Here is a 326,999-nt window from a genome sequence, read left to right as displayed (position 1 = left end):
GTGGCCGTCAGCTCTTCCATGCTCGCCGCCGTCTCTTCCAGGTTGGAGGCCGTCTGCTCCGTGCGCGCCGACAGGTCATGGTTGCCGTTGGCGATCTGGATCGACGCCGACGACACCGAGTCCACCCCCGAGCGCACCTCGCTCACCACGCCGCGAAGGCGGTCTGACATGGCCGACAGGGCCCGCGTGAGCATGCCCAGCTCGTCCTTGCGGTCGTCGTGGATGTTCTGCGTGAGGTCGCCCGCCGAGATGGCCTCGGCCAGGGCCACCGCGCGGTCCAGCGGCGCCGTGATGGAGCGCACCAGCATCGCGGCCAGCAGCATGCCCAGCAGCACCACGGCGACGGCTGCCACGGCACCGATCAGCACCAGGTTGCCGCGCGTGTCGTGCGCCGCACGGACGGCTTCGTCGCGCTGGCTTTGCTGCGCGGCCACGAACTTGTCGATGGCCTCCAGGTAGGCCACGGCCTTGGGGCGGTAGACGTTCGCCAGGTACGCCTGCTTGGCCGCCGCATCGCCCGCATCCGTCAACTCCTTGAGCTTGTCGGTCTGGCCCCGGATATCCGCACGCGTGGCCGCCACCTGCGCGAGCGCCGCCTTGTCCTCTGGCGAGACGGAGGTCTTGTTGATCTTTTCCTGCACCGGCGTGATGCGCGCGGTGAGCGCGGCCACCCGGGTGTCGAAGTCGGCCTTGAGCGCCTGGTCGGTGGTGACGAAACTCGCCATCGACATCGTCACGGCCACCTCGGCCAGGCCGCGCCAGGTCACGGCGGTGGTGATGGCGGCTTCGTATTTTTCCACGGCCTCTTCGGTGGACGCCGTCACCTGCCGGCCGTACCACTGGGTCCAGATGGCCGAGACCAGCATGAGCGCCAGAAGGCCCAGGATGACGCTCCACATCTTGTGGGACACGCGCAGGTCGTTGAATTTCATGGTTGCTCCTTGGAACGCCTACGATGGTCTGAAAGGACTGCCCGGCACATGGCCCCGGCCGAGGTTGCCGGGCCGCCGGACGCAATGCCCCTGACTGCAGTGTTGCTGGGTTCGGCAAGGCACGTTATCGGTACAAGCCCTAAAATGGCCTCGTGACAACCATACTCAACGCCGACCTGCACTGCCATTCCGTGGTATCCGACGGAACCATGACCCCCGAGGACCTGGCCGCGCGGGCCAGGGCAAACGGTGTCGAGCTGTGGGCGTTGACCGACCATGACGAAATCGGCGGCCAGCACCGCGCCCGCGCAGCCGCCCACGCACAGGGCATGGCCTATCTCACGGGTACCGAGATTTCCGTCACCTTCGCCGACACCACCGTCCACATCGTCGGCCTGGGGTTCGACCCCGACGACGCGCAGTTGGCCCAGGGCCTGGCCGCGACCCGGGGCGGGCGCGGCGAACGCGCCAAGGACATGGCGCAGCAGCTGGCCCAGGTGGGCATCCAGGGCGCGTATGAAGGCGCCCTGCAGTTCGTGGGCAACCCGGCGCTGATCTCGCGCACGCATTTCGCTCGCTTCCTGGTGGAAACCGGGGTCTGCAAGGACACCTCCGAGGTATTCCGCAAGTTCCTCACCGAAGGCAAGCCCGGCTACGTGCCGCACCGCTGGGCGTCGCTGGGCGACGCCGTGCGCTGGATCACGGACGCGGGCGGCATGGCGATCATTGCCCATCCGGCGCGCTACAAGTTCAGCGCCAATGAGGAATTCGCGCTGTTTTCCGAGTTCAAGACCCACGGCGGGCGCGGGGTGGAGGTCGTCACCGGCAGCCACAGCGCTGCCGAATACGTCACCTACGCCGGCATGGCGCAGGAATTCGGCCTGGCCGCGTCGCGCGGCAGCGACTTCCACAGCCCCGATGAATCGCACACCGACCTGGGCACCCTGCCGCTGTTGCCCGGCGCGCTGACACCCGTGTGGGAGCTGCTGTCCGACCGCATCCTCCATCCGGCCAACGCCTGAGGCGCACCCGTTCATGGCCCAGTATTTCGAAGTCCATCCCGACAACCCGCAGCCCCGCCTGCTCAAGCAGGCGGCGGCGCTGCTGCAAAAGGGCGGCATCGTGGCCGTGCCCACCGACTCCAGCTATGCCCTCGTCTGCCATCTGGACGACAAGGACGCCGTGGACCGCCTGCGCCGCATCCGCCAGGTGGACGACAGGCACCACCTCACGCTGCTGTGCCGCGACCTGTCGGAGCTGGCCAACTATGCGCGCGTGGACAACCGGCAGTACCGCCTGCTGAAGCTGGGCACGCCCGGCCCCTACACCTTCATCCTCGAAGCCACCAAGGAAGTGCCGCGCCGCGTGAGCCACCCCTCGCGCAAGACCATCGGCCTGCGCGTGCCCGACCGCAAGGGCCTGCAGCTGCTGCTGGAACTGCACGGCGCCCCCTTGCTGGCCACCACGCTGATACCCGCTGGCGAGACGGAACCGCTGAACGACCCGCAGGAAATCCGCGAGCGCTATGAAAAGCTGGTGGATGCCGTGGTGGATGCGGGCGCCTGCCCGCTGGAGCCCACCACGGTGGTGGACCTGACCCCCATGGGCACCGGCGGCGAACCCGAAGTGATGCGCGAAGGCCGGGGCAGCTTGAAGGCTCTGGGGCTGTAAAACTGCAGGCCCGGGGGCCCGCCCGGCGCCCGCGCAGAGCGGTCTTGAGGATCGGTAAAAGCACATTTCAGGCTACCGCGCCCAAAAACCGGCGCTGCCAAAACCAGCGCCACCGTGGAACTGGCTCCGCCAGGCCACCGGTGGCGTCCCCCGGAGGGGGAAGCGGCGCAGCCGCTCAGGGGCTACAGCTTGAACGCACCCACGGCCTGCTCCAGGTCCCGGGCCTGCGCGGTGAGCGAGGTCGCGGTGGACACGGCGCTCTGAACCAGCGCGGCCGTTTCCTGCGTGGAGCCATCCATGTGCGACACCGCCACATTCACGTGGCTGATGGCCTCGCTCTGCTCGCGCAGGGCGATGGAGATTTCCCCCAGCAGCGCGCTCACCTGGCCCACGGCGGTCACGATTTCGGCCATGGTCTTGCCAGCCTTGCCCACCTGGCCGGCGCCGCTCTCCACCTGCTCCACCGACGCGCTGATGAGCGCCTTGATCTCGCGCGCGGCGACCGCGCTGCGCTGGGCCAGGTTGCGCACCTCGCTGGCCACCACCGCGAAGCCCCGGCCCTGCTCGCCCGCGCGGGCGGCCTCCACGGCGGCGTTCAGCGCCAGGATGTTGGTCTGGAAGGCAATGCCTTCGATGACCTGGATGATGTCCACGATCTTGCGCGAGCTGCCGCTGATGGCCTGCATGGTCTGCACCACCTCGCCCACCACGGTGCCGCCGTGCTCGGCGATGGCCGAGGCCTTGACGGCCAGGCCGCTGGCGGAATGGGCGCGCTCGGCGTTCTGGCGCACGGTGGCGGTCAGTTGCTCCATGCTGGCCGCCGTTTCGGTCAGGGAGGACACCTGGTCCTCCGCACGGCGGGACAGGTCGGTGTTCCCATGGTCGATGTTCACCGCGGAGGCGCTGATGGCATCCGCATCCTGCTTGATGCGCGACACCAGGTCGGTCAGCGTGTCTTCCATGGTGCCCAGCGCCCCCAGCAGCCGGCCGAAGTCCCCTTCCAGGTCCGAACTGAATTCCTGGCTCAGGTCGCCCGAGGCCACGGTTTCGGCGATCAGGATGGCCTGGTTGAGCGGGCTGACAATGCCGCTGCGCAGCGTGAGAAAAGCCACCAGCGAGAGCGCGAACACCGCCAGCCCGCCGCCCACGATCCAGCCGCGCGCGCCTTGCAGGTGCTCCTGCGCCTGCGTGGCCTTGGCCGTGCGCTCACCGTCCGCGGCGGCGTTGCTGGCCGTGGACACCGCGCCGCGGTAGGCGTCTTCGGCCCGGCCGATCCTGGACATCGCCATGCCCATGGTCAGCGCCACCAGCAGGGCGATGCCCCCGAACGCAAGAATGAGGCGGGTTCCGATTTTGAGGTGATCCAAGGGCACGGGAATGTCTCCGAAAGGGGTCTGCGTAGTATGAGTGTGGGCCAGAGCGCAAGAAAAGGGCTGGACGCGAGCCCAACAGATGCAATTCGTTACGCCGTGCCACATGCTATCAACGATTTGTCCGCCACTCCCGATCTTGTCGTACCACTGGCCGCCACGCTGCCCGGCCGGCCCCTCCTCCCGCGCGGCCCGGGACCCATGCCACGCGTCTGAGACAATCGACAGGTGGACATCTCCAATCTCATCCAAACCGTTCTGATCTACGCCCTGCCGGTGCTGTTCGCCATCACCGTGCACGAGGCAGCCCATGGCTACGCCGCGCGCCACTTTGGCGACAACACCGCGTACATGATGGGCCGGATCACCCTCAACCCGCTCAAGCACATCGATCCGGTCGGCACCATCCTGATGCCGCTGCTGCTGTACTTCGCGACCTCGGGGGCCTTCCTGTTCGGCTATGCCAAGCCCGTGCCGGTCAACTTCGGCAATCTGCGCAACCCCAAGAAGCACATGGTGTGGGTGGCGCTGGCAGGGCCCGCCTCCAACTTCATCCAGGCCATCGTCTGGGCCGTGCTGCTGGTGTCCCTGGTGGGCTTTGGCGTGGACGAGCGCTTCTTCATCGAAATGGCCCGCGCCGGGGTGCTGGTCAACCTGGTGATGTGGGCGTTCAACCTGTTTCCGCTGCCTCCGCTCGACGGCGGGCGCATCCTGGTGGGCCTGCTGCCCTGGAAACAGGCCCACATGGTCTCGCGCATCGAGCCCTGGGGCTTCTTCATCGTGATGGGCCTCGTGATCGCGGGCGTGGTGGGCACGCTGTGGCTGCGCCCGCTGATGTCGCTGGGCTACGGCGCCATCAACCTGCTGCTCACGCCGCTCACCGCCTTGCTGCGCTGATCGCCTTTTCTCCCCCTTTTTGCTGACACCGTCTCCATGAGCACCACGCGCTTTCTCACCGGCATCACCACCACGGGCACGCCCCACCTGGGCAACTTCGTGGGTTCCATCCGCCCGTCCGTGGCCGCCAGCCTCACGCCCGGCGTGCAGAGCTTCTACTTCCTGGCCGACTACCACGCGCTCATCAAGTGCGAAGACCCGGCGCGCATCCAGCGCTCCACGCTGGAGATCGCGGCGAGCTGGCTGGCCGCAGGGCTGAACCCCGAGAAGGTCACGTTCTACCGCCAGTCCGACATCCCCGAAATTCCCGAGCTGACATGGCTGCTGACCTGCGTGACCGGCAAGGGAGTGCTCAACCGCGCCCACGCCTACAAGGCCAGCGTGGACAAGAACACCGCCGCCGGGCGCGAACAGGACGACGGCGTGACGGCCGGGCTGTTCATGTACCCCGTGCTCATGGGCGCCGACATCCTGATGTTCAAGGCCCACAAGGTGCCCGTGGGCCGCGACCAGATCCAGCACATCGAGATGGCGCGCGACATGGCCGCGAGCTTCAACCACCTGTATGGCGAGCATTTCGTGCTGCCCGAGGCGGCCATCGACGACCATGTGGCCACCCTGCCGGGGCTGGACGGCCGCAAGATGAGCAAGAGCTACGACAACACCATCCCGCTGTTCAGCTCGCGCGAGCAGCTCAAGAAGCTCATCGGCGGCATCCTGACCGATTCGCGCGCGCCCGGCGAGCCCAAGGAGGTCGAAGGCTCCGCGCTGTTCCAGATCTACCAGGCCTTCGCCACGCCCGCGGAGACCGAGACCCTGCGCAAGGCCTACGCCGACGGCATCGCCTGGGGTGATGCCAAGAACACCCTGTTCGAGCGCGTGGACCAGGTGATCGCCCCCATGCGCGCGCAGTACGAGGAACTCATCCACAACCCCGCGCGCATCGAGCAGACCTTGCTGGCCGGTGCCGAACGCGCCCGCGCGCTGGCCACGCCGTTCATCCGCGAGCTGCGCGCCGCTGTGGGCCTGCGCAGTCTGGCCCAGGCCACGGCAGCGCCCAAGCCCGCCAAGGCCGCGAAGACAGCGCTGCCTTCGTTCAAGCAATACCGCGAAGCCGACGGCAAGTTCTACTTCAAGCTCGTGGATGCAGACGGCCGCCTGCTGCTGCAGAGCACCGGCTTCGATGCGCCCAAGGAAGCCGGCCAGGCCATTGCCCAGCTGCAAAAGGACAGCACGGCGCTGCAAACCCTGGCCCCGCGCCTGGCACCAGTGGACGGCGTGCAGGCCGCCGAGGTGGCTGCCGCCCTGCAGGCCCTGGCCGAGGCAGCCGCTGCGGCGTAAGCCGGGCACTCTGGCCGCGCCTGGGCATTGCACAGAAATGCTCTTTTTTTATAGCAATCAAGGGACATGGTGATTGCGCCCGGGGCCTGAATAGGTAAAAAATGGCGCCGTGCGCCGTGTCTTGACGGCTGCGAGCATGCCTGGCATGCGGGCATGTGCGTAAACTGGGTTCCCTGATCTGCTCGGGAGACTTCCATGAAACTGCTGTGTGCCTCGGTGTCAGTGCTGGCCTTGCTCGCCGGCTGCAATGCGACCAACCCCCATGGCCCCTCGGGCCCCATGGCCTCGGGCCGCGACCGCACTTTCAGTGTGCCGGTCTATGGCCCAGACACCTCCCAGGCCTACGCCGCGGCCAGCCGCGAATGCCAGCGCATGGCCCTGCACGCCAAACTGCTGCGCAACGACGGCTCGCGCCTGGTGTTCGAATGCGTGAGTGAGTTGCAGGACAAGCCTTGAGGCCACGCGCCCGCGCCGCCCCATTGCCGGCAGTTCGCCGTGGGCCGCTGATAGTGGTGTTGACTGCGCTGCTGGCCGGCTGCCAGCACCCACCGGCAGCGCAGGACGCGCGCCCCGCCACGGCCCCCTGGATCAACAGCCTGGGCATGGCCTTTGTCCGGGTGCCGGCGGGCAGCTTCTGGATGGGTGGCGTCCCGCCGCTCGAGACCCTGGAAAAAGCCTTCCCGCTGCTGGAGCGCCAGCGCTTGACCGACCTGGCAGACGAGTCCCCGGCCCACGAGGTGCACATCACCCGCGCCTTCTACCTGGGCCAGCACGAGGTCACGGTGGGGCAGTTCCGGCGCTTTGTCCAAGCATCCGGGTACCAGCCCGAGTCCGAGGCGGACGGCACCGGCGGCTATGGCTACAACCCTGCCTACGACCCGGCCACCACGCGGCGCGGCGATGCGTTTGAGGGCCGCGACCCGCGCTATTCGTGGCGCAACCCCGGCTTCGCGCAAGGCCCGGACCACCCGGTCGTCAACGTGACCTGGAACGACGCCCAGGCCCTGGCCCGGTGGCTGAGCCGCACCGAAGGCCACCGCTACCGCCTGCCGACCGAGGCCGAATGGGAGTACGCCTGCCGCGCGGGCACCCGCACCCGCTACCCCCACGGCGATGACCCGCAGGGGCTGCTGCGCACCGCCAATACCTTCGACCAGGAGGCCGCCCCCCTGTGGCCCCGCTGGCGGCAGCACGCGCTGGAGGGCAGCGACGGCCACGCCTTCACCGCGCCCGTGGGCAGCTATGCGCCCAATGCCTTCGGGCTGCACGACATGCTGGGCAATGCCTGGGAATGGGTGTCGGACTGGCACGGGGACACGTACTACGCACAGTCTCCGCACGACGACCCGCAGGGGCCCGACGAAGGCTCGGTGCGCGTGCGCAGGGGAGGCTCGTGGCACACATGGTCGTTCTACGCGCGCTGCGGCTACCGCAACTGGAACAGCCCGCAGACCCGCTACACCCTGGTCGGCATGCGGCTGGTGCGCGAGATTGCTCCAGAGTCCCGCCCCTTGGCCCCCGACCGCTGAACGGCGCCCGCCCCTCCCCGTCCCCGGCGCGCCACAAACCGTCAACAAATGTCAACTTGCTGACGGCACCGCGTGCCCGCCCCCTCGGAGGCGGTGGTTCTCGCAAATAATCCGCAATTGCATTCTCGACGGGGGAAACCATGCGCATAGCCGCGTTGGACGACGATGCGCTCCAGCTGGATCTGATCAAACAGGCCACGGAGGCAATGGGCCATGTCTGCCACACCCATCTCAATGGCGCGGACCTGCTGCGTGAAATGCGCCGCGAAACCTTTGACCTGCTGATCGTGGACTGGCACCTGCCAGACACCACTGGGCCGGAAGTGGTGCGCTGGGTGCGCAAGAACGTGGGCACCCAGTTGCCCATCCTGTTCGTGACGCACCGCCAGGAAGAGCGCGACATCGTCGAAGGCCTGGGCAGCGGCGCGGACGACTTCATGGTCAAGCCCGTGCGCATCGGCGAGCTCAATGCCCGCGTCTCGGCCTTGCTGCGCCGCGCCTATCCGGACAATGCGGGCGGCGTGGTGGAGTTCGGGCGCTACCGCTTCCTGTGCGAGACCCGCTCCATCGAAATCGACGGCGTGCCGGTGGAGCTGAAGAACCGCGAGTACGATCTCGCCCTGTTCCTGTTTCAGAACATGGGCCGGCTGCTGTCGCGCGACCACCTCAAGGACATCATCTGGGGCCAGGTGGCGGATGTGATGTCGCGCTCGCTGGACACCCACATCTCGCGCCTGCGCACCCTGCTGGACCTGCGGCCTTCCAACGGTTTCATCGTCTCGGCGGTCTACGGCGTGGGCTACCGTTTTGAAGCCGTGGAGGCCCAGCGAAGGGCCTGACCCGAACCACCTTCCACGGCCCCCAGAGGGCGCCGTGGCCTGCCCAGCCGCCCGAGGCGGCACAAAGGAGATCTGACTTGGCAACGATGAAAGGGCGCGTCCGCTGGACCCTGGGCGCCACCGCGGCACTCACCCTCGGCTTCCTGGCGAGCCTGGTGCCCCCCCGCGCCGAGGCCCGCTCCGCCACGCCCCAGGGCGACGAGATTCCCCACACCGTGCAGGCAGGGGACACGCTCGAAGGCCTGGCCAGATCCTATCTGGCCGCCCCCCACCAATGGCCGCTGCTGCAGGCCCGCAACAAGGTGGCCAACCCCCGGCGCCTGCAGCCGGGCTCGGTGGTGTGGATTCCGGTGCACCTGCAGCCTTCGGAGCCGGCCACCGTGGAGTTCGTGCACGGCATGGCCACCGGGCAGGCGCGCGCGGATGCCGCGCCGGAGCCCCTTGTGAAGGGCGGCCGGCTCGATGAAGGCGCCGTGGTGCAGGTCGGCCCCGATGCCTTCGTGGCCGTCAAGCTCGCGGATGGCACGGTGGTGCGGGTCCAGGCCCATTCCGAGCTGCAGCTGCGGCAGCTGCGCCGGCGAGGGCGCGCGGGCAGCCTGCAATCGGTGCTGGAGATGCGCAGCGGCGCGGTGGAGTCCTCGGTGCCGCCCAGCGCCGAGGCGTTCCGCCGCTTCGAGCTGCGCACGCCGCTGGCCGTGACCAGCGTGCGCGGTACCCATTTCAGCGTGGCGATGGGCGACGCCGGCCAGACCACCGCCTCGGTGCAAAGCGGCTCCGTGGCGGTGCAGCCGCGCCCGGACGGTGCCACCGCCGCCCCCGCGCCCACCGGCGCCATGCTCGCGCCGGGCCAGGGCCTGGCCGTGGCGGCCGATGGCACCGTCGGCGCCCCCCGGCCCCTGCTGGCGGCGCCCGACACGTCGGGCGTGCCGGCCACGCTGGGGGATGCGGGCCTGCTGGCCATCGACGTGCCCGCGCTGCCCGGCGCGGTCCGCTACGAGGCCCAGGTGGCCCGGGACCCGGATTTCACCCAGGTGCTGCGCCACGGCCGCTTCGCGGACGGCCAGCTGCGCTGGAAAGCCCTGGAAGACGGCAAGTACTACCTGTCCGTGCGCGCACTGGACGATGCGGGCATCCCGGGGCTGCCCGCCGTGCTGCCCTTCGCGATCAAGACGCGCCCCGTGGCGCCGCTGTACCAGCAGCCCGCGCCCGGCGCCGTGGTGGTCAGCGGCACGGGCGAGCTGCTGTGCACCCACGTGCCCGGCGCGCGCTGGTACCGCGTGCAGGTGGCCGGCAGCGCCCAGTTCGCCCAGCCGCTGCTCGATGCGCAGCGGCTGGGCGAGTGCCGCCTGCCCCTGGGTGCCCTGCCCGCGGGCAGCTACTTCTGGCGCGTGGCCAGCCTGCTGGAACTGCCCGATGGCCAGGCCGACCAGGGGCCGTTTGCACCGCCCCAGCCCTTCATGGTGGCGGACCGCCCCGCCACCCTGTCCCTGCAGTCGGTGCAGGCACAGGAAGGCGACACCGACGTGCGCCTGCACTGGCCTGCGCTGCCCGGCCAGCGATTCCGCCTGCAGCTGGCCGGTGCCGGCGACCTCGCATTCGACAAGCTCGTGCTCGACACCCTGCTCGATGCTCCCGAATGGCGGGCCGGCAACCTGCCCGCGGGCAGCTACCTGGTGCGCATCCAGGTGCAGGATTCCACGGGCCTGCAAAGCGACTTCTCGCCGCCACGCCAGATCCGGGTGGGTTCAGGGGTCAGCACGGGCACCGGCCTGCCGGTCTCCACATCGAACGGCCAGCCCGTGGGGCGGCCTTGAGAGCCCGCCCGCGCCCCAGCCCGGCACCGCGCCCGCAGCCCAGGGCACGGAGAGGCTGAGCCGATGCGGACCGCCGGACGGACCCGGGGCCAGCAGCGGCGCCTGGAATGGAGCCTCCTGTCCATCGCCCTGCTGGGGCTGGTGGCGTGGCTCAGCACCGCCGACAGCCTGAGCCGGGTGAACCACCTGGTGCAGGACGCCGGCCTGCGCCTGATCTCCCGCCCCGCGCACCCCGACATCGTGATCGTGGCCATCGACGACCCCAGCATCGCTGCGATCGGCCGCTGGCCCTGGCGGCGGGCGTTGCACGCGGAACTGATCGCACGGGTGTCGGCCCAGCAGCCCCGCGCCATCGGCATGGACGTGCTCTTCAACGAGGAGGACCTGGACTACCCCGGCGACGACGTGCTGCTGGCCGACGCCATGCAGCGCAGCGGGCGCGTGGTGCTGCCGGTGCTGCGGCGCGGCCATGGCCCGGCCGCCGACACGGCAGACCTGCCCTGGCCCGCGTTCGCGGATGCCGCGGCCCGCCTGGGCCACGTGCACGTGGTGCCGGACAACGACGGCGTGGTGCGCAGCCTGTACCTGCAGGAAGGGCCGGCCGCGGCGCCCTGGCCCCACTTCAGCATGGCGCTGCAGTGCGTGGCGGACCCCGCCCTGGCGCACTGCGCCGCCCCGCGCGCCGGGCCGGGGAACGCCGAGCCCGCGCGCATGGCGGCCCCCGGCCCATGGCAGCGCGCCGACCGCACCCTGATTGCCTACGCTGGCGGACCGGGCCACTTCACCACCTACTCGTACATCGCCGTCTTGCGCGGCCAGGTCCCCGCGGATGCGTTTCGCGGCAAGTACGTGCTCGTGGGCGCGGCCGCCGCCGGCCTGGGCGACATGTTTGCCACCCCCATGAGCCAGCAGTCGCGGCTCATGCCCGGCGTGGAGGTGGTGGCCCAGGTGCTGGACGGCCGCCTCTCGGGCGTGCGGATCCAGCCAGCCGCCCCCGCCCTCAACACCTTGTTCAACCTGGCCCCGGTGGCGGGCGCGCTGCTGGCCCTGCTGCTGGTGGGGCCGTTCATCGCGCTGCTCACCAGCGCGGGGCTGGGGGTGGCCACCCTGCTGCTGAGCGTGGCCCTGCCCTGGTGGGTGGGCCTGCAGTTCGCGCCCGCCGCGGCACTGACCGGGCTCGTGCTGGCCTACCCCCTGTGGAGCTGGCGCCGCCTGAGCGCGGCCGCCCACTTCCTGCGGCTGGAAATGGAGCGCCTGCAGCGCGACGGCCTGTCGATGCGGCTGCAGCCCCGCACGGGCGATTCGGGCGATTTCCTGGAAAAACGCATCAACGCCGTGGAGCGCGCATCCCGCCAGCTGCGCGACCTGCACCACTTCGTGAGCGAGAGCCTGCAGCAGCTGCCCTCGCCCACCATCGTCTGCGACCCCCAGGGGCGGATCCTGCTCACCAACGTGGCAGCGCGCCGCCATGTGGGCGGAGACCCGCTGGTGCCGCTGCAGGGGCAGTCCGTGGTCGACCTGCTTCACGACCTGGTGCAGACCGGCACCGGACAGCCGCTCATCACGCAGGACAAGCTGCTCAACCAGTGCATGCCCGAACAAAGCGAAGGCAGCGACGCCCAGGGCCGCAGCCTGCTGGTGCAGTGCAGGCCCTTCACCGACCTGGCCAAGGCGGGCTGGTTGATGACGCTGGTGGACCTCACCGAGATGCGGCGCGCACAGCTGCAGCGCGACCAGGCGATGAATTTCATCTCGCACGACATCCGCACCCCCAATGCCTCCATCCTGACGCTGCTGGAAATGCAGCGTGCCTACCCCGGCCGCATGCCGGGCGACGAGCTGATGCTGCGCATCGAGCGCTATGCGCGCGCGTCCCTGGGCATGGCGGAAAACTTCGTGAAGCTGGCCAGCGCCGAGACGCAGGAATACCGGATGGCCCCCCTGGACCTGGTGGCGGCGCTGGCCGAAACGGTCGACGACATCTGGGCCCTGGCCCGCGACCGCGGCGTGGAGGTCACCATCGCCGCCGCGCCGGAGACCGCCCCCGCCGTGGGCGACCGCGCCATGCTGTGCCGCGCGCTGGCCAACGTTCTGCACAACGCCGTCAAGTTCAGCCCCGAAGAAGGCGTGGTGCAGTGCTCCATCGTGCAGCGGGGCCGCCATTGGGTCGTGTCGGTGCGCGACGAAGGCCCCGGCATCGCCCCGGAACTGCAGGGCCAGCTGTTCGCGCCGTTTCGCCGGCTGCATGACCGCAGCCACCCCGCCATCGGAGGCGTGGGGCTCGGGCTGGCGCTGGTGCACACGGTGATCCAGCGCCACGGGGGGACACTGGAAGTGGACAGCGATGCGGGGCGCGGGGCGGAGTTCAGGCTGGTGCTGCCGCTGCGGGCATGATGACCGATGCAGGCCGGCAACCCGCAGGTTGCCAAGCTCCAATTTGCTGCACATTCAATAGCATGTCGCGCTTGTGCATCAAGCGCCATCGGCACTTTTTGCTCCTGCTTGCCAGCCTCTTCCCCGGCGCATCCGCCACCTGCCAGTTTCTGGGCTGGGCACGCCGCGCCGCGCATGCGGGGCCGCGGGAGGGGCTTTCTTCAGCCCGTGCCCCCCGCATCCTGCGGTGTCGGCGCCTGGGGCAGCGCAAAGCTGAAGGTGGCGCCCGCGTTCAATGCGCCGAGAGCCCACACGCGCCCCCCATGCCGCACCACGATCCGCTGCACAAAAGCCAGGCCCACCCCCGTGCCAGGGAACTCCTCGGCGGTGTGCAGCCGCTGGAACAGTTCAAACAGCCGGTCCACCCTGGCCATGTCGAACCCGATGCCCTGGTCGGCCACCTGGTAGACACATTCACCGCCGTCCCCGCTGCCGGAAATCTGGATGTGCGCGCCCTGCGGGCCGCTGTACTTGACCGCATTGGAGATCAGGTTCACCCACACCTGCCGGAGCAGGGCCCGGTCGCCCCAGCCTTCCGGCAGCGACGCCACCGCGAACGCGGCATCGCGCCCCGGTCCGGTGTGCCGCACGTCCGCGATGACCTGCTCGACCAGGGCATTCATGTCGACGCGGGCAGGGTGCATGGGCTGGCGCCCCAGGCGCGCGAAATCCAGCAGGTCGCGGATCAACTGCCCCATCTTTCGCGCGCTGTCGTCGATCACCTTGAGCATCCGCCGCGTTTCCGCATCCTGGTGGCTGTCGGAACGCTCGAGCAGCATGCCCGCGAACCCCTGAATCACGCGGACGGGCGCCTGCAGATCGTGCGATATGGAATAGGAGAAGGCGTCCAGCTCCCGGTTTTTCTCCACGAGTTCCGCCGCCTGGGTCTGGATCTGCCGCCGCTTTTCTCGCTCCGCCTGGTAGGCCGCCGCCAGCCTTGCGTGGAGCATCGTGTTCTCCACCAGAAGCACCGCCAGCAGCGCCGTGGAGGCCATCAGCCCGTACAGGCGTCCGGCGTAGAAACCCAGGTCGAAGCGTCCGCCGTTGAGCACGGCGGAGAGCGCGATGTCAAACAGCCACGCGCACATGGTGACCACGAGCAAGAGGTCCAGCACCACCAGCGGCCTGCGCCGCAGGAGCAGCAGCAGCGCGACCACGCTGACGCCCCAGACGGTGGTGACGACGGCCAGCATGGTCGGCGTGTACCGGCTGCCCTGCATGATCGGTGGCAGCAGCGACTGCCCCACGGTCGCCAGCGCAGTGAGGGCTGCCACGGCCGCCAGCACGGCGGCCACGCTGATCGCGGTGGAAAAAAGAAAACCCGCTTGCGCGGGCGCGGCTTCGGGCTGGCTGGCCGCCGCCGGCTTGCTCAGCGCGTACCCAATCACCGCCGCCGGGAACCCGGCGTGCCAGAACATGTACAGCCAGGCAGTGCTCTGCGGCCCCGCGCCCAGCCAGCCGCCCTCGGCGACCAGGCCCGGAAACGTGAGCGCGTGCGTGATCGCCACCAGGGCCGTGAACAGGTACCCGCAGGCCAGAACGCGCAGGCCAGCATGCCCCAGGATGCGGTACTGGCCCCACAGCATGACCGCGGTGATCAGATCGCTCAGCACCAGGGCGGATTGATAGGCGGGGATGAACGCGCCCATCTTTGGCAGGGGCAGCTTGGCGAAGGGCATGGCCGCCAGAAACAGCACGGCCGACACGACAACGGCGCCCAGGGCCCAGCGCCGTCCCACGGGGCCCGCGGGTGCCATTGCCAAGAAAATCGGTCGCTCTGGAGTGGTTGCCTCGGTGCCCATGGTGGTTTTTGCACACGTCGAATGCCGCAGAAACGCCAGGAAAATCCCTGCCCGGCGGCGCGGCGCCCCATGCCCGGACAAGGTCCATCATGGCCCAAGGCGCCCAGAGTGCAAAGAAAAAGCGCTCTGTACGGACCCGGGGTTCCGCGCAAGGCCATGCACCGCGCGGGCACGCGCCCGGCGGCGGGCCCGCACAGTTGCTTTTGCGCCCGCTGGGCGGCCTGCAGGGCCATTGCGGTTGACGCGCATCCACGCCAGCAGCAAAATTCGCACACCACAGTTTCAATTTTTTACAAATACGCACCTGCTTGTGACCTGGGCCGCGCCCCACCCGCCTGCCCCCGACTACAGCCCACAAGGCGAGTTTCCCGATGACGCGCAACCTCCAGACAAGCCCTGCGGCCCTGCCCACGCTCGAACCGCAGCGCGCGGCCAGCCCCGCCAGCACATCGCCGCCAGCCCCAGCAGCCACGAAGTGGGCGCGGCCGTACCTGTCGGTGCGGTGGAAATTTGCGTTCGCATTGTTCGCCGGGGTGGTGTGGATGGCTTTTTCCATCTATGCCGCGGATGCCTGGGTGCACGATCTGGCGCGGGTCATCAGCCCGTGGGCGGCCTACCCGGTGATCTACGGCATCGCGGTGGTGCCGGGCTTCATGAACGCATTCCTGGTGGTCAGCCTGTTGCTGGACCGGCGCCCCGCGGCAAGACACTCCAGCGCGCGCCTGCCGGGAATCACCATCCTCGTGGCGGCCTACAACGAGGAGGAAAGCATCGTCTCCACGATCGAGAGCATCTCGCGCCAGGAATACGAGGGGCCGTTGCAGGTCGTGGTGATCAATGATGGCTCGAAGGATTCCACCGCCGAAAAGCTCGCGGGCCTGGACTATCCGTGGCTGCAGGTGCTCAACCTTGAACACAACGTGGGCAAGGCCAACGCGCTCAACGCCGGCCTGGCCCTTGTCCGCCACCACCTGACCATCACCGTCGACGGGGACTCCTACCTTCACCACAGCGCGCTGCACAACCTGGTGCGCCGCTACATGAGCGATCCGCCCAACACCCGTGCCGTGGCAGGCGCGGTACTCGTGCGCAATTCCCGCAAGAACATGGTCACGGCCATTCAGGAATGGGACTACTTCCATGGCATTGCCGCCATCAAGCGCCTGCAGAGCCTGTACCAGGGCACCCTCGTGGCCCAAGGCGCGTTTTCCGTGTACGACACGGCCATCCTTCGCGAACTCGGCGGATGGGCCCATACGGTGGGTGAAGACATCGTGCTCACATGGGCGATCCTGGAGCGCGGACATCGCGTCGGCTTCGCGGAGAACGCCTGCCTTTTCACGAACGCACCCGATACCTGGCTGCAGTTCATCCGCCAGCGCCAGCGCTGGTCGCGAGGGCTCATCGAAGCCTTCAAATCGCACTGGCGCCTGCTGTTCAAGCCGCGCATGACCACCTTGTTCATCTGGTGGAACCTGCTGTTCCCCTACATGGATCTGGTCTATACGTTCGCCTTCGTTCCAGGCCTCGTGCTGGCGCTGTTTGGCGTGTACTGGATCGCGGGGCCCATGACGCTGCTGGTGCTGCCGCTCGCTATGATCGTCAACTACCTCATGTTCACCGTCCAGGCCAAGATGTTCACCGAACAGGGGCTCAAGGTCCGCCGCAACGTGCTGGGGTTTATCTTCTACGCCTTGTTTTACAGCGTGGTTCTGCAGCCCGCATGCGTGCTGGGCTACATCAAGGAACTGGTCAGCCGGTCAAAGAATTGGGGTACGAAATGAAGGGGCGTTTCATTGGCGCGCTGGCGGTGCTCTGTGCCTGCGGCGTGCAGGCACAGTCGGTTTCGGGCTCGTTCTTCGCCAGCCGCGACTCAGACGACTTCCATGAAAGCAGGCAGACGCTGGGCTATGCGAATGCGGCTGGCTGGGGCCTGCGCGCCGGAGCCCTGCGCTACACGGCGCCGGGTTGGGCGGCCAGCGGCAGCCTCGCGGCAGGCACCTACAAGCAAACCAGCAAGGAACGCACCATCGACGCCAGTCTGGGCGCCGCCCGCGTGGCGGGCACCAGCTACCTCGTGGGGGGGCTCGACTACATGGAGCGGCTGACCCCTTCCACGGCGCTGGGGGTGAGCGTGGAAAGAGACCTGGTGAACTCCATCCGAGGCATCGAGAACGGCACGCATTTCACAGCCCTGGCACTGGTTCTCGACCACGCCTTCACCGAGCGATTCAACGTCGGGGTAGCGGCAGGCACGGCGCTGTTCTCCAACGACAACAACCGCCCGATACTGCGCACCCGCTGGAACTACTCGCTGGACGAACGCTATGGGCTCAATGCCTACATAAAAACGCGCAGCTACCACAACACCAACGCCTACCGGCCAGAGTACTTCTCACCAGAGCGGCTGCATGAGGCATCGGCGGGCCTGTCGTCGCGGTTCGAGGTGGCGCAGGTGGTGGTGCTGAGCGCCAGCATCGATGCCGGCCAGCAGCGCGTCGATGGCGCGTCGGAGCCGATATGGCGGGGCGCCATCGGCCTCGCATCACGGCGCAGCAGCCCGGTCCAGTGGTTTGTCGGCATCGAGGCCAGCAACACGGCGCCCTTGTTCTCCGGCCAGGCCGGGTCATACCGGTACACCAGCGCTTCCGGACGGGTGAGCCTGCCCTTCTGATCACCGATGAGGCCGGGCACATGCGAGACTCACTGGCCGTGGGGGCGATGCAACTGCAATCGCAGGCGTGTCGCCACAGGTACGCAGGCAGCGTGGATGCGCTGTGTCAAATGAAACGCTTCTTGGACTGTACGGGATCAAAACCATGATGCTCTTTCGCCGCCGCATCGCAGCTCTCCTCGTTCTGGCCGCCGGAGCTTTTCTGTCCTCGGCCTACGCTCAGGATCTGACTGTCTCGAAGAGCCATGCCGGGAGCTTCTTGCAAGGCCAGGTGGGGGCCACCTATACCGTGTCGGTGTCCAATACCGGGGGTGCGCCCAGTGCGGGTGCAGTCACCGTCTCGGACACGGTGCCTGCCGGACTCACTCCCACAGCGGCAGCGGGTGCTGGCTGGGTCTGCAGCATCGTGGCCCAATCTGTCTCATGCACCCGCAGCGATCCGCTCGCCGCTGGCGCAAGCTATCCACCGATCACCTTGACCGTGAATGTGTCGCCGGCAGCGCCCCCGTCCCTGACGAACACCGTGACGGTTGCAGGGGGCGGGGATATCAACTCCTCGAACAATTCCGCATTGGATGTGACAACCATCGGGGCGGGCCCCGATCTTGTGCTCACCAAAGGCCATACAGGCAATTTCACGCAAGGCCAGATTGGCGCCGCATATACATTGACGGTATCCAATACTGGCGGCTCGCCCACCTCAGGCCTCGTGACGCTGACCGATACTGTGCCTGCAGGATTGACACCGACTACCGCTTCAGGAACCGGCTGGACTTGCAACATTGCGGGCCAAACTGCCACATGCACTCGGTCAGATCCCTTGGCATCAGGCGCGAGTTATCCCGTCGTCACCTTGACCGTGAATGTCGCGGCCAATGCGCCAGCGAGCGTGACCAACACTGCTACGGTGACAGGAGGCAGCGATGTGAATGCAGCCAACAACACGGCTACCGATCCTGCGACAGTCATTCCGTTGCTACCGGATCTGACCGTGGCCATGCCGGCCAATGGCCCGTTCAGCCAGGGGCAGACAGGCGCCACCTACACGATCACTGCATCCAATGGCGGAGTGGGCCCGACGAGCGGCGCAGTCACCGTGACCGATGTCCTTCCTCCTGGGCTGAGTGCAACAGCCTTGGCGGGCGCTGGCTGGACCTGCACGCTCGCGACGCTGACCTGCACCCGAAGCGATCCGCTGAGTGCGGGCGCGAGCTATCCCTCCATCACATTGACTGTGGATATCGCGGCCAATGCACCCGCTTCGGTCACCAATGGCGCCCAGGTTTCTGGTGGTGGGGAGACGAATACCGCCAACAACCTTGCCACAGTGGTGACGGCTGTTGCTGTTGTACCCGTGTCGCCAGCCTCCATCCCCACCCTAACCGAGTGGGCCTTGGTTGGCCTGTCCGCACTGCTGGCCATGTTTGGGCTAGCGAGGATGCGGCGCCGCACTGCCTGATAGCCGCTTCGCTCCAGCACCTACCCAGCAGCCTACCCATCGCTCCAGAGTTCAGAGGCTCCCGTCTGGCCGTGGGCCGCACGCTGGTGGCGGTGCTGGAAAACTACCAGCAGGCGGACGGCAGCGCAACGGTGCCCGAGGTACCGCCCCCCTGGGTAGCACTGCCGCGCGAAGGCCCTGAAAACCTTGCTATAATCGCAGGCTTCGACACACAGGAGAGGTGGCAGAGTGGTCGAATGTACCTGACTCGAAATCAGGCGTAGTGGCAACACTACCGTGGGTTCGAATCCCACCCTCTCCGCCACTGATAAGGCCCTGATGCTATTTAATCAATAGCGCAGGGCCTTTTTCTTTTGGTTTGCCGGCCCCCCCGGCAGCCAGGCAGCCTTTGGGGCATGCAGGACCCGCGCCCTGGACACCCGATCCGCTGCGATCAAGTCGCGGGCGGAGGCGGGCCAGACTGCAGCTCCCCCACCACAACGCACCGCAGCCGCACTGACATCGTTGCGCCAGGCCGCAGGCACCCGTCAGGACGCCAGCCCTGGCGAACACTCCTCCCCAGGCCCCCGCCGCCGCACCAGGTGCCGAGGGCCCAGCTCTCCGCAGCTGGTGGCGCCCAGCATGGCAAGGTTGCGGTCCACCTCGTCGCGCAGCAGCGTGATGGCGTGGTGCACCCCCGCCTCGCCGGCGACGGCGGCTGCATAGTTGAACGGGCGCCCCACCAGGACCATGCGCGCGCCCAGCGCGATGGCCTTGAGCACGTCGGAGCCACGCCGGAAGCCGCCGTCGATGAGCACGGGGTAAGCAGGGCCCACGGCGGCCACCACCGCTTCCAGCACGCGCATGGGCGATGCGGCGCCATCGAGCTGGCGGCCGCCGTGGTTGGACAGCACCACGGCGTCGGCCCCGATGCGCTGCGCCTGCAGGGCATCCTCCACGCTCAGCAGGCCCTTCACGACCAGCGGGCCCTTCCAGCGGCGACGGATGGCTTCGAGGTGCCGCCAGCCAAGGTGGTCGCGCGCCGAGAAATCGCGCAGCACCGTGGACGAGACGATGGGAGCGCCGCGCGTGGCGAACGAGTTCTCGAAATGCGGCATGCCATGGCGCAGCAGCGTGCGCAGGAAGGTGCCCGCCACCCAGCGCGGCCGCACGAGGCCATCCCAGGCCAGGCGCAGGCTGGGCTTGAGCGGCGTCGAGAAGCCCGTGCGGATGTTGTTCTCGCGGTTCGCCGAGATCGGTATGTCGACCGTGACGACCAGCGTGCGAAAGCCCGCGCGCTCCACCCGGTCGACCAGTGCGTCGATGCGCACCTGGTCGCCGGGCAGGTAGGCCTGGAACCAGGTGCCCGGGCTGTCGCGGGCCACGTCCTCCATCGGGATCAGCGAGGTGCCGCTCATCACCGAAACAATGCCCGCGCGCCGCGCCGCGCGTGCCAGCACGAGGTCGCCCCGGTAAGTGGAAAGCGCGTTGATGCCCATGGGCGCGATGCCGAACGGGCTGCTGTAGCGTTCGCCAAACAGCTCCACCGCCTGCGAGCGCCCCGACACGTCGCGCAGCACGCGCGTGACGAAGGCGTGCTCGCCGAACACGCCACGGTTGTCGCGCAGCGAGGCACTGTCCTCGGCCGCGCCAGCGATGTAGCCGAAGATGGGCCGGGGCAGGCGGCGGCGCGCGGCCTCCTCGAAATCCTGCAGCGACAGCATGCGGCGCAGCACGGCCGGCGCGGGGCGCGCGGGGGGCAAGGGGGCGGGCGCCAGGGCGGCGGGGGCCAGATGGGGGAGGGAGGCCATGGGCACGGGGCTTTCATTGCGTTCAGGAACCGCGCCACTGTAGGTTTGCCATTCAATGAATGAAAGCGAAATATTTAGAATGGATTAATTCTCTTTCTGCCAACAAGGACCCCGCCATGCCCAATCCGTCGGTCAAGCAGCTCGAGGCTTTCTGGTGGGCGGCCACCTGCGCCAACTTCGCCACCGCCGCCGGCCGCGTGCACCTGTCCGTGTCCTCGCTGTCCAAGCGCATCACGGAACTGGAGGCCGCGCTGGGGCAGCCGCTGTTTGACCGCAGCGGACACCGCGCCGTGCTCACCGAGGCCGGCACGCGGCTGCTGCCCGCCGCGCTGGATGTGCTCAACGCCGTCGCGGCACTGGACCAGGCACTGGATGCGCGCGCAGATCTCGCGGGCCACTGCCGTTTTGGCGTGGGCGACCTCTCGGCCCTCACCTGGCTGCCCGCGTTCGTGGCAGCGGCGCGCCGCGCGCATCCCCGCCTGTCCCTGGAGCCCTGCGTGGACGTGGGTGGCGTGCTCGAGCGCCGCCTGGACGACGGCGAACTCGACTTCGCGGTGATCGCGGGGCGCTCGTCGCGCAGCACGCTGCGCTCGCAGCCCGTGGGGGCTGCGCGCTTCACCTGGGCTGTGGCCGCCGATCTGCCCGGCGCCGGCCGCCTGGGGGCGAAAGCGCTGCTGCAGCAGCATCCGCTGGTCACCCTCCCCCCGGGTGCGGGCACCACGCGGCTGCTCGATGACTGGCTGCTCGCGCACCGCGTTGCGGTGCGCGAGCGCATCCTGTGCAACAGCTGGGGGGCCGTGGCCGGCATGTTGCGCGCGGGGGTGGGCGTGGGCTTTCTGCCCGCGGCCTGGGTCGGCACGCCGGGCTTGCGCGCGCTGGGCGGGCGCACGGCGCTTGCGCCCCTGCAGTACGCGTTCCAGTGGCGGCGCGGCGATGCGCGGGCGTTGATACCCGCGATGCAGCGCCTGGCGCAGGCCCAGGTGGATTTTTCGGTGCCGCCGGCCTACGGCTGGGGGCCCGAGGCCACGGAGCGATCGCGCAGGTAGGCCAGCACCGCGCCGAACTCCCCCTGAAACTCGATGCGCCCCGCCCGGCTTTCACGCTGGTAGGCGTACATGGGGTCGTAGTAGTCGCGCAGCAATGCCGCGATCCAGCCACGGTGCTGCGAAACATCGCCATGCGCCTTTTGCCGCGCCAGCGCGTGGAGCATCGTTGCGCGCAGCATCTGGTGGCGGTCGCCGCCCAGGCGCCGGGCCAGCTTGTCCAGGCTTTCCAGCAATCGGGCAGAGAACGATTCAAACCCCGCCGCCGGGCCCTGCGCGGCGCAGAACTCGGCGCACTGCCCGACCACGTAGTCCCGCAGGATGCGCTCGACCCGGGCGTCGAAGGCATCCTCGACATGGACCATCGGCGCCTGTTCCAGGCGCAGGCGCAGCTCCAGCGGCACGGCGCAGCGGCCCACATGCCGGCCTTCGTCCTCGACCACGAACAGCCGCTGCCCCGCGGCCCGCTTCTTGAGGATATCGATCGCCAGGCGGTTCTCGAAATCGATCTGGGCCGGCTGGCCGCTGACACGCTGCCCAAAGCTGGACCCCCGGTGGTTGGCGTGCCCTTCCAGATCCAGGCCGTTGGGCAGCTGCGAGATGAGCTCGGTCTTTCCGGTGCCTGTCAGCCCGCCCAGCACGACCAACGGGCATTCGCGCGCCGCCGCCTGGGTGGTCTGCAGCAAAAAGGTACGCAGGGCCTTGTAGCCGCCGGCCACGCGGGGGTAGGCGATCCCGGCATCGGCCTGCAGCCACTGCTGGACGATCTGGGAACGCAAGCCCCCGCGAAAGCAATACAGCACGCCCTGCGGATGGGCCGCCGCGAACTCCGCCCAGGCCTGGGTGCGTGCGCGCCTGATCTCGCCGGACACCAGCGCATGCCCCAGCGCGATGGCCGCCTGCTGGCCCTGGTGCTTGTAGCAGGTGCCCACCTTCTGGCGCTCGCCATCGTCCATCAGGGGCAGGTTGGCCACGCCCGGAAATGCGCCCTGGACGAACTCCACCGGCGCACGCACGTCCATCATGGGCACATCGTTCAGGAAGATGTGCCGGTAGTCGGCCAGGGTGTCCAGCATCAGCGCAGCGTGACAGCGAAGGCCTGCCGGGAAGTGAGATGGCCTATGGGCTCCATCTGCGGCAGCCCGCACTCGGCGGCCACCGCGAGGAATTCACGCTCGCCCTGCGGCGCCACCGCGATCAGCAGGCCTCCGCTGGTCTGCGGATCGCACAGCAGCTGCTTTTGCACTTCGTCCAGCGGACCGATCCTGGCGCCATAGCTGTCGAAGTTCCGCAGGGTACCGCCCGGCACGCAGCCCTCTGCCAGGTAGTGCTCCACGCCACGGATGCGCGGCACGGCGTCGTAGTCGATCACGGCGCTCAGGCCACTGCCCTCGGCCATCTCGACCAGGTGGCCCAGCAGGCCAAAGCCCGTGACATCGGTCATGGCCATGACACCCGGCAATTTGCCAAACCGGCTGCCCGGCTTGTTCAGCGTGCACATCAGGTCGCGCGCGCGGCCCACGTCCTGCGGGCGCAGCCGGGCCTTCTTTTCGGCGGTGGTGAGGATTCCGATGCCCAGCGGCTTGGTGAGGTACAGGCGGCAGCCCGCAGTGGCGGTGTCATTGCGCTTGAGGTGGCGTTTTTCCACCACGCCGGTCACGGCCAGCCCGAAGATGGGCTCCGGCGCATCGATGGAATGCCCGCCGGCCAGCGGGATGCCTGCGGCATCGCAGACCGCACGCCCGCCGCGCACCACGTCGCGCGCCACCTCGGGCGGCAGCACATTCACCGGCCAGCCCAGGATGGCGATGGCCATCAGCGGGTCCGCGCCCATGGCGTAGATGTCGCTGATGGCGTTGGTCGCCGCGATCCGCCCGAAATCATAGGGGTCGTCCACGATGGGCATGAAGAAGTCGGTGGTGGAGACCACGCCGCGTTCGCCATCCAGCGCATAGACGGCGGCGTCATCGCGGGAGGCATTGCCCACCCACAGCCGCGGGTCCAGGTTCTGGGCCCCGCTGCCCGCAAGGATCACGTCCAGGACCTTGGGGCTGATCTTGCAGCCGCAGCCCGCCCCATGGCTGTACTGCGTGAGGCGGATGGGGGGGCTGGCCATGGTGTTGTCAGAGGAAGTCATGCTGGATTCTCCCCCGGCGCGCCGTCCCCATGGCCCGCCCCATCAGGCGGCGGGTGCGAGCACCGCCACGCCGCCCATGTACGGGCGCAGCACCTCTGGCACCTCCACGGAACCGTCGGCGCGCTGGTAGTTCTCGAGCACGGCCACCAGCGTGCGGCCCACGGCCAGGCCGGAGCCATTGAGGGTGTGCAGCAACTCGTTCTTGCCCTGGGCGTTCTTGAAGCGGGCCTGCAGGCGGCGGGCCTGGAAGGCCTCGCAGTTGCTCACCGAGCTGATCTCGCGGTAGGTGTTCTGCGCGGGCAGCCACACTTCCAGGTCATAGGTCTTGGCGGCGCCAAAGCCCATGTCACCCGTGCACAGGCTCATCACGCGGTAGGGCAAGCCGAGCTTTTGCAGCACGGTTTCGGCGTGGCGCGTCATTTCTTCCAGCGCTTCGTAGCTTTTGTCCGGGTGCACGATCTGCACCATCTCGACCTTGTCGAACTGGTGCTGGCGGATCATGCCGCGCGTGTCGCGGCCGTAGCTGCCCGCTTCCGAGCGGAAGCATGGCGTGTGGGCCGTGAGCTTGATGGGCAGCTCGGACTCGGCCACGACCACGTCGCGCACGAAGTTGGTCAGCGGCACTTCGCTGGTGGGAATGAGGTACAGCGCCGCGTTGTCGGGCACGGGCTCGCCGTCCTGGCCGCCCTTCTTGGCCGCGAACAAGTCGCCCTCGAACTTGGGCAGCTGGCCCGTGCCCTTGAGCGAGTCGGCGTTGACGGCATAGGGCACGTAGCACTCGGTGTAGCCATGCTCCTGGGTCTGCACGTCCAGCATGAACTGGGCCAGGGCCCGGTGCAGGCGGGCGATCTGCCCCTTCATCACCGTGAAGCGCGAGCCCGAGAGCTTGACGCCCATGTCGAAATCCAGGCCCAGCGGCGTGCCCACGTCGACGTGGTCCTTGACCTCGAAGGCGAAGCTGGCGGGCGTGCCCCACTGGCGCACTTCGACATTGCCCGACTCGTCCGGACCCACGGGCACGGATTCGTGCGGCATGTTGGGCACGGCGACCAGCATGGCAAGCAGCTCGGCCTGGACCTGTTCCAGGCGGGCGGCCGATTGCTCCAGCTCCACCTTGCCTGCGGCCACCTGGGCCTTGACGGCTTCGGCGCCGTCCTTGTCGCCCCGGCTCATGAGCATGCCGACCTGCTTGGACAGCTGGGTGCGCTGGGCCTGCAGCTCTTCGGTGCGGGTCTGCAGCGTCTTGCGCTCGGACTCCAGGGCCTGGAACGCGGAGACGTCCAGGAAAGCCTGGGGCTTTTTGCGGGTTTCCAGGCGCGCGATGGCGGTGTCGAGGTCTTTGCGGAGGAGAAGGATGTCAAGCATGGCTGGATTTTAAAGGGGTGGTCGGCCCCGGCTCAGGCGAGGCTGGCGGGGTCGAAGTTGGCGCCGCAGAGAATGAGGGCCACGGTTTCCTGCGGCTGGGGCCGGTAGGCACCCGTCTGCAGGGCCGCCAGGCCCAGCGCGGCGGCGGGTTCCACGGCCAGCTTCAGCTCTTTCCACAGCCACAGCTGGGCGGCGCGGATGGCGTCATCCGGCAGCAGCAGGGCATCGTGCACATGGCGCTGGCTGACCTCCCAGCCAATGGCGCCGATGCGGCGGGCGCCCAAGGAATCAGCAGCCACGCCACCCACCTCCACATCCACCGGCTGGCCTGCGGCGCGCGCGGCATGCAGGGTGGGCGCGCGCTCGGGTTCCAGCGCGACCACGTGGGCGCGGCTCTCCACCCACGCGGCCACACCGCCGATGAGGCCGCCACCGCCCACGCTGACCAGCACCGTGTCGGGCAGGCGGCCGCCCTGCTCTTCCATCTCCAGCGCCAGGGTGCCCGCGCCGGCCACCACTTCGGGCTGGTCGTAGGCGTGGGCCTGCAGGGCGCCCGTGGCCTTCTGGCGGGCCACGCACGCCTCGAAGGCTTGGGAATACGCCGCGCCGGTGACGACCACGTCGGCGCCCAGCGAACGCAGCCGGGCGCGCTTGGCCTCGGGCGAGACTTCGGGCACGAAGACCTCGCAGCGCACGCCCAGGGCCTTGGCGGCGGCGGCCACGGCAATGCCGGCGTTGCCGCCGGAGGCGATGATGACCCCGCTCTCGGGCACGGGGTTGGCCAGCAGGCGGTACAGCATGCCGCGCGCCTTGAAGCTGCCGCCCACCTGCAGGTGCTCCAGCTTGAGCCAGACCTCGCCGCAATCCACGCCCAGGGATCGGCCCGGCACGCGCATCAGCGGGGTGGTGCGCAGAAAGTCAGGCTGGGCGGTGGAAATGTGGCGGCGGGCTTCGGCGATGGCGGCGCGATCGATCATGCGGGGAGACTCCAGGGGAAATCGGACAAAGGCAGGCAGTGTAGGGTCTGCCCGCCCGCCCCGCGGCAACACACGGATACACGCTGCCCTCCAATGGCGCCGTGCAAGTGCCGATAACATGGACAGGGTCCGCCGCCTTGGGCGGACACGCCAGCAGGAGGCAAGCATGTTCTTTGTGTTCGGCCCATCGGGGCAGATGTACCGGGGAGGGCCGGAAAACCTCTCGCAGATCTCTGCCGTGCGGCGCGTGCAGCGGCCCCAGGCACTGCGCACGCGCGCGCTGGATGTGCCCGCCGAGCCGTTTCAGTCCCCGGCCCCGCTCCACCCCGCGTTCTCGCCGCCCGCCAACCTGCGCCTGCAGGACGCCGTGAGCGCCTATGCGCAGACCGAGCAGGGCCCCCAGCAGGCACGCCAGCCTCTGACCAAGGTCAGCGATGTCATGACCACGGGCGCCCTGAGCGTGGAGCCCGGGGCGCGCGTGAACGATGCCTGGCAGACCCTGGCCGAGCACAAGGTGGCCCAGGCCCCCGTGGTGGACCCGCTGGGGCGGGTGGTCGGCCTGCTGCTGCGGGCCGACATGGCGCCCCTGGACCTGCTGCCCGAGCCGGGCGCCGTGAAACAGGCGATCGAGCTGGCACGCCGCCCCGTCTCCGAGGTCATGGTGAGCCCCGTGCCCACCGTGGCGGCCGACACCGAGCTGCGCCGGGTGGCCGCCGTGCTGCTCGATACGGGCCTGCCGGGCCTGCCAGTGACGGACGATGCGGGGGTGCTGTCCGGCTTCATCTCGCGCACCGACATCCTGCGCGCGGTGGCGGCCGACCCGCCGCTGGACCTGTGGAGCGGGCCTGCGGTCTCGCTGTAGGCACCGCCGTGGGCCTCGGCCACGGCGGGATTGACTAAAAAACGGCCCCAGCGCTTGCCCATCAAGCGCAAACAGCCATCAATTCAGGAGCATCCGCAGCGGCGCGGCGGCCCCTGCGGATGCCGCGGCCCGCGCGTGCCGGGCTAGTGCCTGGCGGGCCCGGTCTCCGGCGTGCGCTCGGTGAGGGCCAGGCCCGTGGCGCCATCGATCTTGAGCCCCTTGGGCAGCGGAAACTTGATGGTTTCCTCGATGCCCGCCATGGTGCGCACCGACACGGCCCCCAGCGCCTTGATGCGGTCGATGACCTGCTGGACCAGGATCTCCGGGGCCGAGGCGCCGGCGGTGAGGCCCACGCGCGCCACGCCCGCGAACCAGCCCGGCTGCAGTTCGTCGGCGCTGTCCACCATGTAGGCCGGCGTGCCCAGCCGCGCCGCCAGCTCGCGCAGGCGGTTGCTGTTGGAGCTGGTGGGGCTGCCCACCACGATCACCACGTCCACCTGCGGGCTGAGCACCTTGACGGCGTCCTGCCGGTTCTGCGTGGCGTAGCAGATGTCCTGCTGCTTGGGCTCGCGCACGCTGGGGAAGCGCGCGCGCACGGCGGCCGAGATTTCAGCGGCGTCGTCCACGCTCAGCGTGGTCTGCGTGACCACGGCGAGCTTGCCGGTCTGCGCGGGCTGCACGCGGGCCACGTCGGCCACGTCTTCCACCAGGTGGATGCCGTGGTCGAGCTGGCCCATCGTGCCCTCCACCTCGGGGTGGCCCTTGTGGCCGATCATGATGAACTCGTAGCCTTCCTTGGCGAGCTTGGCCACTTCCACGTGCACCTTGGTCACCAGCGGGCAGGTGGCGTCAAAAATGCTGAAGCCGCGCGCCACCGCCTCCTGCTGCACGGCCTTGCTCACGCCATGGGCGCTGAAGACCAGGGTGGCGCCCGGGGGCACATCCGACAGCTCCTCGATGAAGATCGCGCCCTTGGCCTTGAGGTCATTCACCACATAGGTGTTGTGCACGATCTCGTGGCGCACGTAGATCGGCGCGCCGAATTTCTGAATGGCGCGCTCGACGATCTCGATGGCGCGGTCCACGCCCGCGCAAAAGCCGCGCGGCTCGGCCAGCAGGACCTCGACGTCCCCGCCCTCGCCCGCGTGTGGCGCGCCGGGCAGCGGCCCGGCATCGCTCATGCTGCGGCCAGAAATCTCGCTGCTCATAGCACCCCGATCAGTTGCACTTCGAACGTCACCGGCTGGCCCGCCAGCGGGTGGTTGAAGTCGAACAGCACGGCGCCGTCATCGCGCACCTGCACCACGGCGCCCGCGTAGCTGCCCTGGCCGTCCGGCGTGGGGAACTGCACCACATCGCCCACGCTATAGCGCTCTGCCGGGTCGCCCAGTTCGTTGAGCAGCTTCCTGGCCACCCACTGCTGCATCTCGGTGTTGCGCTCGCCAAAGGCCTCGCCCGCCGCCAGCTCGAACGTGGCGCGCGTGCCCTCGGGCAGGCCCAGCAGGCGCTGCTCCACGGCGGGCGACAGCTGGCCTGCGCCCAGCGACAGGGTGGCGGGCTTGTCGGAGAAAGTGTTGATCACATCCCCCGCCGGGCCCGCCAGGCGGTAGTGCAGCGTCAGGAAGGAGCCCGGCTGGACGGTGGGAAGGGGGGTGTCGATAGAGGTCATGAAAGTCCCGATAAACTGGCCTGCATTGTAGAAAATCGGGCAAAGCCCTACGCCCGTCGGCCCCTGACGGGTGTCAAAGACCCTGCGCCATGCCCCTCAAAGACCTGCCCTCCGACGCCCAGCCGCGCGAAAAGCTGCTGGCACGCGGCCCCGCCGCCCTGGCCGATGCCGAGCTGCTGGCCATCCTGCTGCGAACCGGCACCGTGGGCAAGGGCGTGCTGCAGATGGCGCAGGAACTGCTGGACACGCCCGGCGTGGACGCGGCCACGGGGCGCGTCACCGGCGGTTTTGGCGGCATCGCCGGACTGCTGCACACCAGCGCCGCCGACCTCACGCGCATCAAGGGCCTGGGCCCCGCCAAGCGCGCTGAGCTGGTGGCCGTGCTGGAACTGGCGCGCCGCGCCCTGGCCCAGCAACTGCGCGAGCGCGAGACGTTCGACTCGCCCAACGCCGTCAAGCACTACCTTCAACTTCACCTGGCGGCCAAGGGCCACGAGGTGTTCGCGGTGCTCTTCTTCGACAGCCAGAACCGCCTGCTGGCCATGGAGGAGTTGTTTCGCGGCACGCTCACGCAGACCAGCGTGTACCCGCGCGAGGTGGTGCTGCGCGCCCTGCACCACCAGGCCGCCGCCGTGGTGCTGGCCCACAACCACCCCAGCGGCAGCGTGGAGCCCAGCCGCGCCGACGAGGCCCTCACCAAGACGCTGAAGGCCACGCTGGCCCTGGTGGACGTGCGCGTGCTCGACCATGTCATCGTCGCCCCCGGCAAGGCGCTGTCGATGGCGGAACAGGGCTTGCTGTGACGGCGCCCGCGCCCGCCGCGCCCACGGCCCTGCACGCCGCGCTGGCCCGCGCCACGGCCGTGGCGCCCCCGCCCGGCGCACCCGCCCCGCCGCAAGCCGCGCCCCGGGCCACCCGACGCGCCGCCACGGCCGAGCGCAAGGCCGCAGCCCAGGCGGCGCTGCGGCCGCAGCGCCCCACCCCCCCTCCGCCTGCACCCGGCTCCCACGCGCCGGCGGCGCCGGCCCGCCGCCGGGCGCCCCCGCCGCCCCGGCGGGCCAGCGAGCGCATCGCGCACCTGCAGGACCTGGCCAGCATCGCCCGCCGCCTGCGCGAGGAGCACGCGCGCGCCGAGGCCGACGAAAAGGTCCGCCGCGAGGCCGCCGCGCGCCTGGAGGCCGAGCGCCACCTCTTCAGCCGCAGCGTAGGCCCCGTCACGCCGCTGCGCAGCCCCAACGTGGCACGCCTGCGCCGCCACAAGCCGCCACCGCTGCCCGTGCAGCACTGGCTGGACGAAGAGCGCGTGCTGGTCGAATCCATCAGCGACGACTTCGACGTGAGCACCCTGCTCGACACCGACGACCAGCTGAGTTTTCGCCGCCCCGGCATCGGCGTGGAAATCACGCGCCGCCTGCGCTCGGGCCACTGGAGCATCCAGCGCCAGCTGGACCTGCACGGCCTGCGAGTGGACGAGGCGCGCGAGGCACTGGGCGAATTCATCCGCCACGCCCACAAGACCGGCCTGCGCTGCGTGCGCGTGGTGCATGGCAAGGGCCTGGGCTCTCCGGGCAAGAGTCCGGTGCTCAAGAGCCGCGTGCAGCGCTGGCTGGTGCAAAAAAGCGAAGTGCTGGCCTTCGTGCAGGCCCGGCCCATCGACGGCGGCGCGGGCGCGCTGGTGGTGCTGCTGCAGCCCGTGCATCTACGCCAGCGCTAGGCACGCGCAGCGCAGATCGCCCCGCTCCGCCCTGCGCACCTGGAGAGCCGGGCAGCCTGCCGTGTTGCCGACGCCCGCCGCGACGGCCGCTACCACAGCCGCTGCAACGGTTGTGGCGATGCACCCTGCCTCACGCCGTCTTGGTGCGTCCCGCGGGCGCCAGCCCCCGCATCTCCAGCCGCACGCCCAAGCCCTTGAGCTCCTCGCTTTTGCGCAACTGCAAGTGGCCCCCATAGGCCTGCGCGATCTGGCTGGCAATCGCCAGGCCCAGCCCGCTGCCCTGCACGGACTCGTCAAAACGCACACCGCGCTGGCCCGCCGCCTGCAGTTGTGCGGGCGTCATGCCGGGGCCATCGTCTTCGATGTCCAGGCACAGGCTGGCATGTTCTGCGCCACCTTGCACCGACACAGACACCGACAGTGTCAGCCGCACCCGCGAGGCGGCCCACTTGCCCGCGTTGTCCAGCAGGTTGCCCAGCACCTCCTCCAGGTCGGCGCGTTCTCCGCGCCAGTGCAGCGGGCCTTGGGTATCGTCTGCCAGCATCCAGTCCAACCCCTGCGCGGCGTGCAGGCGTTCCATCATGCGCAGCACCTGGGCCACGCAGTCGCGCACGTCCACGGCCTGGCCGGTGCTGCCGGGGTGGGCGTGCAGCGCATCGCTCAAGGTGCGGGCCTGGTAGCGGTCCACCAGCTGGGCCATGGCCTCGACCTGGCGCTGCACCTCGCTGCTGGGCACCTGCGGCTGCGCGCTGGCCTGTGCGCTCAGCAGGGCCAGAGGCTTCTTGAGCGCGTGGTTCAGGTCCACCGCATGGGCCCGCGCGCGGGCCACCACGTGCGCGTTGTGCGCCAGCAGGCCTGCCAGCTCGTTCTGCAGGGGCTGCAGGTCGCGCCCCGTGGGGGCGGCCAGGTGCAGCGCCACATCGGGCCCCGCGCCCTGCGGCGCGCGCAGGGCAGCCAGCATGGCCTCCAGCCGGCGCAGCGGCGCCAGCCCCACCCGCACCTGCAGCCACGCCAGCCCCCCGGTGAGCAGCATCAGCACCAGCCCGGCCACCACCAGCGTGCGGTCGATCTGCCGCATGCTGCTGTGCAACTGCGCGGCCGGGCCGTAGACCGTCAGCGTGACCTGCACGGGAGGCTGGCCCAGGGTGACCGGCTGGGTCAGCGACAGCAAGGGTTCTTGCAGCGGCCCCGTGGCCCGGTGCAGCGTGGCCGAGCCGGTGGTGGGCAGGGCCTCGGTCGGCAGGCTGTCCATGTCCCACAGCGAACGCGAACGCAGCACATCGCTGCCCGCCTGCGCGCGCCAGTACCACCCGGCGTAGATGGCGCTGAACTCATCGGCACCGCCGGTGGACTCCCGCAAGCCGCCCTCGGGCCCCAGGTGCAGCCGCGCGCCCACGCGCTGGGCCTTGTCGCGCAGCACCTGCTCGAAGCTGGCCAGCAGGCTCTGGTGCATCTGCACGCGCAGCCACAGCCCCCCGGCGCCCACCAGCAGCAGCATGGGGACCAGCGCCAGCAGCGCAATGCGCGTGGCCATGGGCCACTGGGCCAGCGCCAGCGCCCACGCGGCGCCGCTGTGTGCCCGGGCCGGTGCAGGCGGCCCAGGCGGTGCGGGCTGCCCAGGCGGCGTGGCGGGGTCGATCCGCATCAGCCCGCCACGTCGGACGCCACGAGGCGAAAGCCCTGGCCGCGCTCGGTCACCAGCTGCGGCGCGCCGTTCAACTTGCGGCGGATGCGGCCGATCAGCACGTCCAGCGTGTTGGAGTCCGGGTCGAGGTCGCGCGCATACACATGCTCGCTGATGTCGGCGCGCGTGAGCAGCTTGCCCGGGTGGTGCATGAAATACGCCAGGATCTTGTGCTCCTGCGCCGTGAGCTGCAGGCTCTGGCCCTGCAGCGAAAAGCGGCCCTGCACCACGTCGTACTCCAGCGGGCCGGCAGCCAGCACGGCGGCGGCCGACCCGGCCGTGCGGCGCAGCATGGCCCGCAGGCGCAGCACCACCTCGTCCATCAGGAAGGGCTTGGTCAAATAGTCGTCGGCCCCGGCATTGAAGCCCGCCACCTTGTCGCTCCAGCGGTTGCGCGCCGTGAGCACCAGCACCGGCCAGCCGCGGCCCGCGTCGCGCCAGTCGCGCAGCACGCTCAGGCCGTCCTTGAGCGGCAGGCCCAGGTCCAGCACGGCGGCGCTGTAGGCCTCGGCACTGCCGGCAAAGGACGCGGCCTCGCCGTCGTGCTCCACATCCACCGCGAATCCCGCCGCCTCCAGCGCCACGCGCAGTTGTTGCGCCAGCGCCACATCGTCTTCCACCACCAGGATGCGCATCAGTCGTCCACCTTCTGCCGCGTGACTTCCAGGCTCACGGCGTCCACTTCGAGCTCCAGCTTGAAACCGTTGGGTTGCTGCAGCTCCACGCTGTAGTAGGGGCGTCGGCGGTGGTCCGTTTCCAGCTCCACCTCCAGCACCAGGCCCGAAAAGCGCGGCCGCAAGGATTCGAGCATCACGGCCATGGACTTGGGCGCCGCGGGCGTGCCCGCCGTTTGCGGCGGGGTCAGCACCTCGCCCGTGTTCACATCCACCAGCAGCTTCATCTCGCCGGCGGGCCGGTCCGAGAGCTTGACCTCGTACACCGCCTTGCCTTGCGCGTCGCGCTCGAACTCGGCGTTCACCACGCGCGATCCGTAGCGCTGCTCCAGCTGCTGGATGTAGCGGGCCATCTGCGCCAGGCCCACAGGCTGCATGGGCCAGTCGCGCTCCTGCGCCACGACACTGCCCGTGGCCGCATCCACCAGCACCTCGTGCTTGGTGCCGCGGGCGTCGATGATCTTGATCTCGTAGCGCAGCTCGCCCTTGCGGCCGTGCTTGGTCTCCACGTCGATGACGCGCCCGCCGTACTGGCGGCTCATGTCCGCAATGATGCTGTTGAGCGGCTTGAGCTGCCCGCTCTGCACGCCGCGCCGCGCCACGTCCTGCTCGGCGGCGGGGGCCTGCGCGCAGGCCAGCGCCACCGCGGCGCAGGCCGCGGCCTGCGTCCAGGTCCGCAAAATTCCATTCTTCATCGCCGGGCCGCCCCAAGATGAAGAGCGCTCCCTCGGGGGGCAGTGACCACACGAAGTGGGGAACGTGGGGGCCATATCTCTCATCGCGCGATTATTGCGGAGGCCATTAAACGGTCCATGAACGGACGCTTCACGGTGGGTTTAGGAACGGTTGCGCACACTGCCTCCCAGTTCTTCACAACCACTGCCACACCGAAAGGAAGCACCATGAAAAAGACCGTTCTGACCCTGGCCTTCGCAACCGCCGCCGCGGCCTCCGCCCTGCCCTCCATGGCCTGGGCCATGGGCGCCCAGGAGGCCGTCAACGTGATGGCCAAGAACCACTTCGTGGCGCCGCACGACCTGCAAAAACAATACGGCTACTGGACCGCCGAGGCCGTCTCCAACGACGGGGTGCGCGCCACCGTGCTGGTCAACGATGCCAACGGCAGCTTCACCGCCGTGCGCAAGGGCGACATCGGCACCGCCCTGCCCAGCGTGGAACGGGTGGCGCAGCAGGTGCGCGCCGCCGGCTACAGCTTCGTGTACGGCGTGGAGCTGGACGACGGCTTCTGGCAGGCCAAGGCCCGCCAGTCCGTGACCAACCGCGAGAAGGTCGAGTTCGTGCTGCACCCCGTGACGCTGGAGGTGCTGAGCCAGGTGGGCCGCAGCGGCGGCACCGTGAACGGCCAGCCCGTGCTCAGCGCCGACCAGGTCGTGACAGCCCTGCAGCAGGCCGGCTACACCCGCGTGCGCGGTGTCGAATACGACGATGGCTACTGGGAAGCCGAGGCGACCAACACAGCCAACCTTGCGGTGGAGCTGCGGGTGGACGCCGTGACCGGGGCCGTGCTGCGCGAACAGCTGGACGATTGAGCGGCCGGCGGCTGCCCTGCGCCAGGGTGCTGAAGCAACCCACAAAAAAAGACACCGGGCCCCGGCATGCCCAAGCAGCCGGTCCAGGTATCTTTTCAGGGCCGTTGGCGGCGGGCACGCCGAGCGTGCCGCGCACCGGCTTTACTTGGACAAATCGACCGCGTACTTCGACGTGCCCTTGCCCGAACCGTCATCCGCTGCCAGCAGCGACACATTGGTCAGGCCTGCCGCCTGCGCCACGGCGAGCGCATTGCCGCCCGAGCTGAACACCACCGGCCCCGCCACGCTGGCCTTGGCAAAGCGCCAGCTCTTGGCCGCGCCGTTGGCACTGCGCGTCACCGCCGGGTTCTTGCGGATGTAGTCGATCACCACGTCCCGGTTGGCGTCGGGCGAGGCCCAGATGGTGCCCGAGCCATCGAGCTTGTCGATGAAGCTCTTGCCGCTGGTGGCGCGGTAGTTGTTGGTGGCGATCACGAACTCCTGCGCCACGTCGATGGCCTTGCCCAGGTAGGTCAGGTTCCTGATGCGGCTGCCCACGGGCTTCGTCACGTCGATCTCGTACTGCACATCGGCCGTGGTGAACATGTCGAAGTTGTAGCCCGGGAAGGTGCTGATGAGCTGCTGCTCGCCGGTCTTGGCGGGGTCGATCTGGTTGAAGCGCTTGGCAGCCGCCTCCAGCCAGTTCTTGATGTCGCCGCCGTTGACCTTCACCGCGTACACCGTGTTGGGGTACAGGTACAGGTCGGCCGCGTTGTTGATGGCCAGCGGGCCCACGGCCACGTCGGTGTAGTCGGCACCGCCCTGGAAGCCGCTCTTGAACGGCGCGCTCACCGACAGCACGGGCAGCTGTGCATACTGCGGCAGGCTGGCCTTGATGTAAGCGGCCACATAGGCCTGCTGCGCCTGGTTCACGATCTGGATCGCGCCGGGGTCGCCCACGTCGGCGAACAGCGTGCTCATGCGGAAGTCGGTCTGGCCGATGGGTGTCTTCACGTACTGGATGGCGGCCTGGTGCTGGGTCTCGACGAGCGGCGCCACGCTGGCGTCCGCATCCACGGTCACTGTGGCGCCCGCGGCGTTCTTGTTCTGGATGTTGCGCAACTCGGACTTGCTGGCCGTCTTGTTGACGACCCACTTGGCGCCGTCCCACTGCAGCGCGAGCTGCACCACACCCAGGGCCTTGCCCCACGAGCTGGCCATCACGGCGGGCACGCCGTTGACGGTGCCGGCCTTGTGGTCGACACCGGCCATGGTGAAGCCGGGCGTGGCCGCGGTGTCGGGGAACACGCCGTGCTGGTGGCCCATCACCATCGCGTCGATGCCGGCCACCTTGGAGAGGTACAGGCCCGGGTTCTCCATGGTGGGCGAATACGCCGCGCTGTCCATGCCGCCGTGCAGCAGCGCGATCACGATGTCGGCGCCCTTGGCGCGCAGCTCGGGCACGTACTTCGTCGCAGCCTCGACCGCGCCTTGCGTGGTGACCTTGCCTTCGAGGTAGCGCTTGTCCCAGTTCATGATGCCCGGCGTGGTGAAGCCGATCACGCCCACCTTGATGGGCAGCTTCACCTCCTTGCCGTCCGCGCCCTTGGCCACCAGCGTGCGCTCGAGCACGGTGTAGGGCTGCACCAGCGGCTTCTGGGTCTTGTTGCTGGTCACGTTGGCCAGCACCATCGGAAAGCCCGCGCCCGCGCACTTCTTGGCGGCGTCCACGCCGTCCACCTCCAGCCCGCCGCCCAGCACCTGGTTCAGGAACGGCAGGCCGTAGTTGAACTCGTGGTTGCCCAGCGTGCCGGCGTCAAAGCCTAACGCGCCCATGGCCTTGTACATGGACAGCTGCTGCGTGCAAGGGATGGGGTTGATGGTGGCTTCGTAGTCGGCCAGCGCCGTGCCCTGGATGGTGTCGCCGTTGTCCACCAGCAGCGTGTTGGCAAACTCCTTGCGCGCCGCACGCACCAGCGTGGCGGTGCGCTCGAAGCCGTAGCTCTTATCTTCGGCCAGCTTGAAGTAGTCGTAGCTGCGCACATTGAAGTGCAGGTCGGTGGTCTCCAGCACGGCCAGCGTGGCGGTGGCGCCCGCGTTGTTGTTGCTGCCGCCGCCATCGCCGCCGCCACAGGCGGAGAGGGACGCGGCCAGGGCCAGCACGCTCAGCGTGGCGGTGCGGCGCGAATAGCAAGAAAACGGAAAGGAATCGGATTGGCTGCGAATGCGTTCAGACATGAACAAGGCCCAGGATGAAACAAAGGACCGAGTGTCTGGCGGTGGTTTGACAACGGTATGACGGCACGCGGCCGCCGCGCGTCCCACGGGGGTGTCAGTCAGCGCGGGGGGCGCCGTCGGCTCAGCAGGCCTTCCACCATCAGCAGCAGCAGCGCTGCGCGCAACTCGTCGTGGGTGTCGGTCACGGTGGTATGGGGGCCTCGCAGCACCCAGATGGCGCGGCCGCTGAAGTTGTAGTCGCTTCCCTGCAGGTGGCGCGCCAGGAGTTCGACCTGTTCGAAATCATCTGCCGAGACCGTGTGCGCAACGGTGATGGTGCTGCCCATGGGAACCCTCACATAACTTGCCTGTCAGCCCGCGCGTTCGTGCGCAACCCTGCCTGGTCCGTGGCCCCTGGTCGTGCGAGGACGCCAGCGCGCACAGGCCGGACCGCCCACGCTCTTGCACCGCGCTCTTGCACCACGCGCCGCAATGCGCCGCTGTGGCGGGGCTGCCGGTGCCTGCGGCGAGGAGGCCCTGCCCAGTGGTCTTCTGTGCAGCCCCAGCGTGCGCCGTTGGGCGCGCGCTGTATGTAGTCGTTTGCCGACAAAGCCTTACGACCTCCTGCGCCGCAGCACCCGGCACAAGGGAAGGAGCCGCAGGGTTCGCGTCAGGCGATGCGGCGCACGTCGCCGTTGTGCGGTGAAGCGCTCTCATGGAACAGGTCTTCGAGAAACTGGGCCAGTTCGTGCTCTTCCACGAAGTCGGGGACCACGAAGCCCGCGGGGGTGCGCTTGCCGTCGCCGCCCACGCGGTAGACCTGCCACAGCGGGCCCTCACGCCGCACTTCAACGATGCGGCCAAAGACATTGAAACGGGGATGGGCGGGGGGTGGTGTGTTTTCCATGGACTGCCTCGTGCCGGGTCTCGCGCCTATTCTCCGGCGATCTGCGGGTAGCCGTCGCAGATCACCACCCACGCGGCCTTGGAGGCCACGTGGATGTGCCTTTGCGGCGGCGCGTCAAAAGGGGTGTCGAGCGTGCCCAGGGGCACGGCCACGCTGTCCGCATGCACGCCTTCGCTGTGCCAGAGCAACGGCGAGCCGCAGGCCAAGCAGAACTGCCGCGTGACCCGCGGCGACGAGCGGTAGGCGCGCAGCAGCGCCTGCCCCTGCACGAAGCGGTGGTGCTCGCGGTGCACCGAGCCGTAGCTGGCGAACGCCGCGCCATGGGCCTTGCGGCACATCGAGCAGTGGCAGTGCGATGCGCTGCGCAGCGGCGCCGTGGTTTCGTAGCGCACGCCGCCGCACAGGCAGCTGCCCCGGTGGTGCACGACGGATTCGGTCATGGCCTGGGTTCTCCTTCGACGGGGTGCCTGGGTGGAGCACGCGGCCGGGTCAGGCGCGCGGCGGCGCCGGCGTGGCCACGGAGGCGATCAGGTCCACCTCCACCGTCGCATTCTTGGGCAGTTGCAGCACCCCCACCGAGGTGCGGGTGTGGGCGCCCGCCTCGCCCAGCACGGCGAACAGGATTTCAGAGGCGCCGTCGGCCACCTCGCTTTGCTGCGTGAACCCGGGCGCCGACTGCACATACACGGTGATGCGCAGCACCGACTGCACGGCGTCCAGAGAGCCCAGCGCACGCTGCAGCAAGGCCAGGGCGCGCAGGGCGCACACCTTGGCCCCCGCCTGCGCCTGGGCCAGGGTGGCGCCGGCGCCGGCCGCCCCCGTGGCCACCACGGTATCGCCCACGCGCGGGATCTGCCCGCTCAGGTAGACGTGGTGGCCGTCGCGCACCAGGGGCACGTAGTTGCCCCCGATCTTGATCTCGCCGTCAAAGCTGTAGCCGAGGGCCTGGGCTTGTTCCTGAAAACGGGCGTCACGGGACATGAAAAAAACCTCGCCGGGTGAAATGCCTCCACTATGCCACCCGGCAGGCAGCCCCTGGCGTTGCCAGGCCAGCGGGCGCGCCGCCCTCCGGGGGAAGGCGGCACAGATGCTTCATATATGCCGCGCGAACGGGTCCACCAGCGAGGCGATCGTCACGCCGGCCGGCTGGCCCACGCCCTGCGGGCGCCCTGCCGGCTCGGGGGCTGCGGTGACCGGCGCCACCTTCAGCGGCGACATGCGCCGGCCGTAGACGCGCTGCACGCGCTCTTGCAGCGTGGGGTGGGAATCGAGCCAGTGCTCCATCCTGCCGCCGCCTTCCACGTCCACCAGCAGCATGTGCTGCACCGAAGGATGGTTCAGGCCGCTGTGGCTGTGCTGTTCATAGCCGCGCGGGGTATCCCGGCGCTGGGCCATGACCTTGCGCAGCACGCCGCCCAGGCCGTCCTTGCTGCGCGTCCATTGCACGGCGCGCGCGTCGGCCAGGTACTCGCGCTGGCGCGACACGGCCGCCTTGAGCATGCGGCCGGTGATCCAGCCCGCGAAGCCCGCCAGCATGATGGCCGAGCCGAACCACCACGACAGGCCCCGGCGCTCGCGCAGCGTGTCGCCGAAGTTGTAGACCAGCTCCAGCCCGAACACCATGCCCGCCAGCTGCATCTTCAGACGGGTGTCGCCTTCGTGCAGGTGCGAGAGCTCGTGGGCGACCATGCCCTGCATCTCCTCGCGGTTCAGGTAGTCGAGCGCGCCCTGCGTCACGGCGATCACGGCATCGCTCTGGTCCCAGCCGGCGGCAAAGGCATTGATCGCGTCGGTGCGCGGCATCACCATGATCTCGGGGCGCGGCATGTGGGCCGCGATGCACAGCTCGTCCACGATGTTGGAAAGCCGCTGCTCGGCATGCGAGAGCGACGGCCTCAGCTCGCGCGCACCCACCCGCCGGGCCAGCTTGACGCCGCCCGCGCGCAGGTTCGAGGTTTCCACCCACCAGCCGCCCAGCACCAGCATCAGCGACACGCCCACGTTGGCCGCCAGAAAGCCCTGCGGAAACGGCAACCGCCCCGGCAGCACCGCGGCCATCAATACCCAGGCCAGCGCCAGGGCCGCGTGCACCGCGACGACCAGCACGGCCACAGCGAGTGCAAAGCCCAGCAGCAGGCGCCGCGTCTCGCTGCGCGCGCTGTCCTGATGGTCCCAGAACTTCATGGCACCCTCTCCAGTTGGTGAGATATCCACTGCGGGCAGAACTGGCCGCAGCCCTGCCGGCGCATGCGTGGATGCGGACGGGCCGTGCCGCCACGTGCGTCCCGCGGAGGGAACAGCGCCGCCAGCGGCCCAGAGGCCCATCGATATGGCTTACGAGAACCGCACCTGCGGCGCGGCGCGCTCTTCTTCGCTGCGTGTGGATTCGAGCATCGGCACGGTGGGAAAGCCCAGCAGGCGCGCCACGACCAGGTCAGGAAACTGCGCTGCAGCGTCGTTGAATTCCAGCGCCTGGTCGTTGTACGCCTGGCGCGCAAAGCCCAGGCGGTTTTCGGTGCTGGTCAGCTCTTCGGACAGCGACTGCATGGTGGCGTCGGCCTTGAGTTCGGGATACGCCTCGGCCACCACCATCAGGCGGCCCAGGCTGCTGCCCAGCACGCCCTCGGCGGCAGCCAGCGCGCCCATGGCGTTGGCGCTGCCAGGCTCTGCCCGTACAGCGGCGGCAGCGCCCTGGGCTTGGCCGCGGGCCTGGATGACGGCTTCAAGCGTGGCGGCCTCGTGGCTGAGGTAGCCCTTGGCGACTTCGACCAGGTTGGGCACCAGGTCGTGGCGGCGCTTGAGCTGCACGTCGATCTGGCCGAACGCGTTGGCAATGCGGTTGCGCAGCTGCACCAGCCGGTTGTAGACACTAACGGCCCACACCGCCAGCACGGCGACCAGGCCCAGAACGATCCAAGCAGTAGCTGACATGTCCCACCCTCCTTGTTGTGAATTGAATGAATGGATGCTGGGCGCATCTTAGTAGCGCGCCTTTCCCAAAGGGGCCATACATTTCAGCGGGTAGGGATTTAAGCGTTCAAACCGCCTGCAGCGCCTACCCATCAAGCGCTATCAGCTATTAACAACATAGCAATCGATGCTATGGGCGCACACCGGGCCCATCCACAGGCTGCGAGGGACACGGCCCAGCCGCTCAGGGGTTGCCACCCCACCCCACAGCCTGCAAAGACAGCAGCCCCGCCAGTGCACCCGTGGATCTGGCCTTGCCAGTCCACCGGGTGCGCCCCCCTTGAGGGGGAGGCGGCGTAGCCGCTCAGGGGGTGCCCCGATTCCTCATCCAGTCGGCCGTGCCCATGAAGCTCTCCTTCAAGCGCGCGCGCAGCGCCTCGGGCACGCCCGTCTCGCCCATGGCCTGGTCCATGCAGGCCACCCATTGGTCGCGCTCCTGGATGCCGATGGAAAACGGCATGTGCCGCATGCGCAGGCGCGGGTGGCCGAAACGGCTCTGGTAGTGGTCGGGGCCGCCCAGCCAGCCGCACAGGAACCAAAACAGCTTTTGCCGCGCGCTGGCCAGGTCGCTGCCATGGGCTGCGCGCAGCTCGGCGTAGCCCGGCTCCAGGTCCATCAGGTCGTAGAAGCGCTCGGTGAGGGCGCGCACGCGCTCTTCGCCACCGATCCAGTCGAAGGGGGTGGTTGCGGTGGCGGCTTCTGCGCCGGCGCCGGTGTCTTTGGGAACGTCGGAATTCATATAAAAAACTGGCCCCAGCGCTTTCCTATAAAGCGCTGGAAGCTATCAAATGAGTAGCAATCGACACGCAGCCTATTCCGCCGAACGGCGCAGCGTGTCCACCACGGGGCGCACCAGCACCTCGCGCAGGCCCCACCAGCCCGCGGCCAGCGCCAGCACCGCACCCGCCACGGCGCCCGCCAGGGGCACCCAGGGCGCGGCCGTCCAGGTGAAGTCGAACACGAAGCGCGCCAGCGCCCAGCCCACGCCCACGGCCACGGCGCTGGCCAGGAAGCCCGCGAGCAGGCCCACGCCCACCAGCTCGGCGCGCTGCACCTGCCGCAGCAGGCTGGCGCGCGCGCCCACGGCGCGCATGATGGCGTACTCGCGGGCGCGCTCCTCGCGCGTGGCGGTGACGGCCGCGAACAGCACCACCAGCCCGGCGGCCAGCGTGAAGGCAAACAGGAATTCCACCGCGCGGATCACCTGGTCCAGCACGCGCTGCACCTGGGTGATGGTGGCGCCCATGTCCACGTTGGTGATGTTGGGAAACTGGCGCACCAGGGCGTTGTCGAAGCCGTTGGTCTCGGGGGCGCGGTACGCCGCCAGGTAGGTGACCGGCACGTCCTTGACGCTGGCCACGGGGTACATCACGAAGAAGTTGGCCCGCATCGACCCCCAGTCCACCTTGCGCAGGCTGGTGATGCGCGCTTCGTTCTGCACGCCGCCCATGTCGAACAGCAGCCGGTCGCCCATCTGCAGGCCCAGGGTCTCGGCAATGCCCTCCTCGACGCTGATGGCACCTTCCTCGCCCTGGCGCCACTGGCCGGCCACGATCTGGTTGTGGGGGGGTGGTTCGGTGGCGTTGGAAAGGTTGAACTCCCGGTCGACGAGGCGCTTGGCGCGGTCGTCGGTATAGCTGTCGGGGCCCACGGGCTTGCCGTTCACGGCCAGCAGGCGGCCACGGATCATGGGATACCAGTCGTACCGGGCCACGCCGCCGTCCTTGAGGGCCTGCTGGAACGCATCGGACTGGTCGGGCATCACGTTGATGACGAAGCGGTTGGGCGCATCGGGGGGCGTGGCCTTGCGCCAGCTGTCCACTAGGTCGGTGCGCAGCAGCACCAGCAGCACCAGCGCCAGCAGGCCCACGGCCAGGCTGCTCACCTGCACCACGGCGTAGGCGGGGCGCGCGGAGATCTGCCGCGTGGCCAGCACCAGCCAGCGCGGGGCGGTGGCCTCGTTCACGCTCTTGCGCAGCAGCTTCACCGCCACCCACGACAGCCCCGCAAACAGGGCCACCGCGCCGGCAAAGCCGCCCACGGCAATCAGCCCCAGCTTGATGTCGCTGCTGACCGTCAGCAGCAAGGCCGCGAAACCGGCGATGCCGATGCCCAGCACCGCCAGCGACGCGGGCTTGAGCCCGCCCACGTCGCGCCGGATCACGCGCAGGGGCGGCACCTGGGCCAGCTGCAGCACGGGCGGCAGGCCGAAGGCGAACAGCAGCGTGAGCCCCATGCCCAGGCCAAATGCCACGGGCCACAGGCTGGGCGGCGGCAGGGCTGACTCGACCAGCCCCGCGAGCAGCAGCACGAAGGCATAGTGCACCAGATAGCCCAGCGCCACGCCCAGCGAACTGGCGAACAGGCCCACAAGAGCGAATTCGGCCGTGTAGGCGCCCGCGATGGTGCGCTGGCTCTGCCCCAGCACCCGCAGCATGGCCGAGGCATCCAGGTGCTCTGCCGCGAAACCGCGCGCGGCCAGCGCCACGGCCACGGCCGACAGCAGCGCCGCGAGCAGCGCCACGAGGCTCAGGAACTTTTGCGCCCGGTCCAGCGTCTGGCGCATCTCGGGGCGGCCGCTTTCGAGGGATTCCACCCGCACCCCGTGCACCTCGGGCTTCTTGGCCTCCGCCACGGCCCATTCGCTGAAGGCCTTGACCGCGGGGCCCGGCCCGATGACGGCGAAGCGGTAGGTGAGGCGGCTGGCCGGCTGCACCAGGCCGGTGGCGGGCAGGTCGGCATCGTTCACCATCACGCGCGGGGCAAAGCTCATGAAGCCCGCGCCCCGGTCGGGCTCGATCACGATGATGCGCGCGATGCGCAGCTGCGCATCGCCCAGCAACAGCATGTCGCCCATGGCCAGGTTCAGCGATTCGAGCAGGGGAGCATCCACCCACGCCTCGCCCCGGGCAGGGATGTCGCGGGTGGGCTGGTCGAGCGCCCCCGGCGCGTCAGCCACCTTGAGGCTGCCGCGCAACGGGTAGCCCGGCGGCACGCTCTTGAGGGCCACCAGCTTGCTGGCACCACCCTGCGCATCGCTGGCCCGGCCCATGGTGGGAAAGCCCACCGTGGTGACCGCCTGCAAGCCCAGGGCCGCGGCCCGCTCGACGAACGCCGCTGGCGTGGGGTTGTCGCTGGCCACCACGGCATCGCCGCCCAGCAGCTGCAGCGCATCGCGCTGCAGGCCGCCCTGAAGGCGGTCGGCGAAAAACCCCACGGACGTGAGCGCCGCCACCGCCAGCGTGACCGCCACGATGAGCAGGCGCAGTTCGCCCGCGCGCAGGTCGCGGGCCAGGGTACGCCAGCCAAGGCGCAGAAAAGACAGGTTCATGGCACGGAACCTTAGCGCAAACGGAGCGCTCTGGCGCTGTTCAGGGCTTTGCGTCGCCGGCCGCCGGCGCCGCGCCACCGGGCACCCCCGCATCCAGGCGCGCTTGCAGCGCCTCCAGCACGGGCTGGATCTGTGTGCCCACGTGGATCTGGGGGTTGGAGAATCCGTCGGTCTTGCCGGCCTCCACCTCGCGCTGCGCGATCAGCGGCACGGCCTTGGCAAAGGCCTCGGTGAATGAATGGGTCTGGCGCAGTTGCTCGTTGAACACCGCGCGGCCGAAGAACGTGAGCTCGGACCGCGTGCCGCAGCCATACGATGTGTGGGTGGCGTCGGCGGCCGTCATGATGAGCGTGCCATCGGTGGCCAGGGGACCGATCCAGCCGCCGGAGTAGCAGGCCGACACCGCGATCACGCGGTGGCGGATGCCGGCTTCATCCAGCGCGGCGCGCAGCATTTCCGGCGTGACGGGCTGCACCTGCAGCGGTCCGTGCGATGCCGCCAGCTCGTGGTTGCGCGCGCCGTGCGAGGTCATGTAGATCACCAGCAGGTCATGGTCGCGGTCCATGCGCGCACCCAGGGCCGAAATGGCGCGCTGCAGGTTCTGCGGCGTCGCCCAGGCGTGGGTGTCGGCGGTCTCGGCATGGTTGAGCAGGTGGATCACGCGGCCGTGCGCGTCGAACCGTTCCTGCAGCAGCGTGCTGACCATGGTGCTTTCGCGCCGGAACACGTTCTCTTCGGCATAGGGAGCGAACACGAGGCCGTAGACATCCACCACCCCGTCCCGCTGGGCCGCCAGCGCTTGCACCTGGCGCTCCCACAGCGCCTGCTGCGCCTCGAACACCGGCTGCGACAAGGTCAGCTGCGCGGGTTCGGGGCCCTCCTCGGCGGCCTGCGCCGCCGCCAGGGCCGCACCGTCCAGCTCCCAGGGCTGGTCCTGGAACTGCCACATGCCCACCCCGATGACCGCCGCCATCGACACCGCGAACACCGCGGTGCGCAGGCGCGAGCGGATGAAGCGCGCGCTCACCACGACCAGCGCCGCCAGAACCCACGCCGTCAGCACGCCGTAGGCAGTCCAGAAAACGATTCCGGCCGTGTTCCCGACCCACAGCGCGGGCCGGTGGACGGTGGCGCCCAGCAGGGCATACAGCAGGAGCAGGGGCACCAGCGGAGCCCACGCCGACAACACATACCAGGCGGCGAGCCCGCCCGATGGCGCACCCTCCGGGGTCGGCGCGCCGGCCGCAAGGCGCTGCGCGGGTGCCATGGCCCACCAGGCCAGCCACAGAAGCGCCAGGCCGCTCCACATCGGCGCGAGCCAGCCCCGCAGGCTGAACTGGGCGGGCCCTGCCACCTGGAACCGCGCCGCCCCCACCAGCAGCGCGCCGCCGAGCAGCACCAGAACGATCAATTGCCACGGGGTGGGAACCGCGGCCCCCGTGCGGGGCGGCAGGAACAGCGTGGCCCGCAGGCCCTCGCGGACCCAGGCTCCCAGGGGCAGGCGAAGAGGGGCAGGCGCCCCGGCCGAGGCCGCCGCCGGCGCAGTGGCGGGCGCACCGGGGGGCAGCCCCTCATCCAGCGGGATTTCGATCTTGGCGGGTTCGGGGGCCCACTGGCTCGGTTGGGTATCGGCCCAGGCGCCCTTGGCGTTCAGGTCTTGCATGCGCGCATCATGCCACCGCGGGATGACGGCCCGGGGGCCGGGGAACATGCGCAGGGGAACCGGGGCGGACCGCCGCGGGATACCCCCGAAAGTGCCTCTCAGGCCGCGCTGGCGGACGCCGCCGGCGCCATGGCAGGCACCCGCGCCAGTTCAGGCTGCAGCACCAGCCGGTGCACCCCGCTGTAGCAGACGAAGCGGCGGTTGGTGGCGCGCCCGATGGCGCACAGGCCCAGCTGCTGGGCCACGGCATGGCCCATCTGCGTCATGCCGCTGCGCGACACCACGATGGGCACGCCCATCTGGGCCGACTTGATGACCATCTCGCTCGTGAGGCGGCCTGTGGTGTAGAACACCTTGTCCGAGCCCGACATCGGCACATGCCCCCCCGCGGAGGACCCGCCTCCGGTGCGGGCCGGCGCCTCGGGGTTCATCCACATCCAGCCCGCGATGGTATCGATGGCATTGTGGCGCCCCACGTCTTCCACGAAAGTGAGCAGTTCCTCCCCCTGGAACAGCGCGCAGCCATGCACGGAGCCCGCGGACTTGTACGTGGTCTCCTTGATGCGGATGGCGTTCACGATGCCATACAGCTGGGCCTGGGTGAGGCACGCCTCGGGCAGCGCGATCCGGTCCACCTCATCCATCAGCCCGCCAAACACGCTGCCCTGCCCGCAGCCGGTGGTCACCACCTTGCTGGCCGTCCGCTCCTCGATGCGCGCGATGCCGTGGCGCGTGCGCACGGCGGCGGCGTGGACCTCCCAGTCGACGGTGACGGATTCGATGTCGAAGACGGACTCCACCAACCGCTGGTTGCGCAGGTAGCCCAGCACCAGGAGCTCGGGCTGGGCGCCCAGCGTCATCAGCGTGACCAGCTCGCGCTTGTCCACATACACGGTGAGCGGCCGCTCGGCGGGAATGGACACCTGCTCCCGTTCACCCAGTTCATTGACCACCTCGACCCCATGGGTGAGCGGTGCCTGGGCCTGCGTGAGGCGCGGCAATGGCGGGGTGGCGAGGTCCGTGGCGGTGCGGGAAGTCATGGCCGGACTATACGCAGGCTCCGTGCGCGCCGCAGCCCGGGGCCGCAATGCCTCATGGTGTGTCCTGCCCGGGGCAGGGGCGCGGAGCCCCCTGGGAAGAGGCTGGGCGCCAGCCGCCGGGCCCGCGTTCAGGACTTGGGGGCCGATGCCGCCGCCGCGGGCGTCGACGTGCTGGGCGGGCTGCTCGCCGTGCCAGGCGGCGAATGGGCGCCAGAGGCCTCCAGGGGCTTGGCCTCCGGCGGCGTGTACGCGAACGGTCCGGGGTCGGTGCATGCGGCGGCACTGGTGGCCGTGGCGGGCTTGGCGGCTGGGCTGGTCTTGCGATAGTGGGCCGCCACGCGGTCCTGGGCCAGGCACAGCTTGTAGTTGTCCACCTTGCCCGCCCAGGCCGTCTTGGCGGCGGCTTCGGCGGCCTTGGCCGCGGCCTCGGGCGATGGCGCGGGAAGCTTGGCCACCGCCAGCATGCAGGAACTGGCCGCGCACACGGCCAGGAGCGAGGAACGGAAAAAATGCGTCATGGTGCGGTACCTCATACCTGTGCGGGTTGGCCTGCCGATGGCGCTGCGGCAGCATCGCCCCCCGGGGTGCTGGCACTGCGCTGGCGGGGAATCTTGCCCGCCTGGACGTCGTCATACCAGAGCTCATGGTGCTCCCGGGCCCAGGCCTCGCTCACGTAGCCCGTCTTCATGGCCTTGTAGGCGCCGCGCATGCCCACCGTGCCCATGTAGATGTGTCCGCAGATCAGCGCCATCATCCAGATGGCCAGCGAGGCATGGACCATGTGGGCGATCTGCATGTCGCCGCGCACGTCGCCAAAGCCGGGGATGAGCTTGTCGAGCACCAGGCCCGTGGCCACCACAAGGATGCCAGGGATGGTGATGCCCCACCAGAACAGGCCCTTCTCGCCCGCGTTGAAGCGGTGGGAGGGAACCTGGTGGTCACCGCCCAGCATGCCGCCGCCCTTGGACAGCCACACGAAGTCCGCGCGGTTGGCAATGTTGTCCTTGACGAAGGTGAGGATGATCACGAGCAGCGACACGGCGAACAACGGGCCCATGAAGTTGTGCACATTCTTGAGCGCATAGGTGATCCATCCGAACAGCGAGGCACCCAGGACCGGCAGGAGGAAGAACTTGCCAAAGGCCATCACGATGCCGGAGAGGGCCAGCGTGCAGAAGGCGAACGCATTGGACCAGTGCGCCGCCCGTTCGAACGGCGTGAAACGCTCGATGCGGCGGGTGCCGGCGCCCTCGGGATGGTCATGCCCCAGCGGGCCCTTGACGAAGTAGAAGATGCCCAGCGCCAGCAGCACGATGGCGAACAGCGCCGCGCCATAGGGAATGATCCAGTGGTTGCGCACCTGCCGCCAGGCCTCACCCGCATTGGTGAAACGCGAGCCGGGATACTGCACGAAGGGCTGGATCAGGTTGCCGGCCTCGGGCGCCTGCGTTTTGGGCAGGCTGCTGTAGCCCGTCACGCCCTGCCCCACCTGGCGCCACATGGGCGCATTGTTGCCAGGCTGCACCTTGGCACGCTCGCCGTTGGTCTGCCCGGCGTACTTGGGGTCCGCGCTGGCATCCGGCTTGACCTCGAAAATGTTCTGGCCCTGGATGCCGCCGGGTGCTTGCGGCGCCACCGCTGCGGCCGTGGCCGGCGCTGCGGCCGTGCCCGCATCGGGCGCCGCTGGCGCCTGGGCACCCGCGGGTCCCCAGGCCACACCCGCCGCCACGACCAAGGCACACACGATGTGTTTCATGGTGAACCTCGCTTCACTTGGTGCGGGTGTATTCGTTCTGGCCGTACTGCTGGCGCGCCTTGAGCTGCGCTTCCCAGCCGGCCTTGTCCCCGGCCTTCCAGCCAGGCTGGGTGAAGTTGCTGCCCGTGCCGGCATATGGCGGCGCATCGGTGCGGATGCCCGCGCCCGTCTGGGGTTTTTCGCCGCAACCGGCGAGGGCCGCGACAGCCCCTGCCGCTGCAAGAACAACAAGAAGGGGAAGCCGCTTCATGACTTGCCCCCCGCAGGCTGGCCGGCCTGCTGCGAACCGTAGGCCGTGCCCCAGCCCCACACTTCGGCGCCCTTGCCACGCTGCACCACGCGGTTGCGGAAGATGTCGGCCACCACATCGCCGTCGCCGGCCAGCAGGGCCTTGGTGGAGCACATCTCCGCGCAGGCCGGGAGCTTGCCCTCGGCCAGGCGGTTGCGGCCGTACTTGTCGAATTCGGCCTGGCTGCCGTGGTCCTCGGGCCCCCCGGCGCAGAAGGTGCACTTGTCCATCTTGCCGCGCACGCCGAAGGTGCCCTGCGACGGGAACTGCGGCGCGCCGAACGGGCAGGCGTAGCTGCAGTAGCCGCAGCCGATGCACACATCCTTGTCGTGCAGCACCACGCCTTCTTCGGTGCGGTAGAAGCAGTTGACGGGGCACACGGCCATGCAGGGTGCGTCGCTGCAGTGCATGCAGGCCACCGAGATGGACTTCTCGCCGGGCACTCCATCGTTGAGCGTGACCACGCGGCGGCGGTTCACGCCCCACGGCACCTCGTGCTCGTTCTTGCAGGCGGTCACGCAGCCGTTGCATTCGATGCAGCGCTCTGCGTCACAGATGAATTTCATTCGTGCCATTGCTGTCTCCAATCAGCGATTCAGGTTTTGCCGCCGGGCCGCCCCAAGGCAAAACGCGGCCCCCTCGGGGGGCAGCGCAGTACACAAAGTGACAAGCGTGGGGGCCATGTCTTCAGGCGCGTTCCACGTTGCAGATCGTGGTCTTGGTTTCCTGCATCATGGTCACGCTGTCGTAGCCATAGGTGGTGGCCGTGTTCACGGCCTCGCCGCGCACCACGGGCGCCGCGCCCTTGGGGTAGTACGCCAGCATGTCGGCGCCCTGCCAGCGGCCCGAGAAGTGAAACGGCATCCATACCGTGTCGGGCGCCACGCGCTCGGTGACGAGCGCCTGCACATTGAGCCGCGCACCCGTGGGGGAACTGAGCCACACGCGCTCGCCGTTGCGGATGCCGCGATCCGCCGCCGTCTTGGGGTTGATCTCGACGAACGATTCCTGCTGCAGCTCCGCCAGCCAGGGATTGGAGCGGGTTTCCTCGCCGCCGCCTTCGTATTCCACGAGTCGGCCCGAGCTCAGGATGAGCGGGAATTTCTCGTGCACCTTGTCGGCCACGTTCTTGTCCTGAAGGCTCTTGTAGAGCGTGGGCATGCGCCAGAAAGCCTTCTTGTCGTCATGGGTGGGGTATTTGGCGACAAGGTCCGGGCGGGTGCCGTACAGCGGCTCGCGGTGCTGCGGAATGGCATCGGGGAAGTTCCACACCACCGCGCGCGCCTTGGCATTGCCAAAGGGATGGCAGCCATGCTTCATCGCCACGCGGATGATCGCGCCCGTCGGGTCGGTCTTCCAGTTCTTGCCCTCGGCCTTGGCTTTCTCGGCGTCGGTGAGGTCGTCCCACCAGCCCAGCTTCTTGAGCAGCACATGGTCGAACTCGGGGTAGCCCGTGGTGATCTCGCTGCCCAGCGAGTGCGAGCCGTCCTCGGCCAGCAGGTTCTGGCCGTCCTTTTCCACACCGAAGTTGGCGCGGAAGTTGCCGCCGCCATCCATCACGTGCTTGGAGGTGTCGTACAGGTTGGCCGAGCCGGGGTGCTTGAGCTCGGGCGTGCCGTAGCAGGGCCAGGGCAGGCCGAAATAGTCGCCCGTGAAGTCGTAGCCGGTGTCCTTGTCCTTGCCTCCCTTGGCCTTCAAGGTCTTCACGTCGAACACGTGCATGTTCTTCATGTGCGCCTTCAGGCGCTCGGGGCTCTGGCCGGTGTAGCCAATGGTCCACACGCTCTTGTTGATCTCGCGCAGGATGTCCTCGGGCACGGGCTCGTCCATGCCCTTGACCTTCTGCATCTTGTAGTTCTTGGAGAGCTCGGTGGCAAAGCCCAGCTTCTCGGCGAACTGGTGCATGATCATGTGGTCGGAGCGGCTCTCCCACAGCGGATCGATCACTTTCTCGCGCCACTGCAGCGAACGGTTCGAGGCCGTGCAGGAGCCGCTGGTCTCGAACTGCGTGGCCGCGGGCAGCAGGTACACGGCGCGGTTGGGGTTGAGGTCCTCGGCCTTGCCGGGCATCGCGGCCATGGCCGCCGTGGCCGAGGGGTACGGGTCCACCACCACCAGCAGGTCCAGCTTGTCCATGGCCCGCTTCATCTCGAGGCCCCGCGTCTGCGAGTTGGGCGCGTGGCCCCAGAAGAACACGCCGCGCAGGTTGGAGTCCTGGTCGATGAGCTCGTTGTTCTCCAGCACGCCATCAATCCAGCGCGACACCGTGATGCCGCTCTTGGTCATCATCGCGGGCGAGGCGTACTGCTTCTTGATCCATTCGAAATCCACGCCCCACACCGCCGCGAAGTGCTTCCAGGAGCCTTCGGCCAGGCCGTAGTAGCCGGGCAGCGAATCGGGGTTGGGGCCCACGTCGGTCGCGCCCTGCACGTTGTCATGGCCCCGGAAGATGTTGGTGCCACCGCCGGTCTTGCCCACATTGCCCAGTGCCAGCTGCAGGATGCACGATGCGCGCACCATCGCATTGCCGATGGAGTGCTGCGTCTGGCCCATGCACCAGACGATGGTGCCCGGGTTGTTCTCGTGCAGCATGGTGGCGACCTTGAGCATCTGCGCCTCGCCCACGCCGCAGGCATCCTGCACCTTGTCGGGCGTCCACTTGGCCAGCACGTCCTCGCGCACCTTGTCCATGCCGTAGACGCGGTCGTTGATGTACTTCTTGTCTTCCCAGCCGTTCTTGAAGATGTGGTACAGCAGGCCGAACAGGAAGGGGATGTCGGTGCCCGAACGGATGCGCACGTATTCGTCGGCCTTGGCGGCCGTGCGGGTGAAACGCGGGTCCACCACGATCATCTTGCAGCCGGTTTCCTTGGCGTGCAGCATGTGCAGCATGCTCACCGGGTGGGCCTCGGCCGCGTTGGATCCGATGTACAGGGCGACCTTGCTGTTCTGCATGTCGTTGTACGAATTGGTCATGGCGCCGTAGCCCCATGTGTTGGCCACGCCGGCCACCGTGGTCGAGTGGCAGATGCGCGCCTGGTGGTCGCAGTTGTTGGTGCCCCAGAAGCTCACGAACTTGCGCAGCAGGTAGGCCTGCTCGTTGTTGTGCTTGGACGAGCCCACGAAGTACACGCTGTCAGGGCCGCTGGCCTTGCGCAGCTCCTGCATCTTGGCGGTGATCTCGTTGAGCGCCGTGTCCCAGCTGATGCGCTCGTACTTGCCGTTCACCAGCTTCATGGGGTAGCGCAGGCGGTACTCGCCGTGGCCGTGCTCGCGCAGCGCGGCACCCTTGGCACAGTGCGCGCCCAGGTTGATGGGCGAGTCGAACACCGGCTCCTGGCGCACCCACACGCCGTTCTCGACCACCGCATCGACCGCGCAGCCCACCGAGCAGTGGGTGCACACGGTGCGGCGCACTTCGATCTTGCTGTCGCCCAGGCCCACCTTGGCGCCTTCGGCGGCACTGGACTTCTTGACCAGGGTCAGCTGCGACGCGGCAATGCCGACGCCGACGCCCAGGCCCGAGCGGCGCAGGAACGAGCGCCGGTCCATGGTGGGCAGGGCCTGCGACAAACCGCGGCGCAGGCTGTGGACAAAGGGAGATGCCGGGGCTGCGCCGGGCGCGGCGTGCGGCGATTTCTTGGTGAGCAACATGGGGCGCCCCGCGTCAGAGTTGGGTGGTCTTGTAGTACTGCTTCACATGGGCGGACAGGTGGTACCCGCCGCCCTTCTCCGGCGCCACGCGGGGGGGCGCGGACACTGCCGCATCGGAAGACGGCGCCACCTGGGGAAGGGCCATCACGGCGGCCGCTGCGGCGCCGACGGTGGCGGCGCCGGCAAAGAAGCTGCGGCGCGAGGATGGGGGTTGGCTGTTCTGCATGCTTGTCTCCAGAATGGCTGGCAGCTATGAAAGGCTGTTCATACAGTCTATGTCACTGAGTGCAACACTGCAATTGAGGCAAATACCTCCCACCAAGTTACTCACCTTTTATAGCGGCCCGGCCAGACGCCGCGAGCGCGCCCCGCTCAATCGAGCATGTCGAAGCCCTGCGCCTCCACGGCCACGAAAGCCCGCGTGAATGCGGCCAGCGCCGCATACAGGCGGGCCTGGGGGTGGGCCGCCAGCGCATCGCACAGCGCCCCGGTCCAGGGCTGCAGGTGCGTTGCAAAAAAGTCGCGCTGGGACGCCAGGTTGCACACGGCCACGTCGTCACCGGCAATCAGGTAGCGCATCACCTCGCACAGGTAGGCGATGTGGTCTTCGGTCTCGGGCATGGCCGCCTCATCACGCGCCAAACCCAGGCGGGCCAGGTCGGCGCGCAGGCGGGCCAGGGGCTTTTCGTTCAGGAAGCCGCTCAGGTAGTGCGATGCGTACAGGTAGACCTCGGGCTTGCCCACGCCGCCGAACAGGCGGTCGAATTCCAGCGCCACGGCCGCATCATCCAGCGCGCGCGCCGCGCCCACCAGTTGCTGCCAGGGCTCCTGCAGAAAGCCGCCAGCGGTGGGCGCCTCCGTCACCGCCACGCGCAGGGCGGACAGCAGTTCGGGGCCGGGCGCCGCGTAGTACAGCTGCGACAGCAGGCCATACAGCTCGGCGCGCGCGGTTTCTTCGTCCAGCGCCGAGCTGCCGGGGGTGGTCATTGAAGGTTGGGCGCTCACAGGTCCGTCACTTTCGCTTCGCTTTGGGAGGAATACAGGTCGATCACGCGGCAGTCGCTGCACATCTTCAGGCGCTCCAGCGCCTCGCCCTGGAACATGGGGTGGCCCGAGAGCTTGCCCAGCATGGCCTCGATGGCCTTGACCGTGCCGAACGGCTTGCTGCAGCGCACACAGGCCCAGGGCTTGGCTTCGTTGAGCACGCGCAGCTGCGCGCGCTCGGGCGTGAGCAGCAGGCGCGGCTGCAGGGTGATCGCGTCCTCGGGACAGGTGGTGGCGCACAGGCCGCACTGCACGCAGTTCTTCTCGATGAAGCGCAACTGGGGCAGTTGCGGGTTGTCCTGCAGGGCGCTGGCGGGGCACGCGCTCACGCAGCTCAGGCACAGCGTGCAGCGGTCCTTGTCCACGGTGATGCTGCCCAGCGGGGAGCCCGCGGCCGGCAGCGCAATGGCATCGGGCCGCACCGTGGCCGGGGCTGGCGCGTGTTCGATGAGATGGTCCAGCGCCATCTCCAGCGTGCTGCGCTTTTCCTGCGCCACGGCGAAGCGCGCGGCCACGGCGGGCGTGGCCTGGCGGGTCTGCCCCAGCGCCTGCAGCGCGGCATCGAGCGCCGTGGGGTGCACGGCCTTCACCAACTGCAGGTGGCTGCCCGTGTAGCCCAGCCCCCGCAAGATGGCCTGCGCCACATCCATCTGCGCCTGCAGGCCTTCGAGGTACTGCGGGGCCTCTTCATCGGTCACCAGCACCACGACCTGCGATGCGCCGTAGGCCACGGCGCTCAGCCACAGGTCCACGCCCAGGCTGGCCGTGTGCCACACCGCCACCGGAATCACCCGCGCCGGCACGCCGTGCGCCACCTTCAGCTGCGCCGCGCGGCCCAATTCCTCCACCAGCGCCTGCCCGCGCTCCTGACTGTGCAGCAGCACCACGGCGTCCTTGCCGCCGGCTGCGGCATAGGTGGACAGCAGCGTCTTGAGCTTCGTGCCCTGGTCCGTGGCGCCGGGGTAGGCATAGGTCAACGCGCCCGTGGGGCACACCGTGGTGCAGGCACCGCAGCCCACGCACAAATGCGGGTTCACCTTGATTTGTTGGCGGCTCTTGTCGCTGGCAATGGCCTCGGCCGAGCAGATGTCCACGCAGGCATTGCAGCCCACGGTTTCATTGCGGCTGTGGGCGCACAGCTTTTGCTTGTAGGCAAAGAACTTGGGTTTCTCGAACTCGCCCACCAGTTCGCGCAGGCGCAGCAGCGTGGCGATGTCGCGGCCGTCCCAGCGGAAGTACCCCTGCGGCAGCGCGTGCTGCACGAAGGTGGGCGTGGCCGTGGCGGCGCGCAGGTCGAGCACGATGTCGAAGCGCTCGGTGTGCGGCGCGGCTTCGCGGGTGAAGTCGATGGCACCCGCCACCTGGCAGACCTTCACGCAAGTGCGGTGCGACTGGCAGGCCGACAGGTCGATCTGGTAGTCCAGCCCGATGGCGTTTTCGGGGCACGCGGCCACGCAGGCATTGCAGCGGGTGCACAGGTCCAGGTCGATGGGGTTGTCGGCCGTCCATTGCAGATCGAACGCGCCCAGCCAGCCCGTGAGGCCTGTGATGCGCCCGCCCAGCACGGGAAAGCGCCGCGCCTGCGCGCCGCCCGCAGCGCCCGGGCCCTGGGTGAACACCGTCACCTCCAGCACGTCGGACACCATGGCCGCCGCACGCTCGGCCGCATCCAGCGGCCCGACGATCAGAAGGCGCCCTGCGCTCCTGAACGTGACCGTGGGCACGGGTGCGGGCTCGGGCAACTGCGCGGCGGCCAGCAGCGCCGCGATCTTGGGGGTGGCCTGGCTCGCATCGCGGCTCCAGCCGCCGGTCTCGCGGATGTTGACGAAGCGGATGGGGGAGATGGCGCCCTCGGTCTGCTGGCCCAGTTCGGCGAACAGGCGCTGCTCCTGCGTGCAGGCCACCACCACGTCCTGGCCGGTCTTGATGGCCTGCTGGAAAGCGCCGGCTTCGCGCCGGCACAGCGTGGAGTGAAGGGTCAGGCCCTGGTCGTCATGCAGTGCCGCGCCCAACGCCTTCGCGTCGAGGGGCATCGTCTGGTTGCAGTCGCAGATGAGCGTCGTGGTCATGGTCGGGTTGGCTGGCTGGCGCGTCGGCCGTCCCGGTGGGGGACGGCGCGGGCGCGCCGGGCTCGCTGGAGGACTCGCTAGGAACAGCGGTGCATACCCCCGACTGTGCCACGCCCGCAGCCTCTTGCGCCTCCGCATCATCCCGATGCTGAGCGGGACCCGGGGGCTTTGCCGCAGCGCCCTCCGCGTCCGGGGAGGGCTTTTCATGGTCGAAAAAGCCCATGGCATGGGCGCTGGCCATTTTGCGCAGCATGCCCTCGGGCAAGGGATCGGGCTGCGTGTAGTCGCCGATGTAGATGTCCAGGCCGTCCATCACGTTGAAGTGCGGGTCGGCGAACAGCTTCTTCATCGCCAGGTTGCGCACCTCGGGCGAAACCGCGCGCTGCACGAAGGGCTTGAAGTCGGACGCGGGCGTGAGGGCTTGGGCATCGGCCAGCGTGGGCGGCGGTGGCGCCGGGTCGACGGGCGGCGGGTTGTCCGCCGCTGGGGGATGGGCGGCCGGCCCCGTCGCCGCCGCCGTGGCGGGCAGGCCCTGCGCCGGCACGGGGGGCAGTGCGGCGGCGGGCGGCGGGTCTGCCACCGGCTTGCCCTCGCGCACCTCCTGCTTGCGGCGCGACCAGCGCCCGAGGAATCCGTCAGCCACGGTCTGCCCTTCCCTGCTCCACGACGTCACCACCACCACGCCCGCCGCCGCCGCGCTGTTTCTCGGTGGAAACGGCCGCAGGGTTGCCAAAACGGTCCTGCAGGGGGCGGAAGCTGTCGGGGCGCTTCCTGCGCTTGGGCTCGGGCTGGTAGTGCTCGGCCACGAAGGCCCGCAGCACCTCCAGCACCTCGGGCGGGGCGGGCACCTGCTCCACGGTTTCCTGCGCGTCCAGCCAGCGGCCGGCGTCGTGGTAGCTCAGGCTCACGGCCACGGGGCGCGCCAGCGGGATCTCGCCCGTGCCGGTGTCCTCATCGCGGCGCCACAGCACGAACCAGCACGGGGCCGGCGAGGTGAGGTTGAGGTGGTAGCCCTCGGCATCGTCGCGGAACAGCTCCACCACGAAGCCGGGGAACAGCCAGCGCTGCTCGCGCTCGTCGCTGAGCAGGCGGCGCGGCGCGGTGCCGAAGGTGGGCTCGTTGATCACCACCTCGGCCAGCGACCAGCGCCAGGGCTGCCAGCGGTTGTCGATGCGCTCGCAGCGCATGATCACGGCAACGTCGGTGTAGGGGCGTTCGGTCATGGGCGCTGACTGTACTCCGCCCTCAGCCGGCGCTCAGGCAAAACCAGGCGGCTTTGCGGGTTCTCAGTACGGCGCAGTGGCCTGCGCCACCTCCAGCCGCTCGACGGCCACCGCGCAGTACTTGAACTCGGGGATCTTGCCGAACGGGTCCAGCGCCGCATTGGTCAGCAGGTTGGCCGCCGCCTCCACGTACGCAAACGGCATGAACACCGTGCCACGCGGCGTGCCGTCGTCGCGGCGCACACGCACCTGCACCCTACCGCGCCGGGAGCGGATGCCCACCAGCGACCCGGGCTCCACCCCCAGCCGCGCCAGTTCGTCGCCGTGCAGCGACGCGGTGGCCATGGGCTCGATGGCGTCCAGCACGGTGCTGCGCCGCGTCATGCTGCCGGTGTGCCAGTGCTCCAGCTGGCGGCCCGTGATGAGCACCAGGGGGTAGTCGGTATCGGGCTTTTCGGCCGCCGGGATCACGCTGGCGGGCACCAGTTGCAGGCGGCCCGTGGGCGTGGGGAATTTTTCGGTGAAGACGATGGGCTGGCCCGGGTCGCCCTCCGTGAGGCAGGGGTAGGTCACGCTGGAGTCGCGCGCGAGGCGCTCCCACGTGATGCCCTCGATGCTGGCATGCATGGCCTGGCGCATTTCGTCGTAGACAGCGGCCACGCCGGACTCTTCGCCTTCGTAGTTCCAGCCAAGCCCCATGCGCGCGGCGATCTGCTGGATGATCCACAGGTCCGGCTGCGCGTCGCCCGGCGGGTTCAAGGCGCGGCGGCCCATCTGCACCATGCGGTCGGTGTTGCTGGCGGTGCCGGTCTTTTCGGGCCAGGCGCTGGCGGGCAGCACCACGTCGGCCAGCCAGGCGGTTTCGGTCAAAAAGATGTCCTGCACCACCAGGTGCGACAGGCTGGCCAGCGCGTGGCGCGCGTGGTTCAGGTCGGGGTCGCTCATGGCGGGGTTTTCGCCCATGATGTACATGCCCCGCACCTTGTGCGGGTCGCTGTCGTCGGCCAGGGTCTTGTGCATGATCTCGACCACGGTGTAGCCCGGCGCCTCATCGAGCTTGGTGCCCCAGAAGTCCTCGAACCAGGCATGCGCCTCCGCGTTGTCCACCCGCTGGTAATTGGGGAACATCATGGGGATCAGCCCCGCGTCGCTCGCGCCCTGCACGTTGTTCTGGCCGCGCAGCGGGTGCAGGCCGGAGCCGGGCTTGCCGATCTGGCCGGTGACGGCGCACAGCGCGATCAGACAGCGCGCGTTGTCGGTGCCGTGCACGTGCTGGCTTACGCCCATGCCCCACAGAATCATCGAGGCTTTGCTTTTTGCAAACGCCCGCGCCACCTCGCGCAGCGTCTCGGCCGGGATGCCGCACACCGGGGCCATGGCCTCGGGGCTGCAGCCCATCACGTTGGCCTTCAAGGCCTCGAAGTTGTTGGCGCGGTCGCGGATGAAGGCTTCATCCACCAGGCCTTCGTCGATCACCGTGTGGATCAGCGCGTTGAGCATGGCCACGTCGGTGTCGGCCTTGAACTGCAGTGTGCGCCAGGCATGGCGGCCGATGTCGGTGATGCGCGGATCGGCCAGCACGATCTTCGCGCCACGCTGCGCGGCGTTCTTCATCCAGGTGGCCGCCACGGGGTGGTTGGCCGTGGGGTTGGAGCCGATCACGAAGATCAGCCCGGCATGCTCCACGTCGTTCACCGGGTTGCTCACCGCGCCCGAGCCCACACCTTCGAGCAACGCGGCCACGCTGGAGGCGTGGCACAGCCGCGTGCAGTGGTCCACGTTGTTGCTGCCAAAGCCGGTGCGCACCAGCTTCTGGAACAGGTAGGCCTCTTCGTTGCTGCCCTTGGCCGATCCAAAGCCCGCCAGCGCCTTGGGGCCGTGCGTGTCGCGCAGCGACCTGAGCGTGCCGGCGGCCAGGCCGAGCGCCTCGTCCCAGGTCGCTTCGCGGAAGGTATCGCGCCAGTCGGCGCCGTAGGGCCGCACCTCCTTGGGCACGCCGGTCTTGCGGATCAGCGGCACCGTCAGGCGGTCGGGGTGGTGGGCGTAGTCGAAGCCGAAGCGCCCTTTCACGCACAGGCGGCCGTGGTTGGCCGGCCCGTCGCGGCCCTCGACGCTGATGATTTTTTCATCGCGCACGTTGTAGGTGATGAGGCAGCCCACGCCGCAGAACGGGCAGACCGAATCGACCTTGCGGTCCACCGCCTGCGGGCCGATGTGCGTCTTGGGGCTGAGCGCGCCCGTGGGGCAGGCCTGCACGCATTCGCCGCAGGCCACGCAGGTGCTCTCGGCCATGGGGTCGTCGAGGTCGAACACGATCTTGCTCTGCGCGCCGCGCAGCGCGTAGCCGATCACGTCGTTGACCTGTTCTTCGCGGCAGGCGCGCACGCAGCGGTTGCACTGGATGCAGGCGTCCAGGTTCACGGCCATGGCCGGGTGGCTCAGGTCGGGCGCGGGCTGCTCGCGGCGCAGGGCCTTGAGCGCCGGGCGCACGGCCACGCCCAGGCGGTCGGCCCACTCGCTCAGTTCACCGTGCTGGCCTACCGTTTCTGAAATATTTGAATCAAATTTGCCGCTAGCGATTGATGGATAAGCGCCACCAGCTATCAATTCAGGAGTATTTGATTGGCCGTCGTTCCAGCGATAGCCCACATCGGGCATGTCCGACAGCAGCATCTCCACCACCATCTGCTGGCTCTTGCGGGCGCGCGGGCTGGCGGCCGACACCTTCATGCCCTCGGTCGGCGCGCGGCAGCAGCTGGGGGCGAGCGTGCGCTCGCCCGCGATCTCGACCACGCAGGCGCGGCAATTGCCGTCGGGGCGCAGGCCGTCGGTGTAGCAAAGGTGGGGAATGTCCACGCCATGGCGCTGCGCGGCTTTGAGGATGGTTTCACCGGCGTGGGCGATGACGGGCTGGCCGTCCAGCTCGAAGGCCACGCCAGGCCGCGCCGCGGTGGATGTCAACACGGCGCTCATGGCTGCAGCCCTCCGGGCAGTTGCTCGGCGAGCGGGCTGTTGCGCGGCCTGGGCAGGTCGCCTGGCCAGGGCGCCTCGCCCACCTCGTGCGCAAAATATTTGTGGATGCAGCGGATGGGGTTGGGCGCCGCCTGGCCCAGGCCGCAGATCGATGCATCGCCCATCACCTGGGCCAGGTCGTCGAGCAGCTCTTCATCCCACTGCGGGGCGCGCATCAACGCCGCAGCCTTGGCCGTGCCCACCCGGCAGGGCGTGCACTGGCCGCAGCTTTCGTGCTCGAAGAAGCGCATCACGTTCAGCGCCGCATCGCGGGCCCGGTCGTGCTGGCTGAGCACGATGACGGCGGCCGAGCCGATGAAGCAGCCGTGGGGCTGCAGCGTATCGAAGTCGAGCGGGATGTTGCTCAGGCTGGCGGGAAGGATGCCGCCCGACGCGCCGCCGGGCAGGTAGGCATACAGCTGGTGGCCGTCGGGCATGCCGCCGCAGTATTCGTCGATGAGTTCCTGCACCGTGATGCCCGCAGGCGCGAGCTTGACGCCGGGATGCTTCACGCGTCCGCTCACGCTGAAACTGCGCAGCCCCTTGCGCCCGTGGCGGCCAAAGCTGGCAAACCATTGCGGCCCGCGCTCGATGATGTCGCGCACCCAGTACAGCGTCTCGAAGTTGTGCTCCAGCGTGGGCCGGCCGAACAGGCCCACCTGCGCGATGTAGGGCGGGCGCATGCGGGGCTCGCCGCGTTTGCCTTCGATGCTCTCGATCATGGCCGACTCTTCGCCGCAGATGTAGGCACCCGCGCCGCGCCGCAGCTCGATGTGCGGCAAGGGGCATGGCGGTTCGGCGCGCAAATCCCGCAGCGCCGCCTGCAGCAGCGCGCGGCAGCCGTGGTACTCGTCGCGCAGGTAGATGTAGATGGCTTCGGTGCCCACTACCTGGGCGGCGATGAGAACGCCTTCCAGAAAGCGGTGCGGGTCGCGTTCGAGGTAGGTGCGGTCCTTGAAGGTGCCGGGCTCGCCCTCGTCGATGTTGACGGCCATCAGCCGTGGCGCGGGCTGGTCGCGCACGATGCGCCATTTGCGTCCCGCCGGAAAGCCTGCGCCGCCCAGGCCGCGCAGGCCCGAGTTCTCCATGGCCGAGAGCACCGCCTCGGCATCCATTTCGCCGTTGACCAGCGCGGCGGCCGTCTGGTAGCCGCCGTGCGCGCGGTAGGTGGCGAGGTCTGTGTGGGCGGGACTGACCGGGTCTGGCTGCGCAGGCACGCTGTGTTCGGCCAGCGCGGCAATATCAAAATTGATAGCTGCCAGCGCTTGTGGATGAAGCGCCAGGGCCCGATTTGGCTTCGAAATGATGGTGTCCAGCACGGCATCCACCGTGGCGTGTGGCACCGGGCACTGGTGCACCACGGCCACGGGCGCCTGCTCGCAGCGGCCCACGCAGGGCACGGCCACCACCTGCACATTGCCCTGCCCTGCACCAAGGTTCATCGCGCGCAGGCGCCCAGGCAGCTCGGCCAGCAGTTCATGTGCGCCGGCCAGGCTGCAGCTCAGGCTGTCGCACACCCGCAGCACCAGGCGCGGGGCCTGGGCATCCTCGCCGCGCACGATGTCGAAGTGGTGGTAGAAGCTGGCCACTTCATACACCTCGGCCATGGGGCGGTTGAGCTGCTTGGCCAGCGCCACCAGGTGGCGGTCGTGCAGCACGCCAAAGTGGTCGTTCAGCCGGTGCAGGTATTCGATGAGCAGATCGCGCCGAAAACCATCGGCCGGGCGCGGCCCCAGCAGCTGCGCCACCTCGGCCAGCGCGGCATCCTCGGGCTGGCGGCCTTTCAGGCGGCTCTTGCGGCGGATGCGCTCGCGCATGTCGTTGACGGACACGGCGGCCACGGTGGGGGCTTCGGGTGCAGGATTCATGGATCGGGATCGTGGGGGCGCGCAGCGGTGGTTATGAAGCCGCCTGCATACCGCAGGCTGGCGAGCGCAGTGTCGACGAGGCCCGCGGGGGCGTCAAATTGCTTACGCACATGGGACGATCACAAAAACAAATGAGCCCGGGCCGTCCCGTGCGCGGCCGCTACGCCTGCGGCGGCGGCGGGCGGCTGCGATGCAGCGCCGACAGGAAGTAGCGCGCGGCCTGGGGCAGGGGGCGGTCCCTGCGCGTGATGGCGCCGAACTCGCCCATCTTGTGCTTGATGTGGCAGGGCAGGATCTTGAGCAGATGGTGCCGCGCATAGATCGTGGCGATCGACAGCGGAATCACGGCCACCATGGTGGTATCCGCGATCAGCTGCATGGTGGTCAGGATGGAGGCCGTCTCGATCAGGCCACGGGGCGGCGGCGCGTGGAGCGAGCGGAACTCCTGGTCCAGCACCTCGCGCATGGGGCTGCCGGAGGGCTGCAGTATCCAGGGGTAGTCCAGCAAGCTGGAGAAGGGAACCTGCCTTTTCTTGGACAGCGGGTGCCCCACTCCCACCACCACGGCCAGCGACTCGTTGGCCAGCGGCTGAAAGCCGAACAGGGCCTTGTGCTCCGGCCGCACGCGCCCGATGGCGATGTCGATCAGGCCGTCCTTGAGCAGTTCGACCAGCCTGTCGCTGGTGTCCAGCGTCACCTGGATGGTGGTCAGCGGATAGGTCTTGTTGAACGCGATGATGGCCTGGTTCAGCAAGGTGGGCAGCGGCGCCATGATGCAGCCCACCGCCAGGCGCCCCGCGCTTCCCAGTTTCAGTTCATCGAGTTCGCGGGCCATGGACTCCATCGAGCCGCGCATGCCCTGGAAGTACCCCAGCACGCGCTCGCCGGCCGGTGTCATCCGCTGCCCCCGCCCCTCGCGTTCGAACAGGCGCTGCCCCAGCGCCGACTCCAGCTCCTGAATCATCTTCGTGGCGGCGGGCTGGCTCATTCCCAGCTCGACCGCCGCCCCCCGCAAGGTGCCATGTTCGGCAAAAGCCAGCATGAGGGCGACCTGCCGCATGCGCAGCCGGTTGAGCAGTTGCGAGACGACAAAAGGACTTGTTTTGTGCATGGAGGAACCGCCTCTGGCTTACGGGAAAACCCAGCGTCAAATCATAACCAGTGATTATTAGTTATGTTCAATTTTTGAATTTACGTTAACTATCCGCCTCCCAATAATCGGCCCACATGCAGCAGGCGACACCACCCAAAACCGAATCCCATCCATGACAAACGCCGCAAAACCGGTCGTGGCCCTGACCCTGGGCGACCCCGCGGGCATCGGTCCTGAGCTCATCGCGAAGTTGCTCAGCCGGCCTGACGTCCACGAGGAGGCCAACGTGGTCGTGGTGGGCGACATCTGGGTGTGGAATGCCGGCCAGCAGACCGCTGGCGTCGCCGTGCCGACACACCCCGTCGCGACGCTGGCCGAAGTGCGCGACCGCCCCCATCAGGACCGACCTGCCTTTGTGCCGGTGGCGTCCATCGATGCCGGCAAGGTCCGCTGCGGCCACGTGGCGGCGGAATGCGGAGCCTCCGTCCTTCAGGTGCTGAACCTCTGCATGGATGCGGCCCAGGCCGCCCATGTGGACGCCATCTGCTTCGCCCCCCTGAACAAACACGCCATGAAGCTGGGCGGGCTCCGCCACGAGGACGAACTGCACCATTTCGCCGCGTACCTGGGAGTGCAGGGCTACTTCTGCGAGTTCAACACCCTGGGCCGCCTGTGGACATCGCGGGTGTCCTCGCACATTCCCCTCAAGGATGCCGCGCGGGCACTGAGCCAGGAACGCATCGTGGCCGCCGCCAGGCTCATCCACCAGTCGCTGCGGGACAGCGGGTTCCCCGATCCCAGGGTGGCCGTGGCGGCTTTCAATCCGCACGCGGGGGACGGCGGTATGTGCGGGCGCGAGGAGATCGACATCATCGCGCCGGCCGTCAGGACGCTCCAGGAAGCCGGAGTGCCGGTGGAAGGCCCCTTCCCCGCGGACACGGTGTTCCTGAAAGCGCGCGACGGCCACTACCAGGCGGTGGTGACCATGTACCACGACCAGGGCCAGATCGCGATCAAGCTGCTGGGATTCAGCCGGGGGGTCACCGTCCAGGGCGGCCTTCCCATCCCCATCACCACGCCCGCCCATGGCACGGCCTTCGACATCGCGGGCAGGGGCGTGGCCGATGTCAATGCCACGCACAACGCATTCCGGATCGCCGCACGCATGGGCTCGAACCAGCTGCGCGCCCGCCAGGGCGACCCGCTGGCCGGTGAATGACAGAAAAAAAGAAATCGCCATGAAAATCAAATCCGTCCGCGCGCGCGTCTACGAATGGAAGGGCAAGACCATCGCGCCCCAGGACAACTTCTGCGCCAACGCCATGGACCTCGTCTACTCCAGGACCGAGACCATGAGCACCTTCCGCTTCCACTCTTGGACCGTGGTGGAGATGGAGACCGATGACGGCATCGTGGGGCTGGGCAACGTGGCGCTGGCGCCGCGCATCGCCAAGGCCATCATCGACGAGTACCTCGCGCCGCTGGTCATCGGACAGGACCCCTGGGACTACGAGTACCTGTGGCAGCGCATGTACCGCGCCACCCATGCCTGGGGCCGCAAGGGCGTGACCATGGCCGCCATCTCGGCTGTGGACCTGGCCATCTGGGACATCCTGGGCAAGAGCGTGAACAAGCCGGTGTTCAAGCTGCTGGGCGGGCGCACCAAGGAAAAGATCCCCTGCTACTACTCCAAGCTCTACCGCACCGACCTGGACGCCATGCAGGCCGAAGCGCAGAAGTTCCTGGACCAGGGCTTCACCGCATTCAAGATGCGCTTCGGCTACGGGCCCGCCCATCTGCAGCAGGGCGTGCAGGAAAACCTCAGGTCCGTCGAGGCCGTGCGCGAGGTCATCGGCTACGACAACGACCTGATGCTCGAGTGCTACATGGGCTGGAGCCTCGAATACGCCAGGCGCATGCTGCCCAAGCTCGAGAAGTTCGAGCCCCGCTGGCTGGAAGAGCCCGTGATCGCCGACGACATCGACGGCTATGCCGAACTCAATGCCATGGGCAGCATCCCCATTTCGGGCGGAGAGCATGAGTTCAGCCTCTACGGCTTCAGGCAACTGCTGGACAAGAAGGCCGTGAGCGTCGTGCAGTACGACACCAACCGCGTGGGCGGCATCACCGCCGCCCACAAGATCAACGCCCTGTGCGAGGCCCACAGCGTGCCGGTGGTGCCGCATGCGGGGCAGATGCACAACTACCACCTGACCATGAGCACGCTGGCCTCGCCCATGGCCGAGTACTTCCCCATCTTCGATGTGGAGGTCGGCAACGAACTGTTCTGGTACCTCTTCGATGGCGAGCCCGTGGCGGAGAACGGTTTCCTGCAGCTCAGGGACGACGCACCGGGCCTGGGCCTCGCGCTCAAGACCGAGTACCTCGACCAGTTCCACATCGTCGGATAAGGGCCGCGGCATGCCTGGACGCTCCACCCCCCGCTACCGTGGCATCTTCCCCGTGGTGCCCACCACCTTCCACGAGAACGGCACGCTCGACCTGGCCAGCCAGAAGCGCTGCCTGGACTTCATGATCGACTCGGGCGTGGACGGCCTGTGCATCTTGGCCAACTTCTCCGAGCAGTTCCTGCTGTCGGACGAAGAACGCGAAACCCTCACCCGCACGGCACTGGAGCATGTGGCGGGCCGCATGCCCGTCATCGTCACCACCACCCACACCAGCACCGCCGTCTGCGCCGCGCGCAGCCGCCGCGCACAGGACATGGGCGCGGCCATGGTGATGGTGATGCCGCCCTACCACGGCGCCACCTTCCGCTTCAGCGAGGCACGCATCCGGAGCTTCTTCCAGGGCGTGTCCGACGCCGTCGGCATCCCCGTCATGGTCCAGGACGCACCGGCCGCGGGCACGCCGCTGTCTGCGGCCTTCCTGGCCCGGATGGCGCAGGAGATCGAACAGGTCTGCTACTTCAAGATGGAAACCGCGGGGGCGGCGAGCAAGCTGCGCGAGCTCATCGCGCTGGGCGGCGAGGCCATCGAAGGCCCCTGGGACGGGGAGGAGGCCATCACCCTGCTGGCGGACCTGGAAGCCGGGGCCACCGGATCGATGACGGGCGGCGGGTTCGCGGACGGCATACGCCCCATCATCGAAGCCCACCGCCAGGGCGACAGGGACCAGGCCTTCGCCGAATACCAGCGCTGGCTGCCGCTGATCAACCACGAGAACCGCCAGGCGGGCTTCCTGGCGGCCAAGACGCTGATGAAGGAAGGCCGCGTGATCGCCTGCGACGCACCGCGCGCGCCCTGGCCGCCCATGCACCCGGAGGTGCGCCGCCAGCTGCTGGCCATCGCACGCCCGCTCGATCCACTGGTGCTGCGCTGGGCGCATTGAAAGCCCTGCCCGCCATGCGCCCCCGCGATCACCTCACCACCCGCAGGCCCCGGGCTGCCGCGTGGGCCAGCGATGACCGCCGCTCCGCCCACCCCACCGCCGCCGCGCCGCGCATCCGCCGCGAGGAAGCCTTTCGCCCCGTGGCCGGCGCGGTCCGCGCCAAGCGGGATGAAGGCACCCAGGACAGGCCCTTCGCCGCCCTGCCCGCGAACTTTGCCGGGCCCCGCCTCCCGCACGCCGCGCGCTTCCAATGCCACAGCCAGGCCGGGATGGCGACAGCCAACCCGCCCACGGCGGGCACCCACTGCCACGTGCCGTCCGCCACGGCCAAGGCACACCACGCCCAGGGATGTCCGTGACCGAATTCCTCGCCCCACCACCCCACATCCTGGATGCGCGCCTGGCCCCTGTCTTCGAAGGCGCGGCGCTGCGGCGGCTGTGCACGGGGGCCGCCTGGAGCGAGGGGCCGGTCTGGCTGCCCCAGGACGATTCGGTGCTGTGGAGCGACATTCCCAACAATCGCATGCTGCGCTGGTCCCCCGCCGACGGCATGAGCGTCTGGCGCGACCAGGTCGATTTCACCAACGGCCACGCGCTCGATGGCGCGGGCAACCTGCTGCATTGCTCCCACGGGCAACGCGCCATCGTGCGCACGCCCCAGGTCGGGGGGCGCCTGCATGCGGACACGCCCGATGAGGTGGTGGTCGGCCACTTCCACGGCAAGCGGCTCAACTCCCCCAACGACGTGGTGGTGCAGAGCAACGGCTGCATCTGGTTCACCGACCCGCCCTACGGCATCCTCGGCGACCGGGAAGGCCACAAGGCGCCCCCCGAGCTGGGCGGCAACTACGTGTTCTGCTACGACCCGTCGGACGGACAGCTGCACAAGGCGTCCGGGTTCCTGCAGGAGCCCAACGGCCTCGCTTTTTCTCCCGACGAAAGCCTGCTGTACGTGAGCGACACCTCGGCCGCGCTGCGCCCGGACGGCACGGGCCACCACCACATCGTGGTCTTCGACGTGCGGGAACATGCGCTGGAGGACCCCCGCGTGTTCGCCCGGGTCTCGCCGGGCGTGCCGGACGGTTTCCGCGTGGACCACCGCGGCCGGATCTACACCAGCAGCGAAGACAGCGTGCAGGTGCTGCACCCCGACGGAACGCTGCTGGGCAAAATTCCCGTGCCCGAGAAGGTGGGCAACGTGACCTTCGGGGGAACGCGCAGGGACACCCTCTTCATCGCCGCCAGCACCTCGCTGTACAGCATCGTTCTCAACACACGCGGAGCCCCCCGGCCATGACCGACGACGTCCTGCTTCTGGTGGAAAAGTGCAGCCACTGCCTGAGCTACTACGACATCGGCAGCGGTGAACGGCTGGCCAGCATTGCGCTGCCCGACTTCCCGCACGAGTTCGTGATCGACTCGCACCAGGCCTATGCCTACATCGGCCACTATGGCGTGGAAACCTCGGGCCATCCGGGCGCTGGGGGCACACAGATCCTTCAGGTGGACATCGCCCGCAGGAAGCTGGTGCGCTGCATCGACATCGCCCCCTTCAACCGGCTGCACGGCATGCAGATGGACGCACAGGATCGCCTGTACGCGCTCAGCGAAGACCGAGCGCAACTCGTGGTCCTGGACCATCCCGCCACGGACACGGCCCCGCGCAGGGCCGTGAGCACCGGGGGCATCAAGAGCCACCTGTTCGCGCTCACCCGCGACGGACAGACGGCCTATGCGATGAACCTGCTGTCCCACACCGTGACCAGGATCCGGCCCCACGATGCCACGGTGGCTCCCGTGGCCTGCGCTCCCGGCGAGAAACCCGAAGGCTATGCGATGAGCGGGGACGAGAAGACGCTGTACGTGAGCTGCCGCTTGAGCAACACGCTTTGCGCGATCGACACCGCGACGATGCAGGTCAAGGACCGGGCGCCCTCGCGCGACGATCCCACGCGCCTGTACCTGTACCGGGACGGCCGGCTGGTGGTCACCAACTACGGCGAACGCAGCCTGTCCGTGGTGGACCCCGCCACGCTGCGGGAGCTGGCCCACGTGCCGATGGAGGCGCGGGCCATCGCCTTGAGCTTCCACCCGTCGCGGCCGCTGGCCTTCGTGAGCCAGGACAACGACCTGCTGGGCTGCCTCAACATGGAGACGCTGCAGTTCGAACGCTGGATCGCGACCCAGCGCGAGCCGGATGTCTCGCGCGTGCTGTCCCGCTTTCCTGCACGGGGCGGTGCATGAACGGCCTCATGCAGTGGCTGCTGACGCCCATCAGCGGAGCGGCGCACCACGAGATCGCGCCGTGGGCTTTCTGGCACGCCCGCCTCATGGTTCTGGCCTGGGCCATCCTGCTGCCGCTGGGTGTGCTGGTTGCGCGCTTCTTCAAGATCATGCCCGGCCAGGACTGGCCGGCGGTGCGCGACAACAAGACCTGGTGGCACGCGCACCGCGTGCTGCAGTACGGCGGCATGGCGCTGATGCTGGCAGGCATCGGGCTGGCCTGGGGCAACGCCCGCGGCGTGAGCCAGGCCGCGGCATGGCACGCCATTCTGGGGTGGGGGGTGCTGGGGCTGGGGCTCATGCAGCTGGCATCGGCGTGGGCCAGGGGCAGCAAGGGCGGCCCCACCGACGTGCGGCTGCGCGGAGACCACTACGACATGACCCCGGGGCGCGTGGCCTTTGAATCCGTGCACAAGGCCGGAGGCTATGCCGCCATTCTTCTGTCGATCGCCACGATCGTCCTGGGCCTGGTGGTGGCCGACGCGCCCCGCTGGATGGGGCTGGCGCTCGCGCTGTGGTGGCTGCTGCTGGCGAGCGCATTCGTGGTCCTGCAGCGCCAGGGGCGGTGCATCGACACCTACCAGGCCATCTGGGGCCCCGGCAGCGGCACGGCCGCCAGCCGCAAGCGGCCCGTGGGCTGGGGCATCAGGCGCTACACGGCGGCCCAGTGGCAGCGGAAATTCGGGCAGCGCCACACGCCCGGCCGCACTCCACAACGATAGATGACGGGAGCACCCATGGCAGGACTGGAGTTACGCAACGTGGTCAAGCGTTTCGGCGAGGTGACCGTCGTCCAGCAGATGGACCTGGCGATCCACGAGGGCGAATTCGTCGTGCTGCTGGGCGAATCGGGCTGCGGGAAAAGCACGACGCTGCGGATGATCGCGGGGCTGGAGGAGGTGACGCAGGGGCAGATCCTGATCGGCGACAGGGATGTGACCCATGCCGCGCCCATGGACCGCGACATCGCCATGGTGTTCCAGAACTATGCGCTGTACCCCCACATGAACGTGGCGGAGAACATGTCCTTTGCGCTGCGCCTGTCCGGCCGGCCTTACGCCGAGATCTTCGAGAAGGTCAGGTCCGCGGCCCGCATCCTGAGCATCGAACACCTGCTGGAACGCAAGCCCAGGGAGCTGTCTGGCGGCCAGCGCCAGCGCGTGGCCATCGGGCGCGCCATCGTGCGGGAACCCAAGGTTTTCCTGTTCGACGAACCGCTGTCCAACCTGGATGCCAAGCTGCGCGGCCACATGCGGGCGGAACTGGCCATCCTGCACGAGCGCCTGGGAAAGACCACGGTGTATGTGACCCACGACCAGGTCGAGGCGATGACGCTCGCCTCGCGCATCGTGATCTTCGACAAGGGGGAGATCCAGCAGATCGGCACCCCCTCCGACGTCTTCACGCGCCCGGCCAGCCTGTTCGTGGCGGGGTTCATCGGCACGCCGACCATGAATTTCTTCCGGGCCCGCTACAGCCAGGAACATGGCCTCAAGCTGCTTCGCGGAGAAGGCTTCGCGTGGATCGCGCCGGACTGGCTGGTGGCACAGGCCCCACGGGCGGACCAGTCGCTCACGCTGGGCCTGCGCCCCCAGGCGCTGCACCCTTCCAACGCGGGCGTGAGCCTGCTCAGCCTGCAGGTGGACGTCGTGGAGTACCTCGGCACCGAAAGCCAGGTGGTGGGACACATGAACACTCCCTCCGGCCAGCGCGTGGCCGCCATGCTGCCGGGCAACGCGCAGGACCGGCTGCGCCAGCGGGTCGACCTGAGCTTCGACCCGCAGGACATGCACGTTTTCGACACCGCCTCGGGGCGCTCCCTGCGCCCCTGACACACCGCGACACCCCCACCCAGGAGACAAGACCATGAAAAGACGCGATTTCGTAACAAAAACCAGTGCCACGGTGTTCGGTGCCAGCCTGCCCTTGAGCGGAATCCGTGCGCAGAGCCGCTATTCCAGGTACGCGGGCCAGACGGTCACCTTCAGCGTGCCGGCCCATCCCCACTACGACGCGATGATGAAGATCCTGCCGGATTTCACCAGGGAAACCGGGATCAAGGTGGAAACCGACCGCCTGGCCATGGGGCGCATGAAGGAAAAGCAGCTGCTGGAGATGGCCAAGCCGCAGGGCGACTACGACCTGGGCTGCTACGTCGTGATGTGGAAGGGCGAGTACGTCGCCAAGAATCTCATCCGGCCGCTCGACCCGTTCCTGCAGAACCCCGCCCTGGCGGACCCCGCCTACGACATCAAGGACATCATTCCGGTCTATCTCGAAAACCTGGGGCTCGTGGGGGGCCCCAAGGGTTACCTGGCGGGGCCGGGCGCCAAGCTCTACGGCCTGCCCTATGGCGCGGAAACCTCGGTGCTGGCCTACCGCAAGGACATCTTTGCCAAGCACGGCCTCAAGGTGCCCGAGAACTATGCGGAGTTCGCGCAGTTGCTGCGCGTGATCAAGGACAAGGAGGGTATCGGCGCGCTGGCGTCCCGGGGCCAGGCGGGCCATCAGGCCGTGCACGCCTGGCTGCTGCACCTGAACCCGCTGGGCGGCAGCGTCTTCGATGATCAATGGCGCGTGCGCTTCAATGACAAGGCGGGCGTGCAGGCGCTCAAGTTCCTGCAGGAAGTGGTGGCCACGGGCCCCGCGGGCATCGCGGGGTATGGCCAGGGGGAAAGCAACACGGCCTTCCTGCAGGGCCAGGCCGCCATGTACCTGGACTCCACCTCCCTCGCCGGGCTGGTGAACGACCCGGCCAAGTCCCGCATCGCCGGCAAGGTCAGCTGGGCCCTGCACCCCATGGGAACGCGCCGCGCCTCCCAGTCCGGCGGGCTGGGCCTGGCCATCGCCAAGAACGCGAAGAACGCCGATGCGGGCTTCCTGCTCATGCAGTGGCTCACCTCCAAGGCCCAGGACAAGGCCGTCACCCGGGCGGGCGGCGCGCCCACCCGCAACTCCACGCTGGCCGACACCGACCTCGTGCGGCAGTACCCGGAGTTCATCACCTTCAAGGATGCGCTCAAGTACTCCAACCCCGACTGGCGGCCCATCATCGCGGTGTGGGACAAGATCAACGTGCAGGCGCTCGGGGTCGGCATCTCCGAGGCCCTGACCGGCAAGAAGACGGCCGAGGCAGCGCTCAATGACCTGGTGGCCCCGGTCATGCAGATCATGCGTGAAGCCGGGTACAAAGTCTGAGGCGCGCCCGCCATGCGCACCCCTTCCTGGGTTCCGCTCCTCTACGTGGGGCCTGCCGCCGCGATCATGGCGGCAGCGTGCCTCTACCCGGTCATCTCGGCCTTCCAGCTGGGGCTCTACGACTGGAGCATGGGCACCCCCTGGAGCGCGGCCCGCTGGGTGGGGCTGGATGCATTCGCCGCGGCGTTCAGCAATCCCCGGGTGTGGTCGTCGCTCTGGACAACCCTGCTGTTCGCCGGCGTCTGCGTCACCGCCGAGATGCTGCTGGGCATCGCGCTGGCACTGGCGCTGGAGCGGCCGGTGCGGGGCACGGCGGTCTTTCGCACCTTGTTCATCCTGCCCATGATGATCGCGCCCATTGCCGTGGGCCTGGCCTGGCGCTACATGTTCGACGCGCAGTTCGGGCTCATCAACGCCGTGCTCGGCCTGCTCAGGATCGCGCCCCTGACCTGGCTGGCGGATCCCACGCTCGCGTTCGCCGCCATCGTGATCGCGGACGTCTGGCAGTGGACGCCCTTCGTCTTCATCATGATGGTGGCCGCCCTGGCGAACGTGGACAGCGCGGTCATCGAGGCCTCGCGGATCGACGGGGCGAACTGGTGGCAGATGACCACCCTCGTCAAGCTGCCCATGATCGCGCACGTGATCGCCATCACGCTGATGATGCGGCTGGTGGATGCCTTCCGGGTTCTCGAAGTGATCTACGTGCTGACATTCGGCGGCCCGGGCGACTCCACCGAAATCCTCGCGCTGCACATCTACAAGACGGCCTTCGTGGGCCAGCAGCTGGGCGTGGCCGCCGCCATCTCCGTGCTGCTGCTCGTGGTGGTGGCCGTGCTGTCATGGATCGCCCTGCGCATCTCGAACCCTCTGGACAACGAGAAGTAACCGGGAACGCGAGATGCCCATGAAACGCTCTCCCCTGCTCGCCACCGCGCACTACGCCATGCTGGTCGGCCTGGCCGTGCTGTGCATCGCCCCCATCGCGGTCATCTTCGCCACCAGCCTGCGCCAGCAGGTGGACATCTTCGCCGAGCCGCTGAACTTCATCTTCACCCCCACACTGGAGAACTACCGGGCCGTCCTGCAGGAAGACAAGTTCGACCGGTATCTATACAACAGCCTTTTTGTCGGGCTCATTTCCACGGCCGCCACCCTGGTGCTGGGCTGCATGGCGGCCTACGGCCTCGCGCGGTTCCGCTTCCCCGGCCGGCGCGCGCTGGCCTACACCACCTTGCTGCTGCGCACCGTGCCGCTGGCCGTCATGGCCATACCGGTCTTCCTGATCTGGAACGAATGGCACCTGGTCAACAGCCTGTGGGGCCTGATCCTGCTGTACGTGGCGGTCAACCTGCCATTCACGATCTGGCTGCTCTATGGCTTCGTGCTGCAGGTCCCCGTGGAGCTGGAAGAGGCAGCCGCTATCGACGGCTGCGGCCCCCTGCGCGTGTTCACCAAGGTGCTGCTTCCGCTCATGGCGCCCGGGCTCGCCGCGGCCTCGATCTTCACCTTCCGCATCGCCTGGAACGAGTTCATCCTGGCGCTGGTGCTCACCGATCGCCACTCGCGCACCCTGCCCGTGGCGGCCTCGCTTTTCGTCACCGACATGGGGGTGGACTGGGGGCGGGTCATGGCCATGGGCAGCCTCATCGCCATTCCCCCGCTGATCTTCACCTTCGTGGCGGCACGCCAGATCATCACCGGGCTCACGGCAGGCGCCGTCAAGGGCTAGGGACGCACCCTGGCCTGCATTCCCCCGCTTACCGCCCCACCCCATGAGATTCGTCCAGACATTGCGCATTTCGCAGAAGCTGCTCCTCTTCGCGCTCCTGCTGGTGGCGTGCTTCTTCCTCGGGGCCTGGCAGGTCGCGCGCTGCCTGCTGGCGATCTCGCATTTCGGCGCGGCGCTGCCAGACGCCGATCCCGTCGTGGAAAGCGCGGCCGCCGCGCTGCGGATACTGGCCCTGACCAGCGCCGTGGTGGCGGGGGGCTGCCTGGCCCTGGCATGGTGGATTGGCCGCGCGCTGCGCACGCGCGTCGCCGTCGCCCGCAAATTCACGGACGATGTGCGCATCGGCAACCTGACGAGCCTGATTCACGACGCGCAGCGCGACGAGTTCTCGCCCTTGATGGCGGCCATGCGCGAAATGCAGGAATCCCTGACCAGGGTCGTCACCAAGGTCAGGGCGGGCGCGCAGGAGGTGGCCCTGGCCAGCGACGAGATATCCCAGGCGAACACCGATCTGTCCGCACGGACGGAACGCCAGGCGCTGTCGCTGAAGGACACCACGGACGCGGTGGAGGCGTTCGCCAGCAGCGCCCTGCTGGTGGGGCAGAAGGCGGATGCGGGCAACGCCATCGCGCAGCAGACCGCCCTGGCGGGAGACCACGGCAACCGTGCCTTCGCGTCCGTGCAGCAGACCATGCAGGAAATTGCGTCGGACTCCGCGCGGGCCTTCGACATCATCGCGCTCATTGACGGGATCGCGTTCCAGACCAACATCCTCGCCCTGAACGCGGCCGTCGAGGCGGCACGCGCCGGCGAGCAGGGCCGGGGCTTTGCCGTGGTCGCCAGCGAGGTGCGCGCGCTGGCGCAGCGCAGCGCCAGCGCGGCCAAGGACATCAAGGCGCTGCTGACCCGCGGCAACGCCCGCATCGAAACCGGCGCGACCCTGGTGCAGACGGCCGCCCAGCAGCTGGGCGGCATGACCGAGGCCATCCAGCGGGTGACGCAGATCATGGCGGAGATCGCCCATTCCAGCCAGATGCAGCGCGAGAGCGTGGGCAAGGTCATCGAGTCCGTGGAGCTGATTGACCAGGCCACGCAACAGAACGCGGCCCTGGTGGAGCAGACAGCCTCCGCCTCGCAGCAACTGCGGGCGCAGGCCGCGCGCCTCGTCGGGTCGGTGAACGTGTTCACGCTCAACGGGAGCCCGTCCGAAGCCGAAGAGCAGGTGCGAAGGGCCGTGGACCTGATCCGCGACATCGGCGCCGAGAAGGCCTACCGCGAATTCACGCACGGCACCTCGTTCAAGGACCGGGACCTGTACATCACGGTCTACGACTTCAACGGCCGCAATCTCGCGCACGGAGCCAATCCCGCCAACGTCGGAAAGGTCCTCATCGACATGCGCGACGCGAATGGCGTGGCGATCGTCAGGAACTCGCGCGACCTGGCCACGCAAAGGGGCTCTGGATGGTCCGCGCCGTACCACATCCTGAATCCGGTCACCCAGAAGATCATGGTCAAGAAGGCGTTTGTCCAGCGTGTGGGAGAGACCTTCGTCTCGTCCGGAATCTACGCCGTGGACCTGGATTGATCGACGCTCCCCCCGAGACAGGAAAAAACCCATGCAACGCAGACTGCTCGTCCAATCGCTGTGCGCCGCCACCATCCCCGCCTTCTTCCCGGGGGCATCGCGCGCCCGGAACAGGTATGCCCCCTACCGGGGCCAGAAGCTCAGGATCAGCATCCCCAGGCACCACCACTACGACGCCGCCACGAAACTGTTCCCCACGTTCACCAGCGAAACCGGCATTCAGGTCGAGTTTGAACAGCTCCCCATCGCGGAGATGAAAAAGAGGCAGCTGGAGGAGATGGCCAAGCCGCAGTGCGACTTCGACCTCGTGTCGTATGTGGTGATGTGGAAAGGCGAGTACGTCAAGAAGCGCCTCATCCGGGATATCGAGCCCTACCTGAACAACCGGCAGCTCACCCCCGAGGACTTCGACCTGCCCGACATCATCGCGGGATTCCGGGAGAACATTGGCCTGGTCGGGGGATGGAAAGGCTACCTGGCCGGCGGGGCCGCCAAGCTCTATGGGCTGCCCTATGGAGCCGAGACCTCGGTGCTGGCCTACCGGCACGACATCTTCGAGAAGTTCAACCTGAAGCCGCCCGAGTCGTACTTCCAGCTGGAACAGCTGCTGCCGCTCCTGCGGGAAAAGACCGCCATGGGGTCGCTGGCCTCGCGCGGCAAGGAAGGCCACCAGTGCGTGCATGCCTGGCTGTTGCACCTGAATCCGCTCAATGGCGGCGTGTTCGAGAACAACTGGCAGCCCCGCCTGCATGATTCGGCCGGAGTCCGCGCCGCCAACCTGCTCAAGAAGATCATCGACACCGGCCCTCCCAACGCGCTGGCGGCGGGCCAGACGGAGATGCTCAATGCGTTCCTGCAAGGGCAGGCCTCCATGTACCTGGACTCGACCCTCATCTTCGGTGCAGTCCGCGACGAGAAGATCTCGAAGATCAATGGCAAGGTAAGTTATGTGCGCCATCCCCGCGGCGCGCGCTATGCGTCCCAGACCGGAGGCCTGGGACTGGCCATCCCCGCCCAGTCGAAGAACCCGGACAGCGCATTCCTGCTGATGCAATGGCTCACCGCCAAGCAGCAGGACAAGTCGGTTTGCCACCTGGGCGGCGTGCCCCACCGGCTGTCCACCCTGGCCGACCCCGACCTGGGGAGGAAATACCCCGAGTTCCAGATGCTCCTGCGCAGCATCGGGGATGCCAACCCCAACTGGCGCCCCATCATTCCGGAGTGGGACACCATCAATACCGACATACTGGGCAAGAGCATCCACGAGGTGATTTCAGGCAAGCAGCCCGCAGAGACGGCGCTGGCGCAGGCCGCGAAGGCGGTGGCCGACCTGATGCGCCGCGAAGGGTACCTCACCACCCCGCCACCGGCCCGCTAGTTCCGCTGGTCCGGCTTGCGGCGCCCCTGCTTCGCCGGGCAGCGCCTCCGGCACCAGGATCGGCGACACCAGCGGCGCCACTCAGCCTGCCGCCCCGCCACTGAAGTGTCCATGGCCGTCCTCGGGCGGCCTCACGCGACGTTCATGGGTTTCACGCTGCTCAAGCTGGCGAAGCGCCGGCTTTCATCACCTGGCATCCCGTGTGGCGGCCGGGGCAGCCACGGTGCAGGCCGTCCCGAGCGCCGCACGGGCTCAGCCGGCAAGGCCCTAGAGTTCTGCGGCTACGCCGCCAGCAATCCGCTGTGCGCGGCGGCGTGGCGCAGCCAGTCGGCATCCTGCGCCAAGGCCAGCGCGGCATCGAGCGCGCGGGTGGGCTGCACCTGGCGGTGCGACATGAAGCCGATGGGCGTGGTGAGCACGGGCGCCAGGAGAGGCAGCGCCTCCAGCCCGTCATGGCCCCGCACCGCATCCACCAGCGCGCCCGGCAGCACGCTGCACAGGTTGCCGGCCACCACGCTCAAGGCCAGCGTGAGGACCGAATCGGTTTCCATGGCGGGCCGCACCGTGGCCCCCGCGCTGCGGAAGGCGCCATCCACCAGGCTGCGGTTGTGCATCTCGGGCGTGAGCAGGCACAGCGGCAGGCGCGCCGCCTCGGCCCAGCCAACGGGCCCGCCCATCTGCAGGCCGTGCCCTTTCGGGCTGCTGGCCCGCCGCAGCAGGAAGTAGTGCTCCACGTACTGCGGCCAGGCCCGCAGTTGGCCGCCGCGCGCGGGCATGCGCTCGGTGTAGCCCAGCGCGAGGTCCAGGGAAATACTTTCCAGCCCCGCCTCCAGCGCCTGCGAGCTCATGGACAGCGCGACGGGCGCGATGCCGGGGTGCCGCGCCTGCAGCTGCGCCGCAAACCGCGCCAGGATGGGCATGGCCGTGGGCACGGCGCCCAGGCGCAAGGTGCCGCGCGGATGGGCGGCATCGCTCAACAGGTCCTGCTGCAGCACCTGGTGTTCATGCAGCATGCGCTGGGCCGAGGCCAGCACACGCTCCCCCTCGGGCGTGAAGCCCTCGAAGCTGCGGCCCCGGCGCACCACCACCACCCCAAACTCTTTTTCCAGCGCCCGCAGCGCGTTCGACAGCGCAGGTTGCGTGATGTGGCAGGCCTGCGCCGCCCGGCCGAAGTGCCGGTGCTCGTGCAGCGCCACGAGGTAGCGCAGGGACGCGAGCAGGTTCATGGCGCAGTGCGGCAGCCCACGGAGATCAGGTGTTCTTGCTGATCGAGATGGTGGGGAACTTGTTGGAGAAGTCCTTGGCCTGCTGGGCGATCTTCACCGCCACGTCGCGCGCCACCTTCTTGTAGATCTTGGCCACGTCCCCGTCGGGGTCGGCCACCACGGTGGGCTTGCCGCTGTCGGCCTGCAGGCGGATGCTCATGTCGAGCGGCAGCGCGCCCAGGTAGTCCATGTGGTAGTCGGCCGCCATCTTCTTGCCGCCGTCGGCGCCAAAGATGTGCTCCACATGGCCGCAGTTGCTGCACACGTGGGCGGCCATGTTCTCGACGATGCCCAGGATGGGCACGCCCACCTTCTCGAACATCTTGATGCCCTTCTTGGCGTCCAGCAGCGCGATGTCCTGCGGCGTGGTGACGATCACGGCGCCGGTCATGGGCACGCGCTGGCTCAGCGTGAGCTGGATGTCGCCGGTACCGGGCGGCATGTCGATGATGAGGTAGTCCAGGTCCTTCCAGTTGGTCTGGCGCAGCAGCTGCTCCAGCGCCTGGGTGGCCATGGGGCCGCGCCAGATCATGGCTTCGTCCTGGTCCACCAGGAAGCCGATGGACATGACCTGTACGCCATAGTTCTCCAGCGGCTCCATGGTCTTGCCATCGTCGCTTTCGGGGCGGCGGTTGATGCCCAGCATCATGGGCTGGCTGGGGCCGTAGATGTCGGCGTCGAGCACGCCCACGCTGGCGCCCTCGGCAGCCAGCGCCAGGGCCAGGTTGGCGGCCGTGGTGCTCTTGCCCACGCCGCCCTTGCCCGACGCCACGGCGATGATGTTCTTGACCTGGGGCAGCAGCTGCACGCCGCGCTGCACGGCGTGCGCGATGACCTTGGTGGTGATGTTGACCGACACGTTCTCCACCCCGGCAATCCCCTTGGCGGCCGCCACGAGGCTGCGGCGCAGCTCGGGCACCAGGCTTTTGGCGGGGTAGCCCAGTTCGACATCAAAAGCCACATCGCCACCGGTGATCTGCACGTTGCGCAGGGCCCGGGTGCTGACGAAATCCTTGCCGGTGTGGGGGTCCAGCACGCTGGAAAGTGCGGCCAAGAGGCCCTGTTCGGTGACTGCCATTCAATAATCTCCAGAAGAGGCAGGTAGTCTATCCAAGCGCCGTGTCCTCCGCGTCTGAAGGACAATGCGCCGCGTTGCCGCCGCCTGCGCCCAAAACCGAAAGAAAAGGACCCCCGTGAAATTCAAGATGGCCGAAAAGTCCCTGTTTGCCATGCTGCTGCGCTCGCCCTGGTGGGTCAGCTTCGTGGTGGTCGGCCTCATTGTCCTGGCGGCGGGCGCCCTCTTGCCCAAGGAGTACTTCGTGGTGGGAGCGCTCGCGGGTTTCCCCATCTTCGTGGTGGGCTGCATTGCGGCCTGGAAGCAGCTGCGCGCCCCCAACCCGGCCCAGGTGGCCGACATGCTGGAGGCCGTGGGCAGCATGCCCTGGCGCAGCTTTGCCGACACCCTGGCATCCGCCTGGACCCGGGCGGGCTACACCGTGGAGCGGATCAACGGCAACAACGCCGGGGCCGACATGCGCCTGACCCTGAGCGGCAAGACCACGCTGGTGAGCGCCAAGCGCTGGAAGGCCGCCACCCATGGCGTGGAGCCCCTGCGCGAACTGCACGCGGCCATGGTGGCCAGCGACGCTCCGGCGGGCGTCTATGTGGCAGCCCTGGGGCAGGTCAGCGACAACGCGCGCCTGTATGCCCGCGACCATGGGATCGCCGTGCTGCAGGGCGATGCAGTGGCGGCCCTGCTGCTGAGCAGCCGGCGCTGATCCACGCCCCGCCGGCCCGCCCCGCAGCCCGCCATGCGGGTTTTCCCAGATGGAGCGACCGGTGGCGGACTCCACACTTGGCACATCACCCACCCCTTCGACGATGCCATCGATCAGCCCCCCCACCGACGCCTGCGCCCCCGCTCCCGCGGCCCCGCCCGCCCGTCCCACCGGCCTGCTGCTGACCGGCGGCGGTGCCCGCGCCGCCTACCAGGTGGGCGTGCTGGAGGCGATCGCCGACATCCGCAATGCCTGTGGCGCGGGCGGCGGGCCCAATCCGTTTCCCATCATCACGGGCACCTCCGCGGGCGCCATCAACGCGGCGGCGCTGGCCTGCGGGGCCGACAACTTCGACCGCGCGGTGCGCCGCATCGCACGCGTGTGGCGCCAGTTCCATGCCAGCCAGGTGTATGGCGCCGATTCGCTGTCCGTGATGCGCAGCGGGGCGCGCTGGCTCACGCTGCTGTCCATGGGCTGGGCGCTGGCGCGGTGGCGCCGCATGCGGCCCCGGTCGCTGCTGGACAACTCGCCCCTGGAGAAACTGCTGGTGAAGATGGTGCCCCTGGTGCGCCTGCCCCGGCTCATCCGCAAGGGGCACCTCACCGCGCTGGCGGTCACGGCATCGAGCTACAGCTCGGGCGAGCACGTCACGTTCTTCGAATCCAACGCGCCGGTGCAGCCCTGGGTGCGCTCGCAGCGCAAGGCCGCGCGCGACCGCATCACGCACGAGCACCTGCTCGCGTCCTCGGCCATTCCGTTCATCTTCCCGGCCAAGGGCATCACGATCGACGACCATACCGAGTACTTCGGCGATGGCTCCATGCGGCAGTCGGCCCCGATCGCGCCCGCCATCCACCTGGGGGCCGAGCGCATCCTGGTGATCGGCGCGGGCCGCATGCACGAGCCCCGGGGCGACGCCGCGGCCAACCCCACGCCCAGCTACCCCACGCTCGCGCAGATCGCGGGGCATGCGCTGTCCAACATCTTTCTGGACGCGCTGGCGGTCGACGTGGAGCGGGTGCAGCGGGTCAACCAGACGCTGTCGCTGATCCCCCCCGACGTGCGCGCGCACAGCGCGCTGCGGCCCATCGAACTGCTGGTGATCGCGCCTTCGCAGCGGCTCGACGCGGTGGCCGCGCGCCACGTGGGCGATCTGCCGGCCCCCGTGCGCGCCATGCTGGCGGCGCTGGGCGTCACGTCCAACATGGCGGATGTGCGCGGCGCGGCGCTGGCCAGCTACCTGCTGTTCGAATCCGGCTACACGCAAGAGCTGATGGCCCTGGGCCGGGCCGACACGCTGGCCATGCGCGCCGAGGTGTGCCGCTTTTTCGGCTGGACCGACAGCGGCGCGGACATTCAGACCCGCGAGCACGCCTGAAGGGCCGCCGGTCCGCCCCGGCGTCCGCTACCGCGCCTTGAGCACGTCCTTGCGCAGCCAGCCCAGGCCGTGCGCGTGCAGGCTCTGCACATACAGCCGGTCCGCCGTCTCGGTGATGGCCGTGGTTTCCGGGTAGGCGCCCGCCGGGTCCTGCAGGTCGGCCACCACCTTGCCGTCGTCGGTGAACGCGATCACGTGGCCGTACGGCTGGGGGATGGGCCACAGCGCACGCGGCAGGCGCAGTGTCAGGCTGCGCAGCCAGGGCTTGCCGGCCATGTTGTCGATGGCCGCGCCGCGCGGCTTGGCAAAGCCCAGCCAGATGCGGCCGTCCATCCCGCGCATCAGGTTGTCGGGGTAGCCGGGCAGGTTGTCGAGCAGCACGCTGGCCTGGGCTCCGGGCAGGCTGATGTCCAGGTCGTTCGCGTCCACCGCGATCTTCCATACCCTGTACTTGCCGGTTTCGTTGACGAACAGGCTCTTTTCGTCCTGGCTGAGCGCCACGCCGTTGGCGAAGCTCAGGCCCCGGGCCACCACGCGCGTGGCGCGAGTCGCGGGGTCGTACTCCAGCACCCGGCCCGTGCTGGCCTGCTCCAGGATGTCGAGCACGCTGGCCTCGAAGGTGCCGCCCCAGTCCTGGGGGGCAAAACGCGTGGAGGCGTCGCTCAGGTACATCTTGCCGCTTTGGGCCACCACCACGCCGTCGGCATAGCGGATGGGATCGCTGCCCACCTTGTCGGCCAGCACGGTGACCTTGCCATCGGGCGCGATGGACAGCAGGCCCTTGACCGCATCGGCCGCGATGAGGTAGCCCGCCGCGTCGAAGTCAAAGCCCAGCACCCGCCCGCCGGTATTGGCAAAGACCTCCTGGCCCGATCCATCGGGGTTCATGCGCAGGATGTTGCCGCTGAGCACCGTGGTGTAGAGCTTGCCGTCCCTGCCCACGGCGATGTGCTCGGGGCCGACCTCGCCGTGGAGGTCGATCACCTGCAGCTGGGCCAGCCGCGTGTTGGGCGCATGCACGCCCTGGTAGCCGGGCGCGGGCGGGGCGCTCCAGGCCACGGGCCGGATGGGCACGGGCCACCATGCCAGGTAGGTCGCCAGCACCAGCACGGCGCCAGCGGCGCTCCATCCCAGTCTCCTCACCAGCTTCTTTGCCATCGGCGTTCCTCCGTTGTGGTCGGTGCCAGGCATTGTGGGCCCGGCGAGCCCCCGCGCACCCTGCCCGGGGCCCGTTCGCTGGCACCTGCGCGACCCGCGCGCGGGGCTGGAGCGCCCGCGGCCGCGAGGCAGGGCGCCAAACGCCTAAAATCGCGGGTTCCGCCTGAGAAAGCCGCTTTTCATGACGTCATCCGCACGCAAACTCTTCGTCACCACCGCTCTGCCCTACGCCAACGGCAACTTCCACATCGGCCACATCATGGAATACATCCAGGCCGACATCTGGGTGCGGTTCCAGCGCATGCAGGGCCACGCGGTGAACTTCGTGGGCGCCGACGACACGCATGGCGCGCCCATCATGATCGCCGCCGAGAAGGCGGGCGTCACGCCACAGCAGTTCGTGGCCAACATCGCCGCGGGCCGCAAGCAGTACCTGGACGGCTTTCACATCAGCTTCGACAACTGGCACAGCACCGACGCGCCAGAGAACCACGAGCTGGCCCGCCAGATCTACCGCGACCTGCGCGACCGCGCCGACGGCTCGCTGATCGAGGTGCGCACCATCGAGCAGTTCTTCGACCCCGAGAAGAACATGTTCCTGCCCGACCGCTACATCAAGGGCGAATGCCCCAAGTGCCATGCCAAGGACCAGTATGGCGACAACTGCGAGGTGTGCGGCACGGTGTACGCGCCCACCGACCTGATCAACCCGTTCTCGGCCTTGTCCGGCGCCAAGCCCGAGCTGAAGAACTCCGAGCATTTCTTTTTCAAGCTCTCGGACCCGCGCTGCGTGGAGTTCCTGGAGAAGTGGACGCAGGACGGCAAGCTGCAGCCCGAGGTGGCCAACAAGATCAAGGAATGGTTCACCGTGCGCACCAATCCGGACGGCACGACCAGCGAAGGCCTGGGCGACTGGGACATCAGCCGCGACGCACCCTACTTCGGCATCGAGATCCCCGACGCGCCGGGCAAATACTTCTACGTGTGGCTCGACGCCCCCGTGGGCTACCTGGCCTCGCTCAAGAACTGGTTCGACAAGGGCGGCCCCAAGGCAAAACACGGCGACACCCGCTCGTTCGACGAATACATGGCCGCTGCCGACACCGAGCAGTACCACTTCATCGGCAAGGACATCGTCACCTTCCACACGCTGTTCTGGCCCGCCATGCTGCACTTCAGCGGCCGCAAGACGCCCGACAACGTGTTCGTGCATGGCTTTCTCACCGTGAACAACGGCGAGAAGATGAGCAAGAGCCGTGGCACCGGCCTGGACCCGCTCAAGTACCTGAGCCTGAACATGAACGCCGAATGGCTGCGCTACTACCTGGCGGCCAAGCTCAGCGCGCGCAACGAAGACATCGACTTCAACGCCGAGGACTTCATGCTGCGCGTGAACAGCGATCTGATCGGCAAGTACGTGAACATTGCCAGCCGCGCTGCGGGATTCCTGACCAAGCGCTTCGACGGCAAGCTCACCAGCGACTTCGGCGCCACGGGCGCGGCCCTGCTGGCCGAGGTGCGCGGTGCCAGCGGCGCCATCGCGCAGATGTACGAAACCCGCGAGTACAGCAAGGCGACGCGCGAGATCATGCAACTGGCCGACAAGGTCAACGCCTATGTGGACCAGAACAAGCCCTGGGACCTGGCCAAGGACGCGGCCAACAACGAGGCGCTGCACCAGGTCTGCTCGGTGCTCATCAACACCTTCGCCGCGCTCACGCGCTACCTGGCGCCCGTGCTGCCGGGCTTGGCCCAGGCCGTGCAAGGCTTTGTGGGTGTGGACATGCGGCAGTGGCACGTGGCGGGCGACGTGCAGGCGATCACCCCCTACCAGCACCTGATGCAGCGCGTGACCCCCGAGCAGCTGGAAGCATTGTTTGAGGCTCCAGCGCAGGCAGAACAAGCGCCAGCAGCTACTGAAACAATAGCATCCCCCGGCGGCGAGGAACTGGCCCCCACCATCACCATCGACGACTTCACCAAGATCGACCTGCGCATCGCGCTGATCGTGAATTGCGAGCCGGTCGAAGGCTCCACCAAGCTGCTGCGCCTGACGCTGGACGTGGGCGAAGGCCGCACGCGCAATGTCTTTTCAGGCATCGCCAGCGCCTACCAGCCCGCCGACCTGATCGGCAAGCACACGGTGATGGTGGCCAACCTCGCGCCGCGCAAGATGAAGTTCGGCGTCTCCGAAGGCATGGTGCTGGCCGCCAGCCATGGCGACGAGAAGGCCAACCCCGGCATCTACGTGCTCAACCCCTGGCCCGGCGCCACGCCCGGCATGCGGGTGCGCTGAAGCACTGCAACGGCCGCGCCGGCCGTTGCCTTCCCGGGCCCCGCCGCTCGTTCGCTCACAGCGATGCCAGCGGCGGCGACCGCTGCGGCCGGCCCGCGCGCAGCGCCTGTCGCCGCAGGTACCACTCGGCGCCCAGCAGGTTGGGCACCCAGCACAGCCAGGCGATGAAGGGGTAGGACACCTGCTCATCCACCCCCAGGGCCATGCTGCCCCCCAGGTAGACGCGCAGCGTGATGGCTGCCGCCGTGAGCGCATAGCTGCGCACCATCCAGCGCCGGTGCTCGGCAAAACGGCGCTGCAGCGCGCGCAGCAAGCCCATGCCGGCCGCCACGATCCAGGCCACGCCCAGCGCCAGGAAACCCAGGACGGCCACGGGACCCGTCATCGCATCCAGTGCCAGGGGCAACGACGAGAGCCAGCCCACCGCAATCGCCGCCACATACCCGCGCCCCACCCAGCGGTGCAGGGCCGGAAACCGGGTGCGCCATGCCGCCATCAATTGCAGCGGGCCCAGCATCAGTGCCAGCGATGCACTGACCGCGTGCACCACGAAAGCCCGGGGCGCCGACTGCAGGCTGGGCAGGTCCATCGGGAAGGGCATGCCGGGCAGCGCATAGCGCAACGAGACAATGCCGACGGCCAGGGCCGACAGCGCGAGCAAACCCCAAGCCAGGGCGGGGGCGAGAGTACGTGGAGACATGGCAACTTTCTGTGAAATGGAAGTCCATCCACTCTAGAAATTGCGTCTGAGCCCCGTGTTAGCAGCGCCTTAGGCGGGTGTTAGCAGCGGCGCGGGCGCGGGCTGGAGTGGGGGCAGATGCACCCGCGCCAGCAGGCCCGCGGCGCCGTCGTCCCGCGCCCGCAGCTCCACCCGCAAGCCCTGGCGCAGCGCTGCCGCGCGGGTGATGGCCAGGCCCAGCCCGCTGCCGTCGGCGTCGTTGCCGGGCACGCGGAAGAAGCGGTCGAAGACCCGCTCCAGCAGCTCTGGCGGAATGCCGGGGCCGTTGTCGACGATGTCCACCACCGCGCCGCTGTCCAGACGGTGCAGCCGCACTTCGACCGCACCGCCCTCGGGCGTGTAGCGCAGGGCGTTGTCCAGCAGGTTGTCGAACACGCTGCGCAGTTCGCTGGCAGCGGCGTGGACCGCCACCTGCCCGTCTCCGGCAAAACCGACCTCGATGCGGCGCTGGTCCGCCAGGGGCATCAGCTGGCCCACGCAGTCGCGCAGCAGGGCCGTGATGTCCACGGGCGCAGTGGGTGCCTGCGCAGACACCGGCGCCTCCTGCCGCGACAGGCGCAGCAACTGGCCGACCAGGTGCCGCGCCCGGCGCATGCCCGCGTCCAGTTGCGCGAACTGCTGCTGCGCATCGCCCGCAGGCACGAAGGGGCGCAGGTTCTCCAGCTGCAGCGCCATCGCGGCCATGGGCGTGCGCAGCTCGTGGGCGGCGTCCTGTACGAAGCGGCGCTGCGCGGCAAAGGCCTCGCCCAGGCGCGCCAGCAGTGCATTGAAGGAACCCACCAGGGGCACGATCTCCTCGGGCACGCGGTCCATGCGGATGGCGCCCAGGCTGCGGTCGTCGCGCTGGGCCACTTCATCGGCCACCATGCGCAGCGAGCGCGATGCGCGCCCCACCACCAGCCACAGCGTGAACAGCAGCGCCGGTACCAGCAGCGCCATGGGCACGATGACGTACAGCGTGCGCACCGCCACTTCTTCCTGCAGGAATTTCTCGCTTTGCAGCACCTGCACGCGGCGCTGGTGCGGCCCGGCCGCTGGCGCGGTGTAGACGCGCCACCCAGGCGCCCAGGCATCGTGGGTGCGCAGCAGACCGTGCCCTGGCGCGGCCTGCAGTGGCACACCGGTGTCGGGCCGCGACGTGGCCAGCAGCCGCCCGTCGGCCGACCACACCTGCACGGCAAAGGCGCCCCAGTCCAGGATGTTGGTATCGCTGAGCAGCGGCAGGGGCTCGACCCCGTGGCCAGCGTCCCGGCCGTCGCCGCCATCGCTGGTGCCCGCCAGCCCCTGCCCGCCGGCTGCATGGGAACGCGCCAACACCTCCATCTGGTATTGCATGAAGGTGTGGATGAGCGCGCTGTAGCTCGCCCAGAACGCGCAGCCCGCCACCACGGCGCCCACCAGGATCCAGGGCGCGAGCCACAGCAGGATCTGCCCGCGCAGGGACCGGGGGCGGTACCAGCGGGCCGCGTGCTCGCGCACCGGCCCCGTCATGGCGCCGCCACCCGCCAGCCCAGGCCGCGCACGTTGCGGATGGCGTCGGGCCCGAGCTTGCGGCGCATGCCGTGGATGAGCACGTCCACCGCGTTGCTGCTGACCTCCTCGCCCCAGCCGTAGATGCGGTTTTCCAGCTGCTCGCGCGACAGGATGGCGCCGGGGCGCTCCAGCAGCGCATGCAGCAGCGCGAATTCGCGGGCGGTGAGGGCCTCGCGGGCGCCGCCCTGCAGCACCTCGCGCGTGGCCAGGTCCAGCTGCAGGGCACCATTGCCCACCAGCGACTGGGCCACACCGCTGCGCCGGCGTACCACGGCGCGCATGCGGGCCAGCAGCTCGGCCACCTCGAAGGGTTTGAGCAGGTAATCGTCGGCACCGATGTCCAGGCCGTGCACGCGGTCCTCGACACCGTCGCGCGCGGTAAGCACCACCACCGGCGTGAGGTCGCCGCGCGCACGGGCGCGGCGCAGCACCTCGGTGCCGTCGAGCCCCGGCAGGCCCAGGTCCAGCAGCACGCAGCTGTAGTCGCCATCGGCGAGGGCGCTGTGGGCCAGTTCGCCGTTGCGCACCCAGTCCACGGACCAGCCCGCCCCCTTGAGCGCATGCGACAGGCTGCGCCCGATCATGTCGTCGTCTTCCACCAGCAGTGCGCGCAACAGGGTTCTCCTTGGGGCCTTCAGGGCGGTGCACAGCGTAGCGCGGAATTCTTAGCCCGCCATGAGCGCGGCGCCCACCCAGGGCGGCGCAGGGCTAACCCGGCGCTAAGAAAGCATTCCTACAGTGCACCGGCCCCCTGCCTGCGGCGTGCGGCCCGCAGGCAGGCCCGGCCTGGCCCGCCCCTTTTCTTTTTTCTTCTTTCTGGAACCCGAACCCATGACGCACTGCCTTCGCCTGCCCTCCCCCACCCACCACACCCTGCCGGGCCGCGCGGCGGTCATCGCGGCCACCCTGGCGGCGCTGGCGCCCGCCGCCGCCTGGGCGCAGCAGGATGCCCCCACCTCCACCTGGGGCGCGGGCCTGGCCGTCAGCGCCGACCGCAAGCCCTACCGCGACTTCGACGACAAGGCGCAGCCGCTGCCCCTGCTCACCTACGAAAACCGATGGGTCCACATTGCCGGCCCAGGCGTGGATGTCAAGCTGCCGCCGGCCGGCCCCGTGGGCCTGCGGCTGCGGTCGCGCTTCGGTTTCGAGGGCTACGAGGCCAAGGACTCGCCTTTTCTGACCGGCATGCAGGAGCGCAAGGGCAGCCTCTGGCTGGGCGCGGCCGCCAGCTGGGACACGGGGCCGGTGCAGCTTTCGGCCGAGCTGCTGGCCGATGCCTCCGGCCACAGCAAGGGGCGCCAGTTCACGCTGAAGGCCGAGCGCCGCTTCCAGCTCGGTGCGTGGGACATCACCCCCCGTGTGTCGGTGCAGCGGCAGGACCGCAAGTATGTGGACTACTACTACGGCGTGGAAGGCGCGGAGGCCCGCGCAGGCCGCCCGGCCCATGAAGGCAGCTCCGCCGTGAACCTGCAGGCCGGCCTGCGCGTGGGCTACGCGCTGGCGCCGCGGCAGTGGATGTTCGTGGACGTAAGCAGCACGCGGCTGGCCAGCGCGATCAAGAACAGCCCGCTGGTCAACAGATCGAGCCAGCCGGCGGTGACGGCGGGCTGGCTTTACCGGTTCTGAGCGCCGCCTTCAATGCCCCACATACCGCCCCGGCCGGTGGCTGATCCACAGGAACCCGCTCATCACCAGCACGGCCAGCACCGAATACGCCACGCGGTCCACCGGCACCACGAAGAGCGCCAGCAGCACCACGGTGCCGTCGATCATCATCTGCACCTTGCCCGCACGCATGCCGTAGCGGGCCTGCAGGTACAGCGACACCACGGTGGCCCCGCCCAGGCTGGAGCGGTGGCGCGCCAGGAACAGGCAGCCCGTGCCCAGCAGCAGCCCGCCCAGCAAGGATGCGAACAGCGGGTTCAGGTAGTCCACGTGCATCACATGGGGGAACAGCTCGGTCAGCAGCGACAGCAGGGCGACGCAGACAAAGGTCTTGACCGTGAACTCGCGCCCCATGCGCGTCCAGGCGAACCAGTAGAACGGCAGGTTGACCGCGAAGAACAGCTTGCCGAACGAGATGCCCGTGACGTAGTGCAGCAGAAACGCCGCGCCCGCCGTGCCGCCCACCAGCAGCCCCGCCTGGTTGAACAGCATGAGCGCCATGGCCACGAACAGCGTGCCGGCGAACAGGGCCTGTACATCCTCGAACGCACCATGGCGCAGGGTGGAGGCGTCGGCATGGGCATCGCCAGCGGCGCTGGAGTCATTGGCGGGGGTGTCGGTCATGGAGGGGATCACGCTGGCGTCACATCAATCCGCGCGGAGCGGGGGCCGGGATGGCCGTGCAAGAACAGCAAGCAATATGCCAGGGAGCGCAGGCTCCACGCCCGATGTCCATCCCTGAGCGGGCAGAATTCGAAGAATTTCCGGCTGCTACCGCTGGTTGTAGTTCAATAGTTTGCTATCAATTTTAAAGTTCCATCCACAACCCGCCCCCCCCGCGCGGCCCCTGGCAACGGGCACATTCGGCACGCAATGTGCTTGGCGACCGCACCGGCTTCGCCCCATTGCGCTGCGCACCCGGCTCACTACACTGAAGTCTGCCCCGCGTTGATGGCGGTGGTGGCTGCATCCCGGCGGTGCCGGGGCCCTGGGCCGCCGCAGAGCCGCCGAAAAGAAAGTGCCCGCCACCATGCAGTTTTCACTCGCCTTCCACCCCCGCCTGCTCGATGCGCTGCGCGGCTACGACAAGGGCCGCTGGCTGGCCGATGTGGGCGCGGGGGTGACGGTGGGCATCGTGGCGCTGCCGCTGGCCATGGCGTTCGCGATCGCCAGCGGCCTCAAGCCCGAGGCGGGGCTGTGGACGGCGATCATCGCGGGCTTCCTGATCTCCGCCCTGGGGGGCACCAACGTGCAGATCGGCGGACCAGCGGGCGCATTCATCGTCATCGTCTACGGCATCGTCGAGCGCTACGGCGTGGCCAACCTGCTCATCTCCACCGCCTGCGCGGGCGTGCTGCTGGTGCTGCTGGGGCTCTTCAGGCTGGGCACGCTGGTGCGTTTCGTGCCGGTGAGCATCGTGATCGGCTTCACCAACGGCATTGCCGTGCTGATCGCGCTGTCGCAGGTCAAGGACTGGCTGGGGCTGTCCATCGACCGCATGCCGGGCAATTTCTTCTCGCAGATCGATGCGCTGGCGCGGCACGCGGACAGCCTCAACCCCTATGCCTTCGGGCTGGGCGCGGCCTGCGTGGCCGGGTTGTTCGTCTGGCCCAGGCTGATGATGAAGGGCTCGCCCGTGATGCAGGTGCTGGAGCGCCACACCGTGCGCAGCTTCGCGCGCGTGCCCGCGCCCGTCGTGGCGCTGGTCACGCTGAGCCTGCTGGCCTGGGCGATGGAGTTTCCGGTGGAGACCATCGGCTCGCGGTTTGGCGGCATTCCGCAGGCGCTGCCGGTGTTTGCGCTGCCCGATTTTTCGTGGGACGCGGTGCGCCTGCTGGTCACGCCCACGCTCACCATCGCGCTGCTGGGCGCCATCGAATCGCTGCTGTGCGCCCGCGTGGCCGACCAGCTGGCCACCGACCCGCACCACAAGAAACACGACCCCAACCAGGAGCTGGTGGCCCAGGGGCTGGCCAATCTGGTGGTGCCGTTCTTCGGCGGCATGCCCGCCACCGGCACCATTGCGCGCACCGTCACCAACATCCGCGCGGGCGCCACCTCGCCCGTGGCGGGCATGGTGCATGCGCTCACGCTGCTAGTGATCGTGCTGGTGGCCGCCCCGCTGGCGCTGCACATTCCGCTGGCGGTGCTGGCGGGCATCCTGTTGTACGTGGCCTGGAACATGGGTGAGTGGCATGAGTTCGTGCGCCTCAAGCACTTCAGCAACCACTACCGGCTGCTGATGCTGGGCACGTTCTTCCTCACCGTGGTGTTCGACCTCACGGTGGCGGTGGAGGTGGGCCTCTTCATGGCCTGCGCGCTGTTCGTGCGGCGCATGAGCGGGCTCTTTCGCGTGGTGCGCCAGCCGGAGGCCGAAGGCAGTTTTCCCCAGGGGCGGCCAGTGGCCACCTGGCGCCTGCATGGCGCGCTGTTCTTCGGCGCCGCCGCCAAGATCGACCCCATCCTCCAGGCCGTGGAGACCGGCCCGCCCGGCATGGACGTGGTGCTGGACGCCAGCGAGCTGGTGGCGCTGGACACCACGGGGCTGGACGCGCTGGCGCAGATCCTCAAGGCCGTGGCCGCGCGCGGCGGGCGGCTGCGCCTGGTGCACCTGCACGAGCAGCCGCGCTCGCTGATCGAGCGCTCGGGCTTTGCCGCCCGGCTGGCGGCGCAGGGGCTGGAGGACCTGCCGGTGTGACCCGCCGCGCGGCTACTTGCCGCCCTTGAACTCCGGCGCCTCCAGGTCGGCCCCCGTCTGGGTGCGCAGCACGAACTGGTCGGGCCCATGGACCACGGTGAACACCTTGGCCTGGTTGGGTGCCTCCAGGTAGCGCCAGTCGGCATGGGTTTCCCGCTTCAGTTCGTAGGGCGTGACCTTGGCGGGCTTGCCCAGCAGGCGGCGCACCTCGTCCATGCGCATGCCGGGCACCACGCGCGCGAAGTTCTCGGGGGTGAGCACCTGGCGCAGCGCCGTCATGCGGCCGTCGGCGCCGATGGTGATCATGTAGTTGACCTGGCCGGCGGGCTGGCGGTTGTATTCGAACGTGCGCGCGCCGCCGGGCTCGTCCCACACGTTCTCGGGGACGCCGAAGCGGTCGCGCACGTCGGCCTCGGTGGAGACGCCCTCCTTGAGTTCGCTGATGCGTTGCGGGTCGCAGGCGGCAAGCGCCAGCAACGAAAAAGTGGCGGCCGCCAGGGCGGCGGCGCGATATATCAAGGGCATGAGTCGGTCCCGGTAAAATCCACGGCAAAGAGGTTAACAGTCCATGTCCATTTTCCGCCGCCCCGATTACCAATCCGATGCCACCCAGTTCATCAACCAGCTCAAGGCCAGCAAGCCCGAGCTGGAAAGCCAGCAGCTGGCCGGCCGCGCGCTGCTGTGGGACAAGCAGGTGGACCGCAAGATCTGGGGGGAGTACCGCGAAGCCCAGGTCGAGCAAAAGCCCTACGTCTACCAGACGAACGCCGACTGAGCCGACCCGGGCATCAAATTGGCCCCCAGCGCTTGATCAATAAGCGCTGATAGCTATATTTTCAATAGCAAATATCCATGACCACCGCGCGCGTGCCCGAGGCGTCCGATGATCCGGCGGGCACGGCCGCGCTGAACGCGGGCGGCATGCCCGACGTGGTCGATCAGGTCGCGCTGGCGCGCCTGTATGGCGAGCCGCTGTTCGCCCTGCCCACGGACCTGTACATCCCGCCCGATGCGCTCGAAGTCTTCCTTGAAGCCTTCGAAGGCCCGCTCGATCTGCTGCTGTACCTGATCCGCAAGCAGAACTTCAACATCCTCGACATCCCCATGGTGGGGGTCACCAAGCAGTACCTGGCGTATGTGGACGAGATCCGCAGCCGCAACCTGGAGCTGGCGGCCGAGTATTTGCTGATGGCGGCGATGCTGATCGAAATCAAGTCGCGCATGCTGCTGCCGCCCAAGAAGCAGGCCGAGGGCGAGGAGCCCGAAGACCCGCGCGCCGAGCTGGTGCGCCGCCTGCTCGAATACGAACAGATGAAGATGGCCGCCGCCCGCCTGGGGCAGTTGCCGCAGTACGGGCGCGACTTCCTCAAGGCGCAGGTCTACATCGAACAAAGCCTGCAGCCGCGCTTTCCCGATGTGCACGTGGTGGAGTTGCAGGACGCCTGGCGCGACATCCTGAAACGCGCCAAGCTCGTGCAGCACCACAGGATCACGCGCGAAGAGCTGAGCGTGCGCGAATACATGAGCATGGTGCTCAAGACGCTGCAGGGCCGCCGCTTCGTGGAGTTTGAAGAACTCTTCGAGCCCGAAAAAGGCAGCACCGTGCTGGTCGTGACCTTCATCGCGCTGCTGGAGCTGGCCAAGGAGACGCTGATCGAGATCACGCAGGCCGAGGCCTTCGCACCCATCTACGTGCGCCTCGCCTATGTACCGGCATGACACCCCCTGAGCGGCTGCGCCGCTTCCCCCTCTCTCGCTGCGCGGGAGGGGGACGCCACCGGTGGCCTGGCAAAGCCGGCTCCACGGTGGCCCCGGCCGGGAGCCGCGCCCACTTCAACGGCAACTGACACCTTCCATGGCATCCCACGACTTCGACGTTCTCATCGTAGGCAGCGGCCTCGCAGGCCTCTCGGCCGCGCTGCACCTGGCCCCCACGCACCGCGTGGCCGTGATCACCAAGCGCACGCTGCAGGATGGATCGAGCGGCTGGGCCCAGGGTGGCATTGCCGCCGTGCTGGCCGATGACGACAGTTTTGCCGCCCACATCGAAGACACGCTGGTGGCCGGCGCAGGCCTGTGCGACCTGGCCACCACGCGCTTCGTGGTGGAAAACGCACCCGCATCGATCGCCTGGCTGCGCCAGCTGGGCGTTCCCTTCACGCTCGAAGGCGACCAGCTGCACCTCACGCGCGAAGGCGGCCACAGCGCGCGCCGCATTGCCCATGTGACCGACGCCACCGGCGCGGCCGTGCAGCGCACGCTGATCGACGTGGTGCGCGCCACGCCCGGCATCACGCTGTTCGAGCAGCACACGCTGGTGGACCTGATCACCACGCGCAAGCTGGGCCTGCCGGGCCACCGGTGCCTCGGCCTGTATGCGCTGGACAGCGACACCGATGAGGTGGTGACCTTCCGCGCGCCGCAGACCATCCTGGCCACGGGCGGCGCGGGCAAGGTGTACCTGTACACCACCAACCCCGACACCGCCACGGGCGACGGCATCGCCGCCGCGTGGCGCGCGGGCTGCCGCGTGGCGAACATGGAGTTCATCCAGTTCCACCCCACGGGGCTGTACCACCCGCACGAAAAGTCCTTCCTCATCAGCGAGGCGGTGCGCGGCGAAGGCGGCAGGCTGCTGCTACCCCCCTCGGCGGGCGGCACGCGCTTCATGCTGGACCATGACCCGCGCGCCGAACTGGCCCCACGCGACGTGGTGGCCCGCGCCATCGACTTCGAGATGAAGAAACACGGCCTCGATTGCGTGCACCTGGACATCTCGCACCAGAGCCCCGCGTTCTTGCAGGAACACTTTCCGAACATCCTGGCCCACTGCGCCGCGCTGGGCATCGACATCACCAAAGAGCCCATCCCCGTGGTGCCCACGGCCCACTTCACTTGCGGCGGAGTGCTGACCGACCTGGCCGGCCGCACCGACCTGCCCGGCCTGTACGCCGTGGGCGAGGTGGCCTGCACCGGCCTGCACGGCGCCAACCGGCTGGCCAGCAACTCGCTGCTCGAATGCATGGTGTTCGCACGAGCTGCCGCCCAGGCCATTGCCACGGCCCCCACCGCCGATCTGCCCGCCGTGCCCGCCTGGGACGACAGCCGCGTGACCGACGCCGACGAGTCCGTCGTCATCTCCCACAACTGGGACGAGCTGCGCCGCTTCATGTGGGACTACGTGGGCATCGTGCGCACCAACAAGCGCCTGGAGCGCGCCGCGCACCGCATCGCCATGCTGCAGGGCGAGATCCAGGAGTTCTACGCGCACTTCCACATCACGCGCGACCTGCTGGAGCTGCGCAACCTGGTGCAGGTGGCCGACCTGATCGTGAAAAGCGCCCAGCTGCGCCGCGAAAGCCGGGGCCTGCATTTCAGCCGCGACTACCCTGAGATCGCAGCCCCAGCCGCCCCTACCATCCTCGTCCCCCCGGTGCCCCGATGACCTACAGCGTCAAGGAAATTTTCTACACCCTGCAAGGTGAAGGCGGCCAGGCAGGCACGCCTGCCGTGTTCTGCCGCTTTGCGGGCTGCAACCTCTGGACGGGCCGCGAGCAGGACCGCGCGCAGGCCATCTGCCAGTTCTGCGACACCGACTTCGTGGGCACCGACGGCACTTTGGGCGGCAAGTTCGACACCGCCACGCTGCTGGCCGACACCATCGCCGCGCAGTGGCCTGCCGGCGCAGGCCACCGGCTGGTGGTGCTGACCGGTGGCGAGCCCCTGCTGCAGGTGGACGCTGAACTCATCGACGCACTGCACGCCCAGCAGTTCCGCATCGCCGTGGAGAGCAACGGCACCGTGAAAGCGCCCGAGGGCATCGACTGGCTGTGCATCAGCCCCAAGGCCGGTGCACCGTGGGTCCAGCGCAGCGGACAGGAGCTGAAACTCGTGTGGCCCCAGCCCGGGTTCGACCTGCGGGCGCTGGAGCAGGACACCCAGTTCACCCACCGCTTCCTGCAGCCCATGGACGGCCTGCTGCAGCGCCAGAACACCGCCGCCTGCATCGACGCCTGCCTGGCGCACCCCGCGTGGCGCCTGAGCCTGCAGACCCACAAGCTCACCGGCATCCGGTAAGCGGACCTTCTTTGTTGTCGTTGTCTATGTTGTTCACCATCTCCCAGCGGTTTTTCTTCGACGCCGCCCACACCCTGCGCCGTGAGATCGAGGCCGAAGGCAGCCGCCGCGTGCACGGCCACACCTACCACGCCGAGGTGTCGCTCAGTGGACCACTGGACCCCGCCACTGGCATGGTGCTGGACCTGGGCCTGCTGCGCCGGGGCCTGGAGGTGGTGCGCGGGCAGCTCGACCACCACATGCTGGACGACGTGCCGGGCCTGGGCACGCCCACGCTCGAGAACCTGTGCGTCTTCATCGCCCAGGCGCTGCCCGCCGAACTGCAGCCGCGCGTGAGCCGCGTGCGCGTGTGGCGCGACGCGCTGGGCGACAGCTGCTTGCTCGACCTGCCCGCGCGCTGACACACCACCTGCCCCGCCGGCAGACCCCGCCCGCGCCGCCACCGACTTCACCCAAGGAAGCCCGATGTTCCGTACCTTGCTCAAATCCAAGATCCACCGCGTCGCCGTGACCCAGTGCGAGCTGCACTACGAAGGCTCCTGCGCCATCGACGAAAACCTGCTGGAAGCAGCCAACATCGCCGAGAACGAGCAGATCCACGTCTGGAACATCAACAACGGCGAGCGTTTCATCACCTACGCCATCAAGGGCCAGCGCGGCAGCGGCATGATCTCGGTGAACGGCTCGGCCGCGCGCCGCGCCGCCGTGGGCGACCTCATCATCATCGCGGCCTTCGCCCAGGTGCATGAGGACCAGGTGCCCACGCACCAGCCGCAACTGGTGTTCGTGGACGAACACAACCGCCAGACCGGACTGCGCCACGCCGTGCCCACACAGGCCCTGTGATGAACATGCAGCCCCTGCACGCCGGCCTGGTGGCCCGCAGCCTCGCCAGCGTCTGGCACCCCTGCACGCAGATGAAGCGGCACGAGGCCCAGCCGCCCGTGGCCATCGCGCGCGCACAGGGGCCTTGGCTCTACGACACGCAAGGCCGGCGCTACCTCGACGGCATCAGCTCCTGGTGGGTCAACCTCTTTGGCCACAGCCACCCGCACATCAAGGCAGCCCTCGCCGACCAGCTGGAGCGGCTCGACCACGTGATGCTCGCCGGCTTCACGCATGCGCCGGTGGTGGAGCTGTCGGAAAGCCTCTCCGCGCTCACGGGCCTGGGCCATGCGTTCTACGGCAGCGACGGCGCGGCGGCCACCGAGATCGCCCTGAAGATGAGCGCGCACTACTGGCGCAACACGGGTCGCCCCGCCAAGAGCCGCTTTGTGGGTCTGGCCGGTGGCTACCACGGCGAGACCGTGGGCGCGCTGGCCGTGACCGACATCGCGATCTTCCGCGAGGCCTACGCGCCGCTGGTGCGCCTGGCCGCCACCGTGCCCAGCCCCGATGCGCGCGGCGCGGCGCCCGGCGAAAGCGCCGAGGACGTGGCGCGTCGCAGTGCCCAGGCGCTCGATGCCTGGCTGGCCGAGCACCACGCGAGCACCGCCGCGCTCATCGTCGAACCGCTGGTGCAGTGCGCCGCCGGCATGGCCATGCACAGCCCCGAGTACCTGCGCCTGGCGCGCGCGCTGTGCGACCGCTACGAGGTGCACCTGGTGGTGGACGAGATCGCCGTGGGCTTTGGCCGCACGGGCACGATGTTCGCCCACCAGCAGGCGGGCATCCGGCCGGACTTCATCTGCCTGTCCAAGGGCCTCACGGGCGGCACGCTGCCGCTGTCGGCCGTGCTCACCACCGACGCGGTGTATGCCGCGTTCTACGACGACGATGTGGCGCGCGGCTTTCTGCACTCGCATTCGTACACCGGCAACCCGCTGGCCTGCCGCGCGGCGCTGGCCACGCTGGAGCTGTTCGGCCAGCTCGACACCCTCAACGCCAACGCGGCCCTGGCCCTGCGCATCGACGCGGCCTGCATGCCGCTCACCCGCCATCCGAGCGTGCGCCACGCGCGGCGCCTGGGAATGATCTGGGCCTGGGACATCGACACCACGCTGCCCGACTTCGCACGCCGCTACCACCAGCACGCCATGGCGCGGGGGCTGGTGCTGCGCCCCATCGGCCACACGCTGTACGCGATGCCACCCTATGTGCTCGACGAAGAGGCCGTGCAGCGCCTCGCCGAGGGCGCGCTGGGCGCACTGAACGCCACCCTGCAGGAGGAGACCCCATGATTGGTTGTTTTGTCACCGGCACCGACACGGGCGTCGGCAAGACGCTGGTGTCCACCGGCCTGCTGCACGCCCTGGCGCCACACCACCGCCGCGTGGTCGGCATGAAGCCGGTGGCCGCGGGCGTGGTGCCCTGGGGCGAGGACTGGGCCAGCGAGGACGCGATCGCGCTGCGTTCGGCCTCCACGCTGGCCGTGGCGCCCGAGCTGGACAACCCCGTGCTGCTGCTCGATCCGCTCTCGCCCCACATCGCCGCCGCGCGCGCCGGGGTGCGGATCGACATCGCGGCCATCGTGCGCAGCTACCAGGCCCTGGCGGCCCAGGCCGATGCGGTGGTGGTCGAAGGCGCGGGCGGCTTCCACGTGCCGCTGTCGGACACCGAGACCGGCGCCGACCTGGCCCAGGCCCTGGCCCTGCCCGTGGTGCTGGTGGTGGGCCTGCGGCTGGGCTGCCTGAACCACGCGCTGCTCACGGCCGAGGCGATCCGCGCGCGCGGCCTCGCGCTGGCCGGCTGGGTGGCCAACCGCGTGGACCCTGGCATGGACGCGGCCGAAGAGAACATCGCCTACCTGCGGGACCGCCTGGGCGCGCCGCTGCTGGCCGAGGTGCCCTACCAGGAACTGCCCGACGCGCGCGGCCTGGTGTTCGAGCTTCCCGGGGAGTGGCTATGACCGCGCCGACCTCCTGCGCGTCCTGGCTGGACGAGATCCCAGGGCAAATCGCCGACCTCGAGCGCGCCCACCTGCTGCGCCGCCGCCGCGTGGTGCAGCCCGCAGGGGGTGCCCACCTGCTGGTGGACGGGCAATCCATGCTGGCCTTCTGCAGCAACGACTACCTGGGCCTGGCCGGCCACCCCGCGCTGGCCGAGGCCGCGCGCGAGGCCACGCACACCTTTGGCGTGGGCTCGGGCGGCTCGCCCCTGGTCAGCGGGCACAGCGCCGCCAACGCGGCGCTGGAGCAGGAACTGGCCGCCTTCGTGCAATTGCCCCGGGCGCTGTACTTCTACGCGGGCTATGCCACCAATACCGGCATCATCCCCGCCCTGGTGGGCGCGGGCGACGCACTGTTTTCCGATGCGCTCAACCATGCCTGCCTGATCGATGGCGCGCGGCTGTCACGCGCCACCATCCACCGCTACCCGCATGCCGACCTGGCGGCACTGCAAGCCGCGCTGGCCGCCAGCCCCGCGCGGCGCAAGCTGGTGGTCAGCGATGCCGTCTTCAGCATGGATGGCGACCTGATCGACATCCCGGCGCTGCTGGCGCTGTGCGAGCGCTACGACGCCCTGCTGCTGCTGGACGACGCCCATGGCTTTGGCGTGCTCGGGCCGCAGGGGCGCGGCAGCCTGGCGCACGCGGGGCTGGCGGGTGCCGCCGCGTCGCGCCGCGTGCTCTACATGGCCACGCTGGGCAAGGCGGCGGGCGTCGCCGGCGCCTTCGTGGCTGGCGACGCGGCACTCATCGAATGGCTGCTGCAGAAGACGCGCACCTACATCTTCGCCACCGCCGCGCCGCCCCTGCTGGCGAGCGCCTTGCGCAAGAGCCTGGAGCTGATGGCGGCCGCCGACGAGCTGCGGGAGGGGCTGCGCCAGCGCATTGCGCAACTGCGCGAAGGCCTGGCCACGCTGCCCCCGGGACTGGGCTGGCAACTGCTGCCATCCCACACGGCGGTGCAGGCACTCGTGATCGGCAGCAACGAAGCCGCCCTGGCCGCGATGGAAAGCCTGCGCCGCGAGGGCCTGTGGGTGCCCGCCATCCGCCCGCCCACCGTGCCCGCGGGCACGGCCCGGCTGCGCATTGCGCTGTCGGCCGCCCACACGGCCCACGATGTGGACCGGTTGCTGGCCGCCCTGGCCGCGCATGCGGCCCACGCGGTCCCGGCGGCCCGCCACGTGGCCGCCCGGCAGCCGCCAGCCACTGGCACCAGCGGCGCGCGCGCGGCCGTCAACAGCTGAAGGCAGGCGCCGCCGGTGCTCCCCGCGCCCCCCTGGAGCGCCGTCCCCCGGGGTGGCCGTCAGGCGCTTTCCCTGACCACGCGCCCGTTGAGCGGCTGCAACGGCCGCGCGTTGGCGTTGTACAGCTGGCGAAACGCCTTGATCTGCTGGGCGCCGAGCTTCACGGGCTCCTTGAGCACCATCCACTGCACGCCTTCGGAACACGGCGGCGTGGTCAGCGAGCCGTCAAAGCTGTAGTAGCCTTTCCTGGCGGGCAACAGGGCGCTGGCGTCCAGGGTGAGCCCCTGCACCGTCACCTGCTCGCCGGTGCGCGGCAGGTGCGCAAAGATGGGAGCCCACGCGGCATTGGTCTTGCCGGGCTGTATCAGCGCGGCCACCACGCCCAGCCCGCCGTCCTCGCCCTTGTGCACGAAGTGCGCCACCATGGCCGCGCGCTTGCCGCCAATGGCTTCCTCGCTGGGGGTGTGGAAGTGGAACTGCAGCAGCTCCATGGCCCTGCCGTTGACCACGAGCCTGCTGCCGGCGGGCATGTTGACCTGCACCGTGTGGCCGTTGTTGACCAGCGTGGGCGCCCCGGGCGTGTATTGGAACTCGAGCGCCGGCAGCGCCTCCTTCACGGTCTTGCGGATGTCCACGGGGCTTTGCGCCGCACCCCGCGCGCAGGCTCCAAAGCCCGCCTCCAGCGCGCCCCAGTGCGTGGCGCCGTGCTTGCCCTTGTACTCCCAGTGCGGTGGCGATTGCGCGCCAGCCCCGGTGGCGGCGCACAGCGCCAGGACGGCGAGAGCGGTGTGTCGGATCATTTTTTGGTATGTCATGGTTTTACTGAACACGGTTGAGGAAAAGCCGCTGCCCACCTGCACGTCCGCCGCATGCGCCACGGTTCGCCACGGGTTGCAGCACCCTGGCAATGTTCCTGGCGGCACGGCAGGAACCTGCGAACCGGCACACGGCGCGGGCCCCGCACAGTGAGCGCGGGGCCGCCCGGATTCTGAGCAGGCGGGCCGCTCCGCGGCAACACAAATCGCGCATGGCCCTGGTGCCGTGTCAACAAGGAGCGGCCGCCCCGCATTCGCCACGGGCCTTCAAGCGCACGCGGACGCCCGCGAGGGCTGGAACGTCGCCCCCGGGCCGGGGCCGGCCTGGGAACCTGACCGGCGCAAGCCCCCGCGCGCCCGGCGGTGAACCCGCGCCCTTAAACTGGCGCGGCGCGCACAGTGCGTGCCCCGCCCAGAACGGAATCACGAATCCCATGCCCCATCTCACCGTCGAATACTCCAGCAACCTGCCCCACTATCCCGAGGCGGACACCCTGGCTGCGCTCAACGCCACCCTGTGCGCCCATCCCGAGGTGCAGGACGAGGCCGATCTGAAGACCCGATTCATCGTGGCCGACAGCTTCGAGATCGGCACCGCACCGGCACAGCGCGCGTTCGTGCACGCGCAGCTGCGTCTGCTCTCGGGCCGCACGCCCGAGGCCAAGAAAGAACTCTCCGGGCGCATCGCCGCCGTGCTGCGTGAACGCACACCCCGCCCCCAGGGCGTGATGGTGCAGCTGAGCGTGGAAGTGGTGGACATGGACCGGGGCTCCTACGCCAAAGAGCGGCTTTGAACCGGCGCTGAATCCTCCGCCAGCCCGGCCCCCATCACCACGCGGGGCGCCGGCGCCGATCAGCCTTCGAGCGTGGCCGGCAGCCAGCCCCGCAGGCTGTTGAGGAAGGCCCAGGCCTGCACCCGGGGCACGTCAGACACGCTCAGCACGGCCTCCACCACGCGCCCCTCGCGCAATGCCACGGCGCGGCCCACGCCGGGCAGCAGGCCGCAGGACAGGGGCGGCGTCACCCACCGCCCATCGATGAGCGCGGCGATGTTGCCGAAGGTGCTTTCGGTGATCTCGCCCGCCGCGTTCCACAGCACCGTGTCGAACACGCCGGGCGTGGTGGGCGCCAACGCCGCATAGTGCGCGCGGCGCGTGGTCTTGTGGCGCACGAATTCGCCGTGCGCCTCCGCCAGCGGGCGCGTGGCCAGCTGCAGGCGCACGGGTGCGGCCGTGGGCTGCAGCGCAAAGGCCTCGGCCCGGGGCGTGCCGGTGGCGTCCAGCAGCAGGCGCGCCCGCCAGGCCCCCGCCGCGTGTGCGGCGGCCAGCGCCCGCAGGCATTGCGACACGGCTTTCGCATCCCAGGGCACGCCAAAGTGCGCGGCGGTCTTCTCCAGGCGCGCCAGGTGGTCGGCCAGGTGCCGGAAGGCGCCGGCCTCCAGCGCCAGGGTTTCAAGCAGGTCAAAGGGCTGGCTGGCACGCTCGGCAAAGGCCCGCTTGTGCTGCCACTCGCTCCACTCGGCATCGGCCAGCGCGCCCGAGGTGATGCCGCTGCCAATGCCGCAGGTGGCGTGGACGGCCGGGCCTTCCTCGCCGTCGCCGCCGCTCCCGCTGCGCAGCACCACGGTGCGGATGGGCACGTTGAACGTGGCGGCCACCGCGTGCCGGCCCTGCGCGTCGGGCGGGCCGGCCGGGCGCACCACGCCCACCGCGCCGCAGTACACGCCGCGCGGCGCGGGCTCCAGCGCGCGGATCATCCGCATGGCGCGCACCTTGGGTGCGCCGGTGACCGAGCCGCACGGGAACAGCGCCGCAAACACATCGGTCAGCGTGGTGCCGGGCCGCGTGCGGGCCGTCACGTCCGAGGTCATCTGCCACACCGTGGGCAGGGCCTGGGTGGCGAACAGCGCGGGCACGCGCACGCTGTGCGGCAGCGCAATGCGCGACACGTCGTTGCGCAGCAGGTCCACGATCATCACGTTCTCAGCCCGCTCCTTGGGCGCCGTGCGCAGGTGCTCGGCCTGGGCCGCGTCCTCTTCGGGGGTGGCTCCGCGCGGGGCCGTGCCCTTCATGGGCCGGGCCAGGAAGGCGCCACCATCGGGGGCATCCCGCCAGTCGAAGAACAGCTCGGGCGACACCGACAGCACCTGCTCGGGCCCCGCGTCGATGTGCGCCGCATACCCGCCGGGCTGGGCGCGCAACAGCGCGGCAAACAGTGCCTGCGCCGACCCCTGAAGCGTGCCATGAAGGGGCGCGGTGTAGTTGACCTGGTACAGCTCGCCCGCCGCGATCGCCTGCTGGATCCGCGCCAGCGCGGCATCGAACGAGGCGCGGTCAGGGCTGCCGGTCCATGCCACCTGAGCAGGAGGCTGCGCCGCGGGGCCCTGCGCGCCTTCGGGCCAGGGCAGCGGCGCGTCGTGCACGGCAAACCAGGCCAGCGGTCCGTCGGCCGCGTGGGTCTGCAAGGCCGCATCGAACGCGGCGGCCGCCTCGTAGCGCACATGGCCCACGCACCAGCGGCCCTGCCGCGCGGCGGCGTGCACGGCGTCGAGCACGCCGCGCACCTGGGGCAGCGCGTGGGCCACGAGCACCTCGCGGGGTGTGCCGAAGGCGTGGCGCAGGCGCGGGGCGCGTGCATCCAGCGGCTGGGTGAAGTCGATGCGGGAAGTGATGGTCAAAACAGGCGCTAGCGCAGGTATTTCATACGCTGACAGCTATCAAAATCAAAGCAGATCAGGCCCTGCGGGTGGTACTGTCAGGCAGCGCCCAGGTGCGGCACCAGGGCGCTGGCCGGCTGCCCGTTCCTGAGCGCGGCGGTGAAGGCCAGCATGCGGTCAATCGGCTGGCGCGCGCGCGGAATCAGGGCGGGGTCCACATGGACCGCGTTGGCACCGGTCTCCAGCACCCGCGCCACGTCGACCAGGCCGTTCATCGCCATCCAGGGGCAGTGCGCGCAGCTCTTGCAGGTGGCGCTGTTGCCTGCGGTGGGCGCCTCAATGAACACCTTGCCGGGGTTGAGCGTGCGCAGCTTGTGCATCATGCCGTTGTCGGTGGCCACGATGAATTCGGTGGCATCCATGTCGCGCGCGGCCTTGAGGATGGCGCTGGTGGAGCCCACCGCATCGGCCAGGGCGATCACGTCCGCGGGGCTCTCCGGGTGGACCAGCACCTTGGCGCGGGGGTGCTCCTTCTTGAGCGCCTCCAGCTCGAAGGCCTTGAACTCGTCGTGCACGATGCAGGCGCCGTTCCAGAACACCATGTCTGCACCGGTCTCGCGCTGGATATAGGCGCCCAGGTGGCGATCGGGCGCCCACAGGATCTTCTGGCCCGCGGCCTTGAGGGCCCCCACGATGTCGAGCGCGCAGCTCGAAGTAACCAGCCAGTCGGCGCGCGCCTTCACGGCCGCGCTGGTGTTGGCGTAGACCACCACGGTGCGGTCGGGATGGGCATCGCAGAACGCACTGAATGCGTCGATGGGGCAGCCCAGGTCGAGCGAACAGGTCGCATCGAGGTCCGGCATGAGCACCGTCTTTTCGGGGCTCAGAATCTTGGCCGTCTCGCCCATGAAGCGCACGCCACTCACCACCAGCGTCTGCGCGGCGTGGTCTCGGCCAAAGCGCGCCATCTCCAGCGAGTCGCTCACCAGGCCACCGGTTTCCTCCGCCAGGTCCTGCAGGTCGGGGTGCACGTAGTAGTGCGACACCATGACCGCGTTCTTCTCCTTGAGCAGGCGGCGGATCCTCTCCTTGAGCGCGGCGCGCTCAGGTGCAGTGGGCTCGGGCGGCACGCGGGCCCAGGCGTGTTTCGTGGAGCAGACGGAGCCCTCCTGGGTACCGAGCGGCTGCTCGTACTCCACATCGATGCGGTTCAGCACGGCGGTGGTGGTGGTCATGACAGCTCCTGCAGGCGCATCGAAAAATCGGTGGCCTTCACGTCCTTGGTCAGCGTGCCGATGGAGATGCGGTCCACGCCAGTCTCTGCCAGCGCGCGCAGGCCATCGAGCGTGACGCCGCCGGAGATTTCCAGAATCGCGCGTCCGGCATTGATGCGCACGGCCTCGCGCAGCGTGGGCAGGGGCATGTTGTCGAGCAGCACCATCCTGGCGCCGGCTTCCAGCGCCTCGGCCAGCTGCGCCAGCGTTTCCACTTCGATCTCGATGAACGTGGCTTGCGCGGCCACAGCCTGCGCGGCTTTCAGCACGGCGGTCACGCCACCGGCGGCGGCGATGTGGTTTTCCTTGATGAGCACCGCGTCGTGCAGGCCGATGCGGTGGTTGGTGCCACCGCCCACGCGCACGGCGTACTTCTGTGCCAGGCGCAGGCCGGGGAGGGTCTTGCGCGTGTCCACGATCTGGGCGCGCGTGCCGGCCACCACGTCCACATAGGTGCGGGTCTTGGTGGCCACGGCCGACAGCAGCTGCAGAAAGTTGAGCGCCGTGCGCTCGGCGCTGAGCAGCGCGCGGGCATTGCCCGTGAGTTCCAGCACCACCTGGTCGGGCGCGCAGCGCTGGCCCTCGGCCACATGCCAGATGATCCCCATGGGGGGGTCGAGCGCGCGCAAGGCGGCTTCGGCCCAGGGCGCGCCGCAGATCACGGCGGACTCGCGCGCCAGGATGCGCGCGCGGGCGCGGCGGGCGGGGTCGATCAGGCCGGCGGTCAGGTCACCTGCGCCCACGTCTTCCGCCAGGGCGCGGGCCACATCGGCCTGGGCCAGGGCCGCCACATCATGGTCCATGGACTGTTGGTTCGAAAGCGTCATGGGGCGGGAGCATACCGGGAACCCAAAGGCCACTGCGCCAGCGCAGCCCGTTTCCCACCGCGCCGGCAACCAATAAGTACACCCATTATTGGTCGCATAGACTCGCGGCAATTTTTGCCCATGCAAGCCCCATGACTGCCACCAGCACCGTTTCCGCCACGCCCTACGGTACCCTGCCGCCCGCATCGCCCCTGCCCCAGCGCCGCCCCGTGAGCCTGCCGCGCCTGGCGCAGATGCGCGCGGCGGGCGAGAAGATCACGATGCTGACCGCCTATGACGCCACCTTCGCGGCCGTGGCCGATGCGGCGGGGGTGGAATGCATCCTGGTGGGCGACTCGCTGGGCATGGTGTGCCAGGGCCTGCCCAGCACGGTGGGCGTGGGCCTGGACACCATGGCCTACCACACGGCCAGCGCGGCGCGCGGCCTGCACCGCGTGCAGGGCACGGCCTGGCTGGTGGCCGACCTGCCGTATGGCACCTATGCCGAGAGCCGCGAGCAGGCCCTGCGCAGCGCCTGCGTGCTGATGCAGGCGGGTGCGCACATGGTCAAGCTCGAAGGCGGGGGCTGGACCGCGCCCACGGTGGAGTTCCTGGTGCAGCGCGGCGTGCCGGTGTGCGCCCACCTGGGCCTCACGCCGCAGACCGTGCATGCCCTGGGCGGCTACCGCGTGCAGGGCAAGACCGACGACGACGCCCGCACGCTGCGCCAAGAAGCACACGAACTGCAGGACGCAGGCGCCGCCATGCTGGTGCTGGAGATGGTGCCCGCCGCGCTGGCCGCGGCCCTCACGGCCGAGCTGCCGCGCTGCCACACCATCGGCATCGGCGCGGGCAACGGCACGGCCGGCCAGGTGCTGGTGTTGCACGACATGCTGGGCATGAACCTCGGAAAGATGCCGAAGTTCGTGCACAACTTCATGTCGGACGCGGGCAGCGTGCGCGGCGCCATGGAGGCGTATGTGCAGGCCGTCAAGCAGGGGCGTTTCCCGGACAACGCGGTACACGCCTGGTAAGCGCCCCCCGGATTTTTCAACAGACGCACTCCCGCCCCATGCTGATCGCCCACTCCATCGCCGACCTGCGCCAGGCCCTCGCCGCCCGCCGCCACCCTGCTTTCGTGCCCACCATGGGCAACCTGCACGACGGGCACATCGCCCTGGTGCGCCAGGCCCGGCCCCTGGGCGACGTGACCGTGGCCAGCATCTTCGTGAACCGCCTGCAGTTCCTGCCGCACGAGGACTTCGACAGCTACCCCCGCACCTGGGAGGCCGACTGCGCGCAGCTGCGGGCCGCGGGCTGCGACGTGCTGTTCGCCCCGCGCGAGGCCGACCTGTACCCCGAGCCCCAGACCTTCAAGGTGCACCCCGATCCCGCATTGGCCGACATGCTCGAAGGCCAGTTCCGCCCCGGCTTCTTCGTGGGCGTGGGCACGGTGGTGATGAAGCTGTTCGCCTGCGTGCTGGGCCAGAGCGGCGGCACGGCGGTGTTTGGCAAGAAGGACTACCAGCAGCTCATGGTGATCCGCCAGATGGTGCGGCAGTTCGCATTGCCCATCGACATCGTGGCGGGCGAGACCTGCCGCGCGGCGGATGGGCTGGCGCTGAGTTCGCGCAACGGCTACCTCGGCCCCGAGGAACGCCAGGAGGCCGTGGCCCTGCCGCAGGCGCTCCGGCAGCTGGCGGGGCAATGGACTGCCCGGCCGCCAGCCGCAGGCGCGGCGCTGGAGCAACAGGCCATCGATGCCCTGCGCGCACGCGGCTGGCAGCCCGACTACCTCACCGTGCGCCGCCGCGCCGACCTGCAGCCACCCACGGCGCAGGACGGGCCGGGCATGCTTGTCGCCCTGGGGGCGGCGCGCCTGGGCGGCACGCGGCTCATCGACAACCTGGAGTTCTGATTAGCTCCTGAATTCATAGCAACCAGCGCTTTCCCATCAAGCGCCAGAGGCCAATTTCATGAGAAATCAATGCCCCCAGCCACCCCGCGCGATCCATTCCAGCAGCAGGCGGTTGACGGCCTCGGGCTGCTCCATGGTGAGCATGTGGCCGCATTCGGCCAGCACGGCATGGTGGGCGCCAGGGATGAGCGCCGCGATCTCCTCGGAGCATTCGGGCGGTGTGAGCTGGTCGGCGGCGCCACATGCCACCAGCGTGGGGCAGGCCACGCGCGGCAGGTGCAGCCGGGCATCGGGCCGGTGGATGACCGCGCGGTTCTGGCGCACCAGCTGCTGCGCGCCGGCGCGCAGCACGAAGTCGAGGTAGGCCTGCACCAGCGCGGGCCGTGCCGCATTGGCGGGGTGAAAGGCAAACGCCACATTGGGCTCGATCACCTCGCGCAAGCGGCCCTGGGCGAACAGTTCCATCGCGGCTTCGCGCAGCGCGCGCATGTCGGGCGTCTCCGGCCGGGCCGTGGTGCCCAGCAGCGCCAGGCCGGCCACGCGCCCGGGCGCCTGGCACGCGGCCTCCATGGCGATCATCCCGCCCATCGAGGCGCCGCACAGCAGCAAGGCCCCAGGATGCTCGGCCAGCACCAGCGCGGCCATGTCTTCAATGCGCTGCGCGTCGGGCCGCGCGTGGGCCGTGGCCACCACGGGGCGCAGCGCGGCCGGCAGGGCCGGCAGCTGTGCCTGCCACATGGTGGCATCACCGGCCAGGCCGGGTATCAGAACGAGCTGGGGAGGGTCGAAGGCATGCAAGGGGGTGTTGTTCATGGCTCCGGAGTGTCGCAAGAAACACGCGGGCGTGCAGGCTGCGGCGCTGGCGGGGAGGCCGCGCGGACGCCAGGACCGGCTGCGCGGAGGGGCTTACAGCGCCTCGGACGGCACCGCCTGCACGCCGCCCTGGGGGGCCTGCGCCTGCACCAGATCGTGCACGAAACGCAGCTTGACCATGGCGCCGGAGGACAGCGCGAACGGGTAGGCATCGTGCTGGCCCAGGCTGCGGTTCAGGCTGTTGAGCATGAGGGTCAGCGGCACCCACTGGCGCACCATGTCCTGGAACGCGGGGCGCGGCGTGGCAAAGGGGTCGGTGACATGGTGGCGGATGGCGGCATGCGGGTCGGGCACCGTCACGCCCGCCTGGTAGCTGGCCGCCGTCTCCAGCAGGTCGATCATGTGCAGGTAGTGGGCCCAGGTTTCGGCCCAGTCCTCCCACGGGTGGGCCGCGGCATAGGCGCTCACATGGCGCGCGGCCCAGTCGCCCAGCTCGTTGCCCCGGGCGTAGTGCGCGTCCAGCGCGGCGGTGTAGTCCTGCCGCTCGTCGCCAAATACATTGCGGAAGGCGTCGATGCGGCCGCCGTCGCGCACCAGCTGGTCCCAGTAGAAATGGCCGGATTCATGGCGCAGGTGGCCAATCAGCGTGCGGTAGGGCTCGCCCAGCGCGATGCGGCGGCGGGCACGCTCGTCGTCGTCCGCCTCGGCCACGTTGAGCGTGATGGTGCCGCCCAGATGGCCGGTGAGGATCGCGGGACCGCCGGGCAGGTCGGCCAGGAATTCGAAGACCGGTCCGTACCGGCCGGGGACGGGTTCCAGCCCCAGGCGCGCCAGCGTGTAGAACAGCTGGCGCTTGGCCGCCTCGATCTGCTTCCAGCGCCCCAGGTTGGCGGCTTCCGAGAGGTCGGGAAGGATGCGCGTCTGGCGGCACGAGGCACACAGGTCGGCATAGTCGTTGGCGGGCACCGCGAAGTTGCACGCCTGGTACTCCGTGTGGTTGTGGCACATGCGGTACAGCCGCCCGCTGTAGTTCGCGGTGCCGCGCTCGCCCATGCGACGCCACAGGCCCGGGCCGTCCTGCGGCGCGGGCGCCAGGGCGGCCATGGCGAGCTGGTCTGGCAGGAATGCCAGCGTGCTGCCGCAGTGCAGGCATTGCACGCTGTCAAAAAACACCAGGTGACCGCAATGGTCGCAATTGAATACGCGCATGGTGCCGAGCTTATACCCAGTGGGGCGTCCGTGTGGGGGCATGGCCGCCAGGTTCGCCGCGCGCCGCAGGCGGCGCCGGGCCCGGATCGGGATTCCCAATGAAAAAGAGCAGGTTCCAGGTCATTCCTGGAACCTGCTCCCTGGCCCCGGCCGGCAGGTGGCGCGAGCCGCCTGCCCCGGTTCATGCCGTCCGTTCAACGATCAGGGGCGCACGACAATGCTGTTGCGCACTTCGCGCACATGCTTGGTGTTGCGCGCGATGGCCTCGGCCTGGTTCTTCTCGGTCTGCGACTTGGCAAAGCCCGACAGCTGTACCGTGCCGTTCAGCGTTTCCACGCTGATGGAAGTGGCGGAGACGGATTTGTCCTCCGCCATCTTGGCCTTCACGGCGGTGGTGATACCGGCATCATCGACATAGGAGCCCATGGTCTGCTGGTTGCGGGCCACCGAACAGCCGGTGGCCGTGACGATGGTGATGCCGGCGACTGCGGCAAAAGCGAGGGCACGTGCGTATTTCATGGTGTTGTCCTTCTAGAAGAATGGTTTGGGAACGCGGGTGCTGGAAAATTGCAATCTGCCGGTCTGTTGCACCCTCCGCGACCGGCGGACTGTACGGTTCGATATCTGGTGCCTGATGGATGATGCTGGCGGGGCGGCCGCGGTGGGGACAAAGTGTCACCCTTCAACGGCCGACCTGCAAGCCGGGCTGACAGGTCAGTATGCGGCGTGCCGGCGGCGCGACATCCACAGCACCAGCGTGGCCAGCGCGGCGCCCGAGGCGGCGGCGATCACCAGCGACTTGCCGGGCTGCTCGGCCACGTACTTGTTGGTGGCCTCCGCGGCCTGCTGCATCTGGCGGCGGGCCCGCGCGCTCGTTTCGGCGCAATAGTCGATGCTGCGTGCCGCGAGTTCCTGGGCGCGGGCCGCGAGATCGTCAATGACCGGGTCGGCCTGGCTGCGCAGGTTGCGCACGCCCTCTTCGGCTTTTTCCAGGGAGTTGTTGGCGGCATTGCGCGTGGACTGTACGGCGTCTTGCGCACTCTGCAGCACATCGTCGGCGATATGGCGGGCGCTGCTGGCAACTTTGTCGGTGGCGGTCTGGATACTCATTGGGGAACTCCTTGGATGGTGTATGCGGGGATGGCTGGTTTCACGGCAACGGGCATCAGCCCTTCTTGAGCAGCCCCAGGACAAAGGTCACGACAGCCATGATCACGAAGACAAAGAACAGAATCTTGGCGATGCCCACGGCCCCGGCAGCAATGCCGCCAAAGCCGAAAAGGGCTGCAATCAACGCGATCACCAGAAAAACAACTGCGTAATGCAACATTTCCTTCTCCTTTTGTAGGGGCCGGTGTGTGCCGGCGGGTCAGGGCACAAGAAATTCAGCGCCTGGGGTCCACTGTAGGAAGCCTGCCGCTTCAAAGATGCCGGTCCCTGGCGCGCGGGCCTGTCGGCGGTGCAGCGCGCCCGCTGTAGGACGAAGCCCTGCCGCCCGCGCACGGGTGGCAATGCAGCGCGCATCCCCCGCCTGGGCACGCCCGGGCAGCGGATGCAAAAAAACGAAAGGACTACAGGCCCCGAGAGGCGGGGCACGTCAGCGGTGCCGCGTGCGCGAGGCCAATCGGATGGAAGAAGGCCTGGCGAGGGCACCGCGCCCCTGCGGATGCACCGCGCTGAGGGTGCGTCACACGTCCAGTGCGGGGGGCTTGGGCGCGTCCGCGGAGCGGTGCTGCAGCGGCAGCACCGCGGAGACCAGGGTGCCGCTGCCCGCGCGCGAGGTGATCGACAGCCGGCCGCCCGCGGACTCCACGCGGTGGCGCATGCCGGACAGGCCATGCGACGTGGGGCGCACCGTCGCCGGGTCGAAGCCGACCCCGTCGTCGCGCACCTGCACCGCCACATGGGTGGGATAGCCGTGCACCGACACCAGGATCTTGCTGGCCTTCGCGTACTTTCCGATGTTGGTCAGGGCCTCCTGGACCATGCGATACACCGTGAGCTGCGAGGCATCGGGCAACTGCACCGCCTCCAGGCTGGTCTCCACCTCGATGCCGGCGCGCTCGGCATATTCGCGCGTGAGGATTTCAATGGCCGCGGTCAGCCCGAGGTTGGAGAGCGATGAAGGCCGCAGGTCCTCGATGATGCGCCGCTTGAGCGCGATGCCGCTGTTGAGCGTTTCGGTCAGGTGCTTGAGCCGCTCCGCCACCTCGGGCACGGTGGCATCGATCTTGGACTTGAGCCGCGCGACGTCCAGCTTGGCCGCCGTGAGCAGCGCGCCGAGTTCATCGTGCAGCTCGCGCGCGAGGTGCCCGCGCTCCTCTTCGCGCACCTGCTGCAGGTGGTTGGCCAGTTCGGAAAGCGTTGCGGTGCGGTCCCTCACGAGTCCCTCCAGGCGATCCCGCTCGCGCTCGAGCAGGGCCTGCTCGCGCAGGTTGACCACCTGCAGCGCCTGCGCCTGGCGCAGGTACATGTAGAACGCGAGCAGCCCGATGACGGTGACCGTGGCGATGCCGATGCGCGACAGCATGAGCGATTGCTCGATCTGCTCCTGGCCCTGCTTGACATGCCGGTCGCTGCGCGCGATCAGCTCCAGCGCATGCTTGCGGATCGCCTCCATGTGCTCCTTGCCCACGTCGGTGTGCAGGATGAATTTCCAGGCGTCCTCATTGCCCTGCCGGCGCAGGCGCAGGCTCAGCTCCATCTCCGCCAGCTTGCGGGAGATCTGCCGCGACAGCAGTGCGAACTCCTGCATGTCGTCGGGGGCATCCATGAACAGTTCGCGCAACCCGTCCAGATTGGTCTGCACGCTGGCCACGGCCTTGTCGTAGGGCTCCAGGTAGGTCTCGTTGCCGGTGAGCAGGTAGCCGCGCTGGCCTGTCTCCGCGTCCAGCATGCTCTGCAGCAGGGTATTGACGGCCTTGCGCGTGTTCTGGCCGTGCGTCATCTGCTCGACCGCATCCTGCGAACGCATATGCCCCGTTTCATTGATCCCTACCAGCACCATGGCCGCCAGCAGCGCCATCGGCAGGCTCAACGCCATCTTGCGAACCTTGGGAAGCCAGATGCGGGTGTTTTCTTTGAGGCTCATACGCGGTATTCTGGATAATGTCTGAGGACCCGGCCGCCGCCACACCCCATCAGGGCGTGGCATGCCGAAGAACCTGTGCAACCAACAAACATCAGGCGCGGCACCACCGCCCTGCGAAAGAAAGATCGATGATCAAGATTGGCATTGTGGATGACCACGCGATTGTTCGTTCCGGGCTGCGGCAATTTCTGTCGGAGCACGTGGATCTGCGGGTGGAGGGCGAGGCCGCCAACGGCCGCGAAGCCATCGACCTCGTGCGCAACAAGGAAATCGACGTGCTGCTGATGGACCTGTCGATGCCCGGCCAGAGCGGGCTGGATGCGCTGGCCATGCTGCGCGCCAAGGCGCCGGACATGGGCATCCTGATCCTGAGCGGCTATCCCGAAGAACACTACGCGATCAACCTGATCCGCCAGGGCGCGAGCGGCTACCTGAACAAGGAATGCGAGCCCTCGGAAATCGTGGAAGCGATCCGCACCATCGCGCTGGGCCGGCGCTACCTCACGCCCGCCGTGGCCGAACTGCTGGCCCAGCAGCTCAACCGCAAGGACGACGCCCCGCCGCACGAGCAGCTGTCGGAGCGCGAGTTCCAGGTGTTCCTCAAGCTTGCCAAGGGCGAGACGGCGGGCGACATCGCCAAGGCCTTGTCGTTGAGCGTCAAGACGGTGAGCACCTACCGGACGCGTCTTATGGAAAAGATGAGCCTGTCTTCCAACAGCGATCTGACCTACTACGCGCTCAAGAACCGCCTGATTGACTGACATGGAACAGTGGCCTCAGTCCGGGGTCATGATTCGGGTCCGGCGGGGCATGGAGGTTCAGGTGTGAAGCCTGGACCCGGCGTGCAGCCCCGCCGCGGCGGGTTCACGCAGCTTGGCCAGATGCCGGCATGGGGGGGTTGGAGTCCAGGGGCACGGGGCCGCTGTGCTGGATGCAGTAGTCCACCAGCGCGTCGATTTCATTGGATTTGTCGAACACCGCGTCCACGCCCAGCTGCGCACAGCGCATGCGCACGTCGGGTGTCGCATAGTTGCTCAGCACCACCATCTTCTGGCCAGGCTTGCGGTCGCGGCAGGCCGCCAGCACCCCCAGGCCGCTGCCCTGGCGCAGGAACAGGTCCACGATGGCCAGGTCCCACTGCCCGCTGTTCGCGGCCAGCCAGCTCTTGCCTTCGTCTTCCGTCTCCGCCACTCCTACCGCCTCTACGGACGCCAACTCTTCGAGAGTACCAATCAGGTTCTCACGGATGGTCGCGTTGTCTTCAACGATATAGGTGCGGAGTTTCACGGAAGGGGTCCAGTTTCGCGACCGGTGCACAGTTGCGCTGATCGAGCCTCGAATTTAGATGCTGTGATGCCGTGATTCTGCCAGCCGCCACACGCGGCGGTTGTAGGAGGAATCCTACCGCGCAACACACACGGGGCAGCCGGGTGCGCGCCCTACATGCATGGTGCTCCACTCCATGGACCGGCCGTCCAGCATGAGCAGGCGGCCAGCCAGCGAAGTGCCGATGCCGGCCAGCAGCTTGAGCGCCTCCGCCGCCTGCATCGCCCCGACCACCCCCACCAGCGGAGCGAACACGCCCATGGTCGAACAGGCCACCTCCTCGAATTCGGCCTCCGGGGGGAAGATGCAGGCATAGCAGGGGGATTGCGCGGCACGTGGATCGACCACAGTGATCTGCCCGTCGAACCGGATCACCGCCCCCGCGACCAGCGGCTTGGCATGGGCGACGCACGCCGCGTTGATGGCGTGGCGCGTGGCGTAGTTGTCGCTGCAATCGAGCACCACGGTGGCTTCGCGCACGAGCGCATCCAGCACGCCGGCATCGGCCCGCGCCTGAAGCGCCGTGACCCGTACCCCGGGATTGATGGCAGCCATGGCGGCGGCCGCGGAGGCCACCTTGGGCTGCCCGACCCGCGCCGTGGTGTGGGCGATCTGCCGCTGCAGGTTGGTGAGGTCGACCACATCGTCGTCCACCAGCGTGATGTGCCCGACGCCAGCGGAGGCAAGGTACAGCGCGGCGGGCGAACCCAGGCCGCCCGCGCCGATGATGAGGGCATGCGCCGCCAGCACCCGCTCCTGCCCTTCGATGCCCATCTCATCGAGCAGGATGTGGCGCGAGTACCGCAGGAGCTGGTCGTCGGTCATGAAGGAATCTCAAGCAGAAAAGTGAACACAGCCAAGGGCAAAGTCAAAGGCACAAAAGGAAAAGCCGGATTCCGCTGGAATCCGGCTTGGAGCCGATCAGACCACGAGCGAAAGAAAGCTCAATTCTCTTTCTTTTCTTCCTTGCGTTCCGTCAAGGTCTTGCTGACCAGCACGGAGCGGCCCTTGAGCTGGTTCAGCGCCTGCACCAGCTGGAAGTCCTTGTCCGAACCGAATTCGGGCGCCTTGCGGTCGGAAGCGGGCTTCTTGGCCTCGTCCTCCATGCGCTTGCGCGCATCCTCGCGGGCCTTTTCACGGGCCTCGTCCTTCTTTTCCTCGCCCTGGCCGCTGCCCAGGTGCTTGTCGAGGTCGGCCTCGCGCATGCGCAGGGCCGCAAAGATGTTGCCCTCCTCGGACTCGTCGATCATCACGTCGGGCACGATGCCCTTGGCCTGGATCGATTTGCCGCTCGGCGTGTAGTAGCGTGCCGTGGTCAGCTTGATGCCGGTATCAGGCCCCAGGGGACGCACCGTCTGCACCGACCCCTTACCGAACGTCTGGCTGCCCATGATGGTGGCGCGCTTGTGGTCCTGCAGCGCGCCGGCCACGATCTCGCTGGCCGATGCCGAGCCTTCGTTCACCAGCACCACCAGGGGCACGGACTTGAGGGCCGGGGGAAGGCGGCGCAGCGGGTCGCCGCCGCCACGGCGCTGGTAGTAGTCCGGCGATGCCTTGTAGGTCGCCTTGCTGTCCGCCAGCTGGCCGTTGGTCGTGACCACCGTGACGTTCTCCGGCAAAAACGCCGCCGAGACGGCCACGGCCGCGTCCAGCAGGCCACCGGGATCGTTGCGCAGGTCCAGCACCAGGCCCTTGAGGTTGGGGTCCTGCTTGTAGACCTCCTCCACCTTGCGCACGAAGTCATCGACCGTGCGCTCCTGGAACTGCGACAGGCGGATCCAGGCGTATCCGGGCTCCACCACCTTGCCCTTGACGGACTGGGTCTTGATCTCTTCGCGCGTGATCGTCACCGGGAACGAGCGGTTCTCGTCCTTGCGGAAGATGGTGAGCGTGACCTTGGTGTTGGGCTCGCCGCGCATGCGCTTGACGGCGTCGTTGAGCGACAGCCCCTTGACCGCCGTTTCGTCGATCTTGGTGATCAGGTCGTTGGTCTTGAGGCCGGCGCGAAACGCCGGGGAGCCCTCGATGGGCGAGACGACCTTGATGAGCCCGTCTTCCTGGGTGATCTCGATGCCCACGCCCACGAAGCGGCCCGACGTGCCCTCGCGGAATTCCTTGAAGGACTTCTTGTCGAAATACTGGGAGTGCGGATCCAGGCTGGCGACCATGCCCGAGATGGCGTCGGTGATGAGCTTCTTGTCGTCCACCGGCTCGACATAGTCGGTCTTCACCAGGCCGAACACCGCCGACAGCTGCTGGATTTCCTCCAGGGGCAGTGGCGTCATGGCGCCGCGCGCCACCGTCTGCAGGGACACCGTGGTGAGCGCTCCGGCCACCACCCCCACCGACACCCATCCTGCAATTTTAAGTTTGTGGCCCATACAACACCTTTTACCGCTTCGAATCAATATACACCTTGGAAGGGCCGAACCCGCCGCGGTTCCGCACGGGCACTCACTTTGGCAGGAGAAGATGGCGGGTTTTCCCCGTCTTTACGCGAGCTTTACGCCTTGCCCTGCGATGCCACGGCGGCCGCGGCCCTGGCGGCCGCTTCCGCGTCACCCAGATAGTAGTGGCGGATGGGTTTCAGGTCGGCGTCGAGTTCATATACCAGTGGAATCCCGTTGGGAATGTTCAGGCCGACGATGTCGGACTCGGAGATGCCGTCGAGGTACTTGACGAGCGCCCGGATGGAGTTGCCGTGCGCGGCCAGCACCACGCGCTTGCCCGAGCGGATGGCCGGCGCCATCGCGTCGTTCCAGAAGGGCAGCACGCGCGCCACGGTGTCCTTGAGGCATTCGGTCAGTGGCACGCTGCCCTCGGCCAGCGCGGCGTAGCGGCGGTCGCCACGCTCGCTGCGGGGGTCCGTGGCCTCCAGGGCCGGCGGGGGCGTGTCGTAGCTGCGGCGCCAGACCAGCACCTGCTCGTCGCCATATTGCTTGGCCATGTCGGCCTTGTTCAGGCCCTGCAGGGCGCCGTAGTGGCGCTCGTTCAGGCGCCAGTCCTTGACGACCGGCAGCCAGGTGCAGTCCATCTCGTCCAGCGTGTACCAGAGGGTGTGGATGGCACGCTTGAGCACGCTGGTGAAGGCCAGATCGAACTCGTAGCCCTCGGCCTTGAGCAGCTTGCCGGCGGACATGGCCTGGGAAACTCCCGTGGGCGTGAGGTCGACATCGGTCCAGCCGGTAAAGCGGTTTTCAAGGTTCCAGGTGGATTCGCCGTGGCGGATCAGGACGAGTTTGTACATGGTTTCCCCAGGAAAGGCGGGTCAAAGAAATGCGGGCCAAAACCCAGCATTCTAGAATTACGCAGTTCGCCAACCCAAGGAATCTTCGTGAAATTCATTATCGACAACTGGTATCTGATCTTTGTTGCACTGGCTTCGGGCGGCATGTTGCTGTGGCCGGTGCTCAAGAATGCCAGTGGTGGCTCGCTGACGCCCGCCCGGGCCGTGCAGCTCATCAACAGGGAGAAAGCGGTGGTCATCGACGTGTGCGAAACCGAGGAATTCGCCGCCGGCCATGTGAACGGTGCCAGGAACGTGCCCCTGGGTCAGCTCGAAGAGCGCCTGCCCACGGTGGTCAAGAACAAGGCGCTGCCCGTGGTGCTGGTCTGCGCGAGCGGCGCCCGCGCCAACCGCGCGGTGGCCATTGCCAAGAAGCTGGGCTACGAGAACGCCCAGGCCATGGCCGGCGGCCTCAAGGCCTGGCGCGAAGCCAGCCTGCCGGTGGAAAAGGCCTGAGCCGCCCCCAGCTATTCCCACAGCGATAGGCTTGCAACAGGTTTTGTTGCCCCACAGGAAAGAAAAGGAAGGATCGCCATGCAACCCGTGAAGATGTACACCACCGCCGTCTGCCCCTACTGCATCCGGGCCAAGCAGATTCTCAAGTCCAAGGGCGTGGAGCAGATCGAGGAAATCCGCATCGACACCGACCCCGCCGCGCGCGTCCACATGATGGAGATCACCGGCCGCCGCACGGTGCCGCAGATCTACATCGGTGAAACCCATGTGGGCGGCCACGATGATCTGGTGGCGCTGGACAGCCGCGGCGAGCTCATGCCCTTGCTGGGCGCCGCCTGACCCCCACCGCGGGCGCTGCATAATGCAGCCCCATGTGCCCGCTGCGGGAGCTTTTCCCGGGCGGGTTTTGTTTTGCTAGAAATTCCGTTAGAGCAAAGAGACTTCACCATGGCCGACCAAGAAAATCCCGTGTTCCAGATCCAGCGCGTCTACCTCAAGGACATGTCGCTCGAGCAGCCCAATTCCCCCGGCATCCTGCTGGAGCAAGAGCAGCCGAACGTCGACATCCAGCTGGGCGTGGAAGCCACGCCCGTGGCCGAAGGCATCTTCGAAGTGGCCGTGACCGCCACCGTGCAGACCAAGATCAAGGACAAGACCGTGTTCCTGGTCGAAGCCAAGCAGGCCGGCATCTTCGAGATCCGCAACGTGCCGGAAGACCAGATGGGCCCGATCATGGGCATCGCCTGCCCGCAGATCGTGTACCCCTACCTGCGCGGCAACGTGGCCGACCTGATCAACCGCGCCGGCTTCCCGCCCGTGCACCTGGCCGAAATCAACTTCCAGGCCATGTACGAGCAGCAGCAAGCCCAGGCCGCCGGCCAGGCTTCGCCCATCATCACGCAATAAGAAGAGCCCTCCTGAGGCGCTTCGCGCCTTCCCCCTTTCTCGTCGCGCTGCGCGCTCGGGAGGGGGACGCGGCCAACGGCCTGGCAAAGCCAGTTCCGCGGCTACCCCGCCTGGGCCGCGCCGCTGGCACAGGCCGCGGGCGAGGCGTAGCGCGGAGATCATCGAATCAAAGATTTTTTGGCCTCCAGCGCCTGATGAATAAGCGCAAGCAGCTATGAAAATCATAGTATTGGGTGCCGGTGCCTGGGGTTCCGCCCTCGCCATGAGCGCGGCCCAGCACCCTGCCGGCCATGCGGTCACGCTCTGGGCGCGCGACGCGGGCCAGGCAGACGCCATGCGCGCGGCGCGCCAGAACGCGCGCTATCTGCCGGGCATCGACTTTCCCCCTTCTCTCTCCATCGCCGACGGCCACTTTGGCGCATTGCTGCCGGATGCCGACCTCGTCATCGTGGCCACGCCCATGGCGGCGCTGCGCGGCATGCTGCAGGCGCTGCGGGGATGCACGGCGCCCGTGGCCTGGCTGTGCAAGGGCTTCGAGGCGATGCCTCCCGGTGCCGGTTCGGCATCCTTTGGGCTGCTGGCACATGAAGTACAAGCGCAAGTAGCTCCTGATTTAATAGCAGGCGTATTCAGCGGTCCGAGCTTTGCGCAGGAAGTGGCGCTGGGCCAGCCCACCGCGCTGGTGGCGGCCAGCCCGCACGCGCGGGTGCGGGACGCGCTGGTCGGCGCGTTCCACAGCCCCAGCGTGCGGGTGTACGCCAACGAGGACATCGTGGGCGTGGAAGTGGGTGGCGCCGTGAAGAACGTGCTGGCCATCGCCACGGGCCTGTGCGACGGCCTGGCGCTCGGGCTCAACGCCCGTGCCGCCCTCATCACGCGCGGCCTGGCCGAAATGACCCGGCTGGGGCTGGCGCTCGGCGCGCGGCCCGACACGTTCATGGGCCTGTCGGGCCTGGGCGATCTGGTCCTGACCGCCACCGGCGACCTGTCGCGCAACCGCCGCGTGGGCATGCTGCTGGCGCAGGGCCGCACCCTGGCGCAGGCGGTGGAGTCGCTGGGCCACGTGGCGGAAGGCGTCTACAGCGCCCGCACCGTGGCGCAGCGGGCCGCCATGCTGGGGGTGGACATGCCCATCACCCGCGCCGCGGTGGCGCTGCTGGACGGCCAGATCCAGCCCGCGGACGCCGTGGCGGCGCTGATGGGCCGGGGGCCCGCGGCCGAACTGGTGTAGTCGAACGGCGCGCGGCAGGCGCCTGCCCGGCAAGGGCCGGCCGTACCGCCCCCAGCGCCGCACACCCTTATCGCAAAACAAAAGCCGCGTGCGCCCTGGGGCGCACGCGGCTTTTTACATGGATTGCGCAGAGGTCAGAACACGCCAAACAGCATGAGCAACAGAACAACCGACAGCGGGACGCCGAGCAGCCACAAGATGATAGGCATGGTGATCTCCTTGAAGGGATGAAGAAATGTGGATGGCTCTACCTTAGGGCCCCGCCTCCCCCCGCCCTGTGCGCCAGCGCTGCGCGTGGCCGTAGTCCCGTGCCTACCAGGTGTCGGCGCGGTGCTCGCGGTGCGAGGACCGTGACCGGCCGACCGCGCACAAGATGTCCGTGGGCATTGCGCCCCCGCACCTTCACCATGCCCCTGGCACCAGGAGGGGCCTGTGTGTGCCCAGCAATGCAACCATGGGCCAAGGACGTGCCCTCCGGGGTACCTGCAGGTTCACCACGCCAAAAAAAAAGCCCGCAGTGCGCGGGCTGAACACTTGCTTGTGCAAGCGGGAGGGATGTCGAGAGGGTATCGACGCACGCATCCTAAAACGCCCGTCTTGTGCCAGCTGTAGGACAACATCGCGTGCGGTCCGCGCCGCCGCGGGCAGGGGCTACCGGGCCGATGCAAACCCGCAGGCCGGGTTGTTACGCGCGGACACGCCGCCCGGCGGAGGGTTCTAGTATGGTGAGCGGATTCGATACCCGAAGGATCCACATGTTGAAAGCTTCTCTTGCCCTTGTGGGCAGCGTGACCTTGGCCGCCGCCATGACGGGCTGCTCCGGTTATGGCCAGACACCCGCCCCGTCCTCCTCCAGCGGGCCCGGCAGCGCCACGCCTCCACCGGCGGCGCCTCCGGCAGCGATATGCAACGCCCAGCCCGCGCAGTTCGCGGTGGGGCAGAACAGCACCTCCTCGGTCATGGAGTCCGCACGCGCCCGCTCGGGCGCGCAACTGGCCCGCATCCTGCGGCCGGGGCAGATGATCACCAAGGAGTTTGATGCGCAGCGCCTGAACCTGGAGGTGGATGCCAACGGGCGCATCATCGCCGTGCGCTGCGGCTGACCCGGCCCGCGACACCGGGCGCGCGGCGGGCGCCCGCGATCCTTCAGTCGGCCAGAAAGAGTTCCTGCAGGTCGCTCAGGAAATCGAAGCCCCGCTCCGTCGGGCGCACGCGGGCCATGTCGCGTTCGATCAAGCCCTTGCGCTCGGCCGCCTCCAGGCCTTTGGCGATGGCGGTGACGGGCAGGCCGGTGCGGGCCATGAAGTCCTGCAGCGCAAAGCCCTCGCGCAGCCGCAAGGCATTGAGCATGAATTCGAACGGCAGGTCGGCGCGGCGCACCTCGTCATCCTGGGCCACGGCGCGGCCGGCCAGGGCGTTGTCCATATAGCGGCCCGGATCGCGAAAGCGCACCTGGCGCACCACGCGGTGCGCAAAGCTCAGCTTGCTGTGCGCGCCCGCGCCAATGCCCAGATAGTCGCCGAACTGCCAGTAGTTGGTGTTGTGAAAACACTGGTGCCCCGCCCGGGCGTAGGCCGAGATTTCATAGCGCCCCAGCCCCGCCTGCCCGGTCATCTCCGTGATGCGGTCCAGCATCGCATAGGCCTGGTCATCCTCGGGCACGGCCGGCGGAAACTTCGCGAAGTAGGTGTTGGGTTCGATGGTCAGGTGGTAGATGGAGATGTGCGGCGGCTTCAGGGCCAGCGCCGTCTGCATGTCCTGCTCCAGCTCTTCCAGCGTTTGCCCCGGCAGCGCGTACATGATGTCGAGGTTGAACGTGTCGAAGGCCTGGGCAGCCTCCTCCACCGCCGCCAGGGCCTGGGCGCGGTCATGCACCCGGCCCAGGGCCTGGAGGTGCCGGTCGTTGAAACTCTGCACCCCCACCGACAGGCGCGTGACGCCCGCTGCACGGAACGCTCGGAAGCGGTCTTTTTCGAAGGTGCCGGGGTTGGCCTCGAGGGTGATCTCGCAATCGGCCTCCAGCCGCAGGCGGGCGCGGATGTCGCCGATCAGCCGGTCAATGGCTGCGGGCGAGAACAGGCTGGGCGTGCCCCCGCCGATGAAGATGCTGTGCACCGTGCGGCCCCAGATCAGCGGCAGCGCCGCCTCCAGGTCGGCCATCAACGCGTCGATGTAGCGTTGCTCGGGCAAACCGCCCCCTCCCGGATCACCGGCGGCCTCGCGGTACTCATGCGAGTTGAAGTCGCAGTACGGGCATTTCTTCAGGCACCAGGGCAGGTGCACATACAAGGACAGTGGAGGCAGGCTGGGCAATTGCAGCAGGCCGGGCCGCATGTAGTGCTGGATGTCGCGCACCACGGCGGGCGCATCAGCAGCAGCAGCAGCAGCAGCAGCAGCAGCAGGAATGATGGGAATAGCCATTGCAAGCCTCAAAGGTTCATAGCGCTCGCGCCGCGGTACCCGCCTGCAGCGGGAGCTGTCGCGCGCACGACCGCCGCGCAAGGGCCGCCCAGGCGGCGCAGCTGCGTTTCACTTGCGTGCGCTGGCGGTGTCCCCCTTTGGGGGGAAGGCGCGAGGCGACTCAGGGGGAACTTCATGCCAGCCAGCGCTCGCGCATCAGCGCCAGCATCTGCGCGGCAGAACGGCCCCGGTGGCTGTGGGCGTTCTTCACCTCCACGGGCAGCTCGGCGAAGGTCTTGCCGAATTCAGGGATGAACATCACGGGGTCGAAGCCAAAACCGTTGCTCCCCCGGGGGGCCGTGGTGATCTCGCCCACCACGCGGCCCACCGCAATCAGCGGCTCCGGGTCCTGCGGGCTGCGCACAGCGACCAGGGTGCTGACCATTGCCGCGCGGCGGTTGGCCACGCCCTGCAGTTGCTCCAGCAGGGCCCGCACATTGTTGTCGTCACTCTTCTCGTAGCCGAACTGGGTGCAGTAGTAGGCGGTATCGACGCCCGGCAGGCCGCCAAAGGCGTCCACGCACATGCCTGCGTCGTCCGCCAATGCGGGCAAGCCCGTGTGTGCCGAGGCGAAGCGGGCCTTGGCCAGGGCGTTCTCGACAAAGGTGCGAAAAGGCTCTTCGGCCTCGCCCACGCCGAGGTCGGCCTGGCGCACCAGTTCCACGCCCAGCGGCTCGAACATGGCCTGCAGCTCCGCCAGCTTGCCGCGGTTGTTGGATGCAAGAACAATTTTCATGGGTCAAAATGGCCTCCGGCGCTTATCCATCAAGCGCTAGCAGCTATCAATAAATGAGTATTCCTGTCATGGGGTTTCCAGAAGCGAGCGCTGCTGCAGCTGCACCAGCTCTGCAATGCCCTTTTCCGCCAACGCCAGCAGCTGGTCCATCTCCGCGCGGGTAAAGGCCGCGCCCTCGGCCGTGCCCTGCACTTCCACGAAATGGCCAGCGCCGGTCATCACGATGTTCATGTCGGTGTCGCAGTCCACGTCTTCGACGTACTCCAGGTCGAGCAGCGGCGTACCCTGAACCATACCCACCGAAATGGCGGCCACGGGCTGCACCAGCGGCGACTGGGCGATCTTGCCGCTGGCAAGCAGCTGGTTGACCGCGTCCTGCGCCGCCACCCAGGCGCCGGTGATGGCCGCGGTGCGCGTGCCGCCGTCGGCCTGGATCACGTCGCAGTCGAGCTGGAGAGTGCGCTCTCCCAGCAGCTTCAGGTCGAACACGGCGCGCAGCGAGCGGCCGATGAGACGCTGGATCTCCTGCGTGCGGCCATTTTGCTTGCCCCGCGCGGCCTCGCGGTCGTTGCGGGTGTGGGTGGCGCGCGGCAGCATGCCGTACTCGGCCGTCACCCAGCCCTCTCCGCTGCCCCGCTTGTGGGGCGGCACCCGCTCCTCCACCGACGCGGTGCACAGCACCTTGGTGTTGCCAAATTCGATGAGCACCGAGCCCTCGGCATGCATGGTGTAGTGGCGGGTGATGCGCACGGTGCGCAACTGGTCGGCGGCGCGGCGGCCGGTACGGACAAAGGGTGTCATGGTGTGGGTGGCTCGTAAAAAAACACAAGGCGGATGAGTGAAGGACCTGCGTGCAGGGACACACTCCCGCGCCCCAAAAACTCAGGCCGCCAGATCCATCGGCGCCTGGCCGGCCGGGAACTCACGCCTTGCGGGCGGCAGAGCGGCGTATGGCTTCGTTGATTTCGGCGATGGACCGCTCAATGGCCGCGTCGTCCAGGTCATCCACCAGCCCGTCGAGCGGGCCCGCCTGGATGGTGGACGCAAACACGTCGTCGCTGATGCTGTCTGTCGAGACGCCCTGGGTGGACTCGAACGCGTCGGGGGTTTCCCATTCCATCGCCACCACCGTGACGTTGTCGCTGCTGTCGCCCGCCTTGCGCAGGGCATCCTCCACCAGTTCGGGCACCGCGTGCGACACCGCATTGCGGGCGAGCTGCTTGGCGATTTCCTCGTCGCTGAGCGTGCCCCACAGGCCGTCCGAGCACAGCAGGATGCGGTCGCCCTGCTCCAGATACACCGGGCCCGTGATGTCGTAGATGGGTTTGGTCGGCGAGCCCAGGCAGGTGAACAGCACATTGCGGTTGATGCGCTCGAGCCCCGGCGGGGGCGAATTGCGCAGCTCCATGTACGAATGGTCGCGCGTGCGGGTGAGCAGGTCGCCGTCGCGCACCATGTACAGGCGCGAATCGCCGCAGTGGATCCAGGTGGCCGTGCCAGCCTGCAGCACGGCCGCCACCAGCGTGGTGCGGGGCGTGTCGAGCATGCCCTTGTCGGTGGCATAGCGCAGGATCTGGTGGTGCGCGGCCAGCAGTGCGCCCGAAAGAAATTCCTGCACGTCCTTGAGCTGGGGCTTGGCCTGGCGCTGGAACAGCGCCGAGATGGTCTGCAGCGCGATCTGCGCGGCCACTTCACCTTCGGGGTGGCCGCCCATGCCGTCGGCCAGCACGAACAGGCCCGATTCGCGCGTGTAGCAATAGCCCATGCGGTCTTCGTTCTTCTCGCGGCCGCCACGGCGGCTGATCTGGAAAACCGAGAACTTCATAGTGACCCACGCAAACAAGGATGCACCACGGCATCGTTAATGAACAGGCGCCCCGCCCCAACCCGCTTCGCGTGGGTCGTTTTCATTTGGGTTTGGCTCCGATACCGGTGGCTTCACCCACCTTTTGCACGTTCTTCTTGGTGTCGGACACCAGGGTGTCCAGCTGCAGGCGCATCTTCTCGGCCACCGTGAGCTTGGTGTAGCGGCGCTCGCCCTCGCGGCTGAGCTCCTTTTGCAGCGCGAACACCGACTGCGGGCGCGACAGCGGGTCCAGCGCCATGCACCACTCCACCACCTCGATGAGGTTGTCGGAGTACACGCCGCGCAGCTTGGTCAGCGCCAGCGACAGGCGGTCTTTTTCGATGCGCTGGGGCGCCTCGTTGGGAGGAAAGCCCTGCATGCAGGCGTAGATGCAGGCACCGATGGCGTAGATGTCGGTCCACGGGCCCATGGACGAGTCGCGCCGGTACATCTCGGGCGCGGCAAAGCCGGGCGTGTACATGGGGCGGATGAAGTTGCCCTCCTTGGACAGCACCTCGCGCGCGGCGCCGAAGTCGATCATCACGGCCTTGTTGTCGTCGGTGATGAAGATGTTGGCCGGCTTGATGTCGAGGTGCAGCATCTTGTGCTGGTGCACGATGCGCAGGCCGCGCAGCACCTCGTCGAACAGCGAGCGGATGGTCGACTCGCGGAACACCTTCTGCGTCTTGAGGTCACGCGCGGTGATGATGAAGTCCTGCAGGGTCGCGCCCTCCAGGTAGTTCATCACCATGTAGACGGTTTCGTTCTCGCGAAAGAAATTGAGCACGCTCACCACGGAGGCGTGCGAGATCTGGGCCAGCGAGCGCCCTTCTTCAAAAAAGCTCTTGAGCCCCAGGCGGTAGAGCGAGAGCTTCTCCGACGGCACCTTGGGCAGCAACTCGCCAGGCGCGCGCGTCGCCAGGGACGACGGAAGGTATTCCTTGATGGCGACCTGCTGTCCTTCGCTGTCCGTGGCGAGGTAGACCACGCCAAAGCCCCCGGAGGACACCCTGCGAACCACGCGGTATCCACCAATGGCGGTGTCGGGCGGCAAGGGAGCCGGCTTGATTTTTGACATATTTTGCGAAGATGACTCGGGGGTAGAGCGGAACCCGGATAATCGCCGGATCGCAAGCAACCATCAAAAAGTCCAATGCCAGTTTACAGCATGACCGGATACGCCAGCGCACAGCACGGCGCGTCCGCCACTGGCGCAGAAACCGAGGCCCGCGCGTCCCAATCGCGCAGGCTGGGGCTGGAAATCCGGTCGGTCAACAGCCGCTTCCTGGACCTGTCGTTCCGCCTGCCCGATGAATTGCGCCCCATGGAGCCCGCGCTGCGCAGCCTGCTGACCGCCCGGCTCAAGCGCGGCAAGGTCGAGGTCCGGGCCGCCCTGGAGAACGAGGAAAGCAACACCCTGCAGGATCCGCCCGCGCGGCTGCTGCAGCGGCTCAACTCGCTGCAGGACTCCGTCAAGGCATGGCTGCCCACTGCCGCCCCCCTCACGGTGGCCGATGCCCTGCGCCTGTGCGCCAACGCCCCGTCGGGCTCCGAGGACTGGAGCGAAGCCGTGCCCGCCCTCGCGGAAGAAGCGCTGACCGCGCTCATGGCCGCCCGCGAGCGGGAGGGCAAGCGGCTGGCCACCATGCTTCTGGACAGGGTCAAGCAGCTGCGCGCCCTGGCGGAACAGGCCGTCCCCATGGTGCCCCTGTTGGTCGAGCAGCAGCGGCTGCGCTTCATGGAGCGCTGGAAGGAGGCCATGGCCCTGACCGATGGCGCCACCCTGCCCGAGGCCGCCCGCGACCGCGCCCTGACAGAAGCCACCGCCTTTGCCATCCGTATCGACGTGGCCGAGGAAATCACCCGGCTGGACTCCCACCTGGACGAAATCGAACGCCTGCTCAAGAAGGGCGGCGAAGTGGGCAAGCGGCTGGACTTCCTGATCCAGGAACTGCACCGCGAGGCCAATACGCTGGGCTCCAAGTCTGCCGCGCTTGACCTCACACGCATCAGCGTGGACATGAAAGTGCTGATCGAGCAGATGCGCGAGCAAGTGCAAAATATCGAGTAACACTCATTTTTTGATAGCGCGCAGCGCACATCAACTATGGACTACCCCGGAAATCTCATCGTAGTTGCAGCCCCCAGCGGGGCTGGCAAATCCAGCCTCGTCAAGGCCCTGCTGGAGCTGGACTCCCACGTCCACCTGTCCATCTCCCACACCACCCGCGCGCCACGCGGCCAGGAAAAACACGGCCGCGACTATTACTTCGCCTCGCAGTCCGAATTCGACGCCATGGTGGAGGGCAATGCCTTCGTGGAGTGGGCGCATGTGCACGGCAACCGCTACGGCACCTCCAAGAAAGCCATCGAGGAGCGGATTGCCCAGGGCTCGGACGTGATCCTGGAGATCGATTTCCAGGGCGCCCTGCAGATCAAGCAGGCATTTGCCAACGCCATCCTGGTGTTCATCCTGCCTCCCAGCTGGGAAGAACTGCGCTCGCGCCTGGAACGGCGGGGCGAAGACTCTCCCGATGTCATCGAAGTCCGCCTCAAGAACGCGGCCATCGAGATGGCACAAGTCAGCAAATTCGACTTCGTTATAATCAATGAGTTGTTTGAGCGCGCGCTTTTCGACCTGAAAGCCGTAGTTCACGCCCAGCGACTCAAGTACGCCGCCCAGCGCCGCGCCCGTGCTGACACCTTCCAGTCGCTCAATATCACCTGAATCCGGAGTAAACCGATGGCACGCATCACCGTAGAAGACTGTCTGGAAAAGATCCCCAACCGCTTCCAGCTCGTGTTGGCCGCCACGTACCGTGCCCGCATGCTGAGCCAAGGCCACGCCCCCCGCATCGAAAGCCGCAACAAGCCCGCCGTGACCGCCTTGCGCGAAATCGCCGAAGGCAAGGTTGGCCTGGAAATGCTCAAGAAGGTTCCTGGTTGAGCATTTTCCCGGGCGAAGTCCCTAAAGAGCACCGCGGCAGCGGTGCTTTTTTTTGCCCAGAAGTCGTCTGATGCGCTCCCGCGCTACATTTAAGGCATGAACGCGGTGCTCAACTCACCTTCTGCAACGCAGCCCCGGTTTGGCGAATCGCCAACGGCGGGCACCCTTTCGGCAGCCGCAGCGGCCGCCAATGCCGCTGCGGCCAGCTTTGCCGCGCTGACGGACAGCCTGGACTACCTGGACGCCGGCAGCATCGAGCAGGTGCGCCAGGCCTACCGGTTCGCGGACGAGGCCCATCTGGGCCAGTTGCGCAACAGCGGCGAGCCCTACATCACCCACCCCATCGCCGTGGCGGCCCAGTGCGCCACCTGGAAGCTCGATGCACAGGCGCTGATGGCGGCCCTGCTCCACGATGCCATGGAAGATTGCGGCGTCACCAAGGCCGACCTGATCGACCGCTTTGGGGCCCCCGTGGCCGAGCTGGTGGACGGCCTGACCAAGCTCGACAAGCTGCAGTTCAACACCCGGGAGGAAAACCAGGCGGAGTCCTTCCGCAAGATGCTGCTGGCGATGGCGCGCGACGTGCGGGTCATCCTGATCAAGCTGGCGGACCGCACCCACAACATGCGCACGCTGTCCGACATGCCGCGCAGCAAATGGGGCCGCATCTCATCCGAAACGCTGGAGATCTACGCCCCCATCGCCCACCGCCTGGGGCTCAACCAGACCTACCGTGAATTGCAGGACTTGGCATTCCGGCATCTGCATCCGTGGCGGTATGCCACGCTGTCCAAGGCCGTCAACAAATCGCGCAACCGCCGGCGCGACCTGGTGCAGAAGGTGCAGGCCGAGGTGGATACCGCCTTCTCGAAAATCGGCATGAAGGTTCGCCTGGCAGGCCGGGAAAAGACCTTGTACGCCATCTACCAGAAGATGGACCTCAAACACCTGAGCTTTGCCCAGGTCACGGACATCTACGGCTTCCGGGTGATCGTGCCCACGGTAACGGACTGCTACACCGCATTGGGCGTGCTGCACCAGATGTACAAGCCCGTGCCCGGCAAGTTCAAGGACCATATTGCGATCGCCAAGCTCAACGGCTACCAGTCGCTGCACACCACCCTTGTCGGCCCTTCGGGCGTGAACATCGAGTTCCAGATGCGCACGGACGAAATGCACGTGATCGCCGAGGCCGGCGTGGCGGCGCATTGGCTGTACAAGGCACAGGATGGCGACGGCACCTCTGCCGAACGCCTGGGCACCAAATGGCTGCAATCGCTGCTCGACATACAGAACGAAACCCGCGATGCCGCCGAGTTCTGGGACCACGTGAAGGTGGACCTGTTCCCCGACGCCGTGTACGTGTTCACCCCCAAGAGCCAGATCATGGCCCTGCCCCGCGGCGCGACGGTGGTGGACTTTGCCTACGCCATCCACAGCAACGTGGGCGACCGCACCACCGCCGCCAAGATCAACAACGAGCAGGTGCCGCTGCGCACCGAGCTCAAGAACGGCGACGTGGTGGAAATCATCACCGCGCCCGTCTCCACCCCCAATCCGGCCTGGCTGGGCTTTGTGCGCACCGGCCGGGCGCGCTCCAAGATCCGGCACTATCTGAAAACCCTGGCGCAGACCGAATCGGAAGGGCTGGGGGAAAAGCTGCTGACACAGGCCATCCGCGCCGAAGGCCTTGAACAACTGCCACCGCTGGACGCGGAAACCCAGCCGATGTGGGAGAAGCTGCTGCGCTTCACCGGCAACCGCACCCGCAGCGAACTGATGACGGACCTGGGCCTTGGCAAGCGCATCGCCAGCATCGTCGCAAAACGGCTCATGGTGCTGATGTCCGAGCATGGCCACCGCCCCGACGCGCTGCTCATGACCCGCGAGCGCTATACCTCGCATGAAACGCTGTCTCAGGGGGCCGTCACGCTCGACGGCAGCGAAAACGCGTCGGTGCAATACGCCACCTGCTGCAGGCCCGTGCCCGGCGACAGCATCGTCGGCTATCTCGGCCGGGGCGAAGGGCTGGTCGTCCACAACGTGCACTGCACGGTGGCCAAGCGCCTGCAGCACAAGGACAGCGAACGCTTCATCGCGGTGGACTGGTCCGACGAGCCCACCCGCATGTTTGAAACAGGGGTCGTGGTCACCGTCACCAACGGCAAGGGTGTCCTGGCCCGCGTGGCCGCGGAACTGGCAAATTCAGAAGCGGATATCACCCATGTCGACATGGATGACGAGGCCGCGCTCGACACCACCGACCTGCGGTTTATCGTTGCCGTGCGCGACCAGGCACACCTGGAACTGGCGCTGAAAAACCTGCGCCGCACCCAGGCAGTCATTCGCGCCGCCAGGATCACGCCACAGGCGTAGGAAATCCAGCTGGCCTGGAGGCCCCACCAGCCACTCGGCTTCGGCTGCGTTGCTGCGCGGTTGGCTGCTACCCGGCTCGCGGCGGGTATCTCACCTCCACCACCTCCAGATTGCGGACACCGCCCGGCGTGGGCAGTTGCACCTCATCACCGACACGGGCCTTGAGCAATGCGCGGGCGACCGGAGAAATCCAGCTCACCTGCGACTCGTGGCTGTCCGCCTCATCGATGCCCATGATGGTGATGGTGCGCTCCACGGCCTCATCATCCACATAGGTCACCGTGGCCCCGAAAAACACCTGGTCACTTCCAGCGTGAAGGCTGGGGTCCACCACTTCAGCAATTTCCAGCCGCTGGGTCAGGAACCGGATGCGCCGGTCGATTTCGCGCAGACGCTTCTTGCCATACAGGTAGTCGCCGTTTTCGGAGCGATCGCCGTTGCTGGCGGCCCAATGCACGACGTCCACGATCTTGGGACGCTCGTTGTCGATCAGGTCAAGCAGCTCATCCCGCAGGCGGGCATAGCCAGCGGGAGTGATGTAGTTCTTGCCACCCGCAGGCAGCGGAGGCAGCGCCAATTCATCTTCGTCGCCACCGTCGGTTTCTTTGGTAAAAGCCTTGCTCATAGCCACATCTCCCGATCAGCGCAAAGCGCTCTGGACAAATGAAAAAGCCTGCAATCTTTCGATTGCAGGCTTTAAACATTGGTGCGGCTGGCAGGAATCGAACCCACGACCCCTTGGTTCGTAGCCAAGTACTCTATCCAGCTGAGCTACAGCCGCTAAGCTTTGAATTATAGCATGATTTCTTGGCGACCCTTGAAATCAGATTTTTCTGCTTGTTCCTGCCTTGAAGGCAAACTCAATTAGACACTCAACTCAACGCAAGCCAGGATTGTAATGCACTCCAGAGACTCCAAAGAGAAAAGGACTGCACTGCGACAAGAAAAATGGCTGCAATCGCGATGATCGCCCGTGCGAACGACGGGTGGTAGGGCGTGTTGGACTTGAACCAACGACCAAAGGATTATGAGTCCTCTGCTCTAACCAACTGAGCTAACGCCCCAAGCCATGCTCCAGCGCCATACAACGGGGCAAGCGCCGTATTGTAGGGGCTTTACTTGCGATGGCTGAGTGCGTTGGACACGAGCTTGGACGTGATGTCCACGATCTGGATCATCCGGTCATAGGGCATGCGCGTAGGGCCGATCACACCCAGCGTGCCCACGACCTTGCCGTCCACTTCGTACGGCGAACTGACAATGGACAGCTCTTCAAAGGGCACCACATGGCTTTCGCCGCCGATGTAGATGCGCACACCTTCCGCCTGGCTGGAGATATCCAGCAACCGCAGTATCTGGGTCTTTTGCTCGAACAGATCGAAGGCCCGCCGCAGGTTTCCCATGTCGCTGGAAAAATCGCTGACAGCCAGCAGGTTGCGCTCGCCCGAAATAACAACCTCGTCCTGCGCCTCCGACAGGGCCTCGGAACCCACGTTGACGGCCGCCTGCATGAGGGAGGCGATCTCGCCGCGCAGCACATCCACTTCGGACTTCAGGCGCTCGCGCACCTGCTCCATCGCGAGCCCCGCGTAGTGCGCGTTGAGGAAGTTGGAGGCTTCAATGAGCTGCGATTGCGAGTAGTCCGCCTCGGTGAAGATGACGCGGTTCTGAACGTCCCCCTCGGGAGAAACGATGATGACCAGAAACCGGCGCTCGGAAAGCCGCAGGAATTCGATGTGGCGAAATACCGAAGTGCGCCGTGGCGCCATGACCACCCCGACGAACTGCGAGAGGTTTGACAACAACTGCGCCGCGTTCGCAATCACCTTCTGGGGCTGCTCCGGCGCAAGCTGTGGAGGTGTCAGCGGATCCCTTTGCACCGTCAGCATGGTGTCTACAAAGAGCCGGTAGCCACGTGCCGTGGGAATGCGCCCTGCCGAAGTGTGGGGGCTTGCAATCAGCCCCAGTTCCTCCAGATCCGCCATGACATTGCGGATGGTGGCTGGCGAGAGGTCGAGCCCCGACGCGCGCGACAAGGTCCTCGATCCAACGGGCTGACCATCGGCGATATAGCGCTCGACCAGCGCTTTGAGCAACAACTTGGCACGGTCATCGAGCATGGAATGATTTTAATGATGTAATTTCGCGATGACGTCCAATTTCCGCCATGTTGCGCTCATCGGCAAGTACCAGGCTTCATCGGCAGGCTCCATGGGCGACAGCTCTCGCCAAGCCTTGGAAGACATCGCCCATTTTCTGGAGCGCCAAGGCTGTGAAGTGATGCTGGAGGCTGAAACCGCCAGCAACACCGGGCTGACACACTACCCAGCCTTGAATGTAGACCAGATAGGCTGCCAGTGCGACCTGGGCCTCGTGGTCGGAGGCGATGGCACCATGCTCGGCATAGGCCGCAGGCTTGCCCGGTTTGGCACCCCCCTGATCGGCATCAACCAGGGGCGGCTGGGCTTCATCACGGACATTCCGTTTGACACGTACCAAGCCACCCTGCTGCCCATGCTGCAGGGCGAGTACGAGGAAGACCTGCGGCCGCTCATGCACGCCACGGTGGTGCGGGATGAGCGGATTGTCTTTGAGGCCCTCGCGATGAACGATGTGGTGGTGAACCGGGGCGCCACGTCGGGCATGGTGGAGCTGCGTGTCGAGGTGGGCGGCCGCCTGGTGGCGAACCAGCGCGCAGACGGCCTCATCATTGCTTCGCCGACGGGGTCCACGGCCTACTCGCTTTCCGCCGGAGGGCCGATGCTGCACCCCTCCATTCCAGGATGGGTGCTCGTGCCCATTGCCCCCCACACGCTGTCCAACCGCCCCATCGTCCTGTCGGATGCCACCGAAGTGGCGGTCGAGGTGGTCAGCGGAAGGGATGTCAGCGCCAATTTCGACATGCAGTCCCTGGCCTCTCTGCTGCACGGGGACCGCATCCTGGTCAAACGGTCGGAGCATTGCGTGCGGTTCCTTCACCCCCTGGGCTGGAACTACTTTGCCACGCTGCGCAAGAAACTACGTTGGAACGAAGGAGGTTCCTGACCATGGCGCTCAGGCGGATCACCCTGCGTGATTTTGTGATCGTTCAGGCGCTGGAGCTTGAACTGGGCTCCGGCTTCACCGTGCTGACCGGAGAAACCGGCGCCGGCAAGTCGATCCTGATTGATGCCCTGCAATTGGTGCTGGGCTCCCGTTCGGATGCGGGCGTGGTTCGCGAGGGCGCAAACAAGGCCGACCTGTGTGCGGAATTCGACTGCCCGGCCCATGTTCACCCCTGGCTGGAGGAAGCGGGCTTCGACATCGATGACCTGCTGCTCTTGCGCCGCACCGTGGACGCGCAGGGTAAAAGCCGGGCATGGATCAATGGAACGCCCGCCACTGCGGCTCAACTGCGGATGCTGGGCAACAGCCTCCTGGACATTCATGGCCAGCATGCGTGGCAGAGCCTCACGCGGCCTGACTCCGTGCGCGGGCTGCTCGACGCATTTGCAGGAGTGCGCACCGCAGAGACCACCGCACGCTGGGCCCAATGGCGTGCGGACCAGAAGGCCCTGCAACAGGCGCGCCAGGCGCAGGCCACGCTGCAGCAGGAACGTGAGCGCCTGCAGTGGCAGATCAGCGAGGTGGACAAGCTGGCCCCCGCCAATGGCGAATGGGAAGAGCTCGACGCCCAGCACAAGCGCCTCTCGCACGCGCAGGCCCTGTTGGAAGGCGCGGAGGGCGCGATCCAGACCCTGCAGGACGACGAGGTCGGGGCGCTCGCCGGGCTCTCGCGCGCGCACGCCCTCCTGCAAAGCCAGGAACATATTGAGCCCGAGTTCGCCAATCTTGCGGACATCCTCTCCTCCAGCCTCGCGCAGGCGAGCGATGTCGTGCACTCGCTGCAGCTGTACTTGAGGCATGCGGAGATCGACCCACAGCGCCTGGCAGAACTCGACGCGCGCATATCGCTCTGGATGACTCTGGCGCGCAGGTACAAGCGCACTCCCGCAGAGCTGCCTGCCCTGCTCGCAGGCTGGAAGGAAGACATGCGCCGCCTGGATGCGGCCACCGATCTGGAGCAGTTGCAGGCCGCGGAAGCCTCCAGCGCCAAGGCCTACCAGGCATCGGCGCGGTCTCTGTCACTGGGCCGCGCAAAGGCAGCTCCCCGGCTGTCCCAGGCCATCACGCTGGCCATGCAGGGCCTTGGCATGGAAGGAGGGAAATTCGAGGTGTCCGTCACCAAAGCGCAGGAGCCTTCAGCCCATGGCATCGACGACGTCGTCTTCCTCGTGGCCGGCCATCCCGGCATGACCCCCAAACCCATCGGCAAAGTGGCGTCGGGGGGCGAGCTGTCGCGCATCTCCCTTGCCATCTCGGTGACGACCAGCGAATTGGGCATGGCGCCCACGCTCATCTTTGACGAAGTGGACTCCGGTGTCGGCGGTGCGGTGGCCGAAACCGTGGGACGCCTCATGCAGCAACTGGGCAGCAACCGGCAGGTGCTCGCAGTCACCCATCTGCCCCAGGTGGCAGCCTGCGCCCACCATCACCTGAAGGTTTCCAAGCGCAAGAGCCCACAAGGCACCACCAGCACCGTCCTGGCGGTTCAGGAGGAGCAACGTGTCGCGGAGATCGCCCGCATGCTGGGAGGGGAACGCTCCACGGGCACGACACTCGCCCACGCACGAGAAATGCTGGATATCGCTGCCGCAACTTCGGAAGGAAACGGCTGATGGCGCTCGAAATCGTCCTCATCACCGGCATGTCGGGCTCCGGAAAATCCGTGGCGCTGCATGCCCTGGAAGACGCTGGGTACTACTGCGTGGACAACCTGCCGCCCGAACTGTTGCCGGCCTTCGTAGCACTGGAGCACCGCCACCACGGGAACCGCGTTGCCATCGCAATGGACGTCCGCAGCGCCACATCCTTGCACCAGGTGCCGCAGGAGCTCCATAGGCTCAGGAGCCAGGGTGTGCTGGTGCAATCCATTTTTCTGGATGCAACGATCGACACCCTGGTGCGGCGCTTTTCGGAAACACGGCGACGCCACCCACTGTCGCACGACGACCTCCAGCAGGGGCGCAAGGCGCTGGTGCAGATCATCGAACTGGAGCGCGAGCTGCTGGCCGAGCTACGAGAGCAGTCGCATGTGATCGACACGAGCACGATACGGGCCTCGCAACTGCAAAGCTACGTCAAGAGCTTGATCGTCACGGCCCGGGGGCAGATGACCCTGGTGTTTCAATCCTTTGCGTTCAAGCGCGGCATACCGATGGACGCGGACTACGTCTTCGATGTTCGGATGCTGCCCAATCCGCACTATGAGCCCTCATTGCGTGATCTGACCGGGCTGGACGAGCCTGTTGCCCACTTCCTGCGCCAGCAGCCCGACGTCTCGTTGATGCAGGCGCACATCGAGCAGTTCCTTGCGCACTGGCTGGAAATGCTTGACCGCAACCACCGCAGCTACGTTACCGTGGCCATAGGCTGCACCGGTGGCCAGCATCGCTCGGTCTATCTGGTGGAGCGCCTCGCCGAGGTTCTGAACAGCCGCTGGACCGCACTGAAGAGGCACCGGGAACTGGATGGGCGGTAAGGCGCGGTACCGCGCACACCCCCACCCCCATCACCAAAGCTGCGCCTGCGTCGAATCAAGCAGCTTGCGGATAGGCGCCGGCAGGCCGATGGAGTGCCATTCGTCGGCACCAAACCACCCGCCGTCTTCCGTGGGACGCTCTGCAATGTCCCCCGCGACCAGAACGGGATGAAGATGCAGATCCCTGTGCGTCAGCACGTGAAGAAACGGCTGCAGCTCATTGCAGGAAATGCGGGACGCATCGCCCAAAGACGCGACACAGCCCATGAGAGAGGCACCGTCGGCAAATACCGGAACGCAGTGCATTCCCGCCCAGATGCCAGCCGCCGGACGACGCTGCAACCAAACCCGGCCCCCGGGATTTCGAAGCACGAGCAGTTGCCAGGATTCTGAACGGCGCACCAGCCTGCGCGTCTTGACGGGATAACGCTCCGCGTCGCCGGCCCTGGACGCTGCGCAGCCGCTTGCCAGGGGGCACTGCCCGCAGCGCGGCATTTTTGGAGTACAGACCGAGGCGCCCAGATCCATGAGCCCCTGCGTGTAGCGGGGCATGGCAGCATGCAGATTTTTCCTGGGGAGCAGTGCCTGCGCCTCCTCCCACAACAGACGTTCATTTCCTGCCGACGCCAGGTCCTTGTCGAACCCCAGCAGGCGCGTGAGCACCCTGCGGACATTGGCATCCAGAATGGGGACTCGCTCAGAAAAACAGAAGGCTGCGATCGCTCCCGCCGTGGACCGACCAATCCCCGGCAAAGTCGCCAGCACCGCGGCAGTGTCGGGAAATACGCCCCCATGTTCGGCGACCACCTGCTGGGCGCAGCGATGCAGGTTGCGGGCACGGGTGTAGTAGCCCAGCCCGCTCCACAGCCCCATCACTTCATCCTGCCCGGCCTGCGCCAGCGCCCTCACATCGGGGAAACGCGCAAGAAAACGCGCGTAGTAGTCGAGAACCGTGGCAACCTGGGTTTGCTGCAGCATGATTTCCGACAGCCAGACCCTATACGGATCACGTGTTTGCTGCCAGGGCAGATGGTTGCGCCCGTGCGTCGACTGCCATGCGACCACGCGCTCCGCCACGCTCCCGTGCTCCGTGGCGCTCATGCCGAGACAGGATGGCTGCTGTCGGTGGTCGCGGATTCCAGTCCCGGCAGGGCAATGAGCTTCGCGGTCAGTTCCTGCAGCCTGTGCTCCAGCTGAACCAGCTCGTCCTCGCTCGACTCTATTTCCGCGATGCGCTCCACCAAGCCACTGGCCGCATGCTGTATGCGATCGACGGCTTCGATGCGGCGCGCAAAACTGCGGCGACGTTCACGCAATTGGGCATCCAGCTGGGCGGTGGCGGATTTGCTCCACAGTTCCAGATCGTTCGCTGCGGACTCGTACACGGTACGCAGCCGCATGGCCAAGGCCCGCACCAGGCGTTCCGCGAACTCGGGCTGTGCCAGCTTCAGCGCATTGCCCATGCCGAGGTACTGCAGATGGCTTTGTTCGATCTGGTTCAGATCGTGCGTGAAATGCTCCAGCTGGGGGGCTGAAGGCACTTGAAGGGAAAAACCGAACTCGGCATTGAGTTGCCTGAACGTTCCACCCAGCATGGCCTGGATCTCGGTGCCCGATGCCTGTGCCTTGTCCAGTGTGCCGCGCAGTTTGTCGAAGGTCTGGACATAAATTTTCTTGACCCCCAGCTTGAGCCCCTTCTGTTGCAGCGTCTGCGCCAGTTCAGAGAGTTCCGCCTTGAGCGCCTTGGCGCCCAGTTGCTGGAACACGTCACGGAGAAGCTTGAGGTGAACAGCGCGCACCGCCTGTATCTTGGTCGTGCTCAGGTCGAATTCGCGCTGCTCCTGCTCGACGCGGTGGCGCATCGATTCGATCACCGATGCGTTCTTGCCACGGAGGCTGCGCAACTCGGCCATCTGGTCGTCGAGATCGCGGCGCCGGATATTGATGACGCGGGAGGTTTCAGTGCGCAGGCTGGCGACGCCATTGGCCACCGCCGCCCGCAAAATCGACTGACGCCGGCCCATGATGCCCTTGGCCAGAGCCTCTTCCAACACCGGCAGTCCGCTGGTTTCCAGCAGCAGATCGTCGGCGGTGATCTTGGCGACCAGGCCTTTCTGCGCGGACACCGGGACCACCCTCTCCAGGGGAACCCCCAGCATTTCCGCGGAAGTGCTGCACTGGCGCTCCATCTGCGCCTGCACCTGTTCGGCCGAGTTGAGCGTGTCCCACAGCGTATCGATCTTGTTCAACACCACCAGCCGAGCATCCATGCTGTCCGCTGAAATGGCCAGATGCTCGCGCCAGATGGACAGGTCGGAACGGGTCACGCCGGTGTCGGCACTCAGGATGAAAACGACCGCATGTGCCTGCGGGATGAGATTGACCGTGAGTTCGGGCTCCGCGCCCACGGCGTTCAGCCCTGGGGTATCGAGGATCACCAGCCCCTGCTTGAGCAAGGGGTGCGGAATATTGATGATGGCGTGGCGCCACATGGGCACTTCCACGAGCCCCTGGGCGTCGGGCACGGGGTTCTCATCGGTCAGGTCATCGTGCCAGAAACCCAGTGCGCGCGCGTTGTCCAGGCTGACCTTGCGCACTTCGGCGACTTTCTCGAGCGCCTTGGCAATCTGGTCTGCGTTGCCGACGTCCAGAGGAATCTCCTGCCAGCGATCCGTTTTGACCCTCCACTCGGCCAGGCTCTGCATCTGCAGGCGGGTTTCAATCGGCAGCAACCGAAGGCTGGGCGCCACGCTGGCGTCGTAGCCGAGTTCCGTGGGGCACATGGTGGTGCGCCCCGCACTCGCAGGCATGATGCGGCGTCCATAGTCGGCAAAGAAGATCGCGTTGATCAACTCGGATTTGCCGCGCGAGAACTCGGCAACGAACGCCACCATGACCTTGTCGCTGCGAACCTGCTCCTCCAGACGGTGCAGCCGTTCCTGCACGGCAGCGTCCATGAGCTCGTGCGAAGACATCCACTCGGCCAGCCGCTTGAGTTGCTGGGCGAACTCACGCCGCCAGACGCCGTGCTGGTCGAACTGCTCGTTGAATGAAGGTCCCACTGTGCTCCCAGAGATCTATGTATGGCCTACAAGGCAGGCATATACACAAAATATAGCATCGACGGCCCACGGGCTGTCATTTGGGCCAGGCCGCGCCCCCGCTCGCCTCAGGGCCGCTGGCATGCCGGGCAAAAATAGCTGCTCCGCTGTCCTTGGCGCAGAACGCGTATCGGAGTGGCGCACACGTGGCACGGCGCTCCATCGCGCCCATAGACATTTGCCTGGGTCTGAAAGTGCCCTGCGGTGCCATCCGCATTGGAAAAGTCGCGCAATGTACTGCCCCCCAGCTCCACCGCCCGCGCAAGCACCACGCGAATGGCTTCATGCAGTTTCCGCACCCGTGCGGGCCCAATGCGCGAAGCACTCGTGGTCGGCCGGATGCCGGCCAGGAAAAGCACTTCCGAGGCATAGATGTTGCCGACCCCCACCACAAGCCGGCCGGCCAGGAGCAACTGCTTGATGGGCATCTGGCTCTTTTTCAGCCCCGACTGGAAGGCCACGAGAGAAAACGCATCCGACAGCGGCTCCATGCCCAATCCCCCGAGCAACTTGGCAGCGACCGGGTCCTCCTCCCCCGTGGCGTAAACCACCGCACCGAACCGGCGGGGGTCATGCAGCCGCAGCGTTCCCTGGCTGGTCACCATGTCGAAGTGATCATGGACGCCCGCCGCAGGCAACCCTCGGGTGAACCGAAGGCTTCCGGACATCCCGAGGTGCAGGAGCAGGACCCCGCTGCTGGTATCGGCCAGCAGGTACTTGCCGCGACGGCGCAGGTCCACCACGTGCTGGCCTATCAGGGTCTGAGGGGGGCAACCCAGGGGCCAGCGCAGGGGTTTTCCCAGTGTGACGGCCTCGATGCGGGCGCCAGTGATGGCATCGGCCAAACTGCGGCGCGTCACTTCCACCTCGGGCAACTCAGGCATACGAAGACCCCGGCAATGGGTTAACAGGCATGGATTATTATGACCCGATGGTGCCATTTCACAGTTTTCGGATCGCCGCATTGACTACCGTTATAGCGGTAGCTGCCCACTCAGCATGGGCGCAACAGCCGGGGGGCGACGCCCCTCCCGCCACCGGCGAAGCCCCCGTGGCATCCAATCCGGCGCTGGATGCGGAATTGTTTTACGAGATTTTTCTGGGCGAGATCAGTGCTCGGACCGGTGACCCGGGTGCCGGCTACGCGTTCATGCTCGAGGCGGCACGCCGCAGCGCGGATGGACAGCTTTACCAGAGGGCAGCGGACATCGCACTGCAGTCGCGCTCGGGCGAGTACGCGCTGGCAGCCGCCAAGGCGTGGAAGGAAGCACTGCCGCAGTCACGGGAAGCCAACCGCTATGTACTCCAGATTCTGGTTGCGCTGAACCGGATTGGCGAAACCCCCGATCTGCTGCGCCAGGAGCTTGCCCAGTCCCCGCCCCGCGCCAAGGCGTCCACGCTTTCCGCACTGCCCCAGATGTACGGGCGCGCGAGTGACAAGGCACTGGCGGCCAAGGTGGTGGAAGCGGCCCTTGTCGACGAACTCGCGCACCCCGCCACCGGACCGGTGGCCTGGGTGTCCCTGGGGCGCCTGCGCATGGCGGCTGGCGACAAGCCGGGAGCGCTGGACGCTGCGCGCAGGGCGCAGGCCCTGGACAACGCCAACGAGGCTGCCGCCGTGCTGGCGCTCGAGTTGATGGAAGAGAACACCCCCGAGGCCGAACCCTTGGTGACACAGGCACTCGCCAAGCAGCCGGTCCCCGAGCTCAGGATGGCGTATGCCCGGGTGCTTCTGGGCTTGCAGCGCTATCCGGACGCCAGCCATCAGCTGGAATTTGTCACCAGGGACAAGCCCGCACTGGTGGAAGCATGGCTGGTGCTCGCCACCTTGCAATTCCAGGACAACCGCCTGCCCGCGTCGGAGAGTTCGCTGCAGCGCTTCATGGAACTTGTGTCGGCCTCTCCGGATGCGGACGTGCGCCAGAAGGGGCTGACGCAAGCCTACTTGCTGTACGCGCAAATCGCAGAGAAGAAGCAGGATTTCGCGGCCGCCGAGGCATGGCTGGGACGCATCGACAATGTCGATGAAGTCTTCAGCGCGCAAAGCCGCCGCGCATCCCTGCTGGCGCGTCAGGGCAAGGTGGCCCAGGCGCGCGCGCTGCTGCGCAACCTGCCCGGTACGTCGGCCGAAGACAAGCGGATGAAGCTGCTGGCCGAAGTGCAATTGCTGCGCGACCTGCGGCTGTACCAGGAGGCCTACGCGGTGCAGAGCGATCTCGTGGCGCTGGCGCCCGATGACGCGGAGCTGGTCTACGACCAGGCCATGCTGGCGGAGAAAGCGGGCCAACCCGAGACGATGGAACGGCTGCTGAGACAGGTCATCGCGCAAAAGCCCCAATACCATCATGCGTACAACGCGCTCGGCTACTCCCTGGCGGAGCGAGGCTTGCGCCTGGACGAAGCCAAGCAGCTGATTCTCAAGGCCATGGAGTTCGCTCCGTCGGACCCCTTCATCACGGACAGCCTGGGCTGGGTGGAATTCCGGATGGGGAACAAGGCGGAAGCGCGGCGGCACCTGGAAACCGCGTACAAGGCGCGTCCGGACGTGGAAATCGCCGCGCACCTTGGCGAGGTGCTCTGGAGTCTGGGAGACAGGGAAGCGGCCGTCAGGGTCTGGAAGGAAGGCCAGCGCGCGAGCCCCGACAACGAGACCCTCAAGGAAACACTGGCGCGCCTCGGAGTCAGCCTTTGATGCGGGGCTGGCAAACGACACCGCTGCACCCCATGGTCGGCCTTGCAGGTCTGCGGCGTTTCGCCGTGTTGCTCGCATGGCTTGCCTGCGCGTTGTGGCTGGCCGGTTGTGCGCAGCCGATGCAAAAAACCGCTCCTGAAGAAGACGCATGGAGCGGTCGCCTGGCCCTGCAAGTCGATGGGCAGGCATCGCAGTCGTTTTCCGCCATGTTCGAGCTGCGCGGCAATGCCCAGAGCGGGGGGCTTGCATTGATAAGCCCCCTGGGCAGCCGCATCGCGCAGCTGGACTGGAAGGATGGGCACGCGCAGCTCGTCAGCGCGCAGGAGACCCGCACCTCCGATTCGCTGGATGCACTGCTGCAGGATGTGACCGGCACGCGCATCCCCGTCGCGGCCCTGTTTGGCTGGCTCAAGGGCGTGCAAGCCACGGTGCCAGGCTGGAGAGCGGACCTCTCCGCCCTGGAGCAGGGGCGGCTGGTCGCGCACCGGGACGACCCCGTGCCACAGGCCACCTTGCGCATCGCCCTGACCCGCTAGCCCGCATCCCCTCCTCGCGCACCGTTTGTTGCCATGCAAGCCCTGTATGACGTGCCGGCCCCGGCCAAGCTCAACCTTTTTCTGCACGTCACAGGCCGACGCCCGGACGGCTACCACCTGCTGCAGTCGGTCTTCATGCTGGTCGACTGGTGCGACACGCTCCATTTCGAGCGCTGCGCGTCAGGCGAGATCACGCGTGAAGACATCGGTCCCGCATTGCCGGAGATAGACCTCACCATCAAGGCGGCGCGTGCCCTGCAGCAGGCCACGGGCTGCCGCCAGGGCGCGCGCATCGGCGTCTTGAAGAGCGTGCCTTCGCAAGCGGGCATGGGCGGCGGCTCGTCGGATGCCGCAACCACCTTGCTGGCCCTCAATCGGGTGTGGGGCCTGGACCTGCCGCGCACGGCACTCGAAAAGATCGGATTGACGCTGGGTGCCGACATTCCATTTTTTTTACGCGGCCACAACGCCTGGGTCGAAGGAATTGGTGAGACAATCACGCCGCTTGAGAAAGCACACCAACTGCCGCCAGCGCGCTTTGCCATCGTGAAGCCCGCAGCAGGCTTGGAGACAAAATCAATTTTTTCGTCACCAAGTTTGAAACGCGATTCAGATAGTGCTACAATCTTAGGCTTTGCTGCAGCACACTTTGACTTCGGTCGAAACGACTTGCAGCCCGTTGCCCAGGCGCTCTGTCCCGAAGTCACCGAAGCCATTGAATGGCTCAGGTCGCGAGGGTTGCAAGGCCGGATGACAGGCTCAGGCAGTGCGGTGTTTGCACAAATGTCACACGCAGTTGATTTGGACCGCGCCCCCGAGGGCTGGCAGATCAAGGCATGTGAAAATCTGATGATCCATCCTCTGGCAGGCTGGGCATCAGACGAGAATTAAGGTTCGCTGCCTTCGGCAGTTGACCTGTGTAGGGGAGTCGCCAAGCTGGTTAAGGCACCGGATTTTGATTCCGGCATGCGAAGGTTCGAATCCTTCTTCCCCTGCCAAATTTCTTTTCGCGTACGGGCTTTTTTTTCAGACTGCTGGGACGCTCATGCAAGCCAACCACCCCGACTTCATGGTTTTCACCGGCAATGCCAATCCTGGCATGGCAGCTGAAATCGCCCAACACCTCGGCACCACCCTCGGTGCAGCCGACGTGGGTCGCTTCTCCGACGGCGAAGTCACCGTAGAAATCAAACAGAACGTGCGTGCACGGGATGTTTTCGTGGTGCAGTCCACCTGCGCGCCGACCAACGAAAACCTGATGGAACTGCTGATCATGGTCGATGCGCTCAAGCGCGCGTCGGCAGAGCGGATCAGCGCCGTGATCCCCTACTTCGGCTATGCCCGCCAGGATCGCCGCCCGCGTTCCACGCGCGTGCCGATCACCGCCAAGGTGGTGGCCAACATGCTGCAGGCCGTGGGTGTTGCCCGGGTTCTGACCATGGACCTGCATGCCGACCAGATCCAGGGTTTCTTCGATATCCCCGTGGACAACATCTACGCATCGCCCGTGCTGCTGGGTGACCTGCGCCAGAAGAACTACGAAGACCTGATCGTGGTTTCGCCCGACGTGGGTGGCGTCGTGCGGGCGCGTGCGCTCGCCAAGCAGCTCAACTGCGACCTGGCCATCATCGACAAGCGCCGCCCCAAGGCCAACGTGTCGGAAGTCATGCACGTGATCGGCGAGATCGAAGGCCGCAACTGCGTGATCATGGACGACATGATCGATACCGCCGGCACGCTGGTGAAGGCGGCCGAAGTGCTCAAGGAGCGTGGCGCCAAGAAAGTGTACGCCTACTGCACGCACCCCATTTTTTCGGGTCCTGCCATCGAACGCATCGCCAAGGGTTCCGCCCTCGACGAAGTGGTGGTGACCAACACCATCCCCTTGAGCGACAACGCCCGGGGATGCACCAAGATTCGCCAGCTCTCCGTGGCACCGCTGATCGCAGAGACGATACAGCGCATTGCCAAGGGTGAGTCGGTGATGAGTCTGTTCTCGGACCAGGACAACCTGTTCTGACGCGCTTCCCACGGGAGCGTTGCGGACCGGATTGCGTGCAGGCCTCCTTCGGGAGGCTTGCCTGTTCGAGGGCATTGCATGGGCCTGCCGCCAGGAATGGCACCGCAGGCTTTTTTCAACAGGGCAAGACTGGTCGCGGTCTGTCCTTTTCAGGAGCTAGTTATGAACTTCGTCGCTTTTGAGCGCGCCAAGCAAGGTACGGGTGCGAGCCGCCGTCTGCGCAATTCGGGCAAGACGCCTGGCATCGTCTACGGTGGCACCACCGAACCCCAACTCATCGAGGTGGACCACAACGCACTGTGGCACGCCCTCAAGAAGGAAGCTTTCCACTCCAGCGTGCTGGACATGGAAGTGGCCGGCACGACCTCCAAGGTCCTGCTGCGCGACGTGCAATACCACCCCTACAAGCAGCTCGTCCTGCACATCGACTTCCAGCGCGTGGACGAAAAGACCAAGCTGCACATGAAGGTGCCACTGCACTACAGCGGCGCTGAAGAGTCCAACGCCGTCAAGGTCGACAAGTGCATGGTCAACCCGATCGTGAACGAACTGGACGTGACCTGCATGCCTTCGGACCTGCCAGAGTTCATCGCTGTGGACCTGTCCAAGCTGGAAAAGGGCGCATCCCTGCACCTGAAGGACATCAAGCTGCCCAAGGGCGTGGTGGCCAAGGTCCGTGGTGGCCAGAACAACAACCCCGTTCTGGTGTCCGTGGTGCCTCCGGTCGTGGTCGTCGAGACCCCTGCCGAAGCAGCCCCCGCGGCCGACGCCAAGGGCAAGGGCAAGGGCAAGAAGTAATCAGCCGTCCTTCACGGACGACCCTTTGCTTCTTCCCCAAGGCCAGCGCGCTCCGGCGACGCTGGCCACCGAAACGGCCCACCCTGCGTGGGCCGTTTTCATTGGAAGACGCGGCCTGGCGGACCCCGTCCCGCCGCCGGGCGAGCCCCCCTTCCCCGGCGGAGCCGCTCCGCACCCCTTGCAGTTCGCACCACCGCCGCACACGGATAATCCCGCCCATGATCAAGCTGTTTGTAGGCCTTGGAAACCCCGGGCCAGACTACGAGGCCACCCGCCACAACGCCGGTTTCTGGTGGATCGATGCCCTGGCGCGGGAGCTCAAGGCCACGCTGGTGCCCGAGCGCAGCTACCACGGGCTGGTCGCGCGCACCACGGTGCATGGACAGAGCGTGTGGCTGCTGGAGCCGCAGACCTTCATGAACCTCTCGGGCAAGTCCGTCGCTTCGCTGGCGCGCTTCTTCAAGATCCAGCCCGAAGAAATCCTGGTGGTGCATGACGAACTGGACATTCCGCCCGGGCAGGTCAAGCTCAAGCGCGGCGGAAGCCATGCCGGGCACAACGGGCTGCGCGACATCCACGGCCAGCTGGGCTCGCCCGACTACTGGCGCCTGCGCGTGGGCATCGGCCATCCGGGCGTGAAAAGTGAAGTCGCCAACTGGGTGCTCAAGAAACCCTCGCCCGACCAGCGCACGCTGATCGAGGACAGCATCGCCCATTCCCTGAAGGCCTACCCGGCCATGCTGGCGGGGGAGATGGACAAGGCCACCTTGCTCATCCACACCACCAAGCCGCCACGCCCCAAGCCACCCCGTCCCGCGGAAGACTGACCCCCCTGCCGGCGTGGCCCTGCCCACAGGGCATGGCAGTCATTGCTATTTATTTCATAGCATCCTGCGCTTGATACACAAGCGCTTACCGCCTCCAAGGCTTGAAATCAGGCCGGCGGCGCAGCCTGCAGCCGCTGGAATTTCTGCCACAGGGTTTCCCGGTTCTCCACGTGCTGCGGGTTCACGGGGATGCACGCGACGGGGCAGACCTGCACACACTGGGGCTCATCGAAGTGCCCCACGCATTCGGTGCATTTGCTCGGGTCGATCTCGTAGATCTCCTGCCCCAGGTAGATCGCCTGGTTGGGGCATTCGGGCTCGCAGACATCGCAGTTGATGCACTCGTCGGTGATCATCAGCGCCATGCGGCCTCCCTGGGCATGGAGCCGGAAGCAGGGGCCAGAAGGTACGCAGCGCAGTTCATGCTCCGTATTATCCCGCGATGGTGGCATGTGCCTTGCATGCGACACTGCAACCCACCACCGCCGACGGGGATGTTTTTACCGTTATGCTGTGTATACACATTAATTTGACGCACTCGCGCCTTCCTCCTTTTTCCTGACGCCACCCTCCCATGGGCCTGTTTTTCCTCAAGCGATTCATCACCCTCCTGGCCACGCTGATCGGTGCTTCGGTCGTGGTGTTCCTGGTGCTAGAGATCCTGCCGGGCAACGCCGCCCAGATCCTGATGGGCCCCGACGCCTCTCCCGATGCCGTGGCCGCGCTGGCGGCCAAGCTGGGGCTGGATCAGCCCGCCGGCCTGCGCTACTGGAACTGGGTCAGCGGCCTGGTGGTGGGCAACATGGGCGACAGCTATGCCTACAGCTCCCCGGTTCTCGATCTGGTGCTGGAGCGCCTGGCCCTGACCGTGCCGCTGGCCCTCATGGCCATGGTCATCACCACGGTGCTGGCGCTCGCGGCGGGTGTCTACGCCGCCGCGCGCCATAACAAGCTCGGCGATGTGGGCGTGATGGGGCTGGCGCAGATCGGCATCGCCATTCCCAACTTCTGGTTCGCCATCCTGCTGATCCTGCTGTTCTCCGTGAAGCTGCAATGGTTTTCCGCCGGCGGCTTCCCCGGCTGGACGGAGGACGCCGGCGGCGGCCCGCTGGAAGCCCTCAAGGCGCTGCTGCTGCCGGCCATCGCGCTGGCCGTGGTGCAGGCGGCCATCCTCGCGCGCATCACGCGCTCGGCCGTGCTGGAGGTGCTGCGCGAGGACTTCGTGCGCACCGCGCGCGCCAAGGGCCTGTCGCAGCGCGCCGCGCTCTGGGGCCACGTGCTGCGCAACGCCATGATCCCCGTGGTCACCGTCATGGGCCTGCAGTTCGCCAACCTGCTGGCCGGCACCATCGTGGTGGAGAACGTGTTCTACCTGCCAGGCCTGGGGCGCCTGATCTTCCAGTCGATTTCCAACCGCGACCTGATCGTGGTGCGCAACTGCGTGATGCTGCTCGCGGCCATGGTGGTGATCGTGAACTTCGTGGTGGACATCCTCTACGCCGTGATCGACCCCCGCGTGAAGGCTTCCGACATCTGATTCCCATGAGCGCCGCCGTGTCCACCCCCTCCTCTTCCACGCCCTCCGCCCCCGGCTGGCTGCACCGCGCCCTGCGCCACCGCAGTTTTGTCATTGGTGCTGTGCTGTCAGCGCTGCTGATCCTTGCTGCGCTGCTCTCCTTCGTCTGGACGCCCTGGTCGCCCTACGAGATGGACTTGGCCAACAAGCTGGCGAGTCCATCCGGCACCCACTGGCTGGGCACCGATGCCTTTGGCCGCGACGTAGCCTCGCTGCTGCTGGTGGGCGCGCGCAACTCCATCCTGGTGGGCGTGATCGCCGTGGGCATCGGCCTGACCATCGGCACGGCCCTGGGCCTGCTGGCCGCCGCCAAGCGCGGCTGGGTGGAAGAACTGATCATGCGGCTGGCGGACTTCACGTTCGCGTTCCCCGCCATCCTCTCGGCCATCATGATGACGGCGGTGTTCGGGGCGGGCATCGTCAATTCCATCATCGCCATCGGCATCTTCAACATCCCCACCTTCGCGCGCGTCACGCGCGCCTCGGCCAACGCCGTGTGGTCGCGCGAATACATCATGGCCTCGCGCGCCTGCGGCAAGGGCGGCTGGCGCATCACCCTCGAGCACGTGCTGCCCAACATCCTGTCGGTGCTCATCGTGCAGGCCACCATCCAGTTCGCCATCGCCATCCTGGCGGAAGCCGCCCTCTCCTACCTGGGCCTGGGCACGCAGCCACCCCAGCCTTCGTGGGGCCGCATGCTCAGCGAGGCACAGACCCTGATGTTCCAGGCGCCGCTGCTGGCCGTGTGGCCCGGCGTTGCCATCGCGCTGGCCGTGCTGGGCCTGAACCTGCTGGGCGACGGCCTGCGCGACCTGCTCGACCCCCGCCTTTCACGCAAGCGCTGATCCCGCCAAGCAGACCACCAGAATCCCACGATGTCTCTGTTAGAAGTCTCCAACCTCCGCATCCGCCTGCAGACGCACCGAGGCCCCGCCGACGCCGTGCGCGGCGTGAGCTTTTCGCTGGCGCGCGGAGAAACCCTGGGCCTGATCGGCGAGTCGGGCTGCGGCAAGTCCATCACCGCCATGTCGCTCATGGGCCTGCTGCCCGACAGCGCGCAGGTCACGGGCAGCATCCGCTTTGATGGCCAGGAGCTGGTGGGCCGCACCGATGCGCAGATGTGCAAGATGCGCGGCAACCGCATCGGCATGGTGTTCCAGGAGCCCATGACAGCCCTGAACCCCGTGCACACCATTGGCCGCCAGGTGGCCGAGCCCTTGCGTCTGCACCGTGGCATGAGCGCTTCGGCCGCGCGCGCGGAGGCCCTGGCGCTGCTCGACCGCGTGGGCATCCCCCACGCCGCGCAGCGCTTCGATGCCTACCCCCACCAGTTCTCGGGCGGCCAGCGCCAGCGCATCACCATTGCGATGGCCTTGGCCTGCGGGCCCGACCTGCTGATCGCCGACGAGCCCACCACCGCGCTGGACGTGACCATCCAGCAGCAGATCCTGGACCTCATCAGCGACCTCGTGGCCGAGCGCAACATGGCGCTGATCCTCATCTCGCACGACCTCGGCGTGATCTCGCAGAACGTGGACCGAATGATGGTGATGTATGGCGGCAGCGTGGTCGAGAGCGGCTCCACCGCTTCCGTCTTCTCCGCCATGGCCCACCCCTACACACGCGGACTGTTCGCGGCACGGCCCCATCTGGGCGCCGTGCATGCACCCGGCCAGCGCCCGCGCCTGTCCACCATCCCCGGCACCGTGCCGGAGCTCGTGGACCTGCCGGCCGGCTGCCCTTTCGCCGGGCGCTGCAGCTACACCGTGGATGCCTGCCACCACGATCGGCCCGAAGCCACGCTGGTGGCCACCGATGCCGATGGCGACCACGAGGTGCGCTGCCTGCGCCGCGAAGCCATCGCCGAGGCCCAGAGTGCCCAGGCGGTGAACATTGTCGAGGTGACCGCATGACCCCCCTGGCGTCCCTTTCCAACGCCCCCCTGCTGCAGGTGAAAGACCTGGTGCGTGAATACACGCTGCCGCGGGAACATCTGTTCCAGCCCCCGGGGAAGGTGCATGCACTCAACGGCGTGAGCTTTTCGGTGGCTGCAGGCCGCAGCCTGGGCATCGTCGGCGAATCGGGCTCGGGCAAATCCACCCTGGCCCGCCTGGTGATGGCGCTGGACACACCGACCTCCGGCACCGTCGAGCTGCAGGGCCGCAACCTGCACCAGTTGCCCGCAGAGCAGCTGCGCCACGCGCGGCGCGACTTCCAGATGGTCTTCCAGGACCCCTACGGCTCGCTCGATCCGCGCCAGACGGTGGAGCGCATCGTGACCGAGCCCCTGCAGGCCCAGGGTGAAACCAGCCGCGCCGCCCAGCGCGAGCAGGCCGGCCAGGTGCTGGCCCAGGTGGGCCTGCGCACCAACGACCTCTCCAAGTACCCGCATGAATTCTCGGGCGGGCAGCGCCAGCGCATCGCCATCGCGCGCGCGCTCATCACGCGCCCGCGCCTCATCGTCGCCGACGAGCCCGTGAGCGCGCTCGACGTGTCCGTGCAGGCCCAGGTGCTGAACCTCATGCAGGACCTGCAGCAGGAGTTCGGCATCACGTACATGCTCATCAGCCACGACCTGGCGGTGGTCAACCATCTGTGCGATGAAGTCGTGGTGCTGTACCAGGGCCGCATCGTCGAACGCGGCTCTCCGGCTGAACTGTTCCGCAACGCGCAGCACCCCTACACCCAGTCGCTGGTGGGCGCCGTGCCGCAGGTGCAGCCCGGCCGGGCGCGCGCACGCCGCGCCGCGGCGGCCGCTGCCACGGCCACCGCAAAAACCGCATAACCAAATGCGCACGCGATGGTGTAAAAAGCTTTTGTGCTCCCCGGTAACAAATTGAAATGACACCGGGGCTTTCGTCTGGTTTTTTTGTCTGGAGAGTCCGAACATGCTGAACCGCCGTACCGTCCTAGCCACTGGCGCCATCGCCGCCGTGCCCCTGTCCACCTCGCTCGGCGCCCTGGCGCAGGGCCGCAAAGACGCCGTGGTGCTGGCCATGACGCTCGAACCCCCGGGCCTGGACCCCACGGCCGGCGCCGCATCGGCCATCGCCGAGATCGTGCAGTACAACATCTTCGAGACGCTCACCAAGATCAACGCCGACGGCAGCGTGTCGCCGCTGCTGGCCGAGAGCTGGGAGGTCTCGCCCGACCTCAAGACCTACACCTTCAAGCTGCGCCGGGGCGTGAAGTTCCAGAACGGCGAGCCCTTCAACGCGGCCGTGGTGAAGTTCTCGTACGACCGCGCCGGCGGCGAAAAGAGCACCAACAAGGACAAGCGCACCTTCGCCAACCTCACCACGCAGGTGGTGGACGACTACACCGTCGTGCTGCTCAACAAGGACATCGACCCCGACCTGCTGTTCGTGCTGGGCCAAGCCACCTCCATCATCGTGGAGCCCAAGAGCGCCGACACCAACGCGAACAAGCCCGTGGGCACCGGCCCCTACCAGCTGCAGGCCTGGAACAAGGGTTCCTCCGTGGTGCTGACGGCCTGGGAGGGCTTTCGCGATGCCAAGGCGCTCAAGATCAAGCGCGCCACGTTCCGCTTCATCTCCGACCCCGCCGCCCAGGTGGCCGCCCTGCTGGCCGGCGACGTGGATGCGTTCCCGCGCGTCACGCCCCGCAGCGTGCCGCAGTTCAAGGGCAACCCCAAGTTCCAGGTGGTGGTGAGCGGCTCGCGCGCCAAGACCATCCTGGCGATCAACAACGGCAAGAAGCCGCTGGACGACGTGCGCGTGCGCCGCGCCATCGCCGCCGCCGTGGACCGCAAGGCCGTGATCGAAGGTGCGGGCGACGGCTATGGCGCGCCCATCGGCAGCCACTACGTGCCCGGCGCGTTCGGCTACGTGGACACCACGGGCGTGAACCCCTACGACCCCGAGAAGGCCAAGAAGCTGCTGGCCGAGGCCGGCATCAAGACACCGCTGGAGCTGACCCTGACGCTACCGCCCACGCCCTACGCCCGCCAGGGCGGCGAGGTGGTCGCCGCCCAGCTGGCCAAGGTCGGCATCATCGCCAAGATCCAGAACGTGGAATGGGCGCAGTGGCTGTCCGGCACCTACGGCAGCAAGAACTACGACCTGACCATCATCTCGCACGTGGAACCGTTCGACCTGGGCAACTTCGCCAAGCCCGACTACTACTGGGCCTACAACTCGCCCAAGTTCAACGAGCTGTTCAACCAGATCAAGAACGCCCCGCGCCCCGCTGACCGCGCACGCCTGCTGGGCGACGCGCAGCGCCTGCTGGCCAACGATGCGGTGCACGCGTTCCTGTACTCCAACCAGTGGATCACGGTGGCCAACAAGAACCTCAAGGGCCTGTGGAAAGACATGCCCGTGTTCGTGAACGACATCTCCACGCTGTCCTGGAGTTGATGAGACACCCCCCTGAGGCCCTGCGGGCCTTCCCCCCGCTCTCACATCGCTGCGCGATGTGGGCAGGGGGACGCAGCCCTCGCTGCGGGGCGGCCCTTGCTCGGCTGCCCGCGCCTGGGCCGTGCCCTTTTCAGAGGCTGTGGGTGGCGCGCCGAGCAATGAATAGCTGAAACGCTCGGGAGCAGATAGCTCCTGAAACAATAGCTGCTAGCGCTTTATCCATAAGCGTTATCAGCCTTTTTTATCAAAAATCTCTCTACCATGACCGCCCTGCACGACCTGCCCGCCCACGACCTCCTGGCCGCCTACCGCGCGCGCCGCCTCTCGCCCGTCGAGGTCACGCAGGCCGTGCTGGCCCACATCGGGCGCTGGGAGCCCCACATACAGGCGACCTACCTGCTGCGGCCCGAGGCCGCCCTGGCGCAGGCCCGCGAATCGGAAGCGCGCTGGCTGCGTGGCGAGCCCAAGGGCGCGCTCGACGGCGTGCCCAGCACCATCAAGGAAAACATCTCGACGCAAGGCGACCCGACCCCCCTGGGCACCGCCGCTGTCGAACTCGTGCCCGCCGCCGCCGATGCGCCGCCCGCCGCCCGCATGCGCGAGGCCGGTGCCGTCATCGTGGCCAAGACCACCATGCCCGACTACGGCATGCTGTCCTCGGGCCTGTCGACCTTCCACCCACTGTCGCGCAACCCCTGGGACGTGAGCAAGGGCCCGGGCGGCTCCAGCGCCGGTGGCGGTGCCGCCGCTGCGGCGGGCTACGGGCCGCTGCACATCGGCACCGACATCGGCGGCTCGCTGCGCCTGCCCGCCAGCTGGTGCGGCATCTTCAGCCTGAAGCCCAGCCTGGGCCGCATCCCGATCGACCCGCCCTACACCGGCCGTGCCGCCGGCCCCATGACCCGCACGGTGGCCGACGCCGCGCTGATGATGCAGGTACTCAGCCAGCCGGACGCGCGCGACAGCATGAGCCTGCCAGCGCAGGACATCGCCTGGAGCCAGTTCAACAAGGGCGTGGAGCGCCTGCGCGGCCTGCGCATCGGCCTGCTGCTGGACGCGGGCTGCGGCCTGCCGGTGGAACCCGAAGTGAAGGCCGCCGTGGAACGCGCAGCCCGCCTGATGGAGGCCGCTGGCGCCACCATCGTGCCCATGCTGCCCTTCATGACCCAGGCCATGCTCGACGGCATGGACCACTTCTGGCGCATGCGCTCCCACATCGACCTGAAGGCCCTGCCCGCGCAGCAGCGCGACAAGGTGCTGCCCTATATCCGCACCTGGGCCGACAGCGCCGCCAGCATGAGCGGCACCGAGGTCTTCAACGCCAGCCACCAGTTCCACCTCACGCGCGTGAATACGGTCAAGGCCTGCAGCGCGTTCGACTACGTGATCTCGCCCGTGGCGCCGATGGCCGCCTTCCAGGCCGAACTGCCCTCGCCCACCAACGACCCGCTGCGCCCGCTCGAGCACATCGGCTTCACCGTGCCGTTCAACATGTCCGAACAGCCGGCGGCCTCGGTCAACTGCGGCTACACCGCCAGCGGCCTGCCCATCGGCCTGCAGATCGCCGGCGCGCGCTTCGACGACCTGGGCGTGCTGCAGGTGGCCCATGCGTTCGAGCTGATCCGCGAGCCGCAAAAGGCCTGGCCGCTGCCGCCTGCGGCTTAACCCCGAGGGCCCGGCGGGGTGGATGTTGGTAACCTAGGGGTTGGCAACACGCACGCCCCGCGTGCGGCGCCCCCTCCGGGCTGGCCTGCGCCCCGGGCCACCACGACACGCACCACTTCAACGAATCACCGCATGGACATCCTCATCCTGGCGATCCTCATCGCCACCGGCACCTTCATGCTCAACGCCAAGGAGCAGCGCAAGCGCATCGTGCTGCTGGGCAACCATCTGGCCCACTACCAGATCGAAAAGCTGATGGAAGCGCTCACAGACGGCTACCTGCGGGCCCTGGGTGAAAGCACCGACGAGCGCCGCAGCCAGATCTGGAGCCTGCTGAGCACCACCGAACAGCAGCTGAGCGAGCAGTTCAGCCGCTTCGCCGCGGACTTCGCCAAGGTGAGCGACGCCGACGCGCGGGTCAGCCGCCTCGCGATGGCCATCCCCTTCGCCGAGAAGATCCTGCCGGCGTTCACCTTCGACATGCGGCGGGCCCTGGCGATCCATGCACGCGGCATCACCCATGTGGTGCAGAACACCAGCCACCTGTCGCCCAAGGACCGGGCCTACATGATGACGGCGGAGCTGTTCCTGATGCAGCACACCTGCCACTGGTTCTGCAAGTCCAAGACCGTTGCCACGGCCCGCATGCTGGCGCGCCACCAGACGCCGCATGAGCAGCTGGTGGCCTCCGTATCGGCCGAGACACGCAAGGCCTATCTGACGCTGATCAAGGGCGGCTGAGCCCTGCCGCCCAACAATGCCCCCATGCCATCCACCGCCGCGCACGCACTGACCGACAGCCTGGGCAACACCGCCACCCTGCGCGAGCCGGGCAGCGCGGCGGCGTTGAATGACTTCGTGGAAGGCTTCATCGCCTGCGAGGCCCGCGCGGTGAACGTGCTGCAGGCCGCCGGCGACCCCAGCGCCATCGTGCAGGCCTGCTGCGCGGCACTGCACATGTTCGCCGAATCGGCGCAGGCGCCGGGCAACGCACGCCCCTTCATCGACCGGGCGCTCGCCCATGCCCCTGCGGCGAGCGAGCGCGAACAGCGCTTCGTGGCCGCCGTCGCCGCCTGGGTTCACGGCGACCTGCCGCGCGCCATCGCGCTGCACGAGGAGCAGGCCCGCCTGTTCCCGCGCGACCTGGCCTCCCTCAAGCTCGGCCAATACCACTTGTTCAACCGCGGCGACTCCCCCGGCATGCTGCGCCTGGCGCTGCATGCCCTGCCCGCTGCCGCCGACGTGCCCTACCTGCACGGCATGCTGGCCTTTGGCTGGGAGCAGTGCCACCGGCTCACCGAAGCGGAAGCCGCCGCGCGCCATGCGGTGCGCCTGTGCCGCAAGGAACCCTGGGCCCACCATGCCCTCGCACACGTGATGCTGACACAGGGGCGCATCGGCGAAGGCGCGGACTTCATGGCCGGCGTGAGCGACACCTGGACGGGGCTCAACTCCTTCATGGTCACGCACAACTGGTGGCACCAGGCACTCTTCCTGCTAGAGCAGGACCGGCACGCCGAGGTGCTGGCGCTGTACGACAGCCAGGTGTGGGGCGTGGTCAAGGAATACACGCAGGACCAGATCAACGCCGTCTCGCTGCTGGCGCGGCTGGAACTGGCGGGCGTGGATGTGGGCCACCGCTGGGCCGACGTAGCCGGCCACCTGGCACTGCGCCTGTCCGACCATGTACTGCCGTTCCTGGACCTGCAGTATCTTTACGGCCTGGCCCGCGCGGGCCGCACGGAGGCGGCACGCACGCTGCTGCGCAACATCGAGGCCCACGCCGCCACGCGCACCGAGGCACATGAACGCACCGTGTGGAAGCAGGTGTGCGAGCCCGCCGCGCGCGGCCTGCTGGCGCATGCGCAAGGCGACTGGGCCACGGCGGCGGAGCAGCTGGGCCTGGCATTGCCACGGCTGCTGGAGATCGGCGGCAGCCACGCGCAGCGGGATTTGTTCCACCAGATCTGGCTGGATGCGCTGCAGCGCAACGGGCAGTGGGCGGCGGTGCAGAACCTGCTGCAGCCGATGGCCAATGCGCAGCCGGAGTCGGTGCGGCTCGCGCGGCAGGTGGGGGTGGTCAATGGCGCCCTGGGGCTGCTGCTGCCACACCAGGGATAGCGGAGCCCGGCGATAGAAGCAGGCGCGGGCGCGGCCCGCCCTCCCCTGTGCCTGCCGCCAGGCTATCTCACCAGCAGCTTCGTCTGGTCATACACCGGCTGCGCCGGCAGGTCCGCCAGATGCCGCACATCGGCCCAGTCCAGCACCTCCACCACATCGCCATCCACCCGCACGCGGTTCAGGCCGGCGTTGGGGATGTCGCTCTGGCGCGGGCCGTCCAGGCCCGTGCCGCGGGCGGTGCGCCAGATCATGTCGAGCACGCCGCCGTGGGTCACAACCATGACTTTGCGGCCCTGGTACTGCTGCGCGATGCGGCGCACGGCGTCCATCACGCGGGTGTGGAACTGGCGCGTGGTCTCGCCGCCGGGCATGCCGTAGTCGGCTTCGAAGCGCAGCCACTGGGTCCAGGCATCGGCGTGTTCGATCTTGATGTCGTCCACGCGCTTGCCGTCCACCACGCCGAAGCTCTGCTCGCGCAGGCTGCTGTCGGTGAGGGTGTCGATGCGCAGTTCCGGGAACAGCACCTGCAGGCTGGGCGTGGCGGTCTGCTGCGTGCGGATGAGGTCGCTGCAGACCAGGTGGTCCACCACGATCTGTTCCGCGGCCAGGCGTTCGGCGAGGCGGCGGGCCTGTTCGTGGCCGGTGGCGTTGAGGGGGACATCCACGTGGCCCTGGAAGCGCAGTTCGCGGTTCCAGTCGGTCTCGCCGTGGCGGATCAGAATCAATTCAGTCATGCATGCCATTATCGAATGCATGCACATGATTGCAAGCACTTTTGACTGCTAGCGCTTATGCAACAAGCGCTGATAGCTATGTTTTTTATAACAGCAGCCTGTCCACCACCCACCGTGCGGCACGTCACCGCATGGGCACGATGAGCACTTTGCGGCGCGGCTGGCAGCCAGGGCCTTCGTAGGCGGCGCTGTCGCGCTGCCAGCCATGGCCCGGCGAGGCTTGCGCGCAGACGCGTGCGCCATCCACCATGCTGCGCCAGTAGTACCAGGGCGCGGGGGCGGCCTGTGCGGGCGGCATCAGCGGTGCCAGCAGGGCGAGGGCAAGCAGGGAGCGGGCGACAACCGGCATGGGGGTGGTGAAGATATCAGGCGTGGGTTCCGCCCATGCTACGCACCGTGCGCCGGACCGATGCCCGGAAAAGCGGCAATATCGGCGGCATCGGCGGTCACGATCCAGCCTTCGAGCGGGTCCAGCCCGGGCGGCAGGCCGTAGAGCGCGTCGCCCTCTGCATGGCGCTGCTGGGCCCAGGCGGCCTGCAGCAGGCACAGCACGGCGTCCAGGCTGTCGCCGCTCGCGTCGTCCACCAGCACATCGCGCTGCGCGTGGCTGAGCTTCAGGCGCAGGCCCAGCCGGGTCTGGCCCATCTCCAGCGCATTCACGAGGTCCTTGCGGGCAATGAGCCGGTCGGGCGTGTGCTTGGCGCGGTCGTCGCTCTTGTAGCTGCGCCGCTGCAGCACTTCGCGCGCCAGCAGCCCCGGGTAGGCTTCCAGCGCCACGCGGCGCGGGTCTCCGCCGTGCAGGCCCGGCAGGTGGACACCGGCGTCCAGCAGCAGCGGCAGGCCCGCGTGCAGCATGTAGGCCACGGGCGGGTTCACCCATTTCATCGACGGGCTGGAGCCCGCGGGCCCGTCGGTGGCGCGGTGCGCGAACTTGCCGCCCACAGGGCGTGCGTCGCAGAACGCGGCGAACTGGTCGCGGATCTGCGCGCGGCTGAGGCCGCGGTAGTGCTGCATGCAGGCGCGCCACTGCACCGGCCAGCCCAGCGCCCGCACCAGCTCGCGCGGCAGGCCGAAGGGCAGGTCGAAGCCGCCCACCCAATCGCCCGGCCGGGCGAGCCACTCGCCCAGCGCGGCCAGCGTGTCAAAGCGCTCCAGCGCGGCGAGCTGTACCCGCGCGCCCTGGCGCTGGCCCAGCGCCAGCACGACGGGCTTGCGCCGCGTGGGGCTGCTGGAGAAATCGCAGCCCAGCAGCAGGGGACGGATGGGCTCCGCCATGACGGCCTACCCCAGCGCCAGGGCGGTGACACCCGCGGCAATGCACAGCGCGCCAAAAATGCGCGCCACGCGGTCGCCCTCGCCCAGCAGGTGGCCGCCGATGAGCGCGGCGAACAGCATGGACACCTCGCGCGCGGGCGCCACGTGGGACATGGGCGCCTCGCGCATCGCGTACAGCACCAGCACGTAGGCCACGGGGCTCACCGCCGCCACCAGCAGCGCGAAGCGCCACTGCGCCAGCCACAGCGCACGGGCCGTGGGCAGGTCGCGCAGCACCACGGGCGCGAGCAAGCCCACGCGCACGAAGTTGCCCATGTAGTCCACGAGGATGGGGGACATCAGCAGGATCTTGACCGCATAGCCATCCACCACGGTGTAGCTGGCGATGAAGGCGCCCGTGAGCAGGCCGTAGAGCATGCCCTTGTGCACGCGCGCCCGGGCGGCAGGGTCGTGCGCGGCGCGCAGCAGGCCCGGGCCGCCCGCGATCAGGAACACCCCGCCCACCACGCCGGCGATGCCGGCCACGCCCAGCGCCGAGATGCGCTCGCCCAGGACCGTCACCGCCACCAGCGACGACAGCAGCGGCCCGGAACCGCGCGCCAGCGGGTAAACGACGGTGAGATCGGCCTTGCTGTAGCCGCGCAGCAGGATGACGAAGTAGCCCACGTGCAGCAGCCCGCTGGCCGCGACGAAGGCCCACTCCGTGGCCCCCCACAGCGGCACGGCATCGCGCCCCAGGTACCAGCCCAACGGCGCCCAGATGACCATCATGATCACCGAGGTGAAGAACGCGAACCGCGAATCGCCCCCGGCCTTCTTGGCCACGATGTTCCAGCACGCGTGGATGAGGCCGGCAAGGATGATGAGGGCGAAGGCGGTAAGGGTCACGGATGAGAAGAAGAGCGGCCTGAATGCAAAAAGCCGCAGAACCGGGTGGGCTGCGGCCGAAACAACGAGGCCAGAGCATCAGCGAAAAGTGGGGTGACTTGCGTAGCGAGCGGTCTCAGCCTGGGTGGAGGAACGCAGCCCCACTCCCGTGCGGCGAGTACCGCAGGCCCGGGGTGTGGCCGCGCAGCAGCAAAACACCCCGCCTTTCAGGCTCTGCCGATGATGGAGGCCGTGGCCATCAGTTCTTCGAGCAGCGCGAACGACACCTTGCCCGACACGGCATAGGGGTCCAGCTCGGGCTTCTCCGAGTACTTGAGCAGGATGGAGTGGTTGATCTTGGACAGGTTCACCTGCCCCATGGTCCAGCCACCGAAGCGGCGTTCGGCGATTTCTTCGTAGTGCAGCAGCTCCACGTTCTTGTGGCGCGGGTCTTTCTGGATGTGGCCGTACAGGTCGCTCACCGCGGAGCGCCCGCCTTCGATGGCCTGAAGGAACACGCCGCCGCCGTAGCACAGCACCCCGGTGATGCCGCAGCCCGGGTTGTGCTGGCGCGACTGCGTCAGGATGGCTTCGATGGCGGCGGGCGAAGTGTCCACCGCGCGGCTGGCATAGAGCAGGCGTACGAGCATGGTCAGTTCCTTCCAGGGATGAGGGACAGAAATTCGCGGCGCAGCGCCGAATCTTTGAGGAACACGCCACGCATCACGGAGTTGATCATCTTGCTGTCCATCTCGCGCACGCCGCGCCAGGACATGCAGAAGTGGCTGGCCTCCATCACGATGGCCAGGCCGTCGGGCTGGGTCTTTTCCATGATGAGGTCGGCCAGCTGCACCACGGCCTCTTCCTGGATCTGCGGGCGGCCCATGACCCAGTCCACCAGACGCGCGTACTTGGACAGGCCGATCACGTTGGTGTGTTCGTTGGGCATCACGCCGATCCAGATCTTGCCGATCACCGGGCAGAAATGGTGGCTGCAGGCGCTGCGCACGGTGATGGGGCCCACGATCATGAGCTCGTTCAGGTGCTCGGCGTTCGGGAATTCCGTGATGGCCGGCTGCGCCACGTAGCGGCCCTTGAACACCTCGTTGAGGTACATCTTGGCCACGCGGCGCGCGGTGTTGTTGGTGTTGTGGTCGCCCTCGGTGTTGATCACCATGCTGTCGAGCACGCCCTGCATCTTGACCTCGACCTCGTCGAGCAGCTTCTCCAGCTCGCCGGGCTCGATGAACTCGGCGATGTTGTCATTGGCATGAAAACGCTTGCGGGCAGCGGCAAGGCGCTCTCGGATCTTGACGGAGACAGGCGTGCCTTCATCATCCGGCGGGGTGGACGTCATATCGGCGGCGGGTTGGCTGGACATGGTCAGAATCGTAACAGCGATTGACACACCGCAGATTTCAAAGGTTTTTGGCCTCCACCGCTTGATGGCAAAGCGCCAGCAGCTATGCTATTCATAGCAATACTTGTCAAGGGCGCCGCCCCACGCCAGTGCCACCGTGGAAGCGGCTTTGCCGGGCCACGGGTGGCGTCCCCCGGGGGAAAGCGGCGCAGCCGCTCAGGGGGCTCAATAGCTTTTTCCGGTGATCCACAGCGCCAGCCGCATGAGGCCGAAGGCAATGCGGTCCAGCACGCGCTGGCGCAGCGGGCGGCCCGCGTAGCGCGCCGGGTCCATGCGCCGGCCGGCATGCTGCATCGCATGCACCAGGCGCTGGCGCAGGTCGGTGGCAAAGGCGGCGTCCTCCACCACCACGTTGGCCTCGCGCGCCAGCAGCAGGCTCAAGGGGTCGAGGTTGGACGAGCCCACCGTGGCCCAGGGCCTGTCGCCCATCGCGTCGATCACGGCCACCTTGGCGTGCAGGAAGCTGGGCGCGTATTCGTGGATCTCCACCCCAGCCTCCAGCAGCGCGCCATACACGGGCCGTGCCGCGTGGTACTGCATGAAGTACTCGTAGCGCCCCTGCAGCAGCAGGCGCACGCGCACGCCCCGGCGCGCCGCCATCACCAGCGCGCGGCGCAGCTTGCCGCCGGGCATGAAATAGGCGTTGGCGATGATGACTTCGTGCCGCGCGGCGCCGATGGCGCGGCGGTAGGCCTTTTCGATGCGGCTGCGGTTGCGCACGTTGTCGCGCAGCACCAGCGCGGCGCGCATGGGCGGGCCGGCCTCGGCGGCCTGCAGCGCATGCTTGGCCGCGCTGGCGGCGCGCAAGGCCTGCAGGGCCTCGGGCAGGCGGCGCTGGCGCGCGTCGCGCACCGCCTGCATGCGCCACCACAGCTGGTCCATGGTCTCGCTGGCCGATGCCACCAGGCTGCCCGTGGCCTGCACCGCGAAGTCAAAGCGCGGCGCCTCCAGCGCGCCGTGGTTGGGGTCGTGGAAGTCGTCCAGCACGTTGATGCCGCCGCAAAACAGCATGCAGCCGTCCACCACGCACAGCTTGCGGTGCAGCCGCCGCCACCGGTGTGGCAGCAGCAGGCCCAGGGGGCCGAGCGGCGAATACACGCGGTACTGCACGCCGGCCGCCTGCAGGCGCTGCGCCCAGCCGTGGGGCAAGGCGCCCGTGCCCACGCCATCCACCACCAGCTGCGTGCGCACGCCGCGCTGCGCCGCGCGCATCAGGGCCTCGGCCACGGCGGCGCCGGCGCCGGTGAAGTCGAAGATGTAGGTCTCGAACTGGATGTCCGACAGGGCGGCGTCCATGGCCTGGATCAGCGCGGGAAAAAGCTCCTCGGCCCCTTGCAGCAGGCGCACCTGGTGGTCGTCGGAAAATCCTGCCCCATGGGCCCGCGCGAAAGGCTTTCTTCTCATTTCGGAAGCCCGTCGCCCGGCGGGGGCGTCGCCCCTTCCAGGGAGGAAGGCGCCGCGAACGGCACAACGGGGGTCATAGCCTGAACTCGGCGATCAGCGGGAGGTGGTCGGACATGCGCCACCAGATGCGGCCGCGCGGCACATGCAGCGACAGCGGCGTGAGGCCGCGCACGTACACATGGTCCAGCTGCGCCAGCGGCAGCCGCGCCGGGTAGGTGAAAGTGCGCGGCGCGTCGAACTCGTGCAGCGCAAAGCCGGCCAGCATGCGCTTGACCTGCTGGCCCCAGTCATTGAAATCCCCGGCCACCACGACGGGCGCGCCGGACGGCACCTCGCGCTCGATGAAGCGCTGCAGGCGTTCGATCTGGCGGATGCGGCTGCCGGGAATGAGCCCCAGATGCACCACGATCACGTGGATGCGCCGCCCGTGGGCATCCACCTCGACATGCAAGAGCCCGCGCTGCTCGAAGCGGTGGTCCGAGATGTCTTCGTGCTGGTGCCCGATCACGGGCCAGCGCGACAGCAGGGCGTTGCCATGTTCTCCGTGTTTGGTGGTGGCGTTGGTGCGGTACACGGCCTCGTAGCCCTCGGGCGCGAGGAACTCGGCCTGGGGCAGTTCGGGCCAGCGCTGAAAATAGGTCGCCTCGCGCCGGTGGAGCTTGCGCACCTCCTGCAGGCAGACGATGTCGGCGTCGAGCTGCTCCACCGCCAGGCCCAGGTTGTGGATCTCCAGCCGGCGCGCGGGCCCGATGCCCTGCACGCCCTTGTGAATGTTGTAGGTGGCCACCCGCAGAATATCGTCGTGTTCCATGTCCTGATTGTGTCGCAAGCCGCACTGGCTGCGGGTTTGCCCGACGCTGAAAGCCGCGGCGGCGGCTTACACTTGGTTGCACTCCACTCCCCCGCCATGGCGGGCCGGCACACACCCTGATGGCTACCGAGAACGACCCATCCGCCGCGCCTGCGGTGCTGGCGCTGATCGTCGACAGCAATGCCACTTCCCGCAGCATCCTCGTGGGCCAGTTGCGCGAGTACGGCGTGACCCGCATCGTGCAGTGCACCCGGGTGCAGGATGCGCGCAGCCGGCTGGAGCACACGGTGTTCGACTACGTGCTGTGCGAGCAGTATTTCGGCGAATCGGGCTATTCGGGCCAGACCCTGCTGGACGACCTGCGGCGCGCGCAGCTGCTGCCCTTCTCCACCGTGTTCTTCATGGTCACGTCAGAGGCCTCGTACGCCGCCGTGGCCGAGGCCGCCGAGTCCGCGCTCGACGGCTATCTGCTCAAGCCCTTCACGCCCAGCGCGCTCTTCGAGCGCCTGAGCCTGGCGCGCCTGCGCAAGATCCATCTGCGCCCGATCTTCGACGCCATCGAGGCCGAGGATTTCGAGCGTGCCGCGCAGCTGTGCGTGGAGCGCTTCGAATCGCGCCAGCCCTACTGGCTGTATGCCGCGCGCATCGGCTCCGAACTGCTGCTGCGCCTGTCCCGCCACGACGAGGCCCGCACGCTGTTCGAGGCCGTGATCGCCGCCCGCGCCCTGCCCTGGGCCAAGCTCGGGGTGGCACGCGCGCAGATCGAATCCGGGCAGGCGGCGCGGGCCATCACCACGCTGCAGGAGCTGATCGGCGAGGACGCCTCCTTCGCCGACGCCTACGACGTGCTGGGCCGCGCGCAAGTGGAACTGGGCAACTTCTCGCAGGCCATCGAGACCTACCGCACGGCCAGCGGCCTCACGCCGGATTCGGTGGTGCGGCTGCAGAAGCTGGGGATGATGTCGTACTACATGGGCGACCGCGAAACCGCCACCAAGGTGCTGGCACGGGCGGCCGTGCTGGGCATCGACTCCAAGCTGTTCGACTTCCAGTCGCTGGTGCTGCTCACGTTCTCGTACTTCGCCGACAACGACCGCAAGGGCATCGAGCGCTGCATGGCCGACTTTGGCCGCATCCTGGAGCGGCACGAGTCCAGCGCCCGCATCCGGCGTTTCGCGGCGGTGGCGCGCACGCTGCAGCTCATCCAGCAGCGCCAGTTCTCGCAGGCCGTGGAATCCGTGCGCGGCATGGCCGGCGAGATCACCTCCAGCGGCTTCGACTTCGAGGCCGCGTGCAACCTGGGCAGCCTGCTGGCCGTGCTCGCGGTCACCTCGATCGACCTGTCCGAGGGCGAGGGCTGGGTGCGCGCGCTGGGCATGCGCTACGCCAACACGCGGGGCCTGACCGAGCTGCTGGCCAACGCCTGCGGCCTGCACACACCTTACGGAGAGATGGTGCGCGACTGCCTCGTGCAGATCAACAAGACCGCCGAGGCCGCCATGGCACAAAGCCTGGCCGGCGACCCGGCGGGCGCCGTGAACCACCTGCTGCAGCAGGCCGGGCACACGCTCAACTCCAAGCTGGTGGACATGTCCCAGCAGGTGCTGCTGCGCCACCGCGCGCGCATGGCCTCGCCCGAAACTCTGCAGGACGCCATCGACGCGCTGCGCACGCGTGTGGGCACCGCGCCCACGCGGGCGATCCTGGGGCAGGACAGCGAACGCCGGCCCGGCGGCGTGGTGCTGCGCGTGCGCGGCGGCGGCGATGAGCCCACCCGCATCCCGTCGCCGCCCCAGGACAGCCTGGCCCCCGACCCCGCCGAGCCTCCCGACCCCGCGGCCGCGCTGCGCCTGCGGCCGGTCTGAAAATCCCGGGAACGCCGCTGGACGGGCGCCCCTCCGGTGCCATCGGCGACGCGCCTGGCGCCCCCCAAGCCTCAGGCCTGCCCGGCGAACCGGGGCAACAGCAGGCAGGCTTCGGCGTTCGACGCGGAAAAACAGGCGTCCGCGGCGGCCTGCCAGGGTAGCCACCGGAACGCATCGTGCTCGCGCGGGCTGAGCACGACCGGGGTGCCTGAAGGCACGCGCAGCCCGAACACACGCTCCCGGTTGCGCACCACGCCGGGCGCGTAGCGGTACAGCCACTGCGGCCAGATGTCGTAGACGTTCTCCAGCGCCCAATCGGTCAGCACGCAGCCGGGTGACCGCGCATCGATGCCGGTTTCCTCCGCCACCTCGCGGCGGGCCGTCTCCTCAAAAGGCTCCTCCAGGCGGTCCTTGCTGCCGGTGACGGACTGCCAGTGCCCCTCGCCGCCCACGCGGCGAATCAGCAGCACCTCCAGCGCCGGGGTGTGGATCACCACCAGCACCGACTCCGGGAGCTTGCAGGGCCGCTGCGCTGCCACCATGGCGCCCTCCTCACCCGCCCCTGGAGCGCGTGGCGGCGGCGGTGGTGGGCACGGGCGGGGGCAATTCCTTGGCCTGCAGCGCACGCACCTGCACCACCAGCTGGTTGTGCGCATCCAGGAACGCCGCGGCGATGACCTTGCCCTCGTTGGTATTGCTCCAGCCCGCCCCCGCCGCGCCACCGAGCTTGCCGAACACGAGCCCGCCCACCCCCAGGTCGGTGGTGCGTGCCGCCCCGGTGGCCGCGGCCACCTGCTCGGTGGTTTCGTTGTCGGACAGCAGCAGGGCCGTCTGCGCCTCCTTGAACTTGACCTGCTCCACCAGACCGGCCAGGCCGGCAATGTCGCGCAGCACCGGAATCATCGCGATCACCCCGGCCAGGCCGCGCCCCGCATCCTGCTCGCTGAAGGTCAGGCTGGGGGTGAGCGTGTACTGCGCCTCATAGCCCTTGCCCTTGGCCACGGTGGAGTTGTTCTTGCGCAGGATGCCGGAGTCCTTCAGGTCCTGCTCCTGGATGGTGCCGCGCAGGCCGGCCGAGCGGTCCACCACCCGAAAGCAGCCGCTTTGCTGCGCCAGCAGCTTGACCAGGGGCACGGGGGATGCCGGCAGGTGGTAGCCCGAACCCACGGTGTAGCCGTTGGGGTTCTCGGCCAGCGCCAGCGTGGCCACGGGTGCTTCGCAGCGGACCAGCTCGCGGGCGGCGTTCTGCGCGCCCTGGGGCCCGGCCGAACCGGTGACCACCGAGCCGCCCTGGCCCAGTTCGGTCTTTTTTTCGCCGCAGCCCGCCAGGGCCAGCAGCAACACCCCTGCCAGCAGGGCCGGGATCGTCATGGAACGCATGGAAGGCTTCCTTTCAACGCTGGGGAACCAGCCAAGAAAAAAGCGGCATGGGGCCGAGGCCCCTGCCGCTTTGTGGTGCGATGCCGCCGGAGTGCATCTGCGGGATCGATCTGGCGGATGCCCCGGATCAGGCCGCCTTGATGGCGTCGGGGTTGCGCAGGCGGATGTGCAGCTCGCGCAGCTGCTTTTCGTCCACCGGCGAAGGCGCCTGCGTCAGCAGGTCCTGCGCACGCTGGGTCTTGGGGAACGCGATCACGTCACGGATCGACTCTGCGCCGGTCATCAGCGTGATCAGGCGGTCCAGGCCGAAGGCGAGGCCACCATGCGGAGGCGCGCCGTACTGCAGCGCGTCCAGCAGGTAGCCGAACTTGACCTGTGCGTCTTCGGGCGTGATCTTGAGGGCATCGAACACCTTCTTTTGCACATCGGCGCGGTGGATACGCACCGAGCCGCCACCCAGCTCCCAGCCGTTGAGCACCATGTCGTAGGCCTTGGCGATGCACTTGCCAGGGTCCGTGTCCATCAGGTCCTCATGGCCATCCTTGGGCGACGTGAAGGGGTGGTGCACGGCGGCCCAGCGGTCGTTCTCTTCGTCATGCTCGAACATCGGAAAGTCCACCACCCACAGCGGTGCCCAACGGCTTTCGAACAGGCCGTTCTTCTTGCCGAAGTCGCTGTGGCCGACCTTCAGGCGCAGTGCGCCGATGGAGTCGTTGACGATCTTTTCCTTGTCGGCACCGAAGAACAGCAGGTCGCCATCCTGGGCGCCGGTGCGCTTCAAGATCTCGGCGATGGCTGCGTCGTGCAGGTTCTTGACGATGGGGGACTGCAGGCCTTCGCGGCCGTTGGCCACCTCGTTGACCTTGATCCAGGCCAGGCCCTTGGCGCCGTAGATCTTCACGAACTCGGTGTAGGCGTCGATCTCGCCGCGCGAGATCTGCGCGCCGCCCGGCACGCGCAGGGCGACCACGCGGCCGCCCTTGGTGGTGGCGGGCGCGGAGAACACCTTGAAGTCCACGTCCTTCATCACTTCGGTCAGCTCGGTGAATTCGAGCTTCACGCGCAGGTCGGGCTTGTCGGAACCGAAGCGGAAAGCCGCCTCCTGGTAGGTCATGATGGGGAACTCGCCCAGGTCCACGCCCAGCTGGGTCTGGAACACCTCGGCGATCATGCGCTGGAAGATCGCGCGGATCTCTTCCTCGCCCAGGAACGAGGTCTCGCAGTCGATCTGCGTGAACTCGGGCTGGCGGTCGGCACGCAGGTCTTCGTCGCGGAAGCACTTGGTGATCTGGTAGTAGCGGTCATAGCCGGCCACCATCAGCATCTGCTTGTACAGCTGGGGCGACTGGGGCAGCGCGAAGAACTGGCCATCGTGCACGCGGCTCGGGACCAGGTAATCGCGCGCGCCTTCGGGCGTGCTCTTGCCCAGCATGGGCGTCTCGATGTCGATGAAGCCTTCCTTGTCCAGGAAGTTGCGCACCTGGATGGCCGTCTTGTAGCGCAGCATCATGTTGCGCTGCATGTGCGGGCGGCGCAGGTCCATCACGCGGTGCGTGAGGCGGGTGGTCTCCGACAGGTTCTCGTCGTCCATCTGGAACGGAGGCGTGACCGAGGGGTTGAGCACGTTCAGCTCGTGGCACAGCACTTCGATCTGGCCGCTCTTGAGCTTGTCGTTGGTGGTGCCGTCGGGACGGGGGCGCACCAGCCCCTTGACCTGCACGCAGAACTCGTTGCGCACATCTTCGGCGGTCTTGAACATGTCGGCACGGTCCGGGTCGCACACCACCTGCACGTAGCCTTCGCGGTCGCGCAGGTCGATGAAGATCACGCCGCCATGGTCGCGGCGACGGTTCACCCAGCCCGACAGGGTGACGGTTTGGCCCATCAGGGCTTCGGTCACAAGACCGCAATAGTGGGAACGCATGGCCATGGCAGAAACTTCCGGCGCCCAGGGGGCGCGTTAAGGGGATTACTTACTTGGATGAAACGAGCGTCGGGTCCGCCGGAGCGACCACGCCCATCGAAACAATGTATTTGAGGGCGGCGTCCACGCTCATGTCGAGCTCGACGCAGTCGCTCTTGCGCAGCATCACGAAATACCCGCCCGTGGGATTGGGCGTGGTGGGCACGTACACGCTCACGAATTCGTCGCGCAGGTAGGCCGCCACCTCGCCGTTGGGCGCCCCGGTGACGAAGGCCACGGTCCAGACGCCCTCGCGCGGCCACTGCACCAGCACGGCCTTGCGAAACGCGTTGCCGCTTTCGGAGAACAGCGTGTCCGACACCTGCTTGACGCTGGAGTAGATGGAGCGCACGACCGGGATGCGGTGCACCAGGGCATCGCCCCACTGCACGAGCTTGCGGCCCGCGAAGTTGCTGGCGATGGCGCCCACCACCAGCAGGATGAGCAGCGTGAGGACCACGCCGAAGCCGGGAATGTGGATTCCCAGCAGCTTGTCGGGGTGCCATGCGCCCGGCAGGATCTGCAGGGTCTGGTCGAGCGTGCTCACGATCCAGTTGAGCACCCACGCCGTGATGACCCCTGGCACGATCACCAGAAGGCCGGTCAACAGCCATTTGCGCAAGGCAGCCATGAAGGTACTCAGTTCGACGAAGGGGTTGTGGAGGTTGAACCGCCGCCAGCGCTTGGTGTAGCTGCGCTGGATGCTTCTTTTTTAGGAGCATCTCCGGTGCTGGCGGGAGCGGGCGCGTCGGACTTCGACTCCGGCTTGGCCTCGGTGGCAGGGGCGGAATTCCCGCCGTTGCCGCCGCGGAAATCCGTCACATACCAGCCGGAGCCCTTGAGCTGGAAACCCGCCGCGGTCACCTGCTTGGAAAAGGCCTGCGCGCCGCAGGCGGGGCAGACCGTCAGGGGCGCGTCGGAGATTTTTTGCAGCACATCCTTGGCATGGCCGCAGGAGCCGCATTTGTAGGCGTAGATAGGCATGTCAGAGTGTTGAGGGAAAGTGCAAAACCCTCAATTATAGGCGGCATGCCCCCGGCCACCGTGTCACTCCGTGCCGACGAGCCTGTGGTGCGCCGCATGGCTGTTGCGGATGGCCTGCGGGCCCAGCGAGCCGATCAGCATGCCCGCCAGCGCGGCCAGCAGCCCTGCCAGCTGGGCGGGGAAGACCGCGCCCGCGGGCGTGGCCAGGAACAGCAGCCAGGTCAGCAAGCCCAGCACGATCGCGAAGATGGCGCCCTGCGTCGTGGCGCGCTTCCAGTACAGGCCAAACACCAGGGGCACGAAGGCCCCCACCAGCGGCACCTGATAGGCGCCGGACACCAGCTCATAGATCGACGTGCCCTGCATGTAGATGGCATACGCCAGCACGAGCGCACTGAACACCAGCGTGGTGACGCGCATGGTGCGCAGGTGCTGCCTGTCCGAGCTGTGCGGGCGGAACTGGCGCCAGATGTTCTCGGTGAACGTGACGCTGGGCGCCAGCAGCGTGGCCGACGCGGTGGATTTGAGGGCCGAGAGCAGCGCGCCGAAGAACAGCACCTGCATCACGAAGGGCATCTTGGACAGCACCAGCGTGGGCAGCACCTTCTGCGGGTCGTCCTTGAGCAGCTCGGCCGTCTCGGCGGGCATGATGATCAGCGCGCTGGCCACGAGGAACATGGGCACGAAGGCGAACAGGATGTAGCAGATGCCCCCGATCACCGGGCCGCGCGTGGCGGCCTGGATGTTGTTGGCCGACATCACGCGCTGGAACACGTCCTGCTGCGGAATCGAGCCGAACATCATGGTGACCCCCGCCGCGATGAAGAACACCACGTCATGGAACTTGGGCTCGGGCAGGAAGCGGAACAGCTCGCGGCTGGACGCGAACTCGATGACCTTGCCGGCACCGCCCGCCATGTTGCCCGCGAACACCGCGATCACGGCCAGCCCCACCACCAGGATGATCATCTGGATGAAGTCGGTCACCGCCACCGACCACATGCCGCCAAACAGCGTGTAGGCCAGGATGGAGACCACGCCGATGGTCATGCCCACGGGGATGCTGATGGCGCCGGCCGACAGCAGGTTGAACACCAGCCCCAGCGCCGTGACCTGGGCAGACACCCAGCCCAGGTAGCTGAGCATGATGATGAGGGAGCAGACGATCTCCACCGTGCGGCCATAGCGCTCGCGGTAGTAGTCGCTGATGGTGAGCAGCGTCATGCGGTAGAGCTTGCCCGCGAAGAACAGGCCCACCAGGATCAGGCAGAAGCCGGCGCCGAAGGGGTCTTCGACCACGTTGCCCAGCCCGCCCTCGATGAACTTGGCCGGGATGCCCAGCACCGTTTCCGAGCCGAACCACGTTGCAAACGTGGTGGTGATGATCATGTACAGCGGCAGATGGCGCCCTGCAATGGCGAAATCCGCGGCATTCTTGACTCGCCGGGCTGCCAGCAGGCCGATGGCGATGGTGATCAACAGATAGACAATGACCAGGGTCAACAGCACGGCATGCTCCTCGATGTCGCGAAGGGGTGGGGAAGGGAAACCTAGAAAATCCGGAAACGCAGAAGCACTTGCAACTGCTGTACCAGCATCAGCGACAGCAGGCCCAGCACGAAGCCCGCGCCCACGTAGATGATGCCCTGCAGCAGGCGGTTGGTGCGCTTTTGCGCGGCCAGCAGTTCCAGCAGCTCGCGCCGCTGGTCCTGCGGCTTGTGGCGCAGGTAGTCGTACAGCAGCCGGGGCAGCTCGGGAATCAGCTTGGCGTAGTGCGGCGCCTCGGCGCGCAGCTCACGCAGCACGCGCTGCGGTCCCATCTGCTCGAGCATCCACTTCTCCAGGAAGGGCTTGGCCGTGCTCCACAGGTCCAGCTCAGGGTCGAGCTCGCGGCCCAGGCCTTCGATGTTGAGCAGTGTCTTTTGCAGGAGCACGAGCTGGGGCTGGATTTCCACATGGAACCGGCGCGAGGTCTGGAAGAGCCGCATCAGCACCATGCCCAGCGAGATTTCCTTGAGCGGCCGGTCGAAGTACGGCTCGCACACCGCGCGGATCGCCGATTCCAGATCGTTGACCCGCGTTTCGGGCGGCACCCAGCCGCTTTCGATGTGCAGTTCGGCCACGCGCTTGTAGTCGCGGCGAAAGAACGCCACGAAGTTCTGCGCGAGGTACTCCTTGTCAGATTCGGTGAGGGTGCCCACGATGCCGAAGTCAAGCGAGATGTAGCGCCCGAAGGTCGCCGGGTCCAGGCTCACCTGGATGTTGCCCGGGTGCATGTCGGCGTGGAAGAAGCCGTCGCGGAACACCTGGGTGAAGAAGATCGTGACGCCGTCGCGCGCCAGCTTGGGGATGTCCACCCCGGCATCGCGCAGGCGCTCCGTCTGGCTGATGGGCACGCCGTTCATGCGCTGCATCACCATGACCTCGGGGTGGCAGAAGTCCCAGAACATCTCGGGGATCAGCACCAGGTCCAGCCCCTGCATGTTGCGGCGCAGCTGCGCGGCGTTGGCGGCCTCGCGCACCAGGTCCAGCTCATCGTGCAGGTAGTTGTCGAACTCGGCCACCACCTCGCGGGGCTTCAGGCGCTTGCCATCCGCCGACAGGTTCTCCACCCAGCCGGCCATCATGCGCATGAGGCCCAGGTCTTTCTCGATCACCGGCAGCATGCCGGGGCGAAGCACCTTGACCGCCACCTCGCGCTCGATGCCGTGGCGGTCGCGCAGCGTGGCGAAGTGCACCTGCGCGATCGAGGCGCTGGCCACCGGCACGCGATCGAAGGACGTGAAGACCTCATCCACGGGCCTGCGGAACGCCCGCTCGATGGTGGCGATCGCCACCTCGGGATCGAACGGGGGCACGCGGTCCTGCAGCCGGGCGAGCTCGTCGGCCACGTCGGGCGGCAGCAGGTCGCGCCGGGTCGAAAGCACCTGGCCGAACTTGACGAAGATGGGCCCCAGCCGCTCCAGCGCCAGGCGAAGCCGCTGGCCCCGGGGGGCGTCCAGGTTGCGCCCGAACGACAGGATGCGCGACACCGGCCGCAGCCAGGGCTTCTGGAAGCTGTCGAGCACCAGGCCGTCCAGGCCGTACCGGAACCCCACCCAGAGGATGGCGGCGCCCCGCAGGAATTGCTTCATGCGCCGGCCCGGTCGGAGCCGCTGGCCGGCGCTGCCGGCATGGGGGGCACGGGCACGGCCGCAAAGGACGACGGCGCCACGCGCGCGCCCACGAACTGGCGCAGCGCCTGCGCGGCGCGGCGCGCAACCTGCGCCACCGTGTGCGCCGGGGCATCGCCGATCACGCGTGCGAGGTCTTCCTCGACATCCCAGCGCACATGGTCGACCAGCCAGTTGATCTCGGCGGCCAGCTGCACATCGCCTTCGATGCGGATGGAGGGCTTGTCCCCCCGCAGGGCCGCCTGGGCGAGCGTGAGCGGCGAGCTCTCGGTCACTTCAAGGCGCAGGTCGGGCGCCGCGGTCTCGGGCGCCAGGTTGAACAGGCCGGCGGGCGTGATGACAAGCGCCATCGAATAGGCGCGCCACTGCACGCGGGCGATGCGCCCCTTCTGGCGCACCAGGCGGTCAGTGGCCTCCTTTTCCTGCATCAGGACATGGTTGAGGAACAGCACCATGCGCTGCTGCATCTCGTGCACCAGCCACTGCGGAGGTTGGGGGCCGGCGGCCACACGCTCGAAGAGGCCGTCCAGAAACGAAAAAGGGGACTGTGGTGTTGCCATAGTCCCCGATTATTCCCTGAACTGGGATAGCCCCAAATGGGGGTATCTCCTTTATTACTGCAGGGCCTGCACCCCTGCCACCAGCCAGCCGCTGCTGCCCGCCTTGGGCTTGGTCATGTTCCAGACCTCGCGGAACGGGCTCGGGCCCGCGGAGGGCTCCTCGCGGATCATGCCGGAGAACTCGACGCTGGCCATGTAGCCGTCGCCCAGGTCCTCGATGCCCAGCAGCTGGGCCTCGATCATGACCACGTCCGTGTGGTTGGGCTGCACGCCGCGGTGCGCTTCGCGCTCGGTCAGCTGGGTGCGGATCTCGTCCAGCATGCTGTCCGTCATCATGGAACGCAGCGTGGTGATGTCCGAGCGGTCCCAGGCGGCCTGCAGCGTGACGAAGTTGCGCTTGGCGGCGGACAGGAACCCTTCGGTGTCGAAATCGGCCGGAACGCCCCAGTTCTGCGAGCCCGACAGACCCGAACCGATGACCACACCCGTGCCGGCCCCGCCCTGCGCTGCGCGCGAGGCATCGAACGCCATGCTGCTGCGCTCCCAGGGGCGCGCCGAGGCGTCGTTGCCCACGTTGTTGGGGCTGTACTGCGGAGGCACCTGCGCAGCCGCCGGCGAGGCGGCCCCTGCCCCCTGGAAGGCGAACGGCGCGCCTCCAGCGGCACCACCGCCCTGGCTGGCGCCACTGCGCGCGCGCATCACCATCTTGAAGATGGCGAACGCGGCCAGCGCCAGCAGCGCGATCATCAAAATATTGCCGAACCCTGCGCCCAGGCCCAGCGAACTGGCCAGCCAGGCCAGGCCCAGGCCCGCGGCCAGGCCACCCAGCATCGCGCCCCAGGGCTTCTTCGCAGCCGCGGCGGCGGGTGCCGCGCCCGCCGTGGCCGGCTTGGCGCCTGCCGCATTGGTCGCGTTCTGTGCCGGAGCCCCCGGCGTTGCGGGCGGCGTTGCCGACTCGCGCTGCGTCACATTGCTCGACTGCTTGCCCACCGATTTGCCGCCAGCCAGTCGCCGGGCGTCGGCATCGGCGTGTGCAAACGCCAGCATCGCGACCAACACCACAGACCACAGTTTCATCATGACTTCTCCGTCTCCGTTAATGACCGAGCGAAACGCTCACTCAGCACTTGATTCCAACATGCAGGGCCACGATTCCCCCCGTCATGTTGTGATAGTCCACATGCCCAAAGCCATTTTTCTGCATGAGGCTTTTGAGTTCTTCCTGTCCCGGGTGCATGCGGATGGACTCCGCCAGGTAGCGGTAGCTGGCATCGTCGCCCGCCACCAGCTTGCCCAGCTGGGGCAGCACCTTGAACGAATACCAGTCGTACACTTTTTCCAGCGGCTTGGCCACCTTCGAGAATTCGAGCACCAGCAGCTTGCCGCCGGGCTTGAGCACGCGGCACATCTCGGCGATGGCCTGGTCCTTGTGCGTCATGTTGCGCAGGCCGAAGGCCACGCTCACCACGTCGAAATGCGCCTCCGGGAACGGCAGCTTTTCGGCATCGCAGACCAGCGTGGGCAGCACCACGCCCGCATCGATGAGACGGTCGCGGCCCACGCGCAGCATGGCTTCGTTGATGTCGGTATGCACCACGCGCCCCGTGGCGCCCACCTTCTTCGAAAATGCCAGCGCGAGATCGCCCGTGCCGCCCGCGATGTCCAGCACCTGGCTGCCCTCGCCGAGGTTGGCCACCATCACGGTGTAGGCCTTCCAGGCGCGGTGCAGGCCGGCCGACATGAGGTCGTTCATCACATCGTATTTGGAGGCGACCGAATCGAACACGCCACGCACGCGGCGCGCCTTTTCCTGCTCGTCGACCGACTGAAAACCAAAATGTGTGGTGCTCATAAGAATCATGCTAGGCGCGCAAGCGCCAGAGGTACAGCGACAACCCCGCACTGAAATGGGGCTTGTGTCGCAATTAGGACAACGCCATCAAAGAGAAAACAGCCGCTACCGCTTGCCTATATTGCGCCGGCAGCTCTTCTTTCAATAGCACATTGGTCAACAAGGGCTTAGGGTCTGCCCTTCAGTGACCGCCACAGGCATGCCCGCCTGCACCACCCTTGGGCGCCATCGGCGCGTCGCGGTCCACGCCCGCCGCGGCCAGGCGCTCGGTGTACTGCGTCCACAGCGCGTCCTGCTTCTGGCCCAGTTCGTAGAGGTAGTCCCAGGTGAAGATGCCGCTGTCGTGGCCGTCCGAGAACGTGGGCTTGACCGCGTAGTTGCCCACGGGCTCCAGGTTGACCAGCGTGACCTCCCGCTTGCCCGTCTGCAGCACTTCCTGGCCCGGGCCATGACCCTGCACTTCGGCCGACGGTGAATACACCCGCATCAGCTCAAACGGAATGCGGAACGTGGCGTCATCGGAGAACCCCACTTCGAGCACCCGTGATGCTTCGTGCACCGTGATTGCCTGCGGCGTGGGCGCGCCCGCTTTCAAACCTGCCATGGATTCACCTGTGAGAAAACTGTTGTCAGAAAAGGCGGTTGTGATTGTCCCACCCGCCGCAGACCCCACCGCCCAGAGGGCCGGCAGACGCACCGACTCCTGACAGAGCGCCAGTCACGCAGTAGCCAGGGTCGCCAGTTGCTGGCGCAAGGCGCTTTCCAGCGCGGGCAGCAGCGCCTGCACGGCAGCCTCTTGCGCCACAGGGCTGGGCCGCTGCGCAGCCGCCCACACGGGTGAGGGAAAGTGACTGTCCCAGTCAAACCGCGCAATCACATGCCAGTGCAGGTGCGGCACCATGTTGCCCAGCGCCGCGATGTTGACCTTGGTGGGCGACAGGTGCTGGCGCAGGGCCCGCTCCACCACCGTCACGGCCTCCATGCAGTGGGCACGTTCGGCAGCAGCCAGGTCAGAGAACTCGGCCACATGCGCATTCCAGACCACGCGGTAGAAGGCAGGAAACCCCGCCTCCTGCGCACGGATGACACGCAGTCGCTCACCGCGCCAGACCAGTGCGCCACCATCTTCAGCGCACAACGGGCAGGCCGTCACACCAGCACCCGCTCGATGCCGCCGTTGTTGGCGCGCTGCACATAGTCCGGCATCCAGTTCTCGCCCAGGATTTCGCGCGCCATCTCGACCACGATGTAGTCGGCCTCGAGCAGGCCGTTGTTCAGGTCGCCTTCGTAGCGGTTCAGGCCCTGCAGGCAGCTGGGGCAGCTGGTGAGGATCTTCACGTTGTCCTGCGCGCCCACTGCGCCGCTGGCACGCAGCTGGGCCTCGCCCTTCTTGATTTCTTCTTCCTTGCGGAAGCGCACCTGCGTGGACACATCCGGGCGCGTCACGCCCAGCGTGCCCGACTCGCCGCAGCAGCGCTCGCTCTTCAAGACCTGCTCGCCCACCAGCGCCTTCACGGTCTTCATCGAGTCCTGCAGCTTCATGGGGTTGTGGCAAGGCTCGTGGTACAGGTAGGCACCCTTGCCCTGCAGCTGGATGCCCTTTTCCAGCAGGTACTCGTGGATGTCGATGATGCGGCTGCCCGGGAAGATCTTGCCGAACTCGTAGCCCTGCAGCTGGTCGTAGCAGGTGCCACAGCTCACCACCACGGTCTTGATGTCGAGGTAGTTGAGCGTGTTGGCCACGCGGTGGAAGAGCACCCGGTTGTCGGTGATCATCTTCTCGGCCTTGTCGAACTGGCCGCTGCCGCGCTGCGGGTAGCCGCAGCACAGGTAGCCCGGCGGCAGCACGGTCTGCACGCCCGCATGCCACAGCATGGCCTGCGTGGCCAGACCCACCTGCGAGAACAAGCGCTCCGACCCGCAGCCGGGGAAGTAGAACACCGCCTCCGTCTCGGCCGTGGTGGCCTGCGGGTCGCGGATGATGGGCACGTAGTCCTTGTCCTCGATGTCGAGCAGCGCGCGCGCCGTCTTCTTGGGCAGGCCGCCGGGCAGCTTCTTGTTGATGAAGTGGATCACCTGCTCCTTGATCGGCGCCGTGCCCACCGTGGCCGGCGGCTTGGCCGTCTGCCTGCGGCCCACCTTGCGCAGCAGGTCCACGGCCAGGCGCTGGGCCTTGAAGCCCACGTCCACCATGGCCGAACGCATGAACTTGATGGTGTCCGGATTCGTGGCGTTGAGCATGGTCATCGCCAGCGCGTTGCCGGGGCGGAAGGTTTTCTTGCCCATCTTGCGCAGCAGGTTGCGCATGTTCATGGTGACGTCGCCGAAGTCGATCTTCACCGGGCAGGGGCTCTCGCACTTGTGGCACACCGTGCAGTGGTCCGCCACGTCCTCGAACTCCTGCCAGTGCTTGATGCTCACGCCGCGGCGGGTCTGCTCTTCGTACAAAAACGCCTCGACCAGCAGCGAGGTGGCCAGGATCTTGTTGCGCGGGCTGTACAGCAGGTTGGCGCGTGGCACGTGCGTGCTGCACACGGGCTTGCACTTGCCGCAGCGCAGGCAGTCCTTGACCGAATCGGCGATCGCGCCGATGTCGCTCTGCTGCATGATCAGCGACTCGTGCCCCATGAGGCCGAAGCTGGGCGTGTAGGCATTGGTCAGGTCGGCATGCAAGGCGGCGGGCCTGAAAGCCGGCTTGGAAGCCAGATGGGCCTCCAGCGCTTTCCCATCCAGCGCAGGCAGCTCCTGATTTCGGAGCAATTTTCCTTTGTTGAAGCGCCCTTCGGGGTCCACCCGCTGCTTGTACTGCGCGAACGGCAGCAGCTCGGCGTCGGTCAGGAACTCCAGCTTGGTGATGCCGATGCCGTGCTCACCCGAGATCACGCCGTCCAGGCTGCGCGCCAGCACCATGATGCGCTCGACCGCCTCGTGCGCGGTCTGCAGCATTTCATAGTCGTCGCTGTTGACCGGCAGATTGGTGTGCACGTTGCCGTCGCCGGCGTGCATGTGCAGCGCCACCCAGACTCGGCCCTTGAGCACGCGCTTGTGGATGGCCGTGGCTTCGTCCAGGATGGGCTGGAACGCCGCGCCCGCGAAGATGCCCGACAGCGGCGCGCGCAACTGGGTCTTCCAGCTCGCGCGCAGGGTGTGGTCCTGCAGCTGCGGGAACAGGGGTTCGACATCCTGCAGCCAGCCGGCCCACAGCGCGCGCACCTCGGCCACCAGCGCCAGGGCTTGCGCCACGCGGTCCTCCAGCAGTTCGGCCGAGGGGATTTCGCTCGCGTCGTCGTGCTTGCCCAGCGGCAGGTTGCCGCGCTCGAAGAACTCGGTGAGCGCGTCGCACAGCTTGATCTTGTTGCGCAGGGACAGCTCGATGTTGATGCGCTCGATGCCGTCGGTGTACTCGGCCATGCGCGGCAGCGGGATCACCACGTCTTCGTTGATCTTGAAGGCGTTGGTGTGGCGGCTGATGGCGGCCGTGCGCTTGCGGTCCAGCCAGAATTTCTTGCGCGCCTCGGGGCTGATGGCGATGAAGCCTTCGCCGCTGCGCGAGTTGGCGATGCGCACGACCTCGCTGGTGATGCGCGCCACGTCGTCGGCGTTGTCGCCCGCGATGTCGCCGAACAGCACCATCTTGGGCAGGCCGCCCCCGTGCTTCTTGCTCTTGGTGGCGTAGCCCACCGCTTTCAGGTAGCGGTCGTCCAGGTGCTCCAGGCCGGCCAGCAGCACGCCCGAGCGCTTTTGCTCGGCGAACATGAAGTCCTTGATCTCCACGATGCTGGGCACGGCGTCCTTGGCGTTGCCAAAGAACTCCAGGCACACGGTGCGCGTGTGCTCGGGCATGCGGTGCACCACCCAGCGCGCGCTGGTGATCAGGCCGTCGCAGCCTTCCTTCTGGATGCCGGGCAGGCCCGAGAGGAACTTGTCCGTCACGTCCTTGCCCAGGCCTTCCTTGCGGAAGGTGCGGCCCGGGATGGCCAGGCGCTCGGTGCGCACGGGCGTCTTGCCGTCGGCCTCGAAGTACTGCAGCTCGAAGGTGGCCGTCTCCACGTCATGGATCTTGCCCATGTTGTGGTCCAGGCGGGTCACCTCGAGCCACTGGGCGTCGGGCGTGACCATGCGCCAGCTGGCCAGGTTGTCGAGCGCCGTGCCCCACAGCACGGCCTTCTTGCCGCCCGCGTTCATGGCGATGTTGCCGCCGATGCACGACGCCTCGGCGCTGGTCGGGTCCACGGCAAACACAAAACCTGCGCGCTCGGCCGCATCGGCCACGCGCTGGGTGACCACGCCGGCCTCGGTCCACACCGTGCCCACTTCGCGGTCCATGCCCGGCAGGCGGCGCATCTCCACCTCGGTCATGGCTTCGAGCTTTTCGGTGTTGATGACCACGCTTTTCCACGTCAGCGGGATGGCGCCGCCGGTGTAGCCGGTGCCGCCTCCGCGGGGAATGATGGTCAGGCCCAGTTCGATGCAGCCCTTGACCAGGCCTGCCATCTCGGTTTCCGTGTCCGGCGTGAGCACCACGAACGGGTATTCGACGCGCCAGTCGGTCGCGTCGGTCACGTGGCTCACGCGCGAGAGGCCGTCGAACTTGATGTTGTCCTTGGCCGTCAGGCGGCCCAGGGTCTTCTGGATCTGGCGGCGCAGCTGCGCGGCCTGCTCGAAGGTGGCGTTGAATTCGGCCACGGCGCGGCGCGCCGCCACCACCAGCTCGCCGACCAGGCGGTCGCGCCCGGCGTCGTCGTCGGGGGTGCGGCGCTTGTCGATCTCGGCCAGGCGGTGCTGCAGGGCATCGACCAGCAGCTTGCGGCGGTTGGGGTTGTCCAGCAGGTCGTCCTGCAGGTAGGGGTTGCGCTGCACCACCCAGATATCGCCCAGCACTTCGTACAGCATGCGGGCGGAGCGCCCGGTGCGGCGCTCCTTGCGCAATTGGTCCAGCACGTCCCAGGCCGGGGACCCCAGCAGGCGGATCACGATCTCCCGGTCGGAGAACGAGGTGTAGTTATAGGGAATCTCGCGCAGACGCACGGGCTCGGCAGCCTGCATCTGCAAGGCAGCCAACGCAATCGGAACATTCATGGGGGTCTACCTGGGGTGGGGGCGTGATTTTATGCCACCGTGCCTTCCCTTGCCGGCGCCCGCCCCGCCCAGGCACCCCCCCCTGTTCAGAACAGCACCCGGCTGCGCAGCGTGCCGCCGACCTTCGCCAGCTTGTCCAGCGCCAGATCGGACGAGGCCGCGTCGATGTCGATGACCACGTAGCCGATCTTCTCGTTGGTCTGCAGGTACTGGGCCGAGATGTTGATCTGGTTGTCCGAGAAGATGCGGTTGATCTCCGACAGCACGCCCGGCACGTTGCGGTGGATGTGCAGCAGGCGATGCTTGCCAGGGTGCGCGGGCAGCGCGACCTCGGGGAAATTGACCGACGAGGTGCTGGTGCCGTTGTCGCTGTACTTCACGAGCTTTTCCGCCACTTCAAGGCCGATGTTGGCCTGCGCCTCCATGGTGGAGCCGCCGACATGGGGCGTGAGGATCACGTTGTCCAGCCCGCGCAGGGGCGACTGGAACTCGTCCTTGTTGGTGCGCGGCTCCACCGGGAACACATCGATGGCGGCGCCCAGCAGTTTCTTGGCCTTGAGGGCCCCGGCCAGGGCCTCGATATCCACCACCGTGCCGCGCGCGGCGTTGATGAGGATGCCCCCGGGCTTCATGGCGGCGATCTCGGCCGCGCCGATCATTCCCTCGGTGGACGGCAGCTCGGGCACGTGCAGGCTCACGATGTCGCTCTGGCCCAGCAGGTCGTGCAGATGCTGCACCTGGCGCGCGTTGCCCAGGGGCAGCTTGCTCACCACGTCGAAGAAGGCCACCTGCATGCCCATGGCCTCGGCCAGCACCGACAGCTGCGTGCCGATGGAGCCGTAGCCCACGATGCCCAGCGTCTTGCCCCGGATCTCATAGGCGTTGTCGGCCGACTTGAGCCAGCCCCCACGGTGGGCCACCGCGTTTTTCTCCGGAATGCCGCGCAGCAGCAGGATGGCCTCGGCCAGCACCAGCTCGGCCACCGAACGGGTGTTGGAATACGGGGCATTGAAAACGGCAATGCCGCGCTCGCGCGCCGCGTTCAGGTCCACCTGGTTGGTGCCGATGCAAAAACAGCCCGCGGCCACCAGCTTGTGCGCCTGCGCAAACACCTCCTCGGTGAGCTGCGTGCGCGAACGGATGCCCACGAAGTGCACGTCGGCAATCTTGCGCTTGAGTTCGTCGTCGGGCAGCGCGCCGGACACCGTCTCGATCTGGGTGTAGCCGGCACCGCGGATCACATCCACCGCGGAAGGGTGGATGCCCTCGAGCAACAGGAATTTGATCTTGTTCTTGTCCAGCGAATTGATGGCCATGGCAATAAGGAAGAAGGAGGAGAGGGGGAAAAGAAACCGGCGCGCGACGACGCGAACGAACCGGCGCGGCAGAGGCCTGCGCGCGACCGACAGCATGGTGCATTGCACAAAACCTTGCAAGCCTCGGCAAATGCGCCACACCTTGTCACAAAAGAGTCACAATCGCTTCCCTCATGGGGACCCCAAGGGGTTTCCCCGGTTGTTGCAAGCGACAGGCTCATGCGACAACGACATATCAATGTCACATCGGCTGCATAGCATCCGGCCCTTGTGCTTTTTGTCATCCTCGGAGGAAATATTCATGCAAACGAAGCATCTGGCGGTCTGCGCTGCCATCGCCATGTCAGCGTGCCTGCCTGCACAAGCCCAGGCTCAGGCGCCGGTCGAGATTCAGTGGTGGCATTCGATGAGCGCAGCGCTCGGCGATTGGGTCAACGACCTGGCAAAACAGTACAACGCGAGCCAGACCAAGTACAAGGTCGTGCCCACCTACAAGGGCACGTATGACGAATCGATGACGGGTGCCATCGCCGCGTTCCGTGCGGGCAATGCACCCCACATCCTCCAGGTGTTCGAAGTAGGCACCGCCACCATGATGGCCAGCAAGGGTGCCATCGTGCCCGCGGCCAAGGTGCTCAACGACGGCGGCTTCAAGTTCGACCCCACCCAGTACGTGTCGGCCGTGGCCGGCTACTACACCGCGCCCAACGGCCAGATGCTGAGCTACCCGCTCAACAGCTCCACCACCATCTTCTATTACAACAAGGACGCCTTCAAGAAGGCGGGCCTGGACCCCAACACCCCGCCCAAGACATGGCCCGAGGTGTTCGCCGCCGCGTCCAAGCTCAAGGCCAGCGGCCACAGCTGCCCGTTCACCACGAGCTGGATCAGCTGGACGCAGCTGGAGAGCTTCTCGCTGTGGCACAACACGCTGTTCGCGTCCAAGAACAACGGCTTTGACGGCAACGACGCCCAGCTGCAGATCAACACGCCGCTGCACGTGCGCCACTTCGAGAACCTGGCCAAGGCCTCCAAGGACGGCAGCTTCGTCTACAAGGGCCGCGGCAATGTGCCGGACGCCTCCTTCCCCTCGGGCGAGTGCGCCATGATCACGGGCTCGTCGGGCCTGTACGCCCGCGTGGCCAAGGAAGCCAAGTTCGCCTATGGCATCTCGGCCCTGCCCTACTACGCCGACGTGAAGGGCGCGCCCCAGAACACCGCCATCGGCGGCGCCAGCCTCTGGGTGATGGCCGGCAAGAAGTCCGAAGAGTACAAGGGCGTGGCCGACTTCCTGAACTTCCTGAACGACACCAAGGTGCAGGCGGCCAGCCACCAGCGCACGGGCTACCTGCCCGTGACCACGGCCGCCTACAAGCTCACCGAAGCCTCGGGCTTCTATGAAAAGAACCCCGGCACCGACGTCGCCGTCACGCAGATGATCCGCAAGGCCACCGACAAGTCGCGCGGCATCCGCCTGGGCAACTTCGTGCAGATCCGTTCCATCATCGACGAGGAAACCGAACAGATCTGGTCGGGCAAGAAGACCCCCAAGGAGGCGCTGGACACGGCCGTGACCCGCGGCAACGAACAGCTGGCCCGGTTCGCGCGCGCCAACAAGTAAGTTCTGACGAGCGCCTATGGATGCGACCGGGCCCTTGCGGCCTGGGGACATCGAAAGCCCGCCGCCCCTGTAAACCCCTGCGGTTCACTGGGCGGCGGGTTGTCTTTTTTTGCCGCCGGGCTGCCCCGGGGCAAAAAGCGGCCCCCCGAAGGGGCAGCGCCCCTGCGCAACAGCCAGCACGGGGGCATTTTTTGAGAGTCTGGACATGGAAAAACGCGTTCTCTTTCGCTCTGCGTGGCTGCCGTGGGTGCTTCTGGCACCCCAGCTGGCCATCATCAGCGTCTTCTTCTTCTGGCCCGCAGGCCAGGCCCTGGTGCAGTCGTTCCAGATGCAGGATTCCTTCGGCTTCTCGAGGGAATGGGTCGGTTTCGACAACTTCCGGGACCTGTTCCAGGACCCCGGCTATCTGGCGTCGTTCAAGACCACCGCCTTCTTCTCGATCCTGGTGGCGGTCAGCGGCATCAGCCTGTCGCTGATCCTGGCGATCTTCGCCGACCGCATCATCAAGGGCGCGATGGTCTACAAGACCGCGCTGCTGCTGCCCTATGCCGTGGCACCCGCCGTGGCGGGCGTGCTGTGGATGTTCATGTTCTCGCCGTCGCTCGGGGTGGTGGCCTACATGCTGCGCCAGTCGGGCTTCGACTGGAACCACATGCTCAACTCCGACCACGCCATGGCGCTGATCGTGATCGCCGCGGTGTGGAAGCAGATCTCCTACAACTTCCTGTTCTTCCTGGCGGGCCTGCAGTCCATCCCCAAGTCGCTCATCGAAGCCGCAGCCATTGATGGCGCGGGCCCCTGGCGCAGGTTCTGGAGCATCCAGTTTCCGCTGCTCTCGCCCACCACGTTCTTCCTGCTCGTGATCAACGTGGTGTATGCCTTCTTCGACACCTTCGCCATCGTGGACGCCACCACGCAGGGCGGCCCGGGCCGCGATACCGCCATCCTGGTCTACAAGGTGTACCACGATGGGTTCAAGGCCATGGACATGGGCGGATCGGCCGCGCAGTCGGTGGTGCTGATGGTGATCGTGGTGGTGCTCACCGTGATCCAGTTCCGCTACGTCGAGAAGAAAGTGCAGTACTAGATGACTCCCCCCCGAAGCGCCTGTGGCGCCTCCCCCTCGAGGGGGCTCCTCCAGCGGCCCGGCAAAGCCGGTTCCGCGGTGGCACGCGCATTGGCACTCCTTAATTCACGCATGTCTTCTTCATCGCCCCTCTCTCCTGGAGCCCTCGCATGGTAGAGCGCAGTCCTTATCTCACCGCGTTCTCGCACCTCATCATGGTGCTGGGCGTGATCATCGTCGGCTTTCCGCTGTACCTGGCCTTCGTGGCCTCGACCCACACCGCGCAGGACATCGTGCAGGTGCCCATGCCCATGGTGCCCGGCGGCAACTTCTGGCAGACCTACCACGACGCCCTGTTCGGCGGCGGCACGGGCGCGGGCTCCACCGCGCCGGTGGCGCGCATGATGTGGGTGAGCTTCGTCACCGCCATCGTCATCACGCTGGGCAAGATCGCCATCTCGCTGCTGTCGGCGTTCGCCATCGTGTACTTCCGCTTCCCCTTCAAGGGCATCTGCTTCTGGTTGATCTTCATCACGCTGATGCTGCCGGTGGAAGTGCGCATCGGCCCCACCTACCAGGTGGTGTCGGACCTGGGCATGCTCAACACGTATGCGGGCCTCACGGTGCCGCTGATCGCGTCGGCCACCGCCACGTTCCTGTTCCGGCAGTTCTTCCTCACGGTGCCCGACGAACTGGTGGAGGCCGCCCGCGTGGACGGCGCGGGCCCCATGCGCTTCTTCAAGGACATCCTGGTGCCGCTGTCGCGCACGTCGATCGCCGCGCTGTTCGTGATCCAGTTCATCTACGGCTGGAACCAGTACCTGTGGCCGCTGCTGGTGACCACCTCGGAAGACATGTACCCCGTGGTGATCGGCATCAAGCGCATGCTGGCCGGCGGCGACGCGGGCAACGAATGGAACATCGTGATGGCCACGGCCCTCCTGGCCATGCTGCCTCCGGCCTTCGTGGTGGTGGTCATGCAGCGCTGGTTCGTCAAGGGCCTGGTGGACACCGAGAAATAAGACAAAACCCCTGCCAGCGCTTATCCATTCAGCACTTGTAGCTATCAAATTCATTGCATCATGGCATCCATCTCCCTTCGCAACATCATCAAGCGCTACGGCCATGGCCCCAAGGCCAACCAGGTGATCCACGGCGTGAACGCCGAGGTCCAGGACGGCGAGTTCATCGTCATCGTGGGCCCCTCGGGCTGCGGCAAGTCCACCCTGCTGCGCATGGTCGCGGGCCTGGAGGAAATCTCCGGCGGCGAGCTTCGCATCGGCGACCGCGTGGTGAACAACCTGGAACCCGCCCAGCGTGACATCGCGATGGTGTTCCAGAACTACGCGCTGTACCCGCACATGACGAACTTCGACAACATGGCCTATGGCCTGAAGATCGCCAAGGTGCCCAAGGAGGAAATCAGGGCGCGCGTGGACAAGGCCGCCAAGATCCTCGAACTGGGCCATCTGCTCGAACGCAAGCCGCGCGAGCTGTCGGGCGGCCAGCGCCAGCGGGTGGCCATGGGCCGTGCCATCGTGCGCCAGCCCCAGGTGTTCCTGTTCGACGAGCCGCTGTCCAACCTGGACGCCAAGCTGCGCGCCCAGACCCGCCTCGAGATCCAGAAGCTGCACCGCGAACTGGGCATCACCAGCCTGTTCGTGACGCATGACCAGGTCGAGGCCATGACGCTGGCGCAGCGCATGATCGTGATGAACGCCGGCAACATGGAGCAGTTCGGCACGCCCGAAGAGGTCTACCACACGCCCGCCACCACCTTCGTGGCCAGCTTCATCGGCTCGCCGCCCATGAACCTGCTCAAGAACGCCCCCAGCGCCGCGCCCGGCACCATCCTGGGCATCCGCCCCGAGCACCTGGACGTGCGCAGCGAAGGTTGGGAAGTCAAGGTCGAGACGGTGGAGCTGCTGGGCGCCGAGCGCCTCATCTACGGCCGCATCCATGGCGAACAGATCATTGTGCGCGTGGAAGAAGGCACCCATGCGCCCGCGCCTGACTCGGTGATCCACGTGGTGCCGCGCCCAGACCGCCTGCATGCGTTCGACGCCACCACCGGAAAAAGAAAGTGACCCACCCCTGAGCGGCTTCGCCGCCTTCCCCTTCTCCCGGCTGCGCCGGAAAGGGGGACGACGCCGTCGCTGCGGGGCGGCCCTTGCTCGGCGTCCGCGCGCGGTGCCGTGCCAGTGGCCACCGCGGCGTGGCACGCAAACCACGAGGCAAGATGACCATGTCTACTCCCTGGCCCTACCCCCGCTGGATCGCCCACCGTGGCGCCGGCAAGCTGGCCCCTGAAAACACCCTGGCCGCGTTCCGGCTGGGCGCCCGGCATGGCTACCGCATGTTCGAGTGCGACGCCAAGCTGAGTGCCGACGGCGTGCCGTTCCTGATGCACGACGCCACGCTGGACCGCACCACCAACGCGGCGCAGGCGCTGGGCACCACCGCCAGCCGCACCGGGGGCGATCACCCCTGGAGCGCATTGGCCCAGCTGGACGCGGGCAGCTGGCATTCGCGCACCCACGCGGGCGAGCCGTTGCCCACCCTGGAGAACACGGCGCGCTATTGCATCGCCAACGGCTTCTTCCTGAACATCGAGATCAAGCCAACGCCCGGGGTCGAGGAAAAAACGGGCCGGGTGGTAGGGGAACATGCGGCGCGTCTGTGGCAGGGCCAGGCCGTGCAGCCCCTGTTCTCATCCTTCCAGCCCGACGCGCTGGCGGGCGCCCGGGCCACGGCCCCCCACATCCCGCGCGCGCTGCTGCTGGACACGTTGCGCGACGGCTGGCTGGACCTGGCCCGCCAGCTGGACTGCGTGGCCATCGTGTGCAACCACGCACTGTGGGATGCGGCGCTGGTCGCGCAGGTCCACGGCGCGGGCCTGCGTGCGCTGAGCTACACGGTGAACGACGACTGGGCCGCGCAGCGGCTCCTCCACCTGGAAACCGACGGCATCATCACCGACCGCGTGGACTTTTTTTCGCCCGCCACGCCCTAGGGTGTACCGTCACCCCAACCCCGTCCCAAGGCCAGCGCCACCGTGGAACCGGCTTTGCCGGGCCACCGGTGGCGTCCCCCTTCCAGGGGGAAGGCGCGCAGCGCCTCAGGGGGTCAGTCCAATTTAGCGCCCGACTTCTTCACCGCGTCGGCCCAGCGCGGCATCTCTGCAGCCAGGAATTTCGCGAAGTCGTCCGACCCCAGGAAGGCCGGGTCCGCCCCCTGAGTCACCATGCGGTTGCGCACCTCGGGCATCTGCAGCACCTGGCCGAAGGCATCGCTGAGCTTGTTGACAACATCCTTGGGTGTCCCGGCCGGAGCCAGGAAGCCGTAGAAGCCCACCACCTCGAAACCCTTGATGCCGCTCTCGATCACCGTGGGCACGTCAGGCAGCGCGGGGTTGCGCTCCTTGCTGGTCACGGCCAGGGCGCGCACCTTGCCCTGCTTGTGGTAGCTGGCGGCCTGCGGAATGCTTTCGGCCATGAACTGCACCTGGCCGCCCATGAGGTCGGTGAACGCGGGTGCGCTGCCCCGGTAGGGGATGTGCACCATGAACAGGCCGGTGGCCGTCTTGAACATCTCGGGCACCAGGTGGCTGATGCCGCCATTGCCCGCCGAGCCGAAGTTGACCTGGCCCGGCCGCGACTTGGCGTAGGCCATGAACTCCTGCAGGTTTTTGGCGGGCACGCCAGGGTTCACCAAAAGGGCCAACGGCTGCATGGCGGTGCGCGCGATGGGCACAAAATCCTTGAGCGTGGAATACGGCAGGCGGCTGTAGAGCCCGGGGTTGATCACCATCACGCCCGTGTTGGCCAGCATGATGGTGTGGCCGTCGGGCGGCGCTTTCATCACGTCCTGCGCGCCCACGGTGCCACCCGCACCGGCCTTGTAGTCCACCACCACGGGCTGGCCCAGCACGGCCTGCAGCTTGTCGGTGAGCAAGCGTGCATGCTGGTCCAGCGGACCGCCGGCCGGAAAGCCGATGACGATGCGCACGGGCTTGGAAGGAAAGGCCTGCTGGGCCTGCGCGGCCACCGACAGGGCGAGCCCCGCGGCCAGTACGGGCCAGGAATGCTTGAGCGTCATCGTGTTCTATCTCCAGGTTTTTGTGTTGTTGAGGATCGGGGAGTGTGCACCCGCCCCGCCCGGCGGCGGGTGCGGGGCATGGCACGGCATTGCGCGCGGGTGTGCGGCCGGTCAGGCCTTCCAGCCGCGCACCAGCACCCACTGGCAGGTGGCGCAGGCCACCACCAGCGCGGCATAGGTCAGCATACGGCCGTCGCGCCCCCACACCACCAGTCCGGCGGCCAGGGTTGCCACGCCCACGGTGAAGACGATCGCAAGGCGAAACCCGCCAGACAGCGGCAGGGGTGTTCTGGAGCCGATGAAGCGCCCCGACAAGGCAAGCAGCAGGGCCACGGCCGCGGCGGGTGCCACGAAGTTGAGCAGGTGATTGAAAACGTCCAGAGGACCCATGGAATTGACCCACATCAAGGCTTGAACAGGCAAGGCCGCCTGTTCGGGCCAACAATTTTATAATCGGGAACTATGGCAGTCTGGGCCCTCGGCATCAACCACACCACCGCGCCGCTCGATCTGCGCGGCCGGTTCGCGTTCGCGCTCGACCAGATCGCTCCCACATTGCACGGTTTGCGCCAGTCGCTGGGCACCTCCAGCCGCCACCCCGGGGTGGAAACGGCCATCATCTCCACCTGCAACCGCACCGAAATCTACTGCGCGGGCGAGCAGCCCGCCATGGACCACACGCTGGGCTGGCTGGCCCAAAGCGGCGGCGTGAGCCCCGCGCTGCTGCGCTCGCACTCCTACACGCTCGAGGACAGCCTCGTCGCGCGCCACGCCTTCCGCGTGGCCAGCGGGCTCGACTCGATGGTGCTGGGCGAGGCCCAGATCCTGGGCCAGATGAAGGATGCCGTGCGCGCCGCCGAGACCGCTGGCGCCCTGGGCACCACGCTCAACCAGCTCTTCCAGCGCAGCTTCGCCGTGGCCAAGGAGGTGCGCACCAGCACCGAGATCGGCGCGCACAGCATCAGCATGGCCGCCGCCGCCGTGCGCCTAGCCAGCCAGCTGTTCGAAGACCTCGGCAAGATCCGCGTGCTGTTCGTCGGCGCGGGCGAGATGATCGAGCTGTGCGCCACGCACTTCGCGGCCAAGAACCCCAAGCAGATCGCGATTGCCAACCGCACGCTGGAACGCGGCGAAAAGCTCGCCACCCGCTTTGGCGGCGAGGTGATGCGCCTGGCCGACCTGCCCGAGCGCCTGCACGAGTTCGACGCCGTCATCAGCTGCACCGCCAGCAGCCTGCCCATCATCGGCCTGGGCGCCGTGGAGCGCGCGCTGAAAAAGCGCCGCCACCGCCCCATCTTCATGGTCGACCTGGCCGTGCCACGCGACATCGAACCCGAGGTCAAGGCCCTGGGCGACGTGTACCTGTACACCGTGGACGACCTGGCCACCGTGGTGCAGACGGCCCAGGCCAACCGCCAGGCCGCCGTGGCGCAGGCCGAGGCCATCATCGACGCGGGCGTGCAGAGCTTCATGCACTGGATGGAGCTGCGCAGCCCGGCCGGCGAGACCGGCGGCGTGGTGCCGCTGATCCAGCAGCTCAACGCCCAGACCGACGAGTGGCGCGCCCTGGAGATCGCGCGCGCCAAGAAGCTGCTGGCCAAGGGCGAGGATGTGGACGCCGTGCTCGAAGCCCTCTCGCGTGGCCTCACACAGAAAATGCTGCACGGCACCCTGGCCGAGCTGCGCGCGGGCGACGCCGAGATGCGCGCCCAGACGGCCCAGACAGTCTCGCGCCTGTTCCTGCGCTCGCAAAGCAAGACCCCCCACAACGGCCTGTAGCGGCGCCCGCCCGCACCCCAGCCCGTTCCGATTTCAAGCCAGATCGGCCTCAGCGCTTGATACACAAGCGCTAACAGCTACAAAATACGTAGCAACCCATTTCTCCAGGATTCCATGAAACCCTTTCTCCGAAGCCAGCTGGAGCGCTACGCGCAGCGCCTGGGCGAACTCGACTTCCTGCTCTCGCGCGAGGACATCATGAGCGACATGGCGCAGTACCGCACCATCTCGCGCGAGCATGCCGAGGTCACGCAGGTGGCGGGCCGCTACGCCCGCTACCAGCAGCGCGAGGCCGACCTGGCCGGCGCGCGCGAGATGCTGGCCGACCCCGACATGGCCGAGATGGCGCAGGAAGAAATCACCAGTGCCGAAGCCGAACTGCTGCAGCTGGAAGACGAATTGCAGCGCTTGCTGTTGCCGAAGGACCCCAACGACGCGCGCAATGCGTTCGTCGAAATCCGCGCTGGCACGGGCGGCGACGAATCGGCCCTGTTCGCGGGCGACCTCACGCGCATGTACACCCGCTACGCCGACCGCGTGGGCTGGAAGGTGGAGATCGTGAGCGAGAACGCGGCCGAGCTGGGGGGCTACAAGGAAATCGTGCTGCGCATCGAAGGCGAGAACGTCTACGGCGCGCTCAAGTTCGAGTCCGGCGGCCACCGCGTGCAGCGCGTGCCCGCCACCGAAACACAGGGCCGCATCCACACCAGCGCCTGCACCGTGGCCGTGATGCCCGAGCCCGACGAGCACGAGGCCATCAAGCTCAACCCGGCCGACCTGCGCATCGACACCTTCCGCGCATCCGGCGCGGGCGGCCAGCACATCAACAAGACCGACTCCGCCGTGCGCGTGGTGCACTTGCCCACCGGCATCGTGGCCGAATGCCAGGACGGCCGCAGCCAGCACGCCAACAAGGCCAAGGCCCTGCAGGTGCTACAGGCGCGCATTCAAGAAAAAGAACGCAGCGAGCGTGCCGCCAAGGAGGCCGCGCTGCGCAAGGGCCTGATCGGCAGCGGCGACCGCAGCGACCGCATCCGCACCTACAACTTCCCGCAGGGGCGCCTGACGGACCACCGCATCAACCTCACGCTGTACAAGCTGCTGTACGTGATGGAAGGTGACCTGGCCGACGTGCTGCAGGCCCTGGCCCACGCGCGCGAGGCCGAGCAGCTGGAAGAGCTGGAGATGGGCACCACGGGCTGATCTCCATCCAGAATTTGAATCAAACTGGCCTCTGGCGCTTGATGGACATGCGCTAGTAGCTATCAAAATAGTAGTGAACAACACCTCCCCCACCCTGGCCCAGGCTTTGGCCCAGGCCCGCACCCTGGGCCTGGAACGCATCGATGCGCAACTGCTGCTGCTGCACGCCCTGGCCCGGCCCGACGCCGGCCGCGCCTGGCTGCTGGCGCACGACACGGACGCGCTGGACGAGGCCGTGCACGCCCGGTTCATCGCCCTGTGCCAGCGCCGCGTGGCGGGCGAGCCCGTGGCCTACCTCACCGGCCGCAAGGAGTTCTACGGCCTGCCCCTGGAGGTGGATGCGCGCGTGCTGGACCCGCGCCCCGACACCGAAACGCTGGTGGACTGGGCGCTGGAGGTGATGGCTCCGTTGCCCGCCCCCCGCGTCGTGGACCTGGGCACCGGCAGCGGCGCCATCGCGCTGGCGCTGCAGCACCAGCGCCCCACCGCCCAGGTACTGGCGGTGGACGCGAGCGCCGATGCGCTGGCCGTGGCGCAGGCCAACGCCCGGCGCCTGGACCTGGCCGTGCAGTTCCAGCCAGCGAACTGGCTGGCGGGCGTGCCGGGCCTGTTCGATGCCATCGTCTCCAACCCTCCCTACATCGCCAGCGCCGACCCGCACCTGGCCGCGCTCAGGCACGAGCCCCTGCAGGCATTGGCCAGCGGCGCCGACGGGCTCGACGACATCCGCGCCATCGTGGCCCAGGCCCCCGCGCACCTGCGGCCCGGCGGCTGGCTGCTGCTGGAGCACGGGCACGACCAGGCCCCCGCCGTGCGGGCCCTGCTCGCCGCCACCGGTTTCATCCAGGTGCAAAGCCGCAACGATCTGGCCGGCATCGCGCGCTGCTCGGGCGGACAGTGGCCGACAGTGAAATAATCCCCCCATCGCGGGCCGGTGAGGCTCGCCCGCCTCTTTCAAGGAGTATCCCCATGAGCGACACCCAGCAACGCATCGACGCCCTCGTCAAATCCAGCGACATCCTGCTGTTCATGAAGGGCAGCGCCAGCTTCCCCATGTGCGGCTTCTCGGGCCGCGCCATCCAGATCCTGAAGGCCTGCGGCGTGGACCCCAAAGCCGTGGTCACCGTCAACGTGCTCGAGGACGACGAAATCCGCCAGGGCATCAAGGACTACAGCAACTGGCCCACGATTCCCCAGCTGTACGTGAAGGGCGAGTTCATCGGCGGCTCGGACATCATGATGGAGATGTACGAGTCGGGAGAACTCAAGCAGGTGTTGGGCACCGAAGGCTAAAGCCCAAACCCCCTACGTTCTCCAGCCGCCTTCGGGCGGCTTTTTGCTGCCCAGTCACAACACCGACATCCACAAAAGCAAAGACATATCTCACATTACGTACCGCTGGATACATCGCCATACCGCAACTGCGGTATAGCGCAAGCCTCGCCGCATTTGTAGCCTGCAAGCGTTACAACATGCAAGCGAGAGGGCACCATGTACAGAACGTTCGGCACGGCTTGTCGGGCTCTTCGCCCCGGAGCCATAGCAATACTCGCCCTGAGCCTTGCGGGGTGTGCAAACTGGAGTTCGGTCTACCGAAACCAGACTGTTGTGGACACATCTGGTGGACGGCAATCCATCGTCATCACCGATGCCAAGCAGCGTGCCATTCACTACATCCAACACGGTTCGGGCGCAAACGCAAAGCTGAAGCTGTGCGCAGAACAGGCTCCGGACATCTTCTCAGTGCTCACCGCTACGGCTTCGGGTGAGTTGGCGGTCAAACCCGAGCAGAAAGAATTAGCAGCCAAAGCAGCAGCAGCCTTGGCGGAATCAGGCGGCGCCATTGAGCGCTCTCAGACTGTGAACATCCTGGCCATGTCGATGTACCGCACCTGCGAGCGCTTTCTGAACGGCGAAATCGGTCGCACCGAACTCAGTTGGCAAGCCGCACGCGATCAACGCGTGATGATTTCCGTACTGGCCATCGAGCAGCTGACCAACTTGATCCGCCCACAAATTCGTCAGTCCTCCACACTGAGTGCAGGCACCGTAGGTGCCGCTGCCGCAGCCTATACAGAGCAGTTGGCAGCCGCCAGAGCGAAATGGGAGGCGGCGGACAAGGCCAAAAACACGGCACAAACGGCACATGTGGCCGCCCTGGCAGCAGCCCAACTGCCTGCGGGCAAGGGCTGCTCGGACATACAAAAAGAACCCGACAAGGACGCATGCGCGGCCAAGGAAGACACCCTGCAACAAGCAAAAGCCACGGCTACGGACACCCGCAGATATTACGAAGCAATCCTTGAGAAGAATGATGCGATCCAAATGGCAGTCAAAGGGGCCATCGCCAGCCAAGATAAATCAACAAGCGTTGTTCCAACCATAGACCCCACGACAGTCAGCATTATATCTCAAACTGTCTATAAAATCGCAGAGCTGGGTTCAACAATAGATTACAAAATGGAGGGCTGCCTAAATGCCAGAGCTAAGTGGCTAGATCGCGCAGAAAACACAAACAGTGAACTATTTCAGCGACTCAGAGAGGACTTGAATTCCTCTTGCAATGAAGGAGCGGCAAACACAGCAAATGAAACGCTGAACAAACCTACCGAAGACAAAAATCTCACCGGCATTGCAACCAGCGATGGAACTTCTTCAATTGCACCTATCAAGATTGCAGCAGAAAAACTCTTTATTTACCCTCAGGTTGCCACCGACACGCAACGCGAATCGCTGGATAGCCTTCTTAAAGCCAACTCAAAAGGCATCTCCAACACCATCTTCTATCGCACAGAAAAAATTCCAGGATATATAGGTGGAAATTTTCTGCGCTACTTTCAGCTGGATGACAAGGTGAATTGCGACGATGTCAATAAATTCTTGAATGCCATAATCAATACAAAAATCAGCTGTATACATGTGCGCGGCTACGAAAGCAAAGTATCACTCGGTCAAATGGAAGTATGGCTTGGCCCAGAAACAGTTATTCCAAAAAAATAAGTTCCATGAAAATAAAAAAATTCATTTTTATCTGCCTTACCCTGGCTAGCAGCATATTCATTTTTCCACATTCTGTACACGCTCAAGGGGGAACATCAGATCAGTGCATAGTAATTCGAGGTGCCACAGGCAACCCCAACTGCTCAGGCTCGTCAGGTTCGACGCACCATGGGAACAGCAACTCGGCCAACAGGAACCAACAAATACAAAACGCCATCGGTGCTTTCGGAGCAGCCATGGAGCAATCCGCCAGACAGCAGGCGGAACGCGAGCGGCAGGAAGATGCGCGGCGCCAGCAGGAAGAGTGGAACCGACAGCAACAAGAGCGTGCGCGCCAGCAGCAGATAAACCAGCAGGTGCAGGCTGCCATTCAGCAGGCGCAGCAAGACCCATCACTCAACCCATTCGGCAAAGGCACGGACTCACCCCCCAATGGCAATGGCGCACCAGCTGCAGATCCATCCACAGACCTGACTGGTCAGTCCTGCAAATGGCTGGTGGTACGTGACGAGGAAAGCTGCGGCTCGCGCTCGTGCTTTTACAGCGAAGGCCAGACAGTGGCTTTCGGCCCGCGCGCTTACCGGTGTGAAAGCGGGCGCTGGGCCAAGGTGCGGGATTGCAATCAATCCCTCAACGATCTCAGAAAAAAAGAATGCCAGCGAGATATTGTGAGCATCTTCGGTTCGCCTGGCACCAAAGAAGTACCCTCCCAAAAAATTCACAAAGAAGACTGATCACTCATAAATTAATTAAACCACTAAAAAATTATGACAATTTATCCATCACACTTTCAACCAAAAAAAATAGCGTGTCTCTGCATTTTCACAGCCACATTTCAAATAAATTTAGCAAACTCGCAGGAGCCCCCATTTTTAAAAGCAAAAAGAGCAGAAGACAGCGTACTAACTGCAAATGGTGGATTAAAAAAAGGTGTTGGCAAAGCGATGCTCAATCGTTTTAATAGCGAGTGCCCCGGCTCCTATTCAACAGGCGCAGGAGCTAACGCATCACTTGATAGCCCCGAGATTTATTGCCAATTTCTTGCACGACGAGTGGTTGGCGCCCTTTTTTATGATGACCTGAACCAAGAAGCTAGGCAGCTGTATTCAAAAATGCTGCCCAATGATTTCAAAAACTACTCCAACTTCAACTGCGGATTTTCTTATTCATTTGGCAGTTATGCAGTTCAAGGGGTCTATATTGAATACATTTTTGACACCACCAAAGACCCTGTTCAAGCGTATATGTGCAACTTCCTCGTCAATCCAATAGAAAATTACGAAAGCAATGGCAGCCTAAGACTCTCAGAATTCATTGAATCCACCAAAAAAACGAATCCAAAAAACCAAATTGAAACACTATACAACAGTATACTTACTCCAATAGGGAAATTCAATTCAGAGAAAAATACCATGTACGAAAGAATTAAAAATGACTTTTTATCAGAAAATAGAGCAATATACTGCAAAGCAGCCAATGAATTTGACAACTACTCAATCAAAGAATTCACCCTGCTAAAAAATGCTGTCAATCATATGCAAAAAATCAACATGCCCCCCAACTTGATAACGCCAATAAAAAATCGAATTAACTTCCTTGAAGGAATACTTGGTGCAAGCAAAACTAGCGAAGGTTGCTAATTTATTAAACTAACAACTGCTAGACGCGCGAAGGAAACCAAGATGTATTTGACGCAAATCCAACTCAGTCTCATCGAGCGCGTTATCAACACCATCGAAACCGGCAGCCCCGAGGGCGACTACGGAGCGATTTCCATCTACGCCGATGGCCCACACGACATCCGCCAGATCACCTACGGTCGCGCTCAGACCACTGAATACGGCAATCTGCGGAAGCTGGTGCAAATGTATGCGGCGGCAGGTGGTCGGTATAGCGCGCAGTTGGCCGCCTACGCGCCGTACGTGGGGAGCAAGGCACTTACGGATGACATGGCTTTCCGTGGCCTGCTGCGCGATGCGGGGCGCAAGGACCCCGTGATGCGTGCGGTTCAGGACAGGTTCTTTGCGGAAACTTACTTCGATCCAGCCATGCACTGGGCGGATGACAACGGCTTCGTTAAGGCACTGTCCGCCCTGGTGATCTACGACTCCTTCATCCACAGTGGCGGCATTCTTTGGCTACTGCGTCATCGGTTTACCGAGAGTCCGCCCGCCAGCGGGGGCCGCGAGGAGGTTTGGATCGATGAGTACGTTCGAGCACGCCACGACTGGCTGAGCAACCACGCACGACCAGTGGTGCGCAAGTCCCGATACCGAACCGAAGGACTCATGGCCCAGATCGAAGCGGGTAACTGGGACTTGTTCACAGAGCCCATTCGTATGAATGGGACGGATGTTTTCAGCGGCTGATCAAACTAGATCTGCAAATATTCAGAGCCAGGCATCGGAGACGCAAATGACAGAGGCAGCAGATTCGCCACAGCCACAGCCATCGCCATCAAGACCATGCGATGACCGAACCCTCGCTCCCATAACGCCATTCGAGGCTGTGTTCGGGCGCCATATCGGTAACGTGATTTTCACCAACCTGTTTGGTTTGATGATTCTGGTGTTTCTAGCATGGGCGTGCATGCAATTGGGTGCAGACGACAAGGCAAAGCTGGGATACGCCTTGGTTGGCCTCACAGGCATGCTGCTAGGCTGGGGCTGCGGGATGTACTTCGCACCCTACGGGAGCGAACTGAGCAAGCTCTTGACGATAGGCCAAGCGGTTTCGGCCTTTGCATCCGGGTATTTGGTGAGCAAAGTAGACCGCTTTGTCGAGGCCTCGCTCTTCCCAAAAGATGGTGGTGTCCATGCCGGTGATTGGCTTGGTGCAGCCATCTTTGCAGCGGCATTTCTGAATGCAGCGCTCGTGGTGTACAGCAACCGATCCTACTTTCGAGAGCACTAACCCGAGGCGAACACGGTGCGCCACACCCTTTTGCCCTTGCAGCTCCGACGCTCAGAATGAGCCCCTGCCTATATCGCGAATGTATGGAGATTTAATATGAGACCACTTGTTTATCCCGCTGATTGGCTTTCTCGCGATCAGCCGCCGCCTCTGTCAGACTTTGGCCGTCGACTTTTGGCCGAGGGCGACTCATGGTTCACCATCGGTACGCTGAATCTGCTGGCTGCGTCCAACGTGCTGTTCAAGCTGGAGGTCAGTCAGACAACGGCTATCGTGAATTGCGCCTACCCCGGTGACACACTGCAGCACATGGTGGAATGGTTCAACGACCCTTACTTTGACCGCCTGCTGAGCAAAAAGAACTTTGCACGCTACTGGGAGGGTATTTTGATTTCGGCGGGTGGCAATGATTTGATTGATGCAGCCCAAGTACCGCCCGAGCGCAAGGATGGCACACCAGTCCCACGCCACCAGCGACTGCTACTCACCGCAGAAGAGGCAGCCACATCACCTGGCACGGGTGCTGAGCGTTTCATCAGCGAAGCCGGGTGGGACAACTTCGTCTCCTACATGCTTGCCAACTTTGCGGAATTGGTCGCGCGCCGCGACCTGGGGCCCAGCAAGGGTCGCCCCATCTTTCTACACACTTATGCAACACCCACCGTACGGCCATCGGGCACCGTGGGCTCGCCACAAGGGTGGCTATACCCGGCACTGCTACGCTACGGATTGACCGGCGATGCAGCCCAAGATGTACGTGACTTGCTATTTGGCCGTTTGCGCGCCTTTTTGCTGCCCCTGGACGAAAGCAGCGGCGAGCCCGAAGCGCAACCACAAGTGCATGTATTTGATTCAGCAGGGTTGACCACCATACAACGCGCCGACGCGCAAGCTACCGGTTTGTCTGGGCATTGGGTGAACGAGATTCATCTGAGCCCAGATGGCTACGGCGAGTTGGGCGTAGCTTTCGGGCCTTGGATGGAAAGCCACTTGGCCAACTATCCATAGCCATCAGTTGGCGGACTGGTCCACTTGCTTTGGCAGACACAAGAGTCCTCTGCCTCATCCCCATGTAAATGCATGTAGCAGTTGCACGATCTCTGCTTGCCGACTGCAGCCTGTCTTGCTCAAGAGATTTTTTGTATGCGTACGCGCAGTGTGCCAACTGCACCCTTGTGCCTGCGCGAAATCTTTGACAGTTCGGCCCTTGGCCAGCATGAGCGCAAGACGCGCTTCAGTTTCTGTCAGCCCCAGTGCTGTACAGATATGTTCCACAGTGTTGACAGCCCACGCGGAAGACCACACCAGCAATGCATGTGGCGCGGCGTGCAGCGCAGTCGCCAAAGGGTGACTGACGCGCAAAGGCAGGATATGAACAAAGCACTCGCCGCCATGGTGCTCGCTGGCCGCAATGCGTACGATGCCCGCACGCGCGAAGTCTCCGACTCGGCAGGCTTCGGCTACACAACGCTCCAGCAAGCGCTGACTGTCTGGGTCGCTCGCGTGCAACAGCCCTTGGCAGGACGTGAAACGGGTTTGGCCAGCAAAAGCATGCTCGGCGGCAGCATTGGCGTAGCGCACCTGCAGCCCAGCATCGACCACAGCTAGCGCCTGGGGCAAAGCATCCAAGGCCGCGACCCCCAGTGCCGCCTGCACTGCTAGCTGGCTGGCCCGGTAGCGTAGCTTGTTGGCCCGAACCAAGTGGGGCACCAGAGAGGTGACCAGCACTTGTTCTTCGGAACCGAAGGGCCGCTGGTCAACATGACGAATGAAACCAAGGAAGTCACGAGAACTGGCACCGTCGCGCAAAGGAATCCCCAACGTGTGCCGCATACCGAGTTCAGCCAGGAACTCTGTGTAAATCGGCGCCCTGTCCAGGGTGGCGCGGTCTAGCTGTTCGTGGTCGCACCACACGGCGCCTTCGGTGAACTGCCACATGGCAGGCAAGCGAATGTCCTGCGGGGCGTAATGCTGCTCAAAAGCCAATACCTTTTCTGACGGAGCCTCCCCACCCGCCATGGATGCGGCAATGCTTTGCACGCTGAAGTCCCGGCATCCAATGTCGAGCTGGTGGAAAGCGGCACACTGCAGCGATGTCTGGATTGTCCGCAACGCGCCCATCCATTGGGTTGGCTCCAGTATGCCCTCATACAAGGACGTTGTGATCGCGTCGGTGACTAAGGGGAGGCCCATAGTTCTACGCTATCCCCGTATGAGCGACCGGACAAACACAGCGATTTCGGCCTGTCGGTGCATCCCTGTTTTGCGCAGGAGATTTTTGGCATGGGTGCGGGCTGTGTGCCAACTGCAGCCCTGCAACTGGGCAAAGTCCTTGACTGTGCGCCCTTGCGAAAGAAGCAGCGCCAAGCGCGCCTCTGCCTCGGTCAACCCCAGTGCTGCCCCAATATGAGACACCTGAAGCGTTGAATCAGCCGACACCCAGATCAGCAATGCATAGGGTTGCGCGCAATGCCATTGCGCCAGTGGATGCGTGGACTGCAGTGGCAACACATGCACAACCCGCGAAACTGCCTGGGCACCTGCGCTGACGCCGCGTGCACCTCCTAAGTGCAGGGTGCCGCCCTGCGCTGCACCGTTGGCTTGGCATGCAGCTGCCACACAGTTCATCAAGCTCAGTTGGACGTGGGGTGCATCTGCGTGCAAACGGCCATGGCGATACTGCAAACTGCCGTTGCGCGCCAGTTCCTTGCGTGCCACGGGGTTCAAATATTGCACGGCACATTGGGCATCCACCAGCACCAGCGCTTGGGGCAGGGCATCCAATGCAGCGAGGCCCAATTCAGCCTGCGCAGCGATGCGTCCGACATGCACCCGCAGACGTGATGCACGCAGCAGATCGGGCATCAAGGCTCGCAAAAGATCGCGGGTTTCGTCTTCAAAATGACGTTGGCCTACTTCGCGTATGACGCAAATCCACTCCCGAACCGCCCCATCATCGAAGACGGGCACACCGAGGGTATGGCGATAGCCCAGCGGAGCCAGCCAATCGGCGTAGATGGCATTGCGCGACATATCTCGGGGGGAAAAGTGCTCATGATCCAGCAGGATTCCACCGACCGGCATCGTCATGACGATGGGGATGCGGGGGTCGTTGGCAGCATGATGCGTTTCGTACTCGCGCACCTTCTCAGCAGGCTGCACATCGTTAGCCACCCCGCGCACAACGCAGTGTGCACGCCGATCCCAAGCTACGTGATGGAAAACGCCCCCGTCTGCCGCTACCCGCAAGCCATCCAGCGCTTCAACCCAAGTTTCAGCGCAGGCGATTCCTTCGTAAAACTGCCCCGCAAGTTTTTTGATCTTCTCTGTACGTGCCATGCGCAACAACCTCGGTGTCGGCAACCCTCTCGCCAGATAGTCCTACTATGCAACATATAGACACATTAGTAAAAGCGCGTAGAAGGAATTCATTGAGAAGCGGGCATGTTGTGTGCTTGAATGGTTGCGTGACGTAACCATCACAGGAGCATGCAATGACCAGCCATAGCCTTGTTCCCCAGCCCCCGGCCCTGCGCCTGCCGGTGGCCCAGATGCGCAACGTGTTCCACCCCGGCGATGTCGAGCGCAAGCTCGCACGGCTGCAGGAGTCCGGCAACCAGCGCGAATACGAAACCCTGCGCACCGTGTACGAACGCATGCTGGAGCGTGGCCCGGAGCGCTTTCAGGTCAAGCCCTCGGGCATCCCCGACATGGCCAGCCTGTACGGGCAGTTGCCCAACTTCACCGAGGTGCTGGACGACGTGAAGCGCCACGTGGCATTGGCGCAGGACAGCAGCGACGGCCTGGAGGTCACGCCCATGCTGCTGCTGGGCCCGCCCGACATCGGCAAGACCCACTTCGCGCGCCATCTGGCCGAGTTGCTGGGCACCGGCATGAACCTGCTGCCCATGAGCTCCATGACCGCGGGCTGGCTGCTGTCGGGCTCGTCGGCGCAATGGAAGGGAGCGCGCCCGGGCAAGGTGTTCGAGGCCCTGGTGGAGGGCGAATACGCCAATCCCGTCATCGTCGTCGACGAAATCGACAAGGCCAGCACCGATGCGCAGTACGATCCCATGGGCGCGCTGTACAGCCTGCTGGAGCACGACACGGCGCAGAGCTTCACCGACGAGTTCGCCGAGATCCCCATCGACGCGAGCCAGGTCATCTGGATCACCACGGCCAATGATGAACGGGGCATTCCCGACCCCATCCTCAACCGCATGAATGTGTACCAGGTGCAGCCGCCCAACCAGGAACAGGCCCGCGCCATCGCCCTGAACCTCTACCACGGCATCCGCGCGGGGCACGACTGGGGTCGGCGCCTCGACCCCGACCCCACGCCGGACGTGCTGGACCAGCTGGCCCAGATGCCGCCGCGCGAGATGCGCCGCGCGCTCATGACCGGCTTCGGCAACGCGCGGCTCGCACAGCGCAGCACCGTGGAGGTGTCGGACCTGCCGCGCGCCGCCTGCGCCAAGGGGCGCATGGGTTTCATGCAGTAGAAATCTGTCCGTTGGTGGGATCCCTATACCGCGGAAGCCCTGCTCTTGCCGGTAGCCGGCAGCGTGGCTGTAAACCGCTGGTGTTTTGAAAATCCCGCCAATCTTCCGAGCCAGGAGAATGGGGTAACCCGCCAGCCGGCATTGGGGCGACTTGGTGGTCACCCCTTCGCAAATGTCCCAACCCTGCGCAGAAGTTCAGGACGCGGGCGCGAGCAGCGTGCCCACGCCATACAGCCCCGCCAGGCTGCGCAGGGCGGCGGGCAGGCCTTGGACGGCAAAGGTCTTGCCATCGTCGATCGCTTCGCGCCGGCATTCGAGCAGCACCGCCAGCGCCGATGTGTCAAACACCGCCAGCGCATGGGCATCCACCATGACGCAGGGCTCGCGGTGCGCCTTCAGGCCCTGCAGCAGCATGTGCAGGCACACCGTGGCCTGGCGGTGGGTCAGTTCGGCGGGCAATACCAGCATGTCAGTGCCCCATGGTGCCGCGCGCCGGCCGCGGCGCATGAAACCGGTGTGCCATTTCAGCCCTTGGCGCCGGCATTGCTCTTGTTGCGGGCCACCAGGGTCTCGATCAGGCCGTCGATGCCCTTGGCGTTGATCTCCTGCGCGAACTGGCCGCGGTAGGTTTCCACCAGCCACACGCCCAGCACGTTCAGGTTGTAGATTTTCCAGCCCGCACCGTCGCCGGGGGTTTTTTCCAGCCGGTAGTCCAGCTGGATCGGATCGCCACGGCCGACGATTTCGGTGCGCACCAGCACGTCCTTGTCCTCCGGGGCGGCCCGCAGGGGCTTGACCTGGATGGTCTGGTCGTTCACCTGCGCCAGCGCCCCCGCGTAGGTGCGCACCAGCAGGACCTTGAACTCGTCCTGCAGGCGCTTTTGCTGCTCGGGGGTGGCCTGGCGCCAGCCGGGGCCCACCGCCGCGGCGGTCATGCGGCGGAAGTTCACGTTGGGCATCACGGTCTTGTCCACCAGCGCGATGATCTTTGCCAGGTCGCCGCTCTGGATGGCCTTGTCCGCCTTCACGGTGCTGAGCACATCGGCCGACAGGCGCTTGATCAGCGCATCGGGAGCTTCATCCGCGGCCAGGGCGGCCAGGGGCGCGGAGCCCAGCGCGGCCACGGCCGTCAGGCACAGGGCCATGTGGCCCAGGGTACGTCGGTTCATCGTCATGATGTCTTCTACTTTCTCGGGAGCTGCGGGCGCCGGTGGCACCCGGCGTTCATTCATTGTGGGCGGCAAGCGCAGGCCCCGTGCGTCGCGCGGGTTGCGTATTGCAAGCAAGTGCAACACGCCTGCCCCGGACATGGCCCGCCACGGATTGCGCCACCGCCTCAGCGCGGAGGCTCTTCGGGCAGCACGCCATCATTGGCGTTGCGCTCGTCCTTGTCGTCGCCATTTTGCGCCGTGCCCGCCTGCTGCTGGCTGCGCACCTGCAGGAACACGTCGCGGGTGAAGCTGTACTTGTCCAGGGCGGCGCTGTCGAGCACGGACCCCGCGCGCAGCAGGTTGGCGCGCACATCCACGGCACGCAGTGCATACAGCGCATTGCGGGCCGATACTGGGTCCACATAGCTCACCGCATTGCCCTTCCAGTCGACGGGCAGGGCCAGCGTGTCGCGCACGGTGGAGGGGCCCAGGATCGGCAACACCAGGTATGGGCCCGTGCCCATACCCCAGTACCCCAGCGTGAGGCCGAAATCCTGCTTGTAGCGGTCGATGCCCAGTTCGCTGGCGATATCGAGCACGCCGCCCAGGCCCATGAAGGTGTTCACGTTGACGCGCATGAAGGTGGACGCGGCGGCTTCCGCTCGCAATTGCAGCACGTTGTTCACGAACGACCACACATCTCCCACGTTGGCGAAGAAGTTGCTGACGCCCGTGCGCACCGGTGCGGGCGTGGCTTCCTTGTAGGCAATCGCCACCGGCTTGAGCACCATCGCATCGACCTGCTCGTTGAAGTTGGTCATGCTGCGGTTGTAGGACTCCAGCGGGTCGCGCGGGTCCGGGTTGGCCACCGTGGCGCAGCCCGTGAGCAGTGCCGCTCCCAGCAGAAAGGCCAGCCACGCGGCGGCGCGGGCGGCGGGTTGGGAAAGCTTGGTCATCGTCGTCATTTCTTGTCACCTGCCCCTGCGGGCTTGCTGTTGCTGCCGTCTTCGGCCTTGTTGTAGAGGAATTGTCCGATCAGGTTCTCGAGGACCACGGCCGACTGCGTGGCGGTGACCATGTCGCCCGCCACCAGGTTCTTCTCGTCGGCACCGGCCTCGATGCCGATGTACTGTTCACCCAGCAGGCCGCTGGTGAGGATCTTGAGGGAGCTGTCCTTGGGGAAAGCGTAGCGGTTTTCCATCGCCAGCGTCACCCGCGCCTGGTAGGTCTTGTCGTCGAACGTGATGGACTCCACACGGCCCACCACCACGCCGGCACCGCGCACCGCGGCCTGGGGCTTGAGGCCGCCAATGTTGTCAAAGCGCGCGGTGATGCGGTAGCCGGGCTGGAAGTTCAGGCTCAGCAGGTTGGCCGACTGCAGCGCCAGGAAGACCAGCGCCACCGTGCCGAGCATGACGAACAGCCCTACCCAGAGATCGTTTTTGGATGGTTGCATTGTTTGATTTCTCCACTCCGGCGGCTTTTCGGGCCCGCCTCAGATACTGAACATCAGGGCCGTGAGCACGAAGTCCAGCGCCAGCACGGCCAGGGACGCCATGACCACCGTGCGGGTCGTGGCGCGCGCCACGCCTTCGGGCGTGGGCTTGGCGGCATACCCCTGCAGCAGCGCCACGAACGTGACGGTGAAGCCGAAAACCACGCTCTTGATCACGCCGTTGCCCAGATCGCGCCAGACGTCCACGCCGCCCTGCATCTGGCTCCAGAACGCCCCGTGGTCGACACCGATCATGAGCACGCCCACGATCCACCCGCCGGCCACCCCCACGGCGCTGAACACCGCCGCCAGCAGGGGCATGGTGATCACACCGGCCCAGAACCGCGGCGCGAGGATGCGGCGCACCGGGTCCACGGCCATCATCTCCATGGCGGAAAGCTGCTCGCCCGCGCGCATGAGGCCGATCTCGGCCGTGAGCGAGGTGCCCGCGCGGCCGGCGAACAGCAGGGCCGTCACCACGGGCCCGAGCTCACGCACCAGCGACAGCGCCACCAGCATCCCCAGGGCTTCGGAAGCCCCGTACCGCTGCAGCGTGTAGTAGCCCTGCAGGCCCAGGACAAAACCCACGAACAGGCCCGACACCGCGATGATGGCCAGCGAGTAGTTGCCCAGAAAATGGATCTGGTCGCGCACCAGCGATGGCCGCATGAAGGCCGCGCCCGCCAGCTGCAGCAGCCGCGCGAACAGACGGGCGGCCATGCCGATATCGGACAGTTTCTGGCGCACGGCGAAACCCACGTCGGACGGCTTGTACCAGCTCATAGCACCCGCCCCCCGAACGGACCGAAGTCCTGCTCCACGGTCGGGCCCGCGTAGTGAAACGGCACGGGCCCGGTCGGCAGAGCGTTCACGAACTGGTGGACCAGCGGGTCGGCGCTCGCCCGCACCTCGTCGGGCGTGCCCTGCGCGGCCACCACGCCCGCGCCCAGAATGATCACATGGTCCGCAAGCCGGAAGGTCTCTTCCAGGTCGTGCGAGACCACGATGCTCGTGAGGCCCAGGGCATCGTTGAGCTGACGGATCAGCTGCGCCGCCGTCCCCAGGGAAATGGGGTCCAGCCCCGCAAACGGCTCGTCATACATCACCAGTTCGGGGTCTAGCGCAATGGCACGCGCCAGCGCCACGCGCCGCGCCATGCCCCCGGAAATCTGGCTGGGCATCAGGTCGCGCGCGCCGCGCAGGCCCACGGCATGGAGCTTCATCAGCACCACGTCCCGGATCAGCGCCTCGGACAGGTCGGTGTGCTCGCGCAGCGGGAACGCCACGTTCTCGAACACGCTCAGATCCGTGAACAGCGCCCCGAACTGGAACAGCATGCCCATGCGGCGGCGCGCTGCATAGAGCTGGTGGGTGTCCATGCACCCCACGTCGTCGCCATTCAGGAGCACCTGGCCAGCCTGCGCGCGCTGCTGGCCGCCGATCAGGCGCAGCACCGTGGTCTTGCCCCCTCCGGAGGCACCCATCAGCGCCGTCACCTTGCCCCTGGGCACCGCCAATGTCACGTCGCGCAGGATGACGCGGTCACCGTAGGAGAACGTGACATTGCGCAATTCGGCAAGACAGGAAGACTCAGACATGCAATGGAAGGGGTTCGGAAATCCGGAGAACGGGCGGCCGCGACGCATGGGAACATGCTGCGCTCACACAGCGGCGATGGTAGCTGAAGAAACATACATTCATGTATGTTTGCGTTTCAACGCCGCCGCCGGCGGGGCCACGGGAGCTATCCCGCGTGCGGCAACCCCGGATTGACAGGCACCGATTGTGCCAATAAAGGCCGCCATCCGCTGCGCTCTGCTCCAAGGCCCTGACCGACGGGCGTCCTGGCCGCGCCGGTGGCGCTGCCGCTCCCTCGGGCGAAAAAAACGGCGCCCCAGGGCGCCGTTGTTGCAGTGCGACACTGCCTCAGCGCGGCAGGTCGGAATATCCCATCAGGAACTCATCCACGGCACGGGCGGCCTGGCGGCCTTCACGAATGGCCCACACCACCAGCGACTGGCCCCGGCGGATGTCGCCGGCGGCAAACACCTTGGGCGCGTTGGTCGCGTAGCCGCCATCGAAGTCCGTGGTGGCGCGGGCGTTGCCGCGGGCATCTTTGTCCACGCCAAACGCCTCCAGCACGGCAGCCACGGGGCTCACGAAGCCCATGGCCAGCAGCACGAGGTCCGCCTTGAGGATCTGCTCGGAGCCGGCCACCTCGACCATCTTGCCGTCCTTCCACTCGACGCGCACGGTCTTGAGGCCGGTGACCTTGCCGGACTTTCCGTCTTTCCCGTCGCCGATGAACTCCTTGGTGGAGATCGCGAACTCGCGCTCGCAGCCCTCTTCATGGCTGGAGCTGGTGCGCAGCTTGATCGGCCAGTAGGGCCAGGTCATGGGGCGGTTTTCTTCTTCGGGGGGCTGGGGCATCAGCTCGAACTGCGTGACGCTCGCCGCACCGTGGCGGTTGCTCGTGCCCACGCAGTCGCTGCCGGTGTCGCCGCCGCCGATCACGATGACGTGCTTGCCGTCCGCGCGCAGCTGTCCCTTGAGCTTGTCGCCCGCGTTGACCTTGTTCTGCTGGGGCAGGAATTCCATGGCGAAGTGGATGCCGTCCAGATCACGGCCGGGCACGGGCAGGTCGCGCGACTGCTCGGCGCCGCCGGTCAGCAGCACGGCGTCGAACTCCTTGTGGAGCTGCTCGGGCGTGACGGTTTCCTTGGCCCAGTTGGTGACCTTGGAGCCCTTGCCCAGGCCGTCCTTGGGCGCGCCCACGAACACGCTGGTGCGAATGACCACGCCTTCGGCTTCGAGCTGCTTGACGCGGCGGTCGATGTGCGACTTCTCCATCTTGAAGTCCGGGATGCCGTAGCGCAGCAGGCCGCCCACCCGGTCATTCTTCTCGAACAGCGTGACGCTGTGTCCAGCGCGCGCCAGTTGCTGCGCGGCCGCCATGCCGGCTGGGCCCGAGCCCACCACGGCCACCTTCTTGCCGGTCTGGTGCTTGGCAGGACGCGCCTGCACCCAGCCTTCGTCCCAGGCCCGGTCGATGATGGCGTGCTCGATGGACTTGATGCCCACGGCGTCGTCGTTCACGTTAAGCACGCAGGCCGCCTCGCAAGGCGCCGGGCAGATGCGACCGGTGAACTCGGGGAAGTTGTTGGTGCTGTGCAGCACCTCGATCGCGCTCTTCCAGTCCTGGTGGTACACCAGGTCGTTGAAGTCCGGAATGATGTTGTTGACCGGGCAGCCGTTGTTGCAGAACGGCGTGCCGCAGTCCATGCAGCGCGCGCCCTGCACCTTGGCCTGGCTCTCGTCGAGGCCGATGACGAATTCCTTGTAGTGCTTCAAGCGCTCGGGCACGGGCTTGTAGCCCTCTTCGATGCGCTCGTATTCCATGAAGCCGGTAGTTTTTCCCATGACGATGTCCTTGTCTATGAATGCTGTGCTGGTCTCTGCGGCATCGCCTTACTTGGCGGGGACCGCTTCTTTTTTGGTAGCAGCTACCGCTGGCGTAGCGGACTCCTCCAGCACTTTTCGTTCATAAATTTCAGCCAACGCACGCTTGTACTCGGTCGGGAAGACCTTGACGAACTTGCTGCGCGATGCCGCCCAGTTGTCCAGGAGCTCGCGCGCACGCTTGCTGCCCGTCCAGCGGTTGTGGTCCTCCAGCAGCTTCTTGAGCTGCGCCTCGTCGGTCTGGCCGTTGTGCCAGATGGCGCGGGGCACGCTGGCCTTCTGCTCTTCAGCCGGAAGGATGCGCTCCAGGCTGACCATGGCCATGTTGCAGCGCGTGTCGAACTGGCCGTCCTCGTCATAGACATAGGCCACGCCGCCGCTCATGCCCGCGGCGAAGTTGCGGCCCGTCTTGCCCAGCACCACCACCGTGCCGCCGGTCATGTACTCGCAACCGTGGTCGCCCGTGCCTTCGACCACCGCCGTGGCACCCGACAGGCGCACCGCGAAGCGCTCGCCCGCCACGCCGCTGAAAAAGGCTTCACCCGTGGTGGCACCGTACATCACGGTGTTCCCCACGATGGTGTTGCGCACCGCGTCGCCGCGGAAGTCGATACTGGGGCGCACGATCACGCGGCCGCCCGACAGGCCCTTGCCCGTGTAGTCGTTGGCGTCGCCGATCAGGTACAGCGTGATGCCGCGCGTGAGGAACGCGCCGAACGACTGCCCGCCCGTGCCTTCGAGCTGGATGCGGATGGTGTCGTCCGGCAGGCCCTCGGGGTGCACGCGCGTCACGGCACCGGAGAGCATGGCGCCCACGGAGCGGTTCACGTTGCGCGCCACCTCGATGAACTGCACGCGCTCGCCCTTTTCAATGGCGGGCTTGCTGCGCTCGATGAGCTTGCGGTCCAGCGTGTGCTCGATGTTGTGGTCCTGCACATCCACGTGGAAGCGCGGCACATCGGCGGGCACGTTGGGCTGGGCGAACAAGCGGCTGAAGTCCAGGCCACGTGCCTTCCAGTGTTCCAGTCCCTGGCGCATGTCGAGCAGATCGGTGCGGCCGATCAGGTCGTCGAACTTGCGGATGCCCAGCTGGGCCATGATCTGGCGCACTTCCTCGGCGATGAAGAAGAAGTAGTTGACCACGTGCTCGGGCTTGCCCGAGAACTTGGCGCGCAGCGCGGGGTCCTGCGTGGCCACACCCACCGGGCAGGTGTTCAGGTGGCACTTGCGCATCATGATGCAGCCCTCGACCACCAGGGGTGCCGTGGCGAAGCCGAACTCGTCGGCACCGAGCAGCGCGCCGATGGCGACGTCGCGGCCGGTCTTCATCTGGCCGTCGGCCTGCACGCGCACGCGGCCGCGCAGGCGGTTGAGCACCAGGGTCTGCTGGGTTTCGGCCAGGCCGATCTCCCAGGGGCCGCCAGCATGCTTGATGGACGACCAGGGCGATGCGCCCGTGCCGCCGTCATGGCCGGCGATCACGAGGTGGTCGCTCTTGCACTTGGTCACACCCGCGGCGATGGTGCCCACGCCGACTTCGGACACCAGCTTGGTGCTGATGCTGGCGTGCGGCGCCACGTTCTTCAGGTCGTGGATGAGCTGGGCCAGATCTTCGATGGAGTAGATGTCATGGTGCGGCGGGGGCGAGATCAGGCCCACGCCGGGCACGCTGTGGCGCAGCTTGCCGATGTAGTTGGAGACCTTGCCGCCAGGCAGCTGGCCGCCTTCGCCGGGCTTGGCGCCCTGGGCCATCTTGATCTGGATCTGGTCGGCCGACGACAGGTATTCGGCCGTGACCCCGAAGCGGCCCGAAGCCACCTGCTTGATGCGGCTGCGCAGGGAGTCGCCATCCTGCAGGGGCAGGTCGACTTCGACGTTCTCGGCGCCGATCACGCTCTTGAGCGTATCGCCCTGCTTGATCGGGATGCCCTTGAGTTCGTTGCGGTAGCGCGCGGCGTCCTCGCCGCCCTCGCCGGTGTTGCTCTTGCCGCCGATGCGGTTCATGGCCACGGCCAGCGTGGCATGCGCCTCGGTGGAGATGGAGCCCAGGGACATGGCGCCCGTGGCGAAGCGCTTGACGATCTCCTTGGCGGGCTCGACCTCGTCCACGGGGATGGCCTTGGCAGGGTCGATCTTGAACTCGAACAGGCCGCGCAGCGTCATGTGGCGCTTGCTCTGGTCGTTGATGATCTGTGCGTATTCCTTGTACGTGTTCCAGTTGTTGGCGCGCGTGCTGTGCTGCAGCTTGGCGATCGCATCGGGGCTCCACATGTGCTCTTCGCCACGGGCGCGCCAGGCATATTCGCCACCGGCGTCCAGCATGGTCTCGAGCACCGGGTCGTCACCGAAGGCGGCCTTGTGCATGCGGATGGCTTCCTCGGCGATCTCGAAGACGCCGATGCCTTCCACGCGGCTGGCGGTGCCGGTGAAGTACTTGCCCACGGTTTCCGTGTTCAGGCCGATGGCCTCGAACAGCTGGGCACCGCAGTAGCTCATGTACGTGCTCACGCCCATCTTGGACATGATCTTGGACAGGCCCTTGCCGATGGCCTTGACGTAGTTGTAGATGGCCTTGTCGGCCGACAGGTCGCCCGCGAGGTCCTTGTGCATGTCGGCCAGGGTTTCCATGGCCAGGTAGGGGTGCACGGCCTCGGCGCCGTAGCCGCCCAGCACAGCGAAGTGGTGCACTTCGCGCGCGGTGCCGGTCTCGACCACCAGGCCGGCCGTGGTGCGCAGGCCTGCGCCCACCAGATGCTGGTGGATGGCCGACAGGGCCAGCAGCGCGGGGATGGCCACCTGGGTGGCGCTCACGGCACGGTCGCTGACGATCAGGATGTTGGCGCCGCCCTTGATGGCGTCCACGGCCTGCGCGCACAGCGAGGCGAGCTTGGCTTCCACGCCCTCACGGCCCCAGTCCAGCGGGTAGGTGATGTCGATGGTGGCGCTCTTGAACTTGCCCTGCGTGTACTTCTCGATGTTGCGCAGCTTGGCCATGTCGGCGAAGTCCAGCACGGGCTGGCTCACTTCGAGCCGCATCGGTGGGTTGACCTGGTTGATGTCCAGCAGGTTCGGCTTGGGGCCGATGAAGCTGTTGAGCGACATCACGATGGCCTCGCGGATCGGGTCGATCGGCGGGTTCGTCACCTGCGCGAACAGCTGCTTGAAGTAGTTGTACAGCGGCTTGTTCTTGCCCGAGAGCACGGCCAGCGGGCTGTCGTTGCCCATGGAGCCGATGCCTTCTTCGCCGTTCCTGGCCATGGGGGCCATCAGGAACTTGATGTCTTCCTGCGTATAGCCGAAGGCCTGCTGGCGGTCGAGCAGCGGCAAGGGTGCGGCCTCAGGGGTGGACGCGGTGTCGGTGCCCACGCTGTCGAGCTTGATGCGCAGGTTCTCGATCCACTGCTTGTAGGGCTTGGTGTTGACGATGTTGGCTTTCAGTTCGTCGTCGTCGATCATGCGACCCTGTTCCAGGTCGATCAGGAACATCTTGCCGGGCTGAAGGCGCCACTTGCGCACGATCTTGTTCTCGGGGATGGGCAGCACGCCGGATTCCGAGCCCATGATGACCAGGTCGTCATCGGTGATGCAGTAGCGCGAGGGGCGCAGGCCGTTGCGGTCCAGCGTGGCGCCGATCTGGCGGCCGTCGGTGAACACGATGGACGCCGGGCCGTCCCAGGGCTCGAGCATGGCGGCGTGGTATTCATAGAAGGCGCGGCGGCGCTCGTCCATGGTGGTGTGCTGCTCCCAGGGCTCTGGGATCATCATCATCACGGCCTGGCTGATGGGATAGCCGGCCATGGTCAGCAGCTCCAGGCAGTTGTCGAACGTGGCGGTGTCGGACTGGTCAGCGAAGCTGATGGGATAGAGCTTTTGCAGGTCGGCCGCGAGCACGGGCGAGGCCATCACGCCTTCGCGCGCCTTCATCCAGTTGTAGTTGCCCTTGACGGTGTTGATTTCACCGTTGTGCGCCACGTAGCGGTACGGGTGGGCCAGGGGCCACTCGGGGAATGTGTTGGTGGAAAAACGCTGGTGCACCAGGCCCACGGCCGAGATGCAGCGCTCGTCCTGCAGGTCCAGGTAGTAGGTGCCCACCTGGTCGGCCAGCAGCAGGCCCTTGTAGACCACGGTGCGGCTGGACATGCTCGGCACGTAGTACTCTTTGCTGTGCTTGAGCTTCAGCGCCTGGATGTTGGCGCTGGCGGTCTTGCGGATCACGTACAGCTTGCGCTCCAGCGCGTCCTGCACGATCACATCGTTGCCACGGCCGATGAACACCTGGCGCAGGATGGGCTCCTTCTTGCGCACGGTGGGCGACATGGGCATGTCGCGGTTCACCGGCACATCGCGCCAGCCGAGCAGCACCTGGCCTTCGGCCCTGATGGCACGCTCCATCTCCTGCTCGCAAGCCAGGCGCGAGGCATGCTCCTTGGGCAGGAAGATCATGCCCACGCCGTATTCACCGGCGGCGGGCAGCGTGACGCCCAGCTTCGCCATTTCCTCGCGGTACAGCGCGTCGGGAATCTGGATCAGGATGCCGGCACCGTCACCCATGAGCTTGTCGGCACCCACCGCCCCGCGGTGGTCGATGTTCTCCAGGATCTTCAGGGCCTGCGTCACGATGTCGTGGCGCTTTTCACCCTTGATGTGGGCCACGAAGCCGAGCCCGCAGGCGTCGTGTTCGTTACCCGATGAATACAAACCGTGTTGTTGCAGATGCTGGATCTCGGCAGCCGTGGTCATGGCGCACTCCTCATATTTTTCGCAGGGAGTGGAAGATTAGTGCATTGCAACATCTTTTGGCAAGCACATTAATTAGGGTCAGATTCTTAATCAATGGCTACAGATCAGCTCATCATTTTTATTGGGGACACATCATTTTGGTAGCCATAGACCCGATGCGGCCTTATGCATGGCCACGAATCATTCAGATTTTTTGTGAAGCGCCGGCCGTCCCGCCTGTCCCCGGGTCACCCGACGCGGAGTGTGTTTTTGCAACTCTTGCACAAAGCCGGGGTCGCCCAGCGCCCAGCCGCTGAGCACGGATGACGTCAGCGCGGCCTGCTCTTGCGATCCGATGCCCGCCTGAACCAGTGCGGCGTACGCCGCCTCGCGCGCAAACGGCGTGTTGCCCAGCGCCCAGTACAGGGCATGGGGCGTGAGCAGGCGGTCGTGGCGCAGGCCCAGCCAATGGGCGTGGCTGGACCACACGTAGTCGCAGGCCTGCACCACCTGCCCCGTGCGCACGGGGTTCAGATCGAGGTAGACCATGCACGGAAGCAGGTACCGCTCAGGCTGCAGCACCGTGGAGCGGTAGCGCCCCTCCCACAACGTACCGGTGCGGGCATGGCGACAGTTGAAATACTGCACATAGCGCCGCCCCACCGCCTGCATCATCTGCGGCAAGCCATCGACGGTGGTGGGAGTTGCCAGCAGATGAAAGTGGTTGTCCATCAGCACATAGGCGTGCACAGCCACCCCGTATTTCTGAGCATTGTCCGCCAGCAGCAATAGCATGGTCTCGAAGTCTTCGTGGTCGATGAAGATGCTTTGGCGGTTGTTTCCACGCTGGATGAGGTGGTGCAGATGACCGGGCAAGGTCAGGCGTGGCAGGCGGGCCATGGATGTCGATGGGAGCAAGGATGGGGGGCGATCATAAATCCGTCCCCGATTATCCCGTCCAGGCGGAGCCCTGCGTGCGGTGCGAGGCTAGTGTGGCACTGCATCCGCAGCCACTGGCGTATCGCCAGCCTGCGGCTTCAATCCAAAACGCGCCCCCAGCGTCCTGTCGAGCCCGAACTCTTCCAGAATGGCGCGCAGCCGATCCGAGGCGCTGCGCTTTTTCTGGCCTGTGTACCGGGCAATGATGAGCTCGTTCTTCATGCTGTGCTCCCAGCCCACCAACTCCGTCACCGTGACCTGGTAGCCACTGGCCTCCAGGTACAGGCAGCGCAGCACATTGGTGACCTGGCTTCCCAGCTCGCGGGTGTGCAGCGGATGGCGCCACAGCTCGGCCAGTGGCGTGCGCGCCAGCTGCAGGGCCTTGCCCTGGCGCAGGCAGGCGGCCATTTCGGCCTGGCAGCAAGGCACCAGCACCATGGCCCGGGCGTTTTTCTGCAGGCCGAAGGCGATGGCATCGTCGGTGGCCGTGTCACAGGCATGCAGGGCGGTGACCACGTCGATGTGGGCTGGCAATTCATCTGCGCCAGTGGATTCCGCCACGGACACATTCAGGAATGACATGCGCTGAAAGCCCAGCTTGTGCGCCAGCACACGCGACTTTTCCACGAGCTCGGCGCGCGTCTCCACGCCGTAGATATGGCCACGCCCGAGCGCCTTGAAATACAGGTCATACAGGATGAAGCCCAGGTACGACTTGCCCGCGCCATGGTCTGCGAGCGTGGGCCCCTGGCTGGTGGTGGACAGCTCTGCGAGCAGTGGTTCGATCAAGTTGAACAGGTGGTACACCTGCTTGAGCTTGCGCCGCGAGTCCTGATTGAGGCGCCCATCGCGCGTGAGGATGTGCAGTTCCTTGAGCAATTCCACGGATTGGCCTGGCCTGAGCTCCGGAATATCTGCCCCTACCCCTTTGGAGACTGCCGTCTTGTCGTGGGCGCGGACCTCGGAAGGAATGCACGGCACGGCATTCTTTTTCTTGTCCTTCATAGACCTCCCCCACCGGTCGCCGATGCAGGCCGTCCACTGCCTTGGGGCTCTGAGGGTCCCACGCCCAGAGCCATCCAGCCTTGCATGCCCATGCTTTCAAGGACTTCCATGTTGCGCTCAAAAATCGTCTCGGCCTCCGGAAAAACCTCTACCGCACGGTCGATACTTGCTTCGCGCAGCAGATGCAAGGTCGGATAAGGCGCGCGATTGGTGCAGTTCGTCACGTCGTCCATGGCCGTGCCTGCGAATTGGAACTGCGGATGAAAGCTGGCAATCTGAAGGTAACCCTCCAAGTCCATCGCGGTCAACAATGCGTCGGCCTCGGCCAGGAAGTCATTGAAATCCAGAAAATCCGGGAGGCAATTGGGCAACACCAGCAAGGTGGTGTCCCGCTGCTCCGGCGGAGCTGCTGCCAATGCAGCAAGCTCGCTGCGCAGAGTGCTCAACACTTCGACCGCATCCTGCGCGAGAGTGACCGCATAGTGAATCTGTCCCTTTACATGCACCGCTTTCGCAAAAGGGCACAGATTCAGCCCAATCACCGCCCGCTCCAGCCATTTGACTGTGTCATGGATGAACAAGGCAGCGGGGTCCGAAGACCCCGCCAAAATACTGGGGGGAAGAGGCGTCATGGAGCAAGCGCGTGCGCGCGATGGAATGCACGGGGATTTTACCGGGAGCACTGCTGTGACAGCCGGGACCGCGGCCCGAGTAGGCCCGTAGGCAATGATTCCGGCAGCCCTCCATAGCGAAGGGCGCCCCGTCGGCGCCTTTACCCATCCAGGAGCCGCAGCCCTGTCAGCCGTTCATGCTCGCGTGCTGCGAACCGGTCGGTCATCCCCGCAATGAAGTCGGCCACGGCACGAGCGCGGACGGGGCCGTTGTCTGCCAACGCCTGCTCGGCATAGTCCTCTTTCATTTCCTTTGGAGACTCCATATAGGCGCCGAACAGATCGCGGACGATCTGCTGCGCCTTTCCAGTCGTTTCCATGACACGCGGATGGCGGTATAGATTCTTGAACAGGAAGCGCTTGAGCTCTTGCGACTGCTCGCGCATGGCGTCGCTGAACACAACAAGCGCAGGAGATCGCCGCACGTCGTCGACGCTGGAAGGCGATGCTGCGGCCAACGCAACCTGGGTAGCGCTGATCACGTCATACACCTGCGTACTGAGCATGCGCCGAATAGCGTCGTACAGTAGGCGCCGTTGCTGCGGGCGCTGCGAAAGATGGGGATACTCAGCCTGCGCAGCAGCCCGATATCGGTCGAAAAGCGGTACTTCCGCCAATTGATCCAATGTGATCAATCCCGAACGCACGCCATCATCGATGTCATGCGCGTTGTAAGCGATTTCATCCGCCAGGTTGCACAACTGCGCCTCAAGGCTGGGCTGCTGACGCAATAGGAAGCGCGCGCCCACGCCATTGGGCTCCAGAGCCTCCAGATGCCGTGCGTGCGCCCGGGAACAGTGCTTGAGAATACCTTCGCGGGTCTCAAACATCAGATTCAAACCATGGTACCGCGGGTAGCGTTCCTCAAGCGCGTCCACAACCCGCAAGCTCTGCAGGTTGTGCTCAAACCCTCCATGCCCGACCATGCAGTCATTCAGGGCATCCTGCCCTGCGTGGCCAAAAGGTGTGTGTCCCAGGTCGTGGGCCAACGATATGGCCTCAACCAGGTCTTCGTCAATTCTCAAGGACCGCGCGATAGACCTCGCCAATTGGGCGACCTCCAGGGAATGGGTCAGTCGCGTGCGAAATAGATCTCCTTCGTGGTTGAGAAAGACCTGTGTCTTGTAGACAAGCCGCCGAAATGCCGAGGAGTGAACAATGCGATCCTTGTCCCGCTGGTACTCCGTCCGTGTGGGCGCGGGGATTTCAGAGTACCGCCTCCCCTTGCTTGCCCCGGGACGGCATGCGTATGGAGCAACCGGAAAGCCATTCAACGTCAAATCCGATCTAATGCCTATACATTGACATACAAGCAATACGGTGACAATTCAGGCACAGCACGCATCAATAACCTCACGCACGAGGCTGTCTGGAGCGGCACGCAGTGCTGCCTTGCCTGGTCCATCAATCACGACAAAGCGGATTTCGCCTGCCTCGGCTTTCTTGTCAACACGCATGAGCTCCATGTAGCGACCTGCATTATCGAGGGAATCCAGGATCGGGCCCTTGATCGGTAGCTCCGCGCGTTGCATAAGCGATGTGAAGCGTTGAATGAAGGACTCATTCACCAAGCCCAACCTGTGCGACAGATGTGCTGCCATCACCATACCGGCCGCGACGCCTTCTCCATGCAGCCATACACCATAGCCCATGCCCGCTTCAATCGCATGGCCAAACGTATGGCCAAAATTGAGGATAGCGCGGAGCCCAGCTTCTTTTTCATCTTGGCCGACAACCCAGGCCTTGATTTCGCAACTGCGGCGGACAGCGTAGGAGAGGGCATGCTGATCATGCGCCATCAGTGCGTCCATGTTTTCTTCCAACCAGTCAAAAAAGCGCATATCCGAGATAGGCCCATACTTAATGACCTCGGCAAGACCAGCGTTGAACTCCCGTGCTGGTAACGTATCGAGCACCGCGAGATCGCAAACCACCAGTTGCGGCTGATAGAAGGCCCCAATCATGTTCTTGCCCAAAGGGTGATTGATGGCCGTTTTGCCCCCCACCGATGAGTCCACTTGCGCCAGTAGCGTGGTAGGTACCTGCACAAAAGGCACACCTCGCATATAGCTGGCAGCAGCAAAACCCGTCATGTCACCGACGACGCCCCCCCCCAACGCGAAGACAAGCGTCTTGCGGTCACAGCCGTGGGACAACAGTGCATCGAAGATGGTCTGCAATGTCTGCCAATTCTTGAACTTTTCGCCATCAGGAAGCTGCACTTCGTGGATGTGGGAAAACCGCCTATTCAATGCTGACCGCAACTCAGCCACATACAAAGGGGCAACTGTTGTGTTGGAGACTATCAGGGCGGAGGAGGCTGGCGGCAACGTCTCATACAAGGAGCGCCTGCCGATCAAGTGTGTCCCTATAACTATCTCGTAACTACGATCACCTAGGTGGATATTGACGATTGCTGTGCTCAATGACATGGTGTGCTTACTACTGCAAATGGCGCCCAAAACCGCGTGGTGCTTCTTGTTCAATGAACATTTTACTGCATCAGAGTCTGCCTGATTAAAAAAAGTAAAGCGCCTCCCGCACGATCAGGCAATCACTTTTAGGAAACAAAGAACAAGACCGACATAAAAAAACCCCGGCTTACCGGGGTTCTTTTGGAGAGACTTCTTTACATAGTTCTGCCAGCAGGCAGACCATTGTTCAGATTGTTCGAAACCTCAAGGACATATGTTAGGCGCAATTCCACCTGTAACTGTAATCGAAACCTGACGCGTCACCGATGTTACACCTCGTTTCGCAGTGACGAGGAATTTATGCGTCCCGCAACTACCCAAATCTGGCGCCAACGGATCTGACAAATCAGGCCGCTCAGGTGTACCACTGACAAAACCGTTCGCCCCCGCAGTACCGCTACGCAACCAAGCCGGCAGGCCAGAAAACTCCCAAGTAACGCCGCTGACCGAGGCAGAGAATGCATAGATATATGCCTCACCAGCCGTCGCATTAGGCAAGGGGCAAACCACATTAGCGTCACCACTACACCCATTGACAGTAAAATCCTCTGGATTAATTGGCAAATGCTCACCCACCAACTTCAATGCCATATCTACTGTCACACTGGCACCATTTGCATCAAGAACCGTCGCTCTGACGCTGTAAGCACCCTGAGGAGCCTTTGGTGTACCGCTAATGATGCCTGAGCTGTCAGCCACCAATCCTGCAGGCAAACCGGTTACCGTCCACTTATAGGGTGGAACTCCTCCTTGAGCGACCAATGCAAAAGTGAACGGCACTCCATTTGTCAATGTACCCAAATCTTCCTGAGTGATAGTCAAAGGTGCAGCGGCCACAGTATTCACGACATCGACCTGCTTAAGAGCAGAAATCGGGTCCTGGATACCATTTGCCACATTATTATCAAACCGGTCTGTCGTAAATTCCAGCACGATAGGACCAGCAGTCACACCGCTGGATAATGAAAACAGGGCGACTCCTCCTGTAGTCATCAACTGCAACACTCCCCCCGATTGACTGTCGGCGATCAGGCGTGCCCCCGCTGCAGCCCCCAACGAAGAACGGATGCTAACTTGGACATTTGCACTCCCCGAACTAGGGATTGGTTGATTGGCATCATCCATTACAAATGCTTGCATGGCCACGCTGTTACGAATATTATTTAAATTATCCCTTGCACCCAAGTAACCAGGTGCCTGAGCGATACCAATCACGCTGGCTGCCTTTTGTGTTGCTTGGCCAACCACAATATTCACGCTTGCACTATAAACACGATTATCACGTGGATCGGTTACGGAGCAGGTAATTCGTGCCGTGCCCGCTTGATCTCCTGCGTGAAAATGAAAGGAATTCCCCCCCGAATTCGAACCCAGTGTGATATTTCGATATGCCGCAGGAACTTTAACCTTCCCACCCTTTCCATCATCAACCTCTGTTTCATGCTCGTCCTCGCCATCCAAGTAATACAGCGAACCCGAATCAAGACCGCCCGCAACATTACAACTAAAAATATCCTCACCACCAGGAATTGGCATACTACCTTTACGAGCCTCAATATATAGGGGGGTAGTAAAAGGCCGGTATGCTCCGATTCCCGGACCTACATTTGCAATATTAACAGGCAATTGGATTTTCTCAGCACGAAGCGTGATGCTATAGTTTTCTTGCGTCGTGCCAGGACTACCACCGCCACCGCCGCAAGCAGAAAGCACCGTCACTAATGAAATAGCTAAGAATTTGACATTATTTCGCATTGGCAATCCCTTCATAAATTCTGATTAACGAGCAGCAGCGCGCTCAGTAATAATTTTCGGTGTAATAAATATTAACATCTCTTGCTTGTTAGCTTGTTTTGTTTTGGTCTTGAATAAATTACCAACCCCGGGAATATCCCCAAGAAATGGAACCTTGGCCTCCGCATCGTCTTCAAAGAGCTCAAAAATACCACCGATTACGACCGTGCCACCATTCTCAACCAAGACTTGAGTTTTAATATGCTTAGTATTAATGGCTCGCACATTTTGTAAAATTTCACCCGGGCTATCTTTGTTTACATCGAGATCAAGAATAATATTTCCTTCGGGTGTTATTTGCGGGAGCACCTCTAACTTCAAAACAGCCTTCTTGAATGCAATCACGGTACCGCCGTTAGGGGCGGTCACTGGATAAGGAAATTCCGTACCCTGCTCTATAGAAGCTTTAGTTTGATCGGCCGTAACAACCCGAGGGCTGGAAACAATTTTACCCTTACCATCCGCCTCCATGGCTGATATTTCAAGATTCAAAAATCGATTAGCTGCAGAGTTAAAGATTGATATTGCAAAACTTGCGGGATCAAATCCACCTTGTGCTTGTGCAGGTAGATTGACAAAGTTACCTAATGTATTAGCAGTACCACCAGCGCCAGACGACGCAACAGCATTGCTGTAGCTAGTGCCGAAGGCGACACTATTACCACCACCAAGGTTGTACCCACCACTTCCACCACGATTTGCGCGCAGGTCTGCTCCCCCCAAGCGAACGCCCAACGAGCGCCCAAAAGTATCGGAAGCCTCGACAATTCTTGCCTCAATCATCACTTGCCGAACAGCAACATCCAGAGTCAATAGCAACTGGCGGACTTCTTCCAATTTGCTAGCAGTATCAGTCACGAACAACTGATTGGTTCTGGGCTCAGCAATCGCACTGCCTCTCTCAGAAAGAAATCTATTTGATGTGCCACCCGCCCCTCCTCCGCTACTTGAGGCAGATAATTGCGTGATCATATCCACTGCCTTGGCATAGTTCATTTGAAAGGCCTGAGTCCTCAACGGTTCCAGCTTCTGAATCGCCAACGCAGCTTCGTAGTCCTTCTTAGTCCGATCATCAATTTCATCTTTTGGGGCAATCCACAAAACCGTTCCTGATTTACGCATGCCAAGGCCCTTGGCGTCCATGATGATTTGCAGTGCTTGATCCCAAGGCACATCTTTGAGACGGAGAGTTAGCGAGCCCGACACGGTGTCCGAGGTCACAATATTGAAATTCGTAAAATCAGCTATCACCTGCAAAAGCGAACGAACTTCAATATTCTGAAAGTTAAGAGACAACTTTTCTCCACTGAATCCAGGGCCTTGAGTAAGCTTGTTCAGGTCCACTTTCTTTTGGCGAATCTCAATTACAAACTGGCTATCACTTTGATATGCACTGTGCTCCCAATCGCCAACGGGATCGATCGTCATCCGCACTCTTTCACCTTGCTGCACGGTCGTAATGGCTTGCACAGGCGTACCAAAATCACCTACATCCAAGCGACGGCGCAGACCTTCCGGCAAAGAAGATTTCAGGAAATCGACGACCAAGCCCTTGCCCTGTTGGCGTATATCAACCCCAACCTGACTGGATGGAAGCATCACGATGACCCGTCCGGAGCCATCGCTTCCTCGCCTGAAATCCACGTCTTTTAATGTTTGAATATCACTATTTGTAGGATCCGAAAACGTTAGCGCCTGAGTAGGCTGGGATGCGGAATACGCTGAAGGAGGTGTTGCCAAAGAAATCAACAACGAGCTTCCTTGGATTTCAGCTTGATAGGATGTCGATTGCTTCAAATTAAGAACAACCCGAGACCGATCGCCAGCTTGAACCACATTGACAGATTTTACATTCCCCTGACCGACTTCGATATTGTTTTTTCCGATTGCATTCGATGCACCAGGAAAATCTAGGGCAATGCGCGGAGGCGTTTGAATCGCAAAGCCTGTTGGGATTTCTTTAAGAGGTTTCGCAAAATCAATACGTATGACGTCCACACCGTTTTGCACGCTCCCCGTCACAGAACGAATAACAGTATCTGCAAGAACCTCAAGAGGGGCCAGAATAGCGATTGAGAACCCAATCGCAATTCGGCAGATTTTTACTATGTAAGCTTTCGAGTATTTCATTTTTTGCCCTCTTGCAGATCCAGCGAAACTGCGCGCTCAATCCAGTCACCTGTGGCGTCCTGCACGATCTCTCGCAGTTGAATTGAATTTTCGGTAATTTTTGTTATTTTCCCGTAATTTTGCCCGAGATAATTCCCAACTCGTACCTGATAAAGTAACTTGTCAACCTTTAAAAGTGCAGTGGGCATTCCTTTTTTATCCAGGCTACCGACCATGGCCATGACATCCAACGGATAAGCCTCGAGCGGCTCTTTTCGTCTAGCCATCTCTGGCGCGATGAGAGCGGCGTTTGAGGTAGATTGCGTAGACTCCCGGCGTAACGCCTGCGTCAATTTCACCGCGTTAAAAGGCTCCACGCCCGAATCCATCGAATAGGCCTGAGGAATGAATTGCTTCGGTTCGGTCAACGGAGTAATGCGAGGCTTGGTTGTCGCGCGCAATTCAGACATCCATTGGCGCAACTCTTCGTCGCCCGATGATCCACAGCCGCTCAATAATAAAGAGACGAAAACCAACCCAGTCAGTTTATAAAACGTCATTTTTTATTAGCCTTTATCGCCTGCTTCTGAGCCTGAATTTCTTCGGGATCAAGATACCTGAAAGTACGCGCCGTCGCTTCCATTGTCAGGACTCCGCTACCATCCTTTGCGACAGGAGCTATTGATATATTATTAAGAGTGACAATTCGAGAAAGATGAGCGATATCCGATGCGAACGCTCCCATATCATGGTACTTCCCCGTGACCCGCACCTGGATTGGTAACTCGGCGTAATACTCCCTTGCGACCACTTGCCCCGGTCGAAACAGATCGAACTGCAAGCTCCGACCAAGCCCCGCCTGATTGATATCGGACAAGAGCGCAGCCATCTCAGCCTTACTAGGCAACTGCTTCTCAAGCTGAATCACGTATTGCTGCACCTGCTCTCTTTGTCGCTTCAATGCCTCCAAGCTCACCGCCTTAATCAATTTAGATTGATAGTCCTGACGAAGAGCTTGCTCCTTCGCCACTTCAGCAGTGAGCTCCACCTCATACTCATTGATTTTTACGAACCATGAGATAGTTGCTACAGCCGCTGCAATAAAGAAGCAAAGTAGCACCTTAGGGACTACCGGCCACAACGAAGGATCTTTAGGGTCCAGGTTTCGAAATTGCCTAGAAAGACCGTCCTGCAGAGCAACGAAATCAATATTTGCCTTTGATTTTTTTGCCATGTTTATTTCCCAATCGCGGCGCTGGCAGCGTCTTTTGCTTTTTGCGCTTCCCCGGTGCGCATCAGCCGGAAGCGCAGATTAAAGGATGAGACCCGACGCTGATCCTTGGAGGAAAGCGCAACGTTACTTGCCACAATCTCCACCAGTTCCGGCTTCGACAACCAAGGGGTGTTATCCGTGAGATTGCGGAGCATTTCAGAAACACGCTCATTGGATTGAGCGACACCTTGCATGGCAATGACCTGTTCAGTTTGCTTGATGCTGGTCACATACGCACCCTCCGGTATCTGGCGCACAAGCTCATTGAGCAAATGAACGGGCAGATTGCGGTCAGATTGGAGATCTTCCACAGCTTTTTGCCTGGCCCGCAGAGCAGCAATCTCATCTTCAATCGTCGCGATCTCCTTGATCTGCCCTTCAAGAACTTTAATTTCGCTCTGCAAGAATGTATTTCGCTCCTGCTGAGCTGTGATCATCGTCTGAAACCACCAGTAAATCGAACCTGCAATAGCCAAACCGATGAGAAATGATGCAAACATCGTGGCCTGAAAGGCCTCTTTTCGACGTTTGCGCGCAGCTTCCCGGTGAGGAAGTAAGTTGATCAATATCACTGCAGGAACCTCCGCATGGCCAGACCGCATGAGGTCAGATACGACGGTGCTTCACGCACCATTTTTTTCAAACGAACGGAACTTCCAATTTCCATGCCGTCAAATGGATTGACGGCGCTGCACGCGAATCCGGTCTGCTGGGTCACTGCTTCTGTAAGGCCTGGCAATGGCGCAGATCCTCCGGCCAACATGATGTGATCAACGCGGTTGTGGGGTGTACTCGTGAAGAAGAACTGCAATGCCCGGCCAATTTCTTGTGCCATGCTGTCTACAAAGGGCCGAAGGACGGCAGATTGATAATCTTCAGGAAGGTCACCATTTCGCTTCTTGCTTTCGGCCTCTTCGATGGAGAACCCGTACTGGCGAACAATCAGTTGTGTAAGTTGCGCCCCACCAAATGCTTGGTCGCGGTCGTAAAGAACTTCCTCGTTGCGAATGACCTGCATGCTCGTGGTCAGGGCACCCACTTCAAAAAGTGCGACCATGGCATCCACCCCCTTCTTCGGCAACGCTTCAATAAGGCGGCCAGCAGCCAGACGGGACGCATGGGATTCAATGTCCACCACTACCGGCTTGAGCCCAGCTGCCTCCGCCAGACCTTGCCGGTCCTGTACCTTCTCGCGGCGCGACGCGGCAATGAGGACGTCCACATCGCCAGGAGCGTTCTTGCTGGGCCCGATGACGCAGAAGTCCAGACTCACTTCGTCGAGTGAGAAGGGAATGTATTGATTGGCCTCGGACTCGACCTGAACTTCGAGTTCCTGCTCTGTCATCCCGCCTGGCAGCGTGATCTTCTTGGTGATGACAGCCGACGGCGGCAGCGCCAAGGCGACGTTCTTCGTGCGCGTGCCGCTTTTCTTGACCAGTCGGCGCAGGGCATCAGCGACCTCATCGAACTTCTCGATATTGCCATCGGTGATCCACCCGCGCTCCAGCGGCTCGATCGCACAGCGCTCCAGCACCAGACTGCCCGCCTTATCACGCCCCAGCTCGACCAGTTTGACGCTGGAAGAACTGATGTCGATTCCCAGCAGCGGCGCAGACTGGCGACTGAACAAAGACCCCATTGAGCTCAAGATTGGTCCCCTGTAACTTGCCAAAATGAGGCAACAAAACTTAACACTTCACATGAATGCTATCAGTAAGATAGTTCTCCAGCAAAGATTTTTCCCCGCGTAACACTTGCGGAGCGTTGCCAAAAGCAGACGAATTTTTCGCGCTTTGCAAGACCGTTTGGGGAGGGTGGCGCGCCTTTTGGCGACCTGCTCATCGCACGGCGCTGCGATTTTCCGTGCTCAGGAGCAGACATTTTTATAATGGGGGGTTCCTACCCCTCCGGAGCGATATGCCGCCCTCTCCATCGAAGTCCACCGACAAGCCGGACTCCTCCCCCGCTCCCCACCGTCCCACCTGGCTTCGTTGGTTCCTGCGTGCAATCCTCTGGTTCGCAGGCTTGGCAACTGCAGCCGCTTTCGGGCTGGCGCTGACCATCGCCGTGGCCCTGGCCGTCGCCTACCCGAACCTGCCGGACATTTCCGATCTCGCCGACTATCGGCCCAAGCTTCCCCTGCGGGTCTATTCAGCGGAAGGTGCTTTGCTCGGCGAATTTGGGGAAGAGCGCCGCAATCTCACCCCCATTGGAGAAATCCCCAAGGTCATGAAGGACGCAGTATTGGCCATTGAGGATGCCCGCTTCTTTCAACACGGCGGCGTTGATTACAAGGGCGTGGTTCGCGCTGGCCTCGCCAATCTGGGCCGCGTGAAAAGCCAGGGAGCATCCACTATCACGATGCAGGTTGCACGCAATGTTTACCTCTCTTCAGAGAAAACATTTACACGCAAAATTTACGAAATCTTACTGACATTCAAGCTAGAGCATTTACTGAGCAAGGATCAGATTCTTGAAATTTACATGAATCAGATTTATCTCGGCAATCGCGCTTATGGATTTGCGGCGGCCTCGGAGGCGTATTTTGGCAAGCCATTGAAAGCCGTGTCGGTGGCGGAGGCTGCCATGCTGGCCGGCCTGCCCAAGGCGCCCTCCGCGTACAACCCGATCAGCAATCCGAAACGGGCGCGCTCCAGGCAGTTGTACATCATCGAGCGCATGGAGGAGAACGGATTCATCACAGCCCAGCAGGCTACGGACGCCAAGAAGGAAGAACTCAAAATCCGGTCAGGACCGGACAGCACCCGGATCCATGCGGAGTACGTCGCCGAGATGGCGCGCCAGCTGATCTTCACTCAGTATGGCAACGAGGCCTACACACGGGGATTGAATGTCTACACGACCCTCAACGCGGCAGAGCAGGAAGCTGCCTATGGGTCGCTGCGCCGGGGCATCATGGACTACGAGCGGCGACAGCAGTACCGGGGGCCGGAGAAGTTCGTGGCCTTGCCCACTGCAGCCCAGGAGGTCGAGGATGCCATTGACGACGCATTGGCCAATCACCCGGACAACGGGGATGTCCTCTCCGCCGTCGTTCTGGAAGCCTCTCACCGCAAGATCATTGCGGCCCGAGCCAACGGCGACAACCTCGAGATCACCGGCGACGGCCTGAAGCCCGCGCAGTCGGGCCTCAGCGACAAGGCACCGCCGAACATCAAGATTCGCCGAGGTGCGGTGATCCGGGTCGTGAAGACCCCCAAGAACGCCTGGGAGATCACACAACTGCCTGAAGTCGAGGGCGCGTTCGTGGCCCTGGACCCGCGCAGCGGAGCCATCCGGGCCCTGGTGGGTGGGTTTGACTTTGACAAGAACAAGTTCAATCACGCGGCCCAGGCGTGGCGCCAGCCGGGGTCTAGCTTCAAGCCCTTCATTTATTCCGCGGCGCTGGAAAAGGGGTTCACGCCCGCTACGGTCATCAATGACGCCCCGCTGTTCTTTGACGCCGGCGTCACGGGCGGCCAGCCGTGGGAGCCCAAGAACTACGACGGAAAGTACGACGGGCCGATGAGCATGCGCACCGGCCTGGCCAAGTCCAAGAACATGATCTCGATCCGGATCCTGCAGGCCGTGGGCCCCAAGACGGCCCAGGAATGGGTGTCGCGTTTTGGCTTCGATGCGGAAAAGCACCCGGCCTACCTCACGATGGCCCTGGGCGCCGGTTCGGTCACGCCGCTGCAGATGGCGACCGCCTATTCCGTGTTCGCCAATGGCGGATACCGTGTGAATCCCTGGCTGATCGCCAAGGTCACGGACCACAAGGGCCGCGTGATCTCGGAAACCACGCCACCGGTGACCAGCGAGCAGCCCCGTGCCATCGACGCCCGCAACGCCTTCATCATGAACAGCCTCCTTCAGGAGGTGACACGGTCCGGCACCGCCGCGCGCGCGCAATCCACGCTCAAGCGCCCGGACCTTTACGGAAAGACCGGCACCACCAATGATTCGGTCGACGCCTGGTTCGCCGGCTACCAGCCTACCATCGCCGCCGTGACCTGGATTGGTTACGACACGCCCCGCAACCTCGGAAGCCGCGAAACCGGGGGCGGGCTCAGCCTGCCAGTATGGATCAATTTCATGGAACGGGCGCTCAAGGGTGTGCCGGTCATGGAACCCACGGTGCCGGCTGGCGTCGTCAACGTCGGCGGGGAGTGGTTCTACGAGGAGTACGCCCGCCACAGCGGCATCTCCAGTGTGGGCATTGATGATCGCTCTGCGTCACCGGCGGTGGCCCCGCACGCACCGCCCCCGGCGGAGGAGCGAAACCGCATCCTGGACCTGTTCCGCAACTGACACGGCCGGGACTATCAGAGGCCCAGCCTGGGGGGCCGCAAGCTTGAGCCAGGCTGAGGCGGTTTCCCTAGGCCGAGAACTGCAGCGGCAGGCCCGCTTGCCGGGCTGCATCGCGGCTCAGGCAGTCAAAGAACTCTCCCGCGCCCTTGGTGTCTTGCCATGCCTGGCCATCGAAACGGTAATGGTAGCCACCGGAGCGGGCCGCCATCCAGACCTCGTGGAGCGGCTTTTGGAGATTGATCACGATCTGGCTGCGGTTGGGGAAGGTCAGCGTCACCATGCCCCCCGAGCGCTGGGCGTCTACATCGGCCTCGGTCGCGTCGTTGATGCGATCACAACTGCGCTCGACGGCCAGAAGCAGTTTTTCGGCGTGGTCCAGGAATTCAAGGTCGGTCATTACAATTTGCGCATGTTGATAGCTTCCCAAATTCTAGTCAGGACGCTTGTCCTTGCCGCCAGTACGGCGGCCCTTGCGGGCTGCGGCCAGCGAGGCCCCCTGTATCTTCCCAGCAGCCCCGCGGCTGCACAGCGCGCAACCCTTCCGCAGACCCTGACACCCAGCGTCGGCACGACCACGCCCGCCCAGGCACCGGCGGCTGCCGCGTCGCAGCCGCGTTAAGCCGCGGCGAATCGCCGGCAGGGGCCTGCGGCCCACCTGGCTGCCACTACCAATGCCGAGGTGCTTGATTTCCATCAAGGACACCTCGAAGGGTCAATCGTACAGTCCGTGCTTTATCGCACTGCAGGATGGCCATGGCCCTGGAACTCTACCGCGACAAGAATCACGCTTGTCTGATGTTCACCGACCTCATCGAGGAAGACGGCCAGGCCGTGCAGGCCAACCAGTTCCTGATCGTGGACGACGACACGGGCGCCATCATCGATCCCGGCGGCAATCTCGCTTTCAACGAGCTGTTCATGGGAATGACCAAGCATTTCCCGCCACACAAGCTGTCGTACCTGATCGCCTCGCACGCGGACCCGGACATCATTGCCTCGCTGGACCGGTGGATGACCAGCACCAAGGCAGACTTGGTGATCTCGCGCGTGTGGGAGCGTTTCGCCCCGCACTTCACCAAGGTCGGCAAGACGGAGAACCGGGTCATCGGGGTGCCCGACAGCGGCGGCCACCTGCCGCTGGGCCGCCATGAACTGGTGCTGCTGCCTGCGCATTTCATGCATTCCGAAGGCAATTTCCATTTCTACGACCCGGTCAGCCGCATCCTGTTCACGGGCGATCTGGGGGTGTCCATGATGTCCGGTGCCGAGGCACGCGTGCCGGTGACCGACCTCAAGGCGCACATCCCGCGCATGGAGGGGTTTCACCGCCGCTACATGGTCTCCAACAAGATCCTGCGGCTGTGGGTGCGCATGGCGCGGCAGCTCGATATTTCCATGCTCGTTCCGCAGCACGGCGCGCCGATCATCGGCAAGCAGGCCATCAGCGACTTCATGGACTGGATCGAGAACCTGATGTGCGGCATCGACCTGTTCGACGACCGGGCCTACCAATTGCCCACCAGCTACATCGATCCGGTGACCCGGCAGCTGCGGCCCGGGCTGGGGCGGTAGCACGGGCCGTTTGCTCGATCTTCAATAAAAACAGGGCCTGGCGCTTTACTGGCAAGCGCAGGTAGCTATATATTTTATAGCAATCGATCTAGCATCCATCCGCATTGCGTTACCGGGCCCCAGCGGCCGTCCGGCGGGGAGCCGCCGCCCCCTGCGCCGCCTGCCGCTTGCGCAGCCGGTGCCACAGCCGCCAGCCGAGCAGGGCCGCGAGCACCACCGCGTAGACCGCCACCTCGCCAAAATCGTTCTTGCCCGCGCGCATCCAGAAAAAATGCAGGATGGCCAGCCCCGCCACCGCGTACACGCTGCGGTGCAGGGCCTGCCAGCGCCTTGCACCCAGCGCCTTGATGGCGCGGTTGAACGACGTGGCGGCGAGCAGCGTGAGCACCAGCAGCGCCAGGGACCCCACCAGGATGAAGGGCCGCTTGACGATGTCGCGCACGATGTCGGCCACATCAAAGCCCATGTCGAACCAGGCGTAGCTCAGCAGGTGCAGCAACCCATAGAAGAACACGAACAGCCCCAGCATGCGCCGAAAGCGCGCGAGCTGGGGCGTGGAGGCGAGCACGCGCAGCGGTGTCACCGCCAGCACCAGGCACAACGCGCGCAGCGTCCAGTCGCCCGTGGCGCGGATCAGGGCTTCGGCAGGGTTGGCCCCCAGTTCGTTGGCGGCCGCGGCATACACCAGCCAGGCCAGCGGAAGCAGGCACAGCACGAACACCACGGGCTTGGCGGCAGGATGGAGCAGCAGTTTTCGCATGGGGGCAAGGGCCGGGCCGGGCTTTCGCCACCGGACGTGACGGCGAAGCCGGGCGGACGCGGCGGTCAGTAGAACTTCTTGAGGTCCATGCCCGCGTACAGCTGCCCCACCTGGGCTTCGTAGCCGTTGAACATCAGCGTCTTGCGCTTCTTGGCAAAGAGGCCGTCTTCGCCAATGCGCCGTTCGGTGGCCTGGCTCCATCGGGGGTGGTCCACCTCGGGGTTCACGTTGGAGTAGAAGCCGTACTCCTGTTTGGCCGCCTTGTTCCACGCCGTGCCTGGCTCCTTCTCGACAAAACGGATCTTGACGATGCTCTTGGCACTCTTGAATCCATATTTCCAGGGCACCACCAGGCGCACCGGCGCGCCATTCTGGTTGGGCAGCACTTCGCCGTACATGCCGAACGCCAGCAGCGTCAGCGGGTGCATGGCCTCGTCCAGGCGCAAGCCCTCCACATAGGGCCAGTCAAGCACGCGCGAGCCGACAAACGGCATGGTGGCCTTGTCGGCCAGCGTCACGAATTCCACATACTTGGCGCTGCCTTGCGGCTCCACCCGCTTGATCAGTTCGGACAGCGAATAGCCCACCCATGGAATCACCATCGACCAGCCCTCCACGCAGCGCAGCCGGTAGATGCGCTCTTCCTGGGCACTGAGCTTGAGCAGGTCTTCAATGCCGTACTTGCCAGGCTTCTTCACCAGCCCTTCGACTTCCACGGTCCATGGCGTGGTCTTCAGGGTGTGAGCGTTGCGGGCGGGGTCGGCCTTGTCGGTGCCGAACTCATAGAAGTTGTTGTAGGTGCTCGCGTCCTTGTAGTCGGTGAGCTTTTCCATCGAGATGGCGCCCGGCACGGTGGACTTCGCACTGGCCAGCGCCGCCAGCTTGCCAGGACGCGCGACAGTGCCCTGCTGTGCCAGCGCCTCGCGCCCGGCCCAGGCGGCCAGTGCCGCGCCCGCCGCCCCGCCGGCCATCAGCCGGAGCATCCTGCGCCGCTCCTCGTACACCGAGCGGGGCGTGATCTCGGAGGAATGCGGGTGGTTGAAACCCGGTTCGCGGGATGGAATCAGCATGGGTGTCTCCGGTGGTTCTCGGTTGAAACGGACTCTGCGATAGAGCGGAACAACTGCTAGTTCGTTCCCTGGGCCGTTCAGGTTACACCGAAGACACAATAGTTGCAGGCGCCGCCTGCCTGCCGGGCAGAGGCGTGCGGGCAGCCGCGGGCCTACAGCGTGCCGTAGCTGTGCAGCCCGCTCAGGAACATGTTCACGCCCAGGAACGCGAACGTGGTCACCGCCAGGCCGACCAGCGCCCACCAGGCCGAGACGGTACCCCGCAGGCCCTTCATGAGGCGCATGTGCAGCCAGGCCGCGTAATTGAGCCAGACGATCAGCGCCCAGGTCTCTTTCGGGTCCCAGCTCCAGTAGCCGCCCCAGGCCTCGGCCGCCCACAGCGCCCCCAGCACGGTGGCGATGGTGAAGAACGCAAAGCCCACGGCGATGGACTTGTACATCACGTCGTCCAGGATCTCGAACGACGGCAGGCGCGCCGCGATGCGCTTGCGGCCGAAGAGGATGCCCGCCACGATGAATGCCGAGATGCCGAAGTACACCATCCAGTAACTGCCGCCGTTCTCGGTGGCGCCCTGGCGGAACACGATGGGCTCGAAGCACAGCACCACGCCCAGCAGCCACAGGGGGGCCAGCTTGTACCAGCGGGTTTCGGTGGCCTGCTGCTTGATGAGGTAGGCGAACGCCACCATGGCAGCCAGCGCGAACGTGCCGTATCCGATGAAGTTGGCGGGCACGTGCAGCTTCATCCACCAGCTCTTGAGCGCGGGCACCAGGGGCTGGATCTCATGCGCCTCGCGCACCACGGTGTACCAGAGCAGAAAACCGACCGCCGCGCTCACCACCAGCATCACGAAGCCGCCCAGGGCGCGGGTGTCGTACTGCTGCTCGTAGTACAGGTAGAACGCCGCCGTCATCCAGCAGAACAGCACGAACACTTCATACAGGTTGCTCACCGGGATGTGGCCGATGTCCGGGCCGATGAGGTAGCTCTCGTACCAGCGCACCAGCGTGCCGATGAGCGCCATGGCCACGGCCACCCAGGCGATGCGCGAGCCGAGCATGCCCATGGTCCTGCCCTCGCCGCGCGAGAACATGCCGATCCAGTAGAACGCGGTGCTGATGAAGAACAGCATGCTCATCCAGAGGATGGCGGACTGGCTCGACAGGAAGTACTTGAGGCCGAACACCGTGTCCGCGCGCGCCAGGCTGCCCGCGCCGTCCTGCTGGTACAGGCCGATGGCAAAAAGCGCCACCGCCGTCACCACCAGCATCAGCACGCGCAGCGGCCGCCAGAACCAGCCCAGCCAGATGGTGCAGGGAATGGCACCCAGCAGGATGCCTTTTTCGTACACATCCATGTAGCTGCCGTAGCGCTGCAGCGCATAGAGGCCGCCCACCGCCACGATGGCCGCGAACAGCCAGTCGAACCAGTTGCGGCGGGCGAAGAACCCCTCATTCAGGGTGATCGCGGTGTTCGTGTTGCCGGTGGCGGTGTTCATGCGGTGCCTTCCGGGGCCTTGCCGGCCCCGATCAGTTTCTGTGCGAGCTGTACAAACTCCTGGTCCCCGTCCATGGTCTTGCGGTTCGTGGACAGCGCCATGGTGGCGTGGCTGCCGCCGCCCTGCGGCGCCACCCAGACCCAGACGCGGCGCTCGCGCACGTACAGCATGGCAAAAACACCGAGGATCAGCAAGGCGCAACCCAGATAGACAATGTTCTTGCCAGGGGCTCGGGCCACCTGGAACACGCTGGCCTGCACCTGGGTGAAGTCCTTGAGCTCGAACGCCAGTGGCGCGGGGTAGATCTGCGCGTCGCTGAGCGACAGCACGGCCTGGGTCATGAAGCCCCGTGTCTGTTCATCCTGCGGCAGGCGCGGCAGGCCCGCGTTCTGGCGCGACAGCTGGGCCACCTCAAACAGCGTGCCATTGAGAATGCGCACCAGCACTTCACCGGCGCGCGCGCGCTCGGCCTCCGGCACATTCGCCTCCATGAAGTCCGAGACCGCCTGCAGGCCACCGGTGGGCTTGCCGTCCACCATGCCGCGTCCGGCGAACAGGGCCAGCGCCCGCGATGCGGACTGCTGCAGCTGCTCGGCCAGATCCGTGCGCGAGGCATCGATGGCCTGCGCCACATAGCGGCGCACCGCCTGTTCGCGCGCCACCGGGTCGGCCAGCGTGGCCTTCAGGCGCATGAAGCCGTCCATGCCACCCTTGTCATCGGCCGGCACGCGAAGGTATCGGAACGGTTCCGCCGGGCTCTCGCGCACCCCCAGCAGGAACACCGGCACGCCGTCCCCCGTGTCCACGGGCAGCATGTAGTTGTGGAACTCGCGGGCCTGGCCCGCCGCGTCCCGCAGCTTGTAGCTCACGCTGGGGCCCACGTTGCGCAGCTCCTTCTTGGTCACGGTCTTGTTGGCCGCGCCCAAGCGGGACTCCACCGACTCGCGCAGGTCCACCTTGCGCACATCGACACCGGTGCCGCCCGGGCCTGCTCCGCCGAAGTTCTCGACATTGATGGTGCGCAGCGCCGTGAATTCCAGCGTCAGCGTCTCGCTGCCAGTGCCGCCGCCGTTGTTGGTCAGCTGGGTGGAATTGCCCACCACGCCCTCGACATCAAAGGCCTTGGCGCCTGCCACCATGGGTACGGCCCGCAGCTTCAGGTGCGAACCACCGTCGTCGAAGCTCGACTGGTAGATCTCGATGCCGCGGTAGCTGGCCGGGTGGTTCACCTCCACGCGCGCCGGGGTCTTCTCGCCCGTGGCCTTGTCATGGATGACGATCTCGCTGGCAAACAGCTTGGGCATGCCGGTGGAGTAGTGCTCGACGATGAATTTCTTGAGCTCGATGGCGAACGGCAGGTCCTGCAGCAGCACGCCGTCGGACTGGTTCAGGATCGCCGTGCTCGACTGCGTGCCCTCCGCCACGAGCAGGTTGCCGCGGAAGGTCGGGTTGCGCTCCGACAGGCGGTGCTCGGGCTTCACATCGGCGATCAGCCCGCCGCCCTGGTACGGGGTCTTGCCGCCCAGCAGCATCTGGGCGCGCACGATGAGGTCACCGTCCAGCAGGCCACCCACGCACACCAGCACGATGGCGCTGTGCGCCGCGATGTAGCCCAGCTTGTTGGCAGCCCCCGCCTTGGCGGCCACCATCCAGCCGGTACCGGGGCCGGCGGCCGTGTCGCGCTGCTGCAGGCGCACTTTCCAGCCGCCGCCCGCCAGCATCGTGCCGATGCGGCGCGCCTCGGCCTCGGCGGACCCGCTCAGCCCTGCCTCGGCCTTGTGGTGGAAGGCCTTGAGGCTTTGCTCCCGGATGTTTTCCTTGTAGACCTTCAGGTCGATGAGGATCTTGGGCGTGTTGCGGGCAATGCACAGCGAGGTGCTGACCACCAGGAACGCCAGGATGAGGAGGAACCACCAGGCGCTGTAGACCGCGTTGAGCTGGATGGCGCCGAACAGCTCGGCCCAGAACGGCCCGAACTGGTTGACATAGTTGACCGCCGGCTCATGCTGCTTGAGCACCGTGCCGATCACGGAGGCGATGCAGATCACCGTCAGCAGCGAGATGGCGAACCGCATCGAGGACAGCAGTTCGATCCCTGCGCGCAAGGCCTGGGAACCAGACTGGATGCGAAGGCCTTGGGTGTTGTCGGACATGGATGGAAACGTGGGCTTCGGGGCGCGAAAGAAAGAAAAAGGGCGGGACCATCTGTGCGATGGGCCCGCCCGTTTTGGGATTGTTATTGGCGGTAGGTTCCGTGCGGCCCGGTCTTTCGGGCCACAAGATTGACGAAAATCAAATCGCTCAGCGCAGGCCGGCGATGTAGTCGGCCACGGCCTTGATTTCCTTGTCGTTGAGCTTGGCCGCCACTTGCGTCATCTGGATGCTGTTGGCGCGCGAGCCGTCGCGGAAGGTGTTGAGCTGTGCCACGGTGTAGTCAGCGTGCTGGCCCGACAGGCGGGGGTACTGCGCGGGGATGCCGGCACCGTTGGGGCTGTGGCAGCCCGCGCAGGCAGCGATCTGGCGGTCGGCGATGCCGCCACGGTAGATGCGCTCGCCCAGGGCGACGAGGTCCTTGTCCTTCGCGAAGCCGGCCTTCGCGGGCTTGGCGGTCACCCAGTACGCGATGTTCCGCATGTCGTCATCCGACAGGGCACTGGCGAAACCCTTCATGACGGCGTTGTTGCGCTTGCCGGACTTGAATTCCTGCAGCTGCTTGACCAGGTATTCGGGGTGCTGCTGCGACAGCTTGGGGTTGGCCGCGATGGCCGAGTTGCCATCGGCGCCGTGGCAGGCGGCGCACACCGCGGTGTAGCTGGCCTCGCCCTTGACGAGATCCGGCTTGGCCGCTTTGGGGGCATCGCCCGCCGCAAAGGCCGAAATAACAGGTGCTGCCAGTGCGGCAGCCGTCAGCAAGGAGGCGAGCAACTTCATATCGAGGGTCTGTGTTTATGTGCGCAAAACCTCGCGATTCTACAATGAGGCTCCCTCGCATCCCAATTCCCCATGACGACATCTCCTACCGCGCCAGTTGCTGGCTCCCTTCCGCCCGCACCTGACGCCAAGACCGCCATGGGCTGGATGCACACGGCCAAGTTCCTGACCACGGCCGCGCAGCTGCACCACCTGCCGCCCATCGACGTGCCTGAAATCGCCTTCGTGGGCCGCTCCAATGCGGGCAAATCCACCTGCATCAACACACTCACCCAGCAAAAGCAGCTCGCGTTCGCGTCCAAGAAACCCGGGCGCACCCAGCACATCAACCTGTTTTCCCTGGGCAAGCAGGGCGTGATGGACGCGGTGCTGGCTGACCTGCCCGGTTACGGCTACGCCGCCGTGTCGCGCTCGGACAAGGTGCGCTGGCAGCAGGTGATGGTGAACTACCTGGTCAGCCGCCCCGGGCTCACGGGCATCGTGCTGCTGTGCGACCCGCGCCTGGGCCTGACCGAGCTGGACGAGGCCCTGCTTGAAGTGGTGCGTCCGCGCGTCGAAGAGGGTCTCAAGTTCCTCATCGTGCTGACCAAGGCCGACAAGCTCACCCGCGCCGAGCAGGCCAAGGTGCTGTCGATTACGCGACTGAACGCGGGCGGTGGAGAGGTGAAGATGTTCTCGGCCCTCAAGAAACAAGGCGTGGACGAGGTGGCGCAGCTGCTGTGGCAATGGGCACACCCGGTACAGCCGGCCGCCCCCGCAGCAGCGCCCGACGGCACCGCCGCACCGGAAGCCCCTGAGGATTCTCAGCAAAATTAGGCACGGCGCTTGTCTGTCATGCGCTGTTAGCTATTCAATTCATAGCATCATGATCCAGACCCGCTCCGTCACCCTGCCCCACGGCATCACCCTGCACTGCCGCGTGACCGGCGTGGCCGGCCGCCCGGTGCTGCTGCTGCTGCACGGTTTCCCGGAGGGCGCCTTCATCTGGGACGAACTGCTGCTGCACTTCGCTCGGCCTGAGAACGGCGGCTACCGCTGCATCGCACCCTACCTGCGCGGCTTCGGGCCCTCCAGCAGCCCGGCCGAGGCCGAGGCCTACCGCGCCAAACACCTGGTGCAGGACCTCGCGGCCCTGATCGCGGCCGAGTCCCCGGGCGGCCCGCTCGAATGCCTGGTGGCGCACGACTGGGGCGGGGCCGTGGCCTGGAACCTGGCCAACCAGCAGCCGGGGCTGATGAAGCGCCTGGCCATCATCAATTCGCCCCACCCGGGCACGTTCCTGCGCGAGCTGCAGCACAGCCCCGCGCAGCAGGCCGCCAGCCAGTACATGCACTTTCTCTGCCGCCCGGACGCCGAGGCGCTGCTGGCCGAGAACGATTTTCGCCGCCTGTTCGGCTTTTTCGACGCATCGGACGGCCGCGCCCCCGCCTGGCTCACCGAGAGCGTGCGCGCCCAGTACCGCGCCCTGTGGCAGCAGGGCCTGACCGGTGCCTGCAACTACTACCGCGCCAGCCCCCTGCGCCCACCCCGCGAGGGCGACGACAGCGTGCAGGCGATCACCCTGCCGGACAGCATGCTCACCGTGGCCGTGCCGACCCTGGTGCTCTGGGCGATGGACGACCCGGCCCTGCTGCCCGGGCTGCTCGACGGCCTGCCGGGCTGGATTCCCCAACTGCAGCTGCACCGCGTGGAGCAGGCCTCTCACTGGGTCGTGCACGAACACCCCGAGCGCGTGGCGATGGAGCTGCGGCACTTTTTGCAGCAAAAATGATAGCTGTCAGCGCTTGAAGCGTAAGCGCTGCAGCCTGTTTGAACCCAGTGACAACGGGTGCCCCGCCTGTCCGCGCCCGCGAGCGGCCAGCCAGCAGGAGCCGGCTGCGCCTGGCTTCATTCAGTACACCGAGCCTTCGCCCTCGGGCCGCGTCTTGAAGCGCTTGTGCACCCAGTAGTACTGGCCGGGCGACACATCGATGTAGCGCTGCAGATTGGCGTTCATGAGGGCGGTGTCCGCCTGCACGTCGTCGGTGGGGTAGCCGGGCCAGGCAGGCGAGATCTCGGCCACATAGCCCGTGGGCGTGAGGCGCGTGACCATCGCGATCACCTTGGCCCGCCCCAGCCGCGCAAAGCGCGACAGCGACGGCACGGTGGCGGCCTGCATGCCGTAGAACGGCACGAACAGCGAGTCGTTGCGGCCGAAGTCCATGTCGGGCAACAGGTACAGCAGGCCACCCTTGCGCAGATTGGCGATGATGGGCTTGACCCCGTCGTTGCGGTTGAGCATGCGCACGTCGCCAAAGCGCTGGCGCCCCTCGCGGAACCAGGCATCCACGGCCGGGTCCGGGTGGGTGGAGAAGATCGACGTGAACGCGCGCGACGTGTGCAGCGTGAGCGCCGAGCCGCCCGCATCCATGCCGTAGAAATGCGGCGCGAAAATGATGGTGGGCGTGTCGCCCTCCAGCTCGTTGAGCGCTCCCCGCAGCTTCACGCGCTCGAGCACCACATCCCGGGGCGCGAACCACAGCCAGCTGCGGTCCAGCCACGACTGGCAGAACACCACGAAAGTTTCCTGCGCCCAGGCACGGCGCTGCTGCTCGCTGGCATCGGGATAACACAGCGCCAGATTGCGCAGCGCCACACGCCGGCGCGGCCCGGCCAGCACGAACAGGATGCGGCCGATCAGCCAGCCCATGCCGCGCAGCACCGGCAGCGGCAGGCGCGCCAGCACGCGCATGAACCAGACCCCCAGGCGGCCCGTCATGCGGCCACCTCGGGCGCCGCGGCGGACTCAGCGCGCGGCTGCTTGTAGCGGGCGTAGCCCCACAGGTACTGTTCGGGGCATTGGCGGATGAGGTGTTCCATGGCCTGGTTGATCTGCAGGACGGCGACGTCGATCTGGTCGGACAGCGGCTGTGCCAGCGGCTCGAAGTGGGTGACGAAACCCCGGCCCCAGGGCAGGCGCTCGCAGCGCGCCAGCACCACGGCCGCGCCCGTCTGCTGGGCCAGGCGCACGGCCAGGGTCATGGTGTAGGCGTCCCGGCCAAAGAAAGGCGCCCAGTGGCCCTGCCCTTCGGGCGGCACCTGGTCGGGCAGCAGGCCCACGGCCTCGCCCCGGCGCAGGGCCTTGATCATCTGGCGCACCCCCGCGAGCGTGGTGGGCACGGCGAGCATGCCGGGCCGGTTGCGCGCGGTTTCCATCACCTTGGCCAGCCAGGCCTGGCGCGCGGGGCGGTACAGCACGGTGATGGGCCCGCGCTCGGCGCTCCAGCGCCGGGCCGCGGCCTGGGCCGACAGCTCGAAGCACCCCTGGTGGGGCGTGAGGTACACGATGCCGCGCCCGGCCGCGTAGGCCGCCTCGACGCAGGCCTCGCCCTCCAGCCGGCAGGGCATGGGCGCGCCCAGCCACAGGCGGGGCAGCTCGGTCACCATCCGCCCCGCATGGGCCACGGCCGCGCGCACGGCCCCGAACGGATAACCCGCCAGCGCCACATTGGCCAGGAAGCGGCGCCGGTAGGTGGGCGAGGCGGCGAACGCCACCCAGCCCATGGCCGCGCCCATGATGTGCAGCAACCACAGCGGAAATACGGAAAAGAATCGGAAGACGACTGGCATTAAAATGGATGGGTCGCTGAGTTAAATGAGCAACTTGCAGGGCGACGTTAAATAATTCTGCTAAAGCGTTCGCCAAAGCTCCTTCGGGGTGAGGGCAACGCCCCAAATGCCGGAACACAGGAGTTTATTCAAATGGCGAACGACTTTCTCTTTACCTCGGAATCCGTCTCCGAAGGCCACCCCGACAAGGTGGCCGACCAGATCTCGGACGCGATTCTCGATGCGATCTTCAAGCAGGACCCCCGCTCGCGTGTCGCCGCCGAAACGCTGACCAACACCGGCCTCGTGGTGCTGGCCGGCGAGATCACCACCAACGCCCACGTGGACTACATCCAGGTGGCGCGCGACACCATCAAGCGCATCGGCTACGACAACACCGACTACGGCATCGACTACAAGGGCTGCGCCGTGCTCGTGGCCTATGACAAGCAGTCCAACGACATCGCCCAGGGCGTGGACCATGCGTCCGACGACCACCTGAACACCGGCGCCGGCGACCAGGGTCTGATGTTCGGCTACGCCTGCGACGAGACGCCCGAGCTGATGCCCGCGCCCATCTACTACGCGCACCGCCTCGTCGAGCGCCAGGCCCAGCTGCGCAAGGACGGCCGCTTGCCCTTCCTGCGCCCCGACGCCAAGTCGCAAGTAACGATGCGCTACGTGGACGGCAAGCCCCACAGCATCGACACCGTGGTGCTCTCCACCCAGCACCACCCCGACCAGAGCGAAACGCAAACCAAGATGAAGGCCTCGTTCACCGAAGCCATCATCGAAGAGATCATCAAGCCCGTGCTGCCCAAGGAATGGCTGCAGGACACCCGCTACCTGATCAACCCCACGGGCCGCTTCGTCATCGGCGGCCCGCAGGGCGACTGCGGCCTCACAGGCCGCAAGATCATCGTGGACACCTACGGCGGCGCCTGCCCCCATGGCGGCGGCGCCTTCAGCGGCAAGGATCCCACGAAGGTGGACCGCTCGGCCGCCTACGCCGCCCGCTACGTGGCCAAGAACATCGTGGCCGCCGGCCTGGCGCGCCAGTGCCAGATCCAGGTGGCCTACGCCATTGGCGTGGCCGAGCCGATGAACATCACGGTCTACACCGAAGGCACGGGCGTGATCTCCGACGAGCGCATTGCGGCGCTGGTGAAGGAGCAGTTCGACCTGCGACCCAAGGGCATCATCCAGATGCTGGACCTGCTGCGCCCCATCTACGAAAAGACGGCGGCCTACGGCCACTTCGGCCGCGAAGAGCCCGAATTCAGCTGGGAAAAGACGGACAAGGCGGCGGCACTGCGCGCAGCAGCAGGGCTGTAAAACCCACCGCGCGAATCACGCGCCGTAAGCCCTCCCCGGCCCCAAGCCGCAACGCCCAGGCGTTGCGGCTTTTTTTCGCGCTGCGTCTGGCAGCCGCGCCCAGGGGCCCTCTCCTACAGCGGCAACCCGCCCGGGCTGACGGCCGCGCCCCCGCCCCACCGGTATCGTTCCTGCACACCCTCACGCAGCCCCGGGCTGCTCTTCAACCCCCGCAAGGAGCGACCATCATGCTGAAGTACGCCATCATTTTTGCCCTGATTTCCCTGGTTGCAGGTGCGCTGGGCTTCACCGGTGTGGCTGCCGGCGCCGCTGGCATTGCCAAAGTGCTGTTCGTGATCTTCCTGATCATCGCCGTGGTGTTCGTGGTCCTCGCCGCCGTGGGCGTGGGCGCCGCGCGCAAGGCACTGAAGTAGCCGCCACGGCTTGGTTGCACCCCCACGATCCACGCACAAGAAAAGAAATCAGGAATCCCATGGCCCTCAACATCTTTGAAGCGCTGCGCGAAAGCCACGAACGGCAGCGCGCGCTGTGCAAGCAGCTGGTCGATACCAGCGGCGACACGCCCGAGCGGCACGACCTGTTCGAGCAGCTCAAGACAGAACTGCTGGCGCACGAGCTGGCCGAGGAGCGGCATTTCTACATTCCGCTGATGGCGCACGATGCGGGCGTTGATCTATCCCGCCACGCGATCTCCGAACACCACCAGCTCGATGAACTGGTGGAATCGCTGGAGGATGCCAACCCCGCAACGCCCGCCTGGCTGCCGCTGGCCAAAAAACTGGCCGAGAAGGTCGAGCACCACCTGGAAGAAGAGGAACACAAATTCTTCCAGATGGCCGGCAAGCTGCTGACCGAAAAGCAGAAGATGCAGCTGGCCAAGGAATACCTGGCGACCTACGAAGAAGCAAAGACGACGACTGCCTGAGCGGCGACGGCACCCTTCTCACCCCATGTGAAGACAGTGCGTGAATTGCGCGTCGCGCCCCCGCGGGGGAACGTGATCAGCGCCTCAGGCCACCGCTTCCTCGGCCTGCACCACGCAGTTGCGGCCCCGGGACTTGGCCACATACAGGGCGGTGTCCGCGCGCTTGATGAGGGCATGGGCGTCTTCGTGATGGTCCCAGGTCGCCACGCCAAAACTCGCGCTCACATGGCCCACCGAATCGAAGGGCGCGCCGGCGATGCGGGCACGCACGGCCTCGGCCATGGCCATGGCGGCGTCCACCGGGGTTTCCTTGAGCAGGATGATGAACTCCTCCCCGCCGAAACGCGCCGCGCAGTCGGACGAGCGCAGCAGTTCGCGCACGCGCAGTGCCGTGCTCTTGAGCACCACGTCGCCCGAATCGTGCCCGAAGGTGTCGTTGATGCGCTTGAAGAAGTCGATGTCGAACATCACCACCGACAGGTGGCTCTTCTTGATGCGGGTGTCGGCCATCTCGGTCTCCAGCCGTTCGAAGAAGCGGCGGCGGTTGACCAGATCGGTCAGGAAGTCCTTGGTGGCCAGGTCCTCGAGCTTGCGGTTCAGGCGCGCCATGGGCTCGATCACCAGCGAGGACAGCGACAGGTTCAGCACCACGAACAGCAGCACGAAGCTGCCCAGCAGCGCGCCCATCACGGTATAGAAGGTCTGGCGCGCCTTCTCCAGCGGGAAGTACATCGGCACCTTCACCACCTGGATGCCCACCGTTTCGTTCATGCCCCAGCCAAAGCCGTTCTTGTCGCCATACACCTTGAGCATGGTGGGGGGCGCCACGGCCGGTGTGCTGTGGCAGGCCATGCACTGGGCCTGCTTGATGGTGATGGGGTGGGCCACGTACAGGGCGCGGTGCATGCCCTCGCCCACCTCGCCGGAGACCTCCTTCTTGAGGTCCGCGCGGCCTTCGCGGAAGTCGCCGATGATGCGCTCCTCCCATTCCGTGGCGCGGTCGCGCAGATTGGTGGGATTGAGCACCGCCTCCTTGTACTCATACCCGGGAAAGCGGCTCTGCAGGCGACGCAGGGTCTCCGTGGCGGCATAGGCTGGCACCGTCTGGGGGAGGAATTTTTCCGCCAGCGTCACGTCCAGATGCGGCTTGACGAGCTCGGTGGTGTAGTCGCGGATCGCCATGGCCGCATGCATCATGATCTGCGAGTTGTGCTGCACCTCCTCGATCGCCGACTGCTGCAGGAATCGGTGCACGTACAGCCCCGCCCCCACCACCGCCAGCAGCAGCACACCCGCCAGCACCAGATTGAATTTCAGCCGCAAAGACATGGATGACCCTCAGGCGCCAGCGTCGGGCCGGCTTGTTGTTGTTGGCGGTGCGGCGGCGGCCCTCCCGGCCCGCCGGCGCGCACCCACCCTTCGTGGGACACAAAGTTTGCGTTTGTGCCAGATTTCCCCGGCGCGGTCCAACTTTTTCGTTCGTTCGTGCGTGCGTGCGCGCCGCCGCCAGGGCGCTACAGCCCCCGTGCGCTCAGCGACAGGCTGCGCCGGTAGGCGTGACGCACCCGGTACAGCTGCGCGGGCCGGTGGGCGCCGCCGGTCTGCAGGGCACCGGGCAGTGCCTCCAGCATCGCGAGCTCGTCCATCTTGCGGCGAAAGCTCACCTTGTTGATCGCCTCGCCCAGCACGGCTTCGTAGACCGCCTGCAGCTGCGGCAGCGTGAAGGGCTCGGCGCACAGGTGCACGGGCATGGACGAATACTGGCTCTTGCTGCGCACGCGCAACACGGCGGCATCGACGATCTGGCGGTGGTCGAACGGCAACGGCGGCAGGCCGCCGTCCACGGCCACCAGCTGCACACGGCCCTCCGCCTGGGCCAGCGTCCCGGGCGGGACCAGCGCACAGTACGCCACCGCCAGGGACCAGCCCCGCGGGTCCCGCACCGCGCCCGAGAAGGTGGCCAGCTGCTCCAGATAGGGACTCTCCAGGCCCGCCTTGGCACGCAGCACGCGGGCGGCGGCGGCCTGGGCGTCCACATCGTCCTGAGCGTGGATGTAACCGCCCGGAAGCGCCAGCGCCTGGGCGAACGGCGCGTGCTCCCGGCGCACCAGGGCCACCTTCAGCACCCCCTCTTCCAGGGTCAGCAGCACCACATCCACGGTGCAGATCACGGCACAGGCGCTGTCGTCGTTCATGGGGGAAGGCACATGGTTCATTGCAGAGATATACGAACGAGGCTACCACCGGGCGGCGCAAACCCCAAGCGCTTGCGTGCTGGCCGCTGGCGCACAGCGGAAACATGAGGTTTCACATTAGTTAGTTGCATTATTAACCTAACAAACCTACACTGTTCCCATACCGAAGGAGAAGCCCATGGCCCGCAATATCCAGCTGCTGGTGATCGACCCGCAAAACGACTTCTGCGACCTGCCGGCCGATTGGCAACCCCGCCAGCCGGACGGCACCCGCACGATGCCCAGCCTGCCCGTGGCTGGCGCCCACGCCGACCTGCAGCGCGCGGCCGCCTTCATCCGCGCGCAGGCGGGGCGGCTCGACGCCATCACGGTGACGCTCGATTCGCACCAGCGCTTCGACATCGCCCACCCCGGCTTCTGGCAGCAGGCCGACGGGTCGGCCGTCGCGCCCTTCACGCCCATCACGGCGGCCCAGGTGCGCAGCGGCGCCTTCACCCCCCGCAGCGCCGCCGCACTGCCCCGCACGCTGGCCTACCTGGATGCGCTGGAAGCCCAGGGCCGCTACACGCTCATGGTCTGGCCGGTGCACTGCGAGATCGGCAGCTGGGGCCACGGCGTGCATGCCGACGTGCTGGCCGCCTGCGGCGACTGGCAGCTGCAGCTACAGCGCGCGGTGCACCACGTGTTCAAGGGCACCAACCCCTGGACCGAGCACTACAGCGCGATCCAGGCCGAGGTGGTCGATGCCGCCGACCCGGACACCGCCCTCAACACCCGCCTGCTCGCGGCGCTCGACACCGCCGACCTGCTCTTCATCGCCGGCGAGGCCAGCAGCCACTGCGTGCGCGCCACCACCGAACACATCGTGCAGCACCTGCCCCGCCTGCAGGCGGCGGGCGCCCGGCCCGGCCACATCGTGCTGCTGACCGACTGCATGAGCCCCGTGGGCGGCTTCGAGGCGCAACACCAGGCCTTCCTCGACGCCATGCGCGCGCAAGGGGTGCAGCTGGCCACCAGCACGGAAATCGGCCTCTAGCGCTTGCTGAACAAGCGACAAGCTATAAAAACAGGAGCATCATCATGACCCGCATCATCACCAGCCTGCTCGACACCGACCTGTACAAGTTCACCATGTGGCAGGCCCTGCTGCACCGCCATCCGCAAACACAAAGCGAATACCGCTTCGTGTGCCGCAACCAGCCCCTGTACCCGCTGGCCGAGCTGCTGCCGCAGGTGAACGCCGAGCTGGACCACCTGTGCTCGCTGCGCTTTACCAAGGGCGAGCTCGACTACCTCGGCGGCCTGCGCTTCATCAAGAGCGACTTCGTCGACTTCCTGCGCCTCTTCCAGTTCCAGCGCAACTTCATCGAGGCGCGGGCCGAGGGCGACACGCTGACCATCGTGGCCCGCGGCCCCCAGGTGCATGTGATGGGCTTCGAGATCTTCGTGCTGGCCATCGTGAACCAACTGTACTTTCGCCGCTTCGACGCGGCCGCAGCGCTGGCCAGCGGGCGCGAGCGCCTGGCCGCCAAGGTACAGCGGTTGCAGGACCTGGCCCGGCAAGCCACCTTGCGCCACCCCTTCGAGCTGTTCGACTTCGGCCTGCGCCGCCGCTACAGCGGCGACTGGCAGCGCGAGGTGGTCAAGACATTTGCAGAGCAGACACCCCAGTGGTTCAAGGGCACCAGCAACGTGCTGCTGGCGCGCGACCTGAACCTGGTGCCCATCGGCACCATGGCGCACGAATACCTGCAAAGCTACCAGGCGCTGGGCGTGCGGCTGCGCGACTTTCAAAAGGCCGCGCTGGAGGACTGGGTGCAGGAGTACCGGGGCGACTTGGGCATCGCGCTGACCGACACGGTGGGCATGGACGCCTTCCTGGCCGACTTCGACCTGTACTTCGCCAAGCTGTTCGACGGCCTGCGCCACGACTCGGGCGACCCGGTGGCCTGGGGCGAAAAGGCGCTGGCGCACTATGCCAGGCTGCGCATCGACGCGCACACCAAGCGGCTCGTGTTCTCCGACGGCCTCGACCTGGAGCGCGCCCTCATGCTGTACCGCCACTTTGGCGACCGCACGCAGCTCGGGTTTGGCATTGGCACGAACCTCACCAACGACATGGGCGCAGACCACAAGCCCCTCAACATCGTGATGAAGCTCACGCACGCCAACGGCCAGCCCGTGGCCAAGCTCTCGGACACGCCCGGCAAGACGCTGTGCGACGATGAAACATACTTGGCATACCTGCGCCAGGTCTTCAGCATTGCATAAGAAGCCCCCCTGAGTCGCTTCGCGCCTTCCTCCGGGGAGACGACGCCCTCACTGCGGGGCGGCCCTTGCTCGGCGTCCCTGGCATGGGCTGCGCCCGTGTCGGCGGCTGCCGACGAAATCGAACCTTAGGAGGAATGACACCATGCTCCGCATCACCATCGCCCAGCTCAACTTCACCGTCGGCGACATCGAGGGCAACGTGGCCCGCATGGTGGCCGCCGCGCAGCAGGCGGCGCGCGAACAGGCCGACCTCATCGTGTTCAGCGAACTGTCGCTGTGCGGCTACTACCCCGGCGACATGCTGGAGGAAAGTACCTTCCAGCAGCGCATCGAGGCCGGCCTGGCCGCGCTGCAGCAGGCCTCCGCCGGGCTGCCGCAACTGCACTGGGTGGTGGGTGCGCCCACGCCCGCGCGCGGCCCCGGCAAGCGGCTGCACAACAGCCTGCTGGTGCTGCAGGGCGGCACCGTGCGCCTGCAATACGCCAAGCAGCTGCTGCCCACCTACAACATCTTTGACGAGCGCCGCCATTTCGAGCCGGGGCCCGACGTGGCCAAGGTGCTGCGCATCGGCAACGCCCAGGTGGGCCTGCTGGTCTGCGAGGACGGCTGGAACGACCACGGCGCCGACTACGCGACGAACCCCTTCGAGCGCATGCGCGACGCGGCACCCGACCTGGTGGTGAGCATCAATGCCAGCCCCAGCCACATCGGCAAGCGCGAACAGCGCCACCAGATCTTTGGCGGCTCCTCGCGCCGGCACGGCCTGCCCATCCTGTATGTGAACCAGGTGGGCGGGCACGACCAGGTGGTGTATGACGGCGCCTCGTTCGCCGCCGAGCCCGAGGCCGGCATCGTCTTCGAGGCGCCACGCTTCGTGGAGGACGTGCGCACGCTCCGATTCGAGGGCGGAAGCTTCTTCACGGCGGAAGGCGCACGCCCCGCGCCCGTGCCGGAGCAGGGCCTGCCCACGATGGATTTCTACCGCCAGCAGATCGTGCTGGGCCTTTCGGACTACGCGCGGCGCTGCGGCTTCACGCAGGTGGTGGTGGGCAGCTCGGGCGGCATCGACAGCGCGCTCACCCTCGCGCTGGCGGCCGAGGCGCTGGGACCCGGGAACGTGGTGGGCATCACCATGCCCTCGCGCTATTCCAGCAGCGGCTCGGTCGATGACTCGGTGGCGCTGTGCCGCAACCTGGGCGTGCAGCTCTTCACGCACCCGATCGCCGATCTGGTGGCGGGCTACGCGCGGCAGTTCGAGGCCAGCTTTGGCCCGCCGCTGGCGGGCCTGCCGCTTGAAAATTTGCAGGCGCGCATCCGTGGCACGGTGCTGATGGAGTATTCCAACGCCTTCGGCCACCTGCTGCTCACCACCGGCAACAAGTCGGAAATCTCGGTGGGCTACTGCACGCTGTATGGCGACACCAACGGCGGGCTGGGCCTGATCGGCGACCTGTACAAGACCGAGGTGTTCGCGCTTGCGCGCCATGTCAACGAACACGCCGGGCGCGAGCTGATTCCGCAGGCCATCATCGACAAGGAACCGTCCGCCGAGCTGGCGCCCGGCCAGCGCGACGTGGACAGCCTGCCACCCTACCCGGTGCTGGACGAAGTGCTCAAGCTGCTGATCGAGGGCGACCGCCTGTCGAGCGCCGAGCATGCGGCCGCGCAGGCCTTCGTGGCGCAGCTGCAGCAGGAAGAAGCCGGCCGCGCGCTGGTGCAGCGCGTGCGCATGATGGTGGCGCGCAACGAATACAAACGCCGCCAGGCCCCGCCCATCGTGCGCGTGCGGGCCCGGGCCTTTGGCAGCGGGCGGCAGATGCCGATTGCGGCACGGTATGCATGAACCATCGATCAGATAAAATCACTACAAAAAAGATAGCTGCTGGCGCTTGATGGACAAGCGCCAGCGGCCAAAAAACCTCAAAAATACAACCCAGCAATGGAGACACATGCTCGATACCGCCATCTACATCGGGCGTTTTGAACCCGTGCACAACGGCCACATCGCGCTGCTGCGGCGCGCGCTCGACAGCGCGCAGCAGGTCATCGTGGTGGTGGGCTCGGCCTGGCAGGCGCGCTCGCCCAAGAACCCCTTCACCTGGCAGGAGCGCGAAGCCATGCTGCTGATGGCGCTGCCCGAGGCCGACCGCAGCCGCGTGCAGGTGCTGCCCATGCGCGACTACTACAACGAGGCCGTGTGGGTGCAGGCCGTGCGCCAGGGTGTGGCGCGTTTGACCGCACCGAATGCGCGCACCGGGCTGGTGGGCCACTTCAAGGACGCCACCAGCGGCTACCTGAGCGCGTTCCCCGGCTGGGAGCTCATCCATGTGGAGCGCCAGGGCCCCATCGACGCCACGGCCATCCGTGACGCCTGGTTTGGTGCGAGCCCCGACACCGTTCCCTCCGCCCTCGCCCCCCTGGCCAACCAGATGCCCCCCAGCACCCTGGCCACGCTGGTCCAGTTCGCGCAGACCCCGCACTACCTGGCGCTGCAGCAGGAGTGGCGGATGCTGCGCGGCTACCGCCAGGCCTGGGCGGCCGCGCCCTATCCGCCCGTGTTCGTGACGGTGGACGCCGTGCTGCGCTGCCGCGACCATGTGCTGCTGATACGCCGCGCCCACGCCCCCGGCAAGGGCCAGCTGGCGGTGCCCGGCGGTTTCATCGAACAGCGCGAGACCGTGTGGCAGTCGTGCCTGCGCGAACTGGTGGAAGAAACCCACTGCCACCTGCCCGAGGCCACCATGCGCGCCGCCCTGCAGTCGGTGGCCGTGTTCGACCACCCCGACCGCAGCCAGCGCGGGCGCACGCTCACGCATGCGCACTACTTCGATCTGGGGGACGCGCCCTTTCCCGTGGTGCAGGCCGATGACGATGCGATGCTGGTGCAGTGGACGCCCATCGGCCAGCTGGCGGGCCTGGAAGAGGAGTTCTTTGAAGACCACTTCCACATGCTGGACCACTTCCTGGGGCTGACGGAACTGCACTGACGGCGCAGGGCCGCATTTCGGGCAAGAACTGCTGCCGGCGCTTGTCCATCAAGCGCTGACAGCTATCATTCAGATAGCATCAAGTCCCCGCCCGCTCGAGCATGGCATGCAGCAGCACGTTGCACCCCGCCGTGATGTGCTCGGGCTTGGCATCCTCGATCTCGTTGTGGCTGATCCCGTCCTTGCACGGGATGAAGATCATGCCGCTGGGCGCCAGCTTGGCCATGTACACGGCATCGTGCCCCGCGCCCGAGACAGCGGGCATGTGGCTGTAACCGAGCTTGGCGGCCGCGCGGCCCACGGCCTCCACGCAGTTCTCGTGGAAGGCCTGGGCCGGGTAGCTGGACACCATCTCGATGTGCACCTGCACGCCGTGTTCCTGGGCCACCTGCCCGGCCAGGGCCTTCACCTCGGCGGCCATCTGGTCCACGAGTTCGTCGGTGCTGTTGCGCAGGTCGATGCTGAACTTGACCCGCCCGGGAATCACGTTGCGGCTGTTCGGGAACACCTGCACCATGCCCACGGTGCCGCGTCCGTGCGGCGGGTGGCGGTGGGCTGCCGCCACCACGTCCTGCATGATGCGCGTGGCGGCCAGCATCGCATCCTTGCGCAGCGCCATGGGCGTGGGGCCGGCGTGGGCTTCCATGCCGGTCACGGTGCAGTCGAACCAGCGGATGCCCAGCACGCCGCTGACCACGCCGATGGTCTTGTCGTTGTCTTCCAGCACCGGGCCTTGCTCGATGTGGGTTTCGAAATACGCGCCGATGGGGTGGTCGCCGGGTTCCTGGTCGCCCACGTAGCCGATGCGTTCCAGCTCGCCCTTCACGGTCTTGCCCTCGGTGTCGGTGGCGGCGTAGGCGTGCTCCAGCGTGAAGGCCTTGGCGAACACGCCCGAGCCCATCATCACGGGCACGAAGCGGCTGCCTTCTTCGTTGGTCCAGAACGCGACTTCGATGGGCGCCTCGGTCTCGATGCCGTGGTCGTTGAGCGTGCGCACCACCTCGATGCCCGCCAGCACGCCGTAGTTGCCGTCGAACTTGCCGCCCGTGGGCTGGGTGTCGATGTGGCTGCCGGTCATGATGGGCGGCAGGCTGTTGTTGCGCCCGGGGCGGCGCATGAAGCCGTTGCCGATCTTGTCGATGGTCACCGTCATGCCCGCCTCGCGCGCCCAGCGGGTGACGAGATCGCGGCCCTGCTTGTCCAGGTCGGTGAGGGTCAGGCGGCACACGCCGCCCTTGGGGGTGGCGCCGATCTGGGCCAGTTCCATGAGCGAATCCCACAGGCGCTGGCCGTTGATGCGCAGGTTCTCAATATCGGGTTTGACTTTGGTGTCCATGGTGTTCTCCAGAGGCATTGAATCGGTCAGCGAGTCCATCAACGTGCGACAGCGGTAGGCGCCAGGTCCTGCGCACGCTTTTGCACGGCCTGGAAGTTGGCGCCGAACGCGGGGCGCTTGATGTAGCGGCCCTTGCCCTGCTCGGCCCGCAGGTCGCCGTTGGCGAACACCACGCGGCCCTGGCTGATGGTGTGGCTCGGGATGCCGCGCACGGTGCGGCCTTCAAAAATGTTGAAGTCGCCCTTGCTGAACTGCGTCTTGGCCGAGAAGGTCTTGGTGCCTTCAGGGTCCCACAGCACCAGGTCGGCGTCGGCACCCTCGCCGATGAAGCCCTTGCGCGGGTAGATGTTGAACAGCTTGGCGCAGTTGGCCGAGGTGATGGCCACGAACTCGGAGGGCGTGAGGCGCCCGGTGTTCACGCCCGCATCCCAGATGGCGGCCATGCGCTCTTCCACCCCGCCCGTGCCGTTGGGGATCTTGGCGAAGTTGTCCTTGCCTGCCGCCTTCTGCGCGGCGCAGAAGGTGCAGTGGTCCGTGGCGGTGGTGTGCAGCTGGCCCGACTGCAGGCCGCGCCACAGCGCCTCCTGGTGGACCTTGGGGCGAAAGGGCGGGCTCATCACATAGGCGGCGGCCTTGGCGAAGTCCGGGTCGCGGTACACGCTGTCGTCTACCAGCAGGTGCCCCGCCAGCACCTCGCCGTACACACGCTGGCCGCGCGCGCGGGCGCGGGCGATGGCGTCGGCCGACTCCATGCAGCTCACATGCACCACGTAGATGGGCACGCCCAGCACGTCGGCAATGGCGATGGCGCGGTTGGCGGCCTCGGCCTCGACCATGGGCGGGCGCGAGAGCGGGTGACCCTCGGGGCCGGTGATGCCCATCTTGGCGACCTCCTGCTGCAGCAGGTACACCAGCTCGCCGTTTTCGGCGTGCACCGTGGGCATGGCGCCCAGCTCCAGCGCGCGCTTGAAGCTGTTCACCAGGGTTTCGTCGTCGCACATGATGGCGTTCTTGTAGGCCATGAAGTGCTTGAAGCTGTTCACGCCTTCCTGCTGCACCAGGGTGCCCATGTCGGCGCGCACCTGCTCGCTCCACCAGGTGATGGCGACATGGAAGGAATAGTCGGCAGCCGACTTCTCGGCCCAGCCGCGCCACTTGCGGTAGGCGTCGAGGATGGGCTCCTGCGGGTCGGGAATCACGAAGTCGATGATGCTCGTGGTGCCCCCGGCCAGGCCCGCGGCCGTGCCGGTGAAGAAGTCGTCCATGGTGACGGTGCCCATGAACGGCAATTGCATGTGCGTGTGCGGATCGATCCCGCCAGGCAGCACGTACTGGCCGCTGGCGTCCAGGGTCTGTGCGCCCGCGGGGGCCTGCGCCGCCACGCTCTCGCCCACGGCCACGATGCGGCCGTCCACGCACAGCACATCGGCCGGCTGCTCGCGGTCGGCATTGACCACGGTTCCACCGCGGATCACAAGGGCTTGGGTCATGGGGATCTCCTTCAGGGATGCAGATCAAAAAGAGGCCCTGCGCTGGCACCAGGCCCAGGCAGGGCCGGAGGTCATTGCTTTTTCTTCGCGGTCAGGTAGTAGTAGGTGCCGGCCACGGCCAGGCTGAAGAACCAGCCCGAATCGAACAGGGTGAGCCAGATGGCGGGCATGCTGGCCTTGTCCACCACGCCCGACACCGCCAGATAGCCCGGCAGGCACGGCAGCACGCCCAGGAAGAAGGCCATGAGCGCATGCAGGTTCCAGCCGTTGCTGTATTCGTACTCGCCGCCGCGGCGGTACAGGTCATCCACCTTCAGCTCGCTCTTGCGCACCAGGTAGTAGTCCACCAGCAGGATGCCCGCGATCGCGCCCAGCAGCGTGCCGTAGCCGCCCAGCCAGGTGAAGAGGTAGCCGCCTGATGTGGCCAGGATCTTCCAGGGCATGAACACGAGCCCGATCAGCGCGGCGATGATGCCGCCCATGCGAAAGCTGATCCTGGTAGGCGCGCACTGGCTGAAATCATAGGAAGGCGACACCAGGTTGGCGGCCACGTTGGTGGTCAGGTTGGCCAGCAGGATCACCAGCAGGCCCAGGCCGGCCGCCACGCTGCCCATCTGGGTCAACAGGCCGTCGGGGAACAGCTGGGCCTTGCCGTACAGGATGGCCGACGCGGAAAAGCCGATGACGCCCACCATCGAGAACAGCGCCATGGGAATCGGCAGGCCGATGGCCTGGCCCAGGACCTGGTCCTTCTGCGATCTGGCGAAACGCGTGAAGTCCGGAATGTTGAGCGCCAGCGTGGCCCAGAAGCCCACCAGCCCGGTGAGCGCGGCCCAGGTCTTGGGCCCGCCTTCCACCACCTTGGCGGGCAGGTTGAAGAGCTGGCCCGAGGGCACCCGCACCATGAGCACCACCACCAGCAGGATGGAGGCGGCGATCATCAGCGGCGCGGCGATCACCTCCAGCTTGCGGATGGATTCCGGCCCTCGCCAAATGAACCAGATGTGCACCGCCCAGAAGGCGAGGAAACACATGAACTGCGAGGTGCTGATGGTCTGGCCATCGGCCGGCCCCGCGAGGTTCATGCCCACGATGTTCAGGAAGCCATGCAGCGCCAGCGCACCAAAGTAGCAGTTGATGGAGAACCAGCCGCAGGCCACCAGGCCGCGCAGCACGGCGGGCAGGTTGGCGCCCTTCACGCCGAACGATGCGCGGGCGAGCACCGGAAACGGCACGCCGTACCTGGGGCCCACGCGCCCGATGAGTACCATGGGCACCAGCACGATGCAGTTGGCCAGGAACACCAGCCACACGGCCATTTGCCAGGAGAAGCCCTGGTCCAGCATGGAGCTGGCCATGGTGTAGGTGGGCACGCAGACCACCATGCCCACCCAGAGCGCGGCAAAGTCCTTCCAGGTCCAGTGCCGCTGCGCGGCGGTGGTGGGGAGCAAATCTTCGTTGGCCAGCGTGTTGGATGCTGCGCCGGGCATCAGCCCCGCCACATGGGCAGCGCCACCGGTACTGTTCGTCATGCCTGTACTCCTGTCAAAGACCTCATTGGGGTTGCACACAACCCGCTGTCTGGTCCGGCGCCCCGGTGCATTCAGATGCGGGCCAAAGGAAGCGAGCGATGCTATAGATCACGCAAGGACCGCACCAGATGCAGCGCAGCACGCGTTGCGAACGCGCACCACATCGGGCGCCTCCAGCGTCATGCCGCCGCCGGCACGCGCTGCGGGTTGTTGGGGTGCGTCGTCCAGTTGGCGTATTCACCGGTGACCGTCTTGCCCGTGCGCACATCCACCTCGCCGGGCTCCAGCGCGCGCATGGTGATGCACTCAGGCACGGGGCAGATCGACACGCACAGGTTGCAGCCCACGCATTCGGCCTCGTTGATCTCGAACTTGCGCACGCCACCGTCCTTGGTGAAGGTGATGGCCTGGTGCGAGGTGTCTTCGCACACCACATGGCAGCGGCCGCACTGGATGCAGGCATCCTGGTTGATGACGGCTTTCTCAATGTGGTTGAGGTTGAGGTTCTTCCAGTCCTTGACGGTGGGCACGGCCTGGCCCTTGAAGTCGTCGAGCGTGGCGTAGCCGTGCTCATCCATGAAGTTCGACAGCCCGTCGCACATGTCCTGCACGATCTTGAAACCGTAGACCATGGCCGCCGTGCACACCTGCACCGTGCCGCAGCCCAGGGCGATGTATTCGGCCGCGTCGCGCCAGGTGGTGATGCCGCCGATGCCGCTGATGGGCAGGCCGGCGGTCTGCGCGTCGCGCGCGATCTCTGCCACCATGTTCAGCGCGATGGGCTTGACGGCCGGGCCGCAATAGCCCCCGTGCGAGCCCCAGCCGTCGGTGCTGGGGCTCATCACCATGCGGTCCAGGTCCACGCCCATCACGGAGTTGATGGTGTTGATGAGCGACACCGCGTCCGCCCCGCCCGCCTTGGCCGCGCGCGCCGGGTGCCGCACGTCGGTGATGTTGGGGGTGAGCTTCACGATGACCGGCAGGCGGCTGTAGTGCTTGCACCAGGCCGTGACCATCTGGATGTACTCGGGCACCTGGCCCACGGCGGCGCCCATGCCGCGCTCGCTCATGCCGTGCGGGCAGCCGAAGTTGAGCTCGATGCCGTCGGCGCCGGTGTCCTCGACGAGCGGCAAAATGCTCTTCCAGCTCTGCTCCTCGCAGGGCACCATGAGCGAGACGATCATGGCGCGGTCGGGCCAGTTGCGTTTGACGCGCTTGATCTCTTCCAGGTTGGTGTGCAGCGGCCGGTCGGTGATGAGCTCGATGTTGTTCAGGCCGATCACGCGGCGGTCTTGCGACATCAGCGTGGAGTAGCGCGGGCCGTTGACGTTGACCACGGCCGGGTCTTCGCCCAGCGTCTTCCAGACCACGCCGCCCCAACCGGCTTCGAAGGCGCGGGTGACGTTGATCTCTTTGTCGGTGGGCGGTGCGGAGGCCAGCCAGAAGGGGTTGGGGCTTTGGATGCCCAGAAAATTGCTGCGAATGTCTGCCATGGGGTGCTCCCGTGAGTTGCAGTTGACGACGTCAGGCCACGAGTGCCACGGGCACGCTCAGCGCTTGATGCATGGAGACAGCGGCGACCTTGCCGTGCTCCACCGCCTCCACCGTGAGGTCGCGGCCACCCACGCGGCAGTCGCCTCCGGCCCAGACGCGCGCCAGACTGGTGCGGCCCTCCAGGTCCGTCACAATGCGCCCGGCTTCCAGCGCGATGGAGGCACCCACCGGCTCGGCCACAAAGGTCTGGCCGATGGCCTTGAGCACCATGTCGGCCTCCAGCATGAAGGTCTCGCCGGTTTCCACCAACTTGCCGCCACTCAGCGCCGTGGCGGCAAAACGCACGCCCTTGACAACACCGCCTTCGCTCAGCACCTCTTTCGGTGCAGCCCAGTGGCGGATGGTCACACCATTCGTCTGCGCCCACTGCTGCTCCACAGCGGACGCCGACATGGCCTCTGCGCCGCGACGGTAGACGATGGTCACTTCTTCGGCGCCCAGCTTGCGCGACTGCACGGCGGCGTCCACCGCCGTCATGCCGCCGCCGATCACCACCACGCGGCGGCCCACGGGCAGGGTGGACAGGTCGCCGCTCTGGCGCAGCTCGGCGATGAAGTCCACCGCATTGCGCAGGCCTGTCGCCGCAGGCTCGGCAATGCCCAGGGCATTCACGCCCTGCAGGCCCAGGCCCAGGAACACCGCATCGTAGGCGCCCAGCAGGCTGTCGAGCGTGATGTCACGGCCCAGCTGCTGGCCCGTGCGCACCTCGATACCGCCGATGGACAGCAGCCACTCCACTTCCTTCTGCGCGAAGTTGTGGGTCGTCTTGTAGCTGGCCAGGCCGTATTCATTCAGGCCGCCCAGCTTGGGGCGCGCCTCGAACAGCACCACGTCATGGCCGCGCACGGCCAAGCCGTGGGCACATGCCAGGCCAGCCGGCCCTGCGCCCACCACCGCCACGCGGCGGCCGGTGGAGGCTGCGCGCTGGAACAACGGTGCGCCCGGGCTGGCAAAGAATGCATCGGTGGCGTAGCGCTGCAGCGAGCCGATCTCCACCGGCTTGTCCTCGTTGGTGTTGCGCACGCAGGCCTGCTCGCACAGCACCTCGGTGGGGCACACGCGGGCGCACATGCCGCCCAGCGGGTTGGCCTGCAGGATGGCGCGGGCCGCGCCCCGGTTGTTGTCCTGCGCGATGCGATGGATGAAGGACGGGATGTCGATGCCCGTGGGGCATGCCGTGGCGCACGGAGCGTCGTGGCAGTAGTAGCAGCGTTCGGCTTCGATCAGCGCCTGCGGGCGGGTGAGCGGCGGGTGCGCGTCGCTGAAGTTGCGGGCGTAGTCGGCCAGGTTCAGGCGCGCGGCATGTATGCCGCAGGCACGGCTTGCGGGTGTGTCCATCAGTCTTGCTCCGGAAGGTTCGGGGTGGAGATCCAGGCATGCGCGGCACGGGCCGCCCCGCGCCCTGGGGCTTTGTGGCACCTGTGGCGGGCATGCCGCGTGCCAGCCAACGCAGCGCAAGCCAGAATGCTTGCGCCCGCGAACTTCGGAGGTTTCATCGTGGTCCTCGCTGTGGGGTGCAGGTGCCCGCCGCTTTATTTGCCGCGGTGCCCTGCGATGTGGGTCAATTTACCAACCCGTAAAAATTTACCAATTGGTAAAATCCCTAGAGCAAGCGCCATGCCAGCCAATTGCCAGTCTTCGAGGCCTCGCTTGTTCCACAATGGTGCGATGACAGACGCCCGCCAGTCCCCTCCAGATCCCGCCGCGCCCCCGCGGGCCAAGGCACCGAGATCCCCCGCCCCCGACGACACGGCCGCCACCCGCGCGCCCACGGCATCCCGCCTGCTCAAGGAGCAGGGCATCCTGGCGGAGGCCGAGAACCACTTCGCGCAATTCGGCTTCGAAGGCGCCTCGCTGGAGAACATAGCGGCCGCCATCGGCATCAGCCGCCACAACCTGCTGTACTACTTTCCGAGCAAGGAAGCGCTGTACCAGCGTGTGCTGGACGACGTGCTCACCCAGTGGCTGGCCGGCATGGAGGACCTTTCGCACAGCGAAGATCCCCAGCAGGCCCTGCGCCGCTACATCCGCGCCAAGCTTCAATACTCGCGCGTGCACCCCCAGGGAGCCAAGGTATTCACCAAAGAGGTGATTGCCGGCGCACCACGCTATGGCAAGGCCATCCGCGAGCGCGTCGGCCCGCTGCTCAAGACCGAGGTGCGCACTTTCGAGCGCTGGGCGCGCGAAGGCCGCATCGCCAAGGTGAACTTCACCCATCTGATGTTCATCATCTGGTCCGTGACGCAGGCCTATGCGGAACAGGAAGCGCAATTCGCCTTGTTGCTGGGCAAGCCGTCACTGACCGAACGCGACTATGAAAACGCCGAAGCGTTGATCGTGCGCATGGTGCTGAGCGCGCTTGCGCCGGATGCCGTGGCCTGACCCGCCGCCGGGGCCCCGAAGGCGTGCAGCGTGAAGACCGCCCCCAGGGCCCCCCAAACCGCTACTCAATCCGTAGCACGAGGCCATGCAGAGGCGGGCGCCACCAGCAGATCTTCTCGGTAGGGGTTCTTGCCGGCGCGCCGCGACGCCAATGCTCCCCAGGCCGCCCACACGCCTTCGTTGCGCCTTCACGCCTGCCGCTGCTGCCACAGCACGTCCAGCACATGCTGGGTCGCCCGCTCCACAGCCCCTGCCCGGTGCGCGATGCCTAGTGGCCGCCACAGTGCGGGACGCAGCGCCAGCATGCGGATGTGCGGGTCCAGTGGCACGGCCGCGGACGCCTCGTGCGGCAACAGGGTGGCCCCATAACCCGCCGCCACCAGGCTCTTGATGGCATCGTTGTAGTTGAGCTGGATGCGCGCCTTGGGATGCCTGCCCGCCAGGGCGAGCCACTCGCTGGCCAGGCGCGACAGGCTGGTGCCCACGTCGTTGAGGATCAGCGGCTGGCTCGCCAGCCACTGCGGCGTCGCACACCGGGGTGCGGGCCATGCGGCCGGAACAAACGCCATCACCGGGTCACGCCGCCACGGCAGCACCTTGACACCTTGCACGGCGCCCTGCGGGAGCGCGACAAGGCCCACATCCAGCGAGCCGTTGGCCAAGCGCGCCATGGTCTCCTGCGAAGTGAGCACCGCCACCTGCACGTCAATGCCGGGGTGATGCTGCCCGACCACCTCCAGCGCCCGGGGCAGCAGGTGCGCAATGACACCGGTGGAGGCACCCAGCCGCACGCGGCCCGACAGGCCCTGGACCTGCCGCTGCACGACGTCCAGCGCCTCCTCGGCATCCGCCAGCAGGCGGCGCGCCCTCTCGACCAGGGATTCGCCCACGCCGGAGGGTTTCACTTCGCCACGCTTGCGCACGAGCAGGGGCGCGCCTATCTGCGCCTCCAGGTCGGCGACATGCAGGCTGACCGTGGGCGCGGCAAGGTGCAACACGCGGGCGGCCTCGGCGAACGAGCCGAGGTCGGCAATGGTGACCAGCGTGCGCAGACGGTCCAGATTGAGTTCGCGCATGACGTTCAGTAAAACTGATGCTGATGTTTGTGAAATTCAACTTTTCAAATTCTATGCCTCCGTTGAAGATTCCGTACCCACATTCACACACCAGGAACACCCCATGAGCGCTCCCCTTGTTTTCATCGATGGCGACCAGGGCACCACCGGGCTGCAGATCCACGACCGCCTGCGCCATCGCACAGACCTGCGCCTGCTGACGCTGCCCGAGGGCGAGCGCAAGGACGCGGCCCGGCGGACCGAGGCCATCAACAGCTGCGACGTCGCAATCCTCTGCCTGCCGGATGCCCCGGCGCGGGAAGCGGCCGCCGCCGTCGTCAACCCCTCGGTCCGCGTGATCGATGCGAGTTCCGCGCACCGCACCGCCCCCGGCTGGGTCTACGGATTTCCCGAAATGGACAAAGAGCAGGCCGCGCGAATCGCCCGCGCCCGGCGCGTGAGCAATCCCGGCTGCTATCCCACCGGTGCCGTCGCCCTGCTGCGGCCTCTGGTACAGGCGGGCCTGCTGCCTGCGGACCACCCCGTCACCATCCACGCAGTCTCTGGCTATTCAGGTGGCGGCCGGGCGCGCGTGGAGGAGCATGAAGGCGCCCACACCGCCAACGCGCCGGCCTTCCAGATCTACGGCCTGCAGCTGGAACACAAGCACACGCCCGAGATCGCCCTGCATGCAGGCCTGTCTGAGCGCCCGTTCTTCCTGCCCGCCTATGGCTCTTTTCGCCAGGGCATTGCGCTCACCATTCCCCTCTTGCTGCGGCAGCTGCCTGCGGGCACGACGGGCAGGCACTTGCACGCCTGCCTCGCGCGCCACTTCGCTGGCGCGGCGCATGTCGACGTCATGGACCTTGCCCAGGCCGAGGCGGCCGAGCACCTGGATCCGCAGGCCCTCAATGGCACCAACCAGCTGCAGTTGGGGGTCTTCGCCAACGACCGCCATGGACAGGTGCTTCTGACCGCGGTGTTCGACAACCTGGGCAAAGGGGCTTCAGGGGCCGCGGTTCAGAACCTGGAATTGATGCTGGATCAGCGTTTGAGTTGAGCAGAGGTGTAGACATCGCCATATCGGACGATCTGTGTCCTATAGTAGATGACCGTCCCGAACCGATCGCCGTTTCAAGCAGCGCAGCTCTTGTACCAAGCGAAGAGCCCATCGCGCTCGGGGTGAAGCTCCAGTTAGCCGGACCTCAAATACCTTTGCGCCAGCGCGGTGCGCAGGCTCCAACGATCTCTCGATCATCGACGTGCTGATGCCACACGCATGGTTCTATGCGAGATTCGGCACCCAGCTTTGCCGCGTCCAGTAACTGACAGACCGACTGCATGGGGTAGAGGCAATGCTGAGCGTTGAGGTGAGCGGACGCTACGGACGGTCCGATTGAATGCCCATGTCATTCTTCAGCGCGGATATGTAGTAAGCGCCGTCACAGCGAGGGCCGACATGAAGCGCCCAGGTTTTAGCAGGAGGCCATTCCTCGCGACAGGGCGCGTGGCGGCTCCCGGGCTCTCAAGGCGCCTTTGCTGAACGGTCACAACGACCTCTCACCTTCTGCCGCTTAAGCTTGTTCGAGAAGCGCGCGCGGAACGGCGCGGGGAACGGCGCGTGCCCAAGGACGATTCAGCGTAGCTCCAGGCGCATCCTCCAGTTGGAAGGTGCTCACGGCTTCGGTGAGTTGCTGGGCCTGCAGCTCCAGGCTCTTGGCGGCGGCGGCGCTTTGCTCCACCAGAGCCGCGTTCTGCTGCGTGGCGTGGTCCATCTGGTTGACGGCCTGGCCGATCTGGGAAATGCCCGTGCTCTGCTCGGAGCTGGCGGAGCTGATCTCGCCCACGATGTCCGTCACCCGCTTGATCGCGCCCACAACCTCGACCATGGTCTGCCCGGCTTGATCCACCAGGCCCGTGCCCACGGACACCTTCTCCACGCTTTCGTTGATCAGCGCCTTGATCTCCTTGGCGGCGCTGGCGCTGCGCTGCGCGAGATTGCGCACCTCGGTGGCCACCACAGCAAAGCCTCGGCCCTGCTCGCCGGCGCGGGCTGCCTCTACCGCGGCGTTCAGCGCCAGGATATTGGTCTGGAAGGCAATGCCATCGATCACACCGATGATGTCCGAGATCTTGCGCGAGCTGTCGTTGATGTCCCGCATCGTGGTGACGACCTTGGAGACCACCTCGCCGCCCCGTGTGGCCACGGCGGATGCGCTGATGGCCAGCTGATCGGCCATCTTGGCGTTCTCGGCGTTGTTGCGGATCGTGGAGGTGAACTCTTCCATGGTGGCGGCGGTCTGCTGCAAAGCGCTGGCCTGCTCTTCGGTGCGCTGGCTCAGGTCTGCGTTGCCCATGGCGATCTCGCTCGTGCCGGTGGAGATGGAGTCGGTGGCGCCCCGTACCTTGCTCACGATGCTGGCCAGGTTCTGCTGCATGGCACTCAGCGATGCCAGCACGCTGCCGCCGGGGGCTGCGCTCGCCCCCGCAATGCTGGACAGGTTGCCGCCCGCCACCTTGCTGGCGGCACTGCTCAGTGCATCGGGCTCGGCACCCAGGGCCCTCAGCACTCCGCGGGTGATGGCCACCCCGCATGCCACCGCCATCACGGTGGCCAGCAATGCCAGGCCGATCAAGAGCCGGCGCTGGAATTCGAAATCGGCCTCGGAGGAATCCACCAGCTGTTTGGAGCGCTCATCGGTTGTCTTTTGGTACTCGTCGGTCTTGGCAATCAGGGCGGCGAGAAGCGGCCGGCACTCGTCATTGATTTTCGCAATGGCTTCGTCCTTTTTGTCGGCCATCGCCAAATCGACGATGGACAGGGCCACCGGCCCATATGACTGCTCGATCTTTGCGAGTTCGGCCACCAGCGTCCTGACGTTGACTGGAATGCCTGGGCCTTCTACCGCCTGTTTGAGCAGGGCCAGGCGTTTTTGGACGTCTTCGTGGGCTTTGACGACAGCCGCCTTTTCCGCGTCGCGTTCTGCAGGCTTGGTCGCCAGCACCATGTTCCGGGCGGCCACGGCGCGCGCGTCGACGGCGCTCCGTATTCCTTGGGCCAGATGTGCCCGTGCGTCGATACCGGTCACGAAGTCATGAAATTGCGTCTTGGCGCTGCTCATGTCCTTGATGGCGAACGCGGACAGGACCACGATAAGCACCACCATCAAGCCAAACGACAGTGCCAACCTCGCCCGCATCGTCATGTTCTGAAAACCCATCGCAGTCCCCCAATGTTCATCTGCGTTATGGTCAGTAGATTTGTAATATTTTGTCAATAGACAACAGCTATTGTGATGAAGGATATGGATTCAGTGTTCATTGCTGCGCTGCCACGTGACCCATGTGCGGAGAAATAGATCACACCGGGACACGGCATTCCCCCCGGGGATCACCGCTTCGGCCCGCCCCACTGCTCGCAAGGGCTTGATCGTTCTTGGCACCACCAACATCATTCCACCGACTGTTCGGCAGCTGCAAGGCCTGGCCTCACCGCTGCAGACCAGGCCGTTGCTCAGACCCCTTTCAGGCCTCTTCGCGCAGCGACGCCCTGAGGATCTTTCCCACCGGCGACTTGGGCAATTGCTCGCGGAAAACGATCTGGCGTGGCACCTTGTAGGCCGTGAGCTGGGTGCGGCAGTGGCGCTCCACGTCCTCTGCGTTGAGCGCCGGGTTGCGCGCGACCACGAAGGCGCGCACGGCCTCGCCGGTGCCGGCATCCGGCACACCGATGACGGCGGCCTCGGCGATGTCGGTGTGGGCCGCGAGCACGTCTTCCACCTCGTTCGGGTAAACGTTGAAGCCGGACACCAGAATCATGTCCTTCTTGCGGTCCACGATGCGGATGAAACCGCCCTCCTCCAGCTGCGCAATGTCGCCCGTGTGCAGCCAGCCGTCCCGGATCGCGCTGGCACTATCTTCCTGCGCATGCAGGTAGCCGGCCACCACCTGCGGCCCTTGCACCAGCAACTCGCCGCGCTCGCCCTGGGGCAGATCGCGCCCCTGGTCATCGACGATGCGCACCCGGCAGCCCGGCATGGGCACGCCCACGGTGCCCAGGCGCGGCGTAGCCGAGGGCGGGTTGCACGAGACGATGCACGATGTCTCGGTCATGCCGTAGCCCTCCAGGATGGGGCAGACCACCGCCTGCCAGGCCTGCGCGGTCGACGTGCGCAGGGCCGTGCCACCCGAGAAGGTGTAGCGCAGCTTCGGTGGCCTGGCCTGGAACCAGGGCTCGGCCAGCAGGCCGGCGAACAGCGTGTCCACCCCGGCAGTCCACTGCACGTCGAACTGCTCGAAGGTCTTTTGCAGGTTGGACATGGGGCGCGGGTTGGGCACCAGCAGGTTGCGTGCACCGACCTCGAAGAACACCAGGAAGTTCACCATAAAGGCGAACACGTGGTACATGGGCAGCACGGTGAGCATGGTCTCGCCCTGCTTCGGCCCATCGTAGGCGTCGAGAAAATCGCGCGTGATGCGCAAGGTGGCCAGGATGTTGCTGTGCGTGATCACTGCGCCCTTGCTGCGCCCGGTGGTGCCGCCCGTGTACTGGTACACCGCCACGGGGTGGCTGCGGTGTTCGACGGGCTCCAGCGCCTGCCCGCGCACCAGCGCGTCGGCCATGCGCGGCAGCGGCGCCGCGGTGGCGGTCATGGGCTTGTCTCCTGTCTCTTCTTTTTATGAACGCATCAGGCCTTGGCTTTGAACGCTGGGAGCTTGTCACCCAGCCGCGCGCCCATTTCGGCACCCAGCGCCTGCAGGCCGCTCAGGGGGCGCACCATGACTTCGAACTCAGTGATCTGCCCCTCTTCATTGAAGCGCACCAGATCGATGCCCTTGAGCTGCTTGTCGCCCACGCGCGCGCTGAACTCCAGCACGATGTTCAGGCCCTCGTCGGTGGCCAGCTGGCGGTGGTAGGTGAAGTCTTCGAACACCTGGATCACGGTGGACAGGGCCAGCATCAGCGCCGGGGCCGAGGTGTAGGCCGTGTTCGCCATGGGCGAGCGGAACACCGCGTCCGGGTGCACGATGCTCAGCAGGTTCGACAGGTCGCGGCTGGCCACCATGTGGTGCCAGGTGTCGAGCGAGCGGGCGACGGCGGGGTGGATGTTCTTCAAGGCTTCAGTCATGGGATGTCTCCTGGGGTGGTTTTCAAAGAAATCAGATCGAGGCTGCAAGCGTCGTGCCCTGCAGGATGGCGCGCTTGGCGTCGAGCTCGGCGGCCACATCGGCACCGCCGATGAGGTGCGCGCTCTGGCCCGCGGCCAGCAGCACGTCGTACAGTTCGCGCAGCGGCTCCTGGCCGGCACAGACCACGATGTGGTCGACATCGAGCACGCGCGGCTGGCCGTCGATGGTGATGTGCAGACCGGCGTCGTCCACGCGCTCGTAGGCCACGCCCGAGCTCATGCCCACGTTGCGCGCCTTGAGCGAGGTGCGGTGGATCCAGCCCGTGGTCTTGCCCAACTGGTCGCCCACCTTGCTGGCCTTGCGCTGCAGCAGATGCACGTGGCGCGCGGGCGCCTCCACCTGCGCGGCGCGCAGGCCGCCAGCCTGGGCATAGGCGGTGTCGATGCCCCATTCGTCGTTGAACTTGGCGGGCGCCAGGGCCCCGCTCTCGCCTTCGTGCGTGAGGTACTCGCCCACGTCGAAGCCGATGCCGCCCGCGCCGATCACCGCCACGCGCTGGCCCACGGGCTGCTTGTCGCGCAACACGTCCAGGTAGCTCAGCACCTTGGGGTGGGTGATGCCGTCGATGTCGGGCGTGCGCGGCCGGATGCCCGTGGCCACAACCACCTCGTCATAGCCCTGGCCAACCAGCTCCTGCGCGGCCACGCGGGTGGAAAGGCGCACCTCCACGCCATGCAGCTCCAGCTGGCGGCGGTAGTAGCGCAGGGTCTCGTAGAACTCCTCCTTGCCCGGCACCTGCTTGGCGATGTTGAGCTGGCCGCCGATCTCGCTGCCCGCATCGAACAGCACCACCGCATGGCCCCGCTGCGCGGCCGTGACGGCAAAGCTCAGGCCGGCAGGGCCGGCGCCGACCACAGCGATGCGCTTCTTGGCGGCGGTGGGCGCGATGACCAGCTCCGTCTCGTGGCAGGCACGGGGGTTGACCAGGCAACTGGTGATCTTGCCGCCGAAAGTGTGGTCCAGGCAGGCCTGGTTGCAGGCGATGCAGGTGTTGATCTCGTCGGCCCGGCCCTGGCGTGCCTTGCGCACGAAATCGGCGTCGGCCAGCAGCGGCCGCGCCATGGAGACCATGTCGGCGCAGCCCTCGGCCAGCAGGCGCTCGGCCACCTCGGGCGTGTTGATGCGGTTGGAGGTGATGAGCGGTATGCCCACCCGCCCCATCACCTGCTTCGTCACCCACGCATAGGCCGCGCGCGGCACCTTGGTGGCGATGGTTGGGATGCGCGCCTCGTGCCAGCCGATGCCGGTGTTGAGGATGGTGGCGCCCGCCGCCTCGATGGCCTGGGCGAGCTGTATCACCTCGGCCAGCGTGGAGCCGCCCTCCACCAGGTCGAGCATGGACAGGCGGTAGATGATGATGAAATTCGGCCCCACCCGCTCGCGCGTGCGCCGCACGATCTCCACCGGAAAGCGCATGCGATTGGCATAGCTGCCGCCCCATTCGTCATCGCGGTGGTTGCTGCGCGCTGCGATGAACTCGTTGATCAGGTAGCCCTCGGAGCCCATGACCTCCACCCCGTCGTAGCCCGCGTGCTGGGCCAGCGCGGCGCAGCGCGCGAAGTCTTCGATGGTCTGCTCCACCTCTTCCGCCGTGAGCGCGTGCGGCACGTGGGGGTTGATGGGTGCGCGCAGCGCGCTCGGGGCCACCAGGTCGCGGTGGTAGGCATAGCGGCCGAAGTGCAGGATCTGCATGGCGATCTTGCCGCCCTCGGCGTGCACGGCCTGCGTCACCTTGCGGTGCTGCCCGGCCTCGTGTTCGTTGACCAGCATGGCCCCGCCCTGCATGGGCCGGCCGCGCTCATTGGGCGCAATGCCGCCGGTCACGATGAGCCCCACCTCGCCACGCGCCCGCTCGGCATAGAAGGCCGCCATGCGCTCGAAGCCGTTGGCCACCTCCTCCAGCCCCACGTGCATGGAGCCCATGAGCACGCGGTTCCTGAGCGTGGTGAAGCCCAGGTCCAGCGGGGCATGCAGGTGGGGATAGGGACTGCCGCTACCAGCAGCCTGTGGAGCCGGGGAAGGTTTCGGGACGGCGTTCATCGGGGGTCTCCTTGTTTATGCAACCAGTTGCATAAATATAGCCAGCATCACGCATTTATGCAACTGGTTGCGTAAACAATGGAGAGCAGTCCCGATTCAGGCAAGATGGCGAACTACGCAGCTTTCTCCGGCGCCCTCTTCCGATGTCCCTGCCCCACGCCCTTCTCACCGCCCTGGTCGAGCACCCCTGCTCGGGCTCGGAACTCGCCGAGCGCTTCGACAAGTCCATCGGCTACTTCTGGCACGCCACGCACCAGCAGATCTACCGCGAGCTGGCGCGGCTCGAAGAAGCACTGTGGATCGAGGCCCTGCCGGCCGAGACGGGCCGCGGCCGCAAGCGCCAGTTCCGCCTGCTGCCCGCGGGCCGCAAGGAACTGCGCCGCTGGATCGCCGAGCAACAGGACCCCACGCCCCTGCGCGACGAACTCATGGTGCGCCTGCGCGCCGAGGCCGCCGTCGGCCCCACCGGTCTGGAAAAGGAAATCGCCCGCCTGCAGGCCATGCACGAGGACAAGCTGGCCGTCTACCAGCGCATCGAACAGCGCGACTTCATGGGCAAGGAAGCGAGCCGAGAGCGCCGCCTGCAGCACCTGGTGCTCAAGGCCGGCATCCTGCAGGAAGAGCTGTCGCTGGCGATCGCGAGAGAGGCGCTGGAGATACTCGGCACACCGCGCCCGCCTCCGACGCCCTCTGCCCGGTGACCACATGTCACTCGCAGCGCCATGACCAGCCTCCGGCGTACCCCAGTGCCAGCGCCAGCTAGTCACACCAAGCAGCACCACGCCATCGGAGCATTCAAGATGCCGAGTCCTCATGTCTCCGCCCAAAACCTATTTCAGCGCGCAGTGGACGGCCTAAATGATCTTCATGGCGCTGGCGGGGAGGGATCGGCACCATGGAAGGCCCCATTCTCGGCGCGCTGCTTTCCTTGCGGTAGAGACGACGTGGGGCGGACAGGGCGTGCTGTATCTCATCGGCCCTGGTGCCATTGCCATGCTGTTCGCGCTGTTTTTGCCCAGGGGCGCTTGAGGGGCAGTGCAGCAGCGCTGGAACGTGCGACCGCTGTCCGCGGGCTATCGGATGCGTACGCGCGCCACACATGTTCCAGAAAGAGAGGAGCAATATTCAAAATCAATAGCAAACAACGCTTATGGGACAAGCGGTAGATGCCATTTTCAATCGAAAAATTCGATGGTACGCGGGTCTTTGCACCCGTCGAAATGCTTTTGCAGCATGGCGTGAAACACGCTGCCCGGCGCAGAAACTTCGCCAAACAGCGTCATGCTGGAGCGCAGCTTGAGATCGTCCGGCGTGCCAAACACATCCAGCGCCGAGCACGTCCCCAGGCCCAGCAGGATCTGGCAGCACTCGCGCAGCCGGCCGGCAAGCACTGGATGCGCCAGGTAGGCCTGCGCCTCGGCCAGCGACTGGATGGCATAGCGCTGGGCCACGTCGCTATGCCCCAGTCCCTTGATCTGCGGGAACACAAACCACATCCAGTGCGTGCGCTTCTTGCCCGCCCGCAGCTCGGCGATCACGCGGGGCCAGACGGGATCCTGGGCTTGCAGGAAACGGTCGAGGACAGGGGGAAGGGGCATGTTCGGGTAGTGGATGCTGGGCTGGCTGAAGTGAATGGTGACCATGAATTCACCGGAAGACAACAGTTGAATGGTGACGGAAAGGCAGGGCTGGCTGCAGGTGATGTGCCCGAAACACCTGGATCAGATCACCATGCCAGAATGACCCGATGAGCACATCGACATCCTCCTCCTTTCTGTCTAGCGCAGACGGCATCCCGGTCATCACCTACACCTGGGCCGAGACCCCCGGCAAACCCGTGGGCGCCGTGCAGATATCTCACGGACTAGCCGAGCACGGCGAGCGCTACGACCGCTTTGCGAAGGCCTTGAACGCTGCCGGCTTCATCGTCCATGCCGTGGATCATCGCGGGCACGGGCGCACCGCTGGTGGCAGGTTGGGGGACTTTGGCGCCGCAGGTTTCAGCGGGCTCATTGCCGATGTGGCCCAGTACGGCGCACTGCTGCGCACGCAGCACGCCGGCCTGCCGCTGTTTCTGTTTGGGCATTCGATGGGTTCGTTTGCGGCGCAGGCGGCGATCCTGGATCACGCATCGACCTGGTCAGGTGTGTTGCTCTCAGGTTCAACCGCGCTGGATGCGCTCGCCGCAGCGATGGCCAATGCTCCCGCAGACGCGCCTGCCGGATTGGAGGCATTCAACGCAGGTTTTGAGCACCGTACGGGATACGAATGGCTTTCGCGGGACGGTGCGGAGGTCGATGCCTATGTAGCGGATCCGTGGTGTGGGTGGGATGTGCCGGACGATGTGATCCCGTCGCTGTTCGCTCCGGCTTCCCGGCTGGCGGATCCAGCGCTGCTAGCAGGTATCCGCAGTGACCTGTCAATCTTCATTGCCTCTGGCGACGCAGATCCGCTCGCGGGGGGCGGTGCGCTGATTCAGCTGCTGGGTCAGCGCTACCGCGATGCAGGCATCACCGACGTGACAGTCAAGCTGTACACGGCTGCCCGCCACGAAATCCTCAATGAGACGAATCGTGATGAGGTGACTGCCGACATCGTGGCCTGGCTGCGTGCCCATGTGGGGTAGCCTGATGCGGTGTCGCGCATTGCACGACTGGAGGCCTGACCTCGGAGGGCCTCGAGCCTGAGTCCTGCTATTTGAACGACCGATACTCCACATTCATGGACTGAACCAGTTCGGCGGCAGTCGGCAGGGACGTCACACCCGACACCGAATGCCCCGCACTCCACAGATCCGACCACCGTTGGATGACGGGTCCTTCAGATCCGCCTCCGAATTTCTTGCGGGCCTCCTGCACGGATACCGTCTCGTCCAGTCCATCGGGGTCGAGCCCGACACGGACGATGGACGGTTTCAAGAAGTTCGCGGGCAACCCCGTAAAGGCACGCGTCGCAAGCACATCGTCCATGGAGCTTTCCAGAAGCATCTGCTTGTAGTCTCCCCCAGCCAGGCTTTCCTTGGTGGCGATGAATCGCGTTCCCACGCACCCCAGGTCGCAACCCAGGACCGTCGCTGCGCGCAACGCCACACCGTCGGACAGGCCACCTGACAGCACGATGGGGCCATCGAACAGCTGGCGCACGGCGCGCACGAAAGCGAACGGGTTGGCCCAGCCGGTGTGCCCGCCCGCGCCGGACGAGAGCAGCACCAAGCCATCGACGCCCGCCTCCAGAGCACGCTCTACATGGTGCAGCGAGGCCACATCGGCAAACACGAGGCAGCCGCCGTCGTGCAAGATGGGAATCACCGACGCGGGCGACCCGACGCTGGTGATCACCAGCTCTGCGCCGTGGCGCACGATCAAGTCCGCTTCGGCCTTGAGGCGTGCGGGGTCGCGGCGCATGATGAGATTGGGGCAATAGGGCGCCCGGCTGGGCTGTTCTTCGGCCTCGCGCTGAAGCCGCTGAAGCCAGGTCTCGAACTCGTCCAGAGACGTGCAGTTGGCCGTGGGAAATGCGCCGATGACGCCAGCGGCGCAGGCAGCGGAGACCAGTTCGATTCCCGAGACACGCAGCATGGGGGCCGCAATGACGGGCACCACCAGCCGCTCCATGAAAGGCAGTCGGTTCATTCTTGCTCCATTGAATCCAGTGAATGCACTGTGCGCAGGGCCGTGATGGCCTGCACTGCTTCGTCCACCAGGCCGTTCACGATGGCCTGCAGCGGCTCGATACGCTTGGCGAATGCGATGGCTGGCCCCAGGGAGGCCATGCCATGACGCCAGTCGCCCTCGGCGTAGCAGCGGTCGCGCGCGACCGTTCCGCTGATGAGGTCGCCGAACGCGGCGTGTTCGGTGGCGCCTGCCCGTTCGATGGCCTGAACCTGGCGCGCAGTGTCGTTGAGCAGCACGCGCCAGGTGGTGCCCAGCGATTGCAGCAGCCGCACCGTGGAGTGCTCGTCGCAGGTCAGCAGATGCTCTTTGTAGCGGGGGTGCGCCTGGATTTCCTCGCACACCAGGAAGCGGCTGCCGACGAGTACGCCGTCAAGCCCCTGGGCCAGCACCGCAGCCAATTGCCTGCCGCGGCCGATGCCGCCGCCCAGCACCACCGGCACGCTGAACTGGCCGTATGCCAGCGCCCCCATGAGCATCGTGGGCAGCTCATTCATGCCCGGGTGCCCGCCTTCCTCCATGCCGACCAGGGCAATGGCATCGGCGCCAGCGCGCTCCGCCGAAAGAGCGTGGCGGATGTTCGAGGCTTTGTGAACGACGATGGCATCTGCCTTGTGAAGAGCGGTGATGAGGTCCGCCGGTGCATGTCCGGCTGTCTCGAAGATCCTCACGCCGTGCGTCAGGGCTGCATCCATCCAGCGCGGAATCATGGTGTTGGCTTCGGGCCGGTGCGAGAGCGTGAGGTTGACGCCAAACCGTTTGCCATGGGTCAGTTCCGAGCACAGCGCAAGGGCTTCGCGGAAATCCGCTTCGCTGGCGTACGACCGGGGCGTGATGAAGCCCATGCAGCCCGCATTCACCAGCGCGGCAACGTACCGTGCGTCGGACAGCCACATGAGGCCGCCGCCCAGGATGGGGTGGTCGATCCCCAGCAGCCGGGTGATCCGCGTGTGCAAGACGCTGCCCATGGCCTACCAGCCTGAACTGCCGAGCTGCGGTGCGCCTGCAAGGTCCGCACCGCCCATTCCCTCGAGTGGAACGGGGAACCTGACCAAGGGCAAGTCTTCGCCGGGAGCGAATTTGCCGCGTGAGGCAAAGTGCGGCTGGGCGGCCAACTCTGCGGGCGGCACCACTGGCGCGGCGGGCACATCGTGCCGGCACAGCAGTTCAAAGGCCTCGTGCGAATCCAGGTGCTGCATGGCCTGCTCGATGCGCAGGTTGATCGCATCCGCCACAGATTTTCTCGCCTTGTGGGTGGCGTACTTCGCGCCGTCGAAGGGAGCCAGGTCCAGCACCGCACACAGGCGCTTCCAGAAATGATCCTCCAGCGCAGCAATCGACACGTAGCGGCCATCCTTGCACCGGAAGGCGCCGTAAGCCGCCTTCACCAGCGTTGCCTCGCGCTGCGCTTGCAGCGTGCCTGCGCCTGCGGAGCGGTAGGCGCCCAGCCGCGGGTTCATCCAGTGCAAGGCGCAATCGGCCAGCGCCACGTCCAGATGCTGCCCCCGGCCGGTGGCCTGGCGCTGAAACAGCGCGGCGAGTGTGGCGGACAGCGCGTACATGGTTCCGCACAGATCGGCCACGGGCAGGCCGAAGCTCTGCGCGGGTGCGCCGTCCGGCGTACCCGAGACGGCCAGCACCCCCGCGGCAGCCAGGTAGTTGATGTCATGCCCCGGCAGGTCGGCCCAGGGACCGGTCTGGCCGTAGCCGCTGAGAGACACATAGATGAGTTGCGGATGCGCCTGGCAGAGCGAAGCGGCATCCAAGCCCAGGCGCGCCATCACGCCAGGGCGGTAGGACTCGACCACGACATCGGCCGACGCGATCAGCTCGCGGACCTTGTCGCGCTGGGCTTCGTCCTTGAGGTCCACCAACAGGCTCTGCTTGCCCCGGTTCACGGCCTCGAAAGCGCCCTGGCCCAGGTGACGGGCGTTGTCGCCATGCGGCGGGCGCTCGATCTTGATGATGCGTGCGCCCATCTCCGCCAGGTTCTGCGTCAGAAACGGCCCCGGCAGCAGCTCGCTGAAATCCACCACCGTGATGCACTGCAACGGCGGCCGGGCGGCGGTGGCCGTCATGCGGACGCTCCTTCGGCGGTTCTTTCGATGATCACGGCGTCCAGCGGCAAAACGCCTTCTCCGCGGGCGCCAATCCACACCGGGTTGAGGTCCATTTCCTCGATGCGGCCAGCGTTGTGCATCACGAAGTCCGAGATGCGCAGCAGCAGCGTCTGCAGCGCCTCCAGGTCCGCCGCTGGGCGGCCGCGCGCACCTTCCAGCAGGGGAAAGCACCGCATCTCACGCACCATCGCCGCGGCCTCGCTGGCGCTGAGCGGCAACATGCGGCGTGTCACATCGCGCAGGATCTCCACGTAAATGCCCCCCAGGCCGAAGGTCATCACGTGGCCGAACACCGGGTCGCGCGTAACGCCGACCATCAGCTCCAGCCCGCCGCGGGGCGCCATCTTCTCGATCAGCAGGCCGTCGATGTGCGCGTCGGGCCGGTGGTGCTTCGCGGCGTCCATGATGTCCGCCCAGGCCTGGCGCAGTTCGTCGGCATTTTGCAGCCCCACCTTGACGCCGCCGATGTCCGACTTGTGGACGATCTGCTCGCTGGCGATCTTGGCCACGACGGGGTAGCCCATGGCGTTGGCGGTCACCAACGCTTCTTCCATAGTGGACGCGAGCATGTTGGGCAGCAGGCCGATCCCCGCAGCCTGCAGCTGGCCTTTGGCCTGCGCTTCAGACAGGCTGAGGGTGGCGGCGGCTGGCGGCAGAACGACCACAGGCTGCATGGGCGGCTGGGTGCCACGCGAGCGCTTCCAGCGGCCATATTCAACCCAGCGCTGAATGGCCTTGATGGCTTTGCCCACCGAACGCGGCGGCGCGAAACCGCCTTCGACCAGCATGCGATACCCCTCCCCCATGCGGTCACTCATCCAGATGGGAATGATGGGTGTTGCGCAGCCTTTCTGCGCCGCGATGATGGTGCGCGCCAGCTGGATCGTGGTGTCGCCATAGTCCAGTGCAATCGGAACGATCACGCAGCCGAGGTTCGGGTCCACGGCCACCGCGCTCAGCGATTTTTCGATCAGCGCCGCATCGCTCAGCACGGCGGCGGTGGTGTCCACCGGGTTGTCCAGGGCCGCGAAGTCGGGCAGCAGCGAGGCCAGCACCTCCCGCGTGTGCGGGGTGAACTGAGCGAGGGTCAGGCCTGCGGTGCCCACAGCATCCGCCGTCAACGCCGCCGTCCCGCCCGAAGAGGTGTAGATGGCCACCCCTTCGCTTGGGGGCGGCTCCGCGCGTGCGAACAGCCAGGCTGCATCGACAAGCTCGTCGATGTCATCGACCTCGATCACACCGCACTGTCTGAACACCGCGCTGTTCACCTCGGCCGACCCCGTGAGGGACGCTGTGTGCGATTGCGCCGCCTTTTGCCCGTACTCAGACTTGCCGACCTTGAGCGCAATGACTGGCTTGCCATTGGCGGCTGCGCGGTTCACGGCAGCCACGAACTTCGCGCCATCCTTGATGCCTTCCAGCAGGGTCACGATCACCTTGATGTCGGGTGCATCGGCCATGTAATGGATGAAGTCGGCCACCTGCAAGTCCACCTCGTTGCCGGTGGAGGCCCACAGGCCAATGCCAATGCCGCGGTCCATGGCCTGCATCACGTTGCGCCCCAGGCCGCCACCTTGCGTGGCCAGGCCAATGGGACCCTTGACGAGGTCGTGCGGGAAGGATGGCGAGAAAGTCAGTCCCAGGCGGTGGTTGACGTTGGTGAGGCCCGGGCAGTTCGGCCCGTACAGGCGCATGCCGCCCGCGTCGGCGATTTCCTTGAGGCGCACCTGAGCGCGTTCGCCTTCTTCGCCTGCCTCGCCAAAGCCCGATGTCAACACGATGGCAAAAAGGACGCCCCGGTTGGCACATTCCTCCGCCACGGCCAGCACGCCGGATGCGGGCACCACGATCACAGCAACGTCGGGCGTGGCTGGCAGTGACGCAACGCTGGGCCAGCAACGGTGCCCGCGGATCTCCGCCTTGGTCGGGTTGACGAGGTAGATGTCTCCGTCGAACTCGGAATGGTCCAGCAGATTGGTCAGCGTGCGCTCGCCGATGCTTTGCGGGCGGTCCGAGGCGCCCACGAGGGCAATCGAGCGAGGGCGGATCAGTCGTGAAAGGTCTGTCAATCTTGTCTCCTGGTCGTTATTGGGGTGGCGTGGAGGCTCAGGCAATCGCCGAGATGCCCAGGATTTCCCGACCTGCGATCAAGGTCTGCACTTCGGTGGTGCCTTCGGGAATCGTTCCGCCGCGCGTGTCGCGAAAGATGCGCTCAATGGGGTAGTCGGTGGCGTAACCCAGCCCGCCATGCACTTGCAGTGCCATGCTGGCCACTTCATGCGCAGCCTCGGTGGCGTAGAGCTTGGCAATGGAGCAGGCGGTGCGCGCATCGGCATTGGCATCCAGCGCGGCAGCGGCACGCAGGCTCAGTGCGCGTGCGGCTTCCACCCGGATCGTCATGTCCACGATGAGCTTTTGCACCAGCTGGAAGCTGCCGATGGGCTTGCCGAACTGTGTACGGGTGCGGGCATAGTCGATCGAGAGGTCGAGGGCCGCTTGCGCGGCGCCGACCGCACCCATGGCAATGTTGACACGGGCGCCGTCCAGGCCGATGAGCATCTTCTTGAGCGCCTTGCCTTCCTCGCCCAGCAGGTTCTCGCGGGGCACCTTGACATTGTCGAATGCCAGCTCCGCCGTGCCGGTGCTGCGCAGCACCATCGTGTCGATGTTGCGCACTTCATACGGAGACACCTCGCGCTCCACAAGGAAGGTGGAGAGCTGCCCCTGGCAGTCGGGGCTGAACGTACGCGCGACCACGATGCCGAAGTCGCCAAATGCCCCGTTCGTGATCCACAGTTTTCGGCCGTTGAGGACGTAGTGGTCCCCCTGCAGGTCTGCACGGGTCTGGACCTGGGCGATGTTGGAGCCCGTGCCTGGCTCGCTGATGGCGTTGAACACGCGGCGGTCAGATGCCAGCAAAGGCTTCAGGAAGCGTTCGCGCTGCTCCTCGTTCGCCTCTGCGGCCAGCTTGTTGATGGCCGCATTGGTGATGTTCACCATCGTGCGCAACGACAGCCACGTGTAGCCCGCCTCTTCCATGAGCATCGCCCAGGTCATCTGGTCCATGTCCATGCCGCCCAGGGCCTCGGGCAGCCTGCCGCCGATGTATCCGAACTGCGACAGCTCCTTGAGAAGCTCGAAGGGAAAGGTCTTGTCCCTGTCGTGCTGGGCGACGCGGGGAGCGACTTCGCTTTTCATGAAGCGGCGCACGCTGTCGCGCAGCATTTCTTGTTCGGAATTCATCGTTGCATACATGGCTAGGTCTCCTGGGTTGAATGCATGGATCCGCCGCTAGGAGGCGGTGGTGTCTTTGGCGCCCGCGCCGCGCCGGCCGGATGCCGTGGCGCGCAGCGTGGGAGCCGCGTTCTGGGGGTGGAACACAAGTGCCTGCACCTCTTGCAAGGCTTGCAGGCAGGCGTCCTTGGTACGGCGAAGGCGTTCGGTGGGGCCGGCGATCGACAGCGCAAGGGGTTCATCGCCCAGGTAGCCAGCGACGGCGATGGCGGCCAGGCCGTCGAAGCCTTCGTTTTCCACCCAGATCCAGCCTTGCTGGCGTGCTTGTTCGATCTGTGCCTCCAGTGCTGCGAGGTCCGTGATGGACCCGGGGGCGATCTGCTTGAGCGGCTTGAGCCGCAGCTGGCGTGCGGCTTCTTCGGGTGTACCCAGCGACAGCGCCGCCTTGCCCAGCGCGGACACGTGCAACGCAATCTTGTTGCCCACGTTTTCCACATAGCGCAGCGGATGAGTTCCCTCGGCAAACGCCAGTACCTTGACCACGCCCGCCTCCACGCGGCCGCACATCCCTGTCTCTCCCGTCTTGTCACGCAGCAACTCGCACGCTTCGGACGCCACGGCGTAGAGCGAATCACCCGCAGCGATGCCTTTGGCAATCGTGAGCAGACGGGCCGTTGGATAGAAGCGTCGGGTTCGCGCCGTCCGCATCAGGTAGCCCAACTCATGCAGCGTGTGCAGCAGATCGGAGCAGCTGCTCTCGGGAAGGTCCATCAGGCGCGCAAGGTCTGAATTGGAGAGTTCGCGGCGCTCCCGGGCAAAGACCTCCAGCAGGGCCATGGTGCGAGAAGCGGCGGGGACAATGGTTGGCATAAGTTCTCCGGTATTTCGTAGATGTCAACGAATCATAACTTTGAGGTGAGCGCGATTGCAGCAGGCCATTCCTTATGAGATTCAAATTTTCTTTTGAATGCAGCTCACAAGATTTCTTGCATTTCTACGAAATATTGAAGTATTCTACGACCAGCCGCAATGAAGTGGCAACAAAAATGGAGACAAGCATGCGTAGAACCTTCCGAGAACTGATTGTTTTTGTCATTGCCTCGTTGGCCTTTGGCGTCCTGCATGCAGCAGGAGATACGTGGCCGAGCAAGCCCATCACCTTCGTGGTGCCGTTCCCACCCGGGGGCATCACGGACAACACGTCGCGGCTTTTGGCCAAGCTGCTCAGCGCACAGCTGGGACAGTCGGTGGTGGTGGACAACCGTCCCGGTGCCGGTGGCTCCATCGGTGTGGAGTCGGCTTCGCGCCAGCCGCCAGACGGCTACACCATCATTTACGGCACGCAGGGAACGCATGGCGCCAATCTGGCGCTGTACAAGAACGTGCGCTACGACCCCGTGACGGACTTCGTGCCCGTGCATGCCATGTCGGAAACGCCGCTCATGCTGGTGATCAACCCCTCACGCCCGTTCAAGACGGTGCCCGAGCTGATTGCCTATGCCAAGGCCAATCCCGGCAAGCTCAACTACGGCTCCGCCGGTCCAGGCACGGGCACCCACCTGACGGCCGAGTTGTTCCAGACCGCCGCGGGCATCAAGATGACCCATGTGCCATACCGCGGCAGCGCGCCGGCACTGAGCGACCTGATGGCCGGGAGCATCGACCTGATGTTCGACTACCCGGCGGTGGTGTTGCCCCAGGTGCAGGCGAACAAGCTCAAGGCGCTGGCGGTCACCTCCAAAAAGCGTTTGTCCAGCTCCCCCGACGTGCCCACCGTGGGCGAGCTGGGCGTTCCCGAAGCGGAATCCACGGCCTGGGGCGCGGTGTTCGTTCCGACCAAGACGCCGCCGGACATCGTGAAGCGCCTGGGCGACGAGATCGCCAAGGCCATCGTTCACCCCGAAATGCTGCAAGCCACCGAGAAATTCGGCAGTGTCCCGCTCGCCGGCCTGCGCGACGCCAAGCTGGGTGCCTTCGTGAAATCGGAGATGACCCGGTGGCGTGCGGTTGTTCAGCAGTCGGGCGCCAAGCTCGATTGACGGGGTCGCGGGCACTACATGCCCGCCCCCCCACCTTTCCCTTTCACCCCCTTCTTTCTATGACCGATTCAAAGACCTCCTTGAAGCCGTTGCAGCCGACTCTGTATGAGCTGGCTGATGACGGCCACTCGCTCAACTTCTTCTTTGCGCAGTGCGGCGCCTGCGGTGGGATGAGTTTTCCTGCCAACGCACCGGGATGCATGCACTGCGGAGACCCGCTGAGCGGAGCGCAACGCGTCACGCGCCCGGGGGGAGGAGAGTTGCTGGAGTTCGTGACCCTGCACGTGCCGCTGTTGCCTGGCATGGCGGCGCCCAGCATTGCTGGAGACATCCGCATCGCGCCCGGCATCGTCGAAGAAGGTGTGATGGCCGTTGGGGACGAGACGGCGCTGAAGCACGGCATGGCGGTTCGTGCCGTTGCCGAGGTGAAGCGGGAAGAAGGTGTTTACGCCTGCCGCTTTGTGCCCGCGAATGAAGGAGCCGTGCAGTGAGCAATACCAATCAATCCACTTCAGGCAACTGGCTGGATGCCCATGGCGGTGTGTTCATCGCCGGTGTCGGTCTGCACCCCTATCAGTTCCCCACCGAGACACCTTACACCGAGCTGGGCCTCAGGGCTGTGCGTGCCGCACTCGAGGACTCGGGTGTTTCCTGGGCCCGTGTGCAGAGTGCCTACGTGGGCACAACCTCGATTGGCATGGCCGCCGGCCGCGTGATGCTGCGCCACCTGGGATCCACGGGTCTGGCGGTGACGCAGGTGGAAAACGCGTCGGCCTCTGGATCGTTCGCTTTCCGGCAGGCATGCATGGAAGTGGCTAGCGGCATGAGCGATGTGGTGCTGGCGGTGGGCGTGGACAAGCACGGTGACGGGCGCCGCGCTGCCAACAAGGACGGACTGGAAAGGCTCAGCGAGACCGCCACCATTCCGGCGGTGAAGTTCGCGATGATGGCGCGCACCTACCTGCGCGAGCGCGGCGCCTCCGTGGAGGAGATGGCCGGCGTGGCGGTGAAGAACCACGGCAACGCAGCGCGCAATCCGTTTGCTCAGTTTCGCAAGCCCCGGACGCTGGAGCAGGTGCTCGCATCGCCGCGCGTGGTGGGCGACCTCACGGTGCAGCAATGCTGTCCACGCGGCGAAGGGGCCGCGGCGGTGATGCTGGTTTCTGGCAACGCCATCCGAAAGCTGGGACTGGATGCGCGGCGCTGCGTGCGCGTGAAGGCTTCCGTGGCAGGCAGCGAGCGCCCCGAGGTGCAGTACGGCGACAGCGCCGTGGAGCTGGTCCGCACCAGCGCGGAGGCTGCTTTTGAACAAGCGGGCATTGCGCCCAAGGAGCTCGATCTTCTGGAGCTGCACGACGCCTTCTCCGTGGAAGAGCTGTTGTACAGCGAAGCCATCGGTGTGTGCGAGCCAGGCGAGGGCGCCCGCTATCTGGCGCGTGGCACTTCGCACATCGGTGGCCGCTGCGCCATCAACGCATCGGGCGGCTTGATCGGCATGGGCCACCCACTCGGGCCCACGGGCATCGGCCAGTTGGCAGAAATCACGCGCCAGCTGCGGGGCGAGGCGGAGGGTCGCCAGCACCCCAACGCGCGCTGGGGCATGGCCCACATGATCGGGCTCGGCTCGGTCTCCGTCGCCCACGTGCTGTCGGCATCGGCCTGACGGCGCCGCACACTTCTTTGTGGAAAGCAATCCAATGACTACCCCTGACATCCGGGACCTGGGCACATTGCTCTATGAGGTGCGCGACCGCGTGGCCGTGATCACCCTCAACCGGCCCGACCGCATGAACACGCTGGGCAGCACGATGAAGCCCGACCTCGCCCGCGCCTTCTTCGAACTGGCCCGCAACGACGACCAAGTGCGCGCGGTTCTGATCACCGGCAGCGGCGACAAGGCGTTCTGCGCGGGCGCCGACATCAAGGAGCGCGCCACCGATGTGGTGCGCGGCACGGAATACTTCGTGCGCCAGAAGGCGACCCACGAACTGTTTCGCAACATCGAAGAGTTCGAGAAGCCCGTCATCGCTGCCATCAACGGCGTGGCCCTGGGCGGCGGGCTGGAGATTGCGCTGTGCTGTGACCTGCGCATCGCGGCCTCCCACGCGCGCTTCGGCTTGCCAGAAATCAAGCTGGGAGTCATCCCGGCGGCCGGTGGCACGCAGCGGCTGCCACGGCTGGTGGGTGAAGCCCGGGCCAAGGAACTGATCCTGACGGCCGACCTGGTGGATGCAGAGACGGCGCTGCGCTACGGCCTGGTCAGCCGTGTGGTGCCGCAGGCCGAGCTGATGACGGCTGCGCTGGAACTGACCCAGCGCATAGCGCAACACCCCCCGCTGGCAGTCCGTTTCGCCAAGCGCGCCATCAACCGCGGCATGCAGACCGACCTGGACTCGGGCCTGGAGTACGAACGCTACGCGGCCGCAATGATCGTGGACAGCGAAGACCGCATCGAGGGCATGCGCGCCTTCGTCGAGAAACGCGAACCCCAATTCAAAGGACGCTAGTGCAATACCGCACTGGTGACTTCATTCAGACAACACGCACGAAAGGAATCCCATGGAACTCGGATTGAACGGACAGGTCGCTCTCGTCACTGGCGGCGGACAAGGCGTGGGCAGGCAAATTTGCATCGAACTCGCAGCCGAAGGGGCGCGCGTGGTGGTGAACGACCTTTTTGCCGAGCGTGCCCAAGCGGTGGTTGATGAAATCAACGCCGCTGGCGGAAAGGCCTATGCAGCGCCTGCGGACATCACCCAACTGGAGGAGGTCGATGCCATGGTGGCAGGTGCTGCCCAGCACTTCGGCGCGCCCATCACCGTGCTGGTGAACAACGCGGGGATCATTCCCGAGCGCCGCGAGAAAGGTGGCCGCACACCCGCCTTCGTGGATACACCCGTGGTGGACTGGGCCAAGATCGTGAACCTCAACGTCTACGGCACCATGCACTGCTGCCGCGCCGTGCTGCCCGGCATGGTCGGGCGCAAGACGGGCCGCATCATCAACATCATCTCGGAAGCAGGCCGCATCGGCGAGGCCAACATGGCCGTTTACTCGGGCGCCAAGGCGGCGATTGCCGGGTTCGCCAAGGCCCTCGCGAGGGAGCACGGCCGCCACGCCGTCACGGTCAACTCGGTGGCCCTTGGCGCCGTGTCCCACGAGGGGATCAAGGACGGCCCGCTGAACATCCACGCCACGGTGGAAAACAACGAGCTGCTGGGCAAGATGCTCAATGCATACCCCATCTCCAAGGGCGTGGGGCGCCTCTCCCGCCCAACGGATGTGTCCGGCATCGTCGCGTTCCTGGCGTCAGACCGCGCGCTGTTCATCACGGGGCAGACCATCGGTGCATCCGGCGGGTTCGCGATGGTTTGAAGCAGGGCGAAACGAGAGGTGCTGCATTCACACGCGGCACTGCCGAACACACAACAAGGAGACAAGACCATGATGAACCGCCGCCACTTCTCGGCATCCATGGGTGCTTTGGCACTCTCGCCCTCGGCATTTGCACAGAACGCTTACCCGCAGCGCCCCATCACACTGGTCGTGCCCTTCTCCGCGGGAAGCGTGGTCGATGTCCAGGCCCGTTTGATCGCACGGGCGCTGAGCGACAACCTGGGCCAGCCCATGGTCATCGACAACCGGGTCGGTGTGAGCGGGTCCCTCGGCGCCGAATTCGTGGCCCGTGCGGCGCCCAACGGGTACACCCTCCTGATCGGAACGCAGGGCACGCAGGGCACCAACACCGCCCTCTTCAAGAACATCCGCTACGACCCGGTCAAGGACTTCGTGGCCATCCACGGTCTGACGGGGAACGCCAACGTTCTGGTATCCCATCCAGGCCTGAAGTTCAGCACCATGGCCGATGTGATCGCGTTCGGCAAGCAGAAACCAGGAAAACTCAACTTTGGGTCTGGTGGCAACGGTACGTCAGCGCACCTTTGCCTGGAACTATTGCAAACCCAGACCGGCGCGCGCTTCAACCATATCCCCTACAAGTCGAGCACGGCGGCCATGGTCGATCTGATCGCCGGCAACCTCGATGTGATGTTCGACTACGTGCAGACCTCCCGGGCGCAGATCCGGGACGGGAAAATTGCCGCGCTGGTCGTCACCAGCACCAGCCGCCTGACCGTGCTCGCCAATGTGCCCACCATGGCCGAGGCCGGAATCCCCAGCGTGGTGGCCATGAACTGGGGCGGTGTCTTTGCACCAGCCAACACGCCTGCGCCCATCGTCAAGCGCTTGTCCGATGCGGTGGGCCAGGCACTGAACTCGCCCGAGGTCACGGCGTCGCTGGACGCGGTTTCGAGCGTCAAGATGGGCATGCCGCACGAGCAGTTTGCCCCCTTCGTGGCCGCCGAGGCCGCCAAGTGGGGCGAGGTGATCCGCAAGTCCGGAGCGAGTCTCTGATGCCGACGCCCCAGGTAGCCGTTGTCACCGGCGCGGGCAGCGGTATCGAACGCGCGCTCGCGCTGGCCTGTGCCCGCGAAGGCATGGCGGTGGTGGCGGCCGACATCGAGGCAGAGATCCTGGCGCACACGCAGGTGCTGGTGGAGACGGCAGGCGCCGCCTGCCTGGCACAGTGTTGCGACGTGTCCGACGCCACGGACGTGGAGCGGCTGGCCGAGGCCAGCTGGAACCGGTGGGGCGGTGTGGACTGGCTATTCAACAACGCCGGCGTGGCGGTGCTCGGGACAGCCTGGAATGCCACGGACGACGACTGGCGGTGCGTGCTGGCATGGCCGCTTCTGCCATCAGTGCCGAGGATGTAGCGCGCGCCGCGGTCGAGGCGATTCATGCGCGCCGCTTCTACGTCATTCCCCATGCCCACACGGGTGCGTCCGTGAGGGACCGCAGCCAAAAGATCATGGGCGATTTCCACCACATTCACCAGGAGAGTCTTCAGTGACCGCAGTCCACCCACCAGCCGACCTTTCAGCCTCGCAGGACCTTGTCCGAGCGCTCACGGAACGCGTTGAACGCATGGAGAGCATTGAAGCCATCCGCGCGCTGCGCGCCCGATACCACGAAATGGTGAATGAGGATGCGGGGAACCGCCTCTACGAATTGTTTGCCCCCGATGCCTACGTCGCCTACGGCGGGCGTCCTGAGGTGCGGGGCCGGGACAACATCCGTGCGTTCTTCGCTGCGTTTCCGGTCCAATCGGCCCGGCAGTTCATCCATAGCCATGTCGTGCAGGTGCAGGGCGACCGGGGCACGGGGTCCAGCTACCTGGACGGTCGGCCCGTGCGGGACGGCAAGAGCTACTACGTGGTGGGCCGCTTTGACGACGAGTACATCCATCTGGATGGGCAGTGGTTCTTTCAACGCGTCACCTTGAGCGTGCACTACATGATCGAGGCTGCCGAGCGCTGGGACCACCTCATTCCCCTGCAGGTGGAGCGTTGATGCACAGCAGAGCCGCCATGGCCTTGTTGCCTTCCTTGTTCGATCTGACCGGCCAACGTGCGCTCGTGACCGGTGCCGCCAGTGGCCTCGGGCTGGCCATCGCAGAAGCCCTGCTGGACGCGGGCGCGGAAGTCGTGCTGTCCGACAGCGACGCCCAGGCATTGGACGCCGAGGTGCACCGCCTGCGCAAGACGCACGCGAAGGTGCAGCAGCGGGTGATCGACGTGAGCGATGGCGCCGATGTGGACCGCAACATCGACGCGATGGCGGCAGAGGGGCCCATCGATTGCGTGTTCGCCAACGCGGGCATGAGCGCCGGGCGCGGATTCCTGGTGAAGCCTGGGCGCCTGGAGAACGTGGACCCGGCTTCTTGGGAGCGGGTGCTCCAGGTGAACCTGAGCGGCGTGCTGGCCACGTTGCGCGCGGCCACCCACCACATGAAGCCCCGGGGCCAGGGGCGAATCATCGTGACCTCGTCCATCGCGGGGCTGCGGGCGGAGGCGCACTCCGGATATGCCTACGTGGCCTCCAAGGCTGCGGTGAACAACGTCGTGCGCCAGGCGGCCATCGAGCTGGCGCCCTTCAACATCCTGGTGAACGCCATCGCCCCCGGCCCATTTGCCACCGGCATCAACGGAGGACGCCTGCGCCTGCTGGAAAGCGCCGAACGCATGCGCACCTACATCCCGCTTGGCCGTATCGCCCAGCCGCACGAGATCCAGGGGCTTGCGTTGCTGCTGGCGTCACCCGCCTCGAGCTACATGACCGGTGCCATCATCCCTATCGACGGCGGCGCCAGCGCGCGCTAGCGCGGCATCATCATTTCAACCACCGACGACAGGAAGGCACACCATGATCATCGTTACCGGCCATGTGATCGCACGCAAGGACACGGAGGACACCGTTGAGCGGCTGGCCCTGGAGCATGTCCTGCGCTCCCGGATGGAGGCGGGATGCGTGTCCCACGAGGTGAGCCGCGACGTGCAGCAGCCGCTGCGCTTTGTGTTCATTGAGCGCTGGAGCGACCTGGCCGCGTTGCAGGCCCATTTCCGAGTAGAAGCCTCGCGCGATTTCGCACACTCGATGGCAAGCTTGTGTGAGGAGGCTCCGCAGATTGATGTATACGAAGCGGAAGTGATTTCCATACGCTGACGGCGTTGGTCCAAGACCAGGCAATCCAGCAAGCGGAGCAAGGTATTTGGATCAAATTTTCCGAGACGCGTTTGAGGCCCCGCGACGATTCAACACAGCCCACGGCGTTGTGGTCAGTACCTATTCGAGAAGTTCGCGCTGATGCGCTGGCGCAGGTACTCCGCGCCCGTGATGGGCGGGTACTTCTTCGCCGGGCCTTCAATGAGTGCGTCCTCATTGGCTTGGCAGAAGAAAGCCAGGCTGTAGCGCGCGCCCTGGTACTCGTGCGGCAGAGGGTTGCGCACCCGGTGGAAGTTGCTGGGCAGTTGGTCGTCGCTCCAGCGCGTGAGCATGTCGCCGATATTGCAGGTGATCACGCCCTCGGCTGGCTCCACGCTGGTCCACTGGCGGCCCTCGGCCTCCTTGCCGGGCAGCACCTGCAGGCCGCCCTGGCCGGGGCGCTGGAACAGCAGGGTGAGGCAGTCAAAATCGGTGTGGGCGCCGGCGCGCCACAGGCCCAGCTCGTCCTTGAGCGCCGGATCCACCGCAAAGTAGTGCAGCATGCGCAGCGTGCTCTGGTAGGTGGGCAGGTCGGGGTCGTGGGCGCGGGTGAAGAAGTCCGCATCAAAGCCCAGCTTGTAGGCAAAGCACGAGAGCAGGCGCATGCCCACTTCCCAGCACTGGCGCTCGAATGCCAGCGTGGCGGCCTGGAAGCCGGGCAGCTCGGCCTCGGTGGGCCAGAGGCCCGCCATGCGTGGGCGCGTGACCTGGTAGGACTCCTTCTGGTCCGGCGTACGCGTGGAGGGGCGGATCTGCGCCTTGTGCTCCCAGCCGGAGTTGCGCGACAGGGGCCACTGGGCCTTGGTGGCCTGGGGCTGGTCGAAGAAGGCTTCGGCACGCGCGAAGGCGGCGCGGATGTCCTCGACGGGGATGCCGTGGTTCGTTACCTGGAAGAAGCCGATGTCGACCGACGCGCTCCACAGCTGCTCGGCGATTTCCTCTTTGCGGTTGTCGAAGTCGGAGATGTCGATGCAGCGCACTTCGCGCGTGGAGGTCTCGCCGTCCATCGCGCCGCCCATGCGCGATTCTTTTTCGAGCTCGCCCAGCACGTCCGGGGCGACGGTCGGTTCGTAGACGGGGGATGTAGTGGGGTTTGCGGCAGTGCTGTGCATGGCGTGATTTCCTCGTTGAGTCGTCAATGGCAACAAGGCACACGGCAGGCCGCAGCAAGGAGTGAAGTTGCGGCACGGCGCCATGTGGCTCTTGAAGGGGACAATGGCAACGGCCCGCAGGCTGCGCGGGCCTTCAACAGGCACCACGCACCGCACGCAAGCCGCCACCGGCTTCAAGAGCAATGACCCGCCGGCCGGTCCACGCAATGCGGATGGTCTGGACTGAACGCTTCTACTCTTACCCCGGATGCTAGCAAACAGCAGGCCAGCAATGCCGTCGCGCACTCCATAGGAAAGCCGCACCGCGCCATGCGGCCCAAGGCCCGGGCATTCACCAAACCCGGGCAGCGGCGCACCAAGCCTGCGCACCGCAAATGCGTGCCCAGCGCTTGCCAGGTCCATCGCACAGGGGGCCCCGCAGCGGCTTGCGCCAAGGCAAGATCTGGGCAAAACGTGCCTGGCGCTCAGCACGGCGCAGCGCTTTCGCGACACCGGGCACGCTTTCTGCATCAGCTCCTGCCGAGTAGAAGCGTTCAGCGCTGCCATCCCTTGCGGGTGGTAGCGCCCGGAAATTGCTCAGTTCGACCCGGTCCCGCGGCGGCACACGCCTGTGGGTACAGGGCATTCCACCGAACCTGGGCCACCACCATGTTGATGCAACGCCGCCGCTTTCTCTTGACCACCCTCGCCCCTTCCATCGCCGCCACGCTGGGTGCCCCTGCCGTGGTGCATGCGCAGGGCGCATCACTCACCCCGCTCAAGTTCACGCTGGACTTTCGGGTGACGAGCCAGACCTCGCCCTTCTTCCTGGCGCAGGCCAAGGGCTACTTCAAGGACGAGGGCCTGGACGTGACCATCGACGTGGGCGCAGGCTCCGTGGCATCGATCACACGCGTGGCCAGCGGTGCCTACGACATCGGCCTGGGCGACATCAGTTCGCTGGCCGAGTTCCACGCGCAGAACGCCGACACGCCGGTGCAGGCCATCTACCAGTACTACAACCGCGCGCCCTTCGTCATCATCGGCCGCAAGGACCGCGGCATCACCACCGATTTCCAGTCGCTCAAGGGCAAGAAGGTGGCGGCGGCCGCCGTGGAAGCCACGCGCCGCAGCTGGCCCATGGTGGCCCGCGCGCTCAAAACCGGGCCCGCGCTGTTCGACTGGGTGACCACCGACTTCAGCGCGCGCGACAACGTGGTGGTGCGCGGCGATGTGGATGCGGCCACCTATTTCCACGACTCGGCCGTGTCGCTGTTCGCGCGCGTGCCGGCCAAGGAACTGTCGGTGCTCGAATACAACAAGGCGGGCCTGAACCTGTATGGCAACGCCGTGCTGGCCGGCAAGCTGCTGCAGGAGAAGCCCGAGGTGGCCAGGGCATTCCTGCGCGCGAGCAACCGCGCCCTGCGCGAGACACTGGCCAACCCCGAGGCCGCGTTTGCCGCCATCAAGGCGCGCGAGGCCATTCTGAACATGGACGTGGAGCGCGAGCGCTGGGCCATCACGCGCCAGTACCTGCAGACGGCCGAATCGCAGGCCGTGGGCCTGGGTGGCGTGCAGGGCGCCGTGCTGGCGCACCAGATCGAGGAGGTGGCGGCCGTGTTCAACCTGGCGCGCAAGCCCGCGCCCGAGCGCGTGTTCAACCCGGCCTTTTTGCCGGCCCTGGCCGACCGCAAGGTGGTGGCATGAACGGCAGCGCAGCACCCGCCGCACTGCTGCCGCAGGAGGCCACCATCGACGAGCGCGACGGCAAGTACCTGCGCCAGGCCATCGTCCTGGCCGACAAGGCCCGTGCACGCGGCAACCGGCCCTTTGGCGCGGTGGCGATCGGCGCCGATGGCAGGCTGCTGGCCGAGGCCTACTGCAATACCACTGAAACCGGCGACTGCACCGGCCATGCCGAGACCAATGCCGTGCGCCAGCTCAGCCCGCGCGTGGGGCGCGATGCGCTGGCCCAGGCCACGCTGTACTCATCGGCCGAGCCCTGCGTGATGTGCGCGGGCGCCATCTTCTGGTCGGGCATCGGCCGCGTGGTGTTCGGCATCGACGCGGTGCGGTTGCGCGGGTTCCGTGGGGAACGCGCCGAGCAGCGCGATGCCGAACTCTCGTGCCGCGACGTGTTCGCCGCATCGCCGCACGCCATCGAATGCATAGGCCCGGCCCTCATCGCGGAAGCGAGTGCCTCGCACGTGGGCTTCTGGAAGCTCTGAGCAACCAGCGACAATCGCCCACCATGCCGCCCAAAGCCCCGTCCATGACCGAACCCGAAGCCGATGGCAGCAGCAATGTCTCTGGCGCTCTGCTCAGCCGCTCCAAGCAGGGGCGCGAGCGCATCCTGGGCGCGATCCGCGAGGCGGCGATTGCCGAGTTCAGCCGCCACGGCTTCAAGGGCGCATCCACCAAGGCCATCGCCGAGCGCGCGGGCCTGACCAAGCCGCAGCTGCACTACTACATCGCCAGCAAGGAAGAGCTGTACGAGGAGTTGCTGTACTCGGTGCTCAACGGCTGGTCGGGTGCCTTCCAGTTCGACAGCCAGAGCGACGACCCGAAGAAGGTGCTGAGCACCTATGTGCGCAAGAAGCTCGACTACGCGCTCGACAACCCGGGCCTGTCACGCATCTTCACCACCGAGGTGCTGGGCGGCGGGCGCAACCTGGGCCGGTACTGGCCCGTGGCCGTGAAGTCCACCCAGCAGAAGGTGGACCTGATCGACCGCTGGATCGCCGAGGGCCGCATGCGCCCGCTGGACGCGCGCCTGCTGCTGATGCAGATCTGGGGCATGACGCAGCACTACGCCGACTACGGCGTGCAGGTGCACATCATGCTGGGCCTGGCGCCCGAAGAGACCATCGACCGCGAACCCATCGTGCGCGAACTCACCAATTTCGTGCTGCTGGGCTGCGGCCTGGCACCCGATTTCGCACCAGAGTGAACAGGCCTGCACGCTTGCGGGCGTAGCAGCAGCGCCAATACAGCGCTTTGACCCAGGGCAAGCCAGGCAACGGCCCGAAAGCCCTGCTGGCACAGCATTTGCAATAGTTTGACCAATCGATCAAATCAAGTGGTCAAACATGCAAACCCCAGCCACGGCAGCGCCGCTGCCCGCCACGGAACAGACTTTTGAACTGGTGCTTGCGCGCAGCCAGATGCGGCTGCCCGTGGAGCCCGGCGAAAGCATGGCCGATGTGCTGCAGCTTGCCGGCATCGCCATCGACACGCTGTGCGAGCAGGGCGTGTGCGGCACCTGCGCCACGCGCTGGCTGGTCGGCGCACCCGACCACCGCGACAGCTGCCTGAGCCCTGAAGAACAGGCCACCCATGTGGCCGTGTGCTGCGCGCGCAGCCACGGGCCCACGCTCACGCTCGACCTTTGAAGAAGGAGCCCCCGCCATGCGCATCCTCGTGATCTATTGCCACCCGGTGGAGACCAGCTACAACGCGGCCCTGCATGCCGAGGTGGTGCAGCAGCTGCGCGGCGCCGGCCACGCGGTGGACGACTGCGACCTGTATGCCGAGGACTTCAACCCCGTGCTCAGCCGCGAGGAGCGCCTGGGCTACCACGAGGTGCCCAGCAACCGCCTGCCCGTGCAGGGCTATGTGGACCGGCTGCTGTGGGCCGAGGCGGTGGTGTTCTGTTTTCCCACCTGGTGCTTCGGCATGCCGGCCATGCTCAAGGGCTTTTTCGACCGGGTGCTGATGCCCGGCGTGGCCTTCGACATCAGCGACCCGCACAACGTCAAGCCTTCGCTCACGCACATCCAGCGCATCTCGGCCGTGGTGACCTATGGCCGCCCGCGCTGGACGGCGCTGCTCATGGGCGATCCGCCACGCAAGTCCGTCACGCGCTACATGCGCCTGCTGACCGGCGGCAAGGCGCGCGTGGACTACCACGCCTACTACCACATGAACGTGGCTACGCCGCCGCGGCTGGCCGCCTTCAAGGCGCGCGTGGGCCAGGCCATGGCGCGCTTTGCCTGAGGGGATCTTGTCCATGCACGCATCCAACGCCCCCGACCACCTGCTGCGCGCGCGGCTGCCGCGCTGGCTGCTGCCGCGCCAGTGGCCCGCCCAGGGCAGCCAGCCCGCGCTGGCCGATGTGCACCTGGTGCAGGGCCGCGTCGAGTCCATCGAGCCGCACCGCCCCGCGCAAGCTGCCCCCGCAGGCGCCACCTGGGACCTGGCCGGCGCCCTGGTGCTGCCCGGCCTGGTGGATGCGCACACCCACCTGGACAAGGCCTTTACCCTGCCACGCATGGGCACGGTGAAGCCCGGCCTGCTGGGCGCCATCGAGGCCATGATGGTGGACCGCCAGGGCTGGACCGAGGCCGACATCCGCGCCCGTGCCAGCCGCGCCCTGCAATGGGCGTACGAGGCCGGCACCGTGCACCTGCGCACCCACTGCGATTGGTGGGAGCCCGATGCACAACCGCTCGCCTGGAACGTGCTGCGCAGCCTTGCGCACGAATGGGCGGGCCGCCTGCTGCTGGAGCGCGTGGCCCTGATCCCCCTGCACCTGTACACCGAACGCACCACCGCCATGCGGCTGGCCGCCACCGTGGCCGACAGCGGCCCGGGCGCGCTGCTGGGGGGCTTCGTGCATTCCACCAACTGGGACCGACAGGCCCTGCGCCACCTGTTCGAGGCCGCGCAGCACCATGGCCTGAACGTGGACCTGCATGTGGACGAGGAACTGCACCCCGGCGCCCAGGGCCTGGCCACCACGGCAGCACTGCTCAAGGAGCTGCGCTTCGACGGCCATGTGGTCTGCGGCCACACCTGCGCGCTGGCCGCTCAGGACGAGGCCACCGCCCTCGCCACGCTGGATGCCGTGGCGCAATGCCCCATCACCCTGGTCACGCTGCCCATCACCAACCTGCTGCTGCAGGACGCTGTGACCGGCCGCACGCCGCGCCGGCGCGGTATCACCCTCATCAAGGAGGCGCATGCGCGCGGCATCCCGGTGCTGGTGGCCAGCGACAACATCCAGGACCCGTTCTGCCCCGTGGGCAGCCTGGACCCGCTGGAGGCACTGGCCACCGGCGTGCTGGCCGCGCAGCTTGACGCGCCGTTCGACCGCTGGTCCGAGGCGCTGTGCCGCAGCGACTGGCTGCGCCGCGGGCCCGATGCCCTGCCCTTGCAGCCCGGCATGCCGGCCGACCTGATCGTCTTCCAGCAGGCCGATGGCTGGGGCTTTCCGTCGCGCACGCAGCAGCGCGTGGTGCTGCGCAATGGCCGCGTGGCCGGCGGGCACGCCAGCGCTGCCTGGCATGTGGCGGGCGCCACGCCTTCTCCTTCCCCCATCCCTGTACGGAGCCTTGCATGACCGCACCCGCCACCCCGGGCATCGCCCAGCCCCTGGCCCGCTACGCCGCGTGGCGGCGCGCGGGCGACCTGGTGTTCCTGTCCGGGATCATTGCCGTGGACCCTGCGGCCAGCCGCATCGTGCGCGGCTACGCCGACATCCCCGACGAGGCGGCCACGCTGATCGGCCGCACGGGCGAGTTCAGCAGCGACATCAAGGAAGGGCCCATCCTGGCGCAGAGCTGGTATGTGCTCGACCGCATCCGCCAGACCATCGAGGCCGCGGGTGGCCAGATGTCCGACGTGTTCAAGCTGGTGCAGTACTTCAAGCACCTGGACCACTTCCCCCAGTACAGCCGCGTGCGCAAGCTGTTCTTCCCCGGCGAGCCGCCGGCCTCCACCGTGGTGGAGGTCACCGGCATGCTGCCCACGGCCGACATCCTGATCGAGGTCGAAGCGACTGCCTACCTGCCGCTGCGCTGACCTCCCGCACATCCCTCCATCCACGAAAGACCCGCCCCATGCTGCACGGCTACACCCCGCCCCACCGCTACCTGCCCTACCTGAGCTGGACCGAGATCGCCGACCTGCCGGACAAGGAGAACACCGTGATCGTGCTGCCCACGGGCGCCACCGAGCAGCACGGCCCGCACCTGCCCTGCGCGGTGGACACGGTGATCAGCGCGGGCGTGGTGGGCCATGCCCTGGCGCGCCTGCCGGCCGAGGTGCCGGCCTTCGCCATGGCACCCATCACCTACGGCAAGTCGGAGGAGCACCTTCACTTTCCGGGCACCGTCACCCTGAGCGGCGAGACCCTGCTGGCGACCATGAACGAGGTGGGCGAGTCGGTCTACCGCGCGGGCTTTCGCAAGCTGCTGTTCGTCAACGGCCACGGCGGCCAGCCGCAGGTGATGGAGATGTGCGCGCGCGAGCTGCGCCTGCGCCATGGCGACTTCATCGTGGTGCCCAGCTTCACCTGGCGCGTGCCGCACGTGGCGGGCAAGTACCTGTCGGAGCAGGAGAAGAAGCTGGCCATGCACGCCGGCCATGCCGAGACGGCGCTGATGCTGGCCCTGGCGCCCGACACCGTGCACATGGAGCGCGCGGTGGTGAACTACCCGCCCGTGTTCGACTCGCCCCTTCTGTCGCCCGACGGCCGACCCGCCTGCGCCTGGAGCGCGCGCGACTTCGGGCCCAGCGGCATCATCGGCGACCCGCTGCCCGCCACGGCCGAGCAGGGTCACGCCATCCTCGACTCGCTGGCCGTGAGCTGGGCCGCCGCCATCACCGAGCTGCACCAACTGCGCTGGGCCGCCCGCCCCGAAGCCACCTGGGGCCGCGCCAATCACACCGGCCATGTGGAGCACTCCACCGCCCTGGCTTGAAACCTGCGAACGCAGCCGCATCCATCCCCCGTTTTCGTCCCTGTTCCCCTCCACCACCTACCGGAGCACTGCCATGATGAAGAAGACCGCCTCCCGCCTTTCCAAACTTGGTGCAGCCGCGCTGCTCGCTGTGGGTGCCGCCGGCACCATGCAGGCCCACGCGCAGGAAAAGTTCACCTACATGACCAACTGGTATGCGCAGGCCGAGCACGGCGGCTTCTACCAGGCGGTGGCCACGGGCCTGTACAAGAAGTACGGGCTGGACGTGACCATCAAGATGGGGGGCCCGCAGGTCAACATCGTGCAGATGATGGCGGCCGGCCAGGCCGAGTGCGTGATGGGATCGAGCGACCTGCAGATGATCCAGATGCGCGAAGGCGGCGTGCCCGTGACCACGGTGGCGGCCGTGTTCCAGAAAGACCCGCAGGTGCTGATCGCGCATGAGGACGTGAAGAAGTTCGAGGACCTCAAGGGCAAGACCATCCTCATCGCCTCGTCGGCCCAGCGCGGCTACTGGCCGTGGCTGAAGGCCAAGTACGGCTTCAACGATGCACAGACGCGGCCCTACACCTTCAACATCCAGCCCTTCGTGGCCGACAAGAACACCGCCCAGCAGGGCTACCTGACGTCCGAGCCCTTCGCGATCGCCAAGGCCGGTGTGAAGGCCAACACCCTGATGTTCAGCGACCAGGGCTACCCCGCCTATGCCACCACGGTGAGCTGCATGGACAAGACCGTGAAGGAGCGCGGCACCGCCGTCGCCTCCTTCGTGAAGGCCACCATGGAAGGCTGGAAGAGCTACCTGGCCGACCCGGCCCCGGCCAATGCCCTGATCAAGAAGGACAACCCGAACATGACCGATGAGCAGCTGGCCTACAGCGTGGCCAAGCTCAAGGAGATGGGCATGGTGACGGGCGGCGACGCAGCCACCATGGGCATCGGCGTGATGACCGATGCGCGCGCCAAGGCGAGCTACGACTTCCTGGTGGAGGCCAAGCTGATCGATCCGGCCAAGGTGAAGCTGGCCGATACCTACACGACCTCCTTCACCAAAGACCTGAAGGTCATGCCCTGACCCTCGGATCGCCATTACTGCCCTGAAACAGCGCCCCGCTGCTTACGGCGGGGCGCATCCATCGAAAGGCGCGCACCATGACCCCCACCGCCCCCGCTGATTCCCCCACCCTGGCGCCCGCGCCGCGCAGCACCCCTGCCGTGCAGGTGCTGTCGGCCGAGAAGACCTACCCCAACGGCACGCAGGCCCTGCTGCCGGTGGACCTGACCATCGAAGAGGGCGAGTTCGTCACCCTGCTCGGCCCCTCGGGCTGCGGCAAGAGCACCTTGCTGAAGATGGTGGCCGGCCTGCTGGAGCCCACCGATGGCCGGCTGCAGCTGTGGCACAAGCCCGTGGCGCAACTGGACGAAAGCGGCAAGAAGATGGCCTTCGTCTTCCAGTCGCCCACACTCATGCCCTGGGCCAGCGTGCAGACCAACGTGCGCCTGCCGCTGGACCTGGCGGGCGTGCCGCGCCCCGAGGCCGATGCCCGCGTGGCCGAGGCGCTGGCCCTGGTGGGCCTGTCGAAGTTTGCCAACGCACTGCCGCGGGCGCTTTCGGGCGGCATGCAGATGCGCGTGTCCATCGCGCGCGGCCTGGTGACCCAGCCCGACCTGCTGCTGATGGACGAGCCCTTTGGCGCGCTGGACGAGATCACGCGCCACAAGCTCGACGCCGACCTGCTGGACCTGTGGCGCAAGAAGAAGCTCACGGTGATCTTCGTGACCCACTCGATCCACGAGGCGGTGTTCCTGTCGAGCCGCGTGGTGATGATGGCCGCGCGCCCCGGCCGCGTGGTGGAGGAGTTCCGCATAGCCGCGCCCTACCCGCGCACGGCGGACTTCATGGTCTCGCCCGAATTCAGCCGCTATGCCAAGCAGTTGCAGGACAGCCTGCTGCGCGCCAGCGCCGACACCGAGGAGACCGCAGCATGAGCACCCCCTACCCTGCAGCGCCCATCGCCGCGCCCTCAGCGGCTGAACGCAGCACACCCGTGCGCGCTGCCTCAGCCCCCAAGCCGCGAGCACCGCGCGTGCCGCTGATGGCCCAGCCCCGCGTGCAGCGCGTGGTCTACCCCGTGCTGGTGGGCCTGGTGCTCATTGCGCTATGGCAGGGCCTGGTCACGGCCATGGAGCTGCCGCCCTACCTGGTGCCCTCGCCCCTGCTCATGCTCAAGACGCTGTTCACCGACTGGGCGGCCCTGGGCGGATCGCTCTGGGTCACCGTCAAGATCACCGTGCTGGCCTTTGCCGTGGCCACGGTGGCCGGGGTGCTGATCTCGTTCTTGTTCGTGCAGAGCAAGCGCATCGAGACGGCGCTGTTCCCGTACGCCGTGCTGCTGCAGGTCACGCCCATCGTGGCGGTGGCGCCGCTGATCATCATCTGGGTGAAGGACCCGACCGCGTCGATGGTGATCTGCGCCGCGCTGGTGGCGCTGTTCCCCATCATCAGCAACACCACGCTGGGCCTGCGCAGCGTGGAGCCGGACCTGCAAAGCTACTTCCAGCTCAACCGTGCCACGCGCATGCAGACCCTGCTGCGCCTGCGCATACCGAGCGCGCTGCCCTACTTCTTCGGCGGGCTGCGCATCTCCAGCGGGCTGGCGCTGATCGGCGCCGTGGTGGCCGAGTTCGTGGCCGGCACGGGCGGCCAGGGCGCGGGCCTAGCGTACCAGATTTTGCAGGCGGGATTTCAGCTCAACATCCCGCGCATGTTCGCCGCGCTGCTGCTGATATCGCTGACCGGCGTGGCGCTGTTCGCGCTGATGGCCTGGGGCACCCGCTTGGCCCTGGGCAGCTGGCACGCCAGCGAAAACTCGCACGACTGACCCTACCCCCCGACCGAACCGCCTTCATTTTTTGACACCGCGCACGCGTGGTGGGGCCGCGCATTGCCCGCCACCACCCGCCGCACAGACAGGAGAGACACATATGACCACCGTAACCGCCCCCCAACTGCCCGAACAACTGCCCGGCCTGGACTGGATTGCTGACCCGCTGCGCGTGGGCCGCCTGTCGCAGGACTTCGCCTGGTTCAGCCCCGTGCTCAAGCGCGATCTGGCCGGCAAGCGCGGCGACGTGGCCGTGCGCCCGCGCACCGAGGATGAGATCCGCCAGGTGGTGGCGGCCTGTGCGCGCGCGCAGATCCCCCTGACCGTGCGCGGCAGCGGCACCGGCAACTACGGGCAGAGCACGCCGCTGCATGGCGGGGTGATCCTGGACCTGTCGGGCTACAACGGCTTTGGCTGGGTGCGCGGCGCCGTGGGCCGGGCGCAGGCGGGCATCCGCCTGTCGGACTTCGACGCGCAGGCCAAGCCCCTGGGGCAGGAGCTGCGCTGGCTGCCCTCCACCTACCGCAGCGCCACGCTGGGCGGGCTGTTCGGCGGCGGCTTTGGCGGGGCCGGGTCGATCAACCACGGGCCGCTGGCCGCGCCGGGCAACGTGCTGGCGGTGCGCGCCATGACGGTGGAGCCCGAGCCCCAGGTCATCGAGCTGCGCGGCCCCGAGGCCATGCTGCTGCACCACACCTACGGCACCAACGGCATCGTGCTGGAGCTGGAGGTGGCGCTGACCCCCGCCGTGGCGTGGACGGAGTGCATCGTCACCTTCACTGACTTCGACGCCGCGCTGGAATTCGCCGACCGCTTTGGCGCCGCGCCGGGGCTGGAGAAAAAGGAGGTGTGCTTTCTGGCCGCGCCCATCCCGGCCTACTTCACCAGCCTGGCCGAGCACCTGCCCGCGGGTTGCCATGCGGTGATGCTGCTGGTGGCCCCGCACTCCGAAGACGGCATGCGCGACATGGCCACCCGGTCCGGCGGCACCGTCAGCTACCGCAAGACCGCCGACGAGGTGGAAAAGAGCCACAAGACCCTGCTCGAGTACACCTGGAACCACACCACCCTGCACGCGCTGAAGGTGGACAAGACGCTCACCTACATCCAGAGCGGCTTCAACCCCGCCACCCGGCTGGAGCAGGTGAAGGCGCTGGAAAAGGCCCTCGGCGGCGAGGTGATGATGCACCTGGAGTTCCTGCGCACCAAGGAAGGCGCGTTCAACTGCAGCGGGCTGCAGCTCATCCGCTACAGCACCGAAGAGCGCCTGAACCAGATCATGCAGATCTACCGCGACCACGGCGTGCAGATCAACAACCCGCATGTGTACATCGTGGAGGACGGCAAGCAGAACAACCTGGATCCTGCCGTGGTGGGCACGAAGCGCCGCTTCGATCCGCAGGGCTTGCTCAACCCCGGCAAGCTGCGCAGTTGGACCTCCCTGTAGTGACGGGGGTTTTCTGCCATCGCCAATCCATCTGGTGGCACCTTCCGATGGCCAGGGCGAAGCAAACGTAGGAACCGGCGCATGGGCGTGATGCCGGCCCCCGTGTCGGTGGGCGCGCACCTGCAAAAGACCCATGGACTGGTGCAGGTGGGCACCAGCCCCGACGCACAGGAGCAGTTCCACCTGATCTACGGCGCGCGCAAGGTGATGCACCCGCTGCTCACGCGCCTGCTGGAGGCCGAAAAAAGCGGAATGCTATTGAATCAATAGCTGTTTGCGCTTATTGGAAAAGCGCTGGAGGCCAGTTTCATTCAAACCCCCAGGCGCCGCCGCCCACGCCAGCCCAGGGCGCCCAGCAGCGCCGACAGCAGCAGCACGCCCCACTCCGACAGCGTGGGGATGGCCTGCGCACCCACTACGGGTGGCGCGGCAAACAGCAGCATCGCGTGCGGGTCGGTGATCGCGCCCGGCGTGGTGGTGTCGCCGTCGCCCACGCCGTTGTCCGTCACGGTGAAGGTCAGCCGGTTACCCGCCACGCTACCGTGAGGGAACCACGTGGACGCCGGGGCGCCCACGCTGGCGGGGCCGAACTTGTGGGGCTGCAGGCCCGCCAGGCTGCCTGCGGGGTAGTCCATCTGCACCGCCAGCGTGGCGCCCGCGCAGCCCGTGGCGGCAAAGCGCAGCACGCCCAGCGGGGCCGTGGCGTTGGCGGGCAGGTTGTCGCCTGCGGTGGCAGCGCTCAACGTGAGGCTGCCCACCACGCAGCCCGCCGGGCCGCCGCTGATGCCCACCACCACCTGCTGCCCCATGCCGCCGCCGGGCAGCGGCAGGCTGACCGGGCTCACGGTGTGCGTGATGCCCGCCAGGGCGCCCGTGTTGTTGGCGTCGCCGCCGTAGCTGGCGGTGATGGCCTGCGTGCCCATGGGCAGGGTGTTCACGGCGCAGACGGCAGCGCCGCCGACGAGGGGCGCGGCCGCGCACAGCGGCACGCCGCCTGCGCTGAACGCCACCGTGCCCGTGGGGCTGTCCGCCCCGGACAGCGTGGCGGTAAAGGTGACGCTGGCGCCTCCGGGGCTGGGGTTGGCGCTGGCGGCCAGGGCCAGCGCGGGCGTGGCATGGGTGCTTGTCGGCAACGCGTCGGACACCATGCCGTTGACGAACACGCGCAGCGCGTAGCGGCCACGCGGCAACACGCCCGGCGCGGCCACGTCCACCGTGGTGGCCGACGATGCCGTGGGCGTGAGCCAGCGCGTGGCGCCGTTGTCCAGCCGCCGCAGCTGCACCAGCGGCAGCGGCGTGGGCGATGCGCCCGTGCCACCGCCGCTGGCCTCGCTGTCGCCGTGCAGGCGCAAGCCGCCCAGGGTGAAGGCGGTACCGTCCACCAGGCGGGCCGGGCCGCTGGCAAGCTGGGGCACGCGGGCCGCTGGCACGGTGCCTCCAGCGGGGTCATAGCGTTCGGCACTGGCCAAATTGCCACCGGAACCAATGCCGCCCGCGGCCAGCACGTGGCCCGAAGGCAGCAGCACGCTGGCGTGCTGCGCACGGCCCGTGATCAGCGGTGGCGTGCTGGCCCAGGTGTTGGCAGCGGGGTCGTACAGCTGGCTGCCGCTCCGTGCCCCGCTGAGGTAGCCCCCAACCAACAGCACCTGGCCGCCGGGCAGCAGCATGGCCGTTGGATCGCTGCCGCCGGTACCTGCGGCCAGCGTGCCCGCGGGCGACCAGGTGCCGGTCGCCGGGTCATACAGCTCGGCGGTCAGCTCGGCGGTGGGGCTGTTGAAGGGGCCGGTGGCGCCGCCCGCCACCAGCACCTTGCCCGAGGGCAGCAGGGTCGCGGTGTGGTCGCTGCGCGGGATGGCCAGCGCGCCCGTGGCGGTCCAGGTGTCTGATTGGGGGTCGTAGATCTCCGCGAGGGCGGTGCGGCCACCGTTGGTGAACCCGCCCGCCACCAGCACGCGCCCATCGGGCAGCATCACGCTGCTGCCAAAGTAGTGCCGGACCGAGAGCATCGGCGCGCGCAATGCCCAGGTGTCGGTCGCAGGGTCGTAGAGCTCCACGGTGTTGCTGGATGGGCCTGTCCCGTTGGCCCCGCCGACCACCAGTACCTTGCCCGACGCCAGCAGCGCGGCGCCCCCGCCTCTGTGTGCGGCGTTCATGGGGCCGGTGGCCGTCCAGGTGTTGGTGTTCTCGTCGTAGCGCTCGGCGCTGGCACCTGTCCCGCTGGCCACCAGCAACTGGCCGGACGCCAGCAAGGTCAGGGTGGGCATTTCGCGGCTGGTGAGGTGGTTGGCGGCAGGGCTCCAGCTGTTGCCCACGGGGTCATACAGCCGTGCGGAGGTCGACAAACTGGTAATCGCCAACACCTTGCCTGACGGCAGCAGCGAGGCCCGCGTGACGCTGCCCCCCATGCCCATGCTGCCCGCCGCGCTCCACGCGCCGCTGGCGGGGGTGTAGACCTCCGTGCTGGCCAGAAGCGGGCCGGCGCCGGCGCCAGCCACGGCGAGCACCGTGCCATCGGGCAGCACCGTGGCCGTGTGGTAGAGGCGCGGGCTGGCCAGCGCGGGGGCCGCAGTCCAGCTGTTGGTGCCGGGGTTGAACAACTCGGCGCTGCCGAGCAGCCCATGGATCAAGTTGGAGCCTGCCGCGACCAGCACCGTGCCGTCGGGCAGTAGGCTGGCCGTGTGGCTGAAGCGCCCCGTGGTCAGCGGGCTTACGGCGGTCCAGGTGCCGGCACCGGGGTCGTACAGCTCGGCCTGGGCCAGGGCCAGGGCCAGGCTGTCGGCTCCGCCCACCACAAGGACCTGGCCGCTGGGCAGCAAGGTGGCTGTGTGGTCATAGCGCGCGGTGGCCAGCGTATTGCCGACGGTGGTCCAGGTGCCCAGGGCGGGGTCGTAGAGTTCGGCGCTATTCAAAGCGGCGCTGCCATTGGCCGTGCCCCCTGCGACGAGCACCTTGCCATCGGGCAGCAAGGTGGCTGTATGTTCAAAACGCGGCTGGGCCAGGGCGCCGGTGTCGGACCAGGCGCCCAAGCCGCCGTTCGCGGCGGGGTCGAAGAGCTCCGCCGGGCTGGTGGCTGGGCCGGGGGGCCATCCCCCCGCCACGAGTACCTTGCCATTGGCCAACAGCGTGGCGGTGGCTTCGCGGCGGGCATGGCCCAGGGCGCCAGCGGCGGCCCAGGTGCCAGTGGCGGGGTCATACAGCTCGGCACTGGCCAGGACAGCGCCATCCATGCCCCCCGCCACCAGCACCTTGCCGCTGGGCAGCAACGTGGCGGTGTGGCCTTGGCGCGCCGCAGCCATGGCGCCCGTGGCCGCCCAGGCGCCGGTGGCAGGGTCGTACAGTTCGGCGCTGGCGGTGCGCGCGTTGCCTGCCACTTGCCCACCGGCCACCAGCACCTTGCCATTGGGCAGTACGGTGGTGCTGTGGTCGCTGCGCGCGGCAGCCAGGCTGGCACCGCTGGCCCAGCCCACAGCCTGCGCCTGCGCAGCGCCCGCCTGGAGCAGCAGCCAGCCCCCCAGCAGCCAGGCCAGACACAAGGCGGCACGGTGGCGCGCGGACAGCAGGTTTCTTGGCATGTTTTGACCTCCAGCGCTTATCCATTCAGCGCAAGCAGCTATTGTTTTGATAGTTCTTCAGCCATGCGCCTGCGCACAGGCGAGTGGTGCGCGCGATGCTGCCATCGCGCCGGGCCGTTGTCTGTCCTCAGAACTGATGACATCACACAGCTCACCATAATATGGGCGCGGCGCCCCGTCATGTGCACGATCGCAGTCGTCACGAACCCGAGGGGGGCAGTCAACGAGGTGCAAGCCACGGGAAGGCAACCAAGGAAAAGACAGAGGACAACCTTCGGTTCACGACGGCGCATGGTTCCTCTGGGTCGACACGCGCCGGTCACACACCAAACCGGTCACTCGCACCGGTATCCCCGTCGGCAACGATCGAACGCTCGGTCTCGGCGGAGCAGTGGCCGTCGGTGCGGCTGCCCGTCGATTGACCGCTCAATACGAAGCCGTCGCTCAGGTTGTCGACGCGAATGACTTGGTACAGCCTGTAGCTGACCTTGAAGTACGACCGCAGTGGTCAATGGCAAAGTGCGTTATTGCTCACTTCCAGTTCAAACCTCTGTGGCTGGTGCTCAGCTAAATGGCGTTCATGCGAGGTGCTCCTCGGGTTCTCGGTCGCGGGTTGTCAAAATCTAAAGTTGAATGGCGGAACAACGAAAGTAGAGTGGCGTTCCGCAACATCCGCAGTAACAGACAGCCGAAATGTGCGCGGCGTCTTGAAACCGCCACAAATGCCCGTATCATTAGCACTCACCACAGACGAGTGCTAACACCGCACCGCCTGCCGGAAATTTCGCAGCGCCTGGTCCCCCGGGTGCTGGTAAGTCAGCTTTTTTTCACTGAAAACAGGAGCAATGCAATGAACCTTCGCCCTCTGCACGATCGCGTGATCGTCAAGCGTATCGAAAGCGAAACCACGACCGCCTCCGGCATCGTGATCCCTGACAATGCCGCTGAAAAGCCCGATCAAGGTGAAGTGCTGGCCGTTGGCCCCGGCAAGAAGAACGACAAGGGCGAACTGATCGCCCTGAACGTGAAGGTCGGCGACCGCGTTCTGTTCGGCAAGTACTCGGGCCAGACCGTCAAGGTCAAGGGCGACGAACTGCTGGTCATGAAGGAAGACGACCTGTTCGCAGTCGTCGAGAAGTAATCCTTTCTCCTTCGGTTTACTCACTTTTTCATAGCTGCTAGCGCTTTACCAATAAGCGCTAGAAGCATTTTTGATTCAAATCTTGTAGGAGCCAAACATGGCAGCAAAAGACGTAGTTTTCGGCGGCGAAGCCCGCGCACGCATGGTTGAAGGCGTGAACATCCTGGCCAATGCGGTCAAGGTGACCCTGGGCCCCAAGGGCCGCAATGTGGTGCTGGAGCGCTCGTTCGGCGCCCCTACCGTGACCAAGGACGGTGTGTCCGTGGCCAAGGAAATCGAACTCAAGGACAAGCTGCAGAACATGGGCGCCCAGCTCGTGAAGGAAGTGGCCTCCAAGACCAGCGACAACGCTGGTGACGGCACCACCACCGCCACCGTGCTGGCCCAGGCCATCGTGCGCGAAGGCTTCAAGTACGTGGCCGCCGGCATCAACCCGATGGACCTCAAGCGCGGTATCGACAAGGCCGTGACGGCCCTGGTCGCCGAGCTGAAGAAGGCTTCCAAGCCCACGACCACCTCCAAGGAAATCGCCCAGGTGGGCTCGATCTCCGCCAACTCCGACGAAACCATCGGCAAGCTGATCGCTGACGCCATGGACAAGGTCGGCAAGGAAGGCGTGATCACCGTGGAAGACGGCAAGTCCCTCGACTCCGAACTGGACGTCGTGGAAGGCATGCAATTCGACCGCGGCTACCTGTCGCCCTACTTCATCAACAACCCAGAAAAGCAATCCGCGATTCTGGACAACCCCTTTGTGCTGCTGTTCGACAAGAAGATCAGCAACATCCGCGACCTGCTGCCCACGCTGGAGCAAGTGGCCAAGGCCGGCCGTCCGCTGCTGATCATTGCCGAAGAAGTCGAAGGCGAAGCCCTGGCTACCTTGGTCGTGAACACCATCCGCGGCATCCTGAAGGTCGTGGCTGTGAAGGCACCTGGCTTCGGCGACCGCCGCAAGGCCATGCTGGAAGACATCGCCATCCTGACGGGCGGCAAGGTCATCGCTGAAGAAGTGGGCCTGACCCTCGAGAAGGTGACCCTGGCCGATCTGGGCCAGGCCAAGCGCATCGAAGTGGGCAAGGAAAACACCATCATCATCGACGGCGCCGGCGCTGCGGGTGACATCGAAGCCCGCGTCAAGCAAGTGCGCGTGCAGATCGAGGAAGCCACCAGCGACTACGACCGCGAAAAGCTGCAAGAACGCGTGGCCAAGCTGGCTGGCGGCGTGGCCGTGATCAAGGTCGGCGCTGCCACCGAAGTCGAAATGAAGGAAAAGAAGGCCCGCGTGGAAGACGCGCTGCACGCAACGCGCGCAGCTGTGGAAGAAGGCGTTGTGGCCGGTGGTGGCGTGGCCCTGCTGCGTGCCAAGCAAGCCGTGGGTGACTCGATCAAGGGTGACAACGCCGACCAGGAAGCCGGTATCAAGCTGGTGCTCAAGGCCATCGAAGCGCCCCTGCGCGAAATCGTGAACAACGCCGGCGGCGAAGCCTCGGTGGTGGTGAACGCAGTGTTGGCCGGCAAGGGCAACTACGGCTTCAACGCTTCGAACGACACGTACGGCGACATGCTCGAGCTGGGCATCCTGGACCCCACGAAGGTCACCCGCACGGCCCTGCAGAACGCTGCCTCCGTGGCGTCGCTGCTGCTGACGACCGAAGCCATGGTTGCAGAAGCACCCAAGGACGAGGCCGGTGCCGGCGGCGGCATGCCCGACATGGGCGGCATGGGTGGCATGGGCGGCATGGGCATGTAATGGCCGGCCGCTCCGGGTGGAACCCAGGTTCTGCCCGGTAGCCCACAAAAAACCCCGCAGGTCGCAAGACCTGCGGGGTTTTTTACTTGGAACACGCGAAGCACGTCGTGGCACGGGCCGCTCTTTCGACATTTGTACCGCGATTCACTGCACCGCGCCAACCCAGAGCAAGGGGCCCGGCCTTCGCATGGGCACTGTCCCGTGCCAGTGCCGCCGTGCAAGGGCCGCCCCGCTGCATGGGCGGCGTCCCCCTCGGGGAAGACGCGAAGCGGCTCAGGGGGGTTAAAACCTATACGTCGCGCTCAGCACCACGTTGCGGCGCGTGGCCCACCAGCAGTCGCCGCGCGACAGGCAGGTGCTCATGTACTTCTTGTCGGCGAGGTTGCTGATGTTGAGGGCATAGCGCCAGTCCTGGGTGTCGTAGGCCAGCAGCGCATCGACCACCCCGGCGGACGGAACCTCGGGGCCGGTGCCGTCGCGGAACGACGACAGCCAGCGGTAGCCCGCGCCCGCCGAGAAGCCGCGCACACCGCCGATGGAGAAGCGGTACACGCCCCACACGGCGGCCTGGTGGCGGGGAAGCCCTTCCAGCAGGGGATCGACGTCCGTGTAGTTGTAATGGGCCGTCAGGTCGAAGGCCGTGGCCACGCGGGCCTTGTACTCCAGCTCCAGGCCCTTGTTGCGGGTCTGGCCCACCTGCAGCGAGTTGTCGGGGTTGGTCGGGTCGGCCACCTTCTGGTTCTTTTCCTTGAGGTCGTACACCGCCGCCGTGAATTGCGTGGAGCTGCCCGCGGGCGCGTACTTCACCCCCACCTCGATCTGCTCGCCCTGCAGCGGCTTGAAGCGCTGGCCATAGGCGTTGGTGCCGCTCACGGGGCTGAAGGACTCTGCGTAGCTGATGTAGGGCGTCCAGCCCCCGGCCAGCTGGTACATCACGCCCAGGCGCTTGGTGGTGTCGCTCGTGCGGTCATCCGTCTGGCCCGCCAGGCCGTTCACGGCGCGGTCGTGGCGCAGGCCGGCGATGAAGATCCACGGGCCCCACTTCATCTGGTCCTGCACATACAGGCCGCTTTGGCGCTGCACGTTCTCGGGCCTGGCGATGAGCGTGGGGTTCAGGCGGTGGCCGTACACCGGCGCATAGGCGTCGATGGGCGTGTTGTAGGCATCGTCCGCCTCGTTCTTGTTCTCGGTCTGCCGGTTCCAGTCCACGCCCAGCAGCAGCTGGTGGCTCAGCGCGCCGGTGGTGAGGTTGCCCTGCAGGTGGGTGTCGACCGCGGCCATGCGCGTGCGCGTGATGTTCTTGCCGTAGATGCGGCCCGTCAGGCGCTGGTTCACGGGGTCCCAGCCGAACCCGCCGGGGACCGTGAAGAAATCGGCGTAGTGGTAGCCGCCGCGGTTCTCGTTGCGCGCCAGGCGCAGGTTCTGGCGCACCGTCCAGGCATCGTTGAAACGGTGCTCGAACAGGTAGCCGATGGATTCGCGGTCGCTGTCGTAGTAGTCGCCGGGCTCGCCGATGAAGCGGTTGATGGGCAGCATGCCATTGGGGTTGGGCAGCAGCGTGCCCGACCAGGGCAGGAACTGCGCCGTGCTGCCCGTGCGGTCCTGCTGCCAATGGGCCTGCAGGGTGAGCGACGTGGCGGCATTGGGCCGCCAGGCGAGCGAGGGCGCGATCAGGCGCCGGTCGTTCTGCACGTAATCGGTCTGCGTGTCCGCATCGCGCGCCACGGCCACCAGGCGGTACGACCATTCGCCGTCCTGGGTGAGCGGGCCGGTCAGGTCGGCCTGCAGCTGCTTGCGGTTCCAGCTGCCGATCTGCACGCCCACCTCGCGCTGCGCCTCCTGCAGGGGGCGCTTGCTCACCATGTTGACCACGCCGGCCACCGTGCCTGCGCCGAACAGCATGCCCGAAGGGCCGCGCAGCACCTCGAGGCGCTCCAGCGTGTAGGGCTCGGCGGGGGTGCTGCTGGTGTACCAGTTGTAGTTCTGGCGCAGTCCGTCGAGGTAGGTGTCTGGCGAGCTGCCGCGCACGCGCACGCTGTCGGAACGGCTGTCAAGGCCGTAGGCGTCGCTGCGCACGCCCGCCGCGTACAGCAGCGCCTCCTGGAAGGTGGTGGCCCCCTGGTCCACCAGCTGGTCGCGGGTGACCACGGTGACGGACTGCGGGGTTTCCGACAGCGGCGTGTCGGTCTTGGTGGCGGTGGCTGCATTGCGCGCGCGGTAGCCCACCACCGGGCCGGTGGCCGTCTCCTTCTCCGCGCTGGCGTCGACGCGCACCTCGGACAGCGTGGCCGCCGCGCCCTGTGCCGCCGCCCAGGTGGGGGCCAAACCGAAGGCCAGCGCGATGCCCATGCAGACCGCCGTCTGCCCATGTTGGATTGCCATGATTTTTCAGAATGGAAGTAAGAATGATTACTATTTTAAAAATCAAAGCAGCCTCCTGGACGGATCCGGCGCGGGATGTCGTACAACGACAACATCCCTGGTCCCCGATTTTTTCCTGAATTCATCAAATTTAATAGCAGCTCGCGCTTGTATATCAAGCGCAAAGGCCACTTTTATTCACGATCCGGGCGGCGGACTCCCTCCAGAAAAACCAGGGCGATGCCCATGTGCCCACAAGCGCGGCCCCAACAAAAAAGCCCGCCGGCCGTAAGGCAAGCGGGCTTCGCGGGTTGCAGGCCACGCGGGCCTGCCTGGCGCGGGATCAGCCCTCGCTGGGCTGCACCCACCAGTAGATCAGCACCAGCACACCGATGCCGGTCAGGGTCAGCAACTGCCACCAGCCCGAGCGGCCAATGTCATGCAGGCGGCGCGCGCCCACGGCCAGCCCGGGCAGCACCAGCGCGAGGGAGACGATGCCGGAGATCACGTCGCCCAGGAAGCTGGCGACCACCATCACCGCGACCTGGAACAGAAAGAACCACCAGAACTCGGAGCGCACGGCGCGACCCGAGAAACCCGCGTACTGCGTCAGGCAGCTTTTGACAGCCGAAACAAAATCCATACAGAACTCCCTCTCTTTGAAACGTGAAGCCGTTGTGGCAGGGCCAAGCCCCGCGCCATGATAGGGGCGCACAGGGCATCCAGTCCACACGTCCCACCACTCCATCGGCGGCCCCACGCCTGGCAGCCGGGCCACAGGGCAAATTTTGCTTCTTTTTTTATAGCTTGCAGCGCTTGCCGGATAAGCGCTGACGGCCTATTTGAGCATGAATCCTGGTGCTCACGCGGCCTTGCGCAACGCATGCGTGTCGCGCGCCAGCTGGGTGATGCGCGCCCAGTCGCCCGCACGCACGGCGTCGGCGGGCGTCAGCCACGAGCCGCCCACGCAGCGGACGTTGGGCAGCGCCAGGTAGTTGGACGCGGTGGCCTGGGTGATGCCCCCCGTGGGGCAGAAGCTCACCTGGCCGAACGGGCTGGCCCAGGACTTGAGCAGCGGGATGCCGCCCGCGGCCTCCGCCGGGAACAGCTTGAGGAACGAAAACCCGTCCGCCAAGGCCGCCATGATCTCGCTGGACGTGGCCACGCCCGGCAGCAGTGGCAGGTTGAGCCCCTTGCAGGCGCTGCCCACCTCGGACGTGTAGCCAGGGCTCACGGCAAAACGCGCCCCGGCCTCGCTGGCGCGCCGCGCATCGTCGGCGTTGAGCACCGTGCCCACGCCCACCACCGCTTCGGGCAATTGGCGCGCGATGGCGGCGATGGCGGGCAGGCCGGCGGCGGTGCGCAGCGTCACCTCCAGCACCTTCACGCCACCGGCCAGCAAGGCCTCGGCCAGAGGCAGCGCGTCTTCCACGCGGTCGATCACGATGACGGGAATGACCGGGCCATGGCTGGCGATGTCGAGAGGATTCATGGGTTTGTGCTCCTTGGTGTGTTCGGTGTCGGATGCCGCAAGCGGCCTACAAAACTAGCGCGGCGCGATGCCAGTGCACCCGTGGAACGGGCTTTGCCAGGCCACCGGGTGCGTCCCCCTCCCGCGCAGGGAGGGAGGAGGAAGGCGCGCAGCGACTCAGGGGGTGCATCCTGCTACAGCCATGTGCAGGCGCCTTGTTCCGCACCGCCCGCGTGGCGGCGGAAGTTGGTGAAGAGTTCGCGGCCGAAGCCGGTGGCGGGGGGCGCGGTGTAGGGCGCCAGGGGGCGGGCGGCCCAGGTGGCCTCATCGACCAGCACATCCAGCGTGCCGGCCACGGCATCCACCCGCACGATGTCGCCATCCAGCACCTTGGCCAGCGGGCCGCCGGCCAGCGCCTCGGGCGTGACGTGGATGGCGGCGGGCACCTTGCCCGACGCGCCGCTCATGCGGCCGTCCGTCACCAGCGCCACCTTGAAGCCCTGGTTCTGCAGCACCGCCAGCGGCGGGGTGAGCTTGTGCAGCTCGGGCATGCCGTTGGCCTGCGGGCCCTGAAAGCGCACCACGGCCACCATGTCCTGCTGCACCTCGCCCGCGCTGAACGCGGCCAGCAAGGCCTCCTGCGAATCGAACACGCGCGCGGGCGCCTCGATGACGTGGCGGTCTTCGGGCACGGCCGAGACCTTGATCACCGCGCGGCCCAGGCGCCCCTGCAGCAGGCGCAGGCCGCCCGTGGGGGAAAACGGATGGGACACCGGGCGCAGCACGGTCTCGTCGCCCGACACCGCCGGTGCGCCCTGCCCGCCCGCGGCGATGCCGCCCGCGTTCACACTGCCCACGCCCGGGTGCATGAAGCCCCCTTGCAGCAGTTCGCGCAGGATCCATGCGGGCCCGCCCGCGGCCTGGAACTGGTTCACGTCGGCATCGCCATTGGGGTACACGCGGGCCAGCAGCGGCACGGCGGACGACAGCTCGTCAAAGTCCGACCAGTCGATCAGGATGCCCGCGCTGCGCGCAATGGCCACCCAGTGGATCAGGTGGTTGGTGGAGCCCCCCGTGGCCAGCAAGGCCGCCATGGCATTGACGATGCAGCGCTCGTCCACCATCCGCCCGATGGGCGTGAAGCGCTGGCCGCGCTTGCCGATGTCGAGCACGGTGCGCACGGCCTGGCGCGTGAAGGCTTCGCGCTCCTCGGTGCCGGGCGGTGCAAAGGCCGCGCCGGGCACGTGCAGGCCCATGGCCTCGAGCAGCATCTGGTTGCTGTTGGCCGTGCCGTAGAAAGTGCAGGTGCCAGGGCTGTGGTACGCGGCGGACTCGGCCTTGAGCAGTTCGTCGCGCCCCACCAGCCCTTGCGCGTACTGCTCGCGCACCTTCGACTTGTCCTTGTTCGACAGCCCCGTGCCCATGGGGCCCGCGGGCACGAACACGCAGGGCAGATGCCCGTAATGCAGCGCGCCGATGAGCAAGCCGGGCACGATCTTGTCGCACACGCCCAGCAGAAGCACGCCGTCGAACACATCGTGGGACAGCGCTACCGCAGTGGCCATGGCAATGGCGTCCCGGGAGAACAGGGACAACTCCATGCCGGGCGTGCCCTGCGTCACGCCGTCGCACATCGCGGGCACGCCGCCCGCCACCTGCGCGGTGGCGCCGTGGCGCGCGGCCTCGTCACGCAGGATGGCGGGGTAACTCTGGTACGGCTGGTGGGCCGACAGCATGTCGTTGTAGGCCGTGACGACGCCGATGTTGGGCGCCTTCTCCACGGTGACCTTGAATTTTTCGGCGCCGGGCAGGGCCGCGTAGGCATGGGCCAGGTTGGCGCAGCCCATGCGGTCTTGCGCGGGCTTGCGCTGGATCATGGCCTCGACGCCGGCCAGATAGGCGGCGCGGGTGTCCTTGCTGCGCTCGATGATGCGGGCCGTCACGCGCGCTACGACTGAATGCATGGGATGCTCCATCGGTGGGTTGGGCCTGGGCACCTGTTCCGGGGCAGGCCACTGTTTGAGGCCCTAGAATGTAACTCGATAACCATCCCATTTCAACCCATGACCTTGCAGTGCCTGCCCCTTGCGCCCTCCGAACTGGGCGAATCGCCGTTCTGGGACCCCGAGGAAAAATGCCTCTATTGGTGTGACATACAGGGACTGGCGGTGCACGCATGGACCCCGGGGAACGGCCGCCACCGGCAATGGAAGACCCCCAGCGAACCCGGCTGCTGCGCGCCCGCCGCCGACAAAAAAATAGTAATCGGGTTACGGGACGGCTTTTACCTGCTGGACACCACCACCGGCGCGTTCACCCTGCTGGCCCTGCTGCCCCCCGCCCGCCACGACACCCGCGTGCTGCGCCTGAACGATGGTCGCTGCGATGCGGCGGGCCGGTTCTGGGCGGGGTCGGTCATCAGCCCGCGCACGGCCCCCGACGCCGCGCTCTGGCGCCTGGAGGTGGCCGAGGGTGGTTACCGCGTGCACTACATGGCGGGCGACAACTTCACCGCCAACGGCCTCGCGTTCAGCCCCGACAACCGGTATCTGTACTGGTCCAACACCCCGGAGCACCGCATCGACCGGTTTGACTTCGATGTGGCGACGGGCGCCATCGCCAACCGACAGCCCTGGGTGCAGTTCGGCCGCAAGGTGGAAGGCCAGCCCTACGGCGGCCGGCCGGATGGCGCGGCGGTGGATGTGGAGGGCAACTACTGGGTGGCGATGTACGAGGGGGCGTGTGTGCTGCAGCTGTCTCCAGCGGGGCAAGTGCTGCAGCGCATTGAAGTGCCAGTGCAGTGCCCGACCATGGGGTGTTTTGGAGGGGCGGATTTGCGGACGCTGTACATCACGTCGGCGCGGGCGGGAAGGCCGGTGGAGGAACAGGAGGCGGCGATTCCTGCGGGGTCGCTCTTGAGCGTACGGGTCACGGTGACCGGTCTTCCGGTGAACCGCTTCAAGGCCTGAACCGGGCAGACGAAGGCGCGAGGGGCGGGGCCTCGCGGCACATCGCCCATTCAAAGTTGAGCGCAGTAGACGTCGCGGCGGCTGAACTTACCGGGTGAGCACCGGGCGGGGGCCAGCGCGACTTTTCAATCCTTGCTCCCAGTCCGTCTGCCGCGTCCGCATCAGGATCAGCACACCCAGAACCGTTCCGATGGGGAATGCAAAAAGCAGCAGGATTCCGAGAGTTCGCGATAAATTCCGACCCCACAAATGGCCGGAGCGGACACCACGCAATGCGGCGCAATGAAGCACGAAAGGCGTGCCGAAGATGCCCGCAAGAATCCACACCCCGCTTCCACTCGCGTTGTCACCGGCCAAGTAAATGACGCAAAGCAGCGCCGCGCCGATGCCGTAGAAGATTGACAGCCCGAAGTGGATTCGGGCGAGCGACCTGTTCATGAACTGCTCCTTTTGGCGGGATCGTTCCTGTGCACCATAACCGACCCGCCATGCATGCGCCGCCGCAGCCGCGTGCGGTGCCAGCCGAGGCGACGAAGCCCACCCACGGCTCAATCACCCGTTTTCATCGCCCCCAGCACGTCATAACACGCCCCCATGTTGTGATAGTCCACCTTCCCCGCGTTGCTCTTCTCGCGCGTGTGGTTGCGGTTGGCACCGTCGAGGACGCGAAACCACGCGCCGTGTTCGTGGTCCACGAAGTGCTCCCAGCAATACGCCCAGATTCGGTCGTACCAGTCCCAATAGCGCTCGTCGCCGGTGCGCACAGCCAGCACCGCCGCAGCCGCCATGCTCTCGGCCTGCACCCAGTGGTATTTGCCGTCGTCGCAGATGCTGCCGTCGGGCGCCATGCCGTAGACGATGCCGCCGTGCACGGCATCCCAGCCCTTCTCCAGCGCTGTGTCGAAGAGGAAGCGCGCGCAGGGCAGATGCCAGTCCGCCGGCGCCAGGGCGTCCAGTTGCAGCAGCAGCTTGGCCCATTCGGTCTGGTGGCCGATCTGGTAGCCCCAGGGGCGGAAGATGTTGCTGCGGTCGTGGCGGTTGTAGTCCCAGTCCACCGACCAGTCGGCGTGGTAGTGCTCCCACACCCAGCCCTCGGCAGCAGGGGCCGAGGTGCGGTCCGACAACGCGGCCTGGCGCTGGCAGATGCCCTGCGCGAGCTGTTCGGCGCGCTGGATATAGCGCTGCTCGCCGGTGGCGCGAAAAGCCGAGATCATGGCCTCACAGGCGTGCATGTTGGCGTTCTGGCCCCGGTAGTCCGCCAGCACCCAGTCGGGCGACGCCTCATCGGCGTACAAGCCCTGCGCGGGCTGCCAGAAGTGCTGCCCGGCGGTGTCGAAGGCATCGGCCAGCCAGCCGCGTGCCTCGGGCACTCCGGCCTCCAATGCCCGTGCATAGGCCAGCATCACGAACGCCATGCCGTAGCAATGCCGCGTGCCATCCAGCACCGTGGCACGGCCGCCCTGCCAGTCGATGAGCCAGGCGTAGCCGCCGGTGGCGGGGTCGAGGAACGCAGTGCGCAGAAACTGCAGCGCGTGCACCATGCCGCTCTGATAGCGCGCCTCGCCCGTGGTGCGGTAGAGCATGGCATGGGTGACCACAAAACGCGTGGCGCTGACCAGGTGGCGGGTGCGCGTGTCGTACACCGTGCCGTCGTCCAGGAAGAAGTGGTACATGCCGCCGCTCGCGTCGGTGGCCACGGGCTCGTAGAACGCCATGGTCTGGCGGATGTGCGCGCGCAGGAAGTCGGCGGACCGGAAATCCGGCCGGGGTGCGGTCATGGTGTCTCCTCGAAAAATCGCCAGTGCCCGTGGTCGCGCCGCCGCAGGACGGCCGCCACCGGTCTTTGTCAAATGCCGGCGCGCAGCCGGGCGAGCAAGCCGGCGGTGGAGCCGTCGAGCCCTGCGGCATCGCCGCTGGCCAGGCGCGCCTCGATGTCCTTGGCCAGCACCTTGCCCAGTTCCACGCCCCACTGGTCGAAGCTGTTGATGCCCCACAGGCTGCCGCTCACGAACACGCGGTGTTCCTGCAGCGCGATCAGCGCGCCCAGCGACGCGGGGGTGAGCGCATCCAGCAGCAGGAAGGTGCTGGGCCGGTTGCCCGGGAAGTGGCGGTGGCCGTCCTCCCCGTCCTTGCCCACCATCAGCGCCTGGGCCTGCGCCAGGGCGTTGGCCAGCAGCTTGTCGTGGTGGCCTTCCAGGGGATGGGTGGGCTGGCGCACGGCGATGAGCTCCAGCGGCAGCACGTCGGTGCCCTGGTGCAGCATCTGGAAGAACGCGTGCTGGCCGTTGGTACCCGGCTCGCCCCACAGCACGGGCGACGTGGCATAGGGCAGCGGCTGGCCGTCCAGCCCCACGCGCTTGCCGTTGCTTTCCATCTCGAGCTGCTGCAGATAGGCCGGCAGGCGGCGCAATGCCGCGTGGTAGGGCGCGATACAGCGGCTGGTGAAGCCATGGAAGTTGCGGTACCAGATGTCCAGCAGGCCCAGGCGCACCGGCAGGTTCTGCGCCAGGGGCGCCGTGCGAAAGTGCTCGTCCATGGCGTGCGCTCCGGCGAGCAGATCGCGGAAGCCCGCCGAGCCAATCGCGATCGCGATGGGCAGGCCAATGGCCGACCACAGCGAATAGCGCCCGCCCACCCAGTCCCAGAAGCCGAAGGTGGTGGTGATGCCCAGCGCCTTCGCGGCATCGACATTGGTGGTGAGCGCCGCAAAGTGGCGCCCCACATTCTGACCGCCTTGCGCCGCAAACCAGGCCAGCGCCGAGCGCGCGTTGGTCATGGTTTCTGCGGTGGTGAAGGTCTTGGAGGCGATGAGGAACAGCGTGTTCTCGGCCTTGAGCGACTGCAGCACCGTGTGCAGTTCGTGGCCGTCCACGTTGGAGACAAAGTGCAGCCGCTTGCCCCGCGCGCGGCACTGCTCCAGCGCCAGCACGGCCATGTGCGGGCCCAGGTCCGAACCGCCGATGCCGATGTTCACCACATCGGTGATGGCGCCATCCGCACGCACCGTGTCGGCATAGGCCAGCATGGCATCCAGCGTGGTGTGCACCTGGGCCAGCTTCTGCGCGATGTCCGGCCCGTCGCCGGGCAGCGCCAGGCCCCGGGGCCGGCGCAGCAGCGTGTGCAGCACGGCGCGCCCTTCGGTGCTGTTGATGGGCTGGCCGCCGAACATGGCGTCGCGGTGCTGTTCCAGGCCACAGGCACGGGCCATGTCCAGCAGCAGCGCCTCGGTGGCGGCGTCCCACAGGTTCTTGGAAAGATCCGCAAACACCTCGGGCGCGTGCTGGCTGAAGTGCCCAAACCGCTGCGCATCGCTGGCAAAGGCCTCCCGCAGGTCCAGACGGTTGCCATCTGCGGTGAACGCGGCCTGCAACTGAGGCCACTCTAGGGTTTGGTCGCAACGGAGGGAGGGCATGGTGGATTCAGGATATCGGGGAGGTGAAAACCGGCGAGATAGTAACTTGATTACACAATTTTTCTGATACTTTTCTGCGCACGAACTGTCAAAAAACGTTTACAGCCTCTACAGCTACACAACCCAATGTAACGAGATTACAATTTCCAGCCTCAGACGCACAACAACACCCTGATATGGAGACCCCATGAGTTTTGACCTTGTCCTGTTCGGTGGAACAGGTGATCTGGCGTGGCGCAAACTCATGCCGGCGTTGTTCCAGGCGTTCCGGCACGGAACGCTGCCCGAGGGAGGCCGCATCATTGCGGTGGCGCGCGACGAGCTGAGCCATGAACAATACCGCAGCCTGATCCAGTCGCGCTTTGACAGCGTGGATCTGGCCAAGCGCCCCACCCCGGACGAGTTCGAACGCTTCGGCGCCCTGCTGCACTACCTGCGCATGGACCTGTCGCAAACGCAGGACTACGCGCGCCTGGCCACCTTGCTGCACGAGCGCGCCGCCGATACCGTGGTGATGTACGTGGCCACCGCACCCAGCCTGTTCACCAACGTGTGCGAACAGATCGCCGCCGTGGGCCTGAACGGCCCCGCCACCCGCGTGGTGCTGGAAAAGCCCCTGGGCCACGACCTCAAATCCAACCAGGCCATCAACGACACGCTGCGCCGCGTGCTCAAGGAAGAGCAGGTCTTTCGCATCGACCACTACCTGGGCAAGCCCGCGGTGCAGAACCTGTTTGCGATGCGCTTTGGCAACGCGCTGTTCGAGCCACTGTGGCGGCGCGAGAACATCGCCAACATCCAGATCACCATCGCCGAGGAGCTGGGCGTGGAAACGCGCGGCGCCTTCTACGACCAGACCGGCGCGCTGCGCGACATGGTGCAGAACCACGCGCTGCAGCTGCTGTGCGCCATCGGCATGGAGCCGCCCATCAACTCCAGCGCCAATGCGATCCGCGACGAGAAGCTCAAGGTGCTGCAGTCGCTCAAGCCCTGGAGCATGGAGACCATTGGCCAGCACGTGATCCGCGGCCAGTACGCCGCGGGCAAGACCCACGGGCACAACGTGCCGGGCTACCTGCAGGAAAAAGGCGTGGCCAGCGACAGCACCACCGAGACCTTCGTGGCGCTGCGCACCGAGATCAGCAACTGGCGCTGGGCCGGCGTGCCGTTCTACATCCGCACCGGCAAGCGCCTGGCGGGGCGCGATGCGCACATCGTCGTCAACTTCCGCCCCGTGCCGCACCCCATCTTCAAGATGCCTTCGGGCGCGGTGAACCGGCTGGTGATCAACCTGCAGCCCAGGGACGGCCTGGAGCTGCACCTGCTGGCCCAGGGCGCGGCCCAGCACCAGACCGAACCCGCGCTGTCGCAGGTGGCGCTGAACCTGGACTTCGACCAGCGCTTCGGCACCGAGCGCGTGGGCGCGTACGAGCGCCTGCTGCTGGACGTGATCGCCGGGCGGCTGAACCTGTTCGTGCGCAGCGACGAACAGGAAGAAGCCTGGCGCTGGGTGGAGCCCATCCTGCAGCACTGGAAGAACGACCCCGCGGGCCCGCGGCCGTACGCACCGGGCAGCTGGGGCCCGAGCGCCGCCAGCGCCATGATCGCGCGCGACGGGCATTGCTGGAGCGAAGAGATGTGATGCCATGGAAAAGAAAGGCCCTGCGGGGCCTTTCTTGCTCCCGGCCCCGGCGGTCTAGCGCCTGACGGGCCCCGGCCCCACCAGCTCGATCGGCAGACCGTCCGGATCGGCGAAGAAAGTAAACGACGCGCCCGTGAACGGATCGATGCGCACCGGCTCTGCCGCCACGCCATGCGCGGCCAATGCCGCCAGGCTGGCGTCCATATCCGCCACGCGCAAGGCCAGGTGGCGCAGGCCGCAGGCCTCGGGATACGACGGGCGGGCCGGCGGGTTCGGAAAGGAAAAAAGCTCCACCTGCGAACCATCGGGCAATTGCAGGTCCAGCTTGTACGACTCGCGCTCGGCACGGAACACCTCGTTCACCACCGGCAGGCCCAGCACCTCGGTGTAGAAGCGGCGCGAGCGTGCGTAGTCGCTGGCGATGATGGCCACATGGTGCACACCGCTGACCTGCAAGGCGGGGCCGCTCATCCTCCGGAGCCCGCGATGTCCAGCGCGCGCGACGCGCCATGCAGCGCGGGCGTGGCGCTCGGATCGATGACCCAGCAGGGTATCGACGCGAGGTACGGCTGAAACCGCCCCTTGGCCTCGAACCGCGCGCGGAAGGAGGATTTGTCGAACCAGGCGCCCAGGCGCGGCACCATGCCCCCGCCGATGAAGACGCCCCCGCGTGCCCCCAGGGTGAGTGCCAGGTTGCCCGCCACGCTGCCCAGAAAGCTGCAGAAAAGATCCAGCGCCTCCAGCGCCAGCGCGTCGTGGGACTGCAGTGCCAGCTCGGTCACCTGGGCGGCCGAGCTGACCTCCTTGCCACCCCGCTGCGCGAGGCGGCGCAGCGCGTGGTACAGGTCCACCAGCCCCGCGCCCGACACGGCGCGCTCGGCCGACACATGGCCGTAGCGCTCCTGCAGGATGGCCAGCACATCGAATTCGCGCTGCGTCTGCGCCGCCAGCGACACATGCCCGCCCTCCCCCGACAAGGGCACGCCGTTGCTGGAGCCGGGCGGGAACACCAGCCCCGACACACCCAGGCCCGTGCCCGGGCCCAGCAGCGCTATCGCGGCGCCCGGCACCGCCTCGCCGCCGCCCACGGGGCGCAGCAGGTCGGGCGTGAGCAGGGGCAGCGCCAGTGCCAGTGCGGTGAAGTCATTGATGACCACCAGCCGCTCGAAACCAAACGCCTCGCGCACCGCGCGCTGCGAAAAGCTCCAGCTGTGGTTGGTCATGCGGATCGCGTCGCCCGTGACGGGGTTGGCGATGCCGAACGCCGCCTCGCGCGGCGCGGGCACGCCCACTTCCTTCAGGTAGGCCGCCAGCGCGGCATCCACGGTGGGGAACTGCGCGCAGGGCAGCACCCGCGTGTCGTTCAAGGGACCGCCCGGCTCGTTCTGCCAGGCCAGCCGGATGTTGGTGCCGCCGATGTCGGCGAGAAGGCGCTGAGGGTGCATAGGAAAAAGATGGAGACCAAAGGTCACACGCCCCGCTGCCCTGCGGCAGACGGCGGCCCGTGGATCATGAATGCTATTATTTATATAGCTATTCGCGCTTTATGGACAAGCGCTGGAGCCTCTTTTTACCTGAATTACCTCTTCAGGCAAAGACCAAAGCCCCTTCTTGCGGCGACCCAGCGGCGGGAGGCTCGTCCTTCTCAGCCCGTCAATCGCTCTTCGGACTTCGCATCGAACCAGTGGGCGTTGGCCGGTGCCACCGTCAGGCCCACCTGGTCGCCCGGCTGCACGCGGGTCTGTGCGTCGGTGCGCAGCGTGACGCTGCCTGCGGCGGTGTCCACCATCACATAGGTGTCGGGGCCCGTGGGCTCCACCACGCTCACCTGCCCGCGCCAGGGCGCACCGTCCTGCAGCTGCAGGTGCTCGGGGCGCACGCCCAGCAGCATCTCCGCGGCGCCCGCGGGCGGTGCCAGGTCCAGCGCAGCGCCCACGATGCCAAACTGCCCGCCGGCCTGCGCGCCACCGCGCAGCAGGTTCATGGTGGGCGAGCCGATGAAGGTCGCCACATAGGTGTTGGCCGGGCGGTTGTAGATCTCGTCGGGCGTGCCCAGCTGCTGCACGACGCCGCCCTTCATCACCGCGATGCGCGACCCCAGCGTCATGGCTTCGACCTGGTCGTGCGTCACGTACACGCTGGTGATGCCGCTGGCCTGGTGCAGGCGCTTGATCTCGGCGCGCATCTCCACGCGCAGCTTGGCATCCAGGTTGGACAAAGGCTCGTCGAACAAAAAGAGCTGCGGCTGGCGCGCCAGCGCCCGGCCCATGGCCACGCGCTGGCGCTGGCCGCCCGAGAGCTGGCTGGGGCGGCGGTCCAGCAGGTGGCTGATCTGCAGCATGGCCGCGACTTCGTCGATGCGCTTTTGGCGCTCGGCCTTGGGCATCTTGCGCATCTCCAGCGCAAAACCGATGTTGTCGGCCACGGAGAGCGTGGGGTACAGCGCGTAGCTCTGGAACACCATGGCGATGTCGCGGTCGCGCGGGGGCATGCCCACCACGTTCTTGCCGGCGATGCGGATCTCGCCTTCGGTGGGCTCGTCCAGGCCCGCAATGATGTTCAGCAGCGTGGACTTTCCGCAGCCCGAGGGGCCGACCAGGATGAGGAACTCGCCTGGCGCGACGTGGATGTCCACCTTGCGCAGCACCTCCACGCTCTTGTCGCCCTTGCCAAAACGCTTGTTGATGCCTGCGATGTCGAGTGATGACGCCATGATCTCTACTTACCTTCTTAACCTTTGACGGCGCCGGCAGTGAGCCCGCGCACAAAAAACTTACCGGCCAGCACATAGATCACCATCGTGGGCAGGCCCGCGATGATGGCGGCCGCCATGTCCACGTTGTAGGCCTTCACGCTGGAGCTGGTGTTGGCCAGGTTGTTCAGGCCCACGGTCACCGGCTTGGAGTCGGTGCCCGAGAACACCACGCCGAACAGGAAGTCGTTCCAGATGTTGGTGAACTGCCAGATCAGCGTGACCATGATGATGGGCGTGGACAGCGGCAGCACGATGCGCCAGAAGATCTGGAAGAAGCTCGCGCCGTCCATGCGCGCGGCGTTCACCAGCTCTTTCGGAATGGCCGCGTAGTAGTTGCGAAAGAACAGCGTGGTGCCGGCCAGGCCCGCCAGGCAGTGCACCAGCACCAGGCCCGTGATGGAGCTCGACAGGCCCAGCCAGCCGAGCACCTGGCTCATCGGCAGCAGCACCACCTGGAAGGGCATGAACACGCCGAACAGCAGCATGCCGAACAGCGCATCGCTGCCCCGGAACTTCCACAGGCTGAGCACATAGCCGTTGAGCGCGCCCCACACGGTGGAGATCAGCACCGCCGGCACGGCCATGGCCACCGAGTTCAGGAAAAACGGGCGCAGGCCGTTGCAGTCCACGCCGGTGCAGGCGCTGGACCACGCGGTGCCCCAGGCCGACCAGTTCAGCGCGGCGGGCAAGGCCAGCAGCGACGTGCTGCGGATTTCCTCGGCGTCCTTGAAAGACGTGACCAGCATCGCGTACAGCGGCAGCAGGAAAAAGGCGGTGGCCAGGGCCAGCACCGCGTAGACCAGCAGGCGGCCCACGGAAGGAAATACAGAAGGCTTAGCGGTCATGGGGCTTGGTCCGCAGTTCGCTGTAGAGATAAGGAATGACCAGCGCCGCCACGGTGGCCAGCATCATGGTCGCGCTGGCCGCGCCCAGGCCGATCTGGCCGCGCGAGAACGACATGGTGTACATGAACGTTGCGGGCACGTCGGTGGCAAAGCCGGGGCCACCGGCCGTGAGTGCCATCACCAGGTCGAAGCTCTTGATCGCCAGGTGCGACAGCACCATGAGCGTGGAGAAGAACACCGGCCGCAGCGCGGGCAGCACGATGCGCCAGTAGATGCGCGGCAGCGATGCGCCATCGACCTGCGCGGCCTTGATGATGCTGTCGTCGATGCCGCGCAGGCCCGCGAGGAACAGCGCCATCGCAAAGCCCGCGCTCTGCCAGATGCCGGCGATCACCACGCAGTAGATGGCCATCTCGGTGTCCACCAGCCAGCCGAATTCAAAGTTCGGGAAGCCCCAGTCGCGCACCATTTTTTCGATGCCCAGGCCCGGGTTCAGCAGCCACTTCCAGGCCGTGCCCGTGACCACGAAGGACAGCGCCATCGGGTACAGGTAGATCGTGCGCAGCGCGCCTTCGGCACGGATTTTCTGGTCCAGCAGCACGGCCAGCACCACGCCGATGGCCAGGGACCCGCCCACGTAGCCCACGCCGAAGATGCCCAGGTTCTTCAAGGCCACCCACCAGCGGTCCATCTCCCACAGGCGCTCGTACTGCGCCAGGCCCGCCCACTCGTAGTTGGGCAGCATGCGCGAAACAGTCAGGCTCAATACGCCGTTCCACAGCATCAGGCCGTAGATGAACGCAAAACCCAGAACAAAAGCCGGTGTCACGACCAGCTTGGGCAACCATGTCTCGAACGTATTCTTGGTCATCGCCGGTCCACCCCATGGTGAAGAAACATCCCCCTCGGGGGCAGCGACCCGCGCGGCGGCGGAGCGTGGGGGTCATTTTTCATGGCTGCGAAAAAATTTCTGGCATGTGCCTGCATATGAAAAAAAGGGGGGCACGCACAGAGTGCCCCCCAAAGAACAAAGTCACCTCTGACTAACTCGCTAACTCACTTCACCATTCCATGTCCGGGCCACAGGGGCCGCCGCGCCGGGCCAAGCCCCGCGCCGCGCCTCCCTGCGGCCCGAAGTGGAATCACTTACCACCAGACCTCGTACTGCACACCCACCAGCGTGCGCGAAGTCTTGCCGTTGGCACCGAAGGTGGCCGCATTGGCCACGGCGGCGGCCTGGTTCCAGTTGGCCTTGGTCACATACAGGCGCAGCTCGGGGCGCGACCAGAAATCTTCCGACAGGGCCAGGGCACCCGCCAGCGTGACCTTGGACAGGCGCTGGTCGGGGCCCGTGCCCTTGCGCGTGGTGGTGGACAGCTCGGCCAGCATCTTGAAGTTCTGCGTGAACGCGTACGAACCACGGCCGCCCAGCGAGAAGTCCTTGGTCTCCACGCCGGTCAGGTCGGCCTTGTTGGTCTGGTAGCCAATGAGCGCCTGGCCGCCGAAGGGGCCGCTTTGCCAGTTGATGGAGTCAGCGATGCGCGTGGAGCGCCGGCCGGGCCGGCTGCCGTCGATGGCCTCGAACTCCCCGTCGATGCGGGCATGGCCCCGCGAGGTCTGCAGGTACAGGGTATTGCTGATGCTGGGCAGCAGGAATTCCTTTTGCGTGTGCATCAGCGAGACGCCCGAGCCCGAGCCGCCATTGGCCTGGCCCTTGCCGCCCACGGCCGTCAGCAGCACGCGCAGCTTGCCGCCGGGGTTGGTGTTGATTTCCGACAGGTCGGCGTTGATGCGGTGCGCCTTGACGTTGTTGGGCAGGTTGCCGTCGAACTTGTCGCCGGTGAACACGCCCACACCCAGCTTCATGCCGCCGATCGGCACGTCGGTCACGCCGGCGCCGATGTTGTCGCCGTAGTTGAGCAGGAAGTAGTCGACGATGTGCACGTCCTGGATCCGCAGGCGGCGCTGGCCGGCCCAGAACTTGGCCTCGGGCGAGAACGAGAAGCCGCTCATTTCCACGTAGGCCTGCTCGGTGCTGATGTCGCCGCTGCCCCACTTGGCGGGCATGTAGTTCACCTTCCACTTGATGCCGTTGGTCTCGAAGCCGCGCGCGAAGTTGACTTCGATGCCGTTGTCGCCCTCGTTGCCCAGGCGGAACTTCTGCAGCTCGCCGCCGAGCGACAGGTTGCCCTTGACGCCGTCGGAGTGGTTGAACACGGGGCCACCCCGCGAGTAACCGTTCATCTCGAAGCCGGCAACTTCCAGTGCCATGGCTCCATTCATCGCGCATGCGGCGGCCAAAGCCACCGCCGTGAGGCGGTTTCTTTTCATCATGTTGATTCCCTCAGTGGTGGTGGTTTATTTGGTCTTCGCGGCGGTCGCGATCTTCTTCATGGCGTCGGCGACGCTCACCTTGTCGTCATTCCAGAACTGGCTGACCACGTCCTTGATGGCGCCTTCCGTGGCGGGCGCGATCGCCATGCCATGGGCCACGCTGGGCAGCAGGCTGCCGCTCTTGGCGGTGTCGGCGAAGTCCTTGGCCGAGGCCTTGGCGCAGTCGTCGAACTTGTCCATCTTCTGGCCGGCGCGCACCGGGATGGAACCCTTGTTCAGGTTGAACACCTCCTGGAATTCGGGGCTCATGATGGAACTGGCCAGGTCGCTCTGCGCCTTCTGGGCAGCGGCATCCTTGAGCTTGAACAGGATGAACGAGTCCACGTTGAAGGTGAACGACGTGGTCGTGCCCGGCGCCGCGGCGCACAGGAAGTCCTTGCCCGGCGCCTTGTTGGCCGCCAGGAACTCGCCCTTGGCCCAGTCACCCATGAGCTGGAAGCCCGCCTTGCCCTGGATCAGCATGGCCGTGGCCAGATTCCAGTCGCGGCCGGGTGCGCCGGGGTCGGTGTACGACTTGATGCGGCGGAAGGTTTCCAGCGACTTCTTCATGGTGTCGCTGTTGATGGCCTTGTCATCAAGCTTCACCAGGGCGTCCTGGTAGAACTTGGGGCCGCCGACGCCCAGCACCACCGATTCGAAGGTGGTGAAATCCTGCCAGTTCTGGCCCCCGTGGGCCACGGGCACCAGGCCCGCGGCCTTGAGCTTGTCGGCGGCGGCGAAGAACTCGTCCCAGGTCTTGGGCATGGCGGCCACGCCGGCCTTCTTCAGGGCCTCGGAGCTGCCCCACATCCAGTTGACCCGGTGCACGTTGACGGGGGCCGCCACGTAGGCGCCCTTGTACTTCATGACATCGGCGACCACCTTGGGCAGCAGCTCGTCCCACTTCTCGGCCTTGGCCAGGGCGTCCATGTTGGCCAGCACGCCTTCGGAGGCCCATTCCTGGATGGCCGGGCCCTTGGTCTGCGCGGCCGAAGGCGGGTTGCCCGAGATCACGCGGCTCTTGAGCACGGTCATGGCGCTGTCGCCGCCGCCGCCGGCCACGGCGAAATCACGCCAGGTGTGGCCCTTGGCCTGCATGATCTTCTTGAGCTCGGCCACCGACTTGGCCTCGCCGCCCGAAGTCCAGTAGTGCAGGACCTCGACCTCCCCCGCGCTGGCCGACATCGCTGCCGCCAGGCCCACCGCCACTGCGGCGATCTTTGTCATCTTCCACATACCCTTGTCTCCTCGATGTTTGAATCCGTTTGGTGCGCAGCAGACCGGTGCCGTTCAGCGCAGTCGGTACTTTAATTACAATAATTAATGAACATATCAGGACTTTCCCGGGGTGTGCTTTCTCCGCCAGGGCTCCACCCTGTTACCGGATTACGTGCGGCGCGCAGGCCCCGCCCCCGCGCCACCCCGGGCAGGCGGACCGGCGCGGCCGGGCAAGCCGCTTTGTTATGCTCAATCCCATGGCCACGATACTGATAGTCGAAGATGATGCCCTGTTGCTGGACGCGCTGACCGGGCAGCTGCAGCAGCTGGAGTTCGGCGTCTGCACGGCGTCGAGCGTGGCCGAGGCCACCGCCCTTTTGCAGGCGCAGGCGGTGGACGGCATCATCCTGGACCTGGGCCTGCCGGGCGCCGACGGCATGGAGCTGCTGACCTGGGCGCGCACCCACATCGCCGGCCTGCCGGTGCTGATTCTCACCGCGCGCGACGGCGTGGAGGACCGCGTGCTGGGCCTCAACGCCGGGGCCGACGACTACATCACCAAACCCTTCAACATGCAGGAGCTGCAGGCCCGCCTGCAGGCCATGCTGCGCCGCGCGCGGCAACCGGCGTTCACCCAGGCGAGCAGCGCCGGGACCCCCGGCACCACCATCGGCCCCCTGGCGCTGGACCACGCCAGCCACAGCGCGGCCCTCGACGGCGAGCCGCTGGACCTCACCCAGCGCGAATGGGAGCTGCTGGAGCTGCTCGTGAACCGCTGCGGCGAGGTGGTCACGCGCGACGACGTGCTGGCCGCCTGGCGCGCCAGCCCGCCCGAGCCCGGGCAGACCGCCGCGCCGCTGAACTCCAATGCGCTGGAGGTCTACGTGCACCGGCTGCGCAAGAAGCTCGACCCATCGCCGCTGAACATCCGCAACATCCGGGGCCTGGGCTACATGCTGGCGAAACCATGAACAACCCCCTGTGGCGCTGCGCGCCTTCCCCCTTCTCTCGCGCTGCGCGTGGGAAGGGGGACGCCGCCAGCGCGGCGGGGCGGCCCTTGCGCGGCGGCCCTGGCATCGGCCGCGCCGGTTTCATACGGCCTGCACTGGGCCACCACTGACATGCGGCAGGTCCCGGGGGTCTCCCTGCAGCGCAAGCTGCTGCTGTGGCTGCTGCTGCCCCAGCTCGTGCTGTGGCTGTCGGGCGGTTTCCTGGCGTGGCGCATCGCGCTGCAGAACGGCGAAAAGGGCATCGACCAGACGCTGACCCAGTCGGTGCGCGCGCTGGCGCGGCAGATCAAGCCCATTGGCGACGGGCTGCTGGTGGATTTCCCCAAGGCCGCGCAGGACATCCTGGAGCAGGACCCGGCCGACCGCATCACCTACATGGTGTCGTCCCCGCCCGGCCGCTTCCTGCTGGGCAATGCCCAACTGCCCGCGCCGCCGCCGGTGGAGGTGCGCGTGGGCGATCCGTACCTCTACCACGCGCGGGTGGACGACCGCCCCGTGCGCGTGGCGCTGCTCGACGTGGACTACGGCACGCCCCAGACGCGGCAGACCCTGCGCGTGCAGGTGGCCCAGAGCCTCACGGTGCGCGAACGCATCGCGCAGGAGCTGCTGGAGCAGATGGTGTTCCCGATGGGGCTGATGGGGCTGGCGCTGAGCGCGGTGGTCTACGCGGGCGTGCTGCGCGGCCTGCAGCCGCTCAAGCGCCTGGAGGCCCAGATCGAGCAGGCCGGCGCCCGGCCCCAGGCGGGCACCACGCCCCTGCCGCCCATCGAGCTGACCTCGGCCCCCCAGGAGGTGCATTCGCTGGCCAGCACCATCAACCGGCTGCTGGAGACCGTGGCTCGCGGACAGCAAAAGGAAAAGCGCTTCCTCAACGATGCCGCGCACCAGCTGCGCACGCCGCTGGCGGGGCTCATCGGCCAGACCGAGCTGGCGCTGCACGAGAGCCATGAGCCCGCGGTGCAGGAGCGGCTGCACAAGGTGCTGTCGGCCGCGCAGCGCAGCGCCCACCTGGTGCACCAGCTGCTGCAGCTGGCGCGCTCGGAATCGAGCGTGGAGATGCGGTCCATCGACCTGGCGGCGCTCGCGCGCGAGGTGGCCCGCGAATGGGCGGCCCGCGCCCTGGCGCAGGGCATGGATCTGGGCTATGAGGGCGACGACCAGCTGGCGGTGCAGGGCCACCCGCTGCTGCTGCGCGAGGCGCTCAACAACCTCATCGACAACGCGCTGCACTACGCGGGCGAAGGCGCCACCGTGACGGTGCGCGTGGGCCGCGAGGAGCCCGGGCGCTGGGCCCTGCTGGTGGTGGAGGACGACGGGCCCGGCGTGCCGGCCGAGCACCTGGGCGATCTGTTCGCGCGGTTCTGGCGGGGGTCGGACAAGGCGGGCGGGTGCGGGCTGGGGCTGTCGATCGTGGAGGAGATCGCGCTGCGGCATGGGGGCCGGACGGTGGCCGAGGGGGTGGTGCCGAGGGGGTTGCGGGTGGGAATGCGGCTGCCCGCGGGGTGAGGTTTTTGGTGTTTTGGGGGCCTGGCGCTTGCTGAATAAGCGCCAACAGCTATTGTTTTAATAGCGGCTGGTTCTCGTGCTTGCCATTCGGGCGATGGAAACCACAGAGCTATAAAAACAATAGCGGCTGGCGCTTGCTACACAAGCGCCAGCCGCCTAAAGCACTAAAAATTTTGACCTCAAGCCGCCAGGATCAGCTTCTCCAGCTTCACCGCATCCGCCGCAAACGCCCGGATGCCTTCCGCCAGTTTCTCCGTCGCCATGGCATCTTCATTGAGCGCAAACCGGAACCCCGCCTCGTCATAGTTCACCGCGGGCAGGTCCAGCCCCTTCGCCGCGTCCGCATCGAGCGCGCGCTGCAGCGGCGCATCGCTGGCCGCCAGCTGGGCCAGCAGGTCGGGCGCGATGGTGAGCAGGTCGCAACCCGCCAGCGCCGTGATCTGGCCCACGTTGCGAAAGCTCGCGCCCATCACCTCGGTGGCGATGCCGAAGCGCTTGTAGTGGTTGTAGATCTGCGTGACCGACTGCACGCCCGGGTCGTTGGCCCCCGCACGCGCGGCCTCGTCCCAGCTGGCGCCGGCCTGCTTCTTGTACCAGTCGTAGATGCGGCCCACGAACGGCGAGATCAGCTGCACCTTGGCCTGGCCGCAGGCCACGGCCTGGGCGAACGAGAACAGCAGCGTGAGGTTGGTATGGATGCCCTTGCGCTCGAGCTGCTCGGCGGCCTGGATGCCTTCCCAGGTCGAGGCGATCTTGATGAGCACCCGGTCGATGTGGATGCCTTCGGCCTGGTACAGCTCGATGATGCGCTCGGCGCGCGCGACGGTGGCGCTGGTGTCGAAGCTCAGGCGCGCATCCACCTCGGTGGAGACGCGGCCCGGAATCGTGGCCAGGATCTCGCGGCCGAAGCGCACCAGCAGGCGGTCGATGATTTCATGCATCGGGCGGCCCCGGAACTGCGCCACGGTGTCCTGTAGCAGCGGTGCGTACTCCGGCTTTTGCACGGCCTTCAGGATCAGCGAGGGGTTGGTGGTCGCATCCTGGGGCTGGAACTGCGCCAGTTGCTTGAAGTCGCCGGTGTCGGCAACCACGGTGGTGAACTGTTTGAGGGCGTCGAGTTGGTTCGTCATGGTGTCATTATTCCGCATTGGCCAGGGCGCCATCGGTACTACCAACCACCGATACGCCGTGGGTGCCCAGGCTCAGCAACACGTCCTCGCCCACGGCGAGCACGTCGTCGAGGTCGGACGACACCACGAAGATGCCGCCCAGCGCCGTCTCGAAGGTGTATTCGTGCACTGCCCCCAGGTAGGCCGACTTGGCGAGCCGCGCCGGCAACAGGCCATCGCCCTGGCGGTGGATGCGCCAGGCCTCGGGGCGCACCGCCACCTTCACCGAACCGCCGTGCACCGCCATGCGCGGGCGCAGCGCCAGCGGCCCGAGCAAGACCGAGCCATCGGCTTGCGCAGTAGCCGGGAACAACATCGCCTCGCCCATGAAGCCCGCCACGAATTCGCTGTGCGGCGTTTCGTACAGCGCGCGCGGCGAGCCCTTCTGCGCAATCAGCCCCTGGTTCATCACGATGATCTGGTCGCTCACGGCCATGGCCTCGGCCTGGTCGTGGGTGACATACGCCACCGTGAGCGACAGGCGCTGCTGCAGCGCGCGGATTTCCTCGCGCATCTCGCGGCGCAGACGGGCGTCCAGGTTGGACAGGGGTTCGTCGAACAGCAGCACCTCGGGCTCCAGCACCAGCGCGCGCGCCAGGGCCACGCGCTGCTGCTGGCCACCCGACAGCTCGCTGGGCAGGCGGTCGTCATAGCCCACCAGGCCCACGCCACGCAGGGCCTCCACGGCCTTGGCGCGGGCCACGTCCTTGGAGAACCCCGACATGCGCAGGCCGTACATCACGTTCTCGGCCACGTTCATGTGCGGGAATAGCGCATAGCTCTGGAACATCATGCTCACATTGCGCTGCGCGGGGCCGAGCGTGGTCACGTCCTTGCCGCCGATGAGGATCTCGCCCGCGGTGGGCGACTCCAGCCCCGCGATCATGCGCAAGGTGGTGGTCTTGCCGCAGCCCGAGGGCCCCAGGATGGTGGTGAGCGTGCCGCGCGGCACCTCAAAGCTGATGCCTTTGACCGCCAGGCCCGCGGACGGGTCGCTGCCGTAGCGTTTGGTGATGTTGCGGAACACGATGCCCGCATCGCTGTTGTTCATGGCGTATCTTCTTTTTGAAAGGTGTCAGTGCGCGGCGGCGGGTGCCGTGCGTGCAGCGCCCCGGCGGCCCAGCTTGCGCTCGCCGACGAGCAGTTGGATCAGGCCGATGGAGGCGGACATGAGCAGGATGAGCACCGTGCAGTACGCGAGTGCCACGCCATAGTCGCCATTGCCCACGCGGCCGATGATGTAGGTGGTGGCCAGCTCGTTTTCGGCCGTGACCAGGAAGATCACCGCGCTCACCGTGGTGATGGCGCGCACGAAGCTGTACACCAGCGCCGCGACCAGCGCGGGCTTGAGCAGCGGCAGCACCACGTGGCGCAGCGTCTGCACGCTGCCCGCGCGCAGCATGACGGAGGCCTCGTCCAGCGAGCGGTCCAGCTGCTTGAAGGCCGCCGTGCCCGCCCGCACGCCCACCGGCAGGTTGCGGAACATGAAGCACAGCACGATGATGAGCGCCGTGCCCGTGAGCTCGAACGGCGGCACGTTGAACGCCAGGATGTAGCTCACGCCCAGCACCGTGCCCGGGATGGCGAAGGCCAGCAGCGCCGCGAACTCGAACGCGCCCTGCCCCCGGAACTCGGTGCGCGCCAGCAGCCAGGCGATGCCGATGCCCAGCGTGGCCGTGAGCGGCGCCGAGATGGCCGCGAGCTTGACGGTGGTGAAGAAGGAGTTCCACGCCGTGCCCGCCCACACCACGCCGAACTGGCCCCACTCCACGCTGAACGCGGTGCGAAAGTGCGCCAGCGTGATGGTGTAGTCGCGCCCCCAGGTCTGCACGAAGCCGCCGGCCAGCGCGAACAGGTAGACGATGAGCGTGAAGGCCATCCACGGCAGCGCGATGGAATGCACCACGCGGCGCACGCCGGCGGGCAGCGGCATGGCGATGCCCGCGTCGCCCTTGCCCGACACGGTGGTGAAGTTCTGCTTGCCCAGCAGGCCGCGCTGGATGGCGAACACGGTGAGCGCGAAGAACGTGAGGATCCAGGCCAGCGACGCCGCACGCCCCTGGTCGTACTGCGCGCCCACGATGGCGAAGAAGATCTCGGTGGAGAGCACCGAGAACTGCCCGCCCACCACGATGGGGTTGCCGAAGTCGGCCATGCTTTCGATGAAGCCCACCAGGAATGCGTTGGCCAGGCCGGGCTTGAGCAGCGGCAGGGTCACGGTCATGAAGGTGCGGTGCGGGCTGGCGCGCAGGGTCTGCGCGGCCTCCTCCAGGCTGGGCGCCACGCCCTGCACCACGCCGCGCATGATCATGAAGGCGATGGGCGTGAAGGCAAAAGTCTGCGCCACCCACACGCCGAGCCAGCCATAGAACCAGCGCGACGGGGTGATGCCGAACGCGTATTCGAGAAACTGGTTGAACACCCCGGCGCGGCCGAACAGCAGGATGAGGCCCAGCCCCACCACGAACGGCGGCGTGATGATGGGCAGCAGCGCCACGATGTTCAGCGGCCGCGCATAGCGGCGCGAGGCGCGCTCGGCCATCAGCGCCATGAAGCTGCCCAGGAGCGTGGTGCTGGTGGCTGTCATCAGCCCCAGGAACAGCGTGTTCCAGGCCACGCCGCAGCGCTGGCCACCGGCCAGGCACGACAGGCCGAAGTTGCGTTCGTGCGCGATGCGCTCCCACACCACGGCCAGCGAGAACGGGCCGTCTTCGAGGAAAAACGCGGCCGACAGCGCCTTGAGCACGGGGAACACGATGAACAGCGCCAGCAGGCTGCCGCAGGTGAGCACGGCCGCCGCCACGAACAGGTCGCCCTTGAAGAATCCACGCCGCGCGACGCCAAATGCCAGCAGCACCAGCAGCGCAGAGAGCACCACGAACCCGCCCCAGCCCATGCCGGGCTGGCGCGCGCCCAGCTCGCCCAGGGTGGTGTTCATCCATTCAAACGCCCAGCCGCGCGCACCGATGGTGAAGCCGCTCGCCAGCAGCGCCAGCAACCCCAGAGCGCCCCCTGCGGCCAGCACCGCACCCTGGGTGCGGCCGGCGGGAAGGCAGGCGCCCAGCCCGGCCACGGCCAAGCCGACCAGGCCCAGCCAGAGCCACGACCGGCCGAACAACGCCGCCTGCATCAGCCCGTTGGCCGCCTGTTCGCTGCTGAAGACCTGTCCCACCGCGAGCAGGCCGTTGGCATCCTGCTGCGCATACCAGGGAAATGCCAGATAGCCCAGCACGCCCACGACCCACCAGACCCACAGGGGCCGGTTGACCGAGGCGCTTCGCGCTGAGGTTCGAAAAGTTGCGTGCGCCGCCGCGGCTGCTGCCGACACCACCATCCCTCAGCGCGCAGCGTTCTGCACGTCTTTTTCCCAGCGCGCGATCAGGCGGCGGCGCTCGGCGCTCGCGCCGTACTTGGCGTAGTCGTAGTTGATGAGCTTCATCTTGGCCGGGTCGGTCATGCGCGGGTCCTTGGGCACCTGCGTGTTGCTGGGCAGCTGGAACTGCTTGGCCGCCAGGCCGAACTGCTGCCCCCCGGGCGTGAGCGCCCATTCGTAGAACTTCTTGGCCGCATCGGTGTTCGGGCCGTTCTTGACGATGCTCATCGAGCCCACCTCGGCGCCCGTCCCTTCCGAGGGCGTGATGGACCCGACGGGAAAGCCGTTGACCGCCTCGGTGGTCACGTCGTGCACGAAGCTGATGGAGACCGTGGTCTCGCCCCGCGCCGCGGCCTTGACCGGCGCAGTGCCCGAGCGCGTGTAGGTGCTCACGTTGGGGTGCAGGGCCTTGAGGTACTCGAACGCCTTTTCCTCGCCCATGATCTGCACCAGCGTGGCGATCATGGTGTAGGCCGTGCCGCTGGAGGCCGGGTTGGCCATCTGCACCTCGCCCTTGAACTCGGGCTTGAGCAGGTCGGCCCACGACTGCGGCGGGTTGAGCTTGCGCTTGGCCAGCAACTCCTTGTTGTAGCCAAAGCCCAGCGGGCCCAGGTACACGCCCACGGTACGGTATTTGGAATCGGTGGCCTGCTTCTGCGCCCAGGGGTAGAGCTGGGCGAGCTGCGGCGATTTGTATTCGAGCGTGAGACCCTGCTCGGCCGCCTGCAGGTGCGGGTCGCCCGTGCCGCCGAACCAGATGTCGGTCTTGGGGTTGGCCTTCTCGGCATTGAGCTGGGCCAGCGCCTCGCCCGATCCCTTGGCCGTCATGTTGACCTTGGTGCCGGTGGTCTTGGCGTACACCGTGGACATCAGGTTGCACCACTCGGCCTGCACCGAACAGATGATGTTGACCTGGCCCTGGGCCCAGCTGCCGCAGGCCGCGGTCGCAAGGGCCGCTCCGGCCAGCAGGTTCTTCAGCAGAGGTTTGCGCATGAAAGGCTCCTAGGTATCGGGATTACGTGATGCAAGGATGCTATTGCTGCGGCCCTGGCCGGGTCAGGGGGGAACCCCGCAGGCATGGTGCAAGCAGGATGAAAGGCAGGGCCAGCCCCCTCCCCGTGGCGTTTGGAACCAAGTTACATTAGGCGAACATGCGACACCGCCATCCCCGGCGGCGGCGCCGACCACGAGCCCGCCCATGCCCGCCCTGTCTTGCTCCCCGTCGATGCGCCGCCTTGGCCCGCCCGGCTGCCGGCGCCACTGACACGCCTTCACCGACATGCTCGACCGCATCACCGCCTCCCTGCCCTCGCTAGCCCCCGCCGAACAGCGGGTGGCCAAGCTGGTGCTCACCGACCCCCGCGCGTTCGCACGGCTGCCCGTGCGCGAGCTGGCCGAGCGCGCCCACGTGAGCAAGCCCACGGTGGTGCGCTTTTGCCGCAGCATGGGCTATGACGGGCTGGCCGATTTCAAGCTCAAGCTCGCGGGCAGCGTGAGCGAGGGCGTGCCCTTCATCCACCGCAGCGTGGATGCGGATGACAAGACGGGCGACGTGCTGGTGAAGGTCGTCGACAACGCGGTGGCCGCCTTCCTGCAGTACCGCAACGCGGCCAGCACCGTGGCCATCGAACGCGCGGCCGAGGCGATTGCCGCGACCTGGAAGACGGGCAAGCGCATCGAGTTCTACGGCGTGGGCAATTCGGGCATCGTTGCGCAGGACGCCCAGCACAAATTCTTTCGCCTGGGCGTTACCTCCATCGCCAGCAGCGACGGCCACATGCAGGTGATGAGCGCCACCTTGCTGGGCCCGGGCGACTGCGCGGTGATCATCTCCAACTCGGGCCGCACGCGCGACCTGATGGACGCGGCGGACATCGCGCGCAGGAACGGCGCGACCACCATCGTCATCACGGCCAGCGGCTCGCCCCTGGCCAGCACCTGCCAGATCCACCTGGCCGCCGACCACCCCGAGGGTTACGACCGCTACAGCCCGATGGTGTCGCGCCTTATGCACCTGCTGATCATCGACGTGCTGGCGACCTGCGTGGCGCTGCGCATCGGCAGCTCGCTGCAGCCCATCCTGCAGCAGATGAAGGAAAACCTCCGCGCCAAGCGCTACGCGTAGGCGCCCTGCCGCCCGCAGGATCCGCCACCCTCGGGACATCGGCCCCTGCGTGCCCAGAACCGCCGGCCACCGCCGGCCCGGCCGCGCCGACGGCACACCCTCTGTACCGGCCGGTGCCCGGATGGCTGCCGCTACAGCGGCGTGCACATGGCCGAACAGCCCGGAGTGCCATCACAGACCTCCCCGCCGTTGACGACCCCGTCACCACAGTACCCGCCCGTCAGGCTCAACGGCGCCGTGCAGGAGGCGTTGCAGGCCATGCAGGAAGCGCTGCCATAGGGGCAGCTGGTCTCCGTCACGTTGTTGCCGTCGTCGCAGACCTCGGCGCCGTTGCGTATGCCGTCGCCGCAGAAGGCGCCCGTGAGGCTCAGCGTCGCCGTGCAGGTGGCGTTGCACCTCATGCAGGTGGCGGTGCCGTCCGGGCAGCTGGTCTCCGTCACGTTGTTGCCGTCGTCGCAGACCTCGGCGCCGTTGCGTATGCCGTCGCCGCAGAAGGCGT

At 66.5% G+C, this 326,999-nt stretch carries 299 protein-coding genes, 4 tRNA genes and 2 pseudogenes; 140 read left to right on the top strand and 165 right to left on the bottom strand.

Going from position 1 to position 326,999, the window contains the following annotated elements:
* Window positions 1–932, bottom strand: a 932-nt coding sequence (locus AC1RCS_RS05625) for a methyl-accepting chemotaxis protein (protein ID WP_492246542.1), incomplete at its 3' end; no start/stop codon positions are given.
* A gap of 152 nt (window positions 933–1,084) precedes the next feature.
* Here AC1RCS_RS05625 and AC1RCS_RS05620 point away from each other — a divergent pair.
* Both AC1RCS_RS05620 and AC1RCS_RS05615 read left to right on the top strand, forming a co-directional pair.
* On the top strand, window positions 1,085–1,954 hold the full coding sequence (locus tag AC1RCS_RS05620) for a 3',5'-nucleoside bisphosphate phosphatase (RefSeq protein WP_218295777.1): 870 nt from the start codon (window positions 1,085–1,087) through the stop codon (window positions 1,952–1,954).
* Window positions 1,955–1,967: 13 nt separating this feature from the next.
* Entirely contained in the window at window positions 1,968–2,603 is a 636-nt protein-coding gene (locus AC1RCS_RS05615; protein WP_218295778.1) for an L-threonylcarbamoyladenylate synthase, read from the top strand.
* A 182-nt stretch (window positions 2,604–2,785) separates the two neighbouring features.
* Here AC1RCS_RS05615 and AC1RCS_RS05610 read toward each other — a convergent pair whose 3' ends face one another.
* Entirely contained in the window at window positions 2,786–3,976 is a 1,191-nt protein-coding gene (locus AC1RCS_RS05610) for a methyl-accepting chemotaxis protein (RefSeq protein ID WP_369643118.1), read from the bottom strand.
* A 225-nt stretch (window positions 3,977–4,201) separates the two neighbouring features.
* Between AC1RCS_RS05610 and AC1RCS_RS05605 the strand changes: the two genes are divergently transcribed.
* The 7 genes from AC1RCS_RS05605 to AC1RCS_RS05575 all read left to right on the top strand — a co-directional run bounded on the left by AC1RCS_RS05605 (window position 4,202) and on the right by AC1RCS_RS05575 (window position 12,787).
* On the top strand, window positions 4,202–4,870 hold the full coding sequence (locus tag AC1RCS_RS05605; RefSeq protein ID WP_218295780.1) for a site-2 protease family protein: 669 nt from the start codon (window positions 4,202–4,204) through the stop codon (window positions 4,868–4,870).
* Between the two features lie 36 nt (window positions 4,871–4,906).
* Window positions 4,907–6,211 (top strand): tryptophan--tRNA ligase, encoded by a 1,305-nt coding sequence (locus AC1RCS_RS05600; protein ID WP_492246541.1) that lies wholly within the window; start codon window positions 4,907–4,909, stop codon window positions 6,209–6,211.
* A gap of 195 nt (window positions 6,212–6,406) precedes the next feature.
* Window positions 6,407–6,667 carry a hypothetical protein gene (locus AC1RCS_RS05595; RefSeq protein ID WP_218295782.1) on the top strand — a complete coding sequence of 87 codons (261 nt, stop codon included), beginning with the start codon at window positions 6,407–6,409 and terminating at the stop codon, window positions 6,665–6,667.
* Window positions 6,668–6,720: 53 nt separating this feature from the next.
* Window positions 6,721–7,740 carry a formylglycine-generating enzyme family protein gene (locus tag AC1RCS_RS05590; protein WP_492246540.1) on the top strand — a complete coding sequence of 340 codons (1,020 nt, stop codon included), beginning with the start codon at window positions 6,721–6,723 and terminating at the stop codon, window positions 7,738–7,740.
* Window positions 7,741–7,880: 140 nt separating this feature from the next.
* Complete coding sequence (locus tag AC1RCS_RS05585) at window positions 7,881–8,579, top strand: response regulator transcription factor (protein ID WP_218295783.1); 699 nt, start codon at window positions 7,881–7,883, stop codon at window positions 8,577–8,579.
* A gap of 86 nt (window positions 8,580–8,665) precedes the next feature.
* Window positions 8,666–10,393, top strand: coding sequence for a FecR family protein (locus AC1RCS_RS05580; RefSeq protein WP_492246546.1), 1,728 nt, complete (start codon window positions 8,666–8,668; stop codon window positions 10,391–10,393).
* A 63-nt stretch (window positions 10,394–10,456) separates the two neighbouring features.
* Entirely contained in the window at window positions 10,457–12,787 is a 2,331-nt protein-coding gene (locus AC1RCS_RS05575; RefSeq protein ID WP_492246539.1) for a CHASE2 domain-containing protein, read from the top strand.
* 200 nt (window positions 12,788–12,987) lie between these two features.
* Here AC1RCS_RS05575 and AC1RCS_RS05570 read toward each other — a convergent pair whose 3' ends face one another.
* The gene (locus AC1RCS_RS05570; RefSeq protein WP_255591128.1) at window positions 12,988–14,583 is read right to left on the bottom strand and encodes an MASE4 domain-containing protein; all 1,596 of its coding nucleotides are present in this window, start codon (window positions 14,581–14,583) and stop codon (window positions 12,988–12,990) included.
* Window positions 14,584–14,999: 416 nt separating this feature from the next.
* On the opposite strand from AC1RCS_RS05570, the gene AC1RCS_RS05565 reads away from it, so the two are divergent.
* From AC1RCS_RS05565 to AC1RCS_RS05550, 4 genes are all read left to right on the top strand, one after another.
* Window positions 15,000–16,412 carry a glycosyltransferase family 2 protein gene (locus tag AC1RCS_RS05565; protein ID WP_492246538.1) on the top strand — a complete coding sequence of 471 codons (1,413 nt, stop codon included), beginning with the start codon at window positions 15,000–15,002 and terminating at the stop codon, window positions 16,410–16,412.
* A complete protein-coding gene (locus AC1RCS_RS05560) occupies window positions 16,409–17,302 on the top strand; it encodes a hypothetical protein (protein ID WP_218295787.1) in 894 nt (297 codons plus the stop codon). Before AC1RCS_RS05565 ends, AC1RCS_RS05560 begins: the two co-directional genes overlap by 4 nt.
* Window positions 17,303–17,447: 145 nt before the next feature.
* Window positions 17,448–18,761: an IPTL-CTERM sorting domain-containing protein gene (locus tag AC1RCS_RS05555; protein WP_369643122.1), complete on the top strand. Its 1,314-nt coding sequence runs from the start codon at window positions 17,448–17,450 to the stop codon at window positions 18,759–18,761.
* A 214-nt stretch (window positions 18,762–18,975) separates the two neighbouring features.
* Window positions 18,976–19,065, top strand: a tRNA-Ser gene (locus tag AC1RCS_RS05550).
* Window positions 19,066–19,288: 223 nt separating this feature from the next.
* On the opposite strand, the gene AC1RCS_RS05545 is transcribed toward AC1RCS_RS05550, so the two are convergent.
* Entirely contained in the window at window positions 19,289–20,464 is a 1,176-nt protein-coding gene (locus AC1RCS_RS05545; protein ID WP_492246545.1) for an alpha-hydroxy acid oxidase, read from the bottom strand.
* A 203-nt stretch (window positions 20,465–20,667) separates the two neighbouring features.
* Between AC1RCS_RS05545 and AC1RCS_RS05540 the strand changes: the two genes are divergently transcribed.
* The gene (locus tag AC1RCS_RS05540) at window positions 20,668–21,597 is read left to right on the top strand and encodes a LysR family transcriptional regulator (protein ID WP_492246537.1); all 930 of its coding nucleotides are present in this window, start codon (window positions 20,668–20,670) and stop codon (window positions 21,595–21,597) included.
* Here the strand turns inward: AC1RCS_RS05540 and mnmH are convergent.
* From mnmH to AC1RCS_RS05520, 4 genes are all read right to left on the bottom strand, one after another.
* Window positions 21,555–22,670: a tRNA 2-selenouridine(34) synthase MnmH gene (gene mnmH, locus AC1RCS_RS05535; protein WP_492246536.1), complete on the bottom strand. Its 1,116-nt coding sequence runs from the start codon at window positions 22,668–22,670 to the stop codon at window positions 21,555–21,557. The genes AC1RCS_RS05540 and mnmH overlap by 43 nt on opposite strands.
* Window positions 22,670–23,710: a selenide, water dikinase SelD gene (selD, locus tag AC1RCS_RS05530; protein ID WP_492246544.1), complete on the bottom strand. Its 1,041-nt coding sequence runs from the start codon at window positions 23,708–23,710 to the stop codon at window positions 22,670–22,672. Before selD ends, mnmH begins: the two co-directional genes overlap by 1 nt.
* 63 nt (window positions 23,711–23,773) lie before the next feature.
* Window positions 23,774–25,096 carry a serine--tRNA ligase gene (gene serS, locus AC1RCS_RS05525; protein WP_492246535.1) on the bottom strand — a complete coding sequence of 441 codons (1,323 nt, stop codon included), beginning with the start codon at window positions 25,094–25,096 and terminating at the stop codon, window positions 23,774–23,776.
* A 32-nt stretch (window positions 25,097–25,128) separates the two neighbouring features.
* Entirely contained in the window at window positions 25,129–26,073 is a 945-nt protein-coding gene (locus tag AC1RCS_RS05520; RefSeq protein ID WP_369643143.1) for a threonine/serine dehydratase, read from the bottom strand.
* 166 nt (window positions 26,074–26,239) lie between these two features.
* Here AC1RCS_RS05520 and AC1RCS_RS05515 point away from each other — a divergent pair, with 166 nt between their 5' ends.
* Window positions 26,240–26,935 carry a CBS domain-containing protein gene (locus tag AC1RCS_RS05515; RefSeq protein ID WP_218298104.1) on the top strand — a complete coding sequence of 232 codons (696 nt, stop codon included), beginning with the start codon at window positions 26,240–26,242 and terminating at the stop codon, window positions 26,933–26,935.
* Between the two features lie 143 nt (window positions 26,936–27,078).
* Here the strand turns inward: AC1RCS_RS05515 and ispH are convergent, their stop codons facing one another.
* Complete coding sequence (gene ispH, locus AC1RCS_RS05510; RefSeq protein ID WP_492246543.1) at window positions 27,079–28,116, bottom strand: 4-hydroxy-3-methylbut-2-enyl diphosphate reductase; 1,038 nt, start codon at window positions 28,114–28,116, stop codon at window positions 27,079–27,081.
* Between the two features lie 23 nt (window positions 28,117–28,139).
* Complete coding sequence (locus AC1RCS_RS05505) at window positions 28,140–28,604, bottom strand: FKBP-type peptidyl-prolyl cis-trans isomerase (protein ID WP_218339952.1); 465 nt, start codon at window positions 28,602–28,604, stop codon at window positions 28,140–28,142.
* An 89-nt stretch (window positions 28,605–28,693) separates the two neighbouring features.
* On the opposite strand from AC1RCS_RS05505, the gene radC reads away from it, so the two are divergent.
* Both radC and AC1RCS_RS05495 read left to right on the top strand, forming a co-directional pair.
* Window positions 28,694–29,407, top strand: coding sequence for a RadC family protein (gene radC, locus AC1RCS_RS05500; protein ID WP_218339950.1), 714 nt, complete (start codon window positions 28,694–28,696; stop codon window positions 29,405–29,407).
* A gap of 266 nt (window positions 29,408–29,673) precedes the next feature.
* Window positions 29,674–30,318, top strand: coding sequence for a Smr/MutS family protein (locus AC1RCS_RS05495; protein WP_492244515.1), 645 nt, complete (start codon window positions 29,674–29,676; stop codon window positions 30,316–30,318).
* Between the two features lie 130 nt (window positions 30,319–30,448).
* On the opposite strand, the gene AC1RCS_RS05490 is transcribed toward AC1RCS_RS05495, so the two are convergent.
* Genes AC1RCS_RS05490 through AC1RCS_RS05480 form a run of 3 tightly spaced genes read right to left on the bottom strand, consistent with a single transcriptional unit; the run spans window position 30,449 to window position 33,371 of the window.
* Window positions 30,449–31,963: a sensor histidine kinase gene (locus AC1RCS_RS05490; protein WP_492244497.1), complete on the bottom strand. Its 1,515-nt coding sequence runs from the start codon at window positions 31,961–31,963 to the stop codon at window positions 30,449–30,451.
* Window positions 31,963–32,637, bottom strand: coding sequence for a response regulator transcription factor (locus tag AC1RCS_RS05485; RefSeq protein WP_492244496.1), 675 nt, complete (start codon window positions 32,635–32,637; stop codon window positions 31,963–31,965). Before AC1RCS_RS05485 ends, AC1RCS_RS05490 begins: the two co-directional genes overlap by 1 nt.
* A complete protein-coding gene (locus AC1RCS_RS05480; protein WP_492244495.1) occupies window positions 32,637–33,371 on the bottom strand; it encodes a PepSY domain-containing protein in 735 nt (244 codons plus the stop codon). The genes AC1RCS_RS05485 and AC1RCS_RS05480 overlap by 1 nt, the downstream gene beginning before the upstream one ends.
* A gap of 207 nt (window positions 33,372–33,578) precedes the next feature.
* On the opposite strand from AC1RCS_RS05480, the gene AC1RCS_RS05475 reads away from it, so the two are divergent.
* Complete coding sequence (locus AC1RCS_RS05475; protein ID WP_492244494.1) at window positions 33,579–34,226, top strand: PepSY domain-containing protein; 648 nt, start codon at window positions 33,579–33,581, stop codon at window positions 34,224–34,226.
* 141 nt (window positions 34,227–34,367) lie between these two features.
* On the opposite strand, the gene AC1RCS_RS05470 is transcribed toward AC1RCS_RS05475, so the two are convergent.
* The 24 genes from AC1RCS_RS05470 to AC1RCS_RS05355 all read right to left on the bottom strand — a co-directional run bounded on the left by AC1RCS_RS05470 (window position 34,368) and on the right by AC1RCS_RS05355 (window position 62,359).
* Window positions 34,368–36,443: a bifunctional 2',3'-cyclic-nucleotide 2'-phosphodiesterase/3'-nucleotidase gene (locus AC1RCS_RS05470; protein WP_492244493.1), complete on the bottom strand. Its 2,076-nt coding sequence runs from the start codon at window positions 36,441–36,443 to the stop codon at window positions 34,368–34,370.
* Window positions 36,444–36,541: 98 nt separating this feature from the next.
* Window positions 36,542–36,769, bottom strand: a complete 228-nt coding sequence (locus tag AC1RCS_RS05465) for a hypothetical protein (RefSeq protein ID WP_218295847.1) — start codon at window positions 36,767–36,769, stop codon at window positions 36,542–36,544.
* 323 nt (window positions 36,770–37,092) lie between these two features.
* The gene (locus AC1RCS_RS05460) at window positions 37,093–37,329 is read right to left on the bottom strand and encodes a DUF7661 family protein (protein ID WP_218295848.1); all 237 of its coding nucleotides are present in this window, start codon (window positions 37,327–37,329) and stop codon (window positions 37,093–37,095) included.
* A 26-nt stretch (window positions 37,330–37,355) separates the two neighbouring features.
* Window positions 37,356–37,769, bottom strand: coding sequence for a GFA family protein (locus AC1RCS_RS05455; RefSeq protein WP_492244492.1), 414 nt, complete (start codon window positions 37,767–37,769; stop codon window positions 37,356–37,358).
* Window positions 37,770–37,818: 49 nt separating this feature from the next.
* On the bottom strand, window positions 37,819–38,310 hold the full coding sequence (locus AC1RCS_RS05450; protein ID WP_218295850.1) for a RidA family protein: 492 nt from the start codon (window positions 38,308–38,310) through the stop codon (window positions 37,819–37,821).
* 111 nt (window positions 38,311–38,421) lie between these two features.
* Complete coding sequence (locus AC1RCS_RS05445; protein ID WP_492244491.1) at window positions 38,422–39,513, bottom strand: M48 family metalloprotease; 1,092 nt, start codon at window positions 39,511–39,513, stop codon at window positions 38,422–38,424.
* Between the two features lie 150 nt (window positions 39,514–39,663).
* Complete coding sequence (locus tag AC1RCS_RS05440) at window positions 39,664–40,260, bottom strand: LemA family protein (protein ID WP_056423040.1); 597 nt, start codon at window positions 40,258–40,260, stop codon at window positions 39,664–39,666.
* Window positions 40,261–40,603: 343 nt separating this feature from the next.
* Window positions 40,604–41,038: a group II truncated hemoglobin gene (locus tag AC1RCS_RS05435; RefSeq protein WP_492244490.1), complete on the bottom strand. Its 435-nt coding sequence runs from the start codon at window positions 41,036–41,038 to the stop codon at window positions 40,604–40,606.
* Window positions 41,039–41,110: 72 nt separating this feature from the next.
* Entirely contained in the window at window positions 41,111–43,630 is a 2,520-nt protein-coding gene (locus tag AC1RCS_RS05430) for an ABC transporter permease (RefSeq protein ID WP_218295854.1), read from the bottom strand.
* 40 nt (window positions 43,631–43,670) lie between these two features.
* The gene (locus tag AC1RCS_RS05425; RefSeq protein WP_492244489.1) at window positions 43,671–45,293 is read right to left on the bottom strand and encodes a C13 family peptidase; all 1,623 of its coding nucleotides are present in this window, start codon (window positions 45,291–45,293) and stop codon (window positions 43,671–43,673) included.
* Window positions 45,294–45,391: 98 nt separating this feature from the next.
* The gene (locus AC1RCS_RS05420; RefSeq protein WP_492244488.1) at window positions 45,392–46,333 is read right to left on the bottom strand and encodes a formate dehydrogenase accessory sulfurtransferase FdhD; all 942 of its coding nucleotides are present in this window, start codon (window positions 46,331–46,333) and stop codon (window positions 45,392–45,394) included.
* Between the two features lie 128 nt (window positions 46,334–46,461).
* The gene (locus AC1RCS_RS05415; protein ID WP_218295857.1) at window positions 46,462–46,851 is read right to left on the bottom strand and encodes a hypothetical protein; all 390 of its coding nucleotides are present in this window, start codon (window positions 46,849–46,851) and stop codon (window positions 46,462–46,464) included.
* 11 nt (window positions 46,852–46,862) lie between these two features.
* Window positions 46,863–48,089: a formate dehydrogenase subunit gamma gene (locus tag AC1RCS_RS05410; RefSeq protein ID WP_218295858.1), complete on the bottom strand. Its 1,227-nt coding sequence runs from the start codon at window positions 48,087–48,089 to the stop codon at window positions 46,863–46,865.
* A 13-nt stretch (window positions 48,090–48,102) separates the two neighbouring features.
* Window positions 48,103–48,339: a hypothetical protein gene (locus tag AC1RCS_RS05405; protein WP_492244487.1), complete on the bottom strand. Its 237-nt coding sequence runs from the start codon at window positions 48,337–48,339 to the stop codon at window positions 48,103–48,105.
* Window positions 48,336–48,953 (bottom strand): formate dehydrogenase FDH3 subunit beta, encoded by a 618-nt coding sequence (gene fdh3B, locus AC1RCS_RS05400; protein ID WP_218295860.1) that lies wholly within the window; start codon window positions 48,951–48,953, stop codon window positions 48,336–48,338. Before fdh3B ends, AC1RCS_RS05405 begins: the two co-directional genes overlap by 4 nt.
* 112 nt (window positions 48,954–49,065) lie before the next feature.
* A complete protein-coding gene (locus AC1RCS_RS05395) occupies window positions 49,066–52,032 on the bottom strand; it encodes a formate dehydrogenase subunit alpha (RefSeq protein WP_492244486.1) in 2,967 nt (988 codons plus the stop codon).
* 13 nt (window positions 52,033–52,045) lie between these two features.
* Window positions 52,046–52,258: a formate dehydrogenase gene (locus AC1RCS_RS05390; protein ID WP_218295862.1), complete on the bottom strand. Its 213-nt coding sequence runs from the start codon at window positions 52,256–52,258 to the stop codon at window positions 52,046–52,048.
* Window positions 52,259–52,404: 146 nt separating this feature from the next.
* Window positions 52,405–53,019, bottom strand: a complete 615-nt coding sequence (locus AC1RCS_RS05385; protein WP_492244485.1) for a TorD/DmsD family molecular chaperone — start codon at window positions 53,017–53,019, stop codon at window positions 52,405–52,407.
* Between the two features lie 14 nt (window positions 53,020–53,033).
* Complete coding sequence (locus tag AC1RCS_RS05380; RefSeq protein WP_492244514.1) at window positions 53,034–55,109, bottom strand: 4Fe-4S binding protein; 2,076 nt, start codon at window positions 55,107–55,109, stop codon at window positions 53,034–53,036.
* Window positions 55,069–55,788, bottom strand: a complete 720-nt coding sequence (locus AC1RCS_RS05375) for a DUF3306 domain-containing protein (RefSeq protein WP_492244484.1) — start codon at window positions 55,786–55,788, stop codon at window positions 55,069–55,071. The genes AC1RCS_RS05380 and AC1RCS_RS05375 overlap by 41 nt, the downstream gene beginning before the upstream one ends.
* Window positions 55,781–56,368, bottom strand: coding sequence for a DUF3305 domain-containing protein (locus AC1RCS_RS05370; RefSeq protein WP_492244483.1), 588 nt, complete (start codon window positions 56,366–56,368; stop codon window positions 55,781–55,783). The genes AC1RCS_RS05375 and AC1RCS_RS05370 overlap by 8 nt, the downstream gene beginning before the upstream one ends.
* Window positions 56,369–56,431: 63 nt before the next feature.
* The gene (fdhF, locus tag AC1RCS_RS05365; protein WP_492244482.1) at window positions 56,432–59,341 is read right to left on the bottom strand and encodes a formate dehydrogenase subunit alpha; all 2,910 of its coding nucleotides are present in this window, start codon (window positions 59,339–59,341) and stop codon (window positions 56,432–56,434) included.
* The gene (locus AC1RCS_RS05360; protein WP_492244481.1) at window positions 59,338–61,248 is read right to left on the bottom strand and encodes an NADH-ubiquinone oxidoreductase-F iron-sulfur binding region domain-containing protein; all 1,911 of its coding nucleotides are present in this window, start codon (window positions 61,246–61,248) and stop codon (window positions 59,338–59,340) included. The genes fdhF and AC1RCS_RS05360 overlap by 4 nt, the downstream gene beginning before the upstream one ends.
* Window positions 61,249–61,408: 160 nt before the next feature.
* Window positions 61,409–62,359, bottom strand: a complete 951-nt coding sequence (locus AC1RCS_RS05355; RefSeq protein ID WP_218295868.1) for a LysR family transcriptional regulator — start codon at window positions 62,357–62,359, stop codon at window positions 61,409–61,411.
* Window positions 62,360–62,513: 154 nt separating this feature from the next.
* On the opposite strand from AC1RCS_RS05355, the gene AC1RCS_RS05350 reads away from it, so the two are divergent.
* From AC1RCS_RS05350 to AC1RCS_RS05285, 14 genes and pseudogenes are all read left to right on the top strand, one after another.
* A complete protein-coding gene (locus AC1RCS_RS05350; RefSeq protein ID WP_492244480.1) occupies window positions 62,514–63,560 on the top strand; it encodes a 4-hydroxythreonine-4-phosphate dehydrogenase PdxA in 1,047 nt (348 codons plus the stop codon).
* Between the two features lie 19 nt (window positions 63,561–63,579).
* Complete coding sequence (locus AC1RCS_RS05345) at window positions 63,580–64,752, top strand: L-rhamnonate dehydratase (protein ID WP_218295869.1); 1,173 nt, start codon at window positions 63,580–63,582, stop codon at window positions 64,750–64,752.
* Window positions 64,753–64,762: 10 nt separating this feature from the next.
* Window positions 64,763–65,692: a dihydrodipicolinate synthase family protein gene (locus AC1RCS_RS05340; RefSeq protein ID WP_492244479.1), complete on the top strand. Its 930-nt coding sequence runs from the start codon at window positions 64,763–64,765 to the stop codon at window positions 65,690–65,692.
* 14 nt (window positions 65,693–65,706) lie between these two features.
* The gene (locus tag AC1RCS_RS05335; protein WP_492244478.1) at window positions 65,707–66,051 is read left to right on the top strand and encodes a hypothetical protein; all 345 of its coding nucleotides are present in this window, start codon (window positions 65,707–65,709) and stop codon (window positions 66,049–66,051) included.
* Window positions 66,042–66,989: an SMP-30/gluconolactonase/LRE family protein gene (locus AC1RCS_RS05330; RefSeq protein ID WP_492244477.1), complete on the top strand. Its 948-nt coding sequence runs from the start codon at window positions 66,042–66,044 to the stop codon at window positions 66,987–66,989. The genes AC1RCS_RS05335 and AC1RCS_RS05330 overlap by 10 nt, the downstream gene beginning before the upstream one ends.
* Window positions 66,986–67,936 carry a YncE family protein gene (locus tag AC1RCS_RS05325; RefSeq protein ID WP_492244476.1) on the top strand — a complete coding sequence of 317 codons (951 nt, stop codon included), beginning with the start codon at window positions 66,986–66,988 and terminating at the stop codon, window positions 67,934–67,936. Before AC1RCS_RS05330 ends, AC1RCS_RS05325 begins: the two co-directional genes overlap by 4 nt.
* On the top strand, window positions 67,933–68,697 hold the full coding sequence (locus AC1RCS_RS05320; RefSeq protein WP_218295874.1) for a cytochrome b561 domain-containing protein: 765 nt from the start codon (window positions 67,933–67,935) through the stop codon (window positions 68,695–68,697). The genes AC1RCS_RS05325 and AC1RCS_RS05320 overlap by 4 nt, the downstream gene beginning before the upstream one ends.
* A 15-nt stretch (window positions 68,698–68,712) precedes the next feature.
* Window positions 68,713–69,807, top strand: coding sequence for an ABC transporter ATP-binding protein (locus tag AC1RCS_RS05315; protein WP_218295875.1), 1,095 nt, complete (start codon window positions 68,713–68,715; stop codon window positions 69,805–69,807).
* A gap of 34 nt (window positions 69,808–69,841) precedes the next feature.
* On the top strand, window positions 69,842–71,173 hold the full coding sequence (locus tag AC1RCS_RS05310) for an ABC transporter substrate-binding protein (protein WP_492244475.1): 1,332 nt from the start codon (window positions 69,842–69,844) through the stop codon (window positions 71,171–71,173).
* A 12-nt stretch (window positions 71,174–71,185) separates the two neighbouring features.
* Window positions 71,186–72,061: a carbohydrate ABC transporter permease gene (locus tag AC1RCS_RS05305; RefSeq protein ID WP_218339537.1), complete on the top strand. Its 876-nt coding sequence runs from the start codon at window positions 71,186–71,188 to the stop codon at window positions 72,059–72,061.
* Window positions 72,062–72,080: 19 nt separating this feature from the next.
* A complete protein-coding gene (locus AC1RCS_RS05300) occupies window positions 72,081–72,905 on the top strand; it encodes a carbohydrate ABC transporter permease (RefSeq protein ID WP_218295878.1) in 825 nt (274 codons plus the stop codon).
* A 43-nt stretch (window positions 72,906–72,948) separates the two neighbouring features.
* A pseudogene (locus AC1RCS_RS05295) lies at window positions 72,949–73,935 on the top strand (methyl-accepting chemotaxis protein); the annotation flags it as partial.
* The gene (locus tag AC1RCS_RS05290) at window positions 73,912–74,493 is read left to right on the top strand and encodes a cache domain-containing protein (protein ID WP_492244513.1); all 582 of its coding nucleotides are present in this window, start codon (window positions 73,912–73,914) and stop codon (window positions 74,491–74,493) included. The pseudogene AC1RCS_RS05295 and the gene AC1RCS_RS05290, both read left to right, overlap by 24 nt.
* Window positions 74,494–74,524: 31 nt before the next feature.
* On the top strand, window positions 74,525–75,871 hold the full coding sequence (locus AC1RCS_RS05285) for an ABC transporter substrate-binding protein (RefSeq protein ID WP_492244474.1): 1,347 nt from the start codon (window positions 74,525–74,527) through the stop codon (window positions 75,869–75,871).
* A gap of 281 nt (window positions 75,872–76,152) precedes the next feature.
* Here AC1RCS_RS05285 and AC1RCS_RS05280 read toward each other — a convergent pair whose 3' ends face one another.
* Together AC1RCS_RS05280 and apbC are read right to left on the bottom strand one after the other, a co-directional pair.
* Window positions 76,153–77,097: a LysR substrate-binding domain-containing protein gene (locus tag AC1RCS_RS05280; protein WP_218339540.1), complete on the bottom strand. Its 945-nt coding sequence runs from the start codon at window positions 77,095–77,097 to the stop codon at window positions 76,153–76,155.
* A gap of 25 nt (window positions 77,098–77,122) precedes the next feature.
* Window positions 77,123–78,214 carry an iron-sulfur cluster carrier protein ApbC gene (gene apbC / locus AC1RCS_RS05275; protein WP_218339541.1) on the bottom strand — a complete coding sequence of 364 codons (1,092 nt, stop codon included), beginning with the start codon at window positions 78,212–78,214 and terminating at the stop codon, window positions 77,123–77,125.
* A gap of 115 nt (window positions 78,215–78,329) precedes the next feature.
* Between apbC and AC1RCS_RS05270 the strand changes: the two genes are divergently transcribed.
* Complete coding sequence (locus tag AC1RCS_RS05270; protein WP_492244473.1) at window positions 78,330–78,914, top strand: restriction endonuclease; 585 nt, start codon at window positions 78,330–78,332, stop codon at window positions 78,912–78,914.
* Between the two features lie 103 nt (window positions 78,915–79,017).
* Window positions 79,018–80,292, top strand: coding sequence for a patatin-like phospholipase family protein (locus AC1RCS_RS05265; protein WP_218295883.1), 1,275 nt, complete (start codon window positions 79,018–79,020; stop codon window positions 80,290–80,292).
* A 27-nt stretch (window positions 80,293–80,319) separates the two neighbouring features.
* Here AC1RCS_RS05265 and AC1RCS_RS05260 read toward each other — a convergent pair whose 3' ends face one another.
* Complete coding sequence (locus AC1RCS_RS05260; RefSeq protein ID WP_492244472.1) at window positions 80,320–81,450, bottom strand: SMP-30/gluconolactonase/LRE family protein; 1,131 nt, start codon at window positions 81,448–81,450, stop codon at window positions 80,320–80,322.
* Window positions 81,451–81,631: 181 nt separating this feature from the next.
* Between AC1RCS_RS05260 and metG the strand changes: the two genes are divergently transcribed.
* Window positions 81,632–83,746, top strand: coding sequence for a methionine--tRNA ligase (gene metG / locus AC1RCS_RS05255; RefSeq protein ID WP_492244471.1), 2,115 nt, complete (start codon window positions 81,632–81,634; stop codon window positions 83,744–83,746).
* 55 nt (window positions 83,747–83,801) lie between these two features.
* On the opposite strand, the gene AC1RCS_RS05250 is transcribed toward metG, so the two are convergent.
* The 3 genes from AC1RCS_RS05250 to AC1RCS_RS05240 form a co-directional block, all read right to left on the bottom strand.
* On the bottom strand, window positions 83,802–84,446 hold the full coding sequence (locus AC1RCS_RS05250) for a DUF2306 domain-containing protein (RefSeq protein WP_492244470.1): 645 nt from the start codon (window positions 84,444–84,446) through the stop codon (window positions 83,802–83,804).
* 69 nt (window positions 84,447–84,515) lie between these two features.
* Window positions 84,516–85,976: a sensor histidine kinase gene (locus AC1RCS_RS05245; protein WP_492244469.1), complete on the bottom strand. Its 1,461-nt coding sequence runs from the start codon at window positions 85,974–85,976 to the stop codon at window positions 84,516–84,518.
* Window positions 85,973–86,632 carry a response regulator gene (locus AC1RCS_RS05240; protein ID WP_218339545.1) on the bottom strand — a complete coding sequence of 220 codons (660 nt, stop codon included), beginning with the start codon at window positions 86,630–86,632 and terminating at the stop codon, window positions 85,973–85,975. The genes AC1RCS_RS05245 and AC1RCS_RS05240 overlap by 4 nt, the downstream gene beginning before the upstream one ends.
* Window positions 86,633–86,849: 217 nt before the next feature.
* Between AC1RCS_RS05240 and AC1RCS_RS05235 the strand changes: the two genes are divergently transcribed.
* On the top strand, window positions 86,850–87,644 hold the full coding sequence (locus tag AC1RCS_RS05235) for a MipA/OmpV family protein (protein ID WP_492244468.1): 795 nt from the start codon (window positions 86,850–86,852) through the stop codon (window positions 87,642–87,644).
* A 9-nt stretch (window positions 87,645–87,653) separates the two neighbouring features.
* Here the strand turns inward: AC1RCS_RS05235 and AC1RCS_RS05230 are convergent, their stop codons facing one another.
* Entirely contained in the window at window positions 87,654–88,307 is a 654-nt protein-coding gene (locus tag AC1RCS_RS05230) for a YitT family protein (RefSeq protein ID WP_218295890.1), read from the bottom strand.
* A 406-nt stretch (window positions 88,308–88,713) separates the two neighbouring features.
* Between AC1RCS_RS05230 and AC1RCS_RS05225 the strand changes: the two genes are divergently transcribed.
* Complete coding sequence (locus AC1RCS_RS05225) at window positions 88,714–90,381, top strand: SulP family inorganic anion transporter (RefSeq protein WP_492244467.1); 1,668 nt, start codon at window positions 88,714–88,716, stop codon at window positions 90,379–90,381.
* Between the two features lie 12 nt (window positions 90,382–90,393).
* On the opposite strand, the gene AC1RCS_RS05220 is transcribed toward AC1RCS_RS05225, so the two are convergent.
* Entirely contained in the window at window positions 90,394–90,906 is a 513-nt protein-coding gene (locus tag AC1RCS_RS05220) for an outer membrane protein assembly factor BamE (RefSeq protein ID WP_218295892.1), read from the bottom strand.
* A 43-nt stretch (window positions 90,907–90,949) separates the two neighbouring features.
* Here AC1RCS_RS05220 and AC1RCS_RS05215 point away from each other — a divergent pair, with 43 nt between their 5' ends.
* The 9 genes from AC1RCS_RS05215 to bioF all read left to right on the top strand — a co-directional run bounded on the left by AC1RCS_RS05215 (window position 90,950) and on the right by bioF (window position 98,589).
* Window positions 90,950–91,156, top strand: a complete 207-nt coding sequence (locus AC1RCS_RS05215; RefSeq protein ID WP_218295893.1) for a DUF3460 family protein — start codon at window positions 90,950–90,952, stop codon at window positions 91,154–91,156.
* 77 nt (window positions 91,157–91,233) lie between these two features.
* Window positions 91,234–92,100 (top strand): segregation and condensation protein A, encoded by an 867-nt coding sequence (locus AC1RCS_RS05210; RefSeq protein WP_218295894.1) that lies wholly within the window; start codon window positions 91,234–91,236, stop codon window positions 92,098–92,100.
* A 136-nt stretch (window positions 92,101–92,236) separates the two neighbouring features.
* Window positions 92,237–93,826, top strand: coding sequence for an L-aspartate oxidase (gene nadB / locus AC1RCS_RS05205; protein ID WP_492244466.1), 1,590 nt, complete (start codon window positions 92,237–92,239; stop codon window positions 93,824–93,826).
* Window positions 93,823–94,458: a 7-carboxy-7-deazaguanine synthase gene (gene queE, locus AC1RCS_RS05200; protein WP_218295896.1), complete on the top strand. Its 636-nt coding sequence runs from the start codon at window positions 93,823–93,825 to the stop codon at window positions 94,456–94,458. The genes nadB and queE overlap by 4 nt, the downstream gene beginning before the upstream one ends.
* A 26-nt stretch (window positions 94,459–94,484) precedes the next feature.
* Window positions 94,485–94,859, top strand: coding sequence for a 6-carboxytetrahydropterin synthase (locus AC1RCS_RS05195; RefSeq protein WP_492244465.1), 375 nt, complete (start codon window positions 94,485–94,487; stop codon window positions 94,857–94,859).
* Between the two features lie 64 nt (window positions 94,860–94,923).
* Entirely contained in the window at window positions 94,924–95,304 is a 381-nt protein-coding gene (gene panD / locus AC1RCS_RS05190) for an aspartate 1-decarboxylase (protein ID WP_218295898.1), read from the top strand.
* Window positions 95,305–95,309: 5 nt separating this feature from the next.
* The gene (bioA, locus tag AC1RCS_RS05185) at window positions 95,310–96,638 is read left to right on the top strand and encodes an adenosylmethionine--8-amino-7-oxononanoate transaminase (protein WP_218296304.1); all 1,329 of its coding nucleotides are present in this window, start codon (window positions 95,310–95,312) and stop codon (window positions 96,636–96,638) included.
* A complete protein-coding gene (gene bioD, locus AC1RCS_RS05180; protein WP_218295899.1) occupies window positions 96,635–97,306 on the top strand; it encodes a dethiobiotin synthase in 672 nt (223 codons plus the stop codon). Before bioA ends, bioD begins: the two co-directional genes overlap by 4 nt.
* Window positions 97,303–98,589 carry an 8-amino-7-oxononanoate synthase gene (gene bioF / locus AC1RCS_RS05175; RefSeq protein WP_492244464.1) on the top strand — a complete coding sequence of 429 codons (1,287 nt, stop codon included), beginning with the start codon at window positions 97,303–97,305 and terminating at the stop codon, window positions 98,587–98,589. The genes bioD and bioF overlap by 4 nt, the downstream gene beginning before the upstream one ends.
* A gap of 59 nt (window positions 98,590–98,648) precedes the next feature.
* On the opposite strand, the gene AC1RCS_RS05170 is transcribed toward bioF, so the two are convergent.
* Window positions 98,649–99,404, bottom strand: a complete 756-nt coding sequence (locus AC1RCS_RS05170) for a carbonic anhydrase (protein ID WP_492244463.1) — start codon at window positions 99,402–99,404, stop codon at window positions 98,649–98,651.
* A gap of 434 nt (window positions 99,405–99,838) precedes the next feature.
* Between AC1RCS_RS05170 and AC1RCS_RS05165 the strand changes: the two genes are divergently transcribed.
* Window positions 99,839–100,198, top strand: coding sequence for a 5-carboxymethyl-2-hydroxymuconate Delta-isomerase (locus AC1RCS_RS05165; RefSeq protein WP_218295901.1), 360 nt, complete (start codon window positions 99,839–99,841; stop codon window positions 100,196–100,198).
* Window positions 100,199–100,257: 59 nt separating this feature from the next.
* On the opposite strand, the gene AC1RCS_RS05160 is transcribed toward AC1RCS_RS05165, so the two are convergent.
* The 3 genes from AC1RCS_RS05160 to nadC all read right to left on the bottom strand — a co-directional run bounded on the left by AC1RCS_RS05160 (window position 100,258) and on the right by nadC (window position 104,161).
* Entirely contained in the window at window positions 100,258–102,081 is a 1,824-nt protein-coding gene (locus AC1RCS_RS05160; protein WP_492244462.1) for a chorismate-binding protein, read from the bottom strand.
* A gap of 77 nt (window positions 102,082–102,158) precedes the next feature.
* Window positions 102,159–103,295 carry a quinolinate synthase NadA gene (nadA, locus tag AC1RCS_RS05155; RefSeq protein WP_492244461.1) on the bottom strand — a complete coding sequence of 379 codons (1,137 nt, stop codon included), beginning with the start codon at window positions 103,293–103,295 and terminating at the stop codon, window positions 102,159–102,161.
* Complete coding sequence (gene nadC / locus AC1RCS_RS05150) at window positions 103,292–104,161, bottom strand: carboxylating nicotinate-nucleotide diphosphorylase (RefSeq protein ID WP_492244460.1); 870 nt, start codon at window positions 104,159–104,161, stop codon at window positions 103,292–103,294. The genes nadA and nadC overlap by 4 nt, the downstream gene beginning before the upstream one ends.
* Window positions 104,162–104,292: 131 nt before the next feature.
* Between nadC and panB the strand changes: the two genes are divergently transcribed.
* Entirely contained in the window at window positions 104,293–105,174 is an 882-nt protein-coding gene (gene panB, locus AC1RCS_RS05145; protein WP_492244459.1) for a 3-methyl-2-oxobutanoate hydroxymethyltransferase, read from the top strand.
* Window positions 105,175–105,212: 38 nt separating this feature from the next.
* A complete protein-coding gene (gene panC / locus AC1RCS_RS05140) occupies window positions 105,213–106,058 on the top strand; it encodes a pantoate--beta-alanine ligase (protein WP_492244458.1) in 846 nt (281 codons plus the stop codon).
* A 66-nt stretch (window positions 106,059–106,124) separates the two neighbouring features.
* On the opposite strand, the gene AC1RCS_RS05135 is transcribed toward panC, so the two are convergent.
* From AC1RCS_RS05135 to AC1RCS_RS05110, 6 genes are all read right to left on the bottom strand, one after another.
* Window positions 106,125–106,871 carry an alpha/beta fold hydrolase gene (locus AC1RCS_RS05135; RefSeq protein WP_492244457.1) on the bottom strand — a complete coding sequence of 249 codons (747 nt, stop codon included), beginning with the start codon at window positions 106,869–106,871 and terminating at the stop codon, window positions 106,125–106,127.
* A 93-nt stretch (window positions 106,872–106,964) separates the two neighbouring features.
* Window positions 106,965–108,080 (bottom strand): zinc-binding metallopeptidase family protein, encoded by a 1,116-nt coding sequence (locus AC1RCS_RS05130; protein ID WP_492244456.1) that lies wholly within the window; start codon window positions 108,078–108,080, stop codon window positions 106,965–106,967.
* Window positions 108,081–108,281: 201 nt separating this feature from the next.
* The gene (locus AC1RCS_RS05125) at window positions 108,282–108,599 is read right to left on the bottom strand and encodes a BON domain-containing protein (protein WP_218295908.1); all 318 of its coding nucleotides are present in this window, start codon (window positions 108,597–108,599) and stop codon (window positions 108,282–108,284) included.
* Between the two features lie 195 nt (window positions 108,600–108,794).
* Window positions 108,795–109,190: a hypothetical protein gene (locus AC1RCS_RS05120; RefSeq protein WP_218295909.1), complete on the bottom strand. Its 396-nt coding sequence runs from the start codon at window positions 109,188–109,190 to the stop codon at window positions 108,795–108,797.
* 55 nt (window positions 109,191–109,245) lie between these two features.
* Entirely contained in the window at window positions 109,246–109,410 is a 165-nt protein-coding gene (locus AC1RCS_RS05115; RefSeq protein ID WP_010463174.1) for a DUF1328 domain-containing protein, read from the bottom strand.
* Window positions 109,411–109,767: 357 nt separating this feature from the next.
* Complete coding sequence (locus AC1RCS_RS05110; RefSeq protein ID WP_218295910.1) at window positions 109,768–111,171, bottom strand: sensor histidine kinase; 1,404 nt, start codon at window positions 111,169–111,171, stop codon at window positions 109,768–109,770.
* A 128-nt stretch (window positions 111,172–111,299) separates the two neighbouring features.
* Here AC1RCS_RS05110 and AC1RCS_RS05105 point away from each other — a divergent pair, with 128 nt between their 5' ends.
* On the top strand, window positions 111,300–111,932 hold the full coding sequence (locus tag AC1RCS_RS05105) for a response regulator (RefSeq protein WP_100409415.1): 633 nt from the start codon (window positions 111,300–111,302) through the stop codon (window positions 111,930–111,932).
* 103 nt (window positions 111,933–112,035) lie between these two features.
* On the opposite strand, the gene AC1RCS_RS05100 is transcribed toward AC1RCS_RS05105, so the two are convergent.
* The 4 genes from AC1RCS_RS05100 to gpmA all read right to left on the bottom strand — a co-directional run bounded on the left by AC1RCS_RS05100 (window position 112,036) and on the right by gpmA (window position 115,744).
* Complete coding sequence (locus AC1RCS_RS05100; protein ID WP_218295911.1) at window positions 112,036–112,458, bottom strand: response regulator; 423 nt, start codon at window positions 112,456–112,458, stop codon at window positions 112,036–112,038.
* A gap of 114 nt (window positions 112,459–112,572) precedes the next feature.
* On the bottom strand, window positions 112,573–113,322 hold the full coding sequence (locus tag AC1RCS_RS05095; protein ID WP_218339556.1) for a HesA/MoeB/ThiF family protein: 750 nt from the start codon (window positions 113,320–113,322) through the stop codon (window positions 112,573–112,575).
* 119 nt (window positions 113,323–113,441) lie between these two features.
* Window positions 113,442–114,878: a S41 family peptidase gene (locus AC1RCS_RS05090; protein WP_218295913.1), complete on the bottom strand. Its 1,437-nt coding sequence runs from the start codon at window positions 114,876–114,878 to the stop codon at window positions 113,442–113,444.
* A gap of 122 nt (window positions 114,879–115,000) precedes the next feature.
* A complete protein-coding gene (gene gpmA, locus AC1RCS_RS05085) occupies window positions 115,001–115,744 on the bottom strand; it encodes a 2,3-diphosphoglycerate-dependent phosphoglycerate mutase (RefSeq protein WP_218295914.1) in 744 nt (247 codons plus the stop codon).
* 87 nt (window positions 115,745–115,831) lie between these two features.
* Here gpmA and AC1RCS_RS05080 point away from each other — a divergent pair, with 87 nt between their 5' ends.
* The 5 genes from AC1RCS_RS05080 (at window position 115,832) to AC1RCS_RS05060 (ending at window position 119,479) form a co-directional block, all read left to right on the top strand.
* The gene (locus AC1RCS_RS05080) at window positions 115,832–116,239 is read left to right on the top strand and encodes a rhodanese-like domain-containing protein (RefSeq protein WP_492244455.1); all 408 of its coding nucleotides are present in this window, start codon (window positions 115,832–115,834) and stop codon (window positions 116,237–116,239) included.
* Window positions 116,240–116,317: 78 nt separating this feature from the next.
* A complete protein-coding gene (gene grxC / locus AC1RCS_RS05075) occupies window positions 116,318–116,578 on the top strand; it encodes a glutaredoxin 3 (protein ID WP_218295916.1) in 261 nt (86 codons plus the stop codon).
* Window positions 116,579–116,686: 108 nt separating this feature from the next.
* Window positions 116,687–117,145: a protein-export chaperone SecB gene (secB, locus tag AC1RCS_RS05070; RefSeq protein ID WP_218295917.1), complete on the top strand. Its 459-nt coding sequence runs from the start codon at window positions 116,687–116,689 to the stop codon at window positions 117,143–117,145.
* 214 nt (window positions 117,146–117,359) lie between these two features.
* The gene (locus tag AC1RCS_RS05065; RefSeq protein ID WP_492244454.1) at window positions 117,360–118,376 is read left to right on the top strand and encodes an NAD(P)H-dependent glycerol-3-phosphate dehydrogenase; all 1,017 of its coding nucleotides are present in this window, start codon (window positions 117,360–117,362) and stop codon (window positions 118,374–118,376) included.
* Window positions 118,377–119,131: 755 nt separating this feature from the next.
* Window positions 119,132–119,479 carry an I78 family peptidase inhibitor gene (locus AC1RCS_RS05060; RefSeq protein WP_492244453.1) on the top strand — a complete coding sequence of 116 codons (348 nt, stop codon included), beginning with the start codon at window positions 119,132–119,134 and terminating at the stop codon, window positions 119,477–119,479.
* A 43-nt stretch (window positions 119,480–119,522) separates the two neighbouring features.
* On the opposite strand, the gene hemW is transcribed toward AC1RCS_RS05060, so the two are convergent.
* The 5 genes from hemW to AC1RCS_RS05035 form a co-directional block, all read right to left on the bottom strand.
* The gene (gene hemW / locus AC1RCS_RS05055; protein ID WP_492244452.1) at window positions 119,523–120,797 is read right to left on the bottom strand and encodes a radical SAM family heme chaperone HemW; all 1,275 of its coding nucleotides are present in this window, start codon (window positions 120,795–120,797) and stop codon (window positions 119,523–119,525) included.
* Between the two features lie 172 nt (window positions 120,798–120,969).
* Complete coding sequence (gene rdgB, locus AC1RCS_RS05050) at window positions 120,970–121,572, bottom strand: RdgB/HAM1 family non-canonical purine NTP pyrophosphatase (protein WP_218341514.1); 603 nt, start codon at window positions 121,570–121,572, stop codon at window positions 120,970–120,972.
* 66 nt (window positions 121,573–121,638) lie between these two features.
* On the bottom strand, window positions 121,639–122,373 hold the full coding sequence (rph, locus tag AC1RCS_RS05045) for a ribonuclease PH (RefSeq protein WP_492244451.1): 735 nt from the start codon (window positions 122,371–122,373) through the stop codon (window positions 121,639–121,641).
* Window positions 122,374–122,494: 121 nt separating this feature from the next.
* Complete coding sequence (locus AC1RCS_RS05040; RefSeq protein WP_218293543.1) at window positions 122,495–123,397, bottom strand: PP2C family protein-serine/threonine phosphatase; 903 nt, start codon at window positions 123,395–123,397, stop codon at window positions 122,495–122,497.
* Window positions 123,398–123,479: 82 nt separating this feature from the next.
* Window positions 123,480–124,496, bottom strand: coding sequence for a serine/threonine protein kinase (locus AC1RCS_RS05035; protein WP_218293542.1), 1,017 nt, complete (start codon window positions 124,494–124,496; stop codon window positions 123,480–123,482).
* A gap of 75 nt (window positions 124,497–124,571) precedes the next feature.
* On the opposite strand from AC1RCS_RS05035, the gene AC1RCS_RS05030 reads away from it, so the two are divergent.
* The 4 genes from AC1RCS_RS05030 (at window position 124,572) to AC1RCS_RS05015 (ending at window position 128,741) form a co-directional block, all read left to right on the top strand.
* On the top strand, window positions 124,572–125,489 hold the full coding sequence (locus AC1RCS_RS05030; RefSeq protein WP_492244450.1) for a YicC/YloC family endoribonuclease: 918 nt from the start codon (window positions 124,572–124,574) through the stop codon (window positions 125,487–125,489).
* A gap of 36 nt (window positions 125,490–125,525) precedes the next feature.
* Window positions 125,526–126,146 (top strand): guanylate kinase, encoded by a 621-nt coding sequence (gmk, locus tag AC1RCS_RS05025; protein ID WP_218293540.1) that lies wholly within the window; start codon window positions 125,526–125,528, stop codon window positions 126,144–126,146.
* A 15-nt stretch (window positions 126,147–126,161) separates the two neighbouring features.
* On the top strand, window positions 126,162–126,365 hold the full coding sequence (gene rpoZ, locus AC1RCS_RS05020) for a DNA-directed RNA polymerase subunit omega (RefSeq protein WP_005794722.1): 204 nt from the start codon (window positions 126,162–126,164) through the stop codon (window positions 126,363–126,365).
* A gap of 96 nt (window positions 126,366–126,461) precedes the next feature.
* A complete protein-coding gene (locus AC1RCS_RS05015) occupies window positions 126,462–128,741 on the top strand; it encodes a RelA/SpoT family protein (RefSeq protein WP_218293539.1) in 2,280 nt (759 codons plus the stop codon).
* A 67-nt stretch (window positions 128,742–128,808) separates the two neighbouring features.
* On the opposite strand, the gene greB is transcribed toward AC1RCS_RS05015, so the two are convergent.
* The 4 genes from greB to hrcA form a co-directional block, all read right to left on the bottom strand.
* Complete coding sequence (gene greB / locus AC1RCS_RS05010; protein ID WP_218341516.1) at window positions 128,809–129,366, bottom strand: transcription elongation factor GreB; 558 nt, start codon at window positions 129,364–129,366, stop codon at window positions 128,809–128,811.
* A gap of 79 nt (window positions 129,367–129,445) precedes the next feature.
* Window positions 129,446–129,522, bottom strand: a tRNA-Arg gene (locus tag AC1RCS_RS05005).
* A gap of 206 nt (window positions 129,523–129,728) precedes the next feature.
* A tRNA-Ile gene (locus tag AC1RCS_RS05000) sits at window positions 129,729–129,805 on the bottom strand.
* Window positions 129,806–129,856: 51 nt separating this feature from the next.
* Window positions 129,857–130,861: a heat-inducible transcriptional repressor HrcA gene (hrcA, locus tag AC1RCS_RS04995; protein ID WP_218341517.1), complete on the bottom strand. Its 1,005-nt coding sequence runs from the start codon at window positions 130,859–130,861 to the stop codon at window positions 129,857–129,859.
* A gap of 28 nt (window positions 130,862–130,889) precedes the next feature.
* On the opposite strand from hrcA, the gene AC1RCS_RS04990 reads away from it, so the two are divergent.
* The 3 genes from AC1RCS_RS04990 to rapZ are packed head-to-tail and all read left to right on the top strand — an operon-like array spanning window position 130,890 to window position 134,322.
* Entirely contained in the window at window positions 130,890–131,786 is an 897-nt protein-coding gene (locus AC1RCS_RS04990; RefSeq protein ID WP_492244449.1) for an NAD kinase, read from the top strand.
* 2 nt (window positions 131,787–131,788) lie between these two features.
* Window positions 131,789–133,459, top strand: a complete 1,671-nt coding sequence (recN, locus tag AC1RCS_RS04985; RefSeq protein WP_492244448.1) for a DNA repair protein RecN — start codon at window positions 131,789–131,791, stop codon at window positions 133,457–133,459.
* Complete coding sequence (gene rapZ, locus AC1RCS_RS04980; RefSeq protein ID WP_218293534.1) at window positions 133,459–134,322, top strand: RNase adapter RapZ; 864 nt, start codon at window positions 133,459–133,461, stop codon at window positions 134,320–134,322. The genes recN and rapZ overlap by 1 nt, the downstream gene beginning before the upstream one ends.
* 30 nt (window positions 134,323–134,352) lie before the next feature.
* On the opposite strand, the gene mutY is transcribed toward rapZ, so the two are convergent.
* From mutY to mutM, 3 genes are all read right to left on the bottom strand, one after another.
* On the bottom strand, window positions 134,353–135,423 hold the full coding sequence (mutY, locus tag AC1RCS_RS04975) for an A/G-specific adenine glycosylase (RefSeq protein ID WP_369641685.1): 1,071 nt from the start codon (window positions 135,421–135,423) through the stop codon (window positions 134,353–134,355).
* A complete protein-coding gene (locus AC1RCS_RS04970) occupies window positions 135,420–137,384 on the bottom strand; it encodes a dynamin family protein (RefSeq protein WP_218293532.1) in 1,965 nt (654 codons plus the stop codon). The genes mutY and AC1RCS_RS04970 overlap by 4 nt, the downstream gene beginning before the upstream one ends.
* A gap of 107 nt (window positions 137,385–137,491) precedes the next feature.
* Window positions 137,492–138,307 (bottom strand): bifunctional DNA-formamidopyrimidine glycosylase/DNA-(apurinic or apyrimidinic site) lyase, encoded by an 816-nt coding sequence (gene mutM / locus AC1RCS_RS04965; protein ID WP_218341520.1) that lies wholly within the window; start codon window positions 138,305–138,307, stop codon window positions 137,492–137,494.
* Between the two features lie 29 nt (window positions 138,308–138,336).
* Here mutM and AC1RCS_RS04960 point away from each other — a divergent pair, with 29 nt between their 5' ends.
* From AC1RCS_RS04960 to pth, 7 genes are all read left to right on the top strand, one after another.
* On the top strand, window positions 138,337–140,115 hold the full coding sequence (locus AC1RCS_RS04960; protein ID WP_492244447.1) for a tetratricopeptide repeat protein: 1,779 nt from the start codon (window positions 138,337–138,339) through the stop codon (window positions 140,113–140,115).
* Window positions 140,116–140,234: 119 nt separating this feature from the next.
* Window positions 140,235–140,651 (top strand): lipoprotein insertase outer membrane protein LolB, encoded by a 417-nt coding sequence (locus AC1RCS_RS04955; protein ID WP_370628118.1) that lies wholly within the window; start codon window positions 140,235–140,237, stop codon window positions 140,649–140,651.
* 33 nt (window positions 140,652–140,684) lie between these two features.
* Window positions 140,685–141,542, top strand: a complete 858-nt coding sequence (ispE, locus tag AC1RCS_RS04950; RefSeq protein WP_369641683.1) for a 4-(cytidine 5'-diphospho)-2-C-methyl-D-erythritol kinase — start codon at window positions 140,685–140,687, stop codon at window positions 141,540–141,542.
* 30 nt (window positions 141,543–141,572) lie between these two features.
* A tRNA-Gln gene (locus AC1RCS_RS04945) sits at window positions 141,573–141,649 on the top strand.
* Window positions 141,650–141,696: 47 nt separating this feature from the next.
* Window positions 141,697–142,671: a ribose-phosphate pyrophosphokinase gene (locus AC1RCS_RS04940; RefSeq protein WP_218293527.1), complete on the top strand. Its 975-nt coding sequence runs from the start codon at window positions 141,697–141,699 to the stop codon at window positions 142,669–142,671.
* A gap of 162 nt (window positions 142,672–142,833) precedes the next feature.
* Window positions 142,834–143,469: a 50S ribosomal protein L25/general stress protein Ctc gene (locus AC1RCS_RS04935; RefSeq protein ID WP_218293526.1), complete on the top strand. Its 636-nt coding sequence runs from the start codon at window positions 142,834–142,836 to the stop codon at window positions 143,467–143,469.
* A gap of 218 nt (window positions 143,470–143,687) precedes the next feature.
* Window positions 143,688–144,296: an aminoacyl-tRNA hydrolase gene (gene pth / locus AC1RCS_RS04930; protein WP_218293525.1), complete on the top strand. Its 609-nt coding sequence runs from the start codon at window positions 143,688–143,690 to the stop codon at window positions 144,294–144,296.
* A gap of 107 nt (window positions 144,297–144,403) precedes the next feature.
* Here the strand turns inward: pth and AC1RCS_RS04925 are convergent, their stop codons facing one another.
* Window positions 144,404–144,661, bottom strand: a complete 258-nt coding sequence (locus AC1RCS_RS04925; protein WP_218293524.1) for a YfhL family 4Fe-4S dicluster ferredoxin — start codon at window positions 144,659–144,661, stop codon at window positions 144,404–144,406.
* Window positions 144,662–144,870: 209 nt separating this feature from the next.
* Here AC1RCS_RS04925 and AC1RCS_RS04920 point away from each other — a divergent pair, with 209 nt between their 5' ends.
* From AC1RCS_RS04920 to AC1RCS_RS04885, 8 genes are all read left to right on the top strand, one after another.
* Complete coding sequence (locus AC1RCS_RS04920) at window positions 144,871–145,833, top strand: ABC transporter permease (RefSeq protein WP_218293523.1); 963 nt, start codon at window positions 144,871–144,873, stop codon at window positions 145,831–145,833.
* Window positions 145,834–145,838: 5 nt separating this feature from the next.
* Entirely contained in the window at window positions 145,839–146,717 is an 879-nt protein-coding gene (locus tag AC1RCS_RS04915; RefSeq protein ID WP_218293522.1) for an ABC transporter permease, read from the top strand.
* Window positions 146,718–146,747: 30 nt separating this feature from the next.
* Window positions 146,748–147,785 (top strand): ABC transporter ATP-binding protein, encoded by a 1,038-nt coding sequence (locus tag AC1RCS_RS04910; RefSeq protein WP_218341524.1) that lies wholly within the window; start codon window positions 146,748–146,750, stop codon window positions 147,783–147,785.
* Window positions 147,782–148,657: an ATP-binding cassette domain-containing protein gene (locus AC1RCS_RS04905; protein ID WP_218293520.1), complete on the top strand. Its 876-nt coding sequence runs from the start codon at window positions 147,782–147,784 to the stop codon at window positions 148,655–148,657. Before AC1RCS_RS04910 ends, AC1RCS_RS04905 begins: the two co-directional genes overlap by 4 nt.
* 103 nt (window positions 148,658–148,760) lie before the next feature.
* Window positions 148,761–150,251: an ABC transporter substrate-binding protein gene (locus AC1RCS_RS04900; protein WP_218341525.1), complete on the top strand. Its 1,491-nt coding sequence runs from the start codon at window positions 148,761–148,763 to the stop codon at window positions 150,249–150,251.
* Between the two features lie 261 nt (window positions 150,252–150,512).
* A complete protein-coding gene (locus AC1RCS_RS04895; RefSeq protein WP_492244446.1) occupies window positions 150,513–151,916 on the top strand; it encodes an amidase in 1,404 nt (467 codons plus the stop codon).
* Between the two features lie 132 nt (window positions 151,917–152,048).
* Window positions 152,049–152,657 carry a hypothetical protein gene (locus tag AC1RCS_RS04890; RefSeq protein WP_218293517.1) on the top strand — a complete coding sequence of 203 codons (609 nt, stop codon included), beginning with the start codon at window positions 152,049–152,051 and terminating at the stop codon, window positions 152,655–152,657.
* A 24-nt stretch (window positions 152,658–152,681) separates the two neighbouring features.
* Window positions 152,682–154,037: a tetratricopeptide repeat protein gene (locus tag AC1RCS_RS04885; protein ID WP_218293516.1), complete on the top strand. Its 1,356-nt coding sequence runs from the start codon at window positions 152,682–152,684 to the stop codon at window positions 154,035–154,037.
* 62 nt (window positions 154,038–154,099) lie between these two features.
* Here the strand turns inward: AC1RCS_RS04885 and AC1RCS_RS04880 are convergent, their stop codons facing one another.
* The 8 genes from AC1RCS_RS04880 to AC1RCS_RS04845 all read right to left on the bottom strand — a co-directional run bounded on the left by AC1RCS_RS04880 (window position 154,100) and on the right by AC1RCS_RS04845 (window position 160,548).
* Complete coding sequence (locus AC1RCS_RS04880; protein WP_218341527.1) at window positions 154,100–154,771, bottom strand: histidine phosphatase family protein; 672 nt, start codon at window positions 154,769–154,771, stop codon at window positions 154,100–154,102.
* Between the two features lie 124 nt (window positions 154,772–154,895).
* On the bottom strand, window positions 154,896–155,120 hold the full coding sequence (locus tag AC1RCS_RS04875; RefSeq protein WP_218341528.1) for a hypothetical protein: 225 nt from the start codon (window positions 155,118–155,120) through the stop codon (window positions 154,896–154,898).
* A gap of 38 nt (window positions 155,121–155,158) precedes the next feature.
* Window positions 155,159–156,046 carry a DUF429 domain-containing protein gene (locus AC1RCS_RS04870; protein WP_218293513.1) on the bottom strand — a complete coding sequence of 296 codons (888 nt, stop codon included), beginning with the start codon at window positions 156,044–156,046 and terminating at the stop codon, window positions 155,159–155,161.
* A 6-nt stretch (window positions 156,047–156,052) separates the two neighbouring features.
* The gene (locus AC1RCS_RS04865; RefSeq protein ID WP_218293512.1) at window positions 156,053–156,934 is read right to left on the bottom strand and encodes an EamA family transporter; all 882 of its coding nucleotides are present in this window, start codon (window positions 156,932–156,934) and stop codon (window positions 156,053–156,055) included.
* 206 nt (window positions 156,935–157,140) lie between these two features.
* Window positions 157,141–157,563, bottom strand: coding sequence for a BLUF domain-containing protein (locus AC1RCS_RS04860; protein ID WP_010461918.1), 423 nt, complete (start codon window positions 157,561–157,563; stop codon window positions 157,141–157,143).
* 2 nt (window positions 157,564–157,565) lie between these two features.
* Window positions 157,566–158,294 carry a GTP cyclohydrolase I gene (gene folE, locus AC1RCS_RS04855; protein ID WP_218293511.1) on the bottom strand — a complete coding sequence of 243 codons (729 nt, stop codon included), beginning with the start codon at window positions 158,292–158,294 and terminating at the stop codon, window positions 157,566–157,568.
* Window positions 158,295–158,498: 204 nt separating this feature from the next.
* Window positions 158,499–159,737 (bottom strand): cardiolipin synthase ClsB, encoded by a 1,239-nt coding sequence (gene clsB / locus AC1RCS_RS04850; RefSeq protein ID WP_218293510.1) that lies wholly within the window; start codon window positions 159,735–159,737, stop codon window positions 158,499–158,501.
* A 73-nt stretch (window positions 159,738–159,810) separates the two neighbouring features.
* Complete coding sequence (locus tag AC1RCS_RS04845; protein WP_218293509.1) at window positions 159,811–160,548, bottom strand: endonuclease/exonuclease/phosphatase family protein; 738 nt, start codon at window positions 160,546–160,548, stop codon at window positions 159,811–159,813.
* Between the two features lie 119 nt (window positions 160,549–160,667).
* Between AC1RCS_RS04845 and AC1RCS_RS04840 the strand changes: the two genes are divergently transcribed.
* Entirely contained in the window at window positions 160,668–162,413 is a 1,746-nt protein-coding gene (locus AC1RCS_RS04840; protein WP_492244445.1) for a response regulator, read from the top strand.
* A 71-nt stretch (window positions 162,414–162,484) separates the two neighbouring features.
* On the opposite strand, the gene nudB is transcribed toward AC1RCS_RS04840, so the two are convergent.
* The 14 genes from nudB to serA form a co-directional block, all read right to left on the bottom strand.
* Window positions 162,485–162,955, bottom strand: a complete 471-nt coding sequence (nudB, locus tag AC1RCS_RS04835) for a dihydroneopterin triphosphate diphosphatase (RefSeq protein WP_218293507.1) — start codon at window positions 162,953–162,955, stop codon at window positions 162,485–162,487.
* Window positions 162,956–162,965: 10 nt separating this feature from the next.
* The gene (locus AC1RCS_RS04830; protein WP_370627873.1) at window positions 162,966–163,784 is read right to left on the bottom strand and encodes a CsgG/HfaB family protein; all 819 of its coding nucleotides are present in this window, start codon (window positions 163,782–163,784) and stop codon (window positions 162,966–162,968) included.
* Window positions 163,785–163,920: 136 nt separating this feature from the next.
* On the bottom strand, window positions 163,921–165,723 hold the full coding sequence (gene aspS / locus AC1RCS_RS04825; RefSeq protein ID WP_492244444.1) for an aspartate--tRNA ligase: 1,803 nt from the start codon (window positions 165,721–165,723) through the stop codon (window positions 163,921–163,923).
* 43 nt (window positions 165,724–165,766) lie between these two features.
* Window positions 165,767–166,387 carry a DUF502 domain-containing protein gene (locus AC1RCS_RS04820; RefSeq protein ID WP_218293504.1) on the bottom strand — a complete coding sequence of 207 codons (621 nt, stop codon included), beginning with the start codon at window positions 166,385–166,387 and terminating at the stop codon, window positions 165,767–165,769.
* A gap of 8 nt (window positions 166,388–166,395) precedes the next feature.
* Window positions 166,396–166,740 carry an FmdB family zinc ribbon protein gene (locus AC1RCS_RS04815; RefSeq protein ID WP_492244443.1) on the bottom strand — a complete coding sequence of 115 codons (345 nt, stop codon included), beginning with the start codon at window positions 166,738–166,740 and terminating at the stop codon, window positions 166,396–166,398.
* A gap of 63 nt (window positions 166,741–166,803) precedes the next feature.
* Window positions 166,804–168,249 carry a high affinity choline transporter 1 gene (locus AC1RCS_RS04810; protein ID WP_218341533.1) on the bottom strand — a complete coding sequence of 482 codons (1,446 nt, stop codon included), beginning with the start codon at window positions 168,247–168,249 and terminating at the stop codon, window positions 166,804–166,806.
* A gap of 41 nt (window positions 168,250–168,290) precedes the next feature.
* Window positions 168,291–169,874: a ubiquinone biosynthesis regulatory protein kinase UbiB gene (gene ubiB, locus AC1RCS_RS04805; protein WP_492244442.1), complete on the bottom strand. Its 1,584-nt coding sequence runs from the start codon at window positions 169,872–169,874 to the stop codon at window positions 168,291–168,293.
* Entirely contained in the window at window positions 169,871–170,473 is a 603-nt protein-coding gene (locus tag AC1RCS_RS04800) for a hypothetical protein (protein WP_492244441.1), read from the bottom strand. The genes ubiB and AC1RCS_RS04800 overlap by 4 nt, the downstream gene beginning before the upstream one ends.
* Window positions 170,474–170,527: 54 nt before the next feature.
* Window positions 170,528–171,553 (bottom strand): Tim44 domain-containing protein, encoded by a 1,026-nt coding sequence (locus tag AC1RCS_RS04795; RefSeq protein ID WP_218293499.1) that lies wholly within the window; start codon window positions 171,551–171,553, stop codon window positions 170,528–170,530.
* 40 nt (window positions 171,554–171,593) lie between these two features.
* A complete protein-coding gene (gene ubiE, locus AC1RCS_RS04790; protein ID WP_369641675.1) occupies window positions 171,594–172,325 on the bottom strand; it encodes a bifunctional demethylmenaquinone methyltransferase/2-methoxy-6-polyprenyl-1,4-benzoquinol methylase UbiE in 732 nt (243 codons plus the stop codon).
* Window positions 172,326–172,506: 181 nt separating this feature from the next.
* Window positions 172,507–172,929: a gamma-butyrobetaine hydroxylase family protein gene (locus AC1RCS_RS04785; RefSeq protein WP_218293497.1), complete on the bottom strand. Its 423-nt coding sequence runs from the start codon at window positions 172,927–172,929 to the stop codon at window positions 172,507–172,509.
* A 114-nt stretch (window positions 172,930–173,043) separates the two neighbouring features.
* On the bottom strand, window positions 173,044–173,478 hold the full coding sequence (locus tag AC1RCS_RS04780; protein WP_492244440.1) for an HIT family protein: 435 nt from the start codon (window positions 173,476–173,478) through the stop codon (window positions 173,044–173,046).
* Window positions 173,475–177,404, bottom strand: coding sequence for a DUF3683 domain-containing protein (locus AC1RCS_RS04775; RefSeq protein ID WP_492244439.1), 3,930 nt, complete (start codon window positions 177,402–177,404; stop codon window positions 173,475–173,477). Before AC1RCS_RS04775 ends, AC1RCS_RS04780 begins: the two co-directional genes overlap by 4 nt.
* 86 nt (window positions 177,405–177,490) lie before the next feature.
* Window positions 177,491–178,720 carry a phosphoglycerate dehydrogenase gene (serA, locus tag AC1RCS_RS04770; RefSeq protein ID WP_492244438.1) on the bottom strand — a complete coding sequence of 410 codons (1,230 nt, stop codon included), beginning with the start codon at window positions 178,718–178,720 and terminating at the stop codon, window positions 177,491–177,493.
* 301 nt (window positions 178,721–179,021) lie between these two features.
* Between serA and ugpB the strand changes: the two genes are divergently transcribed.
* From ugpB to ugpQ, 5 genes are all read left to right on the top strand, one after another.
* Complete coding sequence (gene ugpB / locus AC1RCS_RS04765) at window positions 179,022–180,341, top strand: sn-glycerol-3-phosphate ABC transporter substrate-binding protein UgpB (RefSeq protein ID WP_218340308.1); 1,320 nt, start codon at window positions 179,022–179,024, stop codon at window positions 180,339–180,341.
* Between the two features lie 205 nt (window positions 180,342–180,546).
* Complete coding sequence (gene ugpA, locus AC1RCS_RS04760) at window positions 180,547–181,428, top strand: sn-glycerol-3-phosphate ABC transporter permease UgpA (protein ID WP_218293492.1); 882 nt, start codon at window positions 180,547–180,549, stop codon at window positions 181,426–181,428.
* 149 nt (window positions 181,429–181,577) lie between these two features.
* Window positions 181,578–182,429, top strand: a complete 852-nt coding sequence (gene ugpE, locus AC1RCS_RS04755) for a sn-glycerol-3-phosphate ABC transporter permease UgpE (protein WP_218293491.1) — start codon at window positions 181,578–181,580, stop codon at window positions 182,427–182,429.
* 60 nt (window positions 182,430–182,489) lie between these two features.
* On the top strand, window positions 182,490–183,494 hold the full coding sequence (ugpC, locus tag AC1RCS_RS04750; RefSeq protein WP_218293490.1) for a sn-glycerol-3-phosphate ABC transporter ATP-binding protein UgpC: 1,005 nt from the start codon (window positions 182,490–182,492) through the stop codon (window positions 183,492–183,494).
* A gap of 152 nt (window positions 183,495–183,646) precedes the next feature.
* Window positions 183,647–184,420, top strand: a complete 774-nt coding sequence (gene ugpQ / locus AC1RCS_RS04745; RefSeq protein WP_369641671.1) for a glycerophosphodiester phosphodiesterase — start codon at window positions 183,647–183,649, stop codon at window positions 184,418–184,420.
* Between the two features lie 113 nt (window positions 184,421–184,533).
* Here the strand turns inward: ugpQ and AC1RCS_RS04740 are convergent, their stop codons facing one another.
* Window positions 184,534–185,505, bottom strand: a complete 972-nt coding sequence (locus AC1RCS_RS04740) for a Bug family tripartite tricarboxylate transporter substrate binding protein (protein ID WP_218293488.1) — start codon at window positions 185,503–185,505, stop codon at window positions 184,534–184,536.
* A gap of 111 nt (window positions 185,506–185,616) precedes the next feature.
* Window positions 185,617–185,895 carry a hypothetical protein gene (locus AC1RCS_RS04735; RefSeq protein WP_218293487.1) on the bottom strand — a complete coding sequence of 93 codons (279 nt, stop codon included), beginning with the start codon at window positions 185,893–185,895 and terminating at the stop codon, window positions 185,617–185,619.
* A gap of 72 nt (window positions 185,896–185,967) precedes the next feature.
* On the opposite strand from AC1RCS_RS04735, the gene hemA reads away from it, so the two are divergent.
* The 10 genes from hemA (at window position 185,968) to AC1RCS_RS04685 (ending at window position 195,408) form a co-directional block, all read left to right on the top strand.
* Window positions 185,968–187,284: a glutamyl-tRNA reductase gene (hemA, locus tag AC1RCS_RS04730; RefSeq protein WP_218293486.1), complete on the top strand. Its 1,317-nt coding sequence runs from the start codon at window positions 185,968–185,970 to the stop codon at window positions 187,282–187,284.
* A gap of 114 nt (window positions 187,285–187,398) precedes the next feature.
* Window positions 187,399–188,487, top strand: a complete 1,089-nt coding sequence (prfA, locus tag AC1RCS_RS04725; RefSeq protein ID WP_492244437.1) for a peptide chain release factor 1 — start codon at window positions 187,399–187,401, stop codon at window positions 188,485–188,487.
* A gap of 73 nt (window positions 188,488–188,560) precedes the next feature.
* Window positions 188,561–189,403: a peptide chain release factor N(5)-glutamine methyltransferase gene (prmC, locus tag AC1RCS_RS04720; protein ID WP_492244436.1), complete on the top strand. Its 843-nt coding sequence runs from the start codon at window positions 188,561–188,563 to the stop codon at window positions 189,401–189,403.
* A 53-nt stretch (window positions 189,404–189,456) separates the two neighbouring features.
* A complete protein-coding gene (gene grxD / locus AC1RCS_RS04715; RefSeq protein ID WP_218293483.1) occupies window positions 189,457–189,780 on the top strand; it encodes a Grx4 family monothiol glutaredoxin in 324 nt (107 codons plus the stop codon).
* 315 nt (window positions 189,781–190,095) lie between these two features.
* Window positions 190,096–191,487, top strand: a complete 1,392-nt coding sequence (locus tag AC1RCS_RS04710; protein ID WP_492244435.1) for a hypothetical protein — start codon at window positions 190,096–190,098, stop codon at window positions 191,485–191,487.
* 236 nt (window positions 191,488–191,723) lie between these two features.
* On the top strand, window positions 191,724–192,221 hold the full coding sequence (locus AC1RCS_RS04705) for a hypothetical protein (protein WP_492244434.1): 498 nt from the start codon (window positions 191,724–191,726) through the stop codon (window positions 192,219–192,221).
* Between the two features lie 33 nt (window positions 192,222–192,254).
* Window positions 192,255–193,127 (top strand): hypothetical protein, encoded by an 873-nt coding sequence (locus AC1RCS_RS04700; RefSeq protein ID WP_492244433.1) that lies wholly within the window; start codon window positions 192,255–192,257, stop codon window positions 193,125–193,127.
* 42 nt (window positions 193,128–193,169) lie between these two features.
* Window positions 193,170–193,856, top strand: coding sequence for a chitosanase (locus AC1RCS_RS04695; RefSeq protein ID WP_492244432.1), 687 nt, complete (start codon window positions 193,170–193,172; stop codon window positions 193,854–193,856).
* Between the two features lie 163 nt (window positions 193,857–194,019).
* Window positions 194,020–194,400 carry a hypothetical protein gene (locus tag AC1RCS_RS04690; protein WP_492244431.1) on the top strand — a complete coding sequence of 127 codons (381 nt, stop codon included), beginning with the start codon at window positions 194,020–194,022 and terminating at the stop codon, window positions 194,398–194,400.
* Between the two features lie 96 nt (window positions 194,401–194,496).
* Window positions 194,497–195,408 carry a hypothetical protein gene (locus tag AC1RCS_RS04685; RefSeq protein ID WP_492244430.1) on the top strand — a complete coding sequence of 304 codons (912 nt, stop codon included), beginning with the start codon at window positions 194,497–194,499 and terminating at the stop codon, window positions 195,406–195,408.
* Between the two features lie 54 nt (window positions 195,409–195,462).
* On the opposite strand, the gene AC1RCS_RS04680 is transcribed toward AC1RCS_RS04685, so the two are convergent.
* Both AC1RCS_RS04680 and AC1RCS_RS04675 read right to left on the bottom strand, forming a co-directional pair.
* The gene (locus AC1RCS_RS04680) at window positions 195,463–196,440 is read right to left on the bottom strand and encodes a helix-turn-helix transcriptional regulator (protein ID WP_492244429.1); all 978 of its coding nucleotides are present in this window, start codon (window positions 196,438–196,440) and stop codon (window positions 195,463–195,465) included.
* 162 nt (window positions 196,441–196,602) lie between these two features.
* Window positions 196,603–197,739, bottom strand: a complete 1,137-nt coding sequence (locus AC1RCS_RS04675; protein WP_492244428.1) for a helix-turn-helix transcriptional regulator — start codon at window positions 197,737–197,739, stop codon at window positions 196,603–196,605.
* Between the two features lie 155 nt (window positions 197,740–197,894).
* Here AC1RCS_RS04675 and AC1RCS_RS04670 point away from each other — a divergent pair, with 155 nt between their 5' ends.
* Window positions 197,895–198,902 carry an AAA family ATPase gene (locus AC1RCS_RS04670; protein WP_492244427.1) on the top strand — a complete coding sequence of 336 codons (1,008 nt, stop codon included), beginning with the start codon at window positions 197,895–197,897 and terminating at the stop codon, window positions 198,900–198,902.
* A gap of 195 nt (window positions 198,903–199,097) precedes the next feature.
* On the opposite strand, the gene AC1RCS_RS04665 is transcribed toward AC1RCS_RS04670, so the two are convergent.
* From AC1RCS_RS04665 to AC1RCS_RS04575, 19 genes are all read right to left on the bottom strand, one after another.
* Entirely contained in the window at window positions 199,098–199,370 is a 273-nt protein-coding gene (locus AC1RCS_RS04665) for an STAS domain-containing protein (RefSeq protein ID WP_218293435.1), read from the bottom strand.
* Between the two features lie 56 nt (window positions 199,371–199,426).
* On the bottom strand, window positions 199,427–200,077 hold the full coding sequence (locus AC1RCS_RS04660) for an MlaC/ttg2D family ABC transporter substrate-binding protein (protein ID WP_492244426.1): 651 nt from the start codon (window positions 200,075–200,077) through the stop codon (window positions 199,427–199,429).
* A 161-nt stretch (window positions 200,078–200,238) separates the two neighbouring features.
* Window positions 200,239–201,009 carry an MlaA family lipoprotein gene (locus tag AC1RCS_RS04655; RefSeq protein ID WP_370627806.1) on the bottom strand — a complete coding sequence of 257 codons (771 nt, stop codon included), beginning with the start codon at window positions 201,007–201,009 and terminating at the stop codon, window positions 200,239–200,241.
* 5 nt (window positions 201,010–201,014) lie between these two features.
* A complete protein-coding gene (mlaD, locus tag AC1RCS_RS04650) occupies window positions 201,015–201,509 on the bottom strand; it encodes an outer membrane lipid asymmetry maintenance protein MlaD (protein WP_218293432.1) in 495 nt (164 codons plus the stop codon).
* A 39-nt stretch (window positions 201,510–201,548) separates the two neighbouring features.
* Complete coding sequence (mlaE, locus tag AC1RCS_RS04645) at window positions 201,549–202,331, bottom strand: lipid asymmetry maintenance ABC transporter permease subunit MlaE (RefSeq protein ID WP_492244425.1); 783 nt, start codon at window positions 202,329–202,331, stop codon at window positions 201,549–201,551.
* Window positions 202,328–203,146: an ABC transporter ATP-binding protein gene (locus AC1RCS_RS04640; RefSeq protein WP_492244424.1), complete on the bottom strand. Its 819-nt coding sequence runs from the start codon at window positions 203,144–203,146 to the stop codon at window positions 202,328–202,330. The genes mlaE and AC1RCS_RS04640 overlap by 4 nt, the downstream gene beginning before the upstream one ends.
* Before the next feature lie 328 nt (window positions 203,147–203,474).
* Window positions 203,475–204,968 (bottom strand): glutamate synthase subunit beta, encoded by a 1,494-nt coding sequence (locus tag AC1RCS_RS04635; RefSeq protein ID WP_218293429.1) that lies wholly within the window; start codon window positions 204,966–204,968, stop codon window positions 203,475–203,477.
* 48 nt (window positions 204,969–205,016) lie between these two features.
* A complete protein-coding gene (locus AC1RCS_RS04630) occupies window positions 205,017–209,747 on the bottom strand; it encodes a glutamate synthase-related protein (protein ID WP_369641644.1) in 4,731 nt (1,576 codons plus the stop codon).
* 180 nt (window positions 209,748–209,927) lie between these two features.
* Window positions 209,928–210,626, bottom strand: coding sequence for a transposase (locus tag AC1RCS_RS04625; protein WP_492244423.1), 699 nt, complete (start codon window positions 210,624–210,626; stop codon window positions 209,928–209,930).
* An 87-nt stretch (window positions 210,627–210,713) separates the two neighbouring features.
* Window positions 210,714–211,670: a class I SAM-dependent methyltransferase gene (locus AC1RCS_RS04620; RefSeq protein ID WP_492244422.1), complete on the bottom strand. Its 957-nt coding sequence runs from the start codon at window positions 211,668–211,670 to the stop codon at window positions 210,714–210,716.
* Window positions 211,667–212,302 (bottom strand): DUF1415 domain-containing protein, encoded by a 636-nt coding sequence (locus AC1RCS_RS04615; RefSeq protein WP_492244421.1) that lies wholly within the window; start codon window positions 212,300–212,302, stop codon window positions 211,667–211,669. The genes AC1RCS_RS04620 and AC1RCS_RS04615 overlap by 4 nt, the downstream gene beginning before the upstream one ends.
* Window positions 212,303–212,442: 140 nt before the next feature.
* Window positions 212,443–213,639: a deoxyguanosinetriphosphate triphosphohydrolase gene (locus AC1RCS_RS04610; RefSeq protein WP_492244512.1), complete on the bottom strand. Its 1,197-nt coding sequence runs from the start codon at window positions 213,637–213,639 to the stop codon at window positions 212,443–212,445.
* Between the two features lie 30 nt (window positions 213,640–213,669).
* The gene (aroB, locus tag AC1RCS_RS04605; RefSeq protein WP_492244420.1) at window positions 213,670–214,773 is read right to left on the bottom strand and encodes a 3-dehydroquinate synthase; all 1,104 of its coding nucleotides are present in this window, start codon (window positions 214,771–214,773) and stop codon (window positions 213,670–213,672) included.
* 246 nt (window positions 214,774–215,019) lie between these two features.
* On the bottom strand, window positions 215,020–216,585 hold the full coding sequence (locus tag AC1RCS_RS04600; RefSeq protein ID WP_492255513.1) for an Ig domain-containing protein: 1,566 nt from the start codon (window positions 216,583–216,585) through the stop codon (window positions 215,020–215,022).
* Window positions 216,586–216,594: 9 nt separating this feature from the next.
* Complete coding sequence (locus tag AC1RCS_RS04595; RefSeq protein WP_492244418.1) at window positions 216,595–218,739, bottom strand: type IV pilus secretin PilQ; 2,145 nt, start codon at window positions 218,737–218,739, stop codon at window positions 216,595–216,597.
* On the bottom strand, window positions 218,736–219,278 hold the full coding sequence (locus tag AC1RCS_RS04590; RefSeq protein WP_492244417.1) for a pilus assembly protein PilP: 543 nt from the start codon (window positions 219,276–219,278) through the stop codon (window positions 218,736–218,738). Before AC1RCS_RS04590 ends, AC1RCS_RS04595 begins: the two co-directional genes overlap by 4 nt.
* Complete coding sequence (locus tag AC1RCS_RS04585; RefSeq protein WP_492244416.1) at window positions 219,275–219,952, bottom strand: type IV pilus inner membrane component PilO; 678 nt, start codon at window positions 219,950–219,952, stop codon at window positions 219,275–219,277. The genes AC1RCS_RS04590 and AC1RCS_RS04585 overlap by 4 nt, the downstream gene beginning before the upstream one ends.
* Window positions 219,953–219,954: 2 nt before the next feature.
* Window positions 219,955–220,563 carry a PilN domain-containing protein gene (locus tag AC1RCS_RS04580; protein ID WP_492244415.1) on the bottom strand — a complete coding sequence of 203 codons (609 nt, stop codon included), beginning with the start codon at window positions 220,561–220,563 and terminating at the stop codon, window positions 219,955–219,957.
* The gene (locus AC1RCS_RS04575; RefSeq protein ID WP_369641635.1) at window positions 220,560–221,639 is read right to left on the bottom strand and encodes a pilus assembly protein PilM; all 1,080 of its coding nucleotides are present in this window, start codon (window positions 221,637–221,639) and stop codon (window positions 220,560–220,562) included. The genes AC1RCS_RS04580 and AC1RCS_RS04575 overlap by 4 nt, the downstream gene beginning before the upstream one ends.
* 269 nt (window positions 221,640–221,908) lie before the next feature.
* On the opposite strand from AC1RCS_RS04575, the gene AC1RCS_RS04570 reads away from it, so the two are divergent.
* A complete protein-coding gene (locus AC1RCS_RS04570; RefSeq protein ID WP_492244414.1) occupies window positions 221,909–224,302 on the top strand; it encodes a penicillin-binding protein 1A in 2,394 nt (797 codons plus the stop codon).
* 67 nt (window positions 224,303–224,369) lie between these two features.
* Here AC1RCS_RS04570 and cyaY read toward each other — a convergent pair whose 3' ends face one another.
* A complete protein-coding gene (cyaY, locus tag AC1RCS_RS04565; RefSeq protein ID WP_218293416.1) occupies window positions 224,370–224,699 on the bottom strand; it encodes an iron donor protein CyaY in 330 nt (109 codons plus the stop codon).
* 12 nt (window positions 224,700–224,711) lie between these two features.
* Here cyaY and lptM point away from each other — a divergent pair, with 12 nt between their 5' ends.
* Together lptM and AC1RCS_RS04555 are read left to right on the top strand one after the other, a co-directional pair.
* On the top strand, window positions 224,712–224,921 hold the full coding sequence (gene lptM, locus AC1RCS_RS04560; protein WP_218293415.1) for an LPS translocon maturation chaperone LptM: 210 nt from the start codon (window positions 224,712–224,714) through the stop codon (window positions 224,919–224,921).
* A 134-nt stretch (window positions 224,922–225,055) separates the two neighbouring features.
* Window positions 225,056–225,874, top strand: coding sequence for an oxygen-binding di-iron domain-containing protein (locus AC1RCS_RS04555; protein ID WP_218293414.1), 819 nt, complete (start codon window positions 225,056–225,058; stop codon window positions 225,872–225,874).
* Window positions 225,875–225,983: 109 nt separating this feature from the next.
* On the opposite strand, the gene msrQ is transcribed toward AC1RCS_RS04555, so the two are convergent.
* The 5 genes from msrQ to AC1RCS_RS04530 all read right to left on the bottom strand — a co-directional run bounded on the left by msrQ (window position 225,984) and on the right by AC1RCS_RS04530 (window position 232,134).
* Window positions 225,984–226,634 carry a protein-methionine-sulfoxide reductase heme-binding subunit MsrQ gene (gene msrQ, locus AC1RCS_RS04550; protein ID WP_218293413.1) on the bottom strand — a complete coding sequence of 217 codons (651 nt, stop codon included), beginning with the start codon at window positions 226,632–226,634 and terminating at the stop codon, window positions 225,984–225,986.
* A 65-nt stretch (window positions 226,635–226,699) separates the two neighbouring features.
* Window positions 226,700–227,704 carry a protein-methionine-sulfoxide reductase catalytic subunit MsrP gene (msrP, locus tag AC1RCS_RS04545; protein WP_218340350.1) on the bottom strand — a complete coding sequence of 335 codons (1,005 nt, stop codon included), beginning with the start codon at window positions 227,702–227,704 and terminating at the stop codon, window positions 226,700–226,702.
* A 152-nt stretch (window positions 227,705–227,856) separates the two neighbouring features.
* Window positions 227,857–229,203, bottom strand: a complete 1,347-nt coding sequence (gene ccsB / locus AC1RCS_RS04540) for a c-type cytochrome biogenesis protein CcsB (RefSeq protein ID WP_218293411.1) — start codon at window positions 229,201–229,203, stop codon at window positions 227,857–227,859.
* Window positions 229,200–231,356 carry a cytochrome c biogenesis protein ResB gene (locus AC1RCS_RS04535; protein WP_218340351.1) on the bottom strand — a complete coding sequence of 719 codons (2,157 nt, stop codon included), beginning with the start codon at window positions 231,354–231,356 and terminating at the stop codon, window positions 229,200–229,202. Before AC1RCS_RS04535 ends, ccsB begins: the two co-directional genes overlap by 4 nt.
* Before the next feature lie 148 nt (window positions 231,357–231,504).
* Complete coding sequence (locus tag AC1RCS_RS04530; RefSeq protein WP_218340352.1) at window positions 231,505–232,134, bottom strand: c-type cytochrome; 630 nt, start codon at window positions 232,132–232,134, stop codon at window positions 231,505–231,507.
* 72 nt (window positions 232,135–232,206) lie between these two features.
* Between AC1RCS_RS04530 and yihA the strand changes: the two genes are divergently transcribed.
* Together yihA and AC1RCS_RS04520 are read left to right on the top strand one after the other, a co-directional pair.
* Window positions 232,207–232,950 (top strand): ribosome biogenesis GTP-binding protein YihA/YsxC, encoded by a 744-nt coding sequence (gene yihA / locus AC1RCS_RS04525; RefSeq protein WP_218293408.1) that lies wholly within the window; start codon window positions 232,207–232,209, stop codon window positions 232,948–232,950.
* Between the two features lie 49 nt (window positions 232,951–232,999).
* Window positions 233,000–233,905 carry an alpha/beta fold hydrolase gene (locus tag AC1RCS_RS04520; RefSeq protein WP_492244413.1) on the top strand — a complete coding sequence of 302 codons (906 nt, stop codon included), beginning with the start codon at window positions 233,000–233,002 and terminating at the stop codon, window positions 233,903–233,905.
* A 120-nt stretch (window positions 233,906–234,025) separates the two neighbouring features.
* Here the strand turns inward: AC1RCS_RS04520 and AC1RCS_RS04515 are convergent, their stop codons facing one another.
* Window positions 234,026–234,892, bottom strand: coding sequence for a lysophospholipid acyltransferase family protein (locus AC1RCS_RS04515; RefSeq protein ID WP_218293406.1), 867 nt, complete (start codon window positions 234,890–234,892; stop codon window positions 234,026–234,028).
* The gene (locus AC1RCS_RS04510; protein ID WP_492244412.1) at window positions 234,889–235,743 is read right to left on the bottom strand and encodes a lysophospholipid acyltransferase family protein; all 855 of its coding nucleotides are present in this window, start codon (window positions 235,741–235,743) and stop codon (window positions 234,889–234,891) included. Before AC1RCS_RS04510 ends, AC1RCS_RS04515 begins: the two co-directional genes overlap by 4 nt.
* Before the next feature lie 132 nt (window positions 235,744–235,875).
* On the opposite strand from AC1RCS_RS04510, the gene metK reads away from it, so the two are divergent.
* The 3 genes from metK (at window position 235,876) to AC1RCS_RS04495 (ending at window position 237,982) form a co-directional block, all read left to right on the top strand.
* On the top strand, window positions 235,876–237,057 hold the full coding sequence (metK, locus tag AC1RCS_RS04505) for a methionine adenosyltransferase (RefSeq protein WP_218340355.1): 1,182 nt from the start codon (window positions 235,876–235,878) through the stop codon (window positions 237,055–237,057).
* 227 nt (window positions 237,058–237,284) lie between these two features.
* Window positions 237,285–237,470, top strand: coding sequence for a DUF1328 domain-containing protein (locus AC1RCS_RS04500; protein WP_218340356.1), 186 nt, complete (start codon window positions 237,285–237,287; stop codon window positions 237,468–237,470).
* Between the two features lie 59 nt (window positions 237,471–237,529).
* Window positions 237,530–237,982, top strand: a complete 453-nt coding sequence (locus tag AC1RCS_RS04495) for a hemerythrin domain-containing protein (RefSeq protein WP_492244411.1) — start codon at window positions 237,530–237,532, stop codon at window positions 237,980–237,982.
* 84 nt (window positions 237,983–238,066) lie between these two features.
* Here AC1RCS_RS04495 and AC1RCS_RS04490 read toward each other — a convergent pair whose 3' ends face one another.
* Window positions 238,067–239,311 carry a diguanylate cyclase gene (locus AC1RCS_RS04490; protein WP_492244410.1) on the bottom strand — a complete coding sequence of 415 codons (1,245 nt, stop codon included), beginning with the start codon at window positions 239,309–239,311 and terminating at the stop codon, window positions 238,067–238,069.
* 185 nt (window positions 239,312–239,496) lie between these two features.
* On the bottom strand, window positions 239,497–240,198 hold the full coding sequence (locus AC1RCS_RS04485; protein WP_370628114.1) for an NUDIX hydrolase: 702 nt from the start codon (window positions 240,196–240,198) through the stop codon (window positions 239,497–239,499).
* A 157-nt stretch (window positions 240,199–240,355) separates the two neighbouring features.
* Between AC1RCS_RS04485 and AC1RCS_RS04480 the strand changes: the two genes are divergently transcribed.
* From AC1RCS_RS04480 to AC1RCS_RS04465, 4 genes are all read left to right on the top strand, one after another.
* On the top strand, window positions 240,356–241,213 hold the full coding sequence (locus tag AC1RCS_RS04480) for a cysteine hydrolase family protein (protein WP_492244409.1): 858 nt from the start codon (window positions 240,356–240,358) through the stop codon (window positions 241,211–241,213).
* A 44-nt stretch (window positions 241,214–241,257) separates the two neighbouring features.
* Window positions 241,258–242,448 carry a nicotinate phosphoribosyltransferase gene (gene pncB, locus AC1RCS_RS04475; RefSeq protein WP_492244408.1) on the top strand — a complete coding sequence of 397 codons (1,191 nt, stop codon included), beginning with the start codon at window positions 241,258–241,260 and terminating at the stop codon, window positions 242,446–242,448.
* 142 nt (window positions 242,449–242,590) lie between these two features.
* Window positions 242,591–244,291, top strand: coding sequence for an NAD+ synthase (locus AC1RCS_RS04470; RefSeq protein WP_492244407.1), 1,701 nt, complete (start codon window positions 242,591–242,593; stop codon window positions 244,289–244,291).
* A gap of 106 nt (window positions 244,292–244,397) precedes the next feature.
* On the top strand, window positions 244,398–245,435 hold the full coding sequence (locus AC1RCS_RS04465; RefSeq protein ID WP_218293396.1) for a bifunctional nicotinamide-nucleotide adenylyltransferase/Nudix hydroxylase: 1,038 nt from the start codon (window positions 244,398–244,400) through the stop codon (window positions 245,433–245,435).
* A gap of 79 nt (window positions 245,436–245,514) precedes the next feature.
* On the opposite strand, the gene AC1RCS_RS04460 is transcribed toward AC1RCS_RS04465, so the two are convergent.
* From AC1RCS_RS04460 to AC1RCS_RS04440, 5 genes are all read right to left on the bottom strand, one after another.
* Window positions 245,515–246,771 carry a Zn-dependent hydrolase gene (locus tag AC1RCS_RS04460; protein ID WP_218340362.1) on the bottom strand — a complete coding sequence of 419 codons (1,257 nt, stop codon included), beginning with the start codon at window positions 246,769–246,771 and terminating at the stop codon, window positions 245,515–245,517.
* Window positions 246,772–246,809: 38 nt separating this feature from the next.
* Window positions 246,810–248,261 (bottom strand): dihydropyrimidinase, encoded by a 1,452-nt coding sequence (gene hydA, locus AC1RCS_RS04455; protein ID WP_218340363.1) that lies wholly within the window; start codon window positions 248,259–248,261, stop codon window positions 246,810–246,812.
* Between the two features lie 71 nt (window positions 248,262–248,332).
* Window positions 248,333–249,793: an NCS1 family nucleobase:cation symporter-1 gene (locus AC1RCS_RS04450; RefSeq protein WP_218340364.1), complete on the bottom strand. Its 1,461-nt coding sequence runs from the start codon at window positions 249,791–249,793 to the stop codon at window positions 248,333–248,335.
* 179 nt (window positions 249,794–249,972) lie between these two features.
* A complete protein-coding gene (gene preA / locus AC1RCS_RS04445) occupies window positions 249,973–251,286 on the bottom strand; it encodes an NAD-dependent dihydropyrimidine dehydrogenase subunit PreA (protein WP_218340365.1) in 1,314 nt (437 codons plus the stop codon).
* A gap of 31 nt (window positions 251,287–251,317) precedes the next feature.
* Entirely contained in the window at window positions 251,318–252,685 is a 1,368-nt protein-coding gene (locus AC1RCS_RS04440; RefSeq protein WP_492244406.1) for an NAD(P)-dependent oxidoreductase, read from the bottom strand.
* Between the two features lie 330 nt (window positions 252,686–253,015).
* On the opposite strand from AC1RCS_RS04440, the gene AC1RCS_RS04435 reads away from it, so the two are divergent.
* Window positions 253,016–253,729: a TetR family transcriptional regulator C-terminal domain-containing protein gene (locus AC1RCS_RS04435; protein WP_492244405.1), complete on the top strand. Its 714-nt coding sequence runs from the start codon at window positions 253,016–253,018 to the stop codon at window positions 253,727–253,729.
* 188 nt (window positions 253,730–253,917) lie between these two features.
* Here AC1RCS_RS04435 and AC1RCS_RS04430 read toward each other — a convergent pair whose 3' ends face one another.
* Complete coding sequence (locus AC1RCS_RS04430; RefSeq protein WP_492244404.1) at window positions 253,918–254,805, bottom strand: LysR family transcriptional regulator; 888 nt, start codon at window positions 254,803–254,805, stop codon at window positions 253,918–253,920.
* Between the two features lie 103 nt (window positions 254,806–254,908).
* Between AC1RCS_RS04430 and argC the strand changes: the two genes are divergently transcribed.
* A complete protein-coding gene (argC, locus tag AC1RCS_RS04425) occupies window positions 254,909–255,844 on the top strand; it encodes an N-acetyl-gamma-glutamyl-phosphate reductase (protein WP_492244511.1) in 936 nt (311 codons plus the stop codon).
* 514 nt (window positions 255,845–256,358) lie between these two features.
* On the opposite strand, the gene AC1RCS_RS04420 is transcribed toward argC, so the two are convergent.
* The 4 genes from AC1RCS_RS04420 to AC1RCS_RS04405 form a co-directional block, all read right to left on the bottom strand.
* Window positions 256,359–258,005 carry a methyl-accepting chemotaxis protein gene (locus tag AC1RCS_RS04420; RefSeq protein WP_492244403.1) on the bottom strand — a complete coding sequence of 549 codons (1,647 nt, stop codon included), beginning with the start codon at window positions 258,003–258,005 and terminating at the stop codon, window positions 256,359–256,361.
* A 304-nt stretch (window positions 258,006–258,309) separates the two neighbouring features.
* Window positions 258,310–259,437 carry an AMP-binding protein gene (locus AC1RCS_RS04415; protein WP_492244402.1) on the bottom strand — a complete coding sequence of 376 codons (1,128 nt, stop codon included), beginning with the start codon at window positions 259,435–259,437 and terminating at the stop codon, window positions 258,310–258,312.
* A gap of 35 nt (window positions 259,438–259,472) precedes the next feature.
* Entirely contained in the window at window positions 259,473–259,913 is a 441-nt protein-coding gene (locus AC1RCS_RS04410; RefSeq protein WP_492244401.1) for a nuclear transport factor 2 family protein, read from the bottom strand.
* A 31-nt stretch (window positions 259,914–259,944) separates the two neighbouring features.
* The gene (locus AC1RCS_RS04405; protein WP_492244400.1) at window positions 259,945–262,014 is read right to left on the bottom strand and encodes an oxidoreductase; all 2,070 of its coding nucleotides are present in this window, start codon (window positions 262,012–262,014) and stop codon (window positions 259,945–259,947) included.
* A 143-nt stretch (window positions 262,015–262,157) separates the two neighbouring features.
* Here AC1RCS_RS04405 and AC1RCS_RS04400 point away from each other — a divergent pair, with 143 nt between their 5' ends.
* Window positions 262,158–262,715: a PadR family transcriptional regulator gene (locus tag AC1RCS_RS04400; RefSeq protein WP_218293372.1), complete on the top strand. Its 558-nt coding sequence runs from the start codon at window positions 262,158–262,160 to the stop codon at window positions 262,713–262,715.
* 474 nt (window positions 262,716–263,189) lie between these two features.
* Here the strand turns inward: AC1RCS_RS04400 and AC1RCS_RS04395 are convergent, their stop codons facing one another.
* On the bottom strand, window positions 263,190–263,612 hold the full coding sequence (locus tag AC1RCS_RS04395) for a DUF1810 domain-containing protein (protein WP_492244510.1): 423 nt from the start codon (window positions 263,610–263,612) through the stop codon (window positions 263,190–263,192).
* Between the two features lie 149 nt (window positions 263,613–263,761).
* Here AC1RCS_RS04395 and AC1RCS_RS04390 point away from each other — a divergent pair, with 149 nt between their 5' ends.
* Window positions 263,762–264,640, top strand: a complete 879-nt coding sequence (locus tag AC1RCS_RS04390) for an alpha/beta fold hydrolase (protein ID WP_218293371.1) — start codon at window positions 263,762–263,764, stop codon at window positions 264,638–264,640.
* 67 nt (window positions 264,641–264,707) lie between these two features.
* Here the strand turns inward: AC1RCS_RS04390 and AC1RCS_RS04385 are convergent, their stop codons facing one another.
* From AC1RCS_RS04385 to AC1RCS_RS04360, 6 genes are read right to left on the bottom strand one after another with little or no spacing between them, the layout of a single operon-like run.
* Window positions 264,708–265,646 carry an NAD(P)H-dependent flavin oxidoreductase gene (locus tag AC1RCS_RS04385; RefSeq protein ID WP_492244399.1) on the bottom strand — a complete coding sequence of 313 codons (939 nt, stop codon included), beginning with the start codon at window positions 265,644–265,646 and terminating at the stop codon, window positions 264,708–264,710.
* Window positions 265,643–266,653: an NAD(P)H-dependent flavin oxidoreductase gene (locus tag AC1RCS_RS04380; protein ID WP_218293369.1), complete on the bottom strand. Its 1,011-nt coding sequence runs from the start codon at window positions 266,651–266,653 to the stop codon at window positions 265,643–265,645. Before AC1RCS_RS04380 ends, AC1RCS_RS04385 begins: the two co-directional genes overlap by 4 nt.
* 3 nt (window positions 266,654–266,656) lie before the next feature.
* Window positions 266,657–267,763 carry a CaiB/BaiF CoA transferase family protein gene (locus AC1RCS_RS04375; RefSeq protein ID WP_492244398.1) on the bottom strand — a complete coding sequence of 369 codons (1,107 nt, stop codon included), beginning with the start codon at window positions 267,761–267,763 and terminating at the stop codon, window positions 266,657–266,659.
* Window positions 267,760–269,874, bottom strand: a complete 2,115-nt coding sequence (locus AC1RCS_RS04370; protein WP_218340387.1) for an acetate--CoA ligase family protein — start codon at window positions 269,872–269,874, stop codon at window positions 267,760–267,762. Before AC1RCS_RS04370 ends, AC1RCS_RS04375 begins: the two co-directional genes overlap by 4 nt.
* Before the next feature lie 37 nt (window positions 269,875–269,911).
* On the bottom strand, window positions 269,912–271,060 hold the full coding sequence (locus tag AC1RCS_RS04365; RefSeq protein WP_492255452.1) for an acyl-CoA dehydrogenase family protein: 1,149 nt from the start codon (window positions 271,058–271,060) through the stop codon (window positions 269,912–269,914).
* A 36-nt stretch (window positions 271,061–271,096) separates the two neighbouring features.
* On the bottom strand, window positions 271,097–271,909 hold the full coding sequence (locus AC1RCS_RS04360; RefSeq protein ID WP_492244396.1) for an IclR family transcriptional regulator: 813 nt from the start codon (window positions 271,907–271,909) through the stop codon (window positions 271,097–271,099).
* 188 nt (window positions 271,910–272,097) lie between these two features.
* Between AC1RCS_RS04360 and AC1RCS_RS04355 the strand changes: the two genes are divergently transcribed.
* From AC1RCS_RS04355 to AC1RCS_RS04310, 10 genes are all read left to right on the top strand, one after another.
* Window positions 272,098–273,078: a Bug family tripartite tricarboxylate transporter substrate binding protein gene (locus tag AC1RCS_RS04355; RefSeq protein WP_218293365.1), complete on the top strand. Its 981-nt coding sequence runs from the start codon at window positions 272,098–272,100 to the stop codon at window positions 273,076–273,078.
* Window positions 273,079–273,137: 59 nt separating this feature from the next.
* Entirely contained in the window at window positions 273,138–273,569 is a 432-nt protein-coding gene (locus AC1RCS_RS04350) for a PhlB family protein (RefSeq protein WP_255591222.1), read from the top strand.
* A complete protein-coding gene (locus tag AC1RCS_RS04345) occupies window positions 273,566–274,741 on the top strand; it encodes a thiolase family protein (RefSeq protein ID WP_492244395.1) in 1,176 nt (391 codons plus the stop codon). Before AC1RCS_RS04350 ends, AC1RCS_RS04345 begins: the two co-directional genes overlap by 4 nt.
* Window positions 274,742–274,775: 34 nt before the next feature.
* Window positions 274,776–275,585 (top strand): enoyl-CoA hydratase/isomerase family protein, encoded by an 810-nt coding sequence (locus AC1RCS_RS04340; RefSeq protein WP_492244394.1) that lies wholly within the window; start codon window positions 274,776–274,778, stop codon window positions 275,583–275,585.
* Window positions 275,586–275,637: 52 nt separating this feature from the next.
* Window positions 275,638–276,453, top strand: a complete 816-nt coding sequence (locus tag AC1RCS_RS04335; protein WP_218293362.1) for an SDR family NAD(P)-dependent oxidoreductase — start codon at window positions 275,638–275,640, stop codon at window positions 276,451–276,453.
* A 69-nt stretch (window positions 276,454–276,522) separates the two neighbouring features.
* Complete coding sequence (locus tag AC1RCS_RS04330) at window positions 276,523–277,491, top strand: Bug family tripartite tricarboxylate transporter substrate binding protein (protein ID WP_492244393.1); 969 nt, start codon at window positions 276,523–276,525, stop codon at window positions 277,489–277,491.
* Window positions 277,491–277,853 carry an SDR family NAD(P)-dependent oxidoreductase gene (locus AC1RCS_RS04325; protein WP_492244392.1) on the top strand — a complete coding sequence of 121 codons (363 nt, stop codon included), beginning with the start codon at window positions 277,491–277,493 and terminating at the stop codon, window positions 277,851–277,853. The genes AC1RCS_RS04330 and AC1RCS_RS04325 overlap by 1 nt, the downstream gene beginning before the upstream one ends.
* Window positions 277,854–277,986: 133 nt before the next feature.
* On the top strand, window positions 277,987–278,490 hold the full coding sequence (locus AC1RCS_RS04320) for a nuclear transport factor 2 family protein (protein WP_369641589.1): 504 nt from the start codon (window positions 277,987–277,989) through the stop codon (window positions 278,488–278,490).
* Window positions 278,490–279,299, top strand: a complete 810-nt coding sequence (locus AC1RCS_RS04315) for an SDR family NAD(P)-dependent oxidoreductase (RefSeq protein ID WP_492255453.1) — start codon at window positions 278,490–278,492, stop codon at window positions 279,297–279,299. The genes AC1RCS_RS04320 and AC1RCS_RS04315 overlap by 1 nt, the downstream gene beginning before the upstream one ends.
* A gap of 43 nt (window positions 279,300–279,342) precedes the next feature.
* A complete protein-coding gene (locus tag AC1RCS_RS04310; protein ID WP_218340392.1) occupies window positions 279,343–279,642 on the top strand; it encodes a putative quinol monooxygenase in 300 nt (99 codons plus the stop codon).
* A gap of 113 nt (window positions 279,643–279,755) precedes the next feature.
* Here the strand turns inward: AC1RCS_RS04310 and AC1RCS_RS04305 are convergent, their stop codons facing one another.
* Window positions 279,756–280,700 (bottom strand): isopenicillin N synthase family dioxygenase, encoded by a 945-nt coding sequence (locus tag AC1RCS_RS04305; protein ID WP_492244509.1) that lies wholly within the window; start codon window positions 280,698–280,700, stop codon window positions 279,756–279,758.
* A gap of 747 nt (window positions 280,701–281,447) precedes the next feature.
* Between AC1RCS_RS04305 and AC1RCS_RS04300 the strand changes: the two genes are divergently transcribed.
* From AC1RCS_RS04300 to AC1RCS_RS04240, 13 genes and pseudogenes are all read left to right on the top strand, one after another.
* Entirely contained in the window at window positions 281,448–282,479 is a 1,032-nt protein-coding gene (locus AC1RCS_RS04300; protein ID WP_492244508.1) for an ABC transporter substrate-binding protein, read from the top strand.
* The gene (locus AC1RCS_RS04295) at window positions 282,476–283,000 is read left to right on the top strand and encodes a nucleoside deaminase (protein WP_492244390.1); all 525 of its coding nucleotides are present in this window, start codon (window positions 282,476–282,478) and stop codon (window positions 282,998–283,000) included. Before AC1RCS_RS04300 ends, AC1RCS_RS04295 begins: the two co-directional genes overlap by 4 nt.
* Before the next feature lie 44 nt (window positions 283,001–283,044).
* The gene (locus tag AC1RCS_RS04290) at window positions 283,045–283,722 is read left to right on the top strand and encodes a TetR family transcriptional regulator C-terminal domain-containing protein (RefSeq protein WP_057229621.1); all 678 of its coding nucleotides are present in this window, start codon (window positions 283,045–283,047) and stop codon (window positions 283,720–283,722) included.
* A gap of 139 nt (window positions 283,723–283,861) precedes the next feature.
* Window positions 283,862–284,164: a 2Fe-2S iron-sulfur cluster-binding protein gene (locus AC1RCS_RS04285; protein WP_492244389.1), complete on the top strand. Its 303-nt coding sequence runs from the start codon at window positions 283,862–283,864 to the stop codon at window positions 284,162–284,164.
* 16 nt (window positions 284,165–284,180) lie between these two features.
* Window positions 284,181–284,768, top strand: a complete 588-nt coding sequence (locus AC1RCS_RS04280; protein WP_492244388.1) for an NAD(P)H-dependent oxidoreductase — start codon at window positions 284,181–284,183, stop codon at window positions 284,766–284,768.
* Window positions 284,769–284,781: 13 nt separating this feature from the next.
* A complete protein-coding gene (locus tag AC1RCS_RS04275; RefSeq protein ID WP_492244387.1) occupies window positions 284,782–286,113 on the top strand; it encodes an amidohydrolase family protein in 1,332 nt (443 codons plus the stop codon).
* Window positions 286,110–286,574: a RidA family protein gene (locus AC1RCS_RS04270; RefSeq protein ID WP_218340398.1), complete on the top strand. Its 465-nt coding sequence runs from the start codon at window positions 286,110–286,112 to the stop codon at window positions 286,572–286,574. The genes AC1RCS_RS04275 and AC1RCS_RS04270 overlap by 4 nt, the downstream gene beginning before the upstream one ends.
* Before the next feature lie 38 nt (window positions 286,575–286,612).
* Window positions 286,613–287,476 (top strand): creatininase family protein, encoded by an 864-nt coding sequence (locus AC1RCS_RS04265; RefSeq protein ID WP_492244386.1) that lies wholly within the window; start codon window positions 286,613–286,615, stop codon window positions 287,474–287,476.
* Between the two features lie 76 nt (window positions 287,477–287,552).
* Window positions 287,553–288,551, top strand: coding sequence for an ABC transporter substrate-binding protein (locus AC1RCS_RS04260; RefSeq protein WP_492244507.1), 999 nt, complete (start codon window positions 287,553–287,555; stop codon window positions 288,549–288,551).
* A 77-nt stretch (window positions 288,552–288,628) separates the two neighbouring features.
* On the top strand, window positions 288,629–289,465 hold the full coding sequence (locus tag AC1RCS_RS04255; protein ID WP_492244385.1) for an ABC transporter ATP-binding protein: 837 nt from the start codon (window positions 288,629–288,631) through the stop codon (window positions 289,463–289,465).
* The gene (locus tag AC1RCS_RS04250; RefSeq protein ID WP_492244384.1) at window positions 289,462–290,358 is read left to right on the top strand and encodes an ABC transporter permease; all 897 of its coding nucleotides are present in this window, start codon (window positions 289,462–289,464) and stop codon (window positions 290,356–290,358) included. The genes AC1RCS_RS04255 and AC1RCS_RS04250 overlap by 4 nt, the downstream gene beginning before the upstream one ends.
* A gap of 103 nt (window positions 290,359–290,461) precedes the next feature.
* The gene (locus AC1RCS_RS04245; RefSeq protein ID WP_492244383.1) at window positions 290,462–291,808 is read left to right on the top strand and encodes an FAD-binding oxidoreductase; all 1,347 of its coding nucleotides are present in this window, start codon (window positions 290,462–290,464) and stop codon (window positions 291,806–291,808) included.
* Window positions 291,809–291,889: 81 nt separating this feature from the next.
* Window positions 291,890–292,078, top strand: a pseudogene (locus tag AC1RCS_RS04240) (LysR family transcriptional regulator); the annotation flags it as partial.
* Window positions 292,079–292,119: 41 nt separating this feature from the next.
* Here AC1RCS_RS04240 and AC1RCS_RS04235 read toward each other — a convergent pair.
* A complete protein-coding gene (locus tag AC1RCS_RS04235; protein ID WP_492244382.1) occupies window positions 292,120–295,380 on the bottom strand; it encodes an IPTL-CTERM sorting domain-containing protein in 3,261 nt (1,086 codons plus the stop codon).
* A gap of 850 nt (window positions 295,381–296,230) precedes the next feature.
* Between AC1RCS_RS04235 and AC1RCS_RS04230 the strand changes: the two genes are divergently transcribed.
* Together AC1RCS_RS04230 and groL are read left to right on the top strand one after the other, a co-directional pair.
* Window positions 296,231–296,521: a co-chaperone GroES gene (locus AC1RCS_RS04230; RefSeq protein WP_005799501.1), complete on the top strand. Its 291-nt coding sequence runs from the start codon at window positions 296,231–296,233 to the stop codon at window positions 296,519–296,521.
* Window positions 296,522–296,618: 97 nt separating this feature from the next.
* Window positions 296,619–298,271, top strand: a complete 1,653-nt coding sequence (gene groL, locus AC1RCS_RS04225) for a chaperonin GroEL (RefSeq protein WP_010462232.1) — start codon at window positions 296,619–296,621, stop codon at window positions 298,269–298,271.
* A gap of 282 nt (window positions 298,272–298,553) precedes the next feature.
* On the opposite strand, the gene AC1RCS_RS04220 is transcribed toward groL, so the two are convergent.
* From AC1RCS_RS04220 to edd, 4 genes are all read right to left on the bottom strand, one after another.
* A complete protein-coding gene (locus AC1RCS_RS04220) occupies window positions 298,554–300,653 on the bottom strand; it encodes a TonB-dependent siderophore receptor (protein WP_492244381.1) in 2,100 nt (699 codons plus the stop codon).
* A 322-nt stretch (window positions 300,654–300,975) separates the two neighbouring features.
* Window positions 300,976–301,275, bottom strand: a complete 300-nt coding sequence (locus AC1RCS_RS04215) for a DUF805 domain-containing protein (RefSeq protein ID WP_218293348.1) — start codon at window positions 301,273–301,275, stop codon at window positions 300,976–300,978.
* A 219-nt stretch (window positions 301,276–301,494) separates the two neighbouring features.
* Window positions 301,495–302,124, bottom strand: coding sequence for a bifunctional 4-hydroxy-2-oxoglutarate aldolase/2-dehydro-3-deoxy-phosphogluconate aldolase (gene eda / locus AC1RCS_RS04210; protein WP_218293347.1), 630 nt, complete (start codon window positions 302,122–302,124; stop codon window positions 301,495–301,497).
* A gap of 173 nt (window positions 302,125–302,297) precedes the next feature.
* Window positions 302,298–304,067, bottom strand: a complete 1,770-nt coding sequence (gene edd, locus AC1RCS_RS04205) for a phosphogluconate dehydratase (RefSeq protein ID WP_492244380.1) — start codon at window positions 304,065–304,067, stop codon at window positions 302,298–302,300.
* Window positions 304,068–304,166: 99 nt separating this feature from the next.
* Between edd and AC1RCS_RS04200 the strand changes: the two genes are divergently transcribed.
* Complete coding sequence (locus AC1RCS_RS04200) at window positions 304,167–305,072, top strand: SMP-30/gluconolactonase/LRE family protein (RefSeq protein WP_492244379.1); 906 nt, start codon at window positions 304,167–304,169, stop codon at window positions 305,070–305,072.
* A gap of 87 nt (window positions 305,073–305,159) precedes the next feature.
* Here AC1RCS_RS04200 and AC1RCS_RS04195 read toward each other — a convergent pair whose 3' ends face one another.
* The 3 genes from AC1RCS_RS04195 to pgi all read right to left on the bottom strand — a co-directional run bounded on the left by AC1RCS_RS04195 (window position 305,160) and on the right by pgi (window position 308,484).
* Window positions 305,160–305,510, bottom strand: coding sequence for a hypothetical protein (locus tag AC1RCS_RS04195; RefSeq protein ID WP_492244378.1), 351 nt, complete (start codon window positions 305,508–305,510; stop codon window positions 305,160–305,162).
* Window positions 305,511–305,620: 110 nt separating this feature from the next.
* Window positions 305,621–306,850 (bottom strand): AGE family epimerase/isomerase, encoded by a 1,230-nt coding sequence (locus AC1RCS_RS04190; RefSeq protein WP_492244377.1) that lies wholly within the window; start codon window positions 306,848–306,850, stop codon window positions 305,621–305,623.
* Between the two features lie 68 nt (window positions 306,851–306,918).
* Complete coding sequence (gene pgi, locus AC1RCS_RS04185) at window positions 306,919–308,484, bottom strand: glucose-6-phosphate isomerase (RefSeq protein ID WP_492244376.1); 1,566 nt, start codon at window positions 308,482–308,484, stop codon at window positions 306,919–306,921.
* Between the two features lie 187 nt (window positions 308,485–308,671).
* Between pgi and zwf the strand changes: the two genes are divergently transcribed.
* On the top strand, window positions 308,672–310,126 hold the full coding sequence (zwf, locus tag AC1RCS_RS04180; RefSeq protein WP_218293341.1) for a glucose-6-phosphate dehydrogenase: 1,455 nt from the start codon (window positions 308,672–308,674) through the stop codon (window positions 310,124–310,126).
* Between the two features lie 54 nt (window positions 310,127–310,180).
* Here the strand turns inward: zwf and gloA2 are convergent, their stop codons facing one another.
* From gloA2 to AC1RCS_RS04145, 7 genes are all read right to left on the bottom strand, one after another.
* On the bottom strand, window positions 310,181–310,597 hold the full coding sequence (gene gloA2, locus AC1RCS_RS04175; protein ID WP_492244375.1) for an SMU1112c/YaeR family gloxylase I-like metalloprotein: 417 nt from the start codon (window positions 310,595–310,597) through the stop codon (window positions 310,181–310,183).
* Window positions 310,594–311,571, bottom strand: coding sequence for a glucokinase (glk, locus tag AC1RCS_RS04170; RefSeq protein ID WP_492244374.1), 978 nt, complete (start codon window positions 311,569–311,571; stop codon window positions 310,594–310,596). Before glk ends, gloA2 begins: the two co-directional genes overlap by 4 nt.
* Before the next feature lie 200 nt (window positions 311,572–311,771).
* Window positions 311,772–312,839, bottom strand: a complete 1,068-nt coding sequence (locus tag AC1RCS_RS04165; protein WP_492244373.1) for an ABC transporter ATP-binding protein — start codon at window positions 312,837–312,839, stop codon at window positions 311,772–311,774.
* Between the two features lie 17 nt (window positions 312,840–312,856).
* A complete protein-coding gene (locus AC1RCS_RS04160) occupies window positions 312,857–313,726 on the bottom strand; it encodes a carbohydrate ABC transporter permease (RefSeq protein ID WP_218340419.1) in 870 nt (289 codons plus the stop codon).
* Window positions 313,716–314,597 carry a carbohydrate ABC transporter permease gene (locus AC1RCS_RS04155; RefSeq protein ID WP_492244372.1) on the bottom strand — a complete coding sequence of 294 codons (882 nt, stop codon included), beginning with the start codon at window positions 314,595–314,597 and terminating at the stop codon, window positions 313,716–313,718. Before AC1RCS_RS04155 ends, AC1RCS_RS04160 begins: the two co-directional genes overlap by 11 nt.
* Window positions 314,598–314,872: 275 nt before the next feature.
* Window positions 314,873–316,060, bottom strand: coding sequence for a carbohydrate porin (locus AC1RCS_RS04150; protein WP_255591227.1), 1,188 nt, complete (start codon window positions 316,058–316,060; stop codon window positions 314,873–314,875).
* 24 nt (window positions 316,061–316,084) lie between these two features.
* Window positions 316,085–317,335 (bottom strand): ABC transporter substrate-binding protein, encoded by a 1,251-nt coding sequence (locus AC1RCS_RS04145; RefSeq protein WP_218293335.1) that lies wholly within the window; start codon window positions 317,333–317,335, stop codon window positions 316,085–316,087.
* A 239-nt stretch (window positions 317,336–317,574) separates the two neighbouring features.
* Here AC1RCS_RS04145 and AC1RCS_RS04140 point away from each other — a divergent pair, with 239 nt between their 5' ends.
* Both AC1RCS_RS04140 and AC1RCS_RS04135 read left to right on the top strand, forming a co-directional pair.
* A complete protein-coding gene (locus AC1RCS_RS04140; RefSeq protein ID WP_369641446.1) occupies window positions 317,575–318,288 on the top strand; it encodes a response regulator transcription factor in 714 nt (237 codons plus the stop codon).
* A gap of 150 nt (window positions 318,289–318,438) precedes the next feature.
* On the top strand, window positions 318,439–319,833 hold the full coding sequence (locus AC1RCS_RS04135) for a sensor histidine kinase (RefSeq protein ID WP_492244371.1): 1,395 nt from the start codon (window positions 318,439–318,441) through the stop codon (window positions 319,831–319,833).
* 179 nt (window positions 319,834–320,012) lie between these two features.
* Here the strand turns inward: AC1RCS_RS04135 and tal are convergent, their stop codons facing one another.
* From tal to AC1RCS_RS04115, 4 genes are read right to left on the bottom strand one after another with little or no spacing between them, the layout of a single operon-like run.
* Entirely contained in the window at window positions 320,013–320,963 is a 951-nt protein-coding gene (gene tal, locus AC1RCS_RS04130) for a transaldolase (protein ID WP_492244370.1), read from the bottom strand.
* A 7-nt stretch (window positions 320,964–320,970) separates the two neighbouring features.
* Window positions 320,971–322,053 (bottom strand): ABC transporter ATP-binding protein, encoded by a 1,083-nt coding sequence (locus AC1RCS_RS04125; protein ID WP_218293331.1) that lies wholly within the window; start codon window positions 322,051–322,053, stop codon window positions 320,971–320,973.
* 24 nt (window positions 322,054–322,077) lie between these two features.
* Window positions 322,078–324,336, bottom strand: a complete 2,259-nt coding sequence (locus AC1RCS_RS04120) for an ABC transporter permease (RefSeq protein ID WP_218293330.1) — start codon at window positions 324,334–324,336, stop codon at window positions 322,078–322,080.
* 3 nt (window positions 324,337–324,339) lie between these two features.
* The gene (locus AC1RCS_RS04115) at window positions 324,340–325,368 is read right to left on the bottom strand and encodes an ABC transporter substrate-binding protein (protein WP_218293329.1); all 1,029 of its coding nucleotides are present in this window, start codon (window positions 325,366–325,368) and stop codon (window positions 324,340–324,342) included.
* Window positions 325,369–325,654: 286 nt separating this feature from the next.
* Between AC1RCS_RS04115 and AC1RCS_RS04110 the strand changes: the two genes are divergently transcribed.
* Complete coding sequence (locus AC1RCS_RS04110) at window positions 325,655–326,500, top strand: MurR/RpiR family transcriptional regulator (RefSeq protein WP_218293328.1); 846 nt, start codon at window positions 325,655–325,657, stop codon at window positions 326,498–326,500.
* 131 nt (window positions 326,501–326,631) lie between these two features.
* Here the strand turns inward: AC1RCS_RS04110 and AC1RCS_RS04105 are convergent.
* Window positions 326,632–326,999: hypothetical protein (locus tag AC1RCS_RS04105; protein ID WP_492244369.1), on the bottom strand; the 368-nt coding region annotated here is incomplete at its 5' end.

It is taken from the genome of Acidovorax sp. GW823-FHT01C06 (assembly GCF_058798375.1).
Note: the sequence above shows the minus strand (reverse complement) of the source record. Positions and strands in the feature narration are given on the sequence as shown.

Bases quoted from the DNA above. Each gene is read 5' to 3' on its own strand.
- ugpE (WP_218293491.1), top strand. From the start codon at position 181,578: ATGGTAGAGCGCAGTCCTTATCTCACCGCGTTCTCGCACCTCATCATG.
- AC1RCS_RS05435 (WP_492244490.1), bottom strand. From the start codon at position 41,038: ATGAATTCCGACGTTCCCAAAGACACCGGCGCCGGCGCAGAAGCCGCC.
- AC1RCS_RS05370 (WP_492244483.1), bottom strand. From the start codon at position 56,368: ATGACCGAACGCCCCTACACCGACGTTGCCGTGATCATGCGCTGCGAG.
- AC1RCS_RS05115 (WP_010463174.1), bottom strand. From the start codon at position 109,410: ATGTTGCATTACGCAGTTGTTTTTCTGGTGATCGCGTTGATTGCAGCC.
- AC1RCS_RS04925 (WP_218293524.1), bottom strand. From the start codon at position 144,661: ATGGCGCTGATGATCACCGACGAGTGCATCAACTGCGATGTCTGCGAG.
- AC1RCS_RS05380 (WP_492244514.1), bottom strand. From the start codon at position 55,109: ATGCCCCTCGACGCGAAGGCGTTGGGCGCGGCACTGCATGACGACCAG.
- AC1RCS_RS04535 (WP_218340351.1), bottom strand. From the start codon at position 231,356: ATGTCCGACAACACCCAAGGCCTTCGCATCCAGTCTGGTTCCCAGGCC.
- AC1RCS_RS04600 (WP_492255513.1), bottom strand. From the start codon at position 216,585: ATGAAGGGATTGCCAATGCGAAATAATGTCAAATTCTTAGCTATTTCA.
- AC1RCS_RS04325 (WP_492244392.1), top strand. From the start codon at position 277,491: ATGCCGACGCCCCAGGTAGCCGTTGTCACCGGCGCGGGCAGCGGTATC.
- AC1RCS_RS04450 (WP_218340364.1), bottom strand. From the start codon at position 249,793: ATGACGAACAGTACCGGTGGCGCTGCCCATGTGGCGGGGCTGATGCCC.
- mlaD (WP_218293432.1), bottom strand. From the start codon at position 201,509: ATGCAACCATCCAAAAACGATCTCTGGGTAGGGCTGTTCGTCATGCTC.
- AC1RCS_RS05425 (WP_492244489.1), bottom strand. From the start codon at position 45,293: ATGCAAGACCTGAACGCCAAGGGCGCCTGGGCCGATACCCAACCGAGC.
- AC1RCS_RS05350 (WP_492244480.1), top strand. From the start codon at position 62,514: ATGACAAACGCCGCAAAACCGGTCGTGGCCCTGACCCTGGGCGACCCC.
- AC1RCS_RS04120 (WP_218293330.1), bottom strand. From the start codon at position 324,336: ATGGTGGTGTCGGCAGCAGCCGCGGCGGCGCACGCAACTTTTCGAACC.
- AC1RCS_RS05385 (WP_492244485.1), bottom strand. From the start codon at position 53,019: ATGACCACCCCCGGCAGCTCGGCGCTGGACGAAGAAACCGCGCGCGCC.
- AC1RCS_RS04840 (WP_492244445.1), top strand. From the start codon at position 160,668: ATGGCTACCGAGAACGACCCATCCGCCGCGCCTGCGGTGCTGGCGCTG.
- nadC (WP_492244460.1), bottom strand. From the start codon at position 104,161: ATGACGCTTTCGAACCAACAGTCCATGGACCATGATGTGGCGGCCCTG.
- bioF (WP_492244464.1), top strand. From the start codon at position 97,303: ATGACCGCGCCGACCTCCTGCGCGTCCTGGCTGGACGAGATCCCAGGG.
- AC1RCS_RS05340 (WP_492244479.1), top strand. From the start codon at position 64,763: ATGCCTGGACGCTCCACCCCCCGCTACCGTGGCATCTTCCCCGTGGTG.
- AC1RCS_RS04110 (WP_218293328.1), top strand. From the start codon at position 325,655: ATGCTCGACCGCATCACCGCCTCCCTGCCCTCGCTAGCCCCCGCCGAA.
- AC1RCS_RS04635 (WP_218293429.1), bottom strand. From the start codon at position 204,968: ATGGGAAAAACTACCGGCTTCATGGAATACGAGCGCATCGAAGAGGGC.
- AC1RCS_RS05215 (WP_218295893.1), top strand. From the start codon at position 90,950: ATGTCCATTTTCCGCCGCCCCGATTACCAATCCGATGCCACCCAGTTC.
- AC1RCS_RS04940 (WP_218293527.1), top strand. From the start codon at position 141,697: ATGCAAGCCAACCACCCCGACTTCATGGTTTTCACCGGCAATGCCAAT.
- AC1RCS_RS04905 (WP_218293520.1), top strand. From the start codon at position 147,782: ATGACCCCCCTGGCGTCCCTTTCCAACGCCCCCCTGCTGCAGGTGAAA.
- AC1RCS_RS05015 (WP_218293539.1), top strand. From the start codon at position 126,462: ATGAACGCGGTGCTCAACTCACCTTCTGCAACGCAGCCCCGGTTTGGC.
- AC1RCS_RS05310 (WP_492244475.1), top strand. From the start codon at position 69,842: ATGAAAAGACGCGATTTCGTAACAAAAACCAGTGCCACGGTGTTCGGT.
- AC1RCS_RS04885 (WP_218293516.1), top strand. From the start codon at position 152,682: ATGCCATCCACCGCCGCGCACGCACTGACCGACAGCCTGGGCAACACC.
- AC1RCS_RS04515 (WP_218293406.1), bottom strand. From the start codon at position 234,892: ATGACGGGCCGCCTGGGGGTCTGGTTCATGCGCGTGCTGGCGCGCCTG.
- tal (WP_492244370.1), bottom strand. From the start codon at position 320,963: ATGACGAACCAACTCGACGCCCTCAAACAGTTCACCACCGTGGTTGCC.
- mnmH (WP_492246536.1), bottom strand. From the start codon at position 22,670: ATGCTGGACACCCTGGCCGACTACCGGCACATCTTCCTGAACGATGTG.
- AC1RCS_RS05170 (WP_492244463.1), bottom strand. From the start codon at position 99,404: ATGACATACCAAAAAATGATCCGACACACCGCTCTCGCCGTCCTGGCG.
- AC1RCS_RS04670 (WP_492244427.1), top strand. From the start codon at position 197,895: ATGACCAGCCATAGCCTTGTTCCCCAGCCCCCGGCCCTGCGCCTGCCG.
- AC1RCS_RS04160 (WP_218340419.1), bottom strand. From the start codon at position 313,726: ATGACCGCTAAGCCTTCTGTATTTCCTTCCGTGGGCCGCCTGCTGGTC.
- AC1RCS_RS05455 (WP_492244492.1), bottom strand. From the start codon at position 37,769: ATGACCGAATCCGTCGTGCACCACCGGGGCAGCTGCCTGTGCGGCGGC.
- AC1RCS_RS04430 (WP_492244404.1), bottom strand. From the start codon at position 254,805: ATGCGCGAACTCAATCTGGACCGTCTGCGCACGCTGGTCACCATTGCC.
- AC1RCS_RS05250 (WP_492244470.1), bottom strand. From the start codon at position 84,446: ATGTCTCCACGTACTCTCGCCCCCGCCCTGGCTTGGGGTTTGCTCGCG.
- selD (WP_492246544.1), bottom strand. From the start codon at position 23,710: ATGGCCAGCCCCCCCATCCGCCTCACGCAGTACAGCCATGGGGCGGGC.
- AC1RCS_RS04375 (WP_492244398.1), bottom strand. From the start codon at position 267,763: ATGACGGCCACCGCCGCCCGGCCGCCGTTGCAGTGCATCACGGTGGTG.
- AC1RCS_RS04660 (WP_492244426.1), bottom strand. From the start codon at position 200,077: ATGACGATGAACCGACGTACCCTGGGCCACATGGCCCTGTGCCTGACG.
- AC1RCS_RS04470 (WP_492244407.1), top strand. From the start codon at position 242,591: ATGCTCCGCATCACCATCGCCCAGCTCAACTTCACCGTCGGCGACATC.
- AC1RCS_RS05440 (WP_056423040.1), bottom strand. From the start codon at position 40,260: ATGTCAGCTACTGCTTGGATCGTTCTGGGCCTGGTCGCCGTGCTGGCG.
- AC1RCS_RS04200 (WP_492244379.1), top strand. From the start codon at position 304,167: ATGACCTTGCAGTGCCTGCCCCTTGCGCCCTCCGAACTGGGCGAATCG.
- prfA (WP_492244437.1), top strand. From the start codon at position 187,399: ATGAAACCCTTTCTCCGAAGCCAGCTGGAGCGCTACGCGCAGCGCCTG.
- AC1RCS_RS05405 (WP_492244487.1), bottom strand. From the start codon at position 48,339: ATGAAGCGGCTTCCCCTTCTTGTTGTTCTTGCAGCGGCAGGGGCTGTC.
- AC1RCS_RS05035 (WP_218293542.1), bottom strand. From the start codon at position 124,496: ATGTCAAAAATCAAGCCGGCTCCCTTGCCGCCCGACACCGCCATTGGT.
- AC1RCS_RS05280 (WP_218339540.1), bottom strand. From the start codon at position 77,097: ATGAACCTGCTCGCGTCCCTGCGCTACCTCGTGGCGCTGCACGAGCAC.
- yihA (WP_218293408.1), top strand. From the start codon at position 232,207: ATGACGACATCTCCTACCGCGCCAGTTGCTGGCTCCCTTCCGCCCGCA.
- panC (WP_492244458.1), top strand. From the start codon at position 105,213: ATGCTGATCGCCCACTCCATCGCCGACCTGCGCCAGGCCCTCGCCGCC.
- AC1RCS_RS04280 (WP_492244388.1), top strand. From the start codon at position 284,181: ATGCGCATCCTCGTGATCTATTGCCACCCGGTGGAGACCAGCTACAAC.
- AC1RCS_RS05315 (WP_218295875.1), top strand. From the start codon at position 68,713: ATGGCAGGACTGGAGTTACGCAACGTGGTCAAGCGTTTCGGCGAGGTG.
- AC1RCS_RS04150 (WP_255591227.1), bottom strand. From the start codon at position 316,060: ATGATGAAAAGAAACCGCCTCACGGCGGTGGCTTTGGCCGCCGCATGC.
- mlaE (WP_492244425.1), bottom strand. From the start codon at position 202,331: ATGAGCTGGTACAAGCCGTCCGACGTGGGTTTCGCCGTGCGCCAGAAA.
- AC1RCS_RS04595 (WP_492244418.1), bottom strand. From the start codon at position 218,739: ATGAAATACTCGAAAGCTTACATAGTAAAAATCTGCCGAATTGCGATT.
- AC1RCS_RS05065 (WP_492244454.1), top strand. From the start codon at position 117,360: ATGAAAATCATAGTATTGGGTGCCGGTGCCTGGGGTTCCGCCCTCGCC.
- AC1RCS_RS04155 (WP_492244372.1), bottom strand. From the start codon at position 314,597: ATGACCAAGAATACGTTCGAGACATGGTTGCCCAAGCTGGTCGTGACA.
- AC1RCS_RS04350 (WP_255591222.1), top strand. From the start codon at position 273,138: ATGACCGATTCAAAGACCTCCTTGAAGCCGTTGCAGCCGACTCTGTAT.
- AC1RCS_RS05135 (WP_492244457.1), bottom strand. From the start codon at position 106,871: ATGAACAACACCCCCTTGCATGCCTTCGACCCTCCCCAGCTCGTTCTG.
- rapZ (WP_218293534.1), top strand. From the start codon at position 133,459: ATGGCGCTCGAAATCGTCCTCATCACCGGCATGTCGGGCTCCGGAAAA.
- AC1RCS_RS05245 (WP_492244469.1), bottom strand. From the start codon at position 85,976: ATGACGGGGCCGGTGCGCGAGCACGCGGCCCGCTGGTACCGCCCCCGG.
- ugpQ (WP_369641671.1), top strand. From the start codon at position 183,647: ATGACCATGTCTACTCCCTGGCCCTACCCCCGCTGGATCGCCCACCGT.
- AC1RCS_RS05300 (WP_218295878.1), top strand. From the start codon at position 72,081: ATGAAACGCTCTCCCCTGCTCGCCACCGCGCACTACGCCATGCTGGTC.
- AC1RCS_RS04700 (WP_492244433.1), top strand. From the start codon at position 192,255: ATGACAATTTATCCATCACACTTTCAACCAAAAAAAATAGCGTGTCTC.
- AC1RCS_RS04705 (WP_492244434.1), top strand. From the start codon at position 191,724: ATGGAGCAATCCGCCAGACAGCAGGCGGAACGCGAGCGGCAGGAAGAT.
- AC1RCS_RS05420 (WP_492244488.1), bottom strand. From the start codon at position 46,333: ATGACTTCCCGCACCGCCACGGACCTCGCCACCCCGCCATTGCCGCGC.
- rph (WP_492244451.1), bottom strand. From the start codon at position 122,373: ATGACACCCTTTGTCCGTACCGGCCGCCGCGCCGCCGACCAGTTGCGC.
- gloA2 (WP_492244375.1), bottom strand. From the start codon at position 310,597: ATGAGCGGCCCCGCCTTGCAGGTCAGCGGTGTGCACCATGTGGCCATC.
- AC1RCS_RS04420 (WP_492244403.1), bottom strand. From the start codon at position 258,005: ATGGGTTTTCAGAACATGACGATGCGGGCGAGGTTGGCACTGTCGTTT.
- AC1RCS_RS04260 (WP_492244507.1), top strand. From the start codon at position 287,553: ATGAAGAAGACCGCCTCCCGCCTTTCCAAACTTGGTGCAGCCGCGCTG.
- nadA (WP_492244461.1), bottom strand. From the start codon at position 103,295: ATGACCACCACCACCGCCGTGCTGAACCGCATCGATGTGGAGTACGAG.
- AC1RCS_RS04685 (WP_492244430.1), top strand. From the start codon at position 194,497: ATGAGACCACTTGTTTATCCCGCTGATTGGCTTTCTCGCGATCAGCCG.
- AC1RCS_RS05355 (WP_218295868.1), bottom strand. From the start codon at position 62,359: ATGCACAAAACAAGTCCTTTTGTCGTCTCGCAACTGCTCAACCGGCTG.
- AC1RCS_RS04305 (WP_492244509.1), bottom strand. From the start codon at position 280,700: ATGGGCGGCGCGATGGACGGCGAGACCTCCACGCGCGAAGTGCGCTGC.
- aspS (WP_492244444.1), bottom strand. From the start codon at position 165,723: ATGGCCATGCGTTCCCACTATTGCGGTCTTGTGACCGAAGCCCTGATG.
- greB (WP_218341516.1), bottom strand. From the start codon at position 129,366: ATGAGCAAGGCTTTTACCAAAGAAACCGACGGTGGCGACGAAGATGAA.
- recN (WP_492244448.1), top strand. From the start codon at position 131,789: ATGGCGCTCAGGCGGATCACCCTGCGTGATTTTGTGATCGTTCAGGCG.
- AC1RCS_RS04655 (WP_370627806.1), bottom strand. From the start codon at position 201,009: ATGACCAAGCTTTCCCAACCCGCCGCCCGCGCCGCCGCGTGGCTGGCC.
- AC1RCS_RS04465 (WP_218293396.1), top strand. From the start codon at position 244,398: ATGCTCGATACCGCCATCTACATCGGGCGTTTTGAACCCGTGCACAAC.
- AC1RCS_RS05560 (WP_218295787.1), top strand. From the start codon at position 16,409: ATGAAGGGGCGTTTCATTGGCGCGCTGGCGGTGCTCTGTGCCTGCGGC.
- nudB (WP_218293507.1), bottom strand. From the start codon at position 162,955: ATGGTGGCAGCGCAGCGGCCCTGCAAGCTCCCGGAGTCGGTGCTGGTG.
- rpoZ (WP_005794722.1), top strand. From the start codon at position 126,162: ATGGCACGCATCACCGTAGAAGACTGTCTGGAAAAGATCCCCAACCGC.
- mutY (WP_369641685.1), bottom strand. From the start codon at position 135,423: ATGAGCGCCACGGAGCACGGGAGCGTGGCGGAGCGCGTGGTCGCATGG.
- AC1RCS_RS04215 (WP_218293348.1), bottom strand. From the start codon at position 301,275: ATGGATTTTGTTTCGGCTGTCAAAAGCTGCCTGACGCAGTACGCGGGT.
- AC1RCS_RS04435 (WP_492244405.1), top strand. From the start codon at position 253,016: ATGACAGACGCCCGCCAGTCCCCTCCAGATCCCGCCGCGCCCCCGCGG.
- hemA (WP_218293486.1), top strand. From the start codon at position 185,968: ATGGCAGTCTGGGCCCTCGGCATCAACCACACCACCGCGCCGCTCGAT.
- AC1RCS_RS05225 (WP_492244467.1), top strand. From the start codon at position 88,714: ATGCAGTTTTCACTCGCCTTCCACCCCCGCCTGCTCGATGCGCTGCGC.
- AC1RCS_RS04920 (WP_218293523.1), top strand. From the start codon at position 144,871: ATGGGCCTGTTTTTCCTCAAGCGATTCATCACCCTCCTGGCCACGCTG.
- AC1RCS_RS04870 (WP_218293513.1), bottom strand. From the start codon at position 156,046: ATGGCGGAGCCCATCCGTCCCCTGCTGCTGGGCTGCGATTTCTCCAGC.
- AC1RCS_RS04385 (WP_492244399.1), bottom strand. From the start codon at position 265,646: ATGAACCGACTGCCTTTCATGGAGCGGCTGGTGGTGCCCGTCATTGCG.
- secB (WP_218295917.1), top strand. From the start codon at position 116,687: ATGGCCGACCAAGAAAATCCCGTGTTCCAGATCCAGCGCGTCTACCTC.
- AC1RCS_RS04230 (WP_005799501.1), top strand. From the start codon at position 296,231: ATGAACCTTCGCCCTCTGCACGATCGCGTGATCGTCAAGCGTATCGAA.
- mutM (WP_218341520.1), bottom strand. From the start codon at position 138,307: ATGCCTGAGTTGCCCGAGGTGGAAGTGACGCGCCGCAGTTTGGCCGAT.
- AC1RCS_RS04625 (WP_492244423.1), bottom strand. From the start codon at position 210,626: ATGGCCCGCCTGCCACGCCTGACCTTGCCCGGTCATCTGCACCACCTC.
- AC1RCS_RS05600 (WP_492246541.1), top strand. From the start codon at position 4,907: ATGAGCACCACGCGCTTTCTCACCGGCATCACCACCACGGGCACGCCC.
- nadB (WP_492244466.1), top strand. From the start codon at position 92,237: ATGGCATCCCACGACTTCGACGTTCTCATCGTAGGCAGCGGCCTCGCA.
- AC1RCS_RS05210 (WP_218295894.1), top strand. From the start codon at position 91,234: ATGACCACCGCGCGCGTGCCCGAGGCGTCCGATGATCCGGCGGGCACG.
- AC1RCS_RS05105 (WP_100409415.1), top strand. From the start codon at position 111,300: ATGATCAAGATTGGCATTGTGGATGACCACGCGATTGTTCGTTCCGGG.
- fdhF (WP_492244482.1), bottom strand. From the start codon at position 59,341: ATGAGCGCCGTGTTGACATCCACCGCGGCGCGGCCTGGCGTGGCCTTC.
- AC1RCS_RS04630 (WP_369641644.1), bottom strand. From the start codon at position 209,747: ATGACCACGGCTGCCGAGATCCAGCATCTGCAACAACACGGTTTGTAT.
- AC1RCS_RS05125 (WP_218295908.1), bottom strand. From the start codon at position 108,599: ATGAAATACGCACGTGCCCTCGCTTTTGCCGCAGTCGCCGGCATCACC.
- AC1RCS_RS04960 (WP_492244447.1), top strand. From the start codon at position 138,337: ATGGATTATTATGACCCGATGGTGCCATTTCACAGTTTTCGGATCGCC.
- AC1RCS_RS04815 (WP_492244443.1), bottom strand. From the start codon at position 166,740: ATGCCTATCTACGCCTACAAATGCGGCTCCTGCGGCCATGCCAAGGAT.
- metK (WP_218340355.1), top strand. From the start codon at position 235,876: ATGGCGAACGACTTTCTCTTTACCTCGGAATCCGTCTCCGAAGGCCAC.
- AC1RCS_RS05540 (WP_492246537.1), top strand. From the start codon at position 20,668: ATGCCCAATCCGTCGGTCAAGCAGCTCGAGGCTTTCTGGTGGGCGGCC.
- AC1RCS_RS05090 (WP_218295913.1), bottom strand. From the start codon at position 114,878: ATGGGCCACAAACTTAAAATTGCAGGATGGGTGTCGGTGGGGGTGGTG.
- ugpC (WP_218293490.1), top strand. From the start codon at position 182,490: ATGGCATCCATCTCCCTTCGCAACATCATCAAGCGCTACGGCCATGGC.
- AC1RCS_RS05265 (WP_218295883.1), top strand. From the start codon at position 79,018: ATGCCATCGATCAGCCCCCCCACCGACGCCTGCGCCCCCGCTCCCGCG.
- AC1RCS_RS05320 (WP_218295874.1), top strand. From the start codon at position 67,933: ATGAACGGCCTCATGCAGTGGCTGCTGACGCCCATCAGCGGAGCGGCG.
- AC1RCS_RS05470 (WP_492244493.1), bottom strand. From the start codon at position 36,443: ATGTCTGAACGCATTCGCAGCCAATCCGATTCCTTTCCGTTTTCTTGC.
- gmk (WP_218293540.1), top strand. From the start codon at position 125,526: ATGGACTACCCCGGAAATCTCATCGTAGTTGCAGCCCCCAGCGGGGCT.
- AC1RCS_RS04935 (WP_218293526.1), top strand. From the start codon at position 142,834: ATGAACTTCGTCGCTTTTGAGCGCGCCAAGCAAGGTACGGGTGCGAGC.
- AC1RCS_RS04740 (WP_218293488.1), bottom strand. From the start codon at position 185,505: ATGACGCTCAAGCATTCCTGGCCCGTACTGGCCGCGGGGCTCGCCCTG.
- ubiE (WP_369641675.1), bottom strand. From the start codon at position 172,325: ATGAGCACCACACATTTTGGTTTTCAGTCGGTCGACGAGCAGGAAAAG.
- AC1RCS_RS04955 (WP_370628118.1), top strand. From the start codon at position 140,235: ATGCAAAAAACCGCTCCTGAAGAAGACGCATGGAGCGGTCGCCTGGCC.
- AC1RCS_RS05515 (WP_218298104.1), top strand. From the start codon at position 26,240: ATGTTCTTTGTGTTCGGCCCATCGGGGCAGATGTACCGGGGAGGGCCG.
- AC1RCS_RS04405 (WP_492244400.1), bottom strand. From the start codon at position 262,014: ATGAACGCCGTCCCGAAACCTTCCCCGGCTCCACAGGCTGCTGGTAGC.
- aroB (WP_492244420.1), bottom strand. From the start codon at position 214,773: ATGTCATTGAGCACAGCAATCGTCAATATCCACCTAGGTGATCGTAGT.
- AC1RCS_RS04335 (WP_218293362.1), top strand. From the start codon at position 275,638: ATGGAACTCGGATTGAACGGACAGGTCGCTCTCGTCACTGGCGGCGGA.
- preA (WP_218340365.1), bottom strand. From the start codon at position 251,286: ATGGCAGACATTCGCAGCAATTTTCTGGGCATCCAAAGCCCCAACCCC.
- AC1RCS_RS04165 (WP_492244373.1), bottom strand. From the start codon at position 312,839: ATGGCGTCATCACTCGACATCGCAGGCATCAACAAGCGTTTTGGCAAG.
- AC1RCS_RS05335 (WP_492244478.1), top strand. From the start codon at position 65,707: ATGCGCCCCCGCGATCACCTCACCACCCGCAGGCCCCGGGCTGCCGCG.
- AC1RCS_RS04220 (WP_492244381.1), bottom strand. From the start codon at position 300,653: ATGGCAATCCAACATGGGCAGACGGCGGTCTGCATGGGCATCGCGCTG.
- AC1RCS_RS05165 (WP_218295901.1), top strand. From the start codon at position 99,839: ATGCCCCATCTCACCGTCGAATACTCCAGCAACCTGCCCCACTATCCC.
- AC1RCS_RS04590 (WP_492244417.1), bottom strand. From the start codon at position 219,278: ATGACGTTTTATAAACTGACTGGGTTGGTTTTCGTCTCTTTATTATTG.
- AC1RCS_RS04390 (WP_218293371.1), top strand. From the start codon at position 263,762: ATGAGCACATCGACATCCTCCTCCTTTCTGTCTAGCGCAGACGGCATC.
- AC1RCS_RS04990 (WP_492244449.1), top strand. From the start codon at position 130,890: ATGACGTCCAATTTCCGCCATGTTGCGCTCATCGGCAAGTACCAGGCT.
- AC1RCS_RS04400 (WP_218293372.1), top strand. From the start codon at position 262,158: ATGTCCCTGCCCCACGCCCTTCTCACCGCCCTGGTCGAGCACCCCTGC.
- AC1RCS_RS05465 (WP_218295847.1), bottom strand. From the start codon at position 36,769: ATGGGCAGCACCATCACCGTTGCGCACACGGTCTCGGCAGATGATTTC.
- AC1RCS_RS04880 (WP_218341527.1), bottom strand. From the start codon at position 154,771: ATGACTGAATTGATTCTGATCCGCCACGGCGAGACCGACTGGAACCGC.
- AC1RCS_RS04460 (WP_218340362.1), bottom strand. From the start codon at position 246,771: ATGGACACCAAAGTCAAACCCGATATTGAGAACCTGCGCATCAACGGC.
- AC1RCS_RS05445 (WP_492244491.1), bottom strand. From the start codon at position 39,513: ATGAAGTTCTGGGACCATCAGGACAGCGCGCGCAGCGAGACGCGGCGC.
- AC1RCS_RS05450 (WP_218295850.1), bottom strand. From the start codon at position 38,310: ATGTCCCGTGACGCCCGTTTTCAGGAACAAGCCCAGGCCCTCGGCTAC.
- queE (WP_218295896.1), top strand. From the start codon at position 93,823: ATGACCTACAGCGTCAAGGAAATTTTCTACACCCTGCAAGGTGAAGGC.
- AC1RCS_RS05485 (WP_492244496.1), bottom strand. From the start codon at position 32,637: ATGCGCATCCTGGTGGTGGAAGACGATGTGGCGCTGGCGCAACAACTG.
- AC1RCS_RS04440 (WP_492244406.1), bottom strand. From the start codon at position 252,685: ATGGACACACCCGCAAGCCGTGCCTGCGGCATACATGCCGCGCGCCTG.
- AC1RCS_RS04190 (WP_492244377.1), bottom strand. From the start codon at position 306,850: ATGACCGCACCCCGGCCGGATTTCCGGTCCGCCGACTTCCTGCGCGCG.
- ispE (WP_369641683.1), top strand. From the start codon at position 140,685: ATGCAAGCCCTGTATGACGTGCCGGCCCCGGCCAAGCTCAACCTTTTT.
- AC1RCS_RS05475 (WP_492244494.1), top strand. From the start codon at position 33,579: ATGAAAAAGACCGTTCTGACCCTGGCCTTCGCAACCGCCGCCGCGGCC.
- AC1RCS_RS05585 (WP_218295783.1), top strand. From the start codon at position 7,881: ATGCGCATAGCCGCGTTGGACGACGATGCGCTCCAGCTGGATCTGATC.
- AC1RCS_RS04875 (WP_218341528.1), bottom strand. From the start codon at position 155,120: ATGCCGGTTGTCGCCCGCTCCCTGCTTGCCCTCGCCCTGCTGGCACCG.
- AC1RCS_RS04890 (WP_218293517.1), top strand. From the start codon at position 152,049: ATGGACATCCTCATCCTGGCGATCCTCATCGCCACCGGCACCTTCATG.
- ubiB (WP_492244442.1), bottom strand. From the start codon at position 169,874: ATGAAGCAATTCCTGCGGGGCGCCGCCATCCTCTGGGTGGGGTTCCGG.
- AC1RCS_RS05360 (WP_492244481.1), bottom strand. From the start codon at position 61,248: ATGAATCCTGCACCCGAAGCCCCCACCGTGGCCGCCGTGTCCGTCAAC.
- AC1RCS_RS04125 (WP_218293331.1), bottom strand. From the start codon at position 322,053: ATGAACAACAGCGATGCGGGCATCGTGTTCCGCAACATCACCAAACGC.
- AC1RCS_RS04360 (WP_492244396.1), bottom strand. From the start codon at position 271,909: ATGCCAACCATTGTCCCCGCCGCTTCTCGCACCATGGCCCTGCTGGAG.
- AC1RCS_RS04485 (WP_370628114.1), bottom strand. From the start codon at position 240,198: ATGAACCATGTGCCTTCCCCCATGAACGACGACAGCGCCTGTGCCGTG.
- AC1RCS_RS04735 (WP_218293487.1), bottom strand. From the start codon at position 185,895: ATGGGTCCTCTGGACGTTTTCAATCACCTGCTCAACTTCGTGGCACCC.
- AC1RCS_RS04295 (WP_492244390.1), top strand. From the start codon at position 282,476: ATGAACGGCAGCGCAGCACCCGCCGCACTGCTGCCGCAGGAGGCCACC.
- AC1RCS_RS04675 (WP_492244428.1), bottom strand. From the start codon at position 197,739: ATGGCACGTACAGAGAAGATCAAAAAACTTGCGGGGCAGTTTTACGAA.
- AC1RCS_RS04290 (WP_057229621.1), top strand. From the start codon at position 283,045: ATGACCGAACCCGAAGCCGATGGCAGCAGCAATGTCTCTGGCGCTCTG.
- AC1RCS_RS05345 (WP_218295869.1), top strand. From the start codon at position 63,580: ATGAAAATCAAATCCGTCCGCGCGCGCGTCTACGAATGGAAGGGCAAG.
- AC1RCS_RS05120 (WP_218295909.1), bottom strand. From the start codon at position 109,190: ATGAGTATCCAGACCGCCACCGACAAAGTTGCCAGCAGCGCCCGCCAT.
- AC1RCS_RS05290 (WP_492244513.1), top strand. From the start codon at position 73,912: ATGGCGGAGATCGCCCATTCCAGCCAGATGCAGCGCGAGAGCGTGGGC.
- ugpB (WP_218340308.1), top strand. From the start codon at position 179,022: ATGCAAACGAAGCATCTGGCGGTCTGCGCTGCCATCGCCATGTCAGCG.
- AC1RCS_RS05415 (WP_218295857.1), bottom strand. From the start codon at position 46,851: ATGACGCATTTTTTCCGTTCCTCGCTCCTGGCCGTGTGCGCGGCCAGT.
- folE (WP_218293511.1), bottom strand. From the start codon at position 158,294: ATGTCCAGCCAACCCGCCGCCGATATGACGTCCACCCCGCCGGATGAT.
- AC1RCS_RS04490 (WP_492244410.1), bottom strand. From the start codon at position 239,311: ATGTCTTTGCGGCTGAAATTCAATCTGGTGCTGGCGGGTGTGCTGCTG.
- AC1RCS_RS05395 (WP_492244486.1), bottom strand. From the start codon at position 52,032: ATGTTGCTCACCAAGAAATCGCCGCACGCCGCGCCCGGCGCAGCCCCG.
- ugpA (WP_218293492.1), top strand. From the start codon at position 180,547: ATGGAAAAACGCGTTCTCTTTCGCTCTGCGTGGCTGCCGTGGGTGCTT.
- AC1RCS_RS05565 (WP_492246538.1), top strand. From the start codon at position 15,000: ATGACGCGCAACCTCCAGACAAGCCCTGCGGCCCTGCCCACGCTCGAA.
- AC1RCS_RS04820 (WP_218293504.1), bottom strand. From the start codon at position 166,387: ATGGCTGCCTTGCGCAAATGGCTGTTGACCGGCCTTCTGGTGATCGTG.
- AC1RCS_RS05030 (WP_492244450.1), top strand. From the start codon at position 124,572: ATGCCAGTTTACAGCATGACCGGATACGCCAGCGCACAGCACGGCGCG.
- hrcA (WP_218341517.1), bottom strand. From the start codon at position 130,861: ATGCTCGATGACCGTGCCAAGTTGTTGCTCAAAGCGCTGGTCGAGCGC.
- AC1RCS_RS04250 (WP_492244384.1), top strand. From the start codon at position 289,462: ATGAGCACCCCCTACCCTGCAGCGCCCATCGCCGCGCCCTCAGCGGCT.
- AC1RCS_RS04830 (WP_370627873.1), bottom strand. From the start codon at position 163,784: ATGACGATCCCGGCCCTGCTGGCAGGGGTGTTGCTGCTGGCCCTGGCG.
- AC1RCS_RS04270 (WP_218340398.1), top strand. From the start codon at position 286,110: ATGACCGCACCCGCCACCCCGGGCATCGCCCAGCCCCTGGCCCGCTAC.
- AC1RCS_RS04775 (WP_492244439.1), bottom strand. From the start codon at position 177,404: ATGAATGTTCCGATTGCGTTGGCTGCCTTGCAGATGCAGGCTGCCGAG.
- AC1RCS_RS04115 (WP_218293329.1), bottom strand. From the start codon at position 325,368: ATGCGCAAACCTCTGCTGAAGAACCTGCTGGCCGGAGCGGCCCTTGCG.
- pncB (WP_492244408.1), top strand. From the start codon at position 241,258: ATGACCCGCATCATCACCAGCCTGCTCGACACCGACCTGTACAAGTTC.
- AC1RCS_RS04395 (WP_492244510.1), bottom strand. From the start codon at position 263,612: ATGCCCCTTCCCCCTGTCCTCGACCGTTTCCTGCAAGCCCAGGATCCC.
- lptM (WP_218293415.1), top strand. From the start codon at position 224,712: ATGTTGATAGCTTCCCAAATTCTAGTCAGGACGCTTGTCCTTGCCGCC.
- argC (WP_492244511.1), top strand. From the start codon at position 254,909: ATGAGCGCTCCCCTTGTTTTCATCGATGGCGACCAGGGCACCACCGGG.
- msrP (WP_218340350.1), bottom strand. From the start codon at position 227,704: ATGCTGATTCCATCCCGCGAACCGGGTTTCAACCACCCGCATTCCTCC.
- AC1RCS_RS05195 (WP_492244465.1), top strand. From the start codon at position 94,485: ATGTTGTTCACCATCTCCCAGCGGTTTTTCTTCGACGCCGCCCACACC.
- AC1RCS_RS05095 (WP_218339556.1), bottom strand. From the start codon at position 113,322: ATGACCGACGACCAGCTCCTGCGGTACTCGCGCCACATCCTGCTCGAT.
- AC1RCS_RS05410 (WP_218295858.1), bottom strand. From the start codon at position 48,089: ATGAAACACATCGTGTGTGCCTTGGTCGTGGCGGCGGGTGTGGCCTGG.
- AC1RCS_RS05460 (WP_218295848.1), bottom strand. From the start codon at position 37,329: ATGGAAAACACACCACCCCCCGCCCATCCCCGTTTCAATGTCTTTGGC.
- AC1RCS_RS05325 (WP_492244476.1), top strand. From the start codon at position 66,986: ATGACCGACGACGTCCTGCTTCTGGTGGAAAAGTGCAGCCACTGCCTG.
- AC1RCS_RS04135 (WP_492244371.1), top strand. From the start codon at position 318,439: ATGCGGCAGGTCCCGGGGGTCTCCCTGCAGCGCAAGCTGCTGCTGTGG.
- AC1RCS_RS05505 (WP_218339952.1), bottom strand. From the start codon at position 28,604: ATGACCTCTATCGACACCCCCCTTCCCACCGTCCAGCCGGGCTCCTTC.
- AC1RCS_RS04510 (WP_492244412.1), bottom strand. From the start codon at position 235,743: ATGCCAGTCGTCTTCCGATTCTTTTCCGTATTTCCGCTGTGGTTGCTG.
- AC1RCS_RS05520 (WP_369643143.1), bottom strand. From the start codon at position 26,073: ATGATCGATCGCGCCGCCATCGCCGAAGCCCGCCGCCACATTTCCACC.
- AC1RCS_RS04410 (WP_492244401.1), bottom strand. From the start codon at position 259,913: ATGACTGAAGCCTTGAAGAACATCCACCCCGCCGTCGCCCGCTCGCTC.
- AC1RCS_RS05430 (WP_218295854.1), bottom strand. From the start codon at position 43,630: ATGAACCTGTCTTTTCTGCGCCTTGGCTGGCGTACCCTGGCCCGCGAC.
- AC1RCS_RS04615 (WP_492244421.1), bottom strand. From the start codon at position 212,302: ATGACGCCTCTTCCCCCCAGTATTTTGGCGGGGTCTTCGGACCCCGCT.
- bioD (WP_218295899.1), top strand. From the start codon at position 96,635: ATGATTGGTTGTTTTGTCACCGGCACCGACACGGGCGTCGGCAAGACG.
- panD (WP_218295898.1), top strand. From the start codon at position 94,924: ATGTTCCGTACCTTGCTCAAATCCAAGATCCACCGCGTCGCCGTGACC.
- pth (WP_218293525.1), top strand. From the start codon at position 143,688: ATGATCAAGCTGTTTGTAGGCCTTGGAAACCCCGGGCCAGACTACGAG.
- AC1RCS_RS04800 (WP_492244441.1), bottom strand. From the start codon at position 170,473: ATGGCAACACCACAGTCCCCTTTTTCGTTTCTGGACGGCCTCTTCGAG.
- AC1RCS_RS04900 (WP_218341525.1), top strand. From the start codon at position 148,761: ATGCTGAACCGCCGTACCGTCCTAGCCACTGGCGCCATCGCCGCCGTG.
- AC1RCS_RS05110 (WP_218295910.1), bottom strand. From the start codon at position 111,171: ATGAGCCTCAAAGAAAACACCCGCATCTGGCTTCCCAAGGTTCGCAAG.
- AC1RCS_RS05545 (WP_492246545.1), bottom strand. From the start codon at position 20,464: ATGCTGTCGCTGCAGGATTTCGAGGAGGCCGCGCGCCGCCGCCTGCCC.
- AC1RCS_RS04520 (WP_492244413.1), top strand. From the start codon at position 233,000: ATGATCCAGACCCGCTCCGTCACCCTGCCCCACGGCATCACCCTGCAC.
- msrQ (WP_218293413.1), bottom strand. From the start codon at position 226,634: ATGCGAAAACTGCTGCTCCATCCTGCCGCCAAGCCCGTGGTGTTCGTG.
- AC1RCS_RS04915 (WP_218293522.1), top strand. From the start codon at position 145,839: ATGAGCGCCGCCGTGTCCACCCCCTCCTCTTCCACGCCCTCCGCCCCC.
- fdh3B (WP_218295860.1), bottom strand. From the start codon at position 48,953: ATGGCACGAATGAAATTCATCTGTGACGCAGAGCGCTGCATCGAATGC.
- AC1RCS_RS05615 (WP_218295778.1), top strand. From the start codon at position 1,968: ATGGCCCAGTATTTCGAAGTCCATCCCGACAACCCGCAGCCCCGCCTG.
- AC1RCS_RS04340 (WP_492244394.1), top strand. From the start codon at position 274,776: ATGACTACCCCTGACATCCGGGACCTGGGCACATTGCTCTATGAGGTG.
- AC1RCS_RS05580 (WP_492246546.1), top strand. From the start codon at position 8,666: ATGAAAGGGCGCGTCCGCTGGACCCTGGGCGCCACCGCGGCACTCACC.
- gpmA (WP_218295914.1), bottom strand. From the start codon at position 115,744: ATGTACAAACTCGTCCTGATCCGCCACGGCGAATCCACCTGGAACCTT.
- AC1RCS_RS04355 (WP_218293365.1), top strand. From the start codon at position 272,098: ATGCGTAGAACCTTCCGAGAACTGATTGTTTTTGTCATTGCCTCGTTG.
- AC1RCS_RS04245 (WP_492244383.1), top strand. From the start codon at position 290,462: ATGACCACCGTAACCGCCCCCCAACTGCCCGAACAACTGCCCGGCCTG.
- AC1RCS_RS04640 (WP_492244424.1), bottom strand. From the start codon at position 203,146: ATGTCTGAGTCTTCCTGTCTTGCCGAATTGCGCAATGTCACGTTCTCC.
- AC1RCS_RS04310 (WP_218340392.1), top strand. From the start codon at position 279,343: ATGATCATCGTTACCGGCCATGTGATCGCACGCAAGGACACGGAGGAC.
- AC1RCS_RS04300 (WP_492244508.1), top strand. From the start codon at position 281,448: ATGCAACGCCGCCGCTTTCTCTTGACCACCCTCGCCCCTTCCATCGCC.
- AC1RCS_RS05285 (WP_492244474.1), top strand. From the start codon at position 74,525: ATGCAACGCAGACTGCTCGTCCAATCGCTGTGCGCCGCCACCATCCCC.
- AC1RCS_RS04380 (WP_218293369.1), bottom strand. From the start codon at position 266,653: ATGGGCAGCGTCTTGCACACGCGGATCACCCGGCTGCTGGGGATCGAC.
- hydA (WP_218340363.1), bottom strand. From the start codon at position 248,261: ATGACCCAAGCCCTTGTGATCCGCGGTGGAACCGTGGTCAATGCCGAC.
- AC1RCS_RS04695 (WP_492244432.1), top strand. From the start codon at position 193,170: ATGTATTTGACGCAAATCCAACTCAGTCTCATCGAGCGCGTTATCAAC.
- serA (WP_492244438.1), bottom strand. From the start codon at position 178,720: ATGGCCATCAATTCGCTGGACAAGAACAAGATCAAATTCCTGTTGCTC.
- serS (WP_492246535.1), bottom strand. From the start codon at position 25,096: ATGCTTGACATCCTTCTCCTCCGCAAAGACCTCGACACCGCCATCGCG.
- AC1RCS_RS04795 (WP_218293499.1), bottom strand. From the start codon at position 171,553: ATGATGAAACTGTGGTCTGTGGTGTTGGTCGCGATGCTGGCGTTTGCA.
- AC1RCS_RS04255 (WP_492244385.1), top strand. From the start codon at position 288,629: ATGACCCCCACCGCCCCCGCTGATTCCCCCACCCTGGCGCCCGCGCCG.
- AC1RCS_RS05230 (WP_218295890.1), bottom strand. From the start codon at position 88,307: ATGACCGACACCCCCGCCAATGACTCCAGCGCCGCTGGCGATGCCCAT.
- edd (WP_492244380.1), bottom strand. From the start codon at position 304,067: ATGCATTCAGTCGTAGCGCGCGTGACGGCCCGCATCATCGAGCGCAGC.
- AC1RCS_RS04845 (WP_218293509.1), bottom strand. From the start codon at position 160,548: ATGGAACACGACGATATTCTGCGGGTGGCCACCTACAACATTCACAAG.
- bioA (WP_218296304.1), top strand. From the start codon at position 95,310: ATGCAGCCCCTGCACGCCGGCCTGGTGGCCCGCAGCCTCGCCAGCGTC.
- AC1RCS_RS04555 (WP_218293414.1), top strand. From the start codon at position 225,056: ATGGCCCTGGAACTCTACCGCGACAAGAATCACGCTTGTCTGATGTTC.
- AC1RCS_RS04415 (WP_492244402.1), bottom strand. From the start codon at position 259,437: ATGACCGCCACCGCGGCGCCGCTGCCGCGCATGGCCGACGCGCTGGTG.
- zwf (WP_218293341.1), top strand. From the start codon at position 308,672: ATGAGTTTTGACCTTGTCCTGTTCGGTGGAACAGGTGATCTGGCGTGG.
- AC1RCS_RS05220 (WP_218295892.1), bottom strand. From the start codon at position 90,906: ATGCCCTTGATATATCGCGCCGCCGCCCTGGCGGCCGCCACTTTTTCG.
- AC1RCS_RS05305 (WP_218339537.1), top strand. From the start codon at position 71,186: ATGCGCACCCCTTCCTGGGTTCCGCTCCTCTACGTGGGGCCTGCCGCC.
- AC1RCS_RS04895 (WP_492244446.1), top strand. From the start codon at position 150,513: ATGACCGCCCTGCACGACCTGCCCGCCCACGACCTCCTGGCCGCCTAC.
- AC1RCS_RS05330 (WP_492244477.1), top strand. From the start codon at position 66,042: ATGTCCGTGACCGAATTCCTCGCCCCACCACCCCACATCCTGGATGCG.
- AC1RCS_RS04665 (WP_218293435.1), bottom strand. From the start codon at position 199,370: ATGCTGGTATTGCCCGCCGAACTGACCCACCGCCAGGCCACGGTGTGC.
- grxD (WP_218293483.1), top strand. From the start codon at position 189,457: ATGAGCGACACCCAGCAACGCATCGACGCCCTCGTCAAATCCAGCGAC.
- metG (WP_492244471.1), top strand. From the start codon at position 81,632: ATGACGTCATCCGCACGCAAACTCTTCGTCACCACCGCTCTGCCCTAC.
- hemW (WP_492244452.1), bottom strand. From the start codon at position 120,797: ATGGCTATTCCCATCATTCCTGCTGCTGCTGCTGCTGCTGCTGCTGCT.
- groL (WP_010462232.1), top strand. From the start codon at position 296,619: ATGGCAGCAAAAGACGTAGTTTTCGGCGGCGAAGCCCGCGCACGCATG.
- cyaY (WP_218293416.1), bottom strand. From the start codon at position 224,699: ATGACCGACCTTGAATTCCTGGACCACGCCGAAAAACTGCTTCTGGCC.
- pgi (WP_492244376.1), bottom strand. From the start codon at position 308,484: ATGCCCTCCCTCCGTTGCGACCAAACCCTAGAGTGGCCTCAGTTGCAG.
- AC1RCS_RS04570 (WP_492244414.1), top strand. From the start codon at position 221,909: ATGCCGCCCTCTCCATCGAAGTCCACCGACAAGCCGGACTCCTCCCCC.
- ccsB (WP_218293411.1), bottom strand. From the start codon at position 229,203: ATGAACACCGCCACCGGCAACACGAACACCGCGATCACCCTGAATGAG.
- AC1RCS_RS05480 (WP_492244495.1), bottom strand. From the start codon at position 33,371: ATGAAGAATGGAATTTTGCGGACCTGGACGCAGGCCGCGGCCTGCGCC.
- AC1RCS_RS04585 (WP_492244416.1), bottom strand. From the start codon at position 219,952: ATGGCAAAAAAATCAAAGGCAAATATTGATTTCGTTGCTCTGCAGGAC.
- AC1RCS_RS04365 (WP_492255452.1), bottom strand. From the start codon at position 271,060: ATGTATGCAACGATGAATTCCGAACAAGAAATGCTGCGCGACAGCGTG.
- radC (WP_218339950.1), top strand. From the start codon at position 28,694: ATGCCCCTCAAAGACCTGCCCTCCGACGCCCAGCCGCGCGAAAAGCTG.
- panB (WP_492244459.1), top strand. From the start codon at position 104,293: ATGACTGCCACCAGCACCGTTTCCGCCACGCCCTACGGTACCCTGCCG.
- AC1RCS_RS05390 (WP_218295862.1), bottom strand. From the start codon at position 52,258: ATGCAGAACAGCCAACCCCCATCCTCGCGCCGCAGCTTCTTTGCCGGC.
- AC1RCS_RS04480 (WP_492244409.1), top strand. From the start codon at position 240,356: ATGGCCCGCAATATCCAGCTGCTGGTGATCGACCCGCAAAACGACTTC.
- grxC (WP_218295916.1), top strand. From the start codon at position 116,318: ATGCAACCCGTGAAGATGTACACCACCGCCGTCTGCCCCTACTGCATC.
- AC1RCS_RS04620 (WP_492244422.1), bottom strand. From the start codon at position 211,670: ATGAAGGACAAGAAAAAGAATGCCGTGCCGTGCATTCCTTCCGAGGTC.
- AC1RCS_RS04860 (WP_010461918.1), bottom strand. From the start codon at position 157,563: ATGCTCGTACGCCTGCTCTATGCCAGCCGCGCGGTGGACACTTCGCCC.
- AC1RCS_RS04140 (WP_369641446.1), top strand. From the start codon at position 317,575: ATGGCCACGATACTGATAGTCGAAGATGATGCCCTGTTGCTGGACGCG.
- AC1RCS_RS04500 (WP_218340356.1), top strand. From the start codon at position 237,285: ATGCTGAAGTACGCCATCATTTTTGCCCTGATTTCCCTGGTTGCAGGT.
- glk (WP_492244374.1), bottom strand. From the start codon at position 311,571: ATGCACCCTCAGCGCCTTCTCGCCGACATCGGCGGCACCAACATCCGG.
- AC1RCS_RS05490 (WP_492244497.1), bottom strand. From the start codon at position 31,963: ATGCGGATCGACCCCGCCACGCCGCCTGGGCAGCCCGCACCGCCTGGG.
- AC1RCS_RS04235 (WP_492244382.1), bottom strand. From the start codon at position 295,380: ATGCCAAGAAACCTGCTGTCCGCGCGCCACCGTGCCGCCTTGTGTCTG.
- AC1RCS_RS04315 (WP_492255453.1), top strand. From the start codon at position 278,490: ATGCACAGCAGAGCCGCCATGGCCTTGTTGCCTTCCTTGTTCGATCTG.
- AC1RCS_RS05260 (WP_492244472.1), bottom strand. From the start codon at position 81,450: ATGGCAAAGAAGCTGGTGAGGAGACTGGGATGGAGCGCCGCTGGCGCC.
- eda (WP_218293347.1), bottom strand. From the start codon at position 302,124: ATGAATCCTCTCGACATCGCCAGCCATGGCCCGGTCATTCCCGTCATC.
- AC1RCS_RS05130 (WP_492244456.1), bottom strand. From the start codon at position 108,080: ATGCGCGTATTCAATTGCGACCATTGCGGTCACCTGGTGTTTTTTGAC.
- AC1RCS_RS05595 (WP_218295782.1), top strand. From the start codon at position 6,407: ATGAAACTGCTGTGTGCCTCGGTGTCAGTGCTGGCCTTGCTCGCCGGC.
- AC1RCS_RS05570 (WP_255591128.1), bottom strand. From the start codon at position 14,583: ATGGCACCCGCGGGCCCCGTGGGACGGCGCTGGGCCCTGGGCGCCGTT.
- AC1RCS_RS04145 (WP_218293335.1), bottom strand. From the start codon at position 317,335: ATGTGGAAGATGACAAAGATCGCCGCAGTGGCGGTGGGCCTGGCGGCA.
- clsB (WP_218293510.1), bottom strand. From the start codon at position 159,737: ATGAGAAGAAAGCCTTTCGCGCGGGCCCATGGGGCAGGATTTTCCGAC.
- AC1RCS_RS04330 (WP_492244393.1), top strand. From the start codon at position 276,523: ATGATGAACCGCCGCCACTTCTCGGCATCCATGGGTGCTTTGGCACTC.
- AC1RCS_RS05555 (WP_369643122.1), top strand. From the start codon at position 17,448: ATGATGCTCTTTCGCCGCCGCATCGCAGCTCTCCTCGTTCTGGCCGCC.
- ispH (WP_492246543.1), bottom strand. From the start codon at position 28,116: ATGAGCGATGCCGGGCCGCTGCCCGGCGCGCCACACGCGGGCGAGGGC.
- AC1RCS_RS04275 (WP_492244387.1), top strand. From the start codon at position 284,782: ATGCACGCATCCAACGCCCCCGACCACCTGCTGCGCGCGCGGCTGCCG.
- AC1RCS_RS05575 (WP_492246539.1), top strand. From the start codon at position 10,457: ATGCGGACCGCCGGACGGACCCGGGGCCAGCAGCGGCGCCTGGAATGG.
- rdgB (WP_218341514.1), bottom strand. From the start codon at position 121,572: ATGAAAATTGTTCTTGCATCCAACAACCGCGGCAAGCTGGCGGAGCTG.
- AC1RCS_RS04285 (WP_492244389.1), top strand. From the start codon at position 283,862: ATGCAAACCCCAGCCACGGCAGCGCCGCTGCCCGCCACGGAACAGACT.
- AC1RCS_RS04495 (WP_492244411.1), top strand. From the start codon at position 237,530: ATGGCCCTCAACATCTTTGAAGCGCTGCGCGAAAGCCACGAACGGCAG.
- AC1RCS_RS04195 (WP_492244378.1), bottom strand. From the start codon at position 305,510: ATGAACAGGTCGCTCGCCCGAATCCACTTCGGGCTGTCAATCTTCTAC.
- apbC (WP_218339541.1), bottom strand. From the start codon at position 78,214: ATGGCAGTCACCGAACAGGGCCTCTTGGCCGCACTTTCCAGCGTGCTG.
- AC1RCS_RS05235 (WP_492244468.1), top strand. From the start codon at position 86,850: ATGACGCACTGCCTTCGCCTGCCCTCCCCCACCCACCACACCCTGCCG.
- AC1RCS_RS04910 (WP_218341524.1), top strand. From the start codon at position 146,748: ATGTCTCTGTTAGAAGTCTCCAACCTCCGCATCCGCCTGCAGACGCAC.
- AC1RCS_RS05060 (WP_492244453.1), top strand. From the start codon at position 119,132: ATGTTGAAAGCTTCTCTTGCCCTTGTGGGCAGCGTGACCTTGGCCGCC.
- AC1RCS_RS04265 (WP_492244386.1), top strand. From the start codon at position 286,613: ATGCTGCACGGCTACACCCCGCCCCACCGCTACCTGCCCTACCTGAGC.
- AC1RCS_RS04530 (WP_218340352.1), bottom strand. From the start codon at position 232,134: ATGAAGTTGCTCGCCTCCTTGCTGACGGCTGCCGCACTGGCAGCACCT.
- AC1RCS_RS04785 (WP_218293497.1), bottom strand. From the start codon at position 172,929: ATGGCAGGTTTGAAAGCGGGCGCGCCCACGCCGCAGGCAATCACGGTG.
- AC1RCS_RS05040 (WP_218293543.1), bottom strand. From the start codon at position 123,397: ATGAAGTTCTCGGTTTTCCAGATCAGCCGCCGTGGCGGCCGCGAGAAG.